The 461373-nt window shown below is 58.6% G+C and carries 419 protein-coding genes, 5 pseudogenes and 2 riboswitches (2 of these 426 running past the window's edge); of the genes and pseudogenes, 189 read left to right on the top strand and 235 right to left on the bottom strand.

Annotated features, from left to right (window positions below):
- Window positions 1-216 carry the 3' portion of an amidohydrolase family protein gene (locus tag AGR1_RS15015; RefSeq protein ID WP_149147400.1) on the top strand. The gene continues 1170 nt to the left of window position 1, outside the view, so 216 of the gene's 1386 nt are visible here — the last part of the coding sequence; its start codon lies off the left edge, out of view; the stop codon is at window positions 214-216.
- Window positions 217-232: 16 nt separating this feature from the next.
- On the opposite strand, the gene AGR1_RS15020 is transcribed toward AGR1_RS15015, so the two are convergent.
- Window positions 233-553, bottom strand: coding sequence for a ferredoxin family protein (locus AGR1_RS15020; protein ID WP_137412165.1), 321 nt, complete (start codon window positions 551-553; stop codon window positions 233-235).
- 312 nt (window positions 554-865) lie between these two features.
- On the opposite strand from AGR1_RS15020, the gene AGR1_RS15025 reads away from it, so the two are divergent.
- From AGR1_RS15025 to AGR1_RS29870, 3 genes are all read left to right on the top strand, one after another.
- The gene (locus tag AGR1_RS15025; RefSeq protein ID WP_065658844.1) at window positions 866-1312 is read left to right on the top strand and encodes an excisionase; all 447 of its coding nucleotides are present in this window, start codon (window positions 866-868) and stop codon (window positions 1310-1312) included.
- Window positions 1302-1880, top strand: coding sequence for a PIN domain-containing protein (locus tag AGR1_RS15030; RefSeq protein WP_137412164.1), 579 nt, complete (start codon window positions 1302-1304; stop codon window positions 1878-1880). The genes AGR1_RS15025 and AGR1_RS15030 overlap by 11 nt, the downstream gene beginning before the upstream one ends.
- 149 nt (window positions 1881-2029) lie before the next feature.
- A complete protein-coding gene (locus AGR1_RS29870; RefSeq protein WP_246669659.1) occupies window positions 2030-2986 on the top strand; it encodes a hypothetical protein in 957 nt (318 codons plus the stop codon).
- Here the strand turns inward: AGR1_RS29870 and AGR1_RS15040 are convergent.
- Window positions 2973-4448 (bottom strand): sodium:proton antiporter, encoded by a 1476-nt coding sequence (locus tag AGR1_RS15040; protein ID WP_246669660.1) that lies wholly within the window; start codon window positions 4446-4448, stop codon window positions 2973-2975. The genes AGR1_RS29870 and AGR1_RS15040 overlap by 14 nt on opposite strands.
- A 547-nt stretch (window positions 4449-4995) precedes the next feature.
- Here AGR1_RS15040 and AGR1_RS15050 point away from each other — a divergent pair.
- The 6 genes and pseudogenes from AGR1_RS15050 (at window position 4996) to AGR1_RS15075 (ending at window position 7943) form a co-directional block, all read left to right on the top strand.
- Window positions 4996-5736, top strand: a complete 741-nt coding sequence (locus AGR1_RS15050) for a glutaredoxin (RefSeq protein WP_149147402.1) — start codon at window positions 4996-4998, stop codon at window positions 5734-5736.
- A gap of 15 nt (window positions 5737-5751) precedes the next feature.
- Entirely contained in the window at window positions 5752-6264 is a 513-nt protein-coding gene (locus AGR1_RS15055) for a DUF305 domain-containing protein (protein WP_149147403.1), read from the top strand.
- Window positions 6265-6297: 33 nt separating this feature from the next.
- On the top strand, window positions 6298-6474 hold the full coding sequence (locus AGR1_RS15060) for a hypothetical protein (protein ID WP_187772192.1): 177 nt from the start codon (window positions 6298-6300) through the stop codon (window positions 6472-6474).
- 41 nt (window positions 6475-6515) lie between these two features.
- A complete protein-coding gene (locus tag AGR1_RS15065; RefSeq protein ID WP_104679587.1) occupies window positions 6516-6830 on the top strand; it encodes a plasmid stabilization protein in 315 nt (104 codons plus the stop codon).
- A 43-nt stretch (window positions 6831-6873) separates the two neighbouring features.
- Window positions 6874-7320, top strand: a complete 447-nt coding sequence (locus AGR1_RS15070; protein ID WP_149147404.1) for a CBS domain-containing protein — start codon at window positions 6874-6876, stop codon at window positions 7318-7320.
- A 132-nt stretch (window positions 7321-7452) separates the two neighbouring features.
- A pseudogene (locus AGR1_RS15075) lies at window positions 7453-7943 on the top strand (DUF305 domain-containing protein).
- 189 nt (window positions 7944-8132) lie between these two features.
- On the opposite strand, the pseudogene AGR1_RS15080 reads toward AGR1_RS15075, so the two are convergent.
- The 3 genes and pseudogenes from AGR1_RS15080 to AGR1_RS29875 form a co-directional block, all read right to left on the bottom strand.
- Window positions 8133-8414 (bottom strand): annotated as a pseudogene (locus tag AGR1_RS15080) (DUF3175 domain-containing protein); the annotation flags it as partial.
- Between the two features lie 20 nt (window positions 8415-8434).
- Entirely contained in the window at window positions 8435-8623 is a 189-nt protein-coding gene (locus AGR1_RS15085; RefSeq protein WP_149147405.1) for a hypothetical protein, read from the bottom strand.
- A gap of 42 nt (window positions 8624-8665) precedes the next feature.
- A complete protein-coding gene (locus AGR1_RS29875) occupies window positions 8666-8869 on the bottom strand; it encodes a hypothetical protein (protein WP_035237037.1) in 204 nt (67 codons plus the stop codon).
- A gap of 149 nt (window positions 8870-9018) precedes the next feature.
- Between AGR1_RS29875 and AGR1_RS15095 the strand changes: the two genes are divergently transcribed.
- Window positions 9019-9207 carry a hypothetical protein gene (locus tag AGR1_RS15095; protein WP_149147406.1) on the top strand — a complete coding sequence of 63 codons (189 nt, stop codon included), beginning with the start codon at window positions 9019-9021 and terminating at the stop codon, window positions 9205-9207.
- A 54-nt stretch (window positions 9208-9261) separates the two neighbouring features.
- Window positions 9262-9501 carry a hypothetical protein gene (locus AGR1_RS15100; protein WP_137412154.1) on the top strand — a complete coding sequence of 80 codons (240 nt, stop codon included), beginning with the start codon at window positions 9262-9264 and terminating at the stop codon, window positions 9499-9501.
- Here AGR1_RS15100 and AGR1_RS15105 read toward each other — a convergent pair.
- Window positions 9454-10227, bottom strand: coding sequence for a Crp/Fnr family transcriptional regulator (locus tag AGR1_RS15105; RefSeq protein WP_149147407.1), 774 nt, complete (start codon window positions 10225-10227; stop codon window positions 9454-9456). The genes AGR1_RS15100 and AGR1_RS15105 overlap by 48 nt on opposite strands.
- 261 nt (window positions 10228-10488) lie before the next feature.
- On the opposite strand from AGR1_RS15105, the gene AGR1_RS15110 reads away from it, so the two are divergent.
- Window positions 10489-11145 (top strand): UdgX family uracil-DNA binding protein, encoded by a 657-nt coding sequence (locus AGR1_RS15110; RefSeq protein ID WP_149147408.1) that lies wholly within the window; start codon window positions 10489-10491, stop codon window positions 11143-11145.
- Window positions 11146-11233: 88 nt separating this feature from the next.
- Window positions 11234-11524 carry a hypothetical protein gene (locus AGR1_RS15115; protein WP_149147409.1) on the top strand — a complete coding sequence of 97 codons (291 nt, stop codon included), beginning with the start codon at window positions 11234-11236 and terminating at the stop codon, window positions 11522-11524.
- Window positions 11525-11593: 69 nt separating this feature from the next.
- Here AGR1_RS15115 and AGR1_RS15120 read toward each other — a convergent pair whose 3' ends face one another.
- Both AGR1_RS15120 and AGR1_RS15125 read right to left on the bottom strand, forming a co-directional pair.
- Window positions 11594-11842 (bottom strand): hypothetical protein, encoded by a 249-nt coding sequence (locus AGR1_RS15120; RefSeq protein ID WP_149147410.1) that lies wholly within the window; start codon window positions 11840-11842, stop codon window positions 11594-11596.
- 45 nt (window positions 11843-11887) lie between these two features.
- The gene (locus AGR1_RS15125) at window positions 11888-12160 is read right to left on the bottom strand and encodes a DUF982 domain-containing protein (RefSeq protein ID WP_170985672.1); all 273 of its coding nucleotides are present in this window, start codon (window positions 12158-12160) and stop codon (window positions 11888-11890) included.
- A 298-nt stretch (window positions 12161-12458) separates the two neighbouring features.
- On the opposite strand from AGR1_RS15125, the gene AGR1_RS15130 reads away from it, so the two are divergent.
- The 3 genes from AGR1_RS15130 (at window position 12459) to AGR1_RS15140 (ending at window position 13969) form a co-directional block, all read left to right on the top strand.
- Window positions 12459-12818: a hypothetical protein gene (locus AGR1_RS15130; RefSeq protein WP_187772193.1), complete on the top strand. Its 360-nt coding sequence runs from the start codon at window positions 12459-12461 to the stop codon at window positions 12816-12818.
- Window positions 12819-12834: 16 nt separating this feature from the next.
- Window positions 12835-13617: a Crp/Fnr family transcriptional regulator gene (locus tag AGR1_RS15135; protein ID WP_137412148.1), complete on the top strand. Its 783-nt coding sequence runs from the start codon at window positions 12835-12837 to the stop codon at window positions 13615-13617.
- Between the two features lie 124 nt (window positions 13618-13741).
- Entirely contained in the window at window positions 13742-13969 is a 228-nt protein-coding gene (locus AGR1_RS15140) for a hypothetical protein (protein WP_137412147.1), read from the top strand.
- 476 nt (window positions 13970-14445) lie between these two features.
- Here AGR1_RS15140 and AGR1_RS15150 read toward each other — a convergent pair whose 3' ends face one another.
- Window positions 14446-14970: a sigma-70 family RNA polymerase sigma factor gene (locus AGR1_RS15150; protein WP_137412145.1), complete on the bottom strand. Its 525-nt coding sequence runs from the start codon at window positions 14968-14970 to the stop codon at window positions 14446-14448.
- A gap of 143 nt (window positions 14971-15113) precedes the next feature.
- Window positions 15114-15281, bottom strand: coding sequence for a hypothetical protein (locus tag AGR1_RS29590; protein WP_170985670.1), 168 nt, complete (start codon window positions 15279-15281; stop codon window positions 15114-15116).
- Between the two features lie 151 nt (window positions 15282-15432).
- Between AGR1_RS29590 and AGR1_RS15160 the strand changes: the two genes are divergently transcribed.
- The gene (locus AGR1_RS15160; RefSeq protein ID WP_149147412.1) at window positions 15433-15663 is read left to right on the top strand and encodes a hypothetical protein; all 231 of its coding nucleotides are present in this window, start codon (window positions 15433-15435) and stop codon (window positions 15661-15663) included.
- Window positions 15664-15684: 21 nt separating this feature from the next.
- Here AGR1_RS15160 and AGR1_RS15165 read toward each other — a convergent pair whose 3' ends face one another.
- The 3 genes from AGR1_RS15165 to AGR1_RS15175 all read right to left on the bottom strand — a co-directional run bounded on the left by AGR1_RS15165 (window position 15685) and on the right by AGR1_RS15175 (window position 17237).
- Entirely contained in the window at window positions 15685-15882 is a 198-nt protein-coding gene (locus AGR1_RS15165) for a hypothetical protein (protein WP_149147413.1), read from the bottom strand.
- 127 nt (window positions 15883-16009) lie between these two features.
- Window positions 16010-16621, bottom strand: coding sequence for an isochorismatase family cysteine hydrolase (locus AGR1_RS15170; RefSeq protein ID WP_187772194.1), 612 nt, complete (start codon window positions 16619-16621; stop codon window positions 16010-16012).
- Window positions 16622-16631: 10 nt separating this feature from the next.
- Window positions 16632-17237: a DUF6766 family protein gene (locus tag AGR1_RS15175; RefSeq protein ID WP_348640589.1), complete on the bottom strand. Its 606-nt coding sequence runs from the start codon at window positions 17235-17237 to the stop codon at window positions 16632-16634.
- Between AGR1_RS15175 and AGR1_RS29880 the strand changes: the two genes are divergently transcribed.
- Entirely contained in the window at window positions 17130-17363 is a 234-nt protein-coding gene (locus tag AGR1_RS29880) for a hypothetical protein (protein ID WP_246669687.1), read from the top strand. The two genes, AGR1_RS15175 and AGR1_RS29880, sit on opposite strands and share 108 nt — an antisense overlap.
- Before the next feature lie 4 nt (window positions 17364-17367).
- On the opposite strand, the gene AGR1_RS15180 is transcribed toward AGR1_RS29880, so the two are convergent.
- The 10 genes and pseudogenes from AGR1_RS15180 to AGR1_RS15225 all read right to left on the bottom strand — a co-directional run bounded on the left by AGR1_RS15180 (window position 17368) and on the right by AGR1_RS15225 (window position 25016).
- Window positions 17368-17868 carry a ferritin-like domain-containing protein gene (locus tag AGR1_RS15180; RefSeq protein WP_149147414.1) on the bottom strand — a complete coding sequence of 167 codons (501 nt, stop codon included), beginning with the start codon at window positions 17866-17868 and terminating at the stop codon, window positions 17368-17370.
- 42 nt (window positions 17869-17910) lie between these two features.
- Window positions 17911-20055: a catalase C gene (gene catE / locus AGR1_RS15185; RefSeq protein ID WP_149147415.1), complete on the bottom strand. Its 2145-nt coding sequence runs from the start codon at window positions 20053-20055 to the stop codon at window positions 17911-17913.
- 68 nt (window positions 20056-20123) lie between these two features.
- Window positions 20124-20732 carry a general stress protein gene (locus tag AGR1_RS15190; RefSeq protein ID WP_149147416.1) on the bottom strand — a complete coding sequence of 203 codons (609 nt, stop codon included), beginning with the start codon at window positions 20730-20732 and terminating at the stop codon, window positions 20124-20126.
- A gap of 27 nt (window positions 20733-20759) precedes the next feature.
- Window positions 20760-21077 (bottom strand): PepSY domain-containing protein, encoded by a 318-nt coding sequence (locus AGR1_RS15195; protein ID WP_149147417.1) that lies wholly within the window; start codon window positions 21075-21077, stop codon window positions 20760-20762.
- 266 nt (window positions 21078-21343) lie between these two features.
- Window positions 21344-21655 (bottom strand): annotated as a pseudogene (locus tag AGR1_RS15200) (NADPH-dependent oxidoreductase); the annotation flags it as partial.
- Window positions 21656-22023: 368 nt separating this feature from the next.
- Entirely contained in the window at window positions 22024-22446 is a 423-nt protein-coding gene (locus AGR1_RS15205) for a hypothetical protein (protein WP_149147418.1), read from the bottom strand.
- 491 nt (window positions 22447-22937) lie between these two features.
- Complete coding sequence (locus AGR1_RS30110; RefSeq protein WP_281406430.1) at window positions 22938-23060, bottom strand: hypothetical protein; 123 nt, start codon at window positions 23058-23060, stop codon at window positions 22938-22940.
- Between the two features lie 180 nt (window positions 23061-23240).
- Window positions 23241-23552: a hypothetical protein gene (locus AGR1_RS15215; RefSeq protein ID WP_149147419.1), complete on the bottom strand. Its 312-nt coding sequence runs from the start codon at window positions 23550-23552 to the stop codon at window positions 23241-23243.
- A 272-nt stretch (window positions 23553-23824) separates the two neighbouring features.
- A complete protein-coding gene (locus AGR1_RS15220) occupies window positions 23825-24454 on the bottom strand; it encodes a hypothetical protein (RefSeq protein ID WP_149147420.1) in 630 nt (209 codons plus the stop codon).
- A gap of 169 nt (window positions 24455-24623) precedes the next feature.
- Entirely contained in the window at window positions 24624-25016 is a 393-nt protein-coding gene (locus tag AGR1_RS15225) for a helix-turn-helix domain-containing protein (RefSeq protein WP_149147421.1), read from the bottom strand.
- Between the two features lie 81 nt (window positions 25017-25097).
- On the opposite strand from AGR1_RS15225, the gene AGR1_RS15230 reads away from it, so the two are divergent.
- Entirely contained in the window at window positions 25098-25829 is a 732-nt protein-coding gene (locus tag AGR1_RS15230; RefSeq protein ID WP_149147422.1) for an SDR family oxidoreductase, read from the top strand.
- Window positions 25830-25917: 88 nt separating this feature from the next.
- On the opposite strand, the gene AGR1_RS15235 is transcribed toward AGR1_RS15230, so the two are convergent.
- A complete protein-coding gene (locus AGR1_RS15235) occupies window positions 25918-26670 on the bottom strand; it encodes an SDR family oxidoreductase (RefSeq protein ID WP_149147423.1) in 753 nt (250 codons plus the stop codon).
- A gap of 95 nt (window positions 26671-26765) precedes the next feature.
- On the opposite strand from AGR1_RS15235, the gene AGR1_RS15240 reads away from it, so the two are divergent.
- Both AGR1_RS15240 and AGR1_RS15245 read left to right on the top strand, forming a co-directional pair.
- Entirely contained in the window at window positions 26766-27716 is a 951-nt protein-coding gene (locus AGR1_RS15240; RefSeq protein ID WP_149147424.1) for an AraC family transcriptional regulator, read from the top strand.
- Window positions 27717-27735: 19 nt separating this feature from the next.
- Complete coding sequence (locus tag AGR1_RS15245) at window positions 27736-28116, top strand: hypothetical protein (protein ID WP_149147425.1); 381 nt, start codon at window positions 27736-27738, stop codon at window positions 28114-28116.
- A 34-nt stretch (window positions 28117-28150) separates the two neighbouring features.
- Here the strand turns inward: AGR1_RS15245 and AGR1_RS15250 are convergent, their stop codons facing one another.
- The 7 genes and pseudogenes from AGR1_RS15250 to AGR1_RS29595 all read right to left on the bottom strand — a co-directional run bounded on the left by AGR1_RS15250 (window position 28151) and on the right by AGR1_RS29595 (window position 32755).
- Window positions 28151-28792 (bottom strand): heme-binding protein, encoded by a 642-nt coding sequence (locus AGR1_RS15250; protein ID WP_348640590.1) that lies wholly within the window; start codon window positions 28790-28792, stop codon window positions 28151-28153.
- Window positions 28793-28818: 26 nt separating this feature from the next.
- Window positions 28819-29421: a TetR/AcrR family transcriptional regulator gene (locus AGR1_RS15255; RefSeq protein ID WP_149147427.1), complete on the bottom strand. Its 603-nt coding sequence runs from the start codon at window positions 29419-29421 to the stop codon at window positions 28819-28821.
- A gap of 2 nt (window positions 29422-29423) precedes the next feature.
- Entirely contained in the window at window positions 29424-29888 is a 465-nt protein-coding gene (locus tag AGR1_RS15260; RefSeq protein ID WP_077984391.1) for a DUF1348 family protein, read from the bottom strand.
- 569 nt (window positions 29889-30457) lie between these two features.
- A pseudogene (locus AGR1_RS30160) lies at window positions 30458-30894 on the bottom strand (winged helix-turn-helix transcriptional regulator); the annotation flags it as partial.
- A gap of 307 nt (window positions 30895-31201) precedes the next feature.
- Window positions 31202-32140, bottom strand: a complete 939-nt coding sequence (locus AGR1_RS15270; protein WP_149147428.1) for an SRPBCC family protein — start codon at window positions 32138-32140, stop codon at window positions 31202-31204.
- On the bottom strand, window positions 32137-32478 hold the full coding sequence (locus tag AGR1_RS15275; protein WP_020009926.1) for a metalloregulator ArsR/SmtB family transcription factor: 342 nt from the start codon (window positions 32476-32478) through the stop codon (window positions 32137-32139). Before AGR1_RS15275 ends, AGR1_RS15270 begins: the two co-directional genes overlap by 4 nt.
- A gap of 115 nt (window positions 32479-32593) precedes the next feature.
- On the bottom strand, window positions 32594-32755 hold the full coding sequence (locus tag AGR1_RS29595; RefSeq protein WP_187772196.1) for a hypothetical protein: 162 nt from the start codon (window positions 32753-32755) through the stop codon (window positions 32594-32596).
- Between the two features lie 9 nt (window positions 32756-32764).
- Between AGR1_RS29595 and AGR1_RS15280 the strand changes: the two genes are divergently transcribed.
- The 4 genes from AGR1_RS15280 to AGR1_RS15295 all read left to right on the top strand — a co-directional run bounded on the left by AGR1_RS15280 (window position 32765) and on the right by AGR1_RS15295 (window position 36723).
- On the top strand, window positions 32765-32983 hold the full coding sequence (locus AGR1_RS15280) for a hypothetical protein (RefSeq protein ID WP_003505772.1): 219 nt from the start codon (window positions 32765-32767) through the stop codon (window positions 32981-32983).
- 46 nt (window positions 32984-33029) lie between these two features.
- Window positions 33030-33434 (top strand): hypothetical protein, encoded by a 405-nt coding sequence (locus AGR1_RS15285; protein WP_149147430.1) that lies wholly within the window; start codon window positions 33030-33032, stop codon window positions 33432-33434.
- 244 nt (window positions 33435-33678) lie between these two features.
- Window positions 33679-34572, top strand: coding sequence for a DMT family transporter (locus tag AGR1_RS15290; RefSeq protein ID WP_137412126.1), 894 nt, complete (start codon window positions 33679-33681; stop codon window positions 34570-34572).
- A gap of 147 nt (window positions 34573-34719) precedes the next feature.
- A complete protein-coding gene (locus AGR1_RS15295) occupies window positions 34720-36723 on the top strand; it encodes a hypothetical protein (RefSeq protein ID WP_149147431.1) in 2004 nt (667 codons plus the stop codon).
- A 41-nt stretch (window positions 36724-36764) separates the two neighbouring features.
- Here the strand turns inward: AGR1_RS15295 and AGR1_RS15300 are convergent, their stop codons facing one another.
- From AGR1_RS15300 to AGR1_RS15315, 4 genes and pseudogenes are all read right to left on the bottom strand, one after another.
- Window positions 36765-37574: a nickel-binding protein gene (locus tag AGR1_RS15300; RefSeq protein WP_149147432.1), complete on the bottom strand. Its 810-nt coding sequence runs from the start codon at window positions 37572-37574 to the stop codon at window positions 36765-36767.
- A gap of 82 nt (window positions 37575-37656) precedes the next feature.
- Window positions 37657-38647 (bottom strand): annotated as a pseudogene (locus tag AGR1_RS15305) (tyrosine-type recombinase/integrase).
- Between the two features lie 22 nt (window positions 38648-38669).
- Window positions 38670-39581 carry a tyrosine-type recombinase/integrase gene (locus AGR1_RS15310; protein ID WP_149147433.1) on the bottom strand — a complete coding sequence of 304 codons (912 nt, stop codon included), beginning with the start codon at window positions 39579-39581 and terminating at the stop codon, window positions 38670-38672.
- On the bottom strand, window positions 39578-40834 hold the full coding sequence (locus AGR1_RS15315) for a site-specific integrase (protein WP_246669662.1): 1257 nt from the start codon (window positions 40832-40834) through the stop codon (window positions 39578-39580). The genes AGR1_RS15310 and AGR1_RS15315 overlap by 4 nt, the downstream gene beginning before the upstream one ends.
- 115 nt (window positions 40835-40949) lie before the next feature.
- Window positions 40950-41026: riboswitch (Fluoride riboswitch) on the top strand.
- An 89-nt stretch (window positions 41027-41115) separates the two neighbouring features.
- Between AGR1_RS15315 and AGR1_RS15320 the strand changes: the two genes are divergently transcribed.
- From AGR1_RS15320 to AGR1_RS15345, 5 genes are all read left to right on the top strand, one after another.
- Window positions 41116-42930, top strand: coding sequence for a DUF190 domain-containing protein (locus AGR1_RS15320; protein ID WP_149147434.1), 1815 nt, complete (start codon window positions 41116-41118; stop codon window positions 42928-42930).
- A gap of 10 nt (window positions 42931-42940) precedes the next feature.
- Window positions 42941-43324 (top strand): fluoride efflux transporter CrcB, encoded by a 384-nt coding sequence (crcB, locus tag AGR1_RS15325; RefSeq protein ID WP_149147435.1) that lies wholly within the window; start codon window positions 42941-42943, stop codon window positions 43322-43324.
- Between the two features lie 2 nt (window positions 43325-43326).
- Window positions 43327-43764, top strand: coding sequence for an EamA family transporter (locus tag AGR1_RS15330; RefSeq protein WP_149147436.1), 438 nt, complete (start codon window positions 43327-43329; stop codon window positions 43762-43764).
- A gap of 423 nt (window positions 43765-44187) precedes the next feature.
- Window positions 44188-45168, top strand: coding sequence for a magnesium/cobalt transporter CorA (gene corA / locus AGR1_RS15340; protein ID WP_149147438.1), 981 nt, complete (start codon window positions 44188-44190; stop codon window positions 45166-45168).
- A 1-nt stretch (window position 45169) separates the two neighbouring features.
- Complete coding sequence (locus tag AGR1_RS15345; RefSeq protein ID WP_149147439.1) at window positions 45170-45970, top strand: sulfite exporter TauE/SafE family protein; 801 nt, start codon at window positions 45170-45172, stop codon at window positions 45968-45970.
- Window positions 45971-46359: 389 nt separating this feature from the next.
- Here AGR1_RS15345 and AGR1_RS15355 read toward each other — a convergent pair whose 3' ends face one another.
- Complete coding sequence (locus AGR1_RS15355; protein WP_149147441.1) at window positions 46360-48303, bottom strand: ABC transporter ATP-binding protein/permease; 1944 nt, start codon at window positions 48301-48303, stop codon at window positions 46360-46362.
- 281 nt (window positions 48304-48584) lie between these two features.
- Here AGR1_RS15355 and AGR1_RS15360 point away from each other — a divergent pair, with 281 nt between their 5' ends.
- Window positions 48585-49793 carry an MFS transporter gene (locus AGR1_RS15360; protein ID WP_137412122.1) on the top strand — a complete coding sequence of 403 codons (1209 nt, stop codon included), beginning with the start codon at window positions 48585-48587 and terminating at the stop codon, window positions 49791-49793.
- Between the two features lie 99 nt (window positions 49794-49892).
- On the opposite strand, the gene AGR1_RS15365 is transcribed toward AGR1_RS15360, so the two are convergent.
- Window positions 49893-50981, bottom strand: a complete 1089-nt coding sequence (locus AGR1_RS15365; protein WP_149147442.1) for a hypothetical protein — start codon at window positions 50979-50981, stop codon at window positions 49893-49895.
- 350 nt (window positions 50982-51331) lie between these two features.
- Here AGR1_RS15365 and AGR1_RS15370 point away from each other — a divergent pair, with 350 nt between their 5' ends.
- From AGR1_RS15370 to AGR1_RS15415, 10 genes are all read left to right on the top strand, one after another.
- Window positions 51332-51769, top strand: a complete 438-nt coding sequence (locus AGR1_RS15370) for a hypothetical protein (protein WP_149147443.1) — start codon at window positions 51332-51334, stop codon at window positions 51767-51769.
- A gap of 129 nt (window positions 51770-51898) precedes the next feature.
- Complete coding sequence (locus tag AGR1_RS15375; RefSeq protein WP_137412119.1) at window positions 51899-52408, top strand: cytochrome P460 family protein; 510 nt, start codon at window positions 51899-51901, stop codon at window positions 52406-52408.
- Window positions 52409-52586: 178 nt separating this feature from the next.
- The gene (locus AGR1_RS15380; protein WP_187772197.1) at window positions 52587-54332 is read left to right on the top strand and encodes a cytochrome c biogenesis protein DipZ; all 1746 of its coding nucleotides are present in this window, start codon (window positions 52587-52589) and stop codon (window positions 54330-54332) included.
- 45 nt (window positions 54333-54377) lie between these two features.
- On the top strand, window positions 54378-55136 hold the full coding sequence (locus tag AGR1_RS15385) for an alpha/beta hydrolase (protein WP_149147445.1): 759 nt from the start codon (window positions 54378-54380) through the stop codon (window positions 55134-55136).
- A 202-nt stretch (window positions 55137-55338) separates the two neighbouring features.
- Window positions 55339-56385 carry an alpha/beta hydrolase gene (locus AGR1_RS15390; protein WP_149147446.1) on the top strand — a complete coding sequence of 349 codons (1047 nt, stop codon included), beginning with the start codon at window positions 55339-55341 and terminating at the stop codon, window positions 56383-56385.
- A gap of 95 nt (window positions 56386-56480) precedes the next feature.
- The gene (locus AGR1_RS15395) at window positions 56481-57221 is read left to right on the top strand and encodes a response regulator (protein ID WP_149147447.1); all 741 of its coding nucleotides are present in this window, start codon (window positions 56481-56483) and stop codon (window positions 57219-57221) included.
- Window positions 57218-58534, top strand: coding sequence for an ATP-binding protein (locus AGR1_RS15400; RefSeq protein WP_149147448.1), 1317 nt, complete (start codon window positions 57218-57220; stop codon window positions 58532-58534). Before AGR1_RS15395 ends, AGR1_RS15400 begins: the two co-directional genes overlap by 4 nt.
- Before the next feature lie 148 nt (window positions 58535-58682).
- Window positions 58683-59099 (top strand): organic hydroperoxide resistance protein, encoded by a 417-nt coding sequence (locus AGR1_RS15405; RefSeq protein WP_149147449.1) that lies wholly within the window; start codon window positions 58683-58685, stop codon window positions 59097-59099.
- 310 nt (window positions 59100-59409) lie between these two features.
- Complete coding sequence (locus tag AGR1_RS15410; protein ID WP_149147450.1) at window positions 59410-60828, top strand: aldehyde dehydrogenase family protein; 1419 nt, start codon at window positions 59410-59412, stop codon at window positions 60826-60828.
- A gap of 197 nt (window positions 60829-61025) precedes the next feature.
- Window positions 61026-62348 carry an epoxide hydrolase family protein gene (locus AGR1_RS15415; protein ID WP_149147451.1) on the top strand — a complete coding sequence of 441 codons (1323 nt, stop codon included), beginning with the start codon at window positions 61026-61028 and terminating at the stop codon, window positions 62346-62348.
- A 152-nt stretch (window positions 62349-62500) separates the two neighbouring features.
- Here the strand turns inward: AGR1_RS15415 and AGR1_RS15420 are convergent, their stop codons facing one another.
- The 4 genes from AGR1_RS15420 to AGR1_RS15430 all read right to left on the bottom strand — a co-directional run bounded on the left by AGR1_RS15420 (window position 62501) and on the right by AGR1_RS15430 (window position 64611).
- Window positions 62501-62704, bottom strand: coding sequence for a hypothetical protein (locus AGR1_RS15420; RefSeq protein WP_142913911.1), 204 nt, complete (start codon window positions 62702-62704; stop codon window positions 62501-62503).
- Between the two features lie 150 nt (window positions 62705-62854).
- Window positions 62855-63025: a hypothetical protein gene (locus AGR1_RS29600; RefSeq protein ID WP_173990461.1), complete on the bottom strand. Its 171-nt coding sequence runs from the start codon at window positions 63023-63025 to the stop codon at window positions 62855-62857.
- 67 nt (window positions 63026-63092) lie between these two features.
- Entirely contained in the window at window positions 63093-64073 is a 981-nt protein-coding gene (locus AGR1_RS15425; protein WP_149147452.1) for an alpha/beta hydrolase, read from the bottom strand.
- Between the two features lie 19 nt (window positions 64074-64092).
- Complete coding sequence (locus AGR1_RS15430; protein WP_149147453.1) at window positions 64093-64611, bottom strand: Dps family protein; 519 nt, start codon at window positions 64609-64611, stop codon at window positions 64093-64095.
- Window positions 64612-65028: 417 nt separating this feature from the next.
- Between AGR1_RS15430 and AGR1_RS15435 the strand changes: the two genes are divergently transcribed.
- The 7 genes from AGR1_RS15435 (at window position 65029) to AGR1_RS15465 (ending at window position 73487) form a co-directional block, all read left to right on the top strand.
- Window positions 65029-67323 (top strand): FdhF/YdeP family oxidoreductase, encoded by a 2295-nt coding sequence (locus AGR1_RS15435; RefSeq protein WP_149147454.1) that lies wholly within the window; start codon window positions 65029-65031, stop codon window positions 67321-67323.
- Between the two features lie 250 nt (window positions 67324-67573).
- Complete coding sequence (locus AGR1_RS15440; RefSeq protein ID WP_149147455.1) at window positions 67574-69154, top strand: ATP-binding protein; 1581 nt, start codon at window positions 67574-67576, stop codon at window positions 69152-69154.
- The gene (locus AGR1_RS15445; protein WP_149147456.1) at window positions 69147-69803 is read left to right on the top strand and encodes a response regulator transcription factor; all 657 of its coding nucleotides are present in this window, start codon (window positions 69147-69149) and stop codon (window positions 69801-69803) included. The genes AGR1_RS15440 and AGR1_RS15445 overlap by 8 nt, the downstream gene beginning before the upstream one ends.
- A gap of 65 nt (window positions 69804-69868) precedes the next feature.
- The gene (locus tag AGR1_RS15450) at window positions 69869-70243 is read left to right on the top strand and encodes a response regulator (protein ID WP_149147457.1); all 375 of its coding nucleotides are present in this window, start codon (window positions 69869-69871) and stop codon (window positions 70241-70243) included.
- Between the two features lie 311 nt (window positions 70244-70554).
- Window positions 70555-71022, top strand: a complete 468-nt coding sequence (locus AGR1_RS15455) for a hypothetical protein (RefSeq protein WP_149147458.1) — start codon at window positions 70555-70557, stop codon at window positions 71020-71022.
- A gap of 1 nt (window position 71023) precedes the next feature.
- The gene (locus AGR1_RS15460) at window positions 71024-72271 is read left to right on the top strand and encodes an oxalate decarboxylase family bicupin (protein WP_149147459.1); all 1248 of its coding nucleotides are present in this window, start codon (window positions 71024-71026) and stop codon (window positions 72269-72271) included.
- A gap of 103 nt (window positions 72272-72374) precedes the next feature.
- Window positions 72375-73487: an FAD binding domain-containing protein gene (locus tag AGR1_RS15465; protein ID WP_149147460.1), complete on the top strand. Its 1113-nt coding sequence runs from the start codon at window positions 72375-72377 to the stop codon at window positions 73485-73487.
- Window positions 73488-73550: 63 nt separating this feature from the next.
- On the opposite strand, the gene AGR1_RS15470 is transcribed toward AGR1_RS15465, so the two are convergent.
- On the bottom strand, window positions 73551-74648 hold the full coding sequence (locus AGR1_RS15470; protein WP_149147461.1) for a citrate synthase/methylcitrate synthase: 1098 nt from the start codon (window positions 74646-74648) through the stop codon (window positions 73551-73553).
- Between the two features lie 83 nt (window positions 74649-74731).
- Here AGR1_RS15470 and AGR1_RS15475 point away from each other — a divergent pair, with 83 nt between their 5' ends.
- Window positions 74732-75925: a citrate/2-methylcitrate synthase gene (locus AGR1_RS15475; protein WP_246669663.1), complete on the top strand. Its 1194-nt coding sequence runs from the start codon at window positions 74732-74734 to the stop codon at window positions 75923-75925.
- 222 nt (window positions 75926-76147) lie between these two features.
- Here the strand turns inward: AGR1_RS15475 and AGR1_RS15485 are convergent, their stop codons facing one another.
- Window positions 76148-76966, bottom strand: coding sequence for a helix-turn-helix transcriptional regulator (locus AGR1_RS15485; RefSeq protein WP_149147462.1), 819 nt, complete (start codon window positions 76964-76966; stop codon window positions 76148-76150).
- A gap of 106 nt (window positions 76967-77072) precedes the next feature.
- Between AGR1_RS15485 and AGR1_RS15490 the strand changes: the two genes are divergently transcribed.
- Complete coding sequence (locus AGR1_RS15490; RefSeq protein WP_149147463.1) at window positions 77073-77966, top strand: SDR family oxidoreductase; 894 nt, start codon at window positions 77073-77075, stop codon at window positions 77964-77966.
- Window positions 77967-78074: 108 nt separating this feature from the next.
- On the opposite strand, the gene AGR1_RS15495 is transcribed toward AGR1_RS15490, so the two are convergent.
- Together AGR1_RS15495 and ampC are read right to left on the bottom strand one after the other, a co-directional pair.
- Entirely contained in the window at window positions 78075-79397 is a 1323-nt protein-coding gene (locus AGR1_RS15495) for a solute carrier family 23 protein (protein ID WP_149147464.1), read from the bottom strand.
- 247 nt (window positions 79398-79644) lie between these two features.
- Window positions 79645-80802, bottom strand: coding sequence for a class C beta-lactamase (gene ampC / locus AGR1_RS15500; RefSeq protein ID WP_149147465.1), 1158 nt, complete (start codon window positions 80800-80802; stop codon window positions 79645-79647).
- Window positions 80803-80935: 133 nt separating this feature from the next.
- On the opposite strand from ampC, the gene AGR1_RS15505 reads away from it, so the two are divergent.
- Window positions 80936-81817 carry a LysR substrate-binding domain-containing protein gene (locus tag AGR1_RS15505; protein ID WP_149147466.1) on the top strand — a complete coding sequence of 294 codons (882 nt, stop codon included), beginning with the start codon at window positions 80936-80938 and terminating at the stop codon, window positions 81815-81817.
- Between the two features lie 3 nt (window positions 81818-81820).
- On the opposite strand, the gene chrA is transcribed toward AGR1_RS15505, so the two are convergent.
- The 12 genes from chrA to AGR1_RS15565 all read right to left on the bottom strand — a co-directional run bounded on the left by chrA (window position 81821) and on the right by AGR1_RS15565 (window position 93740).
- Entirely contained in the window at window positions 81821-83038 is a 1218-nt protein-coding gene (gene chrA / locus AGR1_RS15510; protein WP_149147467.1) for a chromate efflux transporter, read from the bottom strand.
- Between the two features lie 85 nt (window positions 83039-83123).
- Window positions 83124-84347 carry a DUF1501 domain-containing protein gene (locus tag AGR1_RS15515; RefSeq protein ID WP_149147468.1) on the bottom strand — a complete coding sequence of 408 codons (1224 nt, stop codon included), beginning with the start codon at window positions 84345-84347 and terminating at the stop codon, window positions 83124-83126.
- A 2-nt stretch (window positions 84348-84349) separates the two neighbouring features.
- On the bottom strand, window positions 84350-85843 hold the full coding sequence (locus AGR1_RS15520; protein ID WP_149147469.1) for a DUF1800 family protein: 1494 nt from the start codon (window positions 85841-85843) through the stop codon (window positions 84350-84352).
- A gap of 76 nt (window positions 85844-85919) precedes the next feature.
- Complete coding sequence (locus AGR1_RS15525; protein WP_149147470.1) at window positions 85920-86369, bottom strand: periplasmic heavy metal sensor; 450 nt, start codon at window positions 86367-86369, stop codon at window positions 85920-85922.
- Window positions 86366-86806, bottom strand: coding sequence for a hypothetical protein (locus AGR1_RS15530; protein WP_149147471.1), 441 nt, complete (start codon window positions 86804-86806; stop codon window positions 86366-86368). The genes AGR1_RS15525 and AGR1_RS15530 overlap by 4 nt, the downstream gene beginning before the upstream one ends.
- Window positions 86803-87345 carry an RNA polymerase sigma factor gene (locus tag AGR1_RS15535; RefSeq protein WP_080796276.1) on the bottom strand — a complete coding sequence of 181 codons (543 nt, stop codon included), beginning with the start codon at window positions 87343-87345 and terminating at the stop codon, window positions 86803-86805. Before AGR1_RS15535 ends, AGR1_RS15530 begins: the two co-directional genes overlap by 4 nt.
- Before the next feature lie 150 nt (window positions 87346-87495).
- Complete coding sequence (locus AGR1_RS15540) at window positions 87496-88239, bottom strand: aspartate/glutamate racemase family protein (protein WP_149147472.1); 744 nt, start codon at window positions 88237-88239, stop codon at window positions 87496-87498.
- Between the two features lie 11 nt (window positions 88240-88250).
- Window positions 88251-89069, bottom strand: coding sequence for an ABC transporter permease (locus AGR1_RS15545; RefSeq protein ID WP_142913935.1), 819 nt, complete (start codon window positions 89067-89069; stop codon window positions 88251-88253).
- Between the two features lie 4 nt (window positions 89070-89073).
- The gene (locus AGR1_RS15550; RefSeq protein ID WP_149147473.1) at window positions 89074-89985 is read right to left on the bottom strand and encodes an ABC transporter permease; all 912 of its coding nucleotides are present in this window, start codon (window positions 89983-89985) and stop codon (window positions 89074-89076) included.
- 186 nt (window positions 89986-90171) lie between these two features.
- Complete coding sequence (locus AGR1_RS15555) at window positions 90172-91461, bottom strand: PotD/PotF family extracellular solute-binding protein (protein WP_149147474.1); 1290 nt, start codon at window positions 91459-91461, stop codon at window positions 90172-90174.
- A gap of 30 nt (window positions 91462-91491) precedes the next feature.
- Window positions 91492-92577: an ABC transporter ATP-binding protein gene (locus AGR1_RS15560; protein ID WP_149147475.1), complete on the bottom strand. Its 1086-nt coding sequence runs from the start codon at window positions 92575-92577 to the stop codon at window positions 91492-91494.
- A gap of 182 nt (window positions 92578-92759) precedes the next feature.
- A complete protein-coding gene (locus AGR1_RS15565) occupies window positions 92760-93740 on the bottom strand; it encodes a 3'-5' exonuclease (protein WP_149147476.1) in 981 nt (326 codons plus the stop codon).
- Window positions 93741-93930: 190 nt separating this feature from the next.
- Here AGR1_RS15565 and AGR1_RS15570 point away from each other — a divergent pair, with 190 nt between their 5' ends.
- Window positions 93931-94833, top strand: a complete 903-nt coding sequence (locus AGR1_RS15570) for a hypothetical protein (protein WP_149147477.1) — start codon at window positions 93931-93933, stop codon at window positions 94831-94833.
- Between the two features lie 36 nt (window positions 94834-94869).
- On the opposite strand, the gene AGR1_RS15575 is transcribed toward AGR1_RS15570, so the two are convergent.
- The 3 genes from AGR1_RS15575 to AGR1_RS15585 form a co-directional block, all read right to left on the bottom strand.
- Complete coding sequence (locus AGR1_RS15575; protein WP_149147478.1) at window positions 94870-95283, bottom strand: hypothetical protein; 414 nt, start codon at window positions 95281-95283, stop codon at window positions 94870-94872.
- 173 nt (window positions 95284-95456) lie between these two features.
- The gene (locus tag AGR1_RS15580; protein WP_149147479.1) at window positions 95457-96350 is read right to left on the bottom strand and encodes a lytic transglycosylase domain-containing protein; all 894 of its coding nucleotides are present in this window, start codon (window positions 96348-96350) and stop codon (window positions 95457-95459) included.
- Between the two features lie 428 nt (window positions 96351-96778).
- Window positions 96779-98563 (bottom strand): PAS domain-containing methyl-accepting chemotaxis protein, encoded by a 1785-nt coding sequence (locus AGR1_RS15585; RefSeq protein ID WP_149147480.1) that lies wholly within the window; start codon window positions 98561-98563, stop codon window positions 96779-96781.
- 276 nt (window positions 98564-98839) lie between these two features.
- Between AGR1_RS15585 and AGR1_RS15590 the strand changes: the two genes are divergently transcribed.
- The 5 genes from AGR1_RS15590 to AGR1_RS15610 all read left to right on the top strand — a co-directional run bounded on the left by AGR1_RS15590 (window position 98840) and on the right by AGR1_RS15610 (window position 103933).
- Window positions 98840-99313, top strand: a complete 474-nt coding sequence (locus AGR1_RS15590; RefSeq protein ID WP_149147481.1) for a VOC family protein — start codon at window positions 98840-98842, stop codon at window positions 99311-99313.
- A 259-nt stretch (window positions 99314-99572) separates the two neighbouring features.
- A complete protein-coding gene (locus AGR1_RS15595; protein WP_149147482.1) occupies window positions 99573-100916 on the top strand; it encodes an extracellular solute-binding protein in 1344 nt (447 codons plus the stop codon).
- An 81-nt stretch (window positions 100917-100997) separates the two neighbouring features.
- Entirely contained in the window at window positions 100998-101888 is an 891-nt protein-coding gene (locus tag AGR1_RS15600) for a sugar ABC transporter permease (protein WP_077984174.1), read from the top strand.
- A 7-nt stretch (window positions 101889-101895) separates the two neighbouring features.
- Window positions 101896-102780 carry an ABC transporter permease subunit gene (locus AGR1_RS15605; RefSeq protein WP_137412083.1) on the top strand — a complete coding sequence of 295 codons (885 nt, stop codon included), beginning with the start codon at window positions 101896-101898 and terminating at the stop codon, window positions 102778-102780.
- A gap of 31 nt (window positions 102781-102811) precedes the next feature.
- Entirely contained in the window at window positions 102812-103933 is a 1122-nt protein-coding gene (locus tag AGR1_RS15610; RefSeq protein WP_149147483.1) for a sn-glycerol-3-phosphate import ATP-binding protein UgpC, read from the top strand.
- A gap of 114 nt (window positions 103934-104047) precedes the next feature.
- Here the strand turns inward: AGR1_RS15610 and AGR1_RS15615 are convergent, their stop codons facing one another.
- The 7 genes from AGR1_RS15615 to AGR1_RS15645 form a co-directional block, all read right to left on the bottom strand.
- Window positions 104048-104875, bottom strand: coding sequence for a carbohydrate ABC transporter permease (locus AGR1_RS15615; RefSeq protein WP_063949887.1), 828 nt, complete (start codon window positions 104873-104875; stop codon window positions 104048-104050).
- Window positions 104872-105756 (bottom strand): sugar ABC transporter permease, encoded by an 885-nt coding sequence (locus AGR1_RS15620; protein ID WP_162520600.1) that lies wholly within the window; start codon window positions 105754-105756, stop codon window positions 104872-104874. The genes AGR1_RS15615 and AGR1_RS15620 overlap by 4 nt, the downstream gene beginning before the upstream one ends.
- Window positions 105757-105823: 67 nt before the next feature.
- On the bottom strand, window positions 105824-107098 hold the full coding sequence (locus AGR1_RS15625; protein WP_149147484.1) for an extracellular solute-binding protein: 1275 nt from the start codon (window positions 107096-107098) through the stop codon (window positions 105824-105826).
- A 75-nt stretch (window positions 107099-107173) separates the two neighbouring features.
- Window positions 107174-108247 carry an ABC transporter ATP-binding protein gene (locus AGR1_RS15630; protein WP_149147485.1) on the bottom strand — a complete coding sequence of 358 codons (1074 nt, stop codon included), beginning with the start codon at window positions 108245-108247 and terminating at the stop codon, window positions 107174-107176.
- 7 nt (window positions 108248-108254) lie between these two features.
- Entirely contained in the window at window positions 108255-109766 is a 1512-nt protein-coding gene (locus tag AGR1_RS15635; RefSeq protein ID WP_149147486.1) for an alpha-N-arabinofuranosidase, read from the bottom strand.
- 121 nt (window positions 109767-109887) lie between these two features.
- A complete protein-coding gene (locus AGR1_RS15640; protein WP_080796246.1) occupies window positions 109888-110817 on the bottom strand; it encodes a transcriptional regulator in 930 nt (309 codons plus the stop codon).
- Window positions 110818-111000: 183 nt separating this feature from the next.
- Window positions 111001-112293 (bottom strand): ABC transporter substrate-binding protein, encoded by a 1293-nt coding sequence (locus tag AGR1_RS15645; protein WP_149147487.1) that lies wholly within the window; start codon window positions 112291-112293, stop codon window positions 111001-111003.
- A 112-nt stretch (window positions 112294-112405) separates the two neighbouring features.
- Here AGR1_RS15645 and AGR1_RS15650 point away from each other — a divergent pair, with 112 nt between their 5' ends.
- The 4 genes from AGR1_RS15650 to AGR1_RS15665 are packed head-to-tail and all read left to right on the top strand — an operon-like array spanning window position 112406 to window position 117126.
- Complete coding sequence (locus AGR1_RS15650) at window positions 112406-113470, top strand: LacI family DNA-binding transcriptional regulator (RefSeq protein ID WP_149147488.1); 1065 nt, start codon at window positions 112406-112408, stop codon at window positions 113468-113470.
- Window positions 113463-115340 carry a DUF2264 domain-containing protein gene (locus tag AGR1_RS15655; protein WP_149147489.1) on the top strand — a complete coding sequence of 626 codons (1878 nt, stop codon included), beginning with the start codon at window positions 113463-113465 and terminating at the stop codon, window positions 115338-115340. The genes AGR1_RS15650 and AGR1_RS15655 overlap by 8 nt, the downstream gene beginning before the upstream one ends.
- Complete coding sequence (locus AGR1_RS15660; RefSeq protein WP_149147490.1) at window positions 115337-116353, top strand: hydroxyacid dehydrogenase; 1017 nt, start codon at window positions 115337-115339, stop codon at window positions 116351-116353. The genes AGR1_RS15655 and AGR1_RS15660 overlap by 4 nt, the downstream gene beginning before the upstream one ends.
- Window positions 116350-117126 (top strand): TIM barrel protein, encoded by a 777-nt coding sequence (locus AGR1_RS15665; RefSeq protein ID WP_149147491.1) that lies wholly within the window; start codon window positions 116350-116352, stop codon window positions 117124-117126. The genes AGR1_RS15660 and AGR1_RS15665 overlap by 4 nt, the downstream gene beginning before the upstream one ends.
- A 135-nt stretch (window positions 117127-117261) precedes the next feature.
- On the opposite strand, the gene ugpC (AGR1_RS15670) is transcribed toward AGR1_RS15665, so the two are convergent.
- The 4 genes from ugpC (AGR1_RS15670) to AGR1_RS15685 form a co-directional block, all read right to left on the bottom strand.
- Window positions 117262-118338, bottom strand: coding sequence for a sn-glycerol-3-phosphate ABC transporter ATP-binding protein UgpC (ugpC, locus tag AGR1_RS15670; protein WP_149147492.1), 1077 nt, complete (start codon window positions 118336-118338; stop codon window positions 117262-117264).
- A 77-nt stretch (window positions 118339-118415) separates the two neighbouring features.
- On the bottom strand, window positions 118416-119291 hold the full coding sequence (locus AGR1_RS15675; protein WP_149147493.1) for a carbohydrate ABC transporter permease: 876 nt from the start codon (window positions 119289-119291) through the stop codon (window positions 118416-118418).
- Entirely contained in the window at window positions 119284-120237 is a 954-nt protein-coding gene (locus tag AGR1_RS15680; protein WP_162520601.1) for a sugar ABC transporter permease, read from the bottom strand. Before AGR1_RS15680 ends, AGR1_RS15675 begins: the two co-directional genes overlap by 8 nt.
- Window positions 120238-120243: 6 nt before the next feature.
- Entirely contained in the window at window positions 120244-121533 is a 1290-nt protein-coding gene (locus AGR1_RS15685; protein ID WP_149147494.1) for an ABC transporter substrate-binding protein, read from the bottom strand.
- 117 nt (window positions 121534-121650) lie between these two features.
- Between AGR1_RS15685 and AGR1_RS15690 the strand changes: the two genes are divergently transcribed.
- The 12 genes from AGR1_RS15690 to AGR1_RS15735 all read left to right on the top strand — a co-directional run bounded on the left by AGR1_RS15690 (window position 121651) and on the right by AGR1_RS15735 (window position 130009).
- Window positions 121651-122361: a TetR/AcrR family transcriptional regulator gene (locus AGR1_RS15690; protein WP_149147495.1), complete on the top strand. Its 711-nt coding sequence runs from the start codon at window positions 121651-121653 to the stop codon at window positions 122359-122361.
- Between the two features lie 246 nt (window positions 122362-122607).
- Complete coding sequence (locus AGR1_RS15695; protein WP_187772199.1) at window positions 122608-123750, top strand: Gfo/Idh/MocA family oxidoreductase; 1143 nt, start codon at window positions 122608-122610, stop codon at window positions 123748-123750.
- Between the two features lie 10 nt (window positions 123751-123760).
- Complete coding sequence (locus tag AGR1_RS15700; protein ID WP_149147496.1) at window positions 123761-124924, top strand: dihydrodipicolinate synthase family protein; 1164 nt, start codon at window positions 123761-123763, stop codon at window positions 124922-124924.
- Between the two features lie 24 nt (window positions 124925-124948).
- Complete coding sequence (locus AGR1_RS15705) at window positions 124949-125770, top strand: sugar phosphate isomerase/epimerase family protein (RefSeq protein ID WP_149147497.1); 822 nt, start codon at window positions 124949-124951, stop codon at window positions 125768-125770.
- Window positions 125771-125789: 19 nt separating this feature from the next.
- Window positions 125790-127025: a Gfo/Idh/MocA family oxidoreductase gene (locus AGR1_RS15710; protein ID WP_149147498.1), complete on the top strand. Its 1236-nt coding sequence runs from the start codon at window positions 125790-125792 to the stop codon at window positions 127023-127025.
- 336 nt (window positions 127026-127361) lie between these two features.
- Complete coding sequence (locus AGR1_RS29605) at window positions 127362-127532, top strand: hypothetical protein (RefSeq protein WP_162854306.1); 171 nt, start codon at window positions 127362-127364, stop codon at window positions 127530-127532.
- Window positions 127533-127813: 281 nt separating this feature from the next.
- Window positions 127814-128023 (top strand): cold-shock protein, encoded by a 210-nt coding sequence (locus AGR1_RS15715; protein WP_003508146.1) that lies wholly within the window; start codon window positions 127814-127816, stop codon window positions 128021-128023.
- Window positions 128024-128132: 109 nt separating this feature from the next.
- A complete protein-coding gene (locus AGR1_RS15720) occupies window positions 128133-128423 on the top strand; it encodes a cold-shock protein (protein WP_077984194.1) in 291 nt (96 codons plus the stop codon).
- A 27-nt stretch (window positions 128424-128450) separates the two neighbouring features.
- Window positions 128451-128687, top strand: coding sequence for a 30S ribosomal protein S21 (gene rpsU, locus AGR1_RS15725; protein WP_077984195.1), 237 nt, complete (start codon window positions 128451-128453; stop codon window positions 128685-128687).
- A 38-nt stretch (window positions 128688-128725) separates the two neighbouring features.
- Window positions 128726-128941, top strand: a complete 216-nt coding sequence (locus tag AGR1_RS15730; protein WP_077984196.1) for a hypothetical protein — start codon at window positions 128726-128728, stop codon at window positions 128939-128941.
- Window positions 128942-129037: 96 nt separating this feature from the next.
- Window positions 129038-129175 (top strand): hypothetical protein, encoded by a 138-nt coding sequence (locus tag AGR1_RS29610; RefSeq protein ID WP_162854307.1) that lies wholly within the window; start codon window positions 129038-129040, stop codon window positions 129173-129175.
- Window positions 129176-129721: 546 nt separating this feature from the next.
- Complete coding sequence (locus AGR1_RS15735; protein WP_149147499.1) at window positions 129722-130009, top strand: hypothetical protein; 288 nt, start codon at window positions 129722-129724, stop codon at window positions 130007-130009.
- A 367-nt stretch (window positions 130010-130376) separates the two neighbouring features.
- Here AGR1_RS15735 and AGR1_RS15740 read toward each other — a convergent pair whose 3' ends face one another.
- The gene (locus AGR1_RS15740) at window positions 130377-131474 is read right to left on the bottom strand and encodes an acyltransferase (RefSeq protein WP_149147500.1); all 1098 of its coding nucleotides are present in this window, start codon (window positions 131472-131474) and stop codon (window positions 130377-130379) included.
- A gap of 305 nt (window positions 131475-131779) precedes the next feature.
- Here AGR1_RS15740 and AGR1_RS15745 point away from each other — a divergent pair, with 305 nt between their 5' ends.
- Entirely contained in the window at window positions 131780-132016 is a 237-nt protein-coding gene (locus AGR1_RS15745) for an acyl carrier protein (RefSeq protein ID WP_149147501.1), read from the top strand.
- A gap of 13 nt (window positions 132017-132029) precedes the next feature.
- Here AGR1_RS15745 and AGR1_RS15750 read toward each other — a convergent pair whose 3' ends face one another.
- From AGR1_RS15750 to AGR1_RS15765, 4 genes are all read right to left on the bottom strand, one after another.
- The gene (locus tag AGR1_RS15750; protein ID WP_149147502.1) at window positions 132030-133988 is read right to left on the bottom strand and encodes a MacB family efflux pump subunit; all 1959 of its coding nucleotides are present in this window, start codon (window positions 133986-133988) and stop codon (window positions 132030-132032) included.
- A gap of 3 nt (window positions 133989-133991) precedes the next feature.
- On the bottom strand, window positions 133992-135215 hold the full coding sequence (locus AGR1_RS15755) for an efflux RND transporter periplasmic adaptor subunit (RefSeq protein WP_077984201.1): 1224 nt from the start codon (window positions 135213-135215) through the stop codon (window positions 133992-133994).
- Window positions 135216-135237: 22 nt separating this feature from the next.
- Window positions 135238-135534 (bottom strand): hypothetical protein, encoded by a 297-nt coding sequence (locus AGR1_RS15760; RefSeq protein WP_149147503.1) that lies wholly within the window; start codon window positions 135532-135534, stop codon window positions 135238-135240.
- Window positions 135535-135661: 127 nt separating this feature from the next.
- Entirely contained in the window at window positions 135662-136300 is a 639-nt protein-coding gene (locus AGR1_RS15765) for a hypothetical protein (RefSeq protein WP_077984202.1), read from the bottom strand.
- Between the two features lie 202 nt (window positions 136301-136502).
- Between AGR1_RS15765 and AGR1_RS15770 the strand changes: the two genes are divergently transcribed.
- Both AGR1_RS15770 and AGR1_RS15775 read left to right on the top strand, forming a co-directional pair.
- Complete coding sequence (locus tag AGR1_RS15770) at window positions 136503-137234, top strand: response regulator transcription factor (RefSeq protein WP_193600487.1); 732 nt, start codon at window positions 136503-136505, stop codon at window positions 137232-137234.
- Window positions 137231-138493: an ATP-binding protein gene (locus AGR1_RS15775; RefSeq protein WP_149147504.1), complete on the top strand. Its 1263-nt coding sequence runs from the start codon at window positions 137231-137233 to the stop codon at window positions 138491-138493. The genes AGR1_RS15770 and AGR1_RS15775 overlap by 4 nt, the downstream gene beginning before the upstream one ends.
- A 2-nt stretch (window positions 138494-138495) precedes the next feature.
- On the opposite strand, the gene AGR1_RS15780 is transcribed toward AGR1_RS15775, so the two are convergent.
- The 6 genes from AGR1_RS15780 to AGR1_RS15805 form a co-directional block, all read right to left on the bottom strand.
- Window positions 138496-139620: a glycoside hydrolase family 88 protein gene (locus AGR1_RS15780; RefSeq protein WP_149147505.1), complete on the bottom strand. Its 1125-nt coding sequence runs from the start codon at window positions 139618-139620 to the stop codon at window positions 138496-138498.
- An 8-nt stretch (window positions 139621-139628) separates the two neighbouring features.
- Window positions 139629-141182, bottom strand: a complete 1554-nt coding sequence (locus tag AGR1_RS15785; protein WP_149147506.1) for a glycoside hydrolase family 28 protein — start codon at window positions 141180-141182, stop codon at window positions 139629-139631.
- Between the two features lie 110 nt (window positions 141183-141292).
- Complete coding sequence (locus AGR1_RS15790; RefSeq protein WP_077984207.1) at window positions 141293-142561, bottom strand: ABC transporter substrate-binding protein; 1269 nt, start codon at window positions 142559-142561, stop codon at window positions 141293-141295.
- Between the two features lie 43 nt (window positions 142562-142604).
- Window positions 142605-143705: a sn-glycerol-3-phosphate ABC transporter ATP-binding protein UgpC gene (gene ugpC / locus AGR1_RS15795; protein WP_149147507.1), complete on the bottom strand. Its 1101-nt coding sequence runs from the start codon at window positions 143703-143705 to the stop codon at window positions 142605-142607.
- Between the two features lie 2 nt (window positions 143706-143707).
- Window positions 143708-144592, bottom strand: coding sequence for a carbohydrate ABC transporter permease (locus tag AGR1_RS15800; RefSeq protein WP_149147508.1), 885 nt, complete (start codon window positions 144590-144592; stop codon window positions 143708-143710).
- Window positions 144593-144596: 4 nt separating this feature from the next.
- Window positions 144597-145478 carry a sugar ABC transporter permease gene (locus AGR1_RS15805; protein ID WP_077984210.1) on the bottom strand — a complete coding sequence of 294 codons (882 nt, stop codon included), beginning with the start codon at window positions 145476-145478 and terminating at the stop codon, window positions 144597-144599.
- Window positions 145479-145692: 214 nt separating this feature from the next.
- Between AGR1_RS15805 and AGR1_RS15810 the strand changes: the two genes are divergently transcribed.
- Window positions 145693-146619, top strand: coding sequence for an AraC family transcriptional regulator (locus AGR1_RS15810; RefSeq protein WP_137411752.1), 927 nt, complete (start codon window positions 145693-145695; stop codon window positions 146617-146619).
- Between the two features lie 28 nt (window positions 146620-146647).
- Here the strand turns inward: AGR1_RS15810 and AGR1_RS15815 are convergent, their stop codons facing one another.
- The 8 genes from AGR1_RS15815 to kduI all read right to left on the bottom strand — a co-directional run bounded on the left by AGR1_RS15815 (window position 146648) and on the right by kduI (window position 154266).
- Complete coding sequence (locus AGR1_RS15815) at window positions 146648-147928, bottom strand: TRAP transporter large permease (protein ID WP_149147509.1); 1281 nt, start codon at window positions 147926-147928, stop codon at window positions 146648-146650.
- Window positions 147928-148449, bottom strand: a complete 522-nt coding sequence (locus tag AGR1_RS15820; RefSeq protein WP_149147510.1) for a TRAP transporter small permease — start codon at window positions 148447-148449, stop codon at window positions 147928-147930. Before AGR1_RS15820 ends, AGR1_RS15815 begins: the two co-directional genes overlap by 1 nt.
- A gap of 70 nt (window positions 148450-148519) precedes the next feature.
- On the bottom strand, window positions 148520-149497 hold the full coding sequence (locus AGR1_RS15825; protein ID WP_137411749.1) for a TRAP transporter substrate-binding protein: 978 nt from the start codon (window positions 149495-149497) through the stop codon (window positions 148520-148522).
- Window positions 149498-149640: 143 nt separating this feature from the next.
- Window positions 149641-150519 carry a D-galactarolactone isomerase gene (locus AGR1_RS15830; RefSeq protein ID WP_149147511.1) on the bottom strand — a complete coding sequence of 293 codons (879 nt, stop codon included), beginning with the start codon at window positions 150517-150519 and terminating at the stop codon, window positions 149641-149643.
- The gene (locus AGR1_RS15835; protein ID WP_149147512.1) at window positions 150516-151652 is read right to left on the bottom strand and encodes a D-galactarolactone cycloisomerase; all 1137 of its coding nucleotides are present in this window, start codon (window positions 151650-151652) and stop codon (window positions 150516-150518) included. The genes AGR1_RS15830 and AGR1_RS15835 overlap by 4 nt, the downstream gene beginning before the upstream one ends.
- Before the next feature lie 24 nt (window positions 151653-151676).
- A complete protein-coding gene (gene kdgD / locus AGR1_RS15840) occupies window positions 151677-152588 on the bottom strand; it encodes a 5-dehydro-4-deoxyglucarate dehydratase (protein ID WP_149147513.1) in 912 nt (303 codons plus the stop codon).
- A gap of 113 nt (window positions 152589-152701) precedes the next feature.
- Complete coding sequence (kduD, locus tag AGR1_RS15845) at window positions 152702-153445, bottom strand: 2-dehydro-3-deoxy-D-gluconate 5-dehydrogenase KduD (RefSeq protein ID WP_149147514.1); 744 nt, start codon at window positions 153443-153445, stop codon at window positions 152702-152704.
- Window positions 153442-154266, bottom strand: a complete 825-nt coding sequence (gene kduI / locus AGR1_RS15850) for a 5-dehydro-4-deoxy-D-glucuronate isomerase (RefSeq protein ID WP_137411744.1) — start codon at window positions 154264-154266, stop codon at window positions 153442-153444. Before kduI ends, kduD begins: the two co-directional genes overlap by 4 nt.
- Before the next feature lie 139 nt (window positions 154267-154405).
- Here kduI and AGR1_RS15855 point away from each other — a divergent pair, with 139 nt between their 5' ends.
- From AGR1_RS15855 to AGR1_RS15865, 3 genes are all read left to right on the top strand, one after another.
- Window positions 154406-155203, top strand: coding sequence for an NAD(P)-dependent oxidoreductase (locus tag AGR1_RS15855; protein WP_149147515.1), 798 nt, complete (start codon window positions 154406-154408; stop codon window positions 155201-155203).
- A 110-nt stretch (window positions 155204-155313) separates the two neighbouring features.
- A complete protein-coding gene (locus tag AGR1_RS15860; RefSeq protein WP_137411742.1) occupies window positions 155314-156051 on the top strand; it encodes a FadR/GntR family transcriptional regulator in 738 nt (245 codons plus the stop codon).
- A 42-nt stretch (window positions 156052-156093) separates the two neighbouring features.
- A complete protein-coding gene (locus AGR1_RS15865) occupies window positions 156094-156411 on the top strand; it encodes a cupin domain-containing protein (RefSeq protein WP_003522691.1) in 318 nt (105 codons plus the stop codon).
- An 8-nt stretch (window positions 156412-156419) separates the two neighbouring features.
- Here AGR1_RS15865 and AGR1_RS15870 read toward each other — a convergent pair whose 3' ends face one another.
- The 6 genes from AGR1_RS15870 to AGR1_RS15895 all read right to left on the bottom strand — a co-directional run bounded on the left by AGR1_RS15870 (window position 156420) and on the right by AGR1_RS15895 (window position 164338).
- Entirely contained in the window at window positions 156420-157652 is a 1233-nt protein-coding gene (locus AGR1_RS15870) for a Xaa-Pro peptidase family protein (protein ID WP_149147516.1), read from the bottom strand.
- Window positions 157653-157967: 315 nt separating this feature from the next.
- The gene (locus tag AGR1_RS15875; RefSeq protein WP_149147517.1) at window positions 157968-159971 is read right to left on the bottom strand and encodes an aldo/keto reductase; all 2004 of its coding nucleotides are present in this window, start codon (window positions 159969-159971) and stop codon (window positions 157968-157970) included.
- A gap of 45 nt (window positions 159972-160016) precedes the next feature.
- Window positions 160017-161102, bottom strand: coding sequence for a sn-glycerol-3-phosphate ABC transporter ATP-binding protein UgpC (ugpC, locus tag AGR1_RS15880; protein WP_137411739.1), 1086 nt, complete (start codon window positions 161100-161102; stop codon window positions 160017-160019).
- Between the two features lie 11 nt (window positions 161103-161113).
- Window positions 161114-161950, bottom strand: a complete 837-nt coding sequence (locus AGR1_RS15885) for a carbohydrate ABC transporter permease (protein WP_149147518.1) — start codon at window positions 161948-161950, stop codon at window positions 161114-161116.
- Complete coding sequence (locus AGR1_RS15890) at window positions 161947-162807, bottom strand: sugar ABC transporter permease (protein ID WP_065656190.1); 861 nt, start codon at window positions 162805-162807, stop codon at window positions 161947-161949. The genes AGR1_RS15885 and AGR1_RS15890 overlap by 4 nt, the downstream gene beginning before the upstream one ends.
- Before the next feature lie 259 nt (window positions 162808-163066).
- Window positions 163067-164338: a sugar ABC transporter substrate-binding protein gene (locus tag AGR1_RS15895; protein WP_149147519.1), complete on the bottom strand. Its 1272-nt coding sequence runs from the start codon at window positions 164336-164338 to the stop codon at window positions 163067-163069.
- A gap of 86 nt (window positions 164339-164424) precedes the next feature.
- On the opposite strand from AGR1_RS15895, the gene AGR1_RS15900 reads away from it, so the two are divergent.
- A complete protein-coding gene (locus AGR1_RS15900; protein ID WP_187772241.1) occupies window positions 164425-165321 on the top strand; it encodes a helix-turn-helix domain-containing protein in 897 nt (298 codons plus the stop codon).
- On the opposite strand, the gene AGR1_RS15905 is transcribed toward AGR1_RS15900, so the two are convergent.
- Window positions 165318-166163 (bottom strand): helix-turn-helix transcriptional regulator, encoded by an 846-nt coding sequence (locus tag AGR1_RS15905; protein WP_149147521.1) that lies wholly within the window; start codon window positions 166161-166163, stop codon window positions 165318-165320. The genes AGR1_RS15900 and AGR1_RS15905 overlap by 4 nt on opposite strands.
- 124 nt (window positions 166164-166287) lie before the next feature.
- On the opposite strand from AGR1_RS15905, the gene AGR1_RS15910 reads away from it, so the two are divergent.
- Together AGR1_RS15910 and AGR1_RS15915 are read left to right on the top strand one after the other, a co-directional pair.
- Entirely contained in the window at window positions 166288-167484 is a 1197-nt protein-coding gene (locus AGR1_RS15910; RefSeq protein WP_149147522.1) for an MFS transporter, read from the top strand.
- A gap of 85 nt (window positions 167485-167569) precedes the next feature.
- Window positions 167570-168466 (top strand): LysR substrate-binding domain-containing protein, encoded by an 897-nt coding sequence (locus AGR1_RS15915; protein ID WP_149147523.1) that lies wholly within the window; start codon window positions 167570-167572, stop codon window positions 168464-168466.
- A 24-nt stretch (window positions 168467-168490) separates the two neighbouring features.
- Here AGR1_RS15915 and AGR1_RS15920 read toward each other — a convergent pair whose 3' ends face one another.
- From AGR1_RS15920 to AGR1_RS15965, 10 genes are all read right to left on the bottom strand, one after another.
- Window positions 168491-169771, bottom strand: a complete 1281-nt coding sequence (locus AGR1_RS15920; protein WP_137411733.1) for a TRAP transporter large permease — start codon at window positions 169769-169771, stop codon at window positions 168491-168493.
- A complete protein-coding gene (locus tag AGR1_RS15925) occupies window positions 169768-170316 on the bottom strand; it encodes a TRAP transporter small permease (RefSeq protein ID WP_137411732.1) in 549 nt (182 codons plus the stop codon). Before AGR1_RS15925 ends, AGR1_RS15920 begins: the two co-directional genes overlap by 4 nt.
- A gap of 55 nt (window positions 170317-170371) precedes the next feature.
- The gene (locus AGR1_RS15930) at window positions 170372-171367 is read right to left on the bottom strand and encodes a DctP family TRAP transporter solute-binding subunit (protein WP_149147524.1); all 996 of its coding nucleotides are present in this window, start codon (window positions 171365-171367) and stop codon (window positions 170372-170374) included.
- 21 nt (window positions 171368-171388) lie between these two features.
- Window positions 171389-172291, bottom strand: a complete 903-nt coding sequence (locus AGR1_RS15935) for an NAD(P)-dependent oxidoreductase (RefSeq protein ID WP_149147525.1) — start codon at window positions 172289-172291, stop codon at window positions 171389-171391.
- Between the two features lie 12 nt (window positions 172292-172303).
- Entirely contained in the window at window positions 172304-172606 is a 303-nt protein-coding gene (locus tag AGR1_RS15940) for a putative quinol monooxygenase (protein ID WP_137411729.1), read from the bottom strand.
- Between the two features lie 17 nt (window positions 172607-172623).
- Window positions 172624-173982 carry an NAD(P)H-dependent oxidoreductase gene (locus AGR1_RS15945; RefSeq protein ID WP_137411728.1) on the bottom strand — a complete coding sequence of 453 codons (1359 nt, stop codon included), beginning with the start codon at window positions 173980-173982 and terminating at the stop codon, window positions 172624-172626.
- Between the two features lie 262 nt (window positions 173983-174244).
- Entirely contained in the window at window positions 174245-175258 is a 1014-nt protein-coding gene (locus AGR1_RS15950; protein WP_149147992.1) for a LacI family DNA-binding transcriptional regulator, read from the bottom strand.
- A gap of 114 nt (window positions 175259-175372) precedes the next feature.
- Window positions 175373-176383 (bottom strand): D-altritol 5-dehydrogenase, encoded by a 1011-nt coding sequence (locus AGR1_RS15955; protein ID WP_149147526.1) that lies wholly within the window; start codon window positions 176381-176383, stop codon window positions 175373-175375.
- Window positions 176384-176399: 16 nt separating this feature from the next.
- Window positions 176400-177170, bottom strand: coding sequence for a galactitol 2-dehydrogenase (locus AGR1_RS15960; protein ID WP_149147527.1), 771 nt, complete (start codon window positions 177168-177170; stop codon window positions 176400-176402).
- Between the two features lie 234 nt (window positions 177171-177404).
- Window positions 177405-178718 carry a sugar ABC transporter substrate-binding protein gene (locus AGR1_RS15965; protein WP_187772200.1) on the bottom strand — a complete coding sequence of 438 codons (1314 nt, stop codon included), beginning with the start codon at window positions 178716-178718 and terminating at the stop codon, window positions 177405-177407.
- A gap of 311 nt (window positions 178719-179029) precedes the next feature.
- On the opposite strand from AGR1_RS15965, the gene AGR1_RS15970 reads away from it, so the two are divergent.
- The 5 genes from AGR1_RS15970 to AGR1_RS15990 all read left to right on the top strand — a co-directional run bounded on the left by AGR1_RS15970 (window position 179030) and on the right by AGR1_RS15990 (window position 184096).
- The gene (locus AGR1_RS15970; protein WP_170985635.1) at window positions 179030-180037 is read left to right on the top strand and encodes a sugar kinase; all 1008 of its coding nucleotides are present in this window, start codon (window positions 179030-179032) and stop codon (window positions 180035-180037) included.
- On the top strand, window positions 180034-181311 hold the full coding sequence (locus AGR1_RS15975; protein ID WP_137411724.1) for a D-tagatose-bisphosphate aldolase, class II, non-catalytic subunit: 1278 nt from the start codon (window positions 180034-180036) through the stop codon (window positions 181309-181311). Before AGR1_RS15970 ends, AGR1_RS15975 begins: the two co-directional genes overlap by 4 nt.
- Window positions 181312-181375: 64 nt before the next feature.
- Window positions 181376-182248, top strand: coding sequence for a sugar ABC transporter permease (locus AGR1_RS15980; protein WP_077985038.1), 873 nt, complete (start codon window positions 181376-181378; stop codon window positions 182246-182248).
- Between the two features lie 12 nt (window positions 182249-182260).
- Window positions 182261-183085, top strand: a complete 825-nt coding sequence (locus AGR1_RS15985; RefSeq protein WP_003525171.1) for a carbohydrate ABC transporter permease — start codon at window positions 182261-182263, stop codon at window positions 183083-183085.
- Between the two features lie 12 nt (window positions 183086-183097).
- Window positions 183098-184096, top strand: coding sequence for an ABC transporter ATP-binding protein (locus AGR1_RS15990; protein WP_137411721.1), 999 nt, complete (start codon window positions 183098-183100; stop codon window positions 184094-184096).
- Between the two features lie 9 nt (window positions 184097-184105).
- On the opposite strand, the gene ugpC (AGR1_RS15995) is transcribed toward AGR1_RS15990, so the two are convergent.
- The 10 genes from ugpC (AGR1_RS15995) to aztA all read right to left on the bottom strand — a co-directional run bounded on the left by ugpC (AGR1_RS15995) (window position 184106) and on the right by aztA (window position 193937).
- Window positions 184106-185182: a sn-glycerol-3-phosphate ABC transporter ATP-binding protein UgpC gene (gene ugpC / locus AGR1_RS15995; protein ID WP_149147528.1), complete on the bottom strand. Its 1077-nt coding sequence runs from the start codon at window positions 185180-185182 to the stop codon at window positions 184106-184108.
- 4 nt (window positions 185183-185186) lie between these two features.
- Complete coding sequence (locus AGR1_RS16000; RefSeq protein WP_003499970.1) at window positions 185187-186017, bottom strand: carbohydrate ABC transporter permease; 831 nt, start codon at window positions 186015-186017, stop codon at window positions 185187-185189.
- Between the two features lie 3 nt (window positions 186018-186020).
- Window positions 186021-186965 (bottom strand): sugar ABC transporter permease, encoded by a 945-nt coding sequence (locus tag AGR1_RS16005; protein WP_149147529.1) that lies wholly within the window; start codon window positions 186963-186965, stop codon window positions 186021-186023.
- Between the two features lie 147 nt (window positions 186966-187112).
- Entirely contained in the window at window positions 187113-188372 is a 1260-nt protein-coding gene (locus tag AGR1_RS16010) for a sugar ABC transporter substrate-binding protein (RefSeq protein WP_149147530.1), read from the bottom strand.
- A gap of 36 nt (window positions 188373-188408) precedes the next feature.
- Entirely contained in the window at window positions 188409-189581 is a 1173-nt protein-coding gene (locus tag AGR1_RS16015; RefSeq protein ID WP_149147531.1) for a PLP-dependent transferase, read from the bottom strand.
- Window positions 189578-190270: a FadR/GntR family transcriptional regulator gene (locus AGR1_RS16020; RefSeq protein WP_048902873.1), complete on the bottom strand. Its 693-nt coding sequence runs from the start codon at window positions 190268-190270 to the stop codon at window positions 189578-189580. Before AGR1_RS16020 ends, AGR1_RS16015 begins: the two co-directional genes overlap by 4 nt.
- A gap of 291 nt (window positions 190271-190561) precedes the next feature.
- Window positions 190562-191035 (bottom strand): ribonuclease HI, encoded by a 474-nt coding sequence (locus tag AGR1_RS16025; RefSeq protein WP_080796669.1) that lies wholly within the window; start codon window positions 191033-191035, stop codon window positions 190562-190564.
- A gap of 171 nt (window positions 191036-191206) precedes the next feature.
- A complete protein-coding gene (gene aztC, locus AGR1_RS16030; RefSeq protein WP_149147532.1) occupies window positions 191207-192223 on the bottom strand; it encodes a zinc ABC transporter substrate-binding protein AztC in 1017 nt (338 codons plus the stop codon).
- 27 nt (window positions 192224-192250) lie between these two features.
- On the bottom strand, window positions 192251-193123 hold the full coding sequence (gene aztB, locus AGR1_RS16035; RefSeq protein ID WP_162927629.1) for a zinc ABC transporter permease AztB: 873 nt from the start codon (window positions 193121-193123) through the stop codon (window positions 192251-192253).
- Window positions 193110-193937, bottom strand: coding sequence for a zinc ABC transporter ATP-binding protein AztA (gene aztA, locus AGR1_RS16040; RefSeq protein WP_149147533.1), 828 nt, complete (start codon window positions 193935-193937; stop codon window positions 193110-193112). The genes aztB and aztA overlap by 14 nt, the downstream gene beginning before the upstream one ends.
- A 296-nt stretch (window positions 193938-194233) precedes the next feature.
- On the opposite strand from aztA, the gene zigA reads away from it, so the two are divergent.
- Window positions 194234-195439 (top strand): zinc metallochaperone GTPase ZigA, encoded by a 1206-nt coding sequence (zigA, locus tag AGR1_RS16045; protein WP_149147534.1) that lies wholly within the window; start codon window positions 194234-194236, stop codon window positions 195437-195439.
- Window positions 195440-195531: 92 nt separating this feature from the next.
- On the opposite strand, the gene AGR1_RS16050 is transcribed toward zigA, so the two are convergent.
- The 3 genes from AGR1_RS16050 to AGR1_RS16060 all read right to left on the bottom strand — a co-directional run bounded on the left by AGR1_RS16050 (window position 195532) and on the right by AGR1_RS16060 (window position 197439).
- Window positions 195532-195969: a YqaA family protein gene (locus AGR1_RS16050; protein WP_149147535.1), complete on the bottom strand. Its 438-nt coding sequence runs from the start codon at window positions 195967-195969 to the stop codon at window positions 195532-195534.
- Between the two features lie 97 nt (window positions 195970-196066).
- The gene (locus AGR1_RS16055; protein ID WP_149147536.1) at window positions 196067-196336 is read right to left on the bottom strand and encodes a hypothetical protein; all 270 of its coding nucleotides are present in this window, start codon (window positions 196334-196336) and stop codon (window positions 196067-196069) included.
- Window positions 196333-197439, bottom strand: coding sequence for a GTP-binding protein (locus AGR1_RS16060; protein WP_149147537.1), 1107 nt, complete (start codon window positions 197437-197439; stop codon window positions 196333-196335). Before AGR1_RS16060 ends, AGR1_RS16055 begins: the two co-directional genes overlap by 4 nt.
- Window positions 197440-197777: 338 nt before the next feature.
- Between AGR1_RS16060 and ugpB the strand changes: the two genes are divergently transcribed.
- From ugpB to AGR1_RS16080, 4 genes are all read left to right on the top strand, one after another.
- Window positions 197778-199088 carry a sn-glycerol-3-phosphate ABC transporter substrate-binding protein UgpB gene (gene ugpB, locus AGR1_RS16065; RefSeq protein ID WP_187772242.1) on the top strand — a complete coding sequence of 437 codons (1311 nt, stop codon included), beginning with the start codon at window positions 197778-197780 and terminating at the stop codon, window positions 199086-199088.
- Between the two features lie 69 nt (window positions 199089-199157).
- On the top strand, window positions 199158-200039 hold the full coding sequence (gene ugpA, locus AGR1_RS16070) for a sn-glycerol-3-phosphate ABC transporter permease UgpA (RefSeq protein ID WP_077984238.1): 882 nt from the start codon (window positions 199158-199160) through the stop codon (window positions 200037-200039).
- A 9-nt stretch (window positions 200040-200048) separates the two neighbouring features.
- The gene (gene ugpE / locus AGR1_RS16075) at window positions 200049-200897 is read left to right on the top strand and encodes a sn-glycerol-3-phosphate ABC transporter permease UgpE (protein WP_077984239.1); all 849 of its coding nucleotides are present in this window, start codon (window positions 200049-200051) and stop codon (window positions 200895-200897) included.
- Complete coding sequence (locus AGR1_RS16080) at window positions 200897-201958, top strand: sn-glycerol-3-phosphate import ATP-binding protein UgpC (RefSeq protein ID WP_149147539.1); 1062 nt, start codon at window positions 200897-200899, stop codon at window positions 201956-201958. The genes ugpE and AGR1_RS16080 overlap by 1 nt, the downstream gene beginning before the upstream one ends.
- Window positions 201959-202029: 71 nt before the next feature.
- Here the strand turns inward: AGR1_RS16080 and AGR1_RS16085 are convergent, their stop codons facing one another.
- The 9 genes from AGR1_RS16085 to AGR1_RS16130 form a co-directional block, all read right to left on the bottom strand.
- On the bottom strand, window positions 202030-202473 hold the full coding sequence (locus AGR1_RS16085; protein WP_077984241.1) for a glyoxalase superfamily protein: 444 nt from the start codon (window positions 202471-202473) through the stop codon (window positions 202030-202032).
- Window positions 202474-202682: 209 nt separating this feature from the next.
- The gene (locus tag AGR1_RS16090) at window positions 202683-203381 is read right to left on the bottom strand and encodes an OmpW family protein (RefSeq protein WP_149147540.1); all 699 of its coding nucleotides are present in this window, start codon (window positions 203379-203381) and stop codon (window positions 202683-202685) included.
- Between the two features lie 311 nt (window positions 203382-203692).
- Window positions 203693-204988 carry an MFS transporter gene (locus AGR1_RS16095; RefSeq protein ID WP_149147541.1) on the bottom strand — a complete coding sequence of 432 codons (1296 nt, stop codon included), beginning with the start codon at window positions 204986-204988 and terminating at the stop codon, window positions 203693-203695.
- A gap of 89 nt (window positions 204989-205077) precedes the next feature.
- Complete coding sequence (locus AGR1_RS16100; protein ID WP_080796132.1) at window positions 205078-205479, bottom strand: MarR family transcriptional regulator; 402 nt, start codon at window positions 205477-205479, stop codon at window positions 205078-205080.
- A gap of 1623 nt (window positions 205480-207102) precedes the next feature.
- On the bottom strand, window positions 207103-207936 hold the full coding sequence (locus tag AGR1_RS16110; RefSeq protein WP_187772202.1) for a macro domain-containing protein: 834 nt from the start codon (window positions 207934-207936) through the stop codon (window positions 207103-207105).
- Window positions 207937-208176: 240 nt separating this feature from the next.
- Window positions 208177-208839, bottom strand: a complete 663-nt coding sequence (locus AGR1_RS16115; RefSeq protein ID WP_149147543.1) for a hypothetical protein — start codon at window positions 208837-208839, stop codon at window positions 208177-208179.
- Window positions 208836-209792 (bottom strand): hypothetical protein, encoded by a 957-nt coding sequence (locus tag AGR1_RS16120; RefSeq protein ID WP_149147544.1) that lies wholly within the window; start codon window positions 209790-209792, stop codon window positions 208836-208838. Before AGR1_RS16120 ends, AGR1_RS16115 begins: the two co-directional genes overlap by 4 nt.
- 5 nt (window positions 209793-209797) lie before the next feature.
- On the bottom strand, window positions 209798-210172 hold the full coding sequence (locus AGR1_RS16125; RefSeq protein WP_149147545.1) for a hypothetical protein: 375 nt from the start codon (window positions 210170-210172) through the stop codon (window positions 209798-209800).
- Window positions 210173-210976: 804 nt separating this feature from the next.
- The gene (locus AGR1_RS16130; RefSeq protein WP_149147546.1) at window positions 210977-211723 is read right to left on the bottom strand and encodes a hypothetical protein; all 747 of its coding nucleotides are present in this window, start codon (window positions 211721-211723) and stop codon (window positions 210977-210979) included.
- A 1115-nt stretch (window positions 211724-212838) separates the two neighbouring features.
- On the opposite strand from AGR1_RS16130, the gene AGR1_RS29615 reads away from it, so the two are divergent.
- Window positions 212839-213135 (top strand): hypothetical protein, encoded by a 297-nt coding sequence (locus tag AGR1_RS29615; protein ID WP_187772203.1) that lies wholly within the window; start codon window positions 212839-212841, stop codon window positions 213133-213135.
- 313 nt (window positions 213136-213448) lie between these two features.
- On the opposite strand, the gene AGR1_RS16145 is transcribed toward AGR1_RS29615, so the two are convergent.
- The 8 genes from AGR1_RS16145 to AGR1_RS16180 all read right to left on the bottom strand — a co-directional run bounded on the left by AGR1_RS16145 (window position 213449) and on the right by AGR1_RS16180 (window position 221802).
- Entirely contained in the window at window positions 213449-213661 is a 213-nt protein-coding gene (locus tag AGR1_RS16145; protein ID WP_246669681.1) for a hypothetical protein, read from the bottom strand.
- A 463-nt stretch (window positions 213662-214124) separates the two neighbouring features.
- Entirely contained in the window at window positions 214125-214931 is an 807-nt protein-coding gene (locus AGR1_RS16150; RefSeq protein WP_149147548.1) for a sulfite exporter TauE/SafE family protein, read from the bottom strand.
- Between the two features lie 279 nt (window positions 214932-215210).
- Complete coding sequence (locus AGR1_RS16155; protein ID WP_149147549.1) at window positions 215211-215843, bottom strand: nucleotidyltransferase family protein; 633 nt, start codon at window positions 215841-215843, stop codon at window positions 215211-215213.
- A gap of 35 nt (window positions 215844-215878) precedes the next feature.
- The gene (locus AGR1_RS16160) at window positions 215879-216802 is read right to left on the bottom strand and encodes an XdhC family protein (RefSeq protein ID WP_149147550.1); all 924 of its coding nucleotides are present in this window, start codon (window positions 216800-216802) and stop codon (window positions 215879-215881) included.
- 361 nt (window positions 216803-217163) lie between these two features.
- Complete coding sequence (locus AGR1_RS16165) at window positions 217164-218012, bottom strand: oxidoreductase (RefSeq protein ID WP_080837115.1); 849 nt, start codon at window positions 218010-218012, stop codon at window positions 217164-217166.
- Between the two features lie 72 nt (window positions 218013-218084).
- Entirely contained in the window at window positions 218085-218546 is a 462-nt protein-coding gene (locus AGR1_RS16170; RefSeq protein WP_149147995.1) for a nuclear transport factor 2 family protein, read from the bottom strand.
- 136 nt (window positions 218547-218682) lie between these two features.
- Window positions 218683-219495, bottom strand: a complete 813-nt coding sequence (locus AGR1_RS16175) for an SDR family oxidoreductase (protein WP_149147551.1) — start codon at window positions 219493-219495, stop codon at window positions 218683-218685.
- Window positions 219496-220104: 609 nt separating this feature from the next.
- The gene (locus AGR1_RS16180; RefSeq protein ID WP_149147552.1) at window positions 220105-221802 is read right to left on the bottom strand and encodes a winged helix-turn-helix domain-containing protein; all 1698 of its coding nucleotides are present in this window, start codon (window positions 221800-221802) and stop codon (window positions 220105-220107) included.
- Window positions 221803-222567: 765 nt separating this feature from the next.
- On the opposite strand from AGR1_RS16180, the gene AGR1_RS16185 reads away from it, so the two are divergent.
- The 5 genes from AGR1_RS16185 (at window position 222568) to AGR1_RS29620 (ending at window position 226031) form a co-directional block, all read left to right on the top strand.
- Window positions 222568-222957 carry a transposase gene (locus AGR1_RS16185; protein WP_046799294.1) on the top strand — a complete coding sequence of 130 codons (390 nt, stop codon included), beginning with the start codon at window positions 222568-222570 and terminating at the stop codon, window positions 222955-222957.
- A complete protein-coding gene (gene tnpB, locus AGR1_RS16190) occupies window positions 222954-223307 on the top strand; it encodes an IS66 family insertion sequence element accessory protein TnpB (protein WP_046799293.1) in 354 nt (117 codons plus the stop codon). The genes AGR1_RS16185 and tnpB overlap by 4 nt, the downstream gene beginning before the upstream one ends.
- Window positions 223308-223376: 69 nt before the next feature.
- Window positions 223377-224972: an IS66 family transposase gene (locus AGR1_RS16195; RefSeq protein WP_046799292.1), complete on the top strand. Its 1596-nt coding sequence runs from the start codon at window positions 223377-223379 to the stop codon at window positions 224970-224972.
- Between the two features lie 10 nt (window positions 224973-224982).
- Window positions 224983-225642 (top strand): HAD-IA family hydrolase, encoded by a 660-nt coding sequence (locus AGR1_RS16200; protein WP_205758561.1) that lies wholly within the window; start codon window positions 224983-224985, stop codon window positions 225640-225642.
- The gene (locus AGR1_RS29620) at window positions 225639-226031 is read left to right on the top strand and encodes a PAS domain-containing protein (protein ID WP_281406449.1); all 393 of its coding nucleotides are present in this window, start codon (window positions 225639-225641) and stop codon (window positions 226029-226031) included. The genes AGR1_RS16200 and AGR1_RS29620 overlap by 4 nt, the downstream gene beginning before the upstream one ends.
- A 30-nt stretch (window positions 226032-226061) precedes the next feature.
- Here the strand turns inward: AGR1_RS29620 and AGR1_RS16210 are convergent, their stop codons facing one another.
- From AGR1_RS16210 to AGR1_RS16230, 5 genes are read right to left on the bottom strand one after another with little or no spacing between them, the layout of a single operon-like run.
- A complete protein-coding gene (locus AGR1_RS16210; protein ID WP_149147554.1) occupies window positions 226062-228938 on the bottom strand; it encodes a winged helix-turn-helix domain-containing protein in 2877 nt (958 codons plus the stop codon).
- 34 nt (window positions 228939-228972) lie between these two features.
- On the bottom strand, window positions 228973-229773 hold the full coding sequence (locus AGR1_RS16215) for an enoyl-CoA hydratase-related protein (protein ID WP_149147555.1): 801 nt from the start codon (window positions 229771-229773) through the stop codon (window positions 228973-228975).
- A gap of 9 nt (window positions 229774-229782) precedes the next feature.
- The gene (locus AGR1_RS16220; protein ID WP_246669665.1) at window positions 229783-230574 is read right to left on the bottom strand and encodes an SDR family NAD(P)-dependent oxidoreductase; all 792 of its coding nucleotides are present in this window, start codon (window positions 230572-230574) and stop codon (window positions 229783-229785) included.
- Complete coding sequence (locus tag AGR1_RS16225; RefSeq protein WP_246669666.1) at window positions 230540-231694, bottom strand: thiolase family protein; 1155 nt, start codon at window positions 231692-231694, stop codon at window positions 230540-230542. The genes AGR1_RS16220 and AGR1_RS16225 overlap by 35 nt, the downstream gene beginning before the upstream one ends.
- Window positions 231691-232074 (bottom strand): OB-fold domain-containing protein, encoded by a 384-nt coding sequence (locus tag AGR1_RS16230; RefSeq protein ID WP_149147556.1) that lies wholly within the window; start codon window positions 232072-232074, stop codon window positions 231691-231693. Before AGR1_RS16230 ends, AGR1_RS16225 begins: the two co-directional genes overlap by 4 nt.
- Window positions 232075-232199: 125 nt before the next feature.
- Here AGR1_RS16230 and gcvA point away from each other — a divergent pair, with 125 nt between their 5' ends.
- The 5 genes from gcvA to AGR1_RS16255 all read left to right on the top strand — a co-directional run bounded on the left by gcvA (window position 232200) and on the right by AGR1_RS16255 (window position 238574).
- The gene (gcvA, locus tag AGR1_RS16235) at window positions 232200-233111 is read left to right on the top strand and encodes a transcriptional regulator GcvA (RefSeq protein WP_149147557.1); all 912 of its coding nucleotides are present in this window, start codon (window positions 232200-232202) and stop codon (window positions 233109-233111) included.
- A 23-nt stretch (window positions 233112-233134) separates the two neighbouring features.
- Entirely contained in the window at window positions 233135-234355 is a 1221-nt protein-coding gene (locus tag AGR1_RS16240; RefSeq protein ID WP_149147558.1) for an adenylate/guanylate cyclase domain-containing protein, read from the top strand.
- A gap of 501 nt (window positions 234356-234856) precedes the next feature.
- Complete coding sequence (locus AGR1_RS16245; RefSeq protein WP_246669682.1) at window positions 234857-235381, top strand: (2Fe-2S)-binding protein; 525 nt, start codon at window positions 234857-234859, stop codon at window positions 235379-235381.
- Window positions 235378-236355: a xanthine dehydrogenase family protein subunit M gene (locus tag AGR1_RS16250; protein WP_149147559.1), complete on the top strand. Its 978-nt coding sequence runs from the start codon at window positions 235378-235380 to the stop codon at window positions 236353-236355. Before AGR1_RS16245 ends, AGR1_RS16250 begins: the two co-directional genes overlap by 4 nt.
- Complete coding sequence (locus tag AGR1_RS16255; RefSeq protein ID WP_149147560.1) at window positions 236352-238574, top strand: xanthine dehydrogenase family protein molybdopterin-binding subunit; 2223 nt, start codon at window positions 236352-236354, stop codon at window positions 238572-238574. Before AGR1_RS16250 ends, AGR1_RS16255 begins: the two co-directional genes overlap by 4 nt.
- Before the next feature lie 269 nt (window positions 238575-238843).
- Here AGR1_RS16255 and AGR1_RS16260 read toward each other — a convergent pair whose 3' ends face one another.
- Window positions 238844-239344, bottom strand: a complete 501-nt coding sequence (locus AGR1_RS16260) for a hypothetical protein (RefSeq protein ID WP_187772206.1) — start codon at window positions 239342-239344, stop codon at window positions 238844-238846.
- Between the two features lie 300 nt (window positions 239345-239644).
- On the bottom strand, window positions 239645-240967 hold the full coding sequence (locus AGR1_RS16265; protein ID WP_149147562.1) for an MFS transporter: 1323 nt from the start codon (window positions 240965-240967) through the stop codon (window positions 239645-239647).
- A 312-nt stretch (window positions 240968-241279) separates the two neighbouring features.
- Between AGR1_RS16265 and AGR1_RS16270 the strand changes: the two genes are divergently transcribed.
- On the top strand, window positions 241280-242179 hold the full coding sequence (locus tag AGR1_RS16270; protein ID WP_149147563.1) for an NAD(P)-dependent oxidoreductase: 900 nt from the start codon (window positions 241280-241282) through the stop codon (window positions 242177-242179).
- Between the two features lie 28 nt (window positions 242180-242207).
- The gene (locus AGR1_RS16275; RefSeq protein ID WP_149147564.1) at window positions 242208-243389 is read left to right on the top strand and encodes a CoA transferase; all 1182 of its coding nucleotides are present in this window, start codon (window positions 242208-242210) and stop codon (window positions 243387-243389) included.
- A 239-nt stretch (window positions 243390-243628) separates the two neighbouring features.
- Here the strand turns inward: AGR1_RS16275 and AGR1_RS16280 are convergent, their stop codons facing one another.
- The 5 genes from AGR1_RS16280 to AGR1_RS16300 form a co-directional block, all read right to left on the bottom strand.
- Window positions 243629-245065 (bottom strand): aldehyde dehydrogenase family protein, encoded by a 1437-nt coding sequence (locus AGR1_RS16280; RefSeq protein ID WP_149147565.1) that lies wholly within the window; start codon window positions 245063-245065, stop codon window positions 243629-243631.
- Window positions 245066-245118: 53 nt separating this feature from the next.
- Window positions 245119-246369: an MFS transporter gene (locus tag AGR1_RS16285; RefSeq protein WP_210248738.1), complete on the bottom strand. Its 1251-nt coding sequence runs from the start codon at window positions 246367-246369 to the stop codon at window positions 245119-245121.
- A gap of 119 nt (window positions 246370-246488) precedes the next feature.
- Complete coding sequence (locus AGR1_RS16290) at window positions 246489-246869, bottom strand: response regulator (protein ID WP_149147566.1); 381 nt, start codon at window positions 246867-246869, stop codon at window positions 246489-246491.
- Window positions 246866-247513 (bottom strand): response regulator, encoded by a 648-nt coding sequence (locus AGR1_RS16295; protein ID WP_149147567.1) that lies wholly within the window; start codon window positions 247511-247513, stop codon window positions 246866-246868. The genes AGR1_RS16290 and AGR1_RS16295 overlap by 4 nt, the downstream gene beginning before the upstream one ends.
- Before the next feature lie 285 nt (window positions 247514-247798).
- Complete coding sequence (locus AGR1_RS16300) at window positions 247799-253321, bottom strand: AAA family ATPase (protein WP_149147568.1); 5523 nt, start codon at window positions 253319-253321, stop codon at window positions 247799-247801.
- A 481-nt stretch (window positions 253322-253802) separates the two neighbouring features.
- Here AGR1_RS16300 and AGR1_RS16305 point away from each other — a divergent pair, with 481 nt between their 5' ends.
- On the top strand, window positions 253803-254744 hold the full coding sequence (locus tag AGR1_RS16305) for a LysR family transcriptional regulator (protein WP_149147569.1): 942 nt from the start codon (window positions 253803-253805) through the stop codon (window positions 254742-254744).
- 100 nt (window positions 254745-254844) lie between these two features.
- Here the strand turns inward: AGR1_RS16305 and AGR1_RS16310 are convergent, their stop codons facing one another.
- On the bottom strand, window positions 254845-255729 hold the full coding sequence (locus AGR1_RS16310) for a LysR family transcriptional regulator (protein WP_149147570.1): 885 nt from the start codon (window positions 255727-255729) through the stop codon (window positions 254845-254847).
- A gap of 118 nt (window positions 255730-255847) precedes the next feature.
- Here AGR1_RS16310 and AGR1_RS16315 point away from each other — a divergent pair, with 118 nt between their 5' ends.
- The gene (locus tag AGR1_RS16315) at window positions 255848-256681 is read left to right on the top strand and encodes an SDR family NAD(P)-dependent oxidoreductase (protein ID WP_149147571.1); all 834 of its coding nucleotides are present in this window, start codon (window positions 255848-255850) and stop codon (window positions 256679-256681) included.
- Window positions 256682-256875: 194 nt separating this feature from the next.
- A complete protein-coding gene (locus AGR1_RS16320) occupies window positions 256876-258648 on the top strand; it encodes a monovalent cation:proton antiporter-2 (CPA2) family protein (protein ID WP_149147572.1) in 1773 nt (590 codons plus the stop codon).
- Here AGR1_RS16320 and AGR1_RS16325 read toward each other — a convergent pair.
- The 3 genes from AGR1_RS16325 to AGR1_RS16335 all read right to left on the bottom strand — a co-directional run bounded on the left by AGR1_RS16325 (window position 258561) and on the right by AGR1_RS16335 (window position 261394).
- Complete coding sequence (locus tag AGR1_RS16325) at window positions 258561-259370, bottom strand: gamma-glutamylcyclotransferase (RefSeq protein ID WP_149147573.1); 810 nt, start codon at window positions 259368-259370, stop codon at window positions 258561-258563. The genes AGR1_RS16320 and AGR1_RS16325 overlap by 88 nt on opposite strands.
- A 374-nt stretch (window positions 259371-259744) precedes the next feature.
- Window positions 259745-260764 carry a GTP 3',8-cyclase MoaA gene (gene moaA / locus AGR1_RS16330; protein WP_149147574.1) on the bottom strand — a complete coding sequence of 340 codons (1020 nt, stop codon included), beginning with the start codon at window positions 260762-260764 and terminating at the stop codon, window positions 259745-259747.
- Between the two features lie 255 nt (window positions 260765-261019).
- Window positions 261020-261394, bottom strand: coding sequence for a hypothetical protein (locus tag AGR1_RS16335; protein ID WP_149147575.1), 375 nt, complete (start codon window positions 261392-261394; stop codon window positions 261020-261022).
- Window positions 261395-262246: 852 nt separating this feature from the next.
- Here AGR1_RS16335 and AGR1_RS16340 point away from each other — a divergent pair.
- Window positions 262247-262768 carry a PIN domain-containing protein gene (locus AGR1_RS16340; RefSeq protein ID WP_149147576.1) on the top strand — a complete coding sequence of 174 codons (522 nt, stop codon included), beginning with the start codon at window positions 262247-262249 and terminating at the stop codon, window positions 262766-262768.
- A 366-nt stretch (window positions 262769-263134) separates the two neighbouring features.
- Here AGR1_RS16340 and AGR1_RS16345 read toward each other — a convergent pair whose 3' ends face one another.
- Together AGR1_RS16345 and AGR1_RS16355 are read right to left on the bottom strand one after the other, a co-directional pair.
- Window positions 263135-263992, bottom strand: coding sequence for an alpha/beta hydrolase (locus tag AGR1_RS16345; RefSeq protein WP_149147577.1), 858 nt, complete (start codon window positions 263990-263992; stop codon window positions 263135-263137).
- A 1228-nt stretch (window positions 263993-265220) separates the two neighbouring features.
- Window positions 265221-266993, bottom strand: coding sequence for a hypothetical protein (locus AGR1_RS16355; RefSeq protein ID WP_246669667.1), 1773 nt, complete (start codon window positions 266991-266993; stop codon window positions 265221-265223).
- Window positions 266994-267209: 216 nt separating this feature from the next.
- Between AGR1_RS16355 and AGR1_RS16360 the strand changes: the two genes are divergently transcribed.
- Entirely contained in the window at window positions 267210-267695 is a 486-nt protein-coding gene (locus AGR1_RS16360) for a hypothetical protein (RefSeq protein ID WP_149147578.1), read from the top strand.
- A gap of 140 nt (window positions 267696-267835) precedes the next feature.
- Here AGR1_RS16360 and AGR1_RS30115 read toward each other — a convergent pair whose 3' ends face one another.
- The 5 genes from AGR1_RS30115 to AGR1_RS16380 form a co-directional block, all read right to left on the bottom strand.
- Window positions 267836-267961, bottom strand: a complete 126-nt coding sequence (locus AGR1_RS30115; RefSeq protein ID WP_281406432.1) for a hypothetical protein — start codon at window positions 267959-267961, stop codon at window positions 267836-267838.
- 232 nt (window positions 267962-268193) lie between these two features.
- Window positions 268194-270113, bottom strand: a complete 1920-nt coding sequence (locus AGR1_RS16365; protein WP_149147579.1) for an AAA family ATPase — start codon at window positions 270111-270113, stop codon at window positions 268194-268196.
- 44 nt (window positions 270114-270157) lie between these two features.
- Window positions 270158-270775 (bottom strand): hypothetical protein, encoded by a 618-nt coding sequence (locus tag AGR1_RS16370; protein WP_149147580.1) that lies wholly within the window; start codon window positions 270773-270775, stop codon window positions 270158-270160.
- 203 nt (window positions 270776-270978) lie between these two features.
- Window positions 270979-271428: a hypothetical protein gene (locus tag AGR1_RS16375; protein WP_149147581.1), complete on the bottom strand. Its 450-nt coding sequence runs from the start codon at window positions 271426-271428 to the stop codon at window positions 270979-270981.
- Window positions 271429-272331: 903 nt separating this feature from the next.
- A protein-coding gene (locus tag AGR1_RS16380) for an IS5 family transposase (RefSeq protein ID WP_246666603.1) occupies window positions 272332-273110 on the bottom strand; the annotation gives its coding sequence in 2 pieces (ribosomal slippage) (window positions 272332-272781 and window positions 272784-273110; 777 coding nt in all).
- Between the two features lie 474 nt (window positions 273111-273584).
- Between AGR1_RS16380 and AGR1_RS16385 the strand changes: the two genes are divergently transcribed.
- The 6 genes from AGR1_RS16385 (at window position 273585) to AGR1_RS16410 (ending at window position 281932) form a co-directional block, all read left to right on the top strand.
- Complete coding sequence (locus AGR1_RS16385; protein WP_149147582.1) at window positions 273585-274433, top strand: hypothetical protein; 849 nt, start codon at window positions 273585-273587, stop codon at window positions 274431-274433.
- Window positions 274430-276691, top strand: coding sequence for a Mu transposase C-terminal domain-containing protein (locus AGR1_RS16390; protein WP_149147583.1), 2262 nt, complete (start codon window positions 274430-274432; stop codon window positions 276689-276691). The genes AGR1_RS16385 and AGR1_RS16390 overlap by 4 nt, the downstream gene beginning before the upstream one ends.
- Before the next feature lie 4 nt (window positions 276692-276695).
- Window positions 276696-277715, top strand: a complete 1020-nt coding sequence (locus AGR1_RS16395) for a TniB family NTP-binding protein (protein ID WP_149147584.1) — start codon at window positions 276696-276698, stop codon at window positions 277713-277715.
- 53 nt (window positions 277716-277768) lie between these two features.
- Entirely contained in the window at window positions 277769-279592 is a 1824-nt protein-coding gene (locus AGR1_RS16400; protein WP_149147585.1) for a TniQ family protein, read from the top strand.
- Between the two features lie 488 nt (window positions 279593-280080).
- Entirely contained in the window at window positions 280081-280542 is a 462-nt protein-coding gene (locus tag AGR1_RS16405) for a hypothetical protein (protein ID WP_149147586.1), read from the top strand.
- 364 nt (window positions 280543-280906) lie between these two features.
- The gene (locus AGR1_RS16410) at window positions 280907-281932 is read left to right on the top strand and encodes an IS1595 family transposase (protein WP_149147587.1); all 1026 of its coding nucleotides are present in this window, start codon (window positions 280907-280909) and stop codon (window positions 281930-281932) included.
- Here the strand turns inward: AGR1_RS16410 and AGR1_RS16415 are convergent.
- Entirely contained in the window at window positions 281929-282390 is a 462-nt protein-coding gene (locus AGR1_RS16415) for a hypothetical protein (protein WP_149147588.1), read from the bottom strand. The two genes, AGR1_RS16410 and AGR1_RS16415, sit on opposite strands and share 4 nt — an antisense overlap.
- A 38-nt stretch (window positions 282391-282428) precedes the next feature.
- On the opposite strand from AGR1_RS16415, the gene AGR1_RS16420 reads away from it, so the two are divergent.
- Complete coding sequence (locus tag AGR1_RS16420) at window positions 282429-283376, top strand: hypothetical protein (RefSeq protein WP_149147589.1); 948 nt, start codon at window positions 282429-282431, stop codon at window positions 283374-283376.
- 382 nt (window positions 283377-283758) lie between these two features.
- Here the strand turns inward: AGR1_RS16420 and AGR1_RS16425 are convergent, their stop codons facing one another.
- From AGR1_RS16425 to AGR1_RS16435, 3 genes are read right to left on the bottom strand one after another with little or no spacing between them, the layout of a single operon-like run.
- The gene (locus AGR1_RS16425; RefSeq protein ID WP_149147590.1) at window positions 283759-285546 is read right to left on the bottom strand and encodes an AIPR family protein; all 1788 of its coding nucleotides are present in this window, start codon (window positions 285544-285546) and stop codon (window positions 283759-283761) included.
- Window positions 285543-288338, bottom strand: coding sequence for a Z1 domain-containing protein (locus tag AGR1_RS16430; RefSeq protein WP_149147591.1), 2796 nt, complete (start codon window positions 288336-288338; stop codon window positions 285543-285545). The genes AGR1_RS16425 and AGR1_RS16430 overlap by 4 nt, the downstream gene beginning before the upstream one ends.
- A 1-nt stretch (window position 288339) precedes the next feature.
- Window positions 288340-289818, bottom strand: coding sequence for an ATP-binding protein (locus AGR1_RS16435; protein WP_149147592.1), 1479 nt, complete (start codon window positions 289816-289818; stop codon window positions 288340-288342).
- A 138-nt stretch (window positions 289819-289956) separates the two neighbouring features.
- On the opposite strand from AGR1_RS16435, the gene AGR1_RS16440 reads away from it, so the two are divergent.
- Window positions 289957-291036, top strand: a complete 1080-nt coding sequence (locus AGR1_RS16440) for a DNA cytosine methyltransferase (RefSeq protein ID WP_149147593.1) — start codon at window positions 289957-289959, stop codon at window positions 291034-291036.
- Window positions 291011-291766 (top strand): hypothetical protein, encoded by a 756-nt coding sequence (locus tag AGR1_RS16445; RefSeq protein ID WP_080837205.1) that lies wholly within the window; start codon window positions 291011-291013, stop codon window positions 291764-291766. Before AGR1_RS16440 ends, AGR1_RS16445 begins: the two co-directional genes overlap by 26 nt.
- Window positions 291767-292152: 386 nt before the next feature.
- On the opposite strand, the gene AGR1_RS16450 is transcribed toward AGR1_RS16445, so the two are convergent.
- The 4 genes from AGR1_RS16450 to odc2 all read right to left on the bottom strand — a co-directional run bounded on the left by AGR1_RS16450 (window position 292153) and on the right by odc2 (window position 296143).
- On the bottom strand, window positions 292153-292626 hold the full coding sequence (locus AGR1_RS16450; RefSeq protein ID WP_149147594.1) for a hypothetical protein: 474 nt from the start codon (window positions 292624-292626) through the stop codon (window positions 292153-292155).
- 600 nt (window positions 292627-293226) lie between these two features.
- Window positions 293227-293805 carry a hypothetical protein gene (locus tag AGR1_RS16455; protein ID WP_149147595.1) on the bottom strand — a complete coding sequence of 193 codons (579 nt, stop codon included), beginning with the start codon at window positions 293803-293805 and terminating at the stop codon, window positions 293227-293229.
- Window positions 293806-294188: 383 nt separating this feature from the next.
- The gene (locus AGR1_RS16460) at window positions 294189-294758 is read right to left on the bottom strand and encodes an N-acetyltransferase (protein ID WP_080796131.1); all 570 of its coding nucleotides are present in this window, start codon (window positions 294756-294758) and stop codon (window positions 294189-294191) included.
- 251 nt (window positions 294759-295009) lie between these two features.
- The gene (odc2, locus tag AGR1_RS16465) at window positions 295010-296143 is read right to left on the bottom strand and encodes an ornithine/lysine decarboxylase (protein WP_080796126.1); all 1134 of its coding nucleotides are present in this window, start codon (window positions 296141-296143) and stop codon (window positions 295010-295012) included.
- A 537-nt stretch (window positions 296144-296680) separates the two neighbouring features.
- On the opposite strand from odc2, the gene AGR1_RS16470 reads away from it, so the two are divergent.
- Complete coding sequence (locus AGR1_RS16470) at window positions 296681-297574, top strand: LysR family transcriptional regulator (protein ID WP_077984248.1); 894 nt, start codon at window positions 296681-296683, stop codon at window positions 297572-297574.
- A 56-nt stretch (window positions 297575-297630) separates the two neighbouring features.
- On the opposite strand, the gene AGR1_RS16475 is transcribed toward AGR1_RS16470, so the two are convergent.
- The 9 genes from AGR1_RS16475 to AGR1_RS16520 form a co-directional block, all read right to left on the bottom strand.
- Window positions 297631-298584 carry a substrate-binding domain-containing protein gene (locus AGR1_RS16475; RefSeq protein ID WP_077984249.1) on the bottom strand — a complete coding sequence of 318 codons (954 nt, stop codon included), beginning with the start codon at window positions 298582-298584 and terminating at the stop codon, window positions 297631-297633.
- Between the two features lie 71 nt (window positions 298585-298655).
- Window positions 298656-299657: an ABC transporter permease gene (locus AGR1_RS16480; protein ID WP_077984250.1), complete on the bottom strand. Its 1002-nt coding sequence runs from the start codon at window positions 299655-299657 to the stop codon at window positions 298656-298658.
- Window positions 299658-299707: 50 nt separating this feature from the next.
- Window positions 299708-301231: a sugar ABC transporter ATP-binding protein gene (locus tag AGR1_RS16485; protein WP_137411705.1), complete on the bottom strand. Its 1524-nt coding sequence runs from the start codon at window positions 301229-301231 to the stop codon at window positions 299708-299710.
- Between the two features lie 201 nt (window positions 301232-301432).
- Complete coding sequence (locus tag AGR1_RS16490) at window positions 301433-302056, bottom strand: TetR family transcriptional regulator (protein WP_149147596.1); 624 nt, start codon at window positions 302054-302056, stop codon at window positions 301433-301435.
- 118 nt (window positions 302057-302174) lie between these two features.
- Window positions 302175-305309, bottom strand: coding sequence for an efflux RND transporter permease subunit (locus AGR1_RS16495; RefSeq protein ID WP_149147597.1), 3135 nt, complete (start codon window positions 305307-305309; stop codon window positions 302175-302177).
- Window positions 305310-305321: 12 nt separating this feature from the next.
- Window positions 305322-306512, bottom strand: a complete 1191-nt coding sequence (locus tag AGR1_RS16500) for an efflux RND transporter periplasmic adaptor subunit (RefSeq protein WP_149147598.1) — start codon at window positions 306510-306512, stop codon at window positions 305322-305324.
- A gap of 423 nt (window positions 306513-306935) precedes the next feature.
- Window positions 306936-308441: a sensor domain-containing diguanylate cyclase gene (locus tag AGR1_RS16510; RefSeq protein ID WP_142911846.1), complete on the bottom strand. Its 1506-nt coding sequence runs from the start codon at window positions 308439-308441 to the stop codon at window positions 306936-306938.
- A 168-nt stretch (window positions 308442-308609) separates the two neighbouring features.
- Complete coding sequence (locus tag AGR1_RS16515) at window positions 308610-309434, bottom strand: bifunctional allantoicase/(S)-ureidoglycine aminohydrolase (RefSeq protein WP_149147599.1); 825 nt, start codon at window positions 309432-309434, stop codon at window positions 308610-308612.
- 92 nt (window positions 309435-309526) lie between these two features.
- The gene (locus AGR1_RS16520; protein WP_170985632.1) at window positions 309527-310573 is read right to left on the bottom strand and encodes a class I SAM-dependent methyltransferase; all 1047 of its coding nucleotides are present in this window, start codon (window positions 310571-310573) and stop codon (window positions 309527-309529) included.
- A gap of 316 nt (window positions 310574-310889) precedes the next feature.
- On the opposite strand from AGR1_RS16520, the gene AGR1_RS16525 reads away from it, so the two are divergent.
- A complete protein-coding gene (locus tag AGR1_RS16525) occupies window positions 310890-312884 on the top strand; it encodes a GGDEF and EAL domain-containing protein (protein ID WP_149147600.1) in 1995 nt (664 codons plus the stop codon).
- A 42-nt stretch (window positions 312885-312926) separates the two neighbouring features.
- Here the strand turns inward: AGR1_RS16525 and AGR1_RS16530 are convergent, their stop codons facing one another.
- Entirely contained in the window at window positions 312927-314003 is a 1077-nt protein-coding gene (locus AGR1_RS16530) for an Ldh family oxidoreductase (protein ID WP_170985631.1), read from the bottom strand.
- A gap of 91 nt (window positions 314004-314094) precedes the next feature.
- Window positions 314095-316800 (bottom strand): DNA translocase FtsK, encoded by a 2706-nt coding sequence (locus AGR1_RS16535; RefSeq protein ID WP_149147601.1) that lies wholly within the window; start codon window positions 316798-316800, stop codon window positions 314095-314097.
- Window positions 316801-317175: 375 nt separating this feature from the next.
- Between AGR1_RS16535 and AGR1_RS16540 the strand changes: the two genes are divergently transcribed.
- From AGR1_RS16540 to AGR1_RS29625, 7 genes are all read left to right on the top strand, one after another.
- The gene (locus tag AGR1_RS16540) at window positions 317176-318786 is read left to right on the top strand and encodes an ABC transporter substrate-binding protein (RefSeq protein WP_137411697.1); all 1611 of its coding nucleotides are present in this window, start codon (window positions 317176-317178) and stop codon (window positions 318784-318786) included.
- 9 nt (window positions 318787-318795) lie between these two features.
- A complete protein-coding gene (locus AGR1_RS16545) occupies window positions 318796-319785 on the top strand; it encodes an ABC transporter permease (protein WP_077984258.1) in 990 nt (329 codons plus the stop codon).
- On the top strand, window positions 319782-320612 hold the full coding sequence (locus AGR1_RS16550; RefSeq protein WP_149147602.1) for an ABC transporter permease: 831 nt from the start codon (window positions 319782-319784) through the stop codon (window positions 320610-320612). Before AGR1_RS16545 ends, AGR1_RS16550 begins: the two co-directional genes overlap by 4 nt.
- Complete coding sequence (locus AGR1_RS16555) at window positions 320609-321412, top strand: ABC transporter ATP-binding protein (protein ID WP_137411694.1); 804 nt, start codon at window positions 320609-320611, stop codon at window positions 321410-321412. Before AGR1_RS16550 ends, AGR1_RS16555 begins: the two co-directional genes overlap by 4 nt.
- Window positions 321409-322188 (top strand): ATP-binding cassette domain-containing protein, encoded by a 780-nt coding sequence (locus tag AGR1_RS16560; RefSeq protein ID WP_149147603.1) that lies wholly within the window; start codon window positions 321409-321411, stop codon window positions 322186-322188. Before AGR1_RS16555 ends, AGR1_RS16560 begins: the two co-directional genes overlap by 4 nt.
- 9 nt (window positions 322189-322197) lie before the next feature.
- The gene (locus tag AGR1_RS16565; protein WP_149147604.1) at window positions 322198-323325 is read left to right on the top strand and encodes an aminotransferase class V-fold PLP-dependent enzyme; all 1128 of its coding nucleotides are present in this window, start codon (window positions 322198-322200) and stop codon (window positions 323323-323325) included.
- 149 nt (window positions 323326-323474) lie between these two features.
- The gene (locus AGR1_RS29625) at window positions 323475-323669 is read left to right on the top strand and encodes a hypothetical protein (RefSeq protein ID WP_187772209.1); all 195 of its coding nucleotides are present in this window, start codon (window positions 323475-323477) and stop codon (window positions 323667-323669) included.
- A gap of 182 nt (window positions 323670-323851) precedes the next feature.
- Here AGR1_RS29625 and AGR1_RS16575 read toward each other — a convergent pair whose 3' ends face one another.
- Window positions 323852-325663: an IlvD/Edd family dehydratase gene (locus AGR1_RS16575; RefSeq protein WP_137411692.1), complete on the bottom strand. Its 1812-nt coding sequence runs from the start codon at window positions 325661-325663 to the stop codon at window positions 323852-323854.
- Window positions 325664-326181: 518 nt separating this feature from the next.
- Here AGR1_RS16575 and ytfQ point away from each other — a divergent pair.
- From ytfQ to AGR1_RS16605, 6 genes are all read left to right on the top strand, one after another.
- Complete coding sequence (ytfQ, locus tag AGR1_RS16580) at window positions 326182-327147, top strand: galactofuranose ABC transporter, galactofuranose-binding protein YtfQ (RefSeq protein ID WP_162927653.1); 966 nt, start codon at window positions 326182-326184, stop codon at window positions 327145-327147.
- A gap of 310 nt (window positions 327148-327457) precedes the next feature.
- Window positions 327458-328981: a sugar ABC transporter ATP-binding protein gene (locus tag AGR1_RS16585; protein ID WP_149147605.1), complete on the top strand. Its 1524-nt coding sequence runs from the start codon at window positions 327458-327460 to the stop codon at window positions 328979-328981.
- Window positions 328981-330024, top strand: coding sequence for an ABC transporter permease (locus tag AGR1_RS16590; protein WP_165691287.1), 1044 nt, complete (start codon window positions 328981-328983; stop codon window positions 330022-330024). The genes AGR1_RS16585 and AGR1_RS16590 overlap by 1 nt, the downstream gene beginning before the upstream one ends.
- Entirely contained in the window at window positions 330021-331001 is a 981-nt protein-coding gene (gene yjfF / locus AGR1_RS16595) for a galactofuranose ABC transporter, permease protein YjfF (protein WP_149147606.1), read from the top strand. The genes AGR1_RS16590 and yjfF overlap by 4 nt, the downstream gene beginning before the upstream one ends.
- A gap of 18 nt (window positions 331002-331019) precedes the next feature.
- A complete protein-coding gene (locus tag AGR1_RS16600; protein ID WP_149147607.1) occupies window positions 331020-331754 on the top strand; it encodes a FadR/GntR family transcriptional regulator in 735 nt (244 codons plus the stop codon).
- A gap of 130 nt (window positions 331755-331884) precedes the next feature.
- A complete protein-coding gene (locus AGR1_RS16605) occupies window positions 331885-332823 on the top strand; it encodes an AraC family transcriptional regulator (protein WP_077984271.1) in 939 nt (312 codons plus the stop codon).
- Window positions 332824-332830: 7 nt separating this feature from the next.
- Here the strand turns inward: AGR1_RS16605 and AGR1_RS16610 are convergent, their stop codons facing one another.
- Genes AGR1_RS16610 through AGR1_RS16620 form a run of 3 tightly spaced genes read right to left on the bottom strand, consistent with a single transcriptional unit; the run spans window position 332831 to window position 338299 of the window.
- Window positions 332831-336106 carry an error-prone DNA polymerase gene (locus tag AGR1_RS16610; protein WP_149147608.1) on the bottom strand — a complete coding sequence of 1092 codons (3276 nt, stop codon included), beginning with the start codon at window positions 336104-336106 and terminating at the stop codon, window positions 332831-332833.
- Window positions 336103-337620, bottom strand: coding sequence for a DNA polymerase Y family protein (locus AGR1_RS16615; protein WP_187772210.1), 1518 nt, complete (start codon window positions 337618-337620; stop codon window positions 336103-336105). Before AGR1_RS16615 ends, AGR1_RS16610 begins: the two co-directional genes overlap by 4 nt.
- Window positions 337535-338299 carry an ImuA family protein gene (locus AGR1_RS16620; protein WP_077984273.1) on the bottom strand — a complete coding sequence of 255 codons (765 nt, stop codon included), beginning with the start codon at window positions 338297-338299 and terminating at the stop codon, window positions 337535-337537. The genes AGR1_RS16615 and AGR1_RS16620 overlap by 86 nt, the downstream gene beginning before the upstream one ends.
- Before the next feature lie 227 nt (window positions 338300-338526).
- Between AGR1_RS16620 and AGR1_RS16625 the strand changes: the two genes are divergently transcribed.
- The 3 genes from AGR1_RS16625 (at window position 338527) to AGR1_RS16635 (ending at window position 340544) form a co-directional block, all read left to right on the top strand.
- Window positions 338527-338880, top strand: a complete 354-nt coding sequence (locus tag AGR1_RS16625; RefSeq protein ID WP_077984274.1) for a DUF1304 domain-containing protein — start codon at window positions 338527-338529, stop codon at window positions 338878-338880.
- Between the two features lie 4 nt (window positions 338881-338884).
- Window positions 338885-340171 (top strand): glycerate kinase, encoded by a 1287-nt coding sequence (locus AGR1_RS16630; protein ID WP_142911860.1) that lies wholly within the window; start codon window positions 338885-338887, stop codon window positions 340169-340171.
- A gap of 121 nt (window positions 340172-340292) precedes the next feature.
- A complete protein-coding gene (locus tag AGR1_RS16635; RefSeq protein WP_149147609.1) occupies window positions 340293-340544 on the top strand; it encodes a hypothetical protein in 252 nt (83 codons plus the stop codon).
- Window positions 340545-340647: 103 nt separating this feature from the next.
- On the opposite strand, the gene AGR1_RS16640 is transcribed toward AGR1_RS16635, so the two are convergent.
- The 6 genes from AGR1_RS16640 to AGR1_RS16665 form a co-directional block, all read right to left on the bottom strand.
- Window positions 340648-341835 (bottom strand): Gfo/Idh/MocA family oxidoreductase, encoded by a 1188-nt coding sequence (locus AGR1_RS16640; RefSeq protein WP_137411684.1) that lies wholly within the window; start codon window positions 341833-341835, stop codon window positions 340648-340650.
- A gap of 21 nt (window positions 341836-341856) precedes the next feature.
- Window positions 341857-342909: a sugar phosphate isomerase/epimerase gene (locus AGR1_RS16645; RefSeq protein WP_077984277.1), complete on the bottom strand. Its 1053-nt coding sequence runs from the start codon at window positions 342907-342909 to the stop codon at window positions 341857-341859.
- A 142-nt stretch (window positions 342910-343051) separates the two neighbouring features.
- A complete protein-coding gene (ugpC, locus tag AGR1_RS16650; RefSeq protein ID WP_137411682.1) occupies window positions 343052-344125 on the bottom strand; it encodes a sn-glycerol-3-phosphate ABC transporter ATP-binding protein UgpC in 1074 nt (357 codons plus the stop codon).
- A gap of 17 nt (window positions 344126-344142) precedes the next feature.
- Window positions 344143-344991, bottom strand: coding sequence for a carbohydrate ABC transporter permease (locus tag AGR1_RS16655; RefSeq protein WP_022563716.1), 849 nt, complete (start codon window positions 344989-344991; stop codon window positions 344143-344145).
- Window positions 344984-345922 (bottom strand): sugar ABC transporter permease, encoded by a 939-nt coding sequence (locus AGR1_RS16660; RefSeq protein WP_077984280.1) that lies wholly within the window; start codon window positions 345920-345922, stop codon window positions 344984-344986. Before AGR1_RS16660 ends, AGR1_RS16655 begins: the two co-directional genes overlap by 8 nt.
- Before the next feature lie 70 nt (window positions 345923-345992).
- Complete coding sequence (locus tag AGR1_RS16665; protein ID WP_149147610.1) at window positions 345993-347294, bottom strand: extracellular solute-binding protein; 1302 nt, start codon at window positions 347292-347294, stop codon at window positions 345993-345995.
- Window positions 347295-347488: 194 nt separating this feature from the next.
- Here AGR1_RS16665 and AGR1_RS16670 point away from each other — a divergent pair, with 194 nt between their 5' ends.
- From AGR1_RS16670 to AGR1_RS16680, 3 genes are read left to right on the top strand one after another with little or no spacing between them, the layout of a single operon-like run.
- A complete protein-coding gene (locus AGR1_RS16670) occupies window positions 347489-348688 on the top strand; it encodes an ROK family transcriptional regulator (RefSeq protein ID WP_137411679.1) in 1200 nt (399 codons plus the stop codon).
- Window positions 348689-348740: 52 nt separating this feature from the next.
- Window positions 348741-349841: a Gfo/Idh/MocA family oxidoreductase gene (locus AGR1_RS16675; protein WP_142911863.1), complete on the top strand. Its 1101-nt coding sequence runs from the start codon at window positions 348741-348743 to the stop codon at window positions 349839-349841.
- A 17-nt stretch (window positions 349842-349858) separates the two neighbouring features.
- The gene (locus AGR1_RS16680; protein WP_137411677.1) at window positions 349859-350500 is read left to right on the top strand and encodes a ThuA domain-containing protein; all 642 of its coding nucleotides are present in this window, start codon (window positions 349859-349861) and stop codon (window positions 350498-350500) included.
- A gap of 45 nt (window positions 350501-350545) precedes the next feature.
- Here AGR1_RS16680 and AGR1_RS16685 read toward each other — a convergent pair whose 3' ends face one another.
- Entirely contained in the window at window positions 350546-351904 is a 1359-nt protein-coding gene (locus AGR1_RS16685) for an amidase (protein WP_149147611.1), read from the bottom strand.
- A gap of 343 nt (window positions 351905-352247) precedes the next feature.
- Here AGR1_RS16685 and AGR1_RS16690 point away from each other — a divergent pair, with 343 nt between their 5' ends.
- From AGR1_RS16690 to AGR1_RS16700, 3 genes are all read left to right on the top strand, one after another.
- On the top strand, window positions 352248-354566 hold the full coding sequence (locus tag AGR1_RS16690; protein ID WP_149147612.1) for an EAL domain-containing protein: 2319 nt from the start codon (window positions 352248-352250) through the stop codon (window positions 354564-354566).
- 30 nt (window positions 354567-354596) lie between these two features.
- Window positions 354597-355490, top strand: a complete 894-nt coding sequence (locus tag AGR1_RS16695; protein ID WP_137411674.1) for an amino acid ABC transporter substrate-binding protein — start codon at window positions 354597-354599, stop codon at window positions 355488-355490.
- A 72-nt stretch (window positions 355491-355562) separates the two neighbouring features.
- The gene (locus tag AGR1_RS16700; protein ID WP_149147613.1) at window positions 355563-356465 is read left to right on the top strand and encodes an amino acid ABC transporter substrate-binding protein; all 903 of its coding nucleotides are present in this window, start codon (window positions 355563-355565) and stop codon (window positions 356463-356465) included.
- A 45-nt stretch (window positions 356466-356510) separates the two neighbouring features.
- Here the strand turns inward: AGR1_RS16700 and minE are convergent, their stop codons facing one another.
- Genes minE through minC form a run of 3 tightly spaced genes read right to left on the bottom strand, consistent with a single transcriptional unit; the run spans window position 356511 to window position 358345 of the window.
- Window positions 356511-356771 carry a cell division topological specificity factor MinE gene (gene minE, locus AGR1_RS16705; RefSeq protein WP_077984289.1) on the bottom strand — a complete coding sequence of 87 codons (261 nt, stop codon included), beginning with the start codon at window positions 356769-356771 and terminating at the stop codon, window positions 356511-356513.
- Window positions 356768-357583, bottom strand: a complete 816-nt coding sequence (gene minD, locus AGR1_RS16710; RefSeq protein ID WP_003506498.1) for a septum site-determining protein MinD — start codon at window positions 357581-357583, stop codon at window positions 356768-356770. Before minD ends, minE begins: the two co-directional genes overlap by 4 nt.
- Window positions 357584-357616: 33 nt before the next feature.
- Window positions 357617-358345 (bottom strand): septum site-determining protein MinC, encoded by a 729-nt coding sequence (minC, locus tag AGR1_RS16715; protein ID WP_162520324.1) that lies wholly within the window; start codon window positions 358343-358345, stop codon window positions 357617-357619.
- A gap of 407 nt (window positions 358346-358752) precedes the next feature.
- On the opposite strand from minC, the gene AGR1_RS16720 reads away from it, so the two are divergent.
- The 7 genes from AGR1_RS16720 to uxuA all read left to right on the top strand — a co-directional run bounded on the left by AGR1_RS16720 (window position 358753) and on the right by uxuA (window position 365736).
- On the top strand, window positions 358753-359439 hold the full coding sequence (locus tag AGR1_RS16720; protein WP_077984290.1) for an HAD family hydrolase: 687 nt from the start codon (window positions 358753-358755) through the stop codon (window positions 359437-359439).
- Window positions 359440-359577: 138 nt separating this feature from the next.
- A complete protein-coding gene (locus AGR1_RS16725; RefSeq protein ID WP_142911868.1) occupies window positions 359578-360294 on the top strand; it encodes a FadR/GntR family transcriptional regulator in 717 nt (238 codons plus the stop codon).
- 63 nt (window positions 360295-360357) lie between these two features.
- Complete coding sequence (locus AGR1_RS16730) at window positions 360358-361332, top strand: sialic acid TRAP transporter substrate-binding protein SiaP (protein ID WP_077984292.1); 975 nt, start codon at window positions 360358-360360, stop codon at window positions 361330-361332.
- A 76-nt stretch (window positions 361333-361408) separates the two neighbouring features.
- The gene (locus AGR1_RS16735) at window positions 361409-361984 is read left to right on the top strand and encodes a TRAP transporter small permease (protein ID WP_149147614.1); all 576 of its coding nucleotides are present in this window, start codon (window positions 361409-361411) and stop codon (window positions 361982-361984) included.
- Window positions 361985-361987: 3 nt separating this feature from the next.
- The gene (locus AGR1_RS16740) at window positions 361988-363394 is read left to right on the top strand and encodes a TRAP transporter large permease (protein WP_080796026.1); all 1407 of its coding nucleotides are present in this window, start codon (window positions 361988-361990) and stop codon (window positions 363392-363394) included.
- Window positions 363395-363464: 70 nt separating this feature from the next.
- Window positions 363465-364511 carry an L-idonate 5-dehydrogenase gene (locus tag AGR1_RS16745; RefSeq protein WP_149147615.1) on the top strand — a complete coding sequence of 349 codons (1047 nt, stop codon included), beginning with the start codon at window positions 363465-363467 and terminating at the stop codon, window positions 364509-364511.
- Between the two features lie 16 nt (window positions 364512-364527).
- Window positions 364528-365736 (top strand): mannonate dehydratase, encoded by a 1209-nt coding sequence (gene uxuA, locus AGR1_RS16750; RefSeq protein WP_149147616.1) that lies wholly within the window; start codon window positions 364528-364530, stop codon window positions 365734-365736.
- Window positions 365737-365763: 27 nt separating this feature from the next.
- Here uxuA and AGR1_RS16755 read toward each other — a convergent pair whose 3' ends face one another.
- The gene (locus AGR1_RS16755; protein ID WP_162927623.1) at window positions 365764-366117 is read right to left on the bottom strand and encodes an antibiotic resistance protein VanZ; all 354 of its coding nucleotides are present in this window, start codon (window positions 366115-366117) and stop codon (window positions 365764-365766) included.
- A 245-nt stretch (window positions 366118-366362) separates the two neighbouring features.
- On the opposite strand from AGR1_RS16755, the gene AGR1_RS16760 reads away from it, so the two are divergent.
- The gene (locus AGR1_RS16760) at window positions 366363-367874 is read left to right on the top strand and encodes an aldehyde dehydrogenase (NADP(+)) (RefSeq protein ID WP_080796018.1); all 1512 of its coding nucleotides are present in this window, start codon (window positions 366363-366365) and stop codon (window positions 367872-367874) included.
- Between the two features lie 54 nt (window positions 367875-367928).
- Here the strand turns inward: AGR1_RS16760 and AGR1_RS16765 are convergent, their stop codons facing one another.
- The 4 genes from AGR1_RS16765 to AGR1_RS16780 form a co-directional block, all read right to left on the bottom strand.
- Window positions 367929-368927 (bottom strand): TRAP transporter substrate-binding protein, encoded by a 999-nt coding sequence (locus AGR1_RS16765; protein ID WP_149147617.1) that lies wholly within the window; start codon window positions 368925-368927, stop codon window positions 367929-367931.
- A gap of 16 nt (window positions 368928-368943) precedes the next feature.
- Window positions 368944-370764, bottom strand: a complete 1821-nt coding sequence (locus AGR1_RS16770; RefSeq protein ID WP_149147618.1) for a TRAP transporter large permease subunit — start codon at window positions 370762-370764, stop codon at window positions 368944-368946.
- A gap of 141 nt (window positions 370765-370905) precedes the next feature.
- The gene (locus AGR1_RS16775) at window positions 370906-372741 is read right to left on the bottom strand and encodes an ABC transporter ATP-binding protein (protein WP_149147619.1); all 1836 of its coding nucleotides are present in this window, start codon (window positions 372739-372741) and stop codon (window positions 370906-370908) included.
- 105 nt (window positions 372742-372846) lie between these two features.
- A complete protein-coding gene (locus tag AGR1_RS16780) occupies window positions 372847-374043 on the bottom strand; it encodes an aminotransferase class V-fold PLP-dependent enzyme (RefSeq protein WP_149147620.1) in 1197 nt (398 codons plus the stop codon).
- 90 nt (window positions 374044-374133) lie between these two features.
- Here AGR1_RS16780 and AGR1_RS16785 point away from each other — a divergent pair, with 90 nt between their 5' ends.
- A complete protein-coding gene (locus tag AGR1_RS16785) occupies window positions 374134-374970 on the top strand; it encodes an IclR family transcriptional regulator (RefSeq protein WP_077984302.1) in 837 nt (278 codons plus the stop codon).
- 6 nt (window positions 374971-374976) lie between these two features.
- Here AGR1_RS16785 and AGR1_RS16790 read toward each other — a convergent pair whose 3' ends face one another.
- The 5 genes from AGR1_RS16790 to AGR1_RS16815 form a co-directional block, all read right to left on the bottom strand.
- Window positions 374977-375471: a RidA family protein gene (locus tag AGR1_RS16790; protein WP_149147622.1), complete on the bottom strand. Its 495-nt coding sequence runs from the start codon at window positions 375469-375471 to the stop codon at window positions 374977-374979.
- An 82-nt stretch (window positions 375472-375553) separates the two neighbouring features.
- Window positions 375554-376777 (bottom strand): amidohydrolase/deacetylase family metallohydrolase, encoded by a 1224-nt coding sequence (locus tag AGR1_RS16795; RefSeq protein WP_149147623.1) that lies wholly within the window; start codon window positions 376775-376777, stop codon window positions 375554-375556.
- A gap of 1 nt (window position 376778) precedes the next feature.
- On the bottom strand, window positions 376779-377654 hold the full coding sequence (locus tag AGR1_RS16800; protein WP_149147624.1) for an ABC transporter permease: 876 nt from the start codon (window positions 377652-377654) through the stop codon (window positions 376779-376781).
- Window positions 377654-378595, bottom strand: a complete 942-nt coding sequence (locus AGR1_RS16805) for an ABC transporter permease (protein WP_187772211.1) — start codon at window positions 378593-378595, stop codon at window positions 377654-377656. The genes AGR1_RS16800 and AGR1_RS16805 overlap by 1 nt, the downstream gene beginning before the upstream one ends.
- 328 nt (window positions 378596-378923) lie before the next feature.
- Entirely contained in the window at window positions 378924-380450 is a 1527-nt protein-coding gene (locus tag AGR1_RS16815; protein WP_149147626.1) for an ABC transporter substrate-binding protein, read from the bottom strand.
- Window positions 380451-380952: 502 nt separating this feature from the next.
- Between AGR1_RS16815 and AGR1_RS16820 the strand changes: the two genes are divergently transcribed.
- The 4 genes from AGR1_RS16820 (at window position 380953) to AGR1_RS16835 (ending at window position 388391) form a co-directional block, all read left to right on the top strand.
- On the top strand, window positions 380953-382077 hold the full coding sequence (locus AGR1_RS16820) for a glycosyltransferase family 4 protein (RefSeq protein ID WP_077984308.1): 1125 nt from the start codon (window positions 380953-380955) through the stop codon (window positions 382075-382077).
- Between the two features lie 413 nt (window positions 382078-382490).
- Window positions 382491-383687 (top strand): polysaccharide biosynthesis/export family protein, encoded by a 1197-nt coding sequence (locus AGR1_RS16825; RefSeq protein ID WP_149147627.1) that lies wholly within the window; start codon window positions 382491-382493, stop codon window positions 383685-383687.
- A gap of 289 nt (window positions 383688-383976) precedes the next feature.
- Complete coding sequence (locus AGR1_RS16830) at window positions 383977-385254, top strand: efflux RND transporter periplasmic adaptor subunit (RefSeq protein WP_149147628.1); 1278 nt, start codon at window positions 383977-383979, stop codon at window positions 385252-385254.
- Window positions 385251-388391, top strand: a complete 3141-nt coding sequence (locus AGR1_RS16835; RefSeq protein WP_149147629.1) for an efflux RND transporter permease subunit — start codon at window positions 385251-385253, stop codon at window positions 388389-388391. Before AGR1_RS16830 ends, AGR1_RS16835 begins: the two co-directional genes overlap by 4 nt.
- Window positions 388392-388492: 101 nt before the next feature.
- On the opposite strand, the gene AGR1_RS16840 is transcribed toward AGR1_RS16835, so the two are convergent.
- Genes AGR1_RS16840 through AGR1_RS16850 form a run of 3 tightly spaced genes read right to left on the bottom strand, consistent with a single transcriptional unit; the run spans window position 388493 to window position 391067 of the window.
- Window positions 388493-389017, bottom strand: coding sequence for a flavin reductase family protein (locus AGR1_RS16840; RefSeq protein ID WP_077984312.1), 525 nt, complete (start codon window positions 389015-389017; stop codon window positions 388493-388495).
- Entirely contained in the window at window positions 389017-389910 is an 894-nt protein-coding gene (locus tag AGR1_RS16845) for an aldo/keto reductase family oxidoreductase (RefSeq protein ID WP_149147630.1), read from the bottom strand. Before AGR1_RS16845 ends, AGR1_RS16840 begins: the two co-directional genes overlap by 1 nt.
- Window positions 389910-391067 carry an LLM class flavin-dependent oxidoreductase gene (locus AGR1_RS16850; protein ID WP_003519880.1) on the bottom strand — a complete coding sequence of 386 codons (1158 nt, stop codon included), beginning with the start codon at window positions 391065-391067 and terminating at the stop codon, window positions 389910-389912. The genes AGR1_RS16845 and AGR1_RS16850 overlap by 1 nt, the downstream gene beginning before the upstream one ends.
- A 100-nt stretch (window positions 391068-391167) precedes the next feature.
- Between AGR1_RS16850 and AGR1_RS16855 the strand changes: the two genes are divergently transcribed.
- From AGR1_RS16855 to AGR1_RS16880, 6 genes are all read left to right on the top strand, one after another.
- A complete protein-coding gene (locus AGR1_RS16855; RefSeq protein ID WP_149147631.1) occupies window positions 391168-391872 on the top strand; it encodes a GntR family transcriptional regulator in 705 nt (234 codons plus the stop codon).
- 335 nt (window positions 391873-392207) lie between these two features.
- Window positions 392208-393284 carry a sn-glycerol-3-phosphate ABC transporter ATP-binding protein UgpC gene (gene ugpC, locus AGR1_RS16860; RefSeq protein WP_149147632.1) on the top strand — a complete coding sequence of 359 codons (1077 nt, stop codon included), beginning with the start codon at window positions 392208-392210 and terminating at the stop codon, window positions 393282-393284.
- 52 nt (window positions 393285-393336) lie between these two features.
- On the top strand, window positions 393337-394587 hold the full coding sequence (locus AGR1_RS16865) for an ABC transporter substrate-binding protein (protein WP_149147633.1): 1251 nt from the start codon (window positions 393337-393339) through the stop codon (window positions 394585-394587).
- A 175-nt stretch (window positions 394588-394762) separates the two neighbouring features.
- Window positions 394763-395674: a sugar ABC transporter permease gene (locus tag AGR1_RS16870; RefSeq protein ID WP_162927651.1), complete on the top strand. Its 912-nt coding sequence runs from the start codon at window positions 394763-394765 to the stop codon at window positions 395672-395674.
- 4 nt (window positions 395675-395678) lie between these two features.
- Window positions 395679-396533, top strand: coding sequence for a carbohydrate ABC transporter permease (locus AGR1_RS16875; protein ID WP_080795968.1), 855 nt, complete (start codon window positions 395679-395681; stop codon window positions 396531-396533).
- Between the two features lie 11 nt (window positions 396534-396544).
- Window positions 396545-398539, top strand: coding sequence for an alpha-glucosidase (locus tag AGR1_RS16880; protein WP_149147634.1), 1995 nt, complete (start codon window positions 396545-396547; stop codon window positions 398537-398539).
- Window positions 398540-398564: 25 nt separating this feature from the next.
- On the opposite strand, the gene AGR1_RS16885 is transcribed toward AGR1_RS16880, so the two are convergent.
- Complete coding sequence (locus tag AGR1_RS16885) at window positions 398565-399854, bottom strand: pilus assembly protein TadG-related protein (protein WP_149147635.1); 1290 nt, start codon at window positions 399852-399854, stop codon at window positions 398565-398567.
- A 197-nt stretch (window positions 399855-400051) separates the two neighbouring features.
- Window positions 400052-400154, top strand: a riboswitch (TPP riboswitch).
- 125 nt (window positions 400155-400279) lie between these two features.
- Here AGR1_RS16885 and AGR1_RS16890 point away from each other — a divergent pair.
- From AGR1_RS16890 to thiD, 5 genes are read left to right on the top strand one after another with little or no spacing between them, the layout of a single operon-like run.
- On the top strand, window positions 400280-401065 hold the full coding sequence (locus tag AGR1_RS16890; protein ID WP_149147636.1) for an ABC transporter permease: 786 nt from the start codon (window positions 400280-400282) through the stop codon (window positions 401063-401065).
- Window positions 401062-402012, top strand: a complete 951-nt coding sequence (locus AGR1_RS16895) for an ABC transporter substrate-binding protein (RefSeq protein ID WP_162927621.1) — start codon at window positions 401062-401064, stop codon at window positions 402010-402012. Before AGR1_RS16890 ends, AGR1_RS16895 begins: the two co-directional genes overlap by 4 nt.
- Window positions 402009-402749, top strand: a complete 741-nt coding sequence (locus tag AGR1_RS16900; RefSeq protein WP_149147637.1) for a hydroxyethylthiazole kinase — start codon at window positions 402009-402011, stop codon at window positions 402747-402749. The genes AGR1_RS16895 and AGR1_RS16900 overlap by 4 nt, the downstream gene beginning before the upstream one ends.
- Entirely contained in the window at window positions 402736-403398 is a 663-nt protein-coding gene (gene thiE, locus AGR1_RS16905; RefSeq protein WP_149147638.1) for a thiamine phosphate synthase, read from the top strand. Before AGR1_RS16900 ends, thiE begins: the two co-directional genes overlap by 14 nt.
- Complete coding sequence (thiD, locus tag AGR1_RS16910) at window positions 403395-404192, top strand: bifunctional hydroxymethylpyrimidine kinase/phosphomethylpyrimidine kinase (protein ID WP_149147639.1); 798 nt, start codon at window positions 403395-403397, stop codon at window positions 404190-404192. The genes thiE and thiD overlap by 4 nt, the downstream gene beginning before the upstream one ends.
- 52 nt (window positions 404193-404244) lie before the next feature.
- Here thiD and AGR1_RS16915 read toward each other — a convergent pair whose 3' ends face one another.
- Window positions 404245-404703, bottom strand: a complete 459-nt coding sequence (locus AGR1_RS16915; protein ID WP_080795956.1) for an Lrp/AsnC family transcriptional regulator — start codon at window positions 404701-404703, stop codon at window positions 404245-404247.
- Window positions 404704-404830: 127 nt separating this feature from the next.
- Here AGR1_RS16915 and alr point away from each other — a divergent pair, with 127 nt between their 5' ends.
- Both alr and AGR1_RS16925 read left to right on the top strand, forming a co-directional pair.
- Window positions 404831-405997: an alanine racemase gene (gene alr, locus AGR1_RS16920; protein WP_149147640.1), complete on the top strand. Its 1167-nt coding sequence runs from the start codon at window positions 404831-404833 to the stop codon at window positions 405995-405997.
- Window positions 405998-406004: 7 nt separating this feature from the next.
- Complete coding sequence (locus AGR1_RS16925; RefSeq protein WP_149147641.1) at window positions 406005-407261, top strand: D-amino acid dehydrogenase; 1257 nt, start codon at window positions 406005-406007, stop codon at window positions 407259-407261.
- Window positions 407262-407308: 47 nt separating this feature from the next.
- Here AGR1_RS16925 and AGR1_RS16930 read toward each other — a convergent pair whose 3' ends face one another.
- Window positions 407309-408019, bottom strand: coding sequence for a GntR family transcriptional regulator (locus AGR1_RS16930; protein ID WP_080795950.1), 711 nt, complete (start codon window positions 408017-408019; stop codon window positions 407309-407311).
- A gap of 179 nt (window positions 408020-408198) precedes the next feature.
- On the opposite strand from AGR1_RS16930, the gene AGR1_RS16935 reads away from it, so the two are divergent.
- On the top strand, window positions 408199-408711 hold the full coding sequence (locus AGR1_RS16935; protein WP_149147642.1) for a BA14K family protein: 513 nt from the start codon (window positions 408199-408201) through the stop codon (window positions 408709-408711).
- A gap of 89 nt (window positions 408712-408800) precedes the next feature.
- On the opposite strand, the gene AGR1_RS16940 is transcribed toward AGR1_RS16935, so the two are convergent.
- Together AGR1_RS16940 and AGR1_RS16945 are read right to left on the bottom strand one after the other, a co-directional pair.
- Entirely contained in the window at window positions 408801-410165 is a 1365-nt protein-coding gene (locus AGR1_RS16940) for a sigma-54 dependent transcriptional regulator (RefSeq protein ID WP_149147643.1), read from the bottom strand.
- A gap of 1 nt (window position 410166) precedes the next feature.
- Window positions 410167-412008, bottom strand: a complete 1842-nt coding sequence (locus AGR1_RS16945) for a sensor histidine kinase (protein ID WP_149147644.1) — start codon at window positions 412006-412008, stop codon at window positions 410167-410169.
- 236 nt (window positions 412009-412244) lie between these two features.
- Here AGR1_RS16945 and AGR1_RS16950 point away from each other — a divergent pair, with 236 nt between their 5' ends.
- Window positions 412245-413591: a dicarboxylate/amino acid:cation symporter gene (locus AGR1_RS16950; RefSeq protein ID WP_149147645.1), complete on the top strand. Its 1347-nt coding sequence runs from the start codon at window positions 412245-412247 to the stop codon at window positions 413589-413591.
- A gap of 116 nt (window positions 413592-413707) precedes the next feature.
- Here the strand turns inward: AGR1_RS16950 and AGR1_RS16955 are convergent, their stop codons facing one another.
- Together AGR1_RS16955 and AGR1_RS16960 are read right to left on the bottom strand one after the other, a co-directional pair.
- The gene (locus tag AGR1_RS16955) at window positions 413708-415060 is read right to left on the bottom strand and encodes an aspartate aminotransferase family protein (RefSeq protein WP_149147646.1); all 1353 of its coding nucleotides are present in this window, start codon (window positions 415058-415060) and stop codon (window positions 413708-413710) included.
- Between the two features lie 36 nt (window positions 415061-415096).
- Window positions 415097-415831 carry an SDR family oxidoreductase gene (locus AGR1_RS16960; RefSeq protein ID WP_187772212.1) on the bottom strand — a complete coding sequence of 245 codons (735 nt, stop codon included), beginning with the start codon at window positions 415829-415831 and terminating at the stop codon, window positions 415097-415099.
- Between the two features lie 235 nt (window positions 415832-416066).
- Here AGR1_RS16960 and AGR1_RS16965 point away from each other — a divergent pair, with 235 nt between their 5' ends.
- Window positions 416067-417713, top strand: coding sequence for a GNAT family N-acetyltransferase (locus AGR1_RS16965; RefSeq protein WP_080795941.1), 1647 nt, complete (start codon window positions 416067-416069; stop codon window positions 417711-417713).
- 60 nt (window positions 417714-417773) lie between these two features.
- The gene (locus AGR1_RS16970) at window positions 417774-418928 is read left to right on the top strand and encodes an amidohydrolase (RefSeq protein ID WP_149147647.1); all 1155 of its coding nucleotides are present in this window, start codon (window positions 417774-417776) and stop codon (window positions 418926-418928) included.
- 37 nt (window positions 418929-418965) lie between these two features.
- Here the strand turns inward: AGR1_RS16970 and AGR1_RS16975 are convergent, their stop codons facing one another.
- The 5 genes from AGR1_RS16975 to bcsN form a co-directional block, all read right to left on the bottom strand.
- A complete protein-coding gene (locus tag AGR1_RS16975; RefSeq protein ID WP_187772213.1) occupies window positions 418966-421275 on the bottom strand; it encodes a cellulose synthase in 2310 nt (769 codons plus the stop codon).
- Window positions 421266-422321: a glycosyl hydrolase family 8 gene (locus tag AGR1_RS16980; protein ID WP_080795937.1), complete on the bottom strand. Its 1056-nt coding sequence runs from the start codon at window positions 422319-422321 to the stop codon at window positions 421266-421268. Before AGR1_RS16980 ends, AGR1_RS16975 begins: the two co-directional genes overlap by 10 nt.
- A complete protein-coding gene (locus AGR1_RS16985; RefSeq protein ID WP_149147648.1) occupies window positions 422318-424795 on the bottom strand; it encodes a cellulose biosynthesis cyclic di-GMP-binding regulatory protein BcsB in 2478 nt (825 codons plus the stop codon). Before AGR1_RS16985 ends, AGR1_RS16980 begins: the two co-directional genes overlap by 4 nt.
- Window positions 424792-426981, bottom strand: coding sequence for a UDP-forming cellulose synthase catalytic subunit (bcsA, locus tag AGR1_RS16990; protein WP_149147649.1), 2190 nt, complete (start codon window positions 426979-426981; stop codon window positions 424792-424794). The genes AGR1_RS16985 and bcsA overlap by 4 nt, the downstream gene beginning before the upstream one ends.
- 94 nt (window positions 426982-427075) lie before the next feature.
- Window positions 427076-427978, bottom strand: a complete 903-nt coding sequence (gene bcsN / locus AGR1_RS16995; protein ID WP_137411631.1) for a cellulose biosynthesis protein BcsN — start codon at window positions 427976-427978, stop codon at window positions 427076-427078.
- Window positions 427979-428424: 446 nt separating this feature from the next.
- On the opposite strand from bcsN, the gene AGR1_RS17000 reads away from it, so the two are divergent.
- A complete protein-coding gene (locus tag AGR1_RS17000; RefSeq protein WP_149147650.1) occupies window positions 428425-429609 on the top strand; it encodes an AGE family epimerase/isomerase in 1185 nt (394 codons plus the stop codon).
- A 50-nt stretch (window positions 429610-429659) separates the two neighbouring features.
- Here AGR1_RS17000 and AGR1_RS17005 read toward each other — a convergent pair whose 3' ends face one another.
- The 5 genes from AGR1_RS17005 to AGR1_RS17025 are packed head-to-tail and all read right to left on the bottom strand — an operon-like array spanning window position 429660 to window position 435110.
- Window positions 429660-430622: a glycoside hydrolase family 26 protein gene (locus AGR1_RS17005; protein ID WP_149147651.1), complete on the bottom strand. Its 963-nt coding sequence runs from the start codon at window positions 430620-430622 to the stop codon at window positions 429660-429662.
- 13 nt (window positions 430623-430635) lie between these two features.
- Window positions 430636-431139 carry a DUF995 domain-containing protein gene (locus AGR1_RS17010; RefSeq protein WP_080796642.1) on the bottom strand — a complete coding sequence of 168 codons (504 nt, stop codon included), beginning with the start codon at window positions 431137-431139 and terminating at the stop codon, window positions 430636-430638.
- 14 nt (window positions 431140-431153) lie between these two features.
- Complete coding sequence (locus AGR1_RS17015; protein WP_149147652.1) at window positions 431154-433106, bottom strand: glycosyltransferase family 2 protein; 1953 nt, start codon at window positions 433104-433106, stop codon at window positions 431154-431156.
- Window positions 433103-434086: a UDP-glucose 4-epimerase GalE gene (galE, locus tag AGR1_RS17020; RefSeq protein ID WP_137411627.1), complete on the bottom strand. Its 984-nt coding sequence runs from the start codon at window positions 434084-434086 to the stop codon at window positions 433103-433105. The genes AGR1_RS17015 and galE overlap by 4 nt, the downstream gene beginning before the upstream one ends.
- A gap of 1 nt (window position 434087) precedes the next feature.
- Window positions 434088-435110, bottom strand: coding sequence for a UDP-glucuronic acid decarboxylase family protein (locus tag AGR1_RS17025; RefSeq protein WP_080795923.1), 1023 nt, complete (start codon window positions 435108-435110; stop codon window positions 434088-434090).
- Window positions 435111-435503: 393 nt separating this feature from the next.
- Between AGR1_RS17025 and AGR1_RS17030 the strand changes: the two genes are divergently transcribed.
- Window positions 435504-435854 (top strand): hypothetical protein, encoded by a 351-nt coding sequence (locus AGR1_RS17030; RefSeq protein WP_080795921.1) that lies wholly within the window; start codon window positions 435504-435506, stop codon window positions 435852-435854.
- A gap of 59 nt (window positions 435855-435913) precedes the next feature.
- Here the strand turns inward: AGR1_RS17030 and AGR1_RS17035 are convergent, their stop codons facing one another.
- Window positions 435914-436687 (bottom strand): response regulator transcription factor, encoded by a 774-nt coding sequence (locus tag AGR1_RS17035; RefSeq protein WP_080795917.1) that lies wholly within the window; start codon window positions 436685-436687, stop codon window positions 435914-435916.
- 912 nt (window positions 436688-437599) lie between these two features.
- Here AGR1_RS17035 and AGR1_RS17040 point away from each other — a divergent pair.
- From AGR1_RS17040 to AGR1_RS17060, 5 genes are all read left to right on the top strand, one after another.
- On the top strand, window positions 437600-438568 hold the full coding sequence (locus tag AGR1_RS17040; protein WP_080795915.1) for a fibrinogen-binding protein: 969 nt from the start codon (window positions 437600-437602) through the stop codon (window positions 438566-438568).
- A gap of 147 nt (window positions 438569-438715) precedes the next feature.
- Window positions 438716-440734, top strand: a complete 2019-nt coding sequence (locus AGR1_RS17045) for a hypothetical protein (protein ID WP_149147653.1) — start codon at window positions 438716-438718, stop codon at window positions 440732-440734.
- An 83-nt stretch (window positions 440735-440817) separates the two neighbouring features.
- Window positions 440818-443019, top strand: a complete 2202-nt coding sequence (locus AGR1_RS17050) for a type I secretion system permease/ATPase (protein WP_149147654.1) — start codon at window positions 440818-440820, stop codon at window positions 443017-443019.
- Window positions 443020-443027: 8 nt separating this feature from the next.
- Window positions 443028-444386 carry an HlyD family type I secretion periplasmic adaptor subunit gene (locus tag AGR1_RS17055; protein ID WP_080795910.1) on the top strand — a complete coding sequence of 453 codons (1359 nt, stop codon included), beginning with the start codon at window positions 443028-443030 and terminating at the stop codon, window positions 444384-444386.
- A gap of 85 nt (window positions 444387-444471) precedes the next feature.
- Complete coding sequence (locus AGR1_RS17060; RefSeq protein ID WP_149147655.1) at window positions 444472-444966, top strand: hypothetical protein; 495 nt, start codon at window positions 444472-444474, stop codon at window positions 444964-444966.
- On the opposite strand, the gene AGR1_RS17065 is transcribed toward AGR1_RS17060, so the two are convergent.
- From AGR1_RS17065 to AGR1_RS17080, 4 genes are all read right to left on the bottom strand, one after another.
- Window positions 444963-446231: an O-antigen ligase gene (locus tag AGR1_RS17065; protein ID WP_149147656.1), complete on the bottom strand. Its 1269-nt coding sequence runs from the start codon at window positions 446229-446231 to the stop codon at window positions 444963-444965. The two genes, AGR1_RS17060 and AGR1_RS17065, sit on opposite strands and share 4 nt — an antisense overlap.
- Before the next feature lie 7 nt (window positions 446232-446238).
- Window positions 446239-447495, bottom strand: a complete 1257-nt coding sequence (locus AGR1_RS17070; protein ID WP_149147657.1) for a polysaccharide biosynthesis/export family protein — start codon at window positions 447493-447495, stop codon at window positions 446239-446241.
- Between the two features lie 194 nt (window positions 447496-447689).
- On the bottom strand, window positions 447690-448370 hold the full coding sequence (locus AGR1_RS17075) for a sugar transferase (protein WP_077984348.1): 681 nt from the start codon (window positions 448368-448370) through the stop codon (window positions 447690-447692).
- A gap of 618 nt (window positions 448371-448988) precedes the next feature.
- On the bottom strand, window positions 448989-449537 hold the full coding sequence (locus tag AGR1_RS17080) for a cupin domain-containing protein (protein WP_080795900.1): 549 nt from the start codon (window positions 449535-449537) through the stop codon (window positions 448989-448991).
- 145 nt (window positions 449538-449682) lie between these two features.
- Here AGR1_RS17080 and AGR1_RS17085 point away from each other — a divergent pair, with 145 nt between their 5' ends.
- Window positions 449683-451017 carry an aspartate aminotransferase family protein gene (locus AGR1_RS17085; protein ID WP_149147658.1) on the top strand — a complete coding sequence of 445 codons (1335 nt, stop codon included), beginning with the start codon at window positions 449683-449685 and terminating at the stop codon, window positions 451015-451017.
- A gap of 54 nt (window positions 451018-451071) precedes the next feature.
- Here AGR1_RS17085 and AGR1_RS17090 read toward each other — a convergent pair whose 3' ends face one another.
- From AGR1_RS17090 to AGR1_RS29630, 4 genes are all read right to left on the bottom strand, one after another.
- Window positions 451072-451857 carry a L,D-transpeptidase gene (locus AGR1_RS17090; protein ID WP_137411622.1) on the bottom strand — a complete coding sequence of 262 codons (786 nt, stop codon included), beginning with the start codon at window positions 451855-451857 and terminating at the stop codon, window positions 451072-451074.
- A gap of 19 nt (window positions 451858-451876) precedes the next feature.
- Window positions 451877-452932, bottom strand: a complete 1056-nt coding sequence (locus AGR1_RS17095) for a murein L,D-transpeptidase family protein (protein ID WP_187772214.1) — start codon at window positions 452930-452932, stop codon at window positions 451877-451879.
- Window positions 452933-453108: 176 nt separating this feature from the next.
- Window positions 453109-453888, bottom strand: a complete 780-nt coding sequence (locus tag AGR1_RS17100) for an SDR family NAD(P)-dependent oxidoreductase (RefSeq protein ID WP_187772215.1) — start codon at window positions 453886-453888, stop codon at window positions 453109-453111.
- 2 nt (window positions 453889-453890) lie between these two features.
- Window positions 453891-454286, bottom strand: a complete 396-nt coding sequence (locus AGR1_RS29630) for a hypothetical protein (RefSeq protein WP_187772216.1) — start codon at window positions 454284-454286, stop codon at window positions 453891-453893.
- 97 nt (window positions 454287-454383) lie between these two features.
- On the opposite strand from AGR1_RS29630, the gene AGR1_RS17110 reads away from it, so the two are divergent.
- A complete protein-coding gene (locus AGR1_RS17110) occupies window positions 454384-454956 on the top strand; it encodes a DNA-3-methyladenine glycosylase (protein WP_149147661.1) in 573 nt (190 codons plus the stop codon).
- On the opposite strand, the gene AGR1_RS29895 is transcribed toward AGR1_RS17110, so the two are convergent.
- The 3 genes from AGR1_RS29895 to AGR1_RS17125 form a co-directional block, all read right to left on the bottom strand.
- The gene (locus tag AGR1_RS29895; RefSeq protein ID WP_149148006.1) at window positions 454934-455128 is read right to left on the bottom strand and encodes a hypothetical protein; all 195 of its coding nucleotides are present in this window, start codon (window positions 455126-455128) and stop codon (window positions 454934-454936) included. The two genes, AGR1_RS17110 and AGR1_RS29895, sit on opposite strands and share 23 nt — an antisense overlap.
- A gap of 228 nt (window positions 455129-455356) precedes the next feature.
- Window positions 455357-455554 (bottom strand): hypothetical protein, encoded by a 198-nt coding sequence (locus AGR1_RS17120; protein WP_080795888.1) that lies wholly within the window; start codon window positions 455552-455554, stop codon window positions 455357-455359.
- Window positions 455555-455728: 174 nt separating this feature from the next.
- Window positions 455729-456742, bottom strand: a complete 1014-nt coding sequence (locus AGR1_RS17125; RefSeq protein WP_080795886.1) for a substrate-binding domain-containing protein — start codon at window positions 456740-456742, stop codon at window positions 455729-455731.
- Between the two features lie 269 nt (window positions 456743-457011).
- Here AGR1_RS17125 and AGR1_RS17130 point away from each other — a divergent pair, with 269 nt between their 5' ends.
- The 5 genes from AGR1_RS17130 to AGR1_RS17150 form a co-directional block, all read left to right on the top strand.
- Window positions 457012-458277, top strand: a complete 1266-nt coding sequence (locus AGR1_RS17130; protein WP_149147662.1) for an ABC transporter substrate-binding protein — start codon at window positions 457012-457014, stop codon at window positions 458275-458277.
- 64 nt (window positions 458278-458341) lie between these two features.
- Complete coding sequence (locus AGR1_RS17135; protein WP_149147663.1) at window positions 458342-459316, top strand: sugar ABC transporter permease; 975 nt, start codon at window positions 458342-458344, stop codon at window positions 459314-459316.
- On the top strand, window positions 459313-460146 hold the full coding sequence (locus AGR1_RS17140) for a carbohydrate ABC transporter permease (protein WP_149147664.1): 834 nt from the start codon (window positions 459313-459315) through the stop codon (window positions 460144-460146). Before AGR1_RS17135 ends, AGR1_RS17140 begins: the two co-directional genes overlap by 4 nt.
- Before the next feature lie 10 nt (window positions 460147-460156).
- Window positions 460157-461185, top strand: a complete 1029-nt coding sequence (locus tag AGR1_RS17145) for an ABC transporter ATP-binding protein (RefSeq protein ID WP_149147665.1) — start codon at window positions 460157-460159, stop codon at window positions 461183-461185.
- 58 nt (window positions 461186-461243) lie between these two features.
- Window positions 461244-461373: the 5' portion of a ThuA domain-containing protein gene (locus tag AGR1_RS17150; RefSeq protein WP_080795872.1), read on the top strand. Its footprint extends 656 nt past the window's final position; the window shows 130 of its 786 coding nt (coding positions 1-130); it begins with the start codon at window positions 461244-461246; its stop codon lies off the right edge, out of view.

A 461373-nucleotide genomic window follows, 5' to 3' on the forward strand; every position in this document is an offset into this window, starting at 1 on the left:
CGAATGACCGGCCGGTATGCCCGAGGGCTGATTGTCGGTGGGTCGACCGTGATGAGAGATCGCAAGCTCGTCAATGTGGATTTTGACAATGCCCGCAGCGAACTCCGCGCTCAGGCAAAAGCCGATCTGCCACGGCTCGAAAAGCAGCGTGGTCTGGCAAAGTCACTCTCCGATGCGGCCCGCCGGTATTATCGTGAACAGATGGCCGGCGCATAGCTCTGCCTGAAGCCCCTTATCGTCCGAAATGCTCCACCTGCGGATGATCCATGGCGGTAGAACGCCACTTTTCCCACCCCCCGGGTGAGCCGATATTACTAATATCGGCACCGAAGAAGTCGCGGTTGATAGCCATAAAATCCATTCGACCAGCTGCGGCGTCATCCGAAAGAATGGCATCGACGGGACAGACAGACAGGCAAAGCCCGCAGTTAATGCACTCATCGGGATGAATGTAAAACATCCGGCCACCCTCATAGATACAATCCACCGGACAGACCTGCGCACAGGCACCATCCTTGACGTCGATACAAGGCTCCGTGACGATATATGCCATTGAAATTACTCCTTTTTGGCATAGTGTCAAAGGAATGCGTTCTTGAACAGACCAATGTTTAGCAGGCTATGTTGCCGAAATGGCAATGCCCATCCCTGCCTTTAAGCAAGTGTATGCCCTGACACAGATAGCGCTGCTTTCCCGCTGACTGCATCGCGAGCTGTGGATTCGAGAAAGGCTGTTGAGGGCCAAGCTCTTGATCGGAATCGAACCTGCGTTCCGAAGAACCATCACCATTGCAACCAACCCACACTTTCAGTTATTGCAGATAGAGGTCTTTTTCGCTATATTTAACGGCTAAGGAGATATCGCATGGCCAGCCAAATTGTTCATTTCGCCAGACTGTCAGATCGCGACCGAAAAATAGCTACGCCCTTGCCAAAGCTGGTTGCCGGCGACAGGCTGGAACTCCACGTTCGTGATGCAGGTGGCAAGGCGCGCACGCTCCCGATCCCACCCTCGGCCGCCGCAGCTGTCGAAGCCCTTCTGGCGCATATGCTGCGCGGGGAGCGCGTTGCAGTGCTGGCCGAGGACCAGGAAGTGAGCCCAAGTGACGCTTCAGCCATTCTCGGCATCTCTCGTCCGCTCGTCGTCTTGCGCATGGACCGTGGCGATCTGCCATTCCGCTACGTCGGCAAACACCGCCGCGCCCTCCTGAAGGATGTGCTCGCGTTGAAGTCGAAGCTCGACAAACGACAGATGGCAATGGAAGCACTTGCCGAGGACACAGAGGACCTGATCGAGACCTATGGCCTCTAATCCGCCCGTCGCGGTCTACGATGCCTGCGTCCTCTACCCCTTCCACCTCCGCAACATTCTGATCCAATGCGCCTTCGACGGTCTCGTCGAGGCGCGCTGGACCGACGATATACATGATGAGTGGATGCGCAATCTCGCCGTCAACACACCAGGTTTGTCCATCGACCGCCTGGAAGCTACGCGCGACCGGATGAACGCGGTCCTCCCAGAGGCAGCGGTCGGGGACCATCGCCCGCTTATTGCAGATCTCACGCTACCGGATCCCGACGATCGACATGTCCTCGCGGCAGCCATCGCGGGCAAAGCCTCCGTCATCGTCACCTGGAACCTGAAGGACTTTCCCGCAAGCCACCTTCTCGCCCATGGTGTGACCAGCAAGTCGCCAGATGATTTCCTCACCGATCTCCATGCGGCGTTTCCGGAAGCGCTAATCTCCAGTGTCAAAAGTGCGAGACACAATCTGCGAAAGTCGATCCCATCGGTTGAGGCGTTCGTCGACGCGCTTCATCAAGGCGGGTTGAAGAAGTTTTCAGGGATGCTTCGCCGGAACATAACCGGATTGACGTGAGCCCGCGCAATCCTTGAAAAATTGACGAGACCGCCCGACAACTTTCTTGGGTCATAGGGTCGTCCTTATGAACTTTACGGTTTCTTAACCGTCTGCCCCTAATTCCGCACGCCCTCGGCCTGAGGCCCCGAGAAAATATGGGATGACACATGCCAAACGAAGACCTTTCCAAACGCCATTTCCAGAAAAAGATCTCGACCTACTGCGATGTCCGCATTGTTCCCGTTGCGCCGGATTGGGTAGTGGACAACCTCCGCGCCTACCTTCTGGCGTTAATCACATTTCGAAAGACGCCGGCTCTTGCAAACAACCGCTATGACTGGCGGCAGATCGCACACGATTGCGGGATCGATGAAGCGCTGACGACAGCGTTGAAGAAGCAACTGCGACCAGCACTGGATGCGATCATGCGCTGGCTGAAGGAGCCGCCTGTAGAAGACGACGCCAAGAAAGGCAAAAGACCGCAAGCGAGGCCCAAAGCTCGTGCCACGAACAAGTTTGCCCCCTCCCCGATGGACCAGCATCACGGAGTCGAAGAGGTCGGCAGCTCCCGTTTAACTGGCCGCCCCGGCTCTAAGCCGAGACCAGGTTCCGACAAACCAGAACCATTGTTCGAGGCGAACGAAGACCCGAGTTCATTCGCCGATGCCCTCGCCTATCAGATGCTTCGCTTTGGCGAGAGTTACTGGCAACTCCATAGAGCGGTCGTTCGGATAGACGAATCTTTCGATGCGAAAACCTTGCTGTCGTGGATAGAGGGCAAGCGTGTGCCTCGCTCAGTCGCAAGCTTCGACATCCTCGGCCGCATTGAGCGCCGATACGGCCTGCCGAACGGCTACTTCAAAGCGAAACTGCCACATCAGTCCAGGTCGTTATATGGCCACGATCTGGAAGACATTAGCCCGGCGGAGCGGCGCCGGCTTGCCTGGCATCTTCCCGACGACTTCGGCAGCCTGCCTTCTGGAATGGGTCCGGCGCTCCATCATCTCGGGGTCGACGGACTACAGACGTTTCCAAGCGGCAGCGACGAAGCAGCGGTACGCAATCCGGTTCCCTGGGATCACCTATGGCGGGAGTGCACTCACTCCTCGACTAGCGGCTTCTAGCTGGCTGCGAGATGAGGACGAAAAAGGGCGTTTGACCGAGGCATTCGAGGATCCAGACCTGCTCTCCGGTGTCGTTGGCGCACCCCCTCGGCTTGCGATGGAGATGGCAGATCTCATCCGCTTCAAAACGTCGACTCTCACCGAGATCGGCTTCCGCAGAAATGGCGTCTGGAATGAGGAGACAGCCAGCCAGAAAATCGAACATCTCGGCCTGATGTTTGGGGCACTTGCGGCATCCCCGAACGGGGTTGTCAAAGGCCGAGGCGTGCCGCTCAATCAACTTACCTTCGGCCTCCTGATCTTCCCCGGCGTGTGCCCATGTCAAAAACGGTACATTTCGCAGGGACATCAATTCGTGAGACCAAGAGAAAGCCGCCGGAGCGCCGACTGCAATCAACCGCGCCGCAAGCACTGCTGGAATGGTCGCCATTGCGATAGTCAATGCTTTGGTGTCGAATTGAAGCACAAGAACTTCCAGCCCGATCAGCAGGAATAGCACGGAATTCAGAATTTCGTCGATGAGCGTCCAGAGACTGAAGACGTAAGTTTGCGTTTTGTCACTCATGGCGTCGCGAGGTCCATGATAGCCGATCAGAAGGCCTGCGGCCACCACCGCAAGCGGGCCGCTTACATGCAGTCTATGGGCGATCGCATAAGTCGCGGTCACTAAAGCCAGGGAGATCAAAACCTCGACAGCGTAGTCATCGATCAACCGCATTGCCCAATAAGCTATGAACCCGGTTGCAACTCCCAACAAAAGCCCGCCGCCTGCCTCAACGGCCAACAATTCAATCACTGCCGACGCAGTCGTCTGCTTACCCGTGCCGACGGTTGCAAACAAGAGCGTGATCGTGAACAGAACGATCCCGATGCCATCGTTGAAAAGCGATTCCCCCTGCATCTCCACCTCGAGGTTCGGCGGAACCTTGACGTTTTTCAAGGTGCTCAAAACAGCGACCGGATCTGTTGGGCTGATCAAAGCACCGAATACCATTGCCCAGGCCAGCGACAGGGGTTGATCGAATAGCTTCGCGATGCCCCACATGCTGACACCGACGATAACGGTAGACATCACCGTCCCAAAGGTGGCCAGAATGGCGACGGGGACGGCGCGATCTCGAAGTTTTCCAAGATCCACGTGCAGCGAGCCAGCAAAAAGCAGGAAGGCCAACATGCCTTGCATCACAACGGCGTTGAAATCGATCTGCAAAAGACCGCTGGTCAAAGGGTCAAAAAGGTGACGTTCGGGGACAGCGGCGTCGATGGCGACCAGAATGAGAGAGACGGCGACGCTCATGACGAGCAGCCCGATCGTGTGGGGCATGGGCAGATACCGGTGGTTAATCCATCCAAGGATGGCCGACAACGTCAGTAGCACTGCGGAAAGTTCGAATATGGAAAGACCACCGATAAATTCCTTCCAATTTAGCGTTGGTACAAAATGCCAAATCGCGTTGCTCATGCGGTCAGGTATTCCGGTTTGCGACAAACGGCTTCGCCAAGGTTCTGGTTGCCGCGAGAGGTGCGTCTTTGCGCTCCGTTCTTTGCGCCTGATCAAGAAATCCGTTCCGGATACGCCTCCATCCCTTTATGCTGACGCGTCTTCGATAAACGTGCGAGCTGACCAAACAGTTGAGCTCTTAGCAATTGAGTGGTTCAACTTTATCTGCCGCTGGGAACGAAAGCGGGCCGCAACCGTTCCCAATACGCCCCTAGGGTATGGAGATACTGATGTGCGGCGACCGCAAGCGGGCCAAAATTGTTCGACTGAACCGGATGCCGGTCAGGTTCAAGGCTCGGCTCGAATGGCCTCAGAAGATCACTATTGCATCGATATCCTGCATCAGATCCGGGCGGCGACGGCCGCGCTGAAAGCGAGATTCTTCGCGATCACGCGCCAAATTCGTTGCTGCTGCCATGAGGTCTGGCGATAGGGTGAGCGGCAAAAACTGGACGAACTCGTCGACTTGTTCGACCGCGCGAGACGCTTAGGGATCGGAGGTGATCGGATGAATGCTCATTCCCGCAAGGCGACGATCTACCGAATGGTCATGCCCGACCACATCTGTCCGTTCGGCTTAAAGTCAATCGATCTACTGAAACGCGAAGATTTTTCCGTTGACGACAATTGGCTGAGAACCCGCGAGGAGACCGACTCCTTCAAGGCCGAGCACGACGTCAAGACTACGCCTCAGACATTCATCGATGGGCAGCGGATCGGGGGATACGACGACTTGCGTCGTCATTTCGGTAAGACTGTTCGCGATCCAAAAGCTGTGACCTATCAGCCGGTGATTGCGGTGTTTGCGATTGCCGCGCTGATGGCCATTGCGTTGAGTTGGGCGGCGTTTAGCGGCACGCTGACCGTCCGCGCTGGGGAATGGTTCATCGCGATATCCATGTGCATACTGGCAATCCTGAAGCTTCGTAACATCGAAAGCTTCTCCAACATGTTTCTCGGCTACGATCTGCTGGCCCAACGCTGGGTTCGCTATGCCTACCTCTATCCATTTGGCGAAGCGCTAGCCGGCATCCTGATGATCGCCGGCGTGTTTTTATGGCTGGCTATTCCGGTTGCACTGGTGATCGGGACTATCGGTGCCGTTTCGGTGTTCAAGGCCGTCTACATTGACCGCCGTGAACTAAAATGCGCCTGCGTAGGCGGTGACAGCAATGTCCCCCTCGGGTTCATCTCACTCACTGAGAATCTGATGATGATCGCGATGGCGGTCTGGATGCTTGTAAAATAGTGTAAGGAGACAGCCATGTCCTACGGACGATTTGCTGCGATGATTGTCACCTCAACCGTGATTATGTTCGGTCTGATGTACTTGAATACCTACGCGCTCGATCACGTCACGTACAGTCAGACGAGAACGTGGATGGCGCTTCTGATGGGCGCGGCCATGGCGATGGTAATGATCGGCTTCATGTGGTCAATGTACAAGAACATAGCCATCAAGGCTGCCATCCTGGCAGGGAGCGTTGTGGTCTTCGCTGTGTCGCTCTGGCTCGTCCGTAGCCAGGAGACGGTGTCCGATGTAACCTACATGGAGGCAATGATCCCACATCACTCGATTGCTATCATGACCAGCGAGCGCGCACATATCAGAGATCCGCGGGTGCGCAAACTGGCAGACGGTATCATTGAAGCACAGGTCCGTGAAATCGGCGAGATGAAAGCGCTCATCGCTGACCTCAAAGCGCATCCGCTTGCGAAAAACGCTCCCGACCTCACGTCTTATCGCGACCGTGGCGCGCCTGCGCCCGCGCAATAACAGACTAACGCCGTCGACAAACGGAGATGGATCATGGATTGGTCTGAGTTGTTTTTTCAGAATTGGCAGGGCATGCTACGAACGGTCATCGTCGGGACCTTCGCGTACATCACGCTCGAAACCTTTCCCCGTATCTCCGGAAAACGGACCTTGGCCAAGCTGATCCAGAACGCGGAAAATCGATCTCATATCTTCGGGAACATCGTTTGATCACTGGAGTTAGGGGCGCTTCAACCAAGAGGAGAAGCACGATGCCCCGTGGTGACAAGTCTTCCTATACGGACAAACAGAAGCGCAAGGCCGAGCATATCGAAGAAGGATATGAGGATCGCGGCGTCGGCGAGAAAGAGGCCGAGCGGCGTGCCTGGGCCACCGTGAACAAGGAAAGCGGCGGCGGCAAGAAATCCGGCTCCGGTCGCGGTCATGCCGAGAACCACGCCTCTTCCGAAAAGGGTGGCCGCAAAGGTGGCGAGGCAGCTGCTGCAAGACCGAAGGCAGAGCGATCCAGTTCCGCCAAAAAGGCCGCCGCCACCCGCAAGCGCAATGAGCAGCACGCCCAGCACTAAGCGGGTGCGCAGCAAGGATTTACCGTCAGAAGGAGTTACCGCGATGAGAGTCCAGGAGGTCATGACGCATGATGTGCGTGTCGTGAATGCGGAAGGAACCATTCAGGAAGCAGCCCGCATCATGGCGGAAATCGATGCCGGTGTCCTGCCGGTCGGCAAGGAAGGAAAGTTGGTGGGAATGCTCACCGACCGGGATATCGCAATTCGCGCAGTTGCCAAAGGCAAAGGTCCGGATACCAAAGCGAGCGACATCATGTCCAGGGAAGTGAAATACTGCTTCGATGACGAGGATGTGGAAGATGTCTGCGGCAATCTCGGCGACCAGCAGATCCGCCGTATCCCCGTCCTCGACCGCAACAAGCAGTTGGTGGGAATCCTGTCCCTTGGCGATGTCGCCGTGGAAACCAACGGCAACGGCGTGGGCGAGGCGTTGGCAGCGATCTCCCGTCCCGGCGGGATCCACAGCCAGTCGGGCGTGCAGCCGCATTAACCCTATAGCCACGAGCCTGTTTTGACTAGCTCCGCCCATTAGATCATCTCTGGGGAGGGCTTCGCTCCTCCCCGGGGCAAGCCGCTGTGCGGCAACGGGAGGACCGGATGTACGACAATCACGGCGCCGATCATGAGGGGGAAAGCCCGCGCCGCCGGCCATCCCTATGCGGCTTTCGCCGTTGACATGGTCCTCAGCTTGGTGGTTGCGTACCTCGTGAGTTCTCCATGATCGACGGCTGGGGCGACTTCCGGAACAATCTCAACATGGTCTACATAGCCCTAGCCATGGTTCCGCCAATGGGCATCCTCATGCTCGCGACCATGGGTGGGATGTATCCGAACAAGCGGCTGAACCTTTTTCTCCATGCCGGCCTCGCCCTCCTCTTCGTGGCGGCTTTCACCGGTACGCGCAACCAGACCCTGATCGGCGACCGACAATTCATTGCTTCGATGGTCCCCCATCATTCCGGCGCCATTCTCATGTGCAGAAATGCGAAGATCACCGATCCGGAACTTATGGCACTCTGTGCGGAGTTTTCCCGCGGCCAGCGCGCCGAAATCGAGCAAATGAACGCAATCGACGAGCGCCTCCACACAGAGATCGGTGGCCCTTCGAGATAATCGCCGGCGTCTCTGGCCGCGCCTGTTGACGTCGCCGCGTCGTCATCCTGCGTTTCCCGGGGGCATGGCGCGTCACAGGAGTTCCGGGACTTAATATTACATGAGGAGCAATTTCTACTGTACGGCCCCCAGCCCTCCTTCGCGCTTCGCGGTAGGGGCCAAAAGCGAGTGCCCGTGCGTCCATCGCGATTTCCCGAATGCCTTGCGAAGCTCATCCTTCGCATCTTCCAGCACGTTCTTGCGTTTTCCGGGCAACGTCCGGCCAGCACGGTTGATGTAAAACACCAGCATTGACATTGCAGACCGGAAAGGGCTGGTCTTGCGCCTCGAGGATTGTTCCGCCGAGGCTTTCAGCGAACGTGCGATCTGTGAGGGATCGTCTTTGGTGAATACCTCCTTCTCAAGATCGAGCGCATCGCTATCCCTGGTCACCTTCTGTGACCACTTCTTTTTCTTTTTTGCCTTTTTCATCGTTCTCTCCCGGCGGATCATTATTTTCGTTCGGGGTCATAGGTGTGGTGACTGTCACGCTCACCCCCTCCCCCGGAAACCCTGGTCTTTGAACGTTTGTCATTGTCTGCCGCAGGTTTCTTGATCTCCAGGGCGGCTTTTGCGTTTTCATGGGAAGAGCCCGGCCCGCCCTGCCGGATACTTGCCGGTGTTTTCGTCGAGGTGGACATTTATTCCTCCTGTCGTCGGGTGGCAGCGGAGAAGCCGCTGGCCTATTGGTCGTCGCGGGTTTTCATTGCATCGGAAACACGCTTCTTCCGTGGGTCCTTGAGATTTTCACCGACAGCATCCCGATCGTGCTCGGGGTCGTCCGTGGGTTTCATGTAGCCTCTGGGTCGGCTTTCCTTCGGCCCTTCCCATCGCGGCGATTGGTCGGTGGTGCCGGGAGCACCGTCTCGTGGAGAATTATTGGTCATCATTGCCTCCGGTTGGGTTTCAACGCTTCCCAACCACTTTGCCTCGGCAATGTTCCGCGAAGACCGGGAGGCAACAGCGGGATTTTTTTCGAAACAATTGCACGCTCCGCTGGTTAGGCGACCCAGAATTCAAACCGAGGGAACAGACGATGACGGATAAATCCGGAAAAACCGATCCCATCTCCAGAATGGCGCATGAGCAGCAGCAGGACTTTCTCCGACGCTCATCCCTGCACTTCCTGGAATGCGCCATCCATCTATGCGCGACGAATATGAGCATTTCCGAACTTGCCGCACGGCTTGAAAAACAGGCGCAATATTTGCGGCAGTTTGGCTAGGGACAGGCCACTCCATGCGTCAGCGGCGACCATCGTTTCTTGGGAAGACCCGCAATGCCAAGATTTTTCTTCAATGTAATGAGCGGTAAAAACGTCCTTGATGACCCGGAGGGAAGCGAGCTCCCTTCCCTCGACCAAGCGATCGAAGAGGCGCGCAAGGACGCCCGCGCCTTGATGAGCGAGGCGATCCTGCAAGGGCGTGACATCTCCCAAGGATGCATCATTATCCGTAACAAGCAGCATGACTTACTGAAAGTCGTCCGTTTCACCGATGCGCTGGACCGAAAGGACTGAAAGGGCATCATCCGTCCGCATACGGGCCATCAGTGTTTCATATTCTCTTTCGGGGACGCCATAGGTCATGTCGGCGACGTCTTCCAGTATACCGCGATTGACGATGCGGACATTTCCGCGGCTAGCGCGAATGGCATGAATGCCTTCGAGAACATGCAGCTCGTTGGTAATGCCAGGCCGCCGCACCCCAAGAACGGTGGAGAGAAACTCATGGGTAATCGGCAGATCATCCGTATCGAGGCGGTCATGACACATCAGCAGCCAGCGTGCGAGCCTTTCCCGCAGACCATATTGCCCATTTGCAAGCACAAGCTGGCTGGCCTGAAGCAGGCAGATGTTGATATAGCCCAGCAAAAGCTCACGCAGGCGCGCGTCTTCCTCCATTTCCCGCCGTATTTCAACGGCCGGAATCAGGAAGCCACGACCGCCCACGCCCATGACGGTTTCGTCCGGCGTGGTTTCCGCGCCCAGCAGTGCGGGCCAGCCGGTGATGCCCTCTCGCCCAACAAGCACAGCTTCAATGCTTTTGCCGCCGTCATCATGAACAACCGTCGATGCAAGACCGGTATCGATAAAACAGAGATGAGAAATGGGCTTGCCAGCGGCAACGAGCCGATGTCCCGCCGGAAGATCCACGGGCTCCAGCCGTGACGCAAGCTGCGACAGGCGTTCTGTGCCGAGGGTCTTCAACAATCGGTTATAAACAAGAAAATCTGATCCAAGCATAGCGGTTCGCCCGGTCGCCCCTTTGCTCGAAAAAACATCAACCTGCGGCAGTCATATTAGCAGCGGAAAATCCCATGAAAACAGTGAGTACGTTTCCGTACGAATTGGTAGAACGATCGTTCCTGCACCGCAGATGGACGCAAGTTCAAATTTTGGCCCATTTTTCAGGCAGCATCATATATCGAAACCCGGTCATTGGGTATGTAGACCCCCACTGTTACGGAAGGGGAGAGATGGCCGTATCTGCGGGGAGCCACCACCTTGGCAAGAAGCACGCGCAAAAACCATCCGCCACCCGCCTTCCAGCCCGAAAGCGCCGGCGCGCCCTCACTTGGCGCTTTGCGCAAGGAAGCGGAAAGCTGTGAAAGATGCGATCTCTACAGGAACGCCACCCAGCTCGTTTTCGGCGACGGCGACACCCGGGCGCGCGTAGTCCTCGTCGGCGAACAGCCCGGCAATGAAGAAGACTTGAAAGGACGGCCTTTCGTTGGTCCGGCCGGCCGCGTGCTCGACGAATGCCTCAAAGAAGCGGGTGTGGATCGTTCGCAATGTTATGTGACCAACGCCGTAAAACATTTCAAATTCGAGCAGCGTGGGAAACGATGTCTGCATGCCCGCCCGAACGGCGGGGAGGTGCAGCGCTGCGCGTGGTGGCTGGGTGCAGAACTGCGGATCGTCGAGCCAGACCTTGTCGTGGCGATGGGCGCCACGGCCTTTTACGCGCTGACGGGACGCGCAAGCGGCGTGACGAAGGAACGCGGGCATGTTCTTTTGACGCCGGGCGGCACACGCCTTCTCGTCACCATCCATCCGTCTTATCTGCTGCGCCTTCGCGACCGGCAGGAGGCGGATCGACAGCACCGCGCCTTCGTCTCCGACCTGCACAAAATAGGCGAAATCCTTGGCGCGACGACTTAGCCAAACCGGCCTGCCGCAATCGCCCCAAAGTGCGGAACAAGCTTTTCCCATCGTGGTTAGGTGCGACCGAACAGGGAGGCTGAACACCATGGAAAAGAACATCGAATATCAAATCATCGCGCATGAGAACGGGTGGGCCGTTGTCGTCTGTGAGGTCATGAGGGCAGTTTACCCCAGCCGCCACCTGGCTTTGGCGGCTGCGAAGCTGCTGGAGAGCAATGTGGTCCCGACGCACGAGGCAGAACGCCTTGCTGCGACCGCCCATCTCACCCTGACCGACACGACGGCACCGAACCTGTTGCGCACCTCCCTGCAACTGATGGTGGCTGTCCCCTATCAGGTGGATATTCCCTTGCGGCGAAGAAGCGAAGAAGTCTGATTTCCATCGATCAGCAGCCTCGATCTGGCAGCCGGCAAAGTATAGACCGGAACATATCCCGGCCTCGCCTCACATCGCGCGGCCGGGATGTGTTCCTGTCAGAAAATAGAGTGCAATCGCAACAGCGAGGGCGAATATGACCAGCGTGTAGACCATCATGGTTTTCCATGTCCGTTTGCGCCCGCGAAAATCGCCATCATCTATGCCGATGGGCGAGAATTTCGAGTCAAGCCTTTCACTTAACGGCCGGTTCATATCCTGTTCGGGTCTGATGTTTTCCCGCGGCTCATCAGCCATGTCATTGTTTTTCCCCGCCATCGGATACCTCCCCTATGGATGAATACAAGTTCGCATGGACCTGACCTAAAGACGGATTTGATTGATGGAAACGGCTTTATGGCTCACGCCCGCCTCCAGGCACGCGGCAATCAGGTGTTCCCGTGCAACGGTTGAGGGGCCATTTCGCAACAGAGCGAGGCGGCAACTCCTGAGGGCAAGACGATAGTGGACACCGGTTTTTACCGGCCAGTGTTCTTCCAGCAGAGAGATTGCCTCTTTCATGTCGGCGATCAGAAACTGCCGGCTGACCAGCGAAATCTCAAGCGCACCGGCACCGAGCAGCGGAATGGTGGTCATTGTCTTATCTTCCCTCGCTAACACCGGCTCGCATCTCGAAGAAGGAAATCCTTCCAATCCGGAAGACGCCCCAACCCCGCTCATGCCCAATTGTTCCGCAGCAAGACGCTAGAACATCGGATCATTACCTCTCGAATTTCAGCATTGGCCGCTGTTTTTCAGGATCAATCTCTGACACTGCAGCACTCCCCTTGCGCTTATTTGATAAATTCAGTGACCGGGCGGCTGAAATATCCTTGCTCTGGCGTTATGGTGTGGAACAGGCACACGCATGCCGATGGCAGGCGAGGAGTAAAGCATGCAGACCGTTAAACGCCTCACCATCGCAATCATCGGCATGACAGATACTGTTACATCGGAAATCCGAATGGCGTGGTTTCATGCCCAGATCGGCCTCGAGGGACCCTACTCGGCGAGCTTCATTGAAAGTGAAGACGCTCTCAAACTTGCCGCGGCGATTATTGACGTTCGTTACGAGGCGGACGTCATGCTGCGTCTCACCGAACAACTGGACGAAGAGGCAATTCCTTATCTTTTTTTCGTGCCAGAGACGGTTATTGACAGCGAGCCGGGACCTTTTGTCCTCTCCGCACGTTCGGAAGACATCGAGAACATTGTTTCCGCTTTGATGGCGCAAGGAGGGGGCATCAGACATTAAAAGCGAGGCACGTATTATGCTGAAACAAGCCGAGGGCGATGGCGAAACGAATTTTCTGCTTTCTCTTCTGCCGGATGACATCAGGCGCGAAGTAACGGGCGTCTGTAAGCCCATCAAGCTCGCATTGGGCGATGTATTGATTTCCGCCGGCGCGCCCGTCGAGCGTGTTTTCTTCCTGTCATCCGGCATTGCCTCCGTCGTGGTCATCACCAAATCGGAGCGCAAAACAGAAGCAGGACTTGTCGGGAGAGAGGGATTTGTGCCGACAGGGGCGGTCGCTGGCGCGCAAACAAACCTGACTGAAATCGTGGTACAGGTTCCTGGCGAAGCCCTTTTTATGGAGATGCGATCGTTTGAAACGCTTCTTGAAAAATACCGGGTCTTTTTCGATATTCTTGTCGGTGCCCTGCACATCTCCAGAACGCAGGTGGAATACACGGCGTCTTCCAATGCCACCCAGTCTGTAACGGAGCGACTCGCCCGCTGGCTGCTGATGTGCCACGACCGTATAGAAGGCAATCATCTGCCCCTGACCCACGACTTTTTGTCCACCATGCTGGCCGTCAGGCGCGCAAGTGTAACGGACGCCCTCCACGTTCTCGAAAGCCATGGGTTCATTCGTGCCGAAAGGGGAAGAATTACGATCAGGAACCGCGACATGCTCGAGAACTATGCGCGCGATCTCTACGGCATGCCTGAAGAGGAAAGCAATCGTGTATTCGCCCGCTTTCTGCGCGAATACCAGTCTGAAATCCCGCTTGACGACCTCGTCATTCTCGAAAGCAGCGGGGTTCGGTAGTGCGCACGGCCTTCTCAATCGTCCTTCGGTACGCTTCCGAACATTTACGTTTGGCCATTTCCCTATAGTATGGATTCATCTTCCCTCACGCTGTGAAATGCAGGATGCGTTTCAAGGAGGTGAAATGCACGCCAATCACGAGTACAAGAGTTCCGGAATTTTTCTGAACGAAGACATCAACATCGTTAAGGCAGCCTACGAAAATGTTCTGTCCGCAGAACGCGATCCGGCTTTGTGCCGGGCAGACGTCGCCCGCTATGTCCTGAAAATGTATGATCGCGGCGTTGTCGATCCGCTGAAACTACAGCGGCTGGCAACTCTCTATTTTCGAACCAAATTGCTTGTCGGCTGATTTTCCAGCCTTACGCGTTGTCGGTTCGCCTTGGTCTCTGGTTCGATGACGTCTTAAAGGACGTTCCCTTACGGTTTCGGATAATCGCGGACCTCGTCACGCCCAGGGACGGAATGATGCGTTCCGGTTTCCCATTCATCCATCCGTGGCGTCACTCGCCTGCAATATGAAAGGCGTCGACGGACAGGGGAACAAACCTGCGCAAGCATGGTTCGGGTCGCTCCACTGAACTCATGCCGGACGAGGTATAACATGACCAGGAAAACACTCCCCATTCCCGAAGAGAACAGAAGCCAGCAAGGGCCCGGCGACAACGACCGTCTGAACACGGAAGAAATCTCCGCCGCCAAGGAACAGAAGGTTTCAACCCAGACCGGGAGGCAGGCAAACATAAAGATAAACACGACACATCAAGGTCACCAGCAGGACAGGTAGTCCCCACCTGTCTGCGGCGCGCGGCTGGCTGTCACCAGCACTCAGTCCAGATTTCGACGTAGCGACTCCCTCGCCCTGTTGACGCGGCTTTTGATGGTGCCCACACGGCAGCCGCAGATGGCGGCGGCATCGGAATAACTCGTCCCTGCCGCCACGAGCAGCAGAGCTTTTTTCTGGTCCCTGTCGAGATGGCGGATAGCCCGCATGACCTCCTGATGCTGCACACGCCATTCCTGGCTGGCAGGCGTAGACATGGATTGCTCGATACCGACTGGCAAGCCGACGCACTCACGCCTCGACACCTTGTAGCGAGTGCAGAACGTGTTACGCAAAATGGTGAAGAGCCATGATTTCAACGCCGTGCCGGGGGTAAAACCATGTAGAGCCCGAAGCCCCCGCAACATCGTCTCCTGAACGAGATCGTCAACATCCTCCTCATTTCTGACGAAGCGTCGCGCGAAAGCCGTCAGGGCCGGCGCCAGGTCCGCAATACCGATGCGCAACACCTCCAGCTGCGCTTCACTCAATGTGTTTCCGGAAACTCCACTCACAGCGTGCTTGGCCATTTTCCCATCCTTTCACCATGGGAAATGTCTCGACGGACGCTTGGTTGCTGTACGCCAACGTACAATGGTGAAATCAATGAGGATTTCGACGGCGTCGATTGGAAAACCGCAGTCGCGCGCGATGCTTTAAAGAGGAGTTGCTTTCAGACCTCATCCGCGCGCCCGGGCGGTTGCCTTCGCCACCTCTGTTCGATCATGTGTTCCGCGTTCTTTCTCGCCTGTTCCCTGTCCCGGCGGCTTTCTTCACTATCACCGGAACGGGCATCGTCCGTACCGGGCTCCGGCTGGGTGTCCTTGTCGGGTCGGCTCATCGCTTGATCTCCGCTTATAGTTACAGGAATGGCGGATCCGCTATCCGGCAAGTCTTCTAACCGCAGCGCTATGGACAGGTTCCGATCTTGCTGAGGCATTGAGGGAACAGCGGCGCTGTAAAATTGTTAGGGAGGGATCAAGGAGGATGTGATGAACAAGAACGACAAGCTGAAGCAAATTCACAAGGACAGCGAACCGCAATTTGCGCGCGGCAAGAAAACCTCGAAAAACAACGGCGTGGCGAGCGCTAAGCCTAGGGTCATCACCGGTTCGGACGACGCAACCGTCAACAAACTGCCGCCAGGCGTCAAGAAACCCAAGAAGGACTGGGATTTGAACTATGACGAACGGGATACCAACGAGGGCAATTTCCAGGGTTAATCCGGCAGCACACCACAATCTTCACCGAGCCAGGTCCTCGATCACAAGTTCGATGGATTGTGGCTCGGCGCCTTCCTTTGTCTGCACTCTCAAGACGCTGCCGGTGTTCAGCACGCCCTCGAGCACCGTCCGCTCCCCCACTATGATCTTGATCACCTTGGGACTGGCCGCCTCGATATTCAGGCTGTTGCTGGTTTCGTGATCAACGGTTTGGGCCATGGTGGAGCCTCCGGTTCGTGTGAAGATAGGCGGCCTAACTTCGCTCGGGCAGGCTTGTTCCTTTTCTTCGGTGAAGACCGCTGGTTGCTTCCGCTAATCGCCCGAAGCAATTCTCATATTAGGGTCTTCACGGCGGAGCGGATTGCCTGGGAAGCGCCGCAAGGAGGGTCGCCGTATCGCACACCTGCAACTGCGTCGAAAAACGGCCGGACAGCAGCTTCAACGCCGCATCGTGCGTCGCATCCCTTCCACTACAAAGCGCGTCTTCGACCAGAATGACGTAAAAACCCTGGTCTATCGCTCCCAGAACGGTGGCGAGAACGCAGACATCTGTTTCGCCGCCGGTAATCACCAGTGTTGAAACCCGTTCCTCCCGCAGGATGTCGCCAAGGCCTCCATGCTGCCAGGGTGAGTACACGCTTTTACGAAAGATACGGGCGGGTGGTATGTAGGGCGATAGCGCTGGTATCACACCCATCAGTTCCGGGGCCAGCGACTGCTGCGTCATCATCGGCCATTTTTCATAATAAGCCCGCCATGCGCCGGGGGCCTCTTCTACGGTTTTCGGCGGCATAAAACAGGTGAAGATGCAGCGGGCAGGGTCCGCCTGAACCACGGCCTCCACCTCTTTGCTGATGCGGTCCATCCATTCCACATGCCACGGCGTATCCTCGGCAAAGACACGCTGCATATCGACGCACAGGTGCCGCCAGTCTCCCACGGGTGAAAACTCGATCAATTCCTCCTCCCTATCCGCCGGTCTCAGTGTGAGGAGCGGCAACGGGTTTCGATTCCGGCGACCCGCGGAAGCGCAGGAAGATGGAGAGAACGACGAGAACCGCGGTCGAAAGAAACTCCGATTGCCAGTTCTGAAAGGATTCAAACCAGAATTCCGCACGTCCCAGATGCTCAAACAGCGTTGTCTCGGGCTCACCGTGCATGGCGGCTTCCACTGCCCCTGCGTCCGCGCTGTATTTCAGATGGAGAACAAAACTGACGATGAAAAGGAAGAACAGCGCCAATCCCAGAGAATAGGAATAAAGGGTGCGGATAAATCCCCCTACTTTCACCGTCCAGGCCGCCTCGGGATCATCTGCTTTTTGTGCGGGATCTTCGTCCTGGGATGCAGCTCTATCGGGGTTTTTGGATTCCGACGAGGCTCTCTGAAAAAGAAAAGCGGTCAGCATGACATATGCCGACATCTGGAGAAATTCGCTCTCCCAGTTTTCGAACAGGGCGGAAAGAAAATGGCCGCTCTTTGCGTAGGAAAGAAGCGTCAGGGGCATCGCCTGATGCTGCGCAAGCTCCTCGTTGTAAACGACCCAGCCGGTCGCAAGCATGCCACCGATCGTCAAAAGGGAAGTCAGGACAAGGACAATCGTCAATCCATTGTCGCGAAACAGCCTCATGGTTCAGCCTCGCATGAAAGAGACAACTGTAAAATTGGACGCGCCGCCGGTATCGGCGGCACGTCCGCGTGACGGCTCATGCCGCCTTGGATTTAGCCTTCACGTTGGCGCGTGCCTGGGCAAGCGAAGAGAGGGCCGTATCCGTTGCGCTTTCTTCGCCCAGCGTCTGCTCGAACAATTTGGCCGCTTCCTTCATGCCGAGTTCGACCGCCCATGTCTTCAAGGTGCCATAACGGGTGATCTCGTAGTGCTCCACGGCCTGCGCCGAAGCAATCAGCCCGGCATTGAGCGCGGGAGAGCCCTTGAACTCTTCCATGATTTCCTCGCCTTCCGAGATAATGCCCTGGATCGCCTCGCAGGTCTTGCCGCGTGCCGGCTTGCCGAGCAACTCGAAGACATTCTGCAATCGCTCCACGTGGACCTCAGTCTCGTCCCTGTGCTTTTCGAATGCCGCCTTCAACTCCGCTGACTGCGCAGCCCGCGCCATTTTCGGGAGCGCCTTGAGAATCTGGCGTTCCGCGAAATAAATATCCTTCACCGTATCGAGGAAAAGGTCTTCCAATGTCTTCTCAGCCATTTTTAGTCTCCTGTTGCTTGGTGGTGAGTGAGAGTGGGTATTTCACTGCTTATCGACGGGGACGGAGGCCTTGCCGAGTTTGAGCGACGGTTCGCGCGCCCAGACTCGAAGTTTGCCGAGCTCTGACACGAAGGCAGCCAGTCCCCCTTCACCCGGCAATGGCAGCATCCCTTCATCCATGACATCGGCAATTCCCGCTTTTTCCAGTAACGGCAGCGCCGACTGATCGTAGCCAATGAATTTGCAGTGCTGGAACGCATCGGCGACGAAATCCCGCGCAGTTGCCTCCATGATCAGCTCATCGATGGCCGCCGCCGATGTCAGCAGCGCCACCGCATCGAAAAGCACCGAAGGCCCACCATCAATCATGTGATGTGCCTCGACAAAGGTGGCGTCCGACGCCGTTACACCGCCGACCTTGGGCGCGATAAGCTCGAAGACAGCTTTTTCTGCCTCGACCGCTTTGGTCAGCCCCTTCAGCAGCTTGGCGTCTACGCCGTCGGTAATGAGAATGCCGAGCTTACGACCCTCGAACCGTTTTGGTCCCCGTTGAACGATGCTGAGCGCCGGCGACGGCTCCAGATCCTGACGGGTTGGCATGGCGGCATCCGCCGGTTTCGGCATGGCTTGCAGGCCGAGCTTCTGCGCCACCGTCGCGGCAAGCGTTTCGTCAATATTGAGAAGATGCGCGACCATCCTCTCACGAATGACGGGAGTTTCTACCTTGCTGAGTTCGAAGGTGAGCGCCGATGCGATATGACGTTGTTCAGGTGGCGTCTGGCTGATGTAGAACTGGCGGGCCTGGCTATAGTGATCAGCGAAACTTTCCGGCCGCAACCTTGCCTTGGCGCCCTGCTCCTCAGCAGGGAAATGCCGGAATCCACGCGGCGGCGATTCCCTTGGCCCTTCCCCGAAGGAATTGGGCTGATAATTCGCCCGTCCGGTCGGATTGTGCATCGCCATATGGCCATCCTGCTGGAAATGCGCGAAAGGACACTTTGGCGCATTGATGGGTAAATGCGTGAAGTTCGGCCCGCCGAGACGCTTCAGCTGCGTATCGAGATAGGAAAAATTCCTGCCCTGCAGCAGCGGATCATTGCTGAAATCGATGCCCGGCGGCACGTTCTGCGTCATGAACGCCACCTGTTCGGTTTCGGCAAAGAAGTTGTCCGGCATACGGTCAAGGACAAGCCGGCCGACCGGTTTCGGCGCCAATATCTCCTCGGGAATGATTTTGGTGGGGTCGAGAACGTCGAAATCGAAGCTGTCGGCGAAATCCTGGTCGAAAAGCTGAACCTGCAGCTCCCATTCCGGAAAGTTACCCGACTGGATTGCGGTCCAGAGATCTCGCCGGTGAAAATCGGGATCGGCGCCGTTGATCTTGACCGCCTCGTTCCACGCCACCGACTGCAATCCGAGCTTCGGCTTCCAGTGAAACTTCACGAAGGTCGATTGCTCCTTCGCGTTGATGAAGCGGAAGGTGTGGACCCCAAAACCTTCCATGAACCGGAAGGAGCGTGGAATGGTCCGATCCGACATGATCCACATGACCATGTTCATGCTTTCAGGCGTGAGACTGATGAAATCCCAGAAGGTGTCATGCGCGGTTTGCGCCTGCGGAAAGGCGCGGTCGGGCTCCTGCTTGGCGGCATGAATGAGGTCCGGAAACTTGATCGCGTCCTGAATGAAGAAGACGGGGATGTTGTTGCCGACGAGGTCCCAGTTGCCCTCCCTCGTGTAGAGCTTCACGGCAAAACCGCGTACATCCCGCGCAAGGTCGGCCGACCCCTTGTTGCCGGCGACGGTCGAGAACCGCACGAAGGCCGGGGTCTTTTCACCCGCCCGCTGAAACAGATCGGCCTTGGTATGGGCGGCAAGGGAGTCGTAAGTCTCGAAATAGCCGTGTGCGCCGTAACCGCGGGCGTGAACCACGCGCTCGGGAATTCTCTCGTGATCGAAATGGAAGATCTTCTCGCGAAAATGGAAATCATCCACGACAAGCGGCCCGCGAGAACCGACCCGAAGGGAATTCTGGTCGTCTGCAACCGGCCCGCCCTGCGCGGTCGTTAGCACGGGCTCGTCGCCGGTCGCGGTCTGGTGCAGTTCTCCGCCATCCCCCCGAACAAGCTTCTGATCGTGAATGGTGGCGGTGGCAGATGATGAGGTGGAATCTGGTTTTTTGGCCATGTCAGCTCCTGCAAGGCGTTGACCGGGGGCGATCGCAAGACCATGCCCCCGGCTGACGGGTGAGTTCGTCAAATTGCTGAGCGGCGGTACCGGTTACGCTCCTGCTCAACGTCTTCCGGCGCAAAGGGTCTCGACGCCTCGTCGAAGCCCGTCCAGCCCTGTTCGCGATAGGCTGCGCGGCGTTCCGCAGGGTCCACCCAGCCCTGCCGCTTGAGCACGGCCTCGGCCTCCGGCACCAGATTATCTTCGACGCGGGCGGTTACCAGCGTACCGCCCCTGCGAACCCCTTCGGCGTAGAGATTGGCATCCTCTTCAGAAACGCCCGAGCGAGTCATGGCTCCGATAAGCCCGCCGGCAGCGCCACCGGCGACAGCGCCGCCCGCTGCCCCGACTGCCGTTGCGGCAAGCCAGCCCGCCGCAACCACCGGCCCCACGCCCGGGATGGCCATCAATCCAAGCCCCGTAAGCAGACCGCCGGCGCCACCGACAAGCGCACCGATGCCAGCACCTGTGCCTGCGCCCTCCGCTGCGTTGGAATCGGAGTCCTCTCCATGCCGCCTGTCGGCGTTGCTGGCCACGATGCTAATGTCGCTTGACGGCACGCCCGCTCTTTCCAGTTCGGAAACGGCGGCACTTGCATCATCATAGTCGTCGAAAAGTCCGGTTACGGTTCTCATGTCACTTCTCCCAAAATCCTGCGCGCCTCACTTGGCCACGACGTTGCCCTGATAATCGAGCGCTATGGCCACGGTCTTGCCGCCTTTCACGCCCGATGCCATCCACACACCCTTGTCGTCCTTCGTCAGGTCCTTGACCTGCGTGTAACCGGCCTCTTCCATTCTCTGTTTGGCCTGCGCTTCAGTGAAGCTATTGGCGCCCTCCACCGGAGCCGTCGGATTATTGGCACTCGGTGTCGCAACAGCCGGCATATCGCCACCCGGATTGGCGGTTGGCATCTGCTGGGCGAAAGCCGACAGCGCACCGCCGCCTAAGAGCAACGTAACGAATACAGTTTTCTTCATTTGGATTTTTCCTCCGCTAGGATCATGGATTGCGACCCTCCCTTTCGGGAGTTTCCTCCGAGACGGAAAATCCATCTCGGGCCGGCATGAACGCCTCTCGAACAAACCGACATGCAGAGAGTTCCGAAAATAATTATCGGCGAGGGAGAATGTCGCCTCACACGAAGGTCGCCTTATCTCGACGCCGAACGGGGTATGGCTGAGGAGTAGCAGCCGTTTTATGCCACGTCCTTGGCGGAAAAGCCGGCAGTGCCGTCCTGATAACGTCAGTCCTTGTCGCCCGGATATTGACTGTTCTTAAGGAGCCGAGCCAGATGCACCGTGTTGCGCACAAGCATGCTGACCATGGTTTTAACGGCGTCCGGCGTTTCATCGAGATCGATGAAATTCTTCGAACCCATTGCTTCTCCCACCCAGTAGGCAACCGCATTTGTGGGAATAGTGAAGCCGACATCAATCAGGGCCTGGAAAAGTTCCGCCGAAACATGGTGAGCACCGTCTTCATTTCCGACGACCGCCACCGCGGCGACTTTCCCATAGGAAACCATACGCCCCTGCTCGTCGGTCTCGTCCAGAAACTCAAGCGCAATCGCCGTGCCCAGAGCGAGCCGCCGGCACAACATCCCGATGCAGCGAGCGTCAGCGCAGCACCGAGGATAGGCGTCGAGAGCGGCCGGTGCTGAGGAGCCGCCATACGCGGTTGCTCGGCCTTTCGGTTAAGCGCAGTCCCTCGCCAACGTTCTTGCGGCGCGCAAACACGACAGTGAAACCTTGTCGGTGCAGATTAACGAGGGCGACGTGCTTCGCACAATCGATGAGTTCGCCAGGACGAGATCACATTCATCGATGGTAGCCCCGAGCTAATCTCGCCTGCTCTTCAGCCGCATTGACGGTCACGTTCCCAAGCTCTGACCCGCACCCGACGCAGCGGGCCGAATGTGATGTTTCAAGTGGCCTTTTCGAATACATCTGCCTCACTCTGGGTCGTGAAGGTGAACGTGACCTGTTCGCTGTCATCGTCCTGTCGGAGACCCATTGCAGTTACAATCAAACGCGCGATCTCGTCCTGTGCTTCAAGTCCCGAGCGGTACGACCCCACCGCCTTCTCGATGGCGGGACCGAATACCTCGCTGATTACACCGAGGCGCATATTGTATTTCATGATGATGTCGCGGTCCTCGATGATCGCTGCCTGTTCGGCCTTTGGGATGCCGGCGTTCTCCATGGCAGTTATTGTTGCGTTGGTCGCGAGCTTGATCGGCCCTTCTTCCAGCCACCGATCAACCATCTCATGGAACTGGCGCATCCGCTCGGCAGGAATTGTTCTCTGTACACTGATCGACATCCGGATTCCTTTATCAGCTTTCATGCGAATACACTTTTTGCTTCGCTTCAGCTGCGACGCGCTACCCTGATAGTCAAACCACGTCGGCAATTCCAGATGGAGTCCACGCAGAACCGGTTTGTCAAGAAGGTCGCATCGGGTTAAGCGATCCATTAGCGAGAAGATGCATCGTTCGCTCTACAAGGAAAACTTCAGGCCTTTCTTCCTACAGCACTCCCTTGAGGACCCTGCGCGAGCTGTTCGTAAACTTAAGACCTGTGTTGGTCGACCCTAATTGAGCCGTGGTCTTCGAAGACCCCAATGGCTCCACGCTGTTGCAAGACGTACCGACTTTCAGCAAGAATTTCCCGATACCTCTGGACCTTTGCGGCGCCCATCCTGCACAAATCGATCCTCGATGGATTTGCTGACTGGACTGGAAAAGTTGCTTCGTTTTCCAGAAGGTCCAGCAGAAGATTACGCATGACCGCATTTGCCTCTCGCAGATTCGCCAGTTCGATAACCTTTCCGCTCGATTAAAACCGCCTTGCGATGGCCTTGTCGATTTCGCTTTCGACAAGCAGAGCCTCGGCGGCGAAATACCGACAGGCAGAGAACGTTGCCGCGAGCGCGCACAACGCGAAAATAACGGAGATCATTTCGACCTCCAGGTTATCACCTGAAATCGATACTCTGCCGCCGATTTTCAATATGGATTCGGGTCACTCAGCTGAAAAATCACTTGCCGCTGAGACCAGCAACTTGTGAATTCCGAAGACGGCCCTCACTCCGAGGCTGTAACCCTCAGGCGGTCCGCCGTCCGACGTTTCGTGATCTCGTCACCATGAAAGGTAGGTCGCTTTTTTCACAGGGTATGCGAAAGGCTCACCGTTCTCTACGACGAAACCCTTGCTATACATGCAGCTGCGCACCTGGGCGGAGCCATAGGCACCTACATAGAAACCCACGTCGCCATATGATGGGTAACGTTCGATACTGCATCTGTCGAGGGCTGCCTGATAGGCCATCTCCAGTACACGGTTACCCGTCACCGGAACGGTGCCGTAAAGATGCAATTGGGTCCGCGCTTCCGCCGCTGCCGCAGTAAAGGTAACGCTTAGAACCACGCTTAAAGCCAGCTTGAGTCTCATGACGTGCCTCCAAAGAAATTATTGTGACGAGCAACGGGAATTTTGTCCCGTTTGTTCCCTCAATCAGAAGTTTCTCTACATACTGGTGGGGGCGGCTTCCGTGACGTCCCGGCCGGAAGTCTATGCCACCTTCCATTCCGCGAAGGGTCGACCCAGGCCCGCGGCCACGATCGATGCTGCGTGATAACAACAGAACGTTCCGTAACGCTGGAGGGAGAGCCTCGCGAAATCGCTGAAGGCACCATCTTATCGACGACCTTGGGTCCGATTGCCTACCGAAGGAACCCATCCCGGTCGAACTCTCCCCATCCATGAAGGTCGGCTGCGCCTTCGTCGGCCTTATGACCCGCATTGTCTCCCGGTGTCATCTTCTTTTTGAGCGATCGAGCCAGCCGCCTCTGATAGGCCGCTTTCTGTCGTTTCTCTGCCTTCGCCTCCGCATCCTCCACCCGCCACTCTTCCACGACCCCGCGATCGAGGAGGTCCTCGACCACCTTTGGATCGAAGACATGGAAGGTGATCCGCCGGGCACGGCCGTTCAGCCGCACGGTTCTTGTCCCGGCGCTCTTGAGACGCCCATCCGCGAGCCAGCGATGTCGCTCGCTCGTCTTGATGGCGAGGATGTCCTGTATCTCTCGCGGGATCACCGGAAGAGTTTCGGCTTCCATCATCACGCCGGCCACGACCCTCGCAGCTGCGTCGAACGCGTTTTTGTCGCGGGCTGGCATCGCGAGCGTGATCTCGTTGCCCTCCAGGCTAATCGCTTTCTTCAAAGCCGCCGTCAGTCGGGCCTGCATTTCCTGCAGAATGCCTTTCGCTCGAACGGACGACCCGAGCGTCATCGCAGGCGACAACACCCACGTTCTGATCAGTTCGATATCGCTCTTCTCGAGTTTCCGCATCTCTCCTAGATAGTGCCGATCTCTTTTCGTTCAACGAGGTGAACTGTTCGGCGACCGTAGATTCAAACCATCCTACGATTAGCGGAAACGCCCTGCTTAGCGAGCATGGCTCTCCGGTTAAAAACGACGAGCCTTCCGGCCAGCATGTGCTCAAGCGGCCATCGCGATATCAGCGATGATTTGCCTTGTTGTCATAACACAGCGCAGCCGCCTCGACCTTATCGCCGTTGGCTGCTGCCCATGAGCACAGGGCCTCAAACGGTTGCCGCAGCGAATGGCCCAGCGGGGTGATCGCATATTCCACACCCACAGGCTGGGTCGGCAGGACAGTCCTCGTCACAAGACCGTTCCGCTCAAGCCTCTTTAGAGCATCGGCCAAAGCCTTGTGGGTGATGCCGTCGAGACGGCGCTTGATCTCGTTGAAGCGCGAGGGCCTGGGACAAATCACCGTCAGAATCAGGATTGTCCATTTGTCCGCGATCTTGTCGAGCACGGGGCGAACCTGCGCCATGTCTCTAAGGGCGCACTGAGAGAGCGCTTCAAGGTCGGTATACTCGTCCATATCTAGGCTACTTAAGGTGCGTAATTGATACCAGATATCTAACGTATATCATGCAGAGACCATCAATTGAAAGGACTTACGATGGCTCGGATGAGTAACAAGGTTGCCCTGATTGTCGGGGGCGCCAAGGGTATCGGCTTGGCAATTGCAGAGCGGCTTTCGGCCGAAGGAGCGATGGTCTTCATCACCAGTCGCCGAAGCAAAGATGCCGAAAAGGCGGCAACTGCCATCGGTCATGGTGCGGTCGGCATTGTCGCCGATGCCGCGCTTCCCGAAGATATGCGGGAGGCGGTCGAAAAAGTGAGACGGGAACACGGCCGTATCGACGCGCTGGTCTTGAATGCCGGTCTTTCTGAGCCCGCCCAGATCACGGAGATAACGCCTGAACACTTTGACCGCCACTTCGACGTCAACGTTCGAGGAATGGTCTTCGGGTTCCAGGCGGCTCTGCCGGCGATGAGGCAAGGCGGCTCGGTCGTCCTTGTCGGATCAATTGCCGATAGCGGCGGTTACACTTCCTATGGGACATATGCTGCGACCAAGGCAGCGGTGCGTTCCTATGCACGAACCTGGACGGCAGAACTGGCATCCAAAGGTATACGCGTTAACGTCGTCGCACCCGGTCCAACCGATACGGAAATGATGGCTGCGGTGCAGCCAGACATGCGCGCGGCGATTGTCGCTCCGATCCCGATGGGACGAATGGCGCGCCCCGCCGAAGTGGCTGCAGCAGCCTTGTTCCTGTTGAGCGATGAGGCGAGTTACATCGTCGGTGCCGAACTGTGCGTCGATGGTGGCCTGCGGCAGGTCTGAGCCAGAATTCGAAACGCTGTGCCCGATCTTGAATGGTCGGGTACAGCAAACACTCGACAGAAAAATCCACGGATCGCAATTTCGCTGATTACAGACCCGCCTCAGCCATCCATTGCGCTGCATCTGCACCTGCCGGTATACGCAGTGGCGCAGACGGATCGGTGGCAGCCTTCCAGATCGCTTCGGCGACGTCGCGCGCGTGGGTTACGGGGCCCTTGTCGTCCTGAACATTCCTGACGAACTGCTGCAGAAGAGGCGTATAGTCCGCATCGTCCATGCCGCGCAGGTGTGGGCGGGCACTGGCGCCGAAACTCGTTTCCGGCGAACGTCCGGGCAAAACGATGTGGACGCGAACGCCGAAGGGCTCCATTTCAATCGCAAGAGACTCGCTGAGCGCATTCACCGCGGCTTTGCTGGCGCGATAAACCCCGATGACCGGCAGCGGTTTCAGTGTCACCGATGACGTAACGTTGATAATGACGCCGGCCCTGCGACGACGCATTTGCGGGGCGATGGACTGGATCATCGCCAGAGTGCCTATCGTGTTCGTCTGAAAGAGTGCCTGTGCGGTCTGGGATGCAGTCAGTTCGACAGGAGATGGTGCTCCGAAGCCGGCGTTATTGACGAGCACATCGATTTGACCCGTTGCCTTCGCAAGCTGTGAGATGCTGTCCGGGACGGTGACATCGAGTGCTAGAACACGCAGACGCCCGGACGCAGGGAGTAAGCTCTCGTCGGGCGTTCTCATCGTCGCGATCACGTCCCAGCCTTTTTCGAGGAACAGTTTTGCAGTTCCCAGGCCAAAACCCGAGGAACAACCGGTTATCAGAATTGCGGGCATTATTTTCTCCATAAGTGGCTGTGTCATTATGGTAGCGACCCGAAATAAGACTTTATATATTCTCACGTCCTCATTTCTTTAGTAATAGTCCCGATATGACAAGAGACCCGCTCACCGAGATCGTCACACTCCTGCAACCCGCCGCCCGGGCGTCGAAACTGGTGGAGTGCGCCGGTGCATGGCGTATACGTCGTGAGGGCACCGGCGAGCCGTTTTATTGTGCCATCATGGAAGGGCAATGCCGGGTCACTTTCGGTGGCAGACAAACGTTTATCCTGCAGGCCGGAGACTTCATTCTCGCGCCTGCTATGCGCGATATCATCAATGAAAGCTCCAACGCCACAGCCGACTTGCCGGCGACGGTTCCTACGAAGATCAATGAGGGACATTTTCGTGTGGGACCACATGACGGCCAACCCGCACTACGAATGCGTATCGGACATTGCAGCTTCGGCACACCGGATGCGGCCCTGCTCGTTTCCCTGTTGCCGGACGTGATTCTGGTTCGGGACAAACCCCGACTTGCGACGTTGATGCAGTTGATCGACGAAGAGACGCAGGAACGGCGCGCAGCGCGCGAACCCGTTCTTGAACGACTTATTGAGGTGCTGTTGATCGAGGCACTACGGTCCTCAACCGACATCAATTCGGCACAGGGCCTTGGCAGAGGGCTTGGTGATGAGCGCCTTTCGGCGGCACTTCGGGCTATGCATGACCGTCCCGGCCATCCCTGGACCGTCGTTGATCTGGCGAAAGAGGCGGCACTCTCCCGTTCGGCATTTTTTGCGCGCTTCAGCCGAATAGTCGGAGTTGCGCCGATGGAATACCTGCTGACATGGCGTATGGCGTTGGCAAGGCAGCTCTTGCGGAGCGGTGATCTCGCAATCGAGGACGTAGCCGAACGGGTCGGATATGGATCAGCAAGTACGTTCAGCGTGGCTTTTGCCCGACGCACCGGCATCCCACCTGCTAGATACGCCCGTATGGCAGCACAGAACGGCGAGGCAGGAGAAAACCGGTTGATACGGCCACTGACAGAATTATAATAATGCAGCTGACCTATCGGTGATTTCGTTCCTGGCCCGCCTGCTGAACGGCTTCCAAAACTTCGATACCGGCAACTCCAAGCGCCATCAGTCGATTGTGTTCCGCCTCGGGCGCCGCGTAGGATTTACCATCGACTTCGATCAATCGATTTCAATTCCTGACCTTGATGCAACTCCTGTTTGCCCTGATAAGCTTGTCGCCTTTAAATATGTGAAGAACATCGGTAACGGAGGAGCGCCTGACGCCAAGCATGACAGCGAGATTCTGCAGGGCTTCGACCACGAAGAGATTTTCCTCCCCGGGGATGCCAAGAATTTTTTTCTACGCCCTCATTCTCAAGGGCCCGAACGAACAGTTCCGCGCCAGTCATGTCCAATCTCCAAAGTCACCGAGCCTTAGACGCGGTTTCAAGACACACAATTTTGTGGAGATCTCACTTGAGGAGGCTTTTGACTTCCTCGATTGCGACGTAGGCGCAATCTTCGTCCAAGCCGCCGTCCGTCGCGCCCGCAACGCCAAGTGCGCCGATCGTCTCGTCGCCGGCTTTGATAGGAACACCCCCGGAAACAAAGTAACCTGAAGTATCTGTGAATGCTGCCTCATGCGGGCTGTCGATGAAGTTCTCCACCATCGCGCTTGTGGGGCTGTGCAACGATACCGAGGTGACTGCCTTCTGCACAGACGTGTTGATCGTGCGTGGATCGGCTTTCTCATAGCGTATCAGGGCGAGGAGGGCTCCAAATCGATCTGTCACCGCCGCCGACACGTTGTAACCGTCTACCGCACAAGCCGCGACGGCCATCTCAGCGATTTTGACCGCAAGCCTCGCTCTGAGGCCGGTTTCATGCTCAGTGTCGTGGCCAAGTACAGAATGGCGCCAAGCGCACCTATGGCGGTGGCCAGTAATAAGGTCTTCTTGTGGGATCTCTTTAGATATCGACCGCTGAGCGGCACCGTTGCGGCAAATTACGTCGTCGTAAGAACCACCTGGGTTATCGCGACGACGATGAATTCCCGAAATGCAAGACGTCCGCAGCCCGCACTCCCGCCATAGCGGTGAGCCTGCAGATAAAATGCCTCAGGTTAGGGAGCAGCGAGAGATCAAAGCGACCCGCTATCCGAAGCATTATCGCCGAGCTTCTTTCTATCGGCTGCCAATCGAGAATGAAGTTGATCGATTGCGCGTTGGAAGACGGCGGGATCGTCGAGTGCCCGGGAGAGGACGATCGCTCCCTGGATGGCGAGAACGGCGTCCTCCGAGAGGAGGCGTGCCTGCTCAGCGTCACGGCCTTGCCGGACGAGCGCTGCTTGCAGAGCGTCCACCCAAGCGACGAAGTAACCTCGGATGGCTTGGGCGAATAGGTCTCGGGTATTGGTACCAGCCAAAGCGCCGACGAGACAGACGCGCCTGCCCGACCTGAAGTATTTCGCGGTTTCATCGAGCATCGCCGTGATCGCGGCATCGGCATCGTCTCCGTCTCGCAGTGGAGAATAGACGGAATCTTCAAACCATTGCTCGATTTCGACGAGCACGGCCTGGAGCATTTCCTCCTTCCCATTCGGGAAGAAGTGGTAGAGGCTGCCCTTGCCAAGACCAGTGGCCTTGCCGATCAGGGCAAGGCTCGCACCTTCGTATCCATGCTCGCGAAAAACTTCGGCCAGGGCGGTGATGGCGTCGGATCTTTCAGCGACCATGCGGGCCATGATTAGAGACCCAGATCGCTGAGGCTGGCGTGGCCGTCCGGACGACGGCCGAGCGGCCAATGGAACAAGCGGTCGCTTTCAGCAATCGGCATTTCGTTGATGCATGCGTGGCGGTGCGCCATCAGGCCGTCCTCTGCGAATTCCCAGTTCTCGTTACCATATGCACGGAACCATTGACCACTGTCATCGCGATATTCGTAGGCGTAACGCACAGCGATGCGGTTGCCGGTGAACGCCCAGAGCTCCTTGATGAGGCGATATTCATGCTCCTTGTTCCACTTGCGCTCCAGAAAAGCCTGGGCTTCTTCGCGGTTGGTGGCGAATTCGACGCGGTTCCGCCAGCGGGTGTCCAATGTGTAAGCCAAAGCGACCTTGGCGGCGTCGCGGCTGTTCCAGCCGTCTTCGGCGAGACGGACTTTTTCGATAGCAGTTTCGCGTGTGAAAGGGGGGAGCGGAGGACGTGACATGTTGGTTTTCCTTTGTAAATCGTTGGGCTGTACTGTTTGGTAAACTCTTTACTGATTGGTAAAGTAGCTACGGCGATTTTGGGTGTCAACGATTTTTTGAGGCGGAACGAATTTTTCCCGACGGCCTTTTCCTGTCGCGTACCGAGGGCGCCGATGTCTAAATTGGCCAGACAAGAGCTGGCAGAGCGTGCGGCCGCGCGCTGGTTTATTTTCGGCAAACCTCAGCCGCCTTAGGCATGCGCCGCTCGATAGCACCACGCGCGGTGGACGGGGGTTTTGGTGCCGAAAGGGGTGAAGACCTAAGAAGACACTGTCCGTGCGACCAACACATTTCTGCGGAAATTGCATCGTCATCGGACACAAAAGTAGAAATCGAAAGGTAGATGGGGGCAAACTCCGCATCTGTGCGGATTGTACCAACCGGATAGCATCGCTCCATGATCTGACGAACCACATCGCGCTTAAGCGCTTCGCCAGGGTGCTCTTCGAGCCGCAATTAGAAGAGAAAGTTTCTAAAAATTCAGTCTTCTCCGCCTTGATGAAAGTCGCACCTTCGGCCCCTCTATTTGTCATGAATTGAGAGGCAAGGGATCGGTGACTTCTCCTAGAATCGAAAGGTATCGTTGATAGCTGAACACCCGGCCACGCTTGCGGCCGGTAACCTCATCAACGATGCCCAATCGCTTTAGGTCGGCGAGTGCGGCGTTGACCGTTGGCGCGGACAAACCCGTCACCTGAACAATCTGGTTTGCTGTGTGAAAAGGATCCTGCTGGAAAAGCGTTAATACGAAGGGTCGACCCTGCTCTACCACTCTCCATGGTGATCCGCTCGCGATCTTCCTTGAAAAGATCGACGATCTGAATAGCTGCCTCAAACGCTTGATTGGCCGTGTCGGCGACGCCGGCTAGGAAAGTCCAGCCAAGCTTCCCAGTTTCCATGCTCACGGACCTCTTGTAATAACCGATAGTATTCTCTCCGATGGGACTTCAGATAAAGGCTGAGGAAGCAACATCCCGCCATGCGCTACGATACCAACCGGTCAATGGGCACGTTTGATGCTTCCGCCCCACTCCTCGCTTGGGGCGTAGCAAACTTGCTCACCTATACACAGTTGCCACTACCCCGCTGATCGGATGGACTATAGCCGTTGCCTCATCAAGGAACTTGCGTCTGATTGCAGCCGTATGTGGTTCTGGGGTCCGGCGCGGTCTGCCTACGACCGCCGTCACCCCATGTGCTGGCGATTAATATCGCGCTCCCCTCGCGCGGCTCGTGCGGGTCCGGTTGCTGCGTACGACGCGGAACAACATTCTCAAGGCGAGAGGATCGCTGCTGAAGAGGCAAGGCGTTCCAGTTTGCCCAGCGTTTGCTGACCCAGCTCCACGGCGCCGAAACCCTTCGCTTGCTGGAACTCAGCTTCCGTGCTGAACACCATGCCCAGCACAACTTTTGTCCCGCCATCCTGATCTTCGAAGGAGGCCCAGGCGTCTGCATGTTTCGGCCCGTTTTCGCCCCACAGCAGCGTATAGGCAAGCCGCTCTTCGGGCCGGATCTCGACATAGCGATGATGGTTCGGGAACACAGTGCCGTCAGGGCCGATCATGTCAAAGACCCATTCCCCGCCGGTTCGCAGGTCAATTCTCTTCGTGCGGCAGGAAAACCCTTCAGGGCCCCACCATTGCGGTAGCGTCTTCTCGTTCATCCAGGTTTTCCAGACGATGTTGCGCGGCGCCTTTATCACTCGTTCCAGGACCATGGTTCGCCCGGCCACGCTGGCCAGATTGTTGAGACCGGCGCTGAAACCTTGTTGATAACCATCGCGCATATCCTCGGCCAGCGAGGAAAGCTGCACCGTTACGGTCAAGCGGCTACGCTCTTCCGCAGCCTGAAAATCGGCGGTCAACAGCGCTGCCGATTGCGTTACGCCGCCGGATGAAACCACCTCGTAATTCACGCTGCGGCGGGTTGGCTGCAGCTCCAGCCAGCCGCACTCACAGCGAATATCAGGCTGGCCGGCGACCTTGCAGAGCGACACTTCGCGACCGCCCAGCCTGCTGTCCGCCTCCAAGAATTCCACTGTGACCGACGGCGAGGGAGAGGCCCACACCGCCCGAGCGGCGGGTGACAGCCAGACCTGCCAGAGAGCCGATAACGGAACGGCAATTTCCCGTTCGAAGCTGAGCGTTGCAAAACGGTCTTGCGGCTGATGCGGTTCAGCGTGTGCGCTTTTTTGACCTGATTTCGTTGTCATTCTGAATCCTCCTTCATGGCCTGCATTGCAAATGCCTCCAGCCGGTCAAGCCGGCTCTCCCACACGGCCCGTTGCTCATCGAGCCATGTGCTTACCGGCTCCAGCGCTTCGGGCACGATGGCGCAGGTGCGCACCCGCCCATCCTTGGAGGTGATGATCAGCCCTGCCTCCTCCAGCACGGAAAGATGCCGCATCACCGTGGGCAGACGCAGCCCCGTGGGTGCGGACAACTCCATGACCGGTGCCGGCCCGCCGCCGAGGCGCGCAAGGATCGCCCGTCGCGTCGGATCGGCCAGAGCCTGGAAGATCAGTGAAAGTTCCTGATGATGCTTAGTCATGCTGCTAACTATCATGCTTCATCGTGACGGGGCAAGGGAAAACTTAGCAAGTTAACTAAGCTTTATCGCGAGGAATGGTCCTTGGGATGAAATGCCGATGCGTCTCCCGGCCGTTTCATTTGCGTAACCGGGCCTTTCCCCCTTCAAGCGCCTTGCGCTCGGCAACGGGCAGCGGATGCAACTGGAGCGCCGGAAACAGGCCATCAAAAGTTGCAGAAAAAGATTGACTCTCGCTGCCGCCTGAGTGAGCTTCGCCGGGAAAAGACGGGGAAAACATCAAATCATCATGTCACCAGAACGCTTTAATCAATGCCTGCGGGTGATCCGCTGGACGCCGATCAATATTGCGTCCGCGCTGCAATGCGAACTTTCATGGATTGAGGCGCTGGAAGCGGGCAACGAGGAGGTTCCCGCTGGCCTGGCGACATGGCTTGAAACGCTGGCGCAGGCCCATGAGGCTCTTCCGCCTCCGTCCACCTACAGAGGAAAACGGTCGACATTCTGATACGGCCGGTAGTTTTCAGCCCTTACCCACGATTGGATTATCCGAAATGAAATATGTCATAGCAGTTCTTGGCCTGATCACCTTCTCAAGCCCTGCCCTCGCCGCATCCTGCGAGAGGAACTTCACTGTCTCAGGCGTACCGATGGTGACGGCCGTCTCTTACAAGTCCTGGAAGGAACTGCCGAAGGCGAAGGCGCCTGCCGTGCTTCAAAAGCTGGCTCAGGCCGTGGCGGCGGAAGGTTTTTCAGGCATCCAGATCAACAAGGCGCTGTCTTCCATCGATGCGCACCAGGAGACCAGCGGCAGCGGCAGAATTCAGACGCTGCGGGTCGTGGCCCGGCAGAAGGGCGCCGCGGTGCGGATTGATGCTGTATTCAACATTCAGGCAGGACAGATCGCGGACAAGAACGTCATCCGCGAGGGCATCTGCAATATCATCAATGGCGCGTGACGCACGGTGATGAACTGCCGCTTCGCAGTCTTGATGCCGGTGCACACCAACATCGAGTAATGACGGCTGAGCGAGTGCGGCGCATCTGTGGCGTAGCGTGCCGGCTGGCGCGGCGCGGGCATATGCGGGTTCATGCCGTTGATGGCGATGCTTATGGTATGGCAGGCAACCCCGGAATCTGCGATGGCTGCAGACAGGGATAGTGTCCGCAGCCGGAAGCAGGCTGTGAATCGACGGGGAAAATATGCCTATCTATGAACTGGCTGCAGTGGGCGCCGCGACGTGCTGGGCGATAACCGGGCTTCTTGCCGCGGGTCCGGCGGGGCGGCTTGGCGCGCTCGCGTTCAACAGGACGCGGCAGCTTTTTGTCGCCGCTTTGCTCGGGGTCTATGTGCTCGCGTCAGGCTCCTGGCGGGAGCTTCAGCCCGAAGCATTGTCGTCGCTTCTCCTGTCCGGCTTCATCGGCATTTTTGTTGGCGACACGCTGCTCTTCACCTGCCTCAACCGGCTGGGGCCGCGCCGTTCGGGAATCCTGTTTGCGCTGAATGCCCCGATCGCCGCGCTGCTGGCATGGGTGGTGCTTGGCGAGCAGCTTCCCACAAGGGCCATTGCCGGCATAGGCCTGACACTCAGCGGCGTGCTGCTGGCAATCCTCTTCGGCAAACGTAAGGCCCAGCTGCATGAATGGGAGAGCGTTAAGGGGCCTCTGTGGCTTGGCGTGCTCTTCGGCCTTCTGGCGGCGCTCAGCCAGGCGATCGGCTCACTCATCGCACGGCCCGTGATGGCGACCGGGATCGATCCTCTTGCCGCTTCCATGCTGCGTGTCGGGGTGGCCGCCCTTTGCCTCACCGCGTTGACCATGCTGCCCATCGAAGCTGTCAGGCCCAGAGGCCCGATGACCAGAAGCCTGTTCCTGCAGACAGCGTTCACGGGCATCATCGCCCTGGCTTTCGGCATGACGCTGCTTCTCTTTGCCCTTTCCGGCGGCAAGGTCGGCATCGTCTCGACACTGTCGGCGACGACGCCGGTGATTATCCTGCCGCTTCTTTGGCTGAGAACACGGGAAATGCCGGCGCCCGGCGCATGGGCCGGCGCCGCCCTTGTCGTTGCCGGTATGGCGCTCATGTTCTGGAGATAGCTTCAACCCGATGGGGTACGGTTGCGGAAACACATCATCCGCGTCGAGACATTTCACGCCAAGATTCAGAGAGCACGGCCCCTTGCTAAGCAACTTTTGCGTGCTTAAAAGGCCCAGAATATCAGTTCGTTAGAGAGGACTCACTTCGTGGAACAGGAAAACATCCAGACCGGCAAGGGTCGAGGCAAGGCGCTTTGGGCGGCGGTTGCGATTATTGCCGTTGCTGCCGCAGGCGTCATTGGCGGCAAGGCCTTCTACGAAGCAAAGGTGAAAGAACTTGTTGCCCGCAGCGGTGCGACGGCCACTTCCATCGAGGTCGATTTTCTCGGAAAAATTCATGTTCGCAATCTGACGTTGCCGCTTGAAGATGGCAAGAATATCAAGATCGCGGCTATCGACGGACGTCCGAAACTTCCGTTTCTGGACGGCGCGCTTGATATGAAGACCATCGATATCGATGTGCCGACCGGAAAGATTTCGATGGCGCAGGCCCGCGTCGAGAATGCCGCATTCGAAAAGCCGGCACAAGCTGAAGAAAACGGCAGCTCCCTGCCCCGGCGCATCGAGCGCTTCGCGGCGACAAACATCTCCACGCCGGAGGTGACGTTTACCCAGTCCGTCGCGACCACCGAGCAAAAGACCGTTTACAGGAACCTTGCTTTCTCTGAGATCACCGGCGGTCGCATTGCCCGATACTCTATCGACAATGGCAGCTACGACATCAAGATGCAGCTTCCCGACAGCGAAGGCGCGATAAAGGACAAGCATATGGTTGTGTCGACCGGCGCAATCGCCGGCGAGAACATCGATGTCGCTTATCTCGCCCGGCTCTATACCGAAAAGGCCGGCCCGGACGACAAGGAAGCGAAGCCGCTCTACGGGCCGCTCTCCGTCAAGGCTGTCTCCTTTTCTGACGGAGACGGTCATTTCAGCTACGATGAAATCCGCAGCGACGGCTTTACCGCCCGGATGCCAGCCGAGCCGCTACTGGAGACCCTGAAAGTACTGACAACGACCCAAAATCCTGACGAGCTTTCACCGGAAGCGCGCCAGGCGCTTTTCTCAAAGGTCGTCTCAATTCTCGACATGGTCGGCAAAAGCGACATGCAGCTCATCGGCTTCAAGGTCGACGCTCCGGATGAACCGCAAGGGGCGGCTGGCAAAAGGGTCAAGGCCACCATCGACCGTATCGACATGCAGATCGACAGCCGCAAGCTCGACTTCGGCTTGAATGGCATGTCGATCGGCGACGACGATGGCAAGATCGAAGTCGCGGAAGCAAGCCTCACGGGCTTTGACTGGAGTTCGACGATCAAGGGAATTTCCGAGATCATCGCGCTCGACGAGACGCAGATCGAGACCTTTCAGTTTAACCGCCTGATACCGGAACTTGGCCGGGTGCGCGTCGGCGGCATCAACGTCGACATGGCCGCGCCGGAAAAGCCGGAGGAAGAAACGACGGGAACGTCTGAGCGTATCAAGTTCTCACTCAAAAATTTCGAGATGGGGCTGACCAAGCCCTTCAACGGCATCCCCACCGATATCGAGATCAGGCAGGACGAACTCACGCTTCCGATCCCCGCGGACTCGCAGGAGGAAGTTTTCGTCGAAGCCCGCAAACTGGGTCTTGAAACGCTCGCCTTCTCTTATGGCCTTGCGGCCGGCTGGGACGAACCGAACAGCAATCTGGTGATCCGCGACATCTCGCTAAGCAGCAAGGACTTCGGCAGCGTCAATTTTGCCGGTCTAGTAAGCGGCTTTACCGAAGAGTTCTTCTCCTTCGACGTCAATCGCGCGCAGGCGGCGCTCTTCGGGCTAGCCGGCCGCGAAGTGAAGCTCACGATCAAGGACGAAGGTTTGATGGCGAAGGCGATCAAGCTTTATGCCCTGAAGAACGACATGACGGAAGATCAGGTACGCGCCACTCTGACTCTGGTGGCGAGCATGATGCTGCCGCAGGTGGCCGCTGAACAGCCCAAGCTGCAAAACGCCGTGGAAGCGCTCGTGCAGTTCATCAGCAAACCCGGGACCCTGACGGTCACGGTCAAATCCACCGGCGCAAACGGCCTCGGCATTTTCGATCTGGTTGCCGCCTCTGATAATCCGATGGGTCTTCTCGACAAGGTCGACATTCAGGCGACGGCCGAATAAATCGGGCGACCTCTGCCCCTTCAGTGGCTGCACAAGCGTAGCTAGTGCAGCCACTCGCAACTATAGGCGAGGATCGGCTCGGCAAAGCCTTTCAGCCTGTAACGATCGCCGTGCACGAGGACATCGGCGCCGCCATATTCCTGAAAAGTCTTGTCCGATATCAGGATCTGGTCGCTCCCGGCGGCGGCACAAAGCCTTGCCGCCAATTGCACTGTAGTCCCGAAGAAATCATTGCTGTCCTCGACAGGCTCCCCGCAATCCAGACCGATACGGATGTGAATGGGCTCGCCCTCGCTGTTGTAGCGATGGAACTCGCGCTGGATATCGATGGCGCAATCCACGGCGAATGGCGTGGAGGAGAACACGGCCATTATGCCATCGCCGGTGTGCTTGACTTCCCGCCCCGAGCGCCGCCCCAGACAACCGCGCACGAGGGCATCGTGTGCCCGGATAAGTTCCGCCGCCATGCGATCCCCGCGGCGGGCCGTCATTTCGGTTGAACCGACAATGTCCGTGAAAAGGATCGCGCGGTGGCCGGGGTCCATATTTCTCGAGGCGGCCCCAGGCGCCACCGGATCCTGTATTCGCCCCAGAAACGCTTCCACGGCCGACAGGGCGACTTCCACTACCTCGCTGGCGACGAACCCGTGCGCTTCCCGATGCACGCACTGCGCGGTTTCGGCGTCCGGAGCGTCCATAAGGCAAAAGGCCGTACCGCGCCTTTCATCGAACGAGTAGGTCAAGAACCTGACGCCGTACCGATCCTGGATGTTAAGATCTTTAAGATGTGCTGCGGCGATATCCGCAGCCGAAACGCCGGCAAGCTCGTGCCGGTCCATGAAGATAGGCATTATGCCGTAAGCTGGATTATGCCGCATGGCCGATTCTCGAGGCTAAGGCCCTTGCTATCGGCCATGCGACGGTTCGGCATAATCAGAGCGATTCTAGGAAAGCGAGCAGTTCATCGTTGGGTCGATACCGCCCGGGATGGACTTCCGGTCTAGTGATCTGAGAGAGCGCCTTTTCCTTCAATCGCATGTCGGCGTGGATGTAGATCTGGGTCGTCTCCACGGATTCGTGCCCCAGCCAGAGCGCGATCACGGATTGATCGACGCCATGATGGAGCAGTTCCATCGCCGTGCTGTGTCAAGGTGTGCGGTGTAACCCGTTTACTTGCGAGGCTCGAACACGTTCGGAATGCCGTATGGCAATGCTTACGCACCAGATGTTCCAGCGCATCACGACTGAGCCGTTCGCCCCGGATAGAAGGGAATACGGGACTGTCGCTGTCACGGCGCTCGCCAATCCAGCCCTGGATCAGCTTTGCCGTGTCGCGGCGAAGCGGCGTACTGCGTTCTTTTCGCCCCTTGCCGACGCAACGGATGTGCGCGCCCGTACCAAGAACCACATCCTTGCAACGCAAGCTGATCAGCTCGGATGCACGCAATCCGGTTTGAAGCGCGAGCAACAGCAGGGCGTGATCACGCCGCCCTACCCATGTCGTCCGGTCCGGCGCGGCCAGCAGGGCCGCAATTTCCTCTGCGTCGAGGAACGTCACGCTTCGCTTCACGTATCGCTTGCTTGGCATCGAGAGAATGCGCTGGCAAAGGAGAAGCCAGGTCGGATCGGCCATCGCGACGTATCGAAAGAACGAGCGGATGGCGGCGAGACGCGTGTTGCGGGTTCTCGCCGTGTTACCGCGCGCGGTCTCCACGTGGGTCAGGAAGTCGCAGACAAGGTCGACGTCGAGATCTTCGATCGTCAGCTTCGTAGGCGGCTTTCCATGCCGTGAACCCGCGTAGCGGATCAGCAGGCGGAACGTATCCCGATAGCCAGCGATAGTGTGGGGGCTTGCCTCCATCTGTGTGCAGAGCCGGTCAGTGAAGAAGCGTTGGACGAGCGCGGGGAAGTTGGTCGCCTTCATAGCTCGCCCTCCGTCGTGGTTGCTATTCGGGCGGAAGCCAATCCAGCAACTCTGGAACCGCCTCCAGATACCAGTAGGTATCGGCCGGGCTCGCGTGACCGAGCCAGGTCGTAAGTTTGATCATCTCGCGTCCGACATCCTGGCCGGAACGATACCAGTTCAGCATCGTTCGAACAGCGAAGGTGTGGCGAAGGTCGTAGATGCGCGGCCCACGTCCATGGCGCTTGTAATCCTGACGCGGCCTCAAGCCGATCTGCTGGCAGACGAGCGCAAAGTTATAGCGTGCTCCGCAATCGCCGAGACGATGGCCCTCACAAGTGACGAAGAAGGCCTTTGAGCTGTTCCCCAACAGGCGGTCCCGCTCACGCCCATAGCTTTCCAGCTTCTCCACTACAATTGAATCCAGCGGTAGTAGTCGCTCCTTACCCAGTTTTCCGAAGCGGACACGAAGGACGCCGGTCTCTATATCAAGATCAGACTGGTCGAGACGCAAGGCTTCGTTGATGCGAAGGCCCGTCACGGCGATCAGGCCGAAGAGCGTCGAGCAGGTTAACCCGCGCATGCCGTAAACCGATGGCAGCGCGCGGGCTTGCTCGACAATCGCAAGGATTTCGCCGTCGCTGTAGATGTGCGGATGAGCCCGTTGGACATGAGCCGGTATCAACCCTTGGGGCGGAATTCCGTGCCGCGGATCTATCCCGTGCAGCCAGAGCGCAAATTGACGAGCAACCCGGAAGCGAGCGCCTCGTGTTCCGGCACTGGCGGACGGGAGACTCTCCAGCCAGCGCATGATCAATCTGGTATCGACATATTCCACGCCATCCTTGTCGGCGAAGGCAGTGAAGCGACGCAGTATGCGTTCGTCTGTACTCAGATCGGCGCCCAGTTGTCTTCTAATGCTGAGATAGCGTTGCTGTTCGGCAAGGAAAGTCATCGTGCTACCTCCGCAGTCGGCAAAGGCTGAGCGATGGATCGCAAGCCATCCGTGTCGAGCTTCGCATAGATCATCGTTGTCGCACGGGATCGATGTCGCAAAAGATCGCCGATCTCCTCTAGCGAAGCACCGGACCGAATCAGGTTCGTTGCAAGGCTGTGACGCAGAACATGCGATCCAACATAGGGTGTGGGCGGTTTCACGCCGGTTGCCGCAAATGCTTCCCGCAGGATCGAGTTGATGATCTGGCTATCCTTGAACGGGCGGTTCGGTGCCCGGTGGCTGACGAACAGAGACCGCGTCATCGTCGAAATCCGCTCCTCGCGCAAATACCTGCTGATCGCCTCGCCCACGTCTGGCGGCATCGGCAAACGGTCGTGGCGTTGTCCCTTTCCGCGAACAAGAATCTCACCGGCTCGCCAGTCGATGTCATCGATCTGGACCGCCATAACCTCGGGTGCACGCATGCCGAGCCTCGCCATCAACAGCAACATGGCGTGGTCGCGGGCGCCCCGCCGTGGATTGGTCACGACCGATGCAAGAACGGCCTCCACTTCGTCTGGAGACAAATAACGTGGGAGTCTCTCACCCCACGGCTTGTGTACCCTGGGCACGCAGAGCGACAGATTGGTGGTGGTCAGCCCATGCGCGAACAGATATTGGAAAAAGCAGCGCAAGTGTGTGGACAAGGTTTTGTCGCGGTAAGGGGTCTTGCGCGCGATAACATGCTCCATGAACGCGACGACGTCGCGGGCGCTGAGCGCAGCGAGTTCGAGCACACCCTCTCCGAAACGATGAGCGAGGAAACGAGCCGCGAACCCCAGAACGTGTTTGACCGACCGTGGGCTGAGGCCGCGTTGCCGCAGAAGGTAGAGCTCAAGGCTGCCCATAAGCTCTTTGCGTTCCGCTTGAGCGGCAGTGAGTGGTGGGCGTGTCGCGACGCCGATTTCGATCAGATGTTCGACGAACAGTCTGGCCAGGTTGGGCACCTTGATCTGGGCTTTGGGTGACGTTGGTATTCGCCGTCCCAATTCTACGGCAATATCGGCGGTCAATTCCGAAGGGGCGATGCCCTCCGCTTCCATCAACCTGCCAAAGCGTCGGAGGTGGTAGCGATAATTCTCCAGGGTTGCCGGCTTGTAATTTCTCGCGACAAAAGTTTGTTCAAATGGCGCAAGGTAAGGGTCAAGGCAGGTGGATTGGTCAGGTTCTGTCATTTTAACGCTCCTTGTTGTTGGAGCGAAGAACTTCAATCAGAACGCGTAAGTAGAGGAAGGTATTTGTTGTCGGGTTGATCCATGGGGGGCGCGACAAAAGCAATCAACTTGCCACTGAGGGTGTTGACGGCTGGGCCTGTCTAACTTATCGCTTTTTGACGGTAATGGATTCTGCCGGGCATCAAGCCGAACCGCTTCCCTGACGAAGCTGATGACTCCTACTCAACGCGAGCCACGCGAAGGAGTAGAGTCGTGCCTGTAAGCCAAAGTCTGTTTGTTGTTCCCTTGATCGCCGAATGTATTGGAGCGTCGTTCGTATGACGCTCGCATCGATTTTCGGCCTTCGTCTTCAGCAAATCCGCAGTCTGACCAAATGGATTGTCATTGTGACCCCGATGGCGATGACCGTGGGGTCGCTGGTCGCCCTGTTCCTGTGGAGCCTGGACCGGGCGACGGAGCTGCGTTTCGAGTTTCCGTGGTTGATCTATCTGATGCCGGTCGCGGGCTTCGCCATGGTCTGGACATATGGCAAGTTCGGCAAGTCCGCCGAGGGCGGCAACAACCTCATTGTCGACCAGATCCACGAGCCGGGCGGCGGCGTGCCGCTGCGCATGGCTCCGTTCATTCTGGTCACCACGGTGCTCACGCACCTGGTCGGTGGTTCGGCAGGCCGTGAAGGCACCGCCGTCCAGCTTGGCGGCAGCCTTGCAAGCGCCTTCGGCAAACTGTTCAGGCTCACACCATCGGACATCCGCATTCTGCTGATGGCGGGCATCGCCGCCGGCTTTGGAGCGGTCTTCGGGACGCCGATCGCAGGCGCAGTTTTCGCGCTGGAAGTTCTGACGATCGGGCGCATGCAGTACGAGGCGCTGCTTCCCTCACTGCTTGCCGCTGTCGTCGCCGACTGGACCTGCCATGCCTGGGGTATTGGACACGTCCAGTATTCGATTGCCTACCTTGCTGGCGAGGGTGTCGGTTTTCATCTCGACGCGCTCCTCATGCTGAAGGTCGTCATCGCAGGTGTTGCCTTTGGTCTCGCGGCACACTTCTTTGCCGAACTCTCCCATCTTGCTTCGTCGGCCTACAAGGCGATCCTGCCCTACGCGCCGCTGCGTCCGGTGTTGGCGAGCGCCATCCTCATCGGCCTCGTCTATGTTCTGGGGACCCGCGAGTATCTCGGCCTTGGCGTCTGGTCTCCGAACCCTGAGGACGCAACCATCCTCGGCTTCTTCCGTCCCGACCATGTCGATTACTGGAGCTGGGCCTGGAAGGGCCTCTTCACCATCGTGACGCTGAGCGCAGGCTTCAAAGGTGGCGAGGTCACGCCGCTCTTCTTCATCGGTGCTGCTCTTGGCAGTGCGGTCGCTGGCGTGCTCGGCGCACCACCGGACCTGTTCGCCGCCCTCGGCTTCGTCGCCGTCTTCGCAGGCGCGACCAACACGCCGCTCGCCTGCATGATTATGGGCATCGAACTCTTCGGGGCGACCCATTCCGTCTACATCGCGGTCGCCTGCTTCGTTGCCTATCTCTGCAGCGGCCATTCCAGCATCTATCTCTCGCAACGCGTCGGTGTGCCGAAGACGGCCGCCGCCCGCGACATTCCCCCCGATATCTCCGTCCGCCACATGCGCGACATTAACGCCAGAGCCAGAGGCGATCTCCTGGCGCAGGTACGCCTGCGCTCGCTGCGGACAACAGCAAACTTTGCAGAAAGGCCCATAGTCATGACCAGCCACAAGCTTTCCTCCCGCGAGGTCGGGATGGTTCGCATCTACATGAAGCCGCGCGAGAAGGCGGTCGGAACGGGGGGCTGGTTCAGCGGTGGCAAGCCGCTCTACCGGGAGCTGGTCATGCAGGCGAAGGCGGCTGGCATCATGAACGCCGTCGCCCATCACACCCACTTCGGCTACTCCAACAGCGGCAAGCTGCAGGATGAGGGCTTTGAGATACCCAACCCTGACCTCACCATGTGCGTTGAGCTGATCGCCGACCGGGAACAGCTCGTAGAATTTTGCCGGACACACGGTTCGCTCCTGAAGAACAAGGTCATCATCTACAAGCACATCGAGCACTGGGACGTGCTGGATCATGCTCTGACGACCGAAGACGCCTTGGCGGATACGAAGCGCTGAGGACGAGGCCATGCCCTATCTGATCGTCTTCCTCGGAGCAGGCATCGGCGGTGCGGCACGCCATGCCGTGAACACGGCTGCCGCCCGGATGATGGGCTACGGATTCCCGTGGGGTACGCTGACCGTCAACGTCCTCGGCTCCATCATCATGGGCCTGTTGACCGAGTATTTCGTGGTCCGCACGGGCCTGCCGCAAGAGGTGCGACTGTTCATGACCACAGGGCTTCTGGGCGGGTTCACCACCTTCTCGACCTTTTCGCTCGACACCGTCAGCCTTTTGGAGCGCGGACAATGGGGGCTGGCGGCAGGTTACATCGCGACGTCGCTGGTGGTTTCGACGGTCGGCCTCTTCCTCGGACTTTCCCTCATTCGCCTCGCAGGCCACTGGAGCTGATCATGAAGACATTGTTCACGAGCTGGCCGTTCTGGGCGCTTCTCTCGGCGGGATTTGCTGCACTCACCGCGATCTTCGCCAAGGTCGGCGTCGAGAACGTCAATTCCGATTTCGCCACCTTCTTTCGCACCATCATTATCCTGATGGCTGCTGGCCTGATGCTCTACATCACGGGCAACTGGCAGGAACCATCCTCGGTCTCCCCGCGAAGCTGGCTCTTTCTCGTCCTGTCGGGGTTGGCCACTGGCGCATCCTGGATTTGCTATTTCCGGGCGCTGAAGCTGGGGCATGCTGCTCGTGTCGCCCCCATCGACAAGCTGTCGGTCGTCTTCGTCTCGGTCTTCGCCGTGCTGTTTCTCGGGGAGCGCCTGTCGCTCCCGAACTGGCTCGGTGTCGCCATGATCGCAGGAGGAGCCGTGCTCGTCGCATACCGTGCATGATGTCAACATCAACGGGGAGAGGGTCAGACGATGCGGGAGGAGCATCTATGGCGGGAGTGGTATGCGTGGTTTCCGGTAAAGCCCGTCGATGAGGATGGGCTGTTCTGGTTGGAGCCAGTGTGGCGACGCCGCAATCCACAAACGGGAGCCTGGGCGTACAAGTCCTGTCGCTCGGAACGGGAGAAAGACGAAGAGGCATCGAACCGTGCGATTTAGCTTTCGGGTCCTGCGGCATGCCCGTTGACTCGGCTTGCAAACTGGCGCATCGCCATCCCGATGACACATCCGATGTCATCAGGATCAAGGACAACCAAGATGAACCCCGACAGTCGAAGTTCGACGTCATCGACAATTGAGGACCATCGGTCACCCTGGGTCTGAGCTGGGCACCTGGGCGACCGCAACGGTCGGAACAGGAGTACCATGCTGCGTAGCTACGTGCGTGAAGCCAACCATCTTACGCTTGCCAACAGCGCGACAGACGACGCTGCAAACATCATTTGGCATGACCTGGTGAACCCGTCTCCGAGCGAAGACAAGCTCGTCGAGGGTTTGCTCGGCATATCCATTCCGACCCGCGACGAGATGGAAGAGATCGAGCTTTCCGCCCGCCTTTATCAGGAAGACGGGGCCGAGTTCATGACCGCGACCGCGCTGACCTCGCTGGATGGCGACGACCCCGTCAAATCACCCGTGACTTTCATTCTAAAAGGTCAGGTGCTCGTCACCGTTCGCTATGTCGATCCAAAGCCGTTCTCCGTCTTTGCCACCCGGGCCCAGAAGGCCAATGGCATGGTGTGCACCAACGGCGAACTGGTAATGCTGGGCATTCTGGAATCGATCATCGACCGGATGGCCGACGTGCTGGAACGGCTCGGCAACGACATCGACGGCGTCTCACGCGAGATTTTCCAGAGCAAGACCTCGAACGTCACGAAGAAGACGCGCAATCTGCAGTCGCTTATCGAGCAGATCGGACGCAAGGGCGATTTCCTCACGGCAACCCGTGAAAGCCTCGTCTCGATTTCGAGGCTCGTTTCCTACCACGCGGCCCTCGACACGCCTGAGCGCCGTACGTCGAAGGAAAGCAGACAGCGCCTGAAGCTCCTCCAGCGGGACGCGATGTCGCTTGGTGAGCATGCGAGCTTTCTGTCTGGCAAGATCAACTTCCTGCTCGACGCAACGCTTGGCCTCATCAATCTCGAACAGAACCAGATCATCAAAATCTTCTCGGTCGCCGCCGTCGTCTTCCTGCCGCCGACCCTCGTTGCCTCGATCTACGGCATGAACTTCGAGTTCATGCCGGAACTGCGCTGGTCATTCGGCTACCCCCTGGCAATCGTTCTGATGATCTGCTCGGCGGTGCTGCCTTATGTCTATTTCAAGCGCAGGGGGTGGTTGTAGGATGTTCACTGGTGACCCGTTCTGGACTGCGAACAAGATCGCGCCATTCGCTGTCGGCGCAATGATTGGCATCCTCGGCGGTCTCATCGGACTTGGCGGCGCTGAGTTTCGCCTGCCATTGCTCATCGGCATCTTCGGCTTCGTCGCTCTGGAGGCTGTCATCCTCAACAAGGCCATGAGCCTTGTCGTCGTTGCCTTTGCTCTGCCGTTTCGGGCAACGACGGTACCCTTCGAGCAGATTGCCGAGAATTGGCGAATCATCGTCAATCTCCTTGCGGGCAGCCTTGCTGGTGCCTGGTTCGGCGCAGGCTGGGCAACGCGGCTCAAGTCGGAGACGCTCTGCAAAGTGATCGCGGTCATGCTGTTGGCGATTGCGTTGGTGCTGGTATTCGGTCACGACCTTGCAGGTGGTTCCGCACTGCTGACCGGAAGTACACAGCTCGTGGCGGGGATGATAGTTGGCTTGGTCATCGGCATTGTCGCATCCCTGCTGGGTGTCGCAGGTGGCGAACTTCTGATCCCAACGCTCATCCTGCTCTTCGGTGCGGACATCAAGCTTGCTGGAAGTCTGTCCCTCGCCGTGAGCCTGCCGACCATGATTGTCGGTTTCACTCGCTACAGCCGTGATCAGAGCTTTACCGTTATCGGGAAGAACCGGGTGTTCCTGGCTGCGATGGCGGTGGGGTCGATCATCGGTGCAGTCGTCGGCGGACAGCTCCTGGGGATTGTTCCGAATGCGGTACTGCTGCCAGCCCTCGCTCTCATCCTGGTGATTTCAGCGGTAAAGGTGTGGCGGCACTGACCTGATGACCTCGGAGATCTGGCACCCACGAACAGGTAGCCTTAGCAGGCGGGGCTTTAGTCCCAGTGTTTTGAGTTCAACAGCTCTGATTATGCCGAACCGTCGTATGGCCGATAGCAAGGGCCTTAGCCTCGAGAATCGGCCATGCGGCATAATCCAGCTTACGGCATAATGGGTTTTATGCCGATATCGGCATAAGACCCATTGGTTTCCTCCCAAGAGTATATCGTTGCCTCCTCTGTCAGCCATTCTATGACGTCGCCGAATTGCCGTCTATCGTTCTTACGGGTGACGCCGGACAAGGCGGGAACACCGGAAAGGGCGAAATTCCTTCGCCTTAGAATTCCGCAGGCTGTATGCCCGCAAGGCTTCCCGACAGCCGCAGCGACTTACCTGCGCTTGACCATGCGCCGAAGCAAGGAGCGGGATGGGACTTTATGGGGAATGAGGTGGATATCGCTGACCAGCTTTGCGCCGCCTTCGCGTCGCTCCAAGGTTATTTTCCGGCTATGGAAGGCCTCCAGTTCGGCACGATGCGCCACGCTGATGATGGTGGCGTCGGGCAATTCATCGATCACCGTCTGCATCATCCTGTCCTGGCTTTTTTCGTCGAGAGCCGCGGTCGCTTCGTCCATGACAATGATATCCGGGTCGTTCAGCAGCAGGCGGGCAAAGGTCAGCCGCTGTTTTTCACCACCCGACAGCGTCTGGTCCCACGGCGCCTCGTCTTCCACTTTGTCTTTAAGATGGCCGAGACCAACCTTGTCGAGAGCTTCTCCTATCTCTTCGAAAGTCCAGCTCTCGGCCGCTTGCGGATAGCAGACAGCCCGGCGAAGGGTGCCGGAGGGAACATATGGCCGCTGCGGCAGCATGAAAAGCCGGCCGCCGGCGCGAAATTTGACACTGCCCCCACCCCATGGCCACAGGCCCGCAATTGCCCGAACAAGCGTGCTTTTGCCGGATCCGGATTCGCCTGCGACAAGCACTCTTTCTCCCCGCCCGATTTCCACATCGGTCTCCTTGACGACGGCGGTACCGTCGCCGAGCGACACCGACACATCCTTGAGGCTGAGCATCGTTTCGCCTTCCGTTTCACCGCGCACGATCCGGCCGAGCTTATCGCTCCGTTCGGCCCGCTCCAGCCCGTCAAGCGACATCATCAGGGAGGCAACGCGGCGCGCGCAGGCGTTCCAATCCGCCAGTCGGGGATAGTTGTCGACCAGCCACCCGAAGGCGGATTGAACGATGGTGAAAGCGGACGCGGCCTGCATGACCTGGCCGAGCGACATGCTTCCATCGAGAAATTTGGGCGCGCACAAAAGAAGCGGAACAACGGGCGCAATCAACATCGATCCATATGACACAACGGTGGTGCGCATATGTTGCTGCGCCATCTGCTTCCACTGTCGCCGGACATTGCGGAACCTCCTGTCGAGGTCGCTTCGCTCCTCCTCTTCGCCGCCAAGCAGGGCGATGCTCTCCCCGTTTTCCCGGACACGGGTCAGCGTGTAGCGGAATTCCGCCTCCAACTGGTTCTTGACCTCGGAGACCTGGACGAAGTTCTGGCCGATCAACGCGATGGAACTCGATGTGATGAGCGCATAGATCACCGCCGCAATCACAAGAAAGCCGGGTATCGTGACCGATAACCCGCCGACCGGCAGCGTCAGCGCACCGCCGATTGTCCACAGGACGACGATAAAGGTGGAGGCCGAAACGAAGGCCGCAATGACGCCCGCCACGAAATCCACGGGCGCTTCGGTGGCGATCCGCATATCTTCCGACAGCCGCGCCTCCGGATTTTGATGGTCGCCGTCGATCAGGTTGAGCTGGTAATAGCGGCCATTTGCGATCCATCGGGAGACCAGCACCTTGGTCAGCCACGACCGCCAGCGCCGTTGAATGCGCATTCGGACGTAAACCTGCGAGGTCACAATAAAAACGCTTCCAAGAACCAGCGGCGGGAATATGGAAGCGAGAAAGTAGATCGTCGATGCGTCCCGTTTTTCAATCGCGTCGAAAATCCCGCGATTCCAGATGTTGATGCCATATTGGAAACCGACATTAACGCCGATCATCACCAGAAGCCCGATGGAGAACGGCCACGCAAGCCCATCCCCACGGCGGCTCCAGAAACCCCGCGCGCTGATCAGGAACCGCTTCAGAAGATATCGCTTGCGAAGCTCTTCGGTCTGCTGCGGTGTCAAGCCCAAGACGGGCCCTATTTCCTCCGGCGGGAGTGGATCATCCGGTGCGTCATTGGCATGAACGTTCTCTGCACCCTTTTGGCCGGCGCCATCGACTGGTTTAGGATTTGCGTCAGCATCGGTCATGGATGGATAAACGGATGACTGTTTGAAAAGTTGCCGGCCCGGAAGGGTTTGCAGTCGGGCAAGAAAGCTCCGCTGGCCCTGTCTCCGTTGCAAGGGCGAAGCATGCCGAGACCGGACGCCTTGTTTCTAGAAGGTGCGCGGGCGCCAATATCTCGTACGCACTGCCTGCCAACGTTGTGCAACGCACAAAGTTCGGAGGAATGGTCATGGAATTCGGATTTTTAGATACATATCATCCGGAAAAATTCGTCTAAAACTCTCCCAACTCAAGGAGAGAGACCATGACGGACACGACATCAGATTTTGATGGGTCAACAATTGCCCTCGAGGCCACAGAAGAACCCGCATGGACAGCTGCGACCTGGTTCGCGGTTCTTTCGATGGCGGCCACCAGTTTTGCGCTGGTTTCGGCCGAGTTCCTGCCAGCGGGATTGTTGACGCCCATGGCGCGCGATCTCGGCATTACCGAGGGTACAGCCGGACAGGTTGTGACGGCGACAGCTTCCGTGGGCGCCGTGACGGCTTTGCTGAGCAATGTTCTCATCGGCAAACTGAACCGCAAGACCGTGCTTGTCGGTCTTAGTGCGCTGGCGATCGGCTCCAACATTCTCGCATCGGTTGCTGCCGATTTCTGGCTATTGTTGCTGGGCCGGGCCGGGCTGGGGATTGCGCTCAGCGGTTTCTGGGCGCTTTCGGTTGCGGTCGTGGCACGGCTCGTCGGCGCAAATTCGACCGGGCGCGGCATGGCTATCGTCACCCTCGGCGTTTCACTCGCCACCATTGCGGCTCCCTCCATGGGCGCCTTGATCAGCGACTGGGTGGGATGGCGCGTAGCCATGTCGATGACGGCGGGACTTGCCATCATTGCCATGCTCCTGCAGATATTCAGCCTGCCTTCGCTGCCGGCCAGTACGAGCAACAGTCTTTCCGATGTTTTCCGGCTGACGCGGCGGCGCAGCGTTCAACTGGGGATGCTGGCAATCCTGTTGCTGATGACAGGGCATTTTGCCGGCTCGGTCTATGTGCGTCCCTTCCTCGAACAGGTGACGCTGCTTGACACCACGCCGATTGCCCTCGCCCTGCTCGGCTTTGGCGTTGCTTCCGTGATCGGCAATGTGCTGGGGGGCCGGATGGCTGACACCAGTATCCGCCTTGCACTCATCGTTACCGCCGCCCTGATGGCATTCGCGACGATTGCCCTCGTTGTCTGGGGTGTTCACAGCGGCGCCGCATTCGCGCTCGTCGCGCTTTGGGGCCTTGCCTTCGGCATGGCGCCCGTGGTGCTGCCGACCAATCTTTCCCGCGGTGCACCCGATGCGCTGGAAGCAGCAGGCAGCCTGATGGTCGTTTCCTTTCAGGTGGCCATCAGTATCGGTGCGGTCTTCGGCGGCTATATCGTCGATTCCTACGGTGCCACTGCGCCGCTGGCGCTGACCGCGATACTGGCCGCATCCACGGTCGCTCTGGCCTTGTTGCAGCGTCGTGATTGATCCTGTCCGTGACGCCAGATGCCTAAAACGTAAGTCCTGCCCGGAATGTGGTCCGGGCAGGACTTTTTTGAACAGCCGATTTTCTTGCCGTCGCTCTGGTTACTTGCGGTAGGCTAGCCCACCCCAGATGCGGCCTTCGTCTCTGTGGCGACCGCCGTGTACTGCGCCGATATAGGCAGCAGCAGCGGAAACGAGCGCGGAAGCGGCCAGCAGGAATGCTGTCAGAATACCAGCGACGCGTGCTTTTTCTGCGGCATCCGCAGCCTTGGTCTTGGCATCGTCCAATGCCTTCTGCGCCTCAGCCTTCACGGTCTCGAGCTGCTTCTGCGCTTCATCGACCTTCTTCTGCGCTTCCGCCCTGACGGCCTGCACACGTTCAACCGTCTGGTTCACGCGCGTTTGCGCATCGGTCTGGCTGATGCTTGTGCGGGCAGCGACCTGATTGGCGAGCCATGTTTTGTCGGCATCAGATATTTCGCCTGTTGCCATCAGATTGCCGAGGATTCCGCTAATCTGGCGCTGATAGTCACTGGCGCTCTGTTCACCCGTCACAGGGGTGGCGGGCGTATCGGTCCTCAGTAGCGTATCCGTGAAATAGTCGATCGGGTTAGTTCTCAGGCCCTGCGGAAGCATCTGCTCAATGCTGGGCGCTGCAGCCTGACCGGCTCCTTGCGCCAGACCACCGGCCGCACTGCCAGCGCCGGAAATGATGCCGCCCGCCATTTGGCCAGCCCCCTGAACGGCGCCGCCGACTGCGGAACCCGTGGCCTCGACGGCCGTCTGCGCCACGCTGCCAACAGCTTTGGCGCTACCGGACAGTACGCCGAGCGCGAGAAATGCCGAGACGACCGTTCCGAGACCCCATACGACCAGGCCATTCACACCATCGCGGACCGTCAGTTCGTTCCTGTCGGCAGCACCGGCAGGCCGACGCATGCGGCCGGCAATATAGCCACCCAGCATGTAGGAGCCGACCATGGAAATGATGACGAAGAGCGCGGTTATGATTAGCCAGACTGTGCTGATCTCGCCGCCATCGTCGACCGAGATCGAACTCAGGCCTAGGCCGCCCGAAAATGCGGTGAGGACTGCCATTGCGCCCGAAGAGATGACGGCACCGGCGAAGATCGCTGGCCAGTCCACATAGCTGCGGTTTGGATTCGTTTCGATACCCGTTGGATCAACCATCAGCGTAGCCCCAGCAGTGAGAGAATGAACAGGACAACGACGACGAGTCCAACTAGATAGATGATGGAATTCATGCGGTATCTCCTCCGAAAGGACGATCAGTCCTCCGCGTAGCGGTGATTATATGCAGTGAGACATGCGAGCTGATTGCTCGTTCACCAAACTCGCCGCGCTCCAAAAAGTTTCACGACTTCCCGTTGCTTCGGAACGATTTTGCGCAATTCTGCCGGCGAGGTGACGAAAGAAATATGCCCGCGCCCGGCAAGCGTATGTCTTCTCAACGCAGGCGACGAGGATGATCAGCCAGAGGCAAGCCAACCGAACCAGATTGCGACCGAAGGAGATATACAATGTCTGCAATCGATCGAATTGGCCCTGCCGCTCTGCTTTATCCACGCACGCGGCCGCAGGACGTTTCCCAGGCCGTGCCCAATCCCACACCCGAACGGTCGGCACCGTTGATCGTCGGGAGCACCGCGCCTTCGCTTTCCTCCAATCTTGCCAACGCACTCTGGGCGCTACGGGGACAAGAGGGCGGAGTGGAAGAGACGCCGCTTGAGAACGGCGGCACAGGCTCGGATGAGGCTGAGCTCAGCCGCTGGGCCAATATGAGCCTTGGCGAGAAAATCCGGGCGCAATATCTGGAGGCGCGGGGATTGTCCGAAGGCGACCTTGCCGCCATGCCGCCCGACGAAAGAAAGGCCATTGAGGACGAGATCCAGAAAGCGATAAGGGTCGCGATGGAGGCTCCAAAAGACGATGACGTGGGCGTGCTCGCCGGCCTTTGAGCGTGACATGCCTTCAAGGGCACTGCACAGCTCTACGATTTGATACATAAATGCGGGTTTCAGGAAACATGCCTGATACCTGCAGGGCAGATCATTGCCTGATCTATTTCGGATCAGGCAGGATTTCCCATGAAGAGGCATATTTTCTTCGCCGTCTCCCTATCGGTTTCGGCAGCAGGTTTTGGAACCGTTTACTCGAGCTCAGCGGACACGCCGCCGGGACTTGCCTCTCCCATCTACGGTGTCACGCTTCCCGAAGGATATCGTGACTGGAAGTTCATCGCGCCCGCGCAGGAAGCGCCTCCGTTGGACGAGCTTCGCGCTGTTTTGGCAAATGATGTCGCCGTCAATGCCTATAAGAGCGGAAACCTGCCCTTTCCTGACGGTTCGATACTGGTGAAACTTGCCTATAAGCGTCAGCAATCCGCTGAGTTTCCGCCAGCCACGGTGCCGGGAGCGGCAACCACGGTGCAGGTGATGGTGAAAGACTCCAAGAAATATGCCGGCAGCCACGGCTGGGGTTTCGGGCGGTTTGTCAACGGCAAGCCGGTGGACGCCGCCCAGCATGAGACCTGTCTCTCCTGCCACGAGGGCAACGTTAAAGACCATGATTTCGTCTTCACGCGCTATGCGCCGTGACGAATGACGGGGCATGCGGTTTGGCTTTTGCGCCCGTGCGCCGGAGGCAGCTTCTACACTCGAATACAAATCACCGAAGCCCTGACACATCAGGGATACGTGAGGCCGGGAAATTGGCGCTATCGCCGGGTCGCCTTTGCAAACCGGAGCCCGAACTCCTGCCTGAAAGGAAAAGATGATGACGTTTCTGGTCATTGCCTATCTTGGAGGGGCGCTGACAATTCTCAGCCCCTGTATCCTGCCCATCCTTCCCTTCGTTTTTGCGCGGGCTGGGCAACCGTTTTTGCGCAGCACGCTGCCCCTGCTCGCGGGAATGGCGGCGACCTTTTGCGCCGTCGCGACACTGGCCGCAGTGGGCGGCAGCTGGGCAATCAGCGCCAATGAATATGGCCGGCTTGCGGCTCTTGCACTGCTTGCGGTCTTCGGCGTGGGGCTGGTCTCGCCCCGTGCGGCCAGCATCGTCACGCGCCCGGTCGTCGAACTCGGCAACCGGCTTGCCAATGCCGCCGGCAAGCCCGGGGCAATGCCGACGGTCGCGGGTTCACTGTTACTCGGCATCGCCACCGGCCTTTTATGGGCGCCCTGCGCCGGACCAATCCTCGGGCTTGTGCTGACGGGTGCGGCCCTGAAGGGGGCTAATCTGGAAACCAGCCTGCTGCTTGCCGCTTATGCCGCCGGGGCCGCGACCTCCCTTGCCGTCGCCATCCTCGTCGGCGGAAGAGTATTTGCGGCCATGAAGCGGTCTTTGGGTTTCAGCGAGCGGATCCGCCAGGCGCTTGGCGCGGCGGTGCTTGCCGGCGTCGCGGTCATCGCGCTCGGGCTGGATACGGGTTTCCTGTCGCAGATTTCCTATGCGAGCACGGCATCCTTCGAACAGCAGGTGCTCGACCGGCTCCACACTGCCAAAGCGCCTGAAGTGGCGGCGGCGGGCGTCAGCGCTGCTGCGGCCCGGCCGGAACTGCCGGTTGAGGGCAAGGCCCCATCCCTCGACGGCGCCGTCGAGTGGCTCAATTCCCCGCCGCTCACGCGCGAGCAATTGCGTGGCAAGGTCGTCCTCATCGACTTCTGGACCTATTCCTGCATCAACTGCATCCGCACCATTCCCTATGTGCGGGCCTGGGCGGACAAATACCGGGATCAGGGCCTCGTCGTAATCGGCGTTCACGCCCCCGAATTCGCCTTTGAGAAGAAGATCGACAATGTCCGCCAAGCCGTCACCGGCTTCAAGATCGACTACCCCGTGGCGATCGACAACGACTACAGGATCTGGCGCGCCTTCGATAACAGCTATTGGCCGGCGCATTACCTGATCGACGCCAATGGCCAGATCCGCTACCACCATTTCGGCGAGGGCAACTACCGGCAGACCGAAGAGGCGATCCAGGACCTGTTGCGCGAGGCCGGCAGCAGCGCCTCCGCCAGCGCACCGGTGGCACCGGAGGCGACGGGAGCCGAAGCAGGTGCGGATATCGGGCACATGCTGTCTGGCGAAACCTATATAGGCTATCGGCAGGCTCGAAGCTTCGCATCGAAGGAGGCGATGCGTGCAGACGTGCCGCGCGACTATTCCGTTACGACCCCTTCCCTCAACGAATGGGCACTTTCCGGCACCTGGACGGTTGGCGCGGAGGCGGCGACGCTCGATGCGGCTGATGGCGGCATCACCTATCGCTTCAGCGCCCGCGACCTTCATCTGGTCCTTGGGCCCGACGCTGCCGGAAAACCGGTTCGTTTCCAGATCACCATCGACGGTCATCCGCCGGGTGCGGATCATGGCGCCGACGCGGATGCCGAGGGCAATGGCGTCGTCACCTCAACCCGTCTTTACCAGCTCGTCCGCCAGTCCGGCACCGTCGAAGCGAAAACCTTTGCCATCCGCTTCCTCGATCCCGGCGTGCAGGCCTATGCCTTCACTTTCGGCTGATCCTGATTTTCAACCCGTTTCCATCAAAGCTAAAGGAGAAATATGATGCATCGTCGTCTCATGCCCAAATTCGCGCTTGCCGTCGCAACCGCACTGATTGCTTTTGTCGCACAGGCGGCAGAGGTGAAGAATATCGTCATCGTCCACGGCGCGCTGGCCGACGGTTCGGCCTGGCGCAGGGCGACTGACATCCTCGAAAGCCATGGTTTCAACGTCACGATCGTGCAGGAGCCCATCACCTCACTTGCCGATGACGTGGCGGCCACCAACCGTGTCCTCGATCTCCAGCAGGGGCCGAGCCTGCTTGTCGGGCACAGCTACAGCGGCATGGTGATTTCGGAAGCGGGCAACCGGCCGGATGTGGCCGGGCTGGTCTATGTCGCCGCCTTCCAACCGGAAAAGGGTGAGAGCCTTCTCGACCTCGCCGGCTCGAAACCGCCGGCCGGCAACGGCATCAAGGCGACGAAGGATGGCGCCTTCCTCTATCTTGACCCGACCGTCTTTGGACAAGATTTCGCCGGCGATCTGCCGCGTGAAGACGCGGCCTTCATGGCAAGAAGTCAGGTCTTCGCCGCCAAGGCCGCCTTTGCTGCCAAGGCAGGCGAACCGGCCTGGAAAACCAGGAAAAGCTGGTCGATTGTCGCAACGCAGGACCGGTCGATCAATCCCGATCTCGAGCGCGACATGGCGAGACGCGCCGGCAGTGTAGTGACTGAGATCGCAGCAAGCCATGCGGTCTTCGCCTCCCAGCCCGAAAAGGTCGCAGACGTCATCGAACAGGCGGCCCGGCAATCCGCGAAATAAACCGCGCCCGCCTCAAAGTCCAACACAGCCGCCCCAGACGCCGGGGCGGCTGATTGCGTCCGGAGGCCAAGCCAAATGTATCACTCTGTATCCGGCATGCGCCCTGCTACAAGACCATTCACATTCGTCCCCCTCGGGACACATCGAGGATACACGCACCGCGTTACCTGCCCGGCATCCAACATGGACAGGAGAGACAGCAATGAATTCCGAGATCAATTTCCAGCGCCGCCGCTTCTTCGGTATTGCCGCAATGACGGTCGCCGCCGTCGAATTCGGGGCCGCAGGCCTTGCTCATGCCAAAGGCGAAGCGCCTTCACTTCAGCCGTCAACCGGACGCGACGGAGCCACCTCCTTCGGCTCCCTGAAGCAGGTCGAAGCGGGCGTACTCAGCGTCGGTTACGCAGAAGCCGGTCCTTCAGACGGCCCTGTCGTGCTGCTGCTGCACGGATGGCCCTATGACATCTACAGCTATGTCGATGTCGCGCCCATCCTTACATCGGCTGGATATCGGGTACTCATCCCTTATCTGCGCGGATATGGCACGACCCGTTTTCTCTCGGACGACACGGCACGCAACGGACAGCAGGCAGCGCTTGCGGTCGACATGATCGCCTTTCTCGACGCACTCGGCGTCAAGCAGGCGATCGTTGCCGGTTACGACTGGGGCGCTCGCACCGCCGACATCATGGCCGCACTCTGGCCCGAGCGTTGCACGGGGCTCGTGTCGGTCAGCGGCTATCTTATCGGCAGCCAGGAGATCAACAGGATGCCGCTGCCGCCCAAGGCGGAACTCTCCTGGTGGTACCAGTTCTATTTCGCCACCGAACGCGGCCGTGCAGGCTATGCCGCAAACACCCGCGAGTTTGCGCGTCTGATCTGGCAGACGGCATCTCCAACCTGGAAATTCAGCGACGAGACCTTCAATCGTTCGGCCACCGCATTCGACAATCCCGACCATGTGGCCATCACCATCCATAACTACCGCTGGCGGCTTGCACTGGCAGACGGGGAAGTCAAGTACGACGATTACGAGCGCACGCTTGCGAAACTTCCCGTCATCACCGTGCCGACGATAACGCTGGAAGGCGACGCCAACGGCGCTCCGCATCCGGATCCTTCCGCCTACGCATCGAAGTTTTCCGGCAAGTACCGGCATCGCAACATCAGCGGCGGCATCGGCCACAACCTGCCGCAGGAAGCGCCCGAGGCTTTTGCGAGTGCTGTTCTGGACGTCGCAAAGCTTTAAACTTGCCGAAGCCCGCGAACCGTTGTCTTACTGCGTGTGACAGCAGGAGACGCGGTAGCGGGCCACTCAAACCGTCCGGACGACGAAGGCATCCGATGGAACATATCGACCATATTCTCGTCGTGGACGACGATAGGGAAATCCGGGAGCTGGTCTCCAGCTACCTCAAGAAGAACGGCCTGCGCACGAGCGTGGCGGCCGATGGACGGCAGATGAGAAGTTTTCTCGACGGCAATACCGTCGATCTCATCGTGCTCGACGTGATGATGCCTGGCGATGACGGGCTGGTCCTGTGCCGTGAGCTGCGGGCGGGGAAACATAAAGCCACGCCAGTCTTGATGCTGACCGCCCGCGACGACGAGATGGATCGCATTATCGGGCTCGAAATGGGCGCCGACGACTATCTGTCGAAGCCCTTCGCTGCCCGCGAGCTTCTTGCGCGGATCAAGGCCATCCTGCGCCGAACGCGGATGCTGCCTCCCAATCTGCAGATCAGCGAGGCCGGGCAGCTCCTGACCTTTGGTGAGTGGCGCCTCGACACGGTGGGCCGTCACCTGCTCGACAGGGAGGGCACGACCGTTGCTTTGAGCGGGGCTGAATACCGGCTTCTCAGGGTCTTCATCGATCATCCCCAGCGTGTCCTCAACCGGGACCAGCTGTTAAATCTCACCCAAGGACGCGACGCCGAGCTTTTCGACCGGTCGATCGATCTTCTCGTAAGCCGCGTGCGACAGCGGCTGGGGGATGACGCGCGCGAACCCATCTATATCAAGACCGTGCGGGCGGAAGGTTATGTCTTTGCGGTGCCCGTGGAGATTTCGGAGCCGAGGATATGAACGGCTCGCGCCTGCTCACCGGCTGGTGGCCGCGCTCACTGCGGTCCAGACTTTTCCTCATCCTGTTTGCCGGTCTCGCCATCGCCTACAGCCTGTCGTTCAGCATCCTCTTTGCCGAACGATACATGTCGGCAAAGGCGGTCATGCTCGGCACTCTGGAGCAGGATCTGGCGGTATCGATCGCCATCATCGACCGCCTGCCTGCGGAAGAGCGGGCGCAATGGGTCCATCGCCTGAGCCGCAGCAATTATCAACTTGTCCTCGGCCCCGGTCTTCCCGGCGTTTCCGACGTGACCGGCCGCGGCGCTGAAATTGCACAGAGGATCGAGGAGGCCGCAGGACACCGTTTTCCCGTCAAGGTCGAATCCATTCCCGGCGACGGCAAGCGGCTTCAGGCGCATCTGACGTTATCGGACGGCTCGCCGTTGACAATCGACGTGACACCGCGCGGCGTGATGCCCCTGGCGGAGTGGCTGCCATATGTCTTCGCCGCGCAGATGGCGCTTCTCCTTCTATGCACCTGGTTTGCAGTGCGACAGACGACAAGACCGCTCAGCGCGCTTGCTGCGGCAGCCGAAGCGCTGGATCCGGGGCAAAAGGGGTTGCCGATGAGTGAGAGCGGCCCAAGCGAAGTTGCCCACGCCGCCCGCGCGTTCAACGCCATGCGTGATCGCGTCGCGCAATATCTTGAGGAGCGTGTCCAGATTCTTGCAGCGATCTCGCACGACCTGCAGACGCCCATCACCCGGATGCGGTTGCGGGCCGACATGGCAGACGATACGCCGGAAAAGGAAAAGCTGGTCAGCGACCTGCGTGAAATCGAACGTCTGGTGCAGGATGGGATCGCTTACGCACGCAGCGCTCACGGCAATGGCGAGAAATCCTCCCGTATCGATCTGGCCTCGTTCATCGACAGCATCGCCTACGACTATCAGGATACCGGGAAAGCCGTCACGGTTGCCGGCATGGTGCGCGGCACAGCGTCGACAAAGCCACATGCATTGCGAAGAATCCTGACGAACTTCATAGATAACGCCCTCAAATTCGCCGGCAGCGCCGAAATTAAAATGGACCGGCGTGCTGAAGGCACCGTGATCATCACGGTCCTCGACCGGGGGCCGGGCATCCCTGACGAGATGCTGCAAAATGCCATGCAGCCTTTCTTCCGGATTGAAACATCCAGAAACCGCGACACGGGCGGAACAGGCCTCGGACTGGCAATCGCGCAGCAGCTCGCCGGAACGATCGGCGGCTCGGTTCGCCTCTACAACAGGCAGGGCGGCGGGCTTGCGGCCGAAGTGGCCTTTCCCTGACAGGGATGCGGGTCGACGATAACCGGTTCTAAAGCGCCGATACTTTTCGATACAGTTTCGCAAGTTCCGGAAACATGCCGGATACGCTGATCCATCACAAAGCCCTATCACGAAACGCTGCAGCAGCGGCAAATGAAAGGAGCCTCCCATGGCCAAGATCGAGACTGTTCTTTATACCGGCAAGACCCACACGACCGGCGGGCGCGACGGATCGGCCCAGAGCGATGATGGCGCGCTGGGCATCAAGCTCTCGCCTCCGGGCAGCGGAAAGCCGGGCACGAATCCCGAACAGCTTTTTGCGGCCGGCTGGTCGGCATGTTTCATCGGCGCCATGACAAAGGCGGCGGGGAAACGCCAGCTCCGGCTTCCAGCCGACACCGCCGTCGATGCGGAAGTCGACCTCGGCACGACGGGCGGCGAGTTCTTTCTGCAGGCTCGCCTCTCGGTCAGCCTGCCCGGTATCGATCGTCCCGTGGCACAGGCGATCATCGAGGATGCTCACCAGATCTGCCCCTATTCGAAGGCAACCAGGGGGAACATTGATGTTACGCTCAAGCTCGCTTAAGCCGATTGTTTCCGTCCGTGCGTTCATCATCCCCATCGTGTTTGCGGCGATATTCGCGGCACCGTGCGTATATGATGCAACATCCCACGAGCCCTCACCGCTTGCGGGGCTTCTGGGCGCGGCCTCATCAATGTGATCACAAGGGAACGGCTCGGCACCCGCCGCAGCCGTTTTCGCGTTTCCACTTCGTCCTGCCATCCCTCTGATCAACTCAAGGAAGCCTGCCTGCGCCCCATGCGGCGCGCTTCCAGCGCGTTCCACGGCGGCCAGACGAGCGGGATTTTCAACCACCTTAAACGCGGCCAAATCAATGCGATCAATTGAACACATCTATGTCAACGGTGAATTTGTGGTGCCAGACGGCAATGAACGGCTGGACCTTTTCAATCCGGCAACGGAAGAAAAAATCGGCAATGTCCGGCTTGGCAACGCCGATGATGCAAGGGCCGCAGTGGCCGCCGCGAAACGCGCTTTTCCCGCAATGGCAATATCCACCAAGGCGCAGCGTATCGATATGCTGCGCAGCCTGCGTGATGCGATCGCAGAGCGGCCGGATGAACTCACGCGGGCCATGACCGAAGAATACGGCGCGCCCGCTTATTTCACGGCTTTCTCCGTTCAAAACGCAGCATCGATTTTTGATGTTATGGCTGAGACCGTAGCGAAATACGACTTTGACCGGGTCGTGGGTAAAAGCACGGTCACGATGCTGCCGCGCGGCGTTCTCGCCGCCATCACGCCCTGGAACAGCAATTTCGGTTTTATCGCTACCAAGCTTGCGCATGCAATCGGTTCCGGCTCGTCCCTCGTCATCAAGCCGGCCGAACAGAGCGCGTTTCAGACGGATATTCTCGTGCGAAGACTGCATCAGGCCGGCCTGCCGGCAGGGGTTTTCAACGTTGTCAACGGCACGGGTCCGGTGGTCGGCGCGGCACTGACGCAGGATCCCGACGTTGCGACCATCAGCTTCACCGGCTCCACTCAGGCCGCAAGGATCATTCAACGCGCGGCGATAGACGGCATGAAAAGAGTGGTTCTGGAGCTGGGAGGCAAAGCACCTACCATCATCCTGCCGGATGCCGACCTCGACAAGGCGATACCAGTCGCTCTGATGTCGGGCTTTGCAAACAGCGGTCAGGCCTGCGTCGCGGGTACCCGCATCCTCGCTCCGCGGTCCCGTCTCCCCGAGATTGCCGAGCGGCTGAGGATGGCGACTGAAAAATTCAAAGTTGGCGATCCCCGTGATCCGGAGGTTCGGGTAGGCCCTCTCGCCAGTCTTGCCCAGTGGGAGAGGATCCAGACTTACATCCGGCTTGGTGTCGAAGAAGGAGCAACCCTGCTGACAGGCGGAACCGGACGGCCGGACGGGATTAAAAAAGGATGGTTCGCACGCCCGACAATTTTCGCAAATGTTACGAACGAAATGCGCATCGCCCGCGAAGAAATCTTTGGTCCCGTCCTGTGTCTTCTCGCCTATGAGGACGAAGATGAGGCCGTCGAAATCGCCAATGATAGCGACTACGGATTGCAGGCCTATGTGCTTGGATCCGACCTCAAACGTGCCGAACACATAGCCGCAAGGCTGATGGCCGGCCGCGTCGTCATCAACGGCGCACCGCACGATCCTCGCGCCCCCTTCGGCGGTTTCAAGCAGTCCGGTATCGGCAGGGAGATCGGTGCCTTCGGGCTCGACGGCATGCTCGAACCGCGCGCCATTCTCACCCCGTAACGCGAGAAGTTTGCAGCGCCGGTCCCGGCGTGCGCTCCGTTCTGCTTCAGGCCGTCTTTGTATCCATAAGTGTCAGCCGTGCGAAAGCCGACGTTTGGTGACGCAACAGCAGGTCGAAAGAAATAGCCGGGATACGACCAACATCTACCTGTTTCGGACGCGAAATGCTCGCCGAACACATCGATATGGAGAGAAATATGACCGACGTCCTCCACCCGGAAAAAGGCGGGCACGGCACCGCGATTGTCCTTGGGTCCGCAATGGCTGTGTTGATGGCCTTCACCCCTGCCTTGGCAATTGAGGCTGTCGAACCACGCCAATCCGAAACCGCCTCTACCGACGACAGCATCCGGCCGTTCCAGGCTCATGTCGATCAGTCACAGATTGACGACCTCAAGGCAAGAATCAGGAATGCGCGCTGGCCTGATAAGGAAACCGTTGGCGATATCTCCCAGGGTATCCAGCTGGCGCGGGTTCAGGATCTCGTTCGATATTGGGGCAGCGACTATGACTGGCGAAATGCAGAAAGAGAACTCAACGCCTTGCCGCAGTTCATCACCACGATCGACGGCGTCGACATCCACTTCATTCATGTCCGCTCACGCCATCCCAACGCCTTGCCTGTCGTCCTCACTCACGGCTGGCCGGGTTCAATCTTCGAGTTCATAAAAGTCATCGGCCCGTTGACGGACCCGACCGCTTATGGCGGCAAAGCCGAAGACGCGTTCGACGTAATCATTCCCTCCATCCCCGGTTATGGTTTTTCAGGCCATCCGATCGATCTGGGGTGGGGACCAGACCGTGTTGCACGCGCCTGGGACACCCTTGTGAAGCGCCTCGGCTACACGCGCTATGTTTCCCAAGGCGGCGATCATGGTTCGGTCATTTCCGATGCCCTTGCCCGACAGGCGCCAAAGGGTCTGCTCGGCATTCATCTCAATATGCCGGCCACCGTTCCCGGTGCGCTCATGAAGGGCATCAACAGCGGTGATCCGGCCCCTGCGGACCTGTCTGCGCCGGAACGAAATGCCTATGACTCGCTAAAAGACTTTTTCGGCAGGAACGCTGCCTATGGCGCAATGATGGTCACAAGACCCCAGACGATTGGCTATTCCCTGTCGGATTCACCTGTCGGTCTCGCATCCTTCATCTACGAAAAATTTGCGCAATGGAGCGACAGCAATGGCGAGCCCGAAAACGTGCTTTCCAGGGATGAAATGCTCAACGACATCACTCTCTATTGGTTGACGAATAGCGGCGCGTCCGGCGCGCGCTTCTATTGGGAAAACAACAACAACAACTTCAGCGCGGACGCCCAGAAAACCAGGGACATCACAATCCCCGTCGGCATCACCGTTTTCCCGAAGGAAATCTATCAGGCGCCTGAGAGCTGGAGCAGGCAGGCCTATCCATCGCTGACCTATTATCATCAGGTCGATCATGGCGGACATTTCGCCGCCTGGGAGCAACCCGGGATTTTCTCAAGGGAGCTTCGTGACGCTTTCAGAAAGCTGCGCTGAGAGACGTCATTGTGGAAGCGCGGTTCTCGTACCGCGCCTCCTCACATCCTCGTCTTGCTGTCCGATTTAACGCTTGGGCATTTCTGTAACGAAAAGCCGCTCCTCGACGCCTGTCGAGCAACGGCTTTTTCTGTATCGGAGGCCGGGAGATTTCAGGCCGCAACCGGGACGCGTTCCGCCATCCACTGGTCCAGCGCAGATCGCAGCATTGATCCGGACACGGCCTCCGTGGAGGCGATCCTCATCAGGTATTTTGCGGCGTCGACGGCTGTCGAGCAGCCGATCGGCAGGCAGTTCTCTTCGCAGAACTCATTCAAAACCCTGCGGATCGACAGAAGCGACACTGCGTTGGTCATCTCGGATTTCCATCATGAATACGATATTGCGCCACTTGATGGAGAAGTGTTGTGTCGAGAGTTTTCCACCGAAACCGAAAACGGTACCTCGATGTAGCCTGACTAGTTCCTGATACAATAAGCTACCGTCAAGGACGGCGATCGCATCGATCAGTCCTGAAATCTCGTGCCGTCACTCGACTTATCCTGGCCTGCATCAATCTGGTCTTCCGCCTCGGCCTGTCGGGATAGAGGAAGCTCCAGCTGAATATCCTCCATCTCCGGCAGGCTCGCGATGCCGTCACGAAGGGCAAGGTCATCATAGGATGGTTTGAACGGCATCGGAATCTCCTTCCGCGCGAAAATTTGGCCGCCATCCGCTTTTTCCGGCGGCGGCCGTTTCAGATGATCAGCTCTTCACAAAGGCCAGCAGATCCGGATTGATGACATCGGCATGGGTAGTCAGCATGCCATGCGGATAACCCTTATACACTTTCAGCGTACCATTCTTCAGCAGTTTGACCGACAATTCGGCGGAATCCGCAATCGGTACGACCTGGTCGTCATCGCCGTGGAGAACGAGCGTCGGCACCGTGATCGCCTTCAGGTCTTCCGTCTGATCGGTTTCCGAGAAGGCCTTGACGCCGTCATAATGGGCTTTGGCGCTACCCATCATGCCCTGACGCCACCAGTTCTGGATGACACCAGGATAGACTTTGGCGTCCGGACGGTTGAAGCCGTAGAACGGACCGCTCGGCACGTCGAGGAAGAACTGGGCGCGGTTCTCGGCCACGCCCTTGCGGAAGCTGTCAAAGACTTCGATCGGCAGGCCGCCGGGATTGGAAGGCGTCTTCAGCATCAGCGGCGGAACGGCGGAGACGAGCACGGCCTTGGCAACGCGGCCCTGCGGCTCGCCGAATTTGGCGACGTACCGCGCGACCTCACCGCCACCGGTCGAGTGGCCGATGTGAACCGCGTTCCTCAGATCGAGATGTTCGGCAACGGCGAATGCATCGGCGGCATAGTGATCCATGTCGTGGCCGTCGCTCACCTGCTGGGAACGGCCGTGGCCGCGACGGTCATGGGCCACGACGCGGTAACCGTTCTTTACGAAGAACAGCATCTGCGCGTCCCAGTCATCGGACGACAAAGGCCAGCCGTGATGGAAGACGATAGGCTGGGCATCCTTCGGTCCCCAGTCCTTGAAATAGATGTCTACGTCGTCCTTGGTTTTTACGAATGACTCGGTCATTGGAAATGCTCCTTCGTTGCGGGATGGGATCGATTTTGAAAAGGCTTGCGACGGCATGGCCATCGCGGTGGAAAGAGCGGCGCCGGCCAGCAGAACATGCCGTCTGGAAAGCGCCAGCTCGATAGGATTGTTAGTCATTTCGGTTTCCTGCCTGATTTCAGCGGGCGCGGCGGGTGGTTTCGAACAGAAACCAGGTGCGGCGCTCGGTCTCGTCGATCCAGTTTTCGATCAGGCTTGTGGTGGCGTGGTCGTTAAGCTCGGAGGTGAGGCTGTGGGTTTGCCGCAGGATGGCGGTGAGCTGCCTGTTGTCCTCACGCAGTTCGGCGAGCATGTCCTCCGGCGTGACGAAATCGGCGTCATTATCAAGGAGACGCTGGAGGCGGACGATATGGCCGATCGAGCGGATGGTCGTTCCGCCGATCTTGCGCGCCCTTTCAGCAATGTCGTCGGTCATCGCGAATATCTGCGCGCCCTGTTCGTCCAGCAGTGTGTGATAATCGCGGAAATGCGGACCGGAAACATGCCAGTGGAAGTTCTTGGTCTTGATGTAAAGCGTGAAGACATCCGCCAGCAGCGCGGTCAGCGCGGCGGCGATGTCGCGGCTCGCTTCAGCACCGAGGTCGGTCGGCGTTGCGAGTGGAAGCTTGCGGTTTTTGGCGGCTGTGATCGTGTCCATGATCGTTCTCCTTTTGCAATCGACCGCCCGGTGTTGAGCGCCCCTGTTGCGACTGTCTGATCGGCGTCGAGGATAGAAAGAAGGAGGGCTCGGGATAAATCGGCTGCTGGTACAGTCCACCCGATACCTAAGTGTAGTTTCGGCAATTTCGGGCCCGGGCTACATTTCACCTGTCGCCCCGCCCCAGGGCGATTGGCTCGCAGAAGCCATCGTCTCCGGTGTCCCCCTCCCCCGGAGCCGCGGATATCCTCCCGATCCGCCAAGGCCGCCCCCCGCCGCAGGAGGCGGCCTTTTTTTTCCTTTCGGCCTCAGCCGTGAAGGCAACCTATGCCTGAGTATGATGTTTACTCTTTCGCCGTTGCGCTAACCTCAGCGGGCGCAACAATCGTCAATCTGCGAAATCGAAGGGATTTTGACATGGCGGAAGTACGGCCGGAAGGTATCGAAAAATACGATCATCCAGCTGGCGGCTGGGATGCATTGAAGGCTGTGGCTAAAACGCTCGCCCACCAGCAGATCGTCGCACAGGGCACGATGACGCTGCTCAAGGCAAATCAGCCCGAGGGTTTCGACTGTCCCGGCTGCGCCTGGCCCGATCCCAAACACACATCATCCTTCGAGTTCTGCGAAAACGGCGCCAAGGCCATCACCTGGGAATCGACGGCGAAACGGTCCGGACCCGAATTTTTCGCCCAGCATACGGTTTCCGAACTGTGGCAATGGACGGATCACAAGCTGGAGGATGCCGGCCGGCTGACCCTTCCCTTGCACTACAACGCCGAGAGCGATCGCTATGAGCCAATCGCATGGGACGACGCCTTCAATCTGATCGCGCAGGAACTCAACAAGCTCGACGACCCCGACAAGGCGGAATTTTACACATCCGGTCGGGCGTCCAACGAGGCCGCCTTTCTCTATCAGCTTTTCGTGCGCGCCTATGGGACGAACAATTTCCCTGATTGTTCCAACATGTGCCACGAGGCCACCAGCGTTGGCCTTCCGAAATCCATCGGCGTCGGCAAAGGCACGGTGACGCTGGAGGATTTCGATCACGCCGATGCGATCTTCAGCTTCGGCCACAATCCCGGCACCAACCATCCTCGGATGATGACGACGCTGCACAATGCCGCAAAACGCGGCGTCCCGATCGTGGTCTTCAATCCGCTGAAGGAACGGGCGCTGGAACGCTTCGCCGCGCCGCAAGACCCGATCGAAATGGCGACGCTCTCCTCGACGCCCATCGCCTCGGCCTACCATCAGCTGCGCACCGGCGGCGATCTCGCAGCCCTCAAGGGCATCATGAAGGCGGTGTTAGAACTGGATGCGCAGAACCAGAAGGCGGGTGGCGCCGGTGTGCTCGACCGGGCCTTCATCGAGGAACACACAGCCGGTCTCGACGCACTGCGCGCTGACATCGACGCTACCTCCTGGGACACCATCTGTTCCGTCAGCGGACTGACAAAGGAGGCGATAGAGAGTGTTGCGAGGATTTATGTGAGCGCCTCGAACGTCATCATCTGTTACGGCATGGGCATCACGCAGCACGCCAAGGGCACGAGCAATGTGCAGCAGATCGCAAATCTCCTGCTGCTGCGCGGCAATATGGGTCGCCCGGGCGCGGGGATCGCGCCCATTCGTGGCCACTCCAATGTGCAGGGCGACCGCACCGTCGGTATCACTGAAATCCCCAACAAGGCGCTGCTGGACGGCATGGAGCGCGCTTTCGGTTTCCGCCCGTCTGCGGAGAAGGGGCACAACGCCATAGAGGCCGTCGAGGCGATCATCGCCGGCAAATCCCGGGCACTTATCTGTCTTGGCGGAAACCTCGCCGTCGCCATGTCGGATACCGGCGCGACCTTCAAGGGTATGCGCAACCTCGATCTTGCCGTTCACATCGCGACGAAGCTAAACCGCTCGCACCTTCTGACAGGCAGGACATCGCTGATCCTGCCCTGCCTTGGACGTACTGATCTGGATACCCAGGCACTAGGCCCGCAGGCCGTGACAGTCGAGGATTCGATGTCCATGGTGCATGCCTCGCGCGGTTTCCTCAACCCGCCCGGGGAGCTGGTCAAGTCGGAGCCGGCCATCATCGCCGGCATTGCCAGGGCGACGATCGGCAACCGCCATGGAATAGACTGGGATTGGCTGATTGCCGATTACGACCGAATCCGTGACAAGATCGAAGAGGTCTTTCCCGATTTTACGGATTTCAACAGCCGGGTTCGGGTAAAAGGCGGTTTTCGCCTTGATGTCGCGGCCTCCTTCCGCCGCTGGAACACGCAGAGCGGCAAGGCCAATTTCCTTGTCGCCACCGGACTTGAAGAAGACCCGCTCATCTCCAATCCGGAAGCCCTCGTGCTGACCACGATCCGCAGTCACGACCAGTACAATACGACGATCTATGGCATGGATGACCGTTATCGCGGCGTCTTCGGTCGAAGAGACATTGTCTTCATGAATCGACACGACCTTGCCGCGCGCGGCCTGAAGGATGGCGATCGCATCGATATTCGTGGCATCGGCCGAGAAAATGAGGACCGACACCTCGTTCAGGGTTTCACCGCCGTCGAATACAATATCCCGAAGGGGTCGGCCGCGGGCTATTATCCGGAGATGAATGCGGTGGTGGCGCTCGGCCATTATGACCGTCTTTCCGGAACGCCTTCCTACAAGGGTGTTCCGATCGCGGTGAGCCCGGCAGCAGGCTGACGGACACAAGCGCGGCGCGCAATACAAGGGTCATTGCGCGCTCTTTTCCCCACCGTTTGTGTTGGACGTCGCCTCGGGCCATCAGGCATGGGCCTGTGGAGACCGGCGATAGATGCGGATTTTTCGATATAGCGCCGTACCGTTTTACCGCTATCCTGTTGTTTCGACGACGGTGGCAACCAAGACCTATGTATAGGTCAGGTTGTGCTGAAAAAACCGTATTATCGGCAAAAATCGCATCGGGGGAACAATGTCGATTGCGTCAAGGATGTTTCGCGCGCGCGAGCCGGAAGGTGGAGCGCACCATCTGGCTTTTGGCCTTGGGGCGCTGGCGCTGGCGGCCGGCGTCTTTTACGTCGATACTTATACCGACATAGAAGGCGCGATCGCGGTGCTTTATGTCATCACGGTCCTTTTGGCCGCGCAGATTGTAAGCTGGTCGGGACTGATCGCGATCTCCTGCGCCTGCGCCATTCTTTCCCTCCTGTCCTATGCAGCGACCCATGCGCAGGATGCGGATTTCCAGTCGGCGCTTCGCTTGGTCGTCGCCCTTGCGGCACTTGCCGTCACGACCATGCTGCTTTTGAAAACGGAGACCGCCCGGCTGGCGATGTTGTCCGTCAATGCGGCGCTGAAGGAAAGCGAGGAGCGTTATCGCTCCATTTTCGACCGTACGCGCGTCGCACTCTGGGAACGCGACTATTCGAAGCTTCACGCCCTGCTGATGGGCCTCAAACAACGGGGCATCACCGATATGCGGGCCCATGCGCGCGCCAATCCGGGTTTTACGCAGCAATGCATCGATCTCATCACGGTCGTTGCATCGAATGAGGCCGGAAAGGAAATGCTGGGTTACGATTCCTCTATCCGCGGCACCCTCCAGCAATCGGTCGTTTCTTCGTCTGGCAAGTTCGTCGATGTCTTGCAGGCGATCATCGACAACCGGCGTGTCTTCGAAGACAAGGTGGTGGTGCGCACCGACACCGGCGAAGACAAGCTGGTGCTTCTTTCCATCAGCTTCCCTGCGGAGGCCGCCTCCTTCAACCGTGTGGTGGTCAGCATGGTCGATATCACCCAGCGCGAAATGGCGTTGAAGGCTCTGGCCGAGGCGCAGGCGGAGCTGACGAAGGCCTCAAAGGCGGCAGCCGTCGGCGCCATGTCCGCATCGCTCTCCCACGAACTGAACCAGCCGCTTGGCGCCATCATCGTCAATGCGCAGACATTGCTGCGGTGGCTCGATCGCGATCCGCCGGATCTTGCCGCCGCCCGCCGCTCGGCCGAACGCATGATCCGTGACGGGCAGCGCGCCAGTGACATCATCCAGAACACGCGCAGCCTGCTAGCCCATACGAGCGGCAAGATGGAAACCTTCGACCTCAGTGAGTTCGTCGATGAAACGCTCAGCCTTCTCGAACACGAACTGGAACGCAGCGGCACAACGGTGCATGTGGAAAAAGCGGTCACACCGCCGATAACGGCCGTCAGGATCGAACTGCAGCAGGTCCTTATCAATCTTCTCACCAACGCCATTCAGGCCATGGAAGAGGCCGGCACCGGCAATCGCACCATTACGGTTCGGAAGGAGCGCGAAGACAGCGAAAATATTCATATTGCCGTTCACGACAATGGGCCGGGTTTCCCCGCGCAGATGAAGGAAAAGTTGTTTTCGCCGTTTTTCACGACCAAGGAGACGGGAATGGGCATGGGGCTTTCTATCTGCCGTACGACGCTGGAAGCACGTGGCGGTAGGCTTACCGGTGAAAATCATCCTCTCGGCGGGGCGGTCTTCACGATTTCCATGCCGATCAGCCAGGAGATGGAACATGCCTGAGCCGCGCAAGACGACAAAGGAGCCGCCGTCACCTGTCGTGTTTATCGTCGACGACGATGTGTCGATGCGCGAGGCGCTCACCGATCTTTTTCGCTCCATGAAGTTCGATGCCGAAGCTTTCGACAGCGCCGCCGTCTTTCTCGAAAAAGCGGACCTGAGCCGGCCCGGCTGTCTGCTGCTTGATGTGCGGCTTCCCGGCATAAGCGGCCTTGATTTCCAGATGCAGCTGGAACGCGTCGGCAACAGGATGCCGATCATTTTCATGACCGGCTTCGGCGATATCCCGATGAGCGTGCGGGCGATGAAGGCGGGCGCCGTCGATTTTCTGACCAAGCCCTTCAAGGAACAGGATATTCTGGACGCCGTCGCGGCCGCGATGGAACGGGATGCGTCGCGACGCCGCGAAAGCGCCCAGAACGAGGCCGTCACGTCTCTAGCCGAGCAGCTGACGCCAAGGGAACGCGAGGTCATGGGCGCCGTTGTCCGCGGCCTGATGAACAAGCAAATCGCCTACGAGCTCGGCATCAGCGAAGTCACCGTGAAACTGCACCGGGGCAATGTAATGCGCAAAATGGAAGCAAGATCGGTCGCCGATCTCGTGCGGAAAGCGGAGCTGATCGGCGAGAAGCTCCGGCCACCTGTATCTTAGTATGGTATCTTTGAGAGCGGCATGGGCGCATAGAGGAAGAAAGAAAACAGAAAAGGTCGCTTTCATTGCCCCCCGTTCCCGTCATTGCCGTCGTCGACGACGATCCCGCCATTCGCGAGGCCATGGATGATCTCATCATGTCCTTCGGTTACGAGTGCCGCCTGTTTGCCTCTGCCGAACAATTCCTGGAATCGAAGCTCCAGGCGGACATCGACTGCATCGTCGTCGATGTCAAAATGCCCGGTCTTTCCGGCATCGAACTGCAGAGCGAGTTGAACCGGCGCGGTAACCACCCGCCGATGATCTTCGTCACCTCCTATCAGGATGAGCGCACCCGGAATGCAGCCTTGAACGGCGGCGCTTTGGCCTTTCTCGGCAAGCCGGTCAATATCATCAGTCTGATCGGATGCCTGGAATCCGTTCTCGCCCGGTCGTCCTGACGGCTGACGCTTTGCCACAGGGCGAGTGAGCCAGCCTATATCCGCTCGCAGAGAAGTTCTCCATCGCTCTGGCTGCATCTCGTCCAAGCGAAATCCGTTGTTATTTCATGCCCCGACGCCCTGCCGTCCGGGCAAGCATTGCCGTTGAGCGGATGTCTCGGCGTTTATCCCGCTGCCAACACCTTCCGCTATACGAACTAGACCTCTGTATAGATGCCGGCTCCGCTTCTCCGCCGTAGCCTTTGCTCCAGTCAAGCGCTTCCCCTCCGAACGTTCCTGACGACACCACCACCCCTTTTTAGGAGCAGGGCATGACCTCCATCAGCAAGTATGCGGACGAGCAGAGACCCCGTCGCCTCAAAGTCGCAGCGGTGTTGGCATCGGGTACGATTATTGTGCTCGGTGGCAATGCTCTCCTGGTCAGGAATGGCGAACCGGCGCTTGCAGCCTCCGAAGACGTCGCGTCAGCCGGCGCCTTCCGCATCCTCACACCACAGACAATCGACAGGCTGGGCGGACTTTCCGCTTCCGTGCCGGCTCTCAGTGAAACGTCCGAAGGCGCACAGGCTGTTCCGGCACTGGACAAGACATCCTGCGTCGCCGCCCGGGCCGCCCAGAAAACGGACCGGTACGACACGCTCGATCCAAGAGCCTTCTGCCAGCTGCAGCACCGCCTCTTCAACGCCGAGCTGATCGACCGCATCGCCATGCTCCAGCTCGCGTCACAGACCCGCTCTATTGACACTTCCTCCCAACTCGCCATGAACAAGGAGTTCTGAAATGGAGACATTGACCAGACGCGCAGTCCTCGCAATCGGCGCCGTTGGCGGCACCGCCCTTGCCGCCAGCGCGGCCGGGGCAGCGTCTTTCGGCAATCCCGACCAGCCCGCCGAGGGAGCAATCAACGCCAATGCCGCGGGTCTCAGCGATCCCGGCCCGAAGAACCCTGTGATCAACGACCAGTTTCCATCTTTCCAGAGCCCGCCGGCGACCGATGTAGGTGACATGCAGCTCTTCTGGGGCTCGTTCAACAACGCCGCCAAGCGTATCCAGGACGGCGGATGGGCACGTCAGGTGACCAAGTCGGACTTTGCGATTTCGGATGCCGTGTCCGGCGTCAACATGCGGCTGGGACCGGGCGGCGTTCGTGAGATGCACTGGCACCGTGCCGCAGAATGGGCGATCATGACCAATGGCCGTTGCCGCATCACCGTGCTCGATACGCAGGGCCGCGCCTACGTGCAGGATGTTGAGGCCGGCGATCTCTGGTATTTTCCAGCCGGCTACCCGCATTCGCTGCAGGGACTTGGCCCTGAAGGGTGCGAATTCGTCATCGTGTTCGACGAAGGCGACCAGTCCGAATATGGCACGCTGCTTCTCACCGACTGGCTGGCGCATACGTCACCCGAACTGCTGGCCAAGAATTTCGGCGTCGCGCAGGACGTGTTCCGGAACATTCCGCTGCAGAACCTCTGGATCTTCCAGGGCAAGGAGCCGGGACCGCTCTCCAGGGATCAAGAAGCCGTTGCCGGCGCGGGACTTCCCCCATTCCCGTTCACCTATAAGCTCGCTGCATCAAAACCATTGAAGGAAAATGCCGCCGGCGTCATTCGCCTTGCCGACAGCAGCGCCTTTACCGTGTCCAAAACCATCGCCGCCGCCATCGAAACGATCAAGCCCGGCGGTGTGCGCGAAATGCACTGGCATCCCAATGCGGACGAATGGCAATACTGGATCAGGGGTGAAGGCCGGATGACCGTGTTCGATGCAGGGCCACGCAGTCAGACCGCCGATTTCCGTGCCGGTGACATCGGTTATGTGAAAAGAAGTCAGGGCCATATCATCGAAAATACCGGCAAGACCGACCTGCAATTCGTTGCGGTCTTCAAGACCGCCGAATACCAGGAGGTCAGCCTGTCGTCCTGGCTGACGCACACACCGCCGGCGCTGGTGGCCCAGCACCTGAATGTCAGCATCGAGGATGTGGCGAAATTTCCCGCAAACCAGCCGGCGATCGTGCCAGGCTAAACCTCCTGTCCGTACTTTGACCGGCGTTTCGACATGTCGACCCGCCGGTCTTTGAAGACAGGACGCAACGCCGTAAAACCAATATTGAAAGACAGAGGCCGCCATGAAACCGATGACAATCCGCATCGCCGGCGGCTCGCTCGCCGGTCTTTTCACGGCGATATTGCTTCAGCAGGACGGGCACGATGTGAAAGTCTACGAACGATCGTCATCCGGCCTCGGCGGGCGTGGTGCAGGGCTGGTGCCACAGCAGGACCTGTTCGAGGTTCTGCAGCAGATAGGCTGTGAAGACGTCGCCCATGTCGGTGTGGTTGCAAAGGAGCGCATCTACCTCGATGCCAGTGGCCGGGTGGCCCAGCGCCAGACGACGCCGCAAATGCAGATTTCATGGGACTATCTCTTTGAGCGCGTGTCCTCCCGTCTCCTTGCCGACACCTATCGTCTCGGACACCATATCGACGCTGTTCGGGAAGGCTCTGATGGAGTGACGCTCTCTTTTACCGATGGCACGGAAGAGCGAACTGATCTGGTGATCGGCGCGGATGGTTTGGGGTCGGTTATCCGAAAGGCGGTCAATCGCCATTCGGAAAACGCCTTCGCAGGATATGTCGCCTGGCGCGGGCTGATACCCGAAAGCCGATTGCCGGCCGCTGCGTCGCTGCTACTCGACCGCTTCGCGTTTTACATAGCACCCGGAATCCATGTTCTGGGTTACCTCGTGCCGGGCCCGCTGGGTGAGACACAACAGGGGCAGCGGCGTTACAACTGGGTATGGTACCGCCCGACGGCGGCTGATGAGCTTCCCCGCATCTTCACCGGCCGCGACGGCAGGCATTTCGAGCATTCGCTCCCCCGTGGCGAACTCGCTGACCAGCGTCGCGAGCAATTGCGCAGGGACGCATTTTCCCTTCTGCCGCCGGTATTGGACATTGCGGTGGAAGCGGAGGAAACCCCATCGATCCAGGGGATTTTCGACTACGAGGCTGAACAGATGGTGTCACCGCGCATCGCGCTGGTCGGAGATGCCGCCTTTGTGGTTCGCCCACACACCGCGATGGGCGTTTCCAAGGCTGCGGGCGACGCAATGGCACTACGCGACGCCCTGCGGCAGACGGACGACCTTCCCGCCGCCCTGTCAAGATATCAGAGAACCCGCCTGCCGGTGGGTAAGTCAATTGCCGCCTATGGGCGGCGGCTTGCCGAAACCGCCATGTGAGCACGGGTGAAAGATCAGGGGATGTCCCGCCTTTCGTCACTCAATCTTTGCTGACGAAAGGCCTCACTCGGGCGATGGACCGACATAGCGGGACTGCGGACGAATGAGCCGTCCTGTCCGTTGCTGCTCCAGCACATGCGCCGTCCATCCTGCCATGCGACCTGCGGCAAAGACATTGGTAAAGCTGTCGCGTGGAAAACCCAACGCGTCCAGTACCAGCGCCGTGTAGAACTCTACATTTGTCTGCAATGGCCGAAGCGGCTTCTTTTCCTTGAGGAGCGCGAGCGCCGCCGCCTCCACTTTGCCGGCAAAGGTAATGCGGCTGGATCCATCCTTGAGAGCCGAAACCGCGCCTTTCAGCACGTCGGCGCGAGGGTCACGGACACGATAGATCCGATGGCCAAAGCCCATGAGACGCTCCCCGCGTGAAAGCGCATCCTCCAGCCATGTTTGAATGTCAGCCTCACTGCCAATCGCATCCAGCATGTCAAGCACCGGACCCGGCGCCCCACCATGAAGAGGCCCCTTTAACGCACACAGCGCACCAACCACTGCTGAGAACATTCCGGCGTCTGTCGAAGCAATGATGCGGGCCGTAAAGGTCGAGGCATTCAATCCATGATCGGAAACCGTCGTGAGGTAAGTATCGAGTGCGCGCACCTTCTCCGGCGACGGGTGAACGCCGGAAATCATTCGCAGAAAATCCGCCGAATGGCAGAGCGTGATATCAGGCGCAATCGGCGGAAGTCCTTGCCTGTCGCGGATGATGACCGCGGCAAAGACCGGCGCCGCCGCAACGGCCATGATGTGGTGCGCGGTCGTTTCAACATCAGGCAACGCGGACAGCAAGAAGCGCAGGGCCTCTACGGAAGAAATATGTGACAGGTCAGGAAGCGGCTGTATCAGCTGAAAAGCCCGTTGCCGGGCGGAACCCAGTTGAGAACGAATGTCCTGCGCCGTCGTAGGCTGGGGGACTTGCTCGGCCCATAGAAGCTCCAGAACCTGTTCAAAAGACCAGTCCGCCAGGCTTGAAAGATGGTGCCCGCGAATAATCAGTTCACCAGCCGTCCCGTCCACATGGCTGAGAACGGTTTCGGCTGCGACGACATCATCGAGGCCGATCACCGACCTATTGTTACTCAAGGCTGTTATCGCAGACATATAATTTTCCTCAATCTGAATACGAATGCGCTTGAGGATGCGGCATCGTATATATATGGTCAATATTGATTGATATAATCAACATGAGATATGAAATGCAGCCTTACGACAAGTACATGAGCGCTGACCGCGCGGCTTCCGAGCTCGGCATCAGCCGAGCAACGCTTTATGCCTATGTCAGCCGTGGCTTGATCCAGACGAGCGCAGCCGAAAGTGACCCGCGTCGCAAGCTCTACAGCACCCATGATGTCGAGGCGTTGAAGAAGAGGAAAAACGTTGGGCGGCGCCCCGGACAGGTTGCCGCTTCCGCGCTTGACTGGGGGCTGCCGGTTCTCGAATCCTCTATTACGCAGATAACGGAAGGACGCCTGCGCTATCGGGGTCATGATGCGCTTGTGCTTTCACAAACCGCGAGCCTGGAGGATGTGGCCTGCCTGCTGTGGGATTGCGGTGAGACTAACCCTTTCGATGACATGAAGGCCGCACCCGCCCCATGGCCACAGCCGATCCTTGATTACGTCAGCACCCTGCCGCTGACGGAGCGGTGTCAAACACTTCTCCCTCTCGTTGAAGCAGGCCGCCTGACGGCGTGGAGGCGCGAAAACAATCGTCTCTGGTCCGGCGCCGCCGTTCTGCTGCGGGCTGTCGCCAGCGCCTGCAGCCTCGGCCCGCCAGGTACGCAGCCGGTTCACCTGTTTCTCGCTGACGTCTGGAGGACGGATGCGGCAGGCGCGGATCTCATCCGCCGCGCTCTCGTGCTTCAGGCCGATCATGAGTTGAATACCTCAGCATTCGCAGCGCGCGTTGTCGCCTCCACAGGCGCCTCGCTCGGTGCATGTCTGAATGCAGGGCTTTCGGCGCTGAGCGGACCCATGCATGGCGGCATGACAAGTCTCGTCGAGCTCCTGTTCGATGAGTTGGAGCGGTGTGATGATGTGGAACGGGTGATTGATGAACGGCTTCGACGCGGCGAAGCCATCCCGGGCTTTCACCATCCGCTTTACCCGGACGGCGATCCGCGGGCAGCGGGCCTCCTGCCCCATCTTCCATCGGATGCGAAGCGAGATGAGCTTCTGCGGGTGATGAACGACACCACAGGGCAGTTACCGACCTGCGATGTAGCGCTGGTGGGCCTGCGCCGCAATCTCGGGCTGCCGCGTGGCTCGGCCCTGGCGCTCTTCGCCATCGCACGGACCACCGGCTGGATTGCCCATGCTCTGGAGCAGAAGCTGGACGATAAACTCATCCGGCCCCGCGCCCGCTATGTGGGGCAATAGGCATTCATGGTTTCACAGCATGGCCGGCATTCACCTCAGGGCCTGAACGTATAACGACTTTGGCACATGCCGTGCTGCTTGATTTCGATGTGCGGCCAATGCTCGGAAATATCGCGCGGCGCTGGCCTGAACCGCTAGACTATGTTGCGGTGGATGCCGAAAACCGAATGGGTGTGAGCGCATTTGAACCGCCCCGATGGCGAATAGAACGGCGAGACGGAATCAATGAGATTTTGCAATGAACGAGCGAAACCGGTCGCTCATTTCCGGGTTGGCAGGATTATAGACCATCATGTTGAGATCCCCGCGCCCCTCCACCGCAAAGCTTGAAAACTCCAGTTCAATCGTTCCGAGAACGGGATGGTGAAGGCGCTTGAGCCCTTCATGCATGCTTGTGACCTCGTTGTCTTCCCACATGGCCTTGAATTCGGCGCTGGCGGCCGAGAGCTCATCGACCAGTTGCCGGACGTCGGCGCCAGCGCCAGCGCGCGCGGCGTCCGCCCGGAATGCGCCGACGACATAACGGGCAACATTGCGCCAGTCCTCCTGCGCGGTGCGCACCCGGTCATTTGAGAAGATCAGGCGCAGAATATTGCGGTTCTCCCTCGCCAGTTTGCTGTAATCGGTAAGGATGAGGGCGGCGGCCCGGTTCCACGCCAGAACGTCCCATGTCGCCGTTCTGATGATGGCGGGGCTGAAGGGCATAGCGTCAAGCACACCCTGCAGCCGGGGCGTTATGGTCTCGGGTTGACGGTAACGCGGCTCGGGCGGGTGGCCGAAGGCCAGTATATGCAGGTGGTCGCGTTCGGGATCGGTCAGCATCAATCCCTTGGCGATACGATCCAGCACATCCGCCGAGGGCGAACCGCCCCGGCCCTGCTCCAGCCAGGTATACCAGGTCGGGCTTATATTAGCGCGCTGAGCGACCTCTTCCCGACGCAGGCCCGGTGTGCGGCGGCGGCCAGTGGCAAAACCGAACGTCGCGGGATCAAGCCGCATACGGCGATCACGCAGGAAGGTACTGAGCGCATTGTCTGTCATCGCATTCCCCGGCGCAGCCTGTTGAGAATTATACCATGATAAGGTCACTACTTTAACAGGACGATTCTCCATGAGATCACCTCTCCCGTCAACGCGGGAGATTTTTATGCGTGTTTTTCTGACAGGTGCGACCGGGTTCATCGGCTCGCGGATCCTTCGTGAACTGCTGGCTGACGGCCATGAGGTGGTCGGCCTCACCCGCTCGGAGGCCGGTGCAAGAGCGCTGGAGGCCGCCGGCGCCACCGCACATATTGCAACGCTTGAAGATGCGGCAGGGCTAGCGCAGGGTGCGGAAACTGCCGATGCCGTGATCCACACGGCATTCGATCATGATTTTGCGAATTTCGCCGCCAATTGCGAAAAGGATCGCCGGGTGATAGCGGCGATCGGTGCCGTATTGGCTGGCTCCGACCGGCCGATGCTCATCACCTCAGCGGTCGGCATGGGCGATCCCGGCAATGGCGAACCCGCGCGGGAAGATGTGTTCGATACGCATCATTTCAACCCGCGCATCGCCTCTGAACTCGCGGGACAGGAGCAATTGCAGGCGGGCGTCAATCTCGGCGTCATCAGACTTCCGCAGGTGCATGACACGGTAAAGCAGGGCCTCATCTCGCCCTATATCGAGATGTCGCGAGACAAAGGCATCGTCGCCTATGTCGAGGACGGCGGCAATCGCTGGTCGGCCGGTCATGTCGACGATGTGGCGAAACTCTATGTGATGGCGCTCGCTCGAGGCGAACGCGGTGCTCGATATAATGCCGTGGCGGAAGAAGGCGTTGTGGTTCGCGATGTTGCCGCGATCGTTGCAGAGGGGCTAGGGCTACCGCTGCTATCAATAGGCAAAGAAGAGGCTGCCGGCCATTTCGGCTGGTTTGCCCTGTTTGCCTCCATGGACCTCAGGGCTTCCAGCGCCCTCACACGGGAAAAGCTGGGCTGGGCGCCGAAAGGTCCGGGCCTGCTCGATGATCTCAGAGCCATGGATTATTCGGCGATCTAGGCATTGGCCGACCGGCGCCCATGATAGGGAATGGCGGAGACAGGCAGCATGGCAGCAACGGAAAACCAATGGTGACTTTATGAATGGAAAAGGTTCAGGTGACGGACATCATTTGCCCGATTCCGGTCTGCCAAGGCCAAGCAGGTGGTAAAAGGCAATCGCTCCGATTGTCGCCGTGCCGATACCATCCAGCGTGAAGCCGGCGACATTGAGCTTGAAGTTGCCAGCGCCCAGCACCAGAGCAATACCCACGGTAATGAGGTTGCGGGGTTCGGAGAAATCCACCTTGTTTTCCACCCAGATGCGCCCTGCGGTCGCCGCGATCAGACCGAAGACCACGACAGACAGGCCGCCGATGACGGGTCCCGGTATGGTCTGAATGAGCGCACCAAATTTCGGCGAGAAGCCGAGAATGATGGCGACCAGTGCAGCAACGATGAAGACGAGTGTCGAGAAAATGCGGGTTATCGCCATGACGCCCATGTTTTCGGCATAGGTCGTCATGCCGGTGCCGCCGAAAGCGCCTGAAAACATCGTCGCGATACCGTCACCGATAAAGGCGCGGCCGAGATAACCATCGAGGTTCTGCCCGGTCATCGCGCCTATCGCCTTGATATGCCCAAGATTTTCCGCCACGAGAATGACGACGACCGGCGCGATCAGCGCAATCGCCGATCCTGAAAACACCGGTGCGGTGAATGTCGGTAATCCGAACCACGATGCGGCCGCCACGCCGGAGAAATCGACGGGCTTGCCGAGGCCAAAGCCGTTGGCAAGCACGAGATAGGCGAGATAGGCAATCGCACCGCCGAGAAGAATGGGAAGACGGCGCGCCATGCCGGGCGCATAGACCGCAATCGCACCGACCGATGTGACCGTCAGGATAGCAATCCAGCGCGACAGCTGGTCGCCATCGGGGTTGCCCGGGCCCGAGCCAGAGGCGCTTGCGATCGCAATTGGTGCGAGGACAAGACCGATCGCCGCAACGATCGCGCCCGTCAGCACTGGCGGCATCAGCTTTTCGATCCAGTTATGACCGGCGATCATGACGATGACGCCGATCAACGCATAAAGCACCCCGGCAGCGATGATACCGCCGAGCGCCAGCGCGATATTGGGACTGACTGCCCCGGCGGCTGCCCCCGTTGCGACGAGCACCGGCCCGATGAACGCAAAGGACGAGCCGAGATAGCTTGGCACACGTCCGCCAACGGCGATGAAGAAGATCAGTGTCGAGATGCCTGAAAACAGGATCGAGACGTTCGGATCGAACCCCATGATCAGCGGAGCAAGAACCGTGGAACCGAACATCGCAACGACATGCTGGAGACCAAGCACCGCGGTCTGTCCCGCAGGCAGACGCTCATCGGGCAGGATGCGTCCTTCTGTTTTCAGTCTCCAGCGCGGAAAGTAACCACCGGTATCGCTCATATCGCCCCCCTGGCAAACAGCCGGCACGCGCCTCCCGGGGCCTTCCGGTTTCAGTTCGCAGCCGCGCAAGAAAATTTGCTTTTTATGATTTGCGCCCACCGTCCGAGATCGAATCGGCAGCCGGCGCATCTTTTTCTCCGTTAACGCGATTGCCTGTCCCTGTCATCGGCTATGGGCTGTTTCCCACTGTTGCTTCCGGCGCGGAAACAATCAGCTCCCGCGCCGGTAAAAGATCGGGTGGACGGCGTTATTGCGCTTTTTCAAGCGCCGTCAGGATTTCATAGGCCGCAGAAACCCGCTCCTCATTGGGGTAGTTTTTATTGGCCAGAATGACGATGCCCAATTTCTGCTTTGGTATGAACGCCACATAAGCGCCGAAACCATTGGTGGAGCCGGTCTTGTTGATGAAGACATCCTGACGCGGTTTCATGGGCGGCGAGATTTCAGAGACCGGAACAGTCTTGAGCAGGGCGCCGGAATTCAACTCTCGCAATGTCTCCAGCTGCGCGGGATGGGCATATTGTTCCCAGACCATATCCTGCGTCATGGCGCCGACGCCGAAATATCCGGTATGGGTGTTGATGAGCGCCTGCTGGATTTTTCCGTTCAGCTTTTCCAGTCCCATATTCGCATTGACGAAACGGATCATATCCTCCGCTGTCGATCTGACGCCGTAGGCTTCCGAGGAGAGGACGGCCGGTGTCACGCGGGCAGGCTCGCCCGTTCGCTTGTAGCCCTGCGCGTAATCGGCCATCTTTGCCTCGGGCACCACAGTGAACGTGTTCTTCAAGCCCAGCGTGGGGAACAGCGTATCTTTCATGGCGCCATCGAAGCTTTGGCCCATGGCCTTTGCGGTAATGTATCCGAGCATTCCGATGCTGGGATTGGCGTAGGTTCTGTGCGTTCCGGGCTCGTATGAGGGTTTCCAGGCCTTGAGATAGGCCATCAACTGCTGTTCCGTCTTGACGTTATCCGGCACCTGCAACGGAAAGCCGCCGGCGGTGTGGGTGCCGAGTTGCATCAGCGTGACATCGCCGAAGGGCTTGCCCTTCATGGAGGGAAGATAATCTTCGACCTTGCCGGAGAGCGAGAGCTGGCCATTCGTTTCGGCATAGGCGCTAAGGGTGACCGTGAAAGTCTTGGAAATGGAGCCAAGTTCGAAAAGCGTCTGCGCCGTCACCGGCTTGCCCGAGCTTTTGGACATGACGCCATAGGTGAAGACGTGGCTTTCACCATCGACACTGACACCAACGGCAAGGCCCGGAATGCCGTTTTTCTCCATGATCGGCTTGATCGCGGCATCCGTTATCGCTTTCAGCCTTGCCTCATCGGCGGCAAAAGCCTGTGTGAACAGGCTCGTCGAGAGCAAGGCTGCCAGTACGACATGTCTGCTTTTGAGTTTCATCTTTCGCGTTCTCCAAAACCTAGAGTGGATTTTAGGCGTATTTGCCATCGCCAGCGAAAGACGTTTAACCGGCCTACATTGCACGAACAAATCATGATATCTCGGAGGAGACACAAGAAAATCTAGGTCTTGAATGGTTCGGCAATTTCTCCCCCTGAACGGCTTACGGGCTTTTGAGGCATCGGCGCGGCACCTGAGCTTCACCCGCGCGGCCATCGAATTGTGTGTGACGCAGGCGGCTGTGAGCCAGCAGGTGAAAGGGCTGGAAAAGCGGCTTGGCGTTTCGCTTTTTCAGCGGCTTCCGCGCGGCCTGAAGATTACCGCCGAAGGCGAGGCCCTGCTGCCGACGGTAACCAGCTCCTTCGACCAGATGGCGACGACACTTGACCGGATCGAGGCTGGGCAGGTGCGCGAATTGCTGTTTCTGGGTGTTGTGGGAACCTTTGCCGTGGGCTGGCTGCTGCCCCGGCTGAAGGCGTTTCAAAAGCAGCATCCCTTCATCGATATCAGGGTTTCCACCAATAATAACCGGGTTGATATGGCGGCTGAAGGGCTGGATTTCGCCATTCGTTTCGGCCAGGGCTCTTGGCATGGGACCGATGCGTTCCGATTGTTCGAGGCGCCACTTTCACCGCTTTGCGCGCCGAAACTGGCGGAGACACTGAAAAAGCCGGCCGATCTGATGGAAGCGACGCTGTTGCGCAGCTACCGAGCAGATGAATGGAGCAACTGGTTTGCGGCGGCCGGCGTCATTCCTGCGGCACAGGTGAATGCCGGTATCGTCTTCGACACGTCTCTCGGCATGATGGAGGCCGCGCTTCAGGGGCTGGGCGTGGCGCTGGCGCCGCCATCGATGTTTTCGCGGCATCTGGCCTCCGGCGCGATCATCCAGCCTTTTCCGGTTACCATTTCGCTCGGGAGCTACTGGCTGACCCGGCTGCAATCGAAACCGCCTACACCCGCCATGCAGGCCTTTTCCGACTGGATGTTCGACAGCATAGGCGCTGCGGGATGAGGCTTATGCCAGTGCGAGCAGAACGCCGCTGACCGCGCAGAAAATCACCACGGCCCATGGCGGTGTTTTCCAGATCGTCAACAGGATGAAGCCAGTGAGCGCCAAGGTGAAATCCTTCGGCGTGAAGATCGCGCTTGTCCACACCGGATCGTAAAGTGCCGCACCGAGAATGCCGACGACGGCGGCATTTGCGCCGCGCATGGCGGCCTGCGCCAGAAGGTGTTTGCGGAACCCTTCCCAGAAGGGCAGCGCGCCGACGAGCAGCAACATGCCGGGCAGGAAGATCGCAACAAGGGCGATCGCCGCGCCTGTAACACCGTTGGGCTGCGGCCCCACCACCGCACCGAGATAGGCGGCGAAGGTGAAGAGCGGGCCGGGCACGGCCTGGGTTGCGCCATAACCGGCGATGAAGGCATTTTCCGTAACCCAGCCCGTGGCGACGACTTCCGATTGCAGCAGCGGCAACACCACATGGCCGCCGCCGAAAACCAGCGCGCCGGCGCGATAAAAGGCATCGAACAAGGAGAGGCCTTGTGAACCCGCGACGGCCGCAAAGAGCGGCAGGAGCCCAAGAAGCAGGGCAAAGGTGGCGAGCGCAATGTATCCCGTACTTTTCGGCACCCGGAAGGCGAGATGGGTGGACTGACGCGCGGCATCGGCACGACAGAAGACAAGCCCGGCGAGCGCGCCGACGGCAAGCGCCAGGATCTGCCCGAAAGCGCCGGCGACAAACACGACGCAGACGATGCCGGCAAGCGCGATGCTGGCCCGCTCACGATCCGGCGCAAGGCTTTTTGCCATGCCCCAGACCGCCTGCGCCACGACGGCAACGGCGACGATTTTCAGCCCATGCAGGAGGCCGGTGCCGACCGGCCCTTCGATGGAGGCGGCGACCATGGCGAAGAAAAACAGGAGAATGGCGGATGGCAGGGTAAAACCCGTCCAGGCCGCCAGCGCACCGAGCGGACCTGCCCGCAGCAGCCCGAGCGCAAACCCCACCTGGCTGGAGGCGGGACCGGGAAGAAACTGGCAGAGCGCCACGAGATCGGCATAACCGGCCTCATCGATCCATTTGCGCCGCACGACGAGCTCATCGCGAAAGTAACCGAGATGGGCGATGGGGCCGCCGAAGGAGGTGACGCCGAGCTTCAGGAATGCCGCGAAAACCTCGCCGGGCGTGCCTTGCGGCGCTCTGTTACCGTCACGTCCCTGCAATGCCACGCCTATCTCCATGCCGTGCCGGACGACTCATTGGCACCGGGTGGTTATCAAACACTATTGCAACAGGATCGTGAAGGGCCCGGCATCAGACGATCAGGCCTTTCAGAGGACGGACAAGGTCGGATCCGGGAAACACCAGCTTGTCCAGCGCTGCGGTACCAGCGCCGAGATGGTCGATGGCGAGCCCCTTGATGACGGCGCGTAGATCGGTGGTCGCGGCAAGGTCGCGGCCGTCACGAAGCTGCGCTTCCTTCAGGCCCGGCCAATCGGCGATGACGCGGCCGCCGCGAATGCTGCCGCCGGCCAGAAACGCGGTGGTGGCCGTGCCGTGGTCGGTGCCATCGGTGCCGTTGATGCGTGCGGTGCGGCCAAACTCCGTCGCCACGAGGATCACCGTGTTTTTCCAAACCGGCCCCAGTTCCTGTTCGAAGGCCGCAAGGGCATTATCGAGACCGGTCAGAAGCTTGGCGAGGCGATTGACCTCCTGCGCATGGGTATCCCAGCCCTCGAAGGCGAGCGCGGCAACACGCGGGCCTTCCGGATGGGCAATCAACCGCGCCGCGCCACGAGCCATTTGCTCCATTCCCTGCGGATCGCCGGGACCGCCGCGCGCCTTGATATCGACGCCCGATGCAATCCTGCCCGTTTCGACACCTTCGGCCAGGAGGGCGGCAAGCATCGGGTCCGTCTGGCCGTAGAGATCGGCAAGGCGAGCGGCGAGACCGTCATCGGCAGGCCGCAGCACGGATGGCGCCCACCCAAGGATCGGTGCCTTGCCACGAATGACAAGCGGTGCGCTGGACCCGATGGCAAGCCCGCTCACCCGGTCGCCGGCGGCGGGATTGATGGTTTCCCCCACAGGCATCTGCTCCAAGAGCCGGTTGAGCCAGCCGCTTTCGACATGGCCAGGTGTCGCAAAGCCGGACTCGAGAACATCCTGCCCGTCAAAGTGCGACCGGTCACGATAACCGGTGGCACTGGCATGCACCACGGCCGCCTCACCCTTGCGATATAGCCGCTGGAAATTGCGCAGCGACGGATGCAGCGCGAAATAGCCATCCAGCGCAAGCGCCGGATTTTCGCCTTCCGTTCGCAGCGTCAGCTGCTGTCGTAGCGCTTCGTAATCGGGATCGCCAACAGGTGGCACGGCGGTCAGCCCGTCAAGCGCGCCACGCAGGATGATCGTGACGAAACGCGGATCGCGCCCAGAAGCCGCATGGCCAAAACGCGGCATGAAAGCCCAGGCGAAAAGGGCACCGTTTGCGCCGAGAACGGCGCGCCGAGTGGGGGAGAAATCTTCGCACAGCATGATTAGCGCCTCTGGAATTCAGGGGAAAGGAAAGCGATGGTCAGTCCTTGCGGCTTTGTTTCCGCGCGCTGAACGGCCTTCGCCGTCTCACGCGTGAGAAGCGGTCCGAACCGGTCGGCAACGAAATCGCGGGGGTCGATGCCGCCGGCAACCTGATGGGCAAAGAGGCTCGCAGCATCGATCCGCGTCGCCAGACCCTCGGATGAACCCCAATTATCGGTCAAGTCGGAAAACCCGTTCGGCCCGGATGGATCCCAGAAGGGTTGCCCAAGCGCCTTCAATACCGAAACGATCTGCGCGGGTTTCGGCTTGACATCGCTGCTGCGAAGTATGGCGGTGACGAAATCGAGCGGTGGCCTGAGCTTCGTTAAAGCCGGATCCCAGGCCTCCTCCGACTCCAGCATGGCCAGATAGGTGGCGGCGAGATCACCATGGGATTTTGTGTAGGCCGCGGCGATTTTCTTCACCAGCGGCACAGGCGGCTTGTCGCTGACGAAGTGCCTCGCCAGTTTGAAGGCAAGGTGACGGGCGGTGGATGGGTGACGGGCGAGATCGCGTAGTGCCCGCCTGCCCTGCTCCACGCCTGCATCGGCATAAGTAATACCCATCACCGCATGATCACCAGGCTCGTGGTTGTTGGCATTGAAGCTGAAGCGCCCAACCGGCCCCGGCTTGTTCTCATCACGATAAACGGTCCACCCGGTGATAACGCGGGCAAGCTCCGTCACGTCAGCCTGATTGTAACCGCCATCAACACCCAGCGTGTGAAGTTCCATGATCTCACGAGCGAGATTTTCGTTCAGGCCACGCTTGCCGTTTTTGTTGGCTGGTGAGTTGGGACCGATCGATTGCTGGTTGTCGAGAAAGAACAGCATTGCCGGATGGGTTTCCACGGCAAGCAGCATGTCCTCGAAATTTCCGAATATGTGCGGACGTATGGCTTCGCGCTCGAAGGCGCCGGCGAGCATATGCACATCGCCACCCTTGCCGATCGCGACGGAAAAGTGGTTTGCCCAGAACATCGCGAGACGCTCGCCAAAACCGATCAGCGGCTGGCGGATGGTACCATTAAACCGCGCATCGACCTCCGCCAGCAATATCTGTTGCGGAAGATAGGGTCTCTTATTGGCCGCGTTGGCCGGCTTGTCCTTGGGTATGTCTGGCGCGGCTGCCATACCGCCCATGCCCGTCCTGTTATCCGGACCCGCCATCGCCTTGTCCACGGAAACGGCCATCACCACCGCTTCTTCCCGTTCGGCCTTCACCTGCTTGTTGAAGGCGATGAGCGAGACCATGAGATCGGCGCTCGAGTGCAACTGAGGGCCAAAAGGAATTGGGACGGCGTGCTCGGTCACTTCCGACCGCAAAAGATCGCGCGGATCTTCCGCGATTGCCCGCAGGTCTCCCTGCCGGGCACCCAGGCCGAAGCGCCAGAGGCACAGCGCTGCATCCATTTCGCCGGAATTTGACGTCTTATTTGGCGTCGTATTTGACATGGCCGATACGAACTCCGTTTCGCTATCAACCCTTTAACGGTGTGGATATCGAAAATCCGTCACTGCTCAATTGTGATCATTTCGTGGCAGGCTTCGGCGCCTCGCGCGAAAGCAGCCCCTCGGCAAGACGCCGTCTTGCATCGAGCGAAAGCGTGCGGGCAAATTCCACGGCCTGAAGCTCGACCGCCGCACGCACCGCATATTCCGCCTTGCGGGCGCGTTCCAGCGCGTCGGAGAGCGCGTTCGTGTCGAGCGTATCGGCACCCATCAGCGAAGCAGCCTCGATGCGGGCCTGCCGCGCCTCGGCCGAGGTTTCGCGCATGGGTTTGCGTGCGTCGCTGAGCACCCGCCGAAACGCCTGTCGCTCCGCCTGTGGCAGTTGCTCGCCGGCGAGCGGCATGCGGGAAGCGGAGGCTGAGGTATCTTTGCTCAGATAAACGAAACCGGCACCGGCAAGGGCGCAGACGAAGAACGTATTGACGACGAGCAGTACAGCGACAATCCAGCGGAAATTCTGATCGGTCATTTCGCGTCCTCAGCCAACTCGTTTTCACTTTGCAGATTTCCGAATGCCGTCAGATTGTCACCGAACGAGAAGGACGGCGGCGGTGTGAGATTAATGACCGCGACAGCGCCCGTCAGGGCACCCGCAAGGCTGATGCCGACCATGCCGGCGCCTAGTCCGAAACGGACGAACCGGCGGCGGCGTGAAAGCCAGAATGTGCCTTCTGCGAGAATTCGCCCCTGAAGGGCGGTGGAGGGCACGGCCTTGGGCCGGAAAGCAGCCAAGGCGCGGTCCAGCTGCGCCGCGTCGCTTAACAGACGCCGGCCCTCCGCTGTTTCAGAGTAAAGCTCGGCTTTCGCGCGACAATCCTCGGGCCAGCGCTTCGGATCGGCGCCATATGCCGAAACGAGGACGGAAAATGCCTGCCCGTCCATGCCGTCTTCCATCGACCCGCTCATGTCTCATCCTCGTTCAAGATTTTCTGCAACGCTCTGCGCCCGCGTGCGAGAAGGCTTTCCAATGCGTCGACACTGACATGCATGATATCGGCGGCCTCCCGGTTCGACATCTCCTGATAATAGACCAGAATGATCGCCTCCCGTTGCCGCTCGGGAATAAGCGAGAGCGCCCGCCCGACAGCCTCGCCCTCGTCGATATCAGCGCCGCCGGTCTCCGGTGACTGGCGCGCATCGGCAATGTCGGACGGCTGGGCGACGGATATTTCACGTCGCTTCCTCAGCCGGTCATAACACAAGTTCAGCGCCACACGGTGTATCCAGGTATCGAACCGCGCACCGCCCTGCCGCCATGTTCCCGCCTGTTTCCATATCCGCAGAAAGGTCTCCTGCGCGACATCCTCCGCCTCGATCGACTCCCCAAGCATGCGGCTTGCCAGCGCCATGATCCTCGGCAGCTTTGCCTCAACCAGTGCCCGCATCGCCCGCACATCTCCGGCCGCGACATCCGCCACGAGCTTTGCATCGGGGTCACTCACCATGCTTCGGTCGAATCTCCGTTGCGGTCCCGCAAGGCCGGACAAGACATGTCGATAAATGACGTCTTACACGCCATTTTCGGCTTTAACGGGGAAAGACGCAAAAATCCGTCGCAGAACCCAGAGAATTTTCTCAGCACCGAGGGCAGGATATCATATCGTCATGTGGTCCGGCTGGAATGCCTCCAGCAAGCCGCGATAGGGCTTGGCGAGCGGCGTGGCATAAGCGCCGCGCTTGGCGGTGGACAACCCCATCGACACCAGCGATTCCGCCTGCTTGACGGCCGCCGCGACGCCATCGACAACCGGCACGCCGAACTCACCGCGGAGTTCGGCGGCAAGATCCGCCATGCCGGCGCAGCCGAGCACGATCGCCTCCGCCCTGTCCTCTTTCAGGGCCAGCGCGATTTCCGCGCGCAGCCTTTCACGGGCGTTCGAGGCGGGATCCTCCAGCGACAGGACAGGAATATCGGCGGCGCGCACATTGCAGCGGGCGGACATCCCATAACGATGGACGAGATGTTCCAGCGGCAGCCGCGAGCGCTCCATCGTCGTAACGATGGTGAATTTCTGCGCGATGAAGGCGGTAGCGGAGACCGCCGCCTCGCAGATGCCGATAACCGGAATATCGGCGAGCGCGCGGGCCGCATCGAGCCCGGTATCGTCGAAACAGGCGATGATCGCGGCGTCGGCTCCAAGCGTCGGCGCCTTTGCCAGCTCCAGCAAAAGGCCGGGCACGGCGAAAACCTCGTCGTAATAACCTTCGATGGAGACAGGCCCCATGGAGGAAGTGACGGCCAATATGTCCGTATCGCGGCCGGCTATACGCATCGCGGCGTCAGCAATGGTCGCGGTCATGGATTGCGTGGTGTTGGGATTGATGACGAGAATGCGCATTTGACGTTTCTTTATCCGCGTGAACGGCGGCGATTGAGCGTGACGATCAGGCCGAGCGTGGCCGCGATCACCAGGAAAGAAAACAGGGTTGTGACAGCACCGAGCGCGTAAAGCACCGGCGTTGTGACATTGGTGGTCATGCCGTAGATTTCCAGCGGCAGCGTGTTGTAAGTGCCTGACGTCATCAATGTGCGGGCGAACTCGTCATAAGAAAGCGTGAAGCCGAAAAGGCCGACGCCGATCAGGCTCGGCGCGATCATCGGCAGCACCACATGGGCGAAGGTCTGCCAGGAGGAAGCGCCGAGATCCCGGGCCGCTTCCTCATAGGACGGCGAAAACCGGTTGAAGACGGCCAGCATGATGAGAACGCCGAAGGGCAGCGTCCAGGTGAGATGCGCGCCGAAAGCTGATGTATACCATGAAGGTTCCAGCCCAAGCTGCTGGAATAGAACACCAATACCAAGCGATATGATGATCGACGGCACCACGAGGCTTGCGACCGACAGATAAAATAGCGGCGTCGCGCCGATGAATTTGCGCCGGAAGGCAAGGCCCGCCAGCAGCGAGACCAGCACGGTAACGGCCATGACCATCAGGCCAAGTGCGAATGAGCGTCGGAAGGAGCCGCCGAAATCTCCGACGGCCTGCTGTTCGAAGAGATTGCCGAACCAGTGCAGCGAAACGCCGTTCAGCGGGAAAGTCAGGCCTCCATTCGGCCCCTGAAAGGCGAGGATGAGGATGGCCGACAGCGGGCCGTAGAGAAACAGCACGAAGAGGACGAAAAAGAAGGCGAGGATGTAGAATTCCCGGCCGCGTTTTTCCTGATGCATGGGATCAAAGCTCCTTGCGGATATCGACGATGCGCAGGATGCCCGCGACCATCAGAAGAACGAGGATGAGCAGGATGACGGCATTGGCGGCAGCGGCCGGATATTGCAGCAGCGACATCTGGTTCTTCATCATCAGCGCCACCGAGGCGCTCTGTCCGCCGGACATGACCTGAACCGTGGAGAAATCCGCCATGACCAGGGTCACGACGAAGATGCTGCCGATGGCCATACCGGGTTTGGCAAGAGGAATTATGACGTTGGTGAGCGTCTGCCAGCCGGTCGCGCCCGCATCACGCGCCGCCTCGATCAGCGATTTATCGATACGCATCAGCGTGTTGAAAATCGGCGTGACCATGAACAGCGTATAAAGATGCACCATCGCCAGCACCACGGCGAAATCCGAATAAAGCAGCCATTCGATCGGCTCGGGAATGATGCCGGAACCCACCAATGCGCTGTTAACAAGACCGTTTCGCCCGAGAACGGGGATCCATGAAATCATGCGGATGATGTTCGAAGTCAGGAAGGGCACGGTGCAGACAAGGAACAACACCATCTGCATGGTGGTGGTGCGAATGTGGAACGCAAGGAAATACGCCACCCAGAAACCGCAGAAAAGCGTGATCGCCCAGACCATGGCGGCATATTTCAGGGTATTGAGATAGGTCTGCCAGGTGACCCAGGACCCTAACGTTTCGCTATAATTGAAGGTGACGAAATCGGGATACATCTGGGCGAAGTCGTAGTCCCAGAAGCTGACGATGGCGATCATCAGGATCGGTAGAGCCAGGAAAAAGCCGAGGATTAGCAAAAGTGGCAGGGCCTGAATATAGGACACAAGCTTCTGCGGCAGGGCAAAGCTGCGGGGCGGCTTGTCCTTTTTTTCACTGACGCCAATGAGTCTGACCGTCACCATTGTGAAGCCTTTCGCTGTATTTGCAGAAGTACCGGCGGCAAGGGCCGCCGGATAGCGTGTTGACAGGTCCTCCAAGCTCTCCACATCATCCTCGGGCTTGTCCCGAGGATGACGGAGAGAGGTTTCGGTGCCTTTGTCAGGCACCTGGCCGGCGGCCCTCGCCGCCGGCGTCGTCCTTGAAAAGCACTAAGCGGCGATAAACTCGTTCCAGCGGCGGACCATGTAGCGGTCTTCATCCATGACGGAGTTCCAGCACGCCACCTTGCCCATGCGCTCTTCGAAAGAGCCGCCGTCGCGAACGGCACCGGCCTTTTCCATGACCTTGCCGTCGGGCGCGATGATGTCGCCCTGCGCCGGCTTGCCTTCGACCCAGTAACCCCACTCGTCGGCGGTCATGTGCTCCTTGGCCGTATCCATGGCGGCGGAGTAATAACCCTGGCGGTTGAGATAAGCGCCGACCCAGCCGGAGGTGTACCAGTTGATATATTCATAGGCTGCGTCGAGCTTCGCGCCGGACAGGTGCTTGGCGAGACCCAGACCTCCGCCCCAAGAACGATAGCCCTCCTTCAGCGGCTGGTATTTGCAGGCGATACCCTTGGAGCGGACGGCGGCAACGGCCGGCGACCACATGGACTGGATGATGACTTCGCCCGAGGCCATGAGGTTGACGCTTTCGTCGAAGCTCTTCCAGAAGGCGCGGAACTGGCCGTCCTTCTTGGCCTTGATGAGGAAATCGATGGTCTTGTCGATCTCTTCCTTGGTCATGTTGCCCTTGTCGGCATATTTGATGTTGCCCATGGCTTCCATGATCATCGCCGCATCCATGATGCCGATGGAGGGGATGTTGAGAATGGAGGTCTTGCCCTTGAACTTCGGGTCCATGATATCGGCCCAGCTGGTGATATCGCGACCGACAAGATCGGGACGGATGCCGAGCGTATCGGCATTGTAGATGGTGGGAACCATCGTGAAATAATCGGTCTCGCCCTTCGCGAATGTCTTGTCGCCGGGCTTTTCGACGAAACCGACCGTGTGCGGCGCGGTACCCTGCGCGACCACGCTGTCCGGCTTCAGCTTGCCGTTTTTGAACAGCGGCACGATCTTGTCGTAATATTTCAGCTTCTTGATTTCCATCGGCTGAATGACGCCGGCCGGATAGACCTTCTTGAGGATCCAGTATTCGATATCGGCGATATCGTAGGAGTTCGGCTGGGTGACGGCGCGCTGGGCGGCGGCGTCGGAATCCGTCGCCGTCATTTCGAGCGTGATGCCGAGGTCTGCCTTGCACTTCTCGGCAATGGCATTAAGGTTGGAGACGCCAGTGCCGAACTGGCGGATAGTAATCGGGTTCTGCGCCCAGATGGTCGGGAAGCCGGTGATGAGGCCGGAGCCGATCGCCGCACCCGTGGCGGCCGCGCCCGCCTTCAGGAGGCCGCGGCGGGACAGGCCCTTCTTGCTGTTGGTGGTATCGGTCATTTCAAAGTTCTCCTCTGGTTATTTTTGGGGTCACTTCTCTACCCGGCCGAGCACGATGGCATCGGCCGCATTCCATGAAAGCGGTATGGCGTCGCCGGTCCTAACCGGATTTTCGAAGAAGGCGGCATCGCTGAGGATGACGTTGAAATCCTCGATGCCTGCGCCGGTCACGGCGATCTTCACGCTTGCGCCGCGATATTCGACATTCGAGACGATGCCGGTGAAACCGAGGCCCGGCTGTTGCGCCTCACCCATGCGCACGCGGTCGGTGCGCACGGCGATATCGACCGCGCCCTCATCCGAGGCGACGCCGCCTGCCGTGAAAGTACCGCCGCCCGCCACTTCGAGCGTGACGAGGTCTCCCGATTTTTCCCGGTAGCGCCCGGAAATGACGTTATGGTCGCCCATGAAGCGGGCGACGAAGGCGGTGGCCGGACGCTCGAACACCTCGCGCGGCGTGGCCGCCTGTTCGATGCGGCCGTCGTTCATGACGACGACGATATCGGCAAGCGCCATGGCCTCTTCCTGGCTGTGGGTGACATGTACGAAGGTGATGCCGAGCGAGGTCTGCAGCTTCTTCAGCTCGGCGCGCATGCGGATCTTGAGGAACGGGTCCAGCGCCGAAAGCGGCTCGTCCAGAAGCAGCGCCTCGGGATCGGTAATCAACGCACGCGCCAGCGCCACCCGCTGCTGCTGCCCGCCGGAAAGCTGGGCCGGACGGCGGCTGGCATAGGGTTCGAGCTGCATCAGCCGCAGCATATCGAGCGCCTTGGCCCGTCGGGTTTCCTTGTCCACACCCTTCATCTTGAGGCTGAAAGCGACATTGTCGACGAGATCGAGATGCGGAAACAGCGCGTAGGACTGGAACATCATGGCCGTACCGCGCCGGGCGGGCGGCAGATCGGTGACGACCGCATTGCCGAGCCTGATGTCACCGCTGGAGATGCTTTCGTGGCCGGCGATCATTCTGAGCGTCGAGGTCTTGCCGCAGCCCGACGGCCCAAGCAGGCAGCAATAGCTCCCTGCCGGTATTTTGAGGCTTATCGCATGCACGGCGGTGGTGTTGCCGTAAATCTTGGATACGGACGCGATGTCGATTGCTGCGGCTTTGCTCATAAACACTCTCCTGCGACGTCTTTGTCATGCAGGAGGCGTGCCAATCGGCTTAACCTTTGATGTAAAATGATATTCTTCTACGCTCCGGAAAGCTTTGCCCGGACTTGCCCAATTTTACGTCGATTGTTTTCGATTCATTGCAGAAATTGTATGCAATCCAAAAATCCGAAACGCCCCGCGCTTCACCCGGCCTTGAACCGGTCGAAAGCGGTGAGATATTTGACCGTGGGATCGGCATCCCAGCGGTAAATTTCGGTCCGCAGGAAATGCAGTTCCTCTTCGAGCTTTTCCTCCGGCAGTTCGACCCACCAGGATTTCGGCCGTCCATCGGAACCGTCGGACCAGCGATAGCCCCGCTTTTTCAGATGATCCTTCATGTCGAAAGGGCTGTTTTCCGCGTAGAGGCGCACCCTTGAGCGCAGGCTCGCCTCATGGAGTTCTGAAAACGGCGTTCTACTCTGGCCAGAGCGCGTCTGCTCCAGCACTTCCAGCAGGGCGAAACAATCGTCCACGGCACGATGGCCGTCATGGAAATAGCCGGATTGCCCGATCAGATAACCGAGTTTGTTGCCTTCGAAACCACGCGCGCGCCAGTCAATTTCCGAAACGGAGCAGGCCCATGCCTTGTCGCGGAAGATCGGCGAGAAGGCCTCGCAAAAGGGGCGGTCGAAACCGGCATTGTGGGCGATGATCAGATCGGCATGGGCAATGAGGGAGGTCAGCCGGCCCATGTCTATCGACTGCCCCGCCACCATCTCGTCGGTGATCCCGGTCAGGCGGGTGATTTCTTCGGGAATGGCGATACCAGGCTGCCGCAACCCGCCATAGATGCCGGTGACATCGCCGATTGTGCCGTTATCGTCGAATGTGAAGGTGATGACGCCGATTTCGATGATCTCGTCGGTCCGATGGTCGAGGCCCGTCGTTTCCGTATCGAGGATCACGCCCTGACGGGCGAATTCCGGCCTTGGCCGATCGATGACCGCGCGCGGCTGCAACCGGCGCAGGATACGATAATTACCGGTGGATTCAAGATAAGCGGCAAGGGCCTCATCGTCCGTAGCGGTCTTTTGGGTCGTTTCGCGACCACCCGCTTTTCGCCCTCTTTCAGCCTGCGGAAGCCGCGCTGCCGCGGGAGAGAAAAAATCCAACTGGGAGGTCATTATGCGCCTGTCCGCCTTGCCCGGAAATCAAGATTGAGTATTCCAACATATGCGCACGGGCTCACAGTAACAACAGCGGTCGCTCTCATCCACAGAAACGGCATATCTCACGGGGTACAGTTAAGGGTTGCGGCTTCAATTTACGATGGTAGAAAAAGCGCACCGTGCCCGTGTTCAGGAGAGAAGAAGAATGCCGCTTCCATCGCCTTCCAACCCGAAAACGCTCGCTGACCAAAGCCGTCTGAAACTGTTTCCGCTGCAAAGCGGGCCGCATTTCGCCAATGCAGGCCTTACCAACGGCGCGAGCGGCATCGTCTTTACGGGTTATACGCGCGATGCGAGCCTCGACAATGAAGCATTCTCCTGCTGCGGCAGTTACACCCTGCGCAATTCCGTCCACGCCGCGATTGCCGGCACGACAAGCGACAATTGCACCGTCTTTGCCCTGAAGAGCATCATCAACCAGCGCCCGTGCCTGGCGGTCGGGAAGTTCGACCCGGATGGCAAGCCACTGGCATTGTCGAAGTCGGAATTCGAAGAGGTCACCAAACCGCTGTTCCAGTTCGCGGACAAGGTTTCGCCGATCCTCAGCAGCGAGCCGGCGCCAGGCATTCAGATCCGTAGCGGCGACGCTTCCTATAATTATCAGGTGGACGCACGCAGTGGCCGTTTCCGCTTCACCTATAAGGACGCCATGAACGGCGGTCGTTTCGGACCTTCGGCCGACGGCAATTTTTCCCTGGAACATGACGGCCATCGCCTCGCCAGAATAAGCGCCGGCGCCAGCTATAGCAGTTCGGACAATTCGATTGCCGCCTCGGCCTATCGCGACATCGAATCCCGCGGTTTCGAAACGACGGTGCGCAGCGGCCAGGCTTCCGCCATGTTCGGAAGAACCTACACGGAAAACGCCATTACCCGCAAAATCGGCGTCGGTTACGGCGACACCTCGTTCCGGCGCGAGGATACGCCGGGAGGAACGATCAAGGAAACCCTGGGGCAAAAGCTGGACAAGGTCACGCTTGAAGTCTCCCGCACGCGTGACCGGGCGAAGGGCACAGAATACATGCTGACCATCAAGATGGAGCTTTGAGGCTTCGGCACGCGGAGCGGCCGCGACAGCAGTTCCTTAGGAGGCCCGCCTGTCGAGAAGGTTTTCGCAATTGGCCGGATTGCCGATGATCTCGCTCGTCCTGATGATGGAGCCGGCATCCGCGGTTATCTTGATGATGCAGTCGCGGCGATGTTCCTTGATCTTCATGCCCTCGGTTTCCGAGACCTGCGCCTGCCCGTCGACGATCTTGACTTCGCGCCTGTTGCTTAGGCCGGCATAGGTCTGCCTATCGACTTTCAGCCAGTAGGATTCGGTTTCGCCGTTTTCGATGATGACCTTGTTCGGGCGGCCGAGCCGAGCGATTGCGGCCTCGCGCGGTTGTCCCACGAAACCCGCGACAGTGCGAGAAATCTCCGTCTCGCCGGCACTGGTGCACGCCGCAACGACGACCAGCACGGCCGCCAGACATCCACTTTCAAGCCATCTCATTTCCAGATAATTCCCTACAAAACGTCACCTGCCGAGGCTTTCGGCCGGCACCCAGGGGCAAATCTAGGCGGGATCATTTTGCACCGAAAGATGGAACGGCCCCAAAGCCGATCAACTTGTTATGATCAGCCCCTTCGCGGGAAGCCGATTTACCTGTCCCGCGCGCGCAGTTTTTACTTGTTGCGGAACACGGTGCAGGGAACGCCCGCCCGCCGGATATCGCCACAAAGCGCGTTGGCTTCAGCTCTGGTTTCCCGGCCGATGCGGGCGGCATAACGCGGCCGCGAACCGAAATTGCCGCCCCGCTGCCGCACGATCAAAGCCCGCTCGGCATTCAGCGGCTCCGAAAGCTGCAGGATCGCCCGGGTGAAAAGCCGGTTCGCCACGGCCGGATTATAATGCGCCGCAAGCTGCACGCCCCAGGGCGCCCAGTCGGCCGATGCAATGAGAACGGGATCTTTCATGGTGCGGGTGTCGGCGAGACGCACGCAGGCATCGAGAAAGGAACGGTTGTCATCCAGCGCCGGTGCAGCCTTTTCCGGCGGATTGTCCTTCCATGTCTCCACAGGATAACCGGTGATCGCGAACACATAATCGCGGGTTTCGGTGGGCAGGCGGCCGTTGGCGATGAAGTTCCGCAAGCCCGCCTCCCCCGCATTGTAAGCTGCGGCGGCAAGGCCGAAATTGCCGAACTGCACGTTCAATTCGGAGAGATATCGGGAAGATGCCTCAAGCGCGGCGATGATGTTGAAACTGTCTTCGAGACCGCGCAACCGCGCCGTTCCCGGCATGAACTGGGCAATGCCCTCCGCCCCCTTCGGGCTGACCGCGCTCGCCCGGAACAGGCTTTCTCGCCAGATCAGCCGGGCGAAATAATCCGGCGGAACGGCATGACGGACGGCGAGAACCTCAATGGCATGGCAAAGATCGTTATTGTAACTGTCGGCATTGATGCACAAATCCGGCGCGACATCATGGGTATAGGCGCAGGCGGTTTTTTCCTTGGCGGTCTCTTCGGCTTGCGCCGCCCCAAAGGCTGCGGTCAGCAGACACAGGGCAAGAGCCATGCGGCTTGTCGATATCCCTGGCAAGCGAAAGTCCCCGAAAATGCCAAACGCCGATTATCGGCCAATCGGGAGGATATGCCCAGCTTTCCGGCTTGTCATCAGGTATCGAACCCCGAATGGACTGGCGCCATAGGATGGGGCGAGGATGGCGGGCAGCCACTTTGAAGTCAGTAATGGAGCGTCAACATTCTCTCGACGTCATCATCGGCCCTATGCCACTGCCATCCGGTTTAAATTTCTCGAAGAAGGCAGCGTCGTCAAATGGGAAGGCAAGTCGAGCTAATGATGCCGAGCGAATGTTGGCCCTCCACGACTGACTTAAAAGGTGTTGTGGGCCATCCGGAATTTAAACCGGATGGCAGTGGCACCGGACCGATGATGAGAGAATATGGGCTCACCACCGGCTTCACAGGAACTGAGGCCTCGCTCTAAAAGTCCTGCCACTCCTCATGCTTGACGGCAACCGCAGCGGAACCGCGCGCTGCAAGCGGGCGGGATGCGCTGCGATGCGAGCTCGCCGGCGCAGACTGCTGCTCGAAGCCGCTGCGCGCAGAGGCGGAGGAGCGCGGAGTGTCATCGAACCGGAATTGCCCGAGAAGTTCGAACAGGGCCGCCGCTTCCCGTGCAAGGCTGTGGCTTGCGGCGGTCTGCTCCTCGACCATGGCGGCGTTCTGCTGGGTGCCCTGATCCACAGTGTTGACCGCCTGATTGATTTCCGCAAGCGCCGTGGACTGTTCGCGCGCGGCATCGACAATCGCGACGACATTGGTATTGATGTCACGCACCTGCTCGGCGATCTCCTGCAGGGCCGAGCCGGCCCTGGTGACAAGGCCGACACCGTTTTCCACCTGCGCGCCGGAGGCATTAATCAGGCTCTTGATTTCCTTGGCAGCCGTTGCCGAACGCTGCGCGAGTTCGCGAACCTCCTGGGCAACCACGGCAAAACCCTTGCCCGCCTCACCGGCACGGGCGGCTTCAACGCCTGCATTCAATGCCAGAAGATTGGTCTGGAAGGCGATTTCGTCGATCACGCCGATAATGTTGGAAATCTCTCGCGATGATTTTTCGATCTGGTCCATGGCGCCGATCGCATCGCGCACCACCTGGCCCGAATGTTCCGCGTGGTCACGGGCGCGGGCAACGATCTTGCCAGCCTCTTCGGCGCGGCGGCTGGAGTCGTTGACGGCGGTGGTGATTTCCTCCAGTGCAGCTGCCGTTTCTTCGATGGAGGCGGCCTGCTGCTCCGTGCGTCTGGCGAGATCATCGGCAGCGGACCTGATCTCGTTGGAACCGGAAGAAATGGCGCCTGCATTTTCAGACACCAGCGTCATGGCCCTTTTCAGCTTTTCCGAAGCCGCGTTGAAATCCGTGCGCAATCTTTCAAGCGAGGGGATGAAGGGCTTGTCGATGTTCTGGGCAAGATCGCCCTCGGCCAGATCGGTGAGGCACTGCGCCAGCTTTTCGACATTCTCGACGCGGCCGGTCACGTCAGTCGCGAATTTGACGACCTTGAACACCTTGCCGTTGAGATCGAAGATCGGGTTATAGGACGCCTGAATGAAGACCTTGCGGCCGCCCTTGCCAAGCCGCATGAACTCGTCCGCCACGAGATCGCCGCCGGCCAGCCTTTCCCAGAACTGCTTATATTGCGGCGACTGCGTATAGGCCGGTTCGCAGAACATGGAATGGTGCCTGCCCTGCACCTCCGCCAGCGAATAACCGAGCGCGGCCAGAAAATTCTCGTTTGCGGTCAAAACCTCGCCGTTCGGGGAGAATTCAATGATGGCTTGAGCCCGAGACAGGGCGTCGATCTTTCCCGCGTCTTCCGCCGCCTTCAGTTTGCGGTCGGTAATATCGGTGGCGATCTTGACCACTTTCACCGGCTTGCCGCGACGAAACACCGGATTGTAGGACGCCTCGATCCAGACTTCCCGGCCGCCCTTGCCGATGCGCTTATATTGCCGCTGATCGAACTGGCCGGCCGAAAGCTTGGACCAGAAGGCCCTGTAATCCTCAGAAGACACGACCGCAGGTTCCACGAACATGCTGTGGTGCCTGCCGAGGATTTCCGAAAGCTCGTAACCGAGCGCCCGACAGAAATTCTCGTTGGCGTTGAGAATTTTTCCCGAAAGGTCGAATTCAATGATGGCTTGGGATTTGGAAAGCGCGGCAAGAACCGCAAAGGCATTGGCACCACGATCAAGAATACTCACGCGCAGTCCTCCGTTAGAAAGGGATGATTTCTATTCAAAATCATTAGTGATTATTATGATTGCATTCTTAAATAATATTTAAGGATAAAGTTGATGTTCGTCATCTGCGGTTGCGGAAACCGTGGCAGAGTGGTGTCTGTAGATGTTCCCTTGCCGCCGTTCTTTTCTTGGAACGTTCAAGACTTGGCCGCATTCTATGCCGAATGGGAAAGCGGCAATTGCCGGCGCGTTTACGTGCCGGCACGAGGGCGATTTCAACTTGGGAGGAACACACAGATGGAAAAGAACACGATCTGTATCTGGTACGACAAGGATGCCGAGGCCGCGGCCAGATTTTACGCCGAAACCTTTCCGGATAGCGCGGTAACCGGTGTTCACCATGCGCCGAGCGACTATCCCTCCGGTAAGAAGGGAGACGTGCTGACGGTGCAGTTCACCGTTGCAGGCATCCCCTGCATCGGCCTCAATGGCGGACCGGTCTTCAAGCAGAGCGAGGCTTTCTCCTTCCAGATATCGACCGAAGACCAGGAAGAAACCGACCGTTACTGGAACGCCATCGTCGGCAATGGCGGTGAGGAAAGCGCCTGCGGCTGGTGCAAGGATAGATGGGGCGTTTCCTGGCAGATCACGCCGCGCGTGCTGATGGAGGCCATGGCCGCCGGCGGCCCGGAGGCCAAACGCGCCTTCGACGCGATGATGGACATGAAGAAAATCGACGTCGCCACCATCGAGGCTGCACGTCGTGGTTGATTGGAAAAAGCTGTTCAGCAAGAAGTGGCAACGCAATCCGGAAACAGTAAGCGCTTGATAAACAAGGTTACATTCCGATTTTCCGCATTTGTCGCACTTTTTTCGCCGCGCAGAATACGCTGCGCGGCCAGTCATCATAAAACGTTCAACAAAATGTAAGCGATCCGTTAAATACGACTGTTAGCAGAGCCCGTGGCTACGTGCCGGGGACATGAGGTCCTTGCCGAGCAGGCCATCATTCCATCAACGGGGCTAACTCATGAAATCTTCCGTTCTGACTTCCTTCGTGGCCGGCGTCGCCATCACCGCCGCCTTCGGCGCCACGGCCGCCCAGGCAGAAAAGACCAAATTCGAATTCTGGTACGGTCTTTCCGGCGATCTCGGCGACCGCGTGCAGGAAACCTGCAAGAAGTTCAACGAATCCCAGACCGAATTCGAGATCGTCTGCACTTCGCAGAATGATTACGAATCCACCCTGCAGAACACCATTGCCGCGTATCGCGCCAAGAAGCAGCCCGCCATCACCCAGATTTATGACGCCGGCACGCTGGACATGATGCTGTCCAAGGCTTTCGTTCCCGCCAAGAAGCTGATGGCTGACAATGGTTACAAGATCGACTGGGACAATTATTTCCCCGGCATCGCCAATTATTACGCCACGGCCGCAGGCGAGCTGAATTCCTTCCCCTACAATTCTTCGACCGCGATGTTTTATTACAACCTCGACGCTTTCGAAAAAGCCGGCGTCACTTTCAAGCCCGACACCTGGGAACAGGTCGAAGAAGCTTCGAAAAAGCTGAAAGCCGCCGGCTTCGAATGCCCGCTCGCTTTCAACTTCGACACATGGATGCTGATGGAGCAGTTCTCCGCCATCCACAACCAGCCGATCGCCACCAGGGCGAATGGTTATCAGGGCCTCGACGCGGAACTTGCGATCAACAAGACCAAGTTCGTCGACCACGTGAAATTCTTCAAGAAGATGCAGGACGAGAAGCTGTTCGTCGTCAAGACCAAGCAGCTCGGCATGGATATCCTGCCGGCCTTCACCTCCCAGACCTGCCAGATGTTCATGACCTCCATCGCCAACCACGGCACCGTTGGCAAATCCATGCCGGAAGGCGTGAAGTGGGACGTCGCCATGCTGCCGATCTGGAAGGGCACGGAGCGTCACAACTCGCTGGTGGGCGGCGCTTCGCTATGGGTCATGGCCGGTCGTCCGGACGCCGAATACAAGGGTGCGGCCGCATTCCTGAACTTCATCGCCCAGCCTGATATGGTTGAATGGTGGTCGACGGTCACCGGTTACATTCCGGTCACCAAGACCGGCTTCGACGCCATGAAGGCCAACGGTTTTTACGACAAGGCTCCCTATAAGGGCCGCGAAAAGGCCATCGAAAGCCTGACGTTCACGCCGCCGTCCGACTATACCCGCGGCATCCGCCTCGGCGGTTTCACGCAGATCCGCAAGGAAGTCGCCACCTCGCTCGAAGCCATCTTCATGCAGAACGCGGATATCCAGGCTGAACTCGACAAGGCCGTCGAGCGCGCCAATACCGGCCTGCGCCGCTTCGAAAAGACCTATGAAGGCGCCAAGCTGAACTAAGCCCGCTTTCATCGCCGTCAAAGGCCTGTCCGGACATGGTTCGGGCAGGCCCGCCGAATTCTCGAACCCTGCCGGTTTCCAATGGAAAAGCGTACCGTCTTCAAAAGCACATGGCTGCCTGTGCTCTTCGCCCTGCCGCAGTTCCTGCTCATCCTCTTGTTCTTCTATTGGCCGGTTGCGGCGGTGCTGAACTGGGCATTCACCCTGGAGCCGCCTTTCGGCGGCCAGGCGGAGTTCGTCGGTTTAGCCAATTTCATCGAAACCTTCGGCGATCCGCTTTATTGGCAATCGATCCTCACCAGCCTGATATTTGCGGTGGCCGGGCCTTTTTTCGCGATCCTCATCGGCCTTGTGCTTGCCCTTGCGGTCGATCGCCAGCTTCCCGGCTCCGGCTTTTTCCGGGTGCTTTATATCCTGCCCTACGCGATTGCCGGTCCCGCCGCCGGCATGGCCTTCCGCTTCATCCTGTCGCCGGAACGCGGCATCGCCGCATCGCTGAATTCCTGGTGGCCCGATATCTGGAACCCTGCAAAATACGGCGAGCACGCGCTCATCCTTGTCATCGTCATCTTCATCTGGAAATGGGCGGGCTACACCTTCATCTTCCTGTTCGCCGGCCTGCAATCCGTGCCGCGTTCGCTGACGGAGGCCGCCGCCATGGACGGCTCCGGGCCCGTTCGCCGCGCCATCGACATTCAGGTGCCGCTGCTGGCCCCGACCCTGTTCTTTCTCACCGTCATCATGATGACCGAAGGTTTCGTTGGCGCCGATACGTTCGGCATCGTCGCCTCCACCACGGAGGGCGGCCCCAACCACGCCACCGAAGTGATGGTCTACCGCATCGTCAGCGAGGCCTTCGAGGGACTGAACTATTCCGGCGCCTCGGCGCAGAGCCTCGTCCTCATCGGCCTCATCATGGTCTTCACCTTCATCCAGTTCCGCTTCGTCGAGCGGCAAGTCCATTACAAGTGAGGCGGCGATGATCCAGCGCACACCCTATGCCGACGCCCTGACCTATGCGATCATGGTGGCCGGTTTTTTCCTGCTCATCGGCCCCTTCATCGTCGTCATTTCCGGCGCCAGCCAGTCGGTCCAGCAGGTCAACAGCGTCCCCTTCAACTTCATGCCGCAGGGCGAATTCTTCACAAATGCACAGGCGGCATGGCAACGCGCCAATCTCGGCAATGCCCTCCTCAACAGCATGATCATGGCGACGCTGGTGACCATCGGCAAGGTGGCCCTTTCGGCCTTCACCGCCTTTGCCATCGTATTCTTCCGCTCGCCGCTCAGGCATCTGTTCTTCTGGACGGTGTTCATCACCCTTATGCTGCCGCTCGAAGTGCGCGTGGTGCCAACCTATTCGGTCGCCGCCGATGTTTTCCAGCCGTTCCGCTCGATCCTCGGCCTGTTCGGCATCGAGATCACCCTCGAATGGAACCTGCTGAACTCCTACGCCGGCCTCACCCTTCCGCTGATCGCAACCGCCACCGGCACCTTTCTTTACCGGCAGTTCTTCATGACGATCCCGGACGAACTGGCGGAAGCCGCGCGCATGGACGGTTCGGGTGCGGCACGTTTCTTTGTGGATATGCTGCTGCCACTGTCGCGCACCAACATGCTGGCGCTCACCACCATCATGTTCGTTTATGCCTGGAACCAGTATCTGTGGCCGCTGCTGATGATCACCGACCCGTCCTACAAGACGGTGATGATGTCGCTGCGCGCGCTTCTGCCCGCCGATGACGGCACGCCGGACTGGAACGTCACGCTGGCCGGTTCCCTCATCATCATCCTGCCGCCGCTCCTCGTCGTGGCCTTCCTGCAACGCTGGTTCGTCCGCGGTCTCGTCTCGTCCGACAAGTGACAGCGCGGCTTTCAAAAAAGGTTTTATAATCATGGCTCAGATCGATATCCGTCAGGTCCGCAAATCCTATGGCAAGACGCCTACCCTGCACGGCGTGGACCTCTATTTCGGTTCCGGCGAATTCGTCGTCATCCTCGGCCCCTCGGGCTGCGGCAAATCCACGCTTCTGCGCATGATCGCCGGTCTGGAGGATATCACCTCCGGCGAGATCGCCATTGGCGGGCGTGTGGTCAACATGCTGGAACCGCGTGAGCGCGGGTGCGCCATGGTGTTTCAGAACTACGCGCTTTATCCGCATATGTCAGTTGCCGGTAATATCGGTTATGCGCTGAAAGTCGCCGGCGTTGCAAAAGCCGAACGCCAGCGCCGCATTGAGGAGACAGCAAAGATCGTCGGCCTTTCCGATTATCTGGAGCGCAAGCCGGCAGCCCTTTCCGGCGGCCAGCGCCAGCGCGTCGCCATGGCCCGCGCCATCATCCGCGAACCTGCGGTGTTTCTGTTCGACGAGCCGCTCTCCAACCTCGACGCCAAGCTGCGCGTGACCATGCGCGCGGAAATCCGCAAGCTGCACCAGCGCCTCTCCGCCACCTCCATCTTCGTCACTCACGATCAGGTGGAGGCCATGACGCTGGCCGACCGGCTGGTCGTGATGAACAAGGGCAATGTCGAGCAGGTCGGCCATCCGCTGGATATTTATCACCGCCCGGCCAGCACCTTTGTGGCGTCCTTCATCGGCTCGCCGGCCATGAACCTGTTCAGCACAAGGGTGGAGGTGGAGTCCCCCGCCGTGATGCTGAATGGCGCGCCGGTGAAACTATTCCCCGAAATCGCGCTGGAACTGCGCGGTCGCGACGTGACGGTCGGCATCCGCCCGGAGCAGTGCGTGGTCAGCACGGATGGCGCCGGCGTACCGGCGGTTGTTGATTTCGTCGAAGAATTGGGCTCGGGCCGCATCGTGCATGCCGATATCGCAGGCGAGACCTTTTCCGCCGCCATCGGTGAGGACCTTTCCGTAAAACCCGGCCAGCGCATCCATCTCGATCTTCCACCCGCCCATCTCCATTTTTTCGATCCGGCCACCGGCAAACGGATCGACGCGGAAGGTATGGCGGAGACACCCCAAAGCATAAACGAGAAGCTGCTCGCGGTTTGACCCTTCTGCGAGACATGTCCGGCACGGTTTGGAATATTCTCTCTCCGCGCCGGACCCGCAATTAAGATCAAGCCTGTTTGGCAGGCGCGTCGCATCATGCGACGGGTCCGGCCGTCACCCTTTCACGCCTGACGAAATCATGATCGCTTCCGTTACGCGCCGCTGGAAGATGACATAGGCGATGATGACCGGCAGCGCCGCCAGCATGGCTATGGCCATCAGCCGCGCATAGGCGACACCGAAAGTGTCGTTGACCTGGGTGATGCCAACAGGGATGGTCATCATGTTTTCCGAGGTGACGACGAGGAAGGGCCAGAAGAAGGCGTTCCACACTGTGATAAACGTCACAATCGCCATAGCGGTGGTGATGCCCCAATTAAGCGGCAGATAGACCTTAAAAAGAATGGTATATTCGCCGCCGCCATCCAGAACCACCGCCTCGCGCATCTCCTTCGGCACACTATCGAAGAACTGCTTGTAGACAATGATGACGATGGGCGTGATGAGCTGCGGCAGGATGATGCCCGCCCAGGTGTTGATAAGGTTAAGGTTCTTCATCAGGATGAATTGCGTGACGACCAGCGTCTGCGCCGGCACCATGAAACTGGCGAGCACGATGCCATAAAGCAGCCGCCGGCCCGGAAAACGTATCTGCGACAGGGCATAAGCACATAACATCGAGATCAGCAGCACCGACACAGTGACGATGGCCGCCGTGCCAACGGAGTTGATATACCAGTTCATCAATTTCGTGTTGAAGATGGCGCTGACATAGGCGCTCAGCCGGAATTCATCGGGGATCAATGATGTGTTGCCGGCAACATTCTCATCCGAACGGATGGACGTCACGAACGTCCAGTAGAGCGGGAAAATCCAGACCAGTGCGGCCGAAAAGGTCAGCACGGTCAGGATAATGTTTTCTAGTCTTCTTGTGAGGCTCATGAGTTCCTCCGGATGCGCAGCAGCTGGAACTGAAGAATGGAAACGATCATGATCAGCAGGAACAGCACGGTAGCGACAGCGGAGGCGTAACCGCCATTGTTGAGCTGGAAGGCTTCACGATAGACCTTGAGAAGCAGCACGAAGCTGGAATTGAAGGGTCCGCCGCCGCTGAGCAGATAAATCTGGTCGAATATCTTCAGTTGCAGGATCAGTTGCAGAGTGAGCACGAGAGCTGTCACCGGCCATAACAACGGCCAGGTGACGCGCCAGAAGCGTTGCCACGTCGTTGCACCGTCCAGCGAGGCAGCCTCATAAAGCTCGGCCGGAATATTGCGAAGGCCCGCGATGAACAGCAACACGTTGAAGCCATTCGTCCACCAGATGGTGACGACGGCGACCATCGGCATCACCCAATATGGGTTCTTGAATACCGCGACCGGCTTTCCGGCAATCAGCGAAATCACCGGTTGGAGAATACCGAACTGCAGATCGAGCATCCATGCCCAGATTTCAGTGACGACAGACACCGGCAGCACATAGGGCAGGAAGAACAGGCTCATTGCGATCGTCTGCTTGACACCCGACAGGCGGCTGACGGCAAGAGCGATCATCAGGGCGATGACTGTTGTCGGCACGACAGTCAGAAGCACGAAATAGCCGTTATTCTTGAGGGAGGTGACGAAAAGCTTGTCACTCAGCAACTTGGTGTAGTTGGCCAGCCCTACCCAGTCACCGTCGCCAATCAGCGGCGCATTGGTAAAACTGATGCGCACCATCTCGATCAAAGGATAAAGGAAGAAGGTGACGAAGACCACGATGAACGGCGTCACCATCGACAGCGCGATCAGCGATTTCTTGCGCCGGTTTTCAATCATAGCCATGGGATATCTCCGGGACCTCACGCATTGCAGGCGCCCTCCGGCCATGGACCGGAGGGCTGGTTTCCTGTCATTTCAGCTTGCTTTGCAGCTCTTCCTTGATCTGTGCCACCGCATCCGTGCCACTCATAAAGCCCTGAATGGCCGGCGCGATGACGTTGAGCGCCGCATCATAGGCGGGTGAGGCAACGCCGGTGATCGTCGTTTTCGGATCGAACACCGCCGCTTCCGCCAACGACGCATAGGTCGCATTCGGCTGCATCGCCTTGTAGTCGCTGCCTTCGGTGATCGATTTATAGGCCGGGATATGGCCGGCATCGGCCCAGCTGATGGCGTGTTTTTCCATCCAGCCGATCACTTTCATGACGGCTGCGCGCTTCTCACCCGAAACGGTCTTGTCGCCCTGGTTGGGGATGGCAAAGGCATGTGAATCCGCCCAGGTAGCGCGTTTGCCCATGAAGGGTGGAACCTCGACCGCGCTCCACTTGAAGCCCAGCTTGTTGTTTTTCTCCAGATCCTTGTAGGTCGGCACTTCCCAGACGCCGTTCAGCTGGAAGGCGGATTTCCCGGCAGAGAAAAGCGCGACGGAGGCAGGATATTCCGCCTGCTCGGGCGCCCAGCCGTTTTCACGCCATTTCGACATGGTGTCGATTGCCTTGGCGGCCTTTTCGGCATTGTCGCCGGCCAGAACCTCGCCATTGGTGACGAGTTCGCCGCCCTGTTGCGAGAACAACGTGTAGAAGACACGCCAGACCCCGGCTTCCCCGCCGGACTGGTAGGTTACCGGCGTCTCGACGCCATTCTCCTTCGCCCAGGCCAACGCCCTCTCAAAGTCATCCATCGTCTTGATGCCGGTGAGCTTGCCCTCGGCATCGATATAGGGCGAGCCTTTGAGAAGATCGGCATTGTAGTAAAGAATAAGCGCGTGAATATCGAAAGGCACGGCATAAAGCTTGCCGTCATGGGTCGCCGCCTCAAGCGGGGCGCTGAAGAAATCGTCTTTCTTCAGGCCAGCATCTTCAAGGTCCTTGTCGGTGATTTCGCTCAGCACCTTTTCCTGCAGCGCCAGGGGCGCGCGGGACAGGTGATAGGTCATGACGTCAGGGCCCTCGCCGACGGCTGAGGCGGTCCGCACCTTGGTATAAAAGGGCACGCCCCACTCCAGTGTCGTTCCCTTGACCTGAATATCCGGGTGCTCCTTGTTGAAAGCATCGATCAACGCCTTCATGCGCACGCCGTCGCCGCCGGACAGAAAGTCCCACCAGACGATATCCTGTTTGGCCAGCGCCGGCAGGGCAGTCAAACCCAGAACCGTGCCAACAAGCAATGTCTTGATCAGTCGCATCGTTCACTCCTCCCGTTTATGTGGAAATACCCCTTGAAGAGGCGGTCTGCTCAATCGAAAGGCGCCTCCTCGCGCCTATCGCAATCTCTTGCCGTCGCTGTCGAACACCAGAATGTGTTCGGGCGAAGCGCTGAGCGACACGGACCGGCCATCGAGACTCTCGCGTGAGCCCTGCCGCTGCACGATGATTTCCTTGCCCGAGGGCGCGCGGGTGTAGAGATAGGAAACATCCCCCAGCTCCTCCGCCACCTCGACATTGACGGGCAAGGCGCCCTCCTGCGTTATCGTCAGATGCTCGGGCCGAACGCCGATCTCGACCCGCTGGCCGGCGGAAACAGGCTGCAAAAGCCGTGCTTCGAGATGTCTGTCGCCACCATCGAGCGAAAGCGTCACGACGCCGTTTCGCTGTTCGACAATCTGCGCCTGCAGGAAGTTCATCGCCGGTGAGCCGATGAAGCCCGCGACGAACCGGTTGTCCGGATCGTCATAAAGGGTGAGCGGCGCACCCGCCTGCTGCACGACGCCGCCCTTCAGCACGAAAATCCTGTCCGCAAGCGTCATGGCCTCCACCTGGTCATGCGTGACATAGATCATCGTCGCGCCCAGCTTGCGGTGAAGCCGGGTCAGTTCCAGCCGCATCTGCACACGCAGTTCGGCGTCCAGATTGGACAGCGGTTCATCGAACAGGAATACCTTCGGCTGCCGGACAATGGCGCGGCCGATGGCCACGCGCTGCCTCTGCCCGCCGGAAAGCTGCGAGGGCCGTTTGTGCAGATGCTCCTCGAGCTGGAGGACGCGCGCGGCCTCGCCCACCCTCTCCGTCACCTCCGCCTTCGGCCGGCGCGCAAGACGCAGGCTGAACGCCATGTTCTCGAACACCGTCAGATGCGGATAGAGCGCATAGTTCTGGAACACCATCGCAACGCCGCGATCCGCCGGTTCGACCGCGGTGACATCACGCTCATCGATGGCGATGCGCCCGCCGCTGGTTTCCTCAAGGCCTGCGATCATGCGCAACAGGGTCGATTTTCCGCAGCCGGAAGGCCCCACGAAGACCGCAAAGCTACCGGCTGGAATTTCCATCGAAACATCCCGGATGGCCGCGAAGGATCCGAAGGACTTGGCGACATTGTTGAGACGGACACCCATGGTCGCCTCACTGAACCTTCAGCCGAAGCACGTGATAGGACAGCGCTGGCACCGAACCCTTCAATGCCCTGTCCTCCACGGCGACGCCACTGCCCGGCACCGGCACGACGCGATCCGGCTGGTCCGGCCCGTTGCCGACACGCAAATCGTATCCCGCCATGGCCAGATGCAGGCTGAGCGTGGCGGATGAATAGCCGGTGAAGCTGACATCGATCTCTGCCGCTTCTGTCAGATGTCGGTTGAGCACGAACAGTGTCACCACACCTTCCGCTTCGTCATAAACACCGGCAACATCGAGATATTTGACGTCATCGGCCGCGTTGCAATCGTAAGTCGGGCAATCGACGGCGATGTTCAGCGCGACACCACGGCCATAAAGCGAGGCGAACTGATAGGGATAATAGATCGTCTGCCGCCAGGCCGGGCCGTTCTTTTCCGCCCGGATGGGGGCGATGACATTGACGAGCTGGGCGATGCAGGCGATGCGCACCCGGTCCGAACGGCGGATGAACTCGTTGAGCAGACCGGCGACGAACAGCGCATCCTCGAAGTTGTAAGTTTCCTCCAGAAGTGCGGGCGCTTCCGGCCAGTCCCAGCTCTTGATGCGTTTACCGTCTTCTTCGCGGATGTGATACCAGACGTTCCATTCATCGAAGCAGATGGAAACATCGTTCTTGGCGCGTTTCTTCGCCTTCACGTAATCGATGACCCCGGCAATCGTCTGGATATAGCGCCCGGTTTCCTCGATCTTGCCGAAATAGTTCAGCGTGTCGCGGCTGCTATTGCCGAAATATTTGTGCAGCGAGATATGATCAACATTCTCGTAGCACTCCTCCAGCACCTGGCGCTCCCATTCGGGATAGGTCGGCATGCCGTCATTGGAACTGCCGCAGACAATCGCTTCAATCGTCGGGTCGAAGCCCTTGAAGGCCTTGGCGGTTTCATTGGCGAGGCGGCCATATTCCACAGCCGTCTTGTGGCCGATCTGCCAAGGGCCGTCCATCTCGTTGCCGAGGCACCACATTTTCACACCGTGGGGCTTTTCAGTGCCGTGGCTGCGGCGCAGATCGCTGAGAGCCGTGCCTCCTGGAAAGTTCACGTATTCGAGGAAGTTGCGGGCATCGTCCAGCCCACGGGAACCGAGATTGACGGCGAGCATCATCTCGATGCCGGCCATCTGTGCCCAGTCGGCAAATTCATTGATGCCGATCTGATTGGTTTCCTTGGAGCGCCATGCGAGGTCGAGGCGAATGGGGCGCTGATCGCGCGGGCCGATGCCGTCTTCCCAGCGATAGGCCGAAACGAAATTGCCGCCGGGATAGCGGATCGCGGGAATTTTCAGGTCCTGCACGAATTTCAGGACGTCCTTGCGAAAGCCGTTCGCATCCGCCTGCGGATGGCCGGGCTCATAAATCCCGCCATAGATCGCACGCCCCATATGCTCGATGAAGGCGGAATAAAGACGATCGTCGATACGCCCAATCCGGAAGTCCCGGTGGACTGAAACCCGCGCTTTCATAAGGCTCTCCTCCCTGCGCATTTATATCTCAAAATATGATATGAACCATATTTGATAATATAGTTGCCGAGGGAATCCGCGCCTGTCAACCGCGAAAATCATACTTTTGAAAATTTGGAGTTCAGCCTGCGGTACGCAGGCGCAGGATGATGTCCTGATCGTAATTGCCAAAACCGCGGCCGAAGATATTCAACCCGCCCGGATGTTTTGCATCGGCCTTGACCTCGATGCGCAAGCGGATGGAACGGTGGCTGGCCAGATCGATATCCGTCAGTGTCACATCCGAAATCCGGGTTCCGTCGACATAGGTTCCCTGCGCGGTGATGCGCCAGGTCTTGAGCATGCCATATTGGGAACCGGAGAGCTTCCACCAGTCCGGCGTAAACGTGCCGCGCTTGTCGCCGAAGTCGCCGGGTGAGGTCCAGACCCCGATTTCCCGACCGTTGACCGATAGCGTAATATCGGACGGCCAGTTGCTGTGCGTTCCGGGCACTTCAGAGCTGACCTCCATCGAAAACTCGATTTCCTCGACTTCCCGCCCCTGAATCTTGGCGTTGTTGGGAAATTGATATTCCACGAAGCCGGAGGTCAACCACAGAAGCGCCGTCTTCATGCGGTCTGGATCCATGAATGTATCGGGCACATCAAGCAGCCCGATAATTCCCTCCGGCGAGCAGATGCCGCAGGGCGCGGTGACCGAACTTTGGGTGTAAAGACCGAGCGGCATGGCGACCGCGATATAATTTGAGGTGACAGGCGCCTCGGGTTTTCGGAACGAAACGATGAGTTCGTCGCAGGTGGCGAAGCAGATTTTCTGACTGCCCTTGCGCGCCTTGCGCGTTTCGGTTCGCAGCAGCCCCGCCTCCTCGAGAACGGCCACGCCGGCGGAAACGGTGGACTGGGGGAGTTCCAGTCTCTGCGCAATTTCGTTGACGTTGAGGCCGCTCGCCTCATGCAGCAGCTTCAATATTTGCACGCGGATGAGCGACGCCGCTGCCTTCAGGACATCAAATTCTTTTTCAGCATCAACGAGGAGAAAATTGGGCGCCATATTCTAATCTTCAGATTTATCGATCCAGATCAGAATTTCTGGCTTAAATGCCCTGCACTTGTCCAGTGCTGTTTGTCATACAGTCGCTTTTGAGAGGCGTGAAGCGCCATCCACCCCAGTCACTTCATAAAAAAGAGCACCGCCACACGGTCTCGATACCGCGTGGCGGTGCCCGTTTCGTCGTCAGCCGCGCTTGCGCAGGGTCCGCGTGCCGGTGTCGACGAGGTTTTGCGCCGCTTCATCCACGCTGGCGCGGCCGAAGGCGAGCGAATCGGCAATGGGGCGCATCACGCCACGGTCGAACTCGTTGGCGCCGATCGGGGCGGGTTTCGGATAGGCATCGGTCTTTCCGGAAAGGCTTTCGATATAATCCACCGTCTTGCGTTCGGTCTCATTGAGTGTCGGCAACAGGGCCTCGCGTACGGCCTTGGCCGGCGGCACGCCACGTTCGACGCCAAGCGCCTTGCCGGCTTCCAGATCGTTGACAAAGAAGTTGATGAACTTCGCCGCCGCTTCCGCATTGGTCGAGGTGGACGATATGGACCAGATGAGGCCCGGTCGGTAATAATGACCGGTCGGTTTGCCCGGCCCCTCGCCCGGCAGCATGCCGATGGACAGCGTTTGTTTATTGAGCTTCTGATAACCGACAAGCTGGTTGGAATAGGCAAAGCCGATAGCCGAATTGCCCAGCGTCAGGGCGTTGGATTCGATGGTATTGTCGTCACGCGTCTGGATATCGGCGGAAACGCAGAGCTTGTTCTCGCGCAAATCCTCCCAATAGGCGAACCATTCCTTGGCGTCCTCTTTGTTGAAGCCGATGGTGCCGTCCTGAAACAGCAGCTTGCCGCGCTGGCGTAGCCAGACATCGAAAACATAGTGATAACGCGCACCATAGGGCACGGCCCAGTAGTTCCGTTTTGCCGGACCGTTCTTCTTGAAATCGCGCGCCAGTTCCGAAAGCGCCTTCCAAGTGATCTGGTCCTGCGGCACCGAAACCCCGGCTTCCTTCAGCGTGTCGGCGTCATACATCATGCAGAAGGAATTCAGCCCGAGGCCGACGCCGTAAAGCTTGCCGTCGATGCGGCAGAGATCGACCTCGCTTTTGCCGAAGGTGGAAAGATCGAGCGACTTGCCGACGAACTGGTCCAGCTCCATGCAGGCGCCACGGCCGGAATAATCGGCAATGGTGGAAGGTTCGAGCTGGAAGATATCGGCAACGTTGCGCCCCGCCATCGATGTCGCAAGCTTGGTCCAGTAATCGGAACCGGCGATCATTTCGCCGCTGATTTCTGTTTGCGGGTTTGCCTTCTGGTAAAGGGCGATCACGTCGTTGGTGCGCTTGCTGCGGTCGGCCGATCCCCACCATACGCAGCGAAGCCGGGTTTCGGCCGCGGCCGCGCGAAAACCACCCGCCGCCACGCCCAGACCGGCCAGCGCCGCCGTCACCAAAAATCCACGTCTGTCGATAGTTTGCATCTGCTCCTCCCGCGTTTTGCAAATTTTTCAGATGTCGCTTATATTCTTGCAAATTTTCTTAGTTTGCAATATTTGCATCATAATAGATTTTTTTGCAAGCGCAGGAGACGATATGAACGATACGCCCGACATCAGCCGCCCGCGCCAGTCAGATATCGCCCAGCGCGCCGGCGTTTCCATCAGCACCGTCTCGCGCGTTCTTGCAGGGGAAAAGGGTATCAGCGCATCCATCCAGACCAAGGTTCTGGGGGTGGCCGCGGAGCTTGGCTACCCGTTGCGACCGGCCGCGAACCAGACCGGCGGCGTGCCGCTGGAGGGCAAGCAAATCCTCGCACTCATGTCCGCCGAAAGGGCGACCGGCGATATCGGCGCTTTTTATCACGATATTTTCGACATGCTGCGCAGCCTTGCCCAGACGGATGGTTTCGAACTCGACATCCGGCTTTTGCACCAGAAACAGGTGGATGATGCGCTGACCCAGCGGGTCTGCGAGGTGGACGGCCTTCTCGCCATCGGCCTCGACCCCGAGGACGAGATCATCCACCGCATCACGCAGGGTGTGCTGCAACCGGTTCTGGTCAACAGCGCCGATCCCTCGATGATGCTGGATTGCGTCTCGCCTTCCAATTTTTACGGCGGCGCGCTGGCGGCGCGGCGGCTGCTGGAACTCGGTCACCGCAAGGTCGCCTATATAGGCCCGCATCATCGCCACACCATAAGGGAGCGTATGCGCGGCTTCCGCCACACAATTCTCGAGGAAGAGGGAACGACCTATGAGGAGTTCCTGCTTTCGACGGCGGATAGCGGCTTCGGACAGGCGGGCGATGCGGTTCACCAGCTATTGGCCAAAAACCCTGAACTCACCGGCATTTTCTGCATGAATGACGCGATTGCGCTCGGTGCGCTCGGGGCAGCGCAGGAGCTTGGCCTCGCCGTACCGGACGATCTTTCCATCATCGGCTTCGACGACCTGCCCTTTGCCGAACTTTCCACCCCCCGTCTCAGCACGATCCGCGTCGACCGCCGCGAAATCGCCCGCGAGGCGGTGGAGCTGCTGCGCCGCCGGCTGACGGAACCCTCCGCCAACGCCCGTCAGGTGCAGCTTGGCGTGCAGCTGGTGGAAGGACAGACGGCCGGCAAGGCGAAAAAGACGGGAAAGGCAGCACGCGATGCATGACACCATGAGTAAGCCCGCCATGGCCAGATTCAATCCGCTGCATGGCAATCCGCTCAAAAGCCGCGCCGATGTCCGACGGGCGCTGGATGACAGTTTCGCGCCACTTCTTCCCTATTTTTCGCCGGGTGGCGCAAGAGTGACGCTCAGCGGGGCTGCCGCGCATTTCGACCGGGCGGCGGCGGATCTGGAAGGTTTCGCCCGGCCGCTCTGGGGCATCGCACCGCTTGCGCTGAGCGGCGACCAATTCGACCATTGGCCGCTTCTGGCACAGGGAATAGCCAACGGCACCGATCCTTCCCATCCCGAATATTGGGGCGACGTGCGGCAGAAAGACCAGCGGCTGGTGGAGCTTGCAGCAATCGGGTTTGCGCTGCGGCTTGCGCCGCAGCACCTGTGGGAACCGCTTTCCGACGCGCAGAAAGACAATGTGCGGCGTTATCTGCTGGCGGCGCGCGAGCGCAATTACGCCGATAATAACTGGAAGTTCTTCCGGGTGATGGTCGATATGGCGCTTGATCATCTCGGCATCGAATTCGACCGCAGCCTGACCGAGACATTCCAGAAGGAACTGGACGAGTTCTATATCGCCGACGGCTGGTATCGCGATGGCAATTACCGCCGCATCGACCATTACATCGCCTTCGCGATGCATTTTTACGGCCTGATCTACGCGAAACTCAGCAAGCCTGACGATGCCTACGCCGCACGCTATCGCGAGCGAGCGCGCCTCTTTGCAGGCGATTTCGCAAGCTGGTTCGATGAGGATGGCGGCACGCTCGCCTTCGGCCGCTCCATGACCTACCGCTTCGCCTGCGGCGGCTTCTGGGCGGGTCTCACTTTTGCCGATGAGGAGGCGCTGCCCTGGGGCGAAATCAAGGGGCTTTATCTGCAGCATCTGCGCTGGTGGGCGAAAAAGCCGATTGCCGACCGCGACGGCGTGCTCTCCATCGGCTACGCCTATCCGCAGCTCACCATGTCCGAAAGCTATAATTCGGCGGGCTCGCCCTACTGGGCCTTCAAGGCCTTCCTGCCGCTGGCCCTGCCGGAAAGCCACCCCTTCTGGCTGGCGCAGGAAAAACAGCCTGAAACATCCGCAAATCCAAAGCCGCTTGCTCATCCCGGCATGGTGCTGATGCGGGCCGCTGGCAATGTCACGGCACTTTCCAGTGGCCAGGAAAACCTTTCCATGCGTGGCGGGCCGGAGAAATATGCCAAATTCGCCTATTCCTCGCGTTACGGTTTCGGCGTGGAAGTGGACGAGCGTGGTTTCAAGACCAATGGTTTCGACAACATGCTGGCCTTTTCCGAAGACGGCCTGCACTACCGCGTGCGCGAGACCAACGAAAAGGTTCTGCTGGCCGGGGAAAGCCTGCGGGCGACATGGAAGCCGCTCCCGGATGTGGCGGTTGAAACCACGCTGATTGCGGCTGGCGACTGGCATATAAGGCTGCACCGGATCACCTCCGCCCGTCCCCTTTCGGTGACCGAAGGCGGCTTCGCTATCAACCGCAACGACGGCGACCGCGACGCCGTGCGCGAAGAGTCGGGCCGGGCGACTGCCGATTGCGGTGCCGACATATCCGCCATCATCGATCTCGGCTCCAGCATAACCCGCGACGGCGTGGCGCTGAAGGCGCTGCCCAACACTAATCTCGTCAACGCCAAAACCACGGTGCCGCAACTGCGGGGCGAGATTCCGGCGGGCGAAACCCTGCTTGCCTGCGCGGTCTTTGCCGGGGTGACCGGGCCAGAAAGCGAGAAAGCGCTGGCGACAGTTCCGGCACTTCCGGACATGGAGGCGCTCGACCGCCTGTTTGCGGAACGGGGCGTTCCTGTCAGCAGCATGGCGGCCACGGGAGAGCCGCAATGACGAGCCCGCTTCCGCGTCTCAGCCTCGCCATGGACCCGGAGCGAACCCAGCATGTGCTGACACCGCAGGCTCTTGAAAGGCTGTCGCAGAGCGTTGAGATTCTTGATACGGGGCGGATATGCGATTTCCACGATCCCGCAGTGAAAGAGCAGTTGGCGCGGACGGATGTTCTTCTGACCGGCTGGGGCTGTCCGGATATCGACGCACGGGAGCTGGCGCTGATGCCGTGCCTCAAACTGATCTCCCATGCCGCCGGCACGGTCAAATATTTCCTGTCGCAGGCGGTGTTCGATCGTGGCGTTACCGTGTGCAGTGCGGCGGAGGCGAATGCGCAGCCGGTCGCCGAATTTTCGCTGGCGATGATCCTGCTCGCCGGCAAGCGCACCTTCGGCTTCCGGCGTCTCTATCTAGAGCACCGAGATCGCGCCCCTGTCGAGCGATTGCAGGCGCAGGCCATCGGCAATCTCGGCCTCACGGTCGGCATTGTCGGCGCCTCACGCATCGGACGTCGCGTCATCAATCTGTTGCAGCCCTTCGATCTCAACCTTATCCTTTTCGACCCGCTTCTAAGCGTTGCGGAGGCGGAAAAGCTCGGTGTACGTCTCGTTTCGCTTGAGGAGCTGGTGGCGGTGAGCGACGTCATTTCCCTGCATGCGCCTTCCCTGCCGGAGACACAGCATATGATCGGCGCGGCAGCGCTTGCCCGCATGAAGGACGGTGCGACCCTGATCAATACGGCGCGCGGCGCGCTGGTTGATGAAGACGCGCTTCTGGCCGAACTGAAAACCGGACGCATCGAAGCCGTCATCGACGTGACCGACCCGGAAGTGCCGCCGCCGGTTTCACCCCTCTTTAGCCTGCCCAACGTGTTCCTGACGCCGCATATCGCCGGCGCCACCGGCCTTGAACGCGCAAGGCTCGGTGACATGGCCATTGCCGAAATCGAACGCTTCTGCCGCGCGGCACCCCTGCAACAGCAGGTGCGGCCGGAACATCTGGAACTGATCGCATGAGATTATTCGAGCCGGGCCTCTGCTCCGTCACCTTCCGCTCCCTGTCGTCACAGGCCGTCATCGACCTTGCCGCCGCAAACGGCATCAAGGCAATCGAATGGGGTGCGGATACCCATGTACCGCCCGGCGATCTCGAAAATGCAAGGGATGTGGCGGCGCGGACGGCAGAGGCCGGCCTCTCCGTCTCGTCCTACGGCTCCTATATCTTTGTGCCGGATTCTACGCCGGAAGATGTGGCTGCCGTGCTCGAAACCGCAAAGGCCCTCGGTGCCGGCCATATCCGTATCTGGCCCGGCAGCCGCAAACGCCCGTCTGCCGATTACTCCCCTGGCGAACGCCGCGCGGTGGCGGAAGCACTGGCGACAATCGCCCGCCGGGCGCACGACGATGGCATCACAATCGGCCTCGAATATCACCCCAACTCACTGACGGACACCCTGCCCTCGGCCCTGCAACTCATGCAGGACTTGCCGATGCCCAACCTCTTCTTTTACTGGCAACCCGCCCCCGGACTGCCGCTGGAGGACGCACTCACGGAAATATCCGCACTCGGCCCACGCATCTGCCATCTCCACGTCTTCGCCTGGCTGGCCGACGCCAGCCGCCTGCCGCTTCACGAACGCGCGGAGTATTGGCGGGCGTGCATGGATGCGATACCTGCGAGCGGCTGGACGAAGACGGCTTATGCGATGCTGGAATTCGTCAAGGGTGACGGCGTCGGTCAGTTTTTGGAAGATACGGTGACGCTGCGGCAAATTCTTGCCGGTTCGTAGAGCCGCTTTTTCCCTGATTGAAAACCAGCGGGCAAACTAAACCTCGCTATCCGTCAGAACGCATCCTGCTATCATCCATGTGACAGGCGCGGGGATAGCGGAAGGATTTGCTCCTCCCGCATCCGGTTCTGCACCCTATATCCGCCGCCCATCCGCCCCGAACAGATGCGTCTTCGCCAAATCAAACGCAAAGGGAATGGTCTCGCCGATGCGGATATGGCGCTGGCCGTCCAGCAGCACGGTGGCGGGCTGGCCGTCGGGGGTCGCGGTGTAGACCACCGTCGAGCCGCCGAGATGTTCGACGAGCTGGATGGAAGCCTCACCGAGCGAGGCGGACTGCGCCTGCGGGTTCACATGTTCCGGGCGCACGCCGAAGGTGAGCGGTTCGCCCTGTTGCGCGGCGACCGGTTTTTCAAGCACGATGCGCTGACCGGCCACCTCTATGGTGCGGTTGGAACTGTCGCCAGAAGCCACCTTGGCAGAGAGGAAATTCATCTTCGGCGAACCGATGAAACCGGCGACGAACTGGTTTGCCGGGTTGTTGTAAAGATCGAGCGGGCGGCCGACCTGCATGATGCGGCCTTCGCGCAGCACGACGATCTTGTCGGCCATGGTCATGGCTTCCACCTGGTCATGCGTCACATAGATCATGGTGCTGCCGAGCGTCTGGTGCAGCTTGGCGATTTCGACGCGCATCTGCACGCGCAGTTCCGCATCGAGGTTGGAAAGCGGCTCATCGAAGAGGAATATCTTCGGCTCGCGCACAATGGCGCGGCCGATGGCGACACGCTGGCGCTGACCGCCCGAAAGCGCCTTCGGCTTGCGCTGCAACAGGGGCCCGATCTGCAGGATGTCGGCGGCCTTCTGCACCCGCGCCTGGACTTCCGGTTTCTTGTAGCCTGCCGTTTCAAGACCGAAAGCGAGGTTCTTGTAGACGCTCATATGCGGATAAAGCGCATAGGACTGGAAGACCATGGCGATGCCGCGCTTGGAGGCGGCGGTTTCGTTGACCCTTTCGCCATCGATGCGAAGATCGCCCTCGGAGATTTCTTCCAGTCCGGCGATCATGCGTAAAAGCGTGGACTTTCCGCAGCCCGAGGGGCCGACGAAAACTGTGAATTCGCCCGGTTCGATCTTAAGATCGATGCCGTGGATGACCGGAAAAGCGCCGAACCGCTTGACGATTTTTTCCAGAGTAATGCTGCTTGCCATGCTGTTTCTCCCGACTGTCGCGCCGCGCAAAGGGCAGCCGCGACAGTGTTGATGGTCTTATAAAATGTTTTCTCGGTTCAGCGTTTCATTCCCGTCGTCGCGATACCTTCGATCAGCAGCCGCTGAAAAAACAGGAAGAACAGGAAGACCGGCACCAATGACAGGTTGGACATGGCGAAAAGCGAGGTCCAGTCCGAGCTGCCGGTGGAATCCACGAAGGATCTGAGACCGAGCTGCACGGTGTAGGTGTTGATGTCGTTCAGATAGATCAGCGGACCGAAGAAATCGTCCCATGTCCAGATGAAGGAAAAGATCGCGGCCGTCGCCAGAACCGGCAGCGACAGGGGCAGCATAATCTTCCAGTAGATGCGGAAGGGCGAGCAGCCATCCATGACCGCCGCCTCGTCCAGTTCACGCGGGATGCCGCGGAAGAACTGCACCATCAGGAAGATGAAGAAGGCATCCGTCGCGAGGTATTTCGGCACGATCAGCGGCAGCGACGTGTTCACCCAGCCCATTTCCAGAAACAGGATATATTGCGGGATGAGCACGACGTGATAGGGCAGCATGAGCGTGCCGAGCATCAGCGCAAACCAGAAATTGCGCCCGCCGAACCGAAGCCTTGCAAAAGCAAAGGCGGTGAGCGAGCAGCCGACCACATTCCCTATGGTAGCGAGCACCGAGATGAAGAAGGAGTTCCAGAAGAACTGCCCGAAACTCACCTGCAGCCCCGTCCAGCCACGGATATAACCGCCAAAATCGACTGCCGAGGGAATGAGCGCGGAAGAGCCGAACAGCTCATCCTGCGGCCGGAAAGAGCCCGATATCATCCACAGGATCGGATAGAGCATCGCGAAGGACGCGATGATCAACGCCGTGTGGAGCATCACCGATTTCAGCGGCGAGCGTTGCGGGCCTTGTCCCGGCCGGGGGGCGGTAACAGCGTCAGTCATCGTAATGCACCCAGTATTTTGCGCTGAGGAACGAGAAGGCCGTGAACAGCGAGATGATGATCACCAAAATCCAGGCCAGCGCCGAGGCATAACCCATACGGAAGAAACCGAAGGCTTCCTGATAGAGGTAGAGCGTGTAGAACAGCGTCGAGTTGATCGGCCCGCCGGAGCCTTCGGAAATGATGAAGGCGGGCGTGAAGGCCTTGAAGGCGTCGATCGTCTGGATGACGGCGTTGAAGAAGATCACCGGCGTCAAAAGCGGCAGGGTAATGCGGAAGAACTGCCGCACCTTGCTCGCGCCGTCGATATCGGCGGCCTCATACATGTCCTGCGGGATTTGTCTCAGACCCGCAAGGAAGATGATCATCGGCGACCCGAACTGCCAGACGGACAGGATAACCAGCGTGTAGATCGAATAATCAGGATTGGAAATCCAGCTTGGGCCTTCATAACCGAAAGCCTGCCAGAGCAGCATGTTGACGAGGCCATCGGACGCGAAAAGCTGGCGCCAGAGAACGGCGATCGCGACGCTGGAACCCAGCAGCGACGGCAGATAGAAGATCGCGCGGTAGAGCGTTAGCGCCTTTATGCCGCGATTGAAGGCGAGCGCCACCAGCAGCGCGAAGATGAGCTTCAGCGGCACCGACAGCAGCACATAGGTAAACGTCACCTGCATGGCTGCTGCAAATTTCGGGTCATCGGTGGCGATGCGCACATAGTTCGCCGCACCCACCCAATCCGGCGACTGCAACAGATCGTAATTGGTGAAGGACAGATAAAGCGACGCCAGCGCCGGGCCAAGCGTGAGGCCAAAAAAGCCGATCAGCCAGGGCAGCAGAAACAGGTAGGCGTGAATGTTGCGGTCGAAAACCCGCTTCAGGCCGCCCCGTTTCGGGAGAGCCGCGCCACGGCTCTCCTCCACAAGAGTTTCAGATCGAAAGGCCATAAACCATCACTTCCGTTTGATAACGGTTTCGGATTCCTTGACGAGGCGGTCACCGCCCTCTTCCGGCGTGATCTTGCCGAAGCCAACTTCTTCTGCCGTGCGTTTCAAAACGAAGGCGAACTCGCCCGCGCCCGGAGGCGGCGCCGGCGGCAGATCGCCGACGCCGGGGGTAATCTCGGCAATATAGTCCACCATCGTCTTGCTGACCTCGTCGAGCTTGCTGCTCAACTGGCTGCGCATGGATTCCGACGCCGGAACGCCACGCTCGACGCCGAGAATGTCGACGCCCTGCGGGTCAGCCACGAGGAAGTTGATGAACCCAATCGCCTGCTCTATCCCGGCACTGCCATTGGCGACGCTGATGAGCATGGAGGGTTTCAGATAATGGCCAGAAGGGCCATCCTTCGTGCTCTTCGGATAGGAGCTTATGGCAAGTTTGGACTTGTTCAGCTTCTGATACCCGACGAACTGGTTGGAATGGGCAAATGCAGTTGCCGCCTTGCCCGTCGTCAGCGGGTTGGTTTCAATGTTGAGCTGGTCGAGCGCCTGCACGTCGGCTGGCACACAGGCGCCGCTTTTGCGCAGATCAGCCCACAGGGTGAACCACTTGGTGGCATCGGTCGGATCGAAGCCGATCCCGCCATCCTGCGTGTAGAGCGATTTGCCGTTCTGGCGCAGCCAGTTTTCAAAGCTTGGCTCCACGCCGCTGGCGTCGGCCGTTGCGTAATAACCGGCCTTCGGCTTGTTCTTGCTGAGCTTGGCGGCGTTTTCGGCAAACTCCTCCCAGGTCTGGCCGATCGACGGCGGCGTCGCGCCGGATTTTTCCCAGGCCGCCTCATCAAAGAAGACGGCGCTGGAATTGACGCCGAGATTGATGCCATAAAGCTTGCCATCGACCCGGCCGGAATCGATGTTCATCTTGCCGAAATCCTCGATCTTCAGGCCCTTGCCGATATAGTCATCCAGCGGAGCAAGTGCGCCGCGCCGGCCATATTCGAAGATGTAGCGATAATCCATCTGGATCAGGTCAGGCGCATTGCGGCCCGCCACCTGCGTGGCAAGGCGCGGCCAGTAGTCGCTCCAGCCTGCGAATTCACCGGCAATGTCGAGATCCGGCTTGACCTGCTTATAGGCTGCTATCGCCTTGTTGGTGCGGTCGGCGCGCTCCTGCGAACCCCACCACAACATGCGAAGGCGCGCGGCCTGGGCCTGCGCTGAACCACCTCCCAGTGCTGCAAGCGACAGGGCGCCGAGCCCCGCTGAAAGCACACCTCTCCTGTGAAGCATCACGGGCATTGGCAACTCCTCCCTATTGACTGCCAATTGATGATGAACGTAAACGACGCTTGCCGTTTTATAACTAATTGGTTACATGGGATCACTGATCGCAAACATTGTCAAGCGGGTGCTGAAATGGAAAAAACGACAACAAACCAGCCGTCCGATCCGGCCCCCGATGCCGCCATGGAGAACACGCCGTCGCCCAAGCGCAAACGCGCGACGGCACAGGTGCGAAACCCGGAAAGGACGCGCGCCGCCATTCTTGAAGCCGCCCGCCGTGAGGTGGCCGCTAAGGGGCTGGCGGGGGCTCGGATAGATGTCGTCGCCCGGCGCGCCGGCACCAACAAGCGGATGATCTACCATTATTTCGGCGACAAGGATGCGCTTTATCTCGCCGTTCTCGAAGACGCTTACCGCCATATCCGCCACACCGAGAGACGGCTTGACCTGGCCCGAAAGGCCCCGTCGGAGGGCCTGCGGGAACTTGCGCTTTTTACCTGGCACTACTTCCTCGACCACCCCGAATTCCTGAGCATCCTCGCCACGGAAAACCTCAATAAAGCCCGCTATCTCAGGCAATCCCCGACGATTACGGCGATGCACTCGAATTTCATTTCAGAGCTGGAAGACGTGCTGCGGCGGGGCAGCGACGCCGGCGAATTCCGTGACGGTCTAGATCCGATCGACGTCTATCTGACCATTGCTTCGCTCGGCGCCTTTTATCTTTCGAACCGGTTCACGCTGTCGACCATCTTCCAGCGCGACCTGACCGACCCTGCCGAACTGGAACGCTGGGGCCAGCATATCGTCGATACCCTGCTTGCTGCAGTGCGGCCGGCCTGAACCGGCCGAACCGATTTTCTCTTTAACAACAGCGACGACGCGCCATTCGCATCCGCGAAGCGCGCCGTTTTCTTTTTGCGACGCGGTGGAGACCCGTAAGTTCAGCGATCCTCACCTCATGAATTTTTCCTGTCAAAAACACCTTGACAGATCGCATCTTTCACGAACACAAATAACCAAATGGTTACAAATTGCCATGTTTGACGGAAGCGGCTTTCGGGAAAAGGCCGCCTTGGGAGGAAATTCATGAAACGTATCGGCGTCATCATGCACGGCATCACCGGCCGCATGGGTTACAACCAGCATCTCGTGCGCTCCGTTCTCGCCATTCGCGATCAGGGCGGCGTGCTGTTGAAGAGCGGTGAAAGGGTCATGCTCGACCCCATTCTGGTCGGGCGAAACGGCGCGAAGATCGAGGAAATCGCGAAAAAACATAATGTCGCCCGCTGGACCACCGATATCGATGCGGCGCTTGCAAACCTTGATGACACGCTGTTCTTCGATGCTGGCACGACGCAGATGCGAGGCAGCCTTTTGGAAAAAGCCATCAAGGCCGGCAAGAACGTTTATTGCGAAAAGCCGATTTCCGACACGATGGAAGAGGCGCTGGCGATTGCCCGGCTCGCCGAAAGTGCGGGCATCAAGCACGGCGTCGTGCAGGACAAGCTGTTCCTGCCCGGCCTGCGCAAGCTCGCCATGCTGCGCGATAGCGGCTTTTTCGGCAAGATTCTCTCCGTGCGCGGCGAGTTCGGTTACTGGGTTTTTGAAGGCGACTGGCAACCGGCGCAGCGTCCCTCCTGGAATTACCGCCTGAAGGATGGCGGCGGCATCATTCTCGATATGCTTTGCCACTGGCGTTATGTGCTCGACAATCTGTTCGGCCCGGTCAAATCGGTAAGCTGCCTCGGCGCGACCCATATTCCGGAACGTTTTGACGAGCAGGGCAAAGCCTATAAAGCGGATGCGGATGACGCGGCCTATGCCACTTTCGAACTTGAAGGCGGCGCCATTGCCCATATCAACTCCTCATGGGCGGTGCGGGTGCGTCGCGACGACCTCGTGACCTTCCAGGTCGATGGCACCCATGGCTCGGCGGTGGCGGGCCTGACCAAATGCTTTACCCAGCACCGCACCAATACGCCTAAGCCGGTGTGGAACCCCGACCAGCCGCAGACCATCGATTTCTACAAGACCTGGCAGGAAGTGCCAGACAATGTCGTCTACGATAACGGCTTCAAGGCGCAGTGGGAAATGTTCGTGCGCCACCTCGTCGACAACGAGCCGTGGCCCTATGGGCTGATGGAAGGCGTGAAGGGCGTGCAGCTTGCCGAACTGGGTCTGAGATCGTGGAAGGAACGCCGCTGGCTCGACGTTCCCGCCATCTCGTGAGGAGGCTGACGTGAGTGAACTGAAGCTTCCGAAGGACGACCGCAGCATCGAGCTCTACCGGCTATCAGGCACGCCTGTCGCGGTTGAAAAACGAAGCGCTGCGGATTTCAACCGCATCGCTTTCGCCGCCGCCCATGTGGTGGCCGATCCGCTTGCCGAGAACGACCCATGGCTGACACCCGCCATCGACTGGGACGCGACCTTGCGCTTCCGTCACCGCCTGTGGGACCTTGGCCTCGGTGTCGCCGAGGCCATGGATACGGCGCAGCGCGGCATGGGGCTCGCATGGCCGCAGGCGCAGGAACTGATCTCCCGTTCGCTGAAGGAAGCGGCCAGCCGCAAGGATGCTCTGATTGCCTGCGGCGTCGGCACCGACCATCTGAATGGCGGCGGTTACGACCTGAACCAGATTATCGACTCTTATCTCGAACAGCTTGATTTTGTTCAGGGAGAAGGTGGACGTGTGATCTTGATGGCGAGCCGCGCGCTGGCCGCGACCGCCCGCTCGCCGGATGATTATCTCAAGGCCTATGCGCGGGTTCTCTCCCGCGCCGAGCAGAAAGTGGTGATCCACTGGCTGGGCAACATGTTCGACCCCGCGCTTGAGGGCTATTGGGGTGCCAATGACCATATGGCGGCGATGGAAACATGCCTTGCCATGATCGAGGAGAATGCTGACAGGATCGACGGCATCAAGATTTCGCTTCTCTCCAAGGAAAAGGAAATCGTCATGCGCCGCCGTCTGCCGGCAGGCGTGCGCATGTATACCGGCGACGATTTCAACTACGCCGAACTGATCGCCGGTGATGAGAACGGCCATTCGGACGCCCTGCTCGGTATTTTCGACGCCATAGCGCCGGCGGCTTCGAAAGCGCTGGCCTGCCTGAAGCACGGGGCGGACAATGAATTCTTCGATATTCTGGAGCCGACGGTGGCGCTCTCGCGCCACATCTTCAAGGCTCCCACCCGCTTCTACAAAACCGGTGTGGTGTTCCTCGCCTATCTCAACGGGTTGCAGGATCATTTCACGATGATCGGCGGGCAGGAAAGCACCCGCTCCACGCAGCATTTCGCCGAGCTTTTCCGACTGGCGGACAAGGCCAATGTGCTGACCGAGCCTGATCTGGCCACGCACCGCATGAAGGCGTTTCTGGCCGTCCGCGGCATCGGGTGAAGCAAAACGAGGGGAGATACCGAGATGAGCCTTGAAGGCCTTTCCATCAATTTCGCCACCGTGCGTCAGGGCGGAGATTTTGGCGCAATCGTCGATGCTTGCCTCGCCCATGGCATCACCGCCATTTCGCCTTGGCGCGAACAGGTACACGGCGTCGGTCTTACTGAAGCCGCACGCATCGTTGAGCAGAATGGGCTGCGCCTCAGCGGCCATTGCCGTGGCGGCTTTTTCCCTGCTCCTACCGAGGAAGGCCGTCGGCTCGTCATTGAGGACAATAAACGCGCCGTCGATGAGGCCGCCGCCATGAAAGCTGACTGCCTCGTGCTTGTCGTGGGCGGGCTGCCCGCCGGCTCGCGTGATTTAAAGGGTGCGCGGCAGATGGTGGAGGACGGCATGGCCGAACTTCTGCCCTATGCCCGCGCCGCCGGCGTGCCGCTGGCCATCGAACCGCTCCACCCTTTTTATGCCGCCGACCGCGCCTGCTTCAACACGCTGAAACAGTCGCTCGATCTTTGCGACCGGCTGGGCGCCGGCACCGGTGTGGCCATCGACGTCTACCATGTCTGGTGGGACCCGGAACTGGAGGAGCAAGTGGCGCGTGCGGGCAGGAACGGGCAAATTTTCGCCCACCATATCTGCGACTGGCTGGTGCCGACCACCGATCCGCTCAATGATCGCGGCATGATGGGCGACGGCGTGATTGACCTCAAGGCCTTTCGCGCCATGATCGAGGCCGCCGGCTTCCACGGCCCCCAAGAAGTTGAGATTTTCTCGCATCGCTGGCAGGCACGCCCGATGGATGAGGTCCTCGCCACCGTGGTTGAGCGCTTCAAGACTGTTTGTTGAGATATCCGGGAGAGAGACAATGCCTGAAAAGGTGAAACGCAAACGTTACGCGCTGGTCGGCACCGGCAATCGCGGCACCACCATGTGGGGCCGCGAATTGCTGGCCGGCTGGAGCGACTATGTCGAGCTGGTCGGCATTTGCGACCTGAACCTGATGCGCGCCGAGCGCGCCCGCGCAATGATGGGATCGAACGCGCCGCTTTACGACGACTTCGACCGGATGATGCTGGAGCAACGCCCGGAACTGGTGATCGTCTGCACACCGGACGACACCCATGACGACATCATCATCCGCGCGCTGGAAGGCGGGGCCGATGTCATCAGCGAAAAGCCCATGACCACCACCCCGGAAAAGATCGACCGCATTCGCGCAGCCGAAGCCAAAAGCGGCCGACGTGTCGATGTGTCCTTCAACTATCGTTTTTCGCCCACGGCCGCTCGCATAAAGGAACTGATCGATGACGGCGCCATCGGCACGGTTACCTCGGTCGATTTCCACTGGTATCTCGATAATCACCACGGCGCGGATTACTTCCGCCGCTGGCATGCCTTCACCGAACATTCCGGCAGCCTGTTCGTGCACAAGGCCACCCACCATTTCGATCTCCTGAACTGGTATCTCGATTCCGATCCCATGGAAGTGAAGGGGTTCGGACAATTGCTGCATTATGGCAAGAACGGTCCGTTCCGGGGAACGCGCTGTCGCACCTGTCCGCACAAAAGCGAGTGCGATTACTTCATGGATCTGGGCGCCGATCCTTTTCTAGATGCGCTATATGAAGATCCTTCGACGGTGGACGGTTATGTGCGCGATGCCTGCGTCTTCCGCGAGGAAATCGACATTCCCGACACCATGAGCGCCTCGATCCGTTATGCCAGCGGCGTGCAGGTTTCCTATTCACTCAATACCTATATGCCGATCGAGGGCCACCATATCGCCTTCAACGGTCATAAGGGGCGCATCGAGATGCGCCAGTATGAAAAGCAGCCCTGGACAGAACCGCCGGCCGATGAAATCCTGCTGGTGAAAAGTTTTGGCGGCGGCGTGGAACGTATCTGGGTGCCGCATGAGCCGGGCGGCCACTATGGCGGCGACAACCGCATGCGCGACATGATCTTCAAGCCTGGCTCCAACGACCGGCTGCGGCAGCGGGCGGGGTCGCGCGCCGGCGCCATGTCCGTTCTGACCGGCGTGGCGGCGCTGAAAAGCGCCCGTGAAGGCGGGACGGCAACGGTGAAATCGTTGCCCGTTTAACCGCTGTCGTCTGCGACCTCATCGGCAGCTGGGCCGCAGACGGCAATCGCCAAAAAAGAACCGACGATATTCCGCAGATTACGCTCTTCTTTCAGGCCGGTAAAATGGCCGCCGGGGGAAGAAAGAGTGAGTCATGTCCAGTTTTGAATCCTTCGTTCCGCTCATCATCATCGGCGCCAGCCTCGTTGTGTTCTTCAAATGGGTCGGACGAGATATGAACCGAGAAGAGAAAAAGCCGCGTTCCCGCCGCTGACGGCGGAAAAGCGCGCCCGCGCGGTGTGGAAACGGAACCCGCGCCTTTTCCCTGGCGTTTTCCTGCTAAAAGGAGGACGCGACATGACGAAGAAAACGAAGCCGAAAACTGTCGACAAAGGGCCTTCCAGCCCGAACGACATCCCCCCGGCCGGCCCGCACGCCAAACCTTCCCTCACTGACTGCGACAAGACGCCGGGCGCAGGCAGTCTGCCGGATGACGATGCGAAAGACGTGTCTCCCGGCGGAGGTTGATGCGCGTGAGACCAAAGGCAGCGCCAGACCGGGCTTAACATTGGCCCATCGGGAAATAACGCCGTAAAACAGATACTTAGCGGATCAAGCGTTGCTCGCCGGCGCTTTTTCCTTCAGGGCCCATTGCAAAATCAAAAATTGCGCCTATATTTTCTTCATCGACCATTGCTTGTGACGTCGTTCTGGAACAGACTGTTCCCCGTCGGATTTCCTCTCAAATAATCGATCTTATCCCGCAAGGTATCGCGGGAACCACAACGATTCTACGAAAGGAAATCGTTATGAACACTGGTACTGTAAAGTGGTTCAACGCCACCAAGGGCTTCGGCTTCATTCAGCCTGACAATGGCGGCACGGACGTTTTCGTTCACATCTCCGCAGTTGAGCGCGCCGGCATGCGTTCGCTGAACGATGGCCAGAAGATCAGCTACGAGATCGTCCAGGACCGTCGGTCCGGCAAGAGCTCGGCTGATAACCTTCAGGCAGCTTGATATTCGTCATCTCCAACTCGCAGACCACGGATGTACTGGCTGCAGGTTAGGATGACTGTGAGAGGTCGGGTCAAAGCCCGGCCTTTTGTTTTTGGGCCATGGAGGTCCTATGCGTAAAAATTCCTACAAGTGCGGCGACACGGTTTTTCTGAAGCCCGGCGTCATCGGCAACAACCAGCCCAAGGGTCCTGCGCGCGTGATGTCCGTGATGCCGGAGGGACAGGGCGTCGTTCGTCTCAGGGTGCGCTTCCAGCATGAAAATTTCGAACGCAGTATTGCGATCGACGAAATAGATTTGTCAGCGTCCACCACGCCGACGCCACGCGTCAGCGAAAACACTTCGGTGCGCGAAGCGGGATCCAGCTGGGTGAACCTGAGTTCCATTAAAGTCAGAAAGTAGCAGCATGGGCTGCTGAAGGAGAATTTCTTGCAAGTACTCGTCCGCGACAACAATGTAGACCAAGCCCTTCGTGTTCTGAAAAAGAGAATGCAGCGCGAAGGCATCTTCCGCGAAATGCGCGCGCGGGAATCCTATGAGAAGCCCTCGGAAAAGCGTGTCCGCGAACAGGCCGAAGCCGTACGCCGCCATCGCAAGATGGAAAAGAAGAAGATGCAACGCGAAGGCTTGCTGCCGGGCCCAAAGAAGGCCGCCCGCACCCGCTAAGCCCTTTGATACTGCTCTCTTACGTCAAGGAGAATGACATGGCCGCGACTAAAGAAGCTTTCTTCAAGCCCGGCAAACTATCCGCACAGGACAAAGCATCACTGACGGATAACGCCGCAAAACAGATCATAAATACCGAGGCCGACCAGCGCGCCCGCAAAACAGAGCGCCTTCGCCAGCTTCGTGAGGCACAGGAAGCGTCATTTATCGCTGACGCGCCCGCATCCGCAAAGAAACGATCCGGCAAGAAATAGCCGGACGGGATTTCCAGAACCGCCCCGTCAAACGGGTCTTGAGGGGATGATTAATACCCGCTCGAGACCTCATGAATTCAGCAGGAGGAGGACACCATGGCCAAGGGTCAATTGCGCAGCAACAAGGAAATCCGCAAACCTAAAAAAGACAAGACGAAAACACCTGCAGCAGCCCCGCCAGGCTCGCAGGTCAAGTTTGCCAATGCAACCACCGGGGATGGCAAGAAGACATGACGCCCCCTGTGGCTGGGAAATCAGAACGAATAAATGCATCGCCATGAATGCAGGTCTTGATTTAGCCACATTGCCAAACTAAATGTCTTCCATAGCAACTGCTGGTGAGCGCGAATGAAATCGACGTTCGCAGTTGCTCCAGTCGCTTCTAGACTTTTGACCACGGATGTACTGGCACTGGTGTTGAGAGCGATATGAGGAAGGTCGGTGCAATATTGCCCCGGCCTTTTTTGTTGCCTGCGGCAGCGGCTATATCTCTCACCGTGTTTAGCGGAATTAACTTGCCTATTCCCCTTAAACGGCGCAGGCTCCGTGATAGTTAACTAAGCGGCGTTGCCACCGTCTGGTCTGTTGCGCCCTCAGCCCTGTCCCGCCTGTTGCCGGCGGTAACGATCCGCAATTCACGCGACATGGATGACAGCACGCGCCGAAAACGGTTTATCTGACGCGTCCGCATTTCGAAACGTTGAAGCGTCCCAGCGCCATCTCTGGACGGCAGCGCGACGCTCCGGTTTTTTTCTAACTCCCGCAGGAAAGGACGACCTCATGTCTTCCGCACACGAAAATTGCATCATCACATCGCAGGACCTGAAAATGCTTCAGTCAGTCCTGGAAGGTCTCGGTTACGATAGCCGCACCATGGATGACGAAGTCATTCTCTACAACAATGCCGCCCGCAAGGTGATCCAGCTCTTTCAGGATGGCTTGACCGACCCTGCCGATATTTCGAAGGAAATGCTGTTCCTGTTCGGCGTTCACAAACATGAGCGCGTCAAACCGTGGAAACCGCTGCCGCGTTACGCCATTCAGGGCCTGCCGCCTCTTTACCAGTGATGGGCTTACCACCCTATTCGTGGCGGCCTTCAAAATCACCGATGAAAATAACGGCTTGGCAAAAGTCGTATATCAGGCAACACTGAAATTGAGCATCCCGCGCGCGATCAGGCGCGTCCGGGAGTTTGGGTATCGAATGTGCATCCGGTGCGTTGCGGGGCCATGACAGGTCTGCGCCAGGTTTCGGTTGTTTCCCATACCGGTAAGTTTTGCGTCTGCGTGGAGGTGAGTATGACGTATGACTGGAGCGGCCGCAAAATGCGCCGCATGCGAGCGGCGAAACTGACGATCATCAGCCTCGTCGCAGCTTTTGTGCTGACAGCCCCGATTTTCGCCCATTATTGAGGTTTTCGGCCGCGAGGCAGGGTCATACCGGCTGGCGGATTTCGCTCCGCTTTCTCAACCGGTTCTTCAGCCATTTCTGAACGGGCTGATCGTAATAGACCGTCAGCAACCATGACAGGCATGTCGTGCCGATGAGAAAAACAAGGCCGGCCGACAAAGCGAGGTTTTCCCGGTGCACCGCGGGGATAAGAAGCTCCGTCCAGGCCAGAAGCGGAATATGCAGCACATAGACCGCATAGGACGCCGTGCCGAGAAACACCGACACCATTGACACCCCGCGCCCCGGAACCGTCTTGCTGGCGATAAACAGCAGGAGCGGCCAGACGACAAGGACAACCGCAAGATCGAAGAACGGCCGAAGCTCGCGCGACATCGGCACGGCCAGAATGAAGCAGACCAGCAGAAGGCAAAGCACCGCCTGAAAGGGTTTCAACTGCGGCACGCGATTGCGGAAACGGTAAATAAGCACGCCAGCAAAAAACGAGAAGAACACTCGCCCCATGCCGGCATACATTTCATGCCAGCGAAAACCGGCATGCAAACGGCCAAACTCGGCGGCAGCCATCATCAACACAAGGGCGCTGACCGTGAGCACCGCGGCGGTTTGTTTCGGCGTGGCCCGGACACCGAAGCGGGCGTAAAACGCATTCACCACCAACTCATTGAAAAGCGACCATGCCGGGCTGACGAGAAACAGCGCACCGTTCAGCGTGAGCGTAAAGGGCGCCGGCAGAAAGAGCAGCCCTGTTACCAAGGCGAAAGCAAGCTCGCCCGGATCGATGAGACGGTGCAGATCGTCGATCGGCGTCGGCAGGCCCAGCACGTAGAGACAGATGAAATAGGCCGCCATCAGCGCCAGCGCCAGCACATAAAGCGGGTAGAGACGTGCGAAGCGCGCCTTCATGAAAAAGCCTGGCGTAATCGCCCCTTCGGCCAGCCTCCGGCTATAGGCGTGCGCGAGCACGAAACCGCTGAGCGCAAAGAACAGATCCACGGCGAGATAACTCGAAGCCGTGCTTTTCCCGAAGAGATTTTCGGCATGGCGGTGGACGATGAAAAGAGCGGCCACGCCCCTTATGCCGTCGAGCAAGATGAAGCGTTCCGGGGGCGACTGGACCATGGCATGAGGCTCGGTGTGGCTGACGGATTTGAGGTTCACAGGCAACGAGCTTTACCGCGTTGCGGTTCACCGCCGCCAGTCACAAACTGTTTAACGTGGCGAACGTCCCATATTATTATGGAATACTAACGGGTGATCGACACTCTTTCGCGGCTGCGAAAGGCGTGCTACGTCCGGATGTCATCGATCTTCCGAGCCTTTGACTCTCCGGCCTGTCCTTTCGAAACTTCAGTTTGATTTCGCTTGGATATCTTCGGCGCAAATTCAGATGGTTCGGCGACAGGCAACTTTCGCGGAGTCTCACCATGTCCACCATTGCAGAACGTATCAGAAAAATCATCGTGGACCAGCTTGGCGCAGACCCAGCCAATGTGGTGGACAATGCCAATTTTGCTGACGATCTCGGCGCGGATTCTCTGGAGACGGTTCAGATCGTCATGGAAATCGAGGAGGAGTTCGGGGTGGAAATCCCAGATTCCGCCGCAAGCACGATCCTGACCGTCGGCGACGCCATCCGTTTCATCGAAAAAAACAAGGCGTGACCGACGGGGGGATTTACCCCGCAGACAAAGCTGCGACGGGATCGAGCTTCGACGCATTGCGCGCCGGCAGATAACCGAAGACAACACCGATCAGCGTCGAGCAGACGAAGGCGGCGATGATCGACGCCGTGGAATAGACCATTGCGAAATTGCTGCTGAAGGCGGAGAAAAGCGCGCCGAAGCCGAGGCTGCCGAGCACGCCCAGCGTACCGCCGATGATGCAGACCAGCACCGCCTCGATGAGGAACTGCCGCAGAATATCGGTGCGGCGCGCGCCCACCGCCATGCGCACGCCGATTTCCGAAACGCGTTCAGACACCGAAACGAGCATGATGTTCATCACCCCGATGCCGCCGACCAGCAGCGAAATCACCGCAATCGCCGCAATCAGAAGAGTCAGCGTCTGCGTGGTGCTGGTGATGGTCTGGCGGATATCGTCGGTATTGAGAATGTAGAAATCCCGTGTGCCGTGCCGCTGGGTCAGAAGTGTCGTCACCGCCTGCTCGGCGATTGAGGCATCGACATCGTCAGCCACCTGCACCGTGATGCTGCGCAGCGACAGGTTGCCGAGAAAGCGCGACTGGACGGCGGTATAGGGCAGGTAAAGCGACAGGTTCTGGCTTGAGCCGAAACCACCCTGCTGCGCCTGCGTGACGCCGACGATGCGGGCCGGCACCTTGCCGATGAGAATGACCTGGCCGACAGGGCTGCCGTCGAAATCCGCAAACAGCGATTTGCGGGTATTTTCGTCGATCACCACGTCCTGCGCCTTCTGCGCGACGCTTCCGCCATCGAAAAAGCGGCCCTGCGACAGCTTGGTGCCCTTGGCGACGAAATAGCGTTCGCTGACGCCGTTCACCAGCGCATTCGCCTCCTTCGCGCCGAAACGCACCGTGCTGGAGGTCGAGACCGTCGGCGTCACCGCCGCGACATAGGATTGCTTGGCAAGCGCGTCGGCATCGGAAACGACGAGCGTGGTGATCTTGCCCGACCTTATGTCGCCGAAATCCTTGCCGGCGAAGATTTCCAGCGTGTTGGTGCCGAGGCTCGATATGTTCTGCAACACCCGCTGCTGCGACCCCTGCCCCAGCGCCACGACGCTGATGACCGAGGCGATGCCGATGATGATGCCGAGCATGGTGAGAAAGGTGCGCAGCTTGTGCGCCCGCATCGACAGAAGCGCCATGCGCAACGCCTCGCGCAGAGACGAAACGAGACCCGCAAGACCCGAAGACCCGACGGAAACGGCAGCGGGTTCGGCATCGACCTGCGGTACGAGCGTTGCATCCGTCCTGCGGTCGGAAATGATCGTTCCGTCGCTGATTTCGATGATCCGCCCGGCGCGTCTGGCAATCGACATATCATGGGTGACGATGATGACGGTGCGGCCTTCGGCATGCAGCTTGCCGAGGATGCGCAACACCTCGTCGCCGCTGGCGCTGTCGAGCGCGCCGGTCGGTTCGTCGGCAAGAATGATCTCTGCACCGTTCATCAGGGCGCGGGCGATGGAAACGCGCTGCTGCTGGCCGCCGGAAAGCTGGCCGGGACGGTGATCGAGGCGTTCCGCCATGCCGAGGCGGCCAAGCAGCCTTGCGGCATTTTGCCTGCGGTCGCCCTGCGTCTTGCCGGCATAGATTGCCGGAATTTCGACATTGCCCAGCGCCGTCAGTTCGGCCAGCAGATGGTAGCGCTGGAAGATGAAGCCGAGATTTTCACGCCTGAGCGCCGAAAGCGCGTCGGCATCGAGATTACCCGTTTCCCGGCCCCTGATGCTGTAGCTACCCGATGTCGGGCGGTCGAGGCAGCCGAGAATATTCATCATCGTCGACTTGCCCGACCCGGACGCGCCGACGATCGCCACCATCTCACCGGCCTCGATGGTGAGGTCGATGTTCTTCAGCACGCTGATCGTGCCTTCGCCGGAGGGATAATCCCGCCGCACGGATTTAAGCGAAATCAAAGGTTCAGCCATGGTTCAAAGCCCCATCGGCGGGCCGCCCGGCCCCGGCATGGCGTTTGTGGCGGTGTCGGTGGAACGCTCGCCGGTCACCACGCGCTCGTTTTCGGCAAGGCCGGAACGCACTTCCGCAGTGACCTTGTTGTTCAGCCCGATCTCGACCTTGCGCTCGGAAACCCTGCCATCGGCACCGGCCACACGCACCGCATAGCTGCCGTCGCTGTTCATGCTGCCAAGGGCCGCCGAGGGGACGGTCAGCACGTCCCTCGCTTCGCCGAGAACGATATGGACCTCCGCCGTCATATAGGTACGCAGCTTGCCTTCCGGGTTCGGCACTTCGAACACGCCATTATAATAGATAGCCTCGGATGACGACGTGCTGGAAGAGGATGAGCTGGAGGATGAAGAGGTCGAGGAACTGAAGCTGGAATCGCTGCGCACCGATTCCGGCGCCGGCTCTATCGAGGCGAGCGTTGCGTCATACCGCTGCTGCGGCTCGCCGAGCACCGTGAAATAGACCGGCAGGTCCGGTTTGACCCGCGTTACATCCGCCTCGGAAATTTCCGTGCGCACCGTCATCCGGTCGAGCTGGCCCAGAATGACGATGGTTGGCGCGGATTGCGTGGCGTTGACGGTCTGCCCTTCCTGGCTGACGATCAACAGAACCGTGCCTTCGATGGGCGCTGTGATCTTGGTATAGCCAAGATTGGCCTCGGCCGTTTCCACCGCGACCTGCGCTTCCTCGATCTGGGCGTCGATGGCTTCGATCTGCGCCTCGGTGACGGCAAGGGCTGCGGTGGCGCTTTCGAAATCGGCGCGGGAGGCCGCGTTCTTCGACACCATCTCCTGCTGACGGGCAAGGCTCTGGCGGTTGAGAAGAAGCGTCGCCTGCTTCTCAACCCGCTGCGCCTTCACGTTCGCCAGGGCCGCCTGCGCCGTGCGCAGACTGTTCGTCTGGGTAACGGAATCGATTTCGGCGATCAGATCGCCCGCCTTGACCGTATCGCCGAGCGCCACCTTGACGGCGGTGATGCGGCCGGAGGCCTGCGCGCCGACGGCGACAAGGCGAACGGGTTTCAGCGTTCCCGTCGCCAGCACCGTCCGCTCGATATCGCCGCGCGTCACCGGCGCGGTGATATAGCCGGGTGTGGCCGCCCGCGTATATTGCGAGGACAGCCAGTAGCCGCCCACAGCGAGAGCGACAACCGCCAGCAATGCGCCTGCCTTGCGTGCCGTTTTCATATTGATGTCCTGTCCAGCCGGTTCACTCGAAGGAAGAAACCGGCGTCATCTCGTGTTTCACGAGGATGAAACCCCTCTCCGCTTCGATCCATTCATAGGCAGAGGCCGAGTTTCGCACCGCGGCCTTGCGGCAGGTGCTGCGAAGACGTCTGGAGTCCGTCTTTCCGCGCAGATCCTTCGCACAGGCGGGCTGGCGCCGCTGTTCATCCTGCCGGGACTTGGCCGCCGGCTGTTGCACGGGCTTGTCCTTTGCCACGGCCACCGACCAGGCAAAGCTCAAACCAAAAGCCGTTGCCAGCACCAGATAGAAATATCTCATCATCATGTTCCTGCTTGAAAATCACGCGGGGGATCGCAGGCGTGCGATCCCCCGGCTCCAGCCGTTGCCGGCTGATTTCCTCCTTTACTGGGGGGCAGATTAAAGGAGGAAACTTCGAAAGGTTGCCTCAGCCCCGTTCCGCCTCGGGAACCGGCGGCCTCATATCGCCATGCGGGGGAGCAAAGCCGCCGCGCTCTGCGGGGCCATGACGCGGGCCGGGAGGCGGAGGCGGCATCAGCGCGCGCTCGAGTTCGGCAAGCTTCAGCACCTGCTGCGGCGAAAGCTTCGGTTTCAGCGCCGCAACGGCGTCCTGCAGGGCTTTGGCCTTTTCCGCCTTCTGCGCGATGATGCCTGCCAGTTCCTCTCCCGCAAGACGCGGCTCGGGCTTGGCCTTGCCTTCACCCGCCACCGGCGGCGGCGGATTGCGCTCCGGACCGGGGGAAACGAGATCGATCAACGCCGTGGTATAGGCGCGCCATGGACCGAGCTGTTCCGGCGTGACGCCGAGATAGATTTCGGCCGCCGAAAGCTTCGTCGCCAGCCCCAGAACATCCGGGCCGGGCATTCTGCGCATATGCGGCGGCAGCGGCCTTTCATCCGGACCCCGATCCGGGCCGATGTCCGGGCCGAGATCGAGATTGGCGGGCGGCGGCGCAGCCTGTTCGGTCGCCTGGGGTGCGGGCGCATTCTCTTCTGCTGCCTGCGCGGCGGCGGAAACGCCCATAGTTGCTGTCGCGATGGCGGCGGCCAGTAGCGAGTGTCTCATCTTACCTTCCTTCCGTTTTCCAACATGAAAGGATGATAGGAGCATCGCGTTTCCGGCTTTGGTCCGAATGTTTCCAGGCTGCTTCCGCAAACCGCCTATTTGTAACCGAATGTTGCCAGAACGGCCCCGGAAAGCTTTCGTTGCAAAAATACGCCGTTTCTTTTCAGCGCTTATGTATAGTGGCATCAAAAGGTTGGACGATATGACGACAGTTTCGGTGACACATATATTGATCGTCGATGACGATCCGGAAATACGCACATTGCTCGCGAAATATCTCGGCTCGCAGGGGTTTCGCGTGTCGATGGCCGCCGACAGGCGTGAGTTCGAGGAAAAGATCGCCAGCTCCGATCCCGATCTCATCGTGCTCGACGTGATGCTGCCCGATGGCTCCGGCCTCGATATCTGCCGCGATCTGCAGGGCCGCCGGCCGCGCACGCCGGTCATTCTCCTGACTGCGCTGAAGGAAGATGTCGACCGGATCGTCGGGCTGGAAATCGGCGCAGACGACTATCTCGGCAAACCCTTCAATCCGCGCGAACTGACCGCGCGCATCAAGGCCGTGCTGCGCCGCGCGACACCGCAGGAGGCTCCCCGCCCCTCATCCGCCGCCTATGGTTTTGCGGATTTTACCGCCGATCCCGAGCAGCGCTCCGTCATCCGCGCCAGCGGTGAAAAGATAGATTTGACGGGAGCGGAATTCGATCTGCTGAAAGTCTTTCTCGACAGGCCCGGTCGGCTGCTTTCCCGCGATCAGCTTCTTGATCTCACGCAGGGCAAGGATCGCGGCCCGTTCGACCGTTCCATCGACGTGCTGATGAGCCGCTTGCGCAAGAAGCTGGACGCCGACACCCAGACGCCGATCTTCAAGACCGTGCGCAATGGCGGTTACCAGATGACGGTTCAGGTCAGAACCCTACCGGTGCAGCGATGAGCTCGCTTAAAAACCGCATCACGGCGCTGATGATCGTCTCCATCATCGCCGTCATCGCACTTGCGACTTTTGTGGCGGACCGGACGTTGCAGCCGCCGCCGCCCGACGCCACTATCGAGCCGCTGGCCCGCAGCCTCGCCTTTGCCGTGACCATGGCCGAACGTGATCCTTCCCTGCAGCAGCCCGGCTATTTCCAGATAGAACAGAAGCCGCCGCAAGGCGATCTCGACGGCATGCTTTCGGAATTTCTGGAAAAGGCGCTGGCCCGCGTCGGAGAGCCGCGCACCGCGATGGTCATCCGCTCACCGGGAAATCCTGCCCCCGTGGCGGCTATAACGCTGGAAAAAGGCGGCTGGCTGGTTGCGGAAATTCCGCATATGGGTCCGCCGCCGGGCGGCTGGAAGATTTTCGGCATGTGGATCGGGCTGATCATTCTCGGCAGTGCCGCCGTTTCGATCTTTGCCGCCAGCAAGATCACCCGCCCGCTCGACATGCTGGAAAATGCGGCCGCCAGCATCGGGCCTGACGGTTCGCTGCCGCACCTGCCGGAAATCGGACCGGGCGAAATCCGCGCCACGGCGCGGGCGCTGAACGAACTCGCCACCCGCCTGAAGGCGGCGATGGAAAGCCGCATGCGCCTCGTCGCCGCCGCCGGCCACGATCTCAGAACCCCGATGACCCGCATGCGGCTCAGGGCGGAATTCATCGAAAACGGCGAGGAACGGGCCAAATGGCTGGCGGATCTCGAGGAACTGGACGCCATCGCCGACAGCGCCATCCTGCTGGTACGGGAAGAGGTCCGCCAGGACAGCATCCAGACGATCGACATCGGCAGGCTTCTCAGCGAAATCGTTAGCGATGTTTCCGGTCTCGGTCATGCGGGCTCGCTTGTCTTCATCGAGCCGGAAGCCGCCATGACCATCAAGGCGGCCCCGCTGGCGCTCAAGAGAGCCCTGCGCAACCTCATCCTGAACGCAGTCACCCATGGCAAGAAGGCTCATATCGATCTGATCGGAGACGAGAGCGAAATCGTCGTGACCATCAGGGATGAAGGCCCCGGCATTCCGCAGGAACTGATCGGGCGGGTTTTCGAACCCTTCTTCCGGGTGGACCTCGCGCGGCGCAAATCAATCCCCGGCGTGGGTCTTGGTCTTGCCATCGCCAGGGAAATCATCGAGCGCTTCGGCGGCACGATCACCATTGCCAACCACAAGAAACAGGGCCTTATCCAGACCGTGACCTTCGCAAGGGCGGCGTGACGTCACGCCGCTGAAACAGCCTGCGCCTGCCGTTTGGCCAGAAGCAGGTTTTCAGCATAGGCCATCATCAACGGCCCGACGCCCTTGGCATCATCAGACACCACCGGCTCGGTCAGATAATATTCCGGCGTTCCATCGCGATAATTGCCCTCGAAGCCGCCAAGGCCCGCGACGTGCACGATGCCCGTGAGGCGCGTCACGCCTTCTTCATCGGCTTTCAGCCGCGTTTCAAGAAGTGCCTCAAGCGCGCGGCGACCCGCCGAAAGGGCGGCATTCGCCTCTTCGCTCTGCACGAGCTTAAGCCGCGCCGCGCGCAGCAAGGCATAGGCGAACATGGCCGAGGCGGATGTTTCCTGATAATTGTCCGCAAGGTCCGGATTGTCGAGAACCTGCATCCAAAGGCCGGTCTCGGTCTGCCGGGCGATGATACCGGCCAGAAGCGACTGCGTCTTGTTGCGAAGCGCCACCGTCGCATCGTCATCCGGCAGGGTGGCCAGCGCGTCTACCAGCGCCATGGCGAGCCAGCCCACCGCGCGTGCCCATATAGCGGGAGATTTTCCGCTTTGAGGATCGGCCCAGCGCTGGCTGCGGCTCTCGTCATAACCATGGACATACAGCCCGCCGCTATCCTTCGTCGCCGCGAGCGCTGCTGAAAACTGCCGCAGCGCATCGTCGATCAGTTCCGTCCGGCCCGTCGCCTGCGCATATTCTATCTGGAAAGGAAGCCCCATATATAGCCCGTCCAGCCAGACCTGATGCGGATAACGCTTCTTGTGCCAGTAATTTCCGGATGCGATGCGTGGATGGCTGCGCAGTTGCCCCGCCAGATGTTCCGCCGCAGCGAGGTAACGCGGATCGCCCGTTTCCGCCGCAAGGGGAAAGAGGATACGGCCGGCAAGGATATGGTCGATATTATATTCGTGCGGATCGTAACCGGCGAGCGTGCCGTCTGGCGCTATCTGCGCATCGGCGAGACGATGCAGATGATCGTTCCAGCGCGCCTCCCCGGTCGCCTCGAACAGCTGTTGCAGGCCGCGATAAACGCATCCATCCTCATAACACCAGCTTCCGCCCTTGTAATGTTTATAAAGACTGGAGAATTGATCAAAATATTCAGTGGCTTTCATCTGTTTTCTCAATCGGAATCTGACACAATGGAAACGGAAGCATCGCTCAACAGGGCAGGATTATCGCAGACTATATGCGCCTGCTCGAAAACAATCGCCTCATGGCGCATGGGACGCACCCCGTCGGCCATGATCGGCGGCGTTGCGATGGCCGAAGGATCGCGCGAGACGATGGTGAGTTTGCGGATGGCGACGTTGCGGATGGGCGCTTCGGCAAGGCCCAGAAAAGCGCCGGCCGCATGGGAGAGATTGCGGATCTCGACGTCCTCCACGCTAATGCCGTCGATAAAAGGCGTGCCGCCATCGACCGGTGCCGGGTTTCGCGATTGCACCCAGTCGTCATGTCCATCGGCATCGCAATGATAATGGGCATTGGCGGAAAGCGCGGTCTGCACGCCATCCAGCAGCACCCGGCGCATGGCAACGTTGCTGACGGTGCCGCCGCGCCCGCGCCGTGTCTTGAGGCGCAGGCCGCGATCCGTGCCGACCATCTCGCAATCCTCAACCGCCACGTCATGCACACCGCCGGACATTTCCGAACCGATCACCAGCCCGCCATGGCCTCGTTCCATCAGGCAATGGCGCACCCGAACGCCCCGCGTTTCCGAAAGATGATCGTTCTCGCCATCAGGACCGCGCTTTCCCGCCTTCACCGCAATGCAATCGTCGCCGACGGAAAAGCGCACGCCTGATATCGTGACGTTGCGGCAGCTTTCCGGGTTGAAACCATCGGTGTTCGGGCTGTCATGGGGCGCGACGATGCTGAGGCCGGCGGCAATCAAGTCTTCGCAGCCCTGCGGATGGATCGTCCAGGAGGCAGCGTTTCGGATCGTGAAACCGAGCAGGTTTGTCTTCCGGCAGGAAACGAGATGCAGGCCGCGCGGTCGGCGCGCGCCATCGCGGGTTTCTTTCGGCCAGCTCCACCAATCGCCTCTGTCGCCCGAACCGTCGAGAACGCCCCTGCCCTCGATGACGAGATTGTCTACCGCAATCGCATGAACCGGCGCGGCGAAACAGGCGTCCGGCAAGCCTTCCCAGCTTCCGAGCATACGGCCTGCCTCATCGCGGGCAGGCAGGATCGGCCAGCCCCTGCGGGTGGAGGGCGCGCGCAGCACGGCTCCTTCGGCAAGGTGGAAGGTCATATTGCTTTTGAGGCGTACGGGAAATGCCGTCCAGAGACCGCCCCCGAGACGCAACGTGCCGCCGTGCGGCACCGCGGCCACGGCCCTTTCCAGCGCCTGCGCGTTGGCGCGCGCACCTTCTTCATCATCAAGCGCAACATTCGACATCAGGGAAAATGCCGCAGCCTCGACAAGCCCGGCGCAGGAGGCGGTGTTGAACGCCAGCGTCGCGAACCCCTCCGCCTCGAAGAGATAACGGGTATCCGGGGAGAGATCATCCAGCAGCGTCACCACGGACGCGGTTTCACCGCGCCGTTCGTCGCCATCCGGCGACGTCAGACGCCATTCCGTTTTGGACGGAAGGAAATATCGGGCACCGGGCGCAGCAAGGCAAAGCGCAGCCATTCGCGCCGAAGACGCGATGATAACGGGTTCGTTCATGCTCTCTTCTCGTCTTTTTTGCATAGCCGACCAAACACTTGGCGGACATGCTTCATATCGTCCGGCGTCCGGATAGAGGGCCCGCCACCGGAGGCGGCGGGCCATTGTCATCAATCGAACTTGGCAAGAACATCGTTGGTCGTATCGATGATCTGCTCGGCGGCCTCTTCCGCCGTCAGCTGGCCATAGGCATATTCCTCAAGCGTATCGATAAAGCCCGATCGGATTTCAGGATGTTCGTTGAAGGGCGAAACCACTGGTCCCGATGCCGCCATGACGATGGCGTTGGCGGCCCGCACTTCCGGCTCGCCCTTGCCCCCCAGACGCGCCGCCGCGGCCTTCGATGCGGGCAAACCGCGCGAGGTGCCAAGCGCATCGATGCCCTCCGGTTCGTTCAGCAGGCAGTTAAGGATTTGCGCAGCCGCTTCCGGGTTCTTCGAGTTTTTCGAGATCGAAAACACCATAGAAGGCTTGCGATAGACACCCTCTGTCACGGCATCGGCACGCTTCAGCATCGGTACCGGTTTCAGAACCTGCCCTTCCTTTAGGGGGTCGGCATATTTCGAATAGGTCGAATCCCATTCATAGGAGCCGGCGATGCGGCCTTCCGACCAGGACGGCTTCTCATAGAGATTGACGTTACCGTCGGCCGCTTCCTCTTTCTGGGAGCGGATGGAACCGGTTTCGACCAACTTACCGACGAAGGAGATGCCCTCTGCCAGTTCCTCCGGCGTCCAGGCCACGCGGTTGGTCTTGGGATCGACCAGATCCTTGCCGGTCTTCTGCACGACAGCCAGCGTCACCAGCAGCTGGGCAGTCTCCTTCACGGCATTGAAGGTGTAATAGTCCTTGCCGAGCTTTTCCTTGATGGTCTTGGTTGCCGCAAAGAACTCGTCCCATGTCTTCGGAATTTCAACACCGGCCTTTTCGAAGGTGGTGACGTTGAAGAAGAAGACGCGGCCGGTGGTGGAAACGGAAAGCCCCTGCAACACGCCGTTCATCGAACCGGCGTCCAGATCGCTCTCGGCCCATTGGGAAAGATCGAGCGGTTTCAGCTGGCGCAGATCGGCAAAACCCTCGCCGTTCTTGGAAAACAGCGGCAGCCATGGCCAGTTGACCTGAACAATATCTGCTTCCGTCTTGCCGGCCATCTGCGTGGTCAGCTTTTCCAGATAGCCGTCGAAGCCGGTAAATTCACCCTTGACTGTATGGCCATATTTCTCACCGCAGGCGGCAATGGCCTTCTGGGTGGCGACATGGCGGCTTTCGCCGCCCCACCAGGACATTCGCAGTTCCGCAGCACCTGCCGCCGGAGCGGCTGCCATCGCCACATAGGCGGCACCGGCAAGCATCGCCATCATTCTGGTCATCGTCTTCATTGTTCTTCTCCTCCTCGAAAAATCAGGCACGCCCGTTCCCTCCTCACAGCGAGACGTTGCGGCCATCGGCCTTATCGAAAATATGCAGCTTCTCCGGATCCGGTTTGAGCCGCAGGATGTCGTCACGCCCGAGCGCCTCGAATTCGGCCGCACCGACCACACTCACCAGCTTCTGGCCGCCGAGATCGGCATGCAGATAGACCTCGTGGCCCATGAATTCCGCATTGGTGAGCTTCGCCTGCAGCGCCGGGCCATCGGTCGCCTCCGTCAATGACAGATGTTGCGGGCGGATGCCGATGACCGCATCCGCGGGGCTGGCCGATAGCCGCTGCTCCAGATGCGCGCCGATGGGCAGGCGCTGGCCGGCGATGGCGAACTCCGCGCCCTCGATTGCCACATCCACCAGGTTCATTTCCGGCGTGCCGATGAAGCCGGCGACGAAAAGATTGGCGGGGTGGTTATAAAGCTCCTTCGGGGTCGCGACCTGCATGATGCGGCCGGCCTGCATGACGCAGATACGGTCGCCCATGGTCATGGCTTCCGTCTGGTCATGGGTGACGTAAATCACCGTCGAAGACAGGCCTTCCGCCTTCAACTGACGGTGCAGATCGGTGATGCGCACCCGCATGGAGGCGCGAAGCTTTGCATCGAGATTGGACAGAGGCTCGTCGAACAGGAACACGCCGGGCTTCTTGATGAGCGCGCGGCCCAGCGCCACACGCTGCGCCTGCCCGCCGGAAAGCTGTTTAGGCAGACGGTCTAGCAGCGGCTCGATTTCGAGAATGCGCGCGACATTGTCGATTGCCTTTTCGATTTCGGGTTTTGCGACACCGGCGATCTTCAGGCCGAAGGCGAGATTGCCGCGCACCTTCATATGCGGATAAAGCGCATAATTCTGAAACACCATGGCGATGGAGCGCTTGCCGGGCGGCAGGTCGTTGACACGCTGGTCGCCGATCAGGATTTCGCCGCCGGTGATTTCCTCCAACCCCGCCACCATGCGCAGCGTCGTGGATTTGGCGCAGCCGGAAGGGCCGACGAATACCATAAACTCACCATCCTCGACATCGAGATCGATGCCGTGCACCGCCTTGAAACTGCCGCCATAGACTTTTTCGAGATTTTTAAGTTGAACGCTTGCCATTTTCAGCCCTTGACCCCGCCGGACGAGATCCCTTCAATGAAATACCGTTGCGCCGCGAAGAACACGATCAGCGCAGGTGCGATCGTCAGCACCGACATCGCCAGGATGCGGTTCCATTCGAAGGCTTCGGTGGTGTCGATGGAGAGCTTGAGCGCAAGGCTCACCGGATATTTGTCGACCGAGGACAGGTAGATCAGCGGTCCGAGGAAATCGTTCATCGTCCACATGAACTGGAACAGGCAGACCGAAATCAGCGCCGGCGCCAGCATCGGCACGACGATGTAAATAAGCGTCTGCAAGCTGTTGGCGCCATCCACCCGGGCGGCCTCTTCCATATCCGATGGCAGCGAGCGCAGGAACTGCACCAGCATGAAGACGAAGAAGGCATCACCGGCGAGCGCGGACGGCACCCAGAGCGGCAGGAAGCTGTCCAGCCAGCCGAGATCGCGGAACAGGATATATTGCGGAATGCGGGTGACGACATTCGGCAAAAGCAGGATGGCGATGACCGAGCCGAACAGGATTTTCTTCAGCGGAAAATCGAAGCGGGCAAAGGCATAGGCCGCCATGGTGCAGGAAATCGCCGTGCCGATGACCTTCGGCAGGATGATCAGGAAAGAATTCCAGAAGAACCGGCCGAACGTATAAGGCGTCGAGGTTTCCCAGCCGCGGACATAGCCGTCCAGTGTCGGGTTTTCCGGGATGAAACCGGCACCGGAGAAGATTTCCGAATTGGTCTTGAAGCTTGCGCCCACCAGCCAGATCAGCGGGTAGAGCATGACGAGGCCGACCGCGAAGAGAAGCACGTAGCGCACGGAGGTGGAAAGCAGCCTGAGCCTTGCCCGGCGGGCCGCATGCATGTCGTTGAGGGTTGCGATATCGGTCATGGCATCAATTCCGCTTGTCGCCGGCGTAATAGACCCACTTCTTCGATGACCAGAAGGCCACGAGGGTCAGCACGGTGATGATGGTGAAAAGCACCCAGGCAATGGCGGAGGCATAACCCATGTTGAACTTCTTGAAGGCCTCGTCATAGATGTAGAGAGGCAACAGGTAAGTGGACTTCAGCGGCCCGCCCTGGGTGATGATGTAAGGTCCGTTGAACTCCTGGAACGCCTGCACCATCTGCATGATGAGGTTGAAGAAGATCACGGGTGTCAAAAGCGGCAGCGTGATGAAGAAGAAGGTTCTCACCTTGCCGGCCCCATCGATGGCAGCAGCCTCATAAATCGACTTGTCAATGGATTGCAGGGCGGCGAGAAAGATCACCATCGCCGAACCGAATTGCCAGCAACGCAGCAGCGTGATGGTGAAAAGGGCGTTGCCAGGATCGCCGAACCAGTCCACCGGCGACAGGCCGACGGCGGCCAGCGCCATATTGGCAAGCCCCTCGCTCGCGAAGATATAGCGCCACAGCACCGCAATCGCGATCGAACCGCCAAGGATGGACGGCACATAAAAGGCAGTGCGGAAGAAGTTGATGAATTGCAGCTTGTAATTGAGGATCGCAGCAATGAAGAGGGCAAAGGCAAGCTTCAGCGGCACCGTCAGGAACACGTAGAACAGGGTGACGTTCAGCGATTTCATAAACGTGCGGTCGCGGGTGAAAAGCCGCTCATAATTGGCAAGCCCCGCCCATGTGGGATCGCTCATTAGATCGTAACGGGTGAAGCTGAGATAGAGCGAGCCGAGGAACGGGATGGCCGTGAAGACCAAAAGCCCGACGATATAAGGCGTCAGATATCCCAGCCCGAGGAAACGCTGAGATTTCATAATGCTCCTCCCCGCGTCCCGACGGAACGCGAATGACAGAATACAATTTCGTACAAGTGATTCTCCCGGAACGGCCGGCGGCGGGCGCGCGTGATGGCGCAGTTTCTCGCCGCGACCGATCTCCTCCCTCATTGATACGGCGCATAAAAGCAATTTATGCGGTGACAAAACCAAATTTCCGCGCCAAGGTGAATTAACAAAGACGAGGAAAAAGATGGACGAAATCGAAGGTGGCATACTCTCGTCCGTTCCGCCTGCGGCGCTCAACCTCAACCTGACGCGCGCCACGATCAAAATGGAACATTCGCGCACCTGGCAGATCGACAAATCCAACCCGGTCGACGATCTGATCATTTGTCTGGAAGGGTGCGGACACTATCTTATCGATGGCGAGGCGCGGATGCTGGAACCGGGTGACGCGATGCTGATTTTTCGGGGTCAGCGTTTTATCGGCTGGAACGAGCAGGCCGTCACCTATCGCGGGGTGGCGCAGCATTTCACGCTGGATATTTACGGTCGCCACAACCTGATCGCGCAGATGGACCTGAAACCGAAAGTGAAGCTGAGCCGCTGGCCGCTTTTGGAACCGCTGGTGCGCCACTATCGGCAGAGCGCCCCACCCTCCTCCGTCACGCTTGGCCAGCACCATCTTTTCATGGTGCTTCTCATCGCCTTCATCGACGACGCCTTCCTCGGATGGATCGACCGCCCGAGTTTCCAGCCGGAGGGGACGGAAGGCCTCGATCTCGCCGTGATGAAGGCGATCACCATGATCTCGGCCAATCCGCTCGACCCAGATATTGCCGGCAGGGCGACCGAGGCGGCTCCCTATAATCGCGATTATTTCTTGCGGGAATTCCAGAAGCGGGTCGGTCGGACGCCGCGCAAATATCAGGAGTTCAAGCGCATGGAACGCGCCATGCATTTTCTTGAGGCGGGTCTTTCGGTTTCGGCAGCGGCCGCCGAGGTGGGTTACGGCGACCCCTATTATTTTTCACGCATGTTCAAGCGCACGCTCGGCTTAAGTCCGCGCGACCATATGAACCGGATACGCCGCAGCCGGCACGGCAATCTCATGGCCTTTGACGAACACGAACAGCAAAGGCTGCTTGCCAATGAAATGGAAAAGGCCCCGGCATAGCGGGGCCTTGTGTTTGCAAGCACTGGAGTTACCGGAACAGTGACGGCAACCATAGGGACAGGGACGGAATATAGGTAACGGCCAGCAGCACGGCGATACTGGCGCCGAAGAACGGCCAGATCGTCCGCATCGCCTCCCGTATCGTTATACCGCCGACCGCGCAGCCGACGAAGAGCACCGTTCCCACCGGCGGCGTGTTGAGGCCGATACCGGCATTGAGGATCATCACCACGCCGAAATGCACGGGGTCGATGCCGAAGGCCTTTACGACAGGCAGAAGCACCGGCGTGGCAATGATGACCATTGGCGCCATATCCATGAAGGTGCCGAGCAGCAGCAGTATGACGTTGATGACGAGCAAGACGATGATCGGATTGTCCGAAATCGTGCTGATTGCGGCAATCATCAGCGTCTGCACCTGCAAGAAGGCCATCAGCCAGCCGAAGGAGGCCGCCGTGCCGATGACCAGCAGAACCATGGCTGTGGTGCGGACCGCACCCATCACCGCTTCCACAAAACCGTCCCAATTCAGCTCGCGATAGACCAGCATGGCGACAAAGAAGGCATAGAGCACGGCAATGCAGGAACTTTCCGTCGCCGTGAAGATGCCCGAACGCACACCGCCGAAGATGATACCGATCAAGAGAATTCCGGGAAACGAGGCCAGCAGATAATACATCAGCCTGGAGAAACCCGGGAAAGGCTCGGACGGATAGCCTTTACGCCGGGCGACGATATAGGCTGTCACCATCAGCGCAGCAGCAAGCATGAAACCCGGAATGATACCGGCGGTGAAAAGATCGGCCACCGAGACGTTGCCGCCCGCCGCGATCGAATAAAGGATCATGTTGTGTGATGGCGGGATCATCAGCGCGATGATGGCGGCATTGACGGTGACATTGACGGCATAGTCCCTGTCATAACCACGCTTGGCCATTTGCGGGATCATCAAACCGCCGACGGCTGAAGCATCGGCGACCGCCGAGCCGGAAATGCCGCCGAACAGCGTCGAAGCAACGATATTGACCTGGCCAAGACCGCCACGCAGGTGCCCGACGAGACCGGCAGCAAACCGGATGAGGCGATGGGCGATGCCGCCACGTACCATCAGGTCGCCTGCGAAGATGAAGAACGGGATCGCCATCATTGCAAAGACACTCATGCCGGAATTCATCTGCTGGAACACCACAATGGGCGGCAGGCCGAGATAAAGCACCGTGGCGAAGGAAGCGATGCCAAGGCAAAAAGCGATTGGCGTGCCGATCAGCATTAGCAGCGTGAAGACGCCGAAGAGAATGGTGTAAGCCATTATGCGGCCTCCTGCACGATGACGTCAGCCGAGATGTCTTCACCAATGGCAAGATCGACGAAACGTTCAGCGGCAAAAAGCGCGATGAGGAAACCGCCACCGATCAGCGGGAAGAAATCCGTTCCGCCCGGCCAACCAAGGACCGGAATGGTCGCCGTCCAGGTGCCCATGGAAAGCGACGTGCCATACCATGCCATGCCAGCGCCGAAGAAGAAGATGAGCGCTAGACTGGTCATGTCCATGCCTTTCTGGACACGGGGCGGCATCATGTAGCGCAGGATATCGAGCCCCAGATGCACGCTCTCGCGCACGCCAACGGCTGCACCCAGCATGATGAACCATGACATAAGATGCAGCGACAGCGGCTCAGACCAACTGGGTGAATCGTTGAGAATATACCGCGCAAAGACCTGCCAGCCGACGATCAGCGTCATGGCGATCATGCCGATACCGGCAATATAAAGCGACGCGTGGCTGAGCGCGCCGAGAAGGGGGCGGATTGCCCGCATGAAATTTCGCATTGTCTTTTCCTCCCGCATCAACGGCGACAAAAGAAAACCGGCCCTGTTTCCAAGGCCGGTTTTCCGCGCGTTACTTGACCGCTTTCACCCGTTCCAGAAGGTCTTTCATCGTCGGATCGGTAACGAACTTGTCGTAGACCGGACCCATCGCCGCAGCGAATTCCTCCTTGTTGACCTTGATGACGTTGGCACCACCGGCGCGGACTTTTTCTTCCGACGCCTTTTCGCGGGCGCTCCAGAGCTCGCGCATCTTACCGACGGAATCCTTGGCCGCCTGGCGCAGCAGCTTCTGGTCTTCCGGCGAGAGCTTGTCATAGGAAATCTTCGAAATGACAAGGATTTCCGGATTAAGGGAATGTTCCGTCAGCGAATAGTTTTTCGCAACTTCATAATGGCGGGCGGATTCGTAGGACGGCCAGTTATTTTCGGCGCCGTCCACCACACCGGTTTCCAGCGAGGAATAGACCTCACCCATCGGCATCGGCGTCGGATTGGCACCGAAGGCCTGCATCATCGAAATCCACAGATCCGACTGCTGCACGCGGATTTTAAGACCTTTGAGGTCCGCCAGTTTTTCGATGGGTTTCTTGGTGGTGTAGAAGGAACGCGCACCGGAATCGTAAAAGGCAAGACCGATCAGGCCGTGCGGTTCGAAGGCCGCCAGAACCTCATCACCAATCGGGCCGTCGACGGTGTTATGCATGTGCTCCGTCGAGCGGAACAGGAAAGGCAGACCAAGAACGGTGGTTTCCTTGACCAGATTGTTGAAGGGGGCGGCGTTGACGCGGTTCATGTCGATGACGCCGAAGCGGGTCTGTTCGATCGTGTCCTTCTCGCCGCCGAGAACGGAATTGTTCATCACCTGGATCTTGATGCGGCCGTTGCTTCGCTCAGCCAGCAACTCGCCCATGTATTTCACAGCCTCGACGGTCGGATAACCATCCGGGTGGATGTCCGCAGAGCGCAGGGTGATTTCCTGTGCGCTGGCGGAAACACCTGACAGCGCCATCCCCATCGCGACGCACATAATGCTTGCAATCTTTTTCATGCTTTCCTCCTCCATTGTTGAAACGGCCCCGCCCCTCCAAGGCTATCGGGCCGATTTTTTGACGCCCATCCGGGCCGGCATGCAAAGTCCTTTCACTCGAACAGGATCGTGAGGCCTCCCTTCCCCAATGATCCCGAATAAAGCTATGTCGCGCTGACCGGCGGCAGCTTGAACAGCGCTTCCGGGTTTTCTACCAGCGCCCGATGGCGCGCCGCTTCATCCGGCAGCCAGCCGAGTATGAGTTCCGCAAGGCGGGCATCGTCGGGATAGGCGGCCGTCTCGCGAATGGAATTATGCGGCCAGTTGGTGCCCCACACGATTCGTTCCGGCGCATGGGCGGCGACAACGCGCGAAAAGGCGGCGACGTCCTCATAGGGCCAGTTCTCACGCGAACTTTCGTAAACGCCGGCGAACTTGAACCAGAGATTGCCGCGGTCGATGAGTTTCAAAAGCGCCGCCATTTCCGGGCCATCGGTTTTGATGCCCTTGAAGAACTTGCCGTGATGATCGAACACCCAACGCGAGCGGATTTTCTGAAGGCGCGGCAGATGATCGAGAAGACCATTACCGTCGAATTGCACCGCCACCATCCAGTCGGCCGCATGCGCGCGCTCGTCCACGGCTTCCAGCTCGGACAGGTTTACCGCACCGCCCGGCAGGTCCATGATGCGCGCCCCGACCGCGCCGCTGGCGGTAAGCTTTTCCATGTCCTTTTCGGTCGTCGTCGCATCGATGATGACCACGGCGCGGGCTGCCTCACCCATCTCTGCGACGCAGGCGAGCGTGTTGCAATTATCGCGCTGATGGGCGTTGCCCTGCGTGATGATGACCCGGTCTATGCCGAGCCATTGCATGAGGCGACGATAATCCTCCGGTCCAGGCAGAGCGCCCGGCGGCAGGCCAGGGCCACCCGGCAAGGCAGGATAGTGGGGCAGATACATGTGCATCTGCGTATCGACCGCGCCTCTCGGAAAGGCGGGATTCGGCGCTGCGCCGCTCAGTTTTCTGACGAGTTCGCTCATGGGTCTGGCATTCCGAATTCGGTCAATGCGTCGCGGTTGATCTCGATGCCGAGACCGGGACCATCCGGGATGGCGACAATGCCGTTCACCGCCTCGAGAGGCTTTTGCAGCACGGCCTGGCGGAACGGATTATGGGTGCGGTCAAATTCCATGATTGGCTCAATGGGATTGACCCGCACCGGATCGGGCGTCATCGCCGCCATGAATTGCAAGGCGGCGGCAATCTGCACACCGGTGCCCCAGACATGCGGCACGATGCGCACGCCGTGCAGCGTGGCGAGCGCTGCAATCTTCTGGGTTTCGGAAAAGCCGCCGCAGCCGCAGAGATCGGGCTGGAGAATATCCACGGCACCGGCGCAAAGCGCCTGCCACATGCCGTAACGCCCGTGCCAGGTCTCACCGCCCGCAACCGGGATCGGCTGGCCCGCCCGCACCCGGGCATAGGCATCGAGCTGTTCCGGGACCACCGGTTCCTCGAACCAGTCGATGCAATATTCAGCGGCACGGTTGCCAAGCGTGATGGCTTCGGTGACGGTATAGCCGTGATTGGCGTCGATCATCAGCCGCATATCCGGCCCGATCGCCTCGCGCACGGCGGCGATGACGCGAAGGTCTTCCTCGATGCCGAAGCCGATCTTGATCTTGCAGGCATGAAAACCCTCTGCCCGCCGCTGCGCCATTTCGGAGGCGTTGTCGGAGACTCGGTCGACGCCATCGCGCTTGAAGCTGCCGGTCGCGTAGGCCTTCACGCTTTCGCGCCAGCGCCCGCCAAGCAACATCGAGATTGAAGTGCCGTAGTGCTTGCCCTTGATATCCCAGAGCGCGATATCGATGCCCGACAATGCCGTGACGCTGAGGCCGCGCTGGCCCTGATCACGCAGGGCATTATAAAGCACCGCCCAGATCTTTTCGGTCTGGCGCGGATCCTGGCCGATGAGCCAGCCGGAATAGGCCTGAACCACGGCCGCGTTGGGCCTCGCCGGACCGAGGCATTCGCCCCAGCCGACGGTCCCGTCGTCGCATTCGATTTCCACCAGAACATGGGCCCGCCGGTCGAAACGCATGGAGGCGCTTTCGAACGGCGTGTCCAGACGATGTTCAAGCAGATGCGTCCGCACCGCTGTGATTTTCATCGCTCCCCTCCCGTCATTCCGTCCTCAGGCCTTGCGCTTGTGCGTGCCGATCAGGGCTTCGAGCATTCCGACTTCCTCATTGGTCAGATCCTTCAGCGGCGCACGCACCGGACCGGCATCAAAGCCCTGCAGGCGCACGCCAGCCTTGATGGCGGAGACGGCGTAACCCTTGGCGCGATTGCGGATCGCCATGAACGGATAGAAGAAATCGACAAGAATGCGCTCGCAGGTGGCCCGCTCGCCGGCACGCAGGGCCGCATAGAACTCGTTGGCAAGGCCGGGCACGAAGTTGAAGACCGCCGAAGAATAGGTGGTGAAACCAGCGCCGAGATAGGCTTCGGCAAACAGTTCCGCCGTCGGCATGCCACCGAGATACATCAGGCGGTCGCCCATCTTGGCGGTGATCTGGCGTACGAGGCCGATATCCCCGGTGCCATCCTTGAAACCGACGAGGTTCGGGCACTCGTCGCAAAGACGCGCCAGCGTATCCGCCTGCAGCACGGAATTGTCACGGTTGTAAACCATGACGCCGATGCCGACCGACTGGCACACCTTCTTGATGTGGGCGTAAAGCCCTTCCTGCGGCGCATCGATAAGGTAATGCGGCAGAAGCAGGATGCCATCGGCACCGACCTTTTCCACGGAGCGGGCAATATCGACGGCAATCTCGGTGCCGTAACCGCAGCCGGAAACAATGGCGGTTTCACCGGCCACATCCTTGGCGGCGGAAACGATCGTCGGAATTTCATCCGGCTTTAGCGAGAAGAATTCGCCCGTGCCGCCGGCGGCAAACAGCACCGGCGCCTTGTAACCGGCGAGCCACTCCACATGCGCCCTGTAGCTATCAGCGGCAAAACGACCCTCGGCATCGAAATGGGTGACCGGGAAGGACAACAGACCGGAGCCGAGCGCCGTCTTGATTTGTTCGGGGTTCATCATCGAAATTCCTCTGCAAGTTCACTGACTGAACGTCACCTAAGCTGCTCACCACAGATTTGTCAACAATTCATCATACAAGTTATATGATGAATTTTGAAAACTGGCGCGGATCAGCGCGCCAGCCAGCCACCATCGACATTCAGAATGGCGCCATGCACATAGTCCGCCGCCGCAGATGACAGAAAAACCGCGGCCCCGGCGATGTCTTCCGAGCGCCCCCAGCGGCCGGCCGGGATGCGCTCGAGAATGGCCTTGTTACGGGCCGCATCGGCGCGTAGCGCCTCGGTATTGTTGGTTTCGATATAACCGGGCGCAATGGCATTCACATTGATGCCCTTGGCGGCCCATTCATTCGCCAGGAGTTTGGTTAGGCCGGCGACACCATGTTTCGCCGCCGTATAGGACGGCACGCGAATACCGCCCTGAAAGGAAAGGAGCGAAGCGATATTGACCACCTTGCCGGATCGGCCTTTCGCCAGCAGCTCTTTCGCAAAAGCCTGGGTGGTGAAAAACAGCGCCTTGAGATTGACGTCCATCACCTCGTCCCAGTCGAGTTCGGAAAACTCGACGGAATCGGCACGGCGGATGATACCGGCATTGTTGACGAGAATATCGAAACCGGCGCCGGCAAAACTGTCCTTCGCCGCCAGCGGATCGGCAAAATCGATGGACAATGCGCTGGCCTCGCCGCCGTCGCTGGCGATCATCTCCAGCGTTTCATCTGGCGCGCGGCGGGCGGCGCAGACCACCTCCGCACCGGCCGCGGCGAGCCCAACCGCAATCGCCTGGCCAAGCCCCGTATTCGCGCCGGTCACGAGCGCCTTACGCCCCTGAAGCGAAAAGGGATTCTTCATTTCAGATCCCCCGGCTGAATGAAGTCCATGTCGGTGTAATCGACATTGTCGCCCGCCATGGCCCAGATGAAGGTGTAAGAACCGATGCCGGCGCCGGAATGGATGGACCAGGGCGGGGAAATCGCGCCCTCTTCATTCGAAATGAACAGATGCCGGGTCTCCTGCGGCTCACCCATCAGATGCAGCACGCGGGACTTCTCATCCATGCCGAAATAGAGATAGGCCTCCATGCGGCGGTCATGAATATGCGAGGGAACGGTGTTCCAGACGGAACCGTCCTCCAGCGTCGTATAACCCAGCACCAGCTGGCAGCTTTCCATGACGAGCGGATGGATGAACTGGTTGATGGTGCGCTTGTTGGAGGTTTCGGTCGCGCCGAGCTTGACCTCTTTGCTGCTGGCCAGCGTCACGAGCTTCGCCGGCAGGCTGCGATGCGCCGGGCAGGAGGTGATGTAGAATCGCCCTGCCCCGTCAAAGGTCACCGCGCCGCTGCCTGCACCGAGATAAAGCACGTCACCGCGATTGAGGGTGTAGGTCTCGCCGCTGGCGCTGACCGTTCCGGTCTCGCCGATATTGACGATGCCCATCTCGCGCCGGTCGAGGAAGGACGGTGTTTTGGTTTCTTCCACCTTGTCCAGCGTCAGCGGCGCACCGTTCGGCACAGCACCGCCCATCACAAAGCGGTCATAATGCGTATAGATCAGCCTGATTTCGCCGGAACGGAACATGTCGTTGGCGAGGAAATGCCGACGGAGCCCTTCGGTATCCAGCGTTTTTGCATATTCCGGGTTCACGGCCTGCCTTGTTTCAACGGTCAACATGAAACTCATCCCTCATGATTGTTGCGTATAGCACATAGTATATGTTATCCGCTTTTTGTACGATCTGTATGACAAGGTCAAGGGGTGAAGCCATATCTCGACCGCATCGGAGACGTGCAAGCGCTAAGGGAGACTGGCAATGAAACGGCTTCTTGTTACCGGAGCGGCAGGCCAACTCGGTCGCATGATGCGTCAACGTCTCGCGCCAATGGCGGAGATTTTGCGCCTTGCCGATCTCGCCCCGCTCGATCCGGCTGGGCCTAACGAGGAATGTGTGCAATGCGACCTGGCCGATGCGGCAGCCGTCGACGCTATGGTGGCCGACTGCGACGGCATCGTGCATCTGGGCGGCATCTCCGTGGAAAAGCCCTTCGAGCAGATTCTCCAGGGCAATATCATCGGGCTGTATAATCTCTATGAGGCCGCCCGCGCCCACGGCCAGCCGCGCATCATCTTCGCCAGTTCGAACCATACGATCGGTTATTACCCGCAGACGGAGAGGCTTGGACCGGATGTTCCCTTCCGCCCGGATGGGCTTTACGGCGTCTCCAAATGTTTCGGCGAGAGCCTTGCCCGCATGTATTTCGAGAAATTCGGCCAGGAGACCGCGCTTGTCCGCATCGGCTCCTGCACGCCGGAACCCCTTAATTACCGCATGCTGTCCACCTGGTTTTCGCATGACGATTTCGTCTCGCTGATCGCGGCGGCGTTCCGCGCCCCCGTGCTCGGCTGCCCCGTCGTCTGGGGGGCGTCGGCCAACGATGCGAGCTGGTGGGACAATTCGCATCTCGGCTTTCTTGGATGGAAACCGAAGGACAATGCCGAGGCCTTCCGCCGGAAGATTGCCGAAACGACGCCGCAGCCGGACGCGCGCGACCCGATTGTCCGCTTTCAGGGTGGCGTGTTTGTCGACAACCCGATCTTCAAGGAGACGTGAAATGTCGCACGGACGTTTCCCGCTAAAACGGCGGGATTGCATGCCAGGCCGCGAATGACGTATCGAGGAACGGTGTACGCAACCGACAATTTTTTAGAACGGCGACCAAGATGACAAAAGCGACAAGCTCCGAACCGACACCTCCACAAGGCAGAACGCTTGTGGTGAAGGTTTCGGAGGAACTCCGCAGCCAGATCGCCAAGGGCCGTTACAAGACGGGCGAACGTCTGCCCTCCGAAGCGCAGATGACGCAGGAATTCGGTGTCAGCCGTACCGTGGTGCGGGAGGCGATCGCCTCGCTGCGATCCGACGGTCTGGTGGAGCCGCGTCAGGGCGCGGGTGTTTTCGTACTGGAACCCGCACCTACGGAGCGACGTCCCTTCCACAATGTCGATCTTGCGCGCGTCTCCTCGCTGATCGAAATGCTGGAATTGCGCACCGCCGTCGAAGGTGATGCCGCCGGTCTTGCCGCCATTCGCCGCTCGCCGGCGCAGGAGGAAAAGATCATCGAGGCCTTCGATGCCTTCCGCGCCAGCGCCACCAGGGGCGTGCCGACGGCGGAAGCCGATTTCGCCTTCCATCTCGCCATTGCCGAAGCGACCAACAATCCCCGCTTCAGCGAGTTTTTGCAGGTGCTCGGCCCCACCCTCATTCCGCGCCGCGCCGTGGCCGAAAACGGCGCGGAAACCGTGCTTTCGCCCGCCGATCTCGCCCGACTCGTCGGTGAACACGAAGCGATCCTGATCGCGATACAGGACGGTGACGAAGAGGCGGCGCGCAGCGCCATGCGCAGCCACCTGAAAAGCAGCCAGACGCGTTATCGCTCCATGCTGCGCGCGCCGCGCTGAGATCGCCAGTTAAAACCGCATTGCATGACCGAGGAGAACGATATGCAGCAGCTTCCGACCTTCCCCACCGTTTCCCCCGACGATGGCGTGGAGCGCACCGTGCTTTCCGAAGCGCCGGAATTGATGGTGGTCTCCTTCCGCTTCAAAACCGGCGCCGAAGGCAGGCTGCATAGCCATCCGCATGTGCAATCCACCTATGTCGCCAGCGGCAGCTTCCGCTTTTACCGCGACGGTGAGGCCTATGATCTTCAGAAGGGCGACAGTCTCGTCATTCCCGGCCATATCGAGCATGGCTGCCTATGTCTGGAAGAGGGCGAGCTGATCGACTGCTTTACCCCGCGCCGCGACGATTTCCTCTGATCCGGCGCTCAGTTCGCCGATAAATCCCGCAGGGTGCGTGGCAGGCTGTTCATGCATTCCGCGCCGGAGGCGGTGACGAGGAACTGGTCCTCGATCATCAGCGCTCCCAGTCCTTCGCCATAAAACGGCGCTTCAACCGCAACGACCATGCCGGGAAGAATGATTTCCGGATTGTCATGGGAAAAGAACGGCCATTCCTCAATGCCCACGCCGCCGCCGACGGAATGGCCGAAATGGCCGCGATAATATTCGCTGAAACCATCGCTGCGCATCGAGGCCAGCATGGCGGCGTGCACCGCACCGAATGTGTTGCCGGGACGAAGCGCTTCCAGCCCACGGGCAAAGGCCGCCTCCAACGCGCTGAAAACATCGGCGGCCAGCGGCGAGACCGGCCCCCACGAAAAACTCCGCGCGCCATCCGATGAATAACCTTCGACCAGCGTGCCGACATCGGCCTTGATGAGCGCTCCCGGCGTGACAACCGCCGCCATATCCGACAAAGCGGGTCCGACGGATATGTAATCCCAATGGCCGCTCAGCGAAAATCCGGATTTTACGGCATGGGCATGTGCGCCAGCCTTCCAGGCAGCAGAAAGCCCGCCGAGCTCCGCACCTGGCCTGGCGGCAGCGGCCATCGCGACCAGCCCGGCCTCAGCCGCGGCCGCCGCGCGCCGCAGAAGCTCGATCTCACGCTTGGATTTCACGGCGCGCAGACGGCGCAACACGGGCGATCCGTCAACCCATTCGACATCGGGCAGCGCCTGACACAGCGCCAGAAAATCGGCGGCGGGCATGAATTCTAGGTCTGCGCCAATGCGCGCGCCCGACAGTCCGCGCTCCCGCAGCAGGTCGGCCAGCAGGCCGAAACAGGCGGCGCGGTCGAATGTCTCCGGTCTCGGGCCACCGGAGTTGTTGTGGCGATAGGCGTCGTCCACCTGCGCGATGGTTTTGACTTGCGACAGATCGACCATGTCGATCCAGATGCGATGGCAGCGCAGATCGACATCAGGTACCGCCTTCCTGACGAGCGGAGCGGCATGATCGCTGACAACGGCGGCGAGCGTCACCCCGGCATCGGCTGGAACAAGCGCAATCGCTGAACCAGCCCTGCCCCACATGGTCGCCACGCCGGCAGGAGCACCGACGGCATAACGGAAGGCTTCGGGCTGGAACAACACCAGCGCATCAATGTCCGCCTCCCGCATCAGCTGCTGCGCACGGCTTCGGTCGATATCGCTCATGGGAACCCCGGTGATTGTTTGGCGGCAGGTTTGTGAACCTACGCTTTAGCAGTCACCGGGAGAGGAAAGAAGGTGGAAGATGACATCTCTATGCCGAGTATTGTCAGTTGCGCGAGCGCTTCCCGCTTGTTCTTCTCCCCGCCGGGGAGAAGTCCGCGGCAGCGGGATGAGGGGGCAAGGGTAGAGTTATCCGGAAAGCTGGCCCCCTCATCCGACCCTTCGGGCCACCTTCTCCCCGGCGGGGAGAAGAAACGGGCGACAACATCTTGCCCAATATCGTTGAGGCGGCGGATAAACCCGCCGCCTCATTACTTTTCACGCCTCCAGCCACTTCACCTGCTCGGCTGTCAGCCTGATATCCAGCGCCGAAAGACTGTCCTCCAGCTCCGCAATCGTGCGCGGCCCGATCAACGGAATGACCGGGAAAGGCTGGGCGATGACATAGGCGAGCGCGATATGGATCGGGTGCCGCCCAAGTTTCTGGGCAAGCTCGATCGCCCTGTCCCGGCGAACGAAATTGCGGTCGGAATACCAGACGCGAACGATTTCTTCATCGTCACGCTTGTCACGCCCTGCCCTGTCCGTGAAAAATCCACGCCCCTGGCTGGACCAGGCAAAATTGGGAATCTGGCGGGATTGCAGCCATTCTTTCCACTCGTCATCCGATGCAGCGACGCAGCCCGCCCAGATAGGGTCGAGCATTTCCGCCAGCGAAAAATTGTTGGAAAGCGCGGCCGGCGCCTGCTTGCCGTTCTTCGCAGCATAGGCGGCCGCCTCATCCATACGTTCGCGTGTCCAGTTGGAGCCGCCAAAAATGCCGCGAATGCGCCCGCGCCGGGCTTCGGCATCCATGGCGTCGACGAACTCGCCGACCGGAACCTCCAGATTATCGCGATGCATGAAATAGGCATCGACATAATCCGTCTTCAGCCGCGCGAGCGACTGATCGAGCTGCTTTGCGATCATATCAGGATAGCAGAGCGGCGAATGTGCGCCCTTGCCGATCAGCACGATCTCTTCGCGCGGCACGTTACGGCTGGTGTGCCAGTCGCCGAAAATCGTCTCCGTCCTGCCTGCGCCATAGACATAGGCCGTATCGAAGAGGTTGCCGCCCGCTTCATAGAAGGCATCCAGCGTCAGCGATGCGGAGGCGAAATTGGGGAAGAATTCGAAACCGAGCGCGACCACGGAAGCGGGTTTGGCAAGGCCCGGAATCTGCCGCTTCGGCACTGCGTTTCCGGCCACGACCTTGCCGCCGGCAATATTCGCGACGCGCGACGTTGCTTTTTCAACGCTGTATTCAAGCCCGACGGAAGCCCGCCATTGATCCATGACACGCAGATTGCCGAGGCTGTCCACCCAGGCCATGCCGGGTGCGTCGAATTCCATTTTGCCATGCCGGATCGCCTCGCCGGCCGCGTCGACCTCGAAGGAATAAAGCCAGCGATCCTCCGGCAACTCGATGGTTTCCACCTTGTCGCCCCTGATAATATCGATCCGCCCGGTGCCGCCCTTGTGGCCGGCGGCGAACCAGAAGTCCTTGACCTCGATACGGCCCTCCGAGCCGATGATGCGCAGCACATTGTCCTGCGCCGCCATGATCGAGCACGAAACTTCGGCGACAATGCCGTTTGCGAATTTCAGCACGGCCGAGGCCCATTCATCGACGCCCGACTGGCCGAGATGGGCGACGCCCGCCACCTTTTCCGGTTCGGCGAAGGGTTTTCCGTCCACGGCGCCGGCGATCAGCCGCACCATGGAAACCGGATAGCCGCCGACATCGAGAATGCCGCCACCTGCCGTTTCATTGGCGAAAAGCCGGTGATCGCCCCGGAACGAGCCCATGTTGAAACCGAAGCTGGAGCGGATGATGCGGATATCGCCGATGGCGCGGGCTTTCACGAGTTCCAGCAATTTTGACGTCTGCGGATGCAGGCGATACATATAGGCTTCGCCGGCGAAAACGCCGGCCTTTTTCGCCTCGTGGAAAATGGCGTCGGCATCATAGGCTGAGAGCGCGATGGGTTTTTCCACCAGCACGTTCTTACCCGCCCGGATCGCCTTGATCGCCCATTCGGCATGGCCGGTGTGGGGTGTGGCGATGTAGACGGCGTCGATATCGGGATCGGCAAGCAGCGCATCGTACCCATGGATCACACGCGCACCGGCAAAGGCCTCGGCAAGGCCGGGCCGGTCCGGATTGCGTGTGGCGATGGCCTCTAACCTGCCGGTTCGGGAATGGGCAATGCCATCGGCAAAAGTTCTGGCGATAGTGCCCGGGCCGATGATGCCCCAGCGGATCGGTTGTTCGTTCGTCATGAAATCCTCGTCCTTCATATCAGTCTTGGGTGCTTGGGAAAGGGTTCAGCGCAGGCGGTCGCCCTTGCTGTCGAAAAGGAAAGCCCTGCGGGCGGAAAGGCCGACAGTCAGTCGGTCGCGATTGCCGACATCGCGCGATTCCGGCCGCTCGATGATGAGCTGCTCGCCGCCTTCGGTCCGGGCATAGACATAGCTGGTATTGCCGAGATGTTCGGCGACATCGACATGAACGGTGAGATCGGCATCGCCCGCGCCCGCATCGGCAAAATGTTCGGGCCGCATGCCGAGCGACACTCTGGCTCCCTCGTTCAAACGGGCCGTGACCGGCAGGCTCAGCCGCACCGTAGGATCGCTGTCGAGGGAGAGCGTGACGCCCTCCGCGCTGCTGCCGACGATGGTGGCGTCGAGAAAATTCATCTTCGGCGAACCGACGAAACCGGCAACGAAACGGTTGGCGGGATCGTCGTAAAGATCGAGCGGCGCGCCGACCTGCTCGATATTGCCCGCCCGCAGCACGACGATCTTGTCGGCAAGCGTCATCGCCTCGGTCTGGTCATGCGTCACATAGATCATCGTGGTGCCGAGCTGCTTGTGCAGCCGCGAGATTTCCACGCGCATCTGCACCCGCAATTCCGCATCGAGGTTCGACAGCGGCTCATCGAACAGGAATACCTGCGGTTCGCGCACGATGGCGCGGCCGATGGCCACACGCTGGCGCTGGCCGCCGGAAAGCTGTTTCGGGCGTCGCTCCATCAGCTCGTTGATCTGCAGGATTTCCGCGGCGCGGTTGACCCGCTTTTGCGTATCGGCCTTGGGGTTACCGTTCATCCTGAGCCCGAATGAGAGGTTTTCGGCCACCGTCATATGCGGATAAAGCGCATAGGACTGGAACACCATGGCAATGCCGCGATCGGCCGGATCGGCATCGCTGACCGTCTTGCCGCCAATCACGATATCGCCACCGGAAATATCCTCCAGCCCGGCGATCATTCTGAGAAGCGTGGATTTGCCGCAGCCGGACGGGCCGACGAAAACGACGAATTCCCCGTCCTTTACCTCCAGATTTGCGCCATGGATCACCTCCAGCGCGCCATAACGCTTCACAACGTTTTTGAGCGAAAGTTCCGCCATGCGGCCTCCCCTTACTTGACTGCCCCGGCGGAAATGCCGGCGATGAAGTGGCGCTGCAAAGCCACGAAAACCACGAGGATGGGTGCGGTGAGCAGCACGGCCCCCGCCATGATGCCGCCCCATGACACTTTGGTCAGCCCGATGAGGGTGCCAAGCGCCACGGGTGCGGTCATCATTCCTGGGCGGGAATTGATGAGAAGCGGCCAGAGGTAATTGTTCCACGAGGCCAGGAAGAGAATGATCGACAGTGCCGCCATGGTGGGCCGTGCCAGTGGCAGGGCGATGCGCAGGAAAATCTGCCATTCCTTGACGCCCTCCACCCTTGCCGCATCGAAAAGCTCGGTCGGCATCATCGAGAAGGATTGCCGCATGAACAAAACGCCGAGGGAATTGAACAGCGGCGGCACGATCAGGGCCACCCAGGTGTTGGCCAGCTTGAATTCGCGCGCCACCATGATGAACTGCGGGATAACGACAACGGCAAAAGGCAAGGTAATGGTCCCGAGAATGATGGCGATCACCACCCTGCGTCCGGCAAAGCGGTAACGCGCCAGCGCCCAGCCCGCCATGGAGGTCAGGAACACCGAAAGAACTGTGTAGATGACGGCAACGGTGATCGAGATGAACATGGCCCTGAGGAAATTGGTATCCGCCTGCAGGTTGTTGAAATTCTCGATGAAGTTGGTGGAGGGCGCCAGCACGATATCAGGGCTGAAAATGCCGTAATCCGGCATGGTGGAGAATACGAACATCATCCACAGCGGAAACAGCCAGACGATGGCAAGCGGCGTCAGCGCCGCATGCAGGGCCATCTTCTGCCAGAAAAGCGATCTCGATTTCGATCTCATTTCGGCTCCCTCCCGACCCAGAGATTGAGGAGTGAAATGGCGATGGCAAGCGCCGCCATGGTGTAGGCAATGGCCGAGGCGTAACCGAAATTGAGCGACGTGAAGCCTTGGCGATAGAGGAACAGCCCCAGCGTTTCCGTGCCGCCGCCCGGCCCGCCCCTGTTAGTGATGAGGAAGGGTTCGGCAAACAGCTGCATGGTGCCGATGACCGACAGCACGACGCAGAACAGGATGATGGGTTTAAGCAACGGCAGGGTGATGTAAAAGAACTGCTGCCGCTTGCTGACCTTGTCCAGCGTCGCCGCTTCATAGACATCGCCAGGAATGGATTGCAGACCGGCCAGGATGATGATGGCGTTATACCCCGCCCAACGCCAGGTGACCGCGATGATGACGAGCGCCATGGCCGCATTGGCATTGTCGAACCACGAGACGGGCGAAAGGCCGACGGAGGTGATGAGCTTGTTGATGATGCCGAAATCGGCGCTGAACATCAGCCGGAAAACCGCCGCATAGGCTACCTCGCCGACAACGACAGGTGCAAAGAAGGCAAAACGGTAAAGCGGTCGTGCTTTCAGCAGCGGCGAGTTCAAGAGCACCGCCATGACGGTGGCGAGCGCGATCATGACCGGCACCTGAATGACCAGAATGATCAGCGTATTATAAAGCGCATTATAAAATGCCGGATCGGAAACGAGCCGCCCCCAGTTCATGGAGGGCGCGAACCGCCATGGGTTGATGCGGGTATTCTGGAACGACAGCATGAACGAGCTGATGATCGGCCAGACCCAGAAGGTGGCGAAAATCAGGAGATAGGGCGCAAGGAACGCATAAGCGATCCTGTTCCTAGACGGCATGACGACCTCCAGAAGCCGGACGATGGCCGGATAAATGGAAAAGCTTGAAAGAGCTTCCCCCGTTGAGGGGAATGCTTTTGCACAACGGTGCCACTGGTTTCTTCTCCCCGAGGGAGAGAAGGTGGCCCGAAGGGTCGGATGAGGGGGCTAGCTCACCGGATATCGCTACCCTCGCCCCCTCATCCCGCTGCTGCGGACTTCTCCCCGACGGGGAGAAGAAACGTGCAGCACCCTCTCGGTCCATAAAACAGCCGCCGGCTTACTGCGCTACGGGGAGCCCCGTCGCCGTTTCGATCTGCTTTGCCGCATCATCGAGCGCCGCCTTCGCATCGGGAAACCCACCCGCGAAATATTTGGTCTGCGTCGCCTTGTAGATCGCATCCGCATCCGACTGGAACGCCGTGCCACGGCTCGGCACGATCTTCGGCAGTGTGGCGAGAATATCGGTCCAAACCGCTTGGCCGCCCCAATAGGGCTGTTTTTCCTTGACGAAAGGATCGTCGATGGCAGACAGCAGCGAGGGAACGAGGCCGAACGATTTCAGCATCGTCACCTGCCCTTCATTGGTGGTGAGCGCGTAATCGATATATTTCCACGCGGCTTCCTTGTGCTCGGATGTCGAGCTGATCGCCAGCGACGAACCGCCGAGATTGGCGGCATGCGGACCGTCCGGCGTCAGGCTCGGCATCAGATAGACGCCCCATTTGCCGGAGAGATCGGGAGAGCCTGAGCGGATGGTGCCCTCGTACCAGGCGCCATACATCTGGCTTGCGGCCCTGCCGGCGGTATTGGCCTGAATTTTTTCATCCCAGATCGCCGCCATGATGATGCCGGCGTCTTTCATCTCCTTAACCTTTTCGAGGGTCGCGACACAGGCGGGCTGGTTGATGGTGATAGTCTGGCCATCGGTCGAAAAGTAACCGCATCCCTGCTCGTTGGCGATCATGCGAAACCATTCGCTATCACCGTTAAAATCGGCCTGCGCCATGACGGTGCCGGGATTGGCGGCCATCACCTTCTTGCCGGCAGTGATGAAATCGTCCCAGCTTTTGATCGTGGCGGGATCGACGCCTGCTTTTTCATAGAAGTCACGGCGGTAGAACACGGCCACCGGACCGGAATCCCATGGAACCGCATAGGCGACACCGTCAACCTCCAGTTCCGTGCGCTTGAAGTCAGGGAAAAGTGCCTGTTTCTCAGGCGTATAGCCAAGTTCGGTCAGATTGGCGAAACAATCGGGAAAGCGGCTCCAGAACAGTTCGGCCTCAAAATTCTCGATGGTGACGATATCAGGAAGACCATCGCCCCCGGCTGCGCAGGCGGCCAGTGTCTTGTCAAAAACCTGATTATTTCCAAGGTCTTCAACGACGATCTTGATATCCGGATTCTGCTTGTTAAAACCTTCGACCGTGGATTTCAGCGCGGAAGCCGCGACATTCCAGCTCCAGATGGTGACGGTTTCGGTTTGCGCGAAAGCCGGGGCTGCGAGAAGCAGCATGGCCGTAGACGCGCCAAGAAATTTCAAGCACATTGAAAACCTCCCTTTTTCAATTGCCGTTCTTCAGCGAACATGGGCACATTAGCGGCGACAGGAAATCTGTCTCGTAAAAAGGGAATATCGATTTGGCGGAAAGTAAGATTGCCGAAAGAGCCTTCTACCAGCCGGGTGCGAGCAGCATCGAAGGCATGCCGACAACGCTTCAGCTTTTCCATAACCATCCGCCCATCATGCTCCGGCCCCACTGGCACGCGCAGGTGGAGGTTAATTACCTGATGTCGGGATCGGTGCATTACCGCATGGGCGATCACGACCTGACGCTCAACGCCGGCCAGATGTGCATCTTCTGGGGCGGCCAGCCGCACCAGATGGACCGTTCCTCCGATGATTCCTTTTACGCGGGTGCGCATCTGCCGCTCGTGCATTTCTTTCGCATGCGCCTGCCGGCCGCCGTCTCCAGCCAATTGATGGGTGGTGCGACAATGGTGAGCGCCGAGACGGACGGAACGGATGCGGAAAATTTCGGCCGCTGGTTCCGTTACGTCACCTCGGGCGATCCGGCAAAAGCCCAGCACGCGGTGGAGGAACTGCTGCTCCGGGTCGAGCGGATGTTTCTGGAGCCTTACTCCGTCATATCCTCGGCCCTGAATGGAAACCGCAGACAGGATGACGAGGGCATGGCGCCCTCCATTGGCGTGGTGCGCATGTGCGACTTTATCGCCGCCAATTTTCTCGACGATATCGACGCGACGGAAATTGCCCGTGCCGCCTCGCTGCACCCGAAATATGCAATGAACCTGTTCCGCAAATCCACGGGCATGACACTTATCAAATATCTCACCCTGCTCCGGCTTTCCCGCGCACAGGCGATGCTGATGACCGGCAAGGACAATATTCTGCAAATCGCCATGGAAAGCGGTTTCGGCTCGGTCAGCGCCTTCAACAAGGCCTTTCGCCAGATCGCCGGCATGTCGCCTTCCGATTTCCGCCGCGACATGCGGGCGACGGCGGCTTAATCTCCTCTATCGGCGAAAGCGGCGCTGCGCTGCCGCGCCGCCTGGCGGTAAGCGCGCGGCGAACTGCCGAGCATCCGCCGGAACATGGTGGTGAAAGCCGGGATGTTTTCATAGCCCGCATCCAGCGCCACATTGGTCACCGCTTCGCCCGCCGCCAATCTCGGCAATGAGGCAAAGATGCAGGCCTGCTGGCGCCAGGTAACGAAACTCACCCCCATTTCCCGACGAAAAAGGCGTGTGAAGGAGCGGCGGCTGATGCCCATTGCCGCGGCCCAGTCGTCGATCTCCACCCGCGCCACCGGCTTTTTAAGGAAGTCACGGCAAAGCGCAGCCAGCCGCGGATTGTTCGGAAAAGGCAAACCCAAAGGGCGTTCCGGCAGGCGATTCACCTCATCCAGCAAAAGGGCGCGCACCAGGCCCTGCCGGTGAAAGACCGACGGCTGGTGTTCTTCGGCCAACAATTCGGAAATAAGGCTCGAGGCCAGATCGGTTACTTCCACGACCTTTGGAGACATTGCCTGGAAGAGATCGGGATGGACGTAGATCGAGTGCATCTCGACCGTGGATATGATTTCGGCCTCATGTTGCAGGCCTGCGGGAATGAGCAGCCCGTGACCGGGCGGTATCATCCAGCGCCCGTCCGCCGTGCTGACGAGCACCACACCCCGGCGCGCGCACCAAATCTGCACACGGCTATGGTTATGGGGCGGTGTGCGATGCCCGGTCGGATAAACCCGATGAAGCGCCAGTACCGGCTCGTTGGTGCCGTCAATCAATTTCAGGCTACGCTCATGCTCTTCAAGCGTCACGCCCTCGGACTGTGCAGATTTGATTTTAGCCATTTGGCCCACTCACAAAGAAAATCGTCCAGAACACAAATGCAGGCCAGAAACAATATGAATAAAAGCGGGAAGAAATAAAGACGTGTTTCCCATTGTTTGAGCGGGAATCTGAAGAGGATACATCATGGCCACCGTCACCAGCACCGGGTTCAACCCGCAACGCACGGCGTTCTCAATCATCGCAGCCGCCAGCTTCTGCCATATGCTGAACGACATCATGCAATCGCTGCTGACGTCGCTTTACCCGTTGCTGAAAGCCAATTACGCACTTGATTTCGTACAGATCGGCCTGCTCACCTTCGCCTTTCAGGTCACCGCATCGCTGCTGCAGCCGGTCGTCGGCATGGTGACCGATCGCTGGCCGATGCCGTTTTCCCTGCCCACCGCCATGTTGTCCACCTGCGCCGGCCTCATCACACTCGCCTTCGCCCACAGTTTCGAGGTTCTGGTGATCGGAGCCTGCCTTATCGGAATCGGCTCGGCGATCTTTCATCCGGAAGCATCTCGCGTTGCGCGCCTGGCATCCGGCGGCCGCCACGGTCTGGCGCAGTCCTTCTTTCAGGTGGGCGGCAATACCGGCACGGCCATCGGCCCGCTGCTCGCCGCTTTCATCGTCATTCCGCTCGGCCAGTCGAGCCTGAGCTGGTTCTCGCTGATCGCGCTCCTCGGCTTCGGCGTGCTTTCCTGGGTCGGCGTCTGGTACACCCGCCACCGCCGCGCAACCGTCGGCAAGGCCGCGGCCAGCCGCGCCCTGCCCCTCTCGCGCGGCACGGTGATGATGACGCTACTGGTGCTGGTGGTTCTGACCGCCACCAAGAACGCCTATCTCGCCAGCCTGTCCAGCTACTTCACCTTCTATACAATCGACAAGTTCGGCCTTGGCGTACAGGACGCGCAGGTTCTGCTGTTCCTTTTCCTCGGGGCTTCGGCGCTCGGTGTGTTCTTCGGCGGCCCGATCGGCGACCGTTTCGGCTCCCGCGTCGTCATCTGGTTCTCGATCCTCGGCGTCATTCCCTTCGCGCTCATGCTGCCCTATGCCAACCTGTTCTGGACGGCGGTTCTGGTGGTTGTCATCGGCTTCGTCTTCTCCTCCGCTTTCTCGGCCATCGTCGTGTTCGCGCAGGAACTGGTGCCGGGGCGCGTCGGCCTCATCGCCGGCATGTTCTTCGGCTTCGCCTTCGGTTTCGGCGGCATCGGCGCTGCGGTTCTCGGCGTCTATGCGGATAAGGAAGGCATCGAATTCGTCTACCGCATCTGCTCCTACATGCCGCTGCTCGGCCTTCTGACGGTATTCCTGCCGAAACTGCCAAGCCACCGCTAAAAGCCTCTCGTTCAACGCTTTTCAACACGGCGGTCACCTGTGATACTCAGGTGATCGCCGTGATCCGTTAAGCGAAAACCTCCTCATGCAGATACCGATAAAATCGATCCTCGTTTTCCACGCCGCGGCAAGGGCGGGCAGCATTTCGCGGGCGGCGGAGGAACTTAGCGTTACGCCCTCCGCCGTTTCCCAGCAGATCCAGGTGCTGGAAGGCCAGCTCGGCACGACACTGATGGCGCGAACCGGCCGCAAGGTAACGCTGACTGAAGCGGGTGAACGCTATTTTTCGATGATCACGGCGCAGATCGAACAGATTGCGGACGCCACCGACAGCATTCGCGGCTTCCGCTCGGTCACCATGCTGACGATCCGGGCGACGCCGACCATTTCCAACAAGTGGCTGCTGCCTCGTCTTGGCTCGTTTCTGGAGGAACATCCAGAACTGGAAGTGCGCCTCGACGGCACCAACGAGCCTACCGATTTTTCGCAGGAACTCGTCGATATAGAGCTGCGCCACGGCGATGGCCGCTGGCCGGGCCTCTTCGTGGAAGGGCTGGTGGAGGAGGAATTCCTGCCGGTGTCCGCACCGGATTACGCTGCCGCCGGGAGCCTTCAGGCCCCGGACCTGCTTGAATTGCGGCTCATTCATTCTGTGAAAGCGCAGGCGCAGTGGACGCACTGGTTCCCGATGGCCGGTGTCAATTCCGACACGCGATGGAGGCGTGTGCTGTTCGACCGTAGCCATATGGCAATTGATGCGGCGGCCGGCGGCCTGGGCGTGGCACTGGAAAGCACGCTGATGATGGAACGGGAACTTGGCACCGGAGCGCTTGTCTGTCCCGTCATCGACGCGCCACGTATCAAGCTGGTCACCCAATGGATTGTTTGTCCGCATTCCCATCTGCGGCAGAGAAAAGTGACGCTGTTTCTGGAATGGATGCGAAAACAACGCGACGAGTGGCAAGCCTGTCGCGTTGTGTGATTTTTCGGTCGTCTTCGCGTGGACTTAGTAAAGCCCCATGAGCCGGATGGGCGCAAGCGTCAGATCCGGGAACAGGACCAGTGCGAAGATGGCGGCGACCAGAATGGCCATTGGCGCAAGGGAGCCTTTTATCACATCCTCGATCGACATTTTCGCGACTTGCGCAACGGCAAACAGGCATACGCCGACGGGAGGCGTGACGAGCCCCAACGTCAGTGTGATGACCATGACGATCAGAAAATGTATGGGATCGACCCCCAGCGATACCGCTGGCGGAAGAAGTACCGGAATGAGAATGAACATCGCGGCAATTGCGTCCATGAACATGCCAACGACGATCAGGAAGAAAAATATCAATACCATCGCCATGGTCGGCCCGGTGCTGATATGGCCGAGGAAGACCGCGACCTGTGCGGGTAGGCCGTCGAAGGTGAAGACCCAGGCGGCCAGCTTTGCCGTCGCCGCGATGAAGAGGATCGATCCCGATGTACGTGCGGTCTCCATGAAGATGCCGAGCAGTGCGGGAAACGGGATCGTGCGGTAGAGGATCACCGCCAGAAACAGCGTGTACACAACGGCGATGCCGGCCGCCTCCGTAGGGGTGAAATATCCGTCGACGATACCAATCAGCAAAATCACCGGCGTCAGCATCGGCAGGATGGCCGCAAGACCCGTCGTCAAAACACGCCGTACATTGAAGGGTGTGGGCGGATTGAAGCCATGACGCACGGCGTAAATATGGTTGAAAACCATGAAGACGAATGCAAGGAACAGGCCCGGCACCAGACCTGCCACGAGCAGCGTTCCGATGGAAGCATTTGCCACTGAGCCGGCAATGACGATGAGGATCGACGGCGGGATGATGGACGAGAGCGTGGAGGTGCAAAGCGTCAGTCCAACGGCATATCCCTTGGGAAAACCGTGACGCTCCATGGCCTTGATCTCGATTGCGCCAATCGAGGCGATATCGGCGACGGATGAACCGGAGACACCGCCGAAAATCACCGACGAGGCGACATTGACGTGGCCGAGACCACCGGGAAGCCAGCCGACAATCGCCTCGGCAAAGTCGAACAGCCGTTCGGCGACCTTGCCCCGTTCCATCAGAACACCGACAAGAATGAAAAGCGGCACTGCAACCAGAAGGAAGGAGTTCATGGCCGAAAACATGGTTTGCGCCAGAAGGTCCATCGGCATCGACGTATAAAGCGCGATGGACGCCAGACTGGCGAGACCAAGTGCGACGGCAAGCGGAACGCCGAAAGCGCTCATGAGAAGGAAAAGTCCAAGCAGCGTCAGGCTCATGGCAGTTTCTCCATATTTCCAACGACCAGATCGGCATCGGCAAGAGGCTGCAGGCCTTCCGGCAGTTCGATGCGGTCACGATGCTGGCGCAGGGATTCCACGATGGCGGCAAAACCGAGAACCGCGCTGAGCGGAATGATGACGCCGATCATCCACATCGGCGTGGCAAGCGTCGCGGCGGCTTCATTCATCACATATTGCTGGCGCACCAGCGTCCAGCCCGTCCAGATCATCAGGCCGAAAAAGACGACCGACGACAGCACGTAAATGGGCAGCGCAAGACGCCGCACACAGGCCGGCATCAGGGCGATGAACACCGTTACCCGCGCCATGTCGGCGGTGCGGAAGCTGCCCGCCACACCCAGGAACACCATCCATATGAAAAGATACCGTGTCGCTTCCTCGGTCCAGGAGACCGGAGTGCCCCACATTCGGGTCGACACCTGCAGAAGCACGACGGCCAGAACCCCGATAGCGGCCAGACCGGCCAGCACGTCGGTCGCCAATCTGATGACCCTGCCGAAAAATGATGACGTTTCGTCCATAAACCTGTCCTCCCAACCGGACCGGTTGCGCGCCGGCCCGGAAGACCTGATGGCCTTACTTCTTGCCGACGGCGGCAATGGTCTTGTCAAAGAAAGCCTGATCCTTCACCAGCCCGGCAAAGACGGGATAGAGGCCCTTCGAGACTTCCACGAACGCCTTCTGCTGCTCCGGCGTCAGGCGATTGATCTCCATTCCGTGTTTCTGCAGTTCGGCGATCGTCGCTTCCGCGCTCGAGGCGTCGTTTTGCACCTTCCACACTTCCGCTTCCTTCGCCGCCTCCTCAACGGCCGCCTTGTGCGCATCGCTCAGGGCGTTGAACTTGGCGGGGCTGATGCCCAGAACCCAGCCGTCACCCATATGGTTGGTGATCGAGACGTATTTCTGCACCTCGTAGAATTTCGCCGACAATGGGACGTTGATGGGGTTTTCCTGCCCGTCTACGACCTTCAACTGCAGGGCGTTATAAACCTCGGCAAAGGCGAGCGGCGTCGGTGCGGCGCCCATCTTCTTGAAGAATTCCACCCAGAGCGGATTGTTGGGAACGCGGAACTTCAAGCCGCGCAAATCATCCGGCGAGGTTATCGGGCGCTTGGAATTGGTCATCTGGCGGAAGGGGCGCGGCCACAGATCGACCGCCTTGATGCCGATCTTTTCCAGCCCGGCAATCAGCTCCTTGCCCTGCTCACCTTCCAGATAGGTGCGAAGCTGTTCTTCATCGTCAAAAAGATAGGGAATGGAAATCGCCGAAAAACGCGGGTCGAAATTCGCATAAAGCGATGTCGCCAGAAGCAGCATGTCGAGCGATCCGCCCGCAAGCTGCTTGACGGCGCCCGATGGATCGCCGCCGTAAAGCGAGCCGTTCGGGAAGACCTTGACGGTGACTTCGCCATTCGTTTTGGCGGACACCAGCTCGGCAAACCTGTTGGCCGCGAGCGTAATTTCGGAATTGTCCGGATCCGGCGTCGAAAGCGTGAGCGTTTCCGCCTGAGCGATCGATGCAACGAGCATGGTGGCGGCGAGAGCCAGCCCGTAAAGTTTTGAAATTTTCATGTGTTCCTCCCGTTGTTGTCTCTAGACAGTTTCGAGCGTTCCTCCGAACGCATTCATGCGTTTAACTTCAAGGATCACACCGCTGTGATCAAGCTCGCCCGCGCCATGCTCGACCATGGAGCGGAACAGCCGGTCCACCTCCTCGCCGACCGGTAATTTCAGGCCACGGCTTTTGGCGAAAGCCAGCGCCGTGGACGTATCCTTCACCTGATATTTCGCCGGCCCGCCGGGGCGGAAAGCGCCCTCCACCATGCGTTTGCCGTGCTGGCGGAAGACGGTGGAATCGGCAAAACCGCCAAGCAAAGCCTGGCGCACCCGCGCCGGGTCGGCTCCCCCCGCTTCAACCAGCGTCAAAGCTTCCGCAACCGCGCAGATTGTCGAGGCGACGATCAGCTGGTTGGCCAGCTTGGCCAATGAGCCGCAGCCCACCGGACCGACATGGGTGACACTGCCGAGGCAATTGAGGAGTGGCCGCAATGCGTCCACATCCCGCTGTTCACCGCCGGCCATAATGGCGAGCGTTCCCTCAGTCGCCCCTTTTTCGCCGCCAGAAACCGGTGCGTCGACATAAGCGACGCCTTGAGCTTTTGCCGTCTCCGCCTGTTCCCGCGCGCTATCGACCGGGATCGAACTCATCACCAGCAGAAATGCACCAGGCTTCATGGTGGAAACGACACCCGAGGCACCGAGCAGAACCTCGTCGCAGACCGGCCCGGAACTCAGCATACAGAGTACGACATCGGCTTCGATTACAGCTTCGGCAGCCGTTGCCGCCGGCTGCACGCCCTTTGCCGCCAGAACCGTAGCTCTTTCAGCGCTGCGGTTCCAGGCTTTGACGGAAAACCCGGCCTCCGCCAGACGCCCCGCCATCGGAGCGCCCATGATACCCGTTCCGATAACGGCGATCCGGCGAATGTCAGCCATCGTTTCCATCCTTCAGAGCCATTGCCGGTTCAGGAAACGCACCGGCAGTTCTTCTTCGATAAGGGCGGGAAATGCTTCCCGAAACCGGTCGAGATGCGGTGTTTTGAGATGATCGTCGAAAGCCTGCCGGTCGTCGTAGACCTCGTAAAACACCACATTGTTTCCCGTTTCCGCCCGCACCACGTCGAATTGCCGGCAACCCGGCTCATCCTGAACCGAATGCTGGGCGTCATCGCGCGCGGCATCGAGAAAGGCATCCATAGCGTCAGGCTTCACCCGAAATTCCGCGATCACCACGAAAGCGCCATTGGACATATCAGCTTCTCCCCCCATCACGCTGCGGCCTCTTTTTGCGGACGGAATCGGTTTTCCATATCTTGACGCAGCTTCACCACATCGAGATCATTGACCAGCTCAACATCATCGAAGCTGACGATCTGGTCCTTCTTAATGGCGCGCTTCAGCTTGACATTGTGGGCAAGGCCGATTGGCAGCGCCTTCATATCGAGGCTGCGGGTGGCCGGAATGGCGTTCGCCCAAACCGCGTAACCGCCCTCGCCATCGAGCATCTCGCCCGGCTGCATATCCTTCTTGGCGGTCGCGACGGCATCGCCGCGGAACTCCTTGGAGCAACCGGTGGCCTCGTTCCGCAGCACCGCGGACAGTACGCTAATCGAGGTTTCCAGACCGATGATATGGAACGGACGCCACATGGAAGCGTACCAGCCCGAGGGATCGGTCAGCAGGCCATATTGCTTGAAGCAGGCGCGGGCATATTCATTATGCGCCTTGAAGGTGACAAAAACGCCGTAGCGAATGTTGTTGAATACTTCGCGCCCATCCGGCTCCTGGCTCGCGGCAATATCCACAAGGCCGGAGCGCGACATGCGGCCGCCATCGGCAACGGGGCGGAAAACGCGGGCAAGATCGTGCAGGCCGGCGGGCGGGAAGGCCAGACCGTCATCCGGGCAATCCAGCCCCGTGCCGTTGGCGACGGCCGCCATTTCGATGGCCGCCTTGGTGCCGTCGGTGAAGGAATTGTACATTTTCGGATTGAAGTCGCCCTTGGCCACTTCCTCGTCCGTCCAGCCGAAATAACCCCAGACCGTGTCCGGCGTGGAATAACGGTAACGCGGCTCGAAATTCATGCCCTTGCCGGCGGAAACGACCTCGAAGCCGGTGGCGCGCGCCCAGTCGACCAGTTCACAGATCAGCGCCGGCTGGTCGCCATAAGCCATGGAATAGATCAGGCCCTTGGAGCGGGCCTTTTCCGCAAGGATCGGCCCGACCATGACATCGGCTTCGACATTGACCATGACGACGTGCTTGTTGTGCTCGATAGCGCCGAGCGCATGGCGCGCACCGGCCAGCGGATGGCCGGTGGCTTCGATCACGCATTCGATCTCTCCACAGGCGAAAAGCTCGTTCACATCGTCCGTCACATAGGTCTTGCCGCTCTTCAGCGCCTCGGCGCAGCTCTTCGCATCGTAACGCTCCTTCGGCCAGCCGACGCGATCCAGCGATTCCTTCGCCTTGCCGACATTGAGGTCAGCGACGGCGACCATGTGGAAACCGGCAACGCGCTGCGCCTGCGCCAGCACCATGGAGCCGAACTTGCCCGCGCCGATGAGACCCACCCGAACAGGTTTACCGCCGGCTGCACGCGCTGACAGAAGAGAATAGAGATTCATGCTTTGACATCCTTCGCTGGGGAAATTGCTGGCGAGAATGTCCAGTCAGCCCGGCGAAGGCCATGCGATACCGAGGCAGCGAAGGCTTATCCCTCGCGGCACGGACGGCATGACGATCTAACGTTCCTCCCGGATACCGGCACGCCTTTGCGCCGGCTCTCGCGGTCGCCTCCCAAAGCAACCTTGAGAACAGAGTAGGAGCGTTCAAATATTAGTTCTATTTAGAAAATCACATTCTTTGTTTAGCTTATCTAACAAATCATCAGGCCGATTTGCGCAGCATCAGATCGGCGCTGAGGAGAATGCGCTCGCGCATCCGCGTCGCGTCATCCGCCTCCTCGTCCAGCTTCTGCAACAGAAGCTCGATCGACAGCCTGCCGATCTCGTTATAGTTCTGCGCCACCGTGGTAATCGGCGGGCAGGCATAACGCGACAGCGGATGATCGTCATGGCCGGCGACCCTGAGGTCATAATCCACGCCATGGCCGACCCTGATCCCCTTCTGGAAGGCCGCGGCGATGACGCCGAATGCGATACGGTCGTTGGCGCAGAGAATCGTGCGCGATGGCAGAGACCCCGCCCCTTCCAGCAGCCGGCCCGCTTCATCGAAGGCGAAACGCTCGAAATCCCAGGTGACAATGTCCGAAACGTTGATCACCTGCGGCTCGAAACCAAGGCGCCGCATCGCCTCCTCATAGGCGGTGCGACGCGTGGCGGCATTGGTATTGACCTGCGGCATGTCGAAGAAACAGGGCGGCTCGCCCGAGCGGCAGAGATAATCCACCATCAGCCCCACGCTCTGGCGGTTGTCGGTGCCGACAAATGCCGAGGTCTCGTCGAGGGGCGAATCGACATAAACAATCGGAATGCTGGCCGCCAGCTGCTCCAGCGTGGCGCGGTGGGATTTGACGCCTAGCGGCGCGATGATTGCACCGGCGACATTCATTGACTTGAACGTGCGGATGGCGCGGTCTTCGATTTCCGCCTTGCCATCCGATGACAGCACGAAAGCAAGGAAGCCCGCCTCGTTGGCGATGAGCTCAATACGGCTCGTCAGCGCCATATAGAACGGATCGGTTGAGTTCGGGATGATGATGCCGATGATATTGGAGCGGCGGCGGTTGAGATTGACGGCGAAAATATTGGGCCTGAAGCCCGATTTCTTCAGCGCATCCTCGATGGCGTCCCGGGTCTTCTTGCGGACCGAGGCCGGATCATTGAAGTATTTCGAAACAGTCGGGCGGGAAAGGCCGACGAATTCCGAAAATTCCTCCATCGTCCTGATAGATTTGGCCAAAGTGCTTGCCCCCATGAAATATTACATGTGGTACTCTATATCGACCTGCCTTTGCACGAAAAGCCGGTCGAATGGTTTTCAACGCCCAAACTGTCATTCAGCCGCGAACTGCACTTTCATCGTCGCCGGATCAGACTGTTTTTTCGTAAAGAACGGCAGCATTTCCGAAAGTGGCAACCGGTGTGACACCAGCCGCGCCATGACATCGCCATCCGTTTCCAGAATGGCGAGCGCCTGCGGTATGTTGCGGTTCAGCGAATGCGAGCCGACAAGCTTCAGCTGACGCCGGAAGATTTCGAAGGGCGCAACCAAAATGCGGGCATCCGGCGCGCAGACGCCGAAGAACAGCGCCGTGCCGCCATCGGCAACCAGCGGGATCATCGCTTCCGCAACGGGGGCGATACCCGTGGCATCAGCGACGACATCGAAAGACCTCTGTTGCCGCAGCAGCGCTTCCGAACCGGAAACTGCCACCTGAAGCCCGAGACCTTCGGCAAAAGCCAGCCTGCTTTCGTTGATGTCGGCAATCGTCACCATCTCGATGCCGCGCGCTTTCAGCGACAGGGCAAGCAGCAGGCCGATGGGACCGGCGCCAAAAACCAGCGCATTTTCAGCCACCGTTCCATTCTCGCCAATGCCCGCGCTCTGCATGCCGTTGACGACGCAGGCAAGCGGTTCGGCCAGCGCCGCGACGTGATAGGGCATGGAACCAACGCCATGCAGGTGATCGGCGCGCACCAGGCTGAATTCTGCGAAACCGCCATTATGGGAAACGCCATAGGCCTTCAGCGTGCTGCAAAGATTGGTGAGCGCCTTACGGCAGCTCGGGCAGGTGCCGCAGGGCAGATTGGGATCGACCACCACCCGGTCGCCAGCCTTTATGCCCAAAACATCGGCGGCCACGGCCGCGACTTCACCGGCATATTCATGCCCCGGAATGACCGGAAAGGCACCGTCGCCGTAACGCGCATGGAGAACGTCGATATCGGTGTGGCAAAGCCCCGAAGCCTTGACCCGGACCAGCGCATGGCCCGGCAGCAGATCGGCAACGGGAACTTCCGCTAGAACGGCGCGTCCCTTCTCGACGAATTGAATGGCATGCATGGTCATCTCCGGCTTTTCAGCTCATCCAGTTGCCGCCGTCGACATTATATGTCTGGGCGAGAATATAGTCGCTCTCGGAAGAGGCGAGGAAAACCGCAAGACCCTTGATGTCGTCGGGCGTGGCAAAACGGCCGATCGGCACGGATTTAGCCACCGCCGCCTTCTTCTCGCCGGGCTTTAAGCCTTCCCATTTGGCGAATTCTGCATCGACTACTTCCCAGTGCTCCCCATCCACCACGCCCGGTGCAATGGCGTTGACATTGATGCCGTGCTTGACGAGCGCCAGCGCCGCCGACTGCGTGGCGGAAATGATCGCTGCCTTGGAAGCGCAATAAAGCGTGACGAGCGCTTCGCCGCGACGGCCGGCCTGGCTCGCCATATTAATGATCTTGCCGCCGCGCGCCCGCTCGATCATCACATTCGAGACCGCCTTCATCATGAACAGCGGCCCCTTGAGATTGATGTCGAAGACCCGCTCATAACTCTGTTCGGTAATGCCATTGATCGGCGCCATGTCGAAGATAGCGGCATTATTGACGAGAATGTCGATGCCGCCGAATTCCTGATCGACCGCCTTCACCACGGCATCGATCCGGGAAAGATCGGTCACATCCAGCTTCACGGCCTTGGCGGCAGGGCCGATGGCGGCGGCGGAAGCCGTCGCGCGGGCGATATCGATGTCGGCAATAATCACCTTCGCGCCTTCATCGGCAAAAGCCTGCGCAAAACCAAGGCCGATACCGCGGGCGGCGCCGGTGATCAGCGCGACCTTGTTCTTCAATCTCATGTCGATCTCCGTGATGCATTGCGGACACAGGCTGAACCCGGTCATGCGTTTGTTGTTAGTTGCATTTTTCCGGCAAACCCGAACACGGTACACCGGCTAAAGATTTGATATGCCAGCGCACCCCACGCAACCTCATTTCTGTGCTTGTCACGGGAATGAGGGTGGCGGGTGTGTGAGTCCACCCATGCCGCCCGCCACCAAAAGGCGAACGGGCGGCACGCCGGGAGGGCGCGGCTACTTGATGTAGCCCGCGCGGCTCATGTCACGCTCGACCTGTTTCTGTGCGCCCTCGAGTGCCGCATCGACGGTCTGCTGGCCGGAAAGGGCGGCCGCGATCTGCTGGCCGACAATCGTGCCGATGGACTGGAACTCCGGTATGGCGACGAACTGCACACCGGTATAGGGCACCGGATCCTTGGTCGGCTTGGACGGATCGGCCGACATGATGGCCTTCATCACTGTATCAGCAAAGGGCGCCGCCTTCTTGTATTCCGGCAGTTCATAGGTGGATTTGCGTGTGCCCGGCGGCACGGCCACCCAGCCTTCGCTTTCGCCGACCGTCTTCACATAGTTCTTCGAGGTCGCCCATTTGACGAAGGACTTGGCGATTTCGAGCTTCTTCGTGGTGTTCGGAATGGCGAGGTTCCACGACCAGGACCAGCTCGATCCGTTCGGCGTCGCCTCCACCGGAGCGCGCGTGAAAGCGGTCTTGTCGGCAACCTGGCTCTGCTTGGGGTCATAGACGCGGCCCGCCGCCGAGGTGGCGTCGATCCACATGGCGCAACGGCCAGATGAAAACAGCGTCTGGTTCTCGTTGAAGCCATTGGCGGCCGCGCCGGGCGGGCCGTAGGAGGTCATCAGCGCCACATAATCCGAGATCGCCTTTTTCCATGGCTCGCTCGTCAGCTGCGGTTTCCAGTCCATGTCGAACCAGCGGCCACCATAGGTGTTGATCATGGTGCCGAGGAAGGCCATGTTCTCGCCCCAGCCCGGCTTGCCGCGCAAGCAGATGCCATATTGCTGCTTAGACTTGTCAGTCAGCTTGGCGGCGAAATCCTTGATCTGGTCGTAGGTCGGATTGTCCGGCATCTTGAGGCCGGCCGCATCGAACAGGTCCTTACGATAAAGCGTAAACGAGCTTTCGGTGTAGAACGGCACGGCATAAAGCTTGCCGTCGACAGTCAGGCCCTTTTTGATCGGATCAAGCAGATCGGCGTAATCGTAATCGTCGCCGAGATCGTCGACCGGCGCCAGCCAGCCCTGCTTGCCCCAGATCGGCGCTTCATAACCGCCGATAGTCATGATGTCGAACTGGCCGCCATTGGTGGCGATATCGGTGGTGACGCGTTCGCGCAGGACATTCTCTTCCAGCACGATCCAGTTGATCTTGTTGCCCGTCTCCTTCTCCCAGGCGCTGGAAAGCTTCTGCATGATGATCATGTCGCCATTGTTGACGGTGGCAATGTTGATTTCCTCGGCCTGCGCCAGACCGGCGAAAAGTCCGACGCCAACGACGGACGATGACAGAATTCCAATAAATTTGCTCATGAGACCCGCTCCTCCTTTACGGATGTCTACGCACAATAATACATGCGTAAATTTTTATCTCGCAAATTCCGCTCTTCTGTCAACATCCGGAAATAAACCGGAGTATGGAAACATCGTCGCGTTCGAAAATAAATTACTGTTTTAAAACAAATAATATCATTGAAAATTATTTCAATAGGCATTCCCATTGCTGCGGCGCAACAAAATTTTCATCGAATCATATATTGACGCGTGTAAATTTTTGAATGATATCCAAAAATCGGAAGCCCTCAGGACAGCGGCATTGCATCCACCAAAAAGACGGGAGCCGAATGCATATGGAGGAGACGATGAGACAGGCATCCGCACTTTCGCCGCACACGAAAGGCCCGACCATCACGGCGGGGGAAATCCTCGTGGAAATCATGGCGACGACGGTGGGCGACGGCTTTCTGAAGCCGCAGGCGTTGATCGGCCCCTTCCCGAGCGGTGCCCCGGCCATCTTCATCGACCAGGTGGCGCGCTGCGGCGGAGCCGCCGGTATCATTGCCGCAGTGGGTGACGATGATTTCGGCCGTCTAAATGTCGAGAGGCTGCGCCGCGACGGCGTTGACGTCTCGGCCATAGCCACCATCCACGACCGGCCGACAGGCAGCGCCTTCGTGCGTTACCGGGAAAACGGCGCACGGGACTTCGTTTTCAACATCGCCCATTCGGCGGCCAGCGAAACACATATGACCGATGAAGCGCAGGCTCTTATCGAAAAAGCCGGCCATGTGCATGTCATGGGATCGGCCTTTGCGATTGCCGGCATTGGCGAAGTCATTCTTGAGGCCATCAGACGCGTCAAGGCGCACGGCGGCTCGGTCTCCTTCGATCCCAACATCCGCAAGGAACTGGCACAGGGCGATGCCGGCCGCAGGCTAATCGATGATCTGCTTGAGATCACCGACCTCCTGCTGCCCTCCGGCGAAGAACTTCAGGCGGCCTCCGGGCTGAATGGCGAGGAGGAGGCGATTGAAAAGCTGCTTGCCTCCGGTATCGGCGAAATCGTGCTGAAGCGCGGCGCGGATGGCGCAAGCCATTTCAGCCGCGCCCATGGGCGCATCGACGTGCCCGGCCTGAGGGTCCGCGAAATCGACCCGACCGGTGCCGGCGACTGTTTCGGTGCAACCTACCTCACCTGCCGCCGCCTCGGCATGCACCCGCAAAAGGCGCTCGCCTATGCCAATGCCGCCGGCGCGCACAATGTCACCCGCCGTGGCCCGATGGAAGGCGCCGCCAGCCTTTCCGAACTCGACGCCTTTCTCGCAGAACAACAGTCGGAGGAAATCCTGTGACCGGTATACTCGAAAATCTGGCCGCCGCGCGCCGCTCCGGCAAGCCCGCCGGCATCACCTCCGTCTGCTCCGCCCATCCCGTTGTTCTGCGCGCTGCAATCCGCCGCGCTGCCGGCGGCAGGACACCGGTGCTGATCGAAGCAACCTGCAATCAGGTCAATCATCTCGGCGGTTACACCGGCATGACGCCACGAGATTTCGTCAGCTTCGTCAACAGCATTGCCGAGGAAGAAGGCTTGCCTCGCGAACTGGTGATTTTTGGCGGAGACCATCTCGGCCCCAATCCCTGGCGCACGGAACCGGCCGAGGAGGCGCTGACAAAAGCCGCCGCGATGGTCGACGCCTATGTGACAGCGGGTTTTCGCAAAATCCATCTCGATGCATCGATGGGCTGCGCCGGCGAACCGGCGGCGCTGGACGACGACACCATAGCCAACCGCGCCGCCAAACTTGCGGCCGTCGCCGAAAAGGCCGCCACGGCTGCCGGCCTGCCGAAACCACTCTATATTCTCGGCACCGAGGTGCCTGTGCCGGGCGGTGCGGACCATGTGCTCGACACGGTCGCACCGACGCAGCCGCAGGCGGCGCGCCAGACCATCGACCTTCACCGCGAAATATTCACGCAACACGGCCTTTCCGATGCGTTCGAACGGGTCATCGCCTTTGTCGTGCAGCCCGGCGTGGAATTCGGCAGCGATAATGTCGTCGCTTACGATCCGCAGGCAGCCACCGCCCTGAGCGCAGTGCTGGACGCCGAACCGCAACTGGTCTTCGAGGCCCATTCCACCGATTACCAGACGCAGGCCGCCCTTACGACACTGGTATGCGATGGATATCCCATCCTGAAAGTAGGCCCCGGCCTGACCTTCGCCTATCGCGAAGCACTTTACGCCCTCGACATGATCGCATCCGAGATGATCGGCGATTATGGCGACCGTACCCTGGCGCGGACCATGGAAGAACTGATGCTCTCCTCGCCCGGCGACTGGCGCGGACACTATCATGGCGATGACATCACGCTGCGATTGCAGCGCCACTACAGCTACAGCGACCGTATCCGCTATTACTGGACGCGGCCGGAAGCGCTTGCGGCCGTTTCCGCCTTGCATAAGGCGCTGGATGGGAAGACAATTCCCGAAACCCTGTTGCGCCAGTATCTCGGCGAATTGCCACTCGCGGCAGTTGCAGGAAAGAATATGGAGGAGGTTCTGGTCGCGGCAGTGGATCAGGTGCTGGCGACCTACCATGCGGCGACGGGCGAAGGCCGCCACTAAGACAACCATTAAATACGGATATCCGGCGGGAGACGTTGCGGCTATCGGTCAGGGAGGGAAACTCATGGCAACCCGAAACACGAGCGGACTTGCGCGGGTAATGCTTGCGCCGTCGGTGCTGTTGTTGCTGGTGTGGATGATCGTGCCTCTGGCGATGACCCTGTGGTTCTCGTTCCAGAACTACAATCTCCTCAACCCGGCCAATGTCAGCTTTGCCGGCCTGTTCAATTACCAGTATTTCTATACCGACCCGGCCTTCTTCCAGTCGATCTGGAACACGCTGCTGATCGTCGGCGGGGTGCTTTTGATCACGGTGGTTGGCGGCATCGCCATTGCGCTTCTGCTCGACAATGACATTTTCGGTCAGGGCATCGTGCGCATCATGATCATTTCGCCCTTCTTTGTCATGCCGCCGGTGGCAGCATTGGTGTGGAAGAACATGATCATGCATCCCGGCTACGGCGTGCTGGCCGACCTTGCCCGCTTCCTCGGTTTCCAGCCGGTGGACTGGTTCGCGCAGTTTCCGCTGCTTTCCATCGTCATCATCGTCGCCTGGCAATGGCTGCCGTTCGCGACGCTCATTCTCTTGACCGCCCTGCAGTCGCTTGATGGCGAGCAGAAGGAAGCGGCCGAGATGGATGGCGCCAATTTCGTCAACCGTTTCATCTATCTGACCCTGCCGCACCTGTCGCGCGCCATCACCGTCGTCATCCTGATCCAGACGATCTTCCTGCTCGGCGTTTACGCGGAAATCCTCGTCACCACCAATGGCGGCCCGGGTTACGCCTCCACCAACCTTGCCTTCCTCATCTATCGCACGGCGCTTCTGGGCTACGACGTCGGCGGCGCTTCGGCCGGCGGCATCATCGCCGTCATCCTCGCCAATATCGTCGCCATCTTCCTGATGCGCGCCGTCGGCAAGAACCTCGACCGGTAAAGGGGAAACATCATGGCCCGCAAGACAACCACTCGCGCAAAGATCGGCTTTTCCATCGCGGCATGGGCCGTGGCGCTTTTGCTGTTCTTCCCGATCCTCTATGCCTTCCTCACATCCATCAAGACCGAGCCGGAAGCGATCGCAGGCTTCAGCCTTATTCCCTCGGGCACGCTTGAGAATTACGTGACGGTGCAGACCCAGCGCGATTACTTCAAGCCGTTCATGAACTCGGTGGTGCTGTCGCTCGGCTCGACGATCATCGCGCTCATCATCGCCATTCCTGCCGCCTGGGCCATGGCGTTTTCGCCGACCAAGCGCACCAAGGACATATTGATGTGGATGCTCTCCACCAAGATGATGCCGGCTGTCGCCGTCTTGGTGCCGATCTATCTGATCTTCCGCAATGCCGGCCTGCTCGATACCCGCATCGGGCTCACCATCATGCTCACTTTCATCAACCTGCCGATCGTCATCTGGATGCTCTACACTTACTTCCGCGAAATCCCCGGCGAGATCCTGGAAGCCGCGCGCATGGATGGCGCATCCTTGTGGAACGAGATCGTGCATGTGCTAACGCCAATGGCGGTGCCCGGCATTGCCTCGACGCTGCTGCTCAACGTCATCCTCGCCTGGAACGAATCCTTCTGGACGATCCGGTTGACGACCACAAATGCGGCCCCGCTGACGGCCTTCATCGCCTCTTTTTCCTCGCCGCAGGGGCTGTTCTGGGCAAAACTTTCGGCCGCCTCGATGATGGCGATCGCCCCCATTCTCGTCATCGGCTGGTTCTCGCAGAAACAACTCGTGCGTGGCCTGACCTTTGGCGCCGTGAAATAAGGAACGACAAACATGGGCAGCATTTCCCTTCAGACCGTGTCCAAGCTCTTCGGCGAGGCGAAAGTCATCCCGTCGATCGATCTCGATATCCATGACGGCGAGTTCGTCGTCTTCGTCGGTCCCTCCGGCTGCGGCAAGTCCACGCTGTTGCGCCTCATCGCCGGGCTGGAGGACGTCTCCGGCGGCAAGATCGTCATCGACGGCAAGGACGCCACCGAAAAGGCGCCGGCCGAACGCGGCCTTGCCATGGTGTTCCAGTCCTATGCGCTTTACCCGCATATGAGTGTCAGGAACAACATCGCCTTCCCGCTGAAGATGGCCAAGCTCGACAAGGCCGTCATCGACAAGAAGGTCGAGGATGCCGCCCGCATTCTCAACCTCACCGATTATCTCGAACGCCGGCCCTCACAGCTGTCCGGCGGCCAGCGCCAGCGTGTGGCCATCGGCCGCGCCATCGTGCGCGAACCGAAGGCCTTCCTGTTCGACGAGCCGCTCTCCAACCTCGATGCGGCGCTGCGCGGCACCATGCGGCTGGAAATCTCCGAGCTGCACAACACGTTAAAGACGACGATGATCTACGTCACCCACGACCAGGTGGAAGCCATGACCATGGCCGACAAGATCGTGGTCCTCAACCGCGGCAATATCGAGCAGGTCGGCTCGCCAATGGAGCTTTACCGCTCGCCCGCCAACCTCTTCGTCGCCGGCTTCATCGGCTCGCCGCGCATGAACCTCATTACCGGCGACTATGCCCGCAGCAAGAATGCCACCACCGCCGGGGTGCGGCCGGAGCATCTGGCGCTGTCAAAAGAGGCCGGTCTGTGGCAGGGCAAGGTAACCGTCGCCGAACATCTCGGCTCCGATACCTTCCTGCATCTCGACGTCCAGGGCATCGGACCCATCACCGCCAGAACCGATGGCGAGTTCGAATGCAAACACGGCGATACCGTCTTCATTACCCCCGATGAGACCAAGATTCACAGGTTCGATGATAAGGGACGGGCGATCTAGGCCGAAACCTCACGGCTCCCCTATCCTGACGCCATTCCTGTCGAAGACATGCAGCCTTTCCTGCGGGAATCCGACCCGCAGGACCTTGCCCGGCTGCAACAGTGCCCGGTCCGACGAAAACAGCTTGAACGGCAATCCGCGCACGGTGAGATGCAGGATGACGCCGAGGCCGGTCGGCTCGACCAGATCGACCGCCGCTTCCACACCGCCTTCCGCGGGGGCGACGGTGACATGTTCCGGGCGGATACCGAGCGTGACCGGCTCGCCATCAGCCAGCTTCACATCCCGGCCAAGCTCAAGGCGCGTGCCGTCACTCAGCACGACGAAACTGCCGCCATTCTCCCGTCCGATCCGGCCTTCGAGGAAATTCATGCCCGGTGAGCCGATAAAGCCGGCAACGAAGAGATTGGCGGGACGGTCATAGAGATCGAGCGGCGCCCCGATCTGCTGCACATGGCCGGCATTCATGGCGACGATACGGGATGCGAGCGTCATGGCCTCGATCTGGTCATGGGTAACGTAAACCGAGGTGGCACCGAGATCGGCATGCATGCGTTTGATTTCGGCGCGCATCTGCTCGCGCAGCCGCGCATCGAGGTTGGACAGTGGTTCATCGAACAGAAAGGCCTTGGGCTGGCGCACGATGGCGCGGCCCATGGCGACACGCTGGCGTTGGCCGCCGGAGAGCGCCTTCGGGCGGCGGGCGAGATAGGGATCGAGGCCGAGTTTCGCGGAAGCACCGGCCACCGCCGCCGCGATGGTTTCTTTCGGGCTGCGACGCAGGCGAAGGCTATAGCTCATATTGTCGGCAACGCTCATATGCGGATAGAGCGCGTAGGATTGAAACACCATGGCGATATCCCGGTCCTTCGGCCGGCGATCATTGACGCGCTCACCGTCGATGGACAGGTCGCCGGAGGTTATCTCTTCAAGCCCCGCGATCATACGCAGCAGCGTCGATTTTCCGCAGCCGGAGGGGCCAACGAGGACGATAAACTCGCCATCCCTGATATCAAGGTCGACGCCGTGCAGCACGGCAAGGTCGCCATAGGTCTTGCCGACATTCTTCAGCTCGATGGAAGCCATGGGATTATCCTTTCACCGCGCCGGCCGTCAGGCCCTGCACGAGATAACGTTGAATGAGCAGGAAGAAGAGGCAGGCCGGAATGAGCGCCAGAACGCCCGCCGCCATCATCTGCCCGAAATCGACGGAAAATTTCGAAACGAAGGTCAAAAGGCCAACCGGGAAAGTGGCGCTCTGGTTGCCGGAAATCAGCATCAGCGCAAACAGCAGCTCACTCCACGCGGCGGTGAAGACGAAGCCGAGCGTGGCGGCAATGCCCGGCAGCGTCAGCGGCAGAATGATCTGGCGGAAGGCCGTAAACCGGCTCGCCCCGTCAATCATCGCCGCCTCCTCCAGATCCTTCGGAATGCCGTCGAAAAAAGACTGCATAAGGAAGGTGGCGAAAGGCACGTTAAAGGCGGTGTAGACGATGACGAGACCCGTCAGGCTGTTGGTAAGGCCGAGCGGCGACAGCATCTTGAAGATCGGCGCGACCAGCATGACCAGTGGGAACATCTGGGTGATCAGCATCAGGGCGACGATCCAGTATTTGCCCTTGAAACGGAAGCGTGACAGCGCGTAACCCGAAAGTGACGAGAGTACCGTTACGGCAAGCGCCGTGGAGCCCGCGACGATGACGCTGTTCTTAAAAAAAGTCGGGAAGGCGCTGTTTTCTATGACGAAACGATAGTGATCCCAGGTCGCCCGCGATGGCCACATTCGCACACCTTCGCTGTAAAGCAGATCATTCGGCGTTACGGACACCTTTAGCAGCCAGAACAGCGGGAACAGTGCAAAGGCGATATAGGCAAGGATCGCCAGACGATGGGCAAGGGTGAGAAATATCCTTGAGGTCATCGGTCAGTCCTTCTCGATCAGGCGCTGGCGCAGCAGCACGATCAGCATGGAATAGGCAAGCAGCAGCACCAGAAGCACCAGCGCAATGGCCGAGGCATAACCGAAATCCAGCCGCCGGAAGGCCTGCGTGAAGATGTAGCTGGCGACGATCTGCGTGCGGTCGGCCGGTCCGCCGTTGGTCATGACGATGATGAGATCGGCGAAATTGGCAATCCAGACGGTGCGCAGCAGGATGGTGATGGCGATGGTGGGGGCGAGAAACGGCAGGGTGATGGAGGTGAAACACTGCAGCGGATTCGCCCCGTCGATTTCCGCCGCTTCATAAAGATCGCGCGGGATGGCCTGAAGGGCGGCCAGCAGGGTAATGGCGAAGAAGGGAATGCCCCACCAGACATTGGCGATGATCGGCCCCCACATGGCAAGCTGCGGATCGGCGAGGATATTGTTGGGTGCGGAGAGAAGTCCGAGCGAAACCATCCAGTGCGGCAGCGGCCCGATGACCGGGTTGAACAGCCATGCCCAGTTGAGACCGGCAAGGAAGGTCGGCACGGCCCATGGCAGAAACACCAGCGCCTGCGCCAGCCCCCTGCCTGCGAAAGGTTTGTCAAGCAACAGTGCCAGAATGAGGCCGAAGAAGAATTGCAGGAAAACCGAAGCGCCTGTCCACCAGAGCGTGTTTTTCAGCGCCCGGTAAAAGGCCGCATCCTGCGACAGAGCCTCCAGATGTTTGAGGCCAACGAAACCGCCGGAAAACGGATTGAGCAGCTGCACATCGCGAAAGGCATAGGAGAGGCCAAGCACCAGCGGCACCAGCATGACGGCGACGATGAGCACCAGCACCGGCGCGCTGTAGAGCCAGGGTTCGGCCCAGTCGGCAAACCGTCGCATCGCGGGTTTGCCGGTCGGTTTGCGCGCGGCCACCGGCCCGGTGCCATGGGCATAGGACATTGTATCGCTCCCTGATCGGACGATGGACAGACCGGTTTTCGGCCTCTAGGCCAGCCGATCCGAAAATTTCAAGAAAGGGCTTCTCGCAGCAAAAGCCGGTAAGACAGCCGTGCGAGCACTTTTTGCCCGCACGGCTGGTTTATGTCGTCACTTGGAGGCCAGGAACTTCTGCTGCGCCTTCGTCATGTAGTCAGCCCATTGCTTGGCGAGGTCTTCCGGCGAGATGTCACCAAGAAGCGCTTCCTGCGAGGTCTTGATTACGAGCGAGTCCTTGAAGAAGGCGAATTCCTCAAGATAGGTCGGCATTTTCGTCGGCACGGCATTCTTATCGGCCAGTTCGTCGAACCAGCCCTTGAACTGCTCGCTGGCATAGAAGGGATCCTTCTCCGCCGACTTGTGCACCGGCAGCGCACCCGTCTTCTTGTTCCATTCAATATTGCCTTCCGGCCCTTCGAGCGTCTCGATCAGCTTCCAGGAAAGGTCCTTGTTTTCAGACTTCGCCATCATCGACCAGCCAGCGAAACCGATGGTCGGGAAGGTCTTGCCGTCAGGTCCCTTCGGCATGGTCATGACACCGAAATCTTCCGGCTTCATGCGCTGGGCAATCGCGATCAGCGCATCGGGATCCTGATCGAGGAAGGCGCAGGTGCCGGCATAGAAACCGGCGACGATCTCGTTGAAGCCCCAATTAACGCTGTCCTTCGGCGCCAGTCCGTTCTTGTAGAGATCGATCACATAGGTCAGGCCCTTCACCCAGCCGGGGCTGTCGAAGGTGGAGGTGCCGTCCTTGGTGAAGAACTCGTTCGAACCCGCCATGGAAGCGCCGAACATCACCCAACCGTTGAGGCCACCCGGGCCGCCGCGCAGGCAGTATCCGTATTTGCCCGGAAGGGCAGCGACCTTCTTGGAGGCATCGGCGAATTCGTCGAGCGTCTTCGGCGGCTCCTTCACCCCGGCCTGTTCCAGCAGCTTCTTGTTGTAGAACATGGCGCGCAGGTAAAAGCCGTAGGGCAGCATATAGGCCGTGTTCTTCACATCGCGACCAAGTTCCAGCGTGCGCTCGCTGAGCCCCGCCGTATGCTCCCACTTGGCGAGATAGGGTTCAAGGCTTTCGAGCATGCCATTGTTGGCATAAAGCGACAGCCATGTATCGGGCATTTCCATCACGTCAGGTACATCGCCGGCGGACACCATGGTGGCGAATTTCTGGAAGGCTTCGCTCCAAGGCAAAGAGATGATTTCCACCTTGGTGCCGGGATTGGCGGTCTCGAATTTCGAGACGATGCCCTTTAGCGTTTCCGTCCGCTCGGGACTTGTAATGACCTCGACCAGTTTCAAGGTCGTGTCCGCCAGCGCCGTTCCGGTCATCAGGGCGGTGAAGATTGCTGCTGTTGCCAGTTTTTTCATGTCGTTCTCCCCTTTTTTGTGGTCAGTTAAAACACGTCAGGCGGTGGTGGCCGCCCTGATCGCAGATTCCAGATCGTTCCAGAGAGCTTCCGTGCCCTCCAGTCCGACATGCAGGCGCACGGACCGTGCGCTGATGCCGAAGGTGTGGGCGGAGTTTGGCTGCGCCTTCTGTTCGAGCACCACTTCACCCGGAACAATCAGGCTTTCATGCCCGCCCCAGGAAACACCCAGTTTGAAAAGCTTGAGACGGTCGGCAAAAGCACGCACATCCACCCCTTCCTTGAAGATGAAGGAAAACAGGCCGGAGGTGCCGTTGAGGCCGGGCGGCAGGCGGTTCGCCAGCCCCGGATGGCAGACCGTTTCCACCACATCGAGCGCGTGAAGACGGGTTGCGATATCAAGCGCCGAGGCCTGATGCGCCTTCATGCGCAGCGGCAGGGTGCGAAGCCCACGAATGAGCAGCCACGCATCAAAAGGCGACATCTTGCCGCCGAGATAGGGATAGGTTTCCGCCCGGATGCGGTCGATCATGGCCTTCGAACCGGCAACGACGCCGGAGACCACGTCGCTATGGCCGCCGAGATATTTGGACGCCGAATGGACGACGAGATCGACGCCAAGCGAGATCGGCTGCTGGAAGACCGGGCTCGCCCAGGAATTGTCGATGACGGTAACGGCGCCATGCCGTTTGCCGATGGCGGCCAGCGCGCCGACATCATGGGCTTCCATCACCCAGCTTGTCGGACTTTCCATGTAGAACAGTTTTGCGCCCGGCATCGCCTTTTCAACCGCCGCCTCGTCGCGGCCATCGACATAGACGACCTCGATATTCATGCGCTTCATGAAGGTGCCGAACAGCCGGAAGGCATCGGGATAGACGTGGCGCACCGCGACGATCCGATCACCCGGCGACACGAAGGAAAGCACGGTGGATGAAATCGCCGACATGCCGCTTGCAAAACCGAGCGCATCTTCAGCGCCTTCGAGCTTTGCCAGCATTTCTTCGAACAGTCGAACGGTGGGGTTCAGCCCGCGCGTATAGACCGGCCGCACCTTCTCACCGCGGTAGGTGGAGACCATCTCGTCATAGCTGGAAAAGGTGAAAAGCGACGTCTGGACAATAGGCGGCACCACTGCTTCGAAAGCGTGGGCCTCGTCATGGGCGACGATCAGGGAGGCGGGATCAAAGAGATCGTTGCCATGGTTCATTTCGACATGTCCTTGATATCCTCCTCGACGACGGCGAGGATTTTCAGTGTTTCTTCACGGGCGGTCTCCGCATCGCCCGCAGCGATCGCGTTGAACAGGGTTCGGTGAAAGGGAAAGGAGCGACCGGCGAAATCCGGGCGGTCGAACGGTTTCGACCAGAAACGTTCGAAACCTTCGCGCATCTGCTCCAGAAGCTGCTTGAACAGGGTATTATGGGTGGCGTCATAGATCGACAGATGGAAGGCAAGGTCGGCTTTACCGGAGGTGCCTTCGGCCAGATGCACCCGCTCCATCTCATCGAGCCGCGCTTCCATGGTGGCGATATCGTCTGCCGTGCGGCGACGAGCGGCGGCCATGGAGGCCTCCACTTCGATGCCGCGTCGTACTTCCAGCGTCATCAGCAGCGCGTCGCGCAGGCTTTCGGCATCGATGGAAATCGGCATGTGCACGGTGGCGGCGGAAATCGGCTTCAAGAGGTAATTGCCGCTGCCCTTGCGGCTGTCGATGACGCCGAGAGCCTGAAACTTGCGGATGACTTCGCGGATGGTGGATCGGCCAACACCCAATGCCGCCATCAGCTCGCGCTCCGCCGGCAAACGGTCTCCTGCCTTCAATCCAGCCCGCTCCACATAGTCGGAAAGTGCTGCCTCCACCTGGCGCACGCGGTCGCTCGGCGGAATCGGCTGCATGAGTTCCCGGCTGGATCTGTCCAAGACGCATCCCCTAAATTGGTCTGACATCTTACCATTTCAAAAGGTAAAAGGAATGTCAACGGGCAATGGAATGCTGCACACACCTCTCAAAAATATTCCGTAAGCTTTTGTAAAATAATCAATATCCTAGAATGATCAACCCAGCTTCGCGGGTTACCGGTCCAGCAAAAAAATCAAACTACGCGGTCCCTGACATTTAAAAGTCAAAGTGCGGCTCGTTGCCGGAAGAGTTGATTGCGCTGCGTCCGGGTGGGTGGCGATTGCCGGTCAGGTCGCCGTCTCGCGTGCGATCTGACGCGCCAATGCATCGGCATGCTCATTGCCGACCATGCCCGAATGCCCTTTGCACCATTCCACGGCCACATGGGTATGCCGCTCCAGCAGCGTGTCGAGTTGCTTCCAGATTTCCCTGTCGGGGATCGGTCTTCGGCGCGTGCGCTGGTTGGGCGTTATGCGCTTCCAACCATTGTTGCGCCAGATCGCCCGATATCGCCGGCAGCCCTCAATGACGTGAACGGCATCCGTCCAGAGCGTGACTGCACATGCTGGCGCCTCGGCGGCGATCCACGACATTGCGTTCAAAACGGCGAGGACTTCGAACGTATTGTTTGATGTTCCAACTGCCTTGCCCGAGGCGGAATGAATTTGCTGGCCTTCTTTATAGACGACGAAAGCCCACCCTCCGGATCGGGAGGCATCATCGAAGGAGCCGTCGGTGAAGATATGAAGCGCGTCAGCCATGAAGAGGCTGTGTAGCACCGAATTGAAAATAGCCAAAGGAACAGGCGATTGGTACGAGATTACTTCGTCCCGATGTCGTCTCGCGTTCCTCGGCAAGCCGAAGAGGCGTCACAAAATGCAGGGAGGGCGGCGCAAGCCACCCTCCCCTAATTCGTGGCGAAACTGCACTTTTTATTGGTTGAGAACCGCCGCCGTGATCGTCTGCACATTGTGATTGATCATGTCGATATAGGTCGAAGCCGGGCCGTCGGCAGTCGAAAGCGCGTCGGAGTAGAGCGTGCCACCAACCTTGAGACCGGTTTCGCTGGCGATCTGGTCGATCAGCCGCTTGTCAGTAATGTTCTCGACGAAGATCGCCGAGGCCTTGTCGTGTTTTACCTGGTCAACGAGCTTGGCGACATCGGCGGCCGAAGCTTCCGATTCCGTCGACACGCCCTCCGGCGCGAGGAAGTTGAGACCATAGGCATGCTCGAAATAACCGAAGGCGTCATGCGAAGTAATGATGACGCGTTTTTCCGGCGGGATGGCCGCAATTTCGGTCTTCACCTTCTCGTTCAGCGCGGCAAGCTTGGCGATATAGGCATCAGAATTGGCGGTGTAGGTGGCGCAACCGGCCTTGTCGACTTCGCAAAATGCGCCGGCAATGTTCTTCACGTAGATTTCGGCGTTCTTGATCGACTGCCAGGCATGGGGGTCGTATTCGCCGTGATGGTGTCCCTCGTGGCTGTGATCGTGATCATGGGCCTCAGCGGTCTCGTGTTTGTGGCCAGCCTCTTCGGCCTTGTGGTGGCCTTCTTCTTCGGCTTCGGGATGGGCGTGACCAGCCGGCTCGTCGGAAAGCTTGAGCGGCTCAACGCCCTTGGTCAATTCCACAACCGGCGCCTTGGTGCCGCTGGTGTCGATAAGACGCTTCAGAAAACCTTCGAATTCCAGACCGTTGACCAGCACCACATCCGCCTTGCTGACGGCGACGGCATCGGCCGGGCGGGGTTCATAGACATGGGCGTCGCCATCCGGCCCGACCAGCGTGGTGATTTGGACCCGATCACCGCCGACGTTTTTGGCGAAATCGGCGATGATCGAGAAACTCGCCACGACCTTGAGTTCAGCGGCGGACGCCTGCGCCATCAGAACCGGGGAAAGGGAAAGAAGGCTGACGCCGGTGGCCAGACGGAGGGTTTTGAACATGAGGGTTCTCCTTTTTGGACGCTGTTTTCAGGCCGTCCTGTGACGGCCGGAACCGAGAAGATCGCTGAGCACGCCGCGCGTGCCGACGAGGATGGAGAGCGCATAGATGACGCCCGCGGACAGGATGATCGCCGGGCCTGACGGCAGCGACGCGTGATAGGAAAGGAGCAGGCCTGCAAAGCAGGAGATCATGCCGATGCCGATTGAAATGAAGCACATGGGTGCGACGCGGTTGGACCAGAAGCGGCTGGCGGCGGCGGGCAACATCATGAGGCCGACCGACAGCAGCGTTCCCAACGCCTGGAAGCCGCCAACAAGATTGAGCACGACAATGGCGAGGAAGAGGAAGTGCACCGGGCTGCCCCATTTACTGACCGAGCGCAGGAACAGGGGATCAAGGCATTCCGCCAGCAGCGCCCGCCAGAAGGTCATCATCACCAGAAGCGTCACGATGCAGATGCCGCCGATCAGGCCGAGCGCCTCATTGTTCAGCGCCAGCACCGTGCCGAACAGCACATGCATCAGATCAACGCTGGAACCGCGCCATGAGACGAGCAGCACGCCGAGCGCAAGCGAGATGAGATAAAAGGCGGCAAGCGAGGCGTCTTCCTTCTGGATGGTGAAGCGTGACACAGCACCGGCGCCGAGCGCGACAAGAAGGCCGACAGCCAGCCCGCCGATGGTCATGGGCAGAATTTCCAGCCCGTAGAACAGAAACCCGACCGCCGCCCCCGGCAGGATGGCATGAGACATGGCGTCGCCCGTCAGGCTCATGCGGCGCAGCATCAGAAAAACGCCGACCGGGCCGCAGCTGATGGCAAGGATCAGCGCACCGGCAAGCGCCCGCTGCATGAAGACATATTGGACGAAGGGTTGGATGAAGATATCAGCCACGGACATTCGAACTCGCATGGGAATGGGCTGGGGAATGGACGGATGCCGCCTGCGGACTTGTCCCGACGATCTGCAGCGAAGGCGCCTTGGCCGGCTCGCACCAGGGGGCGTTTTCCTCCCACGCCTCATGGAAATACCGCGCCTGCCGGATGTTCTCCGCCTTCAGCACCTCGGCCGTCGGACCCAGCCCGACAAGCTTTCGGGCAAGGAACAGGGTCTCTGGAAAATGCTGCCGCACGAGCTGGAAGTCATGAAGGACCGCCAGCACCGTGCGCCCCTCGGCCACCCATGACTTGATCAGGACCATAAGGTCGGAAACAGTGCGCTCGTCGACGGCGTTGAAGGGTTCGTCGAGCAGGATCAGCTGCGCATCCTGCAACATCGCACGGGCAAACAAGGCGCGCTGCATCTGGCCGCCCGACAGCGAGTCGATATTTCGCTTTTCAAAACCGGAAAGCCCGACCGCCTCCATCACGCGGCCCATCGCCGCCCGGTCTTCGGAACGGTGGCGGCCAAGCAGGCCGCGTTTCGGCCAGAGACCAAGCGCCACCAGATCCCGCACCTGCGCCGGAAAGGAGCGGTCGAGTTCCGATTGCTGCGGCAGATAAGCGACGGACAGATTTGGGCTTACCCGGCATTCGCCGCCGAGCGGCTTCAAAATGCCGGCAATGCCTTTCATCAGCGTCGATTTTCCAGAGCCATTGGCACCAACCACCGCAGTGAGCGAGCCTTTGGCGATATCGCCATTCAAATGATGCACGGCCGCGCGGCCGGCATATCCAAGCGTCAGGTTTTTGAAGGTGAGGCACGGATCGCTCATCGATCCCTCCAAGGCAGGATGTCATTCGATGGCCCTTGATATGTAATGCTATTACATTCGTCAAACGAATACGTAATGAAATAACATTAACTATCGGAAAGATACGTTGCGCTTCGCATAAGTCACAGCGCCCGCACAGCGGGACACTTTTTTTCTGTCGCCCGTTGACAGGCGGATGATATGTAATGTTATTACGTTACCAAACAAAGACGGGGTAGCAGCGAACCCGTCGTTTTCAGATCGTCCGCGTGGTCGCCATGAGGTGCACGCGAGCGTTGCCAAAGAACGAGGTCCTTATGTCGCACAAACTTCCCGTCACCGTGCTTTCCGGCTTTCTGGGCGCCGGCAAGACGACGCTCCTTAACCATATTCTCGCCAATCGCGATGGTCTGCGTGTGGCGTTGATCGTCAATGATATGAGCGAGATCAATATCGACGCCGCGCTGGTGCGCGATGGCGGCGCCAATCTCTCCCGCACGGAGGAGCAATTGGTGGAAATGACCAATGGCTGCATCTGTTGCACGCTGCGCGACGACCTGCTGACCGAGGTGCGGGCGCTGGCCGAACAGGGCCGTTTCGACTACCTGCTGATTGAATCCACCGGCATCGCCGAGCCGCTTCCGGTCGCTGCGACCTTCGATTTTCGCGATGAAAACGGCCGCAGCCTTTCAGATGTCGCGCGTCTCGACACCATGGTGACGGTGGTGGATGCCGCCAATCTTCTCAACGATTACGGCTCGTCCGATTTTTTGGCCGACCGGGGCGAAACGGCAGGCGATGGCGACAACCGCACCATCGTCGATCTGCTGGTGGAGCAGATCGAATTTGCCGATGTTGTCATCCTCAACAAGATCGGCACCGCGACGCCGGAGGAGCGGGACGCCGCCCGCAAGATCATCGTTGGGCTGAACCCGGATGCAAAACTCATTGAGGCCGATTTCGGCAAGGTGGCGCTGAAGGAGGTGCTCGGCACCGGCCGTTTCGATTTCGCCAGGGCCGAAGAGCACCCCCTATGGTTCAAGGAATTGCACGGCTTCAAGGATCATATTCCCGAAACCGAGGAATATGGCATCCGCTCCTTTGTTTACCGTGCCCAAAAGCCCTTCGACCCCGTGCTGTTCCAGCGTTTCATCGATCGCGCCTGGCCAGGCGTGGTGCGCGCCAAGGGCTTCTTCTGGCTGGCGACGCGTCCGCGTTATGTCGGCGAGATCAGCCAGGCCGGCGCCTTGGTGCGTACCGGAAAGATGGGCCTGTGGTGGTCCGCCGTGCCGAAAGAGCAATGGCCGCGCGAAAAGCAGTTCCTCGATATGATGAAGCCCTATCTCGATCCGGTCTTCGGTGACCGCCGGCAGGAAATCGTCTTCATCGGCTCCGATCCGATGAACGAGGCGCGCATCCGCGCGCAGCTCGACGCCTGCCTGATCGATACCGAGGCATTCACACCGGATGCATGGCGGCACCTGCCCGATCCTTTCGCAAGCTGGGACCGGCAGGCGGCTTGATCGTTCCTCGCCCTCATTTTGGCCGGACAGATGCGCCTTTCGCCTTCTCCCCGCCGGGGAGAAGAAACAGGCCGCACCGTTCTTGCAAAACACTACAGGAAATTCAGCGTCACCAGCGCCAGAACGAGATAACGCCCAACCTTGGCGACGGTTACCAGCAGCAGAAACACTGGCAGCGGTTCCCTCATGATCCCGGCGGCAACCGTCAGCGGATCGCCGATCAGCGGCGCCCAGCTGAGCAGCAGTGACCATTTGCCATAGTGCCGATACCAGTTCTGCGCGCGCTCCAGCGTCGCCTCACCGACCGGAAACCAGCGTTCATGCCGAAAGCGCTCGATGCCGCGGCCGAGCAGCCAGTTCGCAAAGGAGCCTGCGACATTGCCGGCGCTGGCCACGACGACCAGCAGCCAGACGGGCTGTGATTTCAGAAGGATGAGGCCGGCCAGTGCGGCCTCCGACTGCATGGGCAGAATGGTCGCTGCAATGAACGCCGTCAGGAACAAACCCGCATATACCGCCAGATCGGCCATTGCCCGCCCTTCATCCTCCGCGAATCCCGTCGTTGCCCCTGAAGTGGCGGATGAGGGCGGCGGCGGTCAAGCGCATCTTGAGCCTGAAAACGGGCTCTCAAGCAGAATTCGCGGCGATGACGCGCACGATATCGTCATGACCCACCGCGAGAAGCGCCTTGTGGATGGATAGTTGCCGGCTGGTACCGGAAGCCGACAGGATGACGATCACCGTTTCGCGCGGCGGGCAATCCGGCAGGGCGCAGGAAAGCTCGGTGACTGTAATAATGTCTTCGGGGTGGAGATGCAGCAGATCGCGGGACCATTGCTTCACAAGACGAGCCTGGGAGACGATTGCGGAGCCGCTGCGCGCAAGCGGATTGTTCATGCCCTGCCCTTTCGCCCCGCCTGCGCGGCCAATGTCTCGAAGAGAGCGCGGATCGGCTGCTGCGGCATGTCCATGCCGATCAGCACGATGCGCGTGCCACGATTGCCATCCGGCCAGCGCTCCAGGCGGGTCAATGGATAAAGCCGATGCTGCACCGCATGGGCGACAACCGGCCGCTCCGGATCATCCGTCGCGCCGAAAATGCCCTTGAGCCGCAGCAGACCGGAATGCACATTGCTGGTGACGAGCTCCAGAAAAGTGACAATCGCCTGCGGATCAAAAGCGCCGTCAAAGGTAAGATCGAAAGCCTCGACCCCGACGCCATGGCGGTTGATATCGTGCTGGTGGGCGGCATGAAGGCTCAGCCTGTCGGCCGCAAGCCATCCCGGCGCATCCTCCGGCTTGCCGCGCAGCGAATAATCCGAGGCTGCAAACAACGACATCAGATCGAAATCGACCGCATTGCGGTCATGAAACGAGGCCGCAGGATTGAGATCGACGAGGCTTTCGCGGTCCACGGCTGCAGCATCGACAAGATCGGTTTTCGTCAGGACGATATGATCGGCAAAGGCAAGCTGTTTCCAGCCTTCGATAAAGCTGTCGAGCATCGCCGGGCCGGAGACAACGTCGAAAGCCGTGATCACGCCCGAAAGATGGAAATGCCGCGCCACGATGTGATCGCGCAGGCCAAGCGCCGGCGTGCCGCCGGCGATCAGGCTGTTGATGATAGGCGCAGGATCGGCAAGGCCGGTGGTTTCGATGACGACCCGCGATACTTCCGGCATCACCCCTTCCAGAAAGGCCTGATGCAGCTCGTAAAGCGAAGTGCGGATATCGCTGGTGGCGGTGCAGCAGATGCAGCCCGTCGTCGTTCTGAAATATCGCTCAGAACCTTTCCGCACCAGACCGTGATCAATGGGAACTGCGCCGAATTCATTGACGATGACCGCGGCGTCGCGCATGGCCGGCTCAGTCAGAAGCGCGTTCAACAACGTCGTCTTGCCAGCGCCCAGAAAACCCGTCAGCAGGGTAACCGGCACTGTGCGGGCAGGTGGCGCGACGGCCGAATCGTCCCTGGGATCGACCGCATTCTTCCGCTTCATTCCGAACACATCCGCACCTTCACCATCCAAAAATTCGTCGCACCATAATACGTTATGTAATAACATATCAATTGCGATTATTAGATTTCCGACGCGAGCTAAACCGGCCCCAGCACGCCACCAACGGCCGGGCGCATGAAAAAACCACGGAACGAAAAAAATGGAATAATAAAACCGTTTCCTTCACTTTCGTTTTAATCGTTCCACGTTCTCTTGCATTTTCATTAGAGTTCGCTTTTAATCAGATCGCTAATGCAGAAAAGATCGCCCGCAGCCGGATCACGGAGGAACGACTGCAATAAGGGGCTGTATCTTTTACTGTTTTCATAACGGGAGGAATCGCCTTGAAAAAACTCAGCTACCGCCTTGCTGCGGCATCCGCGCTTTCGTTTTTTGTCACATCGAATGCTTTCGCTGCGACGGAGATTCAATGGTGGCACGCCATGACCGGCGCGAATAACGAGGTCGTGGATACGCTGGCGAAAGAGTTCAACGAAAGCCAGAAAGACTACAAGATCACGCCCGTGTTCAAGGGCACCTATCCGGAAACGCTGAATGCGGGCATTGCGGCGTTCCGCGCCAAGCAGCCGCCGGCGATCATTCAGGTCTTCGACGCCGGCTCGGGTGTGATGATGGGGGCCGCCGGCGCCATCAAGCCCGTGGCGGACGTGCTGAAGGAAGGTGGATACACCTTCAACAAGGATGAATATCTGGCCGGCATCGTGGCCTATTATTCCAAGCCCGACGGCACCATGCTGTCCTTCCCTTACAATTCGTCCTCGCCGATCCTCTATTACAACAAGGATATCTTCCAGAAAGCCGGCCTCGACGCCGACAACCCGCCGAAGACCTGGCCGGAAGTTTTCGAAGCCGCCAAGAAGATCAAGACCAGCGGCGCCGCCCAATGCGGTTTCACCTCCACTTGGCTTACCTGGATCCAGACCGAGAACTTCGCCGCCTGGAACAACGTGTCCTATGGCAGCAATGAAAACGGTCTTGCTGGCACGGATGTGAAACTTGCGGTCAACGCGCCGCTCTTCGTCGAGCATTTCCAGGCGATTGCAGACCTCGCGAAGGACGGCACTTTCCGTTATGGCGGCCGCACTTCGGAAGCCAAGCAGCTGTTCATGTCCGGCGAATGCGGCATCCTGACCGAATCCTCCGGCGGCCTTGGCGATATCGTCAAGACCGGCATGAATTACGGCATCGGCCAGCTTCCTTATTATGAGGGCCATGGTCCGCAGAACACCATTCCCGGCGGCGCGAGCCTCTGGGTCTTCGGCGGCAAAACCGACGCCGAATATAAGGGCGTGGCCGAGTTTTTCCACTTCCTCTCCCAGACCAAGATACAGGCGCGCCTGCATCAGGTCTCCGGTTACATGCCGGTGACGATCGCGGCCTATGAGGAAACCAAGAAATCCGGATTTTATGACAAGAACCCCGCCCGTGAAACGCCGCTGCTGCAGATGATGGGCAAGCCGCCGACAGAAAACTCCAAGGGCGTGCGTCTCGTGAACCTGCCACAGGTGCGCGATATCATGAATGAAGAGTTCGAGGCGATGCTGGCCGGCAAGCAGGACGCGAAAGCCGCCCTCGACAAGATCGTGGAGCGCGGTGACGCCGCCATCAAGCAGGCCGCCGGCAACTAAACGATCCCCTGCCCCGCCCGCATCCTCGACATGGTGCGGGCGGCATTCCCATCTCATCAGGAGATCGCCGTGCAAAGCGTCGTATTCCCCAACAAGATCCTGCCCTATCTGCTGGTCGCGCCGCAGATCATCCTCACGGTGATCTTTTTCTTCTGGCCGGCAAGCCAGGCGCTTTACCAATCGACCATGCGCGAGGACGCGTTCGGGCTGAACAGCAATTTCGTCGGTCTGGCGAATTTTTCCGCCGTGCTTTCAGACGAAAGCTATCTGAACTCGCTGCAGGTCACGATCATCTTCAGCATCCTGACCGCACTCGTCTCCATGGGGCTGGCGCTGCTTCTGGCGACGGCTGCCGACCGCGTTGTGCGCGGCAAGGGCTTTTACCGCACCATGATGATCATGCCCTATGCCGTCGCCCCTGCGGTTGCCGGCATGTTGTGGCTCTTCATGTTCAACCCGGCCATGGGCACCTTCTCCTATATCCTGCGCCGTAACGGCATCATGTGGGACCCGCTGCTCAACGGCGACCAGGCCATGCTGCTCGTCGTCGCGGCTGCCGCCTGGAAGCAGATCAGTTACAATTTCCTGTTTTTTGTCGCAGGCTTGCAGGCAATTCCTAAATCACTGCTGGAAGCGGCCTCCATTGATGGCGCGCGCGGTTCGCGGCGCTTCTGGACCATCGTTTTCCCGCTGCTAGCACCGACCACCTTCTTCCTTTTGGTCGTCAACACGGTCTACGCCTTCTTCGATACCTTCGGCATCATCCATGCCGTCACCGGTGGCGGCCCTGCCAAGGCGACGGAAACACTGGTCTACAAAGTCTATAATGATGGCTTCGTGAACCTCAATCTCGGCTCTTCCGCCGCGCAATCCGTGATCCTGATGGTGATCGTCATAGCGCTCACCGCCTTCCAGTTCCGCTTCGTCGAGAAGCGCGTGCATTACGGCTGAGGATTTCCCATGATTGAAAATCGCCCGGTCGCCCGTGTGGTCGCCCATCTGATGCTGGTACTCGGCATCATCATCGTGGCCTTCCCGATCTATTACACCTTCGTCGCCTCCTCCATGACGTCGACGGATATCATCCGCCCGCCCATGTCGCTCCTGCCCGGTGACCATCTTGGCGCCAATTACGCCGAGGCCATGGTTGGCGGTGTCGAAAGAGTGGTCGGTGTGAGCCTCGAACGGCTGTTGTTCAACAGCTTCGTCGTGGCGCTCGCCATCGCCATCGGCAAGATCGTTATTTCGTTCCTGTCGGCCTTCGCCATCGTGTTTTTCCGCTTTCCCTTCCGCATGGGCTTTTTCTGGATGATCTTCATCACGCTCATGCTGCCGGTGGAAGTGCGTATCCTGCCGACCTACAAGGTCATCGTCGATCTTGGGCTGATCGACACCTATGCGGGACTGACGCTGCCATTAATGGCGTCGGCGACGGCGACCTTCCTGTTCCGGCAGTTCTTCCTGACCATTCCCGGTGAACTGGTCGAGGCGGCGCGCATCGACAATGCCGGCCCGTTCCGCTTCATGCGGGATATCCTGCTGCCGCTGTCGAGAACAAATATCGCCGCTCTGTTCGTGATCCTGTTCATCTATGGCTGGACCCAATATCTCTGGCCGCTGCTCGTGACCAACGACGCCAAGATGAACACGATCATCATCGGCCTCAAGCGCATGGTGGATTTTACCGACGCTTCGACGCCCTGGAATTATGTGATGGTGACGGCGATCCTCGCCATCATCCCCCCGATTATCGTTGTGGTGCTGATGCAGCGCTGGTTCGTCAAAGGTTTGGTGGAGACCGAAAAGTAATGGCAAAAATTGCGCTGAAAGACGTCCGCAAGGTTTATGGCGGCAATGTCGAGGCCATCAAGGGCGTGTCGATGGACATCGCCGACGGCGAAATGATCGTGCTGGTCGGCCCCTCCGGCTGTGGAAAATCTACCCTACTGCGCATGATCGCCGGTCTGGAAGGTATTTCCGGCGGCCAGATCGTCATCGGCGACCGGGTCGTCAACGATCTCGAACCTTCCGACCGCGACATCGCCATGGTGTTCCAGAATTATGCGCTTTATCCGCATATGACGGTGCGCCAAAACCTTGCCTATGGCCTGAAGAACCGCAATACGCCGAAGGAGGAGATCGAACGGCGAATTACCGAGGCGGCAAAGGCGCTGGAGATCGAACAGTTCCTGGAGCGCAAACCGCGCCAGCTTTCCGGCGGCCAGCGCCAGCGTGTGGCCATGGGCCGCGCCATCGTGCGCAAGCCGGCGGCCTTCCTGTTCGACGAGCCGCTGTCCAACCTCGATGCCAAGCTGCGTGTGCAGATGCGCGTGGAAATCCGCCGCCTGCAACGTTCGCTCGCCACGACAAGCGTTTATGTCACCCATGACCAGATGGAGGCGATGACGCTGGCCGACCGGCTGGTGGTGCTGAATGCCGGCCGTATCGAGCAGATGGGCACGCCGATTGAGCTTTACGAAAAACCGGCCACCACCTTCGTCGCCACCTTTATCGGCTCGCCTTCCATGAACCTGCTGAACCATGACGCGACATCGGCAAACAGCTCTTCCGGCTGGTCGGTGCAGGGAACCCCGGCACTGCCGCAGGGCGTCGCCACGCTCGGCATCCGCCCCGAAGATATTACTCTTGCCGATGAAGCCCCCGCAGATGCCGCCTTCACCGGAACCGTGCAGGTGGACGCCGTGGAACTGGTGGGCGCGGAAAGCTACGTGCACGGCTCCTTCGCTGACGGCACCACCATCGTTTTCCGCGTTCACGGCCGCTCGCAACTGCGCATCGGCGAAACGCTGAAGATAGCCGCACAGGCAAAGGATTTTCACCTGTTCGATGCGGCGGGGAAGAGAATCTAAACTTGCCTACGAAAAGGGACACCCGCCAGTCGGCGGGTGCTCGCACTATCGCTAGAATCTCCGCCAGCGCCTTACCAGACGAGTTCCACCTGCGGCCGGCCATTGGAGGTTTTCTCCACGGTGCGGCCGGACGTATCGACATTGCAATGAACGCGCTGCCGGAAAGCGGAAAAGCTTTCGAAAGTCACCACATCCACGGGATCATCGAGATGCAGGGTCAGCCGGTAGCGTTCGGGATCGCCGCCGAGCGCCTGCACACCTAGAACGGAAGCCACGAAGGGTTGGCCGAGGTAAAAACCTTCCACCCTTGACCCCAGAAGATAGGGGTTGAAGGCGGGGCGGTTGCCGGCCGATGCGTGGAGGGTGTTCCAGTCGCGGAAGCCATATTGCGCGGCGATGAGTTCCAGCGCTTTGGAATGGGTGATTGCCTGCCCCTGATCCTCAAGGGCGGCGCGCAGGCGTTTTGCCTGTTCTTTCAGCCCCTCAAGCGCGGGAAGCGGTTTGGACACGTTCATAACGGTTCTCCAACATGCGCATGCCGACTATTCCGAAGGGGGTCCGCGTTGCCATCGACGACATGCAAAACATGGGATGACCGTTATTGAAGAAAGAGCTTCACCAGGGGCGTAAACACCTGCGGACGGCCGGGGCTCTTACGCCCGTGGCCGTCCCTATAGCTCAGAAAGCGTCGCCCGTCAAAGGCAGCGCTCAGCCGATCCCGTGATCAGAAGCGATAGGTGATACCCGCGCCGATCAGCCAGGGATCGAGCTTGGCCTTGCCGCTGATCGGCGTGCCACCCAGTTCGGCGGTCCAGTCGGTCTTGAGGAAGATTTTCTTTACGTCGAAGTTCACGCCCCAATGCTCGTCCAGCATATAATCGAAACCGACCTGTACGGCTGCACCAAGCTTGTTCTTGACGTCGAGATTGCTGAAACCGGGCTTTTCCGTCTGGTTATAGAACAGCGAATAGTTCACGCCCGCGCCGATATAGGGCTTGAAAGCGCCGAAATCGGTGAAGTGATATTGCAGCGTCAGCGTCGGCGGCAGCAGCCAGGTCTTGCCGACCGGCGTGCCGGCCAGCACACCCTCGCCGTTGATCTTGGCATAGGTGGTGCCGAGGATAAGCTCTGCGGCGAAGTTGTCGGTAAAGAAATAGCTGATGTCGAGTTCAGGGATCACGGTGTCCGAATAGGACAGGCCCGCGCCCGGCACGCCATGGACGCTGCCGCTGTCATGGGTGATGACACCGAGGCCGCGCACACGCAGCATCCACGGGCTTGCCGCCGCAATCGCCTCTTCGGCGGTGGGGGCCGGCGCTGCCTGCGCCAGATCGGCGGCCATGGCATTGGCGGATACCAGCATGGCCGCAACACCAGCCGCGACACTGGCAAGCAAGGCGGTTTTTTTGTTTCTGTTCGTCATTCCATCTCTCCTATAGCGCACCGCAACCGGGCAAGTCCCCGGAACCGGCTGATGACGGCGGGCTTTAGCGAATCTTCGCCTGCCGCAGCCGCTTCGGAGCCACTATGACGAAGGGAAAGGCAGGCCGATTGAGATGGATCAAACCAGGACCCCGATCATGGATCGGAACGATTGACCGGCAAACATTGTGACAATTACGCAACAAGCGCCGTCCGGCGGTCGAAAAGCGGATGCACAACGCGCCCGGCAGATACCGGAAAAATACAAAAAAGGCCTGCATTTGCAGGCCTCCTTCCAGTGCATCACCTCTATCACGCGGCCTGGGGCGTCAGGGTTGCAGAGCCCGGCTTGCGCAGAAGCAGAACCGAGACGGCCGCGATCATGCACATCAGACCGGCAATCTGCAGTGCGGGCATATAGGTATCGAAATCGCTCTTGAAGAAACCGGCGCCAAAGGCGGCGGTGGCGGCTCCCAACTGATGGCCGGCAAACACCCAACCGAAAACGAGACCGGCCTTCTCGCGCCCGAAATTCTCGGCAGCGAGCTTCACCGTCGGCGGCACGGTCGCCACCCAATCCAGCCCATAAAAAACGGCGAAGACCGAGAGCTCCACGAAGCTGAACCCCGAGAATGAGAGATAAAGCAGGGACAGGCCACGCAGACCGTAGAACCAGAACAGCAGGAAGCGATTGTCGAACCGGTCGGAAAGCCAGCCGGCGAAGATGGTGCCGAAGAAATCGAAAATACCGATTACCGCCAGCGTGCCCGCCGCCGTCACCGCGGCCATGCCGAAATCGCCGCAGATCGAAATCCAGTGGGTCTGAATGAGACCGTTGGTCGAAAGCCCGCAGACAAAGAAAGTGCCGAAAAGCACCCAGAAGACCGGGTTACCCGATACGCTCTTCAAGGTCACCAGCGGCGAGGCCAGTGTGGCGAGGAGATTGTGATCCTGCTTGACCGGTTTTGCCACCGCTGTCTCGCCATAGGCCGGCAGGCCGACGTCGGCAGGATGGTCACGCATCAAAAGAAGCACGAGGACCATGGCGGTTGCGATCACCGCAACGGAAAGGGTCAAGGCGGTTCGCCAGCCATAGGCTTCCGTCAGCGCCGCCAGCAGCGGCAGGAAAACCAGCTGGCCGGTGGCATTGCTCGCCGTCATGAGGCCGATGACCAGTCCGCGACGCTTGGAAAACCAGCGTGTCGCCACGGTCGCGCCCAATACCAGCGCAGTCATGCCCGTTCCGACGCCGATCACCACGCCCCAGAGCAGCAGCAATTGCCATACCTCAGTCATGAAGAAAGAGGCGACAATGCCGCCCATGATCAGGGCAAGCGCGGTGGAAACAACCTGCCGGACGCCGAAATGATTCATGAAGGCGGCGGCAAAAGGTCCGAGCAGGCCAAAAAGCACCAGCCTAACGGCCATTGCGGAGGAAATATCGGCAATATCCCAGCCGAATTCCTGATGCAGCGGCTGGATCATCACCCCCGCAGACCCCATCGCACCGGCGGTGGCCAGCATGGTCAAAAAGGTGGTTGCGGCAACAAGCCAGCCATAATGCAGATTTCTGCCGGCCATCCAGCTGGCGAGGCGTGTGGAGAGCATGTTCAAATTCCCTTTCCAGCCGCTGCGGCCGATGGTTCACGGGTATATACCCCATATTGCGGGCAGATACCCGCTTATGTCCCAAAAAATTACAGGGCTGCGAGCAGTTCCTGCAATTGTGCTGTCTTCTCAGGCCCAAGCCGGGCCTCGATTTCATCCTGCACCCCATCCCAGAGCGGCGAGCCCGCTTTCAGGATCGCATGCCCTTCCCTCGTCACGGTCAGCATCGCTTCCCGTTGATCCTCGCCGTGACCAATGGCCACCAGACCCATACGAGCCAGCACCTTGGCGTTGCGGCCGACTGTGGAGCGATCCAGTTCCACCCGCGTAGCCAGATCGGTCAGCGAGACCGGCGCGGTGCGGTTGATATTCCGCAACAGGCTGAACTGACCGATATTGACGCCAAGCGGCGCCAGGGCCTCGTCATAATAGGACGAAACCTTGCGGGATGCTTTGCGCAACAGAATGCAATGGCAACTATCATTTGGCATTTATCTCGGGTATATACCCGTAAATTTCTGTGCGCAAGAGGCGCCCCGAGAAATTATTGTACGGAGTCACGGATTCTGACCGGGAGTCACCAAAACGACCCTAGCATCTTTTGATTTTGCTAAATGCAAATCGAAAATCAACGATCGTCGATGGGATTGATGGCTAGAACACATAATATTGCAGCGCTATTTTCAACGGACAAAGCTTGAAATTACAATATCAGATACATTATTTCAATTTATAACAGCAACTCACATCATATTCCACTAGATATTTTTTGTTTTTATTATATTTCTACTTAACTACATCGTTTTGTTTCCTGCCACTGATAAAGCAATTCCACGCAAAGCGAACGTTCAGGCTGCAGCGTGACGTGCCGTCATCGCTCTGGAGGCTATATTTACGCCGGCCCTCGAACTGTACAAAATAGAGAAAGACGACAGACGAATTTGGCGTGGCAAGGTGAAACCTTGGGAAGAGCTCTTGATAGAACGCTTAGCGTTGCGGAAGAGACGGGTAGTTGCGCGACGCAAAAGCACCTGATTTCCGCATTTAAGGACAAGGTTCGACCCGATGGGAGCGAAGCACTGAAGCTCCGCTTTTTCTAATTCAAAGGGCGGGTAGAGAACAACCTAGCCTATGAACAAACGCACGGTCGGCAAAGCATTCGTCAATAAATAGTTCGGCTTAAAGGAAGGCAGTGGTGGCATAAATGCGACTACGCGGACGGAACGTGGAAAGGTAGAGACGTGGTGGGAAGGCTTACTCCTTACAGCGTGGTTGCGACCGGCTACATATGAAGGCTCGGCCTGATTATTCGCCCCAATGAGCATGTGCTCTTCAGCTGACCGGAGTGTAGCCAAGTCGCCTAAGGCCTGCCAAACGTCGCTCCGGTATCCCATAGATGATCGACGTGCTCCCCAATGTCACTGAAGGGCGACCTTCAGGGGCATTGGTACGGCTTCTAAATTTCGCGCCCCCAGATTGCTCGACAATATTGGAAAACGAACCAACTAACTCAAGTAGCCCCAATTCGCGTGGGCGAGCCTCGTGTAATGAACCAGTGGTCCCCAAAGTTTCTCGCCGTTAACCGTAAATCGCTTCATGGCATCGAACATCGCGTCCTTTTTGAATGGTACGTGAATCGCTTGAGCCGAGCCGTTATTTATACGTGCTTCAAGAGACGCTGGCCATAATCCCGACAGAGCGGCAGGGGCGAGAATAGAAGCATATCCAGTGTACGCAACAATCAGCGGTATCTCGTAAACGTCCACAGCCATCTCAATTTCCCAAGAGAGTAAACTCCCAGTCCGTCGCGTGTCGCTCGATATGATTACGACCATGTTCTTCGAGCCTGACAAGCGCTGTCGTATGCTTGCTTGAAGCGTACTCAATTTGCTCGAATCTCGGACGGGGCTTGCTTTGTCGTGGCTGTTCACAAATTTGAAATCGATATGTCCTGCGCTATTCCAACCTTGTACAGTCGCATAGTATCGGAAATCGGATTTCGTTGGGTCTGCTTGCCCCAAACCATCGAAAGCAAAGTACGTACCTGTCCTATTCAAGATTTACAACCTCCTCATCCGAGGGTTAATCAACTTACATCGATCCTTTGACACATATTACACGCCATTGTTAAGGAGCTTCATGTCCAGAAGATTGATTTGATCGATCTTATCCTTGTGTATTATTATCGATAAATTCGCTGGATACTTGAATCGCATTTCACTAATGCGAAATGTCCATAGCATTATTTTAAGTAAATCTTCGTCACTAATGTTTTTGTGACCCTTGATACGAGTAATACCTGATCCAAATATCGGGGTGGAGACGCTTTGCTGAGCGTAGACTTTATTCACCTGATCCCAAAACCGGACGAGAAACTCCAAGTACTCCGGCATAGTTAGTACGGCACGATTACTTTCATCAAACTTTGACATTGCTGTCAGTAGATAATCGTCGTAAACATAGATTGTACCTAAACGATACTTTATGTTTTTTCCCTGCCGCATTTTTTCTGTTGCCCCCAGGACCTCATCTTCCTCGAACACGAAGCTCGCAATTTTCTGATCCAATTCCTCAACCGGAATTTTCAGGTGGGATTTCACAAAGAGCCCGTTCAATGATTTCTCGCTGATGATCCTATTATCCACCTGCGTGTCGAAATACTCGTTGAATGCTATCGCTTTGAGACCGGGCTGCAGAAAGATATCCCCGACCTTAATGGCAACACTCGTGCCATCAATTTTGATCTCGACGTGATTGAGTTGATTAGACCAAATCCAGACACTGACGTAAGCCGCGAGCAGTAAGAACGCGAACGCCGCGAGCGAGAGTGCTTTATATTCGTCAGGCAAATCCACGAAAAGAAGCAATGTCGACAGGGAGGCGCTGACAACAGACGTAATCTGAAGAAAAATCTTAAATAGTCGTTTGTCGAAAAAACCGACTTTCATCAACCTTGCCCAACGTTTAAACCGAATCGAGTAAAAAAGCTTACCGCACATCACTAACTCAATGGTTGCAGTATTTTTTTGTCAACCCTTGCGAATTTTCACTTCCAAGAAGGAGCGAGCAAACAACGGCGATTTCTGAACACCTAATTAATGGGGATACCTGCCCCAACGATCTGACGCCGGTTGCGTCAAGCAACCCGCCAAGCACTTCTGTATGAGAAAGCAGTCATGTTACGGGCATCAGCAAGCCTCCAGAAGCCGCGCCACGTAATTCTTCGAAAATCTCCACAAGGTGAGGACCGGTTGCCACGAAACCACCAGCATGAAGAGGGCCGTGAAGGAAATCAGGACACGAAGCAGAAATTCGTGTGCCTGGCGGACACATGTCGTCTTCCAATTGACCATATGCCGGTTTAGTCTCGTAACGATGAAAAGTTCGGCTATCAACCGCGCACTCTGGCCTTTCTCGGACCAAATTCTCGCGTACTCGACCGCGTCTATCCTGTGATGCACCGAAACACGAAAGGTCCTAAACGCCCACCACGCCGCGCCGATGAGATAGGCGGTAGTGGCAAAGAACAGCAAGAGCGTCACGAACTGAAGTGGGAGAGGGAGTTTGACGAACGTCTCACCGTAAAAGGCAGTGCAGATCGGTAGCGCGATAGGTACAACTGCCGCGACGGCGGCAAGATAGATGGAGGCCTTGCTTTCGGCCCCGGCCCGACGCTCCTTTTCAGCAGCCGCCAAGCCTCTTGCTTCTTCAAGTGCGAGCTCGCTGTCCTGGCTCCAGTCCGCAGCGCGTATGGCCGCGACGTCTTGGTCGTCTTCCTTGTTTCGCGCGTCGATCTGCGCCGCGGTGAGCCGCAGTATACGCGGCCATAGGAGATCGGCGAAATCCTTCATTTTTTGGCGATCTCTTCGAGTTCATCGACAATAGCCGCCGATATACGAACGCCGGTTCGGTTTTCGATCCAGGCCCATTGGCCGTTCGGGTTGCACTCGAGGAACCAGTATTCGCCGTTGATGTCGCGGATCAGGTCAATAGCGCCGAACCGAAGGTTCAGTTCCTCGACCAGCGCGACGCATTTGTCCTTTATCGGCGCGGGTAGCGTGATGGCTTCGTGTAACAGTTCGGGATTGGAGCCACGTCGCCAATCGACGCGCGACACCTCCGTCACCTGCGAGTGGATCGCGACCGCGAAGACAAGGCTTCCCACCACGGTGACACGTATGTCGGCGTCTTTGATTATCTCGCGTTGATAGATGGCGGGACATAGAGAAATCGCCGGCGCGTCTTCAGGCAGAATTCCTGCCAAAGCGGAAGTGAAGACTATGCTGCCTGGACCTTCCTCGGAAACAATCGACGTCTTCAGGGGTTTGCCCACCACCGGCCCGGATTTCATGAGGCGATCGACCTCTACGAAATCGTTGGTAATAACGCCCTCGGGTATCCTGAAGCCAATCCTGACCGCCGCGATAAGCTGACGAGGTTTGTCCTCGGCGAGCATGATGTAGGCTGGATGGGAAAACCACCTCTTTCCGACGAAGACATAGATGGATTTCAAAAGGCCGTTCCACTCTCCTGCCGCATATTCCCAGTCATGCGGCGTGATATCCGCACGTGGTTTGGATGGTTCTTCCGGTCGCCGGAAATAAGCCGCGAGGACATTCTCGAGCCGCTGTGTCCTTTCCCGAAGTCGAAGCGTGAAAGAGCCTTCGAGAGGGTTTATGGTAACATGGGCTTCGGCAATACTCTCGGTATTGAGACGCAGATACGGCAGCTCGCGGCGCTTGAGCTCGCGGACAATGTAGTCAGTCGTGAGGTCGCGTCGGTTCGTTACAATGAGAAACGTCATCGAACTTAGACCAAGAGCTTTTCGGAGGCTCTCGTGTCATCGCTTTCCATCTGCGCATGGGTCTTCGTAGCGAGCTCGAGGGACATCGCCGGAGAGGCGGCGCGATCATCAGATTCTTGCACGCCGTCACTCTTGGTCGCCAGTTCGAGCATGGAGAGTCGCTTTTCGTCGTCAGCTTCTTGTTGGGTCATAGTTTTCGTCAGGACTTCAACCTGCGATCCAGCAAGGTCGATCAGCGGTCTGCTGCCGCTTGGAGTTGCTACTACCCACATGTCTTCACTCTCGGAATAGGAGCCTTCAATCTCCATCTCACCGGTCCGTTCGATCGCAAAACGGTGAAGAAATGGCTTGATACCAACAATGAGCGTATTTCCATCCATGGTGTGTCATCCTCGGGAGTTCACATTGACATTCGTAAGAAAATAGCGGCGCAAACAACTTATTGTTGCTTGAATATTTGACGGTGATCAGAAGTAAAATCAACTGTTCCCTATCTACCCAAGGGCGTTTGCGGCCGTTAATCAACACGGTTTCCCATATTTCGACTAGGCTCAAAGAGGCGAGCGCTGCCCGGCAGAAATCGAGGTTCCCGGATGCCACGTATTCCCCCAATTGAACTGGCTAGCGGGAACATGTTGGTAACGATTGTGCGGTAACAGGACCAGTAATTCTTTCGCTACAAAAATCTGGCTCAGGCTTTGCCTATGAAAGAAAAGAAATGAGTGACGTTCCACGTCGCGCGGCCCACGAAGGCGGACACGGTCTCGTCGCTTGCATGTTCGGCCTCCCGGTAACGCGCATTAGCGTGCAAATGGGTGATTATATCTCCGCGGCCATGTACTGCGACTTATCGGCTGCGAGCCGAGCCGAGAAGCTGTGGGTTTATCTGGCGGGATGGGCGGGAAACGCTTATAGGGTTTCTCAACCAACTCGATCCGACTCTTTTGATGTTGAGAACTACGTCAAACACCTACGGCTATCAAAGCGCGGGGCCGGATCAGTATTCGGTGTCCTCATATTCGGCCAGAGCGACATGGCCCTTGCGATGTGGGCCAATCCCATCAAAGCACTGTTTCCACGTTCAACTTTGATCGAGATCGGTAGGTTCATCCACGAACACCGCGTCGAATTTTTCCTTATAATGGACGCGCTTGAAACGCAGTACAGCATCGACGGGACATCCGTCAGGAGAATGTGCCGTGGTGAGCCAATGACTGACACTGATCGGACGCGCAGTCGCAACGCTGATCTCGATTACTGGTCATACTAAACGAGGCAAGGAGGCGAGCCAGTCCAGGGATGCTGTCGGTGGGCGGGCCCGGAAAGATCATCACTCGAACCAGATGGTGTGTGGTCGACCAGAGTGTTACCAAAGTCTCGGTGTCGAACCTTGAGACGTCAATGCTTCCGATTTCAGGGAACGATATGAACTCGCACTGGGGTTTATACTGTGCAAAACCATTAAGGGCCACGTACAGACCTCGCGTACCGACAAACCATACGCTTCGGCCGTGGTTCCTAAAAACATGCGGTGAGGTCGACGCAAACCCGCGGCGCGCGCTTATTCTGAGTTCCCGGTAAGACTTCAAAAAAAGACTCAGCATCCAGCAGGACGCGATCCCTGAAGCTGCAAACGCGGCATATCCTGCAATGCGCTCGCGGAACAACAGGACAGACAAAAAAGCGATGCAGGCCGGGATGACGTTTAGTAATAAAGAACCAACCAGACGAGCCAGGGCGGACCGAATCTCAGATATCCAAATCGCTTTCTGCGTGGCACAAAGGTGTTTCAGCTCGGCTTGCCCAGGAGATATCTCGAATTCAATGGTGTCGAGCTGTGCCATCACAAGGCTTTGAAGTTCACTCCGCGTGGAACTTAGGGCTTGCGCAAACTCCTTTATCAGGAGTTGTTCAGCAAAAATGAAACGCATATCGTCTTCCACTGCTCATCGATAATTGATGATGGTGGCTGGCGGACGGGCCGGTCAAGCGCGCAAACGTTGCACTGAACACTCCCCCCCCGTATACCTCCTTGAGGGCGTCCCGGTTCAGCCCGTATCTTTCTCAATCGTATCCGCCCAAAGTGGACGAAGAGGTTATCGGACGCGGGGAACTGCCGGATTTTCCAGAAAGTGACATTGGAAAGCTCCTGCAACAACCACACCCAGTCCAAACCCGGAAATCAATCTTGCTAGCAAAAGGTCTGGCAAATGGATACGACACCAGCCAGTAAAGTGTCCCAAATGCCAAGAACGATGTCGCCATAAGGTAAAGTTGACCGTCCGTAGCTGGACGACGAAAAGCCACAAAATGAAAGCCGGTGACGCTCCCCACTAGGCATGGTACAAACTGACCAAGAATTATCGTTGGTTTTGCCGCGAGCGCATCCAGCAGACAAAAGACGAACGCCAGGAATCCAGTACCGAGCAACTGCAAAACGACGGCTGCAATAAGACATGTTCCCCAGGGATATTGGGGTTTCCAATAGCGAAAATATGTGACCAAGACGCCCCCCTCTGAAGTGGTGCCCTTGAAATCAAGGCGACCATCTCGAAATTCGTACAACCTCAACTTGAGTTGAGGTCAAGGGGGAGCCAGTGGCTTGAGAGTTAACCGTTGTCTGGGTAGCGGCACGACCGGGTGTCGCTTCTCCGCTTTGCATTTTTTGTTTGCCCGGTCGAACTGGCGTGCATCGGGTCCGTAATCTGGCTTAAAGCATAGTCACCTAGTCGCTTTTGAGACTATCTGTACGAGCGTCTCCCGACCGCTATTGGCCATAACCCTGCGCTGTAGTAGCAACACGCATCACCTGCACTTTTGATCGAAGCGCCCGACCCAACCTGCGTCGGTCATGCAATAAGTGCAACGGCAGAAAACATGACCAACATCAAACATCAATAGCGAGTTGCCCCCCAACAAAAAAACAGCGCCAGACGTGCTAGCCCTGTTTATCTCATTATCCGAAGTGAAGGTTATTGCCCAAAATGCGGCCAAGGAAGCCCTGGATTAGGGGAATGATTTCGTCCGCGCGATCCTCGAGCGCAAAGTGCCCACTACCGATCAGGTGGAACTCAGCCTTCGGCGGGTCGCGCGTGAATACGTTGTCAACGAAGCAAGCCTGCCACCAAACACCGAAATGCCACCAGCCTGGGATGCGTTCGTAGGAGGCGTCGGGCATCGGAAAGCAATTAACGAGGCGTTGCGGGCCGCTTTAATGCTGGAAAATCAGAGAACCATTGATACAGCGCGCTCCGATGATTTCCTTCCAATAATCAAAGACGAGATGATGAAGGTGCGAGCGGGAGTTTTCGCGAACTTCAAATCATCCAATTTGGAAAAGTGAAACGCTCGCGCAGGTATCGCCTCATCTCACGAAAGTCAGCCTCTGTGAACCCCATCACAAAAAGACCGGACACAATCGAGGTATTATGGAACATGGCAACTGATCCATAACACCGCACGATCGTCCCCCCACGGCGATCTTGTTCGTCATGGAGCGACGAAGGCCATCGTACGATCAGTCTTCCATCCAGCGGTTGCAATCGCGCCTTATGAACGGTGATTTCAGCATCTTCAGTGATAAATTATTATCTTCTAAAATAGCGATCTGGCTTTTCCAGATCACAGACGAGATTGCAACTCACTTTTGTCTCTGGCTAATTGTTGTTGCGATAGCGCCGGTTTCTTATTTCCAGTGTTCGGTCGGCATTTATCCTATAAGTCTCATGCACTTCTCTGTGCATATTGTCGAAAAAGCTGTGAGAGAATGTACTCCCAATTGGTGACCTGGTGAGCAAACTGTTTGGCTGACCGCCATAAGTGATGCTACCCGGAATTGGTTCAAGATTGGCTTTCGCTTGTGTAACCATGCCATCAACCGAAAAACACGCGATGGCGACAGCGAGCAGTTTCCTCATGACAAACCCCTTTCGTTGATGGTGGTTATACGGCTGTCTGGACTCTGCCAATCAATACGCAGATGCATGATGGCAACCCCACTTACGAACCGCGGAATACGAGTCATTTTGACTTTTTGCGGCACGTCCCGGTAGTTAAACGTCGGGAAACACTGTGAAGCTTTATTAACGCAACTGAAGAAAGCGGAGTTCACAAAGAACGAGGGGTAATTGCCACTCCGAGCGCACCACCCGATGAGGCGCAACGGTAGGTCTCGTAGTGCATTGCCTAGCTTCGATTGGCAGACCTATTTCATTTTCACTCCACCGCTATCGTCAGGGGTCACAAACAGAGCGGGATTGATGAATTGCTACCGTGAAAGTTCCTCTCGCAAGTCCACTGTCGATCAGTTGGTTGCAAGCAGCAGGCTGTTGTTCACGAGTGTCGCCATACCTTTAGCGCAGAGATCACGATGACCAAGGCGAGGCTTGGTAGAAGCACAGCGCTAGGAATGAGCCCCAGAAGCTGTCCGCCGATGAACACGCCCAAAATCGACCCGACGCCCATGACTAGCAAGAACATCCGGTTGTTTCTGATAACGATAAAACTTTGATCACGACTGTAGCGAGCAAAGCCAACGATCATGGTCGGCAGGCTCACCGCCAACGCGAGACTTCCGGCGAGCTTAATGTCTGCTCCGAAAACAAGGACGAAGGTCGGTATAAGTAGTTCGCCGCCTGCAACGCCTAGCAGCGACGCGACGAAGCCGATGGCAAGACCTACGATCACGCCCGCAATGATCTGCGTAGTCCCGGTAACGAGTGAAGAACCTGTTACGATGTCGTGACTTGACACCAGCACGGCCGCGATTATGAGCAGCAATACGGCAATCACCTTGTAGAGCGCCTCAGACTTCAGTCGTGTTGCCCAACCCGCGCCGAGCCAGGCACCCGCAATGCTTCCGGCCAAAAGGTTTACGATGATCTCCCAGTGCGCCGCAATCTGGTCAAAGGGAACTGTGCCAGTTCGAAATGGCAGTGCAAAAACGACCACGACCAAGCTCATCGCCTTGTTGAGAATTACGGCTTCCAATGCCGCAAATCCGAATGGTCCGATCAAAAGAGGTAGCCGGAACTCAGCGCCGCCAAGGCCTATCAGCCCCCCGAGAGTACCGATGGCGACTCCTCCCAAAAATACTGCTAACCGATCGTTCAATGAATCCTTTGAGGTCGGATCAATCATCGCTTTTATTCTCCGCGATATCTCTTTGCATGATCCTGACGCGGTATCCCTGCATCTACAAAGAAAGCATTGAGGGTCTGGGGCAGCGCCGTTCCTCCATCTATTTGAAGATTGGAATATCGAGGTCGGGGTGAAATGGATACGACCTTGGCCAATCAAGAAGGCAACAAGGCTAGGTTCACAAGTACCCACCGCTCGAAGACAAAAAAATCGCTGATGCCTGGGCTCCGACGAACGTTGCCCGCGCTCATAATCCAACTCTGATCCAATCCTTTTAGATCATACGAATGAGCCGCCCGCAGCAGTAACTTGGTCCAAGGTATCGACATCCAAGAGCGCTGCAGGACCGATCTCAACACCAAGCACAGGTAATTTCGATACCTTGATAATATCCCGAGCGCCGACATCTCCACGAAGGGTCATAACCTTAGAAAGCAGGGAGCGCGGTAATACGACGGGGTTACCGGGTGTTTCGCCGCTAAATGCTCGGACGATCGATCTTCCTTTCTCAGCTAGGAAAGCTGAAATCAGTGTGTCGAGGTGATTCGACGTCAGCCCCGGCATATCAGCCAGCATCACGAGAACACCTTGGGAAGCCCTTGCCGAAGCCTGCGAACAGCCAACTACGAGTGAGGAAGCCATCCCTTGAGAGAAGTTTGGATTGAAAACGATATTGATCGGCAACCCATAAATCGCGCCCTCAATCTTTTCTCGCTCATGTCCCGATACAACTATAATTGTCGACGCTCGACTTGTTAAACCCACTATCACCGAGCGTCGGACCAATGGTATCCCATCAAATTCAGCAAGCAGTTTGTGATGGCCTTCTCGACCCATTCGGCTCGCTCGGCCGGCCGCCAGGACGACAATAGAGACGTCCGCCTTTGGTTGTCTGCCAGCCTCACACCCCATTCACGTTCACGCTTTCTCGCTATCCGTTTTAGTAGTTACGGCACCAAGGTTAAGCGCGCTGCGGCGACGTCGGCAACAATCGAAAGTGCCAATGAATTAGCGTCGCGCGCAGGGCCAAAGATTCCAATTGGCGCTTTGATCCTAGAAATTTGATGTGGGGCCATGCCAGTCATTACAAGACGTCGGGTTCGCTCACGGTGGGTACGCTCGCTCCCTAGCGCTCCGATGTAAAAGGCATTCGAGTGAAGTACGGCCTCAAAGATCGGAATCTCCTTTTCGATATCGTGATGGAGAAGAACGATCGCGCTGTGAGCATCTGTAGCTTCTGCGAAATCGAAGTTTCGTTCTGGTTTCCATAGGACATTGAAACCTGCTGCATCAGCGATCGCTTTCACAGCACGGGCCTCCATGCCGTTTCCTGAAATCAACAATCGTGTCGTTGGGCGATATACTCTCACAAGTTCACCGTTGCCCCATGACGTTCGTCTCGGCGGCGATACAACGGATAGACTTGCATCACGCGATGAGTACCGGAGTGCGACCGGGCTTCTATGCGCGAGTGCATGAACTACATGCTGTATTTGCGATACACCCCGCAGTACATGGATAGCAATCGTTATTCCTCCGCCACAAGGTAAGGCAATATCGAAGAAGCGTGAGCCTGCCCCCAGTTCGATGAGCCGATCTTTTCCCTCCGCAATAGCCAACAGCGCTTCCGCCGCTACCACCGCTTCGACACACCCTCCGGACACGCAACCGCAAAATCTTCCATCAGCAGCAATGGCGACGTGTGAACCGATCGCCCTCGCTGCTCCTCCTCTGATTTCCACAAGGGTCGCAAGCGCAGCGCCGCCCTGTCGAAAAGCATCCGCAGCAAATTTGAGGACTTCAGCATCGTCGTCTGCCACTTCCACTTTGACAGGCTCCCGAGACATCATCGAGAGTTCTTTGAAACTCATGGTCATATCTTTCCGCCGCAGGCTTTCGTGGTTAGTCTGGACACTTCGCGACCGTAATTCGCCAAGACGCTCGAGTGCCGCCAATGCTCTCCAGTCACGAGTGACACCTGCCTCGGCGACGGGCATGACACAGAACCGCTTCGGTGCCGCCCATCTCAACGGAGCAAGCGCCCCAGCTCGCGCTTTCTCATCCGGATTTCATAACATTGAGCTAAAGATGGCATCGGGCGCGACGTTACGCGCGTGAAGTGTCGTGAACTTCGGTGAATCTCGGTCAACCCATCACGCAAACTATTCCGTGCGCCCACTAACGGCACGTCGAGATACCGTAAGTCATACGCACCGGACCATAGCGCGCCGACTAGGCTGATTTGAACAAGGGACTGTCAAAGTCGGTCGACACCGACACGTCTCTCCAATTGGCGATAATGTGCTCGTCGGATTTATGTTTCGCCTCCAAGGCGGCAATCGTATCACTTCCGACTGGCAATCGTACCGGCGGCTCATCCGCATCCGAAAATTCGACAACCAGCCGCGCGAACCTCTCTGGATCGCCCGGTTGACTGTGGTTCAAGTTGGCTGCGTGTTCTCGGACAGCCCCTGCCGTCTGATCATAGTCAGCGAACCGGGTCTTGCTGACGGACAGCGAAGACGAATCCAAGAAATCTGTTCGGAAGTAGCCAGGCTCAATCACCGTCACGAATATTCCGAGAGGCAGGAGTTCGGCATGCAGCGCTTCAGACAAACCCTCCACAGCAAATTTCGTTGAGCAATATACGCCGAAGCCAGCCGATGCTCGATAACCTCCGATTGAAGAAATATTGAGTATCCGCCCCGATTGCTGCTTGCGCATTTGTGGAAGCACCGCGCGAGTGACCGTTAACAGCCCAAACACATTGGTCCGATAGAGCCGTTCGACTTCCTCCGACGAAGCCTCTTCGACGGCACCGAGCAACCCAAACCCCGCATTGTTGAGCAGGACGTCAATCCGTCCGAAGCGATCGACGGCACCTTCAACGGCTTGACGTCCTTGATCTTCGTTCGTGACATCGAGCGGGGCAGCCATCAAGTTTTTCCGTTCGCCGAACTTCTGGGTTAGTACAGCGGCATTGCGGGCCGTGGCAACCACGTTGTCCCCTCGCTCAAGTGCCAGTTCTGCGATGCGGGCACCGAACCCGCGGGATGCGCCGGTAATAAACCACGTCTTCATCTCCGCCTCCTGAAAGAATTGAACTGATATCCTGCGGTTACAATGTCGACCAAACACAGCGGATGGTCAGCTCTACTGCACGACCTCGACGGGAAGCCTTGTCCAAAGATCGTTAAAAGCAATGCTGTCGAAGAAAGCCGAAGCCCTGACAATTTTTCCTTCGTTTAGGTCAAGGAACCACGCATAGGTGTTCGCGTATGGCTTGCCGTCTTTTGCTGTCCCACTCGCGTCGAAAAACACGATGACGGTATCACCCTCGCTATAGATGTTGCGGATTGTGGGTCTTAGCCCGACACTCATTCGGGCATTGAACGGTCGAATAACTTCACCAATGAATGCCGCCTTACTGGAGTAGCTTTTGGAAGCGAGGGAGTTACCGGTGATAGTCCAGTTCACGTCGTCGGCCAAAAGGTCGTAGGGACTTCCTGTTCCACGCGCCCATGCCGCAAATGCACGTTGCACAATCTGCTTGTTCTCCAACTGGTCAGTCGCGTGCGCTACTTCCAAAAATGTCCCCGATGTTGCCAACGTCATGAGGACGGCTATCGCCCGGACAACGATATATCCATGGACGCCTGTTCGCCATATTCTGTTTCTCATCTCATTATTCCTTCTCAGGAATTCGCTTGGTTGTGAGAGCGAGGAGCGGAACCAGCCACCCTAGCTACGGTCAAATCTGATTATCCCAGGCCTTGAGTTGATGCTCCTTGAGCATGTCTTCGATGATTTTGGGGCAGACATTTCGGAATTTGCCAGTGTCAGCTGGAACGATTTCGATCATGCGATCGATCATTTCTTTAGCATCCATTCGACCCTCTGGCGTCGCAAAGAAGTCGTCGAAGCCTTTTCTCAGGTCCGCGCGCTTTGTAAAATTCTTGCTGTCATCCATCCATCGAAACGGATTGTCGGCCATGGTTTCGTTGTAACCAGTATAGTAAGCGCCGGGGTTGATAGTCTGGACTTTAATGCCGTATGCGGCCAGCTCCTGCTGCAGTGCTTCAGCGATAGACTCCAGGGCGTGTTTTGTAGAAACGTACGTGCCCCAGTTGGCTGGTGTGAAAAGACCACCCATTGACGAAGTGAAGACTATCTTCTTTCCATTGTGATTACCTTCACGAACCCATCGCTGGACGACACCTTGGGTCAAAACAAGGGGGAGGAAGACGTTAGTCTCGAAGTTGCGGCGTACGATGTCGACAGGAATCTCCCAGACAGGTCCTGGTTCGCCTTGTCCGGCATTGTTCCACAGAATATCGAAATCCCATCTCTGCGCCTGCTGGATATCGTAATGGTCGCTAAGGTCGAGCCGCTCAACACGGATTCTGTCAGTTAGGTTAAGTTTCTGGACCTCTTCTCGCATTGCCGTGACCATCGGTGAAACTTGGCAGGTTGCAATGATGTTGTGGCCATTTTTGGCCATCCCTATTGCCGCTTCTTTTCCGAAGCCAGCCCCCCCTCCAGTGACAAGGATTGTTTTCGGCATGCGTGTCTCCTTTCTTGAATGGTCATCAAGCGCCTTGGGGAACAGCTCTCAGAAGCTCGAGAGTAATGACATTGTTAAACTTGGTGACCCCGATGGGCGATTAGGGAATGAAAGGCTGGTCGAGCCGACCAAGGGGCCTAGTTCCTAGAACGACTGACATTTTGCGGGTCACGATGTCGGTCGTGGCAATATTCATCCCACCATGCGACGGGAGGGTTTCAAGGTTGTTATCGAAGCCGTCAAGGCGGCAAAGAAAGATGTCGCTTTAAAGTTGCCCGGCCCCTAAACGCTTTTGACTACGAGCCGCACGAATTGAGAAACAAAGCTCTCTCGCTCCATCAAGTCCAAAATGTAACCTCCAGTTCAAGCCCTCGATTTCCTCAGCATGGGCTAATTTTTGGTGGTGGCCGAGTTTAGTTCCGTGAAGCCCCGTGAATTTACGCTCAGTGAGATTGCTCCCAGGCTACTCCGAAACCATGATACTTTTTCAGCCCCTTGCAGGATTCGGGCAGCGGCAAATAAATATCAATCGCTCGGTAAGCGCAGTCATCACGCTTGAGTACTGACGATATACTCACGAAAGTAGTTGCCGACCCGACCGTGGTAGCCTCACCAGCCGGGAATCTCGTTGAGACGACCATCGAAGAATTCATACAACTGAGGAGCCGCAGCACTGGCAAACCGGGTCGTCCGACGATGCGGCACGGAGGAATCTCGGGCTCGTGTTATGTCTTGTTGGAAGCGTTCAGTCACAGCCTCAACCTCCATTGCCTCCAGCAACTTTCCCCAAGCGTAAGCGCGAACAATATGGTACGTCCGAAAAGTTCCATTGCAGCCGCCGACGATGAATGACTTGGCCACCAATTGGCTAAAAGCTGGGATACAATCGTGTTGCCTCACGACGGTCTCGTCCACGGCCACCGTGTACAGGTCCTCAAGCGTAAACAATCCGGGAAAGACGGAGGCCCGCCTTAACACCACCTTTTCAGTTTCGGACAGAAGTTCATACGCCCAATCGAGTGAGGACATCAATGTCTGCTGGCGTGGGACCGCGGTGCGCCTGCCATGCCATGAGAGTGCTAATCCGGCAGCACAGAGAGCATCGGTTTCCTCAAGACCGTGAACCACAAGGCGACTCGCTACCAACTCGAGAGCATGGGGCAACCCGTCGAGTTTAGTACAGATTCTCGCTAAGTAACGTGCCTCTTTATCCGTGCGCTCCGGTTCATATCCGGTCGCGACCGCGCGCTCCATGAATAATTGTGCGCTTGGATAACGCAAAATTTCTTCGGCCGAGACAGTGTGCACGTCGGCAGGCAATTCAAGCGGCGGAAGCGAATATACGTGTTCACCGTGAGCTCTCAGTAGCTCACGGCTCGTGACCAGCAATGCCAGGTGTGGGAAGCGATGACGAATTTCCTCCAAGAGGTCGGTCGTGGCATCTAGCAAATGCTCACAGTTATCAAACACCAACAGCAATTGTCTGCCTACGAGCGCATGGTAAATCGCTTCCCGTCGACATAAATCGCGATTTTCCGAGCCGAGCAGGAGCGCGAGGCTGGATTCCATCTCGTCAGACGTTCGGCTAGAGCCAACATCTACAAAGATCAGCCCATCCGTAAAATGCTGAGCGAGCTCTTCCGCTACAGCGACTGCCACCGTGGTTTTGCCGATACCGCCAAAGCCGTGAACCGTCACAAATCCTGATGCGGAAACCAAGTCCTTGATTCTAGCAATGTCCTTGGCTCGCCCTACGGGGTTGACGATCCGTGGTAAGGTTTGAACGCTAATATGGTTGAATAGTCTTGGCTGAGGCTGACTGCTTTTTGCAACGGTCGTAACAAGGCTATAGCCTCGTCCAGCAATATTTGCGATGTAACGCGCGCCTTCCTGTCCCTCGCCAAGTGCTTTACGGAGCTTTGCGACCTGCACGCGTAGGCTGCTTTCTTCGACATTGATGCCGGGCCAAACAGTTTGAACGATGCGCTTTTTGGCGACTACGCCGCCAGCATGTTCGCTCAGCAGAACGAGTATATCCAGCGCGCGACTACCTAGTTGAACTGGCATGCCATTTTTAAGCAAGCGTCGTTCAAGCGGAAAAAGTCGAAATGGTCCGAAATCGAAGTATTCCGGGCTAACGTTTAGCACCACCGGGGACGATACGGTCTCGTCAACGTCAGCGCATTTTGCCGGATCAACGACGTCGCTTGGGCTAAAATTTTTCGGACTTGCATCCCGCAACTTCGATAGGAGACTCGCATTCAAATTCTTCGACATCGCCTTACCGAATTCTGCTTCGCTTCTCATGGGTATCCCCCCGATCGCTAAACGCTTTCAGGTGAGACTAACCGATCCGTCGGCGGTGCAACCATTATGGTTTTCTATAAGAAGACAACGCGGTGAGACGCGATGTAGTAACTTTTTCGAGAGCAGCGCCGAGTCATAGAACCATGCGTCCTCAAATGGGGGGCACTCAAGGTTCATAGAGTGATGACCCTTCCCAGCACCGGCAAGGATGCGACGGCACTTAACAGAGAGGGCCAGCTGGCGGTACGCAGCTGGCCCTCTTTAGCAGACCAGCTAACCTGGACTGCCATCAAGCGCAGCGGGAGGCCTGCGCTATAATAATCGCGCACGTAGACAATGATCGGCCGTCAAAAATGCTCGTTTGCTTAGTGCAAAGCTATCGGACTTGCTCACGTCGTTCTCCACCGGTTTGAGCTTATCCGTAATTTTACGAAGTTTCGCGTGAAACGATGTTGAAACTCGATTAAAGGTGCTGCGCCAAATGGCATCCTTCACAAATCATCACAACGCAACATCATATAACGCTTAGCACCCAGGCTCCAGGCTTGTCCCAGTGCTACCGTTTCCCGTACTATTTCACTGAAATCAGACTGGGAGCTCCTCGCATGACATACGAGAATTTGGTTCGGAAATCCCGCGCGCCCAGGGAAGAGATTGAGGACGCAGGCTTATTGGTTTGGGGTAAGCGGTGTTCCGCCCCCACATTGTCTGCCGCGCACTGATCTGTGATCGACGTTCCATGGATGAGAGACAAGGAATTTCTCCATGGAATCTACATTGGAGGTTCTCACAACGCGGCGAAACAGGCGTGAGCCTCACCGCCATTGGCCTGACGAGGTCAAGGCACGGATCGTTTCGGAGAGCCTGAGACCAGGCGTGACGGTGAATGAGGTGGCTGAACGCTACGGGCTGAAGGCCAACCACCTGTCATCGTGGCGGACGTTGGCGCGACAAGGCAAGCTGGTGTTGCCAGAGCCGGACGATGCAGTCGAGTTTGCGGCCATCGTTGTCGATACTCCAGCGTCGGAGCCACAGGCCGTCAAGGTTGCTTCCCGCGCCGAGATTGTCGTAGGCCCTGTCACGATCCGTCTTGAGGAAGGCGCGTCTGCATCCCGGATCGCGGCTATCGCCCGCGCCTTGGCGGCAGCGACATGATCTTTCCGTCGAACCGCGTACGGATCATGGTGGCGACCAAACCCGTCGACTTCCGCAAGGGTCATGACGGCCTGGCGGCGCTGGTGAAGAACGAGCTACACAAAGACCCGTTCACTGGTACGGTCTTTGTCTTCCGGTCGCGCAAGGCGGACCGGTTGAAGCTGATCTACTGGGATGGCTCCGGAATCGTCATGGCCTACAAACGGCTTGAAGAGCACACATTCACTTGGCCGGGCATCAAGGATGGCTTGATGACATTGACCCACGCCCAGTTCGAAGGCCTGTTCGCAGGCCTTGATTGGCGGCGGGTTCATGCCGTCCAGACGAGGACGCCGGAGGCCATCGAATAGCTGCGGCACGATGACTCAGCGAGGCAGATTCCGAGGGCAAATCGGTTCGGGATTTGGTAGTTTCCGGCCATGCTTGATGCCGCCGACCTTCCCGATGATGTTGCCACCCTAAAGGCGTTGCTGATTGCGGCGCAGGCACGCGAGGCAGCCAAGGACGTCGCGATAGCCAGCAAGGACGAGCATATCGCCCGCAAGGATGAGCGGATCGAGCGGCTTGAGAAGCTGGTCGCAGCGTTCAAGCAGGCAGCCTTCGGACGCAAATCCGAGAAGACCGATCCTGACCAATTCGACCTGGCGCTGGAAGACCTGGAGACGGCCATGGCTGTCATCCATGCCGAGGATGAGGCGGACGTTCCTGCAGGAAACAGGATCGCCAAGCCACGTGCGATCAATCGCGGCTCCCTTCCAAAGCATCTTCCGCGTATCGAGGAGGTGATCGAGCCAGAAAGCCTGATCTGCGCCTGCGGTGGTTGCCTGCATTGCATTGGCGAAGATGTCGCCGAGCGGTTGGACGTGATCCCAGCACAGTTCCGCGTGATCGTCACCCGCCGCCCTAAGTATGCCTGCCGTGCCTGCACCGACGGGGTCGTTCAGGCTCCGGCACCAGCACGGCTGATCCAGGCTGGGCTGCCGACGGAAGCCACCGTCGCCCATGTTCTAGTGTCCAAGTACGCCGATCACCTTCCGCTCTATCGGCAGGCGCAGATCATGAGCCGCCAGGGCATCGATCTCGACCGATCAACACTTGCCGATTGGGTCGGTCGGGCAGCCTATGAACTGCGGCCCGTCTTCGATGCACTGATCGCCGACTTGAAGCGCTCGACCAAGCTGTTCATGGATGAGACCCGTGCTCCGGTTCTCGATCCCGGTTCCCGCAAAACCAAGACCGGATACTTCTGGGCGCTGGCGCGGGATGATCGCCCATGGGGCGGCGGTGCTCCGCCAGGTGTCGCCTTCACCTATGCGCCCGGTCGCGGTGGCATTCATGCCGAACGGATATTGCAGGGCTTCTCCGGCATCCTGCAGGTCGATGGCTATGCTGGATACAACAGGCTGATCGCCCCCGAGCGTGTTGGTCCAGACATTCAGCTCGCTTATTGTTGGGCGCATACCCGGCGGAAGCTGGTGGAGATCACCCGCAACGGCTCAGCGCCCATTGCTGAAGACGGCGTCAAACGGATTGGAGAACTGTATCGCATCGAAGCCGACCTGCGCGGCCTTGATCCTGAAGCTCGCCTTGCAGCTCGGCAGGAACGATCAGCGCCACTCGTCGCAGACCTGCATGGCTGGCTTGTCCATCACCGCGCCCGTGTCTCCACGAAGTCCCCACTCGGCGAGGCTTTGGCCTACATCGCCAAATATTGGGACGGCCTGAAGCTCTTCCTGACCGACGGGCGCATTGAGATCGACAACAACAGTGTCGAGCGGACTATCCGGCCGATTGCGCTGAACCGGAAGAACGCACTCTTCGCAGGGCACGACGCTGGAGCAGAGAACTGGGCGACCATCGCCTCGTTGATCGAGACGTGTAAGTTGAATGGCGTTGATCCGCAGGCCTACCTGACAAAGGCGCTCACCTCCATCATCAACGGCCACAAGCAAAGCCAGATTGGTGAGTTGCTACCGTGGAATTATCCGCGAGGCGACGTTATCAAAGGCGTCTAGGCGTTCGTGCTTGAACCGCCAGAGAGGCCAAGGCATGCGGGACATATGCGTCATATTCGATCTGGATGGGACGCTTGTCGATAGCGAGGTCATTTGTATTCAAGTGCTGGCCGATCTGCTGCCAGACTGTTCTGATCCTGTTGAACATCTGCTGCAGCGTTACCGAGGGGAGAAACTCTCTTCGATCTTTCAGGACATCGAGGACCGGTTATCCAGAACGCTGCCATTGAACTTCGAGGCGATTTATCGCGCCACCTTGTCGAAACGCTTTGCCCAAGGTCTGCAACCCATTCCCGGGGTTTTGCCGATGCTGGAACATTTGAAACACCCACGGTGTATTGCCTCGGGCGGGCCGCCGGACAAAATCATCCAGACATTGGAATTGAGCGGGCTAGCCCCATACTTTGGCACCGATTTCTACAGTTCGTATGACGTCGGAAGCTTTAAGCCCGATCCCGGCCTGTTTCTACATGCCGCGCGCAAGATGGGATTTGAACCCCACCAATGCGTGGTGGTCGAGGACAGCCTCGTGGGCATCCAAGCGGCAAAGGCTGCAGGAATGGTAGCGCTGCTGTACAGCCCATCGCCACCCAATCATCCATATGGAGCCGACGTCACCTTCGCCGACATGAAGGAACTAACGACCATCATTTCCAGCTTCGAGGGATAGCGTTTGTCAGGCGACGTGCCAGTGAGACACCGCTTACGGTTTGGGACCTCACACAGAACTTGATCTATGCTGATACTACGGTCGCCAAGCTTTTCGGGCTGGACGCACGAGAGGCAGGAATGGGGTTGCCTGTCGATGCGTACGTCGCCAGAGTACATGACGACGACAGGGCAGCATTTGTTAAAGCGCTGAGCATTACGATCGTTGCCGAACATCAGCAGCACGAAGTCTACCGGGTCAACTCCTCAGCAGGACGTTATCGTTATGTAGTAGGTTTCGGACGCACGTTTCGGGATATAGCTGGTTCACCCATCTTTTATTCTGGCATTGTTGTGCCTGCATGCGCCACCGCTGTTAACAGTCAGGTCCTGGTGAACTTACATTCGTAGATTTGCGGATGTGAAGCCTGCAAAGCGAGACTACCCAACCGCTAATCGCTGACGGAATTGATCAAGGAAAGCCTCCGCTTTTCGCAAGTCTTCACTTCCGCCACCCTCGTCGAAACTTCGGTAAATTTCGATCAGACAGCTAACTGCCGCTCGCTCATCGCCCCGGTCGAGATAGTGTTCCGCAAGACTTATTGCTGTTCGCAACTGCCATCCGAGAGCGCCCTGTTGTCTGCAAAGAGCCATAGACGCATGAAGATCAGTTTCGTATGGCAACCCGAACCGCTTCCTAATCACCCCCCTCAATCGCAGAAGTTCCGGTTCGCACCATTTCTCTCCGGAAAGCCGCGCGCGAGAGAGGGCCTCTTCTATGGCAGCAATTGCTTCGCCAGTCCGGCCACGCTTCGCTAATTCATCGGCATAGAACGCAAGCGCCCTCGAAAAAACCGGCGCTCGATGCGCCCTCCTCAGTTGACCCAATGCGTCATATAAAATTTCGAGGCCGACGTCGTTTCCTCGCTTCAATTGCAAAATGCCGCTGAAGCATCCACCGATGGTGTGCCAGACATCTAACCCGTTACGGGCGGTCCGGCAAAGTGCAAGCTGGCTGTAGTGCTCTAACAGTGAGAGATTGCCGACATTCCAGGCGACCTGGCACCCACCCTCGGTAAGTGCGTAGGAAATCGTCGCAGGATGCCCTATCGCGATTGCGTCTTCCACATTACCGATGGCCAATCCAATGGCCTTGTCGGCGAACCCTTGCAGCCATAAGGCCTGCGCAAGAAAGCATCGCGCAGTGATACGCTGGTGGAATTGGAATGAAACAACATCCCGTCCTGCATGGGGGCTCGACGCCACCCGCTCGGCAAGCCTTCGAGATACCGCAAATTCTCCTTGGAAAAAATGCGATATCGAGGACATACGGTCTGCATTGACCAGCACGAGCGGATCATTGGACTTCCTGGACAGACGCGAGAAACGTTTGCTCAGAATAGAAGCGGATACGAAATCACCACGATTCCGGGCGTCGACCCACAGACCCCATAGAGACTTTAGGCGGTTACCGATGTCTCCCGTGCGGCCAGCTTGCCTGTAGACTTCGGTCCAGGCTGATCGAGCGTCTTCCCCAGCCCCTTGAATGTTCATGTATGCGCCGCCGAGTGCGACGTAAAACTGAAGGATGCGCGCATCGCCCGCGCCCCGATCGCTCATTCTTGAGAGGATGCGTTCGACGTACATGCGGCATTCACCCACGAGTGAGTGTTCAAACCACATCGGGATCGCGGCCAGTGTGAGGTTAGCCACTGTCTCCATCAGTTCGCCATGTTCGGAAGCCCAGTCCAACGCGCCTCGAACTTCGTTGAGCTCGTGCTGGGACTGTAAGGTCGCGCAAACAAAGGGAGACTCGCGCCGTTGTCTTAGCATATTCTGAACATAGGTAAGGTGGCGCGATCGAGCGATATCCTCTCCTCCCCGCCGCCTCAACAACTCGTATGCGTAAGTTCGCGTTGTATCAAGCAAGCAGAAGTGCTGACGGTCGTCGACAACGACCACATTGAGCATCGATTTTCTGTAAAGCTCATTTAAACCGTTCATCACGTCTTGATCGACAAGGTCAGGATGACCTTCCCCCGCAACGGCCGTCGCGATCTCTAAAACAAACGGAGACTTCAGTACGGACAAGTTCTGCAAAAGTTCCTGCTCGTAGTCAGTGAGCGTAGAAAAACTCCATTCGATCGCCGCTCGCATTGTCCGCTGCCGTGGAACGCCCGTACGAAGTCCTCCGGTCAAAATCCCTAGATGTTGATTAAGGGCTGAAAGAAGGTGGTCGACTCCAAATTGCCCTACCCGGGCAGCTGCTAGTTCGATCGCGAGAGGAAGTCCGTCCAGACGAGCGCAAATACGCCCTATCGCCCCGATCGTTTCTGGCGCAAGCGTTAGAGCACACCCTGCGCCTGACGCCCGTTCCAAAAAAAGCTCAATTGCAGGATACGCCTCGGCGGTAACAAGCTCGTCAGCATCGTCCATCCGGGGGAATGCCAGCGGTGGTAACCGTGTGACCCACTCTCCCGAAATTCTCAGTGAATCCTGACTCCCCACGAGCACTTTTAGATTGGGTGCCTGCAGTAAAAGCTGTTCAACCAAGTCTGCAGCTGCATCAATCATGTGCTCGCAGGTATCTAAGACGAGTAAGCCATTGACGCCTGATAATGCTCGCAGCACCTCACGTGGATCGGCATCCGATTGTTTAACCCCAACCGACCGTGCGACATGGGCGAGCAAGAGCCTCTCGTCCTGTAAACCACCGAGGTCAATGTAGAAGACTTCCCTACGTCCCCAGCTATCCCAGCGCGCAGCAATCTCTTTGACCACACCAGTTTTGCCTATACCGCCTGGACCAGTGACGGTAACAAGTTGATGGTTTAGTAGCCGCTCGGACACCTCTGCAATCGTGCCGGCGCGGCCGATCAGCCTTGTTCTCGTGGGAAGCGCACTCGTTGTTTCCGCAAGTCCCGAGCTCAGACGGAGGCCCGTCCGTTGCGTGGGAACGATCAATGAATACCCTCGCCCACTTCTATTCACGACAAAACAGCCACTCCCGGATTCCGTTAGCGCACGCCGCAGGTTCTTGATTTGCACACGAAGTGTGTTCTGCTCGACCGTCGTATTGGGCCAAACAGCCTTCATAAGCTCGTCTATGCTTACGGTCTGGCCCTGTCTACGAGCAAGATAAAGAAGGATATCAAGGGCCCTCGAACCAATCTGAGCTGGCTTCCCATCGGCCATCAATATACGCTTTTTCAGCAACAATTGGCATTTGCCAAGATTGATTGCATCCACATCCATCTCGCTGTCCTCGACCCTAACCATCACTGTGGTTGTCGTTTTCAGCGCATAGCCTCCCATCATCGAATACTCCGGGCAAGTGAATCGATGTTGCCTGTCAACGCCCGACGTACTTAGGCTTACGCTTTTCTCGGAAAGCCAACCTTCCCTCACGCCGATCGGCGCTATCCCTGAGGACGCCCCACGCTAGCTCAGACATCCGAAACGCCTGCTCAATCGGGAGGTGAGCAGTCTCCGATGCCAACATCTTTACGAGTTGAACGGCAAGCGGGCCGTTTGCGGCGATCGTCCCAGCGACATTCTGCGCGACCGCGTCCAGTTCCTCAGTCGGCACAATTTCCGTTGCTAACCCAACTTCGTAGGCTCTTACCGCTTCAATCCGCTCTCCCGTCAATAGCATTCGCATTGCAAGGTTTTTGGGAAGTGCCCGAAGGATGCTAGGCACACCGCCGCCAGCCGGAAGGCTAGAAACGACCACTTCCGGAAGACCGAACGAGGCATCTTGCGCCGCGATGATGAAGTCACATTGTAACGCGAGTTCCAGTCCCCCGCCGAGACAGAATCCGTTCACGGCCGCGATCAGGGGCTTTTTGATTTCAAGAGACTTGAGATCAAAAAGTTTTACGTACAAACCGCGTTCCGAAGCGGCGAGGCGCGATAAAGCGAACGCTTCCACAAAACTGTGGTCAGATTCGATTGTGGCCCCTAGATCAGCGCCGACGCAGAAAGCTCGTCCTACTCCCGTCAGGACCATCACCCTGACCGAAATGTCGTCGTTGGCCGTCGCGATCGCTGCTCGAAGGTCGACAAGATGTTCGACATCCAAGGCGTTTAGCTTCTCGGGACGATTGATTGTAATTGTGGCAATGTGATTTTCGATTGTCGTTTCAACTGACATGTTCCCGCCTCATACGCTCGGACTCGATAGCGAACGGCCACCGCACACGTAGAGCAGCTGTCCAGTGATGTAGGAGCTCTCTCTAGCGATAAAGAAGAGCACGGCCTGTGCGATATCGTCTGGCGTTCCAATGCGTTGCATTGGAACGCTCTTCTTCAAGCGTTCCTGGACATCATCTGCGAACGTCTGAAACAGAGGTGTCTCCACGATTCCCGGAGCAACCGCATTGACGGTGATACCCTGGCTTGCGAGTTCGATCGCGAGACTACGTGTAAGACTAACGACTCCTCCTTTAGCGGCTGAATAATTCGCTTGCCCAAATCCCCCAAGCCACGCTCTGGATGAGATATTTACGATGCGGCCAAACTGCTGTTCGATCATCGTCGGCACAACGCTTTTGCAAGTGAGAAACTGCGACTTGAGATTGGTGGCAAGCACACTATCCCAGTCGTCCTCTTCCATCTTGACCAACCTACGGTCACGCACGATGCCGGCATTGTTGACCAGAATGTCGATTCGACCATGACGCTCCCGAACCTGACGGACTGCGTCTTCAACTTCCGCACGACTTGTGATGTCCGTCTTTAGGCCGGAGACTCGCTCTACGCTATACGAGCGCCTTAGTCCGTCTACGGACGCCTGCAGCGCGGCGGGGTCAAAGTCCAGTATCGCAACGTCGTGGTTTGCTTCGAGGAGCTTCTTGGCGATGCCGAGGCCGATGCCGCGCGCCCCTCCGGTGACAATCGCTATCTGCTTATTGCCCATGTCAAACTCCCAGAATGTGTACGGCAGATGCAGCATGATCTACGCCAGCAATGCCGCCGCCTGTGCATTGCGTTAAGCCGATCTTGGGACTTTCGATTTGCCGGCCGTCTGCACGTCCTTGCAGCTGCCAGGCAACTTCAACCATCTGAGCTATCCCGGTCGCGCCGAGAGGATGGCCCTTGGCGAGAAGACCGCCGCTCGGGTTCACTGGAACACGGCCACCGAGAGCTGTTTCGCCGCTTCTCAAAAGCGAAGCTCCCTCACCATGCGCTGCAAGCTGAAGCGCCTCGTAGTAGATGAGTTCAGCTATCGTGAAGGCATCGTGCAGCTCCACGACCCCAACATCTCGAGGGTCGACCCCCGCCTGTTCGTATGCCATGTTCGCAGTGCGCGCTGTAATCTCCGCATCGAGTATGTCGTCGCAACCGAGTTCCTGGTAGCCCGACTGAACAGCAGACGCCAATATTCGAACTGCCGGAGTGAAGCTCAGCGGCCGTCGGGTGGTGAGAACTAGAGCCGCAGCGCCGTCCACCGCCGACGGGCAGCACTGCAGCAGTGTCAGAGGCTCCGCTATTTGACGAGAGCCGAGAACCTCTTCAACGGAAACTTTAGTTCGCTGCTGGGCAAGCGGATTGAGTGCGCCATGCGAACGGTTCTTCACCGCGATCTGCGCGAGAATTTCGGGAGACTCGTCGCGCTCATACAAATAGCGCGAACCGCGCATCGCATAGACCGTCGGGAGGGTCATACCTTGAGCAGCGTAAAGCTCGGTCTTGTAGTCGTTGCGCTGAAGCGGAATCGTTCCACCGCCCAGTTTGGTCAACTGCTCGACGCCAAAGACCACGACCGTTTCGTAAAGACCAAGCTTGAGGGCCTGACATGCGAGGTGGACAGCTGTCGCTCCGCTCGCACATGCGTTTTCGACGTTGTAGAGGGCGGGTCCCGTTATACCCATGTCCCGCATAAGCACCTGACCGAGTACCATTCCGCCGTACACGTTGGAGGCATAGATCGCCTGCACCTCCGACTTGGCAACCCCGGCGTCTTTGAGAGCGTCAAATACGGCGCGTTGCGCAAGGTCTTGCATGCCCAAATCTGCGTAACGCCCAAACGCAGTCATTGCTGCACCGGCGACGTACACTTCTGCCGACATCATTTCCCCTCCTCTACGACCGTGAAAAAGTAGGTTGTGTTCGGGTTCCCGTCTGCATGGACATGCAACTTCGAACCGATGACGGGCTTTTCGCCCGGCCGAAGATGTAGGCGTCCAAACACACGGACATCCTCAGGAAAATCCGCATAGACCAGCGTGAATGGCGGCTTGCCCATCTTTGGATTTGGGTGAATCGTCGTATGGCTGTAGAGTGTCGCTTCGGTCGAAAGCGTTATCGGCTCGAAGCGATCAACCGACGGTGAAGTTGCCGGAAGTCTTGGGAACACGCCCTTGCCCGTCTCTCTATCGCGGGATGCCTCAAGTCGAACGAGATCGTCGCGCCCTCCAGCCTCATGCCGGTGAGCTACCTCAATCGAGGTCATGTGATTTCCTCCACAAATGCGATGTATTTCAGTCGCAGCAGTTTACCCAACAGGCGTCGTTGTTAAGAACGACAAAGCGGGGTATGGGTGTTGACTAAAAGACAACATCTAAACTAAGTTTCCCCATGGACACGCTACCCCCGCTGAACTCCCTGAGAGCGTTCGAAGCAGCCGGCCGACTGCAAAGCATACGTCGTGCCGCCGAGGAATTGCTCGTGACGCCCGGTGCGGTAAGTCGACAGGTCCAGCGCCTCGAGACCTTTCTTGGCATTAAGTTGTTCCGTCGCGATCCGCGCGAGATCGTATTGACGGTAGAGGGCGAGCAATATCTGGCTGCAGTCAGCCGTCATCTCGATGCAATCCGGGAGGAAACGCAAAAGTTGACCGGGAAGAGGGCTAAGGAAATATTGCGTGTCAGAGCGTACACCACTTTCTCTATGAAATGGCTAATTCCGAGACTTCGCACGTTCTCAGATTCCAACGGTTCTACAGAGGTGCGGCTTACGACATCCAACGAAACAGTGGACTTCGAGCGCGAAAGTGTGGATGGCGCAGTACGACTAGGTGACGGCAATTGGCCCGGGCTTGAGGTCGATCGACTTATGCGCAACGAATTGGTGCCGCTTTGCAGCCCCGCGTTTGCCTCCGAGCACGTGATCCGAACTACAGACGACCTCCAATCCGTACGCCTTTTACACTCGCTTGTCCGTCCGGACGATTGGCGGTTTTGGCTATTGGCTGCTGGCAATGAAGAGGTCGACCCCTATGCGGGTGATAAGTATGCCAGTTCCACCTTGGCATACCAAGCGACTCTGGAGGGCCAGGGAATAATGATGGCCCAGAAAGCCCTTTTCCTCGACGATATTCGCGTGGGGCGGCTTGTCCAACCCATCGACTTCAGTCTCGATAGGAGCGACTTCACGTACTACTTTGTTTACCCACGCAACCGCCTTAGAAGTCCTGCATTCCGTCGTTTTCGCGAGTGGTTGCTCGCTCAGGCCGAACAAGCTGATCGAGGCGACAACCAGACCGAATAGTTCGAGCTAACGGAGGGGTCGCCATGGCTCTGGTTGATATCGATCCAATACAAAGCTGGCTTGTCCAACAGGGTTTGGTCGGAAGCGACGAGCTTGAGATGCTCACCGGATTTTGCGCTCGCTGCAACGAAGCCGGGCTCGGCCTGGTGCATGCCGTGATCTTCGTAGACACTTTGCATCCCGTCCTAGAATCGTGGGGCTTTCACTGGGATGCGGAGGTCGGTAAAGCTGAGACCCAGCCATTCCCACGGTCGGCTGCAGCGGATAATGCCGACCGCTGGCGCGCCAGCCCATTCTTCCATATGCAACTGGAAGGAAACGCCGACTATCGTGTCGATCTGACCGACCAGGTTTCGGATCGGTTCCCCATCCTCACCGAGCTTCGTGAAGCCGGCCACACCGGCTACTTTGCCATGATTCATCCCCTCAGTGGAGATGACGCGATTGGCGAGATGGACAACCTCTTTTCGCGGTGGTCCACGACCAAACCTGGCGGTTTCACTGACGACGATATCGCCGTACTTCGCGACCTCGTCCCAGCGCTTGCGCTGGCCATCAAAACCGCCGCTTTGCGACATATCGCCCAATCTCTAGTCAGCGCTTACCTCGGACGCGACCCAGGACGCCGCGTGCTCGAAGGCCGTATCTCAAGAGGTTCGTTAGAGAGCATCAACACAGTTTTATGGTACTCCGATCTCGTGAGCTTCACGGCAATATCCGAGAAAGTCGATAGTGCCACCTTGATCGCGCTTTTGAATGACTACGCCGAGGCGGCTATCCTCTCTGTGACAGAAAATGGTGGTGACGTCTTGAAGCTGGTCGGCGACGGAATCCTTGCAATCTTCAGCAGCCCATCACTAAGCGATGCAGCCTTGGCCTCTCTGGAAGCGAGACGAAAGCTTGTCGAACGCGTCGCACTGCTGAATCAGCAACGCCAAAGCCGAAGTGATGTTACCACCGATATCTACTTAGCACTGCACGTGGGCGAGGTGTTCTACGGCAACATAGGCAGCGACGAGCGGTTGGACTTCACTGTGATCGGCCCCGCGGTCAACGAAGTATGCCGCATTGCGTCCACCTCAACGGCAACAGGTGGGTCCCTCGTTGTTTCCTCAGAATTCCTCGCGTTATTGCCTCAAGAAGTGCGTATCGCTTTCGTGGACGCAGGCGTTCACCATCTCAAAGGCGTCAGCCAGCCTAAGCAGCTTTATATTAGCCGCGGCAGTTCTCACGCACGACTCTGACCACCTTTGCATACTGACGTGTCTGATCCCGTTTCGAGCTCTGGCGCAAACTCTAAAAGGTTGACGTGCAGGCTATCGTGGAAGCGCGTTGATGGCCTGTCCCTGCAGGTCAGGGCTGACGTCTCAAGCCACCCAAAACTCGGCAGCGGTTTCCAGAGGCGGCATGGGCGTAGCTGTAATAACCTTTGATCGACGCGACTAAACGATGATCGCGTAGTCGAACTTATTCTTCGGCAGCACCACGGGGCAGCATAAATTCACAACTCTCAACATGCGCCATCCGCCCGGCCCTTGCTATTCTTTCAGAGGCTAGAATTCCACGATCCCGATTGCGGATGACCGTATCATTTTGACGAAGGGAGAACTGAGGTGTCAAACCAAGACTCGAACTCAGAGGACAATGATCAAGCTGATAGCGCTTGGGCAGACATTCTGTCTCCGTACTGTCTTAGTCGCCGTGAAGTACTGCAACTTTCCGCTGGTGCGGCGGCGTTTGCATCTTTGCCTTTCCTGCCGCGTATATCTAGCGCTCAACCGGCTGCGGTTGAGCTAGGAGAACAGGTCGACCTTACCCTGACAGTGAACGGGGAACCGGTCGCACTGGAGGTCGATCCGCGCCAATCTGTGCTCGATTTGCTGCGCGAGCGGCTGTCACTGACAGGAACGAAAAAAGGCTGCAACCAGGGCGCTTGCGGTGCCTGCACCGTACTGATCAACGATCGCCGCGTAAATGCCTGTCTCGCTCTAGCGGTGATGTATGAAGGCACGTCGATCACCACAATAGAAGGGGTCGCCAGCGGCGAAGAGCTCCAACCGATTCAGCAAGCCTTTATCGATCACGAAGGCTTTCAATGTGGATATTGCACGCCGGGGCAGATCATGTCGGGCCTCGGTTGCATCAAGGAAGGGCACGCAGGTTCGCGCGAGGATATCAGCTACTGGATGAGCGGCAACATCTGTCGGTGTGGTGCATATCCCGGGATTGTTGCTGCAATAGAGCAAGCCGAACGGGAGAGCCGCACATGAAACCTTTTGCTTATCAGCGGGCATCAAGTGAAGCAGATGCAATCAGCGCTGCAGCTGTCGGGGCACGATACCTAGCGGGCGGTACGACCCTTGTCGACCTGATGCGCGAGGAGGTTGAAACACCCGAAAGTATCGTCGACATAAACCGGCTACCGCTGGACTACATTCGAGCCGAAAACGATGAACTCGTGATCGGAGCTCTGGCTCGAATGTCAGACGTGGCTGCCAACGAAGACGTTCGGCGATTACAGCCGCTTGTTGCAGAAACGTTGATCGAGGGAGCCTCCCCCCAGCTCCGGAATGTGGCATCCATCGGCGGCAATCTGCTACAGCGCGTGCGCTGTCCATACTTCCGAATGTTGGATGCTCCGTGCAACAAGCGAGCGCCAGGGTCCGGCTGTTCAGCTATCGACGGCTTGAACGCAGGTACTGCGATTTTTGGAACGAGCACACACTGCATCGCCACCCATCCTTCGGATATGGCGGTCTCATTGGTCGCCCTCGACGCGACGCTCCATGTGCGTGGCCCTAATGGAGATCGCAGTTTCCCTGTCGCTGAACTCTTTCGTCTGCCTGGCGACACCCCCCATCTGGAACACACATTGCGGCCCGGCGAACTTATCGTCGAGGTCCGAATACCCAATATCCCGTACGCTAGAAGTGCCCGGTATCTGAAAGTACGCGACCGCCAGTCTTATGAGTTTGCCCTAGTGTCAGCAGCCGCGGCGCTGCAGATCGAGAACGGGCGCGTCACGGAAGCGCGTATCGCTGCTGGCGGTGTCGGAACGCGTCCGTGGCGCATGACAGCTGTCGAACAGGCCTTGGTAGGCAAACCAGCGACACGCCAGACATTCGAGTCCGCTGCAGCAATTTCGGCGGAAGGAGCGCAGGCCCAATCGGGGAATGCGTTCAAAGTGAAGCTTTTACCCGCGACAATCACCAGGGCACTTGAGATGGTAGGAGAAAGCGCATGACAACGTCGATTGGAACACCTTTGGCCCGTGTCGACGGACGTCTCAAAGTGACCGGGCAGGCAAAATATGCGGCCGAATTCAACCAGGACCGGCAGGCTTACGCGGTCATTGTCGGCAGTACGGCAGGCCTTGGCCGGATCGAGGCGATCGATGTGGCGTCGGTAGAGCAAATGCCCGGCGTCGTCGCAGTAATCTCGCATCTGAACGCACAACGCCTTCCATATGCGGCTCACCGCGGTCCGATTGATCCGCCCGCTGGCGAACGCCTTCACGTGCTGCAAGATGCCGAGGTGCGTTTTTTTGGCCAGCCCGTGGCAATCGTCGTAGCCGATACGCTAGACCATGCCGAACACGCCGCGAACTCCCTGAAGATTACCTATGCCGCGCGATCTCCGCAAGTCGATGCCCACAGCGCGGAAAAGGTGCTGCCGGAAACCGCACGGCGGCCAGGCTCGCGAATGCATGCAGACATCGAGCGCGGTAACGCAGTGGCGGCGCTGGATGCCGCTCCCGTCAAGGTCGACTTGGAATATGTCATCCAACGTGAGAACCACAACCCAATGGAACCTCACGCGACAGTGGCCGCCTGGAACGGCGACCGGTTGACGTTATGGAGCAAGAGCCAGTTCGTCGTCAACGAACAGGCGGAGATCGCAGCGGTCTTCGGAATTCCACCTGAGAACGTCGAGGTGATATGCCCGTTCATCGGTGGGGCTTTCGGGACAAGCCTGCGTACTTGGCCGCATGTAACGCTCGCCGCTCTCGCTGCCCGCCATGTAGGACGTCCAGTAAAGCTGGTCCTGACCCGCAAGCAAATGTTCTTCACTACCGGCCACCGCCCGTACACGCTCCAGCGCATGGCAATCGGTGCCAATGCGGACGGCAAGTTGACGAGCATAATCCACGAAGGCTCGGGCGAGACCAGCCGCTACGAGGAGTTTATGGAGGCGCTGACCTCGGTCACCACATTCAACTACTCATGTCCGAATGTCAGTACCAGCTACAGGCTAATACCGCTGGATACCAGCACGCCAACCTATATGCGCGGTCCGGGCGAAGCTAGTGGTGTCCACGCGATGGAGTGTGCCATGGATGAACTTGCCTACAAGCTCAACATGGACCCACTAGAACTGCGAAGGATCAACGAACCCACAATTGACGAGGGGCGAAACGTACCTTTCTCCAGCCGATCCATGCTGAAGTGTTACGATCTCGGGGCCGAACGCTTTGGCTGGAGCAGACGTACACCGGAACCTCGTTCGATGCGTGACGGTCGGTTGCTTGTCGGATACGGGATGGCGACCGGCTCCTATCCGTGTCTGTTTGCACCTGCCAATGCGAGAGTACGACTGATGCCCGACGGCACGGCGGAAGTCGAGGCGGCGGCGAGCGACATGGGCCCCGGCACCTATACGTCGATGACACAGGTGGCCGCCGAATTTTTAGGCCTATCGGTGGACCGGATCAAGTTTGCCCTTGGCCGTTCAGACTTCCCGGCGACTCCGCCGCACGGCGGCTCGATGACTATGGGCTCGGTCGGCTCAGCTGTTCGTGCGGCATGCCTCGACGCACAGACGAAGGCTATGAATGCGGCCACGTTGAGCAACGGCAGTCCATTCTCAGGGATAGAGCGGGAACAGCTTGAATGGCGAAACGGATTGTTGTTCGCCAAGAACCGAGAACAAGCCGGAATTTCCTACCAAGAAATCGCAGCCATTTCCGATGGACAACCAATTATCGGCGAGGGCAGCGCGTCTCGGGAAGCGGAGATCGCCGGCGGCTACTCAATGCATGCCTTTGGTGCGGTGTTTGCTGAAGTGGCGATCGATCCCGACGTCGCTACTATCCGGGTCCGTAGGCTAGTTGGTGCATATGGTGCGGGTAGAGTGGTAAACCCGCGGCTGGCGGCCAGCCAATGCACTGGTGGGATGATAGGTGGTATCGGCATGGCGATAATGGAGAGGACGGTGCTCGACAAGCGCAACGGTCGGCCGATTAATGCCCATCTTGCTGACTATCTTGTCCCGGTCAACCTCGACACGCCCCACTTGGAGGCACACTTCGTTGACGAAGAAGACACGCTCGTCAATCCGCTTGGTGTTAAGGGTTTGGGTGAAATTGCCTTGGTTGGAGTGTCCCCCGCAATCGCCAATGCAATATTCCACGCAACAGGAAAGCGGGTACACGAACTGCCTATCATGATCGAGAACTTGCTTTAGCAAGGATCGCATTGAGCTAGAAACGTTGGGCGGCGTCGATCACGAAAGCGTACTGATCCGAGCCGCCCAATTTCCGCTTAGCAGAAACTTCCCTGCTTGCTGTGGGCTTGCTCCGCACTCCGGCCAATCAGCATACGCTGTTTGGAATGCCCCCTACCTCACTAGCTACTGACATCGCCCCTCCACCCGGTGCCGATTTTGAGAATTCGTCTGTGAGCGATGTCATGGCCTCTAAGGATTGTCTCTGACGTATCCGTAGCGACCAACTTTTAACTGATAGCATCAAGTTTCAGGAGTTTCGCACCCCAGTTGGCAGCCACCTGGTCTCGTGCATCCACCGGAGCCAGGCCCGCCGCGATCAGAGCCATGAACTCATCACGCATTCGGATATGTACCTGAGGGTCTTTTCGAAGTGCCAAAGGCAGCGCCCTCCCACCCCGAAATGCGTCCATACCCATTCCGTCGGATGAAACCCGCCATTCTATGACGCTGTCGGGGATGAACTGGAACCGTGAAGGTAAACTGGTTGTCTGCGGCGTGAGACAATACCAGTCCCCTCCGATATCCACGACCGAATGCAGTATCAGATCGGAACCATAAATATACCATCCCCAAACATGGCGGCTCCGTCCTTCCGGGTCATTTGCCTCCTGTGCCGCGCAATTCGCGTGGCAATCATTCGGCCGCATGCCGATCGCAAGGAACTGCTCCTCCGGTGGACGCGTGACGGTCACGCGGGGTAGCGCCCACACTTCCAGAAGCGTCGTCACCTCCCATTCGGAAGGCTCAAACGCCATCTCATCAGGCTGATTCCTTTGTGGAAATCAGCATGGTGGCATCATCACAACTGCATCAAAACTGAGTCAGAGCCAATACTCCACGCCTAAACACAAATCCCGACTTTTCGTTCGGTAAAACGACGAAATACCCGCTTCAGGACCTTGGAAACAAACCTGTCCGATTGAGGGAGACACAGCAAGGGCCTCAGAGACAATCCTTAGATTCCCTGACAAGCGAAAACGGATACGCCGTGACCGCGTATCCGTCTTTTAAGTTGACAAGGCGATATGCTATCGAAGTGGTTGGCCCTTTGTTTCCGGCAAAATGGCATATACAACGGCTGCGACGATACAAACACTCGTCAGATAGAGCCAAGTGTAGCCGCCGTAACCGCCGCCGTTCATCGCAGTAATGATATAGGGCGCGGTGCCACCAAACAGTGTCACGGACAGGGCATAAGGAAGAGCTACCCCCGTAACTCGAACGCGAGCGGGGAATTGCTCGACCATCATCACGGCCGCCGCACCAGCGAAACCCGTCATGATGAGCATTGCGACGGTCATCATCCCCAGCGCAGCTCCGAAGCTCATATTCGGCGTCAGCCATGCAAAGCTTGGCCAAGCCCAGACCGCGGAAAGCACCGCGAAGGTTATGAGTACGGGCTTCCTGCCAATGCGGTCGGCGAGCATCCCGATAAAGGGAATGACAGCAAGCGAGAGTGCAACCGATATAGTCCCGATCAGAAGAGTGTCCGCTCGCGACATCCCGGTGACGATATGGATGTAAGAGGGATAGTTGACCATCCAGACGTAGTTCAGCAGGTTCCCAGACATCGCGATACCGATCACTCGAAGGGCATCGCCCTTGTGCTTGAAGAGAACATCGCCAAGCGGATTTCGTGGGACGCCCTCGACCGCCACCCGTTTCTTGAACACTTCTGTTTCTCCGACAGAAAGCCGAATCCAGAGTGTGATCATGCCTAGAAGAGCGGCGACGATGAACGCGACGCGCCAGCCCCAGTCAGCAAGGCCAGATTCACTGCCGACCACTGCGAGTACATAGCCTAGAACGAACGAGACCAACGTCCCTGCGTTGATGGCGAACCATTGCCATGATCCGGCAAAGGCTCGCCGATCTGCAGGCGCGGACTCCACCAGGAAGGCCGAAGCCGAGCCAAACTCTCCACCTGCCGAAAAGCCTTGTACGAGGCGCGCCAGGACAAGAATGATCGGCGCTGCGACCCCAATCGTCTCGTATCCGGGGCAGATGCCGATAGCGAGCGATGCCAAAGACATTAGCAAAATCGAGAGCGTGAGGCCGGCCTTCCGACCATAACGATCTGCGAATGCGCCGAGAACCGCGCCACCGATCGGTCGCATGACGAAACCGACAGCGAATACGGCGAAGACCTGCAAAAGCGCGGTTAGACTGTCTCCGGCCGGAAAGAACTGCTGGGCAAGGATCGATGCAAAAGTTGCGTAGATCACCCAGTCCGTATATTCGACGATCGTGCCGAGCGTCGCCGCGACAACCGCCTTCTTCTGGGCCTTTGAGAGCGAACCGACAGGTTCCGGGCGGGTTTCATCCTTAATGGGTATGGCAATTTCTGACATCGCGCTCCTCCTTCGTGCTGCCAGTCAATCGGCCGGTTACGACCGTGGGGACATACGTTCTCAGAAAGACCGTCGCGGCGTGAGCGAGTTTTAGGTTGCCAGCCGTTGACTAAAACTCAACTAAAATACCGATCCTGATCGTTGAATTTTGCTCAACCATCGTCGCGCAAATCTCACTTGCTGTGAAGTCGTTCCAGATAGCTACTAAATGCTTGTTCCGATGGGAGGATGCCAATCGGGACGCCAGAGAATTTAGTCCCCCGCTTACGGGCTATACCGCCCGAGCCCGGGGAAATCCTGTCGGAGGAGCAAATGCAGGACATCGGCTTTATTGGACTCGGAATGATGGGAGCACACATGGCGCGGCATATCGCGAATGCCGGCTTTAGATTACATGTCTTTGATGCCAACGACGATGCAGCGAAAAGCCTAAGCGCTATTGGTGCCTTCGCACATTCATCCCCGCGATCCGTTTCGGATGCCTCCGAGGCGGTCCTCGTCTGCCTGCCCACTCCCGAGATCGTCGAACAGGTAGCTCTCGGGACGGACGGGCTTATACATGGCAGGCGGGCCAAGCTTTATGCCGACCATTCCACAACCGGTCCCACGGTGGCTCGAAAGGTCGCCGATCAACTTGCTAAAGCGGGCATCAAGTCGCTCGATGCCCCTTTGGCTGGCGGGTCGCGCGGCGCAGAGGCGGGCACACTGTCAGTGATGGTTTCGGGAGCCGAGGAAGCATTTTCATCTGTTCTCCCGGTGTTCCAATCCTTTGGGCGGAACATCAAGCTCGTCGGCAGGGAGGCCGGCCAAGGCCAAGCCTTGAAGCTCGTCAACAATATGATCGTGGGTGCGAACCTCGTAGTGGCCGTGGAGGCAGTCTTGCTCGGCGTCAAGTTCGGTCTCGAGGCTGAAACCGTTCTGCAGATGCTTAATGCCAGCACGGCTCGCAGTTTCGTAACTGAGGACTTGATCGAGAAGCGGATACTCGACCGCAACTTCGACTTCGGATTCAGGCTGGAGTTGATGTGCAAGGACTTGCGCCTTTGCCTTGCCGAGGCTGAGGCCGCAGGAGTGCCAATGCCGGTGTCAGCTCTGGCCCGGAGTTTTTACGACATCGCCAACGAAAACGGGATGACCGGCCGGGATATGACGGTGGTCATCGATGAATTGGAGCGCGCCGCCGGCGTCATTATTGCGCGCAGTACGAACTGACACCTCCGTTCGGGAAAAGGATTGCACAATGCTGAGCAAAGCTCTGGATGGCGTCACCGTCATCGATTTCACGCACATCGGCGCAGGCCCGACATCCACGATGCTCCTTGCCGACATGGGCGCGAAGGTCATCAAGATTGAGCCCCCCGAAGGCGAGCTTGGACGAAAACTAGGCCCCTCTTGGATCGGGAAGGACAGCGCGCTCTTCCACGGCTTCAATCGAAACAAACTAGGGGTGACGCTCGATCTAAAATCGTCCGCTGGTGTAGATGCGGCAAGGAAGCTGGTCAGCAATGCGGACATCGTTGTTGAGAGCATGCGCCCGGGAGTGATGGCCCGTCTCGGCCTTGGATTCGATGCGCTGCGCACATTGAATCCGCGCGTCGTGTACTGCTCGATCTCCGCCTACGGGCAATCTGGGCCTTATGCCGAGCGCCCCGGCGTTGATGGCATTCTGCAGGCCGACAGTGGTCTCATGAGCACAATTGGGACTGAGAATGCCGAACCGTCAAAGGTCCAGGCACCAATCATCGATGTGTTCACTGGATACGTCGCGGTGATGGGAATACTAGCTCAGCTACGGAAGACAACCGAGACAGGCCAAGGCGCGCACCTTGATGTAAACCTGTTCAATTCGGCGATCGCGCTCCAACAGGTTTCCCTGTCAAATTATCTTGCGGATGGTGCAGTGCCAAAAAAGATCGGAAGTGCAGCCCCCTACTCCGCACCGAACGAAGCCTTCAAGGCGTCGGATGGCTGGTTCATGCTGGCCGCCTACAACGGAGGCCGCTGGGAGCGTCTCTGCGACATCTTGGGAATTCCCGATTTGAAGACCGACCCCCGTTTTATCGACTCCGCCTCGCGCGTCGCCAACCGCGAAGCAATGAAAAAGGTGCTTGGAGAGAACTTTATACGCCGCACGCGCGACGAGTGGCTGAGTGTGTTGAGAGATGCGGACATTCTTTGTTCCCCAGTCTCTGACTATGACGACCTCATGAACCACCCCCAGTTGGCGGCGAGCAAGATGCTCCTTCCATTGGTTCACCTCGAATTTGGCGAGATCAGGGTTCCGGGGTTTCCGATCAACAGCGTGGATATGAGCGCTGTTGAGCATTCCGTCGCGCCTCGGCTCGGCGAGCACAACAAGAACGTCCTCGAGAGCGTTGGATTGAGCGACGACGAAATCGCATCGGTCTTGCGAGTCGCCTAAAGGGGAGATACCCCCTGCAAATTTAGAGGGCAGCAGCGGCTGCCCTTTTTGCTGGAAACATGGACCTCAGCACCCAATCGGCACTGAGCATCCCCCCGACGAAATAGTCGCTAGGTAGCCGCGATCGAAAAGAGGCCAGCAACGCTCGCTGCATTGCTGACCTCTTTACGTTTTCACTGTCTGAAAGGTCGCTTCTCACAACTCGATTGAAACGCTTCAGGCCTTCCGCGGATACGCAGTCATAGACGGATGATTACGGACTTCAATTGAGTATAGTGCGCCAAGGCGTCGATGCCTTGCTCCCGCCCGTAACCGCTGTGTTTAAACCCACCACAAGGCGTCTGGACAAAGCCACCGCCATACTCGTTGACGACAATTCGGCCAGCGTCCAACCTTGCTGCAACGCGGTGAATACGGCCAATATCTCTGCTCCAAATTCCAGCTGCCAGTCCAAAATCGGAATCGTTGGCAATACGCACCGCGTCGGCTTCGTCCTTGAATGGAATGACTACAACGACGGGGCCGAAAATTTCCTCCTTTGCGAGTGTAGCTTCGTTAGTGACTCCAGTGAACACCGTCGGCTCAATATACCACCCGCCACCTAGATTTGCGCCGTGGGCCACCTTGCCCCCAACCGCACAAGTCATTCCCTCTTCTTCGGCGATCTTTAGATACTCCTGAACCTTTAGGAATTGCGCGTGAGTCGTGATCGGTCCCGATGTGGCGTCGTGTTCGGGGCCGACACGTAGCGCTTTCACTTCGGCAACGAACTTTTCGACAAATTCGTCATGAATGTTCTCCTGGACCAGAAGACGAGTTCCCGCACAGCACCACTGTCCGCTGTTCCAAGTGAATGCACGGACAGACCCTTTTGCCGCAGCATTCAGATCGGAATCATCGAATACGATGTTCGCGGATTTACCGCCTAATTCTAAGGTTAGAGGCAAAATGCGATCTGCAGCGATGCGTCCCAACTCCTGCCCTGCCCTAACGCTTCCCGTAAATGAAATTTTCTGCATTCTCGGATGGTCGACCATGGCGGGTCCCACGATGCTTCCACGTCCAACTATGACGTTGAGTACTCCAGCTGGTAGGCCAGCATCGTCTACGGCTAGACGAGCTAACTCAATCAGGGAGCCCGGGGTGTGTTCTGATGGCTTTGCAACAATTGTGTTACCCACCGCGAGGCCCGGAGCAATTGCGCGTGCAGCCTGATGCAACGGGGCGTTCCATGGCAAGATCACCCCAATAACCCCAAACGGATCGCGACGTGTGTAGACGTGATAGTCGGGCCCTTGATTGATAATCTCGCCATCCATAACATTCACAATACCGCCGTAGAACTCGAAAAACTGCGCTGTGAGGTCGATGAGAGCCGGCATCTCGTGCCCAGGCTTCCCAGTTTCGGCGCTTTCGATCTCACCGAGATGTTTTCCGTTAGCGCGGATTACCCGACCGAGTTCAACCAATATCCGGCCACGTTCCGAGGGCCGCATATCACGCCAATCCGAAAATGCGTCATCCGCGACATCGATTGCCTCTTTCACCTCCACCGCGCTGCTGTAGGTCACCTCTTTCAATTTCTCTCCGGTCCGGGGATCGACTTTGATGCCGAACTCATCGACAGAGGCTCCTACGTTTTTGCCACCTATGTAGTTGTTGATCCGGATCGTCATCGTCATCTCCTTAGAGGTACATTTGATTTTAGATGTCTTCGCTTGAGTCCCATCTATCCTGGCAACTCCTGACCCATTCTCGGCTTGAGCGGGTCTTCAAGCGGTTTGCTACGTGAAATAGCGACAACAAGGACGAGCACCGCGACGCCTACGGTCATTGTGGCGATCACTAGCCCCGCCCAGCCGGATCGGTCCCAGATAACCCCTCCGACTGAACCAAGAACGCTCGAACCTGCATAGTAAGCAAAGAGATAGAGGGCACTTGCATGGCCTCGGTTACCGAAAGCTCGGCGTGTTACCCAGCTCGAGGCGACTGTATGCGCGCCAAAGAAACCAGCCGTCACGACGCCTATCGACAGTATCACCAGCCAAAGCGGCGCGGCGGCTGTCAGAAGAAGTCCGACAAGTAGCATTAAAACCGGCCAGACCAGGGTCGAGCGGACGCCAATTCTTCCTGCCAACTTTCCAAACAGTGCTGAACTTACAGAACCAACGATATACAGCAGAAAAATCATTCCGATTTCTGAGTGGCTGAGCTCGTAAGGGGATGCCCCAAGGCGGAAAGGTGCATAATTGTAAACAGTGGCAAAAACACCCATCGTTAAGAAGCCAAATGCATACAAGGCAAGGAGAACTTTGTCGGCGAGCACCTTGCCGTACACGCGAATGAAACCCGATAAGGGTCGCGATATTGGTGCAAATCCCCTGGAGTGGGGCGCAGTTATACAAAAGATCATCGCGGCTGTGGTACTGAACAACCCCATCACAGCCAAAGCCCAACGCCAATCGAGCCATTCGGCAGCCATTGAGGCACCAAGGCGTCCAATCATTCCACCAATTGCCGATCCCGCAATATACAAGCCGAGCGCTGGGCTAATCGCGCTAGGTGTGACCTCTTCCGCCACGTAGGTCATTGCAACGGCAGGAACTCCTGCGAGTGCCAATCCGGCTATGCATCGAAATACGAGGAGAATTTCCCAAGTTGGTGCGAGTGCCGCCAAGGACCCCGAAAGTGCGGCAAACACCAGTGAGTATTTCAGCACGGTTCGCCGCCCGAACCTGTCCGAGACCCAACTCGCTACTAAAATGCCAACGGCCATCGGGCCAGTGGCGAGCGAAACCGCGAGGCTTGCGTTCTGGGGTGACAATTGGAAGGCGTTCGCGAACTCTGGAAGGAGCGGCTGAACGCTGTACAAAAGCGAAAACGTGGAGAAACCAGCCATAACCATGGCCACCGACAGGCGACGGTACTCGGTCGTTCCGATTTGTAAGAGTTGCGGCGCATCCATCACTTCACCAAACACGTGCCTTCGCACGACGATTCAGTTCTGCGAAGCTCAGTGGTGATGCTGCACGTCGAAAGGCCCCTTCGGCAAATTAAGAAAAGTGAATTTTTGCTTCTCTAAGTTCGCGAGAAGCGTCCTTAAATCGGAGTTAGGAAAATTGCCGCCTTTAGGGCAGCGATTAGCGCCGTGCTGTCGAACGGTTTCTGGAAAACTCGTTCCTTGCTCTGACAATTCGACTTGGCAAACGAGACCATGTCTAAATCCCCGGTGATGTAAAATACCGGAAGTTCAGGCCGCGCGAGAGCAGTCTGGCGGCCTAGCTCCACCCCATTCATTTCGGGCATTGCAATATCGGTTATCAGACAATCGATTGTTGCCAATCGTTTGTCCAATAGGAGGTCCTCCGCGGAATTGAAGGAGAAGACCGCAAAGCCTCTCGACTCGAGTAGGTCTCGCAGGCCCTCAAGCACTTTTGGGTCGTCGTCCACGATGGCTACGGTGTTACCTTGGGTGCTCATTGTGGACCCGCTACGGAATACCTGGAGTGAATAATGGAGATATCTAGTTTCGCCGCCATACGCACAAGGTCCGCCAACGAGGCCGCCTTCATCTTCTGCATGACGTGTCCCCGATGAACCTGCAACGTAATTTCAGTGATACCCAGCTCGACTGCCGCTTGTTTGTTCATTAGACCGCTCACAATAAGAGGCAGCACCTCACGCTCTCTACGAGTAAGACTTTCAAAACGCTCCCTGAGTGCTTTAAGTTCCTCTCGCTCAGACAAGCGCTTTGCATCGAGTTCGATCGCCGCTCGCACGGCGCTTAGGAGCGCCGCTCCTGCAAACGGTTTGACTAGATAGTCCACAGCGCCGAGCTTCATGGCACTGACCGAAGAGAGGATGTCCGGGTTCCCTGTCAAGAATACAATGGGCGGGTGATCGTCGCGATGAATTGTCGCCTGAAACTCGAGACCACTCATGTCCGGTAAATTGATGTCAAGGACAAGGCAACTGGCTTGCTCGGGTCTGGGTCCCGCCAGATATTCGGCAACCGAGCCTAGCGCAGTACAACGAAGGCTAACGGAGGTGAACAAATCGCACAAGGAAACTTGCACAGCTGGGTCGTCGTCGATGACAATGACAAGGCTTTCTCCAACCGGCACTGAACACACCTCCCTCGGGCACATGCAATGAGCCTAGCATACCTAAGTGGCGCTAAAAATATTCCAAGTGAAGACGGCTATGTAAACGGTAATTGAACGGTCTCAAGCCAGAAGAGCATTTCTAGTTATGTGGAGCTGATCGATCACACAGTCAGGCAGCGTATCCGTACTTCGCGCCCAACTCAATTATACGTTTATGTAAGATTTTTTGTTTCATCGCGCTCAAGGCTGCCGACTAGCATCCTATTTAAAGGTAGCACCAACGACATATCGCGGCGTCGTGATTTATGCGCTTGATCCAGATGTTGCCTCGGGTAGCCAGAAACCGACACTCGTCCCATGTGGCGGGCAAGGCTCACCCCATATTCGTCCACCGTAGCTTTCGACGATGGTTTTGCAGATAGCTAGGCCTATTCCCAGACCTTGCTTCTTCGTCGAGTAGAACGCCTTAAAGAACCGATCATACTCTTTGGGCGGGAGAGAGGGGCCCGTATCAATGACCGTAGTCGTGACGCCGCCTTGCTTATCAATCTGTGTGGAAATAGTCAGGCGTTTCTCGCTCCCCTCTGCCGCCGACATAGCGTCAATCGCATTGACGACCAGGTTTACGATTACCTGCTGCAACTGAACTCGATCGCAGGACACTAGCGGCGCTTTCTCGGCGAGTTTCATTTGGATATTTATTGCCCTGTGTCGAGCCTCAGATTGCAGCAACGCAAGTGTGCTGAGCACCAGTTCATTGACGTTGATGAGTTCGCAAACAGGCACACTTTTTTTGATGAGGGCCCGTATCTTGTCGAGGATTTCCGAGGCTCGATGCCCTTCCTCTTCGACGCGGCGCAATGAACGCTGTGCAGCCTCCACGTTGGGTGGCGTCGAAGAAAGCCACTGTAGTCCAGCATTCGCACTCGCAACCATCCCGACCAACGGCTGCCGAATGTCATGCGCGATCCAGGTTGAGAGGTGGCCAACTGTCGAAACCCGGCTCGCGTGCGCGAGCTCAGACTGCAGGTCGCGGAAACGCCGCTCACTCTCGATAGCCTTTCGCTCGGCCACCTCACGCTGTGTCAGGTCGAGAACGTAGGCAACGCCTTCGCTTGCGGGAGGGCTGAATGCGGCAGCACCAATAAGTACCCTGACCCGGGTTCCGTCGCGTCTAAAATATTCCTTCTCGCGCGGCTGCAAGGCACCGGTCGCTGTAAGTTCCGCTAGCTCAGCTTCGACTTCAGCTTGCCAGTCCGGCGGGGTCATATTGTACCAGGCTAGCCCGTTCGCAAGGTCCTCCCTTGTATATTGCGTCATCCTGAGGAACGCGTCATTCGCGTCCAAAAGACGGCCATCGCGCCCCCAAATGAAGATACCGATGATGTTTGAGTCCACAAGACGGCGAATTCGGGATTCACGCTCTTTGAGGTCGCGGATTAGGCGCGCTTTCTCGACGGACGCCGCCGCTTGGGATGCTAAAAACTTTAAAACAGCGATCCGTTCCGGCGTGAAGGCTCCCGGGGTCAGATTGTTCTCTAAATAAAGAATGCCGACGCCGTTGCCCTCGTTCATTAGTGGAACGCATAGAACTGATCGAAGGCCGTTATCACGAACGTAGAGATCGTCCTTAGAAAGGTCTCTCCTACTAGCGTCATCGAGTACAACCGCGCTCCCAGTTCGAGCGACATAAAGAACTACTGATCGAGCAAGGCCGAACGAAGAAAAATCATGATCGGTCTGGTTGATACTCAAGTCGCCATGCCGCGTCGAAGCCTCCGCCATCACTCGAAGTCTGGAGACTTCCGTATTGAACAAAAGAACAGCTCGTTCCGCGCCCGAATGTTCGATCGCGGCCTTCATCACGATGTCTACGAGACTTTCCAGAACGTTCTCTTTGGATACCGCCTCAAGGACTTTTATCACCGTAGCGAGGTCCAACTGTTCCAACGAAGCAGAGCTTTTGGAGAGCTCTGATGACGAAGCCGGACCATTGACCGCGCCCGCCGATGGGAGCACCTCCTTGTCCAAGAGGTCGACCTTCGCATCCGCGCCCCATTTATGAAACCGCGCGCGCGCCTCCCGCAATAAGAGATAGCCAGCGCGCTCTAACCCACGCGCGAGGTAAAATCGCGCAGCGGCCTCGTAGGCGACCGCCTCGTCCTGCAAGAACTCGTTCTCCTGTGATAGCCGAATGCTTTCTTCGTAAAGGAGTTGCGCTTCGAGATCGCGGCCATCGAGCCGTGCGGCTTCAGCTCTCACAAGCGCATGTTTTCCCCTGAACGTGGGTGAGCGTGTTTGGTCTAGCCATAGCTGCAACTGGTGCATGAAGCCGTCGAAGCGTTTACGAAGGTCACCACCCGCCACCTCTCCACCCTCATGAATGCGGGCTGCGCAGGCCAAAGCACCATAAAAATGATAGTCGAGATGTTCAATCTGAACAACTTTGCAGGTCCCGGTCACGACCTTGTCCAGAACACTCACAGCTGAAACGAACTCCCCGGCCAGATAGTGCAGCATCACTTTACGGGTCCAATAGAACCAGCCGACGGTCGGCGCTCTCGCTCCACCCAAATCCTTCTCAAAAGCGGCTTGGTCGAATTCCGCGTCGCTGAAATCGGAGATGTGTTCCGTAAGACCTCGCAAGCACGCGCTGGCTCGCTCAGGCACTAAGGCCATATCGGCACCGTCTCGATATCCCGTATTTCGAGTCCTCTCTCTTAATTCCGCTAACTCCGCGGCTTCTTGATGGAGGTCTCGCCCTCTCTGCAAAAGTGTCATCGCGATAAACGCGCAAGGAAAGCACGAGAAGAAAATGTCGCCCGCCTCAACTCCAGCCCTATAGGCGGTGCGGTACCACTCAATCGACGTGGACAACGACTGGGTCCAAGAAGAAGTGAGGCTCATTGTGTTGTAAACGCGAGCCAAGTCTACTGGTGCCTTTTGCTTTTCTGCAAGGTCGCATGCCAATCGTACGATGTGATAACCCTCGTCATAGCGCCCGAACGCCGGGCCCATGATCCAGCCAAGCATTGCAAAACCTTGGTTAGAGGAAGGTGCTATGCCATGCTGGAAACTGATGATTACCATCCGACAGGCGACCAAAGTTGTCAGATTGAAATCTGTGAAGAAAGCGGGTGGCCACATTTCTGCAAGTATTTTCATCACCGCGAGCATTTCGGGGTTGGTCATAGCTGGGAGCTTGGAGAAACTGCTGATCGGGCTCCCGTCCAAGGCATTTGAGAGTGACTCGAACTCCCTTTCGACGTCGGATTGATTTGGATGTTCGGGAAAGTCGATGTCGAACAGACGCAATGCTGCAAGTCCACTTCGGACGGCCGCAAAATTGTCTGATTGGACTAGATGAAGTTCAACTTTAAGACGATAGACCGTTGCAACATGGACAGTCGTTTCGGCGTGGTGGAGAAGTTGCTCCACCAGGGTCCCTGCCTCATTTAGTTTGCCTGCTAGGAACGTACATTCTGCTTTCTGCATGGCGAGGGCGAATGTCAGGTCGTAATTCGTTTGCCACCCATCGTGGAGATATGCTATGCCCTGACTTAGATAGTCGATTGCCCCAACGTATGCGCTTGCAGACTTTGCCTTAATCCCCGCGCGGAGATTCAAAGATGCGGCCAGTAGCCTGGTCGGCTCATCGTTGGGAATTGCTGCTCGGTTAAACTGGTCGACGACATCGAATAATTGGTCCTCCACATCGTTGCCGTAGAGCGCAACAAGCTTTGACGCAATTTCTCTATGCGCCGAAAGCCTTTCATCTTCGGAGAGCATCGCATAGGCGGCCTCTTGGACGCGGTCATGGGCGAACGCGTATGCCCCGTCTACCCTGATGAGCAGTCCCATTCGTAGGGCTACCTTCAGGAGGTCTTGTGTGTCGCGCTCCCCTTTCCCGAGGACGAGATGGAACCGCTCAAGATCAATTGAACTTCCCATGCAGGCGGCTAGTTTCAGAGCCTGCAGAGCTTCACCGGAAAGCCTGTTTAATCGTGCTATCATGAGGTCTACGACGCTCTCGCTTATCTGCTTGGTCGATATCGCATCCTCGTCCCAACGCCACTCAAGCGCATTTGTATCGTAGTAGATCAAATTTTCGTCGGCCATAGCGCCAATGAATTGCAAGATGAAGAACGGATTCCCGCCGACCTTGCTGCAGATAATCCGGGATAGGCGAGCAGCTTTATTGGGCTCTGTCTCAAGCAGATCGCTCAGCATCATCGAGACATCAGCAGGCGATATTTCAGATAGCCGAACCTCTTCGAATGGCCTACCGGCTGCGCGGACAAGGTCCAGACGGTGGCTCAAAGGGTGGCTCGGCCCCACCTCGTTGTCTCGAAACGCTCCAATGATCATCAGATGCCTGAGGTCTTCGCGTGTTGAAATGTGCGTAAAGAGATCGAGCGTGGCCAGATCAAGCCATTGCAGATCATCAAGGAACAATACCAGAGGATGCTCCTTGGTGGCGAAAACCCCAATGAAATTCCGAAAAACGGTCATTAGACGCGTATGGGCTTCTGGCCCAGACAATACTGGGACTGGTACTTGGTAGCCAATAATGGCTTCTAGTTCCGGAATTAGGTTGACCATAAGTTCGCCGTTGGTACCAAGCGCGCCTAGTAAGTTATCTCGCCAAGTGGCTAGTTCGGCTTCTTCCCTTCCAAGTAGCTGCTGGACAAGCCCCTGAAACGCCTCTGCGAAAATCGAGTAAGGTATGTCGCGCTTGTATTGATCAAACTTTCCGGCCGCAAACAGCCCGTCAAACGGCACAAGTGCCCTCTCCAACTCCCTGACGACGGACGTTTTTCCAACTCCGGAATATCCCGACACCAGTACAAGGCTTGAGCTACCGCTTTCGGCCATTTCGTTGAAAGCGGTGACGAGTCTCTGGACCTCCTGCTGTCTCCCGTAAAGACTTTCTGGTAGCAGGAGTTCAGCAGACACATCACCGCTGCCCAGCTCGAAGACCTCAAAGGAGTTACCGCGAAGTAAGTCAGTCAGGCAGCGGTTAAGGTCTTTCTCAAGTCCCGTCGCGGACTGATAACGGGCCTCGGCGGCCTTCTCCATTAGCTTCATCAAGATTGCTTCGACAGCCTCGGGAATGTCGGGTCGTAACTCTTTAGGTGATTTTGGCTGACGAGCCACATGACAATGTATCCATTCGACCGCGTCTTGCGCGACGAAAGGCAATGCCCCAGTTAAGAACTCGTACAACGAAACCCCGAGTGAGTAGAGGTCGCTTCTTGCGTCCACGGAGCGATTCATTCGACCTGTCTGCTCAGGAGCCATGTACTGAAGGGTGCCCTCGATCACCTCGGGAGGCACCGTTGTACGCCGTTCACGAGGTAAGCGAGACGCAAGGCCAAATCCTGTAATTCGAACATCGTCGAACGTTTCGCAAACCAAGAGGTTATCTGGTCGGATATCCTTGTGTATCAGTCCGCTGGCATGCATTGCCGCAATGGCTCGACTCGCAGCCGCAGCCACGCGCAAGAAGTCAGTTAGGCCGACCTGGGCTTGAAGGTATTCGGAAAGCGGACGACACAGGTGGTCATCAAACGAAAGTAAACAGGATTGAGCCTCAAATCTGCGAGGTCGTAAAGCCCAAGACTCATCCAATTGATCCCTGATCTGGAACTCACGGCTCAGGCGTTGAAGGTATCCGTGGGCAATACCCCGATCGGAGGGAAAGACAACAAGTGAAGGTGGCTCGCCGTTTTGCAAGGCCACCCTATAAAATACTCTGTCGTCGTCAAACCAGAGTACTTCGCCATTTATCGGGTTAAGATAGTCACGGCAATCTACGGACGACATCGCGCAAATACAAGCTTCGGTTGACTTTAAGTGATCTGCATGAGTGGCGCGGGTTTTGCGGAGCGCTCCTGCCCCGGACAGAAGCCCCACGTCGAAAAGCCCGCGCTACGCGCCTCCCACAAACATGGGAACAGGACGTTCTTGCCTCTCCAACACGTTGTGCCGAGTAAACTTCGTTCCAAGCAGTCATATGGCTACCTCAATTGTTGGCGCGGACGCCTGAACAAAGAACGGCAATTACGTATATGCCGATACAGTAGGAGCGATCCACGTTAGATGCAGCTTTCCCCGGTCGACCCCTGTAGTCAATTATTCCAATGAGCTACAGGAACACTTAGGTAATCATAAAGCAGTACTAAACTAGACTTAGGTCATCGCATTATTGACGAAATTCCCCCTTCGGGACAAGATAAATCCCTGGAGGAAGGGCGTCAAATTCCAAATCCACGCAGTACTATTACCGAACCTGATAGGCTTTAAGATGAACATCCGTCAGATTGAAGCGCTTCGAGCGATTATGAAGGCCGGTTCCGCATCACGAGCGGCCGAAATAATGGGAATCACACAACCCGCTGTTAGTCGTTTGATTGCGGAGTTGGAGAAAACAATCGGGTTCCCGTTATTCGACAGGGTCCGTGGTCGGTTGGAGCCCACAGACCAATGCCGAATTTTCTACGCTGACGTCGAGCGAACCTTCGTAGGGCTCGAAGTTCTGAAGCATTCGGCATCTCAGATTCGCGAACGTGGCCCGGGCATTGTGAGGGTTGCCAATATGCCTGGGATTGGATTGCCGGTAGTGGCCCGCGCAGTGACCGAATTTCGCCTCCTGCATCCAGAAGTCACGGTTTCATCGCAATTGATGTCCACCGCGGAAGTATGGACGGCATTGGGTACTGGCCAAGTCGATATTGGAGTGGCTCCCAAGGAGACCGACCTTCCTGGGATCGAGTACCATCATTTCTCTGGAGATGCTGCGGTGTGCGCTATGTCTCCGCGACACAGGCTGGCGTCAAAGGACGTAATAACACCAGCTGACCTCGATGGAGCCGAATACATCGCTCATACGCCGGCTGCTCGAATGCGGCGCGCGATGGCAGAGTTAATGGAAAGGGATGGCTACAAGTTTAACGTTGTTGCCGAGACGCCTATGTGTATGACATTGCTTTCGATGATCAGCAGCGGCGTTGGTGTCGGACTGGTGAACCCCATGTCGGTCGAGGGACTCGGAAACTTAGATGTTGTACTGCGTCCCTTCAAACCGACTTTACCCTTGAATTTCTTTCTCGGATATCGCGTCGATACTCCACCTTCGCGCTACGTTCTCTCCATGTCAAAATGCCTATTCGCCGCTAGGCCAACCGGCGAAAGCCGCTTGTCTGCGGAGCAACCCGCGATAGATGCTTCGCGCGAGGCAATCGCTTGAACGAGCAATCCGCTCTCTGTCTCGTATTTTTGCCGTTCACATCGCTTTGCAACACGGCTATACGCATCTGTGCGTCTACCTACGGTTTTTCCTTGATTGGCTATGCCTTGATGGCATCGATGAAGGCTCGAAATCCTGCCGACATGTTTTTGCGGCTCGGGTAGTACAGGTACAGTGGCTCCTCTGGCTGGCACCAATCTTCCAGAACCTTGACCAGCCTTCCCGCGGCAACGGAGGCCGCAACCCGGTCTTCCCATACGTAAGCGAGCGCCACTCCGTCCAATGCTGCTCTTGTCATGAGTTCGTGATCATCAAGCGACAGTGGTCCGGTAGGCTGGAAAGTGATCGTATGACCGTTTTTGGAGAACTCCCACGGATAGCGCGCGCCAGACGGAAACATGTTCTGAATACATAGGTGTCGTTTCAGGTCATGCGGGGTCTCCGGCACAGGCCTTCGCTGAAAATATGACGGTGATCCCACGACGACGAGGCGCAATGTCGGCCTAATGCGCACCGCAATCATTCCTTCGCCTACGCGTTCACCAAAGCGAATCCCCGCGTCGTAGCCCTCTTTTACGATATCGACGAGTCTATCCGTGGCGCTTATTTCGAGTTCTAGGTTCGGATTCTTCTCCAGTAATGGTCCAATGACGGCCCCAATTACGAAGGGTGCGATCGAATTCGGGACATTTAGTTTTATTCTTCCAAACGGCGTATGCCTGAAGCGGTTGAGCGCATCAAGGGCAGACGCGATTTCAGCAAACGCTGGATCGAGATGCGATTGAAGTAATTCGCCCGCCTCGGTCAACGATACGCTACGCGTCGTTCTGTTGAGGAGACGGATTCCGATCCGTTGCTCTAGGTTGAGAACTGCGTGGCTGATGGCGGATGCAGTAACCCCTCTCTCTTCCCCCGCTTTGCGAAAACTCTTGTGGCGGGCGACTGCTGAGAAGGCCGATAATTCCGAGAGGTCTGTCGATCTCATTGATGAGCCTAGTTCATCATTGTTTCAAATAAAAGCAATCTTATACATCAGTCCGAATTCGGTCAAATTCCACACATCAGCAGCGAGCTGGTTAATATCACTTCGGAAGGAGACCATCATGAAAGTCTGGTTCATCACGGGCGCATCCCGCGGATTCGGAGCGCTGATCACAAAAGAAGCTTTGGCCGCCGGCGACGCTGTTGTTGCCACGGCAAGGAATCCCAAGACAGTCATCGAGCAGATCGGCGAGCATCCAAACCTACTGCCTGTCGCGCTTGACGTTACCAGCGAAGCCCAGGCAAATGAAGCTGCGGCGGTCGCCATCCAGCGTTTTGGCCGGATCGACATACTCGCCAACAACGCAGGTTATGGCCTGCTCGGCGCGGTCGAGGAAGCCACGAACCAGGAAATCGAGGCAATTTACGCCACCAACGTATTCGGGCTCTTGAAAGTAACCCGTGCAGTTTTACCGCACATGCGCCGCCAACGATCTGGTCATATCCTGAACTTCTCCTCAATCGGCGGCTACTTCGGCTACCCTGGCTGGGGAGTATACGGCTCTACGAAGTTCGCTGTCGAAGGCCTTTCTGAATCGCTGGCGACCGAGGTTGCACCATTTGGCATCAAGGTCACAATCGTTGAGCCAGGGTTCTTCCGCACTGACTTCCTGAACGACAACTCGTTAGCAGTTAGCCCGGCCACAATCGCAGACTATGTCGGCACGCCCGCAGGAGATATGCGCGATTTCGCAGCAGTAGCGAATCATGGTCAGCCCGGTGATCCGGCAAAATTCGCAAAGGGCATTATGACCCTTGCAAATGCCGCCAATCCGCCCCTGCGCATGCCTTTCGGCAGCGATACTGTCGCGAAGATCGAGGAGCAAAACGCGAGTGTTGCCGAGGAACTTGCGCAATGGCGAAACCTCGCAGTTTCCACAGACTTCACCGCCTAATCTCCCCCTTATAGCCCCGGCGATAATTCGCCGGGGCCAAGCGTTGCTGCAAATTGCGTAAACTTGACCTCCACCCATCAATGGATGTGTGTGAATTTTTGCTGCCTATTGAGAAACCAATTGCTTATTTGACGCCCGGTAGAGCAACGTTAGGCGCAGCACCCAGAGTTTTCCACGTGGTCGGGGAGTGTAAAATGGCTTCAGAAGCACACGGTATGGAGCTACTGCCCGTAATAGGGCTCCTCGGTGCTGCAATTGTTGCAGCTCCACTATTCAAGCGTCTCGGCCTTGGCTCAGTCCTTGGTTATCTTGCTGGTGGCGTGGTGATCGGCCCGTTCGGCGCGCGGCTGTTGAATGACCCAGCTTTCATCTTGAACGTAGCCGAACTCGGCGTCGTGATGTTCCTCTTCATAATCGGGTTAGAGATGAGGCCCTCACGTTTGTGGGGTTTACGACGTGAAATTTTTGGGCTTGGCGTCGCGCAAGTGGGGTTATGCGCCGTATGCCTAACTGCCATTGGTGTTCTTACCGGTTTCCCACTAGCGCCCTCATTTGTGGCTGGTGCCGGATTTGTTTTGACTTCGACTGCTATCGTTATGCAGCTTCTTGAGGAAAAAGGTGAGATTTCGACGCCAAAGGGCCAGCGGATTGTCTCGATCCTCCTATTGGAAGATATCTCAATTGTGCCCCTACTCGCCTTGGTCGCTTTCCTCGCTCCAATCGTTCCAGGTACTCCGGCGGCGAATGAGGGCATAAACTGGATGGCAATCGGCATCGGAGTCGCGTCGATAGCGGGGTTGGTTCTGGCTGGACGCTATCTCTTAAATCCATTGTTCGAGGTGATCGCTGGCGCTGGTGCGCGCGAAGTTATGACGGCGGCGGCACTTCTTGTGGTGCTTGGTTCAGCTTACGTGATGCAACTCGGTGGCCTGTCTATGGCCATGGGCGCATTTCTTGCCGGTGTACTATTATCAGAGTCGACTTTTCGACATCAATTGGAAGCCGACGTTGAGCCGTTCCGCGGCATTTTATTGGGCCTGTTTTTCTTGGCAGTCGGTATGTCGCTCGATCTAACCGTTATCGCCGAGAACTGGCAGACCATCCTATTCTACGTAGTCGCATACATGGTTATTAAAGCCATCGTTATTTACGCGATCGCTCGACTGTTAAAGTCCTCCCATTGGGAGGCTCTCGAGCGGTCAATATTCATGGCACAGGGTGGAGAGTTCGCATTCGTCCTTTACACGGCTGCGTTGGCGGCAGGAATAATTACCCTTGAACAGAGCGCAGTACTCACGTCAATCATCATCCTTTCCATGGTACTGACGCCGCTGATGATCGCTCTTTTGAGTTTTGTGGAAAAGTCGATCCCCCCCTCCATGGAAGGCGCTCGGCGACCGGAGAACCTTAAAGGTAGTGTTCTAATCATCGGTTTCGGTAGAGTGGGACAGATTGTTAGTCAGCTTCTTCTCGACCGCGGCCATGACATATCGATCATCGATACCGACGTTGAGATGATAAACACCGCGAGAGAATTCGAATTCGAGGTCTATTACGGAGACGGAAAACGACTCGATATCCTTCACGCAGCCGGCGCTGAACGCGCCCAAGCGATTATAGTTTGCGTCGATAAATCAGAGGACGCAACTCGGATTGTTCAACTCGTTAAAGCCGAGTTTTCGTTGGTCCCAGTTTTGGCGCGCGCGGCCGACCGACGCCATGCCCTCGAGCTTCAAAACGCAGGTTCCGATTTTCACATCCGCGAAACCTTCGAGTCGGCGATGGTCCTCGGACAAAAGGCGCTTGAAATCATGGGTGCTGAACTTCATGAGATCGATGAAATCGCGCGGTTTGTCAGACAGCGTGACGCACGTCGCTTTCAGTTGGAGGAGTCTGGGGGGTTGTCGGCCGGAAAGCCTATGTTTAGTGGCAAGCGTGTACCGCGAGAGGTTTCACCCGACGTTTGATCGGGAGTATCAACGTCGGGCGTCGGTTCGGCTCTCTCTGGATTAAGCAGTCTAATTTCGTCCGCAACCAATTTTTGCAGACGCCATAGCTTTCTGTCATGTATACCAAATTCTTCAAGATGAAGGACGGTGTTGTATAGGTAGGCCGCGCAGGACCCGGCATAACCACAAGCCCTAGCCAGCGTCCACGCCACGCGCTCAAGGGACTGCTGAAGTATCACCCCTTCACCACCGATGGGACCAACCCAAAAACTCAACGCACGAATGGGGCCTTTCTCGGATAAAACCTTGATCCATCGGGTTGTGTAAACGCTCTCGTGATCCCAAACTTCACGTCTTAGCAGTCGCTCGATTGCTCTATTGTGATCGTTTCTGGCGACTTTGAGCAAGAAGCCGTCACACCGCCCACCCCGCTCCAGGGCCATCATCAACCCGGGTTGCTCGGGTGTCCCTCGCCATGTGAGGAGTTCAAGACAGAACGACCGATGCCAACCATAAGCCATCCCTTTCATTCGATCTGTTACCTCGAACTCTGGTTTCCAAATGAGTGAACCGTACGCAAACACCCAGAGATCGTTGTCGCCGATTTCCTCAGAAAAGCGAGAGACCAGTCCACTGTAGTCAGCATTCGAAAGCGGCGTCCATCTTTCGTCTGGCGGAGGCTCGGCGACCGCACGTTCGCAAAGCGCTACCAGTTCCGGTGTGAGAGACATTTTACGCATTGATAGCACCCTGCCGCCCTCTTTGAGTAATAGAGGATGTAATAGGATTGACTGTCAAGATTTCGTTCCGGTGCTGAGCTACTAGCCACTGCCGTCCTTCAACTGTCGAGATACCATCCAGTTATGGCAACCACGAGGGAAAAGAAATTCACTGAGGCGGTCGAGTACATCTTCAAATGCTGGGATAGCTTCACATCATCCCTCGACAACAGCCCGATTTGCCGCACTCAATATACCGCAAACCAAGTTCTTCGCCGGGAGCACGCTGGTAACGTCGATCCCAGCTTAAAGGAAAGCATTGCAACACCAGGAAAGCTCGGTTCCTTCCCTATGAACCGAGCGCAATTATAGTCTATCAAACTGAGAAGCTCTTCTTACCCCCCGGTGACACTCATGTGGCGGGCGACAGCCGGGCGTCTGTGGGTGCGGTCGATGATGAAATCGTGGCCCTTGGGCTTGCGCAGAATGGCCTCGTCAATGGCCCTTGAAAGATAGGCGTCGTCATCGGAGGCGCGCAGCGCGGTGCGCAGGTCTGCGGCGTCGTCCTGGCCCAGGCACATATAGAGCGTGCCGGTGCAGGTGAGGCGCACGCGGTTGCAGCTCTCGCAGAAATTGTGCGTCATCGGGGTGATGAAACCGAGCCTGCCGCCTGTCTCGCCAACGGTCACATACCGGGCAGGGCCGCCCGTCCGATAATCGATCTCCGACAGGGTGAACTGCTCTTCCAGCGATGCCCGGAGTTCGGAAAGCGGCAGGTAGCGGTCGGTCCGGTCTTCCTCGATCTCGCCAATCGGCATCGTTTCGATCACGGTCAGGTCCATGCCGCGGCCATGGGCGAAGCGCATCAGTTCAGGGATTTCAGCCTCGTTGAAATCCTTCAGTGCCACCGCGTTGAGCTTCACCTTGATCCCGGCGGCAAGGGCTGCATCCAGCCCTTCCATCACGCGTGCCAGATCGCCCCAGCGGGTGATCTGGCGGAACTTGTCGGCGTCGAGCGTGTCGAGCGAAACGTTTATGCGCCTGACGCCGCAATCGGCCAGCTCGGCCGCAAACTTCGACAGCTGCGAGCCGTTGGTGGTCAGCGTCAGTTCGTCCAGCGTGCCGGTGTGGACATGACGTCCGAGGTTGCGCACCAGCGCCATGATGTTCTTGCGCACCAGCGGCTCACCGCCGGTCAGCCTCAACTTGCGCACGCCGCGCGCGACGAAGACGGAACAGAGACGGTCGAGTTCTTCGAGCGTCAGAAGGTCCTTCTTCGGCAGGAAGGTCATGTGCTCGGACATGCAGTAGCTGCAGCGGAAGTCGCAGCGATCGGTCACCGAAACGCGCAGATAGGTGATCTCCCTTTCGTAGCGATCAATCAAGGGCCTTTGCCTATAGTCAGTACGAGTCATGCCCGAGACTGTCCCCCAATTGGACTTCAACCAGATACCTGTATAGCTTAATCACTCCAGCGTCTGATTTCGATTATATATACGTATAGTACTGCCTGCCCACCTACGGCCGGTAATACTGTAAGCTGCAAGTCCAACAAAGCAGTGCCTTGGGGAAGGTAGACGACGCGTTCCGAAATGACCCGCAATCCGCCGCGTGATGAGCTGTTTACGATTGCGACCGCGCTCTGGCAACAGAAATGGTCCCCGCCTAGTTCAGCCAGATATCGGGTTGGACAACCTGTATATCGCGCGGGGACGGGTACAGGTGTAAACCATGCCAATTCCGTAGCACATGCAGCCAGCGCCGCAGGTCGCGATGTGATGGCACCGAAGCCCCTGGGTGGCGCAAAGTATATGGACATCGTCAGTTCGTATCACGCTGTGCGGTACCCACTTGAACGCGCGCGCGTGTGTTGAGAATTCTAGTGCTTTTTCATAGTCGATATCAGCGATTGCCTGAACCAGCGGCTCAGGGAACCCGTTCTCAAACGTCACTGTACCATACAGAGCAGTCCCTAAGTCTCCGCTGCTGCGCTTTTCGAGCCACTCAGGTAAGGTTTGGTTTTTTTCCAGTGCATCTTCAGACATTACAGGCTCTCCCCCTCCCGTCTCGCTGAGGCTTAACCATACCACAGAGATACCGGCCCGCAATTACCTTAAATCTTCACAGTAACCTGAGCCCAACAACCACGATCCCGGCGACAGATGCGCCTTCTTCCGAGTGGCTTCTCTGATCGGCGTCCCGACGTCAGGCATCCTGGCAAATCTCGCTTCGCTCCGGCCTCCGAGGAAGTGTGAATGCCTGTTGCGTCGCCGACCTTCGGTGCGCTTGCCCGTAAAAATCAGGTTGGAATCCAAGTTCTGAAATGCGCCCGATCAAAATTTCCCTGAGTGGTGCGAAATCCATGGTTGTCATGTCAGGCTCTGTCGTACGCCTCGATGTTCTCCGACAATTCTCATGTCGGATGTCGTACGCCGCAACCCACCCAGTGAAGGGATCGAGCTTCGCTGGCCCATCAGGATTGTCAATGTGAGAAAAGGGGCCCGTAGAAGCGACAAATGTCACGACGGAGACAAGCGTAGCTGATGACAGCCATACGAAAGTTTAATGGGTTTAAAATTCGGAAAAATCGTCGAAAGTGAATGACCACAGGTATCAGTTGTTTTCCTACGAGAAGTAGGGTTTAGCGCTTCGAGCCCCGCCAGGTTTCCTGCAAAGTAAGGAGACCCGTGTCGCCACAAACGACGTCGCTCTCGAGCTAACTCTTCTAGTTGCCAGCGAGAACATCCACTTCGAAATCCGGCGTGCTAATATGAACGGTGTGCCCCCTAGCCGCGCGAACCAAATTCTGAATCACAACTACTTATCATTGACCGAATGCTGATCGCATTCGACACTTCCCAAATCACATTTGTATTGTCCCGACTGGAGAACCGGGGATGTTTCTTTTAGACACAAGTGTTTTGAGCCAAGCGCAATATAAAAAAGCCCATCCCTCTGTAGCAGAGTGGCTTTCCGAGCAGGATGATTTGGCAATTCCATTTCCGGTTCTATTGGAAATCCAACAAGGGATTGTCGACATCGGCGCGAGTCATCCAAGTCTCGCCGCAGAAATAATTGCCTGGTTTGACGAACTACTTGAGTGGGATTTTAAGTATCCAGAAATCAACCATGAAGTTGCAAAAACTTTAGCCAAGCTTCAATGCTGTGAACCGCTAAATCATCTCTGGTACACAAACCCTGAAAATCCAAGGAGACGAAAACCGGGGCAAGACCTGTTTATAGCGGCCGTTTCCATAGTCCACGGAATGCCTATAGCAACGCTCAACGGAAAAGATTTCGCGCTGATAGCCCGATACTTCTCACTGCCTGGAGTTTACAATCCGGCGTTCTCAGTGTGGGTTGTCGAACAATCAGTAAGTCCAAACAGGGGCAGCTATTCGACGATGAAATACGCTTAGCGGTCTTTCGGACCGCCACGAGATAGTAAAGCGCCAACAGGCCCCTTCGGCCGAGGCTTGAATGTGATTTCGAAGAATCCATTCTCGTCACGTACACTTTGAGGGCGATCATTACGCGCAGCGTCAAAGACTTCTGATATTCGACCTTCAGCGTCTTTCCGCTCCCAGATAGCTATAGGTTCCCGCACGTGACCCTCATTCACTGACGTCTCACAATAACCGATTCCTGTGAAATTGTGAACGTCGGCGAGCGAATACCAAACCGCGAGTTCTTCAAATACATCTTCGCCTGCGCATATGGGGAGGCTGGAAATTCCAGATGAGTTTCGGGCCAAAGACCCTCATGGTCTCGAACGCTGGTTATGGTCAGTCTCCCAAAACCTGACCACGCTGTAAGATTTGAGCTTGATCGTTCACGAAATCTTCGAAGCGAAGAAGCAGCTCGTTGAACCTCGTCGTTTGTTCCCAGTGAACGGCATGGCCAGCTTCCTTAATGCGAATTGGCTCGCCTTCCCAGAGGTTCGCGAAATCCAGACCGTCGATGTATTCGAGGTTTATCACCGCATCATTCTCACCATTTACGATCGCGATGGGGATCGGTGAAGTCTCTACAGTATGACGCTGATTGCTACCCTCCCCTCTCACGGCCGCTTCGATCATAAGCTGGCGCGCAATACCGTCAGTTCGCCGCACCGCATTGAGAAAGAATTCTTCATCAGCACCGTCACTTCCCAGAGCGAGTTCGACAACCATCCTCACCTGATCGTCACTCAACACCGGACTGCCTGTATAGGCCATTTCGGGGCTAGGTTTGAATCCCGCCTGCAAGCCTTCAGGAGAGTTTGCGATCGGCGGTGTCCCAAAAATCATGGCTCCATCTATCGAAGCTTTCTTCGCCAACATTTCAAGGACGACATGTCCACCCAGGGAGTGCCCGAGCGCCACGAACCGGTCCACGTTCATACCCGACAATGCCTCAAGCAGTGCGTCCGCATAACCAGGGATGCTGTATGTGCGCTGGGGATCAATTGCATCGTCAGAAAAACCGTGTCCGGGGAGATCGAACGCGATCACACGTCGCACTCCAGATAGAGCCTTAATCTGAGGCCTGAACGCCTCTTTGCAGAGCGAGTTGGCATGTACCATCACCACAGGAACGCCGGCCCCTTTTGTGTCGATAAAAGCAATTGACCCGTGTGAAGTGCTAATCCCCGACGTAAACATATCATCGCCCTTCGGTTGATTTTTATGAAATTCACAACCAACAGACAGGCGTCAGATCGTCAAGCCCAGTTATTATAACTGAAGGTCTGACCACCACGGAAATCCGGCCGTGGAGCTTGGCTGCGGCTGCGCGCACGCGGCTCGGGACATCATCAACAGCAGCGGAGGTGCTGCCCTTACTGTTATCGCTAAACGATCTCCGACACCTACGCTACCGACCCTTATTGACGAAGACCGGAACCTCGTGGATGGATCGTCGCGGTTGTGGATGTAACGCGTCGCAGCTCGGCCGGGCTTACGAGGGGTTCGGCCGTTTTCCCTTCAGAATTTTCTTTGCACCAAGCCGTCGGGACGGCACGGTATTCCATCGCGGACCGTAAAGAGCGGGGTAAGAAGTCGCCCCCCACTTTTGCCAGATGTTTCGTCAAAACCGGGCGACTATAGTTCTCTCCCGGTGAACGGAGATATGGACGATGTTCGATCTTGAAGCTCTTGTACCCCTTCTTTTGATCGGGATCGCACTTGTAGTGTTCTTCAAATGGGTCGGCCGGGATATGAGTGGGCCACAAGACAAGAAGAGGCGTGGCCGATGATCCTCAGATGGAGTGGCTTACGAACATCTCTCTAACAAAGCACTCCCATCTCGTGTGGGCCAGATTCACCTGCGAACTACTCAAGGGCGGCAACGAGGAAATCACAAGGGAAGTAAGTTGATCCATAGGTTACGCTGGCTATTGCCTCCCGACACGGATCGTTGGGTTGGCTATCATAATGGCAGAGAGGTAGCTCAGGTCTGGCCGCACGGCTTAGTCGGAAACTCGGTTGCAGAATGGCGTTGGCGGCTTTTGGTCCGCGAACTGGCGGGTTCAGTCACTGGCACAACCGACGACGATCATGATCGTTACCGAGCCCAACGCCAAGCGTCAGACGCATACTTCACCTACTTTGCGTAATCCTCTAACCTGATGACTGCGGCGACGCCTGAACTATGCGCCATCACCAACCAGATCGGCCAATGCAATTTTTCCGATCGTCAGATATTGTTTCATGTCGCCCTCGGTTGGTGCTTCGGCACCGAGTTCCTGCGCCATGCTCCAACTAGAGAAGGTTCTCACGACGTCTCTGTTTTGAGGCAAGCTTTTTTTGATTTGGAGAGGTTCTCTTTTTGCCTCGCAGCTCTGATAGTGTCACCTATCGCAGACCCTCAGAAGAAGGGTACGAAACCTTTTTATCTCAGGTTCTGTGTGACCGTGCGATAACAAGCCTCTTCGCCGCCGACACTGGTTTTAGAAACTGCCTTCCAGTGATCCCTCTCGAAATCGAAGAACTCGACGACGCACGTTTTGGTTTCGTAGTTCAACCACTGAGCGGCAACGAGGCGACTGTCGCGACGGAAGTCCAAGCTGAGATACATGTGTTCTTCGCCTCCGCGCGGAAACGAACTAGGCCGACATGTCTGATTGTTCGCGACGACAACGAAGGAACACCCTGAGCCACAGCCGATCTGGATCAGCGTGTAGCGGCCGGCGAAATCTGGGCCTTTGCGCATGCCGTCACGGATTCGGGTTCTAAAACTGTTGTACTCTCGGTCGCGGCCCTTAAAGTCAGGCATCACCGTTTGGCCCGAAAATCGAGCTTGGACGGGATAATCAGAAGGAACCGGGCGCTTGAACGTGGAGGTAGAAGAGCCCCCCGCCGAGCCCTCCACCTTGTAGGATGTCGTCTCGCAAGCGTGCCACTGCATCTGGTAGCCATACTCACCTTCTCGCCCGTAACACCAACCGACAGCTTGCAGTTTGTCGCCAACGGACTCCCGGCGCTCACAAGCCAAGTGTGTTTCGGGCAAATCGCCGCTACCGCCGCGACACGAGGAATTCAGTTCCTCCCACTGCGCAATCAAACGTACGGGCCGGGTGACATTCTTGTCTGTCAGGATGACCTTCCCGCTTTCGGATAGGACGACACCAGAGCTCCAATCCAACACAAAGGAGAACTCTGCGGAACCGGACGAAACTCGGTCACCGACATCGCGCTTTGCATACCAATCCACGACACCTTCAGCTTTGCAGGTTTCAGTACAGGTAACCTGCATCGAGCCTGCCTTCACGCTATAAGCACGTATTGGCCATCTGTTTGCGAAGTCTCGCTTTTCGGCGAGCACAGAGCTATTGGGCGTAGGCTTGCCAAAGAAATCAACCGTCTTAGCGTACGCCTTTTCCAAGAAGGAAAGCGCGTCGGAGTTCTTGCGTGACCAAGCACCATAATACTCCGCCACGAAGGCTCGTGCTTTCTCCTCGGCAGTGGGTGGGGCAGCTTCGGTGGCCAAAGCTTCAGCAGGTTCGGTCGTCGGAACTGTTTGCGCATTCGAAGCGGTCGACTTCGAGTTCGCGAGGTTGCCCCAAGTCACTTTGTAGGTTTGCATCTCGTTTGAAGTGAGATACCGCATATCGTCGCTGGGCACGGATAGGCTCAACTGAAGTAGCTTTGGGTCCACTTCCATTTCGACAAGATACGTGATGATCTGGGCGGTCAACGCCTGAACGGCTGCGACGGCCGTTGGCCCGTCAATTGCTGCGTCGGGCGAGAAGGAAGATTGATGCACGCCAATCGCGCCTGGTTCAGCTTGACGGATGATACCTCCGACAAACGCGAGCGTGCAGGCGGATGCGCATTGTGTCGACCGGAGCTGCAGTGTCGATAGACCCAGCTTTCGGATCGTCCTACCGTAGGCCATCGCCGAGACAACATTTCCCCCATCGCTATTGAACGTGATCACTTTGGCACCGCTAGAGGCGACCTCTCGTACCAATTGCTCCGGGTTATCGGTTGAGGTGAATTCGCCTTTCAACAGGAGGACGGGTGTAGCGTCGTCGATTGGCACTCGCTCGATGGTGATCTCCGCATGAGCGATCCCAGAGTAGACACCCATTAAGGAAGTCGCCACCACTGCAAAACGCTTTAACACGACCACGCCCCCGTACGCCCTGAATGCTTGCTCCAAGCTCTATCCTTACGCGGACGAGAGGTAACGCTCAACTATTTTGCGGAAGGATGCCAAGCGGATGATTTGGGGATTATGAAAGAAGCAGAGCGCGGGACGCCATGTTACGCTGTCTTTACCAAAGAACTGAGTTGTCATTCGCTGACATTAAGCGCTAACCGATAATTTACGCTCGGCCTCCAAATCTCCATCCGAATTTCAGAATGGGGGTGTGGTGTGATTGAGACGTCGACTGCAGAATGGCATTTTTGTTACAACTTCGACGGGGTAGAGTTGACCGCCGGACAGCTGTACGAGGCGGAAAGGGTAATCGACGTATTCCGGCAGGAGCTACTCAACGATCCGGACGATGCGATTATCGAGTTCCATTTCGGTTGCAATAGCGATCGCATTGAATGGGACGACAAAGACTTCTCCCACATGGAAATCGCACCGAACTTCATAGTCTCTCTCAATTTCGAGGAATTGGGAGCTGGTCGCTTCAATGCAATAACACCCGAAGGGATAGAGGGACTGCTGTTCCGCGGAAGGAACAAAAAGCAGTTCGAACAAGAGCTTCTTACTGCATTGGTATTGGAAAGAGACCGTGTTGCTCACGGCATCGATTCTGAACTACACCTAGAAGGCATCCAGAAACACTTGAGAAGAGCGCGCGGCGCTGCTCTGACGAGTTTCAAAGCTGCAACCGCAAATTGGAAATAGCTTAGTCCGAATAACCTTTGATCAGCGCGGCCTGCTAATTTTCCCAAACCTCGAGTTCCTCGACGGACATATCGCCTTCTGCAATCCGGACCATCACTTCCACGGTGTTTTTATGCGTATTAAAACCAGCCAAGCGAGAATTAGCGATTGCGCCGCTCACTAACTCCTTCGATGATGGCTTTAACCGCTTTGGCATAGACCATGACTTCCCGTGTTTGGATAACGCTTTCCTCATCCCAGACGATGGCGATAAGCACCAGCCACATGTCCGCCCGCCTTACGGGAACTCAGCTGGCCCCGCGGATACAGCAATACTCCGATCCTTGCTCCCGAGCTTGGTTGTTCAAGCTCGGAAATGGATGTGGCAATGGGTCGTCGAATAATCTCTCGGCTAGGTCCGTTCCATCGCTGCAACACTGACCTCGGCCGAGAGGGAAATGCGGCTCTGTTCTCATTGACCGAGTTCGACTCCGACGGCTTTGGATTGATGAGATAATCCTACCTCCCGTGCGCACCCACTGCAGCTTGAACCACCGCAGCGGTCAGAGTTCCTTCCCTTACGAGCTGCGCGTGAAGATCGATCAAAACTTCCCGGCGTTCTTCGAGCAGAGATTTCGCGCGCGCAAATTCCGTCTGCAACGTCGCCTCTACGGCCTTGGCTAGACCCTTCCGCCGATTGCGGTATGCCGCCAGTTCGCGAGGGCTGTTGCCAGGCTCGACGGTTAGCGTATTACCTAAACCCCACGTGATTTCCATCATGGTGGCGAGATCGGTGGCGCGGTTTAAGTCCGCGGTAATGTCGCCTCCCGCACCGTTCTCGAAATTGCTAAACAGCAGCTCTTCCGCTGCGACACCACCGAGCAGAGTGGCAATCTTGTCTTGGAAGTAATGTACCGTTCTCCGATTGAAAGGCTGTTCATCGAACTCGGTACGCCCCATTGTTTGAGGTGATCTGCCATAATAGATCGTCCTTGCAATCGAAACGGACACCAAAGGTTCTGTTTCAAGCAGAACACCGAGGATTGCATGCCCTAGCTCGTGGGCAGCTACACAGCGTTGGACTGCCAGCGGCACCGGGATACAAGGCGGCATGGCGGCCAGGAGATCGTCAAGCGAGATTGGCCGCATTGCTCTCCTTGCAGCTCGACGCGCCTCGCGGACGCAGCGTTCGATGTCTGCTCCAGACCATCCCTCGCTTCCCTTCACGACGCCATCCAAAGTCTCTCCTCTAAGGGCTTCTCGGAGATAGAAACGAAAGATGTCCTGGCGGGAGGAAGCATCGGGAAGCGGGATTGAGAAGTTGCGTTCCAGCCGCCCTGCCCTAAGAAGCGCCGGGTCAATGATACCTGGGTAGTTTGTTGCTCCAATGACAACGACGCCCTCATGTGCTTGCGCACCGTCCAACAACTCCAAGAGCGCGTTGATCACCTGGCGATGGTAGTTGTCGCTACTACCAGTTCTGTCATCACGGTTGGTGAAACTGTCAAACTCGTCGATCAGCAAGATCGCCGGGGATTGTGCTTCGGCATCAGCGAACGCTCTGCGCATTGCTTTTAGCATATCTCCAAGGTGGCCTCTTGCCTGCCACCTCGCTGCTGAACCGAGGATCAATGGTACGTTACACGTCCTCGCTAATGCTGCGGCATATGACGTCTTGCCCGATCCGGGAGGTCCGGAAAGGAGAATACCACAATCGACATCCGCCCAGGAAAGCCCTCCTTCTCTCCAAGCCTTCAGGTCTTCGGCGAGAGAAATCCCCCAGTCTCTCGCCTCTCCATATCCTGCCAGTTCATGTAGCGTAGGCCCAGATGACACGTAGCCCGCAGACCGCGTCCCTTGTACTGTCGCCGGATATCGACTGAGACGCTTGACGCTGGCCGCCATGGATCGACCGCGCCTCCAAGCGAGTTCGACTCGCCTTACGGATTGTGCTGCCAGGAACTCGGATTGAGCCGTCGTGATTGCGACGCCCATTCGGTGTGCTGCTATACGATAGTCACGGGCAGATGGCTCGGACAATGAAACGATAATGTCGGATGCAATGCGCACCTCATCAGTCAACAGTGCGTCGTCCCGAAGAAGAATGATTGCCCGTTTAACCTCTCGGAGCTTCCGGAACCCAGCAAACTCCTCGGAAAGATCGGTTTCTTCGTCAATGAATAACACGTAGTTATTGCCGGGTTCACTGTTAGTCGGATTTGTCCCTGCGAGCAGCCACTTGGCCGCCATTTTGTGCGCATGTGGGTCTGCTTTCGGCGGCAGAACGAATGCTGCGACAAATGACGATCGTCTTTTTAGAAGCCGTTTGATTGGCCTCGAGATGGAGACGATTGCCAGCTGTGTGGCCAGTGTGAGTTCGTATTTAACGCTGTGAAATGGGTCGCGGTTGGCGAAAAGGTTTTCGCTGTAGGATTCCATGGCTGCCTCGGATAATGGAGAAAACGGGTACGCTGGCGTGTCAGTCAGAACCGTATTCGCCGAACCATCGTTTCCGGACCGAGCAACTCCGTATCGAGGTCGATTTCTACGAAGCCGCGCAAAATCAACTGTGCGAGCCCGGCAATTGGTTTGGTTTCAGCAAAAACAGTCAAACAATCTGCTACGCTGAGCGTGCCATGTTCGCTCAATGCTGCTAGTACTCTCAGACGGTCACCAAGTGCTAAAGTGTGGTTGCCGTAGCAGAGCAGGTCCCTGGCATTCTGCAATCGGAACCCCTCGTAGACTTCCTGACGGACGAGACGCCGATACCTCAACCCGTGACGAGAGGCGCAGGCCTCAATCTCCATAGTGTCGATCGGAGAGGCTCTATCGGGTGAATCGATCAACAAGCGACTTCCGTCATCATCGACAATACCAAAATCTGGAACGTGGGCACCTCCTCCGTAATCAAGCGATATCGGCATACAGTGCCAGGAAGTGATCGACGGGTTAACGTCGAATAGGCAGGCGGTATCTCTCGCCACCTGAGAACGGAAGACAGCTGGACCATCACACTTGACGGTCGCTGAAGGCTCGAAAGTACGGATTGATGCGGAGCTGCGGTTTGCGCGAAGTGACTTCGCGGCGTCTGCGATACCCATCTCGAATTCCCCAACGCAATACTGTTGATCGTCGCCGCGAAACTCGCAGCGGGCGGGGATCAACCTATTCGTATGAGGTGGGTCAGATGCTCCATACGCGAACAAATACAGAACAAATCACCGAACGTCAATAAGCGTGTTCTAATTTTTTTAAAAGACCGGACGACGTCTAGCTGTCGTCCGGCCGCTCTGTAGGTCTTATTTCAAGCTTTGCCGTCAACCAAAGCCCGGATCGCCAGGTATAGGGCCACGCTCGGTCCACCGATTTCTTCGTCGGTGTACATGTTCAAAGTCTTTCCCGTGTCGTTGGCCTCCGCAAATCGGACTGAGAGCAGCTTGATAGCCAATTCGACGTCGCCTTCTACCACATTCAATGCATCCAGGACGTGGCGCACTTGGGTGCCTCGAGGCATCGGAATGTTCGCGGTGTTCTTCTCGGCAATGGAACCATCGGGGACCAAGGTGACATTCTGAGCGCTCACGACCATCAACATGCCATCAAGGCAGCGATGAGGTTTATCGGCCAGCAAAGCCATCAGGAAACCAGCCACCACCGACGTCGCTTCGAGAATGCGACGCGCGTGCGTATCCTCGGAGATGGTTGGATGCGGGGCTTTGTTAATCGTACGCGAGGTGCGGGATTTTACAGACATATTGGCTCCTTCTGTCGGGTATTGGGACTCTGAGGGGTATCCCTAAAGTTCCAACCTCAGTGGAGCGGTGTTGAGCGCGGTCGGTGTCGAACTCAGAAACGGTAGAGAGAAGCTCGAGGCAGATGCTCTTCGTCATTTGCTGGCCTTCCCTTTCTGAAATCGAGCGTTCGCAACAGTCTTGTTGGCAAAAAAGTTAGAGCACACCCGGATGGCTTTCAATGGCCCCCACGCGGAAATCAGCGACCTCCGTTGCGATCATCGCGACAGAGGGAAGGCCATAGATTGGTGGGGAACTGCTCGTTCAAACTTCACGTTTGATTAAGTCCCGGAAAAATAAATGGGTTTTTCCGATTGCTAAAATTTTACAATTAGTACGCGATAACAATGACTTAGATTATTTTCTTTTTTCGGTCGATTTCAGTTGACGCGATCGAAAAGATCGTTAAATGCGCAGTTGCAAATCCGATGCGGCGACCTAAGAGTTGCATGGTCCGCCGAGTAACACGGGATTTGCCAGAGAGATAGCGCGGCCCAGGACGACAACTGTCCCCGCGGTGGAGGTACGTTAGCATCACGTACCAAGCATGCTCCCCGGGGTGGGTTAACCCGGAGAGTGTTTTGCTAAACCACTTCCCTCTCAAGGAGATGCCCGATGCGTACCACCACCAAATAATTTCCTTTCCTAAGACTCTGATCGTCAATCATCGCGGGCGCTATATCGCACCTGCAGGTCTTCGTGTGGAAAGGATAACCCATGCCAGCTCTGTCCTTGGCCCTAACGGCCAATCGCTCAGAGAGCTCCACTGTGAGCTCAATTGACCTCGACCTCACCCGCCGCGTTCAGCGAAGGATAACGCTATATTAGCGTTAACTAACAAGTAATGTTCGCATGGGAACATTCTCCTAGGGCGCGGACTCGTTAAATGATGCAATCCATATCCTTATTGCTGCGAGCTTGAGTGCTGCCAGATAGTTGTCGGCCCGGCGGTCATATCTTGTGGCAAGTCCGCGCATCTGTTTGATACGATTGAAAAAACGCTCGACGTGGTTGCGCTGACGATAGACCCAGCGGCTGAAGCTGAAGGTCTGTTTGCGGTTGGCCTTGGCGGGAATGTTTGCCCAGCATTTCCGTTGCTTGGCAAAGCGACGGATCGCGTCGGTGTCATAAGCCTTGTCCGCAAGAAGCGTCGCACCGGGCCGCAATCCGCTCAGCAACTTTTCCGCCATGGGAGCGTCGGCAGCCTGACCTGCGGTCAGCTCCATACGAACAGGCCGCCCATCGGCATCCACGAGCGCATGGATTTTGGTGGTCAGGCCGCCACGGGAACGTCCCATGCAAGGATCGGCAGAGCCCCCTTTTTAGCGTTGGCACCGTGCTGGTGAACGCGAACGCACGAGCTGTCGATCATCACGATGTCACCCGCATAACGCTTTGACACGGCATCAAGAAGTTGATCCCAGACACCTGCCTTTCGCCAGCGAGAGAAGCGATTGTAGAGCGTCGTTCGCGGGCCATAGCGCTCGGGCACATCGCGCCAGGACGAACCCGTCCTAAACCGCCAAAGGATACCATTGATCACCCGGCGGTCATCAACGCGTTTCACTCCACGGCTCTTGGTGGGAAGCAGCGGCTCGATGACGGCCCATTCTTCGTCGCTCAGTTCGTGACGGCGCATGACGATCTCCCTTCAAGGGGAGTGAATCATAATCCGCTCGCCACATGAACCCCGTTTATGGGGACGCGTCCTAGCTCACGTGTCGCAGCACACAGCCGACACCAACCTCGGAGAGTAACTCATGCGAATATCGAACAAGGTGTGTTTCGCGTCTCACTGAGCTAGGTAATCCCGACAGGACACCTTGGCCAGCGAGATGATCGCAATGAGGTCGAGAACCAGCATGCTCAACAACACAGCTACGCAAAGCCATACTCAGGTTGGCTTCATTTCCGGATCGTTAGTCCAGGTCGCCGCGCTTGGTTATCCCCTATCGAACGCAATCCTTCCCTACAACTCTGCACCCCTCCCCTTCCTCATACGTCTGTAGCCGCAACCGCAGCGACAGGCCTGTCATCGGTCGACCTCGAAGACCGACGGCGTGTTCAATTCTGTAGCCGAAAGGCTGACGGAGCGATCCCGCATGGGAAAGGACGAAGCATGGAAGTCGAAATTCCGCTCGCTATCCAGATTCTTCATGAGCGCCGTAAGGGCCGCGACATTCTAGCCGTCCCGTATGTGCGCACGACAAATTTCGCGTCACCAAGTGATAACGGCAATGGAGGTGACGGTCGTCGTCGCGGGCGCTCGTATCCGGTCATCGTAGAAGGCGACCGTGACATCTCGCTTAAAAACAAACCTGACAGTGTCCCCGTAGAAGAACGGATGAGCATCGTTAGTAACCGCATCACTATGCCATTCGGTGATAGCGGCACCAGCCATCGTCTCGAAAGCCAACTGGAAGCCGGCCTGCTGACGCTGCTCGCATGCAATCCGCGAGTTGTCCGTGTACGGACACAGTTCGGACCGCTGCCTTTCACGCATCGTGGGAAATTACACCACCACTACGCCGACATCTGCGCAGACTTCGACAACAATTGTCGGACGCTCTATCTCGTCCGTGCGGAAGGTAACCTGCGCGATCTCAAGACCACCCACGAATTGCTGACCAAGCAATGCGTCGGAAAGTTCGCGCATCGCATCCACATCTACACTGAGCGTCAAATCAACAAGCCCGCGGTCTTGCACGCCGAGGAACGCCTGCGAGCACGCAAGCTTCAGAACGAAGCGACCAACCAACGGCTAGTGGAAAAGCTTCGGATGATGGGAGGTACGGCGATGCTCTTCGACCTCTTCTCCGAACTCTATCCGGCGGTCACCTTCGCCGACAGCTGGACCGCCGTATGGGGACTTATCGACGACAACGAGCTTCAGCACGACCACCCGCATGCTGAAGAGGTGATCATGACACGCCTCTCCCGCGTAACTCTCGTAAAGGCATCTAAATGACGAAGAAAGAGAAAAATCCCAAAAAGGTAACCTACACAGAAATCGGGACCGATGATCGTCTCGAGTTCTTTGGACGCTCGTATCGTTTTGACGAGCGACTGGAAGATGGGGTGGTCATCAAGTCTGATGACGATCGCCCGCAAAATACGGTGGTGCTAACCTGGATGGAAATCCGGGAGCACATCCACCTAGATCAATTGGTCATTGAGCGAGGTTACTTCTCGAAAGAGAACGCCATCAAGCGTGCCGCCAAACGGTCGCTCGATAAATTACGCGCGGATGTGGCACTCAAAACGGTAGCCGTACGCCAATTCCTTGAAGAGCTTGAGGAGGGAACGCTGACGAAGTCTGACGACGACATCAAGAAGTTCCTCCGCAAATTCCGCTTGGAGAACGCGGCGTTGATCGAGAAGGCTGACGATGCCCGGAAAACACGCGGCAACAAAAAGCGTGGGATCGTTTCTGTCCGTCAGTTCCGTCGCTGGCTAAAGGTTTTCCAGAACGGTAACCGTTTGGATGGCAGCCTTGTGTGGAAACATCGAGGACGCGTAGCATTTGGCAGCAAGTTCACCGCGGACGAACTGAAGTATTTCGGCGTCTACATCAATGAGTTTTTGAACGAAAACGTGCCTAGCATGTGGGCCGCGTTCTCAAAGATGGAACGCGACCATACGCGCAATAAGGAGCCAGGCCGACTTTGCTCTTATGGCACTTTCCGCCGGATGGTGGCGGCGACGGACGAGTTCGCCGTAAAACTTGCCCGAGATAAAGACCATCACCTCACAACCCGTCGGCACGCCATTAGCCGGAAAGGCCTTCAGCCGCGTTACCCACTCCACATTGTGGAGATGGATGAGCAGAACCTCGACCTGATGGTGATTTGCGAAATGTTCGGTTTCTGGGAATTTCTCGCCCCCGAAATCCAGGCTGAGATCGAGAAAATTCGCCGCGTTTGGATTTGCATCGCTCTCGACGCCTACTCACGTTCTATCCTCGGAATGAGGATTCTTGCTGGCGCACCTTGTGCAGCGGAATCCATTGCCACCTTGGCGATGGCTGTTCGTGACAAAGAGTACACAACGGCGCTTTCCCAGGAAATCGTTGAATGGCCCCAGTGTGGCATCCCCGACCGGGTACACACTGATGCTGGAGCGGGCTTCGCAAACGACGAGTTCCCTCTCGTCGTGCAGGCTCTCACTGGCAAGCATGCGATTCCTCCAAGCAAACATCCCCATCTTCGCAGCCGCGTCGAGCGGTTCTTCAAGTCATTGAGTACCCGCTACATGCACTTCTTCTCGGGTCAGACGTTCGAGAACATCCTGCTGAAAGGACAGTACAAGCCAGAGAAGCACGCTCACATCACCCGCGAGATGCTGTGTGAACTCCTCGTTCAGCTCATCGTCATTTGCTATCACAACACGCCCCATCGATCCCTTAGCGGCGAGACGCCGCTTGAGCGCTGGTATCGTGGCTCCCAGCAGGAGCGCGGGGTATCTCCTCCGCCGACCGTGGAGCAATACCGCGACATCTTCGGCATCCGACTTCTTCGCATCGTCGGACGGCACGGCATCACAATCCTCGGCAACGTCTACGCGTCAAAAGAACTCGATGATCTCGCGATGCACAAACTCAATAGCGAAGTGGAAGTACGAATGAACGACCGCGACATGTCCGCTATCTCTTTCAAAGACCCTCGTGATGGCGAGTGGTATGACGCATACGCCACCTTCGAAGGCTTTAAAGGTGTATCGGTGCCCGAATGGATGGAAACGGTGATCTACATCCGCGAAAAATTTGGCCACAACGCGCCTGGCAAGGAGCGCGCACGTCGGATCGTCGCTGACACGCTAGCGGCTGTTGAGAAGACCGCTAACGCAACGCGGTTGGCTCACGAGATTGGTAGCCCTCTGATTTCAGAGAAGACGATCAAAATGTTCGAACGCAAGAACATGATGAACTGGCAGTGGTCCAAACACCTCTACGTCGACTTTGCTGATCCGTCCCAGCGCCCAGTTTCGGAAGGCACCGTCGAACCAGTCGTTAGCGCCTCGGAGGATGACCATATGAACCCAACTGGTACCTTTGACGCAGGGGTTTTGGAAGAGCCGAACGAGACGCGCACAGCGCATAATGTTCCTCGTAAAACCAAAACGCAAAAGGCAACAAAATCAAAGTCTCTCCGCCCTGCCGAGAATGAAGACGAAGATGACGAACTCGACATCAACCTAGTCACGCTACGTGTCGAAACGAAGGAGTAATACTATGACTTCGCAGGCCCCCAAAACCATGCTTGAGTTTCTGCGTTCGACTATGGACCCGGTACAACGCTCACGTAGCGAACTGCTTGCTAAGCTGGAGAACTTCTATGTTGCGACAAAGACGGATGAAAAATTCAGCCATGAGTTCAACATCATGATTTCAGAGATCGCCGCAGGTAACATGCCGGAAGGGTATGCGATTGCGGTGCCGGGTAAATCCGGCAGCGGGAAAAGCACCATGATCCGCCACCGGCTGAAATCACACCCCGGCCTCCAGCCCTATGTTGACCAGTATGGCAACACGAAGCAGGCTTGTCTCTGGGTAAAAACACCCGCTGGATGTTCGATGAAGTCACTCGGCGAACATGCCCTCAAGGCTGCGGGTTACCCAGGCGGCACGCTCAAAAACGAAACAGCTATCTGGGACAAGCTGCGCGATGCCCTGATGGTTAAAGAGTACAAGATCGTCTTCTTTGATGAGTTCCAGCACGTTCTCCACGCTACGACGAGCAAGTCGAAGGAGCATCCGGCCAATCAGGTCAAAGCGATCATGCAATCTGACACTTGGCCGGTTTGGCTGATTATGAGTGGCGTGGACGACATGATGAATATCATTGAGGCCGACCCCCATCAGCAGACATCTCGCCGAACGCGTGTCGTAGAAATGGAGCAGCTAACGGAGAATGAAATCACGTTCGTAGCGTCGGTAATGATTGAACTGGCATCTACTGTCGGATTCACCATTTCGTTCAAACCCACGAAGAAGTTTATCATGCGGTTGATGCATGGAGGATTGCAGCGGTTTGGAATGGTAGTGCAGTTGATGAAGCTCGCTATCCAGTGCGCCATCTTCGACGACAAAACCTCACACCACAAAGTCATCAATCATGATCACTTTGCAGAAGGGTATCGACGGCTCAGCAACTGCGACAACAGCACGAACGTCTTCCTCGCCGAAGATTGGTTCAAGATTGTTCGAGAAGTTGATGCGAACGGAAGGCTGACAACAACACTCGTTGATTGATCCCGCTGCCGACACGGGAAGCCCTTCGAGTTATAGCAAGAGAAATCCTACACATGCTCCAAGTGCCACTCTTCCGAGATGAAATCCTCATGGGGTACCTTTCCCGTTTGGCGAAAGCCAACCGCATGGGTGCTCTCGATTATTTCTGCAAATCGTACGAAATGTCATTCCACGGTCTTAACCACGGCAAATCTGATACCATCGAAATGCTCTCATCTTTGGTTGGCTTGCCAAGTGAGCAGCTGTTGCACCATGCTACGACGGTTTCTGGTTATCGTTCGGTGACCATGTTCGGGCAGACTTTTGAACAGGCTTTGCTGCTTCGTAATACATTGCGTTTCTGCCCCAAATGCTTTGAGGCCGACGAACTGGAAGATAGTCGTATCCCTGGAACACGTCGCTATCGCCGGGCGTTGTGGCTTGTGAAGGCGTATCGCACCTGCCATGTCCACGGCTGCGAACTTCTCGAACTTCCGGGGCGCAAAACGAACCCCTCGTTTGACTTCTGCGTGGAACTAGACGCCGAGCATAAGGAAATTCAGCGACTGTCTTCTGGGGCTTCCGAACGTCCCGCCGGCCCGGTCGACTTGTTCATTCGTGATAGGTTCTATGGCGATGCGTCCCACGGGCCGCTAATCGACAAACTTGAGACTGCGGTAGTACTCAATATCAGCCGCGTGCTGGGCGTGGCCATGGTTCACGGCAGAGACCAGACGCTGGAGCAGTTATCGCAATGCGCGATCTGCGACGCCACTGATATTGGCTATAACGTGTTGGCTGGAGGTATGGATCAGTTTCACGATGCTCTCGACCGCATTTCAGCAGGTGCGGCGGCAGGCGCGTTTCTTCGCTACGGTCGCTTCTACACCCATATCCGGCAAAGTCAGCACAAAGATAGCTATCAACATATCTCCGAACTGTTCCAAGCCCATGTGGCTGACAGATATCCTCTTCCCGCGTCGGTAACGAAGTTTGCTCGTACAAACGAGGAAAAATGGACGACGGTTGCTCACATCGCGGATGTGACCGGGTTGTCCTCACCTGTGATTAGACGTCGCCTGGTCGATGCGAAGATCAACACGAAAGCGATCCCCGTCAAAGCGCTGTCGCTATTCGAAAGAATGTCCGGTGGTACGATCCAATATCGCCAAGCGGCAAGTATCCTGAGATGCAGGCCGATGTTTGTTAGCCAACTTGTGGCCGGCGGCGTCTTGCGTCGTCTCGACTTCGATCAAATCGGTCACCGAGGAAGACATAACACCCGTTTGCTCTCAACGGTCGAGGTGAATGAACTGCACAACACGATCCACAACGTCGCCACCAGCGCGCTTGAGCAAAATATGCTATCGATCAAAGAAGCTTCCGAGCGAATGGGAATCCACCGGGTCAGTCTGCTTGCAAAAATCGCCAAAGGCGAACTCAAGCGCGTAGCACTCAGTGGGCGGCCCTTGCTTGTCGATGACGTAATGGTCGATCCATCTGAACTAATGAGCACCAAATTTTCGGACACTCACGTCGTCAACACCGAAGCCGTTGGCATTCTCGAAATTTCCCAAATTAGTCTTCGGGCCCTTCAAAACAATCATTTGATTGGCTTTGACGAAGTGAGCTCTGACAACGGTGCGGTCGTCTATCGCGTGACATCGCGAGCCGAACTTGTCGAATTCCGCAAACGCTACGTCACCGTAAACCAGCTCATCAAAGCGACCGGGCTAAGCCAGCGGCAGGTCCGCTATATGATTAGAACGAATGGGGTGCCGCCGGCCATCTCAACTGCGAAGGGTGGCTGCGCTTTCTACGATCGCGCGCAGATTGAACTACTGATTGACGCTGCTTCGCTGGTGTCGAATGCGGCTGGAGATATCGATTTTTCTTGATTATGTTTCCGGAGAGAACGCTCAGATAAGGAGGGGAGCGAAACGCCGGCGTCTCCGTTGTTCTTTCCAAGAGCTCCCGATTTGTACATCAAATGATAGGGGCCACCACAAAGTTTTTGCGATAAAACGCTCAACTTTAAAGGTTTTAACCAACTACCGAAGGAGGCATCACCTCGCAAGGTTTTCCGGCATTAGGTAGCAAAGACCACCAAAAGCGTCTTACACCTTTGTATTGAAACAGAAAAAGCATTCCATAATGCCGCAGACATTGATCGGCCAGTGACAACGTCGCGAGGTAGCTGTCATTGCGCTTCGTCCGCAAAGCGCGCCATTAGCGGTCAATGCATAGTATGGATTTTGATAGTCGTTGGCGACGTGTTTTTGCTTCGCAAAAGTCAGACGCAAAACCGATTCAAAAAATCGAATTGCGCGACGCCTCGACGGCGAAGTAGGATGGACAGTGGACATTCCGGTGTTGGGGAGATTGTATGACAGGACGGATCGAGGCTCTGATGCCTTCACCGCAGCCAGACCAGATCGCAGAGCTGGAAGGCTTGGTTCGCCGCATTGTCGATGACGTCGAAGGCGGTCGGGACTGTGATGCGCTGATCGCGCTGATCGACGCGGAGGCCGGCTCGCCCGGATACACCCGTGACACCTTCGCCGAGCTTCACGGCTGGACGAGCCCTCGGGAATTCGCGGAGCTTGTCGCCCTGGGGCGATCCCCCTCGGTGTCCGACCTGACCGAGCAGGAAATCGCCGAGTGTCTGCGCCTGTTGAGCGGCGGAGACGAGATGAAAACCCAATTCTGTCTCGGCGCTCTTGAGAACAGCTTCCCACACATCCCCGTCAGCGACATGATCTTCCACCCGAAAGAGGAGCTACCGACCGAGGAATTGGCAGTGGAAATTTTTCGACGCGGGCAGGCATCCGGTCCCATCCTGCTCTGACCGGCCAGCAGTCGAATGTCCGCTGAGGACCGGAAGCAGTCGCGGGTCGCACGAATCGCCGTGAAGGTCTTTCGACCTCTCGTCGATATTAACCATTTATGCCTCCTTCGATCGACTCCCGCGGAAAGTCCAGGTATGAACTTGGGTCATGTTCAGGATGATACGCATACAGCTCTGATCTCCCCGCGGCCTTCGGTCGCCGATCCGCCGTGCCTGCTGTCGACCTCTGGAAGCCTGAACATGACCCTCATCGCCATCACTACCCCTGTCCATCGTCCGCACGCTGCAGTGTTGGCCGTCAGTGCCTTGGGCGGGGGCTTGGAAATACGCCCGGCCTTCCTCCGGATGGCGGAGGGGTTGAGCCATGGCGAACCCCGAAGGCACGCCCAAGGGCCAGCATTTCCTGCTCTCGCCAGATTGCCGAACGCTGACGGTGCTCGATCTCGCCAAGATGCGGGACACGACTGCCTACAACTGGTTTAAGCGCCTGCGCTGGCACGAGACGGAGGGCGAGCCTTACTGCCCCAACTGCGGAACGTTGCGCCGCCACACGATGAGCCGCAATCGCTTCAAATGCACCGAGAAGACCTGCAAGGCGGTGTTCAGCGTCACCTCAGGCACGGTGTTTCATGCACGTAAGCTGAGCTTCAAAAAGATGCTTATCGCGATCTGGTTCTCGGCGAACTCGGTGAAGGGCAAGGCGGCGCTCCGGCTCTCGCGTGAAATCGGCGTTCAATACAAGACGGCTTGGGTGCTCCTCATGAAGCTGCGCGAGGCCATCGCGTGGCGCAGGGAGGAGATGGTACTCGATGGCCAGGTCGAGATTGACGGCAAGTACGCTGGCGGCCACATCCGCCCTGAAAATAAGGCTGAGGATCGCATCGACCGCCGCCTCAGGAAGTACCAGAACATGAAGCGTCTGTGCGCTCTTGCGATCCGCCAGCGCGGACTGGGAGGCCAGACGTTCACCCGGATCATCCGAGACGAAGACAGTAACGCAGCCTGGGCGGCCGTCCGGGATCACGTGTCGCGGGAGGCAACGGTCTTCGCGGACGAGCATGGCAGCTATAACGATCTGGCTGGCCTCAACGATCTGCAACGCGTCAACCACTCAAAGGCCTATCAGACCGACGATGGCACGAACACCAACCAGGTCGAGAGTTTCTTCTCGCGGGTCCAACGGGCCTATGTCGGCATCCACCATCGGTTTTCGTTGAAATACTTCGACTGGTACGTGGCCGAGCTCGCATGGCGCGAGGATTGCCGACACGTGAGCAATCGCAGTCATACGCTCCAGGTGCTGGGCCAGGCACTGTCTCGCCCGACGTCACGCTATCTGTGTGGGTACTGGCAGGGCAACAAGCCGCCGGACCTGATCTGGGAAGGCTAAGCGGCGACCTCCCACAGAACGTTACGACCGTCGAACTGGCCGGACTGCCGAACGCGTCCCGCAGTCGTCAGTTGGGTAAGGACCGCGGACAGACGGTGTGCGATGTCGGAGAGGTTTGCTGGCTCGCTCGCGATGCCAAGCTTGGAAGCGAACTTCGCGGCGCAGTCGGTCACCGAAATCGGTTCTCCTGCTTCGCGGTGGGCCTCCAAGACCGCTTGGCGCTTGTTTACGCCGTTCATGGCCGCTTTCACCGCCGACGATAACGGCTTGGCCTTTCGAGAGCGGTTACCCTGTTCAGGTGCCGTCAGCGCCGATCTCTGATAGTCGGGCTCGTAGCTCAGGATGACGCGGTCCAGCGCTCTCATCAGTTCTTGAATGTCTACCCGCTCCCTTTCAAGCTGCTGCAGCCTGTCAGTCAAGGCGGCTCGCTTCTGCTTCAACTCATACGCCACATTCATTCGGGGCTCCGTTTTCACCGGAAACCAGGGTAGTCGGGATGCAATTTCAGGTCTGGTGGTTTTTGCTACCTAATGCCGAGGTTTTCGGTAACAAATTACCACTAAACGATTTATCGGAGGTGCAAATGGGCACATACGATTTAAATCTGAAGAACATTTTCGATTCAGACGGAACCGAAATAATTGCAAACCTGTTTGGTAAAAAAGTCGTCAACCAACAAAGCACCGACTTGTTGTTAGGCGTTCCGCGGTTTGCTGACGACTGGTACGAACTCGACGACGGTCGTTTTCTTCACCTAGAATTTCAATCCACCAATCACCCGGCGATGGGCTGGCGTATGATCAATTACCGAACAGCGATGGCGTTCGCAAAAAGCAAATGGACCAAGCCGTTCGAACTTCGTCAAATCGTAATTTACTTCGGCGACGGTCCCTTGCGCATGAAGAGAAAGTTTTCTGAATACGGTCTGTCTTCCAGCTACGAGGTCTACGATATAAGGGAACTGCCACATCCGCATTTTGACATTCACAACCAAAAATTTAACGTCAATTTAATGACGTTATTAGGTGAGACGGCAGTTTCACCGCCAAGGTGGCTCGAAATGATCTCACTGTCTTGTCGTTTGCGCGACAAGACAGTGAGATCATCGAGACTAATCAAACTCGAAGCTCTCGCAGGACTACGCGGTCCAGTATTTCAGAGTCTGATCGCAAAGGAGATTGAGAAATTGGCGCTGGAACTTAATATCGAGCACACTACCCTCGCTCGAAATATTTACGATGCTGGAAGACGCAATGCATGGATCGAAGTCCTATTGGAAGACCACAGCGAAGGGATTCCAAACCTCAGCGAACACCTAGAGAAACTCGACGTCGCGCAAGTGAAGTTCGTCTTGGACCAAGTTAGAGTGGGCCATGACCTCTGGGACGCCTACAATGATGCGGAACGAGGTAATGCTGTTGTCACACCAAAGCCTAAAGTCTGAAAGTTGGACGCCAGCAGGATCGTGATTTTGCGTCATGCCTTTTAACAGCTCGAGGGTTGGTGTGCGCTTTGACGTTCCGAGGTGATGGTGTCCTATTTTCGCCCCGAAACGCTCTAGGCGCTCCGAGACGAAAATTGAGAAAGCGGATGCGCTACGGAAAGGATTGCTCCCGTCGGGGCTGACTTGCCCGAGTGGCCAGAATTTGACGCAAGAGACCGTTGGGAGAGAGTGCACTCGGCATTCGCCTCGCGTTGGGAAATTCGCTCTGGGAACGGAAAGCGTGGCGGAATGGGCCTCCGTCGGAGACCACGCCTACAGCCGTGGTGTGACAGCTCACCAGATCGCCGGAGAAGACTTTAATGGGTACGCCTATGCAGCTCCTTCACTTTCCGACGATCTCGCGCGACTCGGGGAGCGCCAGTTCTATCGTAGACGTCGGCACCTTGCACACCGCATCCCAGCACTCAGGTCGCTTGCAGAACTGCGTTACATTGCTCCGTCCCGCTGCCTGCTTTAGACTATTTTCCACCATGGGAGCCCAAAGGGACAGCAGGTTTTGAAATTCGGGCGAGACTCCCTGTCGCTGCCAGATCACGTTGAGATCGATCTCATCCTTAATACGATCACCCACCAAGGCTACGAGATAAGCAACGATTTGAGCCCTATACCCTGGGAAGTTTCCCTCTCTGACAGCCTTTTGCGCAGCCTTGAAGATTATGGCTTGAGCGATCAACGCTTTGTACCAGTCCTCAGTAGGCGTCCAGTCCTCCTCTTCCACGCGATCCAACCAGGCCTGGTAATTGTATTGAGCCCCGTTCGAAACAAGGTGAGGCGCACCGCTCCATGCGTTGATGAACTTCGCAATGTCAGTCTTCGAGAATTTCCGAGCAGGCGGGCAACGACTCTTAAATCTCTTTTTGGCAGCTGTCGAGTTGCCTTCGCGCGAGCGGGCGACGTTATATTGTCCACGAGTTCGCTCGAAGAACCAAAGACCTCTTTCACCAGGTATCCAAACGCTCCGCGATAGGCGTTCGATTTCAATGTGGAAAGGGCGATTGGCCGAAAAGTCTGCAATCTGCACGATGCTCTGCGTGTTCGCGTAAGACGACAGTTCGCCGACGAACTGAGCTTGGTCGCCCTCGCGGACGACCGTCAACTTCATTATTACCTCTGCCCTCGAAATATCGGTCTTCTCCGCATATTTCACGTGATGTAACGCAGCGAGGGTTTGACCTCCATTTACGATCTGCAGCCCGTGAACGAATATTATCGCGGAGCGGTCCTCGTTGAATTCGACGTCGCGAGCCGTGGCGGACAGACCATTGTTGTAGGCGAGAAAGCGTTCTTGGTTGTTTTTCAACGTACGGCGTATTCCGACGTTCACCTTGTTGCTGCTTCCTAGAAAGGCGCGAACGTTATGCTCCAACAGGGCGACATCGTACTCCTCGTAGAGGTCTGCAAGGAATTCTCCCGGGAGGATGATCAGGGAGCACTCATAACTGGTGTCGTCCACCCGTTTGGATATCTGCGCTAGTGGATTTCCAACGCGATCCACGAAAGGCACACTAACATCGCGGACGGAGCGGTCGGTCAGGCGAGACAAACTCCGGATGTCGAACACCTCGCACTCCACGCTCCGGCCGTCAATTGGATCGAGATCGATCTCCTTTCCGGTAAAAACGCCATCGGTAAACAAGACAATGGTCACGGCTTCGACGTGATCGAAGGATTCAACTATGCGATCTGCAACGGCTCTAGCATCGACGGAGAGTGGACCCGTGCTCGTCTTATTCAAGGCGTCCTTCAAGAAGCGCAATGTCTGGCTAGCGAGAGAAATCAGAGCTGGTCGTTGTGCGGTCCACAGTTCCGTGGCCGACCGATAGTCCATGTTGAAAACGACTAGCCTCTTCCCGTCGTCACTCACCGTGCATCCGCCCACGGTGGACTTGATGTTTCCCTTCATGCCGGCATGAGAGCCGAGTTGCGCGTCGGGCAAACCGCGGGACGGAAGATACTGGTCCAACATCTGCTCAAGATAAATTTCGGGTCGTAGCGGCCGGTCGCTTAGCTTTCGAGCGTCGGCCTCAGTATCCACGCTGGCCGCGAGGTTTTGAAGCGCTGCAAGAAGCTTTGCTTCCGACGAATTTTCCCTCTCGGCGGTCGCGTTCATAGGTCCACCTCTTGGCCGCGGATGCTTTCCTCGATGTAGACGGCGTTCACGGTATAGCGGACGGCTTTACGCTTGGCCCTCTCGCTTCCAGGGAACGCTATGGCAACGCCAACGATCGGCAGGCTACCATCGTAATCTTTCTCATGAGGGAGATATACGAGGAGTAAAGGGTTTAGACCCATGTTTTCACGCACCAAGCAGTTGGACTGCGACGTCGGCTCTCGCAAGGGGGCTCCAGAGAGAGGGTCGGTGGGATCGTACCCTCTAGCGCGGTCCCACGCCACGTCATCGAGATCGATGCCGACATCGCGGTTGGTGACGAGACGCTTTATCCTGTAACCCGAGTTTTGGTTAACCAGGATGTCGGGACGACGGACTCGGCCTGTGATGTCCAGCCCGCCGACTTTGAAGGGCTTACCATCGTCGTCACCGTTAATAACGGCGACATTCCATTTTTTAAGGTCGCCGCTTTCTTCGAGTTGTTCGAGAATGTAGCTCCGCCAAAGCCTGCTATTTGCAAGGCGAGCCGATTTTTCCGTCTCGTAATCCGAGAGGAATTCAAGAATTAGCTTGCTGTGAACGCCTTTCCAAAGCAGCGACTTATCATAGGACCGCACCCGATCACCAGAGGTGTATAAGGGCGATGTCGATTTGCCGGAAACACCGAGGGCCTTGAGAAGGCTTGCCAACGCGTCACGGTTATTTTCGAGCACGGTTTTGTCGAGGCTGAAGCTTTTTGTCTCGCTGACCTTACCTGCATATGTGTCGTAGATGAGGATGTCAGCAGCATGTTTGCGCTTGTTCGCCGCTGTGGCTTTGAGCCGCTCGTGGCTAAGGACTTTGAGTCCATAGTCTATCGGGCGTATCCTCAAACTTTGCATATAGTCGAACTCACGCCTAAGCTCGTCGCTAGCGACCGCGATATGCTCGAAGGCCTCCTCTAGTATCGACGTGGTATAAAGCCTGCAAAGGTCGAGATATCCTGGCCTGTAGCCGAACCAGCGCCCCATTTGCAGAAGCGTGTCGTACATTTCGGTCTGCCGAGCAAAGTAGCTAACCGTCAGCCCTTCGAGCGTCAGTCCACGTGAGAGTTTGTCTCCTCCGACGGCGATGACATCAATCCCCTCGCCTTTGAAGTTCTCGTAGTCCAGTACGTCGCCAGCCTGGCCGTTGATCTCCTTCAGCCGAACCCTATCAGCGATGCTAGCTAGGGTTGGCGCGATTGTTCGCCAATCCGGAATGCGGCCCAAGTCTTGAAGACCTTCTATCCGCAATATGTCCGTCGTTTTCCCGAAGTCTTCGTCAAGTAGTCTGCGAAGCTCGTCCCAGATCGTTCCAGGACCGTCAGATTCATACCTAAGAGCGCGCCTGGTTTTCGCGAGGAATTCGTCAATCTGGTCGAATACCAGCTTTTGAAGTCTCGTGAAGCGCGTTACGTGGACAAGCATCGAGTTGTGTTCAGTGACCTGCCCTCGCAGCTTTCTGATCGCGCAGGCTAACAAAAACGAAAGGATCGCGCGTCTCAGCGTCGATGGAAAACCATCGCTCGTCACGTCAGCCGGCTCGTGTATCTGCTTGTGCCGAGCGGGCATCCACTTCGCGAGTTGTAGTTTGTCATTATCCGTTCCGTCGATTACCCGAACCAACGCATTGCCATGAGACAGCCCATCGTCACGCTCTAGGCCGAACGCTCGCGTTGCACCAAAGTAGTTGCTCGGCGGGTGCAAATTGACGATGAAGTTTCTGGGAAATAGGTCTTTATCTTCTTTGTCCGTAAGGCCTTTAAAGTGGATGAAAATGTTGGCAAACGGCGTCGCGGTATATCCCACGTATGCTTTCTGCTCGAACAAACGCAAGATTTGCCGAATGGCGCTGTTGATCGCCGTCGGTTCGAAATTTCGGTCGGGCTGCATGTCGTTGCCAAACGACTGTCCGTGAGTATCGACGGAAGCATGATCGCTTTCGTCGTCGATGATCAGAAGAGGGACGCCTCTGATGTGGTTTGCGGGAACCTCGTCATTGGTGCCCGCGAGGAAATTGCGAACGTTTTGCAGGTTCCTCGCGTTCTTCTTGACCACCAAAAGGATTGGTGGACCCGAATTCAAAGGTAGATCGAGCTGCCGTGCGATCGTTTTGTTAAAGTCGCCTCGCAATGAGCGGGTCGTTGCAGATATTGCCTCCGCACTTGGATCGATAAGACCTACGCCAATTGCTTCACGAGTATCACTCCGCCTACCGAGGAACCCTTCGTCAAGACGAATCTGCGTCTGCATCCGCAAGCTTTCATGCACACCGGCAAGTACGATGATGACCTTGTAGCCAGCATCTGCCGCCTTGCATACGAGGGACGTGTAGTTTGTCGTCTTGCCTGACTGCACTTCGCCCACCACGAGACCCCGCCGATCCCATGCTCCTGCTTTCTGCGGATCGCCGAGGAGACCGAGTACCAGATCGGTATCGGCGTCAGATTGCGTCACAACCGTTTTGGGGAGCGAATGAAGAAGATACTTCTCGTATCGCGGCCAGTACTTCCACGATGAACGGTCTGTTCCAGGAAGCCAGGGCTCAGCCGAGCTATCATCGACAAGCACCGAAGCGGGGCCCACGAATACTTTGAACTTTTCTACGAGATCGGCAGCGAGTTGCTCGGCGTCGATTCCTCCGCCGAATACGCTCGAAGCCGACACCGCTTGGGATTTGATGATTTCCGCGGTCAGTTCTTGGCCGTCGCGCAAAACGTTCCCGATGAGAATTTGGGCCACTGCAAGCGCGGCGTCATACTGTTCTGCCATTTCACGTCTCCGTTGCGCGCGCTTCGGCCGCGCCGGCTTCGGCGAGGTCAGGTCGGCTGGCAAACTGGGGTAATTCAAGAAGTCGCATAAGAGCCTCGGCGTTTGAGACGCCGCCGCTTCTCTTGAGAGTGTAAAAAATTGTCTTCGCAAGCTGAATCAGAGATTGTTCTTCTGGAGACAGCGGTGTCGGTTGCGGCGTCGCCGCGGTCGCCGGCTGCATCGGCGCTGTGTTGTCAAGGAGATCGAGAAGCAATTTGAGGGACGCGCGAGATGCTTCCGTCGTCTCCGCCAGCGCCTGCCTCACAAGGGGATGTCGACGATTGATGGTGAACCGCGAGGCCGTGCCTACGTCTTTGCGTTTCCAAAGTCCGTCTCCGCCGACCAAAATCTTCGAGGACTTGCTTTCGGCCGCGGAGATAGAACGCCCCATCCTCCGTACGTGGTCGGCAAGTTGCACTAGGCGGGGGCGAAAAGCGGCGGGCGGTCGCGCCGTCGACTTCATTAAATCGAGACCCCAGTCAAGGTCAGCTGCATTGGAGATATCAAGCGAAATACGGACGTTTTTAAAGGCGGCGTCCTGTTTCCATTCTTGAGTCCCCTTACTGAGACCCAACCAGCCACCGCCCAGGACCAGACGGTCACCGCGATAGAGATAGAAACCCTGGGCGGGTATCCAACCTTTGGGACCTCCTGCGGACTTGAACTCCTCGTCGGTGAGGAAGCGTTTCGAGGGTAGGGCATGTCCCTCAAAAATCACCATCCGGTTGTTTGGTCCTCTGATGTATTCAACGCGCGTCGAGGATCGTTGCGGATGCCCGGCCATCAACGGGTCCCACGGCCGTACCTCACTTCCGTTTATCTTGATCTTCAACGTTCTTCTTTCTAGGAAACGGTGGAACGTCATGGACAGGTGTCCATCGACCTCACTGACGGCTTGCCAAAAGAGGTCGCTAGAAGCCAAGGTCCCGGAATTGTTCAACGTATCCAAGCATTCCCACAATACTACCGTTCCGCTTGTGTACCGCGCGATGGTATCCAGCCTTTCGTCAGAGCCAGGCTTGGCGTCTTCCAATACCTCCCACTGGTCGGTCGAAAGAATGTGGTCCAAATCAATACGCCGCGTAGCGGGCGGCCTGCCTATCGTCTTTGACCGCACCGTGATGCACCGGCATTGGGACCAGCTTGCGAACTTGAGGCCGAGACCAAAACGACCTAAATCACCGGGTTGCCGTTCCTTGCTTGGGTCACGTCCAAAGCGAACCGCCTCCTGCAGTGCCGACTCGACCATGCCACCACCGTCGTCGCTGACTCTGATATACGAGAGCTCTCCGTTCCAGAAGAACGACACTTGAACTTCCGTCGCACCGGCGGACACGCTGTTGTCCACCAAATCAGCGACTGCTGTCTTCAGGCTATATCCCAGATTCCGCAATGACGGAGCGATCTCACTTGGATAAGGGGTAACATCGTGTGCGTTCATGCTTCCCAAGACCAAGTTCCGTCCGGTAGATTTGAAAAGGATTGACACAGGAATCAGCTGCCACGACTCTACAACCGGTGAGCTGCAAGGTGATTCTAGTCAGCATCGTATTGGTGGCAATTTGTGATTGGAAGCGGAATGATTGGCATCGACTTGTTTTCAGGAGCCGGCGGCATGTCCCTTGGTGCTGAAATGGCTGGTCTTAAAACAAAGCTTGCGATTGACTTCGATGCATCTGCCTTTGCCAGCTACGCCTACAATCATCCAGATACCTTCGTCTTGCAGGCTGACGTGCAGAGCCTGTTGAACATTTCCGTTCCATTCGACAGCCGCGATATAGTGGTCTTCGGCGGGCCACCGTGCCAGGGCTTCTCCACATCAAATCAGAAGACACGGTCTGTCGAAAACGACAAGAATTGGCTCTATAAGTCGTTCATCAACTTCGTGAAACGTATCAGACCTGGTTGGGTAATTTTTGAAAATGTCCGAGGAATCCTCGAGACCGAGGGCGGGATGTTCGCCGAGCAGGTAGAGGCAGACATTAGAGGATTAGGGTATGGCACGACCAAGGGGCTGCTCAACGCGGCCGAATTCGGCGTGCCACAGGTTCGATCGAGGTTTTTCCTTATCGGCCGTTTCGGCGAGGAAGCGCCCGCGCTCCCCTCGCCGCCGCCGGGAACTGCGCTTGTGAGCGTCGATGAAGCGATTGCCGACTTGCCTGAGCTTGTAAACGGGGCAAGTGTTTCCCGCCTTCCCTATCGCGCGCCTGCCGTGTCAACCTACTCCCGGTTGATGCGGCACGGAGCTCTCGAAAGCGAAAACAATATCGTGTCTCGAAACTCTGACTATGTGGTGTCGCGTTACCGCTACATCCCCCAAGGAGGCAATTGGGCGGATATACCAGAAGAGATGATGACCAACTATCAGGATCGCACGCGTTGCCACACAGGAATCTACCGACGTCTCCGTCCGGATGCGCCGTCGGTTGTCATTGGGAATTTCCGAAAGAACATGCTGATCCATCCCCATCAAGACCGGGGATTATCCGTCAGAGAAGCAGCCCGTCTTCAGTCCTTCCCTGATAGCTTCGTCTTCAAGGGTTCAATCGGATTTCAACAACAGCAAGTCGGGAACGCAGTCCCACCTCTTCTGGCAAAGAGCATTTTCGAGACGGTCCTAAAGGCTCATCGCAATGAACCCCAAGACATCGCAGCTTGAATCTACCCCAACAGGCTACAGCGAATGCTATCTGGCATTCATCGACGTCTTGGGATTTTCAAGCATCATCTCGAAAACGGCGTTGGAACCCAAGCTTATCACTGCGGTACATGAGGCTCTGGACGGAATCACTCGGCGGGCGAAACTTGCGAGATCGCCAGAGATCGGCATTCAGATCACCAGTTTCTCAGACAACGTCGTGATTTCGATACCCGTCTCTCCTGCGGGCTTGTTTCACATCATGGGCTTGATAAACAATTTCAGCCAAGAGCTACTCAGTCTGGGCATGCTTTTTCGGGGTGCTATTGTCAGAGGATTCATCCTCCATACAGCCGAGGTTATTTTCGGCCCCGCTCTAGTCGAGGCTTATCAACTAGAAACCAACATCAGCTTGCATCCTCGCGTTATGCTTAGTGACAATGTGATGGCCGACGCAAAGGCATACGTCGTACAATCAAAAGATCGGAACATGCTCCTTCAACGGTTGGTAAGAGAGGACGCCTACGACGTCCCTTATCTAAATCTGTTTGCTGACTGGAACGACGACAATGACGCTTGGAAGCCAGAGGCGATCGCAAAACTGAATGTTCTGAGGGCCATCATCGAGCGGGGACTTTCAGAAAACAAAAGGCGTCCGTCCATTGCGGAGAAGTATCGTTGGATGGCACGCAGGCTAGACGCGTTCATACTTGAGAAACGACTAGGGTCTCATGTGCCGACGATCGGCTAAGGAAATTAAGTTTTGCCGGAAGCAAAGTTAACCTACGATACTGGTCTACCGTGCATAATTCTGATCATAGACCGAAGCATTATATGAATATGTCCCACGGCCGAAACTTGTACAAAGCTGTCAACATCCAATCGGGCCGAAGGAGCTTCAGTCCGCCATTCGCAGGCTACCGATCATAGGCTAACCTACGAATATTGGAGGATTGCCGCGCTCATCAATCGTGTAAGGTGAGCCACCGACAAGCCTGCCGTAAACGCCGAGCGGGTTCAGTGCATCACGTGCAACCATGCAGTTGGATCAAACTTCTCTGTCAGGTCAATAGAGGGCGTAGCGTTCGGCCCGAAAAAAATACGAAGCCCCAGAGGATCAACTCCGGGGCTACGATTCTAGTAGCAATAGAACGCTGCAAGGAACGGGTTATTCCGCTCATCATTCTCTCCCTCATTCGCGAGAAGAGCCTTGAACGATTGCGGGTGAGTTTCGATCAAACGCTGAAGAACTTCGGCATCGAAGGCTCCCATGGGTTCGCCGTCAGGACCATCCAAGTCCCACACCGGTAGCGTTTCTTCCCAGATCACATCGACGTAACGGCCCGACCAGTCACCATCGGGCGCATCTTCGAAGGTTAGTGATCCGCTCTTCCGCACTGTGACGATGTCGCCAAGGTCGCCCGGACGCTGCTCCAGCCATTCTTTCACCTGATCATAGATTTCGTCAGGTCCACCCACGAAGCTGACATGGAAGCGATCCTCGTTTCCATGCTCAAAGATATTTACTTCGGAAGCTGAAGCTACCGTGTGAATACTCCGACCGCCAATGTCTTCTTGTCGACCAGTTCTGTTGAGATCGAGATTCGGCATGATGTCTCCTTGTTTGCCGTTAACCATCGTCGTCTTCGACGACGTATGGAATCGGCTAAAGAGACTTCTTCTGACTGAGAAGCCAGAATAGTGCGACCGGCAAGGATATCTTCGTCCAAGCCGTGAAGGGCATCAAATGCAACCGACTGGTCAAACGCCGGGATATGATTTCGGGTCTGATGCACATACTGCATAGCTCATATCCTCCTTCTCTGCGACGCTGCCCGGTTACCAATGTTGTTCATACTTGAGCACATCGGAAGGACGCCTGCAAGCAAGAAATTTAAGCAAACCTTTGTAATTGTTGACAATTCAGATGCTCCAAAATGGGACAGCCAACATATTCCTTGGTTTAGCTGCCACTTTAGATTTTCGCTAACCGTACTCCAGTCTGACGAGAATATCCCGCCGAGCTAAGGCGAGTTGGCGGATACATACTTTCTTGAAAGGCTGTGTCGACCAGCACTTTAAGTGCAGCACCCTTACCGCCCGGGCGACCACAGAGGCGCTGCCGAGCAAGTTGGTCTTGCGCGAGCTAGATGGAGTATTCGAGTTGCAGCCAACAATGTGGCGCGACAGCGCCGGAGCCACGGCACCCTGTTAGGAGCTGTAGGGTTTTGATGGGCGAGCTTTGAGCCGCTCACCCGCACCAACCCGCGCGATCGCATTCTCCAGGAACATCTCCACGTCAAACAGATTAGCAGAGCCCAGTATTAAGGGATCACCCACCAGTCCAAAGTAGGCTAATCCATCGTCCACAGATCGATCCGCGTCAATCCAGCCGCTCGCTATCCTCGCTGTACCCTCTGACCAGTCGCTAACATGACCTGATCGACCTGCGACAAGCGTGATAAAAGCCCCGTTCTTGCCTTCGTACCTCTGCTTAAAAACAATGACACCCTCTACGAAGATTTCATGCATCTCATCGAGATAGGGGCTAGTTCCTTCACAGCAGCGAATCAAAAATGCGTTGTCTTCAATTCCCAAGTCCGAAAACGAAATCTCACGGCCTTCATCAATCATTTCGGGAAGGTCGTCTAAATCATATTGGATTGCACCTGCTGCGGTCCAATTCCTGATCACTTCAGCGTACAACCGGGAGCGTGCCGCTTCCTCTTCAAAATGATCAAGCTTTAGTCGATTGGAACCTTGGGGTTCACTTGAGCATGGATCGTCCATTGGTTCTACTCCTTGATTTCAATTTAGAAACAATCACCGCTCGCCACGCAAGGGACAACTCGCGGAGCCGCTGTTGGATTCGCGCCTAGCCGTGACTGACAGGTCGAGTTTTGGAGAGTGCTAACGAGCGAAAGCTTAAAAAATCCAGCCACATCCAGCAGTTATTATTTTTTGAAATCAATACTTTACGGGTTTTGGCCATTTCAAGCTGACTCCCCGGTCAAAATGACGTGCAAAAAATACCCGGATTCAAGTATTTCCCCGGTCATTTTGCGTGACTCCGCACAATTATCGGCGGGCAACGGCCGACCCGATGGCCATAGAGCAGAAACAAAAAACCCCGGCTTTTGGGCCGGGGTTTGACATCAGCAGCGAGGGCCGTCTCAGGCCGAGAGCCTGCGCCCGCTTGCCACCAGCAGGCCGGCAGCCCCTTCGAGCCAGCCCGCTTTGAGTTCCAGCGCCAGAAAACGGCTGCGCTCGAACGGACCGGGCATGATAAGGTGCTGCGCCTTGTCGGCGAAAAAGCCGAAGCGCTCGTAATAAGGGGCGTCGCCAACCAGAAGGATAGCGCCGTGACCACGCTTAGTGGCCTCGGAGATGGCAGCACGCATCAGTGCCGAGCCAATGCCCTTGCCCTCATGGGCCGCATCGACGGCAAGCGGACCGAGAAGCAACGCCTCGACAGGACGGCCTTCGCGGGAGATGCCGGCTTCGACGTTCCATAGGCGCACCGTAGCGATGACATGGCCGTCCTCATCACGAGCAACGAGAGCAAGGCCTTCGGCCGGAACGCGGCCGGCGCGCAGCTTTTCGGAAGACTTGCGGCGGCGGCCTGCGCCCATGGCGCGGTCCAGCAGGTTCTCACGGGCGACGACGTCGCCCGGATTTTCCTGATCGATATGAAATGTCTGCGGTGTGAAAAATGCCCGTACCGAATTCAAAAGAGCGGCCATCCTTGGCCTCCCGTCACACTACCGCCCACACGCGGCCCTTGATGAAAAATTGGTGGAGCCGTTCCGGCCCGCCGACACGCTTTCCTCGGCTGGAAGAGGTGCAGCAAGCAGGGATTTGCGCATCAGCACAATCGGCAGGGCCGGAACGGAAGCTTGGTCGAGACGCCGCCCTTTTCAGCGGACGGCGCTCGGACTTTTTGACCTGCGCATCGGGTTTTCCGAAAACCGCGTTACACTTTTCGGCCCGATGCTTAGATGACGTAGGCCTTCAGCGGTTCGAAGCCGTTGAAGGCGACCGCCGAATAGGTGGTCGTGTAAGCGCCCGTGCCTTCGATCAGAACTTCGTCGCCGATGGTCAGCGAGACCGGCAGCGGGTACATGTTCTTTTCATACAGCACATCGGCGCTGTCGCAGGTCGGGCCGGCAAGAACGCAGGGCTCCATCTCGTCCTGATCGCGCTCGGTGCGGATCGGGTAACGGATCGCCTCGTCCATCGTCTCGGCGAGACCGCCGAATTTGCCGATGTCGAGGAACACCCAGCGGTGGTTGTCATTGTCGGACTTCTTCGAGACAAGAACGACTTCCGCCTTGATGACGCCGGCATTGCCCACCATGCCACGGCCCGGCTCGATGATCGTCTTCGGGATCTGGTTGCCGAAGTGCTTGCGCAGCGCCGTGTCGATCGCCTGGCCGTATTCTTCGGCAGCCGGGACGTCGCGCAGATACTTGGTCGGGAAACCGCCGCCCATGTTGACCATCTGCAGGTGGATGCCCTGCTTGGCGAGCGACGCGAAGACGCGCTTGGCATCGGCCAGCGCCGCATCCCATGCGTCGAGATTCATCATCTGCGAACCGACGTGGAAGGATACGCCGTAAGATTCGAGGCCGAGCTGGTGTGCATAGACGAGAACGTCGACAGCCATCTGCGGCACGCAGCCGAACTTGCGCGACAGCGGCCATTCCGCACCTTCGCCGTCCGTCAGCACGCGGCAGAAGACGCGCGCGCCGGGAGCGGCGCGGGCGACCTTCTCGACTTCCTCATGGCTGTCCACGGCGAAGAGATCGATGCCGAGCGCATGGGCGCGTGCAACATCGCGTTCCTTCTTGATGGTGTTGCCGAAGGAGATCCGGTCGGCCGTCGCACCGGCATCGAGCGCCATCTGGATTTCAGCCACGGAGGCGCAATCGAAGTTGGAGCCGAGCGAAGCGAGCAGCTTCAGGATTTCGGGAGCCGGGTTTGCCTTGACGGCATAATAGATGGCGCTGTTCGGCAGGGAATGCCGGAAAGCGTTGAAATTGTCGCGCACGACGTCGAGATCAACCACGAGGCAAGGGCCTTCGGGACGTCGGGTCTTGATGAAGTCGAGAATGCGTGCAGTCGTCATCGATGTATTCCCTGTTAAACCGGCTTCGGAAAAATCCGAAGGACAAAGGACGCTCGAGATATGCATTCGAATCAGCCGGTGGAGGCGCAGAATCGATAGCATACGCTCAAGGCGCGAATGTGAACGACGCCCTGCCAGAGCATCATTCGGCTTTGTCTGCCATTGATTGGAGGGAATGACCCGACCGCACTTCAGGCAATGATGGTGTGCCTCTTTAGTACCCCGGCTGATGGAAAGCCGGCAGAGAACCAGAAAGGCCCGCACCGTCGTTGCTTCGTATGTCCTCGCATTTCCCGGTTGGCCGGAATAGCGACTGGAGGGGTTAGTTCCAGGTACCTTACCTAAATCCTCACCACATCGAGGACTCGGCGGACACACATGGGCACGTGCGACTTTGGGCAGCACGGGAGATAAGAATATTCGCAGTCATAATCAAGAGGATTTTTTCACCAAAGAGCGGATTTTTTCGGCAATGAATTAAGGGTTGAACAGTCCGTCCTCGCCGTTCAATTATATGGAACGAACCGGAGGATTTTCATGGACACGCTCACCCGCATCCGCGCCTTTATCGATGTCGTCGAAGCGGAGGGTTTTTCCGCCGCGGCGCGCAAGACAGGGCGATCCAAGGCGCTCCTGTCCAAATATGTTCGGGAACTGGAGGACGATCTCGGCGCGCTGCTCCTCAATCGCACCACCCGGCAGTTCTCGCTGACGGAGGCCGGGCACACCTATTACCGCACGGCTTCCGACATTTTGAAGGAGATCGATAACCTTGCCGATCTGGTGCGCGAGAAGAATGCCGATCTGAAGGGTAAGCTCAGGATTTCCGTTCCCCGCACCTTCATCGACGCCGATGTCGGCCAGAGCCTGATCGACTTCGCCAAGGAAAATCCAGAACTCTCGCTCGAAATCGTCGCGGAAGACCGATTCGTCGATCTGATCGAGGAGGGTTTCGATCTCGCGGTTCGGATAACCCGACTGGAGGACTCGGGCCTCATAGCCCGCAAGCTTTCCGATTTCCGGGTCTATGCGGTGGCGACGGCAGATTTCGTAGCGAAACACGGGCCACTCCACGGCCCGCAGGATTTCTCCCGCGTCCCCTTCATCATCGACACCAATACACGGTTTCACAATACGGTGCGGTATCTGGAGCCGGATGGCGGTTCGAACTCCGTCACCATCAGCGGACCAATCGAGGTCAACAGCCCGCAGGCGACGCTGCGCGCCGCCCGTGCCGGGCTCGGCATCGCGCTCGTGCCGGATTTCATCGCCAGACCCTATATCCAGTCCGGCGAACTGGTGACGCTGTTCGACGATTATATTTCCAAGGACAGGGGTATCTATGCGGTCTATCCGCATCGCCGCTACCTGCCCGCCAAGGTGCGCAGCTTCGTGGACTATCTCTCGGCCTGGTTCAGGAAGAACGGGTAGTCCGCAAAATGAAACGCCCGCCTTGCGGCGGGCGTCGGTACTAGCGGAAAATCAGATCAGAATGGCGAATCCGGGAAGTAGAACTGCTCGGCATTGTCCTTGGTGATCAGCGTCGCATCGAGGATATATTCACCCGCGACCGGCACCTGATCGTAGAAGTGCCCAGCGGTCAGTTGCATGGCTGTCGCCACCATTGCCGGCGGATAGAGTACGTCGACAGGCACCAGCTTGTCGCCGTCCATCACCTTCTTGATCATGTCCTTGGAGCCGGCGCCCGCAACGATATACTGGATATCGGTGCGTTTCGCCTGCTGGATGGCTTCCAGCACGCCGATAGCCATGTCGTCATCCTGACACCAGACCACGTCGATCTTCTTGTATTTGGTCAGATAGTCCTGCATCACACGGAAGGCGTCGTCGCGGTTCCAGTTGCCGTACTGGCGGTCGAGAACCTTGACGTTCGACCCTGCGATGCCCTTGTCGAAACCATCCTGACGCTGCTGGTCGATCGGGATCGGCAGACCGCGAATGACCACGACTTCGGCATCCGGCGTCGTCTTCTTGATGTATTCGCCGGCCACCTGGCCAAGCGCGGGGTTGTTGCCGGCAACATAGAGATCGCGGATCGAATTGTCGTTGACGCTCGGCGCGCGGTCGACCAGCGCGACGAAGGTGCCCTTGTCCTTGATCTCCTTGATGGCGTTGACCAGCGGATCGGGATCGGATGGCAGCACGACAAGCGCATCGAGCCCCTGCACGGCAAGATCCTGCAGCGCATTTGCCTGATTGGCGGCGTCCGGCGACGTCTTGACGATGACGTTGAGGCCCGGATGCTCCTGCATCAGCAGCTTCGCCACACGCTCGGCATGATAGACGACGCCCGCCGTCCAGCCATGATCGGCCGCTGGAATGGAAACGCCGATGGTGACCTTCTTGTCCTGCGCGTGAGCCGGACCCGCCAGCACCGCAGCCAGCGCGGCAAAGGCCACGCCGATGAATTTTCTACGCATAGTCTCTTTCCTCCCAAGACCGGGGCGTTCCTCCTTCGACCGCGCCTGCCCCACTGGCGCGGCGTGATACGTCACCTGCGGCTGAGCGAGCGCTGCACCAGCATGGCGATGATGATGATGGCCCCCTGAATGGCGCCGATCAGATATTCGCTGACGAAGTTCGACAGGATCATGATGTTGCCGACGATCTCCAGAATGAAGGCTCCGCAGATCGTCCCCCAGATGCGCCCTACCCCGCCTCTCAGCGCCGTGCCGCCGACGACGACGGCGGTGATGGCCTGCAACTCCCACAACATGCCTGTGGTGGCCGAAGTGGAAGCGAGGCGCGGCACGTAAAGCAGCACCGCAACGGCGACACACAGCCCCTGCACCACATAGGCGATGGTGCGCACCCGGGTGACCGAAATACCGGAATAACGCGCTACATCCTCGCTGGAGCCGACGGCCGTCAAATGCCGGCCGTAACGGGTGCGATAGAGCACGAAGGCGGCGATTGCAGCGGTGACGAAGATGACGATGACCGGCACCGGCACGCCGAAGACATTGCCGAAATAGACCGGACGATAAAGCGTCTGGATTTCTGGATTGCGCAGCGTGATCGCCCCGCCCTGCGACAACCATGTGGTCAAGCCGCGATAGATGCCCATGGTGCCGAGAGTGGCGATAAAGGGCTCGATACGGCCGATGGTGGTGATGAGACCGTTCGTCAGCCCACAGGCAGCACCTATGGCGAGCGCCAGCGCCATGGCGGTGAGCAGCATTAAAAGCGGACTTGCGATGACGCCGCTATTCATGAACAGGATCATCAGGCTGGCGACGAATGCGACCATGGCGCCGACGGAAAGATCAAGCCCGCCCGATGTGATGACGTAAGTTGCGCCGAGCGCGATGATGGCGATGAAGGCGCTGCGCGTAGTGACGTTCAACAAATTGTCGATGCCGATGAAATTGGGATTGGCGATGGCGCCGAGAACCAGCAGCAGGGCCAACGCCACGAACGGCGCGACGGCGCGCAGGTCCCAGTCCTTCGAGGTCTTCGGCGTTTTGCCGTTGTCAAATGCGGCCTCAGTCATATTTCCCCTCAGTCTCTTTTGTCAGGCCATGTTTCCCGGGACACGGGCGCTCAGGCGGGTTCCTGCGTATGAACACCCGTCGCCAGTGTCACGATGTCGTTCTCGGTCATGCGCTCACCCGTCACCTCACCGACGATCCGGCCCGACCGCATCACCAGAATGCGGTCGCAAATGCCGATCAGCTCCGGCATTTCCGAAGAAACCACGATGATCGAACGCCCCTCATCCGCAAGCCTGGCGATGAAGCGGTAAATTTGCTCCTTGGTGCCAATATCGATGCCGCGCGTCGGTTCGTCGATGATGACGATAGATGGATCGAGCAGCATCATCTTGGCCAGCAGAAGCTTCTGTTGGTTGCCGCCGGAAAGCTGGCCCGCCAGCAAATCCTTGCGGCCGGTGCGGATGTCGAAATCCCGGACCGCATCATCGAGCGCCGCCGTTTCCCGGCGGGTATCGATCTGAAACAGCCGGCTGAATTTCTTGAGCGCGGCAAGCGTGAGATTGACACGCAAATCCTTGGCGAGCAGCAGGCCCTTGCCCTTGCGGTCCTCGCTCAGGTAAACGATTCCGGCCTTCAGGCTGTCTTCCGCCGTTGCGAAATGCACCGGCCTGCCGTGATGACGCACCGTTCCCCGACCGGCGCGCAGGCCGAGTATTCCCTCCATGAGCTCCGTTCTGCCCGCGCCGACCAGACCGGCAAAACCGAGGATTTCGCCCCTGCCCAGGCTGAAACCGGCATCCTGAGCATAGGCCGGAACGGTAAAATGCTCCACCTGCAGAACCGGCTCGTGCTCTCCGCCGGCGACACGGTCCGGATAAAGCTTGGCAACGTCGCGCCCCACCATCAGACGCGCCATATCCGCAGGCTCCAGCGTCGATGCCGGATGGGAGGCGACCAGTCTGCCGTCTCGCAGAACCGTCACCCGGTCGGCGATCTCCTTCACCTCTGGCAGACGATGCGAAATATAAAGCACGGCCACGCCCTTCGCCCGGATGTCCCTGATGACATTCAGCAGCGCATCCGTTTCGATGGGGGTAAGGCTCGCCGTCGGCTCATCGAAAATGACCACCCGGTGCGGCACCAGCAGCACACGGGCGATCTGCACGAGCTGCCGCTGGGCAATCGACAGGCTGCCGACAATGGCGTCCGGATCGATCGTACCGCCAAGATCGGCGATCGCCTTGCGGGCGCCGGCGCGCATCGCGCGATCATCCACCGTCGGACCTTTGCATAATTCACGGCCGAGATAGATGTTCTGCGCCACCGTCAAATCCGGGGCCAGCAATATTTCCTGATGCACGAGGACGATGCCGCGATGTTCGGCGTCCACCGGTCCGGTGAGCGCAACAGCCTCGCCATCGATGCGGATTTCCCCGCCCGACGGCTTCTCATTGCCGGCAAGAAGCTTCATCAGCGTCGACTTGCCGGCGCCGTTCTCACCGATGATCGCGTGGACCTCGCCGGCCTGCACCGCAATCTCGATGTCCTTCAGAACCTGTACCGGACCGAAAGACTTCGATAGCCCAACCGTCCGGATCAAGGCCGGGTCTGGAGATTCGTCAGCAAAAGCCATGCGCCCTCACCGGTGTCCCGTAAGAACGGACGGCGCTTGTCCCTTAATTTTATTTGAAATGACCATGTGCGAACTCCTCCCAAAGCCCGAAGAAGAAGCTAGCGTTCGTTTTGAGGTACGTAAAGCAATTTTCGCTGGTCTTTTAGAATACACTCAAATTTGACCGTATGAACCGCAAACCGGAAGGTCCCGGAAGTCCCGTCATGATGCGGAGGAGCGCTGGAAACCCTTCATCAGGCGGTGCACGGCTTCGGCACCCTCCCTGGCCAGATCGAAACGCTTGCCGAACAGCAGCCAGTCGGAGCACATGCCTTTCAGCAGCCAGTATAGCGCATCGAGCGCAGAGTCCGCCGTCCAGTTGTCGTTGAATGCGCCTTCCGCCTGCGCCCGTGCGAAAGCGGCCTCGAGCCGATCCTTGTGATACCGATCCAGTTCTTCCTGCGCGTGCAGCACCGGAGCGAACTCATCGGAGTAATTGGTGCGCAGGCTGATGGTCATGATGCGCTGGCGCTGTTCATCTTTTGAAAGAAGCGTCAGCCATTTGCAGGCGGCTTCCTCGATCTTGGCGAGCAGAGCCAGCCCCTTGACGTCGGGGTCGCCGAAATCGAGCAAATCCGATTCCGGCAGGGACACAGATTGATAGAGGCCGATAAAGAGATCGGTCTTGCTGGAAAAATGCCAGTATATGGCACCACGCGTGACGCCGGCCGCAGCCGCCACCTCATCCAGCGAGCTGTTGGCCACGCCCTTTTTGAAGAACACCCGCTCGGCGGCGGCAAGGATCGCCTGACGCGTCTCTTCTGCCTCGGCCTTGGTTCGGCGCATGCTGATGCCTCCTTCCAGTCGCGGCACGGCGCTTTCGCACCGTACCTTGTTTGCAGTGCCGGGCTGTCAGCCAAATGAACGGATTCATGTGACTTTTCGCCCAGCTGTCACACCCGTTTTATTCCGCCGGCGACACAGCGTCAGCAGCAATCTTGTCCTCCTTCTTCCGATCCCCGAAAAACTTCATGACAAAGACGAAGAACACGGGAACGAAGAAGATCGCGAGGATCGTCGCCGAGATCATGCCGCCGAGAACCCCGGTACCGATGGCGTTCTGGCTCGCCGCGCTGGCGCCCGATGCAATCGCCATCGGCAGCACTCCGAGCGAGAAGGCAAGCGACGTCATCAGGATCGGCCGGAAACGCAGATGCGCCGCCTCCACCGTCGCATCATAGGTGGATTTTCCTTCCGCCCGCAAATCCTTGGCGAATTCGATGATCAGGATCGCGTTCTTGGCCGAGAGACCAATGATGGCGACAAGACCCACCAGAAAGTAGACGTCGTTCGGCATGCCGCGTAGCATGACAGCCGCCACCGAGCCGATGACGCCGAGCGGCACCACCAGCATGACGGAGAGCGGTATGGACCAGCTTTCGTAAAGCGCGGCCAGCAGCAGGAAGACGAACAGCACGCTGAGGCCGATCAGGGCCGGCGCCTGTGAGCCAGACTGGATTTCCTGCAGCGACTGGCCGGTCCATTCGAAGCCGAAACCACCCGGCAGTTCGCGCGCCAGACGCTCCATTTCGGCAATCGCATCGCCGGAGGAGTAACCCGGTGCGGACTGGCCGCTGATACGGATCGCCGGATAGCCGTTATAACCGACCACCTGCGAGGGACCGCGCACCCATTCCACCGAAGCGAATGAGCTGACCGGCACCATGCCGCCATTGGCATTGCGCACGTTGAGGTTCAAAAGATCCTCGGTCTTCATGCGCTGGCCCAGCTCCGCCTGCACCGTCACGCGCTGCATGCGGCCGGCATTGGGGAAGTCGTTGACATAGGACGACCCCATATTGGCCGAGATGGTGGCGTTGATGTCGCTGAAGGTCACACCGAAGGTATTGGCCTTTTCACGGTCGATGACGAGATTGACCTGCGCCGCATCCGGCATGCCTTCGATGCGAAGGCCGGCGAGGATGGGGCTCTGGCGGGCGGCGGCCATGAGCTGGGCGCCCGCCGCGCTGAGTGCGGTTTGACCGGCGCCGGACCTGTCCTGAAGACGGAAGGTGAAACCGCTCGAGTTGCCCAGACCCTGAATGGGCGGCGGCGACAAGGCAAAGGACATCGCGTCTGGAAGTCCCCACAGCTTGCCGTTGATCCGGGCGGAGATAGCGGCAGCCGAATCCTCCGGCCCGCGTTCGCTCCAGTCCTTCAGCGTCGCGAAAGCGAGACCCGCATTCTGGCCGGAGCCGGAGAAGGAGAATCCCGAGATCGCAATGACGCGCTCCACCGCCGGCTCTTCCATGAAGATTTTCTCGATCTGCTGGATGGATTGCAGCGTGCGCTCGGTGCTGGCTTCCGCCGGCGCCTGAATATCGACGATCAGATAGCCCTGATCCTCGTTGGGCAGGAACGAGCTTGGCAGCTGCATATAGGCCCAGCCGAGACCGGCAAGCAGCGCCGCATAGATGATCATGAAACGGCCGGAGCGCTTGATGATGCCCCCCACCGACGAGGAGTATTTGTGCGACGCCTTATCGAAATTGCGGTTGAACCAGCCAAAAAATCCTTTTTTCTCGTGATGCCCTGCCTTGATCGGCTTCAGGAACGAAGCGCAGAGCGCGGGCGTGAGAGACAGTGCCAGGAAGCCCGAAAACAGGATGGAAACCACCATCGTCAGACTGAACTGCTGGTAGATGATGCCAACGGCTCCGGGGAAAAAGGCCATCGGTACGAACACCGCGGTCAGCACCAGCGTGATGCCGATGATGGCGCCCGAAATCTGGCCCATGGCCTTGCGGGTCGCCTCCTTCGGCGGCAGATGCTCCTCCGCCATGATGCGCTCAACATTTTCCACGACAACAATAGCGTCGTCCACCAGAATGCCGATGGCGAGAACCATGGCGAACATGGTGAGCACGTTGATCGAGAACCCCGAGACATACATGACGGCGCAGGTGCCGAGCAGCGCCACGGGCACCACCAGTGTCGGAATGATCGTGTAGCGGATGTTCTGCAGGAAGACGAACATCACCACAAAGACGAGGATCATTGCCTCTATCAGCGTGTGAATGACCTTCTCGATCGAGATCTTGACGAAGGGACTGGTATCATAGGGTATCTCATACTCGATGCCCTGCGGGAAATAACGTGACAACTCCTCCATCGTCGCGCGCACGCCTTCGGAGGTCTGCATGGCATTTGCCGTCGGCGACAGCTGGACGCCGATGGCCGCACTGGGCTTGCCGTTGAGACGGCTCGAGAAATTGTAGCTCTCGCCCCCCACTTCGACACGTGCGACATCACGCAGCCGCACCGATGAGCCATCGGGATTGGCGCGCAACACGATGGAACCGAATTCCTCCGGAGAGGTCAACTGACCCTGAACGTTGACGGTGGCCGAAATCTGCTGGCCGACGGGGTTCGGCGATGCGCCGATACGGCCAGCGGCCACCTGCGAGTTCTGCGCCTGAATGGCGTTGATGACATCGTCCGAGGTCAGGCTGAGGCCCAACATCTTGTCGGGATCCATCCAGATGCGCATGGAGCGCTGGGTGGCGAACAGCTGCGCGCTGCCGACACCCGGCACACGGCGCAATTCACCCAGCACGTTGCGGCTGAGATAATCGCCAAGACCGATGGCATCGGTGTTGCCGTCGACGGAGGTCAGCGCCACCATCATCAGAAACGATGTGCCGGCCTGTTCCACACGCAGTCCCTGTTGCGTCACAGAGCGCGGCAGACGGGGTTCGACGCGTGCAATGCGGTTTTGGACTTCGACCTGGGCTTCACCGATATTGGTGCCGGGCTCGAAGGTCACGTTGATCGAAATACGGCCGGAGGATTCCGACGTCGACTCAAAGTAGATGAGACCGGGAACGCCGTTCAGCTCTTCCTCGATGGGCCGGGTAACACTCTGATAGATGTCTTCCGGCGAGGCGCCCGGATAGTTGGTGCCGATCGAAATCTGTGGCGGGGCCACATTCGGATATTGCGCAATCGGCAGCATGGGAATGGCGAGCAGGCCCGCCAGCATGATGAAGATGGCGACGACCCAGGCAAAAATGGGCCGATCGATGAAAAAACGTGCCATGGAAATCGGTCCTTATTGATTTGCGGCCGGGACAGCGCTCTCGCTGCCGGCGGCGGCAGTGACATCAGGCTCCGGCGACCACGGTTCCGGCTTCACCTTCGCGCCCGGCGCGGTTTTCTGGAAACCTTCGGCAACGACGCGATCGCCATCCTTCAGCCCCTCCGAAATCACCCAGCGATCACCGATGGAGCGTCCCACGCTCACGCGCCGCTGTTCGACCGTGTCTTCGGCATTCACGACAAGAACGCTTGCCTGCCCGCCCGCGTCGCGCTGGACCGCCTGCTGCGGCACGGCAAAGGCCGCCTTCTGGATACCCTGCTGGATCTGGACGCGAACATACATGCCCGGCAAAAGATCGCCATTCGGGTTGGGGAATTCGCCGCGCAACGTCACCTGGCCGGTGGTTTCATCCACCGCTGCCTCGGAGAACAGCAGGCGGCCGGACACCGGATAACGGCTGCCATCATCAAACAGCAGGTTGACTTCGGCCTCGTTCTTGCCGGTCATCAGCTGGCCGTCTTGCAGCGCCTTGCGCAGGCGAATGAGATCGGCGGCCGGCTGGGTAAAATCGGCATAGATCGGATCGAGCTGCTGGATCGTCGCCAGGCTTTCAGAACCGGTCGCGCTGACCAGCGCGCCTTCGGTGATGCGCGCCCGGCCGATGACGCCGCCGATCGGCGCCTTCACATCGGCATATTGCAGATTGAGCCTTGCTTCCGCAACGCCGGCCTCCGCCACCGCCACTTCGGCATCGGCTTGCGCCAGCAAAGCGACGGCATTGTCGAATTCCTGCTGAGAGCCGACATTGGAGCGGCGCAGCTGCTGCTGACGGTCGGCGGTCTGCCGCGCCTGCAGTTGCGCGGCCTGCGCCCGGCGCAGCGTACCCTCGGCGCTATCGACGCGCACCTGGAAGGGTGCGGGATCGATCCGGTAGAGCACGTCGCCTTCCTTCACCAGCGAGCCCTGCTCGAACACCCGCTCGACGATGATGCCGGAAACGCGCGGACGTACTTCGGCAAGCCGCGTCGGCGCGATGCGTCCCGGCAATTCGTTGGTGATGGGCAGTTCCTCCGGCTTCACGGTCACGACCTTGACCGCACCGGGCGGCGGGGCGGCGGGCGCGGACGCCTGCTCGTCGCTACACCCGACCAGGACGATGCCTGTCAACAACACCGCTACGATCTGCCCAAATCTCTTCGCCATACTGCGCTCCGAATCCATAAAATAGGTCACATTTACATACATACTAATACGTATGTAAAATTTCGGCAATAGAATTGCTGCAGTGCAAAAGTGCTCTCACGCGCTTGTGAAGATGTGTGCGACCCTGAAAGAACACCAAGGAAGAGCGGAACCGTGAAATGCGAGGGAGAGTCGGGCCAATTGCGCCGACGTCATCCTCGGGCCTGTCCCGAGGATCTGCCACCGTATCGATTTTATTCGACGTGGTTAGATCCTCGGCACAAGGCCGAGGATGACGTTGAGGGAATGCTCACCCTTCATCACCGACTTCAAGAGACTGCAGCCTGTCCGGAAATTTAAACCGGACAGCAGTAAGACAAGCGCAGGGATGTCGTCGAGACCATGCAAACCGTCGCGGAAGACAAGAACTCCCCTCGCCTTTCCTTAGGACAGACGTTTCAGCGAGTTCGGCTCCGGCTGCGGGCCGCCCTTCGTCGTGTCGTTATTGTCGGCGGCTCTGTTGCGCAATGCCGCATAATAGGCGTTCTTCTGCTCGTACATATTCATGTCGGCCCGGCGCACCAGCGATTCCATCGTCTCGCCGGCCTCGCTGGTCGCCACACCCAGCGAGAGGCTTAGCGGCGCGCTGGAATAGAACTGGTTGTTAATCTTCAGCAGTTCGTAGACGGTTTCCACCATGGCGGCGGCGACCTGCTTGTCGGCGCCGGGGAGAAGGATGGCGAATTCGTCACCGCCGATGCGCGCGGCATGGTTCGGCGCAGTCACCACACCGTTCAGCACCTCGCCCACCCGCCGCAGCAACGCGTCGCCGGCATCGTGGCCGAGCTTGTCATTGGCATCCTTCAGGCCGTTGAGATCGATGACGATGGCGGAAACCGGCCTGAGCGCGCTGCGCTCCAGCCGGTTCAGCTCGTCCGAATAGAAAGCGCGGTTGTGCAGCTTGGTCAGCACATCGTGCTTGCCGAGATACTCGAGGTAGGCTTCCGCCTTCTTGCGCGCGGTAATATCCGTCAGCGCCACCTGCACCAGCGACCAGTCGTGCTCATGGCCCGGAAAAACGGAAAAATGCAGGAGAACGTGCCGCTCCGAGCCGTCAAGCGCATAATTCACCACCTCGCGATGGTGGGTGAGATTGCCGTTCCAAAGCTCCATCAGCTGTTCCCGGAACGGCTTTTCCATCTCGCCACGGAAAATATCGCCTAGCCGCTGCAACAGGACCTGCCGGTCCGGCGCGCAGAACAGGTCAAGCGTCGCGCGGTTGACGTCGATGACGCGGATTTCGCTCATGCATTGCCGCACGAATTCGGGATGCACATCCATGAACACGCGGAAATCGACGATGCCGCGGTCCCTGACCTCCTCGATCAATCGCCGCACCCGGCTGAAATCTTCCACCCACAGGGAAACGGGTGAGTGTTTGAACATACCTTCGGCATAACGACGGTTGAGAAGCTCCTTGCGGCGGGCTTCCTCCCGCTCCGTCACATCCTCGGTGGTCAAAAGCAGCCGCCCGAGTGTTTCTTCGTGGCCGGGAATGACCGCGCCGCGCAGCTGAATATCCAGTCGCTTGCCGCCGATTGAATAATTGACCGCGTTGCTGGTGAACTCCGTCTTGCCCGCCCAGAGTTCGGAAAGCTCGTTCACATGGCTTTCCAGCATGTCGTCACGAAAAATCCGGTGCAGATTGTCAACGAGATGCGCCTGATCACGGGCCTCGAACAGCTCCAGCGTCCTGGGGTTGACCTTAATCACACGGATTTTCTGCGAACAGGCCGCTACCCTTGATAAATCTTCGAGAAGAAACGCCCTGATATCCTCCACGCCCTGAGACCGCCAGATATCGAACTGGCTTTTCACCTCGCTGAAATCTTCTATCCACATCGCCACGGGCGCAAGATTGAAGATGCTGGTATCGGTCGTCTCACTCATGCGGGCATTCTTCTTGAGGTAAATGCGGATGAAGGCCGAAAGGGTGCGGGGCAGCAATGGCCGCCCGCATCTCCGGATTTATTAGGGATATTCGATTTAACGCAAGCATTTATCGCGCAAACCGTCAGATTGGGCGATAATTCCTGAGCTTTGTGACTATGATGCCCGTTACCAGAGCTTCACGTGGCGGTTCACATCCTTGTAGAGCAGGTAACGGAACCGGCCCGGTCCACCCGCATAACAGGCCTGCGGGCAATAGGCGCGCAGCCACATGAAGTCACCCGCCTCAACTTCTACCCAGTCCTCGTTCAGCCGGTAGACGGCCTTGCCTTCCAGGACATAAAGACCATGTTCCATCACATGGGTTTCCATGAAGGGAATGGTCGCGCCCGGCTCGAAGGTAACGATGTTGAGATGCATATCATAGCGCACATCTTCCGGATCGATGAAACGGGTCGTTGCCCATTTGCCTTCCGTGTCAGGCATGGCCGACAGGGCGATCGCGTCTTCATGCGAAAAGATCGCCGGCGGCAGCTCCAGTCCATCGACCGCCTGAAACGCCTTGCGGACCCAATGGAACTTGACCGGCGCCTTGCCCGAATTGCGAAGCCGCCAGCGGGAACCGGCAGGCAGGAAGGCGAATGAACCCTCCCGCAGCGCGTGCTGCACGCCCTCGAATTCCACGGTCATTTCGCCGTCAACGACGAAGATCGCGGCTTCAGCCCGCGCGTCCGGTTCCGGCCGCTCACTGCCGCCGCCCGGCTGCACCTCGACGATATATTGCGCGAAGGTTTCGGAAAAACCCGTCATCGGCCGGGCGATGATCCACGCGCGAGTGCCGGTCCAGTGCGGCAGAACGCTTGTTACGATATCGGACATGACGGTTTTGGGAATGACCGCATAGGCGGTCTTGAACACCGCCTTGCTCGACAGAAGTTCCGTCTGTCCCGGCAGACCACCCATATCCGAATAATATCTCTTCATTTCAGCCATTCCATTCAGCAACGCATTCGGCGCGGATTCTTAAGGCCGCGCCGGCGTTTAATCAAATAGTTATTGGCAAACAGAGATCGGTCCGAAGGACATCACACCTTCTTCCGCATTGTCGCGTAGACGATATTGTGGTTCTCACCGAAAAACACCTCCGCCTCGATGCTCGCAGGATCGGCGCTGGCATTGACGATTCGCCACATATCCGCCTTGGAGCGCAACAGCAGCGCCCAGTTCATGAAGGTTTCCATGTAACCGTCGACGACGATGTCTTCCGAGAAATTGGCGAAGAGGAACATGCCGCCGGGTTTCAGCATCTCCATGCAGCGCCGCGTGAGTTTGATCGCCACGCGGTCGTTCAGATAATCGTAAAGACCGGCCGCATAGATCAGGTCGAAAGTGCCGAGTTCCTGCGTGCGCAGCACGATATCACGCACGGAACCATCGATCGCCTCAATGCGGCTGCCGTTGAAATCACGGGCGACGGAACCGACGCTCAAGGGATCTTGATCGAGCGCCACCCAGCGCTTGATCCGGCCCTCTTTCAGCGCCACGGAGGCATCCGCCTCGCGCAGATGGCCGGAAGCGATGGTGAGGATTTCCGTCTCATCGCCATGCCGGGCTGCGGCCTCGTCAACGAACCGCGTCAGCAAATCGCGCCGCTCGCGCACGGCGACCGAGGAACTGGCGTCCTTCGTGTAGTCGTAAAGAGCCGCACCGAGCGGCGTGGCCTTTTTCACCAGTTCCGCAACGCTGTCGTGGCCATAAATGAAATCCAGCAACTGCGCGTCGCCCGAATAGCCGCGCGGCTTTTCGAAGGACCAACGCGTGAACGGGTCTTCCAGAAAACGGTGCGAAACGGGGTGATTCTGTACCAGCGGTATCAGTTCAGCCCACACGCTGGAGTGGAGCTTATCACGCAGGAGATGAAGTGCACCTGCTATTCTATGTATTATCTCACGTGCTGAAACACGATTGTCGAATTGCTGTTGTGCCAATTCGAGAATGAGCGCCACCTCTGCTTTCGCAACTGCGAACTGCTCATCGAATGTTTCCGTTCTGCGCGCAAAAATCTCCTTTGCGACAGTATCCGGGGTGATCAGACTTGCCCCATCAAGATTTTTTTTCTTTACCCGCACCACTTCAGCCTCCAGTATTAACACATTGTTAACTATACGTTTCTGGGAGGCGGATGGCCACTCGCTTTCGATTTTTGAGCGGTGTAGGGATACATTAGTAAATTAGCGTATTTTTTTGGTCACACTCGTGAGGACGGGAGAAAGCAGATACGCGATTTAGTGAAACTTAATGTTGCGAACGTATAATGCGTTCTTCCTTTCCATGTTCTCCGCACGCATCGGCAGAGATCGACGGGAACCCGCAACGGGTGCGGAAGCACACGGAAAAGTGGAATAAGCAGTTACTTAATAAAGTATACGCAACACTATGGGAAAGTGCATGAAGCACACATTGGGAGAGGTGAGTGGACAGCAAGACTATCGGCGGCCGGACTCCCGGTTTTCTGATGAACTTCTTGCCCTTTACCAGCAGGAAGGTGAACGCAGCCGCCGTGGTTCGATCCGCCGGGGCCTGTGGACCGCTGTTTTAATCTATCTGCTATTTGCCGCAACCGACATCATTCTCATACCCGACGTCGCGTCGTATACCATTCTTGCACGCTTCGCCGTCGTCCTGTCATCCCTGCTGACGCTGGAAATCCAGCTGCGCAAGGGTGCAAGTACTGCCGCGCTCGATCTCACCTGCGCCACGGCTCTCGTCATGGGATATATCGGTTGGCTGCTCCCTTCGCTGTTGACCGACAATACTGAAAACATGTCCTATTACATGGTTTTCGGGGCAATATTCATGATGGGCGCCAATCTGTTTTTCACCTTCCGCTTCCATCTGTCACTGGTGTCTTCAGGTATTATTCTCGTCTCCTATTTTGTGGCGGCTATGCAGTTTCCCGAAGATGGCTTCTACAAGATCGCCTTCGGCACCTTCTACATTTCCTGCTTCGTCTTCACCTCTTACGTGAACTGGAACCTGAACCGGGAACGCTACCATGTGTTCGTCAACGCACTGGAGGCGAAGGCCCAGCAAAAGGCGGCGGACGAGCGTGGCCAGGCGCTGTTGCGGCTTTCCAATACCGATTCCCTGACGGGCCTGCAGAACCGCCGCGCCATCGACCACCATCTGCGCCTTTTGTGGGAAAATTGGATCAGGAAGGAAGAAGGCTTTGCCGTTTTCCTCATCGACGTCGACTTCTTCAAGAAATACAACGACCGTTACGGCCATCAGGAAGGGGACAAATGCCTGGTGACTGTGGGCAACGCCCTGCAGGATGCGATCACCGAACACGGCGCTTCCATCGGCCGCTATGGCGGCGAAGAATTCATCGTGCTGGCGCCGTTCAAGACCAGGCAGCAGGTGGGTGAGCTTGCCGAGACGATCCGCCACACAGTTGAAAGTCTGTCGCTCCCGCATGACCAGCGCCGCGATGGCACCTTCATTGTCACCGTCAGTATCGGTGCGTCGTTCACCCGTCCCAATCCAGACGGCAAATTGGAAAAGATCATCAATGAAGCCGACCGCGCGCTCTATATAGCCAAGGGCAATGGCCGCAACTGCATGAAGCTGTTCGATCCGAACGATCCGCAGACCAGCGACGAGACCGAGAATATTGCCGCCCTGCTGAAAATCGCCGTCGCGGAAAATCTCGTTTCCCTCGTCTATCAGCCTATTCTCAACGTTTCGACCAACGAGACCGCAGGGGTAGAGGCGCTGATGCGGCTCCGCCTGCTGGATGGCACTCCCGTCGCGCCTGGCGTCTTCATCCCGATTGCCGAACGTACCGGCACGATCATGGAACTTGGCCTGTGGACCATCAAGACGGTTTGCAAACAAATACTGGCCGATGACAAGGTGGCCGTCGTCAGCGTCAACGTCTCGCCGATGCAATTGAAGAATCCCGGATTCGCAACCTCGGTGGCCGCCATTCTCGTGGAGGCCGGCATTGCCGGCAACAGGCTCGCCTTCGAAATCACCGAAGGCGTCGACATGGAAATGCACTCAGACGTGCTACGGTGTCTGAACGACCTGAAAACGCTTGGTATCAATATCTGGCTTGATGATTTCGGGACCGGTTTTGCCGGGCTCTCCTGGCTGCGCATGACGGATTTCGATACCGTCAAGATCGACCGCTCCTTCCTGCACGACAGCAAGGCCCCGCGCGGACGCGCGATGCTGCAGGACATGATCCGCCTCATCCGCAATCGCGGCCACAAGATCCTGATCGAAGGCGTGGAGACCGAGGAACAGCTGAGGCTCGTGCGGCAGATGGAGATCGACTACGCGCAGGGTTATTATATTGGGCGTCCGGTCGGGGCCGAGAGGCTGAGCGCGGCGGCGGCGCCCTATCCGCGCCCCAACATGCTGCTGCGCCCCGCCTGATCCAGCGATGTCAGCGCAGACTGCCCTCATGTACTGGCCGCTTTAATGATAGGCGGGCAGGCTGAGCAAGAATTTTTCCGCAAGTTCTGAAAAGGCCGCCCGTGTGACGGGATCGACAGGGGCGCCTTCCCTCTCCCGCCTTGCCGCCACCGCCCACTCCCGGTCACCCGGCGCCATGACCTTGCAGTCTTCCCGCACAGGGGATCCGCGCAGGACCTCGAGATAACGTTTCATGCCCTCGTCGAACACGTCGCGCTCCAGGAAGGCCTCCGGCTTCAGTGCCAGAACAAAGGCTCCGAGCCCGCGCGGCGTTGAAAAATCCGGACCGCCCATGGGAGCGAGATCGAAACTGAGCTTCATGCCGGAGAGAACAGCGCTGAAAATCTCGACCATTCCCGCAAGCGCCGCGCCCTTGAACCCGAACTCACCGCCAACAGGGGCAAGCATCTCGGCGGCATTGGGATCGCGCGTATCGACGCCGTCGCCATCCGAAGCGACGCCTTGCGGCAATTGCTGGCCGAGGCTGCGGTAAAGCAGAACGCGGTTATAGGGCACGGCACTCGTCGCCATATCCAGCAGCCAGGGCATGCTGTCCGCTGCCGGCACACCGATGGCAATGGGGTTGGTGCCGTGGAAACGCATGGCGCCATCATGCAGGCGCACGAAACTGTCGGAATTGCAAAAGGTGAGGCCGATATAGCCCTGTCGCGCCGCTTCCAGCGCATAAGCGCCGGCGGGGCCGAAATGCGATGAGTTGCGGATCGCCACCGCGCCAATGCCGAATTTTTCCGCGAGCGCCATGGCGCTGTCCATCGCCGCATAAGTCGCGCGGGCGCCATGGGCATGGTCGGCGTCGATCGTCTCCACCGCACCGAAGCCCGAAACGCGGCGGATCTGCGGCCGCCGATTGAGACGTCCACCTTCGAGCGCGGTAATATAATGGGCGAGCAGGCGGACACCGTGGCTGTCCACACCGAGCCTTGTGCCGTGCATCATGGCGCGCGTCGCTGCATCGGCCGTTTCGTCATCGGTGCCGGCGGCCAGGAAAACGGCGCGGCAAAACCGCTCCAGCTCATCCAGCCTCGCCAGGACAGTGGCTTTTTCAGTGCTGTGCGCCATAAGGGAATCCTCCCAATTCCAGAATCCATGCCGCACAAGCTATTCACGGGGCGCGTTTTTGCAACCGAATATCGCGCGCCCGAAGGCTCAATCAGTCTTCCGCTCCCGTGGCATCGTAAGAAGAGCGTTCGCCGGCGATGATCGCGCGTTTGCCGACATGATTGGCAGGCCCGACAATGCCTTCCTGTTCCATGCGCTCGACCAGCGAAGCTGCGCGATTATAGCCCACGGACAGGCGGCGCTGGATATAGGATGTGGAGCACTTCTTGTCGCGCATCACCACCTTGACAGCCTTCTCGTAGAGATCGTCGCTATCGTCCTCACCCATGGCGGTCTTGTCGAAAACAGCGGCTTCCTCTTCGACCTCCTCATCGGCCTCATCAGCATCTTCGGTGACGGTGCCGAGATATTCCGGACGTCCTTGGGTCTTCAGATGCGCGACAACCTTCTCCACTTCCTCATCGGAGACGAAGGGGCCGTGGACACGGGCGATGCGGCCGCCGCCCATCATGTGCAGCATGTCGCCCTGGCCGAGCAGGTGTTCCGCGCCCTGTTCGCCAAGGATGGTGCGGCTGTCGATCTTCGAGGTTACCTGGAAGGAGATGCGGGTCGGGAAGTTGGCCTTGATCGTGCCTGTAATGACATCGACCGACGGGCGCTGCGTTGCCATGATGAGATGGATGCCCGCGGCGCGCGCCATCTGCGCCAGGCGCTGGATCGCCCCTTCGATTTCCTTGCCCGCGACCATCATCAGGTCAGCCATTTCATCGACGATGACTACGATGTAAGGCATGGCCGTGAGGTCCATTTCCTCCTGCTCGTAGACCGCTTCGCCGGTGGCGCGATCAAACCCGGTCTGCACGTTGCAGAATACCGTCTCACCCTTGGCGCGGGCGGCAGCGGCCCTTGCATTATAACCGTCGATATTACGCACGCCGAGACGTGACATCTTGCGATACCGGTCTTCCATCTCACGCACGGCCCATTTCAGGGCCATCACCGCCTTTTTCGGATCGGTGACCACAGGCGTCAGCAGATGCGGAATGCCGTCATAAACCGAGAGCTCGAGCATCTTGGGATCGACCATGATCAGGCGGCACTCTTCCGGCTTCAGGCGATAGAGCAGTGAAAGGATCATGGTGTTGATGGCGACCGACTTGCCCGAACCGGTGGTGCCCGCGACCAGAAGGTGCGGCATCTTCGCCAGTTCGGCGATGACAGGTTCGCCGCCGATGGTCTTGCCGAGGCAAAGTGCGAGCTTCTGGCGGGTCTCGGCGTAGTCGGTCGCTTCGATCAATTCGCGCAGATAAACCGTCTCACGCACCGGGTTCGGCAATTCGATGCCGATGACATTGCGGCCGGGTACGACGGCGACACGCGCGGAAAGCGCCGACATGGAGCGGGCGATATCGTCCGAGAGGCCGATGACGCGCGAGGACTTGACGCCGGGCGCGGGCTCGAATTCGTACAGCGTGACGACCGGGCCTGGACGAACATCGATGATCTCGCCCTTGATGCCGAAATCCTCCAGCACGCTTTCGAGAAGACCGGCGCTCTGCTCCAGCGCTTCCGGCGTCATGGTCGTGGTCTGCTGGACACGGGCTTCCTGCAGAAGATCGATGGAGGGATATTCATATTCGCCTTCGGCAAAGACAGGCGCGTCGCGGAACATCGGCTGCGAGGCCTGGATGGGTGCGCGCGGCGTAAAGCGCGGCTCTGCCGTAATTCTCTCAACCGGCTGAACCTGCTCCACAGGTTTCGGCGCTTCGACAACCATTGGCGTTTCCGCAACGGCCGGCGGCGCGACTTCCTGTTCAACGACCGGAAGGGCCGCAGGAACGACGGACTGGCGCACGCCGATCTCGCGGTAAAGCCGGATTGCGGAACCACCCGGCACGGTGATGACCGGAGGCACGGACGAAAGTACGGTCGCCGCGGCCGCCGGCGATGCAAGGGCGACCGGCGCGACAACAGCAGGTGCCGTGACCGAATTTGCAAGAACGGCGCGCGCGGACGCGGAGACGCCCTCGCCGGCAGCGCCCGGCAAATCAAGCGTCATCACTTCCCAGAACAGCTCATCAGGCAGATGGGCGGCGAAAGCCGGAATGGCAGCCTGCGGCGCGGTGGTCTGAACTGCATCGATGGCGGGTTCGACGGATGGCGGCTGAACCGGCGAGAATATCTGCTGCGCGGGCGCTTCTGAAGCTAGGGAAACCTCCGCCTGAACCGGCGCCCGGGCAGCGGCAGCCGCCTCTTCCGCCTGCTTGCGGGCAAGCTCCAGCCGCAATTTGTAGGTCAACGCCCTCGCACCCCGGGCCTCCGGCGGCTGCGGCAGGAACGGCATGCGCGGCGGCGGCATGCGCGGCTCCGCCGGCTTTATGACCGGCTGAGAGACAGGAGCAACCTCCTGCTGCACAGCCTGTTGCTGCTCCACCACTTCCGGCTCCGGTGCTTCAGCCGGAGCGACAGCCAGGACTTCCTCCTCCGGAATATTGGGGGTCTCGACCGGCATGCGCCGCGCAAACGCGCTTTCCGGCGTGCGGGTGAAACGGACATTCGGGCCGAGCACGAAAGCATTCTGCCAGCCGGGCATCTCGGCGCGGCCTTCGATGGCGTCGGCTGCGCTGACATCGGCATTCGGCTTGGGTGCCGCGCCGGCCTTCATCGCCGCCGTCTGCTGACCGGCAACCGACTGGCCGCCGGCATGACGAGTCTTCTCGCTCCCCTCCCCTACGCTATTGGACGAATTCTGGAATCTGGATCGGGAGAAGCTCATGGCAGCGTGCACACTCATCATAAACGTACATATTTCGGTCTCCCTGAAATAAAAAATAAAGGTTAATTACCCCTTTCCAAACGGGGTCGATGAGGTAGATTTTCGTTTCGTCCATACGCCGCACGGGGCACATGCCACCGAGGGAACGGCATTCCAACCACTTAATTTTATTAGGCTATATCAAATTTTCAGAGCATTACCGAGGGCAAGACGGCACGGTGAGAAAAGCGTATTGCCGCCGGAAAGCATATTGTTTCCGCAAAGGTGCGCGCAACGTAAAATCATTGCTGTAAAGCCCGCGAATTAACGTGGACACTGCCGAGGTTGCAGCCTTAAGATCGGCCTGCCGCGGCCCAAGCGGAAAGGCCCGTCCGTCCCTCATTTCCGGAGTGAATCATGTCGCCTGTCCATCTGTCCCGTCGCTCGCTTCTCAAGACCTCGCTTCTTCTTGCCGCAACCACGGGGCTGGCAGGCATTGCCGCTGCGCAGCAGGCGGCGCCCGGCGGAAGGTTGATCGTTGCGGCCGATTCGGAGCCGAAGAACCTCAATCCGGCGATCGTCGCCTCAAACGGCGTGTTTTATATTGCCAGCAAGATCATCGAGCCGCTGGCCGAGGCCTCCTTCAACGGCAAGGACGGCCTGGAACCGCGCCTCGCAACCGAATGGGCGGGATCGGATGACGGGTTAAGCGCCACCTTCAAGCTGCGTGAGGGCGTGACCTGGCATGATGGCAAACCCTTTACCTCCGCGGACGTTGCCTTTTCGGCGCTCTACGTCTGGAAACCATTGCAAAACCTCGGACGGCTGGTCTTTGCCAATCTCGATAAGGTCGACACGCCGGATGAACACACGGCAATCCTCCGCTTCTCCAAGCCAACGCCGTTCCAGCTCATCCGCAACGCGCTGCCGGTCGTTACCAGCGTCGTGCCGAAACATCTTTATGAAGGCACCGATATCGCCACCAACCCGGCCAATACCAAACCGGTCGGCACCGGGCCTTTCGTCTTTGCCGAATACAAACCCGGCGAATATTATCGCCTGACCCGCAATCCCAATTACTGGGGCAAGGACGAACCGCAGCTCGAAGAGATCATCTATCGCGTCTTGCCCGACCGCGCAGCCGCTGCCTCGGCGCTGGAAGCGGAAGAAATACAGCTGGCCGCCTTCTCCGCCGTGCCGCTGGCCGATCTCGACCGCATCTCGAAGGTGCCTGGGATCAAGGTTATCGCCGATGGTTACGAGGCGCTGACCTATCAACTGGTGGTGGAAATCAACCATCGCCGCAAGGAACTGGCCGATCTCAATGTCCGGAAGGCCATCGCCCACGCCATCGACAAAAAATTCGTCATCGACAAGGTCTTCCTCGGTTACGCCACGGCATCCACCGGCCCGGTACCGAAGAACGCCCCTGAATTCTACACCGACGATGTCGAGACCTATGATTTCGATGTGGCCAAGGCCAACGCCCTGCTGGACGAGGCGGGTTATGCGCGCAGCCCGAACGGAACACGTTTCTCACTAAAACTTCTGCCGGCGCCTTACTTCAATGAAACCAGGCAGTTCGGCTCCTATCTTCGTCAGGCGTTGCAGGAAATCGGCATCGATGCCGAATTGGTCAACAATGATTCAGCCGCTCACCAGAAGGCCGTTTACACCGATCATGCCTTCGATCTCGCCATCGCGCCGCCGGTCTTCCGCGGCGACCCGGCAATTTCCACCACCATTCTCGTGCGTTCCGGCATTCCGACGGGCGTCGGCTTCTCCAACCAGGGCGGTTACGAGAACAAGACTCTGGACGAACTGATCGACAATGCGGCGATAACGGTCGATACGGCGGTACGCACGGCGCTTTACAAGGATTTCCAGAAGCAGGTCGCCGCCGATTTGCCGCTGATCAACGTTGCCGAATGGGGCTTCATTACCGTGGCGCGCGATACGGTCAAACATGTCGCCAGCAATCCCCGCTGGGCCGTTTCCAACTGGGCGGATACGACGGTCGACGGCTGAGGACGCGCCGTGAAGCGTGCAACGACATTGCTGAAGCGTAGGGCAGTCAGCGCCATTCCGGTGCTGCTGATTGTCCTCGTCTTCACCTTCGTACTGCTTGAAAACGCATCCGGAGACGCGGTAGACGCCTATCTCGTCTCCATCGGCGGCGGTGATGCCGGGCTCAGGGATGTATTGCGCGAGCAATATGGCCTGAACGGTTCGGTGCTGGCCCGTTTCTGGCTCTATGCCAGCTCGGTGCTGCGGCTCGATCTCGGCTGGTCGCTTGCCTTCGACCGGCCTGTGCTGGGGTTGATCCTCGAGCGACTGCCGAACACGCTTCTCCTGATGGGCAGCGCTACCACACTCGCCTTCATCCTCGGCACCGGGCTTGGCATCGTTGCGGGGGCGCGTCCTGGCGGGCTGGCGGACCGCGTGCTTTCAACGTTTTCGCTGGCGCTTTACGCTACGCCCGGCTTCTGGCTTGGCCTCGTGCTCGCAATCGTCTTCGCCGTTCAACTCAAATGGCTGCCCACGTCCGGCATCGAAACCATCGCCTCGGGCAAACAGGGATTTGCAAGGGCGCTCGATATTGCCCGCCATCTCGTGTTGCCGGTCGCCAGCCTCGGCCTCATTTATCTCGCGCTTTTCCTGCGCGTCATGCGCACCGCCATGGCGGCGGTCTGGCCGCTGGATTTCGTGCTGTTCGCCAGGTCAAAAGGGCTTTCCAAACGGCGGATCGTGCTGCGCCATGTCGCGCGCAATGCCGCTCTTCCGCTCGTCACCGTGCTTGGCCTGCAGGCCGCAACCATGCTGGGCGGCAGCGTGGTAGTTGAAAGCGTCTTTGCCATTCCCGGCTTTGGCCGGCTGGCGCAGGAGGCGGTCAGCGGTCGCGACACGCCGCTTTTGATGGGCATTATTCTAACAAGCGCCGTCTTCGTCATCCTCGTCAATCTCGCCGTCGACATTCTCTATGCAGTTCTCGATCCGCGCATTGGCAGCGGGGAGCGACAGGCATGAGTTTCGCTCTCCGGCTGCTGCGCAGTTTCGAAGGCGCCACAGGCGCCATCATTCTGGTGCTGCTTGCCATGACGGCGCTCGCCGCGCCCGTCGTTTTTCCCGGTGACCCGCTGGCCATCGCCGGTGAGCCGCTGATCGCACCCTTTACGGATGCCGCTTTGCCTCTCGGCACCGACCGGCTCGGCCGAGATGTGCTGGCCGAACTTGCCCACGGAGCGCAGTCCTCTTTGCTCGTTGGCATTGGCGCCGCCGCCGCGGCGCTGGTGATCGGCGCCGTCATCGGCACCATTGCCGGTTTTGCAGGCGGCCTCGTGGATGAAGCATTGATGCGCGTCACCGACGCCTTCCAGATCGTGCCGAATTTCTTGCTCGCGCTCGCCTTCGTCAGCACCATCGGCCCTTCCATGCCCATTGTCATTCTCGCCATCGCGCTCGGCGCATGGGCGGATCCGGCGCGGCTGATGCGGGCGCAGGTCTTGAGCATACGCGAGCGCGATTATGTCCAATCCGCCCGCGCCATCGGCATGCATCCGTTAGAAATCGCCGTCCGGCAGATTTTACCGAATGCCCTGCCGCCGGTTCTGGCGCTGGCCGCCATCATCGTCGCGGCAGCCATTCTCACCGAAGCGGCGCTGTCCTTCCTCGGACTTGGCGATCCCAATATCGTCACCTGGGGTTCTATGATTGCCGAAGGACGTAACGTCCTGCGCTCGGCCGCGTTTTTATCTGTCATCCCCGGCATCGGCCTTCTGGTCACCGTTCTCGGCGTTTATCTTTTCGCAGAAGGCGTCAACAGGGCGATGGCAACGAGGAGGCAAGAGCCATGAGCGGAAATGCGCTATGCCGGATCGACGATCTCAGCGTTTTTTATGCGGCAGGCGATGCACCGGCACTGCAGACTGTTTCGCTGACGATCCGGCAGGGGCAGAGGCTGGCGATCATCGGCGAAAGCGGTTCGGGAAAATCCACGCTCGGCAGAGCCATTGCCGGTCTTCTTCCCGGCAATGCGCGGGTTTCCGGCGATATTTCCTGGAGCCGCGATAGCGGCCTGTTTCACGGCAGGCCGCAGCCCGGACGCGATATCGGTACGATCTTTCAAGATACCGGCGCGACGCTGAACCCGGTTCTCACCATCGGCGAACAGGTGGCGGAAGGCGCCGTTCGGCATCTCGATCTGTCGTGGAGGAAGGCGCGCGATCTTGCCCGCGACCTTCTGGACCGGGTGCGGCTGCCGCATCCTTCCCACCTGCTTGCCGCCTATCCGCACCAGCTTTCCGGCGGCCAGAGACAGCGCGTGGCAATTGCCGCCGCCATTGCCGCCAATCCTTCGATCCTGATCGCCGACGAAGCCACGAGCGCGCTCGATACTGTCAGCCAGGCCGCCATCGCCATGCTGCTGGACGATCTGGTGCGGCGGGAAAACAAAACGCTGGTGTTCATCACCCATGATATCGGCCTTGCCTCCAGCCTTGCCGACGAGATCGCGGTTCTGCGCGCGGGGCTGCTGGTGGAACACGGCCCGACGCGGCGGGTGCTTTCCACGCCTGCCCATGACTATACGCGCGCGCTGCTTGCCGATTATCTCGATCTCTCCACTCCGCCGTTCATCAGCGAGGCCGCGTCATGAACGAAGCCCTTCTGCGGGTCGACGGATTGTCGAAAACCTATCGCACCGGCGCAAGAACAGTGGCGGCGCTTGCCGACATCTCTTTTTCGCTTCAGCCCGGCGAGACCCTGGGACTTGCCGGTCCCTCCGGCTGCGGGAAATCGACGCTGGCGCGCATTCTGATGCGGTTGATCCCGCCCGACGGAGGCACGATCCATTTCAAAGGCCGTGACTGGCTGGCGCTTGACGGAGGCAAGCTTCGCGCCGCCCGCCGGCATATGCAGATGGTGTTTCAGGACACGCATGGCGCCTTCAATCCGCGCGCCAGCGTCGAGGATGCCATCGGTGAACCGCTGCGCATCCATCGCATGGTGAAAAGACGCGACCGCGCGGCGGAAATACACCGTCTTCTCGAGCGCGTGTGCCTGCCCGCCAGCTATGCCGGCCGCTCGGTCTTCGAGCTTTCCGGCGGCCAAAGACAGCGTGTCGCGATTGCACGGGCTATTGCGCTCGAACCGTCGCTTCTCATTTTGGACGAGGCCGTCTCCGCGCTCGATGTTTCGGTTCGCCGGCAAATCCTCGAACTGCTGGTGGAAATACAGCGGGAGACGGCCGTTTCCTGTATTTTCGTCTCCCATGATCTCGCGGTCATCCGCGCCGTCTGCCACCGCGTCGCCATCATGGAAGCGGGACAGATCGTTGAAATCGGCAGGACGGGAAATATCGTTTCGGCGCCGCAATCCTCGACCGCCAGAACCCTGATCGACGCCGCACCGCGCCTGACCATTGCCACGTAAGGAAAAGACATGCCCGTTCCCGATTATGCATTGCTGCTCGACCCACCCGCTTTTCCCGCGGAGCGTTACGCCATTCTGGCTGATCGACTGGCAGCCTTGATGGGCACGGGCAACGACGTCCTTCTCATACAGGCGGAAGCCGTGCTGGCACTCGAGGCGGCGGCGGCGAGCCTTGCCCGACCGGGTCTTAGAGCGCTCAACATCGTCACCAGCCCCTATGGCGCATGGTTCGGCGGCTGGCTCAATAGAGGCGGCGCGACGGTGCGCAACCTGACGGCCAGTCCCGCAAAGCCGGTCACGCTGGAGGAGGTGGAGCGGGCGTTGAACGAGGGCCCGGACTTCGATCTTCTCGCCATCGTCCATGCGGAATCGGCAAGCGGCATTCTCAACCCCCTGCCCGCCATTGCCGCGCTCGCTCGGCAAAGGGGTATCGTGACCCTTGTCGACGCCGTGGCGTCCATCGGCGGCCATACCTTCGAGGTCGACCGGCTGGGCATCGATATCGCCGTCATCGGCCCGCAAAAGGCGCTGGCAGGCCCGGCCGGGGTTTCCGCCATTTCCATCAGTGAAAGGGCGTGGGATCTATTTTCGCATGGTAGGGCGCCGGAAAACTCCATGCTCTCGCTTCTGGACCAGAAAAAACTCTGGCTCGATGCCGGCCGCGGCGCGCTGCCCGGAACGCCCGCTCCGCTGGAATTCTACGCGCTGGAGGCCGCCCTCGACAGGATAGAGGCGGAAGGTCTGGCATCCGCCAACGAACGCCACGAAAGAGCGGCGGCGGCCACCCGGAATGGCATCAGGGCGCTCGGTATCCTGACCTGGGTGGAGGAGGCGCACGCCTCCGCCCTCGTTTCCACGGCGATCCTGCCGGACACAGTGGAAGCCGGTGATTTTCTCGCGGCTGCATCCAAAAAACAGGGCGCAGATCTTTCTTACGGTGTTGGCCCCGGCGCTGAACGACTGATAAGGCTCAATCACACCGGTCGGCGGGCGCATCCGGAGGCTGTGAAAGCCAATATCGCGGCCTTCGCCAGCGCCCTGAAAAGCCTCGGCCATGCCGCAGATACCGATTCCGCGCTGGAAGCGGCCGAAAAAACCTATTTTGACTCTCCTGCGAACAGCGTTCAACGCCCCTGATAAACGTTCATTGCGCCGAATCCTGCGGCGTTGAAATGTCAGTCACGGCATTGTCGTTAAAAATGGTAGACAAATTCCCCGGCCAATCTTGACGAAATCATGGCAACGCGCGAAACTTAACACACTGTTAACTCGCGTGAAGAAGGGAAATGGCCATGGTAGCAGGTTTCAACATGCTCTCCTTTGACCTCTTTGGCATCGGCCGAAGGATGCCCGTCGTCAAGGAGCGGATGGAGACCGAGTTTCAGGACAAAACGCCGCGCAGACCCGACGACGAGTCGCACGATAACGACCGCGATCAGGAATATGAGCTGTTCTTCTGGTCGCTTTACCCGGTGGTCTGACGCCTGCCTGGCAGGCTTTTAAACCATTGGCAAAATAGGTTTTCCGTTGCCTCATCGCTACGGGGCGCGTGGGCTACTGCGCCAGACAAGCGCCGTAACTTCGATATTTTCAGTTTACCGCCAAACCAAACGAAAAGCGGCCCCGGGAAAACCTCGAGGCCGCGCAAATCCGACGATGGATGTTAATGGTTGTCGCGCGGCAGGCCCTTGGTCTGGGCAATGCGCTGGTACTTCACGGCCGGTTCCAGAACCGCGCCGGTTTCCATCTGGCTGACGATACCCCGCTGGATTTCCTGCCATGGCGTCTGGTGGTCGGGGAACTTGTAACCGCCCTCTGCGGAAAGCGCCTCGTAACGCTTCGCCAGTTCCTCGCCGGAAATCAGGATATCCGCCTTGCCGCGGCCGACATCGATGCGAACGCGGTCGCCCGTCTGCAGGATGGCGAGACCGCCGCCGGCCGCCGCTTCCGGTGAAGCGTTGAGGATGGACGGGCTGCCCGACGTGCCGGACTGGCGGCCATCGCCGATGCAGGGCAGCGAATTGACGCCTTCTTTGAGAAGATAATCCGGTGCGCGCATGTTCACCACTTCCGCCGCACCCGGATAACCGATGGGACCGGCGCCGCGCATGAAGAGGATGGTATTGGCGTCGATCTTCAGCGACGGATCGTCGATGCGGTGATGGTAGTCCTCCGGACCATCGAACACCACGGCGCGGCCTTCGAAGGCTTCCGGATCGTTCGGGTTGGAGAGGTAACGGTTGCGGAACTCTTCCGAGATCACGCTCGTCTTCATGATGGCGGAGGAGAACAGGTTGCCCCGCAGAACGCGGAAGCCGGCGCGCTCCTTGAGCGGTTGCTCATAGGGGCGGATGACCTTCTCGTCTTCGATGATCGCGCCGCGGCAATTGTCGCCGATGGTCTTGCCGTTGACCGTCATGGCGTCTTCCATGATCAGTCCTTGCGTCATCAGCTGGTTGACGACAGCGGGAACGCCACCCGCATGGTAATAATCCTCGCCCAGATATTCGCCGGCCGGCTGCAGGTTGACGAGCAGCGGCACGTCTTCGCCATAGGTCTGCCAGTCATCCACCGTCAGCTCGACGCCGACGTGGCGCGCAAGGCCGTTCAGGTGGATCGGCGCGTTGGTGGAGCCGCCGATGGCCGAGTTGACGCGGATGGCGTTGATGAAGGCGTCTTTGGTCATGATGTCGGAAGGCTTGAGGTCTTCCTTCACCATTTCGACGATGCGCAGGCCGGTAAGATAGGAGACTTCCTGACGGTCACGGTAAGGCGCCGGAATGGCGGCGGAGCCCGGAAGCTGCATGCCCAGCGCTTCGGCAAGCGAGTTCATGGTCGTTGCCGTGCCCATGGTGTTGCAATAACCGGTGGAGGGAGCCGACGAGGCGACGAGCTTGACGAAGCCCTGGTAATCGATCTCACCCTTCGCCAGCAGTTCGCGCGCCTTCCAGACGATGGTGCCGGAACCGGTGCGTTCGCCCCGGAACCAGCCGTTCAGCATGGGGCCGACGGAAAGGGCGATGGCCGGAATGTTGACGGTGGCCGCCGCCATGAGACAGGCAGGCGTGGTCTTGTCGCAGCCGATGGTCAGGACGACGCCGTCGAGCGGATAACCGTAAAGCACTTCCACGAGGCCGAGATAAGCGAGGTTGCGGTCAAGACCGGCGGTTGGGCGCTTGCCGGTTTCCTGAATCGGATGCACGGGAAATTCAATCGCGATGCCGCCGGCTTCACGGATACCTTCACGCAGGCGGTTTGCCAACTCCAGGTGGTGGCGGTTGCAGGGGGAAAGGTCGGAGCCCGTCTGCGCGATACCGATGATCGGGCGATCGGACTGCAGTTCGGCCTGGCTGAGACCGAAGTTCATGTAGCGCTCGAGATAAAGCGCCGTCATGTCCGCATTCGCGGGATTGTCAAACCACGCGCGCGAACGCAGCTTGCCCTGAGTTGCAGGAAGATTATCAGATGTCGTCATGATGCGGGTCTCCAGCCGGAAGTGGCCAACGGTAAAATATTACGAAATGCGACAAGCTTATGTTGCGCACAAGGAAAATGGAATCAGCGTTTCGGAGATCACGCATAACCGACAGAGTGAGCCCAGACGAGTGGCATCGAGCTGCACTTCGGCTTTAACCGAATATTTTTCGGCATTTACGCCCATCGCGGGATTACGCAACGGAATCTCCCTCCCTCTTTTGCCGACTAAATTTCGTCCCGGGGGCGCGAAAATTCCGGCAAAAATCGTTTTCTTATTTGTATTACTATTAGATAAAATCATACGCTGTCAAGCGCGGCGACACCAGAAGGCGCGGCAGACAAGATCGTTCGAAACGATAAACTCGAATTATACATCTAATTGATATTAAACGTTATATGCTAAAATTTGCAAACGAATATCGTGCCCGAAAATTCAATTATTCGAAAATGCCTCTTTTCAAGAGTATTACTATATGCTCATAGTGTTGGCGTCACGCTGACATCATCTCTGGGAGGATTAAGATGAGAAAAGCTCTCGCGACAGTTACTGTCGCCGTTTCGCTGTGCCTTGCATCAAGTGTTTCCGCACAATCGCTGACCGTCGGCTTCTCGCAGATCGGTTCGGAATCCGGCTGGCGCGCGGCTGAAACCACCGTCACCAAGCAGCAGGCGGAGAAGCGCGGCGTCACGCTGAAGTTCGCCGACGCGCAGCAGAAGCAGGAAAACCAGATCAAGGCCGTTCGCGGCTTCATTGCGCAGGGCGTCGATGCGATCCTGATTGCACCCGTTGTCGCAACGGGCTGGGACGCCGTGCTGAAGGAAGCCAAGGAAGAAAAAATCCCTGTCATCCTGCTCGACCGCCAGATAGAGGCTCCTGACGATCTTTACCTGACGGCCGTAACCTCCGATCAGGTTCACGAAGGCAAGGTTGCCGGCGACTGGCTGGTCAAGGACGTCGGCTCCAAGGATTGCAAGGTTGTGGAATTGCAGGGCACGACCGGCTCTTCGCCCGCCATCAACCGCAAGAAGGGTTTCGAAGAGGCCATCGCTTCCCACGCCAACATCAAGATCGTGCGCTCGCAGACGGGTGACTTCACCCGCACAAAGGGCAAGGAAGTGATGGAGAGCTTCATCAAGGCGGAAGGCGGCGGCAAGGACATCTGCGCTGTCTACGCCCACAATGACGACATGGCCGTTGGGGCGATCCAGGCGATCAAGGAAGCCGGCCTGAAACCCGGAACCGACATCAAGATCGTTTCCATCGACGCGGTGCCTGACATCTTCAAGGCCATGGCGGCCGGAGAAGCCAACGCCACCGTCGAACTCACGCCTGACATGGCGGGACCCGCTTTCGACGCCCTTGAAGCCTATCTGAAGGACAAGAAGGAGCCGCCGAAGTGGATTCAGACCGAATCCAAGCTCTACACGGCGTCCGATGACCCGATGAAGGTCTACGAGGCAAAGAAGGATCTGGGCTACTAAGCTATTTCTTCGGGGAAACGGCGCAGGAGCTGCGCCGTTTCTTTCGGTTGTGAAACGACGGGCGAAAATCCGATACTGAATGATTTCATGGAGCGAGCGGGTGTGGCCTGCTTCTTCTCCCCGCCGGGGAGAAGGTCGCGGCAGCGGGATGAGGGGGCAAGCTCTCCGAAATCCGGCAATGTTTCCCCCTCATCCGACCCTTCGGGCCACCTTCTCCCCGGCGGGGAGAAGAAACGAGCGGCCACCGCTCGCTTTATGTGATCATTCTGCGCCCTCGTGGCGAGACCCATTGCAATACGGAAACTGCTCTATGTCCGAAACGGCACCACTTCTGGAAGCACGCGCCATCGGTAAATCCTTTCTGGGTATAACGGCGCTCGACGGCGTTGATTTTTCGCTCGGACGGGGCGAGATCCACGCGCTTCTCGGCGAAAACGGCGCGGGCAAATCGACGCTCATCAAAATCCTGACCGGCGTTTATCACCGCGACAGCGGCTCGATCTTTCTGGAGGGCGCAGAAATTGCGCCCGCCAATGTCGGCGAGGCGCAGGCGCTCGGCATCGGCACCGTCTACCAGGAAGTGAACCTTCTCGAAAACCTGACGGTTGCGGAAAATCTCTTTCTTGGCCGCCAGCCCCACCGCTTCGGCATGATCGACCGCGCCTCAATGCAGAAGCAATCACAGGCGCTGCTGACGCAATATGGTCTTGCCATCGACGTCACCGCCCTGCTCTCCAGCTATTCCGTCGCCATCCGCCAGATCATTGCTATCGCCCGCGCCGTCGATCTTTCCGGCAAGGTGCTGGTGCTGGACGAGCCGACTGCCAGCCTCGACGCCCACGAGGTCGAAATGCTGTTCGGGGTGCTGAGAAACCTACGCGCGCGCGGCATCGGCATCATCATCATCACCCATTTCCTCAATCAGGTCTATGATATTGCCGACCGCGTCACGGTTCTGCGCAATGGTCGCCTCGTCGGCACGCGCGATATCGGCAGTCTGCCGCGATCCGAACTCATTGCGATGATGCTGGGTCGCGAAATGCAGCACATCACCCAGGAACATCAGGCGGCGGACGATACCGTTATCGAGGGTGAACCCCCGATCCGTTTCGAAGGTTACGGGAAACGCGGCAGCATCGCCCCTTTCGATCTTGGCATCCGCCCAGGCGAGATCGTTGGCGTCGCCGGTCTCCTTGGCTCCGGCCGAACGGAAACCGCGTTTCTGCTGTTCGGCATTGATCGTCCCGATACCGGCAACGCGACGATAGACGGAAAACCTGTGGCGATTTCGTCGCCCGAGGCCGCGATAGCGGCCGGATTCGGCTTCTGTCCGGAAGAACGAAAGACAGACGGCATCATCGGCGACTTTTCCGTCACCGATAATATTGCGCTGGCGCTGCAGGCCCGGCAGGGCTGGGCACGGCCGCTCTCCCGCCGGCAAAAAGCGGAACTTGCCGAAAGCTTCATCAAATCTCTCGACATCCGTCCGGCCGACCCCGAACGGCCGATCAAATTCCTGTCCGGCGGCAATCAGCAGAAGGCCATTCTGGCGCGCTGGCTCGCCACCCATCCCCGGCTTCTGATCCTCGATGAGCCAACACGCGGCATCGATATCGGTGCGCATGCGGAAATCCTGAAAATGATCGAAAAACTCTGCAGCGAGGGCATGTCGCTCGTCGTCATCTCCTCCGAACTGGAAGAACTGACCGCCGTCGCCCATCGTGTCGTCGTATTGTCCGACCGCCGCCATGTCAGCGAATTGAAGGGCGGCGAATTGACCGCCGACAACATCATGCGAGCGATTGCCGATGCGGCGAAAACGGAGGCGGCATGATGGCAGCAATGACACGACGCTTCAAACGACTTGCTCCGCAGCTTGCCGCGCTCTTCATCATTCTGGCAGCGATTACAATCATTTCTCCGGGTTTCCTGCATGTTTCGTTCCAGAACGGCCGACTCTATGGCAGTCTGGTGGATATTCTCGTGCGCGCCGCTCCCGTGGCTCTGCTGACCATCGGCATGACGTTGGTCATAGCCACCAAGGGCATCGATCTTTCCATCGGCGCGGTCATCGCCATCTGCGGCGCGGTTGCAGCCACGCTGATCAGCAATGGCCATTCCATTCCCTCGGTCATCGTCATCTCACTTGCGGTGGGCATTGCCTGCGGCCTGTGGAACGGCGTGCTGGTCGCCCTTCTTGATATTCAGCCGATTATTGCCACCCTGATCCTGATGGTGGCGGGACGCGGCATCGCCCAGCTCATTACCGAAGGCGTCATTCTCACCTTCAACAATGACAGCTTCGCCGCCATCGGCTCCGGCTCGTTCGCAGGCATCCCGCTGCCCGTCATCGTCTGGGTGGCGGCGGCGCTGTTGATCGGCCTTCTGGTGCGCAAGAGCGCGCTTGGTTTCCTGATCGAGGCGACCGGCATCAATCGCCGCGCCGCAGCTCTTGCCGGAGTTCAGGCGCGCTTCCTCTTGTTCTTCGTCTATGCCGTTTCCGGCCTCTGCGCGGCCATCGCCGGCATGATCGTGACCGCAGATATTCGCGGCGCGGATGCGAACAATGCCGGCCTGTGGCTGGAGTTGGACGCCATATTGGCGGTGGTCATCGGCGGCGGCTCTCTGAATGGCGGGCGCTTCTCCATTACCGCCTCGTTGATCGGCGCGCTCATCATCCAGACCATCAATACCGGCATCCTCGTCTCGGGCTTTCCGCCGGAATTCAACCTCATCATCAAGGCCGGCATCATCATGGTCGTGCTGACGCTGCAATCGCCGGCAATCATCACGGTGCTGGGCTTCGTCAGACCACCCAAGCCAAACGCTAAACCGGCCGCCGCCGATGGCATGACCAAGGAAGGAACCGTGCGATGATCCATAGCCGCAACCTGCCCTTCCTCACTACGCTGACGATCTTCGTGATCGCCTATTTCCTCTGCGTGCTGCAATATCCGGCGATGTTCTCGACACGGGTGATAGGTAATCTTCTGACAGACAACGCCTTTCTCGGCATCGCGGCCGTCGGCATGACCTTCGTCATCCTATCGGGCGGCATCGATCTCTCCATCGGCTCGGTCATCGCCTTTACCAGCGTCTTCGTAGCCGTGATGGTCGGCACCTATAATATCCATCCGCTGCTCGCCTTCGCCATCGTGCTGGCGGTCTCGACGCTGTTCGGTTGCCTGATGGGGGCGATGATCCGCTTCCTGTCGATCCCGCCTTTCGTGGTGACGCTGGCCGGCATGTTTTTGGCGCGCGGCGCGGCTTACCTCATCTCCACCCAGTCTGTGCCGATCTCGCATCCCTTCATCGATGCGATACAGGGCTTTTATTATCGCTTTCCCGGCGGCGGCAGGCTGACGGCACTGGCCATGCTGATGCTCCTCGTTTTTGCGGCGGGCACGTTGATCGCCAGCCGCACCCGCTTCGGCGCCAATGTCTACGCGCTTGGCGGCAACCCGCAATCGGCAGAGCTGATGGGCGTGCCGATCGGGGCGACGACCATCGGCATCTATGCGCTTTCCGGTTTCCTCTCCGGCCTCGCCGGTATCGTCTACACGCTCTACACCTCGTCGGGTTATTCGCTGGCGACGGTGGGGGTGGAACTCGACGCCATCGCCGCCGTCGTCATTGGCGGCACGCTTTTGACCGGCGGCACGGGGTTGGTGGCAGGAACCTTCATCGGCCTTCTGATACAGGGGCTGATCCAGACCTACATCGTTTTTGACGGAACGCTTTCTTCCTGGTGGACGAAAATCGTCATCGGTGTGCTGCTTTTCATCTTCATCGTGTTGCAGCGGGCAATCATCTGGTATTCAAACAGGAGACTGGCCGGACCGCATCCGGCATAATTGCCAAGGGAGGCTTGCTTGGGGCTGCTCGAAACGACGATTAGCGGGCGAAAACGCCGGAACAGCCACGCCCATGTGGTTTCCGAACTCGGCAGCGCCATCGTTTCGGGCAGAATTGCGGAAGGCTCGCTGCTGCCCAACGACGCGGAGCTTTCCATGCGCTTCGGCGTCTCTCGAACCGTGTTGCGCGAGACGATGAAGACGCTGGCGGCGAAGCGACTGGTGGAGCCCAAAGCGAAGGTCGGCACCCGCGTTCTTGATCGTTCGAGCTGGAACTTTTTCGATCCGGATGTACTGGGCTGGCGCTGCGAGGCCGGCATAGACCAGGAATTCGTCAAGCATCTGGCGGAAATCCGCCTGGCGCTGGAACCGGCGGCGGCAGCGGCAGCGGCCCTGCAGGCCTCCAATGACGACATCGTGTCCCTCTATGTCATCGCCGCCAAATTCGACAATCCGAAACATACGCCCGAAAGCATCGCCAAAGTCGATCTCGAATTCCACCTTGCCGTGGCGCATATGTCCGGCAATCCCTTCATGCGCTCGGCAAGCGGCCTGATTGAAGCCGCGCTGGCCATCTCCTTCCAGCTGTCGTCGCCAGCCGCTTCGAAGGGCACCATCGCCGAAATCGCCTCCAACCATCTGCGCATCGTGCATGCAATTGCGGCGCGTGACGCGGATGCGGCGGTAAAGGCTATGCGTCACGTGATCGAGGTCGGCAAGGACCGCACGCAGAACGCGATCAAGACGGTTTAGAGCCCCCTCCGGCACGGAACCACAGTGGCCCGCTTCGCAGGCCGCTCTTCACGCAGCACGTGACATCCAGGCGTTTTCACGCCATAAAATCAAAATTCCTTAACCGATCGTCCGAATTTTGAGAGCTGCCATGAATGATGCCCTGACCGAGATGCTGCGTGGCCTGAGACTGGACGGTGTGGAATACGGCCGTTGCCGCATGGCAACACCCTGGGCGACGGCTTTTCCCGAACAGGACGCCGCACGGTTTCATTTCATCGGCGTCGGTCAGGCGAAACTGCAGAAGCCTTCCGGCGAATGGCAGACGCTCAAATGCGGCGATGCCGTGCTTCTGCCCAGGGGTCACGCCCATGTGCTTGCCAGCGGCGAGAATGTGACGCCCTCTCCCTTTGACCGGTTTGGCAAAAAGGAAGTTTGCCAGGGCATTTTTGATATGGAATGCGCCAGCGCGGGCGGCGATACCGTGGCCTTTACCGCCTCGATGCGGTTCAATATGGATAATCTGCACCCGCTGTTGCAGCTGATGCCGGATGTGATGCTGACCAGCGATCTGGCCAAAAGCGACCCGGCAATTCCCCATCTCTTGGACGCCATGGCGCGCGAGGTGGAACTGAACCGCGTCGGCGCAGGCGGTATTCTGGCAAGGCTTGCCGATGTGCTGACCGCAACCCTGATCCGCACATGGGTGGAACATGGCTGCGGCGATTCCAGCGGCTGGCTCGCCGCCGTGCGCAATCCCGAACTCGGCCGGGTACTGGCCGCCATTCATCTCAACCCAGAAAAAGACTGGAGCGTGGAAGAACTCGCCTCGCTTATGGGTGCATCCCGTTCCAGTTTCGCGGAACGCTTCACCCGCATAGTGGGCGAAAGCCCGGCCCGTTATGTGGTACGCGTGCGCATGCATCAGGCACGGCTCTGGCTGCGCGAAGGCATGCGCGTGACGGTGGCGGCAGAAAAGCTCGGTTACGATTCCGAAGCCTCCTTCAGCCGGGCCTTCAAACGGGTGCTCGGTGCGCCACCGAGCCAGTTTCGCAGGAAAGATGCGGCCGGGTTGGAAGATGCGGCTTAAAAGCTTCTCAGTGGAAATTGCGTGAAATGACCTTTATCCGCTCGACCGTGTCATCATTCTCCAAGACAGGTTGGGGACGTTTGCGGAACGCGCGATGATCCTCCGGCGGCGTGCCATGGTGGAACTCGTCGCCACGCCCATGCGGCAGGGGAAAGGCGCGGTTGCGCTCGCCCACACTGGCCAGCGCCTGCGACAGATCGGTCAGCCGGTGGGCGACCAGATGCACCACCTCGCCTTCCCGCTGGATCTTGCCGTAAATGCCGACCATGCCGGCCGACAGCACCACGCGCCGGTATTTTTCAAAGGTTTTGACCCACAGCACCGCATTGGCGATACCCGTCTCATCCTCCAGCGTCATGAAGATCACGCCCTTTGCCGAACCGGGGCGCTGGCGCACCAGCACCAGACCGGCCGTTTCCAGCCATGTGCCATCCCGCACACGCGCCGCCTCCGCACAGGTGACGATGCGGCGGCGGGAAAGATCGCGGCGCAGGAAGGTCATGGGATGCTCGCGCAGGGTCAGCCCCACATGGCCGTAATCCTGCACCACCTCGCCACCGTCAGTCATGGGCCGAAGCGCAACGGAGGGCTCCTGAAGCTCCTCGATAACGGCATTTTCCCTGATGGCAGCAGCAGCAAAAAGCGGCAGCGGCTCATCGCTCAGAGCCTTGATGGCCCAGAGCGCCTCGCGTCTGGCAAGCGAAAGCGACGGCAGAAAGGCATCGGCCTCCGCTAGGCAGACCAGGGCGGCGGTCGGAACGCCCGCCCTTCGCCAGAGATCGTCCACCGAGGCAAAAGGCCGGTCCTGCCGGGCGGCGACGATATCGGCAGCGTGCTTGTTGGCAAGCCCCTTCACCAGACGCATGCCGAGCCGCACGGCATAACGCTCCTTGCCATTTACATCTCGTTTGCCCGTCGGCTCCAGCGTGCAATCGAAGCGGCTGTTATTGACGCAGACTGGGCGCACCTCCACGCCATGATCACGCGCATCTCGCACGATCTGCGCCGGGGCGTAAAAACCCATGGGCTGCGAATTGAGAAGCGCCGTACAGAAAATATCTGGATAATGGCATTTCAGCCATGAGGAGGCATAGGCAATCAGCGCGAAGGAAGCCGCATGGCTTTCAGGGAAACCGTAGCTGCCGAAACCTTCGAGCTGTTTGAAGATACGTTCGGCGAATTCTTTCTCATAACCGCGCTCCACCATACCATCGATCAGATCCTGCCTGAATTTGGAGATGGTGCCGACATTCTTGAAGGTTGCCATGGCGCGGCGCAACTGATCCGCCTTGCCGGGTGAAAAACCGGCGCATTCGATTGCGACACGCATGGCCTGTTCCTGAAACAGCGGCACACCGAGCGTCTTGCCGAGTACCCCTCTCAATTCCTCTTTAGGGTAATGCTCTTTCTCTTTCCCATCACGGCGGCGCAGATAAGGATGCACCATATCGCCCTGAATGGGGCCGGGGCGAACAATCGCGACCTGTATGACGAGATCGTAAAATATCTTCGGCTTCAACCGCGGTAGCATCGACATCTGCGCCCGGCTTTCGATCTGGAAGGTACCAAGCGTATCGGCCTTCTGGATCATCTCATAGGTGGGATCGTCATCCTGCGGCACGGTAGCGAGATCGTACTTATCACCGGTACGTTCTTCCAGCATGTTGAAGCCGCGCTTCATGCAGGAGAGCATGCCGAGCGCCAGACAGTCCATTTTCATGAACCTCATGATATCGACATCGTCCTTGTCCCATTCGATGATCTGCCGTTTGTCCATGGCAGCAGGTTCGATCGGCACCAACTCGTCCAACCGGTCATGGGTCAGAACAAAGCCGCCCGGATGCTGGCTATGGTGGCGCGGCGTACCAACAAGCTGGTTGGCAAGCTCGAATGCAAGCTTCAGGCGGCGGTCCTCCATATTGAGGTTCAGCTCCTTGAGCTGCTTCTCATCCACCCCTTCGCTCCAGCGCCAGACCTGTGAGGATAGCAGTTTCGTCAAATCTTCGGGCAGCCCCAGAACCTTGCCGACATCGCGCAACGCCCCGCGGCCGCGATAACGGGTGACGACCGAGCACAGCGCGGCCTTGTCGCGACCATAGGTATCATAGACCCACTGGATGACCTCCTCGCGCCGCTGATGTTCGAAATCCACATCGATATCCGGCGGTTCGCGTCGCTCCTCGGAAACGAAACGTTCGAACAGGAGATCGACCTTGACGGGATCGATGGCGGTAATGCCAAGCACGTAACACACCACCGAATTGGCGGCCGAGCCGCGTCCCTGACAGAGAATATCCAGCGAACGTGCATGGCGAACGATAGCATTCACCGTCAGGAAATAGGGAGCATATTCCAGCCTGCCGATCAGGCCAAGTTCGTGATGCAAAGCCTTTTCCACCTTATCCGGCAAACCATCCGGATACCGCCCCGGCGCCGCCTCCCACACCATCTTTTCCAGCGCCTGCTGCGCCGTCAGCCCCGGCAGGCTGCGCTCTTCGGGATATTGGTAGACCAGTTCTTTCAGCGAAAATTTGCAGCGTTTCGCAATTTCAAGGCTGCGGGAGAGCGCCTCGGGGTAACGGGCGAACAGCCGGTGCATCTCTTCCGGCGGTTTCATATAACGGTCGGCATGGCGCTCGCGGCGGAACCCCGCCTCATCGATGGTGCAATTGTGCCGGATACACGTGACGACATCCTGCAGCATGCGGCGCTCGGGCACATGAAACAGCACGTCATTGGTCACCACGGTCGGCACCCCTGCGGCTAGCGCCATGTTCGACAGTTCGAAAAGCCGCATCTGGTCGTTGGGCCGCCTTCTGAGACTGAGCGCCATATAGGCGCGGTCGAAAAAAGCAGCCTTGAGCCGGCGCAGGCGAAGCGCGCAGAGATCGTCGGCCAGATCGGCGAGCAGCACGACGATCAGTCCTTCGCCATAGGTGACGAGATCGTCCCATGTCAGCCGGCATTTGCCCTTGCCGCCTCTTTTTTTGCCAACGGAAAGCACCCGGCAAAGACGGCCGTAGGCCTGGCGATCCATGGGATAGGCAAGCACGGAAATATCGTCATCCAGATCGAGCCGGCAGCCGATGACGAGGCGGACGCCATGATTATTGGCGGCTTCGTAAGCGCGGGGAATGCCCGCAAGGCTGTTGCGATCCACGATACCGAGCGCCTCGATGCCGAGGTTTTTGGCCTGTTCGAACAGTTCATCGCAGGAGCTTGCACCGCGCAGGAAGGAAAAATGCGTGGTCACCTGAAGTTCGGCATAACGGGTCGCGCTCATGCGAAGACCCCATGGATGAACCAGCCCTGAGAGCCCGTTTCCGCATGTTCGCCATCACCGGAGCGGAAAATCCAGAAGCGCTCGCCGCTTTCATTTTCCACCGTGAAATAATCGCGCACGGCGGCCTTTTCCCGGTCGCGTTTCCACCATTCACCGAACACCCGCTCCGGCCCGTCGGCGCGCCGCACATTGTGGCGCACGCCCTTCCAGAGGAAATAACGCGGCGGATGGTCCGGCAGCAGCGCCAGCGTTTCGATGGGTTCCGGCCTTGCAAAAAGCCGGACCGGACGCGGCCAGTGGCCAGGCCAGCCGAGCCTATCTTCTGGCGCAAGCGCCCCAACGGGGGTAAGGGAGCGTTCCGGCACATCGCTCGCCACCGCCGCGTAACGATAGACCCTGTGGCCACGATTGAGGATGACATCGACCGTATCGGCGATGTCCGCACGCCCCTCCTCCAGAAGCGAGGATCGGGCCTGTGCGGCGAGAAGCGGTTCGGCATGGGTGGCGGTCAGCACCATCATCTCGATGCCGAAGCCGGGATCGATGGTGTCAATACGGTCGGTCAAAAGCCGAACCAGCTGTTTGACATCGCGCACCGGTCTTGATGTGCCCGCCCTTATGGCCTGCAGACCACTATCGACCCTGTGCAGCACCAGATCGACCCGGCGAGCACCAAGACCGCGCTTTTCCAGCGCGGCGCAAAGGTCGACAACGAGCTTCTGCGTATAACGGGCAATCGTCTCCGCTGCTGCGATGGGTTCGAGAAAGGCGCGCCGCACCTCCACCAGCTCGGCCACCCGCACCGGTTCGATGGGTTCGCCGATCTCTCCGAAAGCCTGCGAGAGACGACGGACAAGCTCGGGGCCGAAACGCAGGGTCAGCGGCGCGCGCGGGGCTTCGGCAAGCTCACCGATGCTGCGGAAGCCGAGCACTTTCAGCCCGGAAACGATACGCTCCTCCAGCCTCAGCGCAGAAAGCGGCAGGCCGCTGATCGCCGCTCTCTGGCTACCCGGCGGTATGATGCTGATTTCTTCACGGCTGAAACGTGCCAGCGCATGAGCCGCCCCCCAGCTATCGGCAATGGCGGCGCGGGCGGCAAAGCCTGCGGCATGCAGGCGGTTGACCATGCCGCTCAGCATCAGCGTCTCATTGCCGTGCAGATGGTCAGCACCCGCTGTGTCCAGCACCAGCCCGTCCGGCGGGTCGGCAGCGACAATGGGGGCGTAGATGCGTAAAAAATGAAAGGCCAGTTGCTCAAGGGCGCGGGCATCACCAGCCGAGTCCAGATCTTCCATAAGAAGACCCGGCACCAGCGCCTGCGCCTTGCTGACCGGAGTGCCGGGGCGGATGCCCGCCGCCTTTGCCGCCTTGTCGAGCGTCAGCACCAGCCGGCGGCTGCCCTGGCGGCCAATCATGACCAGCGGCTTTTCAGCCGGCGGCGCGTCCTTGCCCGAAAGACGCCGGAAGCGATCCGTCGGCCATGTCGGCAGGTAGAGCGAGACGACCCTTTGCATCACAGGCTTCCACTTCAAATTCGGCGCTTTCGCCGCCGCGACATCGCAAGAGTTCAAGAAACCAGCGCGGCCTGCCCACCCCCGGCACCGGCAAAGGCGAAGAGGGCCGCACGGAAATCCGCCAGCGTGTAACGGACGCGGTCGGCTCGCCGAACAGCGCCGCATCGGCCGGACGCCTGAAACGGCGGATGGCGATGCCGGTAACGCCAGAGGTTTCCGCCGTCAGCTGCAGCCGTCGCGAGGCGTTCATCGGCAATTTCGCCAGTTCGCCCATCACCGCGCCGAAACCATTGCAGCGTAGGCCCTCCTCGAAACAATCGAGCACGCCTTTCTCATCGCGGCATTCAACGATGATGAGCCGGTTCTGCGATAGGCCCGCCTGCGTCAGCCCCGGCATGAACAGATCCCGTCGGGTGACGCACCATAAAACCTTGCCGGAAAGCCTTGCCGCCACACCGGCCGCAAAAAGGGCAGCCGCCGCGCCATCGACAGCGCCATTGCCGCCGCCGCTCACCTCATGCAGGCAGCCGAGCTTTAGCCCGCCTCCCGGCAGGTGATGGTCGAGGGCATCCACGCCGAAAGGCAAAGTTTCGTGCAGGCGCGGAGCGCCGTTACCGATCCTTTCCAGCCTTTCACGCAGCTCTTCGACAAGGAGCAACTGATCCGCGCGCTTTTGCATGGCATGACAGGTTTCAATTCCGGTTATTCATCTTAATTGTTCTTGTTTTGTTCCTATTTCGGTAAAGAGTCAAGCAACAGGTTGGCGCTATTCAACAGTTTGCACGGGAAGAGAGGATTCCGGCCTTGCGGCGCTCTGCCCCATCGTTAAAACGGAATTGTCCGCTCGCCGCCTGTTTTCCCCCGACAGCCGCAGGCAACGGACATCATGGTTTGGAGGAACCACCGATGATCGCCAGCATCTTGATTGCCGTGGTTGCGGCGATCCATATCTACATCGTCATTCTGGAAATGCTGCTGTGGGAAAAGCCGGCCGGCCGAAAAGCCTTTGGTCTCTCGGCGGATTTCGCCCGGCAGACAAAAGTGCTTGCCGCCAATCAGGGGCTTTATAACGGCTTTCTCGCAGCCGGGCTGATCTATGGGCTCACACAGGGCGATGACGGGCTCAGCTTCAAGGTTTTCTTCCTGACTTGCGTTCTGATCGCCGGTATTTTCGGCGCGATCACTGCCAATATGAAGATCCTGTTCATTCAGGCATTGCCGGCATTGTTTGCGCTCGGCTTCCTCTGGCTTGGAGCATGACCTGATGACCGCATGGAACGACACCTCCGCAAGAGACGCTCTCAACCGCATTTTCATGGCCGCAGTCGCCAGCGCCGATCCGGCAAAGGTGCTGCAACACCACCTCCCCTCCCCGCCCAAAGGGCGTTGCGTGGTCGTGGGCGCCGGTAAGGCTTCCGCCGCCATGGCCGCAGCGCTTGAAGCGGCATGGCCACATGTGGAGCTCTCAGGTGTGGTGGTGACGCGTTACGGACATGCCGTGCCGACGGCGCGTATCGAAATCATCGAGGCTTCCCATCCCGTGCCCGACGAGAAGAGCGCGGAAGCGGCAAAACGCATTCTCGCCGCAGTCGAAGGGCTCACCGCCGACGATATGGTGATCGCATTGATTTCCGGCGGCGGTTCGGCACTGATGGTCGCGCCAGCCGAAGGCATGACGCTTGCGGACAAGATGGCTGTCAACCGTGCCTTGCTTGCCAGCGGCGCGACGATTTCCGAAATGAATGCGGTGCGCAAACACCTCTCCCGCATCAAGGGCGGACGGCTGGCGCTGGCCGCCAAACCCGCCAAGGTTGTTTCACTGCTGATTTCCGACGTTCCGGGTGACGACCCCTCAGAGATCGCCTCCGGGCCAACGGTTGCCGATCCGAGTGACATTCAAACCGTGCGGGAAATCGTCTCCCGTTATGCGCTCGATCTTCCCGAAAACGTGCGCAAGGTGCTGGAAAAAGGCGAGGAAACCCCGAAGGCGGGCGATATCGCGGAAGATATCCGGCTCATCGCCGCCCCCTCGCTCGCCCTGCAGGCGGCAGCGGATGAGGCAGTGAAACTTGGGCTTACGCCGCTCGTCCTCGGAGATTCACTGGAGGGTGAGTCAAAAGATGTCGGCGCAGTCATGGCCGGCATCGCGCTTTCCGCCAGCCGCAAGGGCCTTCCGGTCAAAGGCCCGGCCGTCCTGCTCTCCGGCGGCGAAACCACGGTCACGCTGAACAGGGGCGTTGGCGGCAAGGGACCGGCAGGCAAGGGCGGTCGCAACACGGAGTTCTTGCTGAGCCTTGCGCTGACGCTGAAGGGTGCGGATGGCATCTGGGCCATTGCCGGCGACAGCGACGGCATAGACGGCGTGGAGGATGCGGCAGGTGCGGTGGTGACACCGGACACGCTTGCCCGCATGCGCAAAGCCGGTGTCGATCCGCGCCAGTCGCTCATGAGCCACGACAGCTACACCGCTTTCAATGCAGCAGGAGACCTTGTCGTCACGGGACCGACCCTGACGAATGTGAATGATATCAGGGCGATTCTGATCGGGTAATAGCGGAGAAGTTTGCAGTGACTATTATGGGCCTTCCGACGCGGGCTTCTCGGAGGGAAGACGTTTTGACTATGCCTTCGGAGAGGAGTAATCTAGCGCGATATCCTTTGGAGCTTCAGCCATGCGTTCTGGAGTACTCATATTCGGCCTGATCGTGGCCCTTATTCCGACTTTGGCGGATGCCCACAATTGCAAATGCCGAAATCGCGGTGCCATGTTCGAACTCGGCCAGACATCCTGCCTGAAGGTCGATGGCGGCTCCTATCTCGCACGTTGCGAGATGAAGCTCAACGTTTCGTCCTGGACCAAGATCGAGGACGGTTGCCCCGTAACGCAACGGGTGCAGTCGATGTCTCCTAGCTCTTATCAATAGTATTGAGCCTTGAGACCAGGCGATAACGAAGGAGCGAGCCCGTACCGCTTGTTTCTTCTCCCCGGCGGGGAGAAGAAATGCGCGGGCAGGGTCGTGTCCAATCTTACAGCTTCACCCAGCCGCCGTTCTTTTTTCCGGATTCGACGCAGGCCGTGACGAAGGCGACGCCTTTTACCCCGTCATCGACGGTCGGATAAATCACCGCCTTGTCCAGCGCCGAGCCGTCGCGGCTGGCCTCAATGGCATGGGCCGCTTCAGTATAGATGGTGGCAAACGCTTCGAGATAGCCTTCCGGGTGGCCCGATGGAATGCGGGTGACGCGCGCCGCCGCAGCCCCGGCGCCTGCACCGCCGCGGGTGATCAACTGCTTGGGTTCGCCGAGCTTCGTGAACCAGAGATAGTTCGGATCAGCCTGCGTCCATTCGATGCCGGCTTTGTCACCATACACACGAACTTTCAGCCCGTTTTCGTGACCGACCGCAACCTGGCTGCACCAGAGCAGCCCCTTGGCCGCCTGCTTGCCATCCGTCGCCTTGAAACGCAGCATCACATGCGCGTTGTCGTCCAGCCGGCGGCCTTCGACGAAGGTGTGCACATCAGCCGCCAGTTCGTCGACTTCCAGGCCGGAAATGAAGCATCCAAGATTATATGCATGCGTGCCGATATCGCCTGTGGAACCACCCGCACCCGATTGCGCCGGGTCGGTGCGCCAGACGGCCTGCTTGGCGCCCGTCTGCTCGATGGGTTCCGCCAGCCAGTCCTGCGGATACTCCATCTGCACCAGACGGATCGTGCCGAGAGCGCCCGATTCCACCAGTTCCCGCGCATGCCGTACCATGGGGTAGCCAGTGTAGTTATGCGTCAGGATGAACAGGGCGTCCGCCTTGTCGGCCACTTCCTTCAGCTTTTTGGCGTCTTCCAGATTGGAGGTCAGCGGCTTGTCGCAGATGACATGGATGCCGCGCTCCAGAAACGCCTTCGCGGCCGGATAATGGACATGGTTTGGGGTGACGATCGCCACCGCCTCGATGCCATCCTCTCGCAGCGCTTCTTTTTCGGCCATTTCCTCGAAAGAGCCGTAGCATCGTTCGGGATCGAGCCCCAGCTCACGGCCGGAAGCCAGGGATTTTTCCGGGGTCGAGGACAGGGCCCCTGCCACGAGATCGAAACGATTGTCGAGCCTTGCTGCCATGCGGTGAACACCACCGATAAAGGCACCCGAACCACCGCCCACCATGCCAAGACGAATCCGCTTGTTCGCCTTGTCGGTTGTCTTTCCTTCAATAGCCATAATGTTTCCTCTGCAATGCTCTCAAAGTCCAAGCATACGGCGGTTGGCCGCATCGTCGGTGCCGCTTGATGCGAAGTCGTCAAAGGCTTTTTCCGTGACGCGGATGATATGCGCCTTGACGAATTCCGCCCCTTCGCGGGCGCCGTCTTCAGGGTGTTTCAATGCGCATTCCCACTCAACCACGGCCCAGCCGTCAAAATCATTGGCCGCCATCTTGGAGAAGACCGCACCGAAATCAACCTGCCCGTCACCGAGCGAGCGGAACCGGCCGGCACGGTTGACCCAGCCCTGATAACCGCCATAGACGCCCTGCCGTCCGGTCGGATTGAACTCCGCATCCTTGACGTGGAACATCTTGATACGGTCTTTATATATGTCGATATTGTCGAGATAATCGAGGCATTGCAGCACGTAATGCGAGGGGTCGTAGAGCATGTTGGCGCGCTTGTGGTTCTTCACGCGCTCCAGAAACATCTCGAATGTCACGCCATCGTGCAGATCTTCGCCGGGATGGATTTCGTAGCAGACATCCACGCCCTGTTCATCGGCATAATCGAGGATCGGGGTCCAGCGTTTCGCCAGTTCGTCGAAGGCCGTTTCCACCAGACCAGCCGGGCGCTGCGGCCACGGGTAGACGAACGGCCAGGCAAGCGCGCCGGAGAATGTCGCATGTGCCTTGATGCCGAGATTTCTCGAGGCTTTCAGCGCAAACTTTACCTGTTCCACCGCCCATTCCTGGCGCGCCTTGGGGTTGCCGCGCACTTCCGGTGCGGCAAAACCATCGAAGGCCTCGTCATAAGCCGGGTGAACGGCGACGAGCTGACCTTGCAGGTGAGTGGAAAGCTCGGTGACTTCCACGCCATTCTGGCGCGCGACACCGGCGAACTCGTCGCAATAATCCTTCGATTCCGCGGCCTTTTTTAGATCGATCAGCTGGCTTGCCCAGGTCGGCACCTGCACGCCGATATAGCCTTTCTCAGCCGCCCATTTGGTTATGCTGTCCCAGCTGTTGAACGGTGCGGCATCGCCTGCGAACTGGCCGAGAAAAAGCGCCGGTCCCTTGATCGTTCTCATTAAAATCTCCTCCTGCATCGATACAGTTGCGCGGTAACCCGCTTCGATCCCAAGCGCCAAGCTAACCGCTCGTTATTTTCAGACAAGCCCCAAAAGCGAAAGGGCAAGAGAATTTCAGCATTCCATCAAAACATTGGGGCGCTTAGAGCGCGAGCCCGCTCGCCCTGTCGAAGACATGTACCCGCTCATGATGAACGCTGGCGGCAAAGGGCGTATTGACCTTCACCAGCTGCTCGCCATCCACCACTGCGGTCACCTGATCGCCTGCGAGTTCGAAGACCACATGGGTCTGTGCGCCGGTTGGCTCCACAAGTACCGTTCTGCCCGTAAGCGAGATATCTCCGCCGATCGCCGAACCGATATGTTCCGGGCGTAGCCCGATCGTGACCGACTGCCCGCGCTTGACCTTTCTGTCAGCGGCGATGCGGATCGCCGTACCATCCTTCAGCCGGGCGGCAGGCTGGTCGCCCTCGCCATCCACCACACCCTCGATCAGGTTCATCGCGGGCGAGCCAATGAAAGCGGCGACAAAGAGATTGGCGGGGGTCTTGTAAAGTTCGAGCGGCGTACCCTGCTGCTCGATACGGCCCTGATTGAGCACCACCACCCGGTCGGCCAGCGTCATCGCCTCGATCTGGTCATGGGTGACATAAATTGAGGTCGTTCCGACCTTTTGGTGCAGCGCCTTGATTTCGCTGCGCATCTGCACGCGTAGCTTGGCATCGAGGTTTGAAAGCGGCTCATCGAACAGGAAGACGGCCGGGTTGCGCACAACGGCGCGCCCCATGGCGACACGTTGGCGCTGGCCGCCGGAAAGCTGCGAGGGCTTGCGGTCTAGCAGCTTGCCGAGATCGAGCATGCGGGCGGCCTCCGCAACGCGCTCTTCAATCACGCTTTTCGGCTGGCCGGCAAGCTTCAGGTTGAAGCCCATGTTTTCAGCCACTGTCATATGCGGATAAAGCGCATAGGACTGGAATACCATCGCGATGTTGCGCTCGCGCGGGGTCATGCCATTGACCACCTTGTCGCCGATGAGAATATCCCCATCGGTGATTTCCTCCAGCCCCGCGATCATGCGCAACAACGTGGACTTGCCACAACCCGAAGGGCCGACCAGCGCGATGAATTCACCATCGGCAATATCGAGTGAGATGCCGTGAATGACATCGAGCGCGGCATAGGACTTGCGGATATCCTTAAGTTCGACGGAAGCCATATTTTGCTCCTTTCATGTCACGATTTGACGGCACCGGCCGTCAGGCCCGCGATGATGTGTTTCTGTGCGAGGAAGAAGACGATGACTGTCGGCAGGATCGTCAGCGTGATGAAGGCGAGAACCAGCTGCCATTCCGTGCCGAACTCGCCGCGATACACCATGATGCCGAGCGGCCAGGGATATTTCGATTCCGAATTCAGCATGATGAGCGGCAGGATGTAGCTGTTCCAGCTGCCGACGAAAGAGACGATGCCAACGGTCGCCACGATCGGCCGCGAAAGCGGCACTGAAATGTGCCAGAAGAAGCGCAGATACCCGCAGCCATCCACAAAGGCTGCCTGAAACAACTCATCCGGCAAATTGCGGAAATAGTTGCGGAACAGAAGAATGCTCATGCCAAGGCCGAAAGCCACCTGCGGCAGCACCACACCCCAATAGGTGTCGAGAAGGCCCAAATCGCGAATGCGGATGAACAGCGGCAGGATGGCGGTCGCCGCCGGGAACATCAGCCCCAGCAGGAAATAATTGAGCAGGAAGGACGAGCCGAAGAATTTCACATGCGCGAAGGTGAAGGCCGCCATGGCCGAGACGGTGAGCGTCAGGAACACCGTCAACAGCGCGATGACCAGAGAATTGAATATCTGCAGCCAATAGCGTTTGCCAAGCAGGATATCGCCGTAATTGGCCCATTGCCATTCGGCCGGTATACCGAACGGATTGACACGCAGGTCTCCCAGCGTCTTGAAGCCGCCAAGAGCCGTCGTCAGAAGCGGAATGAGCACGATGGCCGCGATCAGGCTCAGCGAGATATAGAGATAAAGCTTGGTTTGCAGCGGCATGCGCACGGAAGTGGATGTGTCAGTCATGGCGCATGAATATCCTTTTGTAACCGAAGGCGAGCGTCACGCAGATGACGAAAAGAACAACGCCCACCGCACTGCCAAGGCCCACCTGCATTCGCATGACGCCGTAAGTGTAGAGGAAGGTGACCATGGTCTGCGTGGAGTTGGATGGACCGCCGCCGGTAAGCGGCATGATCATGTCGAACAGTTGCAGGGAGCCGATGACCGCAAAGAAGACGGAAAGGCGAACCGTGGAGCCGAGCATCGGCAGCGTGACGTAGCGGAATTTCTGCCAGCCGGACGCGCCGTCGATTTCGGCCGCTTCCAGTACATTCTTATCGACGGATTGAAGGCCCGCGATGAACAGCATCATGTGGAAACCGAAATATTTCCACACGATGACGCCGAGCACGGCATAGATCGCCACATCCCTGTCGGCCAGCACGTAAGGATTGGCGAATCCGAAGAAGTTGGAAATCGCGGCAAAGAGGCCATAGTCGCCATCATAAACAAAGCGCCAGATCAGACCCGCAGCAACATCCGCCAGAACGTAAGGCAGAAAGAACACCAGCCGGAAGGCAACGACGCCGGGAATGCGATGCGCCAGCATCATGGCAAGCCAGATGGCGAGCGGTATCTGGATCAGGATCGAGATGAGGATGATCAGGCCGTTATTGAGCAAAGCCTGTGAAAAGGCGGCATTGCCGAACAGGACCTGGAAATTCTTCAGGCCGACAAAATCGGTCGGTGTGCCGTAACCGTTCCAGCGATAAAGACTATACCACGCCGCCTCACCCATGGGCAGAATGACGAACAGGGTAAAGAGTAGCAGCGCGGGCGGCAGGAACACCAATAGGGTCAGCGCCCGATCATGCGCGACTGAACTCCGCTTGTGCCTACCCTTTGTCGCGCCACGCGCCGGCATGGACGCAGAAGTCATGGAAATATCCGTCATCTCTATCCGCTTTCATGGAGGCAGATAAGCAGCGCCGCACATTCGCGGCGCTGCCATGGAAATCGTCAGATCAGCGCAGCTCGAATGCGTCCTGAATCTGCTGGGCACCTTCTTCGGCGGTCATCTGGCCGGATACGATCTCGACCGAAATATCATTGACGACGCGGCCGACGGCGGCGCCGAGCGTCTGATCGAAGAAGTTCTGGTGCCAGGTGGAGGCGGCGAGCTGCTTGGCCGAATCCGCCAACAGCGGGTTCTTCACCGCACCGGCTGCACCCGTGGCGACCGGCAGGATCATACCGGCGGTCGCCATCTTCTCTTCGCTTTCCTTGCTGGTGAGGAAAGTGGCGAAATCGATCGCTTCCTTGGACGCATTCTTGGTGACCGCCCAACCGTTCAGGCCGCCCAGCGTATCGGTGGCCTTGCCGGCACCGCCTTCGACAACCGGGAAGGCAAAGCGCCCGATGTTTTCAGGGGCCAGACCCTTACCGTCGCCGGCATTCTTGCGCTGGTTCGCTTCGGTATTGTCGAAGCCGAGAATGATTGCAGCCTTGCCGTCACCAAAGACGCCGAGCGCCTGCGGCCAGGTGGAGCCGAGATAACCGGGCTGGAAAGGTTCAAGCTTGCCGAACTCGGCCAGCTGCTCACCCGCCTTGATGATGGCAGGGTCCATGAAGCCTTCGCCTTCGCCCTTGCGGGCGGCATCAAACACGGCCTGCCCGCCATTGCGCATGACGAGATAGCTCCAGTAGAAATGGATCGGCCATTTTTCTCCGCCGCCGCCGGCAATCGGCACGATGCCCGCGTCCTTGATCTTCTTGACGGTTGCGCTGAAATCCGCCCAGGTCTTGATATCCTCGGCCTTCACACCTGCCTTGGCGAACAGTTCCTTATTATAAAAGAAGCTGACAAGGCTGACACGATAAGGCACGGCCCAGACCTTGCCGTCAAAGGACAGGCCGTCGATTGCAGACGCATTATAGGCCTGGCGCAGTTTGCCGCCATCGGCATCGAAAACCTCGGTCAGATCCTTCAGCGCACCAGTCTTAGACTGCTCCTCAAGGACGCCGCCGCCCCAGCTATAAAAGAAGTCGGGCACGTCGTTGGATTGCAGCAGCGTCGGCAACTTCGCCTTGAAGGCCTCGTTTTCGAGGAACTGCAGTTGGATGTCGACATCGGGGTGCTTGGCCTCGTATTCCTTGGCGATCTCCACCCAGACGGCCACGGATTTCGGGTCCAGTTCCACATGCATCCATTTTACGACCGTCGCGGCCGAGGCGCATGCTGCGCCGAGCATGAGAGCAATACTTGTCGTTGTGGCAAAGCTTACGAGCTTGCCGCTCAGGCTTGCGCCTGCGTGCCAAATCGTCATGATGGTGATCCTCCCTCGGGGATTTCCTCATTTATTCCCCAATGCGGATTAATTCATATCAGGGTTCGCTCATTGTCAAGGCACAATGCCGATTTTTTGCGCTTGGCGCTTGACACACCCCACCCTCACCCCGTTATTTAATCCGTATTCCGATATAAATCGGGAGGCAACGGCATTGATCGCAGCAGGACCCCATGAAGACCGCAGACCCAGAATTGATGCGCGCGATCAACAGGCTGAGCGTGCTCGACAGCATCCGCCGGCATGGACCGATTTCCAGGGTGGAGATCAGCGAACGCACCCAGCTTTCCACGACGACCGTTTCCGCCATCACCGCTTCTCTTCTGGATGATGGGCTGATTCTCACCCGCCATCTCGGCGACATCAGGACGGAAGGTGGACGCGGAAGACCGCGCGTGATGCTGGAGCTGAACCCGGATGCCGCTCGCGTCGTGGGGGCAAAGATAGCCGCCAACCGTATGGTTTTCGTCGTCACCGATTTTTGCGGCAATGTCCTTTCCACCCTCGCTCTTCCAATCCGTGTCGATCGCCAGCCGATCGGCGTTATCGCCGATCTCGTTGAAGACGGAGTACGGCGCTGTGTGGTCGATGCGGGTCTTTCACTCGAAGATGTGGACATGGTCTGTCTTGGCCTGCCCGGCGTCATCGAACATCGCACCGGCAAAATCCGCAGTAGCCCGATCCTGCGGGAGGTGAACGTCAATTTCGCCGAGGAAATGACGGCGCGGCTGAATTCGCCGACCATCATCGAAAGCGATGCCCACGCCATTACGCTCGCCCATCACTGGTTCGGCCACGCGCGTGATCTCGAAGACATGGTGCTGATTTCGCTCGAACAGACGCTTGGGCTTGGCGTGCTGCATCAAAACCAGCTGTTTCGCGGTGCCGGTGGCCTCAGCCACAATCTCGGCGACCTCGTCATCGGTCTTGCCACTGAAGGCACGGTACGGCTCGCGAGCCAGGCAGGCGAGAACGCCATTTTAGGCTCCCGCCCGGCGGATGGGCGCTTTGCCGAGGCGATCCGGCTCGGTCGCGGCATGCAGCATGCCCATGCATTGATTGCGGCGGAAGACAACGACCTCATCGCGGCCGCTTCGCGCGCCGGCGCAGCGCTCGGCCTGACGCTTGCCAATATCGTCACGCTGTTTGCGCCGCCGCGTGTCATCATCACCGGCTCCAGCCTCGAACTCGGCGAACCCTTCATCGCCAGCATTCGCGACAGCTACAACGCCGCCGTGCCGCCCTCGCTTGCCGGTGTCGCGGAGCTGGTTTTCGACGTTGCGAGCGACGAATTATGGGCGCAGGGCGCTGCGGCCGTTGCGCTCTACGAGCTTTACGAATCGCCATGGAACACCACGGGACCGGCGCTCTAACCCGCTATTTTGAGCACAGGCCCAGGCATTTCTAATTTACGGGAGGAATCATATGAACAAGGTCGGCATCGGCATCATAGGCTGCGGCAATATTTCCAGCGCCTATCTCAAGGCCATGGCGTCGTTTCCCATTCTCGACATTCGCGGTCTCGCGGATATGAACGAGGAGGTGGCGAAAACCCGCGCTGCAGAATTTGGCCTTCCGGCAACAAGCGTAGACGCGCTTCTTTCTGACCCCTCGGTGGAAATCATCGTCAACCTGACGATCCCCAAGGCACATGTGGAAGTGGGTCTGCGGGCGCTGGACGCCGGCAAACACGCCTATTCCGAAAAACCGCTGGGCATCAATTTCACCGAAGGCAAGCGCCTTGCGGATGCGGCAAAAGCAAAGGGCCTGCGAATTGGTTCGGCTCCCGATACGTTCCTCGGTGGCGGCCACCAGACGGCACGCCGGCTGATCGACGATGGCGTACTTGGTCAGCCAGTCGGCGGAACGGCCACTTTCATGTGCCCCGGCCATGAACGCTGGCACCCGAACCCCGCCTTCTATTACGAGGTTGGCGGCGGGCCAATGCTGGATATGGGACCCTATTACATCACCGATCTCGTCAACCTCTTCGGCCCGGTCGCCAAGGTGGCAGGCTTTGCCATTGCGCCACGCAATGAGCGCCTCATCACCAGCGAGCCGAAGAATGGCGAAAAAATTCCCGTTCATGTCGCCACCCATGTCTCCGGCGTGCTCGCTTTCGAAAATGGCGCTGTGGTTCAGGTCGGCATGAGCTTCGATGTAGCCGGCCACAAACATGTACCGCTGGAACTCTACGGCACGGAAGGCACGCTGATCGTGCCCGATCCCAACCATTTCGGCGGCGAGGTGCAATTGCTGAAAAAGGGCGGCGAGTTCGAGCCGCAGGCGCTGTCGTCCCCCTATGCCGACGGCAATTACCGGTCCATCGGCGTGGCGGACATGGCCCATGCCATCCGCGAGAACCGCCCGCACCGCGCCAATGGCGATCTTGCCCTGCATGTGCTGGAGGTGATGGAAGCCTTCCAGACGGCATCGGACACCGGCACCACCGTTTCCATCACCACCAAGGCGGAGCGCCCTGCCCCGCTCGAAACATCGCTGGTCGACGGCCAGCTCGGCAAATAATCCCGAGGAGGAAATAAATGCGCGAAGCACTCATCGTCTGGGGCGGCTGGAGCGGCCACGAACCGCAGGAATGCGCCACCATCGTCAAGGACATTCTGGAAGAGGATGGCTTCAAGGTCTATGTGGAGCACTCAACGGAGGCTTTTGCAGATCCTTCGGTGCATGATCTGAGCCTTGTTGTACCTATTGTCACCATGTCGAAGATCGAGAAGGAAGAAATCAAGAACCTGACGACCGCCGTCGAAAACGGCGTCGGCATTGCCGGTTTCCATGGCGGTGCGGGCGACAGTTTTCGCGAATGCGTGGAATATCAGTTCATGATCGGCGGACAATGGGTCGCTCATCCCGGCAATATCATCGACTACACCGTCAACATCACCCGCCCCGACGACCCGCTGATGGAGGGGATTTCCGATTTCCCCTATACGTCGGAGCAATATTACATGCATGTCGACCCCTCCAACGAGGTGCTGGCGACAACCAAGTTCACCGGCGACCATGCCTGGTGGATCGACGGCGTGGTCATGCCGGTGGTCTGGAAACGCAAATACGGCAAGGGCCGCGTCTTTTATTCCGCGCTCGGCCATCAGGCCAAGGAGTTTTCCGTGCCGCAGATGAAAACCATGTTCCGCCGCGGCGCCAACTGGGCGGCGCGTTGAAGCATACGTTGAGAGGCGGCCAAACAAGGCCGCCTTTTCCTTTCCTCAGCCGCGAATAATCTCTTCCGCCGCCATCGCCGCGCCCAGCACATGGTCATCCGTGTCATGGAGACCGGAAAGCAACAGGCCGACCGGCATGCCCGCATCGCCCTTTCCGCAGGGGATGGAAACGCCGCAGAGATCGAAAAAATTACCGATCTGGGTGTTGCGCAGAGTTTTCGCATTCATGGCGAAAAAGGCATCGTCATCATCGAGAAGCGGCGCAACCTTGGCCGCGATGTGCGGCAATGTCGGCGATACCAGCAGCTCCTGCCGGTCGATCATGTTGGTAAACGCCGCCGTCATGCGTTCGCGCGCCTCGATGATAGCGATATAATCAGGCATGGAAATATTCGCCCCGAGCTTCGTTCGCGCAACCACGCGCGGGTCCATGCGCGCCGCATCCGCACATTCCAGCCGTATCTTGTGCAGGGCAAAGGCTTCCGTCGTCACCAACGCGCCCTTTTCCCTGATAAGATCGAACAACTCCGAAAAAACGGGAAATGCCTGCCGCCGCACCGAAGCACCGGCGCGGACAAGACGTTCCACCGCCTGCTCGAAGGCGGTAGCCACGCCATCCTCAATGCCGTCGAAAAAGACCGTTTCCGGCACCACCAGCGCCAGGCCGGAAAGAGGCGCGCGTGTGAGATCGGCAACCGCCTTACCGCGCATGGCGGCATCCACCCAAACGGCATCCTGTACGGTGTGCGCGAGCGGCCCGAGCGAATCGAGGCTTTTCGCCAAGGGATAAACGCCGCGCATCGAATAACGGCCGCGGCTCGCCTTGTAACCGACCACGCCGTTGAAAGCGGCGGGAATACGCACCGATCCGCCGGTATCAGTGCCGATCGCCACCGGCACCAGGCCGGCAGCCACGGCGACGCCCGCACCCGACGAAGAGCCGCCCGGCAGACGGTGACCATCCGTGGAAGCAGGATTGCGCGGCGTGCCGTAATGCGGATTAATGCCGAGACCGGAAAACGCGAACTCGCTCATATTGGTGCGGCCGATGCAGATCATGCCCGCCTGTTTTAGCGACGTCACCACATCCGCGTCACGAGACGCAGGCTTATCGTCCGCAAGCACCGTCGAGCCGGCCGTGGTCGCCATGCCTTCAAGGTCAAAGAGGTCCTTCCAGGCCACCGGAATACCATCGAGCACACCACTAGAACGACCCTCACCAATTCGTTTTGCCGCGTCTTCCGCCTCCGACATCGCCCGTGCTGCCGTCAACTCGACAAAAACGGCCTGATCGTCCCTTCCGCCGATCGCATCCAGCGTCTCTTCCACCAGGGCACGCGGATCGAGGTGGCCGCTCTGGAGGAGAACGGAAAGCTGCGCGATGTTTTTGCCTTTATGAGCCATGATATCTTTCCTGAAAGCGGCATGTTGCGCACAAGATGCCGTTTATCGGCCAGTTGGCAAGGCCAATCGCTGCGCTATCGATGACAGACATACCGGATCGGGAAACTTGGCGGAGATCGCAGAATTTTGGAGTTTATCCTTAACGGCTCATCTCTATCCCCCGATTTTTTCAACCTAAGGTGCAAGAGCAACACCTCTTATATAAGCTACGACTATAAAAAGAGGGATTAATTCTTAATCGCATCTAAACTTTGTTGAATTATTTAGCAGACAGCATTGAAATGCATGCCCTATAAAATTCCATAAAACAATTATAACGCGACATCGCGGGGGACTATCGCGAATGGAAGAGACTGCCTATCGCGGGACAGATAGACAGGTTGAACCGGGCCACACGCTTCGCTCGCCAACGCAGCCGGAACCAGGCCGGTTTTCGCGACGGCGCTCGCTCGCCAGCAAGATAACCCTCATATTCCTTGGCGGCGTGATTTTTTCCTATAGCATCGGCGCGCTTGTCGGCTGGTACATGTTCGTCGCCGCCGCCAGCGAGCAATGGCTCAACCAGGCCCGCGTCAATTCGCAGATCGCCAGCGCCACGCTTCGCAGCATCTATACCTATGTCAGCGTTACCGCCGATGCCGACGGGCAGGTCAACGGCATATTGACCGACAAACCCATCGGCGACGACGAATCCATTCTCGTCACCGGCTTCAACCCCAGCGACGTTCTCGCGCTTATCGGCGCACAGACCAAGAATGCCGTCTGGCTTTTCCGTTATGACGAGGCGGATTCCGGCTTCCGGCAGATCGCGGCGGCCTTCGACAACGCCACGGACGACGATGAAAAGCCGCTCGCGACCGATCCCATCTTTTCCCGCGATGCGGTCGCCGCGCGTTTTTCCACCGGTTTTGCGACCATCGGCGAATCCAGCCATTATATCGGCCTGCTGCCGATCATCAGCACGGAAACGAAGAAACCCATCGGCGCGGTCGCCGTCAGCATTGGCGGCTCGGACGCGCTTTATGGCGCGCAGCGCAAGCTGATCTATAATTCGCTCGCCGCCCTGATCGTGGTTTTGACCGTCACCGGCGCACTTGTGACCGTCATCGCCCGGCATTTCCTAAAACCGGTCCCGGCGCTGGTGCAGGCGACGCTTCGGATCGCCCGCGAGGAAACGGATGTCGCCACGCCATTTCAGGAGCGGCGGGACGAAATCGGCGACATGGCTACCGCCATTGAAACGTTGCGCGAGGCGGTTCTGGAACGCGGACGCCTGCGGCAGATTCGCGATATGGCGCAGCAGCTGGAGCATATGGCCCATCACGATGCGCTGACCGGGCTGCCCAATCGCGTCCTGCTGATGAAGACGCTGGAAAACCGTCTCGAACAGCTTGCCGCGTCAGGCCAGCCGTTCAATGTCATGCTGCTCGATCTGGACCGCTTCAAGGCCGTCAATGACACGCTGGGCCACGCCGCCGGCGATTCCCTGCTGGTGGCGGTGGCCTCGCGGATTTCCGCCGTGCTTGGTGAAAACGACATGGTAAGCCGTCTCGGCGGCGACGAATTCGCGATCATCCAATCGGCAAATGCCGACTGCGAGAGCGATGCCGCGATGCTGGCCGCGCGGGTAGTGCATGCCGTCTCGCGCAGCTTCAGTCTGGAAGGCAGCGATATCAGCATCGACACCAGCATCGGCATTGCCTGCGCTCCGGGCCACGGCACATCCGCCACGCAGCTTCTGCAACATGCAGATCTCGGCCTTTACCGGGCGAAATCCATGGGCTGCGGCTATTTCGTCTTTTACGAGCCCGGCATGGACATGGCGGCGCAGCACAAGCATGCGCTGGAAATAGACATGAAATCGGCGCTCGAAAACCAGGAATTCGAGCTGCATTACCAGCCGGTCGTCAATCTGCAGAGCGGTCGCATCGTTGCCTATGAAGCGCTGGCCCGGTGGCGGCATAGCAAGCTTGGCCTCATCGCACCGGACCGCTTCATTGCGCTTGCCGAAGAAAACAACTTCATCAAGCCGTTGGGTGAATGGGTTCTGGGACAAGCCTGCATGGATGCCATGACATGGCCAAAGGATATCAGGCTGGCTGTCAATCTTTCCGCCGTTCAGCTCAGCAATGACGACATCGTCCCGATAGTGGACCGGGCGCTTGAAACATCCGGCTTACCGGCGGAACGGCTTGAACTGGAAGTCACGGAAACGGTCATGCTGGAGCGCGACAACAGCACGCGGATCCTGAAACTGCTGAAGGAAAGGGGCGTGCGCCTCGCGCTCGACGATTTTGGCACCGGATATGCGGGGCTCAGCACGCTGACCCATGTCGCCTTCGACAAGATAAAGATCGACCGGGAATTCGTCTCCGGCCTGCCGTCCAATCCCATGTGTTCCGCCATTGTCAACACCGTCATCGACATGGCTGAACAGATCGGCCTGAAGGTTACCGCCGAGGGCGTTGAAAACAGGGAGCAGGTGGAAGCGCTTAAGCTTTCCGGCTGCGACGAAGCGCAGGGCTATTATTTTGCCGCGCCCGCCCCGCTTGCCCGTATTTTGAAGAACCGCGCCGTCATAGCTTCGATCGCGCAGGATGAATTCGGCGATCCCGGTCGGCCGACACAGGAAACCTATTGCCCACCACAAAAAGCCATTTGAGAAACCAGCTCCCGGCCCAGAGGACATGAAATGCGTCTTTCAGTATTTTGCCTTTTCCTCGCATGCCTTGTTCCCATCACGCCCCTTCAGGCAGCAGGCGGAGGCGATACGCTTCAGCAAATTGCCAAAACCGCAAAGATCCGCATCGGCTATCGCGAGGCCGAACCGCCCTTTTCCTATCAATTGCCGAATGGTGAGGTCACCGGCTTCTCGACCGATCTTTGTCGGGCGATCAGCGAAGATATTCGCAGGAAGCTGAAGCTCGACAGGATCGAACTCGAATACGTCAAGGCGACACCCGCGACCCGTTTCATCCTTGTCCGCAGCGGGCAGATCGATATTGAATGCGCGGCCACGACCAACAATAGCGAACGCCGCAAGATCGTGGATTTCTCCTATCCCAACTTCATGACCGCAACGCAGTTTCTCTCTCGCAAGCAGGACAATCTGAAAAGCCTTGCCGATCTCGCCGGGCGGTCCGTCACATCCTCCTCCGGCACCGTCAATATCGAGCAACTCAACGCCGTGAACCGGGCGAAGAACCTCAATATCTCTGTTATGCCGACGAAAACCAATGAGGAGGCCTTCGAACTCGTGGTTTCCGGCAAGGCTTCCGCCTTTGTCATGGATGGCATATTGCTTGCGGCGCTGGCGGCAACGTCAGAGAATCCGGACCTCTATGCGCTTTCCGAGGAAACGCTGAGCGCACCCGAACCTTATGGCCTGGTTTTCCGCCGCAACGACCCGGATTTCAAGGCGGCGGTCAATGAAAGCCTTCGGCACATTTTCACCGGGCCGGTCATTCATGGCCTTTATGAAAAGTGGTTCACCAAGCCCATTCCCCCAAACGGCATGAACCTGAACCTGCCGATGGCCGCCTCTCTGAAACAGGCGTACGAACATCCGAGCGAATACCAGGACTGAGCGCCCAAGGCGCCAACCCGTATCGATTTTCATGAAAATGTTTTGACGGATTATTTTGGCTGGAGATGCGCGATGCAGAGATCGACATTATGGCTTATGCTGGTTTTTTCAAGTCTTCTTCCCGTTCAGGCGGTGAGCGAGGACGCCCAACCGCCGACACTTGAAACCATCGCCAGAACCGGCACGATCAAGCTCGGTTATGCCGATCGCAACATCCCTTTCTCCTATCTCGGCGCCGGGACGGAGCCTATCGGTTATAGCATAGAACTGTGCCTGAGGGTGGCGGATTCCATCAAGAAAAAGCTCGGCCTGCCTGAACTGAAGGTCGAGTTCGTCAAACGCACACCCAGCAACCGCATCATGCTTCTCAATGACGGCACGATGGACATGGAATGCGTAGCGAGCACGAATACGGAAGAAAGGCGCAAGGCCGTGTGGTTCTCCTATAGCCACTTCATCACCGGCACCCGTTATGTGGCGCTGAAATCGAGCGGCCTGAACACTGTCGCCGATCTCGCCGGGCGAACGGTGGTGGTGACGACGGGAACCATCAACATCACCCAACTCAACGTGCTCAATCGCAAATTGGGACTGAACGTCGCGGTTTTGCAAAATGACAGCACGGAAGGCAGTTTCGACATGGTGACGGAAAACCGCGCCTCAGCCTTCGTCATGGATGATATACTTCTGCGATCCTTCGTTGCCGAAACCGGCAAGCCCGAAGACTACGTCATCTCGGACGAATATCTCGCCCCGCCGCAGCCCTATGGCCTGATGCTCCGCCACGGCGATACCGGCTTCCGCGACGCCGTCAACGAGGCGCTCGGCGAAATCTATGCCAGCGGCGAAATCGAAAAAATCTACGACAAATGGTTCAACACGCCGATCCCGCCGAACGGGATAAACCTGAAACGCCCGCTGCCAGATGACCTGGAGGAAGCCTTTCGCAACCCCGTCGACACGACAGCGGAATAAAAAGCCGCCCGGAGGCGGGCGGCATCCGTCTTTGGTAAAATGTCTTCAGGCAGCGCGCAGGTCAGCGCCGAGCGGGATTTCGACATCGATCTCCAGAATGGAGACATGCTCGTCGCGATCCATCTTCACATGCACCCGGTCATTGTCGATCTGCACATGTTTGGCGATGACGGCGAGAATTTCTTCCCTGAGAATGGCGACGAGATCGGAGCCCGATGACGCCCTTTCGTGGGCGAGCAGCACCTGCAGACGCTCGCGCGCAAGCGGTGCCGACTTCTGTTTGCGGAAGAGACTGAAGATGCTCATGCAGCCCTCCTTGCGAAGATCTTGGAGAAGATGCCACGCTTCTCACCCGGGATGACCACCGGAATATCCTCGCCGGACAGACGACGAGCGGCGTCGAAATAGGCCATAGCCGGCGCGCAGCGGGCGTCCGCCAGCGTGACGGGCGCACCGACGTTCGAGGCCCGCAGCACATCCGTGCTTTCGGGAATGATGCCGAGCAGCGGAATGGAAAGGATTTCCAGAACGTCATCGACCTTCAGCATGTCGCCGCGCTCGGCGCGGGAAGCATCGTAACGCGTCAGAAGCAGGTGTTTCTCCATGCGCTCGCCGCGCTCGGCCTTCAGCGTCTTGGAATCAAGCAGGCCGATGATGCGGTCGCTGTCACGCACCGAGGAGACTTCCGGATTGGTGACGACGACGGCCACATCCGCATGGCGCATGGCCAGCGTCGCGCCGCGTTCGATACCGGCCGGGCTGTCGCAGATCACCCAGTCGAAATGTTTCTTCAGCTCGTTGATGACCCACTCGACACCTTCCGGCGTCAAATTGTCCTTGTCGCGGGTCTGCGAGGCGGGCAGCAGGAAAAGCGTCTCGAGGCGCTTGTCGCGGATCAGCGCCTGCGTCAGCTTGGCATCGCCCTGGATGACGTTGACGAGATCGTAAACCACCCGGCGTTCAGCACCCATGACGAGATCGAGGTTGCGCAGGCCGACATCGAAATCGACGACCACGACCTTCTCTTTATTCTGCGCCAGTGCGGCGCCAAGCGCTGCGGTCGAGGTCGTCTTGCCGACCCCGCCCTTGCCGGAAGTTACAACGACTACCTTCCCCATATGGCTCTCCTGTTCCTGTTCGTTTCTATATTATCAGCCGAGCTTTGCGGCCTTGATCGTATCGTTTTCAAGCCAGAGTTGAACGGGCTGGCCGCGTAGCTTGTCGTCAATGTCTTCGGCAACCTTGTAGACCCCGTCGATGGCCAGAAGCTCCGCTTCGAGCTTGCGGCAAAAGATGCGCGCCGAGACATTTCCAAGCGAACCGGCCATGGCGCGACCGCGCAGGGCGCCGTAAATATGCACCGAGCCGCCAGCGATGATTTCCGCCCCCGAGGCGACCGAGCCGATGACCGTCACGTCGCCCTCGGGAAACATGATCGACTGGCCGGAGCGAACCGGCTCGTTGATGACCAGCGACTGCACCACGGCCCTGACCTCACCGGCAGCGCGCGGCTTTTCCTCCGGCAGTTCGGCGGCGATGGCGACCGGCTCAACCTCGACATCGGAAGCGGGCTTTCCGCCCTTCAGCGACGGCGGCATACCCGGCTCGATCATCGAGGGGCGAACGCCCTCAATACCCATGATGCCGACATTGCGCTCCGTCAGCGCCGCCAGCAACTCCTTCAGCCCCGCCTTGTCGAGCGACAGTTCCGACACATCCAGGACCACCGGACGCGAGAGGAAGAAGCCCGCCGAACGGGCGGCAAGATCATCCAGCCTTTCCAGCCATTGATCGACCGGAGATTCGGGAGACAGCACGACTGCGAGGAAGGAGCGGCCTTTGATACGGATCGAACGCTGGTCTGTTAGCACTTTGGTCATCTTGGTAAACAAATCATTGACAATTAGGTACCTCGAATATGGTTAACAAATGGTTAACGCCACCCCTAAATGGACGAAAGCGTTAAGAAAATTCCCTTGTGAATTTCTTTTAAAGGAACTTTCAAAAACCGTGCCACCCCTTTGATTACACAACATTCTGAACCCTATGAACGCTCATGATGACATGCCATCCTTGCAGGGGGCTGACTTGGGGTCATGTCGGGCGTGTTCTGGACCGAGCCCGCGCCCGCCGCGTGTTTTAGCGGAATCATGGTTGCCCGATTCTGATACAACGTCGCCTACCTTCCCTTACGCCTTCATCGACCACTCCTTCGGAAAATCGATTCCGTTAAGTCTCCATATAAGATAGACACGGGCTGCCCCGACAGTTTCAACGGAAGAATGAGATGCACAGCAAAGTCCCCCAGCAGAACCGTATATTTTCGCAAGACTTTGGGGCCTTCCTGTTCGACATGGATGGAACGCTCGTCAATTCGATCGCCGTCGTCGAGCGCGTCTGGCGGGAATGGGCCGTCGCGAATGGCATCGAGCCAGACGCCTTTCTTCAGCGCATTCACGGCATGCGCGCCTCCGAGGTCATCCGTCGCGAGGCGGTTCCCGGCCTTGATATCGACGCAGAAGCCGACATGATATTACGTGCCGAAATGGACGATGTGGATGGCATCATCCAGATACCGGGTGCGGCAGAATTTCTTGCGACCTTGCCGGCAAGTAAATGGGCCATCGTCACCTCGGCTGTGCGCGAATTGGCTGAACGCCGGCTTGCCGCCGCCGGCATCACCCCTCCGGCCGTCATGATCTGTGCGGACGATGTGGTCAACGGCAAGCCCGATCCTGAAGGTTACCGCAAGGCCGCTGACAGGTTGGGTGTCGCCCCGGAAATGTGCGTTGTCTTCGAGGACGCACCCGCAGGCATTGAGGCTGGAGAACGAATGGGGGCTGCGGTCGTGGTGATTAACGTCACCCACTCCCACCCGATGGAAACCTCTCATCTTTCCATTGGCGGATATGGCGAGGTGAGCGCGGTCATCGGGGAGAACCGCAACCTGAGGCTGACGAGCAATAAAGCCTGAAAAAGCCATTTCCATATAACAGCAGACTTTTGCAAAGCGGCTAATTGACAGCCCGGCATAAATGCGCCCTAATGAAATTGGTAAGACCATCTTACCGCTTGCGCGAATGGGGGGAGACCTTCGCGCTGGGAGGATATCATGTTTGTGGCTCTTGAGCCGCGCCGCCTTTACCGGTTGGTCGCGGAACAAATTCGTTTGCTCATCGAAAGCGGGGAACTGACCGAAGGCCAGCGCCTGCCGGCGGAACGGGATCTTGCCGAACGCTTCGGCGTATCGCGGCCGACGGTCCGCGAAGCGCTTATCGTTCTGGAAGTGGAAGGCCATATCCATATCCGCATGGGTTCGGGCGTTTATGTCAGCGCAGCCGGCAAGCAGGCCAAGGAAAAGCCACCGGTGCCGGATGCGCATGGGCCATTCGAAATCCTGCAGGCGCGCTGCATCATCGAAAGCGCAATTGCGGAGGAAGCGGCAAGGCTTGCCAAGCCGGAATGCATCGCCAAGCTCGATGATATCATCGAACGCATGGCCGGCGCGCTCGACAGCTCGCCACAGGCACTCAATTTCGACAGGGCCTTCCACACCGCCATCGCCGATATCATCGGCAATTCGGCACTCAATCGCTTTACCGGCCTGATTTATGACGAGCGCAGCCTGTCACCCTTTTTCGAAAAGCTCGCCAGCTATTTCGAGGGGCCGCATACATGGAACCTTGCCGTTCAGGAACACCGCGCAATCCGCGACGCTATTGCCGCCAACGACCCGGAAGGCGCGCGTGAGGCGATGCGGCAGCATCTGATGCTGTCGCAAAAGAGATTTTCCGAAAGTTTCGGGGAGGAAACGATCGGAGAAGAATGACCGCCGCCGCAACCGGCGACGGGAAAAATGAGAAATCTGGCTTTAATTCGGGAGGAGTTAAGAATGAAAATCAGATTGTCGACTTTGATGGGTGCAACAGCCGCCATCCTGCTTTCCGCGCTCGCGGCGCAGGCGCAGACCGCGCTCAAATGGGCACATGTCTACGAAACCTCCGAGCCGTTCCACACGGATTCGGTCTGGGCTGCGGAAGAGATCGCCAAACGCACGGACGGCCGCTACAAGATCGATGTGTTTCCGGCCTCGCAGCTTGGCAAGGAAGCAGATATCAACCAGGGCCTGAAACTCGGCACCGTCGATATCATCATTTCCGGATCGAGCTTCGCGGCGCGTGACTACAAGCCGATCGGCGTCACCTATTTCCCCTATATCTTCCGCGATCCGAGCCATCTGATCGCCTATACCAAGAGCGATGTCTTCAAGAAGCTCGCGAAAGGTTACGAGGACAAGACCGGCAACCACATCGTCGCCGTCAGCTATTATGGCACGCGTCATACAACCTCCAACCGGCCGATTGAAAAATGCGCCGACATGGCAGGGCTGAAAATGCGCGTTCCCGATGTGCCTGCCTATCTGGCCATGCCGCGCGCCTGCGGCGCCAATACGACGCCGATCGCCTTTGCGGAAGTTTATCTGGCGCTTCAGAACGGCACCGTCGAGGCTCAGGAAAACCCGCTGACGACAATCGAGGCGAAGAAGTTCTACGAGGTGCAGAAGAACATCGTTCTGACCGGTCATATCGTTGACCATCTCAACACGCTGGTTTCCAAGACACGCTGGGCGAGCCTCTCGGATGAGGATAAAAAAATCTTCACCGAAGTGATGCAGGAAGCCGCGGCCCGCACGACGAAGACAATCGAAGCCCGTGAAAAGGCGCTCGTTGATGAGTTCAAATCGAAAGGCATCACCGTCGCGGACGTCGACAAGGCTGACTTCGAGAAAAACGTGGTCGAAAAGGTGAAGCTTGAAGATTTCGGTTACGAAAAGGCCGACTGGGAAGCCATCCGCGCCATCAAGTGATGTTTGAGCCTATCCCGGCGCCATTTCCGGCGTCGGGATATCGCCGACCGAGACCCTTGAACTGGAGTTCCTGCCAATGACTGACCAGCAGCACGCGCCCGTCAGCGTGGAAGAAATGGCGCATGCCTTCGAGGAAGAAAACAGCCCTGTCGATCTTTCACCCTATGCGGTGGAAGACTGGATAACGCTTGCCGTCTTCTGGGGCATGGGCCTTTGCGTCTTTCTGCAATTCTTCACCCGTTACGTGTTGAACGACAGTTTCGCTTGGACAGAGGAGATTGCCGCCAATTGCCTCGTTGTTGTCGTCTTCCTCGGCTCGGTCATGTGCGTGCGCATGTTTCGCCATATCCACGTCGACCTGATCTACCGCTTCGTGCCGAAACGCGTCGGGCGGATTCTGGAGCTTATTGTCGATCTCGTCGCCATTGGTTTTTTCGCCTATATCACCTGGCTGATGTGGCGTTATCTGGAAATCGTCGGCGATGAGCGCATGGTCACCGTCGATCTGCCGCGCGGTATCGTCTTTTATACCGTTTTCGCCGCTTTTGCGCTGATGTTCCTGCGTGCCCTGCACAATTTCGTCAAAGACATCACCGGCAAAAAAACCGTGCGGGAAAAGGCTCAGGAAGCCGTCAGCACACAGGGAATCTAGGCCATGCTCCTGCTTATCGGTTCATTTCTTCTGCTTCTCATTATCGGTACGCCCGTCGCCGTGTCGATGGCCGTCAGCTCGCTGCTTTATCTTGTGCTTTATGGTGTTGCCCCCGATATTATCGCAGCCCAGCGCATGATTGCCGGCGTTGAAAGTTTTCCGCTCATCGCCGTTCCCTTCTTCATCCTCGCCGGCAATCTGATGAACATCGCCGGGGTGACGAGCCGCATTTATCGCTTCGCGCTGGCGCTCGTCGGCTGGATGAAGGGCGGCCTGGCGCAGGTCAATATCATCGGCTCGGTGGTTTTTTCCGGCATGTCGGGCACCGCGCTCGCCGATGCCGCCGGCATCGGCACAATCGAGATCAAGGCGATGAAGGATCATGGCTATCCGGTCGATGCGGCTGTCGGCGTCACCGCCGCCTCGGCGACGCTTGGCCCGATCTTCCCGCCGTCCCTGCCCTTTGTCATCTACGGCATGATGGCCAATGCCTCGATTGGCGCGCTGTTCATGGCCGGCGTCATTCCCGGCGTGGTCATGACCGCGCTGATGATGCTGACAGTCTATATTTTTGCCAAACGCAAAGGCTGGGGCTCCGACACGCCCTTCGAACTGAAGCAGCTTCTTTCCGCCTCCATGGAAGTGGTGATCGTCTTAAGCTTCCCGGTCGCTGTCTATCTGATGATCCTTGCCGGACTGTCGATCAATATAGCGGTCCTTATCGGGCTCGCCGTGCTCGTCGCGCTCGACTGGTATTACGATTTCTCCGCCGTGATGGCGCTGATGACGCCGGTATTGTTGATCGGCGGGATGACGATGGGCTGGTTCACGCCAACCGAAGCGGCGGTCGCCGCGGTTCTCTGGTCTCTCTTCCTTGGGCTGGTGCGCTACCGCACCATGACCTTCAGGACATTGGCCAAGGCAAGCTTCGATACGATTGAGACCACGGCGTCGGTTCTCTTCATCGTCACGGCGGCGTCGATCTTCGCGTGGCTGCTGACCGTCAGTCAGGCGGCCCAGATGTTCTCGGACTTCATGTTCGCGATGACCGATAATTGGTGGACCTTTCTCATCATCGTCAACATCCTGCTCCTGGTGGTCGGTGCCTTTCTAGACACCATTGCCGCCATCAGTATTCTGGTGCCGATCCTGATGCCGGTCGCCGCCCGTTACGGCATCGACCCCGTCCATCTCGGCCTGATCGTGACGCTGAACCTGATGATCGGTCTTCTGACCCCGCCGGTCGGCATGGTGTTGTTCGTGCTGTCGCGCATTTCGAAAATGTCGGTGGAGCGCACCACGCTCGCCATCCTGCCGTGGATGATCCCGCTTTTGGTGGCGCTCGCGCTGATTACCTTTATTCCGTCGGTCACGCTCTGGCTGCCGACCCAGCTCGGCCTCATCCGCTGAGCGGACTGAAACTGCGCGGTCCGCGCCGCGCAGTTTCTTCGACACGACATGCATTCGAAAGGATTTCGTCATGCAGACACGCGTGGCACGCCTGTACGGCCAGAAGGACATTCGCGTCGAAACGCAGGACTTTCCCGCACCGGGACCGGGCGAAGTGCTGCTTGCTATGGCGGCGGGCGGCATCTGCGGTTCCGATCTCCACTATTATCAGGATGGCGGCTTCGGCCCGGTCCGGGTGCGCGAGCCCATCATCTGCGGGCATGAGGCGTCCGGTCATGTGCGGGCGCTGGGAGACGGCGTCAGCGGGCTTGCCATCGGCCAGCTCGTTGCCGTCAATCCCTCGCAGCCCTGCGGCCATTGCCATTTCTGCCTGAAGGGCCAGCCGATCCATTGCCTTGAGATGCGCTTCATGGGCAGCGCCATGCGCCTGCCGCATGAACAGGGCATGTTCCGCGACTGGCTGGTGGTTCCGGCAAAACAATGCGCGACATTTTCAGACGAGACCTCACCGGCAGAAGCCGCCTGCACCGAGCCGCTCGCGGTCTGCCTGCATGCCGTGGCCCAGGCCGGCGACCTGAAAGGTGCAAACATACTCGTGACGGGCGCAGGCCCCATCGGTCTGTTGACCATCGCCGCCGCCCGCCATGCCGGTGCGGCCACCATTGTCGCCACCGACCTCACCGACGCGGCGCTGGAACGCGCTCCCGCCATGGGCGCCGACCGCACGATCAATGTCGCAAAAGACGCCGAGGCGCTTTTGCCCTATCAGGACAACAAGGGTTATTTCGACGTCATTTTCGATTGCTCCGCTGCTGGCCCCGCGCTCCGCACCGCGTTTGCCTGCGTGCGCCCGCGCGGTGCCATCGTGCAGGTCGGCGTCACCGGTGACATCACCATCCCGCTCAATGCGCTGGTGGGCAAAGAAATCCTCTGGCGCGGCTCGCAACGCTTTCATGAGGAATTCGCTGTCGCGGCGGGGCTGATCTCCTCCCGCAAAATCGATGTACGGCCGATCATTTCCCACAGCTTCCCGCTTGGCGAGGCGAAAGCAGCATTCGAACAGGCCGGAGACCGCTCCGCCGCCTGCAAGGTGCATCTGACATTTTCCGCAGACTGATATTTGAGGATTAAAGATGAGACATACATGGCGCTGGTTCGGCCCGGTCGACAAGGTCACGGTTCAGGATGCGGCTCAGGCGGGTGCGGAAGGCATCGTCAGCGCGCTGCACCACATCGCCACCGGCGATGTCTGGCCGGTGGATGAAATCGCCAGACGGCATGAAGCCATCAGGGCCGGCGGTCTATATTGGGACGTGGTGGAAAGCGTGCCGGTCTCCGAAGATATCAAGACCCAGACCGGGGATTGGAAAACCCATATAACCAACTGGCAGGAAACGCTGCGCCGCCTCTCCGCCTCCGGCATCCGCACTGTCTGCTATAATTTCATGCCCGTGCTGGACTGGACCCGCACAGACCTGCGCTGGGAAACAAGGCACGGCGCAAAGGCGATGCGTTTCGATCTTCCCGATTTCGCCGCCTTCGACATCCACATCCTAAAGCGCTCCGGGGCAAAGGCAGATTATCCGGAGTGGCTGGCGGAGGAAGCGGCAAAACATTTCGCCGACATGCCGGACACGAAAATCGCCGCCCTCGGGCGCAATATCGGCGCGGGTCTACCCGGCTCAGCGGATGGTTATACGCTCACCCAGCTACTGGAAAAATTGCGCTCCTATCACGGTATCGACCGCGAAAGGCTCCAACAAAACCTCATCGACTTTCTCTCGGAAGTGACGCCGGTTGCCGAAGAGGTGGGCATCAACATCTGCGCCCATGGCGACGATCCGCCGTGGCCGCTGCTCGGCCTGCCGCGTATTCTCTCCACCGAAGCCGACTACGCCCATATGCTCTCGCAGGTCGACAGCCGCGCCAATGGCGTGACGCTCTGCACCGGTTCGCTGGGCGCGCGGGCGGATAACGACCTGCCTTTCATCGCGAGCCGTTTTGCCGATCGCATCCATTTCGTGCATCTGCGCAACGTGACGCGCGACACCGACACCGTGCCTTGCTCCTTTTTCGAGGATGGACATCTGGAAGGCGGAACCGACATGGTCGCTGTGATCGCGGCACTCATCACCGAAGAAGCGCGCCGCCGGGCGGAGGGCCGCGAAGACCACACCATTCCGATGCGGCCCGATCACGGTCAGGAAATCCTCGATGACCTGACGCGCGGCGCACAACCCGGTTACCCCGCCATTGGCCGGCTGAAGGGGTTGGCTGAGCTGCGCGGCATCGAACGCACGTTATCGCACGGCCGTTTCGGGCTGGCGGGTGGGACACGCTGAACAATGTTCCCGGCTTTGGGCGTTCCGTCAGCCTGGAGCCAGCCGCGCCCTGAACAGCAGGTAGGAAAAGGTCGTGAGCCCGCCGGCGATGACGCCGGCGGCTTTCACGATGGCGTCCATCAGATGCGGATGGCGGGTGGGCGAGAGGAATTGCAGCGCCTCGATACCGAAAGCCGCCGTAATGCCTGCCACGATAATCGCCAGCCAGTAACGCGGATAGGCGAGCACGAAGGCGGCAGAGCAAAAGGCGAAAGCCGCGGCGCGGTCCAGGCCCACCGTCGTCAGCGTGTGCGGACGAAAGCCGATAGGGCAAACTGTAACGATCACGATCAGCAGAAAAACCGACCAGGCGACATATTTCGGAAGTCTATTTGTCATCATGGCGTCACAATAGAGCGCCGTGCGCGTAAACGGAAGCGGGTCTTTTTCACGCTTCGCCCCATTAATCACACTTTTTGGTCAGATAGTTGAAAAACCGGCTTTCGCTCAGGCCCCACACGGGCTAAGGCAGATGGCAACCGGGCGTGGATCGCGGCTGATGGCGTTTTATGCCGTCGCCTTTCGGTGCAACGTCACGGTGTCGGGTGGGTTTTCCACACAGGATCAGATTTTCAGGGAAGAGCACAATGAGTTTCAAGCCGCACGGCAAACATCTGGTTGCAGGAGAATGGGTCGCAACGGAAGCAAAATTCCGCAGCGAGCCTGCACATGGCGAAGCTTTCGATTTTTCGGTCGGCACCGTCGATCTGGTGAATGCAGCCTGTGAAGCGGCCGAAGACGCCTTCTGGAGCTACGGCTACACGACCCGCGAAGAGCGCGCCGCATTCCTCGACACCATTGCCGATGAAATCGAAGCCCGCGCCGATGCGATCACTGAAATCGGCTCCTCCGAAACCGGCCTGCCTGCGGGACGCCTGCAGGGCGAACGCGGCCGCACCGTTGGCCAGCTTCGTCTTTTCGCATCGCATATCCGCAAGGGTGACTATCTCGACCGCCGCCATGACGAAGCGCTGCCGGACCGCCAGCCGCTGCCGCGCCCGGATATCCGCCTGATGCAGCGCCCGATCGGCCCTGTCGCCGTTTTCGGCGCGTCGAACTTCCCGCTCGCCTTCTCCACGGCCGGTGGTGACACCGCTGCGGCTCTGGCTGCCGGTTGCCCCGTTGTCGTGAAGGGCCACTCCGCCCATCCCGGCACCGGTGAAATCGTCGCCGAAGCGGTTCTCGCCGCCGTCAAGAAGCATAATCTGCATCCCGGCGTTTTCTCGCTGATCCAGGGCGGCCGCCGCGATGTCGGTTCCGCGCTTGTTCAGCATCCTCGCATCAAGGCGGTCGGCTTCACCGGTTCGCTCGCCGGCGGCCGCGCACTGTTCGATCTCTGCGCCCAGCGCCCCGAGCCGATCCCCTTTTTCGGCGAACTCGGTTCGGTCAACCCGATGTTCCTGCTGCCGGAAGCGGTTGCCAACCGCGGCGAAGCCATCGCCAAGGGCTGGGCGGGTTCGCTCACCATGGGTGCGGGCCAGTTCTGCACAAATCCCGGCATCGCCGTCATTCTCTCCGAGCAGGCGGACGCGGTTGCCGAGACCGCCCGCGCGGCGCTTTCCGAAGTCGGCCCGCAGGTCATGTTGACCGACGGCATCGCGGCTGCCTATCGTGATGGCCGCGACCGCATCGCTGCCGGTAACGGCGTGCGCGACGTTCTGACCACCACCTGCAACCTGCGCAATGCAACACCTTACCTCTACCGGGTTTCCGGCAAGGACTGGGTTGCCAACCATGCACTAGCAGAAGAAGTCTTCGGACCCCTCGGCCTGATCGTGACGGTTGATAGCACCGAGGAAATGCTTGAGGTGGCCAAGAGCTTCGAAGGCCAGCTGACCGCCACCCTGCATCTCGACGCAGGTGACGCCGAACTCGGCCGCAAGCTGCTGCCGATCCTCGAGCGCAAGGCCGGCCGCGTTCTCGCCAACGGCTTCCCGACCGGCGTTGAAGTCTCCGAAGCCATGGTTCACGGCGGCCCCTACCCGGCTTCCACGAACTTCGGCGCAACTTCGGTCGGCACCATGTCGATCCGTCGTTTCATGCGCCCGGTTTCCTACCAGAACATCCCTTCGGACGTTCTGCCTGAGGATATCCGCTAACAACAAGGGGAAGGCGCTCCCGCGCCTTCCCCTTTCGTTTTCGATCAAGCAACCTCAGGCTGACTGGATAGCCTCGATCTTGTCGATGCCGCCGACTGTTCCGGCAAAATCCCGCCACACACCCTGCGCACCCTTGCGCCATTCATCCAGTGCTTCCGGCTGCAGCACCTTGCCGCCCTTGGAGAGCGCCAGCTCAACTGACTTCGTTTCGTCTTCGACGATCAGCTGGTTGAAATATTGTGCGCCCTCGCTGGAGGCTTCCGAAAGAACCTTCTTTTCTTCGTCATCCAGCTGGTTCCAGAAGGTCGCGCCGTAATAGACGACGCCCGAGGCCCAGATATGGCCTGTCTCGGTCATATAGGGAACGACCTCGTAAAGCTTGAAGCCGGCATAGGCGGATTTGGTGAGGTCCATGGCGTCGGCCACACCGGTCGCCAGCGCATTATAGGTCTCGGTGATTGGAATACCGACCGGCGTGGTGCCGAAGGCGCTCCACAATCTGGTGTGCAGCGGGCTCTGGATGACGCGGATTTTCTTGCCCTTCAACTGTTCCGCGCGGGTCACAGGCTCCTTCGCCAGAAGATGGCGAGCACCGTAATTGATGAAATCGGCGGCAATGAATTGCTGCGCGGCAAGTTTTGCCTTCAGCTCTTCGCCGGTCTCGCCCATCACCACCTTGCGCACATGCTCACGATTACGGAACAGGAAAGGCAGATCGAGGATCTGCAGTTCCGGCACCCAGCCTGACAGGGAAGAGACGGTGGAGAGGCTGGCCTGAACCGAACCGAGGCGAATGTTTTCCGCCACTTCCTTCTCACCACCCAGAGCACCGCTTTTGACGATGTTGAAACGGAAACGGCCAGGCAATTTCGCCTCCACCAGCTGGCTGATCCTGACCCAGATTTTCGTCTCCGGCTTGTCGTCGGCGAATAACGACGCAACCGTGAGGCTGCGGGTTCTGGCATGCGCCGGGCGCACCAGACCAGGTGCGGCAAGCGTCGCGACGCCGAGAGCGGAGAGTTTGAGGAAATGACGGCGGTCGATAAAGGTCATGACGAAAACCCCTGACTTAGAAGACTATGGCCCAGACACATAACATGGCAAGGGCGACGAGAAGCGCGACGAGATAGGGAATGACCGCCCGGAAAAGCGCTGTCGCCGGAATGCGGGTGACGCCGCTGACCACGAAGATAAGCATCCCGAGCGGCGGCGTCAGGCCATGGATCATCAGATTGACCACAAGAATGACACCGAAATGGATGGGATCAATGCCGGCCGCGACGGCAGCAGGCAGCAGGATCGGCCCGAACAGCAGGATGGCAGCACCAATATCCAGCACCAGACCGACAACAAGCAGAATGAGGTTGGAGAGCAGAAGCACCGCGATCTTGCTGCCGCCGAGCAAAGTGACGAAGTCCGTGACAAGGCCGGAGACATTGTCGACCGCCAGCAGGAAGGCAAAAGGCCCCGCCGTGCCGATCAGAAGACCGATGGCCGCCGCCTCACCCGCCGACTGGCGGAAGGTCGCGAAAATGCGGCCCGCGCCCAGCCGGTAGCCGAAGCCGAGAAGCAGCGTATAAAGTGCGGCAAGGGCGGCGGCTTCCGTGGTGGTGACGATGCCGATGCGAATACCGACTACCACAATGACGCCAAGACCGAAGGCCGGTATGGCGGCGACGGCCGAGCGCCAGCGCTCAGCCCCGGTGGCGCGCGGCAAGGTATCGTCGCTGCGCACGCTGAAATGGATCGCCACGCCGAGGCAGGCTGCCATCAGCCCGCCGGCGAAGAAGCCGCCGACCAGCAACGAACCGACCGAAAGATTGGTGGCCGTGGCAAGGATGAGAAAAGCGATGGAGGGCGGAATGACATTGTCCAGCACGGAAGTGGCGGCGATGATCGCGCCGGCCTGCGCCGGCGGATAGCCGTGTTTGACGAGTTCCGGCTGGAAGGTGGACGCGCCGAAGGCGGCATTGGCGACAGATGAGCCGGATGCGCCGGAAAACAGCACGCTGGTCAGAAGCGTCGTCTGCGCCAGACCTGCCCGGCGATGACCGACGACGGAGGCAGCGAAACGGACGAGCTGACTGGCAACACCGGATATCGTCAGCAGGCTCCCTGCCAGCAGGAAGAAAGGAACGGCAAGCAGCAGGAATTTCGACATGCCGGTTACCGTCGACGAAACGATGGCCGGCTCCGGCAAGGTGCTGCCGAAGGCGATCGCCACATAGGCGGCGGTAAGGAAGGCGTGGGCAAGCGGCGCGGCCAGCACCAGCCCCGCAGCCGCCGTCAACGCCAGAAACAGGCTCGGCGGCAGGTTCGTGTCAATGAAGAGTTGCGGCAGGCTGACATAGGCCACGGCAGCGATGGCGAGAGATGCGAGAACGGCAAACGCCTTGCCTTCGCTGACACGCTGAAGCGCCAGATAAAGAAGGATCAGCACGCCGCCTGCACCAAGAAAGCCGAAACGCACCCATTCCGGCAGGCCGAGTGTAGGCGACGTGCCGCCCAGCATCGCCGCGATCTGCACACCGCCGAAGACAAGAATGAGTGCGGCGACGAAAGAAAAGGCATCGGCGAGAATTTCGGTCACCGCGCGAAATCGTTGCGGAAGGAACCGCACGAAGACATCGAGCCGCATGGCAAGCGCGCTTTTGAGGCTGAGCGGCGCGCCGACCGCGATCATGGCGACATTCAGCCATATGCCGAGATCTTCCGAACCGATGAAGCCGGTGTGAAAGAGATAACGCAGGATGACATTGACCAGAACCACCACGAGCAGCGCGGCGAGAAGCGCGGCGGCAACCGCACCGAGCGCACTGTCGAAGCGCGACAGAGTTGCCGCGGCCACCCTCTCGAAGCTATAGCGCCCCTGTTTTTCCAGTATCGCCATCCGGCTGCCTTTCGCGCGTCATCCCTGCTGCACGGCCAGAAGCGGTATAGAAAAATGCTCGCACCTGTAAAGCTTCCGAACGAGAGAATCGAACTATCTGCCGGTGCGAACGGGAAAACGCTGCTGAAGACGCCCGATCCGTCAGCAGGCAACAAGATGGCCAGGCGAAACCTCACGATACTGCCGTGGCGTAACGACATGATCGACCGCGCGGATCGGGCTTTTCAACTCGTCATTCGCAACGCCGCGTCGTGTATTGCGACGGCCCGGGTCCGGCACCGGCACTGCCGCCATCAGCTTGCGGGTATAATCATGCTGCGGGTTGTCGAAGACAGCCGCACGCGGACCGATTTCGACAATCTCACCCAGATACATCACCGCGACACGATGGCTGACGCGTTCCACCACCGCCATGTCATGGGAAATAAACAGAAAGGCGAGATCAAGGCTTTGCTGCAGATCCAGCATCAGATTGATGACCTGCGCCTTGATCGAAACATCCAGCGCCGAAACGCTTTCGTCAGCAACGATAACCTTCGGTTGCAATGCCAGCGCGCGGGCGATGCAGATGCGCTGGCGCTGGCCGCCGGAAAATTCATGCGGGTAACGCGCAGCCATATCTGGCGGGAGACCAACCTTCCCCAGCATGTCCGCCACAACATCTCTCGCCTCGCGGGCGCTTCCCATACGGTGCTCGAGAAAAGGTTCGGCGATCGCCGCGCCTACCGTCATACGCGGATTGAGTGAGGCGAAGGGGTCCTGAAAAATCATCTGAACCGTCTTGCGCATGTCTCGCATGCCCGTCTTGTCGAGCGCGAGAATGTTTTCGCCGTTGACCTCGACCGAACCCGCATCCGGCTCGATAAGCCGCATGATGGCGCGGCCGGTGGTGGACTTACCGCAGCCGCTTTCGCCAACCAGCGACAATGTTTCCCCGGCCCTGAGATCGAAGGACACGTTTTCCACCGCATGCACGCGGCCGCTGAGCCTCCCCAGAAGACCGGAGTGAATATCGAAACGCTTGGTCAGCCCCTCTACTTTGAGAACGGGCGGTGCAGCGGCGTTGACAGTGTCGGCGGGGCGCGCCGGCTCCTGCGTTTCCCCGGTGGTGGTGTCGACGATGGGAAAACGGAGCGGTCTTTCCTCGCCTTTCATCGAGCCCAGAACGGGAACTGCGGACAGAAGCGCCCGGGTATAGGGATGTTTGCCGCGATGGAAGATATCGGCCGTTGCGCCGACCTCCACCTGCTCGCCACGATACATGACGACGGTGCGGTCGGCGATTTCCGCCACCACGCCCATATCATGGGTGATGAACAGGACGGAGGTGCCCTCCTCTTCCTGAAGCGTCTTGATGAGATCGAGAATCTGGCCCTGAATCGTGACATCGAGTGCCGTTGTCGGTTCGTCGGCAATCAGCAGCTTCGGCCGGGACGCCAGCGCCATGGCGATCATCACGCGCTGGCGCATGCCGCCGGAAAAGCGATGCGGATATTCATCGAAACGCGAGGCGGCGGAAGGGATACGAACCTTTTCGAGCAGACGGACCGTCTCTGCCCGCGCATCCGCTTTCGACATCGGTTGATGGCACAACAGAGCTTCGGAAATCTGGTCACCGATGGTGAAAAGCGGATTGAGGCTGGTCATCGGCTCCTGAAAGATCATGGCAACCTCGTTGCCCCTGACCCGCCGCATGGCGTCCTCGGAAAGGGAGAGCAGGTTGCGACGCCCAAGCAGGATTTCACCCTGAACCCTGCTGCTTTCCCGATCCAGCAGCCGCATGATGGAGAGCGATGTCACGCTCTTGCCCGAGCCGCTTTCGCCGACGATCGCGACGGTCTCGCCCGGACCGACATCGAAGGAAATATCACGCACCACCGGTTTCCAGCCACCATCCACGTGAAATGACGTGGTGAGATTACGGACGGAGAGCACGGCATCTTCGGCACCAAGCGGTGCTGACTGCGGCATGGTCATGATCGTTCCCTTTTCTTTATTCTGGTTGCAATGCTTGGGCGGGCGGTTGCCCCGAGTTTCTTCTCCCCGCCGGGGAGAAGAAACTCGCGGCACCCGCTCGCTTAATCAGTCCGGCCAGCGCAGCATGCCGTCGAAACGGTGGCGGCTGCGGTCTTCGAACGGCGTTGCAATCACCTCGTTGGAGGCGCGCGCCCTATCCAGCTCTTCCGTCAGACGCGCAGCCACGATGGTTTCCTGGCCCGGATGCAGGTTGCAGGGGTCGAGATAGAAATAGCGGTGTTCCACCTCATGATCGCGGGTGATGATGGGAGGATTGCCTTTGGCAAGTGCCGTCGTCAGGTCCCAGGCGGTGATATGCGCTTCTTCGGCATCGATGATGACGCGCAGCCGGTCGAGCGGGTTGTTGGTCGGATCAGGCTCGATCAGCGCCGTCACGCCGGGGCGCCCGTCCAGCGTCTTTTTCCAGAGGTTGAGATAGCCGGTTTCGCGCTCGCGAATGCCGGCATGATCGCGCTTCTCCCACGCTTCCAGCGCCGCCATGACGCCATAGATGCTTTCCTTGCCGACCTTCATGCCGCGACCGACGCCCATATTCTGCAGGAAGGCGTTGCGCACGAGCTCCTTTTTGCCGGTGACGATGCCGGAAGTCGGGCCGCCGAGGAACTTGTGGCCGGAATAGAGCACCACATCCGCGCCCGTGGCCAGAAACAGCTTCAGATCATATTCGGAAGCCGCATCCACGATGACGGGCACACCCTTGGCATGGGCGATCTCGACGAATTCGGAAAGATGCAGCAAGCCATAATCAACGACGTGATGCGAGACGACATAGACCGCCGCCGCCGTCTTTTCGGTGATGGCGTTTTCCATGTGGAAACGGTGGGTCGATGTCGCCTGCCCGATGAGCACCACCTTGCCGCCGCCAAGCCGGATCGCCTGATCCACCGGCGCGCCATAGCTCACCACATGGCCCATCTGCACCAGAACCTCGTTCTTTTCCGGGGTCACGTCAGGCAGCTTTTCGATGGCCAAGAGATTGTTGCCGGTGATCGCGCCCGCCACCGCAAGGCTGATGCCGGACGAGCAGGAGGCCGTGACAAAACCGGCCTCGCCGCCCGTCAGCCTTGCAATGATCGCGCTCGCCTTGCGTTGCAGATCATTGATCTCGACGAATTGCGGCAGGATGTCCGCCATGGCCTGAACGGCCTCGGGAACGACAATCGATGCGCCGAGCGAGGTCATGGTGCCCGAGACGTTGATGACCGGGCGAAGGCCGATCCTGCTTCTGATATCCTCGGTCATGTATTTCTCCTGTCCTTTGCGATGCGATGGGCATCGACACATATGCCATAATAATGTAATAGCTTCTCAAAATTCATGAGGAGCCAAAAATTGGACGCCCATAAACTGGACGAAACGCCTTCAACCGCCCTGTCCGACGCCGCCGAAAACGCGAACGCGAAGGCGGCCAAGCGCTCGCGCGTCAGCGGCATCGACCGTGCGCTTCAGGTTATTGATTACCTTTACGAAACCGGATCGCCCGCCGGCGCTTACGCGATTGCCAAGGCCATCAAGGCGCCGCTTTCCACCGTCTATGTCATCATCGACGATCTCGTTGAAAAGAACATGCTGGCGCGCAATGCCGATGGCAACATCTGGCTTGGCGCGCGGCTTTACCATTATGGCCTTGCCTATGCCCGTTCGCTGGATTTCATGGGTGTCGCCACCCACGAAATGCACGATCTGTGCCGTCATGCGGGCGAGACCGTGCAGCTTTGCGGCCGCGACGGCGACCATATGCTGGTGCTGGCCATGGCGGATGGTCCCAGTCATTTCCAGGTTGCCTCGCGCGTCGGCACCCGCGTTCCTCTGAACTGGACGGCATCCGGTCGCCTGCTCGTCGGTCACCTGCCGGAGGCAGAGCGCCTCGAACTTTTCAGGCGTTGTGCCCGTTCCTCGCCCACGGGCCGTGCGGAAATCAATCCCGAGACCCTGTCGCAATCGGCGGCGACCGCTTTTCATGACCGCCTGTCGATCCAGGTCGCCGAATCCGATTATGCCGTCGCCTGCATCGCGTCGCCGATCTGCGACAACAGAGGCGAATGCGTGGCGACGATTTCCATCGTGCTGCCGGAACAGAAAGTGCTGGCGGACGAAAACCATTACACCGAACAGGTCAGGGTTTCGGCAGAACGGATCGAAAAACTGATGGGCTGGCGTAACCATTAAACGGCCTCACCCTTTGAGCGCGACGATTGCTTCGATCTCTACGGTGATGTTGCCTGGCAGCGAGCCGAAACCCACGGCGGAGCGGGCATGTTGTCCCGCATCGCCGAACACGTCGATGAAGAGATCGGAGCAGCCATTGATGACGCTCGGGTGATCGCGAAAATCGCTCACCGCATTGACCATGCCGAGCAGCTTGACCACCTTCTTTACCCGCGACAGGTCCCCCAGCGCCTCATGCATGACGGCAAGCAGGTTGATGCCGGTGAGGCGCGCATGGCTATAGGCCTCTTCCAGCCCGATTTCCGCGCCCACCTTGCCGGCGTAAAGATGACCGTTTTCTTCCCGTGGCCCCTGCCCCGAAAGATAAAGCATGTTGCCTTCCACCACATGGGTGACGAAATTGGCAATCGGCAGCGGCGGCGGCGGCAGGGAGATGCCGAGCGCGGCGAGCCGGTCATAGGGCGAAAGCCGCCCTTCTGCGTCGAGCGAAGACTGTTTCACGCAAATTCCTCATAATACCGGGACGGGTATCCCGTAATGCCTGCGGAAGGCGGAGGACTGACCTTCGCCGTTCCAGTGGAGTTCAACGCCAGGAGTAACCGTGGCTGTGGCGCACCAGCTTGCGCGCCCTTGGAATGTAACGGCTGGCGGCAATCGCTTCCGCACCGATGACCGTATAACGCGGCTCGAACAGGCGCTTCAGGCGCGAGACATCGCCATTGGAATCGGTCGCTTCCAGATCGGCGTCGACGAGATCGAAAACCGTGAAATCGGCTTGGCTGCCGACGTCGAGGCGGTTTTCCATATCGAGACGGATGATGGAGGCCGGGTTGCGGGTGACGGCCTCGACCACATTTTCGAAGGGCATATCGACCGACAGCAGCTTCGACATGGTGGTGGCCAGATCCCAAACCGGGAAATTCATCGAATGCCCGTGCAAATCCGTTGAGATCGAGAAAGGGAGCAGGCCGCGTGCAATCGCCGCTTCCGCCACCTTGAAGGAGAAAGACGCGCCACCATGGCCGATATCAAGCCGAATGCCTTCGCCTGCGCAGCGTTCTGCGAGGTTGAACAGGTCCTCGTCTTCCATGATGCTGGAACCCGATTTGCCGTTGAAACAATGGGTCACGACATCGCCGGGGCCGAGAATTTCCAGCACCTCGTCGTAAAGTGCCGGCGGTTCGCCCACATGCACCATCATCGGCACTTTCAGTATCTTGGCGATCTTCTTGCCGAGTTTGACCGGCGTCACACCCCAGGAGCCGGTGATGACATGGCTCGCCCGCACCTTCAGGCCGACAATATGCTCGCTGTTTTCGGCATAAACTTCGAGGATGCGGTCAAGGTCGATATCCTTGATGTCGCGCAGTTCCGGCACGCGGTTACAGGCGACGAGACCGATGGAACCGAGGTTGAGGAAGGCCTTGATGCGTTCCTTCGAGGGCTCGATAATATATTCCCGGAAACCGTGGAAATTCGCCTCGCCGGCCGAGCCGGCATCTACCAGCGTGGTCACGCCGCGCTCCGCCCCGCATTCGGAGGGGCGGATGGAGATATCGGTACCGCCGTGCCAGATATGCACATGCAGATCCACCCAGCCGGGAGAGATGAAGGCGCCCTTGGCATCGATGCGCCGCGCATCAACGGGCGCTTGGATGGCAGGCCCGACCGCGGCGATCTTGCCATCGCCGCCAATCAGAATATCGGTCGAAGCCTGTGATGTACCCTTTCCGAAACCGACGGGTTTGACATTGGTGAGAAGAATGGGAGCTTGAAGAGGCGCTTTCGCCTGTTCGCCGGACGACATATTACAGATCCCTTCGCAGTCTTGGGTCGAGCATGTCCCGCAGCCCGTCGCCAACCATTTGCAGCGACAGCACGGAAAGAATGATGGCAAAGCCGGGGAAATAGGTCATCCAGTCGGCCTGACCGATATATTGGCGACCGGCGGAGATCATGGTTCCCCAGGTGGGTATTTCAGGGCTGACACCAAGCCCCAGAAACGAAAGGCCCGCCTCGGCCAGCATGGCGCTGGCGAAAAGGAAGGTGCATTGCACGAGGATGGGCGAGACCAGATTGCGTAGCACGTGCCGGGTCATGATGTGGAAGGTGGAAATACCAAGCGCCCTTGCCGCCTCCACATAGGGCAGTTCACGGATCACCAGCGTCGAGGCGCGCACGATGCGGGCGAGGCGCGGCGAATAAACAACCGCCAGCGCGATGATGACGGTCGTCAGCGACGGGCCGAGTGCCGCGACCAACGCAATCGCCAGCAAAATATCCGGAAAAGCCATCATCGCATCGATCAGCCGCGCAATCGGCGTATCCAGCTTCTGGAAAAAACCGGCGAGCAGGCCGAGCGTGATGCCGATCAGTGCCGAAAGCGCCACCACGGCGGCCCCGACCAGAAGCGACAGTCTTCCGGCATAGATGGTGCGGGAAAATACGTCGCGGCCGAACTCGTCGGTGCCGAACCAGTAAATTTCGCTCGGCGGCTTCAGGCGGTTCACAATCGACAGTTTCGACGGCGAGTAAGGCGCTATCATCGGCGCGAAGACGGCAAGCAGGACGAAGATGAGCAGCACTATGAGACCGGCCGCGACCGTCTTGCGCTTCAAGAGCCGCCGAATGAACAGGATGCTTGGGTGGCGCGCCGACGGGGTGGTGGAAACGATATCGGCCATCAGTAACGAACCCTCGGATCAACGAGCAGATAGAGCATGTCGATTGCAAAATTGATGAGCACGTAAAGCCCGGCGATAACGAGAAGCGCGCCCTGAATGACCGGATAATCCCGCCGGAGCACAGCTGAGACGACAAGATTGCCGACACCCGGCAGGCCGAAGACGGTTTCAGTCACCACTGCACCGGAAATCAGCACGGCGGCGGTGAGGCCAAGTACGGTGAGGATGGGGATGAGCGCATTCTTCAAAGCATGTTTCAGCACCACCCGGCGTTCCTTGACGCCCTTGGCGCGCGCGGTGCGGACATAATCGTCGCCGAGAACATCCAGCATCGAGGCGCGGGTGAAGCGAAGGATGAGGGCGGAGGAAACGAGGCCGAGCGCTATTGCCGGAAGGGTCAGGTGATACATGCGCTCGAGGAAGGTCGCGCCCGGTCCGCCATAACCCGATACCGGAAACATATCGAGCCGCACGGCGAAGACCTGCATGAGGATCAGGCCAAGCCAGAAGCTCGGAATGCTTGCCGCCAGCATTGCGATGGTGGTCGCGGCCTGGTCCACGAAGGAACCGCGCCGGTAAGCAGCATAGATACCGATGGGGAGCGCGACGACACTGGCAATCAGCAGCGAAAAAATCGTCAGGAAAAACGTCGGTTCGGCCCGGTCCAGAAGTGCCGAGCCGACCGGCATGTTGAGGAAGATCGACTGGCCGAGGTCGCCCTTCAGCAACTGGCCGATATAATAGACATATTGCACGCCGAGCGACTGGTCGAGACCGAGCCGGGTGCGAAGCTCGGCAATATCCTGCGCCGAGGCGTCCGGCCCCAGCATCACGGCGGCTGGATCTCCGGGCGTGACGCGCAAGATGACGAAGACGATGGTGACGACGAGGAACATCACCACGATCATTCCCGCAAGTCTCTTGAAAATATACCGTATCACGTATGAAGGCTCCAAGGCGCGTGATTGCCGCTATCAGGCGACGGTTGAATGGTGTCGATGAGCACCAGCAATGCAATTCCGGCACTCACGGTCGTAAAATCGAGCGTTCTCTTCTCACGTCCGCCTTATACTCCACCCTCATTCCTGTGCTCATCACAGGAATCTAGCCAGCCCAAGTCCTTGGGCTGAAAGGACTCTTTTCGCCACGCAGACGCGCGTCGGCTGGATTCCTGTGACGAGCACAGGAATGAGGGGAGCGGCAAGGACCCTAGATCCGTGGCGACAGAGTGCCGGATGCAATACCCGGCACCCGATTGCCAAACAGGCCTTATTTCGTAACCGAAGCATTCCAGAAGTAGGGCCATGGAGCCGGATCGACGCCTTCCAGCTTGTTGGACTTGGCCGCCACGGCATTGAAGTCGCCTATCTTGATGAGCGGCAGCTCCGCATAGATCGTCTTCTGCACATTGGCCCAGAGCGCGATACGCTTGTCGGGATCGGCTTCCGAAGTGAAGGCGTCAACCGCGGCTTTGCGCGCCGGCGTATCCCACCAGCCCGGCGAGCCGGTGGAGAGCGCGCCGATCAGCGCCGGTTCCGGCAGGAAGGGGCTGTGAGTGATGTAGATATCCCAGAGTTTCGGGTCGGCGCGGCGCTGCGTCAGCGTCGCCCAGTCCACCACCTGCATATCCACCTTGAAACCGGCAAGCTTCAGATATTCCGCCGCGACCTGCGCCATCTTGTAATGGAACTCATACTGGCGGCTGGTGAGGATGCGGAGAGGTTCGCCGTTGTAACCGGCGGCTTTGAGTTTCTCGGCGGCAGCTTCCGGATTGCCGACGTTGTAATTGCCCTCGACGCCTTCTTCGGAATGCCAGGAGAAATTATCAGGATAATAGGCGCCGTCGAGCGCGTAGAAATCCGTGCTGCCGAAAGCGGCCGCCAGCATGTCTTCCATGTTCAGCGCTTCGGTCACCGCCTTGCGGACTTCAAGCTTGGAAGACAGCCCCTCCTTCGTGTTGAAGACAAAGACGGGATAACCGAAAGGCTTTAGCATCAGCGGCTGCGAGGCCGACGACGACTTCACCTTGTCGAAGGATTCCACCGGAATGGAATCGACGTAATCATACTGGCCGGAAACGGCGGCCTCGACGCGGGTATTCGGATCGGGCACCGGAACGAAGCGGATTTCATCGAGATACTGATGGCGTGCGCCGCCATAACCGTCGCTTTCGCCATCGCGGGACTTGTAGCCATCGAAGCGCACGAGCTGGATATATTGGTCGGCCTTGCGTTCCTTCAGCATATAGGGACCGGTGCCGATGAATTCGGCCATCGGCTCCGCCTGCTTTTCAGCCGGCAGGATGATCGCCGCCGAATTATTGAAGGCGAGCAGCGAGACGAGCGGCGCATAGGGTTGCTTGAGAGCGATCGTCACCGTTCCGGCATCCGGCGCGGAGATATTGTCGATAAAGCCGGCTGCCTGCTTGCCGCGCGAGGCGATCTTCATCCAGCGGCCGAGCGAGGCGACGACATCTTCAGACGTCATGTCGCTGCCGTCATGGAACTTGATGCCCTGCCTGAGCTTGATCGTGTAGGTTTTGCCGTCCGCACTGATCTCGGGCAAGCTTTCCGCCAGAAGCGGCGTCACCTTCCAACCCTTGTCGAAGGTATAGAGCGTTTCGAAAATATGCTGCGTGACGATGCCGACCAGATCGGCGGTAGACGCCATGGGGTCGAGGGTCGGCGGCTCGCCGATCGTGGCGACATTGATGACGCCGCCCTTCTCCGCAGCCATCATTACACCCGGCGCAAGCAGCAAAGCGGCGGTGGCGAGAAATGCAAGTTTACGTCTCATGGTCAAGCTCCCAGCTCTTATGTGTTCCATTATTATGTTATATACGTCTTTATAACAGAATATCTCGATAAGACGCCTTGTCAATGACAATGCGGCCCGATGATCGGTTTCCATGATCGGCGAAACGCAAGACAGGTCTTTACGAAAGGTGGCAGCATCGTTTAAGGCAATGAAAAAACAGGAGTTTCTCCAAAAAAACGGTGCGCCGTGATATCCATCTTTTCCGGCTGGAAGAGAGGGAATGACGACCGGCGCTTGACTGCAAAGGAAGAAAGGGAATTAACAAGGTTGGATATTTCGCATTTGCGAACAAAGTGCTATTAAAGAGCGGACTAACGCTACGCCACCACAGACATACCCGCGCATTTTTATTAATCGTTACGCTATTTGACGCCGTCAGCCGTGTTTTCAAGGGCTGCAGAAAGACCTGATACTTTATACCGCCAAACTTTATTCCATGGCGGAAAACTAATTTTATTACGTTGAAATTATTGAGGAAATCATGAAGACGGCAATCGTGCATGACTGGCTCACCGACAGAGGCGGGGCCGAAAAGGTGCTTCACAACCTTCTTGAAATTTATCCTCACGCGGATCTTTACTGCCTTGTCGACTTCATGAGCGAGCGCGATCGCGGCTTTCTCGGCGGCCGTCCCGTCAACACCTCCTTCATCCAGAAGCTGCCTTTCGCCCGAAAAAAATACCGCTCCTACCTGCCGCTGATGCCGCTCGCCATCGAACAGTTCGATCTCAGCGGCTACGACCTCGTTATTTCTTCGAGTTATGCGGTCGCCAAGGGCGTCATCACCGGCCCGGGCCAGTTTCATGTCTCCTATATCCATAGCCCGATACGCTACGCCTGGGACCTCCAGCACCAGTATCTCAAGGAGACCAGACTGACGCGCGGCTTCACCTCGTGGATCGCGCGCGCTGTTCTTCACTATATCCGCATGTGGGACATTCGCACCGCCAACGGCGTCGACCTGATGACGGTCAATTCCAAATTCATCCGCAACCGGGTGCGCAAGTGTTATGGCCGCGATTCCACCGTGATATATCCGCCGGTGGACACGTCCCATCTTTCCCCGTCCGACCTTAAAGGTGACTATTTCGTCACGGCGTCGCGGCTGGTGCCCTACAAAAAAGTACACCTTATCGTGGAGGCTTTTTCAACGATGCCGGACAAACGGCTGGTCGTCATCGGCGACGGTCCGGACATGAAACGCATCCGCGAAATCGCCGCGCCGAATGTCGAAGTCCTCGGTTTCGTGGGCAATGAAGAGCTTCACAAATATATGGCCGAGGCCCAGGCCTTCGTCTTTGCGGCAGAAGACGACTTCGGCATCGTACCCGTCGAATCCCAGGCGCTCGGTACACCGGTCATCGCCTACGGCAAGGGCGGCGTACTGGAAACCGTCGTCCCGCTCGGCTCCTCCAACCATCCGACCGGCCTTTATTTCGGGGAGCAGACACCGGAGGCGATCTGCGCCGCCGTACAGGAGTTCGTCGACAATTCCGACCGCTTCGACAAGAACGCCTGCATCAACAACGCCGCCCGCTTCTCCCGCGAACGTTTCCTGCGGGAATTCGCGGATACCGTGAATTTCGCGCTGGCTGAACGGGCATGACGGATGCATAAAAACATCCATAAAATAAATGATTGGGCTTCACGAAATTCAATAACGAAAGAAACCGCGCAGGCGTGACAAAACTGCACTAGCGCAATGCAGCAATCGAAGAGATGATGGCGTCCAACTGAATATTGAAGCGCAACAATACTGACACCGTCTGGGGTTCGACCATCGCGCCTCGCCCGGAATTTTTCGGCGCAGTTGAACGATGATGAACTTGAAGCATCGTCTGAAATTAGGCATATGCCTGACAGAGGACGTAAACATCCCGGGGTGCGATTCCGCTGAACGGATGTAATGCCGGTTTGGATTTCCTTTACCGGTGTCATTTATGAAGTGCTTATTTTTAAAAACTTATACGATGTCCGAATTATTTCTGCTTTTCGGACGGCATTCATTTCGAGGACCAAATGCGTTTATTGAATGTTTCGATTATGCTTGCCTCTGCAGCACTGGCGGGTTGCACGGTTACCGCAGCCTCCGGCCCCGATGCAGCCTCGATCGAATCTAACGCTTCGGTGAAATTCGCCTCCAAGGACAAGCAGAAAACCGCCGGCGTCGACTACGCACTGCTCGACATCAACAGCGCCGTCCTCAATTACGTCGGCGACACCACAACCACTACCCTGCTCGGCAGTTTCGGCGGCGGCAAGGGCGGCGTTCCGGCACTGCCGATGGGCGTCGGTGACGTGGTGCAGGTTGCAATTTTTGAAAGCCAGGCCGGCGGCCTCTTCATTCCAAACGACGCCGGCAGCCGTCCCGGCAACTTCATCAGCCTGCCGAACCAGACCGTGGACCGGGAAGGCAATATCAGCGTTCCCTATGCGGGCAAGATTCGCGCCACCGGCCGCAACGTCGAAGATGTGCAGAGCGAAATCGAGGAACGGCTCGCCAACCGCGCCATCGAGCCGCAGGTTCTCATCACCAAGATTTCCAGCCGCTCCGCACAGGCCTCCGTGTTGGGCGACGTCAAGGAGCCGACGAAGGTTCAGCTTTCGGAAGCGGGCGATCGGGTTCTCGACGTCATTTCCTACGCAAAGGGCCTCAGCGCTCCGAATATCGAATCCTATGTCACGCTGATCCGCCGCGGCAAGACCTCCCGCGTCAATTACAACCACCTCGTCAGCACGCCGTCCGAGAACATCTATGTAGTTCCGGGCGACACGATCATGGTGGAGCGTGAACGCCGCACCTACCTTGCCTTCGGTGCTTCTGGTCTCAACGGGCGTTTCGAGTTCGAGGATGCCGATCTCAAGCTGTCGGATGCACTCGGCAAAGCGGGCGGACTGCTCGATTCCCGCGCTGACCCGGCTCAGGTCTATGTCTATCGTATCGTCAAGCGCGATCTTCTCGTGAAGCTCGGCATCAATACGTCGAAGTTCCCCGGACAGGACGTGCCGGTCATCTTCCGCGCCAATCTGCGCGATCCATCGACATTCTTCGCCGCCACGAAGTTCCCGATGCAGGATCGCGACATCATCTATGTCACCAACTCGCAGGCCACTGAACTTTACAAGTTCCTGGATCTCGTCGGCTCCGTACCGGCAACGACGGGCAATGTCGCCGAGGACGTTCTTGCGACCCGCAACGCCATCCGCGCCTTTTAAACGGCGGCGTTTCGCCGTTCATCCCAAAGCCGCCCCGGAAACGAGACGGCTTTTTCCTTGGCCGGAACCAGTGGTGAACAGGAAGGTGATCAAACATTGCCTTGGGGCAGGAACCGAAGCCGTCCACCCTTGAAAGACAGGGGATTTGGCGACGGTCATCATCACCGCCATTACAAAAGTTTAAGGTGATTTCGCAACGCATTGGGTGTCTTGTGGGGGAAAGCTGCTCCCAAGGCTTGCCGCACATGTTCGGGAAACATGTATCGCTCTCATTACGCGGAATCGTCAGATGAAACGTTTCTGGACCGCTCTCAGCGTTCTTGCCATCGCAGCCGCCGGTGCCTGGTATTTCAAGGATCGCCTGCCGCTCGATCAAGTCCCCTATTTCAAGCAATTTGCCAGCGTGTCTCCCAAGGTCGACGCCGAAACGGCGGCGCAGTCCTCCCAAAGCGGCCAACCAGCCCGGCAGCAGGGACAAAGACAGGGCGGCGGACGGCGTAACGGTGGACCACCCACGGTCAGCACCATCGCCGTCGCCAAGGCGACGCTGCCGATGGATGCAACGGCGACGGGATGGGCGGTTGCGGCGGATATCACCAATATCGCGCCGCTTCAGGCTGGTCTCGTCACGGAGATCAGCGCGAAGGACGGCCAGCATATCAAGGCGGGCGATCTGATCCTCAAATTGGATGATCGCATCGCACGGGCCGCCGTCGACAAGGACAAGGCCAATATCGCCGCCGATCAGGCAACGCTGGAACAGACCGAGGCCGCCTTCCAGCGCGCCGCCAATCTGGTCAAGCAAAGTGCTGAATCGCAACAGGTACTGGATCAGGCACGGGCAGCGCGCGACAGCGCCAGTGCCAAGACCGACGCCGACAAGGCAACGCTCGCATCCGATGAGGTGGCGCTCGAACATATGGAAATCCGCGCCCCGTTCGATGGGCGGCTCGGCGACATCACGGTCAGCCCCGGCGCCTATCTCAGTGCGGGCGTCAACATCGTGACGATCACCAAATATGACCCGATCTCGGTCAGTTTCCGGCTTTCACAGCGCTACCTGCCGCAACTTCGTGAAGGCGTGGCAAAGGATACCGCAGTCGATGTCGACCCCGCGGCGACGGGAGGCGAACCGATGAGCGGCGTACTGCGGTTCTACGACAATACGGTGGACCAGACCTCCGGCACGGTGCTCGCCAAGGCGGAGTTCAAGAACGATCGCGGTCTTTTATGGCCCGGCCAGTCGGTAAACGTCACGGCCCATTTCGTCTCGGGGGATGAAATGATCGTGGTGCCGACAGTCGCCGTGCGGCCGGGGCCAAAGGGCAATTTCGTCTATACCGTCGATAGTGAGCATCATGCCCACATGACGCCGGTGGAAGTCGCCCGCTCGAATGGCAATCTCACCGCCATAACAAGCGGCCTTAATGGTGGCGAACATATCATCGTTGAAGGTCAATCCGAACTTGCCGACGGCCAGACGGTTGTCGAGCAATTCTCCGACAAGGGCGGTGCGGCTGCCAATCTGGCCGCCAATATTCCGCAGTTACAGGTTGGCGGCCAATGATCCCTAATTTCTGCATCAACCGGCCCGTCGCCACCACGCTTCTCGCCATAGGCCTGGTGCTGGCCGGGCTTGCCGGCTTCCGCCTGCTGCCCGTCGCCGCCCTGCCGAAGGTGGATTTTCCGACGATCAACGTTTCCTCGTCGCTGTCAGGCGCTTCGCCGCAAACCATGGCCACATCGGTTACCACGCCGCTGGTCAAGCAGTTCGAAACCATTCCCGGCGTTAGCGAAATCAGCGCCACCAACACGCTCGGCAACAGCTCGATCGTGCTGGAGTTCGATCTCAACCGCGATATCGACGCCGCGGCGGCCGATGTGCAGGCCGCAATTTCCCGCGCGCAGCGGCAATTGCCAAGCAACATGACGACGACGCCGAGCTATCGCAAGACCAACCCGGCCGATGCGCCGGTACTGCTGCTCGCCGTCAACAGCAAGGAAATGCCGACCAGCAAGGTGGATGAGATCGCCGAAAACATCATCTCACCGCTTCTCTCCACAATTTCCGGCGTCGCGCAGGTGAGCATCTATGGTGCACAAACCTATGCCGTGCGCATCGGCCTTGATCCGGCCCAGCTTCAGGCAAGAGGGCTTGGCGTCGACACCGTCACCACGGCCATCGCCCAGGCGAATAATCAGGTGCCCGTTGGTGCCTTGCAGACCGACAATCAGCGCTTGACGATCGAGGCCGATACCCAGCGCACCAATGCGGCCGCCTTCCGCTCGCTGGTCGTCTCGACGAATAATGGCGCGCCGATCCATCTCGGCGATATCGCCAATGTCACCGACAGCATCGACAACACCAATGCCGGCAGCTGGTTCGATGGCGAACAGGCCATCGTTCTCGCCGTGCAGCGTCAGCCGGACGCCAATACCGTCGACGTCGTGGACGCCATCAAGGCGAAGCTGCCGGCGCTTCACCAGCAATTGCCGCCCTCCGTCAATATCAACGTCATGAATGATGCCTCGACCGCCATCAAGGATGCGATCTCAGACGTTCAGTTCACCCTGTTTCTCACCATCGGGCTGGTGGTTGCGGTCATCTATCTCTTCACCGGGCACCTGACGGCGACCATCATTCCCGGTCTTGCAGTACCCCTGTCTCTCATCACCGCCTTCGGCATGATGTATGTTCTGGGCTACAGCATCGACAACATCTCGCTGCTCGGGCTGACGCTATCGGTGGGGCTGGTGGTGGATGACGCCATCGTCATGCTGGAAAACATCCTGCGCCTGCATGAAGAAGGCCTGCCCATGCGCGAGGCGGCCTTGCAGGGCGCGGCGGAAGTCAGCGGCACCATTCTGTCCATGTCAATCTCGCTGGTGGCCGTCTTCATTCCGATTCTGTTGATGGGCGGCGTTATCGGCAGGCTCTTCAACGAGTTCGGCATGGTCGTCACGCTGGCTATCATGGCCTCGGCGCTGGTCTCGCTGACAGTGACGCCGATGCTCGCTTCGCGCCTCTCCGGCCACTCCTCCAGACCACCTGCGATCATCCGCTGGTTCGATGCGGGTTTCGAGCGCACGCTGCGCGCCTATGGCCGCGCCGTCGGCTGGTGCCTCTCCCACCGCCGCATCGTTTTGGCATCGTTTCTCGCTTCGGTCGCGGCGTCGCTCTATCTCTTCGAAACCCTGCCCTCCAGCTTCTTTCCACAGGAAGATATCGGACGTCTTTCGGTTTCGACACGGGCGCGTGAGGATATTTCCTATACGGCGATGCGCGATCTCCAGGCGCAGGTCGCCGATCAGATCCGCAAGAATCCAGCCGTCGTGCACGTCACCTCTATCGTCGGCGGCAATTCCCGCAATCCGTTGAACAACGGCTCGATGTTCGTGGAACTGAAGCCCAAGGAAGAGCGGGCGCCGCTCAGCCAGGTGCTGGCGGAACTGGGTCAGGCCACATCGAAAGTGGCGGGCATCCGCACCTATATCAATCCGCAGCAGAGCCTGCGCTTTGGCGGGCGCAGCTCCGCCAGCCAATACCAGCTCGTCGTTCAGGGTCTGAATGCCGACACGACCAACGAATGGTCGAATAAGCTGATGGACGCGATGCGTCGCGACCACACCTTCACCTCCGTCACTTCCGACGCCCAGAACGGTGCGATCGCCGCCACGATCTCCGTTGATCCGGAAAAGGCCGCCGCCTTCGGCATTACCAATGACCAATTGCGCAAGACGCTGGAAATGTCTTTCGGCGGTTATACGGCGGCGCAAATCCAGTCTACTGGCGATAGCTACGACGTGATTGTGGAATTCGACAGTTCCAAACCCTGGAATGACGATTTCCTCAGCGATATCAACATTCTTTCGGCAAAATCCGGGGTTCTGGTTCCGCTTTCGAACTTCGCCACCCTTACCCGCACGCAGGCGCCTGTTACCATCAACCAGACGGGCCAGCTCGTCTCCACCACCATCTCCTTCAACCTGCCGGATGGGGTGGCGCTGTCCGATGCCACGAGCCGGATAGACCAGATCAAGAGCACGATAGGTCTGCCACAGGATGTCTTCACCAGCTATGGCGGCACGGCGGCGATCTTCCAGCAGAGCCAGGGCAATACCGGCATCCTTATTCTGGCAGCGGTGCTGACCATCTATGTGGTTCTCGGCGTGCTTTACGAGAGTTTCATCCACCCGCTGACCATCCTCTCCGGACTGCCGGCCGCCGCCTTCGGCGCGCTGGTGGCGCTGAAGGTGATGGGCATGGATTTTTCGATCATCGCGCTGATCGGCCTTTTGATGCTGATCGGCATCGTCAAGAAAAATGCGATCATGATGATCGATGTTGCGGTGGAGTTGATACGCGAAAAAGCGGAACGACCAGCAACCGCCATTCACGAGGCCTGCGTGCGCCGGTTCCGGCCGATCATGATGACGACCTTCTGCGCGCTGCTTGGGGCACTTCCCATCGCACTCGGCTCGGGCGCGAGTTCGGAACTGCGCCAGCCGCTCGGCATCGCCGTGGTCGGCGGCCTCATCGTGTCGCAATTGCTGACGCTGTTCATCACGCCCGTCATCTTCGTGGAAATGGACCGGTTCGGCCAATTCCTCACCAGGGTGTTTTCCCGCCGGAAAAGGGCGGAAAAAAACACCGAACCGCAAAAGCCGGAAGGGCCCGGCGAACCGGAATCCGTTGCCGCTTAACGCAGATTTTCGAGGCGCTCCAGCGCCTCGAAACCCGCTGCGGCACTACAGCTGCAATAACAGAGCCTCGCCAGCGACTATAAAAATCCAGCCAGGCTCTTTTATTGCCGCGAAAACCGGCCAAAGGCTCCGCCTGAAAAGCATAGAGGGTCCCCGTCACGATGGGCTGCGCGCAGAACTTCTCCGACGATGATCGTGTGATCGCCCGCATCATGGGCTGCCGCCTGGCGGCATTCGAAACGAGCGAGCGTTCCGGGAATGACCGGCACGCCCTCGTCGTTCAGCTCCCAATCCAGATCGTCGAAAGCACGGCCATTACGAGTGAACCGGGCGCTCAGCACATCCTGATCGGCACTCAGTACGTGGATCGCGAAATGCGTGGCGCCGTTGAAGGCCTCATAACGCGACGAGCTTTTGGCCGGCGACCAAAGAACCAGCGGCGGATCGAGCGATACCGACGCAAAGCTATTGACCGTCATGCCAATCGGACCTTCCGGCGTGGTGGCGGTTACCACCGTGACGCCTGTCGTGAAAGCGCCGAGCGCATTGCGGAAACTGCGGCTGTTTTCGCCGCCGGGAACGAATACATGCTCATTGGGCATCTTGATTGCCTCTGCCACTGTCATCACGCCACCTCTTTTCCAATCGCAAGGGTGTAGAGTTCAAACCATGTCTGGCGGTCCATCGTCACGCGAAGCGCATCGGCCGCGGTTCTGATACGTTCGAGATTATTGGTGCCAAGAACCGGCACGATCTTTGCCGGATGACGCAGCAGCCACGCAATTGCAACTGCCGTCGCATCGACGCCCTGTTCTCTACCGATGCGCTGCAAGGCGGCCATGGTGCCGCCATGCGCGCCTGAAAACAGCGAACCGCCGCCAAGCGGCGACCATGCCATGGGCGAGACGCGCTTTTCCTGCAGGTAAGCCAGATCGCCATTGGTGAAGGTATCGGTGGCAAGAAGGCTCATTTCGATCTGGTTGGTCACGAGCCGGTTGCTCATGGCCGATTGCAGCAGCGAAAAGTCCCACGGGCGGAAGTTTGAGACGCCCACTGCCTTGACCTTGCCGGAAGCCACCAGCGCATCGAGCGCCTTACCGGTTTCTTCCGCATCGATCAGCGGGTCAGGGCGGTGAATGAGGAGCAGATCGACGTGATCGGTTCCCATGTCACGTAGCGAGGCTTCGACCGAAGCATTGATGTGGCCGGCCGTCGTATCGTAATGTTTGACACGGGCGGCGGCGTGGCGGCCGGCCGGCGCGACAATGCCGCATTTCGTGACGATTTCTATTCTGTCGCGCAGTCCCGGCGCAGCCTTCAGGCCGGCGCCGAGAATGGCCTCCGCCGTGTATCCGCCGTAGATATCGGCCTGATCCATGGTGGTGATGCCCTGCGCGAGGCAAGCCTCGATCTTCGCCTGAACATGGGCTGGTGAGGTGTCGGCGTCGTCACCGATGCGCCACATGCCGTAAACGATGCGGCTGAGTTCGAGTTTGTCAGAAAGAGCGATACGTTCCATCAGTGGCGTTCCCCGTTGCCGAGCGGCGTCGCTGGCGTTTCAGAAGGCACCCGGCCGTAAGCATGCGGCAGAGAGCAGGTTTTCATCTGCGGCAGAACCTTGGTGCCGAAGTGCTCCGCTTCATCGAGATGCGGATAACCGGACAGGATGAAGGCGCGAATGCCCATCTTCTGGTATTCCTCCAGCGCCGAAAGCACCTTGTCGGTGGAACCGACCAGCGCCGCACCGCAGCCCGAACGCGCCCGGCCGATGCCGGTCCATAGATTGGGTTCGACATAACCGAACTTGTCGGCGAGTTCACGGGCGCGCGCCTGATGGGAGACACCGAGTGAACCGCTGTCATGGGCGCGGTTGCGGATAAGCTGGCCGTACTCGTCATCGAGCTTCGAGACAAGATGCTCGGCATATTCACGGGCTTCCTGTTCGGTATCGCGCACCACCATATGGACACGCAGGCCGTAATCCAGCGTGCGGCCATGGGCGGCGGCGCGCTCGTTGGCGGCGCGCATGCGATCCGCCAGCTGGTCCTTCGTCTCAGGCCACATCAGATAGACGTCACACTGCGCGCCGCAGAGTTCCAGCGCATCCGGCGAGTAGCCACCGAAATAAAGGAGCGGTCCGCCATTTTGCTGGTAGGGCCGTGCCGGCTCGGTGGAGACGCCCTTGAACTGGTAGATTTCGCCGTCATGGTCGATGGTGTCACGCGTCCAAGCTTGGCGCAGGATCTCGACGACCTCATGGCTGCGCTTGTAACGGAAAGCGCTGTCGGCCACTTCACCGGGGAAATCCGAGCTGATGACGTTGAGCGTCAGGCGACCCTTCAGCATGTGGTCGAGCGTTGCCACAGTGCGCGCCAGCATGATCGGCTGCATTTCGCCACAACGGATAGCAGCAAGAAAATTGATGCGGTCGCTGATCGGCGCACAGCCGGCGACGAAGCTCAGCGTATCCTGCCCCACCTGATAGGATGAGGGGCAGAGGATATTGCGAAAACCGAGTTCTTCGGCCTTTTTAACGATATCGGAACAATGCTCGAAACTGGAACGCAAGCTACCGTCAGGCACGCCAAGATAGGCGTAGTCATCGGAACACAAAGCGGAAAACCAGGAGACCTCGGCAGCATCGAGATCAGCGGATGTAACGGGTACGACGGTCATGCAATTCCTCCTCAGGGCCGCTCTCGTTTTTCTTGCATAACATCAAGAAATATGTAAATCAATGATGTATCAATTTTTGTTTCGGGGGAGGAAACGGTATATGAAACACACTGGCGGCAGCCTGCCCATGTATATGCAGATCGCCGAAATGCTGGTGCGCGAAGTGGCGGCGGGCCGGTTGATCGATGGCGAGAAGCTGGCGCCGGAGCGCGACATGGCGGCTGATCTGGGCATCGCCGTCGGCACGCTGCGCAAGGCGCTTGCTGAACTGCAGGAGCGCGGCCTGCTGGAGCGCGTGCAGGGTTCCGGCAACTACATTCGCGCCGTCAGCGATCCGCAAAGCGTCTACGCCTTCTTCCGGCTTGAACTGATCGAGGGCGGAGGCTTGCCAACGGCGGAGGTTCTGGATGTGGCACGCCTTGCCAAGCCCGCTGACCTGCCCGCTTTCGGCACATCGACCGAAGGGCACAGGATAAGACGCCTGCGACGCATCGCCGGCAAACCGGCGGCCATCGAAGAAATCTGGCTGGACGGTTCTTACGTCGACACTATCGCCATCGAGCACATGTCGGAATCCCTTTACCTCTATTACCGCACCCGCCTGAACCTCTGGATATCGAAGGCGGAGGATCGCATCGATCTCGGCGACGTACCCACATGGACGCCCGAGGTTTTCGGCCAGAAAGCTGGCGTGTCGGTGCCGCGGGTTCTGCGCCTCAGCCAGGCGCAGGATGGTGCCGTGGCCGAAGTTTCATGGACCTGGTTCGACCATACCGTCGCACGATACGTTTCACGCATACGTTGAGACTGCGCAAATTTCGCGTGCTCTACATGGATGAAAGAATTTGACGGGAGGCAAGCAAGCAGCAACCTGCCAGCGGACTGCTTTTGCGGTTATATTTCTTTAAATCAATGACTTAATAGTTTTTGATTTCTGTCAGAAATAAAATTGATACACTATTGATTTCCTTTTTTTGAAAGGTAATATCACGTCCTCAGGGAGACAGGCGTTTCGCCATCCCACGATATCGCCAGACAATCGGGATCGATTTTCGACGATGCGATGCGTGGAACTTGAAGGTTGATACCGGCAATGGCGTCCATTCGAATTCTGGACGCGCCGGTCGTGAGGAGGAAAATATGGCTTCGGTCAGCCTGCGCAAGCTGGACAAGAGTTACGGTGCGCTTCGCATCGTCAAGGGCATCGACCTTGAAATCAACGATGGTGAATTCGTCGTGTTCGTCGGCCCCTCCGGCTGCGGTAAATCGACAACGCTGCGCATGGTTGCGGGGCTGGAAAGCATTACCGACGGCGAGGTGAGGATCGGCGACCGCGTCGTCAACCGGCTGCCGCCGCGTGAGCGCGACATCGCCATGGTGTTTCAGGACTATGCGCTTTATCCGCACAAGACGGTGCGCGAGAACATGGGTTTCAGCCTGAAGGTGCGCGGCGTGAGCGCATCGCAGGCCAATGCCAGCATCGATGAGGCGGCGAGGATGCTCGGCATCGAGCACCTTCTCGACCGGCGGCCCGGCCAGCTCTCCGGCGGCCAGCGTCAGCGTGTGGCCATGGGCCGCGCCATCGTGCGCCGTCCGCAGGTCTTCCTGTTCGATGAGCCGCTTTCCAACCTCGACGCCAAACTGCGCGGACAGGTGCGCACGGAAATCAAGCGGCTGCACCAGCAGCTCGGCACCACCATCATCTACGTTACCCACGACCAGGTGGAGGCCATGACGCTGGCAGACCGCATCGTTATCCTGCGCGGTGGCGATATCGAGCAGGTCGGTACACCTGACGAGGTCTATAACCGGCCTGAAAGCGTGTTCGTCGGCGGTTTCGTTGGGGCTCCGGCGATGAACTTCGCCCGCGCAAAGGTGAGCGGCGACCGGTTGGCATTCTCCGACGGCAATACCCTGCCGATGGCCACCCTTCGGCCATCCCGTGAAACAGGCCTCGACGGGCGTGAAGTCATCGTCGGTATTCGCCCGGAACATTTCGGCCCCGTCGAGGGCTTTGACACTCAGCTTACGGTCAAGGTGCAGGTGGTGGAACCGCTCGGCTCGGACACGCTCGTCCATTTCAGCCTCGGCGATGCGGCGCTGACCGCACGCATGCCGCCGCAGCTTCGGCCGACGCCGAATGAGGAACTGCGGATCGGCGTCGATCCATCCAAGGTCCATCTTTTCGACGCGACAACGGAACGCTCGATTCACTGATTGCCGGGCGAAGAGACGCTGCGGCCAACAGGTTTAATAATGGGAGGAACACATGACATTTAAAACCATCAGGGGCAAAGCCCTCATGGGTGCAGCGCTCTGCGCGACCATGCTCACCTTTTCGGGACAGGCCTTCGCCGATGCCGAACTGAAAATTTTCGTTTCCAGCCAGCATCAGCCGGATGTCTGGCGCAAGGCGCTCGATCAATATGAAGCGAAGACGCCCGGCGTGAAAGTGGTCATCGAGACCGGCGGCAACACCTCGGAAATGCAGGCGCAATATCTCAATACCGTCATGTCGGCCAAGGATTCGAGCCTTGACGTGCTGATGCTCGACGTCATCCGCCCCGCGCAGTTCGCCACCGCTGGCTGGACCAGCGATTTCTCAGGCAAGGACATGTCGGCCTATCTGCCGACCTACGCCGAAGCAAATACCGTAGACGGCAAAATCGTGGCGCTGCCCGCTTTTGCCGACTCCATGTTCCTCTATTACCGCAAAGACCTGCTCGACAAATACGGCATCAAGCCGCCGACCACCTGGGACGAGCTGAAGGAAGCCTCCAAGAAGGTCATGGAAGGTGAAAAGAATCCCGAACTTCAGGGCCTGTCCTTCCAGGGTAAAGCGATCGAAGGCGCGGTCTGCACCTTCCTCCTGCCCTATTGGAGCGAGGGCAAATCTCTGGTTGAAAATGGCAAGCTGAATTTCGACAACAAGGCAGCCGTGGATTCGCTGAAGCTGTGGAAGAGCTTTGTCGATGAAGGCATTTCCAAGAAGAATATTTCGGAAGTGGCGACCGACGACACCCGCAAGGAATTCCAGGCCGGTAAGGTTCTCTTCGCCGTTAACTGGTCCTACGCCTGGACCCATTTCCAGGGCAAGGAATCACAGGTGAACGACAAGGTCGGCGTCGCCCGGCTGCCAGCCGTCAAGGGTGGCGAGCAGACGACCTGCCTCGGCGGTTGGGAATTCGGCGTTTCCGCCTATTCCAAGCAGCAGGAGGAAGCCAAGAAGCTGGTGGAATATCTCTCCGGTCAGGATGTGTCGAAGTTTATGGCCATCAATGCCGCCCTCCTGCCCACCTATGCCGCACTTTACAAGGATGCGGACGTGACCAAGACGATCCCCTGGTTCGCTGACGCCCTGCCCGTCGTTGAAACAGCAAAGGCCCGCCCCGTGACGCCGCGTTATAACGAGGTCAGCGAGACGATCCGCACCACGGTCAATGGCGTGCTTGCGGGAGTGATGACGCCGGAGGACGGCGCAAAGCAGATGGAAAGCCGTCTGCGGCGCGTTCTGCGCTAAGCTTCAAGGCCGGAAAGCGGCATGGCTGCCATGCCCTTTCCGGCTGCTTCGACGGACAGAAATAAACGCGCCCTAGCGGCGCGATAAACGGGCCGGATTAGAACCGGTCCGATCGGGAGACGACGACGTGAATCCAGTTGCGGGAGTGGCAGACGTGACAATGCCGGAAAGAACCATGGTCCGGGTGGACGAAAAGCAGCTGCCGCGCTGGACGCGGTGGCTCGACCTCGGCGACCGGTCGCTGGCCGTGCTTCTCCTGGCGCCAGCGGCGATCCTGCTGTCGCTCATCATTGTCTATCCGGTGGCGCGGCTCGTCTATACGAGTTTCTTCAGCCTGTCGCTGACCTCGGGCCTGCCGGCGGAATTCATCGGCTTTGAAAACTACACCGCCATGTTCGATGATCCGATTTTCTGGGAAACGACCTGGAATACGGTTCTGATCACGCTGATCACCGTGCCGGGCGCGCTGTTCATGGGCCTTGCTCTCGCACTGCTTGCCAACCTGCCTTTTTCCATGCAGTGGCCGATGCGGCTTTCGCTTCTCATTCCCTGGGCGCTGCCGCTCTCCTTTGCAGGTCTCATCTTCGCGTGGTTCTTCCATTATGAATATGGCGTGGTCAATGACGTGCTGAACCGGTTGGGCTTCGAAGGCATCATCTGGTTCAACTCACCGAACTGGGCCTTTGCGGCCATCTGCCTGACGATCATCTGGAAGACGTCTTCCTTCATGGCGCTGATGATCCTCGCCGGCCTTCAGACCATTCCGCGCTCGCTCTATGAAGCGGCTGATGTGGATGGCGCCGGCAAAATCCGTCAGTTCTTCGAAATCACCCTGCCGCTTTTGAAGCCGTCGATCGTCGTCGCGCTCATCTTCCGCACGATCACGGCGCTGCAGACCTTTGATATTCCTTACATGATGACCGGCGGCGGCCCCGGCACATCCACCACGACGCTTGCCATGTACATCCACCAGAACACCGTTTCCTTCCTCGATCTCGGTTACGGTTCGGCGCTCGCTGTCATGATGTTTGCGCTTTCCATGTGCGTTACCGCCGTTTACCTCCGCATCATCAGGACGAAGGACTGATCCTATGAGCATCGTTGCGACCTCTGGTTTTTCTTCGTTCTTTTCCGGCAAGCCGCTGCGCTTCATCGCAGCCTCCATCCTGCTGGTGAACGGCCTGTTTCCTGCCATCTGGATCCTCTTCACCTCGTTGAAGACGGAAGCGGAGTTGACGGTCAAGCCGATCACCTGGTTCCCGCATGCGCCAACGCTTGCCAATTACATGCAGGCCTTTTCTGATCAGCCGCTGCATCTCTTCCTCTTCAACAGCTTCATGGTGGCGTTGCTTTCCACCGCACTCACCATCCTGATTTCAGTGCTGGCCGCGTATGCCCTGGCGCGGCTGAACCTCAAATACCGAGCGCTGATCCTCTCACTCATCATCGCCGTTTCCACCTTCCCGCTGGTGACGCTCCTGGTGCCGCTGTTCGAAATCATGCGGGCGCTGAACCTGCTCAATAGCTGGACGGCGCTGATCCTGCCCTACACCGTGCTTTCGCTGCCGGTCTGCACGCTGATGCTCGTCTCGTTCTTCGAGAGCATTCCGCGCGATCTCGAAAACGCCGCCATGATCGATGGCTGCACCCGCATCGGCGCGCTCTTCAAGGTCGTCGTGCCGCTCTGCGCACCGGGCGTTTTCACCGCCGGCATCCTCGCCTTCGTCAATGCCTGGGATGAGTTCCTCCTGGCGCTGTCCTTCAATTCCAATCCGGCGCTCCGCACGCTTCCCGTCGGCATCCAGCTGTATCAGGGTGAATTCGCTTTCCCCTGGCCGGTCATTTCGGCAGCGCTGGTGGTCGGCATCGTGCCTGTCGCGATCCTGATCGTTATCTTCCAGGAACGGGTCGTCTCGGGTCTCACCGCCGGTGGTCTCAAGGGCTAAAAGGTAAAGTCATGCATTTCGAAACGACCAAAGACGGCTTTGCGCTTACGATCGGCAACCGCACCATACTTTCCCATTCTGCCGATAACCCGGCCTTCTTCGCCGGTTTCGGCAAGGAGCGAATGGATATGTATCGCGGCAATTTCGATATCGAAGACTATGTCATCGAGCGGATCGCGCTGCGCCACGCCGAGGTGAGCGGCGATACCGCAACGCTCTCGTCCGCGCCGGGACAATCACCGCGCCTTCACCTGACACTTGACGGCAACGCCATCCGCCTGACCGCACTGGATGATACCATCAACCGCCTTTGGCTGCGCGTCGTTGCGGAAGCGGACGAGCATGTCTGGGGCGGCGGCGAGCAGATGTCCTATTTCGACATGCGCGGGCGGCGTTTCCCGCTCTGGACCTCCGAGCCGGGGGTCGGCCGCGACAAGACCACCGAGATCACTTTCAAGTCCGATGTCAGCGGCAAGGCGGGTGGCGATTATTACAATACCAACTACCCGCAGCCGACTTACCTATCGTCGCACAAATACGCTCTGCACGTGGAGACAAGCGCCTATTCGGTGTTCGATTTCCGCAACGACGATTTCCATGAGATCGAAATCTGGGCCATCCCAGAAAAGATCGAATTCTTCGCCGGCGATCATTTTACCGATATCGTGTCCGCGCTTTCACTGCGGTTCGGCCGCCAGCCGGAACTGCCGGAATGGATTTATGGCGGCGCGATAATTGGGTTAAAGGACGGCGTCAACTCATTCACAAGACTGGAGAAAATACGCGCGGCCGGAACGAAAGTATCAGGCCTGTGGTGCGAAGACTGGGTGGGTCTGCGCCAGACATCCTTCGGCGCCCGCCTGTTCTGGGACTGGCAGGCGAATGATACGCGTTATCCACATCTGCGCCAGAAGATCGCCGAACTCTCCGATCAGGGCGTCCGCTTCCTGGGTTACGTGAACCCCTATCTTTGCGTCGACGGCCCGCTTTTCCCGGTCGCCGAAAAAGCCGGCTATTTCGCAACCGACGCCGATGGCAAAACGGCGCTGGTGGATTTCGGCGAGTTCGATTGCGGCGTGGTCGATTTCACCAATCCGGCCGCCGCTGACTGGTTCGCCGAAGAGATCATCGGCAAAAACATGCTCGATTTCGGCCTCTCCGGCTGGATGGCCGATTTCGGCGAATATCTGCCGATCGATATCACGCTTTCCAACGGCGTCGACGCCAAGTTGATGCACAATGCCTGGCCGACGCTCTGGGCCGAGGTCAACGCGAAAGGCGTCGAAAGTCGCGGCAAGACCGGCGAAGCGCTGTTCTTCATGCGGGCCGGTTTCACCGGCGTGCAGGCCCATTGTCCGCTTATCTGGGGCGGCGACCAGTCGGTCGACTTTTCCCGTCATGATGGACTTGTCACCGTCATTTGCGGCGCGCTTTCCTCGGGCCTCATGGGCAATGCCTATCACCATTCCGACATCGGCGGTTACACCAGCCTGTTCGGCAATGTCCGCACGGCGGAACTCATCATGCGCTGGACGGAGATGGCCGCCTTCACGCCGGTCATGCGCACCCATGAGGGCAACCGGCCGCGCGACAATCTCCAGATCGATCAGGATGAGGCGGTTCTTGCCCATTTCGCGCGCATGACATCCATCTATGTCGCGCTGGCCCCCTATCTGAAATCGCTCTCCGCGGAAGCGGCAAGAACAGGCCTGCCGGTGCAACGTCCGCTCTTCCTGCATTACGAAAATGATCGCCAGACCTTTGCGATTCAGGACTGCTATCTCTACGGGCCGGACATACTTGTCGCACCTGTGTGGAAAGCGGGTGAAACGCAACGCTCGCTCTATCTTCCGGGCGACGGTGAATGGGTACACCTGTGGAGCGGTGCGCATTATCCCGGCGGACACAACGTCACCGTGGCGGCGCCGCTCGGCGAACCAGCGGTGTTCTATCGTGCAGATAGTAGCCATCGTCCGCTGTTTGAGCAGCTTCGCACAATCAACTGAACGATAGCCGAGGTCGTCCCTGTCATCACCCCGTCAGACGGGGTGATGTGATGGCCTTCTTGAAAAGCGCGGTCATCGCATCGCTGATGCCCTGCGACGGGCTGACTTCGAAAAACAGGCCCGGAGAGGCGCATTGCTGCATGCGTGCGCCGATTTCCGGCTGAAAGGGCTCGATCCAACTATTATACCAGTCATTGGTCGGCAGCGGCAGATAGGTGGTGTAGAGCACGGCGATCCGGAAACCCTTTTCCTTCAGCTTCGTGCAATATTTGAGATCGATCGGCTCCTGACAGCGGCCGCTGGTCGTCTTTTTGGTGCAGCTGGATGGCTTGTAGCTATCACCGACACCGTCTGAAACGAAGAAGATAATCTTCTCGGGGCTGGCCGAACTCGCCCCGGTTCCAGAATTGCCGATCTTGTCGCCGATCTGAGTGAGTGCCCGGTCGAAATCCGTCTGCTGGTCGTTGTTAAATCCCTGCTTCGGGATCGACATCAGGTCGACTTCACCAGCTTTCTTCTTCGCGGCCGCCAGATCCGACGTCAAGGGAACGACTTCGAGCAGCTTCGTATCCTCGGCTTTCTCTCCGAAAGTGTAGACCGCCATGCGATATTTATTGCTGCTTTTGCGGGTGGACTTTGCCGTGTCCATAAGGCTGGCCGTCGCCTGCGCCACCACATTGATGCGCGTCGTGACCCCGAGGCTTTTGGCCTTGTAATAATAACTGTTCTTGTCCACCACCCCGTCTTTCACGATGTGACAGGCGAAAGCACATTTGTCGCTCGTATTCGCAACCATGGTGGCAACGTCGGTTGGCGTGGCGCCGACGCCCATCGAGGGGGTATTATCAAGAAGCACATAGAAGTCGCTGAATGTTTCCGTCTCGTATTTGGCCGTCGCCTTGCCCGAAACGGTAATGAGATCCTCCCCGAGTATCCGTGAAAGCGTCGTGTCGATGGCAGCCTTGAAGCTGACCGAGGACTCGATGGCGTTACCGTGCTTGGTCACCGACACGTCAAGAGACAGAAGCTTGTAATCGGGATTGGCCCGCTCATTGCTTTCAAAGAACGCCGAGGCGTCATCAGCGCCGAGCGAAATAACACCATCGCCCGACATTTCCTTCGCCTTTTGAACACTCGACGACGTGTCGGCAACCACTGCAAGGGCTGCAGCATCCGCTGCGATCTGCAGGTCCGATTTGACGGCCATGCCATGCGTCACATCGAGTGCTACGCCAGCGGCTCCAATCAACGGCACCATCAACAGGGCGCTAAGAATGCCGAAATTTCCCGATTTATCCTGCCAGATGCCCTTCAAATTCGCCCCCGGAAACTTTACCCGGAGCGAAAGTTAGCCGAATAATATTGAAACGCAGTTTCAAGAGATAACTAATTTTCGATAAATCTAATTTCCTAAATAACTAATACGTCCATGGAATACGGGGGCTCGTGATCGAGCCTCACCACGCATTGTCGGCGGGACGTTGACATTTATGAAACTTGACCTACAAAACAAACTCTTCCGAGGGGAGCACTGCACGGTGCTGAGATGGCGATGAGCCGGACCCTTGAACCTGATCCGGGTCATGCCGGCGTAGGAACGGAACTGTCGCGCCCGAGAGGCGCGGCCCTTTCTCTTCTCCGCTTTGCCTGATCTCCGAGATTGTCACATCTGGAGACGAATGATGATGCTGAAACCTTCCGCCCTTCGCACACGGTGCGTCTGCGTCTGAGGTCCGGCTCATGCGTGCCACCCATGCGCTGAACGGAGTCGGTCTTCTGCTGGTTTTCTGGCAGGCGGGGACGTGGCTGTTTTCACCGCCCCGCTATATCCTGCCATCGCCCGCCGATGTCGCTGGCGCGTTCTGGCGTCAGCCGGGCTTCCTGTTCGGGCAGGCACTGGTAACGCTTGGCGAAATGGCGCTCGGGCTTGCGGCGGGCATCGCTGGCGGCATTGTCGTCGCCTTCACGATTGCCGCCATCCCGCGCCTCGGTCGTCTCGTCTGGCCCATGGTTCTGGTGTTGCAAGCCTTTCCGGTCTTCGTGCTCGCCCCCATCCTCGTCCTCTGGTTTGGTTTCGGCATGGCTTCGAAAGTGGTCATGACGGCTATCATCATATTCTTCCCCGTCGCCTCCGCTTTGACGGATGGCCTCAACCGCACCGATCGCGCCATCCTCGACGCCGCCTCGCTGACGGAGGCGAGCCACTGGCAGATCCTTACCCGGTTGCGTGCGCCGCTGGCGTTGCCCTCGCTGATTTCAGGCCTGAGGGTCGCCGCGCCGCTTGCCCCGCTCGGCGCCGTCATCGGCGAATGGGTGGGCGCATCGGCCGGGCTCGGGTTTGTGATGATCCAGTCCAATGCCCGCATGCAGACCGACACCATGTTCGCCGCCATGGCCATTCTCGCCGTCATGGCGGTGTTGCTGCGGCTTGTCGTCGACTTATCGACAGCCAATCTGGCTCCCTGGGCCAAGGAAACAGAACACACCATTTCTTTCAGTTACTTGCGGAGACTTTCGACACCATGAAACGAACTCTTCTTTCCCTCGTCGTCGCGGCGGCAAGCGTATTAGCACCAATGCAATCTGAGGCGGCCGACAAGCTCACCGTATTGCTCGAATGGTTCGTGAATCCGGATCATGCGCCGATGGTCATCGCCAGGGAACGCGGCCTGTTTGCCGATGCCGGGCTGGAGGTGGAACTGGTTCCCCCCGCAGACCCCTCCGCCGTTCCGCGTCTTGTCTCGGCCAAACAGGCCGATATCGGCGTGCATTACCAGCCGAACCTCTATCTCGATCACGACGCCGGCCTGCCGCTCGTGCGTTTCGGTACGCTGGTCGAAACACCCCTCAACACTGTCACCGTTTTGGCCGATGGTCCGATCAAGAGCCTGAAGGACCTGAAAGGCAAGAAGGTCGGCTTTTCCGTTTCCGGCTTTGAAGATGCCATGCTGAAGCGCATGCTGGAAAAGGACGGGCTGACGAAGGATGATGTTGAACTCATCAACGTCAACTTCTCGCTTTCGCCGTCGCTGATCGCCGGCAAGGTGGATGCCACGCTGGGTGGCTTCCGCAATTTCGAGCTGACGCAGATGAAGCTAGAGGGACATGAAGGCCGCTCCTTCTTCCCGGAGGAACATGGCGTGCCGGCCTATGACGAACTGATCTTCGTCACCCATCGCGATCTCGTAAAAGACGGGCGCCTGCCGCGTTTCCTCTCCGCGGTAGAACAGGCAGCGATCTTCATCACCAACCATCCGCAGGAAGCCTGGCAGCTTTTCATCAAGGCCTATCCGAACCTTGATGACGCGCTGAACAAGCAGGCCTTCTTCGATACGCTGCCGCGTTTCGCCAAGCGCCCGGCCGCACTCGACCGCACCCGTTATGCCCGTTTCGGCGCTTTCATGCAGGAGATGCAACTGATCAAGCAGGCGCCGGCGGCGGACGACATTGCCGTGGAACTGCAACAGCCATGACCACGACTTATCCAACAGCAGCAAAGGCCGCCGACATACTGGAGCGCGTGCGCAACACGCGCCCGCGCGTGCATTGCCTGATGAACACCGTGGTGCAAAAATTCACCGCAGACGGCATCACCGTCGTCGGCGGCATTCCTTCCATGACCACCTCGCTCGAGGAAATTGAGAGCTTCGTGGCCAAGGCGGATGCGCTTACCGTCAATCTCGGCACGCTGGATGCCGAACGGCGCAAGGTCATCCGGCTGGCGATCGAGATCGCCAATGCATCGGGCAAGCCGTGGATCGTCGACCCTGTGCATTGCGACTACTCGCCATCGCGGCTGGAGTTCGCACGCGAACTCATCGCACTTTCCCCGACCATCGTGCGTGGCAATCACGCCGAAATGAGCCTGATCGGCGATGTGCCAGATGTGGTGAGGATCGAGACCGGGCCTGTGGATCACCTCAGCGACACAACCCGCAGCGTCAGGATCGTCAACGGCCATCCATGGATGGCGAAAGTGACTGGCACTGGTTGCCTGTCGGGCGGCGTCATCGCCGCCTTCATGGCGGTGGAAAAAGACGCATTAACGGCGGCTGCCTCCGCCCTCGCCGTCACCGGCGTTTCCGCCGAACTCGCGGCAAAATACGCCAGAGGCCCCGGCACATTCGAACCGGCATTTCTGGATGCGCTTTCCGAAATTTCCGGTGAGGACATCATCAATCACGCGAGGATAGAGCATGAACAAGGTTGATTACCGCCTCAACGCGCTGGTCGACGCAAGCCTTGGCGATGTCGCGCCGCTGCCGGAGCTTGCTCTGGCCGCCGCACTCAATGGCGCGACCATTCTGCAATATCGCGACAAGCATGGCTCGACGCGGGAGATGATCGAAAACGCCCGCGCCATTCATGAGGCCATCGCCGGCACCGGTGTTCCGCTCGTCATCAACGACCGTGTGGATGTGGCGCTCGCTTCTGGCGCGGACGGGGTGCATCTCGGTGCCGACGACATGGATGCGAAGACCGCAAGGCGCATTCTCGGCGAAAAGGCTATCATCGGCCTTACCGTCAAGAATCGCACCGATGCCGAACGGGCAGCCTCAATGCCCGTCGATTATGCCTGTATCGGCGGCGTGTTCGAAACCGTTTCCAAGGTCAATCCGGACAAGCCGGTCGGCATCGACGGTTTTTTGACGCTGCGCGCCCTTTTGAAGGAATGGCGACCGGATATGCCGGTGGGCGCCATCGCCGGCATCGATCTTTCGCGTGTGCCGTCCGTGATCGAGGCGGGCGCAGATGGTGTCGCGGTCATTTCCGCCATTTTCCGCGCGGCCGATATTGCCAGCGCCACCAAGGACTTCCGCGCCGCAATTGACGCCACGCTGAAAGCGAGACAGCCATGACAGCCATTGCATTGACCATTGCCGGCTCTGACAGCGGCGGCGGCGCGGGTATTCAGGCGGACATCAAGACCTTCTCCGCGCTCGGCGTCTATGCCGCCAGCGTCATCACCGCCATCACCGCCCAGAACACCAAAGGCGTGACGGCGGTCGAGGATGTTTCGGTCGCCACCATTATCGCGCAGATGGATGCGGTATTCCCCGATCTTGCCGTCAATGCGGTGAAGATCGGCATGGTATCGCGGATCGAAACCATCGCCGCCATCGCCGAACGGCTCCGGCGGCAATCACAGCCAGTGGTGCTGGACCCAGTCATGGTAGCGACCTCCGGTGACCGGCTGCTGCATGAGGATGCCATCGAGACATTGCGGCGCGAGCTTTTGCCGCTCGCCGCCGTCGTCACGCCGAACCTGCCGGAAGCGGCGTTGCTGACCGGCACGCCGATGGCCACCACGGAGAAGGAGATCACCCGTCAGGCCGAGGCGATCCTGAAAGCGGGTGCGAAAGCCGCTCTCATCAAGGGCGGCCATGGTGGGGGGCCGCAGAGCACGGATTATCTGTTTGCGGATGGCGCCATGCAGGCGCTTTCCGCGCCGAGGGTGGGAACGAAGAACGACCACGGCACCGGCTGCACGCTGGCGGCGGCGATTACGGCTCATCTTGCAAAGGGATATGAGTTAAGGGAGGCGGTTGAGCTTTCGAAGGACTATCTGAATGGGGCGCTCGATGCCGGGCGGGGGCTTGCCGTTGGACATGGGCGGGGGCCGGTGCATCATTTTTATCGGTGGTGGGGGTAGTGACGCGAGGACAGAGGGGGTGGCCGCATATTCTGCCGCTCGTAAAATGCGACTACCGCGCCTTCGGCGTCGCCAACACATTCCGGATCGCAAAACTCGAATGAATGCGCGAAACCCCAGGCAATTTCGACAGAATCTCCTTGTGAATCCGCTCGAAATCCCCCGCACTTTCCGCCTCGCAGCGCAGGAAATAATCCGAACCGCCCGTCATCAGATAACATTCGCGGATTTCCGGATATCGCCGCACCGCATTTTCGAAACGGTTGAGAAAATCCTCCGTTTGCCGATCCAACGTGATCTGCACGATGACCGAAATCACCTCGCCGCCGGCAAGGCCGCTGGTCAGCGCCGTATAGCCCCGGATGATGCCTTCCCGCTCGAGAATATCGACCCGGCGAAGGCAGGCGGATGCCGAAAGTCCGACCTCTGCAGCAAGCTTGGCATTGCTGATGCGGGCGTTGAGCCGAAGCAGACGGATGATATGGCGGTCAGTCGCATCGAGGGCCGACATAGGATATTCCAATAATAAGAGTAAAATTGCTCTACTATGTAATTTATCGCATATTCTTCGAATAATTGCCAAGAAATTCGACAATCGTTGCAATACCCTCATGGGATAAAAATGAGGGTGAACGACCATGGACATGCAGATCAGCCGCCAGCAGGCCGCCGGTGGTGCAAGCGGCCATTTGACCATCGATCTCGGCGCAGTGCGCGATAATTATCTGGCGCTTGCGGCGATGGCGCCAGCATCGCAGACGGCAGCGGTCGTCAAGGCCGATGCATACGGTCTCGGTGCGGATATCGTCTCGCAGGTTCTGTTCGAGGCGGGTTGCCGCAATTTCTTCGTCGCCCATATCGATGAAGCACTGGCGCTCAGGCTCCGACTTTCGGCAGAAGCGCGGATTTTTGTTCTTAATGGTCTTCAGCCCGGCAATGAGACCTCCTGTGCCGCTATGGCCGTTACTCCCGTTCTGAACTCGCTGGAGCAGATCGCCCAATGGTCGGCCCACACCAAGAAGCTCGGCAGAAGGCTTGCCGCCGCCGTGCAGATCGATACGGGCATGTGCCGTCTCGGCCTTTCCCCCGAAGAGCTTGAAGTCCTCGCCTCACAGCCACATTTGCTTGATGGTATCGACATCGCCTTCGTCATGAGCCACCTCGCCTGCGCCGATGAACCGGACCATGCCTCCAATGCCACGCAGCTTTCAGTGATGCGCAAAGGCGCCATTGCGTTCCCTGATGTACCGATCTGCTTTTCCAATTCCGGCGGCATCTTTCTAGGCAGTGATTACCACAACCACCTGCTGCGCCCCGGCATCGCGCTTTATGGCGGCGCCCCCTCTGTTACCCGTCCCAATCCGATGAAGCCGGTCGTTCGTCTCGACCTCGCCGTGATCCAGACCCGCACGGTTCCCACAGGTTCGCTGGTCGGTTACGGCGGTTCCTTCGAAGCGGCCGGTCCGACACGCCTGGCAACCATCGCCGCGGGTTACGCTGACGGCCTGCCGCGCTCGCTCAGCAATCGTGGCGCAGCGTGGTATAACGGCGTGCGACTGCCGATTGCGGGTCGCGTTTCGATGGACAGCATCATTCTCGACATATCCGCCCTGCCCGAAGACACATTGACGCAAGGCAGTCTCGTGCAGATGATCGGGCCAGACCAGACGCTGGAAGACATCGCCAACGATGCGGGCACGATCGCCTATGAAATCCTGACCGGGCTCGGACGCCGTTACCGCCGCACCTATATTCAGCCGGGCGAAAGCCCGGCAATCGCTTCAACATCTGTCAGCCATAAGTGAGACGATCATGAACGTCACTATCCTCGGAGCCGGCGTCGTCGGCGTGACATCAGCCTGGTATCTGGCCAAAGCGGGACACAAGGTGACGGTGATCGACCGCCAGCCTGCCGCAGCGCTGGAAACCAGCTTCGCCAATGCTGGTGAGGTTTCGCCAGGCTATTCCGCTCCATGGGCCGCCCCCGGCATTCCGGTCAAGGCGATGAAATGGCTGTTCATGAAACACGCGCCGCTGATCATCCGCCCGACGGCCGATCCGGCCGCATGGCGCTGGATGAGCCAGATGCTGCGCAACTGCACCTCGGCGCGTTACGCCATCAACAAAAGCCGTATGGTGCGCGTTGCCGAATATAGCCGTGATTGCCTGATGGCGCTTCGCGACGAGACCGGCATCGAATATGACCAGCGCATGCAGGGCACGCTGGAAGTATTCCGCACCCAGAAGCAGTTCGATGCCATCGGCAAGGATGTCGACGTGCTGACGGCGGGCGGCGTGCCTTTCGAGATTCTCGACCGCGACGGCTGCGCCGCCATCGAACCCGGCCTTACGCCCGCCAAGGAGAAGATCGTCGGCGGCCTGCGTTTGCCGGGCGACGAAACCGGCGACTGCTTCATGTTTACGACTGAACTTGCACGCATGGCAGAAGAAGCCGGCGTTACCTTCTTTTACGATACCGGCATCATGCGCCCCATCGTTGAAGCAGGACGCGTCAAGGCCGTGGAAACCACCCGGGGGCTGGTGGAGGCCGATATTTTCGTCGCCGCACTCGGCAGCTATTCGCCGCAATTCCTGCGCCAGCTTGGCCTTACCCTGCCGGTTTACCCGGTCAAGGGTTACTCCATCACGGTTCCGATCGTGAAAGAGGAGCGCGCGCCCGTATCCACGGTCATGGACGAGGCGTTCAAGGTGGCGATTACCCGCCTCGGCTCGCGCATCCGCGCCGGCGGCATGGCTGAAATCGCCGGCTTCAGCAAGGATTTGCCGGCCGCGCGCCAGGAAACACTGGCCCATTCGGTGGAAGACCTGTTCGGCGGCGCGGGTGACCAGACCCAGGCGAAATTCTGGTGCGGCCTGCGCCCGATGACGCCGGATGGTACGCCTGTCATCGGCGCCACTCGATACAGCAATCTTTATCTCAATACCGGCCACGGCACGCTCGGCTGGACCATGTCCTGCGGCTCCGCCCGGGTGCTTGCCGATCTCATCAGCGGGAACAAGCCCGAGATAGATACGCACGATCTGGCGATCAGCCGTTACGCCGCCTGACGCGGAATAGAAAGCCCTTCCCGCCGGCTAGGCGGGATGGGCAGCGATCAAAGCGCCAGCGCGTCCTTGAGCGCCAGTCCTTCCTTCATGCGCAGATCGAGATCAGCTTCGATGTGGTCGAGATGCCGCAGCATCAGCGCACGGGCTTTTGCCGCATCCTTCGCCTCCAGCGCATCCAGAAGGTCGGCATGGTCATTATGGCCGCAGCTAGAGACACCCGAGCGACCGTAAAGCGCAATGACCAGCGATGAACGGGCCACCAGCTCATCCATGAATTTCTCGAGAATGGCATTGCCGGCAAGCGCGGCGAGCATCAGGTGAAAATCGCCCGACGCCTTGATCTCCGCACGTCTGGCGGTTGGGCCGCGCTCAAGCTGGTGGCGGCTTTCCTCAACCAGATGCTCCCTCAGCTTCTTCGCTGCCGCAGGAGTGATTTTTTCGATCGCCGCATCCACCACGCCGGGTTCGATCAGCCGGCGCGAGGCAAAAACCTGCCGCGCCTCATCCGGCGTCGGGTTGGAGACGAAAGCGCCCCGGTTTCGCTCTGCCTTGACCAGCCCCTCATAGGCCAGCATCTGAAGCGCTGCCCGCACCACCGTGCGGCTGACCTCGAACAGGGTTCCCACTTCCGCTTCCGACAGTTTCGTTCCCGGTGCGAGCCGTCGGTCGACAATGGCATCACGCAGCGTATCACGAATGGCCTGTGCTCGGTCTTCATGCGAGGAATCGGGATTGACGGTAATGTGGGAAAGGCTCATCGGTGCGTCCTGTTTCATCCTGAGTTCTAGCGCGAAGTACGGCGCGCGCAAACAGGAATTGCGGGCCGCCGCCCGTCCGCCACAATTCATTCAGCGCCCGTTCAGCAGCCGGGCTGTATTTCCTTAACCATCGAATTTGCAGCTGGCAGCGCCCTGCCACTTGGATGGAAGAAAACACCATGTCGTCCTTTGCAGCTAAAACAGTTCTGACAATCGCTGTCGCCGCCGCTACCATTGCTCCCTTGAGCAGCGCATCCGCTGGCGACTGGGACCGTCATGATCGTCGCGACGCGGCGATTCTGGGCGGTGTGCTCGGTCTTGCCGCCGGTGTCGCCGTCGGCTCCGCAATGTCGCGCCCGGCACCGGTGGATGATGAGCGCGTCTATATCGACCCGCCCCGTCGCTATGAGCCGAGCTACGTGTATGAAGAGCCGGATTACCGTTATTATCAGCCGGCACCGCAGCCGGTTTATCGCCCCGCTCCGGTCTATCGTCCGGCACCGGTTTACCGCGCCCAGCCGGTCTATGACAATAATCCCGGTTATTACCAGCCGCGCCGGACCTACCGTACCATCGAGCCCTGGACAAATGCCTGGTACGATTATTGCTCGCAGCGCTATCGCAGCTTCAACAGCCGGTCCGGCACCTATGTCGGTAACGATGGTCAGCGCCATTTCTGCGTAGCAGGTTGATCGGGAAGACCGCCAACTTAAATACTGCCGTTATTGTCAGGCCGCGGATGGAAACGTCCGCGGCTTTTCCATGAGCGCTCCGCGCTGCCTCACGCCGTACCGCTTTTCACATAATCCGCCCGGTTGATGCCGTGGCGCTGCAGCTTGTCGTAAAAGGTCTTGCGGGCAATACCGAGCGTTGCGATGGTATCCGCCACGTCTCCGTTCGACTGCTCCAGCGTTTCACGGATGATATGGGCCTCGATCTCGTCCATGCGCTCCGGCAGGGTGCCGGAAGCCGGAATGGCGGATTGCGAGGCGGACGCAGCCGCCGGTTCCGCCTCCAGGCCCAGCACCACCCTTTCGGCGAAATGCCCGAGTTCCCGGACATTGCCCGGCCAATCATGCTCCTGAAGCCGCCGGGACGTGCCGGCGCTGATTTGCGGCACCGGCATGTTGAAGCGGTTGGCAGCCTTGGTGACGAAATGGGAAAACAGGAGTGGAATATCCGCCTTGCGTTCGCGCAGCGGAGGAATGGACAGCGTTACCACATTTAGCCGGTAATAGAGATCCTCGCGAAAAGTGCCGCGTTCGGCCGGATCGCCGAGATCCACCTTTGCGGCTGCGACCACGCGAATATCGACCGGCCTTTCCTCGTTTGAACCCAACGGCGAAACTTCACGCATTTCCAGCACACGCAGCATCTTCACCTGAACGGCAAGCGGCATGCTTTCGATCTCGTCCAGAAACAGCGTGCCGCCGCTAGAATGTTCGATCCGGCCGACACGCTTTTTCTGCGCGCCGGTAAAAGCCCCCGGTTCATGGCCAAAAAGCTCGCTTTCGATCACCGTTTCCGGCAGCGCACCGCAATTCAGCGCCACAAAATTGCCCTTCGCGCGCTTCTTGCTCCAGCGGTGAAGGGCCGTCGCCACCACTTCCTTGCCGCTGCCCGTTTCGCCCGCCACCAGCACGTCCACATCCGTATCGGCGATGTGCCGAAGCGTGGTGCGCAGGCGCTCCATGGCGGGCGTCTGCCCGATCAGCGGCAGATCATCCTCCGCCTGTCCCGCCGCCCGGCGGAGCGCGCGGTTTTCCAGCACGAGGCGGCGTTTTTCCAGCGCCCGGCACGCGCTCTCCACCATGCGTTCGGCGGGAAAGGGTTTCGCGATGAAATCATAGGCGCCGTTGTGAAGCGCATCGACGGCCATCGGCACATCGCCATGGCCGGTGATGAGGATAACCGGCAGGTCGGCGTCGATCTTGCGGACATGGTCGAAAAAGTCGAGCCCGGTCATGCCCGGCATGCGCACATCGGTGATGATGACACCGTCAAAATCTTCGCTCAGGGCCGCAAGCGCCTGCTCGGCGCGGGAAAAGGAAGTAACCGGTAATCCATCGAGTTCCAGCGTCTGCACCATCGCCTTGCGCAGTTGGGAATCGTCGTCCACCAGGAATATGGTTCCACCTGCCATCATGTCATGCTCGCTTCAGATATACGGAAAAAGACGTGCCTGCCTCGCTACTCGTCACCTCGATACGCCCGCCATAATCGGAAGCAATGTCGTTGGAGATTACGAGGCCAAGTCCGAGGCCACTTTCCTTTGATGTGTTGAAGGGCGAAAAAAGCTGGGCGCGGATGGCCTCCGGAATGCCGGTGCCATTATCGCTGACCGAAATCACGATCATGTCGCTCTCCTCCCGCACCCGAACCTCGACACGAGCGGTGTCAATCGTTTCAGTGGCTTCCAACGCGTTTTGCAGGAGGTTGATGAGGATTTGTTCGAGCCGGATACGGCTGCCGAGCACCTTCAGATCCTGATCCGGCAGGGCGATATCCAGCGCATCCATCTGCCCTGAAAAACGGCTACGCAACAGCATGACCGCACCTTCGATGACCAGCCTGACACTCACGGGTTCGGCGGCGGTGCGGCCCTTGCGCGCCAGTATCTTAAGGTCGGTGGTGATAGTGCCGATACGCTCGGTGAGAGCGGCGATATCTTCCAGATTTTCATTGGCTTCGGCCAGACGATCGCGTTTCAGCAATGTGCGCGCATTATCGGCGAAAGCGCGGATGGTCGCCACCGGCTGGTTGATTTCATGCGCCACACCCGCGGCCACCTGCCCCAGAATGGAAAGACGGTTGGCCTGCACCAGCTCGTGCTGCACGTTGCGTAACTCGCCGGTGGTCTTTTCATGCAGGGCGATTTCGGCCTGTAAATGATCGCGTGTTTTCGTCAGGTCGCGGGTGCGCTCCTGCACCTTCATTTCCAGTTCAGCACGGGCGCGTTGCTCCTCTTCTTTTTCCTTGAGCGCCTTGTGCCTGCGCCACAGCCAAAGGGCCGAAAGCGCCATCAGCGGCATCAGCGTCGCCAGAGCCACCACCCTGCCCTCACGAATTATGGCGTTCAGCGTCGGCGCCACCGGCTGGAGATAATGCAGCGTCCATGATGTCGTCGGCACCGGCACTTCCAGCCGCAGATAATCGCCACGTGCACTCCCCGGTTCATCGACATGAATGAGCGGAACGCCCTCGCTCGCGCGCCGCGCCGCGCGAAACGGCAGCGTTGAAAGCGCCTCATTGCCGAATTGCAGGCTCTCGGAAATGATTTTCCGCTGCGCCTCGTCAATAGGTGCGACGGTTTTGAAGCGCCATTCCGGCACGCTGGTCATCAGCACGACGCCGTTTCTGTCGACCACATAGACCGGTTTGCCTCCGATGTTCCAGTCGGTCTCAAGCCGATTGAACTCAACCTTGGCAATGACAACGCCAAGCGGCCGCCCGTCGGCGGCGTCGATGCGGCGGGAGATATAAAGACCCGGCCGGCGACTGACATTGCCAAGCGCATAATGTTCGGACATGCCGGTCTTCATCGCCGCCTGGAAATATTCGCGGAAAGCATAATTGGAGCCGACAAAGCTGTCGTCCTGCCGCCAGTTACTCGACGCGACGGTAAGTCCGGTCGGCCCAGTCACATAGATCACCGAGGACTGCGTGCCTTCGATCAGACCTTCCAGCTTGCGGTTCAACCGGTCGAGAGCGGGAGCACCACCGCCATCCAGCGCGGCGGCAAGATCGGGATCTCCGGAGAGGACAAGGGGAATGGCGCGCGGCCGCTCCAGCGCGACATTCAGGAGCGCGATCTTCAGTTCGGCATCCGTGGCGGCCTCGGAACCGGCCATGCGCAGCGCCTGATTGCGGGCGAACTCATCGGCCACCAACAGAACGCCAAGACTGACGAGCAACCACAGGCCCGCCAGCGCCAGCCATTGCGCCCGCCGCTTCGCCTGGGAATGAGGTGCCTGATCCTGATAGGTCATTTGGCAATTGTGCGGATTTACGCACAGATCGCAAGAGATTTTGTCCGGAGTTCCACACAGCCGCCCATGAGCCGGCGAAGCTTCAATAAAAACTACTTTTGAAATCAGCCGGTTACGGCAAATAAGCAAGTCTGGCATGCGTATTGCACATGACTCGGCAATCGGCGCGAAGCCGTCAACGACACGGCGATCCCGGGAGGCCAATAAAGGCAGGGTGAGGCCGAGGAGGAAAAAACATGATCGATACGACAGCCGTGGCCGCAGGCCAGGCCAAGCAGCCATTCTACAAGCACCTGTATTTCCAGGTTCTGGTGGCCATCATCGCCGGTATCGCGCTCGGCCATTTCTATCCGGCCTTCGGCGAACAGCTGAAGCCACTCGGCGACGGCTTCATCCGCCTCGTCAAGATGATCATCGCTCCCGTCATCTTCCTCACAGTCGCAACCGGCATCGCCGGCATGAACGACATGAAGAAGGTGGGCCGCGTCGCCGGCAAGGCCATGATCTACTTCCTGGCGTTCTCCACCCTTGCGCTCATCGTTGGACTCATCGTCGCCAACACCGTGCAACCGGGCGCGGGAATGAACATTGATCCCGCCACGCTGGATGCCAAGGCAGTCGCGACCTACGCTGACAAGGCCCATGAGCAGACCATCACCGGCTTCCTGATGAACATCATCCCGACCACCATCGTCGGCGCATTCGCCAGCGGCGATATCCTGCAGGTGCTGTTCTTCTCGGTGCTCTTCGGCATCGCGCTCGGCATCGTCGGCGAAAAGGGCAAGCCCGTCACCGATTTCATGCACGCCCTGATGTATCCGATCTTCAAGCTGGTCGCGATCCTGATGAAGGCCGCTCCCATTGGCGCTTTTGGCGCGATGGCCTTCACCATTGGCAAATACGGCATCTCGTCGGTCACCAACCTCGCGATGCTGATCGGCACCTTCTACATCACGTCCTTGCTGTTCGTCTTCGTGGTTCTCGGTGCGGTCTGCCGCTATAACGGCTTCTCCATCGTCGCGCTTATCCGCTACATCAAGGAAGAACTGCTTCTGGTTCTCGGCACGTCGTCTTCCGAAGCCGCCCTGCCGGGCCTAATGAGCAAGATGGAAAAGGCGGGCTGCAAACGTTCCGTCGTCGGCCTCGTCATCCCGACCGGCTACTCCTTCAACCTTGACGGCACCAACATCTATATGACGCTGGCCGCTCTCTTCATCGCACAGGCGACCGGCATCCATCTGTCCTTCGGCGAACAGATCCTGCTGCTGCTGGTGGCCATGCTCTCCTCCAAGGGCGCGGCCGGCATCACCGGCGCGGGCTTCATCACGCTCGCCGCAACCCTGTCGGTCGTGCCGTCGGTTCCGGTTGCCGGCATGGCGCTGATCCTCGGCATCGACCGCTTCATGTCGGAATGCCGTGCGCTCACCAACTTCGTCGGCAATGCAGTCGCCACAATCGTCGTCGCCCGCTGGGAAGGAGAACTGGATCAGGACCAGCTTGCCCGCGTGCTGAGCGGCAAGGAAGAGTTCACCGGCATCGCCGATGTGGATCAGCTTCCGGCATCGGTCCAGCCGGCCGAATAACACGACCTCCCAAGGTCCTGCCTGTCCCGGTTTTCCCGGGCAGGCAAATACAGAAAGCCCGGAGCATCTTGCGATACTCCGGGCTTTTGCGTTGCGGGACTCCCAACCGTGCAGTGTCAGCCTTTCGCGGCCGATGCCTTATCGAGACCGCGCCTTACGCTGGCGAACAGATCGTCCAGCTGCTCGGCCGTGATGATTAGCGGCGGGCAGAAGCAGATGGCTTCACCGATAGGCCGAGTGATGACACCCTCCTCTTCGATGGCCGCGGCAAGGGCGAGCGTGGTATCGCCCGGCTTCATGCCTTCCCACGGTTTCACCTCCAGCGCGCCGATCAGGCCGATGCCGCGCGAGGAATGAATGAGCGGATGATCTGCAAGCGCCTTCAGATGACTAAGAAACTTGCCCTCCAGCCGGGCGACATTACCGACCAGATCGCGCTCCTGAATGATTTTCAGGTTTTCCAGTCCCACAGCCGTCGCGACGGGATGGCCGGAGGCAGTGTAACCATGGCCGAAAGAGCCGATACGGTCGGATTCGTCGGCAATCGGCTGGTAGAAATTGTCGTTCATGATGATCGCCGAAAGCGGCATGTAGGACGACGAAATCTGCTTGGAGACGACAAGCACGTCCGGCTTGATGTCATAGGTCTCGCAGGCGAACATCTTGCCGGTTCGGCCGAAACCGCAGATCACCTCGTCCACGACTAGCAGAATATCGTATTTCTTCAGGATCGCCTGCACGCCTTCCCAATAACCTTCCGGTGGCAAAAGAACGCCGCCGGCTCCCATCACCGGTTCACCCCAGAAGGCCGCGACGGTTTCGGGACCTTCACGAAGGATCATATCCTCCAACTCCCCAAGGATACGCGCGGTGAAATCCGCTTCGCTCTCGCCTTCCTTGCCGAAATGCACATAGGAGGGGCAGGCCGTGTGCAGCATGCGGTCCAGCGGCAGGTCGAAGCTCTCATGGTTGCGCGGCAGGCCCGTGATCGAGGCCGAGGCAATGGTCACGCCATGATAGCCCTTGATGCGACCAATGATCTTCTTCTTGTCCTTCTTGCCCAGCGCGTTCGAGCGATACCAGACCATCTTGGCAACGAGATCGTTGGCCTCGGAACCGGAAGAGGTGAAATGCACCTTGGACATTGGCACCGGTGAAAGCTCGATCAGCAGCTCGGCGAGATCGACCGACGGGCCGTGCGTCTTGTAGGAAAAGGTGTGGTAATAGGGCAGCTTCTGCATCTGCTTCGTGGCCGCTTCCACCAACCGCTGTTCACCGAAGCCGAGCGCCACCGACCACAGCCCCGCCATCGCCTCGATATAGCGCTTGCCGCTGCTGTCGGTGACATAGATGCCCTCGCCGCTTTCGATCACCAGACCGCCGGTCTTTTCGAATTTGCGCAGATTGACGTTCGGATGCATCTGATAGGCGATGTCGCGTGCCTCGACAGAATTCGGCAGGATTGTCATCGATAAAGGCTCCATTTTCGGTTGATGCTCGGCGCGTCAGACGTGCTGGCCGCCATTGATGTGAATTTCCGCGCCGTTGATGTAGCTCGACTGTTCCGAGCAGAGGAAATAGATGGTCTGCGCTACCTCGGCGGTGGTGCCGAGTCGCCCAAGCGGCACCTGGGCGTCGACCAGTTCGGCCGTTCCGGGGGAAAGGATGGCGGTGTTGATCTCGCCCGGCGCAATCGCATTGGCGCGCACGCCGCGCGGGCCGAACTCGTGCGCCAGTTCCCGTGTCAGCGCCGCAAGCGCCGCCTTCGACGTGGCATAAGCCACGCCGGCAAAGGGATGCACCCGTGAACCGACAATCGATGTGACATTGACGATGGAACCCTTTGCCGCTTCCAGTTCCGGCAAAAGCGAGCGGGCGAGCAGTGCCGTCGAAACGAGATTGACGTTCAGCACCCGTGCCCAGATATCCGCCGTCGTATCCATGACACCGAGGCGGTTACCGCCCTCGCCCTTCGGCGAAATTCCGGCATTGTTGACAAGCGCCGCAAGCTTTCCCTCCGGCAGGCGTGAGCGCACCTCGTTCGCCAGATCGTCGATCCGCGACAAATCCTCGAGATCGGCCTGGATATGGCTCTCGCGCGCCGATGGCCAACGGCATTCCTCGGAGAACGGTTGCCGCGATACCGTGAGAATTCTCCAACCTTTTTCCTGAAACAGCTTGACGGTGGCGTGCCCTATTCCGCGGCTGGCGCCGGTCAAAAGCATGAAAGGAACAGCCATATGAGAACTCCTGTGCCACGCGGGCCGTTGAGCCGGCCGCGCATTCAGCCCGGCATGTTAGAGCGCCGCCACCGGCTGACAAGGTCTTTTTTGTCGCGGCGCGGCGTTGGCGGATCGGCGACGGGCTAATCCTATTTGATGCACGGCTTTCACCCGAAGGGAATATTTGAAGCCGACCGTTTACCCATAAAATGAAGCCTCCCGAATGTGTGATCAGTATTGGGAGGGGGCAAGAATGCGCATCGATATCATCGACACGGACGCCGGCTTCGAGGCGATCCGCGAAAACTGGGATGCGGTGTTCATGGCCGATCCCCATGCCCGGCATTTCCTCTCCTGGGGGTGGCTCAGGGATTACATGCCGCGCCGCAGGCGCTGGTTCATTCTTGCGCTGCGCGAACGACAGGAAGGCTCGGCCTATGTGGCGTTTTTCCCGCTGCGCATCGTCACCGAACCGGACAAAAAAACCGGACGCTTCCACGACAGCATCGTCATGGCCGGCAATGCGGCGGCGGATTACACCGGTTTCATCACCCTGCCGGATTATGAAAATCACGCCGTCGCCGGCTTTTGTTCATACATACGGCAACAGAACTGGACCGAGCTGAAGCTCGATTATCTTTGCGGCCCGCCGGAACGCCGCGACGCGATGATCCGCGCACTTCAGGGCCCGCTCGTCATGTTTCGCGACAACATGCCGACCAACCCCTACAACATCAACAATTGCATCTGCCCGGTGGTGAGCCTGCCGGAGACGTTCGACGGCTATCTCGACAGCCATATGAGCAGCCAGACCCGGCAGAAGCTCAGGCGTTTCCTGAGAAAAGTAGAGGGCGGCGACGAATATCGCATCACCTTTGCAACGCGGGAAACAATCAGGCGGGATATGGACATCCTTTTCGATTTCTGGCGCATCCGCTGGGCGCCGCACAAGGGCAAGGAACGCACGGAGCTTCTGATCGGCGCGACGCGGCAGATGCTGATGGATGTCTATATCCGTGGCGATCTGGAAGTACCGGTATTGTGGTTCGGCGAACAGCCGCTGGGGGCACTCGCCAATATCATCGACCGCCAGAAGAAATCGGTCCTGTTCTACATTACCGGCCGCGACGAAAACTGGAAGACCCCTTCCCCCGGCCTCGTGCTGCATGGCCATTGCATTCGCAGGGCAATCGAGCAGGGTTTTAAAACCTATGATTTCCTGCGCGGCAACGAGCCTTACAAATATTTCTTCGGGCCGGAGGAACAGAAGCTGAGCTGCACGCTGTTCCGTACCCGCTCAGGCGACAATCTCGGCGGCAAGCTTCACCCACGCAGCATCCGTTTTGTCTACGAACAGGCCCTCAAACTCTACAAGACCGGCCAGAAGGCGGCCGCCAATATTGCCTTCGCGCAGGTACTAACTGCGGCGCCGGACCATCTCGGCGCGCAATTCGGGCTCGCCAATCTATTGTTCGACCGGGGCGAATTCCGGGAGGCCGAAATCGCCTTTCTCAGCCTTCTGGCCGCCGGGCAGGAACCCGTCGTCCTTTGGCTGCGTATCGGCGAGGCGCGGCTGGCGCAGCAGCACTACCACGAGGCGTCCGAGGCCTTCCGCCAGGTGACCAATCGCGCGCCCTTCCACCGGGAAGCGCTTTACAAATGCGCCGTGGCGCTGATTGCCGCTGAAAGAACGATGGAAGGTGCGGAAATCCTCGACAGGCTGCAGCACTATCACTCGGACGATGCAGCCCATCTGGAATATGCGGAAAAGGCCCGTGCAGCCCTTGCCCGGCTGGAACTGGCAAAGGCCAAGGTTCCGCTGCCGGCCGATGTCGTCACGCTCTCCATCAAGCCGAAAGCGGCGGGCAAACGCTGGCACCCGCCAAAGGTTTTGCATTAAAGGCAACGCCCTGTAAGTTGCGGCAGGAAAAACCGGCCGGACGACTTGCAAGGATTTTTGATGTTTCTGCCCAACAACGACATGCTCGATCTCATTGAGCTTCGCCATGATCTGCACCGTCATCCGGAAGTTTCCGGCGAGGAGAAGCAAACGGCGCGGCGCATCCGCGCTTTCCTCGGGCGGGCGCAGCCCGACCAGCTTTTCACCGATCTCGGCGGCCATGGCGTAGCTGCAGTCTATGACAGCGGCAAAAGCGGCCCGGCGATTCTGATCCGTTCGGAACTCGATGCTCTGCCGATTCACGAAAAGAGTGACGCCGAATACCGCTCCGGCACCGACGGCAAGGGCCATCTTTGCGGCCATGACGGCCACTCCACCATTCTGACGGCGCTGGCGCTCGGCCTTGCCCGGAAGCGGCCCGCGACCGGCCGCGTCATCCTGCTGTACCAGCCGGCGGAAGAAACCGGCGCGGGCGCCGCCGCCGTCCTCGCCGACCCGCGCTTTGGGCAGATAAAGCCGGATTATTCCTTTTCGCTTCACAACCTCCCCGGCCTTCCTTTCGGCCATGTCAGCGTCGTGGAAGGTCCGGTCAACTGCGCGTCACGCGGGGTCAAATTCCGCCTTTCCGGCAAGACCGCGCATGCGTCTTCGCCCGAACATGGCATTTCCCCGATGCAGGCAATATCCTGGCTGATGCCGGCCTTGGCCGAACTGGGCTCCGGTTTCCCGCCTGAACCCGATTTCTCGATGGTGACGATAACCCATGCCGTGATGGGCGAAGCCGCCTTCGGCATTTCCCCGGCCGATGCTGAAATCTGGGCGACACTCCGGACACTGACCGACGACCGGATGGAAAAACTCTGCGAGGCTGCGGAAACGCTGGCTAAAAAGGCGGCGGACGAACAGAAGCTGACGCTCGACATCACCTATGACGATATTTTCCTGCATTGCGAAAATGCGCCCGACGCGGTCGGGCACATCCGGCAGGCGCTGGACGAGGAGAAAATCTCCCACGGTTCGGAGGGTCTGCCAATGCGGGCTTCCGAGGATTTCGGCCGCTTTCGCGCCGTTTCGTCATCGGCGATGTTCTTTCTCGGCGCAGGCCGGGATTATCCCAACCTGCACAATCCGGATTACGACTTTCCGGATGCGCTGATCGGCACCGGCGCGCGTATCTTCATGCGCATCATCCGCAACCTGTCCGACACAAAATAGCAGCGGCCGAAGACATCCAGCCACGATCAGCCGAACGTCAGCCGCCCTGGGGACCGTTGCTCGGCCGGGCGGCGCGCACCGCAGCCAGCCCGCGGATACCATCCTTGTTTCCGATAGCCGTCAGGCTTTCGAAAATCTGGGCGGCCTCACCATAACGGCGCATGGCGAGATAGGAATAACCGCGCAGCACCATCAGGTCAGTGCGCTCATCCGCCAGCCGCGCGCGCTGATCGAGCAGGAGAAGCGTTTCAACATATCGCTTCGACCCGAATGCGGAAACCGCTCGATCGGCAAGGATCGCGACTTGCAGTTCCGTCGCACGCGGGCGATCCATGTGCGACTTCGTTGCCGAGACGGCTGCACGGTCCGTCAAGCCCATGCGCAGATAGGCAAGGCTCTGGCCATAGGCCGCGTCGCTTTTGACATTGGACTGACCGCTTTCTATCGCGGATTCGAAAGCTTTGAGAGCCTCCGCCGGCCGGTTCGTCTCCATCAGGCACCAGCCGAGATCAAGCGCCTGCTGTGGCGGCAAACGTTGCGGATCGGGATAGGCAACGCAGGAGCGTGGGCGCGATGCGGCGCTTGTTTCCCTTTGCACCTGCACTGCGCGGCGCGCCTGCTTGCGCGAAGGTTCAGGTTGCTGGACGACGGGTGGATTATACACCGCCGCCGTTTCCCCCTGCGGGGCATTGGCCTGCAGGGGCGGCGCCGTCACCTGTGCCGCAACCGCCTGCCCCGACTGGTCCACCATGCGCGCGGTTCCGACATCGGCGATACGTTGCGAACGGCCTCCCCATTGCTGCTGGATGCCGCGCAGGCCGGCAAGATTGCGAAGATCGTGATAGCTGACGGCCATGCCGTAGGCTGATGGCTCATCATCGGGTTTCCAGCCAAGGGCCGTACTGAACCATTGCAAAGCGAGCGGCGTCTGCCGGAACGCAAGCGAGTACCAGCCGAATTGCTGCGCCGTCGCCGCATCCTTGCGCGCCACTGTTTCGGCGGCAATACGTTGCAGCACATCGGGAGGTAGAACGACCGGCGGCTCCAGCGCCATAAGATTGGCCGTTGCGGCAAGGTAGGTCGCAAGCGCATCGTCGGATGTGTTGCGCCATTTATACATGACGTCCTCGGCCTCACGCGGCTCGTTACGGTCGATAAGGGCCAGCGCCAGCCCCTGCGACGCCGACGCGCTGTCTTCTTCTTCCCGCGCCTTGCGGAACCATTTTTCCGCCTCCGCCATGTTCTTCTGCCGGATATTGTACCAGCCGAGCAGCAGGGCGTCGCTTGCAAGCTTGTCGGTCTCGGCAAGCCGCTGAAGCCGCATCACATAGGTCGAGGGAACGGTGACGCCCTCCTTCTCCCCTGCCTTTGCCACGAACTGACGGGCGAGATCATTCTTGACCGGTTCGAATTCCAGTTGACCGTCCGCACCCGGTTTTTCCCTGGCCAGCAGCTCGTCCATCATTTCCGCCGGTAAAAGCGCGGATGCCTTCTGCACGGTGGCGATCCTGTCGCTGGCGACAGTGCAATTGTTGAGGATATAGAGATAGGCGTCGCGCGCCCGTCCCATCCGGTCGGTATTGGCGAAAGCATCGGCAACCCGCCAGAGCACATCGACCTCGCCGCAGGTCAGCAGGCCGGGATTGTTGGCGGCCGTATCCACCACTGTTGCATATTGCTTGAGATCGGAAGCATTAACGAGGCGCTGGCGCGCTTCGGCAAGGGAAAGCATGCCCATCAGATTTTCGGGCGCCTGCCAGCCGGGCTCCGCCTGCTGGCGGTCGGCAATCGCTTTCCGCACCTCTGCATAACGGCCATCGGCATAAAGTTGCCACATGGCGTCGAGCTGAGGATCGCCGTTTTCGGGAATGGCGAGAGGATCGGCGGGCGGCGTCCAGTTGGGATAGAGCGCGCGCAGGCGCGCGATTTCGGCTTGAAGACGCTGCTTATCACCCCTCGCCGCGAAATAGCGCAATGCGCTCAAATCGACCTCGGGCATATCAGCCGAGGCAGGCCGGGTGACGTGAGGGGCCGGCGCCTGAGCCGTCTTCGTTTGCGGCGCCTGCCCGCCAGACGGCGCGACCGGCAAGGGGTCGGTCGCCGGCACCGTCACCGGCGGTGTCACGGGCTGCGTTACCTGCGCCATTTCTCGGTTCTTAACGAAAGCATTTATCTGCGCCGGATTGGCCGTCGTCGGTAAAACACGCTGCATCGCCCGGTTGTCGCCGACCGCCGAGGTATGCACGTCCGATACTCGCCCGAGGATGCTGTCGCGCCAGTGGAAGGCCGCGAGCGCTATAAGAAGCAGAATGAGAGCCGAGGTCGATAGTGGCTTGTTCATCGGCATTCCCCGTTATTCCTTGCCAGAAACGACAGTGCCAGAAGATGCAATGTGGAAGGATAATAAAGTGTTGGCTGGAAATTCTTAAGTTCGGCGGAAACGGCCGGCCCGCCGCCGATACAGGCTGCGAGCGCCGGGATGATGCGATAGCCGGGATCGGACAGGACATCCTTGACCGCGCCGCTCCTCAGATCGAAGGTTCCGGCAGCGCCGCTTTCCAGCGTCATGCCGCTTTTCAGCCGGGCAAGCAGCACCGGCGACCCCATATTCGCCCTTGCCAGATAAAGCGGTATGCGCACCGCATTATAGCCGAATTCCGGCGGGAAGCCCGATGCTGGCTGTGGCTTCGTCTTCACCGATACCCAGTCGGCCGGCAGTTTTCGATCGCTGAAAGCGAATGTCTCGATCTGCGCCGCGCCGTCATCGGCAATGGCTTTCCAAAGCGGCGATGGCGCAACAAGATTGAGTACCGGGAAGGCCTCGAAAATCAGATAGGAAGGATTGACCACTGGCCCATCCTCCCGCTCATCCTCGTTAAAACCGCTGGCCGCCGGCAGAAGCAGCGTTCGCCCGCCGCGTCGCACCACCGTCTTCTTGAGAATGGCGGATGCGATGGCTGCCGATGCTTCTGCATAATCCTGCCGGTTCCATTGTCCGGCCGCCAGCGCCAGCGCATAGGCGATCAGAATATCGCCATCGGTGGCGTTGTTGATATCGGTTATATGCGGCTTGATGCGTGGATCCCATTTCCAGGCGGAAAGCCCGTCGTCACGCACCAAGAGCTCGGTGCGAGTGAAACTCCAGATCAGTTCGAAGTCGGACAGGTTGTCGGCAAGCACGGCAAGCCACATGCCGTAGCCCTGGCCTTCGCTATGGCTGATATTGCCGTTGCCCGTATCGATGACGCGGCCGCCGGGATCGAGAAACGCGCCTTTATAGGCGGACCACGCCTCCGGCGAAACCGAAGCGGCGCGGCTGACGGAAATACCTGCAATCACCATCATCATGGACAGGAAGAAAATACCGGCCAGTTTCGAAATTCCGCTCTTCATCGATGCCGTCCCATCATGCGCAGCATCGTGAAAGTGGCGAGGCCAAGGAGAGACACGAAACCGATGAATGCCAGCGAATAGGAAAGAACATTGGAAGACAACCAGTTGGCGGCGACCAGCCTCCAGTTGGAAAGGGAAAACGCCCGCGTGACGTAAAAATACGGCCGCTCCACCTCCACCGTCTCCAGCTTTTCGGCAGCGGCATCGTAAGCGGCAACACGTCCAGTCACGCCGCTCCAGCGGTTTTCCCGCGTCATCGCCGCCATGCCGTCACGAAGTTCGGCTGAAGTCGGTGCAGTGGCAAGCGTCCACACACCCTCGCCGGAGGGGCTCAGCCCCTGGGCCAGCATGAAGGAGACATTGCTTGGCGGCGCATAGAGCTGCTCGGCTGCCGGCAGGAAGCGCAACGTATCCGAACTCAGGTCGAAATTCCGCTTCATCCACTCCTCGAGGGAGGACACCTGCCCCTCCCAGACACCGCCATCCACCCGCTCGCGCCAGTCGTTGAAAAGGGTATCGCTGCTTTGGACGGGCGGCTGGACGCCGGTTCCCATTTTCCAGGATATCTGGCTGGAGGAAACGAGATTGAACTGGCCGATCAATGCCTGCGGGAACTGCGAAATCGTGCCGACGAACAGCGCGTCGCGATCGCCGATCACCAGTGGCGAGGCGACAGTCTCAATGTCGATGGGATGCCCCGCCACGCTTGCCAGACGGCTGATAAGCGTCGCTGCCGCAGACATGGTATCGGTGTCGAAACGGTCGAGTGACAGGGCAACAGGCGCTCCGCCGGTCCGATAGGGTTGTCCGGCCCCCGCCATCGCGGCGAGATCCGGCTTGCGGCCGATCTGCGCATAGTCCGGAATATGAAGTTCCGACGTGTCGAACAATGCAAAACGCGGCGTCGTGCTGGCGGGCGCGCCGGGGGCGCAGGCCTGATCCTGTGCCGTCATCAACACCGCCTCGATGGTCACCTTGTTCGGCCCGGGCCTGAAATGACGCATCGTCACATTGATCGGCAGATGCCGGAAAATGCCGCCGCCATTGTTGGAAATCGGCACGGTCGAGGCAATCTGGTCATTGACGTAGATATCGACATGGCTACCCGGCAGTACCTGCGACGAATAAGCGGCGTCGAGGAGAAGCGACGCCTCACCATAGGCAGATGCGTAAAAATCGGCCGGCATGCCGACATAAAATTCGTTGCGGAAACGCCGCCCGCCAAATTCGGTGCTTTCGAGACCAAGTTCGGAAAGCGCGATACGACGATCAGACATGATGAGCGGCACATCCGGCGCATGCCAGCTGCGGGTCGAAAAAGTCGTTCTCTGCGCACCGGGGGTGCGCGATATCGACGAAAACAACGTTTCAATTGCCGCCTGCACCGCCTGCGAGGTGGGACCGCTCACAAAAAGCGGGGAAAGAGCGCCCGGCGCGGCAGCGCCGAAGCCGGCGAAAGCGCCTGCCGAAGCTTCGGGTGGCAGCGTTCCTGCGATCCCGGCGATCTCACGGGCGGTGCCGACGAAGACCGTCAGCGTGCCCGCCTTGCGTTCAGGGGAAGGAGCAGCCACGAAACGGATCGTCTGGTTCGGCATCTGGGTTCGGAGCGCCAGCGCCTGTGAAAGGCGCAGGAGAGAATCCGCAAATGCCGGATTTCCGAGTGCCGGTGCGACAATCTCGATCGACGTCATCGCCTTGCCATCCGGCCCCGTCGCCTGAATATCGTCGATATTTGTAAAGCTTCCGGCGACATCCGCTTTAAAGCCGATATAGGTATTGGCAGGGTCTACATCGGTCCACAGATCGTAGGTGGACTGGATCGTGCAATCGGTTCTATGGCGTTGCTGTACGCCCAGTCTCACGACATTGGAGCCGACCTGCAACACACCGGGCGGAATCTTCAAGGAGACATTGCCCTCGCTGTCGGGCGCTTCGATACGCGCCGGATCTAGCGCGACATTGTTCAGGCTGACCTGAAAATTCGAGCTTTCCGGCGCGACGACAATGGCGTTCTGATACCCGATATTGAGCGAAACGGCAGCGTTCACCTGTTCCGGCGTCAGATAAATACTCCATTGCCGCCGATCCATCTCACCGGAAAGGCTGAGCTTTTCATAGGGCAGGATGTAACGTCGGCGGCTGTCGGCGTTGAGCGACGGTGCTGGAGCAGGTCCTGCGCCCTCCTGAAGCGGAGGAGCCGCAACCGGCGGCGACGTAACGGCGGGGCTCTGCTGCGACTGCGGCGCAGGCTGAACGACAAATGGCGGCGGGGTGGATGGCTGAGATGACGGCTGGGCCGGCATCTGGGCAGGCGGCTGCTGACGCGGTGCGGCAGGCGGCTCGGGTGTCGGAGCAGTCTGGGCGGGCCGTTCCGGCGACATGTCGAAGGGGGAGGACTGCGCCATAGCGCTCGTGGCGACGACTCCCCATACCAATATTGCCAGAGAATCCCGGATGGGTTGACGGCCGGTCATTTTACCGCTCCGACAGGTTTGACGTCTCTGGGCGCAGGCCGAAGCGTCCGGACCAGATAATAAAGGCCGCGCTGCGTCTGGAAGAGCGCGATCGCCAGGAAGATGGCGGTGCCGCGTATAAGGCCGGGGTTCTTGCGGCGCACCCGCTGGAATTCGCTCCATTGTTCCGAATTGGCGAAGATCAGGTCCGCAATCAGGCGGTGATCGACGGCGCGTTGCGGCGAAAACGTACAGCCGATCGAGATGAACCCCTCGCCCTTCACCGTTCGCACCACGTTGACAGGCATGGTTTCCGGCACGCCCTCACTATGCGGCCTGACCTTCACGATGGCTGTGGCGCCTTTTTCGATGGTTGTCGCGCTGTCGAAGAGATTGATCAGCAGGCCATGAACAGACACGTTATCGATGGAAGCCGGCACCCAGGCGTCGCTACCCTCGAGCTTGACTTCGCAACGCCGTTTGACCGTGATGCGCCGCGACGCCGACTTGTCGCCGCGCTCGGAGACGACACCGAGCGCACAGCCCGCGAAAATGAGATTGAGCAGGTTCCAACCGCCGACCACGAGCGTGACATCAGCCTTGTAAGGCTCGCTGTAGATGCGCCAAACTGCAAAGGCCATTGCCACCACCAGCAGCGCGAAAATGACGAAAAACGGCCGGCTGATTTCCGAAAGCCGCGCCTCGGCGATGGATTCATCCTTCGCCGTCACCTTGAAGGTGGGCTTGCCGGGATTGAAGATCACCGAAACGACGGCGGGCAGGAGGTGAACCGTTTGTACATATTCGTAAAGTTCCGAAATCCACGGCCAGCGGAAGCTGCCATAGAGATAGTTCTGCATCATCAGGTTCACGAGCATATAGGCCGCCGTATAGGCCAAAAACTCGCCGCCGGAAGCCACGAAAATCTGCAGGTCGAAGAAGAGGTAGAACAGCGGTGCGAACAGGAAGATGGTGCGCGGAAACGGAAACAGCCAGAATAGCGTCGACGACATGTAGCAGAGGCGCTGCGTAAAGGAGAGACCGCGCCGGAAAAGGGGCTGGCGGAAGATCAGGATCTGCATCATGCCCTGCGCCCAGCGGCTGCGCTGGCCGATGAAGCTTGCGAAGGTGGCCGGCTGCAGCCCGGCGATCAGCGGCTTGTCGACATAGATGCTGTTCCAGCCGCGCGAATGCAGCGCCAGCGCCGTTTCGCAATCTTCCGTGATGCTGACGCCGCTAAACCCTTCGGTATCCTTCAACGCCTCACGCCGTAGCACCGCGGCCGAACCGCAGAAGAATGCACCGTTCCACTTGTCGAGGCCGCGCTGGATGATGCCGTAAAACATCTCGTTTTCGCTGGGCATCGTCTCGAAGGTGCGCAGATTGCGCTCGATGGGATCGGGATTGACGAAGAAATGCGGCGTCTGGACGAGAAAGAGCCGCGGGTCCTCTTCGAAATAGCCAACCGTTTCCAGAAGGAAGTCTCGGGCGGGCGCGTGGTCTGCGTCGAACACGGTCACGAGCTCGCCGGTCGAATGGGCAAGACCGTTATTGAGATTTCCGGCCTTGGCGTGGACGTTGCGCTCGCGCGTCAGATAACGCACATCGAGATCCTCGCAGAGCTTCTTCAACTCCTCGTGGCGGCGCTGCGCCGCCTGCGCCTCGACGATATTGCTGGCGTTACGCTTTTGCACCGAGCCACCATCGTCCAGCAGCCAGACGGTAAACCGGTCGGCCGGATAATCCATGTTCTTGGCCGCTGCGAGCGTATTGGCGAGAAGCTCCGCGTCCTCGTTATAGCTCGGCACGAAGACGTCGACCGTCGGCCGGTAATCGGGTGAACCGGGCCTCGCCTTGCGCGACGGCAGCGGCATCGATACGATGACGAGGCTGAGCGCCAGCATAATGACGCTATACATTTCCGCCAGATAAAGCAAAAAGCCGGGAATGAAATTCTCAAGCTGGTTGACGGGCGGCAGCGTGCTGGTGGTGCGCCAGTAGACATAGCGCAGCACGATGGCCGTGCCGAAACCGAGTGCGACCAGACGCCAGGCACCCTGCCCGTTGAAACTCTTGATCGTCGCCAGCAGAATGAGGGAAATCGCCGTGGCGACCAGATGTGTCTGCAGGCTGACCGGCATCGTGACGATGGCCAGAACGCAAACTGACACAAGTAACCAGACAATGATTGTGATGGCCTTGCTCATCCAGAAACTTTCCGTTGTCTTCCCAACCCGGAATTTCGGCCCGGATTTTTTGCGATCTGCGCCTTGGCGTGCTCTTTCCCGCTGGTTCTGGCGATCACCTGCATCCTGGCGTCACCCCCGAGCCGGACAGACATGCGGGCGACGGAATGGATACCTGCGGGACTTGCGATGGTTGTCGGCCGCCATCCGCCGGCGCACCATCGACGCGCCTGCCCGCCACCGTAGGCCTCGCGGGCTGGAGGGGGGCGCCAACCGATGCGGGCGACGGGATACTGACTGCAGCAACGGGTGGAAGTGGCTGCTGTTCCGGCTGGGCGGGCGGCGCAACGGCAGCCGTGCGACGAACGGGCCGGGGCGGCACGCTCGCGGTCACCTCGCCGCCGGGCCGCATGGGCACCTCATCCGCCTTTATGGGGTAGACCGGATGGCCCGGCCGTCCGAGATTTTTATCCACCGCCTGCGGCGTGCCGTAAGGGTTCCAGCCTGGCGAGGCGTAGGCGCCGGTAATCGTGTAATTATACATGACCGCCAGCAGGCGCTCGACACTGGCGCCCGACTGGCAAAGGCGCAGCCGCACCTTGATGCGCCCAAGATTGCGGAAATCCTGCCGCATGCTTTCCGGCGAGCGTATGTCCTGCCAGCCATAAAGGCAGGTATCATCGCCACGGCCGCTGCCAGCGGCATACGAAAACGCGCCATAACCGTTCTGCAGGTAATTTGCCGACATGGCGATGTTTTGGCCTGGAAACTCGGACCGGATCTCCCGCGCAACGGAAGATGCCCTGAAACCGGAAAAAGTCAGCGCATCGCCACCGGTATCCCCTGCTTTTTGCGGACCGAAAAACTCGGCTTTGATATAGTTCTGCCCGGGGGTCGCGACCTCAGAGCGCAAGATGACCTGCTGCGCCACGGCATTGGAATAGGTGCGGTTGACCACGGTCACGATTTCGGGACCACCGGGCGGCGGGAAAACCAACGCCTCGGACGGAGACAACATCTGTGCGCCCCCGAAGGACCGAACGCCCGCGGGAGTATTGCAGCCCGAAAGAACCGCAACGGAGAACAGCAATGAAGTAAAGGCAGAAAATTTCACTGCCTTGCGCCCCTTTATTTCCCCAACGCCGCCCAGGTTAAAAGGAGACCGAATCACTAATGACCAGACCATTGTTACGAAATACGGGAGGGTATCAAATAAGCAATACGAAATTTAGGAAGTATCAAACTCGCGTTGTAATTTCTGACATTTTGGTCTTTCGAATCAACAGTGTGCATCGACCCACCGATGAGACGACGGAACCGACTGCCTTGTTATCGGTTAGTTTGGATAGAGATCGATAATTTTTGCGGTTGCAGCGCAATATGTCCCATGGTCTACTTGGCTCCATGATGACGTATTTTTATTGGTCCTTTTTTTATTCAACTGTAAAAACAGAGAGTTGACGTATGACATTGCAATTTCCGAGCATCGCGCAGGCGCTTGCCGAAGAGATCGGAACATTACGCAAATGGCTGGATGAGGACGCCCTGCCCCTGTGGTGGGAGGCGGGTTCGGCCCGCCCGGATGGCGGCTTTTACGAGCGTCTCGGTCAGGATGCGAAGCCGATTTTTTCTGATGACCGCCGCGCCCGTGTACAGCCGCGCCAGGCCTATTGTTTCGCCGCCGCCGGCCAGCATGGCTGGCAGGGGCCGTGGAAAGACGCGGTCCTGCACGGGCTTTCCTGGTTCGAGAAGGTTTATCGCCTTGAAAACGGCCTTTACGGCAACCTTGCCGACCAGACCGGCAGGCTGATCGATCCCTCCTTCGATCTTTACAATCAGGCCTTTGCGCTTTTCGCCGCCGCACAGGCGGCCGCAAGCCTTCCCGAGCGCAGGGACGAGATGCGCGACCGGGCGCTCGATATTCTTGCCATCCTCGAACGCGACTACAGACATCCGGTCGCCGGCTTCGAGGAAGCGAACCCGCCGCGCACGCCGCTCTGCTCCAATCCGCACATGCATCTCTTCGAGGCGATGCTGGCCTGGGAGGCGCAGGACCCGGACGGCCCGTGGTCGGCGCTTGCCGATGAGATCGCCGGTCTGGCACTTGAGCGCTTCATCGATGGCGGCAATGGCGGGTTGCGCGAGTTCTTCGCCCATGACTGGACCCCCCATGAGAGCGACAGGGGCCGGATCATGGAGCCGGGCCACCAGTTCGAATGGGCATGGCTTCTTGTGCGCTGGGGGGCCCTGCGTGGAAACGATGAAGCGATCAGGAAGGCAAAACGGCTGTTCGAGATCGGCGAAGAACATGGCATCTGCAAGCGCCGCAAGGTGGCGGTGATGAGCCTCTACGACGATTTTTCGGTGCATGACGGGCTGGCGCGGTTATGGCCGCAGACGGAATGGCTGAAAGCGGCGGTACGGCTTGCGAGCGTCACAAGCGGCGAGGAGCGGCAGCGTTACCTCGCCTCCGGTCTCAGCGCCATCGGCGCGCTGCAACCTTTCCTCGACACCACGGTCAAGGGCCTTTGGTTCGACAAATGGCCAGCGGATAAGCCGATGCTCGATGAGCCGGCGCCGGCAAGCACCTTCTATCACATCGTCTGCGCCATATATGAGGCGGAGGCGCTGCTTTCCGCGGATCGATAATATCGAAGCTGCAGGCGAGCGGCATCGCCGCTCGCTGGTATCGATGGCGATCAAACCTTGGCCGGCCTGACCACGCGCCAATCAGGTCTGCCGAGATTGTGCGGCCAGGGATGAACATCCTTGTCATTGAAATAGACAACTTCTTCCAACTTTGGAAAATCCGCCTGCTTCAGCGTCACGTCGTTCATCCACGGACGAACATAGGAATCGCCGCCTTCATAGCCCAGTTCGGCAACCCAGACCGGCTTGTTGAAGTTTTCGACAAGTCCATAGCCCTTGCGCAACAGGTCGGTAAAGGTCTGCGGCGCGCCATATTCGATCTTGTCGTACTCCTCGAGACCGAAGACCGAGAGACCCACAAGATCCGCGTAACTGTCTCCGGGGTAATAAGCCCGCAGACCATCCAGACCTTTGGGTGACCACATCACCTTGACGCCTGGAACCGCCTTACGGGTCATGTCCACCATACGTCTATAGGCCGCGATGTAGTCACGCGGGTTCCAGCCCGACCAAGAGAAGCGGCCGGACGTGTCCTCCATTTCCTGTCCCCAGCGCAGGATCAGCGGGCTCTTCATCGCAGACATGCGTGCGGCGATCGCCTGCATGTTCTGGTCGTAATCGCCTCTCATCACCTTGCGGCGCAATTCGTCGGAGGTGAGCCGCCAGTTTACGTCCCAGGACCAGGGTTCGACCGTGATCAGCACGTTGCGTTTGCGTTCCATGGCATAGGCATCCGCAAGCGCCAGACTGTCGAGATCCACGTCCTCCCAGGGCAGGAACAGATGTTCCGTCGCCACCCCGGCCTGTCCGGTGAAATCGCCGTGCGGATCGTATGCGCCGAAACGAATACCGTCCGCATGCAATGTCGGTCTTTTGTCGGCAAGCGTCTTCATGCCCGTCGACGTCATGGGGGCGACACCCTGCGCGTCGAGCCTGAGCACCGGATACATGCCGACGGTAAAGGCTGCGGCGGCACCACCTGCGAACAGAAGTTTTCTTCTTGTTATTTGCATGACACCTTACTCCCTACCTTGTTGCCCTCATCGCCTTGTCGTATGCGGCGATCTGCGGCGTGACATCGTCCTTGCGGACGAGTTTGAGGAATTCATCGCCAGGGCGTGGCGGGTTGTGCCGGAACACGTACCATGGCCCGCCCTGCTTGCGCTGGTAGATCACCTTGCCGATGCGGCCGTGATCGAAACAGGTATCGGCCTTGCCTTTGCCCGCAGCACTTTTCCACGTGGCGCGCATGCAGAGCGTGCCGTTGGCGTCGACAGTCCAGCGGCCTTTACCGGTGGATTTCTGGCCCTTTTCCTGCGTCGCAGCGATGAATTTGCGGTCTTCAGCAATGAAGCGTCCGCCGCCCGTTTCCCATTTCCAGGTCTTGTCGAAGTACATCTTCACGACCTCGCTGGTTCTGAGCGGTTTCGGCGTCTTCGTGCCGCCTGCAGCATGGACCGCGCTTGGCAAGACCACCGCAAGACAGAGTACGAAAGCGGAGAATCCGCATTTGCTTATTGTTGTTTTCATCACAGCCTCCTCCTTCATTGTCCGACCCTATTGTCGGCCAGCATGATCTCTCCGGGCGCCACCGCTGGCGGCGGCGTCACGATGGGTTCCGCCTGCATTTCCTGCGGTTTGCGCAAGCCCGGTACGGTAATGCGCAGTTTCAGACGCACCGATCTCGCACCTTCCACGCCCGCGCCGGCGACCGTGAACCGCGTTTCGGTAAAACTCACATAGGGCTGCCCATGCGACAGGGCTTCCAGGCCGCCGATTGCATGGGAACTGAGCTCTACAGCACTTCCCGCCGCCAGCAGCAACGAGCAGGCTGCGGCAGTCGCTCCACCGCGCAATGCCGGCAGCTTGGGCAAGCCGTTTTCCGTGGCATGACGGATGAGCAGAAACACGCAGAGGCCCGCATAGATCGCCACATTGATAGCGGCGAAGATGAAGAAACCCTCCGCCCCGTTTTCACGGGGCGCCAGCACCATGGCCGCAAGGCTGAGCGCCGCCAGTACGATGTAAGGCGCAACAACCCTCAGCGGTAGCGGCGGTTTTGCCTGCGTGCCCTTGGGAGTGATGCGGAAATCAACGAAGTCGCCACGGATCGTGTCGCGTACCGCCGCCAGCACACCCATCAGCGACCAGGGCCAGCGCAGGAACAGAAATACCATGGCCTCCCAGCTGAAGAGCTTCGCATCGTGCGGGCGGAATGCGCCCGTGGCCCGCCAGAAGAAGGCAAAGACGATCATGATCAGCGAAACCGGCAGGAAATGCGCCAGAAACGCCGGATAGGATGCGTTGACCAGTACATCGCCGCGTATCAGCGCAACAGCGGGAAGCAAGAACATCAGCGCCATGAAGCCGGAAAACAGCGGATACCAGAGCTGCGAAAACAGGAACTGGAACTTCAGACGCGCAGGCAGCTTCGGCACGTAGTGCCTTGAATATTGCAGCAGAATGGTCATCAGGCTGCGCGACCACTGGAATTCCTGCACGATGAGATCGGCAAAGGTCACCGGGCCGTCGCCATGCGCGATGGCGTTGACGGCGTGGACGCCGCGCCAGCCGCCGGCGTTCATCAGAAGCGTGGTGGAATGATCCTCGGCAAGCTCCGGGCCAAGACCGCCGACCTCGCGCAGGGCTTTCGTGCGCACGGCATAATGCGAACCAATGCAGAGAGGCGCCCAGCCATTATTGTAACCCAGTTGCAACGCGCCATGCAGGCTAGCCTCGGCATAAAGCCTGCCGCGCGCGGCCCAGCTTTCACCGGCATTGGCATCGCAAATGCTCGGGGCCGAAACATAGCCAACTCTCGGATCGGCAAAGGGACGGATGATCTCGCTGAGATATTCCGGCTCCGGCACATGATCCGCATCGAACTGAGCGACGAAATCATAACGCTCGTAGCCGTAATGATCGTAGAAATAGGCGAGATTGCCTTCTTTGCAGCGCGTGCGCCGCGGCCAGGTCTTGCGATGATATTCGGCAACGCCCTGTCGCGTGGAAACGAAAACGCCGTGCGCACCGCACCATTTCAGCGTTTCCGCATCCGGAGCCTCATCGGCAAGCCAGACGTCGAATTCCAGCCCTCCCTGATCGAGCCCTCTCTGATCGAGCATGGCCAGCAGCGTCTTTTGCACCACCGCGAAGGGTTCCGACGGCGCCTTGGTGACAACCATCGCCACCCTGCCCCGTGGCAGAGGGGAGCGCCGGTCGACGACCCTTGCATTCAGGAAGATGAAGATGAAATAGGACGGCAGAAGCGTGATCCACGCCAGAGTTATCGTGACAACGGTGTAATAAGGCCAGTCGATGACGCGGTCGCGATCAAGCCACCAGATCCAGAACCAGGCGAGCGTCACCAGCCAACCGCCGATGCCGAGGCGATAGGCCAACCGGTTCCAGCCGATGAAAACCGGCTGCATCCTCAGGGCGCCGGCGACGGCGACCGAACGGGCCGATGGAACGGAAGCGGCGGAACGGGTTTTCATGACCGCACCTCCAGTCCGAAGCCGGGACCTGCCGTGCGGATGATGGTGTCGATATCCGAACGCTTCGGAACAAAGCCGAGCGTCTCTTCCGCACGCTTAATATCCGCGAACAGGGCTGGCGGATCGCCGGCGCGCCTTGCGCCGAAATGGACCGGAACTTCCTGCCCCGTCACGCGGTGGATCGCGCGGATGATATCGCCGACCGATGTACCATGCCCGGAACCGAGATTGACGCGCAGCGTCTCTCCGCCCTCGGCAAGATAATTGACGGCGGCCACATGGGCGTCGGCCAGATCGCTGACATGGATGTAATCACGAATGCAGGTGCCGTCGCTGGTGTCGTAATCCGCCCCGAAGACATCCAGTCGCGGCAGCCTTGCGGCAGCCGCCATCAGCGCCCGCGGGATCAGATGGGTTTCAGGTTCATGGCGCTCGTAAAGCTCACCGTCCGGGTCGGCCCCGGCGGCATTGAAATAACGCAGCGCCACGAAACGCAGACCGTAGGCAGCGGCATAATCCTCCAGCGCCATTTCGAAGATCAGCTTCGTGCGCCCGTAAGGATTGACCGGCATCTGCGCCGTCTCCTCACGGATAGGCAGTTGCGGCGGCACGCCATAGGTGGCGCAGCTGGAAGAAAACACCAGCCCGCCGATATTCTGGTCGAGACAGGCATCCAGCAGCGAAAGACTCCCGCCGACATTGTTGCGGTAATATTTGCGTGGATCCTCGACGGACTCACCGACATAGGCATTGGCGGCGCAATGGATGACGAAGGCCGGTGAGAACTCCCTGAGCGTGGCTTTCAAAAGACCGCGATCCAGAATGTCGCCCTCGATGAAGGGCCCCCAGCGAACCGAATCCGCGTGACCCGTCGAGAGATTATCGTAAGCGATGGGCTTGAAGCCGGATAGGGCAAGCGCCTTGCAGATGTGGCTGCCTATGAATCCGGCCCCGCCCGTGACGAGGATTGTACGGGGCATCTCATACGGCCTCCGCCACAGCCTTACCGGCCAGCAGTGCATCGAAATAGACGATGGTTTTTTCCAGACCGATCTCGAGCGGCACACGCGGCTGCCATCTCAGCAGTTCGTTTGCCCGTGAAATATCGGGGCGGCGTTGCTGCGGATCGTCGATCGCAGCGGGCAGATGCACGATGCGCGAACGGGAACCCGTCATACGGATGACGATATCGGCGAGCTGCCGCACCGGAATTTCGCTCGGGTTGCCGAGATTGATCGGCCCGGTGCAATCTTTCGGCTTGGCCGAGAAGCGCAGGAAACCGTCGATCAGGTCATCGACATAGCAGAAGGACCGTGTCTGGCTGCCATCGCCATAAATGGTGATGTCAGCGCCCTTGAGAGCCTGGACGATGAAGTTCGAAACCACACGCCCATCATCGGGTCGCATGCGCGGCCCATAGGTGTTGAAGATGCGTCCCACCTTGATATCGACACCGAAACTACGGTGATAATCGAAAAACAGCGTTTCGGCGCTGCGTTTCCCTTCATCGTAGCAAGCTCGCGGTCCGATTGTATTTACATTACCGAAATAGGTTTCCGGCTGCGGATTGACATGCGGATCGCCGTAGACTTCCGAGGTAGAGGACTGCACCACGGTTGCACCGCATCTGCGCGCCACTTCCAGTACATTGACCGCGCCCAGGACATTGGTGAGCAGCGTACCGACCGGATCGCGCTGATAGTCTGGCGGCGAAGCCGGCGAAGCGAAATTGAAGATCAGCGAGACATCGATGTCATAGGGTTTGCGCACATCGTGCTCGACCAGCAGAAACCGCTTATTATCCCGCAAATGCGCCACATTCGCGGTGCGCCCGGTCGAAAGATCGTCGAGACAGATCACCTCGTGGCCGCTGCTCAGCAGGCGTTCACAGAGATGAGAACCGAGAAAACCGGCGCCGCCGTTAACGAGAACGCGTTGGCCAGGTCTCCATTCGGAGTAGATGGTGACGCCGTTGTCGTGTTCGTTGGGAACGAAATTACGCATTACACACTCCTCCCCATGAGGAATCAGCGCAGCTGATTCACCTAAACTGGATCAAACCCCAGATTGCAAGATACCTTTAATACCACCCTCCGGTTTTTACTTCTTTTGGAGGTTAATATTTTCGATCAGATAAATTTCAACTTTCATGATAGGCGCAGCAGATAACAGGTCAACTTCATTTTATCGAAATATTACAATTGATTACCCAAAACTACTCAAAATAGCCCCTTGATTTAATACTTTTTAACTATGCCTCTATTATGCCTTTCTTATTGAGCATTAGCGCAAGCTTCGCTCAACCAGTCGGGGCTATGCTGGTTTTGTAAGGCTCGGTCCACCGGGAACAAAACCGCCCGGCGAGATGCGACAGACAGTCGATTTCAGGGGACACACATGACGAATGAAATGCCTTATTCCCATAGCGGCAAAGCAGCCCGCCATTGTCGCTTCGCGCTTATTGCCGCAGCACTTGTAACCTTCACTTTCGCGACGGCTTCATGCTCCGTGGTTGAAGACGCCGTTCTCATCAAGACCGCGTCGGCCAATACCGCCGCGATCCAAGGTCGGGTCGCTCCGGCGAAGGCGTCCTACGGTTATCAAAAAACAGGCAACGCGGCCGTTACGCTCGTTGCCGACGCCTCGGACACGCCCGCGATATCGCGACAGTCCTACTCGGGTTCTTCTCCCTATATCTGCTCACCGAGCGGATTCGGGCAGAAATCCCGCTGCTTCCTGAGGCCCTGAGCCTCCTGGAGAAACACCGGAAGGAACTGGCGTCCGGACGGCTCTAGCCGTCCTGACGCTCAGTTCTTCCAGCCGCCGGGGAAGGTCGTGTCTTCGTCCTTGTTAAAGAAGCGAGACGCAGCCTCCGTGCGGTTGCGCACGTTCATTTTCTTATAGATATTGCGAACGTGAACCTTGACGGTGTTCTCGGACAGATGCAGCCGATCAGCAATGATCTTGTTTTGCGTTCCCTTGCAAAGCAAATCGAGGATTTGCACCTCGCGTGTCGTCAACGCCGCCATGTCGCTCCTGCCTGCGGCAAGTGCATCGGCGCGATTGGCGATAACGGCGTTGCTTTGAACGCTCTTGCCGCTGACAGAAGAAGAATAGGGCGTGAGCTTGCCGAGAAGGGCAGCCGGAAAATGTTCCCCGCCCTTCATCAGCAGATCGACGGCCGCCATGAAGACATCGAGCCTGAGGTTGAGCGGCAACACGCCGTCGATAACGCGCATTCCCACCAATCTTTTCAACGACTCCTCGAATTTATCGATGGTTTCGACAACGAGCGCGATCGGCGCATCGGGATGTTTTGCCCGAACCTCCGATAGAACGGCGTGAAGACGATCGCCAGACATCCGGTAAGGCAAAACCAGCCGTACATTATTACCGTAATCGTCTTCGATCTCCGCCGACGACCTTACGCTTACCACCGCGAATGTGGGGAACTTTTTGCCCAACGCCTCCGTGAGGCACTCGGAAAACAGGTCCGGATCCGCTATGATCAATAAAGTTCCATTTATAGGAGCAACGGCGTTTTTTTGTTTTGCCGCATAATCTGACGTTCCCATGAACATTGACGCCTCCCTCAAGCGCTTACGCATTACTTTCTTTTGGTTGTGCAGCCTGTTGTCCGCCGGCTATCTTTTCCCCGGCATACTTGGGGGTGATTCTCCGCTTTAAGTCCTGTCAACTATTATTAATCACCCGTTAATTAATACACGCTAATACGAAAAGCTGTGTAAATAAATGGCCCAAACGGGTTATTTTTTACAATTGACATACAAAACAGGCTACGAAGCGATAGAATCACCCCTTCGGGAACGCCCGCAAAAACAGGCGCATCGGAAAAGCTTTCGCTGTGGTTTTGCAATCCGGGAATATATAACTTTTAGTTGATATCTCTTTACATAGCTTGCCAGCGAACGAAGCGCGGAGCTGTTCCTTTCCGGGATAAAGATCATTTCCCGCCGTAATTAACCCTGTTTTCAAAAAGCCCTCTTTACCCGCCGAAACCCTCTTAATCTCCGGCCAAACCTACGACGCGGCACACCGGACAACCCTGCAGCATATATATTCGGGGTAACAGTGCCGATGGGTTTAACCCGAATTGATATCTAGGAAGCGCAATTTTTCTGCGGCACAGTCTGACCGTCGCTGAACGGCGGCCGATGGAAAGACACCTCCGGCCTTGACGTGTGTTTGAAAAACGCCGGTCCCTTTTCAAGAAAACATGCAAGCAAAAAGACGAAGCCACCGCGCTCCCCTGCTGGAGCGAGGAACGGATTTGTGCGCCTTTTTACCGAGTAGCGCACAAGGGCTGAACGAAAAGAGCCCGCTCACGGGCCACTGCCGAACCGCAGATGATGCGTACCGAGTGCATCTGCAAAACGTCAATCTTCATGCTACCTGGAGCAAGCGCGAAAAAATCCCGTTTGAGATGAGAGGGATTTCGAAAGCTGCTCCGAGCTTTTTCGGAGGAAATCGAAATGGGTTATGATCACAAGGCATCTGGCAGCGACGACGACATCACCAAGATCGGCGCGCTTTCCGAGGGTTTTGCCAACACCTCGACCAATGACGCCAAGGTAGATGACAGCAATGTCGGCACCGCAAACGGCGAAAACCGCAACAACGACAACAGCGACAACAGCACCAATGTGGATGTTGACGCCAAGATCGATGTTGACGCCAATAACGGTGACAATCGCGACAACGACTATGACTGGAGCTATGACAGCAAGTCGTATAGCGACAACGACACGACAGTCAAAACAAGCACCGAAACCAGCACTGATATCAAAACCGACTACGACTGGAGCTATGAAAGCAAGTCGTACAGCGACAATGATACCAATGTGAAGACAATTACGGATACGGACAACAAGACGTTCTCCTATTCCGACAACGACACCTCCACCAAGACCACCACGACCTCCGACAGCTTCAACTCCGCAGACAGTTTCTACAAGTCGGATGACGACTTCGGCAACATCATGGGCGTCAAGGATGTCGACAATCTCGGCGTTGCCGGCGGAGACCTCACCTTCAATCTGGGTGACGACTTCTCCTTCACCCTCGACGTCGACAATATCCTCAACGGCTCGCTCAACGGCGACGGCAATGACACCGGCTTCAGCATGGTGCAGGCCAACCACCTGGCAGATCAGGATATGGCCTACGACGTCAAGATGCAGAACGGCGGCGCTGAAAACCACCTGAGCGCCAATGCTGGTGACGCCTACGGCGCCGAAGGCATGGACGGCAAGGGTTGGGACCTCAAGGCCGGCGACGACGCAGCAGGCACCAGCACTGCGGATGCATCGGCAATCCTTGCAAATTCCGGCTTCCATCTGGAACTGGTGCAGGGCGCCAACATGCTCTCCAATGCAGTTGATGTCACGATCACAGGCGGTAACTCGCATGTATCTGACGTCGGTGAGGATACCAGCGCCTGACGGGCGCCTCTCGAGAAAATAGCTGCACCGGCACCTGTCGGTGCAGCTTGCGGTTGAACGACCAGGCTGGGTAAAACGAAGCACCGCCTCTGAGAAGTGTGCCGCCCGCCTCTCCCGTCCGCCGCAGCGATCAGGGAGGGACCTCCGATGCATATCGACAAGATTTCGGACATGATTGCGCATTTCATCGGCCTGTTCGATACAGTGATCGAGGACGCGCGGCTGAGAACGAATTACAGCGAAGGCCCGGCGCACTCAAATCCGGACCGTCTGCCGGACGATGAGGCGGCAAAACTGCTCGACAAAAATTATGATGTTGCGCTCAAGGACTACGATCCCGGCGTCAACTACCGCGCCGGTTATTATGATTTCGATTATCTGCAGCCGCATTTCGCGCGCATGGTCGAATACGACATGCAGCAGCTCGCAAATGCTGTCCCTATCGATATTTCCGCCGCCCATTTCCGTTTTCCCGGCCGTCTTTCGTTCGAGGAGGAGTACGAACTGGTGGTTCACACCGGTCCCGGCTCGGTCATCGCACATGTGGCGCAGGTCAATATTCTTCAGGACGACGACTACCTGAATATGACGGACGGCCCCTATGCGGCCCGCGATACGACCTTTGTCACAGCCCGCACCGTCGAGTTCTACAACGACGCCTCCACCTTCACGCCTTTTGCCGGTTTCCAGCGCACAGACAATTACGATGCCCTGCAGGCACTTGCCAAATCTGCGCACAACTATATCGATCACGCCCGCGAAAACGACGTGACGTCGCTCGGCACCGGCGCGGATCAGGATTTCGTTCTTGCCGGCCACGACATCGACGGGCTTTATATCAACGGCTCGGTTGCCAGTGAAAAGCCGATGCTCGACGACTACATGCCTGATCGCGGTATCGCCAAGCCGGCGGAAGAGCCGGAAAAGAGCGATGTTTCGCTGCATGAGGACACCCCTGCCGGCAACAGCCTTGATGTAGCCGCAGGCGCCAATGTCGTCGCCAACATCGCCACGTTGGTCAATACCGGTGTCATGACGTCGGTAACCGCCGTCATGGGCGACTATCACCAGATCGACGCGATCACCCAAGCCTATATCTATAGCGACAGGGACGAGATCGACTCCGTTTTCACACGCGCGGAAGATCAGGCGGCGACGGCAGCCTTCAATATCGCCAGCTTCGAGCGTAGCGTCTATCCAGGCGCCGAAAACACGGAGAACAGCAGTCAGGGCAACGGCGAGCCGCCGATTTTTCCAACCGCCTGGCGCGTCAGTGTGCTGGAAGGCGACGTTTCTTTTGTGCACTGGATCGAGCAGTACCAGTTCGTCAGCGACAACGACACGATGACGATAACGACCTCCGGCGCCACCGTCAGCCTGCTGACAGGCGGCAACGCGGCACTTAACATTGCGAACTTCCTCGGCATCGGCATGCAATATGACCTGATCATCGTCGGCGGCGACGTGCTGGACATGAACATCATCAGCCAGATGGCGGTGCTCTACGACAATGACTGGGCGCGCGCCAATCCCGATGCACCGGAAGGCGCCACCATCCAGTCCGGCAACAATTTGCTGTGGAACGATGCTGCCATTCACAACGTCGGCAGCAACGACCGTTTCGAAACCATGCCGGACTATATGAACCAGACAGTGAACGCCATCAACGAGCGCGATCCCAACATGCCGGATGCGCTTGCTCATGACGTCAATTTCGTCGGCTATGAGGGTCTGAACGTCCTCTACATCACCGGCAATCTTTATGACGTCAGCATCATAAAACAGGTGAGCGTACTGGGCGATTCCGACGATGTGACGCAGGCGGTCGCCAAGCTCGCCGAAAATAACGAGGACGCCACCATCCATATCGACACCGGCAGCAATGCCGTCGTCAATCTGGCGCAGATCATCGACTACGACAGCTTCGGCTCCACCACCTATGTCGCCGGCGGCGTTTATTCCGACGCCATACTGATACAGGGCGGCATCATCGAAAACGACATGTCACAACCCCAGCAAGGCCAGCTGGCGAACGAGGTCATCGCCTTTCTTCACGACGATCCCGCCACCATCGAAAACGAATCCAATGGCGTCATCAATGCCGGTCACGACCTGTCATGGTCGAATGCCCATCCGGCCGACGTCATGCAGACGGTCGTTGCGTAATCTCCGGCAAGCGGGACTGCAAACGCACCCCGCCGCAGCCGGAACCGCAAACACCGCTAGATCACCGAGGGGACCGATATAAAATGGATCATATTTCAAGAAAAAACATCGCCGACGGACGCTCGCTTGACTTGCCACTGGATCAGGAAGCGGAAGACAGCAAACTGACGGATGCCTGTATTTCAGCAATCAATGAAGCCGTCGAGAACCTGCGCCAGTTATCCGGTGCGGAACAGACGGCAAAAACCGTTTCATCCCCCGCGCAGACCGCCTCCCCACAAGTTATCTCCCAACCCCATGCAAAAACCGATCAGGCGGAACAATTACGGGATGTTCCTCCAGAACGGCCGGCACCTCAACGGGATAGGCAACCCGCCTCCCCGCCGGAACCACAGGCCAAGATCGACAATGGCGACCTGCCTTTCGTCAAGACCATCGACAATAATGACGGGCCGGTCCGTGAAAACGAACGCCGGCCGGTGACGGGCGGCGGCGGCAAGGAGCCGACGGACAATGGCGGTGGTGGCGGCGGCGGCGGCGGTGGAAGCCAGAGCGGTTTTCACAAACGCAGCGAGCCGATCAATTTCGCCGCAAGCCTTGCCAAGGGCATCGCCGCCGTGCGGCGCAACATGGTGGTGGTGATGCTGTTCACTGTCGCCATCAACATCCTGCTGCTCTCCATCCCGCTCTATCTGTTCCAGATTTCCGACCGGGTTCTGACCAGCCGCTCGATGGATACGTTGGTGATGCTGACTGTCGCCGTCATTGGCGCGGTTCTGCTGCAGGCCTTCATGGACGCCATCCGCCGCTTCATCCTGATGCGCACCGCCGTCGAACTCGAGGTGCAGCTTGGCGCGCCGATCCTGTCCGCCGCCGCCCGCGCCTCCCTGCATGGCAACGGCAAGGACTATCAGACCTTGCAGGATCTGCAGCAACTCCGTTCTTTCCTCACCTCCGGCACCCTCATTGCCTTTCTCGATGCCCCGCTGATGCCGCTTTTCATCGTGGTGGTCTATCTCGTCCATCCACATCTCGGCATCATTATCATGGTCTGCTGCGTCGTGCTGTTCATCATTGCCTGGCTGAACCAGCGCTTCACTGCGAGACAGTTCGCCGAAGCATCAGGTTATCTCAGCCGCGCCAATTTCCACCTCGATTCCATGTCGCGCAATTCGCAGATCATCAATGCGCTTGCGATGATCCCTGAGGCGGTGAAAATGTGGGGCCGCGAAACCGCCGGTTCGCTGAAATCGCATGTGGCGGCGCAGGATCGCAACATCATGTTCTCAGGCGTCTCCAAGGGCGCGCGCATGATCACCCAGGTGGCTCTGCTCGGCTGGGGCGCGCATCTGTCGCTATCCGGCGAACTGACCGGCGGCATGGTGATTGCAGCCTCCATCATTTCCGGCCGCGCGCTGGCGCCCATCGAGGGCGCGATCGAAGGCTGGCACCAGTTCAACAAATCCGCCGCCTCCTATGGCCGCATCAAACAGCTTCTCGTCAATTCGCCGCTAAACTTCCCGCGCCTGCGCCTGCCCAACCCGGAAGGGCGTCTCGACGTCGAGCGCATCCTCTTCGTACCGCCGCCGCAGAAGAAGGTGATCTTGAACGGCATTTCCTTTTCGCTGAAAAAAGGGGAATCGCTCGCCATCATTGGCAATTCCGGCTCCGGCAAGACGACGCTCGGCAAGATGCTGGTCGGCTCCATCCTTCCCACGTCAGGCAATGTGCGCCTCGACCTCATGGATTTGCGTAACTGGGACCAGCGGCAATTCGGTGAAAGCATCGGTTACCTGCCGCAGGATGTGCAGCTTTTCCCCGGCACCATCAAGGCCAACATCTGCCGCATGCGCGACGATGTCGAAGACCGGCAGATTTACGAGGCCGCGGTACTGGCGGATGTGCACGAACTGATCGCCGGCTTCCCACAGGGTTATGAGACCGTGGTCGCCGCCGATGGCGCACCGCTTTCAGGCGGCCAGAAACAGCGTATCGCACTTGCCCGCGCCTTCTTCGGCGATCCCAAATTCGTGGTTTTGGATGAGCCAAACTCCAATCTGGATACACAGGGCGAACAGGCTCTGGCCAAGGCGCTGCTCCACGCCAAAAGACAGGGCATCACCACCGTCACTATCACCCAGCGGCCGGCGCTGCTTCAATGCGTCGACAAGATCATGGTGCTGAAAGACGGATCGGTCGCCATGTTCGGCGAAAGGATGGACGTGCTGAAGGCGCTTTCCGGCAATGGCCGCCAGGCTAACCAGTCCCCGCAAATCGAGGGTTGAGGATCGTCATGTTCAAAAAGAAAACCGCCATTGCCGAAGTCAAACCCCAGGGCCAGCTGGAGTGGTACAGCGAGGTGCCGCGCTCGATCCGCCTGCACAGTTCGATCGGCCTTACCATGCTGCTCGCCTCGTTCGGCGGTTTCGGATTCTGGGCCAGCACCGCACCGCTCTCTTCCGCCATCATCGCGCAGGGCAGTTTCGTCGCCACCGGCAACAACAAGGTGGTGCAGCATCTGGAAGGCGGCATCATCAAGGAAATGATGGTAAGCGAAGGTGAGACGGTCAAGGAAGGCGATGTCCTTCTGACGCTGGACAAGACGACGGCGCTTGCCAACGAGCGCATGCTGCAACTGCGGCGGCTTCGCCTCGAGACCATCGTAATGCGCCTGCGCGCCGAGGCCCAGGGCGCAAGAAGCTTCAAGGTGCCTGATATCGTCATGAAGGAAGCCGGCGATCCGGATATCAATTCCATCATCCAGAGCCAGAACATCGTGTTCCACAGCAAGCTCATCAAGCTCGAAGAGCAGCTGAACCTCATCGACAAGAACATCAAGTCGCTGGAGTTCCGCTATGCGGGGTATGAAGGCCAAAAACAATCCTTCGACCGGCAATTGGCGCTTTTGACACAGGAGCGCGACTCCAAGGAACGGCTCGCCAAGGACGGCGTCATCCGCAAGACCGACATGCTGGCGCTGGAGCGCGCCATCGCCGACGCCATGGGCGATATCGCCCGGCTGAGTGGCGAAATGAACCAGAGCGAGGCGGAAATCGCCAAGTTCCGGCAGGAAGCGGTCATTGCCGTCAACGCCAACAAGCAGGCGGCGCTCGATGCGCTGGAAACCGCCGAATCCGATCTCGACAGCGTGCGCGAACAGGTGCGCGGCGCGGCTGAAGTGCTGGAACGCACCATCATCCGCTCCCCCGTCAACGGCACCGTGGTGCGCGCCTATTATCACACGCCTGGGGGCGTCATCACGACAGGCAAGCCGATCATGGAAATCCTGCCCGCCCATGTTCCCCTCATTCTCGAGGCACAGGTGCTCAGAACCTCCATCGACCAGCTGCATGAAGGGCAGACCGCCGCAATCCGCCTCTCAGCGCTCAACCGCCGCACCACGCCAGTTCTGAACGGCAAGGTCTTTTACGTTTCAGCCGACAGTATCGAGGAAAATGCCGGCCTTCAGGTCAAGGACGTCTATATCGTGCGCGTCCAGATACCCGACGAAGAGATCGCCAAGGTCCATAATTTCCATCCCGTGCCCGGCATGCCGGCCGACGTATTGATCCAGACCTCGGAGCGTACCTTCTTCGAATATCTGACCAAACCGATCTCGGACAGCATGTCCCGCGCTTTCAAGGAAAGATGAAGAAATAACAGGGATTTACACTGTCAATCCCACCCCTGTCGGCATATAATGCCCGTATAATTCTTTTGGGGTGGGAGAAGCGGGCATGGCGGTGATGTCGGATGTATTGCTGCTGGTCGGCAGGCTGAATTACGTGTGGACCAACACGGAAAGCCTGATGATCTATCTGATCGTCCATCTCCTGAGAGTGGAGAAGGAAGCGGCAATCGTCGTGTTCCTGACGCTTAACACCACACGGGCGCGAATGGATCTGATTGAGCGCCTGGCGAAGCTTCCTTCCACCGATGCGAAAGACCGCAAGACCATACTCTCCATCATGGCGCGGCTGAAGAAAGAAGCGAGGACGCGCAACAAATACAATCACTGCATCTATTCCTTCGACGAGAAGGGTGAGATTGCCAGTACGCAGCTCATGCGGCTGGTGGAGGATGACAGCCAGGTGCGCTACGGCAAGGTCGAGCGCATGGACGAGAAGGAAATCGGGCAGCTCGAAAAATCGATCGCCGACATCGTCGAGGTCAGCAAGGACATGTGGAGTTTCATCCACGCCAGTCCGCACGTCTCGGCGGATTATCTCTAGGCTCTCGTTTGCAACCGCATTCCGATTGCCGGGTGTTGCTCGCTCCCCTCGGAAACCCTTGCCGGAAGACATAGTTTCCCGGCGGCGAAATAAAGCAGGAACGAGCCTATCTGGTAGGGGAAGATGATGTCGATCTCTACGAAGGAACGCACGACAAACAGGGCGCAGATCGCAAACAGGATGACGCCCTGCGGATCGCTCTTGCGCATCAGCACCGAGCGCAGATGCCCGAGCAAAGTGCCATAAAGCACCATGCCAAGCAGCAGCATGCCGACAAAGCCGTTTTCCACCACGGTCTCGATGTAGGTATTATGGAAATGAAAGCCGCTGCGGCCGGTAATGAAGAAATCGTTCCACAACCGTTCGGCATCGGGAAAACCCGCAACCCAGAACCCCTGATAACCGACGCCGAGGATCGGCGTCTGTTTCGCCGCCTCGATGCCCTGCTGCCAGAGGTAGGTTCGGCCGGTCAACGTCGAATCCTTGCCGAAAATGCCGAGAATGGCGTCCAGCAGGCCGAATTGCAGGGAAGCGACCGCCAGCAATGCGCCGAGACCACCGAGCACAAAAAACGTCATCTTTCGGTTCGCCGGCGACAGCATGCCGATGGGAATGAAGCCGATGATAAGGGCGACCACTGCCGCCGTGGTAATAGTGGATGTGGCCGATTGGGACGCAAGGAGGCTATAGGCCGACAGGAGCCCGGTGACGCCGGCAGTCGGCAACCAGATGCCCCTTTGCTTGAGCACCAGCACCGATGCGGCGGCAAAAATGACGCCGAGCGAGGCATAAAAGCCGAGCTGGTTCTTGGAAGAAAAAGCGCCGACGAAACTATAGGTGCCATCCAGCGCATCGAAGAGATAAATGCCGAACAGCAGCGAATAGAGCAGAACGAGGGCGATGCCAATCAGCGCACCGCGCGTCAGCGTCCAGATCGAGATCACCCGCATGGCGATCAGCGCGCAGACGATATGCGTCATATACTGGATGGAGGCACGCATGGTCACCGAAGCCGCTTCTGACCAAAAACTGGACAAAACCGTCAAGATTCCGAAGGCGAATATCCAGAGATAGCGCGGATAATTGCCGAGCACGCGCCGATAATCGACCACAACGAGCGGCAGCCACATGCCATAATAGGCCAGAACCGAGATTTGCCCGAAACGCGACGAATAGGCGAAAACGAAGAACGACAGCGCAATGGCCGCCATTCCATAAACTTCGTTGCGTTCGGGATCGATCAGCGCCGATTTGGCGATCCGCATTGAAACCTCACTGCATCAGGATTTCAGACGAGACCTTGATGACATCGCCGGGCTGGAGCATGGCGTTTTCATCCACCTTTAGCTCCTTCGGCTTGCCGTTCTCCTCACGCACCACGACATAGCTGATTGTCGCGGACTTGCCCGACGGGTCAAAACGGATCGCTTCCGCTGATTGCGCCAACGCTTCCGACATCAATTCGCGGCTGGTGGTCAGCTGCAGGTTAAGCTTGTCCAGTTCCGCTTCCGTGTCCTGCAGTTCCTTGGAGCGCTGCGCCACCCAGTCGTTGCGCAGATTGATCTCGTCCTGGGTCGCCTTGTTGATATCCTGTTTGGCGCGCAGCGACTGCGTATCGATATCGAGCAGGTTGGATTCCACTTCCGCGGCGCGTTCTTCCGCAGAAATGCGCCGTTGCGACAGCGCAAGCCCCTGCTCGTTCAGCCGGTTGACGCGGTCGCGGTCCTCGTTGGCAAGCTGGAGCTGACGGTTCTGCGTCTCCGATTTCTTCTTCAGGGATTCGACTTCGCTCTCCAGAAGGGCGTGGAGGTCCGTCAGCGCCTTGAGTTGCAGGGTGTAACGTTCGGTGCGCGATTTCATCAGCGCGCTTTCGCTGGCCAGCAGCAGGTCGATATCGCCGATCTTTTCCATTTCAGGCGTCTTGGCGATGGTCGCGTCACCCTTGACCTCGGCAATCAGCCGCGCCTGACGGGCAAGCAGCCTTGCGCGCTGGTTGTCATAGACGGCTGCGTCACCACGGGCATTGATGAAGTCGCGGGCAAAACGCTGCCCGGCATCCGAGCGCCGCAGACCCCCGGCAAGGCTGACCGCCTTCAGCACCGTGAGATTGGCGGCATAGGGATATTCACCCGGCGTCTGCACATCGCCGCTCAAGAAGATCGGCCGGAACTGCGCGATCTCGACGGAGGCCGAAGGCAGGTTGCGAAGGGCGAACTTGCTCTGAAGCTGGGCTCCAATCTCTTCGCCGACCTCCGATGGGCTCTTGCCCGCAACATCCAGCTGGCCGATGAAAGGCAGGGAGAGCGCCCCCGACGGACCGACGGAATAATCGCCGTTGATGACATCCCAGTTGCGGATGCTACCATCCGCCGGCTGCCATTCGGCAACGCGGATACGCAGCTTGTCAGCGGTACCGAGCTTATATTGGGCGCCATCCGCAGCCATGGCTGAGAGCGGCGCGGCAAGGGCGACGGAAGCGGCAAATACGAGGGCCACAAACGGGCGGGGGGCGGCAGACAAGCCGTTCATCGGGAAACTCCCTGTTAGCGGATCGCCACACGGGCGATCCGGCCGTCGCGCAACTGGGCAGGGCCGTCTGCACAGCGCCGCGAAAAGCGGCCGGTATGATTAGCACCAATGACGCACCCAAAGACCGGACTTGGGATCCCGGTCGGGGTGCGTGTCGAAACGAAGATCGATAAAGCCGAACTCAATATCGGTTTTCAGTAGCTTCCGCGTGAAAGGCACACGGCGGGTATGGTCTTGACGATGATGAAGACATCCTGACGCATCGACCAGTTCTGCACATAGTGCGTGTCGAAAGCGACGCGTGTCTTGTAGGATACGTCGTTGCGGCCGCTGATCTGCCACAGGCCGGTCAGGCCCGGGCGGGTGCTGAGATAATAAGCGGCGGCGCTCTCATAATAGCTCAGTTCCTCATCGACGACCGGGCGTGGGCCAACCACGCTCATTTCGCCGCGGATGATGTTGAGAAGCTGCGGCAGTTCGTCAAGCGAGAGCTTGCGCAACACGGCGCCGACGGCAGTAACCCGCGGGTCGTTCTTGAGCTTGCGGGTGGCGCGCCATTCTTCGGCCGCTTCCGGATTGGCCGCAAGATATTGCCGGAGAATCTCATCACCGTTCATCGCCATCGTCCTGAATTTCAGGCAATGGAAATAGCGGCCATTATGCCCCACACGCCGGTGCCCATAAAAGATCGGGCCGGGATCGGACAACTTCACCAGCACGGCGATCAACAGGAATATCGGGCTGAAGATGAGCAGCGCAAGCGCAGCGGATGTCATATCGAAGCTGCGTTTTGCGATGCCCCCGATAGGGAAACTGACATCGAAATCTTCGGAGCTGCTGAGTGTCTGTTCAGCCGATTGGGTCGCGGACTTCATAGAGAGAACTCCATTTATGTTTTGCGATTGGTCGGTGCCCGGAGGCGCGTCTTTCCGTCTAAAGGAGATAACAAGTCTGTGTTCGGAATTTGATGCTAATGGATTTTTTGTAAGGCACATTGGCCATAACCGTCTATGCGATTTCTTGCGCGAACGGCCGATCAACGTCCGAGCAATATTAACGGTTGCATAAAAAAGCAACAAATGCGCCGACGGCCATGTGTTGAGAGCATGGGTGCCGCCCCGGCATGTATTAGGTTTTATACCGACGATAGTCTTTTCTTATGTGTTTCTTCTGTCTTGGCGAGATGAGACAGGAACGTTAAGAACAGCAACGTCTGTAACGGAATATAAAAATTTTTTGCGTCGCAGCAAGATTGCGGCAATGCATATAAAATTTGACATATCCGCCGGGATTTTTTGCCTGACATTGCAGGGCCGCCAAGAAAAAGCGATGGAAAAATTGCTAAAGCGGCGCAAACACGGCAAAAGAGTGGCAGGAAACTGCGTTCTGGTCATGGCAGCCACGCAAAATCGTCATAGCTTCCAGCCGTTTTTCACGGAATTGCCCCGATTTGCCCCTTCTAATAGCATCACGAGGCGCAAAAACCGCTGGAATCAGAAGGTCGGCGGTGTGCAGGCGCTGATGACCTCACAGGGCACGGGACCGACGCAGCGGAAGCGGTGCGGCCTGCGGCTTTCGAAATAATAGGCGTCGCCCGGCCCCAGCACCCGCCTTTCCTCATCGACCGTCACTTCCAGACGCCCGGAGAGGATGATGCCCCCCTCCTCGCCATCGTGAACCAACGGCACCTTGCCGGTGTCCGCCCCCGGCTGGTAACATTCCTTGAGGATCTGCAGGCTGCGGCCGAACACATTCTCGCCCACCTGCCGAAAGGAGATCGGCCCTTTGCCGATTTCAACCAGCTCATCCGCCCGGTAGAAAGCCTTGCGGCTTGTCTCCGGCTCGAAAGCGAAAAATTCGGCAAGGCCGATCGGTATACCGTCAAGAATGCGCTTCAACGCGCCAACGGAGGGGTTGGAGGTGTTGGTTTCAATCAGAGATATCGTCGAATTGGTGACACCGGCACGCCTTGCCAGTTCCCGCTGGGAAATATTATGGCGCAGCCGCAAATGGCGCAAACGCCCGCCTATATCCACCGACATGCCTGAGCCCCCGTTGCCCTTGTTCGAAATATCGAAAATCCGTGTTCATCACTATAGCATTTTCAATGGCTTGGCCAAAGACAGAAAAGGGCTTGTTCAGTCGCGAAAATAGCTTTCAATCACCGGCAACGAACAGGAGATCACCATGGACAACCCGAGCCGATCCAATTCCACCTCACTCGACAGCTACTGGATGCCGTTTACCGCCAACCGGCAGTTCAAGGCTAATCCCCGCCTGCTGACCAGCGCCGAGGGCATGTATTACACCAGCAATGACGGCCGCCAGGTTCTCGACGGCACGGCTGGCCTTTGGTGCGTCAATGCCGGCCACGGCCGCCAGCAGATCGCGTCTGCCGTCAAGCACCAGCTTTCGACCATGGATTACGCGCCCTCCTTCCAGATGGGCCACCCGGTTGCCTTTGAATTCGCCGAGCGGCTGGCGGAAATTGCGCCCGGCCCGGAAGGTGCGAAGCTCGACCGTATCTTCTACACCGGATCCGGATCGGAATCGGTCGATACGGCGCTGAAGATCGCCATCGCCTACCAGCGCGCCATCGGCCAGGGCACCCGCAGCCGGTTGATCGGTCGTGAGCGCGGTTATCATGGCGTCGGTTTCGGCGGCATCTCCGTCGGCGGCCTCGTCAACAACCGTCGCGTTTTCCCGCAAATCCCTGCAGACCACCTGCGTCACACCCATGATCCGGCGAAGAACAGCTTCGTGAAAGGCCAGCCCGAGCACGGCGCCGAGCTCGCGGACGATCTGGAACGGCTGGTTGCCCTGCATGGCGCGGAAACCATCGCCGCCTGCATCGTCGAACCGGTCGCCGGCTCCACCGGCGTGCTGGTGCCGCCGAAGGGTTATCTGGAGCGCCTGCGCGCCATCTGCGACAAGCACGGTATCCTTCTGATTTTCGATGAGGTCATCACCGGTTTCGGCCGCATGGGCTCCACCTTCGCCACCAACTATTTTAGCGTTACGCCAGATATCGTCACCGCTGCCAAGGGACTGACCAACGGCGCGATTCCGATGGGCGCGGTCTTCACCAGCCGCAAGGTGCATGATGCGCTGATGCATGGGCCGGAAAACCAGATCGAGCTGTTCCACGGCTATACCTATTCCGGCCACCCCGTCGCCTGCGCCGCCGGTATCGCGACGCTCGACATCTATCGCGATGAGGGCCTTTTCACCCGCGCGGCTGAATTGCAGGATGTCTGGCACGACGCCATCCATTCCCTGAAGGGCCTACCGAATGTCATCGACATCCGCACCATAGGCTTCATCGCCGGTATCGAGTTGCAATCGCGCGACGGTGCTGCCGGCGCACGCGCCTATGATGTCTTCGTGGATTGCTTCGAGCGCGGCCTGCTCATTCGCGTCACCGGCGACATCATCGCCCTTTCACCGCCACTGATCGCCGAAAAATCCCATTTCGACGATATCGTCTCCATCCTCGGCGATGCGCTGAAGCGCGCGCAGTAAGAACCATGCAAACAAAAAAGGCCGCGCCTCGAAGCGCGGCCTTTTTGTGCCTTGTCAATAGGTCTGTGTCGGTTGCGACAGGCCGTCGCCGATCACGCCGTTACCATATTGCGCCACGGGCACACCGTCCTGGCTAATCGGCACGCCCTGTTGTGCGGGGCCGAGCGCCGTCACCACGATCGGCGTCCCGTCGGGCACGCGGTTATAAAGATCGATGATATCCTGGTTCAGCAGGCGCACGCAGCCTGAGGATACCGACTTGCCGATGGTCCACCATTCCGGCGAACCGTGCAGGCGATAGATCGTGTCCTTGCCATCCTTGAAGATATAGAGCGCACGCGCGCCGAGAGGGTTCTTCAGGCCCGGCTCCATGCCGCCGTTGCGGCTGCTATAGGGTTCCAGTTCTGGCTGGCGCGCGATCATCTCATCGGGCGGCGTCCAGCGCGGCCATTGCCGCTTATACTGAATGACGCCGCGGCCGGACCATTCAAAGCCCGCACGGCCAAGACCGACGCCGTAACGCATGGCCTGATTGTTCTCATAGGTGAGATAGAGGAAATGATTGGCCGTATCGACCACGATGACGCCGGGGCGCTCACCTGTCGGGTTCGCCACCATCTGCCGCAGGAACTGACGCGGAATCCGCTTATAGGGAATCTCGGGCAGCGGGAACTGTTCGTCCGGCTTGGGGCCATACATCATGGCGTACATCGGGTCGTCAGCAGGCGGCGCAGGCCTCGCGGCCTCACGCGTCGTCGTGTTGCAGCCCGCAAGGCCGGCAAGCGCCACGCCACCTGCTCCAAGCAGGAAACCCCGCCGGGTCGTCATCGTCTTGTTCAATTGAAAAACCTCATTTACGTCATCTCACGCTGGCAAAGGGATCTGCCAGCGCCGCCTCGGGGCGGCTTATAGGATACTTCGTGCCGGAAACCCGCGACGCCATGGCCTTGGCGCCGCTGGATTTCAAAATGGCTCGGAAGCTTGGATGCATGCCGCCGTCTACATACGCGCTGAGCGGGGGGGAAGTTCCGTCGCTCATGGCAGCGGCAAGCTTTTGTTGCTCTTCGGCCAGTTTCGACGCCACCAGCGGATCCTGCTGGTTGATCGCCGGCGGGCATGCCGCCAACGGATCGGCAGGTTCGCCTTCGGCAAATTCACTGTTGAAAACATAACGGCGGCCGCAGACGGAAACCTTGGGCTGCCTGCGCGTTACCTCGAAATAATCGTAGCCTTCCTTCAGCGTCTTCCAGAACGGCATGTTGGGGTCGTCCCGATGCGCCGCCATGTTCCTTGCGGTCATACGGAAGGGATAGGCCTGCACCTGAAAACGGTCCTGTCCGCCCTGGAGCGCACGCGCGACGATGGCGTAAATCTCACCAACCTGCGCATCCGTCATGGCGTAGCAGCCGGAAGACGAGCAGGCGCCATGCACCATCAGCGCCTCACCGGTGTAACCGAGCGCCGATTCCAGCCGGTTAGGATAACCGAGATTGAAGGAGACATAATATTGTGAGTTCGGGTTCAACATGCCGGCCGAGACATGATAAAAACCTTCCGGCGCCTGCCGGTCGCCCGACTTCATCTTGGGGCCGAGTTTTCCGGACCAGCGGCACATGGGATAAGCCTTGAGCAGAGCGTAATTTCCGGTCTTGTCGATCTTCCAGACCTCAAGCTCGCTTTCCTGCTTGAAAATGCGAACGAGGACAGGGCTTTCCGGGCGCATGCTCTTGGCCGACATCTGCGCCATCATCTTGGACGACAGTTTCGGCGGGTCTTTCTTGACGCTATCGAGCCCCATGGAAGTGCACGCGGCAAGGCCGCCACCGATCGCAGCGATCGCAGCCATTCTTGCCCCTGCCCTCATCTTTTGCCGCAACCCCGCAACCGCGAAATCCAGCATTGCCTGCATGCCCATGGATCGTTTTGCCCGCCTGATTTGCCCGCCTTTCCGGCAGACGCTTAACTATCGAAGGTGGCCACAACACGGCAACCTCGCCCATGGACAAAGTCTCGTGAACAGACGTTACCCATTCGTTAATCATAAGGACACAAGCCTGTGATGCCGCTGGCGTTGAGCTTAAAGGCTGCAGATTATCGGAGCAACCCTTGGCCGCCATCGATCCAAACCGGCGTGCCGGTAATGTGGCGGGACGCATCCGACGCCAGGAAACCGATCAGCGCGGCGACGTCGTCGCTCGTTCCGGCCACGCCGCCTGTCACAGGAATATCCCCGGCTGGAAAACGGACAGGAACCTCCGTTTTTTCCCGTCCGCGTATATCGGTATTTTCATCGATAGCCGTTTCGATTTCGCCCGGACACACGGCATTGACGCGAATACGGTGACGCCCCAACTCCAGCGCCAGTTGCTGCGCCATGGCGAGTTGCCCGGCCTTCGTCACGGAATAGGCCGTAGCACCGGGTGACGTGAAGGTGCGGGTGCCATTGATTGACGAAATGATAACGATGGATCCGCCGCCGGCCGCTTTCAGATGCGGCACGCTGGCATGGACGGTGACATAGGTGCCGCGCAGGTTGATGCGGATCGTATCGTCCCATTCGGACGGTTTCAGCTCATCGATGGGCGCCCAGACACCATTGACGCCGGCATTGGCCACCACGACATCAAGCCGGCCGAAATCCTCAACCAGCGCTGCGACCGCGTGACGCATGGCCGCCTCATCCGCCACATCGGCCATGAGCACCTTCGCAGAACCGGATTCGGCTCCAATTTCACGCGCGACATCGTTCAATTCCGATTCGGTGCGGCCCAACAGACCAACCGAGAAGCCCTGCGCCGACAGATGAAGGGCGGCGGCGCGCCCGATGCCGGAGCCAGCGCCGGTCACCAGTGCAACTTTGCGAACAACCAATCTCACTGCCCTCCTTTTCGCGAAGCAATGGAGGTGACCGTCGCCGAGACGGGATCACTCGCCGGGAAACTGTCTTCCAGCCCTTCCTCAAGCTCTTCCTCCAGAATTTCGCGGTCACGCGCAGTGCGGGCGCTCGCCTGCCCGTGCAGCTGCTCGTGAGGCGCATCGTCCTGCGCGGTGCCGAGAGCGGTGAATTGCGAGGGCGCATCTGCACCATGGCGCGTTCCGAAGGCGGTCAGTTGCACCATCACAGCGCTCGCCCGCTTGATGGCCTCGGCATCGTCGATCCCTTCAAGACCGTCGGCGAGGCGAACCGAGACCTGTTCACCGTCGCTGCCGACGAACTCGACGGAGATAACTCCGTTATTGCGTTTTACATAGGTCGTGGAAAGTTGCATGACATGCCCTCCGGCTGGGGAAGCACCGGTACGAATCCGATGCTGGAAAACGGTTAGACGCTGAATTCACAACGACGGCAGAGCGGAAGGGTTCCAGATGAATCAGGCCTTTGGCCCGGAAATGCAGGAGCCTTTCTTCCTGCGCGATGCGGTGGATGTCGCCCGCGCCCTCATCGGCGCGGAGTTTCGCGTCGGCGATACTGGCGGCATCATCGTGGAAACAGAGGCCTATCATCCGGACGACCCGGCATCCCACAGCTTCAACGGGCAGACCCCGCGCAACAGGGCGATGTTCGGCCCGGCCGGCCATCTTTATGTCTACCGGTCGTATGGCATTCACTGGTGCGCCAACTTTGTCTGCGCCCCGGGTTCCGCCGTGCTTCTGCGCGCCATCGAACCCATGACCGGCATCGACATAATGAAACTGCGAAGGGGAACTGACAAGCCGAAACTTCTCTGCTCAGGTCCGGGCAGGCTCTGTCAGGCGCTGGCGATTACGGGGGAGATGGATGGCGCGCCGTTGAACGCAGCACCTTTTTTCCTTCAGTTGCCGAAAGAAGCCACCGCCGTTACCAGCGGCAGACGAATCGGCATCAGCCGCGCGACGGAATATCCTTGGCGCTTCGGGCTCAAAGGCTCAGTATTCGTCAGCAAGAAATTCGAGAATTGAGAGGCGTGAAACGCGAGAGCACCCTCGGTGGCTCGTCATTTTCGTCGGGGTTGGGAATCGGCGCCTCATCCGGCAACCGGTCGGGTTCCGGTTCTTTTACCGGCGGTATATCCGGCTGCGGCGGCACAGGCATCGGCGGTTCGGGATAGGGCTCGACGGGAACGGCTGACATGGCGGCCTCCTGATAACCATGCTTTGCCACCGTGGACACAAGCAGCAGTTTTATAGCATGGGACAGCGCCTTCGCGCTTAAACAAGTCAGGCGGCGCAACACCCAATTCGCCCATCGGTCAAATGCCGGTCAGGTCCCTTCGGTCAGGTTACGCCGCCCTGCGGGTCGTACAGGGAAAACGCGGAGACGGCCTGTCCGTTCCGTTTTAAGGAGGTTTTTTGCGTCGGCTCAGGCGAAACCCAGCGCGCTGCGGGAAATATCGCGATTTTCGCAATAGTCGCGGGAATGGGCCTCGTGACCATGTTCGCGAGCGGTCGAGCGGGTCAATTCCCGGCTTGGAACATTGAGCAACGCATCAGCATAGGTGCCGGTCGCCTCGACGTCATCGATCACAGTCTGCTGTTGCAGCTTTAGAAATTCAAACATCCGTCCACCTCCTTCGACACGTCCCCTCAACGCGCCGGCCCGGGTCCCGTTCCATAACGCCCGTGACTGTTCCGATTATACATGAGACGACGCAGACGTATAGATGACGAAAGGCGAACGTCATCAAACGACGTTCACAAAATGGAGTGGAATCAGGGAGCTATGGCACCAGGCTCAGGCCGGACCGACCGACTCCCGCAAGATCAGTTCGACCGGCCACAATTCCTGAACCTCGCGGACGGGGCGACCGCCGATGATCTGTAAAAGCAGGTCCGTCACCCGCATCCCCGCCATGCGCATGGGCGAGCGAGTGGTGGAAAGCGGCGGCATCATGCTTTCCGGCGTGAGGTAAGGAAAAACGTCGTCGTGGGCGATGACGGACACATCCTTGCCGATCGTCAGCCCCATCTGCGTGGCCGCACGATATACCCCCTGCGCCGTCATCATCGCGCCCGCTACAAAGGCGGTCGGCCGCGGCGTCTGCTCCAGAAGCGAGCGGGCAAAGCGGAAAGCCGTCTCCTCGCTGAAGTGCTCGTTCATCATGAAACGCGGATCCGGCATGATACCGTGGGTGGCCATCGCTTCGCGAAAACCCTGTTCGCGGTCCTGCACGAAGGTGCGGCCCACCGGACCATTGATGAGCGCAATGCGGCGATGGCCGCGCTCCAGAAAGTGGATCGTCGGACGATAGGTCACATCGTGATTGTCGATATCGAGCCAGGCATGCTCGAACGGCGTCTTCGAGCGGCCATGCACGATGAAAGGCACGCCCAGCCGGTGAAGCAAAGCAATACGCTCGTCGTCGGGGCGGGGGCCTTGCACGATTATGCCATCCACCCGACCGCTGGCCGCTAGCCGGCTGAAAATCGCCAGTTCCTCTTCGAGATTATTATCGACGGTGACGCTGACGAGAATGTCGGTTTCTTCCCGTTCGAGCCGGGTGGCCATGCCGCCCATGAATTCCGAAAAGAAATGCCCGCCGCCTGAACGACCCATGACAACGCCGATGGCGCCGGCCCTGCCCGTTGCAAGCCTCACAGCGTTGGCATTCGGCCGGTAGCCATATTTCAGCGCAGCCTCCATCACCCGCTGGCGCGTTTCCTCGCGCACCTCGGGGTAGCCGCCCAGCGCCCGGCTGACAGTGGTGGGCGAGAGCCCGACTTTCTCTGCGAATTCCTTGAGCTTCATAATTTTTTGCCAATTTGCCCCTGCATGCGTTGCCGCCGCAGATTTTTCAAGCAGACAAAAATTGAAAACGATTTCAAATTTTGTCCACCTGAAACCTTACAGTTGGTCAATACGAATAGCAAACGCCGAAAAAATTCAGGCAAAAGCAGCCCAATTCCGGGAAAACAGAAAGAGTATTGACAGATCGCCCGGCTTTTGAGAGCCTCGCACCAGTCAAAAGCGCTTTCAATTTTGAGGATAATCGGAAGCGTCAACGGAGGAGTTTGACAATGAATATTTCCCTGAAGACTTTGTTCCTGTGCGGAACCGTGTTTTGCGGCGCCGTTTCGGCTCAGGCGGCCGAACTTTCGATCGCCGCCAACTCGACCGGCAAAAACATCGCATTTTTCAAGGAGCGGATAGCCGCCTTCGAAAAGGAAACCGGTCACAAGGTCAATCTCGTCACCATGCCGTCATCGTCCAGCGAACAGTTCAGCCAGTACCGGCTGTGGCTTGCCGCCGGCAACAAGGATGTCGACGTCTACCAGACGGACGTGATCTGGGCGCCGCAGCTGGCCGACCAGTTCGTGGATCTGACCGCAGCGACCAAGGACGTCATCGGCGATCATTTCCCCTCCATCGTCGCCTCGCAGACCGTGGACGGCAAGCTCGTCGCCATGCCGATGTTCACCGACGCGCCAGCGCTTTTCTATCGCAAGGACCTTCTGGAAAAATACGGCAAGCAGCCGCCGAAAACCTGGAAGGAACTGAGCGAGACCGCCAAGGAAATCCAGGACAAGGAGCGTGCGGCTGGCCAGAAGGACCTCTGGGGCTTCGTTTTTCAGGGCAGCGCCTATGAGGGCCTGACCTGCAACGCGCTGGAATGGATCGCCTCTGCCGGTGGCGGCCATATCGTCGAGACCAACGGCGATATCTCCGTGAACAATGAAAAAGCCGCGGCCGCCATCGAAACCGCCAAGGGCTGGGTCGGCACCATCGCGCCGCAGGGCGTACTTGCTTACAAGGAAGAAGAAGCGCGCGGCGTCTGGCAGACCGGCAATTCCGTCTTCATGCGCAACTGGCCTTACGCCTACGCCTTGGGCAATGGAGATGACAGCGCCATCAAGGGCAAGTTTGGCGTCACCCCGTTGCCCGCCGGTGCGGAAGGCGAAGCCCCTGCCTCGACACTCGGCGGCTGGAACCTCGCCGTTTCGAAATATTCCGACGATCAGGAAGCGGCCATTCAGCTGGTGAAATTCCTGGCGTCGAAAGATACCCAGAAGATGCGCGCGATCCAGCTCTCCAACATGCCGACGATCGCATCCCTTTACGATGACAAGGATGTCGCCGACGCGCAGCCCTTCATGCCGACATGGAAACCAATCTTCCAGACTGCGGTTCCGCGTCCCTCCGCCGCGGTGAAGGTGAAATATAACGAGGTTTCGGCGAAGTTCTGGGGTGCTGTGCACAACACGCTCTCCGGCAACGGCACGGCGGCTGAAAATCTCGAACTTCTCGAGGTTGAACTGACCGATCTCAAAGGCAACGGCTGGTAATCCGGCCCGCGCGGGAAGCGGTCTCTTGCGACCGCTTCCCGCGCCCCAACCGCGAGATATCCCCATGAACGACATCGCCCTTCAAAGACCGGTCGCGGCATCCGGCGCCGGCTCCGACCTGCAATCGGAACGCCTGAAATCCGCCTGGCTGTTTCTGGCCCCCACTTTTCTGGTGCTTGCGCTGGTGGCCGGCTGGCCGCTGGTGCGCACCGTGTGGTTCAGCCTCACCGACGCTTCGCTCACCAATCTCGAAGGGGCTCAATTCGTCGGCCTCAAGAACTATTTCACCTGGATCACGCTCAGCAGCGGCCGCACCATTTATCGCGGCCTGCTTGCCGATCCCGCATGGTGGGGCGCGGTTCTCAACACGCTCAAATTCACCATCCTCTCGGTCAGCTTCGAAACCGTGCTAGGCCTCGTCGTCGCTCTGGTTCTGAACGCCGAGTTCAAAGGACGCGGCTTTGTGCGCGCCGCCATCCTCGTGCCATGGGCCATTCCGACCATCGTCTCGGCGCAGATGTGGGCGTGGATGCTGAACGACCAGTTCGGTATCCTGAACGACCTGCTCCTCAATCTCGGGTTGATCTCCCACAAGATCGCATGGACGGCCAATCCGGATACCGCAATGGTCGCCGTCCTGATCGTCGATATCTGGAAGACGACGCCGTTCATGGCGCTGCTCATTCTCGCCGGCCTGCAAATGGTGCCGAAGGACATGTATGAGGCGGCAAAGGTGGATGGCATCCACCCCGTCAAAGTGTTCTTCCGCGTTACCCTGCCGATGATCCGCCCGGCCCTCATGGTCGCCGTCATCTTCCGCATGCTGGATGCGATGCGCGTCTTCGACCTCATCTACATCCTGACGCCCAACAACGCCCAGACCCGCACCATGTCCGTGCTGGCGCGCGAGAACCTGTTCGATTTCGATAAGTTCGCTTACGGCGCTGCAGCTTCCACCATGCTGTTCCTCATCATCGCCTCGATCACGGTCGTCTATATGTGGCTCGGGCGCGTCAACACCGATGGAGCCGCGCGATGACCCTCACCGATATCGTCAAGACCACAGCCTTTTACGCCCTGGTCGCCATCATCATGGTGATCTCGGTCTTCCCGTTTTATTATGCGATCCTGACCAGCCTGAAATCCGGCTCTGCGCTGTTCCAGGTCAATTATTGGCCGCGTGACTTCTCGCTGACCAATTACAGCTTCGTCATCGGCAACGGCACGTTCCTGCGCAATCTCGGCAATTCGCTGTTCGTTGCATCGTCAGTCGTCGTGCTGTCGCTGTTCCTTGCGGTCACGGCATCCTATGCCCTGGCTCGGGTTCGCTTCCGTGGCCGCTCGCTGCTGCTGCTCACCATCCTGTCGGTTTCGATGTTCCCGCAGATCGCCGTGCTCGCCGGGCTATTCGAACTGATCCGCTGGGCGGGCATCTTCAACACGCCGCTGGCGCTGATCTTTTCCTACATGATCTTCACCCTGCCCTTCACGGTCTGGGTGCTGACAACCTTCATGCGCGACCTGCCGATCGAAATCGAGGAAGCGGCAATCGTCGATGGCGCAACGCCATGGGTGATCATCACACAGGTGTTCATGCCGCTGATGTGGCCGGCGCTCGTCACGACAGGGCTTCTCGCCTTCATCGCAGCGTGGAACGAGTTCCTCTTTGCGCTCACCTTCACCTCATCGAACGAGCAGCGCACGGTGCCGGTCGCCATCGCGCTCCTGTCGGGCGGCTCGCAGTTCGAAATCCCGTGGGGCACGATCATGGCGGCCTCCGTCATCGTCACCGCCCCGCTCGTCGTCCTCGTTCTGATCTTCCAGCGACGCATCATTTCCGGCCTGACCGCCGGCGGCGTCAAAGGCTAGGAGAAATCTCATGACCACCATTCAACTGCGCGATCTTCGCAAATCCTTTGGCGCCTTCGGTGTCATCAAGGGCATCGACATGGATATCCGCTCCGGCGAATTCATGGTCTTCGTTGGCCCATCCGGCTGCGGTAAATCCACGCTTTTGCGCCTCATCTGCGGGCTGGAGGAAATTACCAGTGGCACGCTTTCCTTCGACAGTGACACGGTGAACCGCCTGCCGCCCGCCAAACGCGGCGTCGCCATGGTCTTCCAGTCCTATGCGCTTTATCCGCACATGACCGTGTTCGAGAACATGGCCTTCGGCATGAAACTGTCGGGCGCGGACAAGGAGCAGCGTAAGAAGCGCGTCGAAGCGGCAGCCGAGATGCTGCAACTCACGCCGTATCTGGAGCGTCTGCCGAAGCAGCTTTCCGGCGGCCAGCGCCAGCGTGTCGCCATTGGCCGCGCCATCGTGCGCGATCCGAAGGTGTTCCTGTTCGACGAGCCGCTCTCCAACCTCGATGCGGCGCTGCGCGTCGCCACCCGTCTGGAAATCGCCAAGCTGCATCGCGAAATGCATGACACGACAATGATCTACGTTACCCACGATCAGGTGGAGGCGATGACGCTCGCCGACCGCATCTGCGTGCTGCGTGACGGTCGCGTCGAGCAGATCGGCACGCCGCTCGAGCTTTACGAGAGCCCTGTCAACACCTTCGTTGCAGGCTTCATCGGCTCGCCGAAGATGAACTTCCTCACTGGCAAATATGCCGAGACGGAAGGGGCTGCGACCATCGGCATTCGACCTGAACACATCACCATCGCCACCGAGGGCGACGGCTGGAGCGGCGAGATCGTGCATTCGGAAATGCTCGGATCGGACAGCTTCATCTATGTCGAAATTGGTGCCGGCGAACCCGTCGTCGTTCGCGAAGAAGGCGTGACCGACCGCAAGGCTGGTGAGCGCATCACGCTCGTGCCCGACGCGGCGCAGATCCACCGTTTCGACAATCAAGGCCAAGCACTTGCCCGCAATCCCGTGCGTGGCGCTGCCTGAAACTTCAACTTCTGCCGGGTTTCACCCAAGGTCCCGGCTTTCACCGAGGAGCATGACAATGACCATCAACACCGTTGTATGGGGCGAAAATATCCACGAACACATCAATGAAACGGTGCGTTCGATCTATCCGAACGGCATGCACAACACCATCGCCGATGCGCTGAACCAGGACGCCGAGATCAACG

This window comes from Agrobacterium sp. B1(2019), from assembly GCF_008274755.1.
Classification (GTDB): domain Bacteria; phylum Pseudomonadota; class Alphaproteobacteria; order Rhizobiales; family Rhizobiaceae; genus Agrobacterium; species Agrobacterium salinitolerans.

Coding starts and splice junctions, on each gene's coding strand:
- AGR1_RS15020 (WP_137412165.1), bottom strand. CDS start 553: ATGGCATATATCGTCACGGAGCCTTGTATCGACGTCAAGGATGGTGCC.
- AGR1_RS15025 (WP_065658844.1), top strand. CDS start 866: ATGGCCAGCCAAATTGTTCATTTCGCCAGACTGTCAGATCGCGACCGA.
- AGR1_RS15030 (WP_137412164.1), top strand. CDS start 1,302: ATGGCCTCTAATCCGCCCGTCGCGGTCTACGATGCCTGCGTCCTCTAC.
- AGR1_RS29870 (WP_246669659.1), top strand. CDS start 2,030: ATGCCAAACGAAGACCTTTCCAAACGCCATTTCCAGAAAAAGATCTCG.
- AGR1_RS15040 (WP_246669660.1), bottom strand. CDS start 4,448: ATGAGCAACGCGATTTGGCATTTTGTACCAACGCTAAATTGGAAGGAA.
- AGR1_RS15050 (WP_149147402.1), top strand. CDS start 4,996: ATGAATGCTCATTCCCGCAAGGCGACGATCTACCGAATGGTCATGCCC.
- AGR1_RS15055 (WP_149147403.1), top strand. CDS start 5,752: ATGTCCTACGGACGATTTGCTGCGATGATTGTCACCTCAACCGTGATT.
- AGR1_RS15060 (WP_187772192.1), top strand. CDS start 6,298: ATGGATTGGTCTGAGTTGTTTTTTCAGAATTGGCAGGGCATGCTACGA.
- AGR1_RS15065 (WP_104679587.1), top strand. CDS start 6,516: ATGCCCCGTGGTGACAAGTCTTCCTATACGGACAAACAGAAGCGCAAG.
- AGR1_RS15070 (WP_149147404.1), top strand. CDS start 6,874: ATGAGAGTCCAGGAGGTCATGACGCATGATGTGCGTGTCGTGAATGCG.
- AGR1_RS15085 (WP_149147405.1), bottom strand. CDS start 8,623: ATGTCCACCTCGACGAAAACACCGGCAAGTATCCGGCAGGGCGGGCCG.
- AGR1_RS29875 (WP_035237037.1), bottom strand. CDS start 8,869: ATGACCAATAATTCTCCACGAGACGGTGCTCCCGGCACCACCGACCAA.
- AGR1_RS15095 (WP_149147406.1), top strand. CDS start 9,019: ATGACGGATAAATCCGGAAAAACCGATCCCATCTCCAGAATGGCGCAT.
- AGR1_RS15100 (WP_137412154.1), top strand. CDS start 9,262: ATGCCAAGATTTTTCTTCAATGTAATGAGCGGTAAAAACGTCCTTGAT.
- AGR1_RS15105 (WP_149147407.1), bottom strand. CDS start 10,227: ATGCTTGGATCAGATTTTCTTGTTTATAACCGATTGTTGAAGACCCTC.
- AGR1_RS15115 (WP_149147409.1), top strand. CDS start 11,234: ATGGAAAAGAACATCGAATATCAAATCATCGCGCATGAGAACGGGTGG.
- AGR1_RS15120 (WP_149147410.1), bottom strand. CDS start 11,842: ATGGCGGGGAAAAACAATGACATGGCTGATGAGCCGCGGGAAAACATC.
- AGR1_RS15125 (WP_170985672.1), bottom strand. CDS start 12,160: ATGACCACCATTCCGCTGCTCGGTGCCGGTGCGCTTGAGATTTCGCTG.
- AGR1_RS15130 (WP_187772193.1), top strand. CDS start 12,459: ATGCAGACCGTTAAACGCCTCACCATCGCAATCATCGGCATGACAGAT.
- AGR1_RS15135 (WP_137412148.1), top strand. CDS start 12,835: ATGCTGAAACAAGCCGAGGGCGATGGCGAAACGAATTTTCTGCTTTCT.
- AGR1_RS15140 (WP_137412147.1), top strand. CDS start 13,742: ATGCACGCCAATCACGAGTACAAGAGTTCCGGAATTTTTCTGAACGAA.
- AGR1_RS15150 (WP_137412145.1), bottom strand. CDS start 14,970: ATGGCCAAGCACGCTGTGAGTGGAGTTTCCGGAAACACATTGAGTGAA.
- AGR1_RS29590 (WP_170985670.1), bottom strand. CDS start 15,281: ATGAGCCGACCCGACAAGGACACCCAGCCGGAGCCCGGTACGGACGAT.
- AGR1_RS15160 (WP_149147412.1), top strand. CDS start 15,433: ATGAACAAGAACGACAAGCTGAAGCAAATTCACAAGGACAGCGAACCG.
- AGR1_RS15165 (WP_149147413.1), bottom strand. CDS start 15,882: ATGGCCCAAACCGTTGATCACGAAACCAGCAACAGCCTGAATATCGAG.
- AGR1_RS29880 (WP_246669687.1), top strand. CDS start 17,130: ATGGCCGCTCTTTGCGTAGGAAAGAAGCGTCAGGGGCATCGCCTGATG.
- AGR1_RS15180 (WP_149147414.1), bottom strand. CDS start 17,868: ATGGCTGAGAAGACATTGGAAGACCTTTTCCTCGATACGGTGAAGGAT.
- catE (WP_149147415.1), bottom strand. CDS start 20,055: ATGGCCAAAAAACCAGATTCCACCTCATCATCTGCCACCGCCACCATT.
- AGR1_RS15190 (WP_149147416.1), bottom strand. CDS start 20,732: ATGAGAACCGTAACCGGACTTTTCGACGACTATGATGATGCAAGTGCC.
- AGR1_RS15195 (WP_149147417.1), bottom strand. CDS start 21,077: ATGAAGAAAACTGTATTCGTTACGTTGCTCTTAGGCGGCGGTGCGCTG.
- AGR1_RS15205 (WP_149147418.1), bottom strand. CDS start 22,446: ATGAAAGCTGATAAAGGAATCCGGATGTCGATCAGTGTACAGAGAACA.
- AGR1_RS30110 (WP_281406430.1), bottom strand. CDS start 23,060: ATGATCTCCGTTATTTTCGCGTTGTGCGCGCTCGCGGCAACGTTCTCT.
- AGR1_RS15215 (WP_149147419.1), bottom strand. CDS start 23,552: ATGAGACTCAAGCTGGCTTTAAGCGTGGTTCTAAGCGTTACCTTTACT.
- AGR1_RS15220 (WP_149147420.1), bottom strand. CDS start 24,454: ATGCGGAAACTCGAGAAGAGCGATATCGAACTGATCAGAACGTGGGTG.
- AGR1_RS15225 (WP_149147421.1), bottom strand. CDS start 25,016: ATGGACGAGTATACCGACCTTGAAGCGCTCTCTCAGTGCGCCCTTAGA.
- AGR1_RS15230 (WP_149147422.1), top strand. CDS start 25,098: ATGGCTCGGATGAGTAACAAGGTTGCCCTGATTGTCGGGGGCGCCAAG.
- AGR1_RS15235 (WP_149147423.1), bottom strand. CDS start 26,670: ATGCCCGCAATTCTGATAACCGGTTGTTCCTCGGGTTTTGGCCTGGGA.
- AGR1_RS15240 (WP_149147424.1), top strand. CDS start 26,766: ATGACAAGAGACCCGCTCACCGAGATCGTCACACTCCTGCAACCCGCC.
- AGR1_RS15255 (WP_149147427.1), bottom strand. CDS start 29,421: ATGGCCCGCATGGTCGCTGAAAGATCCGACGCCATCACCGCCCTGGCC.
- AGR1_RS15260 (WP_077984391.1), bottom strand. CDS start 29,888: ATGTCACGTCCTCCGCTCCCCCCTTTCACACGCGAAACTGCTATCGAA.
- AGR1_RS15270 (WP_149147428.1), bottom strand. CDS start 32,140: ATGACAACGAAATCAGGTCAAAAAAGCGCACACGCTGAACCGCATCAG.
- AGR1_RS15275 (WP_020009926.1), bottom strand. CDS start 32,478: ATGACTAAGCATCATCAGGAACTTTCACTGATCTTCCAGGCTCTGGCC.
- AGR1_RS29595 (WP_187772196.1), bottom strand. CDS start 32,755: ATGTTTTCCCCGTCTTTTCCCGGCGAAGCTCACTCAGGCGGCAGCGAG.
- AGR1_RS15280 (WP_003505772.1), top strand. CDS start 32,765: ATGTCACCAGAACGCTTTAATCAATGCCTGCGGGTGATCCGCTGGACG.
- AGR1_RS15285 (WP_149147430.1), top strand. CDS start 33,030: ATGAAATATGTCATAGCAGTTCTTGGCCTGATCACCTTCTCAAGCCCT.
- AGR1_RS15290 (WP_137412126.1), top strand. CDS start 33,679: ATGCCTATCTATGAACTGGCTGCAGTGGGCGCCGCGACGTGCTGGGCG.
- AGR1_RS15300 (WP_149147432.1), bottom strand. CDS start 37,574: ATGCCTATCTTCATGGACCGGCACGAGCTTGCCGGCGTTTCGGCTGCG.
- AGR1_RS15310 (WP_149147433.1), bottom strand. CDS start 39,581: ATGACTTTCCTTGCCGAACAGCAACGCTATCTCAGCATTAGAAGACAA.
- AGR1_RS15320 (WP_149147434.1), top strand. CDS start 41,116: ATGACGCTCGCATCGATTTTCGGCCTTCGTCTTCAGCAAATCCGCAGT.
- crcB (WP_149147435.1), top strand. CDS start 42,941: ATGCCCTATCTGATCGTCTTCCTCGGAGCAGGCATCGGCGGTGCGGCA.
- AGR1_RS15330 (WP_149147436.1), top strand. CDS start 43,327: ATGAAGACATTGTTCACGAGCTGGCCGTTCTGGGCGCTTCTCTCGGCG.
- corA (WP_149147438.1), top strand. CDS start 44,188: ATGCTGCGTAGCTACGTGCGTGAAGCCAACCATCTTACGCTTGCCAAC.
- AGR1_RS15345 (WP_149147439.1), top strand. CDS start 45,170: ATGTTCACTGGTGACCCGTTCTGGACTGCGAACAAGATCGCGCCATTC.
- AGR1_RS15355 (WP_149147441.1), bottom strand. CDS start 48,303: ATGACCGATGCTGACGCAAATCCTAAACCAGTCGATGGCGCCGGCCAA.
- AGR1_RS15360 (WP_137412122.1), top strand. CDS start 48,585: ATGACGGACACGACATCAGATTTTGATGGGTCAACAATTGCCCTCGAG.
- AGR1_RS15365 (WP_149147442.1), bottom strand. CDS start 50,981: ATGGTTGATCCAACGGGTATCGAAACGAATCCAAACCGCAGCTATGTG.
- AGR1_RS15370 (WP_149147443.1), top strand. CDS start 51,332: ATGTCTGCAATCGATCGAATTGGCCCTGCCGCTCTGCTTTATCCACGC.
- AGR1_RS15375 (WP_137412119.1), top strand. CDS start 51,899: ATGAAGAGGCATATTTTCTTCGCCGTCTCCCTATCGGTTTCGGCAGCA.
- AGR1_RS15380 (WP_187772197.1), top strand. CDS start 52,587: ATGACGTTTCTGGTCATTGCCTATCTTGGAGGGGCGCTGACAATTCTC.
- AGR1_RS15385 (WP_149147445.1), top strand. CDS start 54,378: ATGCATCGTCGTCTCATGCCCAAATTCGCGCTTGCCGTCGCAACCGCA.
- AGR1_RS15390 (WP_149147446.1), top strand. CDS start 55,339: ATGAATTCCGAGATCAATTTCCAGCGCCGCCGCTTCTTCGGTATTGCC.
- AGR1_RS15395 (WP_149147447.1), top strand. CDS start 56,481: ATGGAACATATCGACCATATTCTCGTCGTGGACGACGATAGGGAAATC.
- AGR1_RS15400 (WP_149147448.1), top strand. CDS start 57,218: ATGAACGGCTCGCGCCTGCTCACCGGCTGGTGGCCGCGCTCACTGCGG.
- AGR1_RS15405 (WP_149147449.1), top strand. CDS start 58,683: ATGGCCAAGATCGAGACTGTTCTTTATACCGGCAAGACCCACACGACC.
- AGR1_RS15410 (WP_149147450.1), top strand. CDS start 59,410: ATGCGATCAATTGAACACATCTATGTCAACGGTGAATTTGTGGTGCCA.
- AGR1_RS15415 (WP_149147451.1), top strand. CDS start 61,026: ATGACCGACGTCCTCCACCCGGAAAAAGGCGGGCACGGCACCGCGATT.
- AGR1_RS15420 (WP_142913911.1), bottom strand. CDS start 62,704: ATGACCAACGCAGTGTCGCTTCTGTCGATCCGCAGGGTTTTGAATGAG.
- AGR1_RS29600 (WP_173990461.1), bottom strand. CDS start 63,025: ATGCCGTTCAAACCATCCTATGATGACCTTGCCCTTCGTGACGGCATC.
- AGR1_RS15425 (WP_149147452.1), bottom strand. CDS start 64,073: ATGACTAACAATCCTATCGAGCTGGCGCTTTCCAGACGGCATGTTCTG.
- AGR1_RS15430 (WP_149147453.1), bottom strand. CDS start 64,611: ATGGACACGATCACAGCCGCCAAAAACCGCAAGCTTCCACTCGCAACG.
- AGR1_RS15435 (WP_149147454.1), top strand. CDS start 65,029: ATGGCGGAAGTACGGCCGGAAGGTATCGAAAAATACGATCATCCAGCT.
- AGR1_RS15440 (WP_149147455.1), top strand. CDS start 67,574: ATGTCGATTGCGTCAAGGATGTTTCGCGCGCGCGAGCCGGAAGGTGGA.
- AGR1_RS15445 (WP_149147456.1), top strand. CDS start 69,147: ATGCCTGAGCCGCGCAAGACGACAAAGGAGCCGCCGTCACCTGTCGTG.
- AGR1_RS15455 (WP_149147458.1), top strand. CDS start 70,555: ATGACCTCCATCAGCAAGTATGCGGACGAGCAGAGACCCCGTCGCCTC.
- AGR1_RS15460 (WP_149147459.1), top strand. CDS start 71,024: ATGGAGACATTGACCAGACGCGCAGTCCTCGCAATCGGCGCCGTTGGC.
- AGR1_RS15465 (WP_149147460.1), top strand. CDS start 72,375: ATGAAACCGATGACAATCCGCATCGCCGGCGGCTCGCTCGCCGGTCTT.
- AGR1_RS15470 (WP_149147461.1), bottom strand. CDS start 74,648: ATGTCTGCGATAACAGCCTTGAGTAACAATAGGTCGGTGATCGGCCTC.
- AGR1_RS15475 (WP_246669663.1), top strand. CDS start 74,732: ATGAGATATGAAATGCAGCCTTACGACAAGTACATGAGCGCTGACCGC.
- AGR1_RS15485 (WP_149147462.1), bottom strand. CDS start 76,966: ATGACAGACAATGCGCTCAGTACCTTCCTGCGTGATCGCCGTATGCGG.
- AGR1_RS15490 (WP_149147463.1), top strand. CDS start 77,073: ATGCGTGTTTTTCTGACAGGTGCGACCGGGTTCATCGGCTCGCGGATC.
- AGR1_RS15495 (WP_149147464.1), bottom strand. CDS start 79,397: ATGAGCGATACCGGTGGTTACTTTCCGCGCTGGAGACTGAAAACAGAA.
- ampC (WP_149147465.1), bottom strand. CDS start 80,802: ATGAAACTCAAAAGCAGACATGTCGTACTGGCAGCCTTGCTCTCGACG.
- AGR1_RS15505 (WP_149147466.1), top strand. CDS start 80,936: ATGGTTCGGCAATTTCTCCCCCTGAACGGCTTACGGGCTTTTGAGGCA.
- AGR1_RS15515 (WP_149147468.1), bottom strand. CDS start 84,347: ATGCTGTGCGAAGATTTCTCCCCCACTCGGCGCGCCGTTCTCGGCGCA.
- AGR1_RS15520 (WP_149147469.1), bottom strand. CDS start 85,843: ATGTCAAATACGACGCCAAATAAGACGTCAAATTCCGGCGAAATGGAT.
- AGR1_RS15525 (WP_149147470.1), bottom strand. CDS start 86,369: ATGACCGATCAGAATTTCCGCTGGATTGTCGCTGTACTGCTCGTCGTC.
- AGR1_RS15530 (WP_149147471.1), bottom strand. CDS start 86,806: ATGAGCGGGTCGATGGAAGACGGCATGGACGGGCAGGCATTTTCCGTC.
- AGR1_RS15535 (WP_080796276.1), bottom strand. CDS start 87,345: ATGGTGAGTGACCCCGATGCAAAGCTCGTGGCGGATGTCGCGGCCGGA.
- AGR1_RS15540 (WP_149147472.1), bottom strand. CDS start 88,239: ATGCGCATTCTCGTCATCAATCCCAACACCACGCAATCCATGACCGCG.
- AGR1_RS15545 (WP_142913935.1), bottom strand. CDS start 89,069: ATGCATCAGGAAAAACGCGGCCGGGAATTCTACATCCTCGCCTTCTTT.
- AGR1_RS15550 (WP_149147473.1), bottom strand. CDS start 89,985: ATGGTGACGGTCAGACTCATTGGCGTCAGTGAAAAAAAGGACAAGCCG.
- AGR1_RS15555 (WP_149147474.1), bottom strand. CDS start 91,461: ATGACCGATACCACCAACAGCAAGAAGGGCCTGTCCCGCCGCGGCCTC.
- AGR1_RS15560 (WP_149147475.1), bottom strand. CDS start 92,577: ATGAGCAAAGCCGCAGCAATCGACATCGCGTCCGTATCCAAGATTTAC.
- AGR1_RS15565 (WP_149147476.1), bottom strand. CDS start 93,740: ATGACCTCCCAGTTGGATTTTTTCTCTCCCGCGGCAGCGCGGCTTCCG.
- AGR1_RS15570 (WP_149147477.1), top strand. CDS start 93,931: ATGCCGCTTCCATCGCCTTCCAACCCGAAAACGCTCGCTGACCAAAGC.
- AGR1_RS15575 (WP_149147478.1), bottom strand. CDS start 95,283: ATGAGATGGCTTGAAAGTGGATGTCTGGCGGCCGTGCTGGTCGTCGTT.
- AGR1_RS15580 (WP_149147479.1), bottom strand. CDS start 96,350: ATGGCTCTTGCCCTGTGTCTGCTGACCGCAGCCTTTGGGGCGGCGCAA.
- AGR1_RS15590 (WP_149147481.1), top strand. CDS start 98,840: ATGGAAAAGAACACGATCTGTATCTGGTACGACAAGGATGCCGAGGCC.
- AGR1_RS15595 (WP_149147482.1), top strand. CDS start 99,573: ATGAAATCTTCCGTTCTGACTTCCTTCGTGGCCGGCGTCGCCATCACC.
- AGR1_RS15600 (WP_077984174.1), top strand. CDS start 100,998: ATGGAAAAGCGTACCGTCTTCAAAAGCACATGGCTGCCTGTGCTCTTC.
- AGR1_RS15605 (WP_137412083.1), top strand. CDS start 101,896: ATGATCCAGCGCACACCCTATGCCGACGCCCTGACCTATGCGATCATG.
- AGR1_RS15610 (WP_149147483.1), top strand. CDS start 102,812: ATGGCTCAGATCGATATCCGTCAGGTCCGCAAATCCTATGGCAAGACG.
- AGR1_RS15615 (WP_063949887.1), bottom strand. CDS start 104,875: ATGAGCCTCACAAGAAGACTAGAAAACATTATCCTGACCGTGCTGACC.
- AGR1_RS15620 (WP_162520600.1), bottom strand. CDS start 105,756: ATGGCTATGATTGAAAACCGGCGCAAGAAATCGCTGATCGCGCTGTCG.
- AGR1_RS15625 (WP_149147484.1), bottom strand. CDS start 107,098: ATGCGACTGATCAAGACATTGCTTGTTGGCACGGTTCTGGGTTTGACT.
- AGR1_RS15630 (WP_149147485.1), bottom strand. CDS start 108,247: ATGGGTGTCCGTCTCAACAATGTCGCCAAGTCCTTCGGATCCTTCGCG.
- AGR1_RS15635 (WP_149147486.1), bottom strand. CDS start 109,766: ATGAAAGCGCGGGTTTCAGTCCACCGGGACTTCCGGATTGGGCGTATC.
- AGR1_RS15640 (WP_080796246.1), bottom strand. CDS start 110,817: ATGGCGCCCAATTTTCTCCTCGTTGATGCTGAAAAAGAATTTGATGTC.
- AGR1_RS15645 (WP_149147487.1), bottom strand. CDS start 112,293: ATGCAAACTATCGACAGACGTGGATTTTTGGTGACGGCGGCGCTGGCC.
- AGR1_RS15650 (WP_149147488.1), top strand. CDS start 112,406: ATGAACGATACGCCCGACATCAGCCGCCCGCGCCAGTCAGATATCGCC.
- AGR1_RS15655 (WP_149147489.1), top strand. CDS start 113,463: ATGCATGACACCATGAGTAAGCCCGCCATGGCCAGATTCAATCCGCTG.
- AGR1_RS15660 (WP_149147490.1), top strand. CDS start 115,337: ATGACGAGCCCGCTTCCGCGTCTCAGCCTCGCCATGGACCCGGAGCGA.
- AGR1_RS15665 (WP_149147491.1), top strand. CDS start 116,350: ATGAGATTATTCGAGCCGGGCCTCTGCTCCGTCACCTTCCGCTCCCTG.
- ugpC (WP_149147492.1), bottom strand. CDS start 118,338: ATGGCAAGCAGCATTACTCTGGAAAAAATCGTCAAGCGGTTCGGCGCT.
- AGR1_RS15675 (WP_149147493.1), bottom strand. CDS start 119,291: ATGACTGACGCTGTTACCGCCCCCCGGCCGGGACAAGGCCCGCAACGC.
- AGR1_RS15680 (WP_162520601.1), bottom strand. CDS start 120,237: ATGGCCTTTCGATCTGAAACTCTTGTGGAGGAGAGCCGTGGCGCGGCT.
- AGR1_RS15685 (WP_149147494.1), bottom strand. CDS start 121,533: ATGCCCGTGATGCTTCACAGGAGAGGTGTGCTTTCAGCGGGGCTCGGC.
- AGR1_RS15690 (WP_149147495.1), top strand. CDS start 121,651: ATGGAAAAAACGACAACAAACCAGCCGTCCGATCCGGCCCCCGATGCC.
- AGR1_RS15695 (WP_187772199.1), top strand. CDS start 122,608: ATGAAACGTATCGGCGTCATCATGCACGGCATCACCGGCCGCATGGGT.
- AGR1_RS15705 (WP_149147497.1), top strand. CDS start 124,949: ATGAGCCTTGAAGGCCTTTCCATCAATTTCGCCACCGTGCGTCAGGGC.
- AGR1_RS15710 (WP_149147498.1), top strand. CDS start 125,790: ATGCCTGAAAAGGTGAAACGCAAACGTTACGCGCTGGTCGGCACCGGC.
- AGR1_RS29605 (WP_162854306.1), top strand. CDS start 127,362: ATGACGAAGAAAACGAAGCCGAAAACTGTCGACAAAGGGCCTTCCAGC.
- AGR1_RS15715 (WP_003508146.1), top strand. CDS start 127,814: ATGAACACTGGTACTGTAAAGTGGTTCAACGCCACCAAGGGCTTCGGC.
- AGR1_RS15720 (WP_077984194.1), top strand. CDS start 128,133: ATGCGTAAAAATTCCTACAAGTGCGGCGACACGGTTTTTCTGAAGCCC.
- AGR1_RS15730 (WP_077984196.1), top strand. CDS start 128,726: ATGGCCGCGACTAAAGAAGCTTTCTTCAAGCCCGGCAAACTATCCGCA.
- AGR1_RS29610 (WP_162854307.1), top strand. CDS start 129,038: ATGGCCAAGGGTCAATTGCGCAGCAACAAGGAAATCCGCAAACCTAAA.
- AGR1_RS15735 (WP_149147499.1), top strand. CDS start 129,722: ATGTCTTCCGCACACGAAAATTGCATCATCACATCGCAGGACCTGAAA.
- AGR1_RS15740 (WP_149147500.1), bottom strand. CDS start 131,474: ATGGTCCAGTCGCCCCCGGAACGCTTCATCTTGCTCGACGGCATAAGG.
- AGR1_RS15745 (WP_149147501.1), top strand. CDS start 131,780: ATGTCCACCATTGCAGAACGTATCAGAAAAATCATCGTGGACCAGCTT.
- AGR1_RS15750 (WP_149147502.1), bottom strand. CDS start 133,988: ATGGCTGAACCTTTGATTTCGCTTAAATCCGTGCGGCGGGATTATCCC.
- AGR1_RS15755 (WP_077984201.1), bottom strand. CDS start 135,215: ATGAAAACGGCACGCAAGGCAGGCGCATTGCTGGCGGTTGTCGCTCTC.
- AGR1_RS15760 (WP_149147503.1), bottom strand. CDS start 135,534: ATGAGATATTTCTATCTGGTGCTGGCAACGGCTTTTGGTTTGAGCTTT.
- AGR1_RS15765 (WP_077984202.1), bottom strand. CDS start 136,300: ATGAGACACTCGCTACTGGCCGCCGCCATCGCGACAGCAACTATGGGC.
- AGR1_RS15770 (WP_193600487.1), top strand. CDS start 136,503: ATGACGACAGTTTCGGTGACACATATATTGATCGTCGATGACGATCCG.
- AGR1_RS15775 (WP_149147504.1), top strand. CDS start 137,231: ATGAGCTCGCTTAAAAACCGCATCACGGCGCTGATGATCGTCTCCATC.
- AGR1_RS15780 (WP_149147505.1), bottom strand. CDS start 139,620: ATGAAAGCCACTGAATATTTTGATCAATTCTCCAGTCTTTATAAACAT.
- AGR1_RS15785 (WP_149147506.1), bottom strand. CDS start 141,182: ATGAACGAACCCGTTATCATCGCGTCTTCGGCGCGAATGGCTGCGCTT.
- AGR1_RS15790 (WP_077984207.1), bottom strand. CDS start 142,561: ATGAAGACGATGACCAGAATGATGGCGATGCTTGCCGGTGCCGCCTAT.
- ugpC (WP_149147507.1), bottom strand. CDS start 143,705: ATGGCAAGCGTTCAACTTAAAAATCTCGAAAAAGTCTATGGCGGCAGT.
- AGR1_RS15800 (WP_149147508.1), bottom strand. CDS start 144,592: ATGACCGATATCGCAACCCTCAACGACATGCATGCGGCCCGCCGGGCA.
- AGR1_RS15805 (WP_077984210.1), bottom strand. CDS start 145,478: ATGAAATCTCAGCGTTTCCTCGGGCTGGGATATCTGACGCCTTATATC.
- AGR1_RS15810 (WP_137411752.1), top strand. CDS start 145,693: ATGGACGAAATCGAAGGTGGCATACTCTCGTCCGTTCCGCCTGCGGCG.
- AGR1_RS15815 (WP_149147509.1), bottom strand. CDS start 147,928: ATGGCTTACACCATTCTCTTCGGCGTCTTCACGCTGCTAATGCTGATC.
- AGR1_RS15820 (WP_149147510.1), bottom strand. CDS start 148,449: ATGCGAAATTTCATGCGGGCAATCCGCCCCCTTCTCGGCGCGCTCAGC.
- AGR1_RS15825 (WP_137411749.1), bottom strand. CDS start 149,497: ATGAAAAAGATTGCAAGCATTATGTGCGTCGCGATGGGGATGGCGCTG.
- AGR1_RS15830 (WP_149147511.1), bottom strand. CDS start 150,519: ATGAGCGAACTCGTCAGAAAACTGAGCGGCGCAGCGCCGAATCCCGCC.
- AGR1_RS15835 (WP_149147512.1), bottom strand. CDS start 151,652: ATGAAAATCACAGCGGTGCGGACGCATCTGCTTGAACATCGTCTGGAC.
- kdgD (WP_149147513.1), bottom strand. CDS start 152,588: ATGAACCCCGAACAAATCAAGACGGCGCTCGGCTCCGGTCTGTTGTCC.
- kduD (WP_149147514.1), bottom strand. CDS start 153,445: ATGAAGAATCCCTTTTCGCTTCAGGGGCGTAAGGCGCTCGTGACCGGC.
- kduI (WP_137411744.1), bottom strand. CDS start 154,266: ATGTTGACCGTTGAAACAAGGCAGGCCGTGAACCCGGAATATGCAAAA.
- AGR1_RS15855 (WP_149147515.1), top strand. CDS start 154,406: ATGAAACGGCTTCTTGTTACCGGAGCGGCAGGCCAACTCGGTCGCATG.
- AGR1_RS15860 (WP_137411742.1), top strand. CDS start 155,314: ATGACAAAAGCGACAAGCTCCGAACCGACACCTCCACAAGGCAGAACG.
- AGR1_RS15865 (WP_003522691.1), top strand. CDS start 156,094: ATGCAGCAGCTTCCGACCTTCCCCACCGTTTCCCCCGACGATGGCGTG.
- AGR1_RS15870 (WP_149147516.1), bottom strand. CDS start 157,652: ATGAGCGATATCGACCGAAGCCGTGCGCAGCAGCTGATGCGGGAGGCG.
- AGR1_RS15875 (WP_149147517.1), bottom strand. CDS start 159,971: ATGACGAACGAACAACCGATCCGCTGGGGCATCATCGGCCCGGGCACT.
- ugpC (WP_137411739.1), bottom strand. CDS start 161,102: ATGGCGGAACTTTCGCTCAAAAACGTTGTGAAGCGTTATGGCGCGCTG.
- AGR1_RS15885 (WP_149147518.1), bottom strand. CDS start 161,950: ATGAGATCGAAATCGAGATCGCTTTTCTGGCAGAAGATGGCCCTGCAT.
- AGR1_RS15890 (WP_065656190.1), bottom strand. CDS start 162,807: ATGCCGTCTAGGAACAGGATCGCTTATGCGTTCCTTGCGCCCTATCTC.
- AGR1_RS15895 (WP_149147519.1), bottom strand. CDS start 164,338: ATGTGCTTGAAATTTCTTGGCGCGTCTACGGCCATGCTGCTTCTCGCA.
- AGR1_RS15905 (WP_149147521.1), bottom strand. CDS start 166,163: ATGGCTAAAATCAAATCTGCACAGTCCGAGGGCGTGACGCTTGAAGAG.
- AGR1_RS15910 (WP_149147522.1), top strand. CDS start 166,288: ATGGCCACCGTCACCAGCACCGGGTTCAACCCGCAACGCACGGCGTTC.
- AGR1_RS15915 (WP_149147523.1), top strand. CDS start 167,570: ATGCAGATACCGATAAAATCGATCCTCGTTTTCCACGCCGCGGCAAGG.
- AGR1_RS15920 (WP_137411733.1), bottom strand. CDS start 169,771: ATGAGCCTGACGCTGCTTGGACTTTTCCTTCTCATGAGCGCTTTCGGC.
- AGR1_RS15925 (WP_137411732.1), bottom strand. CDS start 170,316: ATGGACGAAACGTCATCATTTTTCGGCAGGGTCATCAGATTGGCGACC.
- AGR1_RS15930 (WP_149147524.1), bottom strand. CDS start 171,367: ATGAAAATTTCAAAACTTTACGGGCTGGCTCTCGCCGCCACCATGCTC.
- AGR1_RS15935 (WP_149147525.1), bottom strand. CDS start 172,291: ATGGCTGACATTCGCCGGATCGCCGTTATCGGAACGGGTATCATGGGC.
- AGR1_RS15940 (WP_137411729.1), bottom strand. CDS start 172,606: ATGTCCAATGGCGCTTTCGTGGTGATCGCGGAATTTCGGGTGAAGCCT.
- AGR1_RS15945 (WP_137411728.1), bottom strand. CDS start 173,982: ATGAATCTCTATTCTCTTCTGTCAGCGCGTGCAGCCGGCGGTAAACCT.
- AGR1_RS15950 (WP_149147992.1), bottom strand. CDS start 175,258: ATGGAGGAATTTTCGGAATTCGTCGGCCTTTCCCGCCCGACTGTTTCG.
- AGR1_RS15955 (WP_149147526.1), bottom strand. CDS start 176,383: ATGCATGCCATTCAATTCGTCGAGAAGGGACGCGCCGTTCTAGCGGAA.
- AGR1_RS15960 (WP_149147527.1), bottom strand. CDS start 177,170: ATGAGATTGAAGAACAAGGTCGCGCTGATCACCGGCGCCGCCCGCGGT.
- AGR1_RS15965 (WP_187772200.1), bottom strand. CDS start 178,718: ATGAGCAAATTTATTGGAATTCTGTCATCGTCCGTCGTTGGCGTCGGA.
- AGR1_RS15970 (WP_170985635.1), top strand. CDS start 179,030: ATGCATATGGAGGAGACGATGAGACAGGCATCCGCACTTTCGCCGCAC.
- AGR1_RS15980 (WP_077985038.1), top strand. CDS start 181,376: ATGGCAACCCGAAACACGAGCGGACTTGCGCGGGTAATGCTTGCGCCG.
- AGR1_RS15985 (WP_003525171.1), top strand. CDS start 182,261: ATGGCCCGCAAGACAACCACTCGCGCAAAGATCGGCTTTTCCATCGCG.
- AGR1_RS15990 (WP_137411721.1), top strand. CDS start 183,098: ATGGGCAGCATTTCCCTTCAGACCGTGTCCAAGCTCTTCGGCGAGGCG.
- ugpC (WP_149147528.1), bottom strand. CDS start 185,182: ATGGCTTCCATCGAGCTGAAGAATGTCGGCAAGACCTATGGCGACCTT.
- AGR1_RS16000 (WP_003499970.1), bottom strand. CDS start 186,017: ATGACCTCAAGGATATTTCTCACCCTTGCCCATCGTCTGGCGATCCTT.
- AGR1_RS16005 (WP_149147529.1), bottom strand. CDS start 186,965: ATGTCCTATGCCCATGGCACCGGGCCGGTGGCCGCGCGCAAACCGACC.
- AGR1_RS16010 (WP_149147530.1), bottom strand. CDS start 188,372: ATGAAAAAACTGGCAACAGCAGCAATCTTCACCGCCCTGATGACCGGA.
- AGR1_RS16015 (WP_149147531.1), bottom strand. CDS start 189,581: ATGAACCATGGCAACGATCTCTTTGATCCCGCCTCCCTGATCGTCGCC.
- AGR1_RS16020 (WP_048902873.1), bottom strand. CDS start 190,270: ATGCAGCCGATTCCGCCGAGCGACCGCGTGCGCCAGGTGGAGGCAGCA.
- AGR1_RS16025 (WP_080796669.1), bottom strand. CDS start 191,035: ATGGCTGACGCGCTTCATATCTTCACCGACGGCTCCTTCGATGATGCC.
- aztC (WP_149147532.1), bottom strand. CDS start 192,223: ATGTTCAAAACCCTCCGTCTGGCCACCGGCGTCAGCCTTCTTTCCCTT.
- aztB (WP_162927629.1), bottom strand. CDS start 193,123: ATGTCCGTGGCTGATATCTTCATCCAACCCTTCGTCCAATATGTCTTC.
- aztA (WP_149147533.1), bottom strand. CDS start 193,937: ATGAGCGATCCGTGCCTCACCTTCAAAAACCTGACGCTTGGATATGCC.
- zigA (WP_149147534.1), top strand. CDS start 194,234: ATGTCGCACAAACTTCCCGTCACCGTGCTTTCCGGCTTTCTGGGCGCC.
- AGR1_RS16050 (WP_149147535.1), bottom strand. CDS start 195,969: ATGGCCGATCTGGCGGTATATGCGGGTTTGTTCCTGACGGCGTTCATT.
- AGR1_RS16055 (WP_149147536.1), bottom strand. CDS start 196,336: ATGAACAATCCGCTTGCGCGCAGCGGCTCCGCAATCGTCTCCCAGGCT.
- AGR1_RS16060 (WP_149147537.1), bottom strand. CDS start 197,439: ATGAAGCGGAAGAATGCGGTCGATCCCAGGGACGATTCGGCCGTCGCG.
- ugpE (WP_077984239.1), top strand. CDS start 200,049: ATGATTGAAAATCGCCCGGTCGCCCGTGTGGTCGCCCATCTGATGCTG.
- AGR1_RS16080 (WP_149147539.1), top strand. CDS start 200,897: ATGGCAAAAATTGCGCTGAAAGACGTCCGCAAGGTTTATGGCGGCAAT.
- AGR1_RS16085 (WP_077984241.1), bottom strand. CDS start 202,473: ATGAACGTGTCCAAACCGCTTCCCGCGCTTGAGGGGCTGAAAGAACAG.
- AGR1_RS16090 (WP_149147540.1), bottom strand. CDS start 203,381: ATGACGAACAGAAACAAAAAAACCGCCTTGCTTGCCAGTGTCGCGGCT.
- AGR1_RS16095 (WP_149147541.1), bottom strand. CDS start 204,988: ATGCTCTCCACACGCCTCGCCAGCTGGATGGCCGGCAGAAATCTGCAT.
- AGR1_RS16100 (WP_080796132.1), bottom strand. CDS start 205,479: ATGCCAAATGATAGTTGCCATTGCATTCTGTTGCGCAAAGCATCCCGC.
- AGR1_RS16110 (WP_187772202.1), bottom strand. CDS start 207,936: ATGAAAGTCGGTTTTTTCGACAAACGACTATTTAAGATTTTTCTTCAG.
- AGR1_RS16115 (WP_149147543.1), bottom strand. CDS start 208,839: ATGAAGGATTTCGCCGATCTCCTATGGCCGCGTATACTGCGGCTCACC.
- AGR1_RS16120 (WP_149147544.1), bottom strand. CDS start 209,792: ATGACGTTTCTCATTGTAACGAACCGACGCGACCTCACGACTGACTAC.
- AGR1_RS16125 (WP_149147545.1), bottom strand. CDS start 210,172: ATGGATGGAAATACGCTCATTGTTGGTATCAAGCCATTTCTTCACCGT.
- AGR1_RS16130 (WP_149147546.1), bottom strand. CDS start 211,723: ATGCGTTTCATTTTTGCTGAACAACTCCTGATAAAGGAGTTTGCGCAA.
- AGR1_RS16145 (WP_246669681.1), bottom strand. CDS start 213,661: ATGGTTACACAAGCGAAAGCCAATCTTGAACCAATTCCGGGTAGCATC.
- AGR1_RS16150 (WP_149147548.1), bottom strand. CDS start 214,931: ATGATTGATCCGACCTCAAAGGATTCATTGAACGATCGGTTAGCAGTA.
- AGR1_RS16155 (WP_149147549.1), bottom strand. CDS start 215,843: ATGGGGTGTGAGGCTGGCAGACAACCAAAGGCGGACGTCTCTATTGTC.
- AGR1_RS16160 (WP_149147550.1), bottom strand. CDS start 216,802: ATGAGTTTCAAAGAACTCTCGATGATGTCTCGGGAGCCTGTCAAAGTG.
- AGR1_RS16165 (WP_080837115.1), bottom strand. CDS start 218,012: ATGAAGACGTGGTTTATTACCGGCGCATCCCGCGGGTTCGGTGCCCGC.
- AGR1_RS16170 (WP_149147995.1), bottom strand. CDS start 218,546: ATGACGTTGGCAACATCGGGGACATTTTTGGAAGTAGCGCACGCGACT.
- AGR1_RS16175 (WP_149147551.1), bottom strand. CDS start 219,495: ATGCCGAAAACAATCCTTGTCACTGGAGGGGGGGCTGGCTTCGGAAAA.
- AGR1_RS16180 (WP_149147552.1), bottom strand. CDS start 221,802: ATGAGAAGCGAAGCAGAATTCGGTAAGGCGATGTCGAAGAATTTGAAT.
- AGR1_RS16185 (WP_046799294.1), top strand. CDS start 222,568: ATGGAATCTACATTGGAGGTTCTCACAACGCGGCGAAACAGGCGTGAG.
- tnpB (WP_046799293.1), top strand. CDS start 222,954: ATGATCTTTCCGTCGAACCGCGTACGGATCATGGTGGCGACCAAACCC.
- AGR1_RS16195 (WP_046799292.1), top strand. CDS start 223,377: ATGCTTGATGCCGCCGACCTTCCCGATGATGTTGCCACCCTAAAGGCG.
- AGR1_RS16210 (WP_149147554.1), bottom strand. CDS start 228,938: ATGATGGGAGGCTATGCGCTGAAAACGACAACCACAGTGATGGTTAGG.
- AGR1_RS16215 (WP_149147555.1), bottom strand. CDS start 229,773: ATGTCAGTTGAAACGACAATCGAAAATCACATTGCCACAATTACAATC.
- AGR1_RS16220 (WP_246669665.1), bottom strand. CDS start 230,574: ATGCTGCATCTGCCGTACACATTCTGGGAGTTTGACATGGGCAATAAG.
- AGR1_RS16225 (WP_246669666.1), bottom strand. CDS start 231,694: ATGATGTCGGCAGAAGTGTACGTCGCCGGTGCAGCAATGACTGCGTTT.
- AGR1_RS16230 (WP_149147556.1), bottom strand. CDS start 232,074: ATGACCTCGATTGAGGTAGCTCACCGGCATGAGGCTGGAGGGCGCGAC.
- gcvA (WP_149147557.1), top strand. CDS start 232,200: ATGGACACGCTACCCCCGCTGAACTCCCTGAGAGCGTTCGAAGCAGCC.
- AGR1_RS16240 (WP_149147558.1), top strand. CDS start 233,135: ATGGCTCTGGTTGATATCGATCCAATACAAAGCTGGCTTGTCCAACAG.
- AGR1_RS16250 (WP_149147559.1), top strand. CDS start 235,378: ATGAAACCTTTTGCTTATCAGCGGGCATCAAGTGAAGCAGATGCAATC.
- AGR1_RS16255 (WP_149147560.1), top strand. CDS start 236,352: ATGACAACGTCGATTGGAACACCTTTGGCCCGTGTCGACGGACGTCTC.
- AGR1_RS16265 (WP_149147562.1), bottom strand. CDS start 240,967: ATGTCAGAAATTGCCATACCCATTAAGGATGAAACCCGCCCGGAACCT.
- AGR1_RS16270 (WP_149147563.1), top strand. CDS start 241,280: ATGCAGGACATCGGCTTTATTGGACTCGGAATGATGGGAGCACACATG.
- AGR1_RS16275 (WP_149147564.1), top strand. CDS start 242,208: ATGCTGAGCAAAGCTCTGGATGGCGTCACCGTCATCGATTTCACGCAC.
- AGR1_RS16280 (WP_149147565.1), bottom strand. CDS start 245,065: ATGACGATCCGGATCAACAACTACATAGGTGGCAAAAACGTAGGAGCC.
- AGR1_RS16290 (WP_149147566.1), bottom strand. CDS start 246,869: ATGAGCACCCAAGGTAACACCGTAGCCATCGTGGACGACGACCCAAAA.
- AGR1_RS16300 (WP_149147568.1), bottom strand. CDS start 253,321: ATGTCGTCCGTAGATTGCCGTGACTATCTTAACCCGATAAATGGCGAA.
- AGR1_RS16305 (WP_149147569.1), top strand. CDS start 253,803: ATGAACATCCGTCAGATTGAAGCGCTTCGAGCGATTATGAAGGCCGGT.
- AGR1_RS16310 (WP_149147570.1), bottom strand. CDS start 255,729: ATGAGATCGACAGACCTCTCGGAATTATCGGCCTTCTCAGCAGTCGCC.
- AGR1_RS16315 (WP_149147571.1), top strand. CDS start 255,848: ATGAAAGTCTGGTTCATCACGGGCGCATCCCGCGGATTCGGAGCGCTG.
- AGR1_RS16320 (WP_149147572.1), top strand. CDS start 256,876: ATGGCTTCAGAAGCACACGGTATGGAGCTACTGCCCGTAATAGGGCTC.
- AGR1_RS16325 (WP_149147573.1), bottom strand. CDS start 259,370: ATGCGTAAAATGTCTCTCACACCGGAACTGGTAGCGCTTTGCGAACGT.
- moaA (WP_149147574.1), bottom strand. CDS start 260,764: ATGACTCGTACTGACTATAGGCAAAGGCCCTTGATTGATCGCTACGAA.
- AGR1_RS16335 (WP_149147575.1), bottom strand. CDS start 261,394: ATGTCTGAAGATGCACTGGAAAAAAACCAAACCTTACCTGAGTGGCTC.
- AGR1_RS16340 (WP_149147576.1), top strand. CDS start 262,247: ATGTTTCTTTTAGACACAAGTGTTTTGAGCCAAGCGCAATATAAAAAA.
- AGR1_RS16345 (WP_149147577.1), bottom strand. CDS start 263,992: ATGTTTACGTCGGGGATTAGCACTTCACACGGGTCAATTGCTTTTATC.
- AGR1_RS30115 (WP_281406432.1), bottom strand. CDS start 267,961: ATGTGGCTGGTGCTTATCGCCATCGTCTGGGATGAGGAAAGCGTTATC.
- AGR1_RS16365 (WP_149147579.1), bottom strand. CDS start 270,113: ATGGAATCCTACAGCGAAAACCTTTTCGCCAACCGCGACCCATTTCAC.
- AGR1_RS16370 (WP_149147580.1), bottom strand. CDS start 270,775: ATGGGTATCGCAGACGCCGCGAAGTCACTTCGCGCAAACCGCAGCTCC.
- AGR1_RS16375 (WP_149147581.1), bottom strand. CDS start 271,428: ATGTCTGTAAAATCCCGCACCTCGCGTACGATTAACAAAGCCCCGCAT.
- AGR1_RS16385 (WP_149147582.1), top strand. CDS start 273,585: ATGGAAGTCGAAATTCCGCTCGCTATCCAGATTCTTCATGAGCGCCGT.
- AGR1_RS16390 (WP_149147583.1), top strand. CDS start 274,430: ATGACGAAGAAAGAGAAAAATCCCAAAAAGGTAACCTACACAGAAATC.
- AGR1_RS16395 (WP_149147584.1), top strand. CDS start 276,696: ATGACTTCGCAGGCCCCCAAAACCATGCTTGAGTTTCTGCGTTCGACT.
- AGR1_RS16400 (WP_149147585.1), top strand. CDS start 277,769: ATGCTCCAAGTGCCACTCTTCCGAGATGAAATCCTCATGGGGTACCTT.
- AGR1_RS16405 (WP_149147586.1), top strand. CDS start 280,081: ATGACAGGACGGATCGAGGCTCTGATGCCTTCACCGCAGCCAGACCAG.
- AGR1_RS16410 (WP_149147587.1), top strand. CDS start 280,907: ATGGCGAACCCCGAAGGCACGCCCAAGGGCCAGCATTTCCTGCTCTCG.
- AGR1_RS16415 (WP_149147588.1), bottom strand. CDS start 282,390: ATGAATGTGGCGTATGAGTTGAAGCAGAAGCGAGCCGCCTTGACTGAC.
- AGR1_RS16420 (WP_149147589.1), top strand. CDS start 282,429: ATGCAATTTCAGGTCTGGTGGTTTTTGCTACCTAATGCCGAGGTTTTC.
- AGR1_RS16425 (WP_149147590.1), bottom strand. CDS start 285,546: ATGAACGCGACCGCCGAGAGGGAAAATTCGTCGGAAGCAAAGCTTCTT.
- AGR1_RS16430 (WP_149147591.1), bottom strand. CDS start 288,338: ATGGCAGAACAGTATGACGCCGCGCTTGCAGTGGCCCAAATTCTCATC.
- AGR1_RS16435 (WP_149147592.1), bottom strand. CDS start 289,818: ATGAACGCACACGATGTTACCCCTTATCCAAGTGAGATCGCTCCGTCA.
- AGR1_RS16440 (WP_149147593.1), top strand. CDS start 289,957: ATGATTGGCATCGACTTGTTTTCAGGAGCCGGCGGCATGTCCCTTGGT.
- AGR1_RS16445 (WP_080837205.1), top strand. CDS start 291,011: ATGAACCCCAAGACATCGCAGCTTGAATCTACCCCAACAGGCTACAGC.
- AGR1_RS16450 (WP_149147594.1), bottom strand. CDS start 292,626: ATGCCGAATCTCGATCTCAACAGAACTGGTCGACAAGAAGACATTGGC.
- AGR1_RS16455 (WP_149147595.1), bottom strand. CDS start 293,805: ATGGACGATCCATGCTCAAGTGAACCCCAAGGTTCCAATCGACTAAAG.
- AGR1_RS16460 (WP_080796131.1), bottom strand. CDS start 294,758: ATGGCCGCTCTTTTGAATTCGGTACGGGCATTTTTCACACCGCAGACA.
- odc2 (WP_080796126.1), bottom strand. CDS start 296,143: ATGACGACTGCACGCATTCTCGACTTCATCAAGACCCGACGTCCCGAA.
- AGR1_RS16470 (WP_077984248.1), top strand. CDS start 296,681: ATGGACACGCTCACCCGCATCCGCGCCTTTATCGATGTCGTCGAAGCG.
- AGR1_RS16475 (WP_077984249.1), bottom strand. CDS start 298,584: ATGCGTAGAAAATTCATCGGCGTGGCCTTTGCCGCGCTGGCTGCGGTG.
- AGR1_RS16480 (WP_077984250.1), bottom strand. CDS start 299,657: ATGACTGAGGCCGCATTTGACAACGGCAAAACGCCGAAGACCTCGAAG.
- AGR1_RS16485 (WP_137411705.1), bottom strand. CDS start 301,231: ATGGCTTTTGCTGACGAATCTCCAGACCCGGCCTTGATCCGGACGGTT.
- AGR1_RS16490 (WP_149147596.1), bottom strand. CDS start 302,056: ATGCGCCGAACCAAGGCCGAGGCAGAAGAGACGCGTCAGGCGATCCTT.
- AGR1_RS16495 (WP_149147597.1), bottom strand. CDS start 305,309: ATGGCACGTTTTTTCATCGATCGGCCCATTTTTGCCTGGGTCGTCGCC.
- AGR1_RS16500 (WP_149147598.1), bottom strand. CDS start 306,512: ATGGCGAAGAGATTTGGGCAGATCGTAGCGGTGTTGTTGACAGGCATC.
- AGR1_RS16510 (WP_142911846.1), bottom strand. CDS start 308,441: ATGAGTGAGACGACCGATACCAGCATCTTCAATCTTGCGCCCGTGGCG.
- AGR1_RS16515 (WP_149147599.1), bottom strand. CDS start 309,434: ATGGCTGAAATGAAGAGATATTATTCGGATATGGGTGGTCTGCCGGGA.
- AGR1_RS16525 (WP_149147600.1), top strand. CDS start 310,890: ATGAAGCACACATTGGGAGAGGTGAGTGGACAGCAAGACTATCGGCGG.
- AGR1_RS16530 (WP_170985631.1), bottom strand. CDS start 314,003: ATGGCGCACAGCACTGAAAAAGCCACTGTCCTGGCGAGGCTGGATGAG.
- AGR1_RS16535 (WP_149147601.1), bottom strand. CDS start 316,800: ATGATGAGTGTGCACGCTGCCATGAGCTTCTCCCGATCCAGATTCCAG.
- AGR1_RS16540 (WP_137411697.1), top strand. CDS start 317,176: ATGTCGCCTGTCCATCTGTCCCGTCGCTCGCTTCTCAAGACCTCGCTT.
- AGR1_RS16550 (WP_149147602.1), top strand. CDS start 319,782: ATGAGTTTCGCTCTCCGGCTGCTGCGCAGTTTCGAAGGCGCCACAGGC.
- AGR1_RS16555 (WP_137411694.1), top strand. CDS start 320,609: ATGAGCGGAAATGCGCTATGCCGGATCGACGATCTCAGCGTTTTTTAT.
- AGR1_RS16560 (WP_149147603.1), top strand. CDS start 321,409: ATGAACGAAGCCCTTCTGCGGGTCGACGGATTGTCGAAAACCTATCGC.
- AGR1_RS16565 (WP_149147604.1), top strand. CDS start 322,198: ATGCCCGTTCCCGATTATGCATTGCTGCTCGACCCACCCGCTTTTCCC.
- AGR1_RS29625 (WP_187772209.1), top strand. CDS start 323,475: ATGGCCATGGTAGCAGGTTTCAACATGCTCTCCTTTGACCTCTTTGGC.
- AGR1_RS16575 (WP_137411692.1), bottom strand. CDS start 325,663: ATGACGACATCTGATAATCTTCCTGCAACTCAGGGCAAGCTGCGTTCG.
- AGR1_RS16585 (WP_149147605.1), top strand. CDS start 327,458: ATGTCCGAAACGGCACCACTTCTGGAAGCACGCGCCATCGGTAAATCC.
- AGR1_RS16590 (WP_165691287.1), top strand. CDS start 328,981: ATGGCAGCAATGACACGACGCTTCAAACGACTTGCTCCGCAGCTTGCC.
- yjfF (WP_149147606.1), top strand. CDS start 330,021: ATGATCCATAGCCGCAACCTGCCCTTCCTCACTACGCTGACGATCTTC.
- AGR1_RS16605 (WP_077984271.1), top strand. CDS start 331,885: ATGAATGATGCCCTGACCGAGATGCTGCGTGGCCTGAGACTGGACGGT.
- AGR1_RS16610 (WP_149147608.1), bottom strand. CDS start 336,106: ATGAGCGCGACCCGTTATGCCGAACTTCAGGTGACCACGCATTTTTCC.
- AGR1_RS16615 (WP_187772210.1), bottom strand. CDS start 337,620: ATGCAAAGGGTCGTCTCGCTCTACCTGCCGACATGGCCGACGGATCGC.
- AGR1_RS16620 (WP_077984273.1), bottom strand. CDS start 338,299: ATGCAAAAGCGCGCGGATCAGTTGCTCCTTGTCGAAGAGCTGCGTGAA.
- AGR1_RS16625 (WP_077984274.1), top strand. CDS start 338,527: ATGATCGCCAGCATCTTGATTGCCGTGGTTGCGGCGATCCATATCTAC.
- AGR1_RS16630 (WP_142911860.1), top strand. CDS start 338,885: ATGACCGCATGGAACGACACCTCCGCAAGAGACGCTCTCAACCGCATT.
- AGR1_RS16635 (WP_149147609.1), top strand. CDS start 340,293: ATGCGTTCTGGAGTACTCATATTCGGCCTGATCGTGGCCCTTATTCCG.
- AGR1_RS16640 (WP_137411684.1), bottom strand. CDS start 341,835: ATGGCTATTGAAGGAAAGACAACCGACAAGGCGAACAAGCGGATTCGT.
- AGR1_RS16645 (WP_077984277.1), bottom strand. CDS start 342,909: ATGAGAACGATCAAGGGACCGGCGCTTTTTCTCGGCCAGTTCGCAGGC.
- ugpC (WP_137411682.1), bottom strand. CDS start 344,125: ATGGCTTCCGTCGAACTTAAGGATATCCGCAAGTCCTATGCCGCGCTC.
- AGR1_RS16655 (WP_022563716.1), bottom strand. CDS start 344,991: ATGACTGACACATCCACTTCCGTGCGCATGCCGCTGCAAACCAAGCTT.
- AGR1_RS16660 (WP_077984280.1), bottom strand. CDS start 345,922: ATGACGGATATTTCCATGACTTCTGCGTCCATGCCGGCGCGTGGCGCG.
- AGR1_RS16665 (WP_149147610.1), bottom strand. CDS start 347,294: ATGACGATTTGGCACGCAGGCGCAAGCCTGAGCGGCAAGCTCGTAAGC.
- AGR1_RS16670 (WP_137411679.1), top strand. CDS start 347,489: ATGAAGACCGCAGACCCAGAATTGATGCGCGCGATCAACAGGCTGAGC.
- AGR1_RS16675 (WP_142911863.1), top strand. CDS start 348,741: ATGAACAAGGTCGGCATCGGCATCATAGGCTGCGGCAATATTTCCAGC.
- AGR1_RS16680 (WP_137411677.1), top strand. CDS start 349,859: ATGCGCGAAGCACTCATCGTCTGGGGCGGCTGGAGCGGCCACGAACCG.
- AGR1_RS16685 (WP_149147611.1), bottom strand. CDS start 351,904: ATGGCTCATAAAGGCAAAAACATCGCGCAGCTTTCCGTTCTCCTCCAG.
- AGR1_RS16690 (WP_149147612.1), top strand. CDS start 352,248: ATGGAAGAGACTGCCTATCGCGGGACAGATAGACAGGTTGAACCGGGC.
- AGR1_RS16695 (WP_137411674.1), top strand. CDS start 354,597: ATGCGTCTTTCAGTATTTTGCCTTTTCCTCGCATGCCTTGTTCCCATC.
- AGR1_RS16700 (WP_149147613.1), top strand. CDS start 355,563: ATGCAGAGATCGACATTATGGCTTATGCTGGTTTTTTCAAGTCTTCTT.
- minE (WP_077984289.1), bottom strand. CDS start 356,771: ATGAGCATCTTCAGTCTCTTCCGCAAACAGAAGTCGGCACCGCTTGCG.
- minD (WP_003506498.1), bottom strand. CDS start 357,583: ATGGGGAAGGTAGTCGTTGTAACTTCCGGCAAGGGCGGGGTCGGCAAG.
- minC (WP_162520324.1), bottom strand. CDS start 358,345: ATGACCAAAGTGCTAACAGACCAGCGTTCGATCCGTATCAAAGGCCGC.
- AGR1_RS16720 (WP_077984290.1), top strand. CDS start 358,753: ATGCACAGCAAAGTCCCCCAGCAGAACCGTATATTTTCGCAAGACTTT.
- AGR1_RS16725 (WP_142911868.1), top strand. CDS start 359,578: ATGTTTGTGGCTCTTGAGCCGCGCCGCCTTTACCGGTTGGTCGCGGAA.
- AGR1_RS16730 (WP_077984292.1), top strand. CDS start 360,358: ATGAAAATCAGATTGTCGACTTTGATGGGTGCAACAGCCGCCATCCTG.
- AGR1_RS16735 (WP_149147614.1), top strand. CDS start 361,409: ATGACTGACCAGCAGCACGCGCCCGTCAGCGTGGAAGAAATGGCGCAT.
- AGR1_RS16740 (WP_080796026.1), top strand. CDS start 361,988: ATGCTCCTGCTTATCGGTTCATTTCTTCTGCTTCTCATTATCGGTACG.
- AGR1_RS16745 (WP_149147615.1), top strand. CDS start 363,465: ATGCAGACACGCGTGGCACGCCTGTACGGCCAGAAGGACATTCGCGTC.
- uxuA (WP_149147616.1), top strand. CDS start 364,528: ATGAGACATACATGGCGCTGGTTCGGCCCGGTCGACAAGGTCACGGTT.
- AGR1_RS16755 (WP_162927623.1), bottom strand. CDS start 366,117: ATGATGACAAATAGACTTCCGAAATATGTCGCCTGGTCGGTTTTTCTG.
- AGR1_RS16760 (WP_080796018.1), top strand. CDS start 366,363: ATGAGTTTCAAGCCGCACGGCAAACATCTGGTTGCAGGAGAATGGGTC.
- AGR1_RS16765 (WP_149147617.1), bottom strand. CDS start 368,927: ATGACCTTTATCGACCGCCGTCATTTCCTCAAACTCTCCGCTCTCGGC.
- AGR1_RS16770 (WP_149147618.1), bottom strand. CDS start 370,764: ATGGCGATACTGGAAAAACAGGGGCGCTATAGCTTCGAGAGGGTGGCC.
- AGR1_RS16775 (WP_149147619.1), bottom strand. CDS start 372,741: ATGACCATGCCGCAGTCAGCACCGCTTGGTGCCGAAGATGCCGTGCTC.
- AGR1_RS16780 (WP_149147620.1), bottom strand. CDS start 374,043: ATGACCGAGGATATCAGAAGCAGGATCGGCCTTCGCCCGGTCATCAAC.
- AGR1_RS16795 (WP_149147623.1), bottom strand. CDS start 376,777: ATGTCGTCCGGCGAACAGGCGAAAGCGCCTCTTCAAGCTCCCATTCTT.
- AGR1_RS16800 (WP_149147624.1), bottom strand. CDS start 377,654: ATGGCCGATATCGTTTCCACCACCCCGTCGGCGCGCCACCCAAGCATC.
- AGR1_RS16815 (WP_149147626.1), bottom strand. CDS start 380,450: ATGAGACGTAAACTTGCATTTCTCGCCACCGCCGCTTTGCTGCTTGCG.
- AGR1_RS16820 (WP_077984308.1), top strand. CDS start 380,953: ATGAAGACGGCAATCGTGCATGACTGGCTCACCGACAGAGGCGGGGCC.
- AGR1_RS16825 (WP_149147627.1), top strand. CDS start 382,491: ATGCGTTTATTGAATGTTTCGATTATGCTTGCCTCTGCAGCACTGGCG.
- AGR1_RS16830 (WP_149147628.1), top strand. CDS start 383,977: ATGAAACGTTTCTGGACCGCTCTCAGCGTTCTTGCCATCGCAGCCGCC.
- AGR1_RS16835 (WP_149147629.1), top strand. CDS start 385,251: ATGATCCCTAATTTCTGCATCAACCGGCCCGTCGCCACCACGCTTCTC.
- AGR1_RS16840 (WP_077984312.1), bottom strand. CDS start 389,017: ATGACAGTGGCAGAGGCAATCAAGATGCCCAATGAGCATGTATTCGTT.
- AGR1_RS16845 (WP_149147630.1), bottom strand. CDS start 389,910: ATGGAACGTATCGCTCTTTCTGACAAACTCGAACTCAGCCGCATCGTT.
- AGR1_RS16850 (WP_003519880.1), bottom strand. CDS start 391,067: ATGACCGTCGTACCCGTTACATCCGCTGATCTCGATGCTGCCGAGGTC.
- AGR1_RS16855 (WP_149147631.1), top strand. CDS start 391,168: ATGAAACACACTGGCGGCAGCCTGCCCATGTATATGCAGATCGCCGAA.
- ugpC (WP_149147632.1), top strand. CDS start 392,208: ATGGCTTCGGTCAGCCTGCGCAAGCTGGACAAGAGTTACGGTGCGCTT.
- AGR1_RS16865 (WP_149147633.1), top strand. CDS start 393,337: ATGACATTTAAAACCATCAGGGGCAAAGCCCTCATGGGTGCAGCGCTC.
- AGR1_RS16870 (WP_162927651.1), top strand. CDS start 394,763: ATGGTCCGGGTGGACGAAAAGCAGCTGCCGCGCTGGACGCGGTGGCTC.
- AGR1_RS16875 (WP_080795968.1), top strand. CDS start 395,679: ATGAGCATCGTTGCGACCTCTGGTTTTTCTTCGTTCTTTTCCGGCAAG.
- AGR1_RS16880 (WP_149147634.1), top strand. CDS start 396,545: ATGCATTTCGAAACGACCAAAGACGGCTTTGCGCTTACGATCGGCAAC.
- AGR1_RS16890 (WP_149147636.1), top strand. CDS start 400,280: ATGCGTGCCACCCATGCGCTGAACGGAGTCGGTCTTCTGCTGGTTTTC.
- AGR1_RS16895 (WP_162927621.1), top strand. CDS start 401,062: ATGAAACGAACTCTTCTTTCCCTCGTCGTCGCGGCGGCAAGCGTATTA.
- AGR1_RS16900 (WP_149147637.1), top strand. CDS start 402,009: ATGACCACGACTTATCCAACAGCAGCAAAGGCCGCCGACATACTGGAG.
- thiE (WP_149147638.1), top strand. CDS start 402,736: ATGAACAAGGTTGATTACCGCCTCAACGCGCTGGTCGACGCAAGCCTT.
- thiD (WP_149147639.1), top strand. CDS start 403,395: ATGACAGCCATTGCATTGACCATTGCCGGCTCTGACAGCGGCGGCGGC.
- AGR1_RS16915 (WP_080795956.1), bottom strand. CDS start 404,703: ATGTCGGCCCTCGATGCGACTGACCGCCATATCATCCGTCTGCTTCGG.
- alr (WP_149147640.1), top strand. CDS start 404,831: ATGGACATGCAGATCAGCCGCCAGCAGGCCGCCGGTGGTGCAAGCGGC.
- AGR1_RS16925 (WP_149147641.1), top strand. CDS start 406,005: ATGAACGTCACTATCCTCGGAGCCGGCGTCGTCGGCGTGACATCAGCC.
- AGR1_RS16930 (WP_080795950.1), bottom strand. CDS start 408,019: ATGAGCCTTTCCCACATTACCGTCAATCCCGATTCCTCGCATGAAGAC.
- AGR1_RS16935 (WP_149147642.1), top strand. CDS start 408,199: ATGTCGTCCTTTGCAGCTAAAACAGTTCTGACAATCGCTGTCGCCGCC.
- AGR1_RS16940 (WP_149147643.1), bottom strand. CDS start 410,165: ATGATGGCAGGTGGAACCATATTCCTGGTGGACGACGATTCCCAACTG.
- AGR1_RS16945 (WP_149147644.1), bottom strand. CDS start 412,008: ATGACCTATCAGGATCAGGCACCTCATTCCCAGGCGAAGCGGCGGGCG.
- AGR1_RS16950 (WP_149147645.1), top strand. CDS start 412,245: ATGATCGATACGACAGCCGTGGCCGCAGGCCAGGCCAAGCAGCCATTC.
- AGR1_RS16955 (WP_149147646.1), bottom strand. CDS start 415,060: ATGACAATCCTGCCGAATTCTGTCGAGGCACGCGACATCGCCTATCAG.
- AGR1_RS16960 (WP_187772212.1), bottom strand. CDS start 415,831: ATGGCTGTTCCTTTCATGCTTTTGACCGGCGCCAGCCGCGGAATAGGG.
- AGR1_RS16965 (WP_080795941.1), top strand. CDS start 416,067: ATGCGCATCGATATCATCGACACGGACGCCGGCTTCGAGGCGATCCGC.
- AGR1_RS16970 (WP_149147647.1), top strand. CDS start 417,774: ATGTTTCTGCCCAACAACGACATGCTCGATCTCATTGAGCTTCGCCAT.
- AGR1_RS16975 (WP_187772213.1), bottom strand. CDS start 421,275: ATGCCGATGAACAAGCCACTATCGACCTCGGCTCTCATTCTGCTTCTT.
- AGR1_RS16980 (WP_080795937.1), bottom strand. CDS start 422,321: ATGAAGAGCGGAATTTCGAAACTGGCCGGTATTTTCTTCCTGTCCATG.
- AGR1_RS16985 (WP_149147648.1), bottom strand. CDS start 424,795: ATGACCGGCCGTCAACCCATCCGGGATTCTCTGGCAATATTGGTATGG.
- bcsA (WP_149147649.1), bottom strand. CDS start 426,981: ATGAGCAAGGCCATCACAATCATTGTCTGGTTACTTGTGTCAGTTTGC.
- bcsN (WP_137411631.1), bottom strand. CDS start 427,978: ATGTTGTCTCCGTCCGAGGCGTTGGTTTTCCCGCCGCCCGGTGGTCCC.
- AGR1_RS17000 (WP_149147650.1), top strand. CDS start 428,425: ATGACATTGCAATTTCCGAGCATCGCGCAGGCGCTTGCCGAAGAGATC.
- AGR1_RS17005 (WP_149147651.1), bottom strand. CDS start 430,622: ATGCAAATAACAAGAAGAAAACTTCTGTTCGCAGGTGGTGCCGCCGCA.
- AGR1_RS17010 (WP_080796642.1), bottom strand. CDS start 431,139: ATGAAAACAACAATAAGCAAATGCGGATTCTCCGCTTTCGTACTCTGT.
- AGR1_RS17015 (WP_149147652.1), bottom strand. CDS start 433,106: ATGAAAACCCGTTCCGCCGCTTCCGTTCCATCGGCCCGTTCGGTCGCC.
- galE (WP_137411627.1), bottom strand. CDS start 434,086: ATGCCCCGTACAATCCTCGTCACGGGCGGGGCCGGATTCATAGGCAGC.
- AGR1_RS17025 (WP_080795923.1), bottom strand. CDS start 435,110: ATGCGTAATTTCGTTCCCAACGAACACGACAACGGCGTCACCATCTAC.
- AGR1_RS17030 (WP_080795921.1), top strand. CDS start 435,504: ATGACGAATGAAATGCCTTATTCCCATAGCGGCAAAGCAGCCCGCCAT.
- AGR1_RS17035 (WP_080795917.1), bottom strand. CDS start 436,687: ATGTTCATGGGAACGTCAGATTATGCGGCAAAACAAAAAAACGCCGTT.
- AGR1_RS17040 (WP_080795915.1), top strand. CDS start 437,600: ATGGGTTATGATCACAAGGCATCTGGCAGCGACGACGACATCACCAAG.
- AGR1_RS17045 (WP_149147653.1), top strand. CDS start 438,716: ATGCATATCGACAAGATTTCGGACATGATTGCGCATTTCATCGGCCTG.
- AGR1_RS17050 (WP_149147654.1), top strand. CDS start 440,818: ATGGATCATATTTCAAGAAAAAACATCGCCGACGGACGCTCGCTTGAC.
- AGR1_RS17055 (WP_080795910.1), top strand. CDS start 443,028: ATGTTCAAAAAGAAAACCGCCATTGCCGAAGTCAAACCCCAGGGCCAG.
- AGR1_RS17060 (WP_149147655.1), top strand. CDS start 444,472: ATGGCGGTGATGTCGGATGTATTGCTGCTGGTCGGCAGGCTGAATTAC.
- AGR1_RS17065 (WP_149147656.1), bottom strand. CDS start 446,231: ATGCGGATCGCCAAATCGGCGCTGATCGATCCCGAACGCAACGAAGTT.
- AGR1_RS17070 (WP_149147657.1), bottom strand. CDS start 447,495: ATGAACGGCTTGTCTGCCGCCCCCCGCCCGTTTGTGGCCCTCGTATTT.
- AGR1_RS17075 (WP_077984348.1), bottom strand. CDS start 448,370: ATGAAGTCCGCGACCCAATCGGCTGAACAGACACTCAGCAGCTCCGAA.
- AGR1_RS17080 (WP_080795900.1), bottom strand. CDS start 449,537: ATGTCGGTGGATATAGGCGGGCGTTTGCGCCATTTGCGGCTGCGCCAT.
- AGR1_RS17085 (WP_149147658.1), top strand. CDS start 449,683: ATGGACAACCCGAGCCGATCCAATTCCACCTCACTCGACAGCTACTGG.
- AGR1_RS17095 (WP_187772214.1), bottom strand. CDS start 452,932: ATGGGCATGCAGGCAATGCTGGATTTCGCGGTTGCGGGGTTGCGGCAA.
- AGR1_RS29630 (WP_187772216.1), bottom strand. CDS start 454,286: ATGCAACTTTCCACGACCTATGTAAAACGCAATAACGGAGTTATCTCC.
- AGR1_RS17110 (WP_149147661.1), top strand. CDS start 454,384: ATGAATCAGGCCTTTGGCCCGGAAATGCAGGAGCCTTTCTTCCTGCGC.
- AGR1_RS29895 (WP_149148006.1), bottom strand. CDS start 455,128: ATGTCAGCCGTTCCCGTCGAGCCCTATCCCGAACCGCCGATGCCTGTG.
- AGR1_RS17120 (WP_080795888.1), bottom strand. CDS start 455,554: ATGTTTGAATTTCTAAAGCTGCAACAGCAGACTGTGATCGATGACGTC.
- AGR1_RS17125 (WP_080795886.1), bottom strand. CDS start 456,742: ATGAAGCTCAAGGAATTCGCAGAGAAAGTCGGGCTCTCGCCCACCACT.
- AGR1_RS17130 (WP_149147662.1), top strand. CDS start 457,012: ATGAATATTTCCCTGAAGACTTTGTTCCTGTGCGGAACCGTGTTTTGC.
- AGR1_RS17135 (WP_149147663.1), top strand. CDS start 458,342: ATGAACGACATCGCCCTTCAAAGACCGGTCGCGGCATCCGGCGCCGGC.
- AGR1_RS17140 (WP_149147664.1), top strand. CDS start 459,313: ATGACCCTCACCGATATCGTCAAGACCACAGCCTTTTACGCCCTGGTC.
- AGR1_RS17145 (WP_149147665.1), top strand. CDS start 460,157: ATGACCACCATTCAACTGCGCGATCTTCGCAAATCCTTTGGCGCCTTC.